Genomic DNA, 461373 nt, shown 5'->3' with positions numbered 1-461373 from the left:
CTTAAAAAGTCTTTTGACAATATCCGCAACGAACAGCTGAAAAACAATCTGCTTCAGGCCATTCCTTTCTGGATCGGTTCTGTGATCACAGGCTTTTTTGCAGTGATGTATGCTAAAATATTCGCATGGGGAGAGCACCTGCTGCATTTCATTATGAACTGGCACGCATGGATGATCTTTATCATTGCTCCCATTGGTTTTGTACTTTCGTGGTGGCTGGTAAAAGAATTTGCCCCGAATGCCAAAGGAAGCGGTATTCCGCAAGTGATGGCTGCTGTAGAGCTTGCTAATCCAAAGGAACACACCAAGATCAGAAGTCTTTTAAGCCTAAAGATCATTGTTTTTAAAATCATTTCTTCCGTAGTTCTGGTGATTGGGGGTGGAGCTGTGGGGCGTGAAGGACCTACCATTCAGATTGCCGGTTCAGTTTTCAGAAAGGTCAACGAATATCTTCCCCACTGGTGGCCGAAAATTTCCAAGAAAAATATGATTATGACCGGTGCAGCTGCAGGACTTGCTGCGGCATTTAATACACCTTTGGGAGGAATTGTATTTGCTGTGGAAGAACTATCCAAAACACATATCAATTATTTCAAGACCGCTTTATTCACCGCGGTAATCATCGCAGGTTTAACAGCCCAAACTTTAGCAGGATCCTATTTATATTTAGGCTATCCGAAAACTCATGATGTTTCTCTGATGGTCATGTTCCCTATTATATTTGTAGCAGGAACTGCCGGAATTCTGGCCAGCCAGCTTTCCGTCATGATGCTTAAGATGAGTGACTGGAAGAAAAGAAAGCTTAAAACAGATAAAGCCAATATAGTTTTCCTTGTACTTTGTGCCTTATTTATTGCCTCCATAGCGTATTTCATCAACCGTGAGATTCTTGGATCCGGAAAAGAAATTATGGAACGTGTTCTTTTTACTAATGATAAACATGAAGAATGGTATGTCCCTATCTTAAGAATGCTTGGCCCTGCCCTGTCTTTCACATCTGGTGGTGCGGGTGGAATTTTCGCTCCGGCCCTTAGTGCAGGTGCCAGCATAGGATCTGTGATCTCAGGAGCGATTCATTTAACAGCTAACGAAACCAATGTAGTTGTTCTCGCGGGAATGGTAGCTTTTCTTACCGGAATTACCAGAGCACCCTTTACTTCAGCCATTATTGTACTTGAAATGACGGACAGACATTCCCTGATCTTTCACCTGATGCTGGCGGGAATGGTCTCTTCTATTGTTTCTATTTTAGTCAGCAGACATTCTTTGTATGATGTGATTAAAGTGAATTTTCTTACGGAAATCAGGGAGAAAGAATGATCAAGTTTTTTATTTGTTGCCGGTTGTCTTTGTTGCTTACTTGATTTTATATACGAATAAATTGAAAGTAAATGTTTTTAGTTTTACACTCCGGTCAAATTTAACTCAAAACCATTAACAGAACAGACAACTATTTCACGCAACTATTGCATATTAGAAATATATTTTCTAATTTTGCACCTCGAAATAATTAACAAATTCATTTAACATTATGAACAATTACGAAACTGTTTTCATTTTAACTCCCGTTCTATCTGATGCTCAGGTAGAGGAAGCAGTGAAAAAATTTGAAGATCTTTTAAAAGAAAAGAACTGTGAAATCGTTGCCAAAGAAAACTGGGGATTAAAAAAACTAGCTTATCCAATTCAATTGAAAAAGAATGGATTCTACACTTTAATCGAGTTTAAAGGTGAAGGTACTGTAGTTGCTGATTTAGAATTGGCATTCAAACGTGACGAAAGAGTAATCCGTTACCTGACTACAAAACTTGACAAGCACGCTGTTGAGTATGCTGTAACTAGAAGAACTAAAATCAAAGCGGCTAGAGCTTAATTATTAACCCTATTTTTAAAAAAGACAAGACATGGCAATAGACGAAATGGCTAAACAAGCCTCAGCTGGAGGAGAATCTGAAGTAAAATTCCTTACTCCACTTGATATCAATACAAAATCTGAAAAGAAATATTGTAGATTCAAAAAATACGGAATTAAGCACGTTGACTATAAAGATGCTGATTTCTTATTACAGTTCGTAAACGAGCAAGGTAAAATCTTACCAAGAAGATACACTGGAACTTCTTTAAAATACCAAAGAAAAGTTTCTGCTGCTATCAAAAGAGCAAGACACCTTTCTTTACTACCTTACGTAGCTGACTTATTGAAATAAGACAAAAAAATAAATAAGAGAAGAGGGAAACCTCTTCTTTTGTTGCTGAATAAATAATTTTAATTCTAACTTAATTTAGATTAATAGATTTCCGATTTCAGACTTAATGTCTAATATCTAATATCTAGCATCTAAATTCTAAAAAAGGACAACAACAATGGATATTATCTTAAAAAAAGACGTAGAAAACTTAGGACTTGAGTTTGATACAGTAAGCGTAAAGCCTGGTTATGCAAGAAACTTCTTACTTCCTCAAGGAATTGCACTTTTAGCAACTCCTAAAAACAAAGCAGCTCTTGAAGCTACTTTAGAAGCTAGAAAAGAAGAAGAAGCTAAATTAATCGCTGCTGCTAACGCTGTAGTAGATCAATTAAAGAAAACTTCTATCACTATTCCTGCAAAAGTAGGTTCTGGTGACAAGTTATTCGGATCTATCAACAATGCAGATCTTTCTGCTGCTCTAGCTAAAGCTGGAGTTTCTGTAGAGAAGAAATACATCAAAATCCCAGGGAACACTATTAAAAGAACTGGTAAAGTTACTGCAAACATCAGACTACACAGAAATGTTGAGTACAATTTCGAATTTGACATCGTATCTGACGCTCCGGTAGAAGCTCCTAAACCAGCTGCTCCTAAAGCTAAAGTAGTAGAAGAAACTCCTTCTGAAGAAGCTTAAGATTCTAAAGAGATTTTCTCAAATATATAAACCACTTCCTTTGAAGTGGTTTTTGTTTTTTATATAAAATGAATCGCAGAGGGCTGTTATAGCCTACCATCATCGCTATTTCATACATATTATATTTCCTTTCTAGCATTAGTTCCAGAGAACGGTAATTCTCAACGCCCGTAAAAACCGGACGTAATTCATGCCTAAAATCTCTTTAAAATTTCTTGAAAGGGTTCTGGTACTCATTCCGAATTCTTTCGCAGTAGATTCGAAGGTAAGAGGTTTTTCAAGATTAGAATGAATGTATTTTGCAATCTTTAAAAGCGTTTCATCTTTCGGAAACAGTGTCAATCCTGTTTTTTCCAGCCAGTGGATTCAGATTTTCGGAGCTCAACTTTCTAAACTTCCTGTGAATGAGTCCTTGTCAGTGACTGCCGGAACCTTTAAAGCAAAAATAACTGCCCAGTCCATCCTGCTTTCCAATATGGAAATTTTTACCGGACTGTTCTGGTTGGCTTTGATCACAGCATTTACTTTACTGCTTTATCATCCTGTAAAAATTGCAGTGAGAAATATTATGTGATTTTAGGCCGAAAATTTGCTGTACTTTCCGAAATTTGATGGTATGAAAATTCAGGAAATCATTGATCGTCAGAAAGCTTTTTTCAAAACACAGCAAACAAAGAATATCAAGTTCAGGAAAATGTATCTTGAAAAGCTTCGCGATATCATTGTAAAGAATGAAGGACTCTTGTATGAAGCTATTTACAAAGATTTCGGCAAATCAAAATTTGATGCTTTTACAACAGAAATTTCCTTTGTTCTGAATGATATTAATTATTATTTGAAGAATTTAAACGCACTTGCAAAACCCAAAAGCGTCAGGACCAATCTGGCCAATCAACTGGGAAAAAGCAAAATTTATCCGGAACCTTTGGGTAATGTTCTTGTTATAGGCGCATGGAATTATCCTTATCAGTTATCCCTTTCTCCTATTATCGCTGCACTGGCGGCAGGAAACTGCTGTGTCTTAAAGCCAAGTGAAATTTCTGAAAATACCATGAAAGCCATGTCAAAGCTTATCAATGAGAATTTTCCTCCTGAATATCTGTATGCTTATGAAGGTGGTATTGATGAAGCCACAGAGCTTTTAAAACTAAAATTCGATAAAATATTCTTTACCGGAAGTACTAAAGTTGGAAAGATTGTTTATCAGGCTGCTGCGGAAAATTTAACGCCTGTAGTTCTTGAATTAGGAGGTAAATCTCCTGCAATTGTAACCAAAGATGCCAACCTTGAAGTAGCTGCCAAAAGAATTGTATGGGGAAAATTTCTCAACGCAGGACAAACCTGTGTAGCACCTGACTATCTCCTGGTGGAAGAATCCATCCATGAACAGTTTCTGGAAATGCTGAGAAAATATATCACGGAATTTAAGTACGGACCGGACTCTGAACATTATACAAGAATTATCAACCAAAGAAACTTCCAGCGATTGATCAGGCTTATCAATAAAGAGAAAGTTTACTTTGGAGGAAATTCTGATGAAAAAAAACTATTTATAGAGCCTACTCTCCTGAATAATGTAAGCTGGGAAGATGATGTTATGCAGGAAGAAATTTTCGGGCCTATACTCCCTGTTATTAGCTTTACCAATTTTAATCTGGTTCTTACTACCGTCATGGAACTTGAAAAACCGTTGGCCGCCTATCTTTTTACCCGGAATTCTGAGGAAAAAGAGGCCTTCACCATGAAACTGTCGTTTGGCGGCGGATGCATTAATGATGTGATCATGCACTTAGGCAATGACCGTCTTCCTTTTGGAGGAGTTGGAAATTCGGGTATCGGAAATTATCACGGGGGTTATGGCTTTGAAGCCTTTTCGCATCAGAAATCTATTCTGGAAAAAGCAACGTGGGGTGAACCTAATATTAAATATCCACCATATTCTGAAAAAAAATTAAGCTGGATCAGGAAGCTGTTATAAATAAAAAACCGGGAAAAACTTCCCGGTTTTGTTTTTATGACTTAGGAGCCCATTGATTAAAGAACTCTTTTACTTTATCCTTACTGTATCCTTTGCCCTCTTCGAGAACTGAACTGTCTTTCAGGACATGGACGATCTTACCATTTTTATCTAAAACAATAAAAAAAGGATATCCCAGCTTTTCTTTAATGTCTACATATTTGGCAAAAACTTTTTCATTTTTGTTATCCGGAGAATAATTCAGGTGGTAATAAACATAGTTTTTATCTACAGTCTCTTTCAGCTCAGGAGTGCTTTGAACAAAATTATTAAAACGGAGACACCAGATACACCAGTTTCCTCCAGCCTGAATCATAATATTCTTCCCTTCTTTCTTAGCCTGGGCCATTAGCTTATTAATATCAGCTTCAGCATTAGCTTTAGGATCATAAGGTTTCGGAAGTTTTGCTTTTTCCTCTCCTGCTTTCTTCTTCGCATCCAGCTCTGCATGATCGGGTTTTACCAGAAGCGCATTATCCTGCTTTCTCACTTCCGGTGCATTTTTTGTTTCCTGTGAAAAAGCAAATAGGCTTAGTCCAAGAAAGGCTATGATCGACAATTTTTTCATAACATAAAAATAAAAAAAATAATACTTATTGCAAGCAAAAATAGAACCATAATTTTATTATCACTAGATTTGCATGTTTTATGAATTTCTTAATCAAAATATTATATTTCATTTCTAAACTTCCGCTTAAAGTATTGTATATTTTTTCGGACGTTATGTTCTTTCTCAATTACTATCTAGTAGGCTACCGGAAAAAAGTAATCACACAAAACCTCCGAAAATCTTTTCCTGAAAAATCAGAAGAGGAGATCAGGATTATAAGAAAGAAGTTTTATCTTAATTTTTCAGATTATCTTGTAGAAACTATCAAATCTTTCAGTATTTCTGAGACGGAATCACGCGTGAGAATGCAGCATATCAATCAGGAAGTGTTTCATGAAGCTAAAGCTGAAGGTAAGAATGTTATCATGCTTGCCGGTCATGTTTTTAATTGGGAGTGGATGAATGCTTTCGCGAGAATCATTCCTCAGAAACATTGTCATCCGGTATACAGAAAGGTAAACAGTGATTTCTGGGAAAATCAGATGAAGAAGGTTAGAAATAAATTTGGAAATGAAGCGCTGGAGGCCAATGAAGTGATCATGAATATCTTCAGGTCTAAAAACGATGGTGAATCGGCTTATATGTTTGTAGCAGACCAGACTCCACATGTGGCTCATGTAAATTATGGATTAGAGTTTCTGAACCAGAGAACTCCTGCATTTATAGGATATGATAAGCTGGCTACAAGAATGGACCTTGCCTTCATTTACTGTGAAATGAAGAAAGTGAAGCGGGGATATTATCAGGTAAATTATCACAGGATCTATCCTGAAGGTGAAAAGTTTACAGAGCATGAAGTTGTAAAGAAATTTCATAAGCTTCTGGAAAATACGTTACGCAAACATCCTGACAATTATCTTTGGTCACACAGAAAGTGGAAATACCAGGAGTCTATCAAAACGTTTGATGCTGAAAAAATATAATTCTGATGCCGAAAAATTTAGCAGTTGTCATTTTAAACTGGAACGGTAAAAACTGGCTTGAAAAATTTCTTCCCAGTGTTATCAGTTTTTCTAAGGATGCAGATATTTATGTAATAGATAACCTTTCTACCGATGATTCTGTAGAATTTATACAGACTCTTTTTCCTGCGGTAAACATTGTTAAAAACAATCAGAATTATGGCTTTGCAGGAGGGTATAATGAAGGTTTAAAGGAAATAAAAAACGAATATTACTGTCTTCTCAACTCTGATGTGGAGGTTACCGAATACTGGATCAATCCTGCTTTGGATATACTTCAAAAAAATCCTTCTATCTCAGCTGTACAGCCTAAAATTTTATCTTTCAACAATAAAAAACAGTTTGAATTTGCCGGTGCTGCCGGAGGTCTTATTGACAATCTGGGCTATCCATACTGCCGGGGACGTGTATTTGACGACCTTGAAGAGGATAACGGTCAGTATGATGATGAAACAGAAATTTTCTGGGCTTCGGGATGCTGCTTTTTTGTGCGTTCAAAAGATTTCTGGGAACAAAATGGTTTCGATGAAAGGTTTTTTGCCCATCAGGAAGAGATTGATCTTTGCTGGAGACTAATTAATTCGGGAAAGAAAATCTTCTATACAGGAAAATCAAAAGTATATCATGTAGGTGGCGGAACCCTGAATAAGCAGAGTGCACAGAAGACCTACCTGAACATCAGGAACAATCTTTCCATGATGTTGAAGAATTTGCCGTTTCCTAAATTGATAGGGCTCATATTTTTCAGGCTTTGTTTAGATGGAATTGCCGGAATCTATTTCGGATTAAAGAATGGTTTTCCTCATCTCTGGGCTGTTGTAAGAGCTCATTTCGGGTTTTATGCACAACTTCCGGAAACATGGAAACTCCGTCAGAAACATCAGAAGAACAACTTTTATCAATCAAAATGGCTGATCTTTAGACATTTTTTAGGTGGAAGTAAATAAGATCCATGAATTAAAAAAGCAGCACGCCTTCTGAAGGGCTAAAAGACAATACTATTTACAGGAAAAATTCATATCTTCAAAAAAATAAACCAGCAACTCAACCCCACAATTCATAAATTATAATTCAAAAAATGGATTTCTGTGCAATAGATTTTGAAACCGCCACTCACGAAAAAAGTTCAGCGTGCGAAATGGGTATTTGTGTTGTTCAGGATTCGAAGATCGTGGAAACAAAAACCTGGCTGATCAAACCGCCCAGCTTCCCTTATTTCAGTAGATTTAATATTGGAGTTCACGGGATAACTCCGGAAGATGTGAAAGATGCCCCTACTTTTGATGAGATTTGGTATGAAGCTGAAGAAATGATGTATGGAACCCTGATGATTGCCCATAATGCTAGCTTTGATGCAGGAGTTTTAAGGGGCTGTTTTGAGCATTACGGGATGTTTACCCCAAAACTGAATTACCTTTGCAGTATTCAGCTGGCTAAAAAATCATGGAATTATCTTCCGAAATACGGGCTGAAGCATCTGGCAGAACATCACCAGATCAGCCTTAACCATCACCGGGCCGGAGACGATGCCGAAGCCTGCGCAAAAATTTCACTGCTGGCTTTTGAAAAACTAATTATCACTGAAAATGAAGAAATACATGATTCTTTCTTAAATAAATATATTAAAAAACTATAACCAAAAAAGAAAAGTCTTACTTCTCAATCAGTATTTTTAGCTCCTATAACCTCAAAAGGGATACTCTCCTAGTTGCTTAACACTTCAGACAGCAGGTTGAACTTTGGAATTTCAATTTCAAAAGTTTCCTGGGTCTCCATGTTTTTAACAAGGTATTTTCCGCTCATATTTCCTACTCCGGAACGAAGCATTACATTGGAGAAATAAGCGAAATTTTCGCTTACAGGAATCTCCGGTGTCAATCCTATTACACCATCTCCTGTAATCTCAGTATATCCAAAGCCTACATCGAAGATCAGCCATTTTCTTTTCAGTACTTTAATCGGAAAGCTGCCGTCATTTTCTATCGTAATATTATACTTGAAGACGTAACGGTTTTCAGATGGATAACTGTTTTTACTATCATATTCAGGTATTACTGAAACTTTGATATTGGAAGTCATTTTTGAGAACATCATCTTAGTATTTCTTTAACAGATACAAAAATCTCGCCTTTTTTAGGCGAGATTCTAAGTTATATTATAATTTTATTCAAATTTATAATCCAAGGCCTTTTCTTTCGTCACCGCCCATTAGTATTTCAACAGGGTTGTCGATACCTTCTTTTACTGCTACTAGGAATCCTACAGACTCTTTTCCGTCAATAATTCTGTGGTCATAAGACATTGCTACATACATCATTGGTCTGATCACTACCTGCCCGTCAACTGCTACCGGTCTCTGGATGATGTTGTGCATTCCAAGGATAGCAGATTGTGGAGGGTTGATGATTGGTGTAGACATCATGGATCCGAAAGTACCACCGTTTGTAATAGTGAACGTACCGCCAGTCATTTCATCAACTGTAATTTTACCGTCTCTTACTTTAGTTGCAAGATCTTTGATATTGGCTTCAACTCCAGCGAAAGACATGTTTTCAGCATTTCTCAATACTGGAACCATTAATCCTTTAGGACCTGAAACTGCAATTGAAATATCGCAGAAATCATAATTGATCTTGTAATCTCCGTCGATAGATGCATTTACATCCGGATACATCTGTAATGCTCTTGTTACCGCTTTTGTAAAGAAAGACATAAAGCCTAGCCCTACTCCGTGCTTCTGAGCAAATTCTTCTTTATATAGTTTTCTTAATCTGAAGATTTCAGACATGTCGACTTCGTTGAAAGTTGTCAACATTGCTGTTTCATTCTTTACAGACACTAATCTTGAAGCAATTTTTCTTCTTAGAACTGAAAGTTTAGTTGTGGTAGTAGTACGTGCACCAGTTGCAGTAGAAGGGCTTCCTCCTAAAGCAGGTACAGCAGCTAATTCTGCATCAGTCTTAGTGATTCTTCCATCTCTTCCGCTTCCTGAAACCTGTCCAGCTTCAATACCTTTCTCATCAAGAATCTTTTTCGCTGCAGGAGATGGAGCTCCTGTGGCATACGTTTGTGGAGCCGGTGCCGGTGCCGCTGGTTTTGGAGCTTCCTGTTTAGCTGGTTCAGCAGCTTTTGGAGCTTCTTCCTGTTTTGGAGCTTCTGTAGCCGGTGCGCTTGCGCCTTCAGGTTTTGCAGCATCCATATCAATTAAACAAACTACCTGGCCAACCTGTACTACATCACCCTCTTCTGCTTTTAGCGTAATTACACCGCTCTGTTCTGCAGGTAATTCAAGAGTTGCTTTATCTGAGTCTACTTCTGCGATTGGCTGATCTTTTTCTACATAATCACCATCTTTCACAAGCCAAGTTGCAATTTCAACTTCTGTAATGGATTCTCCCGGTGAAGGAACTTTCATTTCTAAAACTGACATATTGAGTATTTTTTATTTTTTTAATTGGATATTATTCTTAATTACGCTGTAACGGGTCTTTTTGCAGGAGCATCGTCTCTGTCGAAAACTCTGTTGATCACTGCATTCTGGTTTTTCTCAAACATTTTATGACTTCCCGGAGCCGGAGCACCGCTTGGTACCGGAGCTACTACCTGGATACCTGTATCTCTGAAGTTTCTCAGAATATAAGTCCATGCTCCCATGTTTTCAGGTTCTTCCTGAGCCCAAACAAGCTGTGTTCTGTTGCTATATTTGCTGAAGATTGTTTCTAATGCATCTGCCTGAAGCGGATACAGCTGCTCTAATCTTACCAGTGCAATATTTTCACAGTTGAGCTCTTCTTTCTTCGCTAATAATTCGAAGTATAGCTTACCTGAACACAATACTAATTTTTCCACTTTTTTAGGATCTGCTGTAGGATCATCCAATATCGGCTGGAATGAACCGTTTGCAAAATCTTCTAATGGAGAAACCACTTTCGGGTGTCTTAATAGAGATTTAGGGCTCATTACGATCAATGGCTTTCTGAATGTCCATTTAAGCTGTCTTCTTAGTAAGTGGAAGTAATTGGCTGGTGAAGTGATATTGGCTACCACCATATTTTCGTTTGCACAAAGCGTTAAGAATCTTTCTAATCTTGCTGAAGAGTGTTCTGCTCCCTGACCTTCTGAACCGTGAGGCAACAGCATGACCAATCCGTCCTGAATCTTCCATTTTTCTTCAGCAGCAGCCAGATACTGGTCAACGATGATCTGAGCACCGTTCACAAAGTCTCCGAACTGAGCTTCCCAAATCGTCAGTGTATTAGGAGAAGCCATTGCATATCCGTAATCGAAACCTAAAACTCCATATTCTGAAAGGTGAGAGTTGTATACATCAAATCTGCTTTCTGATACGTGTCTTAACGGGATATATTCTTCTTCTGTATCTTCAGTTTTCACTACCGCATGTCTGTGGGAGAATGTTCCTCTTTCCACATCTTCTCCGGAAATTCTCACGTTGTGACCTTCTACAAGAAGTGTTGCATAAGCCAACCACTCTCCAAGGGCCCAGTCTAATGAATTTCCTTCGATGGCCTTAACACGGTTATCAAACAGTCTTGTAATTTTATTAATGAACTTTTTATCAGCCGGAAGAGAAGACATTTTAATTGCCAGCTCTTTAAGCTTTTCCAGATCATATTTCGTATCTACAGGAATCTGTACTGCCCCTCTTTTCCCGATCGGATAATTGGTCCAGTCTTCTGCCATGAAAAGATCCATTGCATTTTTTTCGATCTCTTTGGAAGCATCAAAGTCTTTATCTAGAAGGGCTTTGAAATCCGATTCCATTTTTGCAATAAGATCATTGGATGTAATGCTGTCCTTAAGTAATTTATCTTTATAAATTTCTCTTGGGTTCGGATGTTTAGAAATCAGTTTATACAGATTAGGCTGCGTGAATCTAGGTTCATCACCTTCATTGTGTCCATATTTTCTGTATCCTAATAAATCGATATAAACGTCTTTACCAAATTTCGCTCTGAAATCTGCTGCAAAATGCATGGCATGAACTACCGCTTCAGCATCATCAGCATTCACGTGCATTACCGGAGATTCCGTAACTTTTGCAATGTCTGTACAGTATGTTGAAGATCTTGCATCTGCATAGTTTGTGGTAAACGACACCTGGTTGTTGACAACGATATGAACAGTTCCTCCTGTTCTGTATCCTTCTAATGTCATCATCTGAGCGACTTCATAAGCAATCCCCTGACCTGCAATAGCACCGTCCCCGTGGATTACGATAGGAAGGATCTTGGAACCGTCTCCTTTGTATTTGTCATCTATCTTAGCACGGCAGATCCCTTCTACAAGAGCTGCTACGGTTTCAAGGTGAGATGGGTTCGGGGTAAGGTTGATCGCCACTTCTTCTCCTGAAGCTGTTTTCACTTTTTTAGATGATCCTAAGTGATATTTAACGTCACCAGAGAATACATCTTCTTCAAATTCTTTTCCTTCAAATTCTGAGAAGATCTGCTTGTAAGATTTCCCGAAAATATTTGATAAAACATTCAGTCTTCCTCTGTGGGCCATTCCCAATACCACTTCATCCACTCCAAGTTGAGAAGATCTTGAGATCAGCTGATCCAATGCCGGAATTAATGTTTCGCCTCCTTCCAGAGAGAATCTTTTCTGTCCTACAAATTTTGTGTGAAGGTAGTTTTCAAAAGCTACTGCCTGATTTAATTTTAATAAAATCTCAGTTTTCTCATTGGCAGAAAGGCTTGGATGATTTTCGTTCACCTGAAGCCACTTCTTAATGAAATCTTTTTCTTCAACGTTGTTGATATACGTATACTCTACCCCGATAGAATCACAGTAGATATTTTCTAAATGCTTGATCAGGTCCTGTAATGTAGCAGGCTCTTTCATTCCTGTTTCAACAGCACAGTTGAATTTTGTATTTAAATCTTCCTTACTCAAACCGAAGTTTTCGATGTCTAAAGTAGGCGTATAATGCCTTCTTTCTCTGACAGGATTTGTTTTTGTGAACAGGTGCCCTCTTGTTCTGTAAGCCTCGATAAGGTTTACTACCTTGAACTCTTTTTTGATGTGCTCAGGAACTTCTCCGCCGGCTACTGCCTGAGAGATTTGCTGTACTGCCGGAGCAGCATTGGCAGGAGCCTGGATATATTGGATGTTATCATCATCTCCATAGTTCTCCAAAGCAAAATCAAAGCCTTGAAAAAAGGCTTTCCATGATGGCTCTAAAGAATCCGGGAATTTTAAGTACTGTTGGTATAAATCCTCAATTAACTGAGAATGAGCTGCGTTTAGGAATGAAAATCTGTCCATTATTACAGTTTATCTATTATTAAAATTTATTTGTAGAATTAATCTTCAAATTTAATAAAAAAAACCGAGTTAGGACAGCCTGAAACCGTTAAAAAAAATTAAGAAAAAAATAATCGGAAAAAAATCACTTAAACACTGATAGTGAGAGCTTAATATTCACCTCCTGTCCTTCAATGGGACGTTCAATAAAGGTCTGACGGATATCCCCGAAGCGCATCTCGTCTTTTTTTGCCTTCTGAATCAGCTGCTGAACTGCCCGTATTCTGCCTTCATAGCTACCTTTGTAGTACATTACATAGTTTTGGGAAGGGTTTACAGTCCGGAAATTGAAATTATTATCCGGAACACCTATCTTTTTGGAAAGCGGAATTCCCAGAAAATAAGAAACTTCTTTGTCTTTGTAGTTATCAGCATCGGTAATGAGTACCGGAAATCCAAATTCATCGTCTTTTTTACCAAGATCCATCGTGACATAGTTATAAACTTTGCTGTAATTCATAACAATGTTTTTATAGAGGGCTTCTTTCTTGTTTGATGCACTCACATTGATGCCCAGCAGCAGCTTATCTTCCTCATTTTCGACCATAAGACTGTCATATTTAATGGAAGCCATCTGGTTATCTTTTTCCACTTTGTTTCCCAGTACATTTTTCAGATTCACCATGCTTTTATTAATATTTTCGGCAAACCGGTCTTCGGTCCAAAAATTTTCCACCCTTCTAAACACAGGAAGTTTGGGTGTATGCACATACCACGTAATCTTTGTTTTATCTGCAGAAACAGGCTTAAACTGGACGTCCACTACCGTTGGACTTTCGTTTCTGTCTTCGAAAAGCTGATATCTCAAACTTTTAGCAGGATTTTCATACCGGATGAACATTTCTCCGTCTGTATCATTTTTCGGGTCTACATAGCTTATTGCACTTCCCTGGCCTTCGTAAGGGGTATAATAATCTATATCAATAGATGGTGAACTTGTGAAAAAATTGTTCCAGCGGGTAAAATGCTGAAGATTATTAAACTGGGAAAAGACTTTATCTATGGGATAATTGACTTCCTTTTCTATCTTAAAATCCTTATTTTCTTCCACGAAAAAATACATGGAAGCAGCATAAGCTCCCACCAGAAGAACAAGAATTACGGCTGTTATTTTAAAAAAACGCATCACGCAAAAGTAAGACAAATAAAAAAAGTGACCAATATGTTGATCACTCTAGTTTTGTATGTTCAACAATAATTACTAAAGTTAAGGCAAGGAAGATGCATGAAGCAAGTTATTGTCCAGAAGTTTAATTGCTGAATTTTTTTATAACTTTTCAAACTCTGCCTTCGATCTGTGCAAGATTATTCTTGTTATTGCTCCGGAACAATTGACAGCTCCAAAGTATCAGTTCAGAATACTCTATCCGATATGGGTTCCTGAAGGAAGAACAGCTCCTTTTTTCACCACTACAATTCCATCCTGAACAGAATAGGTTCCATAGTCGCCATCCGGAATATGCTTTCCGCCTATAATTTTCACATTGTCACCGATATAGCAGTTTTTATCAAGAATAGCCATTTCAATATAGCAGTATTTCCCGATTCCCATATTCGGGTACCCGTTTCTGTCATTGAGTACAATTTCGGTGGTATTCTGGTAGAAATCAGCTCCCATTACGTAAGAATTTACAATGGTGCTTCCCTTATCTATTCTGGTTCTGTTTCCGATCACAGAATTTTCGATCTTATCGGCCATGATAATGCATCCGTCCCCAAAAACAGCTTTGCTTACATATGAACCGTTAATCTTGGATGGCGGAAGCATCCTTGCTCTTGTATAAATTGGGGAAGAGGAAAACAGGTTAAACTGCGGAAAATCCTGACACAGATCCAGATTTGCTTCGTAGAAAGATTCTATGGTTCCTATGTCTGTCCAGTAACCTTCATACTGGTAGCTCAGTGTTTTGTATTTTCCGATAGAATTTGGAATAATATCTTTCCCGAAATCATCACCGGCTCCGTCTTCAAACATTTTTTTCAAAATGGTTCTCGTGAATATATATATACCCATCGATGCCAGATATTCTTTTCCTTTACGTTTATTTTCCTCTGAGACTTCGGATTTTAAGCTGTCCAGAATATCATATTCCGGCTTTTCATAGAAGGAGGTAATATTACCATCGTCATCAGACTTTAAGATCCCGAATCCAGTGGCATCTTTCGCAACCACGGGAATGGTAGCAATCGTTACATCACCTCCATTTTCAATATGGAAATCGAGCATTTCTCTGAAATCCATCTGATAGAGCTGGTCGCCAGAAAGGATAAGAATATAGTCGTAATCATATTTTTCAAGATGTTTCATCGACTGGCGGACAGCATCTGCTGTTCCCTGATACCAGCTGTCGTTTTCCACATTCTGCTCTGCTGCGAGAATATCTACAAATCCTTTGCTGAAAATATCAAAGTGATAAGAATTCTTGATATGCGAATTTAAGGAAGCTGAATTGAACTGCGTTAAAACCAGGATTTTATTGAGTCCCGAATTCAGACAGTTGGAAATAGGAATATCTACCAGCCTGTATTTTCCTGCAATAGGAACTGCCGGTTTCGATCTTGAATATGTTAACGGGAATAATCTTGTCCCTCTGCCGCCTCCCAAAACAATGGAGATTACATTTCGTTTCATAGGTATCTTGCGTTTTATTGAATTAAATTTACTGTTTTTTCTTAATATTTACCGCTAATCTAAGCACTCTTTATTTCGTTAGAAGAGTTCTTAATTATACACAATAACTCTGAATTTACCTTCATTATTTAGTTATTATATAAAGCTAAATATTTTTCCGCAGACTTCTCCCATGCAAAATCAAAATTCATATTGGCATGGATAAGATCTTCCATAACCCCTTTTTGGTTATAAATTCCCAATGCCCTGTTCATGGCATGTACTATATCATCTACTCCCGGGTAGGTAAAATTTAATCCAGCTCCTCCCGTTGAAATATCTTCTACTGTATCTCTGAGGCCTCCGGTATATCTTACGACGGGAACTGTCCCGTACCTCATGGAATACATCTGGTTCAGCCCGCATGGCTCCACTCTAGACGGCATCAGCAGAAAATCTGCGGACGCATAGATCTTGTGGGAAAGATATTCTTTATACCCAAGATCCAAAGCAAAATTGGTATACGTGTATGCATATTCTTTAAGCTTATTTTCAATATAGGTGTTTCCTGAACCCAGGATCATAATATTCAGTGCGCCATAACTCTGCTTAATGCTTTTCCAGACTACATCCGGCAGGAAATCTGCCCCTTTTTCGGTGGCAAATCTTCCTATAAAGGCAAATAGCGGAAGTTCCGGCTTCAAACCATATTCTTTGCAAAGCTTTTCTTTATTTTTCTTCTTTTGGGCTACTGCATTTTTAATATTAAAATTAAAATCCAGCATCGGATCAGTTTCAGGATTCCATATTTCCGTATCAATTCCATTGATGATTCCGTATGCTTTTCCGAATTCCTGACGCACCAGGCTTTCCAGTCCGCGGAAGCTGATAAACAGTTCTTCGAGATAGCCTTCAGAAACGGTTGTAAAAGCATCGGCACATTTGATCATGCTTGCCAGTGGATTGATGAGCCCATTCCAGTCCATCAGTCCCCATTTGTAGGAATCAAAAAGAGGCATATAATTCGCCATATTCCAGCTCATCATTCCCTGGTACTCTCCATTGTGGATGGTCCCGATAGTTTTTACTCCTTTCAAAAATTCAAATTCAGGACAGTGCTGGGTCATAAAAGGGACTAACCCTGTATGATAGTCGTGGCAATGCAATACATCCGGACGGATCTTCATAGCGCTCAGCCAGTGAAGCACCCCATGCTGAAAGGCTAAAAACTGAAAGCTTTCGTCCTGATATCCATAAGGATTTTCCCTGTCTAAAAGCCCGGGAATTCTTACCATATACAATTCAAATCCCAAAGCATCTGTTTTTTCCTTCATGACCTGAACCTGAAGCATATTCTCTCCCTGATGAATAAAGCCATCAAAAACTATGTCAAACTCGTGATCATGAACAAAAGATTTATTGTACCAGGGCATTACAACCTTTGCTTCTATTCCCTTTATTTTGTTCTGATATTTCGGCAGCGCTCCTACAACATCTGCAAGACCACCTACTTTTGCTACCGGATAACATTCTGTACTTAAATGATATATTACCATAATTTCACTGTCATTTGTATTTCATCAACCCTCTTTTAATCCTCAACACCATAATGATTATTTCTTATGTTGTTTTATTCTCTGTAATTTATATTTTTTATCTTTTTTCTGTCTTAAAATAATTCCTGCCATTGGCGGAAGTTTTATCGTAATGGATTTTGGATGCTTCATCCATTCTTCCTGTTTTTCATTCAGAATATCAGCATGTACACCGCTCCCGCCATATTTCTGATCATCTGAATTAAATATAACCTCCCAATGCGTTCCTGCATTGACTCCAATGGTATATTCCAAAACCTGCGGAATCATATTGAGAACGACCATCAATACATCATCTCTTTTTCTACCTTTTCTGAGATACACATACACGGAATTCCCGAGATCATCTGCTTCTACCCACTCAAATCCGCTTTTATCAAATTGATTTTCATAAAAAGCAGTCTCACTCCTGTACAAATGGTTGAGATCTTTAACAAGTATCTGCATGCCTTTATGAACCGGATATTGCAACAGATGCCAGTCGAGGCTTCTGGTAAAATTCCACTCACCGGTCTGGGCAAATTCGTCGCCCATAAAGAGAAGCTTGGCTCCAGGATGACTGTACATATAAACATATAGTGTGCGGAGATTGGCAAATTTCTGCCATTCATCACCCGGCATTTTATAGATCAGACTCGCTTTTCCGTGCACTACTTCATCATGCGACAGCGGCATCATATAATTTTCATTATACATATATACGGATGCAAAAGTGATTTTATGATGATGATATTTCCTGTTTTCCGGAGCTTCTTTAAAATAATCGAGTGTATCGTGCATCCATCCCATCATCCATTTCATTCCGAAGCCTACTCCGCCATCATGAACAGGTTTGGTAAGCATCGGAAAATCTGAGCTTTCTTCTGCTATTGTGATAATGCTGTTCCCAAATTCTTTATATACCGCTGTATTAAATTCCTGCAGGAAAGCCTTGGCTTCAAGATTCACATTTCCGCCTTCTATATTAGGTTCCCACTCTCCTTCGTTCCTTGAATAATCAAGATGGAGCATAGATGTGACTGCATCTACACGAAGTCCGTCAGCATGATAACGTTCCAGCCAGAACATGGCATTGGAGATCAGGAAAGACTTCACCTCATTTCTGCCATAATTGAAAATATAAGACTTCCAGTCGGGATGAAATCCTTTTTTGGGATCTTCATGCTCATAAAGATAGGAACCGTCAAAGCGGTGAAGTCCGTTGGCATCACCCGGAAAATGGGACGGCACCCAATCTAAAATAACACCAATGTCATTTTTGTGAAGCTCATTGATGAGAAACATCAGATCCTGCGGCGAACCGAAACGTGAGGTGGCTGCATAAAATCCGGTAATCTGATATCCCCAGCTCGGATCGTACGGATATTCCATGATAGGCATGAATTCTACATGGGTAAATTCCATTTCCTTTACATAAGGAACTAGTTTCTCGGCAATATCGCGGTAATTCAGATATTTATCCGGAGCATCAATCTGTCTTATCCAGGAGCCCAGATGAAGCTCATAAACAGATAATGGCGCACTCAGACTGTTTTTTTTCCAGCGTTTTTCCATCCAATCATCATCACTCCATTCATACCAGGTTGTAGAAACCAGTGAGGCTGCCTGCAGATTTTGTTCCCAGCTTAAAGCATAAGGGTCGCTTTTCTCCAGAATTTCACCTCTGGCAGTTTCTACGGCATATTTATACAATGTGCCCCAGGTAAGTCCGGAAATAAATCCTTCCCAGATTCCCGATCCATCCCAACGCGGGAACAGAATATGATCTTTATGATTCCAGTTGTTGAAATTCCCTATAACGGAAACTTTTTTTGCATTGGGAGCCCAAACCGAAAAATAGACGCCTTTTACACCCTCTTTTTCAACAGAATGTGCTCCAAATTTCCCATACAGCTTATAATGCCTTCCTTCTTTGAAAAGGTAGACATCATGATCCGTGAACAGCGTATAGGTTTTAACAGAATTCATCAAGATATGGTTATACTTTATTTTTCTTTGAAACTACGAAAATTCCCTGCAATAACGATTAATAATTGGTCAAATAATTATTATGTTAATTTCTAACTTTTGGGCATAATTATCAAATATATTATTTTTTATATTCACTTTTTTATGATTTTGAAACAATCTTTTTTATAAATTTAGCTTCAAAATTATATTAAACACATAGGATGAGGTTTGAACTTTATACTGAAGAAAGTGATGACAGAACGGTATACATCACCGGAAATTTCAACAACTGGAACCCCAGGGATTACAATTATCAGCTTATACAGCTGGATCCGCATAATTATTTTATAGAGATTGACAATGAAATACTTCCTGATACCATAGAATACAAGTTTACAAAGGGAGGCTGGGAAAACGTGGAACTCGATAAATACGGAAATATAACCCCCAACAGGAAGGCTGAAAAGGCAACAGGAAAAACATCTGATATTATAGAAAAATGGAGGCTCAACTGGGGCCCTTTCAAAAAAGAATTTTTCCCGATCGCAGAAGTTATTTCCGACAAATTCTATATTCCGCAGCTTGAACGTTACCGGAAGGTCTGGGCCGTGTTACCTTATGATTACTATGTATCCGATAAAAGCTATCCTGTGCTTTATCTTCAGGATGCCCAAAACCTCTTCAATGAAGGAAGCGGGTACGGAAACTGGGAAATCGACAAAAAGCTGTCTATTCTAGCTGAATACGGACGTGGAGATGTCATCATCATTGCAATAGAACATGGCAGCGAAGAGCGCATTAAAGAATATATCTTTGATAACGATAATGTTGCGAACGGTTCGGAAGGAAAAAAATACATCCGCTTCATTACAGATACTTTAAAACCTTTTGTGGATGAGCATTACCGCACGAAGAAAGACCGCGATAATACAGGAATTGGGGGCAGCTCCCTTGGAGCCCTGATCAGTATTTACAGCGGATTCCTCTATCCTGAGGTATATTCTAAACTACTGATCTTTTCTCCTTCCCTTTGGGTGGAACCCAACAATAATTTTCCGATGATGAACTTCAGGGTTCCTTTTAAAACCAAAATATATCTGTATGGCGGCGGTCAGGAAGGTTCCAAAATGGTAAAAAGAATTCATGTTTTTGAAGAATATTTAAAGCGTTGGGAAAAGAAGAATCTTTTTGACTTTGAATTCAGGACCAGCATCAATCCGGAAGGAACCCACAGTGAATTTTACTGGTCTCAGGAGTTTCCCAGAGCCATTGAGTGGCTGTTCTATAACAACACAGAAAATCCAGTAGAAGTAAAACCACAACAGCAGAGCGTTAAAAATTAAATTTATGAAGTTAATTAACAAAAAAAATAAAAAATACACCCAGATTTACCAGCTTTTTACAGAGGAAGAATGGACAAAAGCCAGTAAAAATTACAACAAGAATATTTCTTCTTTTTTCTCCGGAAAGAAATATGAGGTTTTCATTCATACTGATGAAGAAAGCATCATCTATCTGATCGGTTTGGGAAAATCCACCCTGCAAAATTTTGAAATTCAGCAGGTAGCCGTTAAATTCTCCCAAACACAAAAAGACAAGCTCCAGACTGTCCCTACTCTCGTTTTAGCAGATTTCCTGAATGAGAAACAGTTCGAAGAGTTCGTAAAAGGTTTACTTTTTGGGACATACAGCTATCCTTTTGATAAAAAGCATGCTTTTTGGAATCCAAAATTTGAGATTCATTTCGAAAATTTAAGCCAGAAAAAATTAGATATAATCAGTTCAAAAGCTGAATCACTGGCTAACGGGCAAACAGCCTGTCAGGAATGGCTGAATAAACCTGCTAATTTTAAAAAACCTGACATCTTAAGCCTGTTTCTGAAGAACCTTGCCAAGAAATACGCCTTAAAATATACCGCATTCAATAGAAAAAAATGCGAAGAGCTTGGCCTCGGTGCTTACTTATCGGTTAACCAAGGAAGTGCTTACGATGCTGCTTTTACTATTATAGAATACAAAACAACCGTTAAAAATGCCAAAACATTTGGCTTGGTAGGAAAATGTGTTCTCTTTGATACAGGAGGTATTTCCCTGAAAAATCCGGACAATATGCATTATATGAAATCTGATATGGGCGGCGCTACGGCCGTTATCGGAACCCTGATCTATGCAGCAGAAATGAAACTTCCGGTGAATATCATTGCGGTACTCCCTATCACGGATAATGCCATTTCTGAAAGTGCCTTCCTCCCAAGTGATGTCATTACGGCTTATAACGGAAAAACCATTGAAGTCCTTAATACAGATGCAGAAGGCAGAATGATCCTCGCTGACGGACTTTCTTATCTTGCTAAAAACTATAAAACAGATCTTCTGATTGATCTTGCCACTTTAACGGGAAGCTCTGTAAGGATGTTTGGTGATACCTGTGGAGCTATGTTTTCCAATAATGAAGAACTGAAAAATCTTCTGATAAAAACCGGAGACAATACCAACCAAAGGGTATGGAATCTTCCTTTGTGGGAGGTATGGAAAGATGATATACAGTCTGATGTGGCAGACCTGAAAAACATCTCTATGAAACCTATCGGTGACTGTATCATAGCCGCTAAATTTCTGGAACAGTTTATTGAAAATCATCCTAAATGGGCGCATCTGGATATTGCAGGCGTTGCTTTCGGAAGTACGGGATATTCAAAGGAGAAAGCAGCAACCGGCTTTGGAGTACAGCTGCTGGCTGATTTAATTGAAAATTATCATTAAAAATTAGTTTTTTAGAAAATTTCTCTGTATACTTGAGTATAAATTCTCAAAAACGCAGCATATCACGGTTATTTAACATTAATTAATCAATAAAAAATTGCTTTTATTTTTGATAATTTATCAAAAGTTAAAAAACATTGTATGGAGGAAAAAACAATAGTATGTATTTCGTGCTATTACAAGGGCTATGACTTCATGGACGAAATGAAGAAGCTCGGTAATAAAATCATCTTGGTAACATCAGAAGGCCTTAAAGAAAAAAACTGGCCATGGCATTCCATTGATGAGGTATTTTATATGTCTGAACTAAGACCCTCTGTCTGGAATATGGAGCATCTGGTCCAGGGATTTTCACATCTGATGAAAACCAGGAAAGTAGATGCTGTAGTAGCACTTGATGATTATGATGTGGAAAAGGCAGCGCTGATCAGAGAGACATTCCGTATTCCCGGGATGGGACAGACTACTCACCGATATTTTAGGGATAAGCTGGCTATGCGCCAGAAAGCGAAAGATTCGGGAATCAGTGTTCCGGAGTTTACCGCTGTTTTTAATAATGATGAAGTAAACAGCTTTGTAGAGAAAGTTCCGGCTCCCTGGGTACTAAAACCCCGGTCAGAAGCATCAGCATCGGGCATTAAAAAGTTTTCTTCCAAAGATGAGCTTTGGAACGAACTGGATGCGCTCGGCGAAGAACGTCATTTATTCTTACTGGAAAGCTTTAAACCGGGAGATGTTTATCACGTAGACAGCCTGACCTTTAATAAAGAAATTGTATTTACCTCTGCGTCGAAATATCTTGCCCCTCCTATGGAGGTTTCTCATGAAGGTGGTGTTTTCAGGTCCAAAACCCTGGGAAGATATTCTGATGAATTTAAAGCTCTTGACGAAGTCAATGCCAAAGTGCTTTCCAGTTTCGGCTTGCTAAACGGAGCTACCCATACTGAATTTATCCGTGGAAAGGCAGACGGGAAATGGTATTTTCTTGAAACATCTTCTCGAGTTGGCGGGGCACACATTCCGGATCTCGTTGAAGCTTCCAGTAATATTAATATCTGGCGGGAATGGGCAAAAATAGAAGATGCTCTTTTGCATGGAAAAACATATCAGGCTTCAAAACCTACAGGCTACTATTCAGGGCTGATCATTGCCCTCATCAAGGACAAAGATCCTGATTACAGTGCTTTTGAGAGTGAAGAAGCTGTAAAGTACCTTCCTATTGATTTTCATGTTGGAATTGTCTACAAATCCACCGATCCGGATATTATACAGGAACGATTAGACAGCGCTGCCGAAAAAATCCAGACTGAAATGCTGAATATTCTGCCGCCCAAAAGTAAACTGACGAGCTAAAACACAGTATAAATAAAAGAAATTTATCAATGCCGCATATAGAACATACTGATTATTATTCAAATATATTAGGGACAAGCCTTAAAATAGAAGTTACCGGACATTATGGACATCCCATTATTATGTTTCCAACTTCTCAGGGACAATATACCCAAAATCACGATTTTCATCTTAACGGAAGCATCAACTGGTTTATAGAGCAGGGAAAAGTAAAGCTCTATAATATTCAAACTATTGACAGCTGGAGCTTTTATGATGAAAAGATCTCACCTGAAAAAAGAATAAAGAATTATGAGCTGTATGTACAGTTCCTGATCCAAGAATTTATTCCGTATATCCAAAAAATCCACAAAACACACCGTGTGGCTGTGGCCGGAGCCAGTTTCGGAGGTTATCATGCCGCGAATTTTGCTTTCAGGTTCCCTGATGTGGTTTCCCATCTGTTCTGCCTTTCCGGAGCGTTCAGCATCAGAAATTTCATGGACGGATATTCGGATGAGCTCGTTTACTTTAACTGTCCAAAGGAGTTTGTAAAGAATGATGAAGCCTGGAAATACAAGCATATGCACATTGTACTTAGCACTTCTGACCAGGATATCTGCAGGGATAAAAACATCGAAATGGCTGAAATCCTGAGCTCGAAAGGGATTGATTTCTGGTACGATGAGAGAAAATGGATCAATCATGACTGGCCTTTATGGAGGATGGTTTTCCCGACATTTATAGGAGCTTTTTTCTCCTGAAAACCGTACATTTAATAGATAAAATAATAAAACATATACCAATTTAAAAACAGAAATTATGGCAAAAAAAGTGGGAATTCTATTCGGTATGGAAGATACATTTCCTTGGGCGTTTATCGATAAAGTAAATGAGCTGGGCGGTGGAGAAATCATTGCTGAAGCAGTTAATATCGACAAACTGGAACAAGGTGCTGATTACGGCTATGCAGTCATTATCGACAGAATTTCGCAGGATGTTCCTTTTTACAGAGCTTATTTGAAAAATGCCGCGCTTAACGGAACTTATGTAATCAATAACCCTTTCTGGTGGAGCGCTGATGAAAAGTTCTTCAATAATGCACTGATGACCAAACTTGGAATTCCGCTCCCTAAAACGGTATTGCTCCCATCGCACGAAAGACCAACAGATACTTCGGAAACATCATTCAGAAATCTGAAATTTCCTCACGATTGGGAATATATTTTCAACTATGTAGGATTTCCTGCCTATATGAAACCACATGACGGCGGCGGATGGAAAAGTGTGTACAGAGTCGAAAGTCCGGAGGATCTATGGGAAAAATTAAGCGAAACAGAACAGCTGGTGATGATGGTACAGGAAGAAATTGTTTTCGACGATTATTACAGGGTTTATTGTCTGGGCAAAAAATATGTCCATATTATGCCTTACGAACCACGTAACCCGCATCATCTGAGGTATGCCACAACACATCAGACTAAAGGCGAGGAACTTGAAAAACTATTGAAAACCATTTATGACTACACTCTTACAATGAATGAAGCTCTGGGTTATGATTTCAATACGGTAGAATTTGCTATCAGAGACGGAATTCCATATGCGATAGATTTCTGCAATCCAGCTCCTGATGCCGATAAAAACTCGGTAGGTGAAGAAAACTTTGCATGGATCGTAGAGCATTCTGCTAAACTGGCTATTGAAAAAGCAAAAGAATATGTGCCGGGAAAACCTAATATTTCCTGGGGTACTTTTGTAAAAGACTCTGTAAAATAAATATTAAGAAAATAAAAAACACGAAAAAAAATGCATCAGTTTACTATAGGAATCGAGGAAGAATATCAGATCATTGATGTTGAGAGCAGGGACTTAATATCTCATGTTTCGAAAATAATTGAAGGCGGAAAAGCCGTTTTAAGCGAAAATTTAAAACACGAGATGCACGAATCCATGATCGAAATGGAAACCGGTATCTGCCAGAATATCAAGGAGGCCAGAGCAGAACTGACTAATCTGAGAAGACATTTAATCAACACAGCCCATGAACAGGGCCTTCGGGTAGCCGGAGGCGGAACCCATCCTTTTTCAAACTGGGAACATAATACCATCACAAACGGCGAACGTTACAACAAGATTGTAGATGATATGGGGGATGTTGCCCGAGGAAATTTAATTTTTGGCCTCCATGTCCATATCGGAATTCCAAACCGTGAAGAAGGGGTTAGAATTCAGAATGTAATGCGTTATTTTCTTCCGCACGTCTATGCGCTTTCTACCAACTCTCCGTTCTGGATTGGGAGAAATACCGGCTTCAAGTCTTACAGACAGGAAATTTTCGTTAAATTCCCAAGAACCGGCATTCCCAGCTATTTCAATTCACTCGCTGAGTTTGACAGTTATGTAGAACTTTTGGTAAAAACCGGGACAATAGACAATGCCAAGAAAATCTGGTGGGATTTAAGGGTTCATCCATTCTACCCTACCATTGAGTTCAGAATTTGCGACATGCCTTTAAGGATAGAGGAAACAGTTTGTCTCGCTGCCATTATGCAAAGTCTGGTGGCAAAAATCTATAAACTTCATCAGCAGAACTTAAGTTTCAGAAGCTACAGAAGATTATTACTGAACGAAAACAAATGGAGAGCATCCAAAAGCGGTATTGAAGCACACTTGATCGATTTTGGAAAAGAGGAATCCGTTCCTTATCCTCATCTTTTGAAGGAACTTCTGGAATTCATCGATGATGTCGTAGATGAACTCGACTGCAGAAAAGAGGTTGAATATGCCTGGACCATTCTGGAAAACGGAACAGGAGCCGACAGACAGCTTAAAGTGTTTAATGAAACCGGAGACCTTACCAAAGTGGTAGATTATATGATCTCTGAAACGGAGTATGGCATAACACATGGCGAAACAGCTTCATAATATTTTTGGTAACTTTGCAAAAAATATGAAGTAGTATGAAAGATATTCGAATTGCATTGGTGGACATGAACAACAACCATGTCAATCAAGGCTTTAGAAATATTAAAGAGATTTCGGAAGCATTCCAGCAAAGCTCTGAAGAAACTGTGATTATCAAAACTTTTGATGTAAGGTTCAGAAATGAAATGCCAAACATTGAAGATTTTGACATCTTTATTTCTTCAGGAGGACCGGGAAATCCCCACAGAGAAGGTCTGGAGTGGGAAGACAAATATGCGAGTTTTTTAGATGCTATTTTAGAGCATAATAAATATAACGAAGATAAAAAGTACCTGTTCCTGATCTGCCATTCATTCCAATTGGCAAGCATCCACTGGAAACTGGGTAATATCTGTAAAAGAAAATCTTATTCTTTCGGAGTAATGCCAATCCACAAAACAGAGGAAGGCGAGCAGGAGTTTTTATTTAAAAACCTTCAGGATCCTTTTTATGCTGTAGATTCCAGAGCATATCAATTCATTGAACCGGACATGGACCGTTTTGATGAGTTGGGTATGAAAATCACAGCTATCGAGAAATTCAGACCACACATCAATCTGGAAAGGGCTGTAATGGCTGTACGTTTTTCAGATGAAATATTCGGGACCCAGTTTCATCCGGAAGCTGATCCTAAGGGCATGATCGAAAACCTGAAAGACGAAAAAAATAAAACAGCGATGATTGAGAACTTCGGAATGGAGAAATATCTTGAAACGGTAGACAGAATAGACGATGAAGACAAGATTATTCTCACCAGAAGCCAGATCTTGCCGAGATTCCTTCAGTCCGCAAAAAAAAACATTTTGAAGGGAAATGAAGTTTTAGCTTAAAAGAAAAAACGCGGATTTAAAACAAATTGATTTAATATAAATCTTAGATAGATTTTATATTAAAACTTTATTTTGGAATCTACGTTAAAAAATTAAAAGTATTAAAATCGGGCAGAAATGCTCGATTTTTTAAAATCAAAACCACAAAGAAAAAATATGATCCCAAAATACAGAAAACAGTTCAACCAGCAATTTTCACAGGAAAAATACGAACAGCTTAAAGAGTATCTTGCTCAGAAAGGAGGTATTGCACCTGCATTCAGAATTTCAGAAAGTCCACTCTTTCTTACTAATGAATTTAAAAACAAGCTTCTTGACGCCAGCGAAAGTATTATTGACCAGATCAAGGCACTTCCTTCTGAAGTACTTTACAAGGCCGTTCCGGATAACTGCAGAGTACCTAATGATACTCCTCAGCCTCACTTTTTTACGATTGATTTCGGGATCTGCCGAAGTGAAAAAGGAGAAATTGTACCTCAGCTGATCGAGCTGCAGGCTTTTCCTTCACTGTATGCTTTTCAAAAGACTTTTGAAGATACATTCTGTGAGGTTTACCCTTTTCTTTCCGAACTCAGGAATACAATGCCTCATTCTGAATTTAAAAATCATTTAAAAGAGCTGATTATCGGAAATGAAAATCCCGAACATGTTATCCTGCTTGAAATATTTCCGGAGAAACAGAAAACAGCAATTGATTTTGCTTTAACGGAACAATTATTAGGGATAAAAACAGTGTGCCTGACCAAAGTGAAAAAAGAAGGCAGAAAGCTGTTTTATGAAAACAACGGAAAATCTGTTGAGATTAAAAGAATCTATAACCGTGTTATTTTTGATGAACTGGATAGAATTCCGGATCTGAAAGCCGGATTTGATTTCCGTGATGATATTGATGTAAAATGGATTACACATCCTAACTGGTTCTTTAAGATCTCAAAATTTCTTCTTCCCATGCTGAAGCATCAATTCGTTCCGAAGAGCTATTTTCTTCACGAATTCCCTGAATCCGAAAGTCTGGATAATTTTGTACTAAAACCACTATTTTCATTCGCAGGAAGTGGAGTGAATTTAAATCCTACAAAAGAAGTCACAGAAGCTATTGAGGATAAGGAAAATTATATCTTACAGAGAAAAGTCACTTATGAGCCTATTTTTGAAGATATTAACGGGGAATTTTCAAAGGCAGAAATCCGACTGCTGTATATCTGGCACGAAAATGATGAACGCCCTATTCTACTGGAAAATTTGGGAAGAATGACTAAAGCTGCAATGGTAAATGTAGATTTCAATAAGAAAGATGCTATCTGGATCGGAAGCTCGAATGCTTTTTTTGGAGAGGAATAATCTGAACTATCAAAAAGAAAAAGCTGATTAATACAACAAATACTCCTGATTTAAAGGGATTTATTATTTTCCCAGATCGGATTTCTGTATCAATCCCTTATTAATTGGACTAAGCCACTGTTTTATCTATGAGTATATCAGCGGTACATCCGACTTCTTTTCATTCCTTAAGATAAAATATGTTTCTTATTTAAGCATATAAAATAAAAACGGCTGAAAATTCAGCCGTTTTTTGTATAGATCATTTATTTTACGAATTTTTATCGTCTTCCATAAGCTCACGTGCCTGATAATCCTGTACCAGATCGATTGCATTTGAAATAACATCACTTAAGGCAGTGATAAAGGTTCCTTCTTCAGCCATTCCCATGGCATGCTTTAAAGCCTCAATTTCTTTTGGAATAATTTCATAGCTCACATCTCTTCCTGCTTCATTAATACCGTCGATGATCAACCCGTTGATCTCTTCTTCCGTTCTTCCTCTCAGGTGCTTTTCATTTCTGATGATGATATAATCAAACATTCTTCCTGCAATTTTTCCACATTCTCTGATATCACTGTCACGCCTGTCGCCTACTCCTGAAATGATACCTATTTTCTTGGTAGATTCCACATTTTTAAGATAATCTTCGATAGCTTCGTAGCCTGAAGGATTGTGTGCAAAATCAATAAGAACCTTAAAGTTTTTGAATTTAAAAATATTCAGTCTTCCCGGCGTAAGCTGTGCACTTGGAATGAAAGTCCTTAAGGAATTGGAAATATCTTCGATCCCGAAACCATAAAGATAACTGGCCAAACTTGCCGCCAGAACATTTTCGATCATAAACCGGGCTTTCCCTTCCATCGTAATCGGGAAATCTTTAGCCTTTCCAATTCTAATTTTCCAGTCGCCTTTTTTAATGGTTACAAAACCTTCTTCATAAATACAAGTGATTTTTCCTTCTTTGGCAAACTTTACAATATGGGGATTATTTTCATCCATACTGAAAATCGCAACATTACTGTCGAGATCATTAATGATCTTCATGGAATATTCATTATCTGCATTCAGGACGCTCCAGCCGTTTTTCTTAACACTGTCCAGCACCACTCTTTTTACTTTTGTAAGGTCTTTCAAATTGTGAATATCATTCATTCCCAAATGATCCTCTTCAATATTAGTCAAAACTCCGATATCACATTGGGAATACCCTAAGCCGGAACGCAGGATTCCGCCTCTTGCAGTTTCCAGAACAGCAAATTCTACGGTAGGATCTTTCAGAACAAATTCAGCAGAAATCGGTCCTGTAGTATCTCCTTTTGTCAGCATGGTATTCTGAATATAAATACCGTCAGAAGTCGTAAAACCTACTCTATAACCGTTGCTTTTTACAATATGTGAGATTAGTCTTGTTGTTGTTGTTTTTCCATTCGTTCCTGTCACTGCGATAATTGGGATTGTGAATGGTTTTCCCGGAGGATACAACATATCAACCACCGGAGCAGCTACGTTTCTCGGAAGGCCTTCGCTTGGTGCCAGGTGCATTCTGAATCCTGGTGCGGCATTCACTTCTATAATTGCAGCTCCGCTTTCTTTAAGCGGCTGTGTCAAATTTTCTGCCATAATATCGATACCGCAGACATCCAGACCAATAATCTTGGAAACTCTTTCTGCCATGGTGATATTCTCCGGATGCACCATATCGGTAACATCTATGGACGTACCTCCCGTAGAAAGATTGGCCGTAGATTTCAAATAGACAACCTCTCCTTTTTGCGGAACAGTTTCAAGGGTATACTGAAGCTTTTCAAGAAGTTCCAATGTATCTTTGTCTACTTCTATTTCTGTAAGGACATTTTCATGGCCATACCCTCTTCTCGGATCTCTGTTTTCTTTATCGATCAGTTCCTGGAGATTCAGTTCACCGTCTCCAACAACATGTGCAGGTACCCTCCTTGCTGCGGCAACCATTTTATTGTTAATGACCAGAACCCTGAAATCATATCCTGTAATGTATTTTTCTACAATGACTTTTCTGGAATATTTCTGGGCATGCTCCAGTCCTATTTTTGCGGCTTCCCAATCATTTACATTAATAGAAGAACCTTTTCCATGATTTCCATCCAACGGTTTTAGTACGATAGGATAGCCTATTTTTTTTATAACATCTTTCAGTTCTTCTTCATCTACTACCAGATCTCCAATAGGAACAGGAATGGCAGCATCATGAAGCATTCTTTTCGTCAGTTCTTTATTACATGCAATATCTACTGCAATGGAGCTCGTTTTACCGGTAATGGTGGCCTGAAAACGCTGTTGATTCACACCGTACCCAAGCTGTACCAAAGAGTTTGTTCCCAATCTTATCCATGGAATTTTTCTGGAAACAGCTTCTTCCACGATACTTCCCGTAGAAGGCCCCAGACGGACACGTTCTCTGATTTCCTTCAATTTCTGTATACAGGCATTAATATCGTATTCTGTATTGTCGATCAAAGCTTGTGCTATATTCACCGCTTCTTCAGCAGCATAAATTCCGGCATTTTCTTCAATATAATTAAAAACAACATTGTATATTCCGGGCGACTTTGTTTCACGGGTTCTTCCGAAACCTACGTCCATGCCTGCCAGTGTCTGTATTTCCAGCGCTATGTGTTCTATTACATGACCCATCCAGGTTCCGGTTTCTATCCTGTGAAAGAATCCACCTTCCACTCCTTCTGAACATCTGTGGGTGAACAGAGATGGGATTAGTTTTTCAATTCTTTCTCTGAAACCGTCGATTTTGTTCGTAGGATAATTTTCCATTTCTTCAAGATCCAATCTCATCTGTATCAGCTTCTTTCTTCTGATGCTCCAGATATTTGGACCTCGTAATGCCTGTATCTTCTCAATTTTCATAATCTATTTGCATTTTTATCAGTTAACAATAACTCCTTCAAAAATCAAAGATAATGTAAAACCCTAAACCAAACTATACCACATTTAAAGATTTCTCAAAAAAAAATGAAAAGAAATTAACAATTCTAAAACATTAAAAATCATTAAAATGTGGCATGAATTTCGCCAAATGTTAATTATTTTTTAAATTTGCACACTATGATGAGACCCGTTGGAAAATTAATTATTATCGGAGGAGCTGTAAACAAAGGAAGCTTTGCAGAAACCGATTTCGACCAGAACATTGAAAAAAACCTTAACTTTTTTGAAAGAGGAATCTTAAGAAAGATCATTAACGAATCTAAGCTTAAGGAGAATTCTGTCATCGAAATTGTAACTACAGCCTCTCAGATCCCTCAAATTGTAGGCACAGAATACAAAAAAGCTTTTGAATTTCTTGGCGCCAAAAATGTAAATATTCTTGACATCCACAATCGTGAAGAGGCCAATTCTGACGCTATGGCTGCAAGGGCCAATGCAGCAGACGTTGTCATGTTTACGGGAGGTGATCAGCTCAGGCTGACCTCTATTCTTGGAGGAACAAGATTTCATGATACTATTTTACTGAAATATCAGGAACAGGATTTTATTTATTCAGGAACTTCTGCCGGCGCGGCGGCGGCTTCTGAAAATATGATCTATCAGGGAAGCAGCTCTGAATCTCTTTTAAAGGGAGAGATTAAAACAACGCAGGGACTTGGCCTGATTGATAATGTAATTATTGATACGCATTTCGTACAGCGTGGCAGAATCGGACGCCTTTTTCAGGCTGTAGTCAACAATCCAAGAACATTGGGAATAGGACTTGGTGAAGACACGGGGCTTTTTATCCATAATGATATTATGACAGCTGTAGGCTCAGGTCTTGTGATCCTGGTGGACGGAAGATTCATTAAAGATACCAACCTTACGAACATCAACCTGGGTGAACCTATTTCAATTGATAATCTTACCGTACATGTTATGTCTATGAATGATCATTATGATCTTACCACAAAGAAACTTACGATCGAAAATTCACAGTTCAACCCTATTCCACAGGATAAATAAAGTAATTAATGGTGAACAGAATTTCACCAATTACAATTTTTATACTTAACTTTAAAATTGACAATTGACTTTTCACAATTGACAAATATAATCTTATGAAAATCATTATCCACGGCGGTTTTTTCTCTGAAAGTGATCAAAGTCATGAAATAAAGACGGCAAAACAAAGTTCTTTAAAACATATTGCTCAAAAGGCTTTTGAATACCTTCAGACGCATTCTGCTTTTGATACGGTGGCTTATGCTGTTTCTCTTCTGGAAGACGATCCGCTGTACAATGCAGGTATCGGTTCCCAGATACAAAGTGACGGCGTAATCCGCATGAGCGCAGCCATTATGGATGGGCAGACGCAGAAATTAAGCGGCGTAATCAATCTCCAGGATGTAAAGAATCCAATTTTTGTAGCGAAAGAGCTGATTAAAGAGGACGACAGGGTTCTGGGCGGTAACGGGGCTAAAATTTATGCCTCTGAACATGGATTTGAACATTTCTCAACTGAAATTCCCCAGCGAAGAAGTGAATATGAAGCTAAACTTGATAACGGAGGAAAAGGAACTGTAGGCTGTGTCGCTCTTGATAAAGAAGGAAAGCTTGCTGTAGCAACTTCTACCGGTGGAAAAGGATTTGAGATTCCCGGAAGAATTTCAGACTCTGCAACGGTGGCTGGAAATTATGCCAATTCATCCTGTGCCGTGAGCTGCACGGGTGTAGGAGAAGATATTGTAAGTAATGCTACTGCTGCAAAGATTGTAACGAGAACTACGGACGGAATGAGTCTTGAACAGGCTTTTCATAAGACATTTGAAGAGCTTAAGACCATAGATGGCTTTGCAGGGGCCATCGCCATCGACAAAGACGGAAATATCTATCATCAGGACTCTTATCCTACTATGGTCTTTGCCAGTTTCGATGGAGAAAATTTTCAGGTCTTTCAATAATTTTAACATTTTTTTATTATCCCATTTAATTTTTTGGCACGTATTTTACATGTTTAACAATAACAAGTTTTAATTATAAATCATTAAAAATAAAAATCATGGGAAATAAAACAAAAGGGCTATTAGCCTTACTGGGTGTAGGTGCTTTGGCATATTGGAAATATAAGAATTCTACTCCTGAAGAAAAGCAGGCTGTAAAGGATAAAATCAATACGGCAAAAGATAACCTGAACAAATGGGGAAATGATGTTAAGAACAAAGCCAATGACGTTGCATCTCAGGTTCAGAACAAAGTAGACGAAGCTAAAACAAAAGCTGAAGATTCTTTCTAAAAGCAATTAGTTTTTTTAACATTCATATATGAAAAGTCATCGTAATCTCAGGACTATGATGACTTTTTATATTATATAGTTATTTTGAAACAGTAAAAATTTATTTCTTCTTTCCTTTCAAGGCATATACCAACGGTAATTTGTTCCCGAATGCTAATATTCTCCATTTCCCTTTCTCAAATTCCTGAACCTGATTGAAACATGGATAAGGTGACCAGTCGAATTCCCGGAAGATTTCCGGTTCTATAGTGTGATTTATCAGATTCTGCAGAACTTCAGCCAAAGAATGGTTCCACATTACATATTCCTGAACAATATTGGCCGATTTGTCAGCATACGTTCCTTCATAGGTTTCCACAATAGGCTTTTCATTAAAATAATTGTACGCAACTTTTGTAAAATCGTCATCAAACATCCAAACTGCAGGATGAAATTCCGCCATTATAAATTGACCTCCCGGATTTAAAAAGTGGCTGATTACTCCAGCCCATTTATCCAGATCAGGAAGCCAGCCTACCACACCATAGCTCGTATAGACAATATCGAATTTCTGCTTAAGAATATCCGGAAGACTGTACACATCCGAACAGATAAATTCTGTATCGGTCCCGCATTTTTGTGCAAGATCTTTTCCGGTTTCAATAGCTTTATCGGACAAATCTATACCGGTGACATGAGCTCCCATTCTTGACAGGGAAATAGAATCCTGCCCGAAATGACATTGCAGATGCAGAATGCTTTTGTCTTTTACATCTCCCAAAAGGTCCAGCTCTATTGAATTGAGGGAATTTCTTCCTTTTAAGAATTCATCTACAAAATAAAAATCCGATTTCAGGTGCGGATCTACTTTGGCATTCCAGGAATTTTTATTGATTTCAAGGTAGTTTTCCATGGGTATTCGTTTACTGCTAATTTAGTAAATGTTTTGAGGTTATTTTACTTTACACTTTTCTACAAATAATCAAATCCCGGGAATAACAATGGAGGTATAGGAACTGTAAAGCTCCCATCCCATTGTTTCATAAAGTGATTTTCCCTGCTCTGTTGCCACTAAAAAATTGTTGTGGATACCATTTGATAATGCAATTTTCTCAAGTTCCTGCATCAAAAAAGTAGCAAGTCCCTTTCTTTGATGGTTTTCTTCTGTTATAATTCTATCGTATACAGCCAGATCATTTACAAGTACAATCCTACCTATACAGGCTAACTCTCCATTTTCATTAATAATCTTAACTGCTGTTGTAGAGTTATATTTTTCATATTCAAGCTGATAGCCTTCGCACAGGTTTTTCCTTGAAATATTCATCGGACTGGAACAGCCCATCATGTATCCGGGAGGCTGGATGATCCAATTTTCGGATATTTCATCTTTTACCTCATCCGGAGAAGCACAGGCTTTGAGATAAATCCACGGCTCATCAATTTGTTTTGAGAGTTCAATGAAATCATCATTGATTTCAGGAAAAACATATCTTATTTTTTGTTTTTCCTCACCTACTTCTACTTTAAAACCGGATTTGTACTTTACAGGAAGAGGAAGCTTTCTCGACAATGACCATGCCTTCAACCATTTATCTATAATATCAGAAGATACGTTGTTCATTATGATTGATTGTTATATTTAAGAAAGCCGATCCAGCAGTTTCTTTTTCTGCTCGGCAAATTCTTCTTCATTTAAAATTCCACTATCTCTGAGTCTTCCCAACTGTTCCAATTGATCTAAAGCTGTAGGTTCTGGTTTATTTTGAAAATACTCTTTAGGACGGGCCATAAAATCTCTTACTTTTTCACAAAACAATTCTGCATAATATTTTCCGACATTATCAATTTCAACAACATTGTCCGAGATATGAATATCTATGGAAGCAAGCATTAAGGATTTCTCATATTGTATGGAGCTTACTTTGTCGTAAGAAAAATCTTCTACTTTTAACCCGTACATGAATTCTTTATCCACAAAAATCAACCTTCTTTCAGTGGCTACTAAAATGATATGATGATTGGTCAGTTTATTTCTTCCCTCAATCAAATACACAATTTTTTCATTCTCCGAAAGGACATCCGGTAATGCATGAATTTCTTTTCTGGCAAAAATGGTAGGATTGATATCTAATATTTCCAGTTCATCTTTTATTTCATCAAGTCTTGATTTTTCACTCATGATCAGTCGTTTTATTTTTGATTATTTATAGAGATTTGGAAATTTTATTCCTTTCTCTAAAAACAATTTTTCATTCATCCTGTAATGATTTTGTGTCATACGATTGAGATAATCTTTATATGGTTCCAAGTCAAATTCTTTTCTTAATTTATCAATATTTATTGAATCTGCTAATCCATTTTTAGGTACAGCTTGCTCTAAATTATTATAATCCAACTGAGATCCAAACCTTTGTTTTTTGCCTAAATTTTTATTTACTCGATCTTCCAATAGTGCGTAGTCGGATCTACGTACATTATTTTTTATAACTTCTTTCCTCATCTCATCTAACATTTGCTTTTGAAATTCAATATCATTATCTGCATGCTGTATTGAAATCCAAAAATTATTTGATGCTTCCTCTCCTACTTTGTCAAAGCCAAGATAACCATATTTTGAAAACATTTTTTTGATTCGTTTTTGATTATCTAAACTTATACTATCTCTTTTAGCTAAAAATATCTTCCATGCGTTTTTCTCACCATATTTATTTTTAAACATTTGCGGAGGAATTCCTGCATATTCCTGATCAACTTTCTTAATATATTCTAATTCTTTTATCACTCTGTCTCTATCTTTTTTAGAAATAGATTGAGCACTACAAGCAAGGAGACAAATGCTTATCGATAAAAATAAAATGTTTTTTTTCATCATTTTTTGTGCTTATCCCAAAAACTTCTCCAAAGAAACTGTTTTCTGTTCTCCGGCAGCAAGATCTTTAAAAGTAACCGTTCCGTTTTTAATCTCTTCTTCGCCTAAGAAAACAAGATTTTTAATTCCTTTCTTTTCAGCATAGGTAAACTGTTTGTTCAGCTTTGCATTTTCCGGATACAGTTCGGCAGAGATTCCTTTTTCTCTCAGCTGCATAATCAATTTTAAAGCTTCTGCAGTTTCTTCTCCTCCGAAGTTAGCAAACAGATATTCTACTTTCATTGAAGCTTCTTCAGGAAAAAGATTAAGTTCCTCCATTACCAGATAAACCCTGTCCAAACCGAATGAAATCCCGATTCCCGGAATATTTTTAACTCCGAACACTTCGGTAAGGTTATCATATCTACCGCCGCCGCCGATGGATCCCATCGCCACCTCATCTGCTTTTACCTCGAAAATAGCTCCGGTATAATAATCTAAGCCTCTGGCCAGCGTAATATTGAATACAAGATTCTTCATATCTACCCCAAGATTCAGAGATTGGGTAAGAACAAATTCCAGCTCATCTACTCCTTGCAGTCCAATTTCACTGTCAACAAATTTTTCTTTTAACTGAAGAAGATTTTCCAGCGCATCATCTGACTGACTGAATAAAAACTCCAATTTATCAATAGATTCCTGAGAAATTTCTCTTTCCAGTAATTCTTTAACAACTCCTTCTTTTCCTATTTTGTCAAGCTTATCCAGAGCTACAGTAAAGTCAATCAGTTTTTCTGTAATACCTGCATATTCTGCCAGACCGGAAAGGATCTTTCTGTTGTTCATATGGATGGTAACAGGAATATTTAAATCGGAAAATGATTTCAGATATAGCTGAACCAAATCTACTTCCTGTAATAGGCTTTCGCTTCCCACCACATCAGCATCACACTGGTAAAACTCTCTGAACCTTCCCTTTTGTGGTCGGTCTGCTCTCCATACCGGCTGGATCTGGTAACGCTTGTATGGAAATGTCAGCTTACCATGATTCATCGCCACGAATCTTGCAAAAGGTACGGTAAGGTCGTAGCGGAGTGCTTTATCTGAAATTTGAGAAATAAGTTTCTGATGATTTTTATTATCCCAGTCTTCCTGATTTACTTTCGAAGCGTACTCTCCTGAATTTAAAATCTTAAAGATCAGTCGGTCACCTTCTTCTCCGTACTTTCCTGTCAAAGTAGAAAGATTTTCAAAGCTTGGGGTTTCTAATGGCTGAAAACCGAATAATTCAAAATTATTCTGTAAAATATTGATAATATATTTTCTTCTTGAAACTTCCTGCGCTGTAAAATCTCTCGTTCCTTTTGCTAAACTTGGCTTCATTTGCTGTATGTCATTTTGATATATGCAAAAATAAGCAATTGAAAGGACTTTTCCGAAGATAAAAAAAGCTGGGAAGGATTACTCCCCAGCTCTCGATGCATGATCATTACTACATCCGAAAATCAGACACCTTCAAGGATTTCCAGGATCTCTTCACCATAATTTTCAATCTTATGTTTTCCAAAACCCTTGATCTCAAGCAGTTCTTCTTTTTTCACAGGCTTATACTTAGCCACAGACATCAGTTCTTTATTGCTCGCGATAAAATAAGTGGGGAGATTCTGTTCTTTTGCCTTCTCTGATCTCCAGTATTTCAGGGCATCTAAAATTTTCTCTTCATCGGAGTTTAAAACATCATTATCTGCAGAGTATTTTACTGCCTTTGGCTCCTTTACTGTGTTTTTAGCTGTTTTCGGCTCTTCAAAATACAGGATTACGGACCAGTAACATTCATCATTTACAAAAGCGGTTTCCACTTTTATAATTTCGTTCACTTCAAGAAAATCATCGAGCATTTTTTGATCTCTATGAAGAAATTCCTTGGAAAGTCTGATTTTAAAAACTTTTACGTTCATCATTTGTGTTTTTAGAATTATTTACCTCCTAAAAGCAGGATCTCATCGATTCTTATCTCTGTTATATAACGCTTAACGCCGTCTTTGTCATCATACGATCTGTATGTAAGTTTTCCTTCAATGGCAATTTCTTTTCCTTTGGGTACATATTTCTGAAGAATTTCAGCTGTTTTTCCAAAAGCAATCAAATTGTGCCATTGTGTTTCTTCCACTTTTTCACCTTTTGCATTCGTGTAATGATCGCTGGTCGCTAGCGATACACTTGCTTTTACATTTCCGCTTTCGAAGTTTACTGTTTCAACTTCTTTACCTGTGTAACCAATTAATGTTACTTTGTTTCTTAGTGACATAACTTTTAAATTTTTAGATTAATAATTCAGATAAGAGACGTTCACTGTCTTTCTCAAATCTCTGTTGCAAAGATTGTTACACCAAAGCATCATAGTCGGTTATAAACTATTTAAATTCATTTGTATTCGTTTGTTGTCGAATAATTCTTAACCAGTTTTTGATACAGTCTATTATTCCCAGTTAAAAAAATAACCCATTCTTTATTAGTCAACAGATAAAAAATTATACTCAACTTCTGCTGTATAAAATTTTAAAGCTCTTCTTTTCTTTCCTATAATTTCCCCTTATAAATCATTCTCTAAGACTCGTTAAAAAATATTTCTCTGCTGAATTTTATCCGTTTGCAAATGGATAATTCCGTATCTTTGGGGAAACATCATCTATGAAAAGGAACATCAATATTTTTGAGTTTCCTCTCAATCTGGGACTGAAAAAAAAAGAACATGAAACTGAACCAGGTGTTAGAAAGCTCCCGGAATGGCTTAAAAAATTTGATTTTTATAAGGAAATCAATCCCCAAAATATTTTCAGACTAGAAGCTCCGGAATACTCCATGAAATCTGATCAGGAGTCTGGTGTTCTAAATGCCGATGCCATTATTGACTACGCTCAAAAACAGGCTAATCTTATTCTGAATAATCATCAGGAAGATACTTTCAGCATCATGCTTGGAGGTGATTGCAGTATTTTGATCGGAACCGCCATTGCTTTAAAGAAACTTGGAAATTTTGGTCTTTTTTATCTGGACGGGCATACTGATTTTATTCCGGTCAGTCTTTCTTCTACCGCCGCAGCTGCAGGAATGGATCTCGCTATTATCACAGGAACCGGACATGAAAAATTAACCAATATTCAAGGGCTTAAACCGTATTTTTTAGAAGAAAATATTTTCTGTGCAGGAAATGCAGAAACGGATGATGAAGAGTATGTGGAGCAGATTGTAAATTCTGATATCCAGTATTTTGATGTTGAACAGCTGAGGATGAACGGTTTTAGAAAAACTGCTGAAGACTTTTTGCAAATGGTTGAAAGGAAGGGTCTGGACAGCTTTTTTATTCACCTCGATGTCGATGTTCTGAAAGACGAACTGATGCCTGCCGTAGACAGCAGGATGGAAGAAGGAATTGATTATGAAAATCTGAAAGAAATCTTGAAGCCACTGATCCATTCTCCCCTATGCTTTGGAATAGAGATCACAATCCTTGATCCGGATTATGATGAAAACGGAACATACACGAAGCCTTTTGTGAAAAATTTAATTCAAATAATAAAAAACAAAGAAGATTAATGAAGAAGACCATAAAAAGAACATTAAGAGTTTCAAAATATGTGATTTATAAAGAAACGCTGGTTGACTATAAAGAACATTTCTGGTCCTTTTTGGGAGCATTTGTCGGAATCGGAATTATTGCATTTATTCAGTCCCATACTTTAGCTGCTACTGAAAATATATTTCTGATCGGTTCTTTTGGCGCATCAAGTGTCCTGATCTATGGTGCTATTCAAAGCCCTCTTGCTCAACCCAGAAATTTAGTGGGCGGACATGTTATTTCAGCACTTGTTGGGGTTACCGTTTATAAAATCGTTCCGGATATCATCTGGCTTTCCGCACCTTTAGCAGTAGCTTTTTCCATTGTACTGATGCAGTATACCAAAACCCTTCATCCTCCCGGAGGAGCAACCGCGCTGATTGCTGTGAGCTCTACAGGAAAGATTCCGGAACTCGGATACTGGTATGTACTTTCTCCTGTTTTATCAGGCTGTATCATTCTTTTACTGGCAGCCCTTTTATTCAATAACATAACTTCGAACAGAAGCTATCCTTCTCATACAAGGTTTAAAAGGCTATTAAAGAAAAAACATGAACATATACACAAAATGAAAAGATAAAAAGCATGAACTGTCTCGAATGTGGCGAAAAAATTATCGGGAGGTCTGATAAAAAATTCTGCAATGATGCCTGCCGGAATGCCTACAATAATAAGCAGAATAAAGATTCCACCAATCTGATGCGGAATGTGAATAACAAGCTCCGCAGAAATTACCGTATCCTTATGGAGCTGAACACAGATGGCAAAGCGAAAATTGCAAAATCAAGAATGGATGGCTTGGGTTTTGATTTCGATTATTTTACCAATCTGAAAGTTTATAAGAACGGGTCTGAATATAGGTTTATTTATGACTATGGCTATAAACTTCTGGAAGATGATTTTGTCCTGATCGTCAAAAATCAGGGATAGTTTCCATTTCCTTAAATATTCAATTATGAAAGAAATTGTTCTGATAACCGGTGCTGGCGGAATGATCGCACAGGAACTCTCAAAGAAGTTAGAAAATGAATACACCGTAAGATTTCTGACCCGAAAGAAAAAACATGACAATGAATTTGAATGGAATATTAAAGACGGAACAATGGATGAATCTGCTCTTGAAAATGTTTCCCATATTATTCATCTGGCCGGAGCCAACATTTCAGGAAAACGATGGACCAAGGAAAGAAAGCATGAGCTGATATCCAGCCGTGTGGATTCTGCAGGGCTTCTTTTAAAAACTGTAAAAAAGAAAAAAATAAAGCTTAAATCTTTTATATCCGCCTCAGGAATCAATTATTACGGTACTGTAACAACTGAAAAAGTTTATACTGAAAAAGATCCTCCCGGAAACGATTTCCTGAGTGAGGTTGTCATTTTATGGGAAAGATCTGCAGATGATTTCAAAGAACAAAATCTGGCAGAAAGAGTTGTGAAAATACGGACAGCCGTTGTTCTTTCTAAAGAAGACGGAGCACTGAAAAAAATGGTTCCTACCATAAAATATGGCATCGGGTCTGCTTTAGGAAGCGGGAAACAATATATGCCGTGGATTCATATTGATGATATCTGTTCTATTTATGTGGCCGCTCTGAGAAATTCTGATATGGATGGGGCTTACAATGCGGTTTCCCCTCAGCATACGACCAATGAGAATTTAACGAAAAAAATAGCTAAAGTCCTGAAAAAGCCTTTATTTATGCCCAATGTGCCTGCGTTCGTTTTAAAACTGATGTTTGGAGAGCTTGCAGATGCTTTGTTGGAAGGTTCAAGAGCTTCTGCACAAAAGATACAGGATACAGGATTCCAATTTAAATTTCCTGATCTGAAGGGAGCTCTGGAAAATCTTCTGAAGAAAGAAAAATAAAAACGGTTACTTATCTTGATGAACTGTATTCAGACTTCCATATTCTCCAGAATTTTATTCAATAAAGCTGTTAATGTCACTAATTCTTTTTTGTCTAAAATGGCAGAAGCCTGATCTGCTACTGTTTTTCGGAAATCTTCGGAATTATTAATCAGAAATTTGCCTTTTTCTGTCGCTGAAAGATTAAATATTCTTCTGTCGGAAACGCTTTGCTTCTGTTCAACAAGATGATTACTGATTAGAAATTTGATCTGTTTCGAAATCGCTGCCTGACTGACCTTGAATGCCACAGCAATCTGTTTTCCGGTAACCTGCCCCTTCCGGTATATGTATTCTATAATATTATAATGTGTTGCCGTAACACCACTGATGTTTCCCTTGTTCATATTAGCCAATATAAAACACTGAAGATCAGTAAAAGTATTAAAAAATTGATCTTTTTCTATTTCCATAAAAATACTTAACTTAGTTAACTATTAACAAAGTTAATGAAATTATTATGAAAGAAATCATTATCACCCACGCAAGACAGAATAATCTGAAGAATATTTCATTACGCATTCCAAAAAATAAAATAACTGTCTTCACAGGAGTTTCAGGATCCGGAAAATCATCGTTGGTATTTGAAACGATAGGTGCCGAGGCCCAGCGCCAGATTAATGAGACACAAAACAGTTTCATAAGGAACCGTCTACAGCATTTTGGAGTTCCGAATGTTGAAAAAATAGAAAACCTTAATGTTCCTTTTATCATCAATCAAAAGAGACTGGGAGGAAATGCACGTTCTACAGTAGGAACAGCAACGGATATTTATGCTTCCCTCCGGCTGCTTTTTTCCAGGATAGGAAAACCATTTGTGGGATATTCCAATGTATTTTCTTTCAACAATCCTCAAGGGATGTGTCCCGAATGTGAGGGTCTGGGCTATGTACAGACCGTGAATACGGAAACTCTTTTTGACAAAAACAAATCACTGAACGAAGGTGCCATACAGTTTCCCACTTTTCAACCCGGAGGCTGGAGGCTGACACGTTATATCTATTCAGGGTATTTTGACAATGATAAAAAGCTTAAAGATTTCACAGAAGAAGAATGGGAAATGTTACTGAATGCCAAAGAACATATTCCAAAAAATCCGGCTAAAGAATGGGGAAAAACAGTCCGTTATAAAGGTGTCATTCCCCGAATTGAAAATTCATTTCTGAAAAAGGATTCTAAAGAAAATATTACGCGAAAAGACACTTTAAAAAAGGTTATCATTACTAAACCGTGTCCGCTTTGCCAGGGGGAAAGGCTCAATTCAAAGGTTTTGTCCTGTAAAATTGAAGGTAAAAGCATTGCAGATTGTACATCATTATCCATTGATGAACTGCTCCTTTTTATTCAGAGCTTATCATCTGAGATGTATTCTTCTGTAATTAATGAGTTGATAAAAAAGCTTCAGAATCTTATTGATATAGGTTTGCAGTATCTGACACTGGACAGACAAACTGACACGCTCTCTGGAGGGGAATCCCAACGGATAAAAATGGTAAAACAGCTGGGGAACAGCCTGGTAGATCTGTTGTATATCTTTGATGAACCCAGTATCGGCCTCCATCCTAAAGATATTGACCATATTGTAGATATCATCAAAAAAATAAGGGATAAAGGCAATACCGTCTTAATTGTTGAACATGACCCGGATCTCATCAAAATAGCTGATATTGTTGTTGATATGGGACCTGATTCAGGGAAAAATGGCGGGGAAATTATGTACCAGGGAACTTTTAATCATTTAAAAAATGCGAGAGGTAAAACGGCCGGCTATTTCAACAAAATCCGTACTTATAATAAAACTCCGAGATCAGCAAACGGATTTCTGGAAATAAAAAACGCCCATCTTCATAACTTAAAAAATGTCAGTATAAAAATACCCACAGGCATAATGAATGTGGTGACCGGTGTGGCAGGATCAGGGAAAAGCACTTTGATCAATAAAGTTTTACCCTTATCTTATCCGGTAACCGTAGTAGATCAATCAGTTTTTACAGCCAGCATCCGCTCAAATCTGTTAACCTATCTCAATCTGTCAAATACGGTCAGAAAACTTTTCTCCAATGCCAATAATGTCTCTGAAAAGCTTTTCAGTCGCAACGGTGAAGGCGCCTGCTCCAATTGCAGGGGATTGGGCGTGGAAAAAATAGATCTTGCTTTTATGGATGATATCGAACAGCCTTGTGAAGTCTGTCATGGATCAGGATATAAGTCTGAAGTTTTACAATATTTATACCAAGGCAAAAATATCGCTGATATCATGAATATGACCGTTCTGGAAGCCCTGCAGTTTTTTCCCGGACCCGGATTTGAACATGAGCTCTGCCTGCTGATCAAATTAGGACTGGATTATCTGACTTTGGGACAGCGACTGGATAGCTTCTCTGGAGGGGAAAGACAGCGTTTAAAGCTGACCAAAGAGCTGAACCGTACAGACAAAATTATTGTTTTGGATGAGCCCAGCACAGGCCTCCATCCTATTGATAATGAAAAGCTGCTTTCCTTCTTTGATGAACTGGTGAATAATGGCAATACCCTCATCATCATTGAACATAACCTGGACATCATAGCTCAGGCAGACTGGATCATCGATATTGGCCCTGGAGCTGGAAAACTGGGTGGCATTATTGTATTTGAAGGAACTGTGGAAAAACTGTTATCAGCACAGCATTCTGAAACTTCTCTCTATTTAAGGAAACATTTAGAAGCATAGGGTGTTATCTTTCTTTCTGTTACACAACTCATTTTATAAATCATGTAGATTTTAAAGGTTTTTTAAATGCCTGTTGGAAAAGAAATATTAATTTAGCATTTAATATAATGAGTCCAATCGGGCATTATCACTTAATATAATATACAAGAACTCTCAATGCAGAATCCAAACATTACTATTCTTAAAACAGAAATTTTATCCGATAACTGGTATACATTAAAAAAAGTAACCTATGCCATTGCAAAAAAAGACGGAGCAACAGAAACCCAAAGTAGAGAAGCTTACGACAGAGGAAACGGTGCGGTTATCCTGCTTTATAATAAGATTTCAGGCACTGTGATCTTAACCAGACAGTTCAGGCTTCCTACTTTCATCAATGGAAATGATACAGGGATGCTTATTGAAGCATGCGCCGGACTTTTGGACAATGATAACCCTGAAGAATGTATAAAAAGAGAAACAGAAGAGGAAACAGGCTATAAAATTTCAAAAGTAGAGAAAGTATTCGAAGCCTATATGTCTCCCGGTTCCGTAACGGAAATCCTCCATTTCTTCATCGCTGAATATTCTTCTGAAATGAAGATCACAAACGGTGGCGGGCTTGAAGAAGAAGGGGAAAATATTGAAGTTTTGGAACTTTCTTTTAATGAGGCTCTTGCCATGATAGACAGTGGAGAAATCATGGATGCCAAAACCATCATGCTGCTGCAGTATTTACGCATCAAAAGCATTGTGTAGAAATCAGACGGATCACGTTTAACTTTGATCCGGATTCAGTGCTTGTGAAATCTGGAAATGAAGATGGCATACTCAAAAACAACGATATGAAATATATCTATGACCGGTCACTAAAACTATCTCGAATAGGATGACTATTAAGATTATCTGGATACTTGCTGCCGCAGCTATTCTGATTTTCAGTATTCTGATGCTGAAAACGATCTCCCAATATACAGGTTTTGATAAAAATGTTGGCTTCCTTTTATTTAAACAGAAAGTGGTCAGTAATCCGTATTGGATGACGTTTTTTTACATTCACGTTTTTTCAATCACGCTTTGTTTATTAGCTGGACTCACTCAGTTTTCAAACCGCTTTTTAAGGGAAAACAAAGCACTTCACAGATGGATAGGGAAAATTTATGTTTACAATATTCTGATCATCAATGTTCCGGCATGTTTTGTATTGGGATTATTTTCAAATGGCGGAATCATCGGGATCACAGGATTTATGCTTCAGAATATTCTGTGGGCTTATTTTACGATTGCTGCTGTTCTCTTTATTAAAAAGGGAAATATGGCGGGGCACAAAAAATATATGGTTCTAAGCTATGCAGTGACTACCACGGCTATCACTTTCAGGATCATAAAGAATCTGTTCTATCAGGAAAGCCGGCATGATTATGAGCTGTTTTATGGACTGAATGTCTGGGGTTCGCTGATTCTCAATCTTGTGGCAGCCTATTTTATTATCAGAAGTCAAACATCACCGCTCAAAACTTACGTTCATGATCAAAATAATAAATGAAATAAACAGCAATAATGCATAGGACACGACGAAGATTAAACCATTCAATACCATTTTGTGTTGAGACTTTGCTGTCCACCGGTTAAAAAACCGCATCACCAGATAAGATAATCCAGCCAGGATCAGTAAGGTAAAAATAAAAAAAACAAAGCTTGAATCCATAGATATTAATTTATACCAAAACTATTATTTTTAAATTTAAAAACATAATAAGATCTCTAATTAAACCCAGATTCAGAATATTTTCAAATAAAGCCTACAACAAAATATATGAAAAAATTAGTATTTACACTCTCATTGGCCCTTTCTGCAATGGTGTCAGGACAGAAAACAGCCGGTAAGGCCGGCAATCTGGTACTTTATTCTTACCAGACCTTTAACTGCGACAATAAAGGATACTTTGATCCCCAAAAATATAAAAAAGAAGAGATAGATGGATCTTTCAAACTCCTATATACACTCAGTGGGGTTTCTTTTGACAATCATACTGTTTTTAAACTTTCCGATCTTGAAGATATCCGAAAAAACAAAAATACTTATCTGCAGCAGCTTGACAAACAGTATCAGGAGAAGAAAAAGGAGCTGTATGATCTTAAAGTAATTAATCTTCCGGAATGGAAAAAACTTCACCAGAAAACCATCCGGTCTTTTGAAGGTGAATATCAACTCAAAAAAGAAGAACTTAATGCTTACTCTGATCCGGCATCTCTAAAAAACAGTAAATTTTACAATACCTGCAAAGAATATATTGACGCAGTTTCTTCTCCCGACAAACAGAAAATGTACGCCGTTTGGAAAAACTTTGTTGAAGCCAAAAGCAAGGATAATGCTGATCCACAATCAGTAATAGATAAATTCAAAGCTCAATTCAACGATCCTAAGAAAGATGACTATGCCCTGATTCAATTGATTGGCTTTGGTTTTCATAACTGTGCTAACCACAGTTTCAGATCTGAGCCGGATGAGGAAGGAACGCTCTACAGAAAATTTGATAAAATCTTTACTAAGCTAGAACAGGATTGTGATGAGCCGTGATTTTATTTAAAAATTTAATGATTTAAAAAGCAGGCAGCATTCGTTTTCGGGTGCTGCTTTTGTTTCTAAATACTTACCCCGTGAATATTTTTAACCTCGGCCATTACAAAAGTGCTGTGTGCACTTCCAATAGAATCCAATGAGCCCAGCTTATTGAATACAAAATCCTGATAGTGCTTCATATCCCTTACCTGAACTTTCAGGAGAAAATCGAAGTCTCCCGAAATATTATAGCATTCAGCAATTTCGTCAATCTGTAAAATATCTTCAACAAACTGATTGCCTACGGAACGGTCATGGATTTTAAGTTTGATCTGGCAAAAAACGGTAAATCCGCGATTCAGCTTTTCTGCTTCCAGAACGGCTGCATAATGCTTGATATATCCTTCCTGCTCCAGCCTTTTCATCCGTTCGAAAACAGGTGAAGGTGAAAGATTTACTTCTTTTGCAATCTCTTTTACGGTCAATTTAGCATTCTTTTGAAGGATTCTTAGCAATTGAAGATCCCTCTCGTCGAGTCTTTCCACAGAATAATATTCTTTTTGAGGTTATGTTTTTCAAATTTACAGAATATTTAACCTTAAAATCATATTAAATAAAAATTTTATTCTGAATTTTAAATAAAAAACCAATCAATTCACTTTAATCAATACCTTTAACCCAGATTTTGTTCTTTAACATACTTCATCAAACAGAAGAGGTTTTACATGACGTAAATTAATAGGGAATCGTGTGAGAATCACGAGCTGTCGCGCAACTGTAAGTAGCACACCAAAAGTTTTTATCAGAAAAGATCCACTGCCAACAGCGGGAAGGATGATAAAAACCGTTACAAGTCAGGAGACCTGCCTGTTCTGAATGACAATGCTTTCGCGGTCTGAAGCTTTAGGTCATACAGATGATACTTTTTGATCGTAACCCGGCATTAACGAAAATTACGTCCTCATTGTATCTATTGATATCCTAAAATTCTTTCCAGGCAGGCATTGCGGAGCATTCTAAAAGAACTTTAAAATCATGATTGTTTAATTTAAAAGTTTAAAAACATGCAAACGCACATTCTTGGCAGCCCGCGTATTGGCCGTCACAGAGAACTCAAAAAAGCCTGTGAGCAGTATTGGTCAGGCAAAGCATCATTAAATGAACTCCTGGAAACCGGGAAAAACATTTGCCTTCAAAACTGGAAACTGCAACAGGAAGCAGGAATCGATCTTATCCCCTGCAATGACTTTTCTTATTATGATCAGGTTCTGGATATGACCCTGACAGTCGGAGCTATTCCGGAACGTTATAAAGAAATTGCCGCAAGAGCATCCAATTCTGAACTTGATCTGTATTTTGCAATGGCAAGAGGCTACCAGAAAGACGGCCTCGACATTACCGCCATGGAGATGACAAAATGGTTCGACACGAATTATCATTACATTGTTCCTGAATTCCAGAAAAACCAACAGTTCAGATTATTTTCCAAAAAGATTATTACTGAATTCATCAGCGCTAAGCAAGCAGGAATTAATGCTAAGCCGGTAATCATAGGGCCTCTTACCTACCTTCTCCTGGGAAAAGAAAAAGAAGAGGGTTTTGACAAGCTGGATCTGATTGAAAATCTGCTCCCGGTATACATTGAAATTTTAAAAGAGCTGAAGAACCACGGTGCCACATGGATTCAGTTTGATGAACCTTTTTTAGGGATGGATCTCACTGAAAAAGCAAAAGAAATCTACCAATTTGCTTATGCCGAGATCAAAAAACAGTTCCCAGATCTTAAATTTATTCTTGCTACTTATTTTGAAGGCTTAAAAGACAATCTTTCATTAGCAGCTTCACTTCCTGCAGATGTCCTGCATATTGATCTTGTACGCTGTCCTGAACAGCTGGATGAGGTCTTAAATATCACTCCTCAAACATTAAGCTTATCCTTAGGTATTGTAGACGGAAGAAATATCTGGAAAAATGATTTTTCAAAATCATTAAGCTTTATCCAAAAAGCAATAAATACAATTGGTTCAGCAAGAGTTTTCATAGCTCCTTCCTGTTCACTCCTCCATTCTCCTTTCGATCTTAATCTGGAGACTAACGAAAAGACATTGTCTCCTGAAATTAAGCAATGGATGGCTTTTGCTAAACAAAAAGTAGAAGAAATTGTTGCATTAAAAAAGCTGAGCTCAGGAAATGCAGATTATAAGGCTTTGCAGCAGTACGCCGAGAATAAAAAAGCAATTGACACCCGCAAAATTTCAGTATTGATTCACAATCAGGAAGTAAAAGACCGGGTGAATGTTACAACTGAAGATGACGCAAAAAGAAACAGTCCGTTCAACATAAGAAAAGAAAAACAGCAAAAAATTCTGCAGCTTCCACTCTTTCCTACGACAACCATCGGTTCTTTTCCTCAAACGAAGGAGGTAAGGGCATGGAGATCGAAATTAAAAAAAGAAGAACTTACTGCCGAACAATATAATAACCTGCTTAAAAAAGAAACGGAAAGAACGATCCGCTGGCAGGAAGAGATTGGGATTGATGTGCTGGTTCACGGAGAATTTGAACGTAACGATATGGTGGAATATTTCGGGGAACAGCTTGCAGGATTTGCCTTTACCCAAAACGGGTGGGTTCAAAGCTACGGCAGCCGATGTGTAAAACCTCCGGTGATCTATGGTGACGTTCACCGTCCTCACCCAATGACGGTTTACTGGTCTCAATATGCCCAATCTTTAACTCAGAAATGGGTAAAAGGAATGCTTACAGGTCCTGTAACGATCCTTCAGTGGTCTTTTGTCCGGGATGACCAGCCCCGCTCTCTTACCTGCAAACAAATTGCACTGGCGATCCGTGATGAAGTGAATGATCTGGAAAAAGCAGGAATCAGAATTATTCAGATTGATGAGCCTGCAATTCGAGAAGGCCTTCCGCTGAGAACATCTGACTGGCAAAATTATCTGAAATGGGCGGTTGAAGCCTTTAGAATCTCAGCAAGTGGTGTTGAAGATGCTACACAGATTCATACGCATATGTGCTATTCTGAATTCAATGATATCATCCAGAATATTGCAGACATGGATGCCGATGTGATCACGATAGAATGTTCCAGAAGCCAGATGGAGCTGTTGAATGCTTTTGCAGATTTCAAATATCCAAATGAGATTGGTCCTGGAGTTTACGATATCCATTCGCCCAGGGTTCCGTCAAAAGAAGAAATGGTTGAATTGCTGAAAAAAGCACAAGCTGTTATTCCAGCTCAACAGCTTTGGGTAAACCCTGACTGTGGTTTGAAAACGAGGCATTGGGATGAAACGGAAAAAGCGTTGATCTCTATGGTAGAGGCTTCAAGAGAAGCTGCAAAAGCTTTTGATAAAGAAGGTAATTTAGCTAATAAATAGTATTTGGGCAGGAGTTTTTAAGCTCCTGCCTTTTTTGTTTTGGTCAAATATTTACAGCATCTTTATGACTACTTTTCCTTTTGCATGACCACTTTCTACATATTTCACAGCTTCGTTAGTGTTTTGGAATGAAAAAACTTTGTCGATGACAGGTTTTATTTCTCCTGCTTCTATCAATTTTGTAATTTCTGCTAACTGCTTTCCATCAGCTTTCATGAAAAGAAAAGAATAATTAATATTTTCCTTATTCGCTTTTTTTCTGATTTTACGGATCAACAATTTTGTAGCGAGCTTCATGTACCAAGGCAGGTTAAATTCCTCGGCAAAAGCAGGTGTCGGCGGACCGGAAATTGAAATAATTTTTCCTTCTGATTTCAGGATATTGAATGATTTTTCCAGGGTTTTGCTGTCCTGACTATTCAGTACTACATCATAATCAATCAGAATATCTTCAAAATTCTGTGTTTTATAGTCGATCAGTACGTCTGCACCAAGACTCTTTAGGAGTTCAAAACTTTTTTCACTGGCCGTAGTAGCAACCGTTGCCCCTAAATACTTTGCCAGCTGTATCGCAAAAGTCCCGACACCACCGGACCCGGCCTGAATAAAAATTTTCTGACCAGCCTGAACATTAGATTTCTCAATCAAAGCCTGCCAAGCCGTTAAACCCACTAAAGGAACCGAGGCAGCCTCTTCCATTGTCAGATTTTTAGGCTTTAAAGCAATATCCTTTTCATTAATAGAAATAAATTCTGCAAAAGTCCCTATATGAAAATCTGCTGCCCTTGCATAAATCTCATCCCCTGCTTTAAAGCTTTTTACTTTTGAACCTACTTTTATGATGACTCCTGCAACATCATGACCTAAAATCAACGGCATTTTATAAGGCAGAATAAGTTTAAACTCACCACTTTTTATTTTAGAATCCAAGAGATTGACACTTGCTGCATAAATCTGAACCAAAACCTCATTTTCTCTGACAACCGGTTCGGGTAGGTTTATAAGCTGCAGCTGACTGTCTTTTTTGTAACGACTAATACTAAATGCTTTCATAACTTGAGTTTTTATTTTATGATTTGTTCTGCTTCATAGGATTTATGAGTGGGCAATTTTGGGGAAAACTTTTCGGTAGTGAAAAGTTATAAACATTAAAAGAATATCCCCATTGCATTTTAAAATTAATTTGCTAAATTCGCTTGCATTTTACAAGTACAAATCTATGCAATAACTTTTAAAATGCAAGTTGTTTTTTATAAATTATTAAATTTATCTTATGTCGACTTCAAAAAAAAGATCAAGCTGCCCTATCAGCTGCTCACTGGATATCTGGGGAGACAAATGGTCACTGCTCATTATAAGAGACCTTTTGTATGCCAAACAGTGCACTTATGGGGATTTTCTAAAATCTGAAGAGAAAATAGCAACCAATATTCTGGCTTCCCGCCTTCTCATGCTGGAAGAAAACAAGCTCATAACGAAACTGGACCACCCGGAAAGTAAGGCTAAAGTATTATACAAACTCACCCAAAAAGGTATTGACCTGCTCCCTATCCTGATTGAAATTAATCTCTGGGCCGAAAAATATTCTGACATTCCGGACGACAAGAAACTGATGTTAAAAGAAGTAAAAAAAGATAAAGAGGCTTTTATAAATAAACATATTAAAGAGCTGAGCAAGGGAATACAGGTAAAAATATAATGAACAAAGTAATATTCAATGTTCTAAAATTACCTGGCAAAATTATTCAAAATTATAATATATTTGTTAAATGGCTGCCGAAGACTTCGTAAAAAATTTTTATCAAGAAAAACAAAGCATTCTTAATTCAAGTTTTGATCATCAATCAAAATACAGAACTCTTGTTTCAACAAAAATTGAAGAATTGATCCAGATGAAAAACTTCGAGAATAAGATGCGATTTCTGTTTCTTTCCCTATTAATTTCAACTTCAATATTTGGGCAATCAAATAATGATATAAAAAGCAGGCTAAAAACTTATATCCATTTAGACAGTATTGATGTTTATTCTAAAGATTATCCAACCAAAATTCTTGAAGGCTCCGGTTTTATTACAAATAAAAATAAAAAAAATATAGGATCAGCAGGTTTTTCAATTGAAATAACAAAAGATATCAATAACAGAATAATTCGTGTTTTAAAATCTGAATCTGATCATTATGAGAAGTATGATAAGAAGCCTCAAAAAAGTATTATCAGTAAAATTACAATTTACTTTAATGAGTTTCAACAGCCGGATTTAGCGAAATATCTTTCAGAAACTTTTATATCTGATTCATTAGTAACAACAAAAACGTTCTTTTTTGATTTAAAAGAAAACAATGATGATATTTATGAGTTTCGCCAAATTGAAGATTTGCTAAGCACAGTCAAAAAGGAAATAGAATAACTTTATTCAACTACCAAACAAATTAATAATCAAAAACTTACAGTTTCTCAATTTAAAAGCTTAATTTTGCACCCCGAAATAAGGATCATACATTATGAAAAGAGTTGGTGAGCACAGAAAGCTTCTTGGGGTCGATAAAAACGTTACGTTAAAGGAATTAAAGACCATTTACAGAAATACGATGAAAGATTCGCATCCTGATAAATTTGCCAATGACGAAGCCGGGAAACTGGAAGCAGAAGAAAAGAGTAAATCTGTGATTGAAGCTTACCACTTTCTGGTAAGTATCAACGAGGAAACACAGGAGAAATATAAAGAAGAATATACGGAAACCATCACAAAATCTAATATCCAGGATTTTTACCTGGAGAAAGCGGTTTTAAAAATTCAGCACCTGAACGGAATGATGTACGAATACATTGGGGTTCCAAGAAATACGTATATCAAAATGGTTAACTCCGATTCGCCAAGCCGTTTTGCAAGAAGACACATTTATGGAAACTTCATCTACAGAAAATCTGGTGAGGTAATGGCAGATTAATTTCTCATAATAAGATAAGCAAAGGCTTTCAGGTTATTCTGGAAGCCTTTTTTTATGAGTAAAGAAATGAATTGAGATCTGGAGTCCGTAAAAGGTTCTTTAATTTATAGGGTGACTACAATTTTACCCACTACCCGTTTTGTTTCCATTTCCAAATGGGCTTTAGCCATTTCCCCAAAAGGAAAAGTTCGATGGATATGTGGAATCAGGGATTTATTTAGAAGTAAGCCTGCAATAGCCTGGATGGTTTCTTTTTTCGAAGCCACCATCATGAATTCAATATTTACATTCTGCTTTTCCGCTTTATCCTGGATATTTTGAGGAATTTCAGGCGAAGGTAATGTCACGATAATGCCTCCTGGCCGAACCATATCAATTGATTTCAGCAATGTTTCTCCCTGAATGGTATCGATAACAATATCTATATCATTAGCAATATCGAGACTGTTTTTTTGAGTATAATCAATATGCTCATCCGCCCCAATCGACAGAACAAATTCCTTGTTATTTGCAGAAGAAGTGCCTATTACATAAGCTCCAAAATATTTAGCGATCTGTACAGCAAAATGACCAACTCCTCCTGACGCAGCATGAATCAGAACCCTATCGTTTTTTTTGATTTTGGCTACATCCACTAAAGCCTGATAAGCTGTTACCGCTGCTAAGGATGAAGAGGCAGACTCTTCAAATGTATGATGTTCAGGAATCAGGGCCAGATGACTTTCAGGAGCAGCTGTATATTCTGCATAGGCTTTTCCGTTCCCGAAAAAGTTTACCATTCCAAAAACTCGGTCCCCAATTTTAAAATCTGTTACTTCTTCTCCTATTTCAAATACTTCACCTGCAATATCCCAGCCTAAAATCACAGGTCTTAGATCCCCATATATCCAATTGAGAACATGATCATATGCTCTGGCATTTACATCAACCGGATTGATACTTATTGCTTTTACCTGCACCAATACTTCATTATTTTTTATTTGTGGTTTTTCTGTATCAGCCAACTGCAGTTTATCAACACCTCCGGCTTCATTTAAAATAATTGTTTTCATTATATTTTTACTTTAAGTTTAAAACAAAAGTAAATTAATGCTATATTAGAGACAAGTATGCACTTTTTTGTACTCTACATACCAAAAGTATACTGATACTGATTATCAAAGTATTAATTTTAATGAAATCATGAAAAAATATTTAAAAGACGAACCTTCCTGCCCTGTAGACTATGCATTTAAGAGAATTGGCGGAAAATATAAAGGTAGAATATTGTGGTATCTGCATGTAAAGACGATTATGCGTTACGGTGAATTACGCAAAACGCTCTCCGATATCACCCCGAAAATGCTTACTCAGACTTTGCGTGAACTGGAAGATGACAGCCTTATCAACAGAAAAGTATATCATGAAGTTCCACCAAAGGTAGAATATTCTTTAACTGAAATGGGACAGCAGCTCATCCCTTTCATTAACTATTTACGGATATGGGGAAATGAGCAAATGGAGAAACAAAAAGCAAAGCAAACAGTATAATACATCACAGGCACTTATAATAAAAAGCGCATCAGAAATCTGATGCGCTTTAAGGTTAATTAAGGTTAAATATTTTAGTCTATGTGTTTAGGAGTATATCCATCTTCACTCAGTTCTTTGTGTACATAGTCAGCTTTCATTTCAGCTTCGTAGTCTACTTTTTCATGTTTACCCATTCTTCTTAGAATTGAATCAAATAATGAATAAACTACCGGTACAATAATCAGTGTCAGGAATAATGATGATGTCAAACCTCCAATAATTACCCAAGCTAATCCGTTGTTCATCTCTGCTCCGGCTCCTTTTGCAATTGCAATCGGGATCATACCGAAGATCATCGCAATCGTTGTCATTAGGATCGGACGAAGACGTGCATGGTTCGCCTGAATCAAAGCATCATGTGTATTGGCACCTGCTGCTTTTCTCATATTCGCAAAGTCGACAATCATAATCGCGTTCTTCGCAACCAAACCAATCAACATGATCATCCCCAGCATCGTAAAGATGTTTAATGAGTTTGCAGTGATGGCAAGAATAACCATTACCCCGATCAATGCCAGAGGAATAGAGAATAATACTACGAATGGATATACAAATGAGTCATACAATGAAACCATTACCAGGTAAACCAATACAATAGCCGCCATTAATGCAATTCCCAGGGTACCGAAACCTTCGGTCTGGTTTTCCATGTCACCACTCCAAATGTAGCTTACTCCTGCCGGCTTGGTTTTTTCGTTATCCATAAACTGAGCAGCCCATTCATTGGCAACGTCTCCTACAGGACGACCTACAACCTTAGATTTGACTTTTACAGATGGTGATTTATCTCTACGTTCCAATAAACTCGGTCCGGAACCCATTTTTACATCTGCGAACTGACTCAGCCTGATCTGCTCTCCCTGAGGGTTTGTAAACATCAGGTTTCTTACATCATCAATGGATTGTCTGTTGGCATCACCAAAACGGATGTTGATGTCATATTCATATTCTCCGGCTCTGAATTTTCCGTCTGTATTTCCACTGAATGCAGTCTGCATCGTTTGTCCTACACTGGAAAGGTTTAAGCCTAAAGATGCCATTTTATCTCTGTCGATATTGACCTGAACTTCCGGATTTCCAGAGTCAGTAGACAATTCTGCATCCACAGATCCCGGTACTTTTTTAAGCAATTCAAGAATTCTGTTCGCTTCTTTATTGGCGGTCTCATTATCCTGAGCCGTTACTACCATTTCAATTGGTGCGTTATCTGCTCCCATCAATCCGATCGGTGCCGTTTTAAATTCAACTCCTGTGAATTTTTCTTCCAGCGCTCTCTTGATTTTTGCAGATTTGATATCTGTACTTTCATTACGTTCAGATTTATCTACCAGAATCACCTGGATCTCTGACTGATATAAAGTAGCCTGTGCTCCACCAAATCCTGATGACTGCTGACCAACCGTGGTGATCATATCTACAACATCTTTATCATTTCTAAGGTATCTTTCAACCGCTAAAGTAATCTGATTGGTTTTTTCTACGGAAGCATCTTTTGGTAGTTCCATCTGAACAAGGAACTGGCCTCTATCCATTTTAGGGAAGAATTCACCACCAATAAATCCGAAAGCGACCAACATGAATGAAGAAATCAGGATAATGAAGGTTACAACCACTGTCATAATTCTTCTTAATGTTGTTTTTAAAGCCCACTCCAGAATTCCTGTAATCCAGTGCGTGAATCTTTCCAATTGCTTTTCAAACCAAAGGATAAATTTCTCAAAAGGATTTTTACCTGTTAAATGTACCAATTTACCATATCTTGAAGATAACCAAGGAATGATGGTAAATGAGGCTAATAATGAGAATAATGTCGCAATAACCACCGTTACACAGAACTGCGCAAGGATATCAGAAACTAATCCTGAACTCATCGCGATCGGTAAGAATACCACCACAATTACCAGGGTAATAGCCGTTACCGTAAACCCAATTTCCGAGGCTCCATCGTAGGCTGCACGAATTCTGCTTTTCCCCATCTCCATGTGACGGTACACGTTCTCCAAAACCACGATCGCATCATCCACAAGGATACCAACAACCAATGAAAGTCCTAATAAACTCATTAAGTTTAAGGTATACCCCATCAGGTACATTCCGATTACCGTTGCAATCAATGACATCGGAATAGAAACCATTACGATGAATGCGTTTCTGATGTTATGAAGGAACAGTAACATTACCACTGCTACCAGGATAATCGCTAAGAATAAATCGAAAATTACGTGGTCCGCAGCTTCAAGTGTAAAGTCTGTGGTATCATCTACGATATTTATTTTGATTGCCTGAGTTTTATAATTGTTCTCAACATCAGCAATTGTTTTCTGAATGGCTTCTGAAACGGAAACCGCATTGGCATCAGACTGTTTTTTTACCTGAAGTAAAATCGTTGAATTCTGATTGTATCTTGCCACTTTCTCCACATCTTTCTGTGTATCGAAAACAGTTGCAATATCAGACAAGCGAACCTGAGCTCCATCTTTATTGGAAACCACAAGGTTATTCATCTCATCTACACTTTTATACTTCCCGGAAAGTCTGATCGTAGATCTTGAAGTTCTCGTCTTCAAAGCTCCCGTCGGGAAATCCAGGTTGGAGGAAAGAATAGCCTGCTGTACATCTGCAATGGCAATACCATACCCCTGCATTTTCTTTTCATCCAAGTTAACCTGAATCTCTCTCTCCTGCCCACCTACAAGGTCAACCTGAGCCACACCGTTTACACGGGAAAAAATAGGCTCTATTTTTTTATCTAAAAGGTCGTAAAGATCTTTATTATTCAGCTTGTCGCTGGAAATACTCAACGTCATGATCGGTAGATCATCCAGTGAGAATTTTTGCAAAGAAGGAGGGTCTGCATCCTCCGGAAGATCTGCCAAAATAGCATTTACCTTCCTCTGTGCATCATTCAAAGCATAATTTACATCGGCACCTGTATTCAGCTGAACCATAATAACCGATAAACTTTCGTAAGATGAAGATTCTACTTTTTTTACGTTTTCCAGGGAACCCACGGCATCTTCAATCTTTCGGGTTACCGAAGTTTCCACCTCAGCAGGTGAAGCTCCCGGATATACCGTAGAAATGGTTACCATATTGGTTTCAAACTTTGGAATCAACTCGTACCCCATCATGGAGTAACTTAATAAACCACCCAGCGTAAGTATCGTAAACAATACGATAACAAGGGACGGCCTTTTAATGGATATTTCTGCTAACTTCATCTTCTGTTACTTTACGATATTGATTTTCGAACCGTTATCAAGGTTGATTTGCCCACTGGTAATTACCTGTTCCCCACCGTTCAGTCCACTTAAGATCTGAACTTTGTCACCGTATACTTTTCCGGTTTGCACTTTGATCAGTTTAGCAGTTCCGTTGCTTACGATAAATAATTGCCCTGAACTTACTCCGTTTACAAAAGCTTGTGCAGGAACGGTCAGCATATTCTGAGTTTCAGCACCGTGATTGGTTTTGAATAAAGCTGTTGCGTACATACCCGCTTTTAGGTTTCCTCTGTTCTGAACTTCAATTTCAACAGGGAAATTTAAAGAAGCATCACTTTTAGGAGCAATGAAGGTAATTCTTCCACTGAAAGACTCTCCAGGTAAAACATTTACATTAATTGGAACTTCTTGTCCCAACTGGATTCTTCCAACCTGGCTTTCATCCACCAATACAGAAAGTTTTAAGCTGTTGATATTAACGATTTCAAACATAGAAGTCCCTACAGAAACCACTGTTCCCGGCTCTACCATCTTTTTGTTGATCGTTCCGCTGATCCCTGCACGGATGCTGGTATCATTTACTCTTACTCCCTGTGCTCTTACGGCGGCCTGTGCATTTTTCAGCTGCAATCTTGAGTTATCAACCTGCTGCTTGGTAACCCCTCCGGTTTTGAAGGCATTTTCGTAACGTTGGTTATCAATAATCGCATTTTGCAAATTATTCTGAGCCTGAGAAACATCTACTTCGATCGCGTCTTTTTTGATCACTGCCAAAGTCTGTCCTGCAGAAACTCTTGATCCTTCTTTTACCAGAACGCTCACGATACGTCCAGCAATTTCAGAAGACTGGTTCATTTCCTGCTTTGGAATGAAAGTTCCGTTTGCAGTATAATCTGTATTAATATTTTCTCTCTTTGCAGTTACCACATTCACGTTGATTTTATCAACCTGTTTAGCAACTTCTTTTACTTCCTGCGTCTGTTTTTCTTTATTATCTGCAATCTTGTAAGCTGCCAGACCTATAAGTACAGCTGCTACGATGATATATATTAAGGTTTTTTTCATAGTTTATTACGGGTTTTGTAGTGTGTTTAATTCTCCTTTAGCCTTGATTAATTTTATTTCCGCCTGTTTGTAATCTAGTAAAGCATTTGCATAGTTCTGTTTCGCCTGGGTAAGAGCATTTTCAGCATCTAAAACCTCTGTAAGCGTTGCCAAACCATACTGGTAGTTGGCCTGAGTATTTTTCTGAACTCTTTCTGCCAATCCTACATTATCTTTCATACTTTCGATATTGATTAATGCATTTTCCATATTGGTAATTGCATTTTTATAATCCAAGCTTAAGCTCAGTTGAGTATTTTGAATATCTAAATCTAAATCCTGGATATCAATTTCTGCTTGATTGATCTTAGCTTTGGTAGCTCCTCCGGTAAAAATAGGAATGTTAACATTTAAGCCAATCGCTGAATAATCACTCCAAAGAACGCCTTTATTAAGTCCGTTTGTAAGAGGAAATTTCGCTCCCTGACCGCCCCAACCGTAATTGGCAACCAAATTTACTGTTGGATATAAATATGCTTCTGTAGCTTTTTTGTTAAACTGCAAAAGTTCTCTGTTTTTATTTAAAACTTTGATCTCTGTACGGTCATCAAGGTTTATATTGCTTGCTATCAATTCAGGTTTTGGCTCGATTGTTTTCTCTTCAAGCTCAATATCTGTAGAGATCGGAACTCCCATATAAAACTTCAAAGCATTTTTTGAAAGTTCAACGGAATTGATCAACTGCTGCTTATTTGAGCCGATATTGGTCAACTGAACATTGGTACGATCTAAATCGATAGCTTTTGCCAATCCATTATCAACCAGACTCTTGATTACATTTCTCGTTTTTTCCGTATTGGCATAGCTGGCTTCAACTGTTTTAAGATTCTCTTCCTGAACAAAAACCTGATAATAAGCTGTTGCTACATTTTCAATGATTTGTTCGTTCGTTAGCTGAGCATTTAAAACATAGAATTCTCTTGTCGATTTTGCGGCTTTAAGACCTGTAAAAACTCTTTGATCAAATATTGCCTGCTGAAGCTGTACAGAAGCTGTTGAACTCCATGGCTGTCCCAGCTGTGCTCTGATTCTCTCTCCTCCAAATTCCAGCAAAGACTCCTGAATAATCGGATTGTAAGTTAAACCTGCTGTGGCACTGATCTGTGGTAAAGCTCCAGCTCTGGCCTCGTCAATTTTATATTCAGCTTTTCTGATCTGCAATGCTGCTTTTTTGGCTTCCGCCTTATTTTGCAGTGCCTGCTTGATGGCTTCCTGTAAAGAAACCTGCTGCTGGGCAGATACGGATGAAAAGCCGAAAATCATAAATGCTGCAGCTATCCCAATTTTTAGCTTTTTAGCAGTTATACGTTTTCTTTTCATAATTTTATACTTCGTTTATTTTTTTAATGTAGTTTTTCTCACAAATGTTTTTTATTTCTAAAGGACGAATCATTTCTTAAAATACTTTAACATTTTTTTAATTTTTGAAAAGCATATTGATAATGATCTCTTTTCTTTCGGAAATAATCTTATCATATTCCTCATCGCTAATCATCAGATTCTCCATAAACAAAGGTCTTATAGCACTTGGGAATACAAGTAATGAAACCATATTCAGAATAAACTGAACGGGAGCCATTTTTTCAATATTTCCCAGTTCCATTTCTTTTTCGATGTCTTTATAAAGAGTTTCCAGTACATCTTCTTCTATTTCTCTCTGATGGCAGTTTCCTTTATTGATCTGCGAAACTATATAAGTTTCCAGGTATGGGTACTGAAGGCTTGTTGAAAGGCTTCCTTCTATAAACTTACTGATCTTCACTTTAAAAGGCAGATCTGCATTCTGGATGATCTTAGATTTTTCCTGTTCCACCCGTTGAGCTTCATCAAAAATGATTTGAATCAGATTATCCCTGGAACGGAAATAATAATTAATCAGTGTTCTGTTCACTCCTGCTGCATCTGCGATCTCCTGGGTAGTAGCATCAAACTTCCCTTTCACAAAGAATAAATTCTTCGCTGTCTCTTTTATTAATTCCTGTGTTTGGTCTTTTTTTGCTTGATTTGACATTATTGTTAAACAATTTTGTGCAAATGTAAATCAAATTCTGTTTTTGACAAAATTGTTAAACAAAATTGTTATGATTTGTGTCATGTTTTTAAAAACACCGGTCAATTCAATAATTAACCTGCATTCCCGGGCAAGAAATGCTTAGAAACAATCATGCCTTTATCGCAAGACAGAAAAAGTAGATGTTCGGAGGGTATAATAAGGAAATAAGGGCATTCATTTCATCAAAGTAATACAATATAATTTGTCTGTGGGAAACAATTAAAGTTAGGACGAAAGAACGTATAGCAGCTAAAGATTAAAACAAAACGGGCAGAAAATTCTGCCCGTTTTGTTTTATAATAATTTTATTTTATCTTCTGAAATATCAACGATCTTATCTTTATAAAGTCCGCCGAGTGCTTTTTTAAAATTCTTTTTGCTCATCTGAAGCTCGTCTTTGATTTCCTCAGGAGAAGACTTATCTGACAAATAGAGAAGTCCGTAGTTTTCTTCCAGCTTGTCAAGAATCTTTTGTTTAAATTCATCTATATTCTCGAAGCCTTCTGGCTGCAGGGAGACATCAATTTTACCGTCCTCACGGATAGCTTTGATATAGCCGCTTTCTTCCGATAAAGGATACAGCTTTTTGAATACATCTGATGCGTAAACAAGTCCGATATACTTTTTATTGATCACCACATTCCAACCCAGTTCACTTTCATTCATCATCAGTAAGTCTACCTTGTCACCTTTTTGGAAAGGTAGATCCTCATATTGCGGGTTTCTTTTGAATTTTGTAGTTCCGGTAATCAGATCAAGGTCTTCATCTACATATAAATAAACCAGATATCTTTTTCCTTCAATAATTTTAGATTTCTGTTGTTTGTACGGGATAAAAAGATCTTTTATGATTCCCCAGTCCATAAACGCTCCGCTCGGAAGACTCTGCACACAGCTCATTACGGCATATTCACCTACTTCAGCCAATGGGATTTCGGTAGTTGCTTTTAATTTACCGTCATCCTGATAGACAAAAACTTCAACATCGTCATCAATTTCTTTTTCATCGCTGGTGAAAACCTTGGGCAGAAAAGCTTTTTCGCCTGATTCATCCACCAGGATCCATCCTGAATTGTTTTTTTCTGAAATTTTTAAAGTCTGGGTTTTTCCGAGTTGCATTGAATATAAAATTAGCCACAAAGGTACGGAAAATTGAAGATTTTAAACTATATATGCCATTTTACTCCAAATTATAGAGTTTATCCTTTTTCAAACTGACGATAAAACCTGTACATTTGATCAAACAAAATCTCTAACATGAAATTATACTCTTTCCTTCTCCTCTGTCTGCTTGCCACCACAGCCCATGCCCAGATACTGGATAAAACAGCTTTAAACATCGCCTACCGATATACAGGAAGAAATATCATACAGGGTGGTTTAGAATTCAAAACGAATACAGCCAGGGAACAGTCACTGATCGTAGGAGCATCAATGCTTTACACTTCTATCAAACATAAGGATAAATTTCTTCCGGAGGCTAATATTTATTACACCAATATTAAAGGGCGGCTTATGGGTGTATCTGTCAATCCATATTCCATAGAGCCGAGAATAGGATTTTCTTTCATCAATACTTTCTATATCAATACCGGGTACGCTATTCCGATACACAGGGATAAATTTTTTAAAGGAATTACTTTTGGACTCCAGTTCAACATTGCTCCGGTAAAGAACTCAAAATTTTATGACTATTTGAAATGGATGTAATATCAGCCTCAGCTTAATTTCTAGGTTTATTCTTATCGTGTACATTGAAGTAGACCTGTATCTCTTTCAACTTTCCATACATCTTTTCTAGCAACTCATCAGACATATTTCTGCCTTAAGAATAGGATATTTCATAATTTTAAATTTATTCTCATTCAAATATCCGGCTTATTTCTGCTTTAAGAATAGATCAAAAGAGGAATTATAAAGATAAATAATCATTTTTATTTGGTTATAAAAAAAGAGAAGCATTTTGCTTCTCTTTAATTTTAAATATTTGAATTTTAAATCTTTCAATCAAAATTACATATGTATAGGTCTCTTCCCTGTTGCATCTAAAGCCGCTTCTTTAATAGCTTCCGCATACGTTGGGTGGGCATGAGAGCTTCTTGCAATATCTTCAGCACTTGCACGGAATTCCATAGCAATTACCCCTTCTGCAATAAGGTCGGCAGCTCTGGCTCCAATGATATGCATTCCTAATACTTCGTCTGTTTTTTCGTCTGCAATGATCTTTACAAGACCGTCGACATCACCACTTGCACGGCTTCTACCTAACGCTCTCATAGGGAAAGAACCCACTTTGTAAGCTACTCCTTCTTCTTTCAGCTGCTCTTCTGTTTTACCAACTCCGGCAACTTCAGGCCAAGTGTACACAACACCAGGGATCAGGTTGTAGTTGATATGAGGTTTCTGGCCTGCCAGGATTTCAGCAACCAAAACTCCTTCTTCTTCCGCTTTGTGAGCAAGCATCGCTCCTTTGATCACATCACCGATCGCATAGATGTTGGCAATGTTAGTCTGTAAATGGTCGTTTGTTTTTACTCTTCCTCTTTCGTCAAGTTCAACCCCTGCCTTTTCAAGAGCAAGACCGTCTGTGTAAGGCTTTCTACCTACAGATACTAGACAGTAATCCCCTTCTACCGTTACTTCTTCTCCTTTTTTGTCTTTAGCGGTGATCTTTACGGTATCTCCGTTTCTTTCAACAGCAGAAACAGCAGTAGAAAGCATAAATTTCATTCCTTGTTTCTTAAGAACTTTAGTCAGTTCCTTGCTTAAAGCTCCGTCCATTCCAGGAATGATCTTATCCATGAATTCAACAACAGTTACCTGAGCTCCCAATCTTAAGTATACAGAACCTAATTCAAGACCGATTACTCCACCACCGATTACTACCAAGTGCTTAGGAATTTCTTTAAGGTTTAATGCTTCTGTAGAAGTGATCACTCTTTCTTTATCAATAGAAATAAAAGGTAAAGAAGACGGCTTGGAACCTGTTGCAATAATGGTATATTTGGATTCGATGGTTTCAGAAGAACCGTCGTTTTTCGCTACTTTGATCTGAGTAGCAGATTCGAAACTTCCCAATCCCTCAAAAACAGTGATTTTGTTTTTGCTCATCAGGTAGTTGATTCCATCTGTATTCTGTTTTACCACTTCGTTCTTACGCTCAATCATTCTTGCAATATCAGCCTGTGGTTCATTGATAATGATTCCGTGGCCGGCAAAGTTGTGCTTCGCGTTTTCGAAATGCTCAGAGCTGTCTAAAAGCGCTTTTGACGGAATACATCCAACGTTAAGACATGTTCCGCCTAAAGTTGAATATTTCTCAATAATTGCTGTTTTGAAACCTAACTGTGCTGCACGGATCGCAGCTACATAACCTCCAGGACCAGAACCGATTACGGTAACATCGAATTGACTCATGTTATTGTATGAATTTGTTTATTATTATCTTTCTTAATTCTCACAAATTTACTGATTAATTGCCACACTCCCAAGTGAGTTTTGTCAAGTTTATATATCATTTTGGATTTAAAAAAAATAATGAGTATCTATTGGCATTTATCTATATAATTACTGCAAGAAAAATATGAGGAATTCCAATTTACTCATCTATATTTTTACAGAACTCATGCATCTACATTTATTTTTCCCTGCCCAAAGGTTCCGGTACTTTCAAAAAACGAACCTCCATAAACATACCATTCAAGGTTTTCTAAATAGTCAACCGTATTTTCAGGGGTTATTTGTAAGCGGTCTTTTTTCGAAACGATTCCTTTGTACCATCTTCCCGATTTAGAATAATGTTCAAATTCAACAAAATAACGGATCCATATTCTTTGACAAAGTTTGCACTGTTGAATCGTTACTTCTGCATATCTTCCGTTAGTATGGTCTATTCCTAATTCAGAACTTCGGTATTCGGTATAGTTTGAGCTCGGTTTTTCACAAGCACATCCAATTTTGGGGATTTTATTCATTGATGAATATTGATTTTAAATAAAAATTAAAGGTCAAATGTAAAAAATACGAATCCATAACGCAAATCCAACAATTATTTCTTCATCAGATCCAACAAAACCTTCTCATATTTGTCCAGAATAATATCCTTTGAAAATCTCGACCTTATAGAATTTTTTATTCCGTCACGGTTATAATTTCCCTGTAAAACTTTCATGATTTTTTGGGAAAAATCTTCATAATTTTCAATATTTGAAACTTCTCCGTTCACCTGATGCTGAATGATCTCATTGATACCTCCCGGACAGTTATTGGCCAAAGAATAAGTTCCGCAGGCCCCTGCCTCCAAAAGAACATTCGGGAAACCTTCATATCTTGAAGACAGAATGAAGAGATCTGCGTATTTTAAATACTGGTAAGGATTATCCTGCCTGCCATGGAAAATAACATTTTTCAGTCCCAGAAAATCTTTCATTTGGAGCAATACGTCTTTATCTTTCCCATCGCCCAGAATGTGAAGCATAATATTTTCATTTTTAAGCCTTGAAAATACTTTCAGCAGGTTGTCAAAACCTTTTCTGGCTGATAGATTTCCTATGGCCACAACATTTTTATAGTTGTATTTAAAACTTTCCGGCTTGGCAGAAACGCCCAATTTTTCATTGATAAAATCAAAATCGACAGGGTTGTTTATTTTTACTATTTTCTTCTTTTTAATGTTAAAATTATCTACAAGATCATGCATCATATCATCACTCTGAGCAATGATCCTCTGATAATTATTATAAAAATTATAGAAGAATTTAATCTCTTTCCGGGTTACATGCTGTGTAACTACATTTGTTTCCCTGGCAATGAATTTTGTCCTTGGGAAAAGCCTAATAAATAAGGCCAGATAAGCATTTACTTCACCAAAACCTGAAAATACAATATCGGGTTTTCTACGATAAATCTCACCTAAAATAGGCTTTAAAGAATGCCTGATCCTTTCCGTATTGATGTCTATAATTTCAACATCTTTTTTAAGAAAATTAAGATATCCGCCCTGTTTGCGAAGCAATAGGATTTTTGGTTCAAACCGGTCTCTTGAAAGGTGATTGGCTATGGTGGTAACAATTCTTTCTGCACCACCGGTTTCCAGGTCCGGCAGAATAAATATGACAGATATTTTTTTCATCAGTTAAAGTTAGTAAAAAGTTTTATTAAGTTTCAAATATTGGTATCCGGAACATTTCATTAAAGTTAATAAAACAAGTTATTAGCTTAAAAAAGCCCTTCCAAAGAAGAGCTTATGTTTAAAATATACTGGATTTTTTTAATTTGCTACATCGCTGATGAATTTTATCCTCAGCATTCTCACCTCCTCATCAGAAAGCTCATCTCCGAATTCATCGAGAAGCACTTTCATGCTGTCACTTTCAGATTCGGTCATGAATTCCATGAAGCCGTCTACAATATCTTCATCGAAATTATCTTCAATATAATAGTCGATATTCAGCTTGGTCCCCTGATAAACGATACTTTCCATTTCTTTTAAAAGTTCATTCATGGAAAGGTTTTTGGCTCTTGCAATGTCTTCGAGGTCTATTTTTTTATCGGTACTCTGGATAATGAAAACTTTATGGCTGGATTTGTTTGCCACCTGTTTCAAAACCATATCCTGCGTACGTTCGATATTATTTTCTTCAACGTAAGCTTTAATAAAGTCTGCGAATTCTTTACCATACTTTTTGGCTTTTCCTTCTCCTACCCCATAGATCTTAGCAATTTCTTCCAGTGAAATAGGATACTGAACAGTCATATCTTCCAGACTTGGATCCATGAAAACCGTGTAAGGCGGAATTCCATGTTTTTTGGCTACTTTTTTTCTCAGATCTTTTAACTGCCCGAAGAGATTCTGATCCAAACCTGTGCTGGCCTGCATCTGTACCTGCTCGCTCTCTGCTTTGGTCTGGGAAAGATCAAATTCCCTGTCTTCTGCAATTAAGAATGGTTCTTTAGATTGTTTTTCTAAGAAGTTTCTTGCCTTATCAGACATTTTCAAAACACCGTAGGTTTCAATATCTTTCTGCAGAAAACCCTGAACAGTAGCCTGCCTCAAAATAGTTTTCCAGTAGTTGTCTTTTTCCTCTTTTCCAAAACCGAAATGAGAAGTCTGCTCTAATTTATATGATTTTGTCACTGCATTTTCTTTTCCGACAATCACTGAGATCAGATCTTTAGACTTGAATTTTTCTCCGGTATCTTTAATAAGTGTCAAAACCTTTTTCAGATCCGATGTTGCTTCTTTTAATTTTGGAGGGTTAGAAGAGTTGTCACACATATTGGCTCCATCTCCTTTTACGGGGTCAAAGTTCTCACCGAAATAATAAAGAATATACTGTCTTCTGCTCATTGAGGTTTCAGCATAGCCCACCACCTCATTTAAAAGCTGTAATCCGATTTCTCTTTCGGAAACAGGTTTCTGAGCGAGGAATTTCTCCAGTTTTTCAATATCCTTAGGGTCATAAAATGCCAGACAATGACCTTCGCCACCGTCTCGTCCTGCCCTTCCTGTTTCCTGATAATAGCTTTCCAGGGATTTAGGAAAATCATAGTGGATCACGAAACGTACATCCGGCTTGTCGATCCCCATTCCAAAGGCTATTGTAGCTACAATAACATCTACTTCTTCCATTAGAAATTTATCCTGATTGGCTACCCTCACTTTCTGGTCCAGGCCGGCATGGTATGGAAGCGCATTGATCCCGTTTACCTGCAGCAGCTGGGCAAATTCTTCCACTTTTCTTCTGCTTAAGCAGTAAACAATGCCCGATTTCCCTTTATGTTGATTGATAAATCTTACGATCTCCTTATCTACATTGACTTTAGGACGTACTTCATAATAAAGATTCGGACGGTTGAAACTTTCTTTAAAAACCAACGCGTCACTCATTCCTAAAGTTTTCTGGATGTCATCCTGAACTTTTGGCGTTGCGGTAGCTGTTAAAGCGATCACCGGAACCTCCGCAATCCTGTCAATAATCGATTTCAGATTTCTGTATTCGGGTCTGAAATCATGTCCCCATTCTGAAATACAGTGCGCTTCATCAATAGCCACGAAAGAAATCTTAACTTCTTTAAGGAAATCCAGATAATCATCTTTGATCAACGATTCCGGAGCGACATACAAAAGCTTGGTCTTGCCTCCTTTGATGTCGTCAAAAACCTGTTTGGTCTGTGTCTTATTTAATGATGAATTTAAAACGTGCGCTACTCCGTCATCAGATGAAAGACCGTTGACCGCATCTACCTGATTCTTCATTAACGCTATTAAGGGCGAAACTACTATTGCCGTACCTTCTGAAATAAGTGCCGGAAGTTGATAGCATAATGATTTACCACCTCCTGTCGGCATTAAGACAAATATATCCTTCCCACTGAGTAGGTTTTCAATAATTTGTTCCTGCTGGCCTTTAAATGTAGAAAACCCGAAATACTTTTTCAATTCGCCTGATAAATTGGCTTTTTTTGCGTTCATCTAATTTTCTATTGCTAAATTTGCATCCAACCCAAAGTTATAAAAATTCTGCTTAAAATAAAAGCGAACGAATTTATAAAAAATAAAACTTATATTAAATATTCTTTTTTAAATATAACGTTTTTTAATGGATTTTTTGTATGCTTTAAAATTATAAAATGGAAAGAACCGACATTATTTCAATTGCCAAAAGCACTTTAGAGATAGAAATTTCAGAACTTGAAAAATTAAAGAACAGAATCAATGAAGATTTTGCCAGAGCAGTAGAGATTATTCATTCGGCAAAAGGGAAATTAATTGTTGTGGGGATCGGAAAATCTGCCCACGTAGGCAATAAAATTGTGGCTACTTTAAATTCTACAGGCACTCCGTCACAATTCCTTCACGCTTCTGAGGCCATCCATGGAGATCTTGGGGTAATCCAGAAACAGGATGTGGTTTTATGCATCTCTAATTCCGGAAATTCCCCTGAAATAGCAAACCTTGTTCCTTATTTAAGAGATTATTCTTCTGCCCTGATCGGGATGACAGGAAATAGAAGCAGTAAACTTGCTGAGTTCTCTGAAATTGTTCTGGACACCCATGTAGACGTGGAAGCCTGTCCTAATAAACTGGCACCCACAAGCTCCACAACGATCCAGATGGCACTTGGTGATGCTATGGCTGTTGCTTTGATGGAGCTGAATGATTTCAGAGAGAATGATTTTGCCAAATTTCATCCGGGAGGAAGCTTAGGAAAGAACCTGGTTTCAAAAGTAGATCAGTTCCTATCCCCTCAGAAGCCTCAGGTTGAAGAAAATGCTCCGGTAAGAGATGTTATTATTTCAATCAGTGCATCAAGCCATGGAATCACAGTAGTAACACGTAACGAAAAAATCATTGGAGTGATCACCGACGGGGATTTGAGAAGAATGCTGATGAAAGGTGATGATATCAGCAAGATCCAGGCAAAAGATATCATGTCTGCCAACCCTAAAACCATTGAAAGGGATACTCTCGCTAAAGAGGCTATGAAAATCCTGAAAGAAAACAATATCGGCCAGCTCATCGTTACAGAAAACGGAAAATACTTCGGAATCATTGATCTTCATACATTGCTTGATGAAGGGATCAATTAATTCTGTTTAAAATCATTTTTCATTGACCACAATACATCATCAGACGGTATCTATAAAAATACCGTCTGTTTTTTTCAGAAAACCAAATGTGAAGGTATTTCCCTTATAAACTTCAGCAAAATCACGCTCAATAATTCTAAATACTGATTATTATTTCATAATTTCGCAGACTTGAACGGCTTACTTTTTACAGGTTTGCTATTTTAGAGAGACTTTAGTATATGGACGAAAAAAAAGAAATGTCCTTTTTGGGACATATTGGAGAATTAAGAGGCCACCTTGTCCGCTCAATTATTGCTATTATAATTGTTGCTGTGGCTGTAGGATTCAATATCAACTGGATCATGGATCATATCTTTTTTGGTCCGACCCGAAATGATTTTCCAACTTTCAGGGTAGTCAACCATTTTTCAAGAATGCTTTTAGGGGAAGACAGTATTCATCTTCCAAAAGATTTTCCGGTTCGTGTACAGCGGCTTTATCAACAGTTCAATGTCATGATGGCTGTTTCTGTTTTCGGAGGTCTGATAGGTGCTTTTCCTTATATTGTTTGGGAATTATGGAGGTTTATCGGTCCTGCTCTTCATCCTAAGGAGAGAAAGAATTCTATCTTTATTATCAATGCGGTGTGGATCCTGTTTATGACAGGGGTTTTATGCGGTTACTTCCTGATTCTTCCATTCGCTGTGAATTTCGGGGTTATTTTTAAGATTTCCGATATCATCATTCCTCTTTATGACTTAAGTGATTATACCACTTTATTTCTACAGGTAATTTTAGGTATGGGAGTTATTTTCCTGTTCCCTATTCTTATCTATTTCCTTACCAGCATAGGAATTCTTACCCCTATGTTTATGAAGACCTATCGCCGCCATGCTATTGTTCTGATCATGGTTGTTGCTGCGATCATTACCCCTGCTGACGTTTTAAGTATGCTGATGGCTGCTTTTCCACTGCTTATTCTGTATGAATTCAGTATCATTATGTGTTCTTTTACCTACAAAAAAGTTCAGAAAAATGCTGGAAATCTTCCGACAGTACAGAAGTAGTACAGCTCAAGCTAGTTATTGCCGGTTTATCATTGAAACTTTATAGTTTATCATATCACAGCCCGGTTTTAGCCGGGCTTTTTTATACATTACTTTCCATAATCACTGTTCTGTTCTTCAGTTTATTTGTGTATTTCATTTTATATTTTTCTATTGTACAGTCCATAGTGCCATTAATTTTTCTATTTTTGATAGAATTTAATTTGATTTTAAATGAAAAAGCTGACGTATACACTTTTATTTGCTTCGGGACTTGTTTTCGGACAGTTCTTCGAAAAAGATAAGGTTTTCACAAAACAGGATACACTAAAAGGCTCTGATACTCAATTCAGGAATTTCTGGGATGTCAAAAAATATGATCTTTCTGTAGAGCCGGATTTTGCAGAGAAAAGCATTAAAGGATATAATAAAATCAGCTTTGAGATTACTAAAGATGTTACTGATCCTGTTTTCCAGATCGATTTGCAGAAGCCGATGAAAGCGGATAAAGTGGAAGGTAATTTTCCGATTGTCAACTATAAACAGGATGATGATTTTATTTTCATCACAGCCAAAAAGAAATTCAAAAAAGGTGAAAAATATACAATTAATGTAACCTATTCCGGAAAACCCACGATTGCAAAAAATGCGCCCTGGGACGGAGGCTGGGTCTTCACCAAAGATGAAAAAGGAAACCCTTGGATGAGCGTTGCCGATGAAGGAATCGGAGCATCCATATGGCTTCCGACAAAGGATATCTGGAGTGATGAACCGGAAAACGGTATTGTTATGAAGATCATTACCCCTACCGACCTTGTAGGAGTAGGAAACGGAAGACTTACTGACAAAAAAACGGAAGGAGGCAAAACAGCTTATACGTGGGAGGTGAAAAATCCGATCAATGCTTATTCTATCATTCCGAATATTGGTAAATATGTCAATTTTAAAGATACGTTTGATGGTGAAAAAGGAAAGCTTGACCTGGATTACTGGGTATTAGATTACAACCTTGAAAAAGCAAAAAAACAGTTCCAGCAGGTAAAGCCTATGCTTTCTGCATTTGAATACTGGTTCGGGCCATATCCTTTCTACGAGGATTCTTACAAACTGGTTGATTCTCCTTATCTGGGTATGGAGCATCAGAGCAATGTAGCTTATGGAAACAACTATCAAAACGGTTACAGAGGTAGAGACCTTTCCGGAACAGGCGTAGGTCTTAAATGGGATTATATCATCATCCATGAAAGTGGTCACGAATGGTTTGCCAATAATATTACGGCAAAGGACCAGGCAGATATGTGGATCCATGAGAGTTTCACCATGTATTCCGAAGTTCTTTTCGTAGAAAAATATATGGATAAAAAATCGGCCGACATATATGCCATAGGCGTCCGTAACAACATAGAGAATGATATTCCCATTATCGGAAAGTATGGCGTGAGAAATGAAGGAAGCGGCGATATGTATCCGAAAGGAGCCAATATGCTTCATACTATACGGCAGGTGATCAATAATGATGAAAAATTCAGACAGATCCTAAGAGGTATAGGCAAAGATTTCTATCACCAGACGGTTACTACAAAACAGATTGAAGATTATATATCTTCTAAATCAGGAATTGACCTGTCGAGTATCTTCAATCAATATTTAAGAACAGTAAAAATTCCTACTCTTGAATATTCGCAAAACGGAGAATCATTAAAATTCCGGTACAAAGATGTGGTTAAGGATCTTAAACTTCCTTTAATTATTAACGGTGACCAGACCATCAATCCTACCGAAAACTGGCAAACAGTAAAGCTTAAAAAGACTACCCCGGTAGAATTTAACAAAAACTATTATATCCATTATAATCAGGTTCAGTAAATGAAACAAAGATCAAAAGGCAAAATCGTTACAGTACGGTTTGCCTTTTTTTATTTCAGTTATGGAGTTTTTGCAGATTTCTAAGTCTGTAAAGTTCTTTTAAAATTTTAAGAAAAGTTTAATACTGCATTCCGTAACAAAGTGATCAAAAAAACTACTATTTAACTATAAAATTTAAACATAATGAGAAAAACAGCAATCAGTCTGGGGCTCTTCGCCACTTTTTGGGCCAATGCCCAATCTATAAAAACAACGATTGATCTTGTGAATGTAAAAGACGACAAGGTAGCCGTTACCATGGAGTTTCCGAAAATGAAATCCGGAGACATCAAGTTTCATTTCCCGAAAACCGTTCCCGGTACGTATTCTGTAGATGATTACGGCAGATTTGTAGAAGGAATCAAATTTTATGATAACAAAGGACGGGAATTGACATATACCAAAGTTAATGACAATACCTATTCGCTAAAAAATGCGAAGGCATTAAGCAAAATAACCTATCTGGTTAATGACAGCTTTGATGATGAAATGGACAATTCAAAGCATAAGGCTGTGTTTTCTCCGTCGGGAACTGATATCGAGGAAGGAAAAATATACATGATCAATACCCATGGCTTCATTGGGTATATCGACAATATGCAGGATGTTCCGTATCAGCTGGTCGTTCAGAAACCTGCTGGCTTCTATGGAACGACAGCTCTGGTGGATCAGGATAAATCTGATGCCACAGATACGTTTACACTGGCCAATTATGCCAAAGTAACCGATTCTCCGCTGATGTATACCAAGCCGGATTATATCACCTTCAATGCAGGAGGAATGGATCTGGTACTGGGCGTTTATTCTCCTACCGGAAAGTACAAAGCGGCAGACTTTAAGGATAACCTTGAAAAAATGGTACTGGCTCAGAAGAAATTCCTGGGCGACATGAATACCAATAAAAAATATGCGATCATGCTTTACCTTTCAGGAGGTGACGGACCGCAGATCAAAGGTTTCGGGGCATTGGAGCACCATGAATCAACCAGTGTTGTACTTCCTGAAATGATGCCTAAAGAAGCTATTGATAAAACGATTACCGATGTCGTTTCCCATGAATTTTTCCATACTGTGAATCCTTTGAAAACACATTCTGAAGAGATCCATTATTTTGATTATGCTGATCCTAAAATGTCCCAGCATTTATGGATGTATGAAGGCGGAACAGAATATTTTGCCAATCTTTTCCAGATCCAGGAAGGGCTGATCAATAAGGATGAGTTTCTTCATAGAATCAATGAGAAAATTACCAATTCAAAGAATTATGACGATACGATGCCATTTACGGTCATGAGTAAAAATGTTCTGAAGGATGAATATAAAGATCAGTACAGAAACGTTTATGAAAAGGGGGCATTGCTGACCATGTGTCTTGATATTGAGCTGAGAAAACTGTCTAACGGAGAAATGGGTTATCGTGATATGATCAGAAAACTGTCCCAGAGATTCGGAGAAAACAAACCTTTCAAGGATGACAAACTGATCGATGAACTGGTAACAGTAACTGGTTATCCACAGGTAAAGGATTTCTACAATAAATATATCGCAGGAAACCAGCCAACACCTTATATCGAATATCTGAACATGGTAGGCGTAGAAGCCAAAAAGCAAGATACACCTCCCCTTTTCTGGTTCATCAAAGATCCAAATCAAACGGGATATAATGATAAAAACAACACTTTTGTATTTGATGAAAGCTCTGCATTATCTCCTTTTGCAAAGAGTGTAGGATTTAAAATCACGGACGAAATTGTTGCTCTGGATGGAAAAACAATTGATATTCAGAAGATGCAGGAGTTTATAGGTTATACCAAAACAATTAAGGAAGGACAGGATGTTACTGTTACTATTCTCAGAAAAAACGGTAGCAAAACCGATAAGATGGATCTTAAAGGGAAAGCTATTTTAGATAAAATGACAATAGAAACATTGCAGTATAAGGCCAATCCAACTCCGGCAGAACAGAAGCTGCAGAATCAGTGGCTGACCGGAAAAAAGTAATTGAAATTTTAAATTTACAGGTAATAAAAAAGCGGGAAGATTTCCCGCTTTTTCTGTATTTCTATTGAGCACTTTGCTTATGCAAAAGTTCAAGAGTATGTTTTACATGCTCATTACCTTTCCATTCATCATGTCCAGGAATTACCTTGGCACTGGAAGGATATTTAGCCTGCAGGTTTTTCATTGTCAATGGCCATTGCTGTACATTGGCCTCTCCGGTGTAGCCTAGATCTGTTGCAGCGCTGCTTTTTACCAGGCAGCCTCCATCCAGAACATTATATTTTGGAAACCAAACCACTACATTATCTGCCGTGTGACCTTCTCCCAGGAAATCTACAATAAATTCTTCTCCTCCTATTTTATATTTTTGCCCGGTTTTTATTAAATTATTTGAAGTTGCTTTGCCTTCTTTTTTCAATAATTCGTTGGTTTTAGCAGTAGCATAAGTTTTGATTCCTTTATTATTGTAAAAGCTCAGGTCTCCTGCCCTGTCAGAATGTGAATGCGTTGCAAATACAGCAATTACCGGTAGGTTATGACGCTTTTTTATGGTATCCATAAGGCTCTGATACTGCGTTTTCTGCCACGGAACATCAAAAAGGACAACTCCTTTTTTCGTGATCAGATAAAGTGCGTTGGTTGAATATTCTTTACCGCCAAAAACCCCGAATGTCTTATACAGATAGAGATTTGAGCTTAGAGGTGGTTCAATAACAAAATCGCGTACCTGAGCATAAAAAAAATTAGCCAGGAATAAAGACAACACTGTAAAAGCTTTAACACTTTTCTTCATAATTTTTATAGTATTAAATTGATTAAATTAATGGGACAGAATAACTGGAATATTTTGTGTTTTTAAGAGAAACAAAGGTATCCATAATTTGTATAAATAATTCACATCAGAAGCGATTTAACTTTTTTTAATACTAAAAAACCGGTGCACAGGTGGGAGATCATACCCTAGAATTAAGGTAAATCGTTATCTTACAGTAAAAATTTTAAAACAAAAGTTCAAAGAAGCTCATCGTAAAACAGATGATGAACTAGAGTATCCCGACAGGGAGAATATTTTAAGATTTCCCGATTGTTATTCTGAATGTGGTTCCTTTTCCGACTTCAGTTTGGGAGATTTTAATATCTCCGTTATGATATTCGTGAATAACCCTTTTAGCCAGAGAAAGCCCCAGCCCCCAGCCTCGTTTCTTAGTTGAATAACCGGGTTTAAAAGCATTTCTTGCCTGCTGTTTTGTCATTCCGCTTCCGGAATCTTTAACTTCGATCAGGATATTTTTGTTTCTTTCAAAAACGTACATATCTAATGTTCCTTCTCCTTTCATGGCATCCACTGCATTTTTCACCAAGTTTTCTATGACCCAGCTCATTAAGATCTTGTTGTGGGGAACGAGAATGGTATAGGTAGGAAGATGCAAGCTGAAACTTATTTTTTTTGAGATCCGTGTTTTAAGGTAATTATAATTCTCTATGATGGTCTCATTGAAATTCATGTCGTTCAGCTCGGGAACAGAACCTATTTTAGAAAAGCGCTCGGAAATAGTTCTCAGCCTTTCAATATCTTTTTCAATCTCGTAAACACCTTCAGACTCCGGATTATCCAGTTTCATAATCTCCATCCAGCCTATCATGGATGATAAAGGCGTTCCGATCTGATGGGCTGTTTCTTTGGCAAGTCCGGCCCAAAGATAACCTTCATCTGTTTTTTTGATGGTTCGCAGGAACCAGAAAGAGAAAAGAAAATAGCTTAGAATAAAAAAACCTAATATAAAAGGGGAATACCTTAAATCGTTGAGCAGTCTGGAGTTGTCATAATAAACAAACTGATTATTGCCGTCAGGCACCTTAATTTCAATCGGAGGATAACTTTTTGCCATTTTTTTGGCCAGCAGGGTTACCTGAGCCTGATCATTTTCTATTTCCTTCGGAATATTTTTGTGAACCATAGGCCTGTCGTCCCTGTCCAATACAATCATTGGAATCGTGTTATTGGAGCTGTATATTTTGAGAATCAATTCCTGAACTTCCAGGCTGGGAGTTACTTCCTGCTGGAATTTCAGTGCACTTACCAGAATATCCACCCGCTTGATTTCCTCTTTCCTGAGAAAATTAATAAGAATCGTTGAGGCAACAACAACAGTGACAACTACCAAAGTCATCAGTAAGAATATAATCCAGTTATTCAGTCTGGTAAGTATAGATTTCCTCAAGTTGCTTTTATTTTAAGACATTCAGAATTTTCTGCAGTTCTGTACTTCCGCTTCCCTGATAGTTATTGATAATGATTGAAAATACATATTTTTTACCGTCCTTGGACGTATGATATCCCGCAAAGGATTTGGTATCCCTCATGGTTCCGCTTTTCATTTTAATTCCGTCCTGAACCGGGAAGCCGTCATAATAAGCATCAAACCAAGGCTGTTTTTTTGCATACAGCAAAGCCTGTACTTCAGCTTTGGCAGCAACATAATTTTGCGGAGAAAGTCCACTTCCATCGGCAAAATTGATCATATTCGGATTAATCCCTTTAGATTTCCAGAATTCTTTTAAATAGGCAACTCCGTTCTTAAAACTGGAGTTCCCATTCTTTTCTTTTCCTAAGGTTTTAATTAAAGCTTCACCATAAAGATTGACACTTTTCCGGAGAAACCAATAAATTATTTTATCCAAAGTTGGAGACTGGTAGGTAAGAATTACATTCTTTGGAGCTCCCGGTATCACTTTCCCTTCCAGTTCGAGTTGTGAGCTGGTGGTGACTTTTCCGGTGAGTTCAATACCTGACTCTTTAAGCCATTGCTGTAATTCTTTTCCCAGCTGCAGCGGAGGATTGGGTACAGCTCCGGAAACCGTGACTGTTTTTCCTGCTGGAAGTGTACCGTTGATTAATGCGACTTCAGAATGTGGTGCAGTAAAAATAAGACTCTGATCAGAACTGCCGCCAGCCTTCAGATCGTTCAGCCATTTTACATTTTCAAGTGGATAGGAAAAGCCTTTAAACTCTGTCCCGGTAATATTGATATCAAACTGGTTTTCCCTCCAGTTGATTCCCCAGACTCCTGCTCCGTAATAGTTGCCGAGGTCATCCCAAGGCCATCCTCCAGGAACCGTCTGGTGGTCAAAATAAGAATCATCAATCACCAGATTGCCGGATATTTTTTCAATTCCTGAGCTTTTAAGGGTTTTAATCAGTTCCTTTTTAAAGCTTTCAGGCTTGTAAGCTTCATACCTCCAGCTTCCCAGAGTAGGGTCGCCGTTTGAACTGATAATGAAATCCCCGTTCAGAATTCCCGCGGACAGGCTCCCGGAATAACCTGCTGTTGTTTTATAGGTATAATTATTTCCCAATGTTTCAAGAGCCGCGCCCGCAGTGAAAATTTTCTGCGTAGAAGCTGTTGACAGGCCTTTATTGCCCTGATATTCATAAATAAATGTCCCGTTTTCATCTGTCACATAAAATGATAAACTGGATGAAACAGCTCCCGAAGAATCCATAAGATCTTTGGTAGCTTTATCCAGCTTCTGCGCGATATTCTGGGCAGATAGTACCTGAACCGACAGTATAAGAACTGCAAGTGTTTTCTTCATTGCAAGGCTTTTATAAATCTAAACTTATAGTCACACTTCCTGAACATAATTCACGAAGCATCATTATTCAATTTCCGATCAAATATAATAAAAATAAGAGCTTGTTTTGATGACTTAAAGGATACTTCCCGCCTCTATTTCGTAAGGTTCCTTATCTTTCTCAAAGATTCTTGTCATTTCACTACCTTCTACAGTGATTTTATCTCCAGTTCTTCTGATCCAATTTCCTTCACGAAGCCCGATTACTTTCGTATCATTTTGGGTCAGGAATTCTCTGATTCTGGTTTCCCTCGTTTCTCCGTTATGCTTTAAATCAGGATTCGGGTCCAGATAATGCGGATTGAGATTGAACGGAACAAGTCCCATACAGTCGAAACTTGGCGGATAAACAATAGGCATGTCATTTGTCGTTTTCATATTCTGGCCTCCGATATTGCTCCCGGCACTGCATCCCAGGTAAGCTTTCCCTGATTCGACATTTTTCTTCAAAACAGACATCAGGCCTTCTTCATGCAATGTTTTTACCAGTAAGAAAGTGTTCCCTCCGCCTGTAAAATATCCCTGAGCATTATTCAAAGCTTCTGTTTTATTTTCAAATTCGTGAATACCTTTTACTTTAATGTTGATGCTTTCAAAGAAAGAACGTGCTTTTGCCGTATAATCGTCATGGGAAATTCCGCCGGGCCTTGCGAAAGGAATGAAAATGATTTCATCAACTCCTTTATATAGTTTAATTAATTCTTCTCTTAAGTATTCTAAATATTCTCCTCCAAAAATTGTGGAAGTAGACGCTAATATGATATTCATACAGGGAAAATTATATTGATTATTAAAAACGGTTAAATTACAAAGATAAACTCAATCCCTGACGAATCAAAAATTAAGCTAAAAAAAACATTTTATCCGTTAATATTCTCTAAAAAAACTTAAAGGCTCTAAAATTTAAGTTTTTCTGGAATTATTATTGAATTTTAGAATTCAATTTTAAAAAATGTAAGATTATGAAAATGACTAAAATTAATATCAAAAATTTGTTTTTAGGTTTAATACTTGCCGGAACTGCAAGCCTTGTCAATGCACAAACTACTAAAACGGACAGTGCAAATAATACAGCAAATACAGCTGCTACAGCGCAAACAGGAAGCAATTCAACTATTGACGGTCTTAAAAAACAGATTGAAGCCAATCCAAAAGATACAGAAGCGCTTTCAAAGTTGGCAACAGCTTATCAGGAGGCTTCAGATTGGACTAATGCAGTTGAAACATGGAAAAAAATATCTGTTTTGCTACCGGACTGGGCTCCGTCTTATTACAGCCAGGCCTATGCCTATCAGTCTGCAAAAGATGATGCCAATGCCAAAATTGCTTATGAAAAGTATATTGCCACTGTAAAACCTGAGGAAGTAGAGCAAAATAAGAAAAATCTGGCTTATGCTTATTTTTATCTTGCTTTTACAGAACAGAAAAGTGACCCTAACAAAGCAAAAGAACATATTGCTAAATCTCTAGAATATGATCCTACCAATCAGGACGCACTAAAGCTTAGCAAAGTTTTAAATTCATAATAAAAAAATAAAATCCGGAAAATAATTTCCGGATTTTATTTTTCCCAATTGGTTTTAATTCTCGACAGTTTTTTATTTAATCAATTTTTTTACCGAAGAAATCCGTTTCTCCATGGAGATGCCGGATGATTTTTTCAATATTCCTTTCGATACCGGTATTGGTTTTAAGATTGTTGATATACCGGATCAGTTCGTGTTTCCTGGACGGAATCAGGTTTTCAAAATTACGGGTTGCTACAGCACTTGCTTTAATAGCAGCCTCCAGTTTGGGATGAATAGAAATTGTCCGGTCTGAATCATCAAATTCAATAGATACCTCAATTATTTCTCCTATTCTTTTGGGGGAGTTTTTAAGCATTAAAAGATTCACATACAGCCTCCACTCACCCAGATATTTCATCAGGTTTTGTCTGAATTCTTTTCCGTTTATGGTCCCTTTTACAGGAACAGGGCTTTTATCCTTTCCTGCTGCCCTGAAAATTTCACTTAAGATCTCTTCAGGAACAAAAACAAAAGGATTGATACCGATAATTTCCAGTACGGCTGTAAAACTGCTGTTCTTCATGTTTAACAAAGATAATATTTTATGATAAATGAATTGTGGAATATGTGATACGAGGTTGTGAAATTCGGGTTACAGCTTATACATTATGAGTTACAAACATTCCTTAATCTTTCTACCCTAACTTCTAACTTCTACCAAAATTAAAATTTTCCACTCACAAAGGGAATCATTATCTTTGCAGGAATAAATCTATCAAACGAAATGAAATTTTTTATTGACACAGCCAATTTAGAGCAGATCAAAGAAGCAAGAGACCTTGGAATTTTAGATGGGGTAACTACCAATCCTTCCTTAATGGCCAAAGAAGGAATTCAGGGGAACGAAGCGATCAAAAATCATTACAAAACGATCTGTGAACTTGTAGACGGAGATATTTCTGCGGAAGTATTGTCTACTACGTATGAAGAAATGATCAAAGAAGGTGATGAATTGGCTGCCATTCACCCGAATATTGTGGTAAAGATTCCGATGATTAAAGACGGAATTAAAGCTTTAAAATACTTTTCTGATAAAGGAATCAAAACAAACTGTACGCTTATTTTCTCTGCAGGGCAGGCACTTTTGGCAGCTAAAGCAGGAGCTACTTATGTTTCTCCTTTCCTGGGAAGATTAGATGATATCTCTACTGACGGATTAAACCTTATCCAGGAAATCAGATTAATTTTTGACAACTATATGTATGAGACTGAAATTCTGGCAGCATCTATCCGTCACTCTATGCACATTATCGACTGTGCTAAAATAGGGGCAGATGTGATTACATCTCCACTTCCTCCGATCTTGAGCTTGTTGAAGCATCCTTTAACAGACAGCGGATTGGCTCAGTTTGTAGCAGATTCTCAAAAATTAGCTTAATTATTGAAAAGCTATTCAGATATAAAATCCCGGAACTTTTTCGTTCCGGGATTTTCTTTTATTTCAACAGATCAAGTTCCAGAATATTATTTTCCTTTTTAATTTGATTAATCAATTGCGTTTCTCTATCATTTCTCTTCGCATTAGAAGTTTTTACCAATTTTCCCGAATCATCAATTTCCAAAACATCACGGCTTTGTGCCTGCATCAGCTTTTCACTTTTCATTGGATCTTTACAGTAGTCTTTAAAAGCTTGTTTATATTTTGTTTCATTCAATTTAATAAGGGGGTCAAAACCATGCTTATTCTCTCTGGAACTCTTCCATTCATATCCTTCCGGAAGCTTTTTAATTCCCTTTAGTTCGAATGAATGCGTCTGGCTGGAATCCTCTAATTTTACAATTAGTCCGGGAAGCCCATAGAATTTATAGGGTCCGTCCTGAATGAGCACCTCTGTGGTAAACCATGCAATCCATTTTCTGCCAACAAATTCGCAAACAGCTTTTTGAGCAGCCAGTTCTCCGATCTTTGCTTTGTCAGGAAGAATTTTCCATTTTTGCTTTCTTCCCTCCTCTACCATATACATATCAATCCCCAGAGAATTGAAAAAATTTACCGAATAATCAGGATATGACTTTTCAACACTATAACGAATTTTACCTTTGAACTTAATTTTTGAAAGATCCGTTTCTATTCCACGCTTAACATGTATATCCATAGCAGCTGCCCAGGTAGAATCTGATTCAGAGACATCTTTACTATAAAACTTAGATCCTTTCGGAATAACATCCAGAAACATTATTTCAGTCTCCTGGACATCTCTTGCTGTAGAATCAATGCTAAACCTATACTCATAAATGAATCTTTGACTCTGAGCACCGACTGAAAGGGTTAATAGGAGAATGAATAAGGTGATTACTTTTTTCATGATAATGATTAATATGATTTTAAATTTTCTTCAACATTTTTAATTACCCTGCAGGGATTTCCCACAGCAACCGCATCATCAGGAATATCTTTAGTAACAACACTTCCTGCTCCTATCACCGTATTATTTCCGATGGAAACTCCGGGCAGAACCACTACGTTTCCTCCCAGCCATACATTATCTCCTACAATAATTGGATGGGCATATTCCAGGCCTTCATTCCGCTGTTTTGCATCCAGCGGATGTCCTGCTGTGTAGAAGCTGCAATTCGGACCGATAAAAACATTGTCTCCAAATTTTACCTTTGCACAGTCTAAAATAGTCAGGTTATGATTGGCATAGAAATTCTCTCCAACTTCAATATTATAGCCGTAATCGCACCAAAAATTAGGCTCGATACAAATATGCTCTTTTGTGCTTCCTAAAATTTTTTTGATCAGTTCGTTTCTGTTCCGGGTATCGGAATTTTTCAGATGGTTATACTCCAGGCACAGGTCTTTGCATGCCATACGCTCACTGATCAGCTGCTGATCATAGTTGGCGTTGTACAGAAGCCCGGCCTCGCATTTTTCCTTTTCTGTCATAAATTGGATTCAAGGTTTAAAGTTTAAACTTTAAAGATAGGAGTAATAATCAAAAAGCAGGATGATTATTAATAACCATCCTGCTTTTTTATCTGATAGAAGCGTGTTTATTTATATAAATCAGGTTCTATTTTATTGTTGTTTTTAGCGATATCTTCCTTAGCCCTTTTTTCAATATTCCTGTACATTTCATTCATATCAATAGATTTCCCGTCCTGGTTTTTCATATTGATAACCGCCCCTGCAGGAAGTGTACTCATTGTTTGCTTCATATCTTTGGTTGGGTCTGTAAGATAATCTTTCCAGGCTTTTTTAAATTGTTTTTTGTTGACTTCAATTTCTTTGCCTCCTATACCAACCATAGTAAGTCCTGGTATCTGAAGCGCTTCTTCTGAAACTACTTCCGTTTTCTTATTTCCGATTAAGGTCATAATATGATAGCCTTTTGTATCTTCAATTTTTACAATAAGTCCCGGCAGTCCACAAAATTTATAAGGTCCATCCTGGATAGGAATATCTGTTGTAAACCAAGCTATCCAGCTTCTTCCTCCATAATTCGTAGTTGCTTTTTGAGTATTATATTCGCCAATTTTTTCCTTTTCAGGCAAAATTTTCCACTCAGGTTTCTGATCTTCTGTTATTTTATAAGTTGTATTCCCTACTTTTTCGGAGAACGATATATTATACTCCGGATACTTCTTTGTAACGCTTGAGAAAATAGTTCCCGGTTTTATATTTTTCTTGATGTTAATACTCCCGCCAAATCCACCTTTCATCTGCTTGGCAATATCTGCTTTTGTTGTGGAATCCGCAACGAATTTTTCGCGGCTGTAATATTTGGAACCGCTTTTATCAATATCCAGAAGCATAATATCACTTTTCACCTCTGCCCTATTAGTAGAATCCGCAACATATTTATAATCATAAAAGAATCTGTTGATCTGCGCATTGGCGAACATCCCTAGCATCACTAATAAAATTAAATATTTTTTTTTCATAATCTACGCTTTCTTTTTCTGCTACTAAAAGCTTTGCCAACCTCAGAAGAACTGACAAAGCTCAATGGTACTTATTTTTTTGTCTGAATTCTTATTTCTCCACGTCTGATATTCGCTCCATTTTCTTTATTAATGGTAATACTTGCGATACTTTCAGGTTTTATAGCATCCATTTCACTTTTGGTGATCTGTCTTCCATCCAGGAAAATCTTAGCATCATCCCAGCCATTCACTTTGAGTTTTCTCACGCCATTCATCGCAATCATTCCATTAGCATCTTTCTTAATATAATCTGCTTCCAGTTCCATGGTTCTGTTTAATGAACCCGGTTGAACAGTGTTGGTGCTTTTGTAAAAATAGACATTTCCTTTAGCTCCCTTTAATGCATCCAGTCTGGCTTTTTCACCGGCCTTTCTGACTTTTTCTCCTTCAAGCCTAGCTTTTTCACCGGCTATTCTGGCCTGCTCACCTGCTATTCTTGCTGCTTCGCCATGTATTCTTCCAAACTCTCCTGCTTTCATCGCCTCCATTCTGGCTTTCTCTCCCATTTCTCTGGCCTTTTCGCTTAATTTCATAGCTTCGACTCTCGCTTTTTCTGCTCTTTTGCTGGCCGCTTTTCTTTCTTTAATTGCCTTCCTTGACGCTTTTGTATCTCCTGAGTCCCAGCTCTGAAAGGCATCATTAAATTTCATTACTCTTACTCTCGAAGCATTCGGAGCTGATGAGGCATCCGGAAAATCAATATTCAGATTGGAAAGGTCAGGCATTTCAACGCCAAGCTCTTCAAGGGCTTTGGTTTCATTTTTCCACTCATCAGATCTGAAAAAATCATTTATTCTTTTTGATTCTGTATGGGGAATGCTAAAAGCCATTTTAAAATCATCAGAATTGGTAATTCTTCCTATTTCTCCTGAAAGCCCACTGATCTCGTCCACCTTCTGCTGGAATTCTTTACTTTCCGGCTTCAGGTTTTTTAAAGCTTTACTTTTTTCTTCAATTTTCTTTCCAAGTTCTGCTATTTCTTTTTTACTTGAAGATTCTTTGAAAAATTTCGGACTTATGATTTCTCTTTTTTCAGTTTCCTGAGGTGTTATGGTATCTTTCTTGATCTGAGAAACAGCTTCCTTAATTGCTATATTCGTTTCTTTAATTTCTTTATTCTTGGCGTTTACCATATAGGCAAAGGCTACTGAAAATAAAACCGGTAATGCAAAAATTCTCCGCGCATATCCGAATTTGGTTTTTGGTTTTTGTAACATTTTGAGTCGTTTTTTTAGATTTGAACTTAGAAACGGACTGGCAGCAGGCAACTGTGTTCCGGAAAAGTGGCTTGCTAAAAGCATCTGCGCAAATGCTTTGGTATCCGATTGTTTTACGGCTTTTTTATCAGCCAGGTATTCGTGGATCAGACTGATCTCTTTTTTAATGATATGAAAAAACGGATTGAACCAGAAAACAGAGGTAATGATCTCGATAAAAATCTTATCGAATGAGTGTTTCTGCTCAATATGAACCATTTCATGTTTTAAAATCTGTTCTCCCACATCGGAATCCAATGTGATGGTGTTTTTCCAGAAAAGGTTTTTAAAATATGAAAACGGGGCTTCTGTCAGGTCTGTACGGTAAAAATTGATCCCATCAAAACTTTCTTTTTGAAACTGTTTCTTAAGCTTCTGGATCTTGAGGATCCCGAAAATCAACTTCCCTAAAAAATAGAGAGAAACCAGTCCCAAAGCTGAAAAAATAATTCTAAAATAAATGTGGCCATTGTCTATGTTTTTATTGGTATTAAAATTCTGTATCCTGTCAAGAAGCATATACATATCACTATTCACTTCTATTGTAAAGTCATCTACCCTGATCAGGGGCAGCAACAGGGATACGACCATTGCAAACAGGAGGTAAAACCTGTTATAATGATGAAATGTCTTGTCTTTTAAAGACAACTGGTAATATAAAAACATTACACCGGAGCATACAATTACTTTTCCCAAGTATAAAAAAACAGTTTCCATGATCAGTTAGTTTTCTTTTTGAGTTCGTTCAGAAGCATTTCCAGGTCTTCCACGGTCATTTCGTTCTTTTCAACAAGGAAGGAAACGGCGCTTTTATAAGAACCTTTGAAATAATTTTTCACAAGACTTTTCATAGTTTTCCCGGAATACTGTTCTTTGGTAATCAACGGGAAATATTCATGCTGTCTCCCATATACATGATAATCTACAAATTCTTTGTCCTTTAATACTTTTAAAATTGTAGACACTGTATTGGTATGGGGTTTCGGCTCCGGAAACAGGTCCAGAATATCTTTCAGAAATCCTTTTTCTAGTTTCCATAAATACTGCATCACCTGCTCTTCTGCTTTTGTCAAATTCTGAATTTTCATATCCTGTTCATTATTATTAAGTGATAGACTATTTTGATAAAATCTTATATCACTAAGAAATTAGTTATACAAATGTAGAAATAAAATTGAATCAAACAACTAATTTTCTAGTGATAAAAAATAAATTGATATAATTAACTGATAATCAGCTTAATAATTTATATTAAAATATGTTAAATTTTTAATGTACCCTATTTATTGCCTATTTAATATGCACAAAAACTTAGTATTAAGCCACAAATTCTTAAAACTTGTTAATTTTTATTAAATAAAATTAAAATGTATTTGTTTAAAGTGAGAAAATATATTTATTTTAGTGCTTTAAAAATTTCTCATGAAAAGATATAACTTATTGATTGTACTATTACTGCTTATTTTTAATGTTACTACAGCTCAAAAGAAAAATTCTCCGGCTGCAGATCTCAGTATCTTAAAGGAAACCAAAACAAAGATTGAAAACACAGTTCCATTGGTTATCAAACATCTTCAGGCTATTGCTGATAAGGAAGGTGACAACAATATCGTTGCCAACGGAAAGACTGCTTTAGGAAAAGAATATGGTATTTTGGAATCTGAATGGTTCCTGTACAGAAATAATATGAAGAACTGCATTCTTAACAATTCTTCCAAAAAAGCTAAGAAATGCATGGAATACCATACACAATACTTAAGAAATACATTCATCAACTACAACAATTATATCTCAAACCTGACAAGAAAGAACGGATATCTGGGTGTGGAAGGGGATACAAAATTCGATTTTAAACCGGCAGAAATCAGTACAAAGCTTAGTGAAGCTTATTTCAGTGCCAGTGATGCAGCAGGAAGAATGAAAAGTGGCCAGAAAAAAGAGTTTTTAGAACAGACAATGTCTGAAGATAACAAGCTTACTCCTTACGGTCAATTGGCTCAATAAATAAATGTTAATTAAACGATAATAAATCCTGCTTTTTTTAAGCAGGATTTTAATTTTAAGTACGATTTATTATTTCCATATTTCGTTGGTGTTCTTCACAATACCGAATCCTAATTCAAAAAGATAAAGATCAGGAAAGATTTCAAACTGTTGTTTTACAAATATTTCCATCTTTTCAATAATCTTTACCCCTCCATGACCGGACAATACGAATCTCCTTCATTAGTCAGATTTACTTCCTCAACTTTACACAATAAAAAAGAACTGCATATGCAGTTCTTTTTTATTTAGAATATACAATACATTAATCATTATGTTCTGATAAAAATTAAGGCATGTTATAAAAAAAATCTCCGCCAGAATGTTATGCACTAATCATAAAAACATTCAGAAAAAAGTAGAAAATGAGGGCGGAGATTCTTAAACATAAATAAACTCTGTAACCAGTCTCCTGATTAGTAAGAGTGATACAAAAGTAATATTTTGGGGCCTATTCCGCTGAAAAAAGCTGTAGAATTAAATAACCTGTTTTGTAGAAGTAATACTACTTTTTAATAATAAGATGATAGGTTAAGTTTTCTTTTAAAACAACATGTTTCGGATTTTATAAACCCAATTAGCTTCAGAGATTTGTATTATAAAATGTAAAATAATGAATGACATCATCCAGAGAATTGAAAATATAGACTGGCAAAGCATTACTGAGGCCCTGCATCAAAACGGATATGCCCTTGTGCCTGGTTTATTATCCGATAATGAGTGCAAAACATTAAAATCAAATTATGACAATACAGCTTTATACCGCAAAACGGTTGTCATGGCCCGGCACCGTTTTGGATTGGGTGAGTATAGATACTTCAATTATCCGTTGCCTGATTTAATCCAAACAATAAGAACAAATGTATATCCGCATCTCGTTTCTGTTGCCAATACATGGTTTAAAGCATTGAAGATTGATATAGGTTTCCCGTTGGAACATGCAGCATTACTTCAGCAGTGTCATGACAACAACCAGCGGAAAGCAACTCCTTTAATCTTAAAATATGGAAAAGGGGGCTTTAATACTTTACATCAGGATCTTTACGGAGATATTTACTTTCCAATTCAGCTCGTTTTGATGTTGAATGAGCCTGAAAAAGATTTTACAGGCGGAGAATTTGTACTTACCCTGCAGATTCCCAGAGCACAGTCCAAAGCCATAGTTATTAACCCAAAGAAAGGTGATGCTTTAATTTTCACTACCAATTTTAAACCTGAGAAAGGAGCTAAAGGGTATTACAGAGTAAATATGAAACACGGCGTGAGTGAGGTAAAAGAAGGCAGCCGCTGTACATTGGGAATTATATTTCATGATGCTGTAAGTTAACAGATGAAAGGGCATACTGAAATCCCTGATACGGTCTTAAGAAGTAAAATCAGAAGCGGGGAAATTAAATTCGGAGGGAACCACAAGCTAAAAATTTACGGATTACTTCAGTGTTCCTCCGGCAAAAGAATGAAAAAAGAAAACAGGGTCTTTTTTATTTCTGAAAAGGAAGCATTAGAAAATAATTACCGCCCGTGTGGGCACTGTATGAAGGTGAAATACAAGCTATGGAGAAATAAAGAATAACCGAAAATCTATCAACAGTAATGAAATTATGGGATTCTGTAATGTTAAATGCTGCTTTTTCAATATCATTGTAAAATCAATAGAATTTAGGTATGAGTGAAACGTTGCGTTAATTTACAGATAATCGATTTTATTTATTAAGGATATAAACAAAAAGAAGCAATAAATTATTGCTTCTTTTGTTCTAGTAGCGGGAACCGGACTCGAACCGATGACCTTCGGGTTATGAGCCCGACGAGCTACCTACTGCTCCATCCCGCGGTGTATCTTTAGAGTGCTTACCGAAAGCACTTTCTTAGTAGCGGGAACCGGACTCGAACCGATGACCTTCGGGTTATGAGCCCGACGAGCTACCTACTGCTCCATCCCGCGGTGTATCTTTAGAGTGCTTACCGAAAGCACTTTCTTAGTAGCGGGAACCGGACTCGAACCGATGACCTTCGGGTTATGAGCCCGACGAGCTACCTACTGCTCCATCCCGCGATATTGTGAGTGCAAAGATAAGGCTATTTTTTGAAAATCCTAATTTTTCTTTTAAATAAGGGACTTTTATAAAAACTATTTTATTATTTGTATCTTTGTTTTATGGCAAAAATACTGAAAATTTACCCTGACAACCCTCAGGAAAATCTTATGAATGAGGTTATTAAAACCTTACAAAACGGCGGACTGATTATCTATCCTTCCGACACGATCTATGCTCTGGGATGTAATATTTTTGACATAAAAGCCATGGAAAAGCTGGCCCAGCTTAAAAAAGTGAAGCTGGAAAAGTCACAGTTCTCAATTATCTGTAATGATCTGAGCCATCTTTCAGATTTTACAAGACCTATTGATACTTCAGTCTTCAGATTTCTGAAAAGCCATCTTCCCGGACCTTTTACCTTTATCCTGGATGCCAACAAGAGCCTTCCTTTGGCATATAAAAATCATAAAACCATTGGTATCCGTGTTCCCGATCATCCGATCCCGCAGCTTATTGTGGAAAAACTAGGCCACCCAATAGCTTCAACCTCCATCAAGGATGACGACGAGATCATTGAATATTCTACAGACCCGGAACTGATCGCTGAAAAGTATGATCACCTGGTGGATATTGTGATCGATTCCGGATATGGTGACAATGTAGCCTCCACTATTGTGGATCTTACCTCAGGAGAACCGGAAATTATCCGTCAGGGAAAAGGAATTATTTAGTCAGAAGCAGGCAACCGATCATTGGGATTATGAGTTTGTACGGTAAATATGCATTGGGAATTCTTTTTACGTTTGTACTTCTTGCTGCAGTAATGCTTTATGGGTTACCATTTATTTATTTAATTACGGGTGCAAAAGGAATTACATCCGTTAATTTTTTTTATACGAGGGTTGTTCTTTGGATAGTTCTTTTTTTTGTTTTTCTTTATAATTTTTTTGTGGAAAAAAATCCTTTCCTGCTATGGGAAGAAAAGAAATATACAGTATCATTCTATACCAGGTCAGTAATCCGTTTATATTTTACCTGTCTCATAGGAACTTCCGTTATTGGTATAATTATCCAGCTTTTGACTCAGGAAGGCATGAGCAGCAAAATGGTTCAGATCTCTTCTGCTTTTAAAAATAACTATCTGCTGATGGTGTTTATCTGCCTTACTGCCGGAGTGGTAGAAGAACTTCTTATGAGAGGATATATTCAGCCAAGAATTGAAAGAATATACAATAATCAATATTGCGGTATTTTTATTTCCGCCCTATTATTTGGAATTCTGCACAGCACTTATGGAACAATCGGACAGGTAGTCGTACCTTTCTTTATCGGAACCGTTTTTGCTATGTTTTATAAACAATATTCAAACATTAAAATTTTAATCATCTGTCATTTTATGTACGACTTTGTATCTATAATGATCATGAATTTAATTGATATTAAACATTTATCCGTATTCTAACATTATGAAAATTATAACTTCTCCAGCGAAACTGATGAACGTTGAGAATTCAACTGATTTATTAAGATCCACCACCCCGAAATTCATCGAAGAAGCTGCATTCATCCAGTCATATTTAAAGCACAAATCTCCGAAATATCTTTCGGAACTCATGGAAATATCACCTAAGCTGGCCGATGAAAACTGGGAAAGAAACCAGAAATGGAAGGCAAAGCCAACAGCGAAAGAATCTGCTCCTGCCCTATTTGCGTTTACAGGAGAGGTTTACAGAGGACTGGATGCGAAAACCCTGGATAAAAATGCCATCGATTATCTGCAGAAGAACTACAGGATGCTTTCCGGGCTGTATGGCTTGCTGAAGCCGTCTGATAAAGTAATGCTTTACAGGCTGGAAATGGGACGCCATTTTGAATTCGATCAATACAAAAACTTATATGAGTTCTGGAGAGAAAAGATCACAGAACAGCTGAACTCCGAGATGAAAAAAGGTGAGATTCTTCTTCATCTGGCCAGCAACGAGTATGGGAAAGTGATTGACAGGAAAAAATTAAATCATAAAATCATCGATTTTGATTTCTATGAATTAAAAGACGGAAAACTGAAAACTATCGTTGTTTATACCAAGCATGCAAGAGGCCTTATGGTAAGATTCTGTTCAGAGACTAACGCCAAAACCCTGGATGATGTAAAGGCATTCAACTATGAAGGCTACCTGATCGATGAGGAAAAATCTACGGACACTAAACTGGTTTTTACAAGATAAATGACAATATCAGCATTCAAAAAATATTTTAAAACTGAACTTTCCGAACTTTATAACGATTCGGAAAGTGCTTTTTTATGCAGTGTTTTTATTGAGAAAATTGTAGGCTTTGACTCTTTTCATCAAAGAAGACTTTCAGATCAGGAACTTCTCATTGATGATGAAAAGCAGCTTCTTCAGATCATTTCCGATTTAAAAACCGGCAGACCCTATCAGCAGATTCTGGGAGAAACTGAGTTTTACGGTATGCAGTTTTTCGTAGACGAACACGTGCTGATTCCGCGTCCTGAAACTGAAGAATTACTTGAAATTGCGATTCAGAAAATCCATGATTCAGAACTTCCTGTCCAGGGCTTAAAGATTTTGGATATCGGAACCGGAACCGGTGTGATTCCGTTGGTTTTGAAAAAATATTTCCCAGAAGCAAAAATTTCTTCCATTGATTTTTCTGAAAAAGCTTTGGAAACAGCTAAGCGGAACGCAGAACATCATCAGCTGGAGATCAATTTCATTCATGGTGATTATCTCAACTTCGACTTAGCTGAAAGTTATGATATTATTATTTCCAATCCGCCATATATAGGACTTGAAGAGGAAACAGAAATCGCTGATTCTGTCAAGGAATTTGAGCCCAAGATGGCACTCTTTTCCCCAGTTCAGGATGCTTTGATCTTCTACCGGAAAATTGCAGAAGATGCTCAACAACATCTGAAAGACAATGGCCTTTTGCTTTTGGAAATCAATCAGAAACTTGGTCCTGAAACGCTTGAATTATATATTGACCATTTTTCTGAAGCCCAACTGATCAAAGATTTATCTGAAAACAATCGCTTTATTGTTGGAAAGAAATAAGTATTTTTATTTTCTTAATCCATACACACTTCTATGCGAACATCCATATTCAGTGCAATGCTCGGCCTTATCTTTATTCTGCAGCTTTCATCCTGTGAAAAAAGACCGCGTAATGTTGTCAAAAACTATTATGACAAAGGAGAATTCAACGGTTCTGTTTTAGTTGTAAACAATGGAAAAGCAGTTTGTGATACAGTCTTAGGACTCAGTAATATCGAGAAAAATATAAAGCTGAAAAAAACAACTCCGATCTATCTTGCCTCATTAAGTAAGCCCTTTACCGCAGTTTCGGTTATGCTTCTGCAACAGAAAGGACTGTTGAACTATGAAGATAAAGCATCAAAGTACATTGAACTGCCTGCCTATGCCCAAAATGTAAGTATCAGGCAGCTTTTAAACCATACTTCAGGAATAAGAGATTACGAATCGATTATTTTCAGCAAAAAAGGACTGACCAATCAGGATGTGCTGAACTGGCTGAACGGTCTAAACAAACTGCAATTTCCCTCAGGAAGCAGATTTGAATACAGTAACAGTGGTTTTATTATCCTATCATTAATCATTGAAAAAATTTCAGGGCAGTCTTATGGAACTTTTCTCCGTGAACATATTTTTGCTCCTTTGGGAATGAAGAATACCTGGGTATATGATTCCTCAACTGCTGATAAAAGCAGAGCTACAGGCTATAATAAAGAAAAGCAATTGAATGATTACTCAATTCTCACGACTGGAGATGGCGGCATCTATTCTACTCCTGCAGATCTGTACCGGTTTGATCAGGCATTAAGGAATTTTAAACTGATCAATAAAAGCAATACGGATCTCATGTATACTCCTGCAACATTGTCTGACGGAAAAATTTCCACCTACGGTTTCGGATGGTTTATCGAAGAAGCTGATAGCGGGAAAACCGTGAGCCACACCGGTGGTCTGAGTGGTTTCCGGGCGATATTCTGGAGGGATCTGAATCATAACAGTTGCATCATAGCACTGACCAATCAGGGTGATGCATTTCCCCTGTCCGATTTTTTAAATGATATGAAAAGAACCTTACAATAAAAACCATATGCAGATCAAATCCCACGACATTAATACCATCAAAATTGCAGAAATTCTTTCTGATGAAATCATCATCAAAGCAGTTCAGGATGGGTTGGATCTTCTCGGAGATATTTATTATCAGGGTTTTGATAAGGTGATTGTGTATGAGGAAAATATCATCCCCGAATTCTTTGACCTGAAAACAAAAATAGCCGGTGATATCCTGCAAAAATTTTCCAATTACCGTATCAGTCTTGCCATCGTAGGAAATTTTGAAAAATATCCCGGGAAAAGCATCAGGGATTTTATTTTTGAAAGCAATAAAACAAGTCATATCAACTTTACTGCAACACTGGAAGAGGCTTTGGAAAGGCTGGGGAGGGGATAGTTTATTTTTTATTTACCACGGAAGCTCCAAATTTCCACAGGTGTTTTCACAAATAAAACCTATGAAATTATTTCTGATGCAAAAACTTAACTTTCTTTCAGTCTCCCTACCCTAACTTCATTATTTTTCCTTTCAAAAAAGCGGATTGCATCTTCAAGGGCTTTATCAATAGGCTGATACCGGATTCCCAGTTCTTCTGAGGATTTTCGGTTTGAATAAAAATTATTGATCCTCAGAGCTTTCATATTGGGAGAACTCAGGCTAGTTTTTATCTTCAGCTTTCTCAGAACATCACCAATCATTCCCAGCATCGCCAGCCCGGCATCCGGAATTGGAATCATAACAGGAGTCTTTCCGGTAATGGTATTTATTTTTTCGAAAAATTCTTTGTAAGTCAGATTTTCATTGGCCAGCAGGTATTTTTCACCGTTCTTTCCTTTTTCAACAGCTTTTATAATTCCTTCCGCCACATCTTCGGCATGTACGAAATTTTTTCCTCCTTTTGGATAGAAAACAAACTTCTTTTTCCATGCCCAAAAGATAATTTTCCCCGAACTCGGCTTACGGTCGTAGGCTCCGATCATGAAAGTAGGATTCACAATAACCACTTTTGTTTCTGTGTTCTGCTGAAGAAGATAATTCTCTGTTTCCAATTTACTTTGGGCATAATATGAATGAGTAAATGGATATAATTGCGAAGCTTCTTCATTTCCCCAGGCGGCAGAATTTCCATAGCCTAAAGTATTGGCCGTACTTACAAACAGGAATCTTCCTGTCCCTGCAGCTCCAGCTTGAGCAAACAGATGAACTACAGCATCATAATTAGTCTTTTTATAATCTTCATAATGTAGCAGATCCTGACTGGTTTCCGCTGCAATGTGGATAACAGCATCCACATCCTGCAGATGCTCTGAAATATCTGAGAACAGGTCTCCTTCTATGAGTCTGAAATTTTCATTTTCTTCGCCCATCCAACTGCTTTTCTTACGCACCAGAGCAGTAACAGAATAATCATATTGTAATAGTTTAATAATGGTATTGGCACCCAAAAGCCCCGTGGCTCCGGTCACGAAAACTTTTTTCATGCTTCAATTTCTTTTTTTATAGCACTGGTCATCAGAGGTAGTTTGATCCAGATCGGCAGGATCTTCATGATCAGCCAGCTGATGGGATTCACCATAATAACGGAATCTTTTTTGAAAAGTTGCCTGATGCAGTAAGCAGCTACCTTATTCGGATCCAGGAGGGTAAGCTTTCCTAAAACACCTTGCTTTTCAATTCTTTTGCAGACATCAATATTGGTTTTCATCGCTCCCGGATTCACAACGCTTACAAAAACATTGGTATCTTTCAGCTCTTCATGCAGTCCTCTTGAGAATGAATGGATAAAAGTTTTGGAAGCAGGATATACCGTTTTGAACCCGATGGGTGAAAAAGCAGCCATGCTGGATACATTCAGAATATATGCTTTGGGTTGTCTTAACAGATTGGGCAGAAGCTGATGGGTGATCAGTGAAGTTGCCGCTACATTCACCTGTAAAATGGTATTGATATAAGATGACGAAGCATCTACAAATTTTTTCGTACCTCCAAGCCCTGCATTATTAATCAGTATGTAAATTTCAAAAGAACGGTTCAGCCAGTCTGTAAGTTTCATGACATTTTCATTCACGGAAAGGTCTACTTCATAATAATGAGCCTTGATCTGATATGTTTCTTCAAGCCGCCGGGACAGCTCTTTTAAATGCTGACCAGGAAGGCTTACCAAAATGACATTGATATTCTTACTGGCCAGATTTTCTGCAAATGCTTTTCCTAACCCCTGGCTTGCTCCTGTTACTACAGCATATGATTCTTTGGTATCCATAAAACAATTTTATGACACAAAGCTATCCTTAAAAGAGTCTCTGCATGTTCAGTCTTATCTGAGTGAACCTATTTTAAAATTAAAAATAAATCAAAACAAAATATTGATAAACAATCAGTTAAATAAATACGAACGTTAAGATTTATAAACCTGAACCATTTTTATACTCGGAAGGAGTCTGATCAGTCAGTTTTTTAAAGGTGGTATTGAAAGAAGTCTTGGAATTGAATCCTGATTCGTAGGCGATTCCTAAAATTGAAAGCTTGCTCTGAGAATCTTTAAGAAGTTTCTTAGCATATTCAATTCTGTATTCATTTACATACTGGAAAAAGTTCTTTTTAAATCCGGTATTGATAACATACGACAGATGGTGTGTGGAAATAGACAGGAGTTCAGAAAGGCGGATCAGATTGAGTTCGCTGTCAAGATAAGGCTTTTGTTTGTCCATAATTTCTTCCAGCTGGCTTTTGATCTTTAACAGTTCTTCATCTGAGATCAGTTTTTTCTTTACTTCTTCTGTCCGGGGATCTTCATCAATGGAAATCAGTTCTTCACGCTGTTTTTCTTCAAGGGGATAAATTTCTTTCTGTTTTAAAGCATAATATCCTACAAAATAAATAACCAGCAGAAAAGCTCCGTTAATGAAAAAATTCAGTGCAGTGGAATCATAGGATAAGTTATAAACTACATAAACAATGTTGATGATGAAAATAATGACAGTAATATATTCCAGCCAGTTCAGATTGATTCCTTCTGTATTCGCTGAAAACTGCTGGATCCTTTTTTTATGTTTCCGGATAGTGTAATAAGAAAGACCAGTATAAAATAAGGCCTGGAAAAGGATTAGCCCAATAAAAACAAAATTAAAAGCAGCATCATTTTCGAATTCCCCAAAGCGCTTTAATATAATATTAATCCCAAAGATGACAGGAAGGACCAGATATTTCAGATCTGAAACTTTAAATTTGAATGAAGGATTGGTGTAAAATAAGACACTGAAATAGAACATAATTGGCGTCAGAAACTGGATCATCTGGACGGAAATGATGGAATGAACTTCTACCGGAGCCTCTTTTACCAGTGTAAGGACCTCATCCAGCCAGAAACTCGACCATAAAAAAAGAAATATCCCAAACCAGAAGTTGGCCTTTCTGTTCACCCGCAGCGGATTAGACAGTTTCAGTAAAGAAAGCAAGACCAATGAACCATAGATTAATACAACGATGAAGCGGTTTAATTCTGATGTGCTCATTGGTCTTGATATTTTGATTAAAGGTAAATCTTTTTATCCTATTCTTTTCCTGACAAATATTTCATAGCCCAGATAAATCAGCGGCAGTGACATAATTCCCAGATACAGAGCATTGTGTATGGCTGCATCCGGAGCTACCGCGACTGCATAAACCAATCCGAAAAATGCGCCGCCAAGATGTGCAGCATGTCCGATATTATCATGTTGTCTCGGGTTCATCATCATATACACAGAATACCCGAAATACAGCAGTCCGAAAATGTATCCTTTAACCGGAATCGGAATAAAGAAGATATAAATGTCGATATCAGGGATCATTGCTATAGATGCAAATAATATTCCTGAAACCCCTCCACTTGCTCCTACTGCAGAATACCATGGCTGTTTCTGGTAAATGTAAAGCGAGAGAAAATTCCCCAGCAATATAGACCCCAGATATACAATCGTGAAACCGAGATTTCCGAAAGTCTGAATGACAATAGGCCCAAAGAAATACAGTGTCAACATATTAAACACCAGGTGCATGATATCAGCATGCAGAAACCCTGATGAAAGCAGACGAATGTATTCTTTTCTGCCCAGAATAGCTCCTACACTGAATTTATATTTCTCAGTGATACCATGATTGTTGAAGGCAACAAAACTGATAATGGCCGTAATTATAATAAATAAGATGAGAATATTCATAATTTTAATTCTTAATTTTCTGGTTCACCGTTTTCAAACAGATCCCCGATGACAGTCCGGTCATCATCTACAATACCGTCACCTGTTTCCGGTTCCTCGTAAATTTCCGGTTCTTCTTCTACAGGTTCAGGAATGCTGATATTGATTGTTTTTACTTTAAATTTTGTGAACTGGTTTCCAATTGCCTTTATTCCTTTTACAGCAATGAACTCATCAATATGTATGGTTTCCGGGTCACGGTCTTTGCCTTTATCTTTAGCAAAAATGATCTCTGCTGAAGCACCGTCTGCTACGATTACATTTTCAATAAATGATTTCGGGTGTTCCGAAGGCATAAAGGTCTGTATATTGGCTGTATTTTCCAGCAGGAATCTCTTGATAAAATACATTTCCTTCTCTCCATCGTAGTAAATGCATGTTACCGGCTGTTGTGGCTTCCATTTTTCCAGCACCAGATATTCATCATCGAAACGGTTCCCCAGGTCGAAAGACACCAGCTTCACCTCACCGCTGGTATTGATCGTCAGAATTTTGTCGTCTCCTTTAAAACTACCCAAAAGAGTACCTCTCGCATCGGCATTCAGTCTTCTTACGGTATCATCAAACCAGATTTTTCTGGGAGCCAGCGTGGAAACACCTTCCTCTTTCATATCAACCTTTTTCACGGAATATTTGGTCACCAGATTTCCTTTGGAATCTCTTCCTTTGATGGCAAGATCAGAGAAATCGATCTCCATTTTATTTTTCCTGATTCTCGGATTCGGTTTTAAAAGGACAGTTACTGTTTCCGCTTCCCCATTAGGATTTGCCGAAAAATACAGTGTTTCAGAGCCTTTTTTATCAGAAGCCAACGGATAATCCGTATTTCTTGTTACTGCAGTGACAGAAAAACGCTTCATATAGTATGGCCCGTCTCTTCCTTCCCGGTAGATCATGTTGTAGACCGTTCTTTTATCATTCTTCTTCCATATGGCAACATGCAGTATATCTTTTCCGACGAATGTTTTGGCATCCACCTTTACGACTTTCATGGTTCCGTCTTTTCTGAATATGATGATATCATCAATATCTGAACAGTCAAACAGATACTGATCTTTTTTCAGTGATGTCCCGATAAAGCCCTCTTCAAAATTGGCATAAAATTTTTCATTGGCCACTGCTACTTTTGTAGCATCAATAGTATCAAAAATTCTAAGCTCAGTTTTTCTCTGCTTATCTTTTCCGTATTTTTTCTGGATATTTAAATAGTACTCGATGGCATAAGCAATCAGGTTGGCAAGATGATGTTTTACCTGCTCTATTTTGCCCTCAAGAGCAGCTATATTTTCTTTAAATTTATCTAAATCGAATCTTGAAATCCTCTTGATCCTGATCTCGGTCAGTTTTAGGATATCCTCTTCTGTTACTGCTCTTAAAAGGTGTTTGGTATGGGGCTTCAATCCTTTATCAATGGTTGCAATAACGTCTTCCCAGGTCTTTACTTCTTCAATATCATGATAGATTCTGTTCTCGATAAAGATCCTTTCCAGTGAAGAGAAATGCCAGCTTTCCTGAAGCTCGTGAAGTTCAATTTCAAGTTCCTTCTTAAGCAATGAAACCGTATGTTCCGTATTCATTTTCAGGATATCTGAAACATTCATGAACATTGGTTTATCCCCAACGATCACACAAGCATTTGGCGAGATCGTTACCTGGCAGTCTGTAAATGCATAGAGTGCGTCTATAGTTTTATCCGGCGACACATCATTATGAAGATGAACAAGAATCTCTACAGTATCGGAAGTGTTGTCTTCAATCTTTTTGATCTTGATCTTTCCTTTTTCATTGGCCTTCAAAATAGAATCTATCAGGTCGCCTGTATTTTTTGAGAAAGGAAGTTCGGAGATTACCAGTGTATGTTTATCGGTCTGGGTAATTTTGGCTCTGGCTCTTACCTTACCGCCTCTATGCCCGTCATTGTATTCAGAGACATCAAGATAGCCAGCCGTCATAAAATCAGGAAACAGTTCAAACTTCTTTCCTTTTAAATGAGCAACAGATGCATTGATAAGCTCGTTGAAATTATGGGGAAGAATTTTCGTAGAAAGCCCTACACCAATCCCTTCTACTCCCTGTGCGAGCAGTAAGGGGAATTTTACAGGAAGATCAATAGGCTCATTATTTCTGCCGTCATAGGATTTTGCCCATTCCGTAGTTTTAGGATTAAAGACCACTTCCAGCGCGAAAGGCGTCAGCCTGGCTTCTATATACCTTGCCGCAGCCGCTGAATCTCCGGTATAGATATTTCCCCAGTTTCCCTGGGTATCTATCAGAAGCTCCTTCTGACCGATCTGTACCATGGCATCCGTAATGGAAGCATCTCCGTGAGGATGATATTTCATGGTATTTCCCACGATATTGGCTACTTTATTGTAACGGCCGTCCTCCAGTTCCCGCATAGAGTGCATGATCCGTCTCTGAACAGGCTTTAGCCCATCATAAACGGAAGGAATCGCTCTATCCAGAATTACATAGGAAGCATAGTCCAGAAACCAGTCTTTATAAAGTCCTGAGACTTTTTTCAAGCTCTCACCTTCGTGCGAGTTTTCTTCTGTCGTCATCTGTTTTTAATCGTTTTTCTCTTTATTAGTTTTTACTACTTTGTTCAGAGAGAGTTTTAAATCGTTTACTTCTTTTCTTCTCAAATAAGATATTTCATATTTGAGGATGGTAGAACCACTGTTCTTGCTTGAGATGGTAATGTATAGTCTTTTGACAAAAAAAATACTGACGATCTCGTACTTTATCAGTTTGTATTTTGGAAATTCATCATGAAGAGGTTTGTCCAAAAAAGGAATGATATTCCTGTTCTTAAAGTTCAGGGCTTCCCCATCACTGTCATATTCAAATATTTGTCTGCCGTTCAGGTGAAAAATCACCATTAGTATGACTGGAACAATAAGGAGAATATAACTTTCTTTTCCTACTGCATGAAACCTGTACTCATTCAACAAAAATGCTGCAATTCCAAATATGACTATCATTATCAATAATGTATGTACAAAATTGTAAACCGAAGCTTTGTTGCGGTTGCTGAGTCTCATTTATAATATTTGTGTTTATTGGTTAAACTTTAGTCTGCCACTTCATCCAGGATTTCTTTCTTATCAATATCGGGATCTTCTACAACAAGATTTTCCAGAATAAACACCTGCCTGTCCGGTGTATTTTTACCCATATAAAATTCAAGCAGCTGATCTATTGTCTGGTCTTTGCCTATCACTACAGGCTCCAGGCGGATATCTTTTCCAATGAAATGTTTGAACTCATCGGGTGAAATCTCTCCAAGCCCTTTGAATCGGGTAATTTCCGGATTTTTTCCAAGCTCATTCAACGCTTTTATTCTCTCTATTTCGGTGTAACAGTATCTCGTCTCTTTTTTATTTCTCACCCTGAACAAAGGGGTCTGAAGAATATAAAGATGTCCATTTTTGATCAGATCCGGGAAGAACTGAAGGAAAAATGTGATCATCAGAAGACGGATATGCATCCCATCCACATCGGCATCGGTAGATATAATTACCTGATTGTATCTCAGATCTTCGAGACTTTCTTCAATATTCAAAGCAGCCTGAAGAAGATTGAACTCTTCATTCTCGTATACTACTTTTTTAGTCAGTCCATAGCAGTTCAAAGGTTTCCCTTTCAGCGAAAATACAGCCTGCGTTTCTACATCCCTTGATTTGGTGATAGATCCGGATGCAGAATCTCCCTCGGTAATGAAGATCTGAGTTTCCCCTTTTCTTTCATTCTTCTGGTCGTTATAATGCTGTCTGCAGTCACGGAGCTTCTTATTGTGAAGGGATACTTTTTTTGCTCTTTCTCTTGCCAGCTTCTGGATTCCCGAAAGTTCTTTTCTTTCTCTTTCGGAGATGAGGATCTTTCTTTGTATCGCTTCGGCAATTTCAGGGTTTTTATGAAGGAAATTATCGAGTTTGCTCTTCAGAAAATCAATGATAAAAGTTCTTACAGTAGGTCCGTTTGGTCCCATATCATTGGATCCCAGCTTTGTTTTGGTTTGGGATTCGAATACAGGTTCTTCTACGTTGATAGAAATAGCTGCAATGATAGATTTTCTGATGTCTGACGCATCAAAGTTTTTATTAAAAAACTCACGGATCGTTTTTACATACGCTTCACGGAAGGCATTAAGGTGCGTTCCCCCCTGCGTGGTATTCTGCCCATTCACGAAAGAAAAATAGGTTTCGGTCTGCGATTTGTCAGAATGTGTAATGGCAAGTTCTATATCGGTATCTTTCAGGTGAATGATGGAATACAGAATTTCGTTTTCCATTTCCTCTTCCAAAAGATCTTTAAGTCCGTTTTCAGAATAATAGGTCTCACCGTTGAAAATAATTTTCAGCCCGGGATTAAGGTACGCATAATTGCGCAGCATTTTTTCTATATATTCTTTCCTGTATTTGAAATGAAGAAAAATCTCTCCATCAGGAACAAAGGAAATTTCCGTTCCGTTTCGGTCCGAAGTATCTTTTTCTTCATGGTTTTCCGTGATCAGTCCTCTGGAAAACTCTGCCATCTTCATTTTTCCTTCACGAAAGGATCTTACTCTAAAATATTCTGAAAGGGCATTAACAGCTTTAGTACCAACCCCGTTCAATCCTACAGATTTCTTGAAGGCCTTGCTGTCATACTTTCCACCGGTATTCATTTTGGAAACGGCATCTACAACTTTTCCCAGTGGAATTCCACGGCCAAAGTCACGGATGCTGACTTTACCGTCGTCCACTTTTATTTCAATTCTTTTCCCTGCTTTCATTCTGAACTCATCAATGGAGTTGTCCAGAATCTCTTTAAGCAGAATGTAAATACCGTCGTCCGCAGAGGAGCCGTCTCCGAGCTTCCCGATGTACATTCCGGGGCGCAGACGGATGTGTTCCTGCCAGTCGAGGGTTCTGATATTATCTTCGGAGTAGATTGGATTTATTTCTTGTGACATATATGATTTCAGCAAACATACAAAAGTACGAAATTGTACAAAATTATCCGAATTTTTTCGATTCGTTTTTTTTCAATATTCAACCTTAAAAATTGTATTATTATTAATCAAATTATATATTTACCACATTATTCAATATCTTGTGAAAAAAATTATACTTTTTCATCTATTCTCCTTTATATTGTTATCCTCATTATTGTTTGCCCAGATCCCCGGGATAGTCAATTACAATGAGGAAAACGGTTTAAATAATTCATATACCTACTCAATTAATCAAGATAAGACTGGATTTTTGTGGATAGGAAGCGATAACGGACTGTTCCGGTTTGACGGAAAAGAGTTTAAGCATTTCAATAATAAGCAGGGCTTAAAGAACATCGAAGCCCTGTCATGTATTCCTTTATCCAACGGAGAAGTTTTTATTGCCCCTTTTCTGAATAATTTTGCCTACCTGAAAAACGGCAGAATTATCAATTCAGATTCTAACAGAGAATTACAAAAAATGCAGTTCACCGTTAACCCCGATTACTATGTTGACAGCGAATCTCTTTACCTATTTTCCTCTTATAATCCGGACAATATCTATAGGTATCGGAATGAAAAGGTGAACAGAATTCCTTTGGCTATTAAGAGCAGCCAGACCGATTCCTATTATGCTTTCGGCCTGAACGTCGCGGATAAGATGCTGTATCTGTTTCGTCAGGAAAAAAAGGAAAATATTCAGGCTTATGATATCATTACGAAAAAGAAAACACCCTGCAATATTTCTATTAAGAAAAACACTGTCATATTAAGGAAAGGTGATATTTTTGTTTTCAGAAACAAAAGAACAGTAGAAGTTTACAAGCTTTACAACAAATTTTATTTCAAAAAACTCAAAAGCTATACAGCCGGGGAAAATATCCACCGGATCGTTATAGATAATAACTACCGGCTCTGGCTATGTCCCGAAGAAGGTGGAGCACTTTATTTTAAACAGCCGTTACTGGATGACAGCAGGCTTTCCGATCCTGTCAGAATGATGGAAAACTATATTCTCAACGATATTTTTGTGGATCAAGACAACAATACATGGTTTTCTACCCGGAATAATGGTATTTTTTTCATTGCTGACCAGTTTTTTAAAAATTATGTTCACTTTCCGATCAAAAATAATTCATCAAACATAAAGGCCATTGCCAAAAACAGTCATGGTATTTTTCTGGGCTATAACGAAGCTAAAAGTGGCATTTATCACAACGGACAGATAACAGATCTTGTTTTTGAAAGAAATATTAAAATAGAGCACAAATCTATCTTTTCTGAGGGAAACACAGTCATATTCGGGCTTACAAGAAGTCTTTTTCAATATGATATCGTGACCAGGAAAAAATATTTTTTAAAGGATTATCTTTTAAAAAACATTGTCCCCTATACACCTGGATCTATCATATTATGTACATCAGACGGGCTTATTGCTTACAATTACAAAACAGGCAGTTATACTGAAATACTCAGCAAAGAAAGGATGTATACAGCTCTTCCCTATGCCAGGGACAGTCTGTTTGCCGGAAATTTTAAAGATCTTTATAAAGTGAATACTGTTTCTAAAAAGAAAAAATTGTTTCTGAAGGGATATTATTTTACAGATCTTAAAAAATTCGGTGATGATCTGTATATCGGGGCTACCAACGTTAACGGGATCATCCTTTTTGATAACTCTAAAATCCTCAGGAAAATCTCGGAAAAAGTTGGATTGGTTACAAACCAGATCAAAAAAATTGAAATAGAAAACAAAAGTGTATTCTGGGCAAGTACTAATTATGGACTCAGCAGAATTGAGCTTACAGGATCTGACATCAAGATCAATAATTTCACACAGACAGACGGTCTGCCCTCAAATTCAGTATCCGGATGTATTATTTCCGGTGATACGATCTATGTGGGAACCTCAAAAGGACTGGGAATTCTTTCTATTGAAAATTTAATGGGCCAGAAGAAATTCATTAACAAAAAAGTAATCATCAATTCCGTTGTCATTGGCGGCAGGGAAATTTTTGACATCAGACAGCCTTTAACGGGGCAAACTCCTCACAATGATGTTACCTTCAATGTAAGTTTTCCGGATTTTATTTCCCAGGGAAAGATAAGCTACCGGTATAAGATTGAGGGGCTCAGCAATGGCTGGCAAACGGGCAATTCCCAGAAGATCATTTTTTCTTCTCTTCCTCCAGGCAGCTATACGTTTAAGATTTTCGGACTCGGCTATAATGGAAAACAGTCTTATGGCTCTACAAATCTACAATTTGAGATTCTCCCGAAATTCTGGCAGACCCTGTGGTTCAAGCTGATGATCATCAGTATGGGTGCTGCTGCCCTGTTTATTCTGATCAACTTTTATTTTCAAAAGAAAAGAAATAAAAAGCTGGAAACATTATACTATGAAAAAAAGATTGCCGAGCTTGAACTGCAGGCCATTAAGGCACAAATTAACCCCCATTTCATTTATAACTGCCTCAATTCTATCCAGTTTCTTCTGTACAAAAAAGATTATAAAGAAACAGAAAATTATCTTGAAATATTTGCTCAAATGATCAGGAAAACCCTGTATTATTCTGAGAAAACATTCATGTCTATCAAAGATGAAGCAGATTATCTTTCATTATATCTGAATATGGAAAAACTCAGGTTAAAAGATCTGTTCGACTATAAAATTATCTTATCTGAAAACATCAACAAAAACTGGATGCTTCCTTCCCTGCTGATCCAGCCTTTTGTGGAAAATGCCATAAAGCACGGAATTGCAGGTTTAAAAGACAGAAAAGGAAATATACTGGTGTCATTTGACTACAACGGAACATCCATCTGTGTTATCATAGAAGATAATGGTACAGGCATTGGCCGCAAAAGACAGGCAAGCCCTGATTCTTTCGGGGTAAAATTATCTCAGAAAAGGATTGAAACATTCAGGCAGCTTTTTGAGACTCATATCATACTTGAGATCCATGATCTTTCTGAAAAAGAACAAAGACCGGGAACCCAGATTAAACTTTATATAAAACCTTATGAAAACCAAAATACAGGCATGCATCATTGATGATGAACAGGACGGAAGAGATTATATCGCTCTTCTTCTGGAAAATGAATTCCCTGAGATCCAGACGGCATTTCAGGCATCAAGCGTAGAGGAAGCTTATATTTATCTTACTAAAAATTCACCGGATATTCTTTTTCTGGATGTGCAGCTGAAAGACGGTACTGCTTTTGATCTTCTTTCAAAATTCAGGGAAATAGACTCCCGGATTATTTTCATTACAGCATTTGAAAATTTTGCTATCCAAGCTATTAAAAACGGTGCAGCAGATTATTTGCTCAAGCCTATCAAGAAAATAGATTTTATCATTGCTGTGAATAAAGTGCTGGAATCCATTAAAAAAAGTAAAATCCAGCCGGGTATTTCTTCCAGCGAGAACAAGATCAGCCTTCCTACCCTTCAGGGTTTCAAATTAACCAACATCAGCGATATCATACGCTGTGAAGCAGATTCCAGCTATACAACCTTTTATCTTGCGGATAAAACGAAGATCATTGTTTCCAAAACACTGCATGAATTTGAAGAACATCTTACAAAATATAATTTTTTCAGGATTCATCATAAGCATCTGATCAACCTTTTTCACCTTAAAGAATACATTAAGGGTAAAGGCGGGCAGGTAGTGATGGCTGATCATTCCGTACTGGATGTTTCCGTACGTAAAAAGAATGATTTCTTAAACAAGATTGAAAATTTAGACTAAAAACTAGCAACCGGAATTATCTTTCCGTTTTGTTATCTTTTCAATCATTTTTTTCAGCATAACCGGAACGATCAACTGGTGGAAAGGACGCACAGGAATAAAATACAGCATTCCCATACGGTTGTGATATTTCACGGTGGTCGAAATTGTTAAAAAACTATTTTCAGTGCCGTGCTGTGTATCATCATAAAAAAGGGAAACCCTGAAATCTAGGTGCTTATCATTCTCACCTAGGATAATTTCGCGGTCTGTCTTATCAAATATTTTGAAAATCCCTATCTGATCTCCCACTTCAAGTTTAAAATCATCCGGTGATAATGGCTTATTGCTGCCCGTCCCGGTTTTCAGCCCGAACATTTTAACGATGCTGTTTCTGAAAGCAAACATTTTCTTCCCCCACTGAGGAGTGCTGGTGAAAAAAGCCTTGCCCAATTCTAGCGTGGATATATTTTGTTTCCCTTCCAATTCTCCCTTAAAACTGTCTGTATAGTCAAACAATGCTTTTTCTTTGGATAAAACAGACCCTTCCGGTAATTCAGTTTTTTTGATCTTCATGGCAATGGTTTTAAATGTTCCAGTCTTTATTCTAACAAATGTAAGCGACTCCCCACAAAAAAGAAGTGATGGATATCAGTTTTTCAGTTAAATAAAAGCCTGATTACAGTTTTACTGCATCGAGAAAACCTACACTTATCTTGAATACATCCACACTTACTAGAAAAACATCCACACTTAACAATTCACAACTAAGGGAACTGATAAAGCTCTTAATTTTATTCAATGCAAACTATCAGACGGAGAACAAAAATATCTGATTCTGACAAGTTATAAAAAAGAACCAACCATAAAAACTATACCATATGAAACTCAAAAACATTGTAATTTTAGGAATATCCTCAGGGCTTTTCCTTTTATCAGGCTGTCGGGATAACAGTGAACAGCTTGAAGAAACGACAGCAGCTAAAACCACTGCTTTAACCAAATTTGAATTGTCCAATCTCCCACCTGCTCCACCGGAAATCAGAGAAGAATTTGCTCAGGATGGCATTGATATCGATAAAGTACAGGTCGAATATTTCTCCGACGGTCAGCCGGTTGATATGATTGCTGATCTGGAAGACAAATTCCCTGTTGCTTCTTTAGTTAAAAATCCGCTCGATCAATCCGCAGTGATTACAGTAAGAACTTTTTCAACTGAGGAAAAATATCTGCAGTATGGGGATCAGAACGGCCTGAAATTCCGTGAAACTAAAGCATTTAATGAATCTATACAAAAATATGCTGAGGTTAACGGCCTGGTTCAGATAGCTGAAGCCGGAGAACAGCTGCCGGATAGTTATTATACATTTGAAAAGCAGCAGTACCAGACTTACTTTGGGGCTTCCGGCCCGGGATGGTTAAGGGTTTATGACGATATTATCCCATATGGCTCCAATAAATATGTCATGTCTCCTATCACTCCTACTCTGGGATTCTGGTTTTTTGACAATTGGAATAATAAGATAGGATGTTATAAAAGACAGCATATCTATATGGTAGAGCATCTTTACGACAAAAAGTTTTTCAGAAAGCATTTAGTTTCCCTTTCAGGATGGGGAGGATCTACGGTTATGTTTTGGGGGATCCTCGGCTATGTTAACAACAGGGTAGAATCAATGATACTCTTTTAAATAAAGCAAAATAAATAGAGGGCCGTTTCATCCGAAATGGCCTTTTTTATGCCAAGCTGTTTCATGATTATAAAAAATAAATTAAATTCGAATCATCAAAATTGATCTTCATGATACAACTTCCATTATCCAAGCTTTCAAATGTAGGAACTACCATTTTTAGCCAGATGACCCAGCTCGCCAATGAATATGAGGCTATCAACCTTTCCCAGGGGTTTCCTGATTTCATGCCGGATACGGAACTGCTGGATCATGTCAATCATTTTATCCAGAAAGGATTCAACCAATATGCTCCGTTGGGAGGCATGATGCCACTCAAAGAAGAGATCGCCAGAAAAATAGAGAACAGCCACAAGGCAGTTTATCACCCTGATTCTGAGATCACAGTCACTGCCGGGGGAACCCAGGCTATTTTTACAGCCATTGCCACTTTTGTTAAAAAAGAGGATGAAGTAATCATTTTTGAACCTGCTTACGACTGTTATGAGCCTACAGTAGAGCTTTTTGGAGGAATTGTAAAGCGTTTTGAGATGAAAGCTCCGGATTATGAGATCGACTGGGCTACAGTAAAGGATCTGGTAAGTGAGAAAACCAAAATGATCATTCTTAATAATCCTAATAATCCTTCCGGGAAGATTTTAAAGGAAAATGATCTGCAGGAATTGATCAAACTTGTAAAAGACACTTCAATTCTTATCCTGAGTGATGAAGTATACGAAAATATTGTTTTTGACGGAAAGCAGCATCTCAGCATCTGCCAATATCCTGAACTCAAAGAGAGAAGTCTTCTTGTTGCTTCATTTGGGAAACTTTTTCATGTCACTGGCTGGAAAATCGGTTACTGTGCTGCCCCTAAAAATCTTACCGATGAATTCAGAAAAGTCCATCAGTTCAATGTTTTCTGTGTCAATACACCTATCCAGCTTGCCCTTGCTGAATACATGAAAAATGATGAGCATTACCTTCATCTGAACACCTTTTTTCAGGAAAAGAGGAATTTTCTAAGAAAAGGTCTTGCAGGCACATCTTTCGGACTTCTTGACTGTGAAGGAACTTATTTCCAGGCTCTTACTTATGATAAAATATCTGATAAAAGTGACTTTGATTTCGCTTCAGAACTGACGATCAATTATAAGGTGGCAAGCGTTCCTTTCTCGTCATTCTATAAAAATAAAAGGAATGACCACGTGATCCGTTTATGTTTTGCAAAAAAGCAGGAAACACTTGAAAGAGCTATAGAGAACCTTTCCAGACTTTAGACCTTTATATAAGCGGCGAAAGGAGCCTGGCCAGATGTTCAAAGAAAACTTTGGTTTCGGGCCTTTTTCTCCATGATTCAAGAGTAATTTCCTCGCAGTCATTCATATCTTCATGGAAGAGATTCTGAAGTTTTTCATTGATCTTTTTATTAAAAACCAATGCATTGACCTCGAAATTCAGTTCCTGGCTTCTTACGTCCATATTGGCTGTTCCTACAGATGAAAAGTTATCATCGATGATCATCGTTTTAGCGTGGATAAAACCTTTTTTGTAAAAGAAGATTCTCACATTATTTTCCAGAAGTTCTTCATAATAAGAATATGCCGCAGCATTCACAATCATGGAATCGCCGGATTTGGGAACCATAAGCCTTACATCGATTCCGGAAAGGGCTGCCTGTTTGATAGCATTCAATACGGTTTCTACCGGAATAAAGTATGGGGTGACAATATATATTCTTTTTCTGGCAGAAAGTACCGCAGAAGCCGTACTGAGCATAATGGAAGGCTTGGTATCCGGACCGCTTGCAGCCGTCTGAATAAGTGAATTTCCCTCCTCTTGGTTCTTAAAATCAAAATAATGCTGGGAGATTTCAGGAATATTTTCTGTGGCAAAGATCCAGTTACTGAGGAATAAAAACTGAAAATAGAAAGCCGCCTCTCCTTTTATATAAAGATGGACATCCCTCCAGTACTGTATGGGATTAGGATTAATATATTTATCAGAAACATTGATTCCGCCTGTAAAAACCTGTGCACCATCTACAATGATGATCTTTCTGTGATCCCTGTAATTGACCCTGTTGGCCAGCAGCCTGAATGTAATTTTGTTAACAGGAGATATCTGAACACCTCCTTCTTTTAGCCTTTTCAACAGCTTACGCCCTATTTTCCCGCTCCCCATATCATCATAGAGGAAACGGACAGTCACCCCTTCTTCTGCCTTTTTGATCAGCAGGTCAGCAAGCCTGTTCCCTATTCCGTCATTATCATAGATATAATACTCAAGGTGGATATGATGAACTGCTTTCTCAATAACTTCAAAAACTTTTTCAAATTTACCTTCTCCATTGATCAGTATTTCTGCATGGTTTCCCGGTGAAAGCGGAGAATGTGACGCATTATAGAGAAAATTGACTGTTGTTAAAAACTGTCCTATTTCTCCTGTATGCTTTTCTAAGGTTGTAAGGTGTGTTTTCCATATATAAGCACTTACATCCTGATAAACCCGTTCGTTTCGTGCAATTTTAAAAGTATAGAATTTATTTTTCCGGTAATTGACTCCAAATACAAAATAGATGATGATCCCAACAACTGGAAGAAAAATGATCAGCATAAGATACGCAAGGGTCTTACCCGTATTTTTGGTATCCATAATAATTTTACCGGCCAGAAAAACAATTCCGACAAGATAAAGCCCCTCAAGCCCTAGAAGGATATAGGGAAACTGATCGAAAAACTCTTTTATCATATGATGAACTTTGCAGATACTAAAGATAGGTAAAAAGGCAAAAAGATAAAAGAATGGGATCAGCAAGCCGTGCTTTTTTGTTTACAAAAAATAAACCAGCTCATTTTCAGATCTGGTTTAATTTTTTTATTTAAAGACTGCTTTGTATTCGATAGTATTTTATAAAAACATACCGCCTGAGGCTTCTATTCTCTGTCCGTTGATCCAGCCTGCATCTTCAGTACACAGGAATGCCACTACCCCTCCGATATCATCCGGAAGTCCGGCTCTTCCCAATGCAGTAATATTAGAAACCATTGAATTTACATTCTGATCGTCTCTTGTTCTTCCGCCTCCAAAATCTGTTTCAATGGCTCCCGGTGCTATAACGTTCGCTTTGATTTTACGGGGTCCGAGTTCTTTTGCCATATATTTTGTCAGCATTTCTACACCGGCCTTCATAGAACCGTAAACGGAAGATCCCGGCAGGGCAAATCTTGCCAATCCTGATGAAATATTAATAATTCCGCCGCCGTCATTAATGAAAGGAAGCATTTTTTGTGTCAGAAAGAAAACTCCTTTAAAATGAATATTTATAGTGTCATCAAACTGTTCTTCCGTAGTTTCCATAATGGGAGCATATAAAGCTGTTCCCGCATTGTTGATCAGGAAATCGATGTTTGGACTGCCTGTTTCAGTTTTCAGATGATCTGTGATGTTTTTCACAAATGTATCGAAGCTTTTTACATCTCTGGTATCCAACTGGTAAGCAGCTGCATTTTGGCCCAGTGCTTTTATTTCCCTGACTACAGCATCGGCTTCTTCACTGCTGTTTTTATAAGTAATAATAACATCTAATCCTTTTTGAGCAATTTTAAGAGCTGCATTTTTTCCAAGTCCACGGCTTCCACCTGTGATCAATGCAATTTTTGTTTTTGTATTCATCGTTTTATATTATTTATTTTGATGATACAAAGTTGGAAAATTCTGCAGAAGAAATGTTTGCCTGAATCAATCTGAAATTTGCAAAATTCAAATCATGTACGGAATTGCATCGGAGTAAATGAAGTCTTTCTTTTGAAAAAGTTAGAAAAATGGGCTATTTCCTCAAAACCCAGCGCATAAGAAATCTCGGAAACGTTCCATTTGGTTTGCCTTAAAAGAATTTTAGCTTCCTGAACTAGGCGGTCGGCAATAAACTCCGTGGTTGTTTTTCCTGTGCTTTCTTTTAATTTTTTATTCAAATAATTCACATGAACGGCCAGTCTGTCGGCATAATCTTTTGCTGTTTTCAGCTGTAATCTCTGGTCTGCGGATTCTATCGGAAACTGTCTTTCCAAAAGCTCTATAAATAAAGACACAACCCGTAATGAGGTATCATTTGAGGCAGAAAGTTTTGCAGCAGGCTGCAGCTTTTGTCCATAATGGATCAGCTCCAGCACATAGTTCCTGATCAGGTCATATTTGAAAATGTAATCGGAAGCTATTTCCTGTTTTATTTTTGTGAAGAGAATTTCTATTTCGTCTGCCAGATCATCTTCAATCTCAAACAACGGAATATTTCCCGGCTGAAAAATCGGCAGGTCTTCCAATGAAAACCGGGATTGCGCCTTGATAAAGAAATCTTCTGTAAAGACACAGAAACTTCCCGACTGGTCAGGATCTTCCGGCACCCAATGATATGGAACTTTAGGGGTAGCAAATAATAAAGCATTCTTTTTGATGGCTATGATTTTGTCTGCATATTCTGCCCTGTTCTGTCCCCTGATCAGACTTATTTTGTAATATTTTCTTCTGTTGTAAGGCATTTCCGAAGTAGTTCGAACCCTTTCAATAGTCTGTCTGATATCGAAAACATTAAAATGGCCTATATCCTTATGAAGTCCTTTCGGAAAAATACTTTCAAGATCTTTTCCCAGTTTGGCGGACATCTCTTTATAGAAGTCTTCAAGGGATGAATGAGTGATCTTTTCCATAGCTTAACTGTTTGTAAAATTCAAATATACAAAGTTAACAGGATTTGAAAATGAAAAAATATTTTACTTTTTTCTTCATGAAGTGATATACGTATGCATATTTTTCTTACCTTAGTTTTCAAACTAATCCACTAAAAATCAAAACAATGGAAAATCAAGATTTACCTAAAGGAAAAAAACTGAACAAAAAGCAATTAAGAAGTATCACCGGAGGATTATTAGACTGTATTGATCCTATGACCGGAGGCTGCAAAAAAATATCAATAAGCTGTGCACAGCTGCAATGCAGACCTGGAATAGAGCCTTAATAAAGAATTAAAAAGAACCATTCTGTATAAGGGTGGTTTTTTTTACTAAGAAAAAACGCTCCAGAGATAATCCCTGAAGCGTTTTCTATTATAACTAACTTTAATATATTCTTATACGTTGAATCTAAAGTGCATGATGTCTCCATCCTGAACAATATATTCTTTACCTTCAACAGAAAGTTTTCCGGCTTCTTTAATTTTCACTTCGGAACCATAAGTGATATAATCATTATACTTGATTACTTCTGCACGGATGAATCCTTTTTCAAAATCTGTGTGGATCACTCCGGCAGCTTGTGGAGCTGTCCATCCCTGACCTATTGTCCATGCTCTTACTTCTTTTACACCCGCCGTAAAATAGGTCTGAAGTTTTAATAAATCGTAAGCTTTTCTGATCAGACGGTTTACTCCCGGTTCTTCAAGTCCCAATTCTTCAAGGAAAATCTCTCTTTCTTCAAATGTTTCCAGTTCATTGATATCTGCCTCGATCTGTGCTGCTAAAACAACAACCTCTGCTCCTTCATTTTTAGCCATTGCATCAATCTTTTCTATCCATTCGTTACCGTTTTTGATAGAATTTTCGTCTACGTTACATACATACAATACAGGCTTTTTGGTTAAAAGCTGAATATCGTCGATGATAGGCTGTGTCAAATCATTTACCGGAAATTCTCTTGCATTTTTACCGTCCTCAATGAACTTCTCCAGGTTCTGAAGAGTTTCATACACAAGGATATCATCTTTTTTTCCGGATTTGATGAATTTTTTAGCTTTTTCAACAGCTTTTCCTACTGTTTCAAGGTCTTTAAGCTGTAATTCGATGTCGATAATCTCCTTATCTCTCATTGGGTCTACAGAGCCTTCAACGTGGATAATGTTACCGTTATCAAAGCATCTTAAAACATGGATAATTGCTTCACACTCGCGGATGTTGGCAAGAAACTGGTTTCCCAGCCCTTCTCCTTTGCTGGCTCCTTTTACAAGACCTGCAATATCAACAATTTCAACTACTGCCGGCAATACTCTTTCCGGATTCACTATTTTTTCAAGTTCAAAAAGTCTCTGATCCGGTACAGATACCGTACCCAGGTTCGGTTCTATCGTACAGAAAGGATAGTTCGCAGATTGAGCTTTAGCGTTGCTTAAGCAGTTAAAAAGAGTTGATTTACCTACATTCGGAAGGCCTACAATTCCACATTTCATATTGTAAAATTCAAAGTTTAATATTCAATGATACTATTTAAGTCCAGGCTGGAAGTTTGATGTTTAAATTCATACTCCAGACCACTTAACTTTCAGCCTGCAAAGATAGTGAATTTAAAAGGAGTTTCATAATAAAAAAATCTGCCAAGATTTAGGCAGATTTTCAATATTTTTTGTCCATCAATTGTTTTTACGGATTGTCTCCTGTGGCATCCTGAGCCAAAGGAACATCATTCGGCGCTTCCTGCAATGTTTTATCTAAAGTAAATAAAGACTCATCAGTAGCACGATCCCCACCTGCAATTTTCAATTTATCAATCAGGTTGGAGGCCAGTGTTTCTTCTTCTATCTGTTCCTGTACAAACCACTGCATAAAATTCCATGTAGCCCAGTCTTTTTCTTCTAACGCCAGATCTACAATTCTGTAAATTGCTGTAGTATTGTCGACTTCATGTTTAAAAACACCGTCAAAACAAGCTGTTAAAGATTCCGGATCGGCAGGAGGAGCCGGAATGGCATCTACTTTCGGTTTCCCGCCTCTGTTCAGCACATATTCCATAAACTTAATAGAATGATTTCTTTCTTCCTGCGCATGTCTGTAAAGGAAATTGGCAATTCCCTGATATCCTTTATCATCTGCCCAGATCCCATAAGACAAAAAAACGTGTGATGCATGAATTTCTTTATTCATCTGATCACTCAATGCCCTTTCAATGATCGGGGAAAGTCTGTTGGTATTCATAATGCTATATTTTTGTGATTATGAAAATAATAATGCAAAAATAGTTCCGCCACTGTTTTATTTTCTTTCTAACGAATTTCAACATGCTTTTAAATTACTGATATAAAGATAACTACACATTTAATTTATAGTTATTCTAAAATAAATTGCCTATATGTTTGGAATCGATTTTATTTTTTACGGGTAACGCAAAAGACGCAAATTATTTTCCAATTGATTGTTTTAAGTTGCAAAGGATGTTGTCTCCGATAAAATTTACGCTGAACTGAATGTTTTTTTAAAGAAAAACCAGTCCTTAATTGAACTGGTTCTATTGATTTTTTTAGACGTAATGGTTTTTATAGTTTTTTGAAGGCACTGCATGAGTTTACTGAGAGGTTATAAGACCAATAGTAACTTCTAACCTATATCTTCCTTGTCACAGTCTTGTCCTGATTTTTTTTAACTCAAACTTAAATTATTTTATCTTCTTTGCCATATAATCACTTTCGTTTCCTAGTCTGTCCACTGCTTTTATTGCAACTGCATTTAATCTTTTACCCTCTTTAGATTTAGGAATGTCTTTTGAAAGGGTGTCCAATGTAAGGATTTCTGTTTCCCAAACTCCGTTGTACTGGGTGAAAAGTATCCATTGGAAGACATTTCCGATATTTTGGGTACTCCAGTTCGTTTGTACAAAACTTCCATTATCGGTTACAAATAAAGTGGGAGTCTGCAATGGAACAGCTTTTATCCATGGTGTTTTCGGAACTAATGCTTTTTCGCTGTAAGGGCCGTTTTTCAAAGTAGGAAGCATTCCCGCATTTCTCGTTAATCCTGCAATACTCCAATGAATTTCTCCGGCACCGTTCTTTAAAATCTGTCTGGAAATTTCAATCTGATTTTTAATTTCCGTGGGACGGTCTGAAACTTTGATCTCAACGGTATTAAGACCGGGCCAAAGATGACGATTCATTGTATTTTCAGATTTCCACCAGTTCAATAAAGCTTCAAAACCCTGACCTTTGGCATCGATCGGCCAGTACAGCTGTGGAGAGAAATAATCTACCCAGCCTTTATTCAGCCATAATTTTGCATCAGCGTATAGCTCGTCGTATTGGGAAGAGCCTACAATTCCTTCAGGATATCCGGGCTTCCAGATTCCGAACGGACTGATCCCGAATCTTACATAGTTTTTCTCTGCATGAATCTCTTTGTAAATCCTCTCTACAAATTTATTGACATTGTCTCTTCTCCAGTCTGCTCTGGATAATGTTCCGCCGCTTCTCTGGTATTCATTCCAGGTTGCATTATCGGGAAAGTCTGCTCCCCTGTTGTAGGTGGCGTAGGGATAGAAATAATCGTCAAAATGTATGGCATCGATGTCATATCTTTTCACAATATCTTTTACGACATTAGAGACATGCCCCTGCGTTTTGGGATTGGCAGGGTCGAACCAGTACATTCCGTTCTTTAATCTTACCACAATATCAGAAAGCTTGTTTGCCATAGACAGGCTGTTTACAGCTCCACCGTTTGAATGATGGGCACGGTAAGGGTTTAGCCAGACATGCAATTCCATGCCTCTTTTATGCGCTTCCTCAATCCAGAACTGAAGGGGGTCATAATTGGGATATGGGGCCATTCCTGTTTCCCCGGTAAGAAAGTATGACCAAGGTTCTATATTACTTGTATACAATGCATCTGCAGAAGGTCTGATCTGGAAAATGGCTGCATTGAAGTTGTTATCTTTCAGCATATCGAGCATGCTGATGGCTTCTGCTTTCTGCTGATCAACCGTTAAATTATTTCTTGAAGGCCAATTGATATTGGCTACACTGGCAATCCAGGCTCCGCGGAATTCTCTTTTAACTTCTGGAAGAACGGTTCTGAAGTTCTCCTCAGCCGGAGGCACTGGTGCTACAGGTTTTACAACTGTAACCGGATCTTTAGGCTTTATGGTATTGCTGTTAGGTTTTGCTGTATTTTTTGTTGGTGCTTCTTTTATGGTATTGTTCTGGACGGAGCAACTGGCATATGATGCAAAAACTCCGGCTAAAACAGTAAGCTTTATGATATTCATTCTCATCGTTTGCAAACTACTTTAAATTTATTTCTTCTAAGAGATTATTATGCCAAAATAAACATTTTAAGACATAGTGTAATAAAAAAGCCCCGAAAGATTCGAGGCTTTTCTATATTATATAAACATTTCTTATGCTTTCGCTGATCTGTCCATTCTTTTTCTTTCTTCTTCAGAAAGGATTTTCTTTCTCATTCTGATGAAGTTTGGAGTTACCTCAATCGCTTCGTCACCCTGGATGTATTCCATGCATTCTTCCAGTGAGAATAGGATTTTCGGTGCAACACCGGTATCTTTATCTTTTCCGGAAGCTCTCATGTTGTTCAGCTGTTTTGCTTCTACAATGTTTACCACCAAATCTCCAGGCTTGTTTTGTTCACCAATAATCATCCCTGCATAGATTTCCTCACCCGGATCAACATAAAACTTACCTCTGTCCTGTAATTTAGCAATAGAATATTCTGTAGCCGGACCTTGAGTTTTGCTGATCAAAACACCATTGCTTCTTCCAGGAATAGCACCTTTGAAAGGCTTGTATTCTGTGAAACGGTGTGCCATAATAGCTTCACCAGCAGTAGCCGTCAACATCTGAGAACGCAATCCGATCAAACCTCTTGAAGGAATCTCGAATTCCATATGCTGCATCTCTCCTTTAGTTTCCATAATATGAAGGTCACCTTTTCTCTGAGTAGCCAAGTCGATTACTCTTGAAGCATATTCTTCAGGAACGTCTACAACCAAAGATTCATAAGGCTCACATTTTTCACCGTCGATTTCTCTAAGGATAACCTGTGGCTGACCAATCGTCATTTCGTAACCTTCTCTTCTCATGGTTTCAATTAAAACTGACAAGTGAAGAATACCTCTACCAAAAACAAGGAATGTGTTCGCATCATCTGTCTGCTGAACTCTTAATGCCAGGTTTTTTTCCAATTCTTTTGTTAATCTCTCTTTCAAGTGATTAGAAGTCACAAATTTACCATCTTTACCGAAGAAAGGTGAATTGTTGATAGAGAACGTCATGTTCAATGTAGGCTCATCAATTGCAGTTCTTGGCAATGGTTCAGGATTTTCAAGATCTACGAATGAATCACCGATCTGGAAAGCGTCAAAACCTACAACAGCACAGATATCTCCAGCTTTTACTTCTGAAACTTTTTTCTTTCCTAATCCTTCAAAAACATATAATTCTTTTACTTTTCCTTTCAGAACCTTACCGTCTGCCTGAGCAAGACCGATCCACTGAGATTCTTTGATCTCTCCTCTGATCACTTTTCCGATTGCAATTCTTCCTAAGAAAGAAGAAAAGTCAAGAGAAACGATCTGCATCTGTAAGTTTCCTTCCTCTACTTTAGGTTCAGGAACATATTGCAGGATACCATCCAATAATGGAAGAATATCTTCAGTCTGCTCCAATGATGTGTTGAACCAACCTTGCTTGGAAGAACCGTAGAACGTTGGGAAATCCAATTGTTCTTCTGTAGCCTCAAGGTTGAAGAATAAGTCAAATACCTGGTCATGAACTTCTTCAGGACGACAGTTTGGCTTATCTACTTTATTGATAACAACTAAAGGTCTAAGTCCTAATTCCAATGCTTTCTGAAGTACGAATCTCGTCTGAGGCATAGGTCCTTCAAAGGCATCAACCAATAGGATTACCCCGTCTGCCATTTTTAGAACTCTTTCTACCTCACCACCGAAATCGGCGTGACCAGGAGTATCAATTACATTAATTTTAGTGTCTTTATAGGTAACAGAAATATTTTTGGATAAGATCGTAATACCTCTTTCTCTTTCAAGGTCATTGTTATCCATTATTAATTCTCCACTTTCCTGATTTTCTCTGAAAATGTTTGTAGCATGAATAATCTTGTCAACCAAAGTCGTCTTCCCGTGGTCAACGTGTGCGATAATCGCAATATTTCTAATGTTTTGCATGAATGATTTTTACGGGTGCAAAAATAGTGATTTCTAATGAATAATGAGCAAGAATATAAATTAATTAACAAATTCATAATGAGCAAGTTCACAACTCGGTCCCGTTAAAGCTTTAAAATTGAAGATTTTATAGATCCATTTAAATTGAAGATTAAGAATCTCCCATTGGGTTTAATGATTAAGCCTGCCGATATTTTTGTAAAAAATAAATACAAAAGAGCTGAACTAAAATCATTGCCCCAAATTTCAACAAAAAAGACTTTTTCGAAATCTTATGCCGGAAAATAAACATGCTTAAAATCGCTCCTATAGTTCCTCCTATAAAGGTTGCCCCTAAAAGTGTACTTTCTGGAATTCTTCTTTTATGTTTAATTGAAAGCCTTTTGTCCCAGCCAAAAATAATGAAAGTAATAAAATTTATTATCAACAGAATGTATATCATAATCATAGGCAAAAATAATGAATTAAACGGTGGCTTCGAGTACCTCAGCCACCTTGTATTTGTCTTTTGATGATAAATTTTTCTTTTTATTTCTTACTATTAATCTAAAAGAAAAGTTATGTCTCACTACATTTCCAAAGGTAGCTGAGGCACTCGAAGCCTCCTTTCTTTCAGCCATCTCGCTCTTCAGAAAGTAAATCTCTATATGCTACAGCCAATTGAGGAAGCAGTTCAGGGCATCTATTAATCAGTGCTTCTTTTTTCTTACGGCTCCATCCCTGTACCTGTTTTTCCCTGTAAAAAGCAAGATCAATACACTCATATTCTTCATAATATATAAGCTTAACAGGAAGTCTATTTTTCGTATGATTCGAGCCTTCGCCTAAGATTATTTGTACTTCCTGTATAATAACTGCCATCTGCACATTATAAAATGTACATCCAGCCTTTGACATTCTCTTTCATATTTGAGTTTTCATAAATATAAGTTTTATCAATTCCTCTAGATTTAATGCCTTAGATCCATAAAAAAAGCTGCCTTCCTAAGAAAGCAGCTCTGACTATTTGTATCTAACGAATTATTTTTTAGCTTTTACATCAACAGCAATTTCGATGTCTTTGCTGATCATCCATTCTGCCGGATCTGCTTCTGAAGTACCGAATTTGATTCCCCAATCTGCTCTGTTTACTGTAAATTTCGCCTGAACAGAAGCTGAACCTTCAGTAACATCTACTTTAGCAGGAAACGTTACGTTCATTGTTTTTCCTGATAGTGTAAGGTTTCCACTTACTGTTTTGTTTGCTCCAGCTACCGCATCTGCAGGTGCTTCTTTAAGATCTGTAACACTTGTAATTTTGAAATCCGAAGTTGGATTCTTTGCTGTATCAAAGAAATCAGGATTTTTTAAGTGTGCTTCAAGATCTGCAGGTTTTTTATCTTTTTCTGTTACTGAAGCCGGATCTACTTTAATAGAATTCATATCGATCACAAAGTTTCCAGCTGTCAACTGTCCTCCTTCGATGCTTAGATCTCCTGATTTTACGTTAAGTGTTCCCCAACGAGGAGCCATACCGCCTTTGTGAAAAGCTTTCCAGTTTACTACAGAAGTAGCAACATCAACTGCCAAAACTTCACCTTTGCTCTCTGCTACTTTCTGCTCTGTCGCAGTCGCTGCCGTATCAGCTGTTTTTTCTTTTGTACACGATGCTGCAAGTAACCCTATTCCTACTAATGCAATTACACTAAGTTTTTTCATATTATTTATTTGTTTAAAAAATTTAATTAAAATTTTAAATTTGAAGATTCAAAAATAGAAAAACCTTCTCACTTATCACCTTAACATACATCAAGAAATAGAAATTTTAATATTTCCTGCCCTTTTCCCAATATAAAACACCGGAAAAAAGCATAATCCAAAGTATTTCACTCGATCGTAAAATTGCCTATTTTAGCTGTTTAAAATTTAAAATGAACATTACAAGCTATATAAAACAAACGCTCGATATTTCTGAGAAGAGCATCAACAATACCCTTCAATTATTAGCAGAAGACTGTACCATTCCGTTCATTTCCCGTTACAGAAAGGATAAAACCGGGAATCTGGACGAAGTTCAGATCGAACAGATCTCAAAGATCAGTAAGCAGTTTGAAGAAATTGTAAAGCGAAAAGACAGTATTTTAAAGTCAATTGAGGAACAAAATGCTCTGACAGCCGAACTGAAACAGAGAATTGAGGAAAGCTTTGATATTCTGGAGCTGGAAGATTTGTATTTACCCTTCAAAAAGCGCAGAAAAACAAAAGCAGATACTGCCAAGGAAAAAGGATTGGAACCTTTAGCCAGGATCATTATGAGCCAGAAAAGCAATGACCTGCAGTTTCTTGCCTCTAAATACCTGAACACTGAAGTTCCATCTGAAGAGGAAGCGCTTCAGGGTGCAAGAGATATCATGGCGGAATGGATCAATGAAAATATGTATGTCCGTAAAAACCTTCGCCGCCTGTTCCAGCGTAAAGCAGTGATTACTTCTAAGGCCGTAAAGGCTAAAAAAGATGAAGAGGATGCACAGAAATTCTCACAGTATTTCGAATGGGAGGAAAATCTCAACAGAACTCCTTCTCACAGGCTTTTGGCAATGCTGAGAGCTGAATCTGAAGGTTTTGTGAAAGTGAATATTGGAATTGATAAGGAAGAGGCCATTGATTTTATTGAAAAAGCCATCATCAAATCCAATAATGAAAGTTCGGATCAGATTTCCCTGGCCATTAAAGATAGCTACAAAAGACTTTTAGAGCCTGCTATTTCCAATGAAGCTTTGCAGGAAGCTAAAGAAAAGGCAGATAAAAAAGCAATTGAAATTTTTTCTGAAAACCTGAGCCAGCTTCTTCTCGCGCCACCTTTAGGCGAAAAAAGAATTTTAGCCATTGATCCGGGATACAAAAGCGGCTGTAAAGTGGTCTGCATTGATGAAAAGGGCGATCTTCTCCATAATGAAACCCTTTACCCTCACGCACCACAAAATGAAAGCGGAATGGCCATGAAAAAGATCCGTTCTATGGTGAATGCCTACAATATTGAAGCGATCTCCATCGGAAACGGAACGGCAAGCCGTGAAACTGAGTTTTTCATTAAAAAAATTGCTTTTGATAAACCGCTGCAGGTTTTTGTAGTTTCGGAAGCAGGAGCATCAGTTTATTCTGCGAGTAAAATTGCAAGAGATGAGTTTCCGTCTTATGATGTGACGGTTCGTGGCGCTGTTTCTATTGGAAGAAGATTGGCGGATCCATTGGCGGAATTAGTGAAAATTGATGCCAAATCTATCGGTGTAGGACAATATCAGCATGATGTAGACCAAACCCAATTGAAAAATGAGCTTGATTCTACGGTTATGAAGTGTGTAAATTCCGTAGGAATCAATCTGAATACAGCAAGCAAATCACTTTTAAGCTATGTTTCGGGGATTGGAGAGAAAATGGCGGAGAACATTGTTAGTTACCGAACGGAGAACGGTGCTTTTGAGGACAGAAAACAGCTTAAAAAAGTTCCGAGGCTTGGAGAAAAAGCTTACCAGCAGGCTGCGGCCTTTGTAAGAATTGCCAATGCGAAAAATCCACTTGATAATTCAGCCGTGCATCCTGAAGCTTACGGAATTGTAGAAAAAATGGCTAAAGATTTGGGTATAAAAACAAACGAACTGATTGCCAGCAAAGAAAAAACAGCTTTGGTAAAGCCAGAAGACTATGTTACGGAAGAAATAGGAATTTTAGGGATCAAAGACATTTTGAAAGAGCTTGAAAAACCCGGATTAGATCCCAGAAAAGCGGCTAAAATATTTGAATTTGATCCTCATGTAAAAAGCATCAAGGATTTAAAAACCGGGATGATTCTTCCAGGAATTGTTAATAATATTACAGCTTTCGGGTGTTTCGTGGATATGGGAATTAAGGAAAGCGGGCTTGTCCATATTTCTCAGCTGAAGGATGGATTTGTATCTGATGTGAATGAAGTGGTAAAACTCCATCAGCATGTCCGCGTAAAAGTAACAGAAGTGGACGAAGCGAGAAAAAGAATACAGCTGAGCATGATTTTATGATCTATCCGTTAAACTAAATAACAATTCATTTTGATTTTGAGCTATAAAAATTTAATTTTCGATTTAGACGGAACGCTTTGGGATTCCAGAGCCACCATCATTACAATATGGAATAAGGTGTTAAATAAACACCAACTGATCAAAAAGGATTTAAAGCCTGAAGATATGAATCAGTACATGGGTTTGCTGGCAGATAATATTTTAAAAGATATTGTTCCCGGAATTTCTGATCAGAAGGTTCAGGAAGTCCTTTCGGAAATTGTCCGCAATGAAAATCAGGTTCTCCATATCTACGGCGGTATTCTTTATGACGGCGTTGAAGAGCTGCTGAAAAGTCTTGCTAAAAATCACAAGCTTTTTATCGTCAGCAACTGCCAGGACGGATATATTGAAGCATTTTTAGCCTATAATAAGTTCAGTGACCTATTTACCGATTTTGAATCTTACGGACAAACCCAAAAACCGAAAGCTGAAAATATACAGCTCCTCATGGAAAGAAATCATTTAACCATTGAAGATTCCGTATATATTGGTGATACCCAAACTGATTATGATTCTGCACTGACAAATGGATTACCGTTTATTTTCTGTGAATATGGTTTTGGAAAGCTGAGCCCAAAAGATTATAAACCTTCAGTTTCAAAGTTTTCGGACTTGGAAGTCTATGTTTAATTTAAGAATATAGATCTCTATATCAATAATAAGGCTGTCAAAATTGACAGCCTTATCACTTTTAATCATTCTAAAATAAGCCTAATACTCTCTTTACGATTCCTGTACGGGAGCCGTTAATAAATTTTTATAATTGTTATTTAAACGTCGTAAAGCTACAACAGTATTTAAAAATCTATATGGAGTAACAGCATTCAATACTGTGTTCCCTACAATTTCATAGGTCTCCTGAAAGGTCTGCTGCACTACTGGATCTTCTATAAATTCTACAAAAACACCGTATTTCATAGCATTGCCACTACCTACCATCTTGTTATTTCTTACAGAGATTTCTTTATTTTTTGTTCCGCGTATAGTAATCCCCGTTAACAGATCTTCCAAACCTGAATTTCTCATTCCCGGATTTTCAATGGTATTAAAATTGGCAGATAGTAAATAATTATGTGCTTCAATCATAATTCCATTTTCCTGGGACGTCTTAATATTGTTATGACACACTTCTACCCCTCTCGTATCAGAAATATAAACTCCTGCGTAGCTAATATCGTTAATCACATTATTAGAAACTACTCCCAGATCTACAAATCTCACATTGATTCCGTGCTGACCTGCATTTCTTACGACATTTCCAGAAACAACAACATTTTTTGCATAAAGTTGGGGGGCGCCCGGTGTTGTATTATTGATCAAAATACCATCTCCGCCTCCACCTGTATTTTCAACAATATTATTAGAAATAACCACATTATTGCTGATATAATTCAAATGATCACTATTTTGAAGTTTGATACCTACTTTTACAGTATTTCTAACTCTGTTTCCTATCACAGTAAGGTTTGAAATACCGGAATCAAGATACATTCCATGTTCCAAGATAGTATTTTCAACGTCATTATCTGAAATACTGACAAAATTGGAATTTTCAGCAATATAAATACCTTGCGACGAATTTTCAAAGTAATTTTTAAAAATTGTAATATTTTTTCCTCCTATTACAATCCCCATATTATCTTTTCTGTAGCCCGATGCCTGTGTTGCCCAACTGTAATCAAATGAATTTTTAACTTTATTGAATCTAAAGGTTAAATGCTCTACTCCATTCAATCCTGACACTGCGGAATATGTAAAATCTTTGAATATATTCTTCTCAATAACAAGATTTTTTGCCTGAGCGCAAAGAATTCCTACATTTCTGGAACTAGCATTCACAACATAATCATTTCCTTCTCCTTCCAAACTAAATCCTGTAATGGAAATATTTTCCTTTTGTTCACAGTTAAAAATTTCTGAATTGGCTACAGTCTGCTTTATCTTGCAATTATTTGACAGAATTTTTTGGTTATTCTGTAGATAAAGCGTTCCATTAATCTCAATTGACATTTCATCAAAAAACACATCATACCCCATGGACAGAGCTTTGTTGATGCGTTCTGTAACTGTTGATACTGATATTCCGACTTCCTTAATATTCCACCATAATATATCCACATATCCTGACCACTGTCTCTCATAAAAATCATTATCCTTTTTTCGATAAATAACCCCGTCGTCAACGGCAGTACCAATTTTTTTATAAACAACAGCTTGGTGGGTATAATTGTCTACCAGCTGTACAATGTCCTCGTTAGGATAGCTATTACCCGATGTAAAAAAAGCATTTGCGTAAATCATAAAATCTTGTTTTTTGGTTTAAATTAAATAGTAAATATTCCTTCGTTAATTTTACTAATGCAAATGTAGCTGGGCAATACGACAAAAGTTGACGTGTTTTTTTGAATGATTATTTTTTTGAATGACTAGAAAATTAATTGTAAAAAATCAATGAAAGCATCTGTGCTTAAGTACGGGAGAATTATCCGCAGACCAACCGGTCAATTGATGAATTCAGGTACAGAACTTATAATTCTTTTGAGTATTATTTTTCATATAAAAAAGACTGCACAATAATCTGTACAGCCTTTTATTTAATATTTTAGGTTTCAACCTTAAGTCTCAAACCTGAAATCTAACATCCTTCAATTTTCTATTTATAATCCTTAGAATCTCTCCTTGGCTCTCTGGCTTCCGGCCATTTTACAGTCTCTCCTTTATCATCCTTAGGCATTACTCTTATTTCTCTGCTCGTAAATTCAGGATCTTCAGATGCCATATAAGCCAATGCAGCTGTTAAAACAACATTATTTTTCACCTCATCAAAAACGATCTTGTCGTAGGTATCTTTTGTAGTGTGCCATGTATAGCCAAAATATCCCCAGTTCAGAGAACTTAAAGAAAACCCCGGCACCCCGGCTGCTACAAATGATGCATGATCAGAACCGCCGCCTCCAGGCATTCCCGGAAAATCTGTTTTAATGTGGTCTCTCACTGTTTTTGGAACTCCTGTTAACCATTTTCCGATATAGCTGTAAGAATCCACAAATCCCTGACCGCTGATATTGATCACACGTCCCGTTCCGTTATCCTGGTTGAATACTGCCTGTGTTCCTTTCATAATCTGCGGATTATCTGCTACGAAGCCTCTGGAGCCATTCAATCCCTGTTCTTCACTTCCCCAAAGTCCAACAACAATAGTTCTTTTATTGTTCGGATAATATTTTTTCAGTATCCTCATGGTCTCAAGCATGGTAAGTGTACCTGTTCCGTTATCTGTCGCTCCCTGTGCTCCATCCCAGGAATCAAGATGGGCAGAAAGAATCACATATTCTTCAGGTTTTTCTTTTCCTTTAATGATACCGATCGTATTAAAGCTTTTAGCATCAGGAAGTATTTTGGACTGGGCTTCAACTTTAATCTTAGGTTTTGCTCCTTTTTCTGCCATTCTGTAAAGCATTCCGTAATCTTCCACATCGATGTCGATCATTGGAATCTTTGAGGTCTTAGCTCCGAAAATCCTGTTCGCACCCATGATCCCGGTCCAATTGGAAATAGCGATTCCCGCTGCACCCGCTTTTTCCAAAACTTCCGGAAGCGTATTGTTATCATAGCCAATATTTTTCACATAATCTCGAAAATCTTTTCCGGCCTGCTCTTTTTCTGCTTTCAGTTTTTCATACAGCTCCGGAGTGGCAAATTCTTTAATCTGCTCGTCTGAACGTCCTATCTTCTGGTACTGTGCCATAAGCACTATTTTTCCCTTTACAGAAGGAAGCCATGCATCAAATTCGGCTTTGGAAGAAACTTTTGGAAGCACTATGACCTCAGCCTCTACTGCCTTTTTCGTTGCCGGACTCCACGCAAGCTGTGTTGCAGCCAATGATTTCACGCGGGGATACACCATATCTACATGGGTAATTCCACGTTGCCATCCTTTCCATGTTCCGAACTGCTGAAGGCTGGATTCTATTCCCCAGGAACGAAGCTTAGCCGCAGACCATTCATTCGCAGCCAGCATTTCAGGAGTTCCCACAAGGCGCGGTCCGATACCGTCCAGAAGCTCATAGGCCATATTTTCCAGCTGGGAACTGTTATTGATTTCATCTACAAAGCTTTTCACAATAGGATCAAGCTTTTCTTTCGGATCTACCTTCACCTGAGCCCATGAGAATTGGGCGGCCAGCATAACCGCAGGCACAGCAAAAAATTTATTTATCTTCATAACATATATTGAATGCTTAAAGATAGTAGAATTTGTGTAAATGAAGAAGGAAATACAGGAGTAAAGGGCGAATTTGCCAGCTTGGCAATTTTGTATTTGACCAGTAAAATCAAGGCATAAAAAAACCGGCTCTCTGAGCCGGTTTGGGAACGAATTATTTTTTAGCTTCTTCTACAGAAACTTTTCTGAATTCTTTGAACAGTTTGCTAAGTTCTAAAGCTGATTTACGAGCTCTTGTACCTGCAGCTTTGTTTCCTTTTTCTGCTTGTTGGTTAGCCTCAGTTGCAAACGCTTCGAATTCAGCGTTGATTTTTTCAATTAGTTCTTTCATTATTTTTAAAATTTAGGGTGCAAATATAGGTTTTATGGTAATTCCAGCCTAACTAAGACTAAAAAATTTTGAGTCAAAATGCTATTTTTTTCTTCTTTTTCTTCACCGGACCGTCATTTTTTATGGTTATAATAAAAATTCAGTGCTTTTATTAGGTCTATTCGGCTTGTAAAAGGATTATTCGAGTATTATATTTTCCTTTCATGCATCCATTTATTTTTATTCAAAATTCTATCATTGTTTTAAAAAGATAACCTTACAAAACCGTTTGCTTCTTAAAATTGATAATTCCCAGACAATAAAACAACAAACTGAACAGCAATATTCCAGTCGAAATTGCTGCCAGTTGACACTTCCCTTCTTAAAGCAACTCCTTTGCTTTTCTACCCGCATTTTCCAGCAATGTCAGACTTTCCGGTGTGATACGGTCTGCAAAAATGATCCGAAAATGATGACTGTATTCATCCGTTAATGAAAATGTATTTCCGGGGGTAAACAGAATTTTGTTTTTGTCACAATATTCAAAGAATCTCTTCATATCGGTTCCTTCCGGGAGCTTTCCCCAAATGCTGTAACCTCCTTCAGGACTGTGGAAATAGGAGTCTTCAGGAAAGTAGTGTCGTAAAGCGTTCAGTAATTCAACAGCCTGCCTGTTCAGCTGTTTGCGGAATGACCGTAAATGCCGTTCATAACCGGTTCCCTGAAGAAGTTTCAGTATCAATTCCTGATAAATAGGGGCAACTGATCTTCCCAGGACAAACCTGGCCCTTTCCGAACGGGAATAGAAACGTCCGGTATGCAGCCAGCCCAAACGGATACCCGGTGCCAGCGTTTTTGAAAATGAAGAATAGGTGATCACCAGGCCCGAATGATCAAAGTTTTTAATGCATTTTGGTCTTTTGTCACCAAAATAAAGATCGCCATAGATATCATTTTCAATAATCGGAATCTGATGCATAGATGCGACCGCCAACAGCTCTTTTTTATCATCATCACTCATCACGATACCTGTCGGGTTGTGGAAATTAGGTGTTAAGACCACAGCTTTTATATCATTCGAAGTACAGACTTTCCTAAAATATTCTGTATCAAAACCGTTTTCATAATGCACGGGAATCTCGATCATTTTAAGACCCAGATTGGCTACAGCCTCCAAAACTGAAAACACGCACGGACTTTCAACAGCTACAATATCACCGGGCTCCGTTACCGCTCTTAAAGCAATGGTCAAGGCCTGTAGTGCTCCGTCTGTAATGATGAGTTCATCAGGATCGATTAAACATCCGTGATTTGCCATCTGTATGGAAATCTGTTTCCTTAATTCATACAATCCGTTTGAGGGATAATAACGTAACAATGCAGCTCCTTTTTCGTGGATGACTCCCTGCATCGTTCTGAGGATCAGTTTTTGTGGCATCAGAAGATCTCCCGGTGCGGCCATATTGAAAGAACTGGATTCTGAAGGTTTGTTTCTGGCAGAAGTCAACATCACATTTTTTGCGAATACGGCATCTCTCACAACAGGAATCAGATCTGTCCTTACCTGCGGGGTACGATCTTCTTCAACTGTGGCGACGAAATATCCTGAACGGGGACTGCTTTCTACCAATCCTTTCATCATCAGATATTCAAAACCACTTTGAACAGAGCTTGTACTGAGTTGATATCTGCTTTTGATCTCCCGGATGGAAGGCAGACGTTCTCCTTTCAGCAAAATTCTATTTTTGATCTGCTCTTCAATAACCGCTGTAAAAATTTCATATTTATAGGATATCATTATTATTTTCATTACACTGTACTGAACAAATTTACAAAATAAACAACTGTACCGGTTAAATTAATGAAAACTGTATCCCTTTAGAATCCAATAATCTTCTAATTTTGAATAAAAAAAGATTCATGAATATAATTTCAAAATTTACAGTGGGTTCTGAGGAGGGAATTTCTGATCTTATAACCATTATTGATTCTTCAGTTTATGCCATGCACAAAGGACTGGTTCCTGAAGAGGACATCAAAAAGTATATTGAAAACGATATTGATCCCAGAAAAATGATCAATGACCTTAATGATCTTTCCAACCAGTTGATCATTACCTATGCAGACGGTAAACCGGCAGGTTACAGCATTGTCAGAAGCGGATTGAGCCATCCTACCCTTCCAGAAGATAAAAAAGCAACAAAAATAAGCTTTGTGATCCTCCCGGATCTTGATTCACCGGAGATTAGAGAATCACTTTGGAAAAAAAGCAGATCTGCAGCCAGTTTTACAGATATAATATGGCTTAATATGATGGTTCACGATCCGCTTTTAGAATTTCTAAAAGAATCAGGTTTTACAATTTTTGCGGATACTACCGCTGGACCTTTTCAGCTTCCGTCACATATATTAAAACTGAACATCAAATAATTTCCCGGCCTTATACAAAGCTTGGCTACTCATAAGCCGTTTAAAATAACATTAGCTTAACATTGATTTTCATATCTTTGATTTTTATAATTTCTAAATTATGAGTGACCAGCTTGAAACTATTGAAGATTATTACAGACGCATCCGGAAAAACCAGATAAAAATGTTCGATTCTGATGATTTTGAAACAGGAAAGTCGCATTTCAATGTTTCTATGAGGAAGTATTGCAGTTTTAAAAGCCCGTACAACCGCCGTGATTATTATAAGATAAGCTTTATTATTGGAAAAGGCACATTTCAATATGGAACGCATGAATTGTATATTGACCGCCCTGCCCTGTTTTTTCCTTCACCTAATATCCCGTACTCATGGGAATGTGACGGGGATCTTCAGGAAGGATATTTCTGTCTGTTCAATCAGGAGTTTTTTAATGGAAATACTGAATTCAACTTGTTTAAAAGAACCTCACTATTTAAGGAATGGAGCAAGCCTATTGTTTTTTTAACGGATGAACAGACTCAGCTGGCTACTCTTTATTTTGAACAGATGTATAGGCTGAATAATTCAGCATATCCGTTTCGGTGTAGCAGTATTAAAAGCCATTTAGCCTCGGTAATGCACCTCGCCTTGGAGAACCGTATGGATGATATCAATCCGGATGAACTCCCGGCTAATATCCGTTTATACCGCCTATTTGATGAGCTGCTCAATAAGCAATTCCCTCTGGACTCTCCTGCTTATCCACTCACTCTGAAAACGGCCTCTGATTTTGCAGATCAGCTTAATGTGCATGTCAATCATTTGAATTCATCGGTAAAATCGGTCACTCGGCTTACCACGACTCAAATTATTAAAGAAAGGGTATTTGAGGAATCCAAAAATCTGTTGAAATACACTAACTGGGATATTGCTGAAATAGGATATACTCTGGGGTTTGACCAGCCTTCCCATTTCAATAATTTCTTTAAAAAACACGCAGAGGTTTCTCCTTTGAAATTTAAAAATGAATTTTAAATCTTTGATTTTTGTAATTTTTACTTTGTCTTTTAAAATTGTATCTCTGTATTTCCGGCTTATTTTTGCCTAGTAAAATAATGAATGAATATGTTGTTGAAAGAAGCATCTGAAAAAAGAATCAGATTAATAACCATTATGGCTTTTGTGTCGATCCCCCTTTCCGGGTTTGTCACCGATATTTATTTACCATCATTCCCATCAATGGCAAAAGAGATGCAGGTCTCTGAAAAGGACATCCAAATCACTTTAACATCTTATTTACTGAGCTACGGGATCTCACAGCTTTTTGTTGGGGGAATTCTGGACAGCATCGGGCGCTACCGTCCTAAACTGATCGCCCTGTTTCTACTGATCATCAGCAGTATCCTGATTACGATGACCGACAGCATCCTGCTGATCTGTCTGCTGCGTATTCTCCAGGGAGCCGCCGTTTCTGTACTGGTTGTTGCTACGCGGGCTATTTTTGTGGATCTCTATGATTCTGAAAAAGTAAAGCATTATCTGAGCTATTTCACGATCGTATGGTCCTGCGGTCCTATTCTGGCTCCTTTCCTGGGAGGATATCTTGAAAAACTGTTTAACTGGCATGCCAATTTTCATTTCCTTGCTTTGTATGCAGGAATTCTGTTCTTATTTGAATGGTTTTTCAGTGGGGAAAGCTTACCGGAGAGGAAGAAATTTAATCTTTCTGAAAACATCAGCCTGTATAAAATGATGCTGAAAAACAGGATCTTTATGCTCGGAATTTTCATTTTAGGGTTAAGCTACTCTATTGTTATGCTTTTCAATATTACAGGTCCTTTTATCATTGAAAATACGTTTCATTTTACCCCAGTAGTTATCGGATACTGTACCCTGATCTTAGGATTTTCATGGATGATTGGCGGTTTTATAGGAAAACGGAGACTTAAGCTTGATTTTAAAGAGAGGATCTTACAGCCTATCATTTTACAGCTGGTCCTGATTACCGGACTTATTGCAACCGGCTTCTACGCGGAAAGTCTTTTCATTATGGTTCCTTTTGCCTTTTTTATCCATATTTGTTCCGGAATTCTGTTTACATCATTTTTTACTACCAGTATGCTTTATTTCCCTAAAAATGCCGGGACAGCAGGTGGGCTGATGGGCGGACTGGTCTATGTAATCACTTCCATTACAAGTTTTATTATTTCGGTCAGTGGAACTGTCACAAAGCAGGATGGTCTTGCCTGGCGCTATCTGGCAATTGCCATTATACTTTTAGGAATTATCCTGGTCATGCACCAGGCCGTTAAAAAAGAACAAGCAGAGAATTGATCTCTGCTTTTTTATTTTTAAAAATGACTCAGTCCCAGAATCTATATGTATTCTTACTTTTTAATAAAAGCAATGGCATCTACTTCTATCAGCATATTATCTATTGCCAACCGGGGAACCGGAATTAAAGTACTTGCCGGGAATTCATTATTTTTCCATACTTTATGCATTTCCTCTGTCCATATCTTAAGTTTCTCCTGATCATGATCAACAATCAAAATCGTAATTTTAAGAATATCATTCACACCTAACTGATAAGCGGCAAGCGCAGTTTCTAAATTTTTCAGGGAAAATTTAACCTGGGTTCTGAAATCTTTAGAAAGATGGTGCTCTAAGCCTTCCCCTCCGCTTTGTCCGGATATAAATACATATTTTCCTTCAACTTCATTCGTTGTAGCGTGAGAAAAAGCAAAAGGAGTCGGATCAAAAAGACCTTTTGGATTTGTGTGGACGACACTGGCCACATTATTTGTTTTTTTTGTTTTATGGTGATTTGTATTTTGCGAAAAGGCCAAAAATCCCATACAGAGAGTGGATAAATTAAATACTATACTTCTCATGATATTTATTATTTTGTTCTGAATATTGAAGCAAATATAGAGTCCAATATTTTCAGAAAAATAAACATATGTTGAAGTTTTTAGCTTTTATAGACAGTATATTTACCGATTTTATTTGAAACAAGGCAACACACACAAGCAGGTAATATGTACACTTTCATACGCTCCAGATTATTAAATATCACAAATTCTCATAAGTCTGTTCTATTAAAAAAGATACTGCTTTTTTGATTTTATCGCGACCGTCATCAGTATTAAGGTCTATACCACAAAATACACTGCCATTTACGGAAGCATACATATTCAAGTAATAAAGTCCTGAAACTAAAATGGCCGATATTGCACGGAAATCCTGCGAGCGTTCTCCAAAATGAGGATCGATAATTAACTTAAAGAGAGTTTCCCCATTTTCTTCCTGCATATTGGTCAGCTTTGTCAGGGATTTCCGGGATTCGGACAAACGCCACAATAGTAGTTTCTGCAGCTCCTTATTGTTATATACATAATCAAATTGCTGCAGTAACATGGCCTCGGTAAATGCTTTTCCTCCGTCTTTTGGATCTGGCATCATTGTTTCGGTAGTTACGTTGCTCCAATAATCCTGGGACCGGATATATTCATCCATCAGACCATCCATTCCTCCAAAATAGGTGTAGATCATTTTTTTATCTACTCCGGCTGTGGCAGCGATATCATTTATTTTTAATGCCGCATATCCTTTCGTTTTCAATATCTTTCCAACTGCATCCAAAAATTTCTTCTTACTGCGTTCCTTGTTCCGGACACTGCCTGCTGCTGATTTTCTTTCCATAGCTAAACATTCGATTATACAAGTTTAAGGAAATTTTAATTATTTTAGACACCGCTTAGTGTCTTGTTTTGTATATTTGCAGAAACTAAACCATTCTATATATATTTAAACACTATTTAGGTTGAAAAAACTAAAAACAATTGCAAAATGAGTTCAGTTTATTCCCTCAGTTTAAAGAATGCTTCAGAAATAATGACAATGTGAGATGATGAAGAAACGGTTATTGGAATCCAACTGTGGAAATTCGTTGTTCCTGTACCTAAAGATGATTTCGAATCTAAACAACTAAGGTAAAAACACTAAATGTGACAGCATCATTAAACTTCTAATGATGCTGTTTTGATTTGTCTATTTGGTATAAACTAATTTATCATGAAAACAATAACTTTTTTATCAGTTTATTTTTCGGCCTTATTTCAAGTATTACAATAGTACTCAATGAATGGCATCGATATGGATATCGCTATCAATAATATAATACGAGTTTCACAGGCAGAAATAATCGCCGCATAAAAAATTCGATCTCATTTGTTTACTTCTTCTAAAATAAAGAAAGTGACCATTTAAAAATGGTCACTTTTTAATTATCTTAAGTCTGCTGCTAGTGTCAACTTAAGGGAAAGTATACTTTTATATAAATGATTTGGTATTAATTATTTATGAGACTATCACCTTAAAACACACAACCAGATTACCGCATCACCGAATATTCTTTCTTATTTGAAAGGACATCCAACATTACTTTTGCAATTCTAGCTCTCTCATCCTCTGAAAGATTAGACCCCGAAGGCAGGCACAGGCTATTTCCGAACAGATTCTCTGCTACTTTCCCACCGTAATATGGTGCGTCTTTAAATATAGGCTGCAGATGCATTGGTTTCCAGATAGGACGGGATTCGATATCTTCTTTCAAAAATGCCAGACGCAAATCTTCATGGCTTTTTGATGATTTTGTTTTTGTATCGTCAATGGTAATAACGGATAACCAGTGATTGCTGAAAAAATCGGAATCAGGTTCTGAAAATAATTTTACTCCTTCTATATCTTTACAGATTTCTGAATAAAAACTATGCATTTTTCTACGCCCTTCTACTCTTTCATCCAACACTTCCATTTGCCCTCTTCCGATTCCTGCACTGATATTACTCATTCTGTAATTGTATCCAATTTGGGAATGCTGATAATGGGGAGCATTATCTCTAGCCTGCGTGGAAAGGAATACAGCTTTATCTTTGTCTACCTGGGAATGACATACCAATGCGCCACCTCCGGAAGTCGTAATAATTTTGTTTCCGTTGAATGACAAGATGCCAAAACGGCCAAAAGTTCCGCAAGCTTTTCCTTTATACTTAGATCCTAATGATTCAGCAGCGTCTTCAATTAAAGGAATGTCATATTCAGCAGCAATTGATAAAATTTCATCCATTTTTGCAGGCATTCCGTAAAGATTAACCACAATAATCGCTTTGGGCTTTTTGCCTTTTGAAATTCTGTCTTCTATCGCTTCCTTTAAAGCCACCGGACACATGTTCCAGGTATCTTTTTCGGAATCTATAAAGACAGGAACGGCTCCCAGATAGACAATAGGATTAGCAGAGGCGGAAAATGTCATAGACTGACAGATAACCTCGTCTCCATGAGTGACATCGCACTCAATTAATGCCAAATGTAAAGCAGCAGTTCCCGCAGAAAGTGCGGCTACTTTTACATCTTCATTTAAGAATAACTCCAAATCTTGTTCAAAACCATCAACATTCGGCCCTAAAGGTGCTACCCAATTTGCGGCAAATGCTTCTTTAATGTATTTTAATTCATTTCCTCCCAAATGGGGAGATGATAACCATACTTTTGATTTCATATTTTACTATTCTAAATTTTACTAAATATTTAAACTTCTACTTTTTATTACTTTACCCGGATTGCCTACTACTGTAGCGCCATCCGGCACATCGCTGATAATGACAGCTCCCGCACCAATGGTGCACCATTTGCCAATTTCTATTCCCTGTATCACACTGGCTCCAATTCCGATATGGGTTCCTTCACCTACATATACGTTTCCGGCCAGCGCCACATTGGGAGATATATGGACAAAGTCTTCGATTATACAATCGTGATCAATAGAAGCATTGGTATTGATAATACAGTGCTTCCCTATCTTTACTGCTGCATTTATAGTCACACCGGGCATAACGATAGTTCCTTCTTCAATCTTTAATCTCTTGGATAGTATAGCCTTGGGATGCAAGAGGGTAATATAATTGAAATGCTCACCCCGGTTAACTACTCTTTTCCGCAACCTGTTATTTCCAATAGAAATAAGTACTTCTATATCATAAGGCGGAGCTTCATGAATAACAGTATAATTCAATACTCTCTCTTTCGACGGGTTTTCGTCGATATATGCTTCAATATTATAACCGCATTCTTCGGCGATTTCAGCCACTACTTTTCCATGACCACTTGCTCCGTATAAATACATATTCTAACTACATTTAATTTAAATTAATTATTTCCTGTAAAAGCCTCTACCGTGGCCTGATCAGCCTGGTTTATGCCTTCCTTTTTTATTACTTTTTTTAAAGTAAGGAACATCACTTTGCAATCTGTTGCAAATGATACATTATCTATGTACCAAATATCTAATTCAAATTTCATCGTCCAGGAAATGGCATTTCTCCCATTTACCTGTGCCCAGCCTGTAATGCCAGGACGTATATTGTGTCTTCGTTTTTGAGATTCACTGTACAAAGGAAGATATTGCGGCAATAGAGGTCTTGGACCTATCATCGCCATGTCTCCTTTCAATACATTAATCAGTTGAGGAAGCTCGTCCAGGGATGTCTGACGTATAAAACTTCCAACCCTTGTTAAGCGTTCCGAATCGGGCAGATAATTCCCCTGTCCGTCTTTTTTATCATTCATTGTCTTAAACTTGATGATATAGAATATCTTCTCATTTAATCCCGGCCGTGCCTGCAGAAAGAAGGGTTTTCCCTGATTTGCGAAATACAGCAAGACTGTGACAATAATGAAAACAGGTGATAACAAAATCAGCCCTATTAACGCAATCAGAAAATCTATAACCCTTTTTAAAAAAAATTTATACACGGTAATCTTTTTCTTTAATTAGTTTTTTGTATTCACTCAATAAAGCTTCCCAAATGACAGACTGCTCGTAACGTGATTCTATCATTGGCCGGGCATTCATTTTTAACTTTTGATAATAATCGGTGTCCGACTTCATTCTTTCCATTGCTTCACCAAGCTTTTCACTGTTTTTCACAGGAACAATTACTCCATTCTGGTTTTCTATAATAATTTCGTTGCATCCGTTGATATCAGACACTATACTCGGCAATTCCATCGCTCCCGCCTGCATCACTACATTTGGAAATCCTTCCCGGTAGCTTGGAAAGGCTAATGCATCAGAAATGGCAAAATAGGGACGAACATCTTTCTGAAAGCCTACAGATATGATATCCGGGTTATTTTCAATTTCTTTCAATGTATCCAGATGCAGAGGATCCAGCTCTTTTTCCAGAGGGCCAACCAGTAATAATTTGGACTGGCGCTGTGAATTTTCTTTTTTGTTTATAAGAGAAAAGGCTTTAACCAATTCATTAATTCCTTTATCTCCTACTAAACGTCCTATAAATACAAAAACAAAATGCCCCTCTTTTATATTCAGTTCTTTTTTTAAAAGCGTTTTCTGTGCTTCTGTAATCTGGTCAGGCGAAAAATATGAAGTATCAATTCCATTGGACGACCCATTTCCAATTACTTTTATTTTGCTTTTATGAGTATAATTATTCTGCAAGATGTATTCATATAGCCCTTTTGAGTTTGGATATACCTTTGTTGCAGATGCATATGTTAATTTCTCTACGAAATTTAGAACTTCACGTTTCATACCTGTTACTTCCATCAAGGGCAAACCTGCTACGGTATGTAATCGGTGGGGAACTCCTGCCAGCTTTGCTGCCAACATACCTACTATGCCGGCTTTAGGTGTGTGCGTGTGTACGATTTGCGGTTTTTCTTTTCTTAGAAGCTTATAAGTACTCCATAAAGATTTAATGTCTTTAACTGGAGTAATCTGACGAGACATATCAATAGCAATGACTTCTATTTCCTCATCACTTTTCACCTCATCCAGTTCTTTTCCAGGCGAAGAAACTCCTATTACTTCGAAATGTTCTGACATAAACCGATGCTGCCCCTTTAATAATATTTTTAAAGAAAGCGGAATTGTTGTTATGCGAATTAGTTTAGTTTTCAAATCTTTAAATATTTAGTTCTATCATCTTCTATTCCTCTTGTAACTAATACCTTTATATGGCATTTTATTACCGAATTTTTAAGGCATATCTATTATGCTTTGAATGAGTTTTAAAATCTGAACCTCGTTTCACATGAAATTTGGTTCTGAAATCAATACTGCTTTCAAACTAAATAATTTCCGTTCTGTCTTTGTGTATTTTTTGTAGAGGCTATTTATGCTAACCTAATGGACCTGGACAAGTACAATAATCCGTACTCCTATTCAGGTCATATATCATAATGCTCTCCAGATAATCATTGGTAGAAAATATCTTAATGATTTTTTAATTCTACTCTGATTTTGTTTTATAGCTGCGCCCATTAATATGTAAACTTACTACTGTCTTTAACATGTTTTAAAAGCGATTCTTTAGAATTATCAATTTTGTTATTGATATTAAATTTATAATTGTTCATTTGAATCATAGGGTACAATCCAAACTGTTCTCTTTTTTCAAAAGGTTTTGTAACATTACGAGTAACAAATTTATCTACTTTAAAATAACCTTTCATTTCTTTGATATTAGGTTTAGTCTTATATCCAGCAATATAAATTCCCGTATTGGAATTTTCAACGGATATATTACTGCAAGAAATTGTTACTGATTTTGACATAGTCTGATTACCATATTGTGCTAAATGCAAGTCTATACCTACATTTGCGTTATTAATTTTCACATTGTCAATATTGATATTTTCTAAGTCATTTGAGCTGTCATCAGGTTCAATATCAATACCGGCCATAGGATTGGTTCCATTAACATTTGCAATTAATAGATTTTTTATAAATACATCTTTACCTCCAGCAATTGTTATTCCATTTCTTCTTATATTGTTAATAATCCCACCTATAATGTTGATTTTTTCTGTTTCCAATAATTTTTCTTTAGTAATACCCTTTCTTATATTTCTCATGGTTTTCACCAATACAATCCCATCGCCCCAACAATCTGATATATTAACATTAAAAATATCAATATTCCTTGAGCCTCTAATATCAATACCAAATCCCCACTCACCTTTAGAATCTAGATGCTTATCACGATCACCTATTAATGTAGGGTTATAAATTTTAACATTTTCAACACCATGTAAACTAATTATCTGGTATCTGACATTAGCTGTTGGTTTTAATATTAAAGAAGAATTCTTCTGAAAATAGATTTGCGAATTGGATTGGGCAAAAATTCCACTGGTCATTAATGGGAAATCCGGCATCATGACCTTCTTATTGGCATCAATAGCTTTTTGAATATAAGCTGTATAATCAACAGTTCCGTCTTTCACATAACCTTTTGGAAGTATTGTTTCAATTTTGAAAAAATCTCCCGTCGGAACAGCAATATCCTGGGTTAATATTAATGATTTATCAATGGATACCTTATCTTTTCGTTGAGAGCAACAAATGGTTGAAAAGGTTAACAAATTCAATATTAAAAATGATTTTATAATTTTCATAATAAATCTTTTATATTATTTTTTACAATTCTATATTTACCGCTACCTTCCACAGGAATTTCATTAACATAATGTAAATGTATTTTCATAGCATTTCCCACTCTGTCTTTCCAATTTCCGATAAATACTTTTTCAATTTGTTTGGAATAGATTTCTTTATCAATAACGACATACAAATCCAGCTCTTCCAATTTGTTCTGTACAGCCTGAAATCTAATAATCCCTTTTGTATCTTTTAAGGTATTGGAAACATTTCCCAAATTGATTTTTCCATTTTCAACTGAATAAATAAAATCATCAATTCTTCCTAAAATTTCTTTTACCAAAGGATTATTATTTCCACAACTGCATATTTTGTCCGGCTCTTCAAGTGTTATTGAATCGCCAATATCATATCTTATGAGTGGAGTCGCAGCCGTTGTAAATGAAGTCACTATCAACCTGCCGGATTTTGCAGGCTTATCATTTTCATCTAAAACTTCAAAAACACCAGTTTGCAATTCTAAATGAAGATTTCCTTTTTCACATTCAATTATAAAAGGAGCCCCCTCAGAAGAAGCATATTGATTATAAAGTTTTGCTTTAAAAAATTTTTCAATATAATATCTTGTTTCTTCGGTAATAGTTTCGGCTGTAGGGAAAACTGCTTTTACAGTATTTTCCGGAAAATTATAGCCGTTCGCAATACCATATTTGGCAATTTCCAATATTGTTGAGGGAAACCCCACAAAATATTCGGGTGCATAGCTTATTAAATTTTCTACATAATACTTCAGATAATTATCTTTGATATGAAATGTAGAATAATAACGGACATTATTTATAAAATCAGTCTTCCAAAATCTTTTCTTTTTAATATCCCGATCTGTCAATAAACTTTTTCCAGAAAACCAAGCTGTTTTCTTTCCCAATTCATATCCAAATCTGGACCTGAAATCATCTAAAAAAGCAAATCTTTCCTGACTATCTCTAAAGAAGAACTTAACTTCCAAAGATTTTCCCGTAGTACCTCCCGTCTTAGACTTTTCTAATTTTTCGGAAGTTTTTACAGTAATGGTTTCAATATTATTACGGAGCACCTCTTTATTAACGATAGGCAAACTTGAAATATTTTCTATCAGTGCAACATTCTCAATATTTCCAATTGATTTTTTATAATATTCTGAATTCTGAATTACAAATTCTATAAATTCTGAATATCTGTTTTTCTGGTACTCTTTTAATTCTTCTAATGATAATGTGCGATTTTCTTTTTTCTCTTTCCTAAAATGTTTATACTCGCCACCATACCTTCTTTTATAAGCCTGCCTGTTATAGAGATAGACCATACAATTCTGAAGAAAATCTGGTAATATTTTATATACTTTCTCTTTCATTTAAAAACCCTGTTTAATCATTAATTTAATAAAGTTTGCAAAATCAATATTCTTCAATAATGAAGCATATTTTCTATGAAGTAGATTTTTTAAATATTTTTTTTCATCTATAGAGGTTACTTTAGAAAAATCTAAATAATAAATTAAAGATTTTGTAATGTCAGATTTTACCCTGCTATTATTTTCAGCTTCCTGCAAATACAATTCAGTAATTACCGGTGAATAAGCTATTCCAAAATCCTTACTTAATCTCAGCCATAAATCCATATCTTCTCCTCTGGATAAACGTTCATCAAATAAGTTCATCTTTAAAGCCTTTTTACTCACACATACACAGGATGTGTGTATCAATCCTTTTTTAACAACTATTTTAAAATAATCTTTAACAATCCCTTCCTTAAGCTCATCGGGTTTTCTATTATCTATATGGATTCCCGTAGCATATTTTCTTGCAAAATTCGTCACAAAAATATCTGCCGAGCCTTTATATTTGGTGATCAGATTGTTTATTTCTTCTAAATGATTGGGTAACCATTCGTCATCAGCATCTAAAAATGCTATATAATCATATTGCGATTTTTCAATACCCAGATTACGGGCTGAAGAAACTCCACCATTCTCTTTATTAAACAATTTTACTCTTGGATCATTTATTTCATTTACAATGTCTGGGCCTTTATCTTTACTTCCATCATTAATAATAATTATTTCAAAATGCTGATACGTCTGATCCAGCACTTTACGGACCGTTTCCAGAATATATTTTTCTTTGTTATACAAAGGGATTACTACTGATATCATTATTTTAAATTAAAAATTAAAAACAGGAAGAAACAAATAAAGAAAACTCCCAATAAATTTATAAATCCTATTTTCTTGTTGGTCTGAGTATATGGATACATTAGAAAAGGAATGAAAATCCATGACAAAAAACCAAAACGGTCACTAAAAGCCGCGGAAAACATAAGAAAGAAAAACGCAGACGTAAGCATGTACGTTACATAAAACCTTTTATATTTTAAATGTTCCTCAATATTTTCAATGCTTTTAAGAGTGTAATATCCGATAACTGCAAATATGGTATTGAATACAAAGAAGTTTAATCTAAAACCAGTTTTGTAAGCAACTTTAGCTCCTTTGGAATAATATTGATCCAATCTTTCCTCTACCAAAACATTTATCACAGGTATTTTACCTAAAAGTTCATTAAGGTTAAAGTTCACTAATGACAGTACCGTAGCTGCGATATAAATCGAAAATATAACCTTCAGGTTGTTTATCCTGGTAGACATTATAAAAACCATAATAGGAATAATAATGGAAGCGTGGTTGAAAAATGCAACAATGAAAAATACAATGGATAGCCATTTTTTCTTATCAAAATAGGTGACTGCCAGAAAAAAGAAAGAGAAAGAAATCCCCTGCCTTGTCGTGTTAATACCCATAGTTTTAAAGAAGAACATACTTACCACAATAAAGAAAATAAGAAATCTGTTTTTTTGTGTTAAGTTTCGTATGCCTATAATAATAGGTGTTACATACAATGCTGCGTTTAATGTAAAAAAAACTTTATAGTTGTCACTGAGTTTACGGGCAAATAATGAAATAAAATAGATTCCTATATCTTTGACTTCATTTAAAGATCTTACAACCTTAGCTCCTGTAAAATAAATCAATGACCTTTCTGAATCAGAGCCTACCTTTTTATCTCTGATTCCTATCAGCAATATCATTACCAATGCATAAAATATTAATAAAAAATTCTGAATATCATCAGAATTCTTTCTTTTGTAGACATATTCATTAATCAGAATGACAGCAAAAAGTGCCACACTCATATAAATAAGTGTAAATCTTAAATCAAATGCATTTATAATAGCTTCCATTTCTCTGTTTCTACAATTTCTGCATGATGTTGTCTAATTCATGATCATAATTATAACTGGTATAAAATGATTTAGCGTTCTGTGAATATTCTGTATAATTTTCTACAATACTGTGCAGAGTTTCAGATACTTGATCCTCTTTTTGAAAATCAATACATTCTCCCATTCTGTTTGCTGCAATCGTATTAATAAGCCCAGGAATATCATTCCCAATCATGGGTATAGAAAAATTTGAAAACTCCCATAGCTTGTTTGGCGCACAAAATATATTATTTAAAGAAGAGTGATCATAAGTTAGTATACCAATATCTGCGTGACTGGTTACATGTAAATGATAAGGAGGTGCAACAAACGGAATATGGATGATAGAAGGACAGATGGCCTGCAGTTTTCTCAAATATTCTGTTTCCTTACCCATTATGATCAATGCAAAATCTTCTGACTGATTGATATAGCGGCAGATTCCTTCCAATTCTCTTTCAGGAAAAATAACTCCCTGATAAATAATTTTCTTTTTTTCTTTTACTGGTTCCAACAGTTTAGACAGTTCATCTGTCAGGGGAAGATGTCTTTGAGATAAATCTGAATAAGGTTTATTTAGAATAACATCCGGAGTTTTGGACAGTTTCCACCAAACCCGGAGTATATTTGCTCTATCTAAATTTGAACAAATAACCAGCTTTGCATTTTTTGCAAATTTTTCAAGACCTTTTATGTAGCGGGGTGCATAATCAAACAACTCATATAAGTTAAGCACATAATTTAGTGACAATAATTTATTCCCTAAGGCCAATGTGGTGTCTGCTGCCGGAATCCAGATCAATTTATCCTGATACTGATTTTCATTTATAATTTTCCAAAAAGTTTTTCTGATCTTAAACCAGTATAAAAACTTATTGGATGAAGGTTTTATTTGGGTTAAATGAACTTTATAACAAAGACTATCCAGCTCGTCTATCAGGTTTCCTTTTTCAAAACCTAAAACAAGATGTATTTTGTAACCATTTTTGTTCAGATACTTTATAAAAGCCAGTAAAGGAGGGTAATCTGAAACGCAGGTTTTATGAACAATCACAATTTCTTTATTCTCCATTAAATTTGCTATTATATTTTTTTACAAATTGATTCAACATATCATCTGCTTTCGATCTGAGAGCTGAAATATATTTCTGATGATCATCTTCTAAATCCGATTTTAATAAATCTTCGAGCTTACCGATTTCGAAATGATTATCCCATAAAGCAAATGAGGGAATTTGCTCCGTAAGTATCCTTAATTTAGGTTCTATTTCAACACAGATTACTTTCTTTCCTAATAAACCTGCAATGATAGCTCCATGATATCGCGCAGTAATGAATGTAGAAAACGAATTTAAAGTTTCTATAAAATCGCTTATTTCCATTGTTTCAGGATGCCAGACTATGCTTTTATAATCCTGTATTCTTTTCAACCACTTCGGGTCTTTATCTTTTGCAAATACAATAAACGTTACATCAAGATGTGGATTAGAATTTACGAAACTGATCAGCTGATCCTGATAATCTACCGAACTATTTTTCCAGTCCCAATCTCTCACAATAATTCCTATTTTATTGGTATCTTCAGTCTTTGAAACGTTTTGAATATGTCTATTAAAATAGGATGAGAACACCACATCAGCACCCAAGAATGATTTGATATTCCAATCGTTACAATAATTAAAAGAAATTTGATCTCTAACACCAGTAAAAAGAGAATCTTTTAATTGATTCTTTGCAAATTCTATAGCTTGTACATTATTATTAAACGGACCTAATCCAAAGCCCAAAAAAGCTTTTTCACAGCTGGTTACTGTATCATTACCCGGGCTAATCTTCTGTAATACCTTTTTTAATATTTTAACCGGGTTATTAGAAATATTATTCTTTAGTTTAGTTCTAAACGTAGACTTTTCTATAAAAGAGAAAAACTGTGTTCCACCACCATAAACTAACAAATTATCTTCCTGATTATTATTATATGAAGAGTCACTTAAAAATTTTGAAACATAATTATTTTCGGCCCCAATAAAATTTAGGGACTTGTTTTTGAAATTGGCTTTGATGAAGTCCTCAAACACGATCATTAACAAATCATCGCCAAAATTACTATCACCATATGCTCCTTTTATTGATATATTCATTATATTTTTGGCTTGATATTTTTTAATAATTTATTTTTCAGATAAATAGCATCTTCAGATTTTAACCTGTAATAATGTTCAGCATCTCTTGATTTAATTATTTTACAAGGATTTCCTACAACAACTGAAAGTGGCGGTATCTTTCCGGAAACAACACATCCGGCACCGATAATAGATCCTTCTCCGATCTGGCTCCCGGGGGTAATGATTACATTCCCTCCAATCCAGACATTTTCTTCAATTTTCACTTTTTTAAATTCAAAAGTTTCATCATAAGGAATAAATTTAGAATCCCTGAATTTATGATTTGCAGAATGAATTATTAAATTAGGTCCGATGATTACCCCGTTATTTATTTCAACCTCTCCAAGTCCGTTTATATCGGCATTAGGACCAATATAAATATATGATCCAATTGAAATTCTATCAGGAAATAATAATCTGATATTGGGATTGATATCATTGAGCTCACCAAAATGTTTTAATCTTTTTTTGGTTTTATTAAACTTAATCTGGTCGAGAATTCTATTTAATTTTCCAATTAAAAACATGATATAGCTTTTTTGATTAATAAAATACTTAAATAACAAGCTACAGGTAATAATATGATCATAAAAAACCTAAAATTAAAACCGTCTTTTTTGTATATATCAATATACCGCACCAATAAAACCACCAGAAATCCTAATAAAAATGAGATGGAGATTCCTTGCAATCCTATATATTGTATTAAAACAATACTTAATGCTATTGACACAATAGCCCCAAGCAATGTAGTCATTGTGATTTTCAATGTATTTTTTTCTTTCTGATATTTTAATCCCAGAAAACCTGCAATTGCATTGAATCCTACTCCTAAATATAAATACGGCATATATTGCCAGGTTTCAAAGTATTCTTTGGAAACCAATATTTTAGTCATAACAGGAGATAAAATACCCAGAGTAAAAGCCAAAGCCATCTCAAACATGATAAACTTACCCAGTAATCTATTAAAAGTCAGATTATCTTCTTCCTTTAAAATCCGGTCCTGCAAAGGCAGCAATAAAACGGAGTTGATCACTAAAAGCAACGCTGGAAAACGGCTTGCTACCGCATATAATCCGTTTCCTTCAGGACCCATATAATGCAAGATGATGAATTTGCTTGCAGATGATATTGCCCACCAGCTCATTAAATTGGGAATTAATGGTAAAGAGTAGGATACCATTGATCTTATAAGCACAGGATCCCAATATTTAAACTTGAAATAGGTCATGATTTTTACTTTATAAAGGATCATGACACATGCAATACTATACGCTACAATATTGGCTATAAAAACACCCTCAACATTTAATTTTAATATATAAATGAAAACTACGTTAAAAACAACTATTAAAAAAGTAGTTAAAATTCCGTTTATAGCAAATTGCCTTGTATTTCCCTGCCCCCTCAGAATACTTTGCAGTAAGGGCAATAAACAATTCAGAAAAATCAGCATTATAAAATATCCCTGATACTGAAAGCTGTTAAAAAAGACATAAATGGAAAAACCAATAAAGAAAATAAAATAACCTATACATAATGTTATTATGGAATTGGTCATAATTTTTGTCTTTTGGACCTCGCTTATATATTCTTTATCAATTAACCATCTGTAAGTTGCATCAGAAATCTGTAATGATACTAAAGGTGCAAAAAGACTTATTGTTGTTAACAGTAAGTCATATTCTCCCAATTCTTTTTTAGTGAGAAAATAAGTGTAAAAAGGGACTAATAAAAATGAAAGAATCTTTGATCCAAAGCTTCCTATGGAATAAGTTAAAGTTTCCTTAAACATCTTCTTTTTTAGAAGAGAAGATATATTCATTATTTATTTTTTATAAAATTTACAATGCGTTCACATGCAGTTCCGTCACCATAAGGATTATGCAATTCTCTCATGGACTGATAACGTGTTTCATCATTTAATAAACTTTGTGCCTCTGAAACAATTTTATTTTTATCAGTACCTACCAGAATAACCGTCCCTGCATCAACCGCTTCTGGTCTTTCAGTAGTATCACGCATTACGAGTACCGGTTTCCCAAGGCTTGGAGCTTCCTCCTGTATACCTCCGGAATCAGTAATGATCATATAAGACTGATTCATTAACCATACAAATGCCGGATATGCTAAAGGCTCTATCAATATTACATTATTAACTTCAGATAAAATTTCGTAAACAGGTCCTTTTACATTGGGATTCAAGTGTACAGGATAAATAACCTGAACATCTGGATTTGTAACAGCTATTTCTTTTAACGCTTCACAAATATTAATAAACCCCTGCCCGTGATTTTCCCGCCTATGTCCGGTAACAAGTATAATTTTTTTGGTTAGATCTATGCCAGACCTAAGTACTTCTATTTCTTTATTAACTATATGTTCTACTTTTGCAGAGCTATAGAATAATGCATCTATCACAGTATTTCCTGTGACTAATATGTTCTCCTCTTTGGTATTTTCTGCTAATAAATTAAGCTTTGACTGTTCAGTCGGAGCAAAATGGTAATCAGCAATACGACCCGCAACCTGTCGGTTTATTTCTTCCGGAAATGGAGATCTCTTGTTATGTGTTCTCAATCCTGCTTCTACATGGCACACTTTAGCTCCGGAATAAAAACTTGCAATACTGGTCGCCATTGTGGTAGTTGTATCCCCATGTACATAAACATAATCAGGATTAAAATCTTCTAAAACAGATTTAAGCCCGATAATAATATCAGCTGTTAAATTATATAAATTCTGACCAGGCTTCATTAAATCCAGATCGTAATCCGGCTTGATATCAAAAAAACTTAAAACCTGATCTAACATCTCTCTATGCTGAGCTGTAACGCAAACTTTAGTCTCAAATAACTCTTCTTTTTGAAATTCTTTTACCAGAGGTGCCATTTTTATAGCTTCCGGCCTTGTTCCAAAAACAATTAGATGTTTTCTCTTCATAATTTTAAGTAAGCAAATATTTATAATTTAGCATCACACTCTTTCAGGATTCCCTTTACATCATAAACAATCCCTTCTTCCTTCAGGTAATGATTCAGGTTTATATCCATAAATTCCTTGTGGGCAACGGTAAGAATGATTGCATCAAACTTTTCATCCGGAATCTCGTTGGTCACATCCAGGTTATACTCATGTTTTACTTCTTCAGGCTTAGCCCAAGGATCAAAAGTAGTAACGTGCAAAGCATAATCTTCAAGTCCGCGGATCACATCTACCGCTTTGGTATTACGTACATCCGGACAGTTCTCTTTAAAAGTAATTCCTAAGTTTAAGACTCTGGCACCATTGATTGTAATCTTCTTTTTAATCATCGTTTTCACGAGCTGGGAAGCCACATACTGCCCCATGGAGTCGTTAAGACGGCGCCCTGCCAGGATGATTTCCGGGTGATAACCGTTTTCCTGTGCTTTCTGAGCCAGATAATATGGATCAACTCCAATACAGTGCCCCCCTACCAAACCAGGTTTGAAAGGCAAGAAGTTCCATTTTGTTCCTGCAGCTTCCAATACTGCATGGGTATCAATTTCCAGAAGATTAAAAATTTTTGCCAGCTCATTCACAAAAGCAATGTTAATATCTCTCTGTGAGTTTTCAATAACTTTAGCTGCTTCCGCAATCTTGATAGTCGGAGCCAAATGAGTACCGGCAATGATCACAGATTTATATAAAGCGTCTACTACTTTTCCAATTTCCGGTGTAGAACCTGAAGTCACCTTCAAGATTTTCTCTACCGTATGTTCCTTATCACCCGGATTAATACGCTCCGGAGAATATCCCGCAAAGAAATCCTGATTGAACTTTAATCCTGAAACTCTTTCCAGAACAGGAATACATTCTTCTTCGGTAGCACCCGGATATACAGTAGATTCATAAATTACAATATCTCCTTTTGACAATACCTTGCCCACAGTTTCCGATGATTTATATAACGGAGTCAGATCGGGGCGGTTATGCTTATCAACCGGAGTTGGAACGGTAATGATATAGATGTTCGCATCCTGAATGTCGTTGATATCAGCAGAGCAGTACAATCCTTTTTCACTGGTTTGGTGAAAAGGGTTTTCCTGTTTTAATATAGCTTTCAACACTTCGTTTTCTACTTCTAAAGTATTGTCTACACCAGTATTTAATTCCTCAATCCTTTTCTGATTGATATCAAAACCTACAACCGGATACTGGGTTGCAAATAATCGTGCTAAAGGCAGACCTACGTATCCTAATCCGATAACGGCAATTTTATATTGTTTTTCCACAAAGACTCGATTTAAACTTGTTTATTTTAAATTTTCCCAATACCAGCTGATAGCTTCTTTCAATCCTTTTTCTATCGTATGGGTAGGCTGATATCCTAATAATTTTGCTGCTTTTTCAACGGATGCCAGTGAGTGCGGGATATCCCCTACACGGTTTGGACCATAAATGACATTAACGTCAGCAATTTTTTCATCGAATTCACTTAAATATTTTTTAAGATATCCAATCAGATCGTTCAATGTTGTACGGTCACCCACTGCTGTATTGTAAACCGTATTCACTGCCTCAGGATTCTCGGTAAGCATCGCCAGCTCATTCATCTGAATGACATTATCGATGTATGTAAAATCACGTGAATAATCTCCTGTACCGTTAATGGTAGGTGATTCATGGTTGATTAACTGCTTCACAAATAAAGGAATTACAGCGGCATAAGCCCCGTTCGGATCCTGTCTGCGTCCAAATACATTGAAATATCTTAAACCAATGCACTGCATTCCGTATGTTTTACCAAACACATCAGCATAGAGTTCATTGACATATTTAGTAATGGCATATGGTGACAACGGTTTCCCGATTACATCTTCCACTTTAGGTAATGATGCAGAATCGCCATAAGTAGATGATGAAGCAGCATATACAAAACGTTTTACATTGGCATCACGTGCAGCAATCAGCATATTTAAAAATCCTGAAACATTCACATCATTACTTGTAATAGGATCTTTAATTGATCTTGGAACAGAACCTAATGCAGCCTGATGTAATATATAATCTACATTTTCTACTGCTTTTTGACAAACTTCCAAATCACGGATATCACCTTCAATAAGCTTATAATTTGGATTTCCAAGGAAAGGCTCAATGTTATGACGATGTCCTGTTGCGAAATTATCTAAACAGACAACATGATGTCCTTTATTTAAAAAATATTCCGTTAAGTTGGAACCTATGAATCCTGCTCCTCCTGTAATTAAAATTTTATGCATTTCTATGATTTAAAAATTTTCTTCCACCAACTGCTTTTATCCTTGGTCTGGCTGTAACCGTAGCCGTAGCTGTAGTTATACCCATAGCCTCCTGCCCGTTTTGAAACATCATTAACGACAAAAGATACATTCGTCAGTTTAGAGTCTCTTACCAGATCGTTAGCAAAATCTATCAATATATTTTTTGATACTCCAGATCTTACGACATATAATGTTGCATCTGCTGTATCTGCAATACTCAATGTATCCGAAACCAGCATAAGCGGTGCGGAATCTATAATAATATAAGCATACTGAGAGGACATCTGCTCAATAAGCTTTTGATACCTTCCATTAGAAAGCAATTCCTGAGGATTGGGAGGAATAGCACCAGCATAAATAACATCACAGGAAGGATTGGTAATTGATGTATGAATAAGTTCTTCTACATCTACCGAATCATCATATAAAAATTCTGTAAGTCCTTTTCTTTTAGTAGGTTCATTGTCATACCGCTGAATTTGAGGATTACGGATATCTGAACCAATCAGAAGGGCTCTTCCATTTTTATTGGCTATGGTAAGTGCAAGATTAACAGATACAAGAGTTTTTCCTTCACCTTTTACCGAAGAAGTTACCATAATTACTTTGGCAGAATTTTTTACCGGTAAAACAAATTTAAGGTTGGAAACAAGAACCCTGAATGCTTCCGCCAGCTCTGAAAAGTCGTTTTTCTGCACCAAATGGTTTTCATTATCTTTAAGTGACGGTATATCAACCAGCACCCCTAATGAAGAACGTGCCTTAATATCTTCTCTGCTGTAAATTTTATCATCCAGCATGAATAGCACATAGAAAATGGCAAAAGGAATTAATATTCCCAGGAGAAAAGCTCCCAGAAAAATAATATCTTTTTTAGGTGACACCGGAATATCTTCCGTAAAAGCAGGGTTCACGATTTTGGCTTTTGGTACATCTACTGACAGATTGATCGCATTTTCTTCCCTTTTTTGAAGAAGGAATAGAAAGAGTTGCTCTTTAAGATTTTGCTGACGTTCTATGCCTCTGTATATTTTAGACTGCCCAGGAACCTTTTCTATGACATTATTACTGCTTGTAATTTGGTTTTGAAGTTGAGCAATACCCGTCTGTACTGTTTGTTTCTGCTCATTGATATTATCACGAATGATGTTCTTCAGAGAAGCAATTTCCCTATTCATTTCTATAACAGCAGGGTTTTCATTGGTTGCCTGCTTAAGGGTTTTGTTTCTGCTGATAAGAAGTAAATTGTATTGAGAAATGGATTGTTCCAGTGAAGGATTAAGCCCCAAATTAGAAGGCATAAGCTGACTGTTCCCTTTTTGGGCTTCTGCAGCAAGAGAGTTTAGAAGATCAAGCTGGGCTTGCTGCTGAAGAAGAACCTTAGTATTTTCGCTTGTATTCTGAAGAGCCAATTCTGCCTGCGCCTGCAGATCCACAATCCGGTTACGGTTCTGGAAATCTTCCTTCTGATTTTCTACTCCTGAAAGATCCTTCGTAATTACCTCCAGTCTTTTATCGATAAATTCCTGCGTATTCTGTGCCTGCAGATTTTTATCTCTCTGCCCATCAAGGTTATACTGTTTGGTCACTTCATTAAGAATAGCCTCTGATTTTTCAGGAAGTGACGCAATAAGACTGATTTCCATCAACATCGCTTTTTCATCCGGTAAACTAACCTGTATTGTTTTCTCAAGTTTTTTTACTTTTTCAATGGGATTCCAAAAAATGATTTTATATTCTGATTTAGGTATAAGAGTAGAATTTCTCTGCAATACTACTGTTCCAAAATCAAGCTTTACAGGAATATTAAATCTCCCTGTTACATTCCCTTTTTGCTCATTCTGAAGGGTAAATTCATCGCCCTTTATCTTTGCTATAGTATATTGTGAGGAAACAAATTTCTTTTTATTATAAGTTAATATTTTCGCTGTGATAGGCGCACCTGCAAACAGCTGCCAATCTTTAAATTCTCCGGCATTAAAATATTCTACATTAAGATTAAGATTTTTTACAACCTGCATGAGTATAGGTCGTGAATTGACTACGGCCGCTTCGCTTTTCAGTTCATCAGCATTACCCAAACCTATGCCCAGATTATCCAAATCAGCTAAAGCTGAAGAAAGATCATTTGTTTTTTTATCAAATTTAAGGGTAGTCTTTGATTGATACTGAGGAACACTGTATCTAAGATAAATATAGGCTCCTATTATAAAAACAAACATAGATGCTATAAACCACGGCCATTTATAAAGATATTTAGAAATCGTTTTTCTTAAATCCAACTTCTCTTCTTTTGCCTGAAATTCTGTCTGCTGCATATTTTTATTATCTTGTTAAAGCAACAATAAGGGTACCTGCCGTTAATAATGCACCAATAATCTGGAATGTAAGAGCTCTGTTCGGGTTTGTGTTGGCCAGAACCTGCTTATTCTTATCAGGCTGCACATATAATATATCGTTTTGTTTCATATAATAATAGGGTGAACTTACGATATCAGATCTTGTCAGATCAACGTTGACAATCTGGTCTACTCCATCATCTCCTGTACGGATAAGTTTCACATTCGTACGATCTCCATAATCAGTCATATCACCCGCCAGTCCCAATGCCTGGAAAATATTCACCTTTTGGGAAACACTTTGTTTCTGACCCGGCTCTTTTACTTCACCCAAAATACTTACGTTAAAGTTTTTCAGAGTAATGGATACCATAGGATCTGTAAGATATTTTTTCAAGCGGGACTCAAGATCCTGTTTCAGTTGTATCTGAGTCATTCCTTTGGCGTATACGTTTCCTATTACAGGGAAATAAATAAATCCTTCTTCATTTACTAAATATTCGCTTGGCTGTACATATTGGCTGGTTCCTGCGCCGGAATCACTTCCTACTTTATTGGCTGTATTAAGGTTGAAAGGCTTTACAGCAATTTCGTCCAGAGCAGAAACAAGGATCATGAGAACATCTCCCTCCTGAATATGCAATCCTTGAAATTTTGCTTTGCTAACCTCTTCTTCCATATTCTGTTTTGATATATATACCATGTTTTGCTTGGGTTTACAGGAAAGTAAAGTAACCGATAACAGTATTATATATGTAATAATCGTTTTCTTCATATGTTATTTAAATCTATTCGGATTAATACTCAATTTTATTAAAGATATTTACAACAAAAATTAGAATTAAGTGTATTTCTCACATTAAACATAAATTCACTTATATATGAAATAGGTTTAAATAAAAATATCTTATTTTAAAAGTCAATTCATTTTGTAGCAATTTTCATTCCGATTAGAAATAAAATAGTAAAAATATTTGTTTATTTTTTGCTTATCAATATCATAATTCCAACTATGTTACTGATAGACTTCACGTTCCGGTGTCTTATCTAAAATTTCAAATTCTGAATTATTACTTATAAATTCCGGCACTATTATCTTTAGAATTTTAACGACCTGTAAACTCTCTTTTTTTATAGCCGACCGCATAATCTGTTTACATAAAAGTTCTATATCCTCAAATTCCATCAATGGATCTCTTGATATCATTATTTTCTCATGATGGGTAGGAATAGTAGTGGAATTATCCGTTAAAAGCTCCTCATATAGCTTTTCGCCAGGCCTTAAACCAATAAAATCAATTTTAATATCAACATCCGGTGTATACCCTGACAACTTTATCATTCTTTTTGCCAGATCCAGGATTTTGATAGGTTTACCCATATCAAAAACATAAATTTCGCCTCCTTTCCCCATTGTTCCTGCCTGGAGTACCAGTTCGCAGGCTTCGGGAATGGTCATAAAATAACGGATGATATCAGGATGGGTAATGGTAACCGGACCTCCTTTTTCAATTTGTTTTCTGAAATGTGGTATTACAGAACCATTAGACCCCAATACATTTCCAAAACGGGTGGTAATAAATTTCGTAGTATTATCCGGAGAGTTTTGTAAAGACTGTACAAAAAGTTCGGCAGCTCTTTTAGAGGCCCCCATCACATTGGTTGGGTTCACAGCCTTATCAGTAGACACCATCACAAAACGGCTGACATTATATTGTTTGGATAATAATGCTAAGTTTCTGGTGCCTCCGATATTTACAAAAATAGCTTCATGAGGGTTGTCTTCTATCAAAGGAACATGCTTATAGGCCGCTGCATGATACACTATTGAAAAACGATAATCCTCAAATAATTTTTCAAGCCTGTAGTGGTTTGAAATATCTGCCAGCACAAATTTGAAATTTTGGTCCGGAAACCTTTCCAGCAATTCAAGCTTCAGCTCATGTAAAGGTGATTCGGCCTGATCCACAACCACAATAAGTGATGAATCCAACTGAGCAACCTGTCTCACAATTTCACTTCCAATAGATCCGGCACCTCCGGTTACCAGGATACTTTTATTAAAATGACGGCTTTTTACCTCTTTACTTTCTATTTTTATCGGACTGCGGTCCAACAAATCTTCAATTTGAAGAGGACTGATACCCCCTACAATACCATCTTCTTTTATTTTATTGAGACATGGCGCTTTCAGCACTTTCAATCCCCTATCCAATGCAAGAGCCATCCATTCTTCCATTTCCGCCTTATCCATCATTCCTCTGATTAAAACCGCGTCAAATTGATTTGTCAAATCACCACTTTTAAGGAGTTCCTTTTTATTATAAATTTTATAGCCTAGCAGCATGGCTTTTTTGGAATCCTGCCTGGCACTAAAAAAGCCAGCCAGCTGATAAGCATGTCCCGGATTATGAATGATCGCATTAGCCAATGACACAGATTCACTCTCCACTCCTGCAACAGCAATTCTTATTTTGGATGAAATTCCCTTATACTTACGGTCCATAACCACGCTAAAAAGCTGACTGGTAAGCATCCTGAAAAAGAACATCAGGAGAATGGAAATGAAAAAGAATAAAAAAAGAGCCGGATATAAATAGAGCGGTTTACCCAGTACTATATCTGAGGTAAAATTCAGTACCAATAATACTATAAAGGTACTACCTGAAGACCACAGGATTTTAAAAAAATCAGAAAAAGTAGAGTATCTTATAATTCCTGCATACGTTTTAAAAAGGAGCATGAATAGAACATTAACTCCAATAACCGTTAAAATTTTTTCATTGAGATATTCAATAAAATAAATTTTAACATGCAGTTTTTTTAATAAAAGGTAGATCGTTAAAACAGAAAAGGAGACGATTGAAACATCTATAAAAAAAACTAACCACCTAGGCACATACCTTAACTCTTTAATTTTAAAAACATTCCCCATACTACAGATAAACCTAAAAATATTATATTTTTTTATTTAATTCAACATTTGGTGGTTTTTAATTTTGAACAAATATAATTAATTATTGATATATTTTTTAGACTTATATATTAATTTAACACATTATATAATGAAATTATCTCCTATTTTAGCCATGAAAAATCTACAGTAATCATATCTCACTGCAACACAGTATTTTTCAAATTTCAAACTAAAATGTTAAAATTTCATAATGTTAAAAAAAACAAAATTCCTGAATGTTTATTTGAACGATATATTATTAACAAGGCATCAATAAAAAAAGAAGACCCTTTTTAGGCCTTCTTTCTTAGTTTCATGACAATTGGAATTATCTTAGGATATTTCGATTAATCGTGGTGGTTTCTGCTTGGCATCCTCTTTCTTAGGAATAGTCAGTAAAAGCAGCCCATTCTCATACTTTGCATTGATATTATCCTGATCGACAACATCCTTTGGAAGTTCCAGACTTCTTTTGAAAGATTGATAGCTGAATTCCTTGCGGGTAAAATTGTTCTCCTCCCTTTCACTGCTATCCTCCTTAGAGGATGAAATAGTCAAAAGGTTTCCATCAAGTTTTACCTCAAAATCTTTTTTGTCCATACCCGGTGCGGCAATCTGCACCTCATAAGCGTCTTCGTTTTCCCTGATATTAACCGAAGGAACCGTTGTACTAGTCGATGAATAATTGTTATTTCCCCAGTTAAAAAGTTCACGATTAAAAAAATCATCGAAAAGACTGGGAAGGGTTGAATATCCATTCGAGTTTCTTTTAATAAGATTCATAATAATCCTTTTAAATTAAGTTAAACAATCATTTTATAACACAATTAGCTGGCCAGCTGTATATTAGAAAAATATCAAAAAAAATACCATGCTGGAAAATGTGCTTTTTTTTCACAAAAACTGACAAAATTTCACTTTACCTTTTAAAAATTCCTGTTTTATTTTAAGCTGAAGGATTAGAAAGTCTTCATTATTATTTTGTTCCCGCTGGTAATCATCCCAGCAACTCTATCTGCTAATGTATTATGATCTCACTCATAGACATAATAATGAGTAAATATCTAATTTTGGGTAACTAAAGCATTCAACAGACACTAACCACCATTAAAATAACGTATGAAAAATTTATTCTTACCAATGATTGCTATAAGCTTCATTGTTTTAGCCTGTAAACAAAAAAATACAGATACAAATACCGGTTCTGCTGATTCAGTCAATACACAAAGTGCCTATCCTGATACAGCCGCCTCATCGCCCCGGATCTCCGAAAACAGTACAGCAGCTCGGGACAGTATAAATACAAAAACTCATATAGGCGGCAGAAAAACAAGCAATAACAATACAGGTAACGCCACCGGTAATATCAATGCAGCAGTATCAGACAGTGCACGTCCCCGCAGATAAATCAAATAACTTTTATGTATTCGTGATCTATTCACTAAAGTGAAACATTGCTTCAACAATTTTATATTTTTAACTTTAAATTGGCAGGACATTCTATTTTTAAATAACTGAGCTTTAATTATTTGTCACTCCTTCAATTGATGCCTGTTGTAAAAGGATAATTTTATCTTGCGATGATTTTGGAATTAAACTTTTACAGACTTCATAAATTGTAAAAAAATCAGTATTTTCGCAGTTGGAAATCATGAGTGATAAGTTTTTTGAGGTTATTCACTGCTGATGGACATGGCTGCATAGTTTAATGGATAGAACTTCGGATTTCGGCTCCGACAGTGAGGGTTCGAATCCTTCTGCGGTCACTTTATGACACCATTAGGACAATTTAGGCCAAATGGTGTCATTTTATTTATAAATACTTATCAATCAAAGCATTTAAAGTATTTTACATCCTTTTCTTTGTTTTCCAAACATAATTCCTTTCTTAAAAAACCAATATTTTATCTTTTTAAGACGATTTTTAGGCTAAAACTCTTTATTATTGACATGAACCCGACAGGATTCGAACTGTTTAAAAAATTCCACAAACAACTTATAATCAAATATTTAAATTCAAAATCCAATTTAAATCTTGTATTAGACGGTTCCATGATAATCCTTCCAAGTTCACTAATTGAATGAAAAGAAAATTTTTATACTGTTGAAAATCAAACAATTGCAGCAACCAAAAAAAAGAACTATCTATTTTACTTAGATACTCATCAAGCAGAAAGAACTATCACTAACGGTAAACAGAACACATTATCACTCTCAAGATTTGTTATAGCTTGTCTAACACTAAATTATCGATAAGAAAATGGAAAAAAAAGATCTTAATGCTCACATTGCTCATCAACGCTTTTACTATAGCCGCTCAGAGTAAAAGAAACCTGGCCAGGAAAGACAAAAACAAAAAAATTGCCGCCGAATTTTTATCGTTTAAATGGTAATCGGAGGAACAGTATAGCTTCTTTTCGACTGAACTTCATAGTTTATCATATACATAAAATTTAAAAAGAGGCTAAAGAAAGCCTCTTTTGTTGATAATTACTTGTTTGTTTTGAGTCATTAAATTTGTAATTAAAATCTAAGGCTTCAAATCTTCAAATTTTGTGTCCGCAGGCAAAATATGCTGAACTTTTTCAACCACCAATTCTTTAGGAACTGAGAATTCTGCAGTTTGTTTGATGTCCAATGAAGATGCTCCAACAGACACTTTATAATTTCCGACTTCTACAACCCAAGCTGATTTTGCAGTTTCAAAAGAAGCCAGATCTTTCGGATTAAGAGTCAAAGTAATCATTTGAGATTCTCCCGGTTTCAAGTCTTTTGTTTTAGCATAAGCTTTCAATTCAGATTTTGGTTTGTCGATACTTTTACCTGGAGCTGAAATATATAATTCTACAACTTCTTTTCCTGCAACTTTTCCTGTGTTCCTCACTTCAACCGTTACTTCTAACTTGTTATTGAAAGTTTTAGAATTCAATTTTAAATTACTGTAAGCAAAATCGGTGTAAGACTTCCCAAAACCGAATTCGTAAGATGGCTTCACATTGAAGGTATTGAAATAACGGTAACCCACATAAACACCTTCTTCGTATGTCACATCCTGCGGATTATCAGCAGGAACGCCAGGAAAATTCTTTGCTGAAGCGTGGTCTGCATAATTCACAGGGAACGTCATCGTCAATTTTCCTGAAGGATTTACTTTTCCGGAAACCACGTCAGCTACGGAATGTCCGCCTTCCTGACCCGGTTGCCAAGCTAAAAGAATTGCATCCACTTTATCTTTCCACGAAGCGGTTTCGATGACACCACCAATGTTCAGAATCACAACAACTTTCTTCCCTTTTGCATGGAAAGCTTTGGAGATTTTATCCAGCATTTCGATCTCTTCTGTTGCCAGATTGAAATCCTCATTCACTACTCTATCACCACCTTCACCTGAGTTTCTTCCCAAAGTCACAAAAGCAATTTCAGAAGTTTCTGCTTTTTTAGCCAGGAAAGCATCGTCCATTTTCATTTCAGACAATCTACCCGGAAGTCCGAGAATTCCTTTTTTCTTTCTTTCGGCCAATTCTGTTGCGGCTTCTTTTTCAGCGTGAGGTTTGTATAAATCAACTAATTCTTTGTCTAATTTGTAACCAGCCGAATTCAGACCTTCCAAAAGAGAAACGGTGTGTTTGTTGTTCACACTTCCGCTTCCCGTTCCACCTGTAATCCAAGCGTAAGAAGTCACTCCGAATAATGAAACTTCTTTTTGTTTATCGGCAAATGGCAACGCATTCTTCTCATTTTTAAGCAAAACCATTCCTTCTGTTGCAGCACTTCTCGTCACTTCTGCGTGTTCAGATAGATTTGGTTTATCACTGTATTTATATTGAGCGAAAGTTGGTGTTTTGAAAACATATTCCAAGATTCTTTTTACATTAAGATTTGCCACTTCCTGAGACAATTTCCCGGATTCTAAAGCTGCCAACAATACTTTTTTCTGAGCAGGAATTCCCGGCATCAAAAGGTCATTTCCTGCGTTCATCTGTTTTACAACATCAGAAATTCCTCCGCTTCTAATCGATTCAAAACCTGGAAATCCTCCGAACCAGTCGGTCATTACAATGCCTTTGAAACCCCATTCGTTTCTCAAAACCTGCGTCAGTAAATCTTTAGAATCTGATGTATAAACGCCGTTCACTTTGTTGTAAGACGACATCACTGTCCAAGGCTGGGATTCTTTAACGGTTATTTCGAAGTTTCTTAAATACAATTCTCTCATCGCTCTTTCGGAAACGTGTGCATTGATGGTCAAACGGTTGGTTTCTTCGTTATTCACAGCAAAATGTTTGATGGAAGTTCCCACACCCTGAGACTGGATTCCGTTAACGATGGCAGCCGCAGTTTTCCCAGATATTAAAGGGTCTTCAGAATAATATTCAAAGTTTCTTCCGTTCAATGGATTTCTGTGAATGTTCAAAGCCGGCGCTAGAAGTACATCAACCCCATATTCTTTCACTTCATTTCCCATTGCTTTTCCAACCTGCTCCAGCAATGATTTATTCCAGGTTGAAGCCAAAGCTGTTCCAACCGGAAATGCCGTTGCATAATAGGTTTTAGAATCATTTTCTCTTGTCGGTTGAATTCTTAAACCAGCAGGACCATCCGCAACAATCGTCGCAGGAATTCCGAAACGGTCAAAAGAATCCGTTCCACCAGCAGCTCCGGGAACCAGACCTTGTTTTGAATCTCCGACAGGACCTGTCAGAACTTCAATTCCGGGCATTCCGGTTCCAATGAGAAGATTTACTTTTTCTTCGTTGGTCATTTGCTTGATGATGGCGTCAATTCTTTTATCAACCGAAAGACGTGTGTCTTCCCAAATATCTAATTTTCCGTTTTTGTTGGAATCTCTAAATGTTTTTCCATCAACCGTTACCGTTGCATTTTTAGTCTGAGCATTCGCAAACGGCGATGCAACCAATAAAGCCAAAAATAATCCTGAGTATTTTGCTTTCTGAGAAAGTCCTATCAGTGTTGATATATTCTTTTTCATATGTAGATATTATTTATTTTTTAGTATTGAATAATTTTAATTTTGAATAGAAATCTTCGAACATCAGTCGAGTGTCGAGTTGCGTATAAACTCTGATGTTTCTACCTTTCGGATTGTATTCGTACAGTCCTTTATCATTGATTTTCGGAGTATTTTTAATGGCATAAGAACTCGAAGACGGGTCAGCTTCAAATGAAGATTGTAAAGCTGTCAACAAGACCAAAGGACTATCGCCCATAATGTAAGTTTCACCTATTTTCAGATTGAACTTCTGAACTCTTTTCATTAAATCTTCAATCTTTTCGGTCAGATAATCTCCGGTTTTCCCTTCAGGTTTTACTTTGGTGATGAGTTCTGCGTAAGACATCAAGGTCTGTCGGTACGCGTTTCTCGGAATTTGCCAGATATTTAAATTGGATTCATTAAAAACAACCTGCACTGCTTTGATGTCGATTCCGAGATTGTATTCTAAAGAGGTGTAACCCGGAGGTGGTGTTGCCAAATCGGGATATTCCGGACCGCCAATCCAAACGACAATAATTTTGTCTGCGATTTTTGGTTCCATTAAATAGGCACTTGCAACTTCCGTCAGGCCTGCACCACAAACCACGAACAAAGGATTTTTCTCATCCGCTTTCATTGCTTCTGCAACAATTGCTTTTGCACCTTCGGAAATGTTTGGCGTTTTCAAGTCTTTCAACTGGTCATTTGAACCTTGGAAAACTGAAAATTTGTTTTTAAGATTCATTACTTCCAACGTTTCGTTGACTTTCTTCACGGCATTTTCAGCGGTAACTTTAGAAGAATCAAATGGGTCGCCTGGTTTTAAATGTGAACCAATAATTCCTTTAATTTCTGTGGAAGGCGAAAGGATTTGATGAACGAGCTGAAATATTCCATCCGGGTCGCCACCGAAATCGTTGTCAACGATGACACGATAGCGCGGTTTTACGTATTTGTCCATTTCTGAAATCACGGCAGACTGTGCGGGCAAAGCCACTGCCGCAAAAAAAGAAACGATATTAAAAATTGATTTCATTGTTTTGGTTTTGAATTAACCACAAAAGAGCGTTGATTATTTTTCTAATAGGATTTTATCCTATCCTTTGGTAAATCGTCTCTTCGGGGCTGCCTAAAAATGGTGTTTAGAATCTCTCGCAGATTTTTAATTCAATCATCTGCAAAATTTGCTCAATCTGCGTGAGACTTTAATCAAAATATTATAAGAACTTGTGGAATCTCAACCAATCCAAATAGACATCCGACCATTTATCAACAGGAAGATTTTGTTTTCCCATTCCGAAACCGTGACCACCTTTTTCGTAGATGTGAAGTTCGGTTGGCTGTCCTGATTCCAGCCATTTGTTGTATAATAAAACTGATTTTGGAGCGAGTTTCAATTGGTCATCACTTGCTGCGCAAATAAACATTGGAAGTGATGATTTTGGAATTTCAGTATCTAAAATCTCCTGACTTGGTCCGCCATAAATAGAAGCCGCAAAATTGGGCAACGTTGAAGCATCTTTGCTGTGAAGAACGCTTTCCAAAATCACGCTTGCACCTGCAGAAAATCCTATTACGCCTAATTTTTCAGGATTGATATTCAGTTCTTTTGCATGGGTCCTAATGTAAGAGATTGCCGTTTTAATATCTTCGCCTGCCATTACTTTAATCGGTGCAGTTTTCGCATCAAATGCTTTTCTGTCTTTAATGCCCTCCATCATTTCTTTGGCTGGGTCGTTGGATTTTGTTTCCAGCAATCTGTATTTTAAAACGACTGCTGTGATTCCGTTTTCGGCTAATTTTTTCGCAACATCAATTCCTTCTCGATTAATGGATAAACTTTGAAAACCTCCACCAGGGGCAACAACGATTACTGTTCCGTTCGCTTTCGCTTTATCAGCTTCGAATAATAACATTGAGGGTTGCGTTACATTAAAAACCACTTCGGTTTTGAACAATTCGTTGAATTGCTGAGCTTCTTTTTGTGTCCAGTTTTCTGTTCCCGGCGCTTTTCCTTTGTATAATGGTATTGATTTTTGAGCGTTTATTGTGCTTAATCCTAAAAGGAATGCACTTGCTATGATTAATTTTTTCATTTTGATAATGTATTACGCAAAAGCCTAGTTTTTCTTATTGTTAATTTTGTTTTATGTAGAGCAAATAGTTCAGCTTTGTTGATTTATGAGAAGCTGAAAAAGCAGACAGAGAATGAATTGTTCCGTCGTTTATCATATTTTAATATTCATCTTTTGTAACGTTCAAATCTTGTCTGTACTGGTCTAATCTTGTCTGTAATTCTGCCGTAATTTTTTCATAACCCGGTTTACCGTAGAGATTGTTCATTTCATTAGGATCTTTTTTCAGATCATAAAGTTCATTATAATTAATATCCTGTGCTTCAGGGATGTAATCTACTTTTTTAAGGAGTTCCAATACACGGTGTTCTCTATATCCTGGAGTCGTTTGGAATTTTGTTTTTACGGCTCTGAGTCCACCTTCACCATAGAAATGAATCAACTTGTAGCGCTCCGTTCTTACACCATCGTGTTTTCTTACCAAATGGAACGCAGGATAATCGTAATAATGATAATATAAACTGTTTCTCCAGTCTTTTGGTTCTTTACCGGAGAATAACGGTTCTAAAGTATTTCCTGGCATTTCAGGAGATTTTTCAGCACCAGCCATTGAAATAAAAGTAGGTGCAAAATCAATATTCTGAACTAAAGCCTGAGATTGTGTTCCAGCTTTGATCCCTTTCGGATAACGCATCAATAATGGTGTTCTGAAAGATTCTTCATACATAAATCTTTTGTCAAAATAATTATGCTCTCCCATATAAAACCCCTGATCTGAAGTATAAACAACTATAGTATTTTCTTTTAGTTCCGGGTTTTTATCTAAATAATCTAAAATTTCACCTACAGAATCATCTACAGATTTTACGACTCTTTCGTAGTCTCTCATATAATTCTGATACTTCCAAAGCACCAATTCCTTACCTGTTAATTTGGCTTTGAGGAATTTTTCATTTCTTGGCTTGTAAAATTTATCCCAAACTACTCTTTCTTCGGGTGTTAATCGGTCTAATTCTCCTGAAAGAGCCATGAAAGAAAATTTATCATAAGGCGTTTTTGCTTCTGCATTCAACTCTCCTACTTTCAGATCCTGAACCAATTCCAAATCTTTAGAGATAGTCATTTTCTGGTTTTTTGCAGCAACACCTTTTCCTACATAATCGTCCCAGAAATTTTCGGGAACGGGAAATTCTGTATTTTCGTAAAGATTTAAATACTGCAGTTCCGGCATCCAGTTTCTGTGCGGTGCTTTGTGATGAACCATCAATAAAAAAGGTTTGTTTTTGTCGCGGCTATTCAAAAATTCCAAAGAATGCTGTGTAATCAGTTTTGTCGCATATCCTTTTTCCTGAACATATTTGTCGTTGGTCATTTTACTTTTGAAAGTAGGGTTGTAATATTTTCCCTGATCATCCAAAATATTATAGTAATCAAAACCTTTTGGGCTGGTCGACATATGCCATTTCCCTACAATTGCCGTTTGATACCCAACATCGTGAAGTGATTCTGAAAAGAAAACTTTTGTGGAATCGATGCCTTCTGCCAATTGCTTTTGTCCGTTCTGATGGCTATACAAACCAGTCATCAGAGCAGCCCGACTTGGCGTACACAAAGAATTTTCAACAAAAGCTTTTTCGAATAAAATTCCTTCTTTTGCTAATCTGTCTATATTGGGGGTAGGAGCCAATTTTGAAACTTTGCTTCCGTATGCGCTGATAGTTTGGTACGAATGATCATCGGTCATAATGTAGATGATGTTCGGTTTTTTCTGAGCGTAAGACATCTGGAACGCCGCAACTAATGTTAAGAGTAATAGTTTTCTTTTATACATTGTTATTTTTTTATTAAATTAATATTAGTCCTCATTTTCACTATAGTCGGTAGCACATCGAAAGCCTGTGTTTTCAAGACTTGTATCGGGTGAAGCTGCCATTCTTGATGATACTCTGTATCCCGAGCAATACATTTCATTACACATAAAAGAACCTCCTCTTACTACTTTCACAGCAGTATTTGGCATTCGCGGATCATAGCTATTAACAGATCCCTGGGGATTCTCCGACACGATGTTTACCAAGCTCTGATAGTATTTCTGGTCATAATTATCAGCGCACCATTCCCAAACATTTCCTGCCATATCATAAAGTCCGTAAGCATTTGGAGCAAATGATTTTACGGGTGCTGATCTTTTAAATCCATCGGTTTCTGTATTTAAAAAAGGAAATTTTCCATCCCAGGTATTTGCTTTTGGTAAACCCTGATAGGGTTCTTCATTTCCCCACGGATAGGTTTGATCTTTTAATCTTCCTCTTGCAGCATATTCCCATTCAGCTTCTGTAGGCAATCTTTTACCTGCCCATTTTGCATAAGCGTTAGCGTCTTCCCAAGTGATATGTACTACCGGGAAATTTTCTTTACCATCCAGATTGCTTCCTGCGCCTTCAGGATGTCTCCAATCGGCTCCCTTTCTCCATTCCCACCAAAGTCCGGGATTATTGAGAGATACGGGCTTTGATGATTGTTTGAAGACAAGGGATGAGGCCGTAAGAAGACTGTCTGCCGGTTTCGGAGTTCCTTTGGGAAGTTGTTTTTTCAGCTCATTCCAATCCGGAACTCTTTCTGCAGTTGTAATGTAGCCTGTTTTTTCTATAAATTTTGAAAACTGCCCATTAGTAACCTCCGTTTCATCAATATAAAAGCTGTTAACTCTTACTTTATGCTGTGGATATTCATCTTTTCTGCCTCGGTTATCAGATGCACCCATCAAAAATATTCCTCCTTTAATCAAAATCATTCCGTCCAGTGTCCTATTTTCAGAAATAGAAGAATTCTGTAAAGTTGTTGTTTGGAAGCGTTTTGCCACAGGATGACAAGAAAGTTCCTGAGCACCTCCTTTGCTAAAAAAGACAGTTAGTAAAACTACCGTAAAAAACACTTTTCTCATCCTTATCGTTTTTTCTTTAACATTAAAATGATTAAATAAAAATCGGTATTGATTTAAATCAAAAATAAAATTCTGAGCCTGTAAACTACAGACTCAGGATCTAATCAATTACTTTTTATATTGCTCTGTTCTGGCATCTTTAATCACACCAGACCAGTTCATTCCGTATCCGAAATCGTAGTTGTGACCTTCGGAGTCTTTGTGGGTTTCCATATCGTAAGGAACGTCTTCTTTCTGCTTTTCAACCGTCGTCATATTCGCAGGCATCTGAAGCGGAAGCAATCCTGAAGGCTCATATTTTCCGGTCACAATATCCACAACTGCCTGATTGGATACATTGAAATTCATCAGAATTGCATCGGCGTGTTTTTCAAATTCATTAAAGATCATCGGCTTGGAAGCTGTGATAGAAACAATTACCGGCTTTCCGTTCATTGCTTTGTAAGCGTTTTCTATGGCTAACAAATCAGTGAAGTTGGTCGCTGTAGAAGTTTTGTTTTTGAATGTTCTGTCGTGTACGTTTGGTGCAACAACCGGGTCTCCTGCGGCAATACTTTTTTCACGGGCTTCTGTTGCCGTGTACGTCTGATATTGAAGAGAAATCGGCACATAACCGTTTCCGCCTTCTTTAGCATCAATGTCACTGTAACCGCCTTCTTCACTATGCGGGCTTTTCACGAAAACCAATGCGAAATCAGCTTTTGCAGGGTCATCTGTTACATTAAAATGCTTCTTTACTTTTTCGATATCAACAGGGTATTCCAAAGATGGTCCGGTATAAATTCCCCACCAGTTGAAGGTTGCCGGAGAATACCTCTTTGGAATGTAAGCCGTTTTTCTTTCTTTAATCGGAAGAATATTGGCTTTGTTTTTCAACATCACGATGGATTTTACCTGAGCTTCGTAACCTGCTTTCATAAATTCCGGGTTACCAACAATTTTCTTGGTTTCTTCAATGTTAACGTAAGGGTTTTCAAACAATCCGGTTCTGAAGAAATTTCTCAATAAACGAACCGCTGACTGCTCAAATTTTGCACGATAGGCTTTTTCGCCGTGTTCTTTTACACCCATTTGATAGGCTTCTAAAACAGGAGCTTTGTCGTTGTTTCCTCCGAACTGGTCAACGCCAGCTTCCAAAACTTTGTAATGACGTTCTGCAATGGATAATTTTTCTGCTCCCCAAGGTTTTCCGGCAAATCCTCCCGGAGATTTTGGTTCGTCTGCGGTGATTAACCAATCGGTACAGACTACGCCGTCGTATTTGTATTTTCCACGAAGTAAATCGGTGATTAAATATTTACTGTAGCCATTTCCAACGTTTTCGCCGTTTTTCGTGTCCTGATTGAAGCTGATGGTATAATAAGGCATTACCGCAGAAGCTTCTTTGGTTCCGCCATTTAACTTAAAAGCACCTTCAGTAAAAGGTTTTACGTGATTCTGAAAATTATTTCCCGGATAAACGGCATATTTCCCCATCGCCCAATGACCGTCGCGACCGCCTTCTTCAGGTCCGCCTCCCGGCCAATGTTTTACCATTGCATTTACGCTTTTGTTTCCCCAACCGTTTTTAGTTCCAATAGTGGTTTGGAAACCGTCGATGTAACCTCTTGCCATATCTGCCGTGAGTTCTGGGCTTTCGCTGAAAACGTAAGCGATTCTGTACCAACGGGGTTCTGTCCCCAAATCGATTTGCGGAGATAAAGCGGTTGAAATTCCCAACGCTCTGTATTCCTGAGCGGCGATGTTTCCGAATTTTTTAACCAATTCCGGATCGAAAGTTGCTCCCATTGCCAAACCATCCGGCCAAAGAGATATTTGTCCTCCGGCTCCTTCATTAAATTCTGCAGTTACAGTTGCCGAATGTCTCGGATCTGTACTGTTGTTAGCAGGAATTCCCAATCCTAAACCTTCGATGTAAGCTTGAATATTATTACTCCATTTTGCCGCTATTTCCGGAGATTCTACCGTTGTTACTAAGACATGACGAAGGTTATCTTCTTTTAAAAATTTCTTTTGCTGGTCTGTTAAATCAAAAGCTTTGGCACCGCTTTCCTTGTAGAACATTCCGTTGTACTTTCCAGCTCTGAAACCATCTGCAGGAGCTGGAACTGATTGGTGACCACTGTACAACATCAATCCTGCAATCTGCTCAACCGACATTTTTGAAGCTAAATCTTTTGCTCTTTCGTCCACAGAAAGTCTCCAGTCTTCGTATTTATCGAGCTTTCCGTTTTTACTTAAATCTTTAAATTTATTTCCTGCAATTGTCAGGATTTTCACGCCAGAATCTGCAGAATACCCCAAAACAGGACCTTTGGCATTGGTGACGGTTTGGATATTTTGAGAAAATGTTGTGATGCCCAAAAATAAAGCGGCTATATTGAATACTGATTTTTTCATTTTTAAATCTTAAAAATTAAAGCTTACAGAAAACTGACCTGTCAAAGGCATAATGTAAGTTCCCGTCAACAATTTTCCATAGTAAGGACTTGCATCGGTAATCAGTTCAGCACCGTTGATGGTTCCGCTCGCTCCTCTTTGATTTAAGAAGTTGATAACCGTTGCGCCAAGGTTGATGTTTTTATTAACCGTATAACTTACCCCACCGAAAGTTTCCCATCTTGGTGCGAAGTACAAAGCGTTGGTAAGATTCGCATACTGCTTGGAGAAATATCTGAAACTCGCCCAGAATCTCCATTTGTCAATACTATAACTTGGGTCGATTTCCATCAACACTTTAGCAACTCCTAAAACATTGTTATCATTGTAGTCATAATCCTTTCCGAAAGCATTGAAATTGAATTTCTTGTAAACGGGATTTTGGAAAGTAATTAAATAATGAAGATTAAACCCTTTGAAAGGTTTTACCACAAAATCGGTTGTCCATCCAATGGTTTGAATATCATAATAAACTGTAACGTTTTGAGCCTGAGTTGTATTTGCAGGATTTACTAAGTTATATCTGTTTAGGTTATTATTTTTTTTCAAATACGTTGCCTGAGAGATCAACTGAATATAATCTGTGTTCCAGAAAACGCCCAACGCTCCCAGTGGACTTTTAATCTTGTTAGTATTTGGTTCAAAAGCTTGAGAATAACTTTCCAGTCGTCTGTTTTCCTCGGTATAAAGCAAGTTGGCGATAACTCCGAAGTTTTTGCTGATGTTGTAAGTAGCATTCAAACTACCGCCAATCTGGAAAAAGCTTTGATTGATTTGATTAAACTGGCCCGGGTCTGTGAAGCTGAAACCTACTGTTCTTGGAGTCAGAGAATATTCTCCGTCAATGATGTGATTTTTCAGATGTAAACCGTAGCTCAAGTTGAAGTTATCTGAAACTTTCCACTCATCTGTTCCGTAAACTGAAAGTTTATTTTCTGTTCCGCTGTGGAATTCTCCTCCTGCATTGTAATTATAGAAGTCGTCTGCATCAGTCGCCGGTCCGATCAATCTTTGAGGTTGTGGCTCGACAGTCTGGAAGAAGAATGACCTGTTGGAAGTAAATTTATCAATGTTGTAATATTGTTCTAAAACACCAAACGTCACATTATGATTTCCCAATTGTTTGTTCAATGAAAAACGTCCTGCAATGTTGGTAATTGGAGTTTTTGGCGTGTGCATTGCCAGCTGGGTTCCAACCGCTCCCGTGTAAGCCTGACCTGTTGAAGCAATCGTATAACCCGAAGCTGTATCAGCATTGAAAATACTTAACGGGATAATATTGGATAGTTTTACGGTTGCAAAGTGAGCCCGTGTTGAAAATTTGAAATTCCAGCCATTGTCTAGTAAGTAATTACCGAAGATATCAATGTTGTGAGACGTACTTCTATTATCGTTTCCATCCATATTTGCCCAATAGGTTTCTCCTGAAAGAATGTCTTTCATTTTAATTTGTCCGTCTCTTACCACATAAGAATCTCTGCCGATTCTGAAATTGTCAAGCTCTGTCACTTTTCCGTTTTCTCCATACTGGAAAACCGCATAATTTCCTACATTGTAAGAATCTGCATATTTGTATAAGATTGAGATTTTACCTTTATCATCATTAAAATATTTGGTAACACCTGCTCTGAAAATTTTAGTTTCATCTACATTTCTGGCAAAACCCAATTTGAAAGTACTCGGGTCGAAGTTCGCAAAAGCACCAACTGTGTACGTCCAGCCATTTTTAGAAATTGGTCCCGAAGCGTTTACATCACCTTGCAACCAACCAAATGTACTGGTCGTGAATTTTCCTTTTAGTTTAAAATCTTTAGTTCCGGTTTGAGAATAAGAATTCACTGCAAAACCAAGGTCGCCCATTGTATTTGCAAGCTGATCCATTTTCAGAAGTCCAGTTTTCTCCAGACCCAAACTTTGTCTCCAGGTTTTGTTGGGAAGTTCCGGCCAGAAAAAAAATACTACAGGAAGGTCATTTTCGAGAATGGTAATTCCACCAACGGTTGACGGCAAACCGATGTTCACGTCTCTGGGACTCGTGTTGTTGGCTGCGTTCAACATTACGTTTCTGTTGTTGTCTTCTTTTGAAGATGTGGTAACCGTTTTTACGCCTTCTTCATTTTTTGTAGCCGCGTTCACAGCGGTTTTCACTGCGAGCGTATCAGTTTTTTCCTGCCCGTAAACTGATGCAAAGGAAAGCATTAAGCCTAGAGCTGAAATTTTAATTAAAGATTTTCTCATTTCAAGTTATATATTTTAATTTATTTAGTTTTTACAGCATTCCTTTAATAAGTTCTTTTCATTAAAACTCCAAACGACATTCACTTTTCCCTTAAGACAATTCTGTTATTATTATTGGTGAAATCCGATTTGTATATTCCAAATTAATTTGAATTTTGACATGTAAATCACTGCAAAACTCATTGATTCATTTGGAATCATTACAATAGTACATTCTTTCTTCTAATTGAACAAATAAAAATTAATAAAAATTAACATTGAATTTAAATCATTGATTATCAAATAATTGATATACAGAATTTAAATAAAAATTCATTGTTTCAGCGTGAATCAATGAATTTTTATTGTCAAACTTTCCCTAAAAAAAAGATCCAATCCTTTATATTTTGTTTTTCTTACTTTTTTTATTAATATTTTTGTAACATTGACAACAGGAAATGAAAATGGACTCCAAAGAATTAATTTTACAAAGGTCGAACGAAGCGAAAGAGATATTTCTCCCTAATCTTTCCGCCGATCCCGTCATCTTCGGATTCGATCAAAATCAACTGAAGGTTTTATTATTAAAGATGAGCTACAGACATCAATGGTTTCTGCCGGGTGGCTATGTGAAAAAAGATGAAGATCTGGATGATGCTGTGGTAAGAATTCTAAAAGAGAGAGCTGGTGTGAACGCAGTCTCTTATCTTGAGGAATTTGGCGTTTTCGGTAAAAAGAATAGAAGTGAAGATTATTTTGAAGACTTTGATGAGACCTTATTTTACAAGCAGCGATTTATCACAATCGGCTACTATGCCTTATATAATCCTTCGAAGATCGATTTGACCGTTGACGAATATAGCGAGAGTTGCGAATGGATCTATCTAAGTGAGCTTTCCCATATTGAAATGGCAATGGATCATAAAGAAATCGTTGAAAAAGCATTATTAACGCTGAGAGAAAAAATATCCATTAAACCAATTGGTCTTAATCTTTTACCCGAAAAATTTACACTTTCTGAGCTTCGGAAATTATATGAAGCAATTTTGGGAAAAGACCTTAACAGAGGTAATTTTTATAGAAAAATCAAGAAACTCGGTATATTAGAAAAGTTGGATGAGCAGAGAAAAGGTGGCGCACATAAATCCCCAGACCTCTATTCTTTTAATAAGGAAATTTATAATAAAGCTTTAGAGAACGGACTGATTAGTTGGTGATAGTTTTTTTTATAAGGTACACCGCCAACACAGATCTTGTACATCAACAGTAATTTATATATGATCCTCTTTCATGACATTTTGTAGCAAATTTGGTGGTTTGGTTACCAATACTATATACGAAAGTATTTCTTTATAAATTCCGGTAACATATTCAGAAATTTCATCGGCTATTACTTTCTCAGGAAAAAATAATCTTACTATTCTTTAACAGATACGGACAAATGACAGACGTTTTAAACTATCTACATGATCTCCGTAACTTTCGTTAAACGATGCTAGTTATTTAGGATTAGATCTTAGCTATTAATTAATCTATTTACAGGCTATAAAGTATCTATCCATTTGTAAAGATCTGTTTCTGCAGGTACGGCAAAGGATTTCCTCAATCTGCTTTTCCTCGTCTGCACCGTCCTCACAGCAATATGATTATATTCTGCGATATCTTTTGTAGTAAAACCTAACTTCAGAAGCGCACATAGTTTGAACTCCTCAGATGTAATCTCAGGATTAATTTGCTGGAGATTATCATATAATTCTGGAAATGAAGATTTTATTTTAGGTATAAAAGCGATGTCATCATTCATCGCGAGTTTTACCAGATTCTCCAAATCCATATCGTCTTTTCTGTTGAGCTTTGCACGCAGATTGTTAATTATTTTTTCGCCGCGAAGAACTTTTTGGTATAATTCCAAAACCGTAAAGTGGTTTAACAGGATATAATATCCTACAACAGCAAAGCAAGTCAAAACTACTATAAAAGTAATAAGCCTCTGATTTTCTGGAAACTTTAAGGTTCCTTCATCAATAGAAAACATCTTGAAGCCATTATAATGACTTATAAGAAAAAGAACAAGGCCCGTAACAAAAACACAGAAAATATATTTTAGCGTTTTTCTTGAATAAAAGACAAATGGCGAAATAATAATAAGCAAAAAATAATAGAATGATAAACCGTTTTCAAAACCTGATATGGATGAGAAAAAGAAAACCAAAAGCATAGCAAATTCTATTATAATAACCCATGCTATAACACTTCGGCGTGCCTTTGTAAAAAAGAAGAGAAAAAGAAAAAATAATCCTAATACCCCCAAAAACCAAGAATATATTGTTAATCCAAAAATCAAATCTTTGAATCCAATGAAAATTAATACGATCCCAATAAAAAATGAAAATAAATTTAATCTTTGCGCATTAAGACGTTCTATCTTATCTGTATTGGGATCAATATCCAGATTCAAAATATAATTCCAAATTCGATGTAGCATATTTTTAATTAATTTATAAGATAATACTTATTAATTAATAAACTTTATTTTTTTAATTAATTTTCTGTTAAATACTATAAATTCTACTCCTAGACATTTTAAAATATGGCCCATTTTTTTTCAGAATATTAAGAAAAAACACAATTTTATACTGCGAAATATTTTTTCCATTTTGTTACTGTATTCCGGCTCAGTTTAAATTTGATGGCAAGCTGATTATTGTTTAGTTTATTTTCCTTCTGATAATTAAGTATTTCAAATATATCTGTTTTGTTATAAGAGCGGTGCTTCTGATTGGCTATAAAAGTTTCTTTATCTGGAATACCAAAAATTTTTCCATTAAGTTCCATAATATCAACAACAGATAAGCTTTTTTTCTGTAATAATTGTAAACAATATTTTTTTTGGGGAAACTTTTTTATAATTATATCGCTATAGATTGTCTTATAATCGGGGAGTAATTTTTCCATTTTGTTTTGTTTATATACATTTTTATAAATACAGTAATTAAACCATTCTAATCCAATAGCTCTTAAAAAAATTGAGCTGGAAATCGGTAGGATAAAAATCAAAATTTTTCTGAAAAGCTTTGTTCTTTTCGTGATATTTCAGAAAAATATTATTTATTTTTATTATTGTTATACTTACTTATCCATTTAAACAAAGTAGTTTTTGGAATCCTATATCGTTCTATCACTTGAAATTTTGTCATTTCTCCTGATTGTATCTGTGTCAGAATGAAATCAATAACTTCTTTTGTATAAATGCTTTTGCGAAACTCAGGAAGCGTTATTTTTTTGTATTTATTGTTTTCTGTGTTTTTATCTGGTATCGTAGGAGCATATAAAATCAAATGCTGCGAGTATAGCCTAAAAAGGTCATATTTTAATAATTTGCTCCATTTCAACAGAATTTCTGTATCCATACTTTTCATTTTATACATTTCTTTTATCTCTTTTTCTGAACATTTCATAAAATTACAGATACGGGATATTTCTATCCCCCGGGCAGTAACTTCTTTTTCAATCAAAGGTCCTATTTGAATGTCTTTAAAATTCATTTGTTTGTGTTTTTAGAATCCTATAAATTTTTAAATCTACGCGTGTCGAAATTATATTTTTAAACCGGCAGATGTTATCTGCCGGATAAAAGGTTTAAGGTGCTGTAATCTGTTCTATTTTGATGTGGACCTTCATATTACCGGGAAGAGTTCCGAATGGTCCACTAATAGCTACCTGTCATTACTGTTACGAGATAAGCGGTTTTTGTGGTCCCTTACTCTTCTCAACTGTAATATCTAAACTCAGGCCTGCTATTAGCTCCTTAATAAATCATTTGTTTGTGTTTTTAGAATCATATAGATTTTTAAATCTATGCGGGTTGAAATTATATTTAAACCGGCAGACAGCATCTGCCGGATAAAAGATCTAAGGTGCTGTGATCTGTTCTATTTTGATGTAGACCTTCATATCACTAGGAAGAGTTCCGAATGGTCCGCTATTGGCTCCTGCCATTACTGTTACAAGATAAGCGGTTTTTGTGGTCCCTTGCTCTATCCAACTGTAATATCTAAATTCAGGACCGCTGTTAGCTCCTTGATAAATACCCGGGTCTGCCCAATTTCCTCTAGTTGAAGGTGTGGCTTGATGCCATGTATTATCAGTTGTTCCTCCCCATTGGTTTGATGGAAGCAAAACCGAATTACCGGAGCTGTTTGTAGTTCCTCCTCCATACCCTCCAAGGTGGTTATACATCAAAGTTTTGTTTACTGGTGTATTATTTTTTATTTGTACATCTGCATTTTGCACCTGATTGTTGTTATTGGCTGCTGTTCCTGAGGTTTGGTTATCATGCCTCAGAAATACCCTTATACTATATAGCCCATCAGGTGTAGTAAGAGCTACCTGAAATCCTCGGGTATTCGTATTTGGGTCTACAACATATTTGAGGAAATCCATTGTTGCGATTGTCTGGATATCAGCTCTAACTTCTTTGCCTACTGTAACACTAGAGCAAGAATTGATAATGGATGGATTTGCCGTATAAAAAGGTGTCAGGTCAAATGATATTCCACCAGGAGCCTGTTGCGCAGCAGTTGGCGTACCACTGATATTTAAAATCAAAGAACCTGATCCTTCTGCAAGTGTTCCACCACTAAGAGTTGCTGTCAGGGCTTGATTTCCTACAGAACTTAACACCACTCCATTATAGCCTCCTCCGTTACCGGCAACATACGGAATTTTCAGAATGGTCCCTGGCAAAACAGAAACACCGCCTGTTATTGATTGTGCCGGTTCAAGATATGCTTGTCCGCACTGTAAAGTTACTTTAGGTGCTGCAGAGGATTTATTATCAATTCTTCTCCATTCCATACCATTCCAAAAGTAATATCCTTCTGTAAGGGAAGTTGGAGAATCCGCAGTATTATATACCAATAATCCTTTTGGCTGATTGGCAATGCTGTTATCTCCATCTGCATTCAGATCTAAATTAACAGAGGTTAAATTAATTCTTGGTGCCAAAATCCCTTGGTTGGCAGATTTGACATCCAGCGCGGCATAACTATCTGGCAACGTACCAATGCCGGCACTTCCTTTGCTGGTTATGATAAAATCATCCTTTAGCTGTGTTGCAGTGGGAGTTCCTGTAACAGCATTATTTTTGCCACCATCTATGTTGAAAATACCCTGTGGATTTTCTGTGTTGATACCTACCTGTCCAAAGATTAATGAAACGCTCATCAATGTCAAGATTAAATAAATTTTATTTCTCATTGTTTAATAATTTTAAATAAAGGTAAAAGAGCTTACTAGTTGCTCCTTTACCAGAGTTGTTATAATTTAATTGTGTTTTGAATGATAGGAGGAGGTGCACGGATCTGTATTCCTAGAGAATATTTCTTTTCAAATAAAATAGCTTTGGAATATGTTTTACTATTTTTTATTTTAAGCCTAGAATCTTTTCCTGCAAATAATGGCTCATCTGCATCATAAATAGAAAATAACAAAAAAAGTATACTTGATGTTATTTTCATTCTCTTAACACTTGCCTTTAAATACAATTTCACCTCTAAAGATTAAGCTGCAAGATTAGGCTTAATTCTATCGGTAATAAAAAAAAGGGATACGCTATAAATACTTTATTCAGGAGGCGTAACATACTACATAGGTACGTTAGAAAAATAAAAATCCATACAACTAACTGATTGTAAATAGGTTATATAAAAATGTAATCATCCGTCTATTTTCAGATAAAAAATACCAAAAAACAAGAATATCTTTCTAAAAACATATTTTGAGCCGTATAAAATTAATATGAAATAGCTGCGAAGAAGAAATTGAATTGAGCTGTCCTAAAAATATAGATACTACATCACCACTAAAACAGAGTAATTAGATCCTGAAAAGGAAACTTAAATAGCACTGAAAAAGAAGAGTGTGTTTTGCTGAATATTCTTAAAGAACTTAAAGACTACAAAAATAATTACGAGGCGATAAATTCTTTAGGCGAAACGGTTAAGGATAAATCATTTGAAAAAATTGGCAAAACGCAAGAAGGGAAATCTAATATACAAAAGATTTACGTTAGTATGAGCTAACTATTTTTTATTAAATTCAAATGAAGTAGTTGAATTATCTATTAACTTTAATGATGCATCAAATGTTTTCCATTTTTACAATAGATTGTATATTTTTCCGGCGGAACGGGATGTGTAGATATAAGAGATGTGGTAAGAGTTGCCATCGAACTGATGAAAAATAGTATTTCGGAGAACGTTTCATCATTATTTCAGAGAAAAAAGTTTCACCAACAATTAAAGATTTCTCCGTATTCCCAACTGCAACAGACATAGACCAGTTATAAGAACAAAAGCCTTACATTTGAAATGCAAGGCTTTTATTGTAATGAATATTTTTTAGACTAGAAGGTTATCTTCACTCCTCCCAAAATCTGTGCGCCTAAAACTTTATAGCCTTTGTATGTCTGATAATTAGAGTTCAGAAGATTGTTTCCGATGGCAAAAACACTGAAATTCTTATGGAATTTATATTCTGCAGAAAGATTTAAGTCTGCATATCCACCAACCTTATCATTTCTGTTTTCTGTAGACTGGTAAACCATATCCGGATTGGCTACTCCTTCAAGGGCAAAAGAATTGGTTGTTCTGTCGCTGGCAAAAATTCCTTTGAATCCTAACAGTAATTTTTTGTCCAGCATGGTATATTTTGCCCCGATACTGGCATTGATTAAAGGAACGTTGTAAATATCCTCGTAATTCTTCAGATCATACTTGGTAAACCTTACCTCTCCGTCTAAAATCAGGTTTTCAAGCGGGAAATACTGTACACTTCCCTTGATATCGCTTACATTTCCGTCATCATAAACCGCAGAGAATGTATTTGCAAAATTATATGCAGAACGGTTCAAAGTATAAACGTTGTCGAAAAGGTTGTTTCCCTGGAAAAACATAATATTTCTCATCTTTCCGTAGCCGGCAGAGAAGTCATATTTGAATGTTTCATCGATATCTCCTCTCAGCCCTACATAAAAATGATATTTCGTCTCTGTTGGCTTTAAAAACTGGTCAGAAACAATGAATGGATTAGTCTGTAAAAGATCTCCAAAAGTATTAAGCTTTAAGCCTCCGTCTACCCCACCATAGAATTTAAATTCTTTAGCAGCCGCAAACTGGAATTCAGCCTGTGGAAACCAGTATGTTTTATTGGTCTTTACTTCACCGCCAAGCACATCATTTGAATTCTTAGCATTTAAGAAAGAAAATGTAGATCCCAGCATTAAATAAGAATCTCCTTTTCTGAAAGTCACTTTCGGGTCCAAAGTTGTATTAAAGAAATTGGAAGAATTTTTGTCAACGATTGCAAATTCTGTTTTCACAGCCTCCAATCCTACTCCTAAGTCAGCATTTAAATTAATCCCTGACTTTCCGATCTCAACAGCATGTTTGGAAAGATTCGCCAAAATGGAAACCTGGTTTTCCTGTGCATCGAAATGATCTTTCAGGAAAGAGGATTTTACCCTTACATCATTTAGGATTTCGTTGGAATAAAAATCATAATATCCGTTCACCTTGAACTGATTTACCCTTTGCTTCAAATCAACATCTGCAGCAGGTTCCAGCGCATAGATCCCGTAATATCTGTTATTATCCAATCCATATTGAGCATTCAGATTGAATTTTCCTTTTTCACCGTATGAGTTCAGGTAAGCTCCGATCGCCGTAGAGCTCTGCTTGGAATCCCAGGCATATTCTTTTTTCAGCCCCAACGTAGAAAGGAAATGGAAATCTGCCCCTACTTCCAGCTTATTATCAAATGTTTTGGAAATATTGGCATCTGCCAGAATTTTCCCAAAGTTACCCATTCCGAACTGCAGGTAGTTATTTTGAGCCGTTCCTTCAAATTTCGGAGCCACATCCTGTCCCTGAATCGTGGAAGTTTTAAAATCCGAAACCGCAGGAACATCTGTAATCGTATACTTCACTGGGTTCTGGGATTTCTCTTCCGGTGGATAGTTCTTGATTGTTTCCACAGAGGTTTTCTTCTTCTCGATCTTCCTCACCTCCGGCTCCCGCTTCTTATTAAGAATCAGTTTTTCCTCCTTGATCTGGGAAAACGCAAACTGCGAAAACCCTAAAAATAATATGGATAATAATTGAATTTTTCTGTTCATTATTCTTTGTATTTATGTATTCATGCAAAATGTATTAATGATATTTACATGAAAACGATACTGCTTTTACTTTTTAATCTGCTTTTTAACCTCTTTTGCTTCTGCCACGATCTCCGGAAAATCTTTATAGTTCTCAATGATCTGGTCGCAGGTGTAGCTTGCTTGGTAATTATCTTTCAGCCCCACATAGTTCTTTGCCATCAGTACCAAAGCTTTTGCTCCCCAATAATCTTCGGAGGCATAATTATTGGCCAATTTAAAGATGGTTTCATTTGAGGATTTGAATGCTTTTCCTTTATTCTGATAATAAGCTTTTGCATACAATGCTTCTGCCGCCACAGATGTGTTGGATGATTTTTCAAGAGAAGCATAAGCTGTCTGTGCCTCTTTATCTTTTGCTGAATTCATTAAGCTTCTCGCTTTAATCACTTTCGCGGTTTCAACGACTGCTGCAGAATTTTTAGTGTTTGAAATCACTGCATCTGCCAGTTTTTCAGCCTGAGAGAAGTTTTTCTCACCTGCATATATTTTCATCAGCTCTACATTCGCATAGTTCTTAATGCTGATATCTGAAGAGTTTTTAAGGTTCTCAAGGTACCTTTTGGCTTCTGCCATATTCCCCTGAGCAATGAAGATCTGTGCCAGACGGGTCTGCGCATCATCCTGGTAATCATTCTGAACCGAGGCCACTTCCTGAAGAACAAGAAGGGCTTTGGTAGCATTATTGGTTTGATAATAGCTTTCTCCCAGCTCGTATTTAGCCTGGTAAAGGCCTTCTCCGGTAGGATTCTGCGTTAAATATTTTTCGTAGTAAGAAATAGCATTTTTGTAGTCTTTCTTAGTGAAATACTGTTTTCCGGTAGACAGATTAATTTCGTCGATCTCAGAAGCGTCTACATTCACACCTATGCTTTTGGCAAAGCTTTCATATCCTGAAACATCTCCGTTTTTCGTGAAAACAGGTTTTGCGGCCTGAACAATCTTCTCCGCATACGCTGTATTTTTATACTGCTCTCCCAAAGATTTAAGCTCCGAAAGCGCTTTATCACTTTGGTTCTGGTCGATATAGTTCTGGGCTCTGTAAATAGATGCGTTCGCAACAAGATCTTTATCCGAGGATGTTTTAATCACTTTGGCAAAAGCATCATTGGAGTTTGCAAAATCATCCTGGGCAGCGTAGGCTGTTCCCATTTCATACTGAGCATCATCATAATATTCAGAAGACGGATATTTGGATAAAAGATTTTTTAAATTGGTAATCTTCGCCTGTGTATCTCCTTTAAATCCTAAAGCCATCGCTTTCTGGTATAAAGTGTAGTCTGTGGCATCTTCATTTTTATCATAAATTGCAATTGCCTCGTTCAGGTCATTGTTTGCGTAATGAATATCTGCAAGACGGAGTTCCGCATCATTTTTGAATTCAGGCTTCGGATTGCTCAGATACTGCTTGAAATAAGTCTGTGCCTGATCGAATTTTTTAGCTTTGAAATAAGCATAGCCTAAATCGTAAGGCAGCTGCTGTTTTTCAGGGAAGTTTTCGGTAAGGAGTTTCTCATAACGGGTAATGGCGGACGGATAATTCCCTTTCTGGTAATACACCTGTCCTAACCAATATAATGCTCTGTTATAAAATTCTTTATTGATATTGAACCCCAAACTTCTAAGGAAATACTTTTCAGCTTCGTCATAATTTCCTTTGTTGAATTCTTCTGTTCCCAATAAATAGGAAACCTCCTGATCCACTTTATTGATTTCCGGAGTAGAGTCCTGAAGCCTGTCGATTGCATTCAGGGTTTCTTTATAATTTCCGGAATATAAATAGGATTTCACAAGCAGTGATCTCATTTCCGGAGCATTCGCATCATTCTGATTGTTGTTAATATAATTTTGGATCACCGCAGAAGGACTTTCAAACGGGTTTCCGATATCGTAACTTAATTTTGCGTACTGTTCGTGTGCTAATTTCTTTACCTTAGCATCATAATCCATCTGGTAAGAGGAACGGAATGCCGAAAGAGCTTCCTGCTTTTTATCTACTGCCAGATAAGCATTTCCTAACTGATAATAAGCATTTTGTGCCAATGCCGAATTGCTGTTGACAAGCTGGTTGTAATAAGAAACTGCTTCATCATATTTTTTCAGCTGAGCAGCCACAAATCCCATTTCATACAGATCATTTTCAGAAGGGTTCTGCTGTACACTCAAATAATCCTTAAGGTGAGGATACGCTGAAGTATAGTCATTTTTCATGAAATAACTTTCTCCAATGATCTTGTGAACTTCTGCTTTGTAAGAATCAGAAATATCTTCATTCAGGAGAGCAGTTCCTTCCGTAATTGCCTGGTCATAATTCTTATCATTATAGTACATCTGTACATAATAAGGACGCACCAGTTTAGAAAATTTAGGCTGATCTTTTACCGAATCAAAATACTGGAACGCTTTATCACTCTGTCTGTTTGAATAGTATAAGTGGCCCAGCATATAAGCAATATCTCCTTTTTGAGATTCATCAGCTGTTTTATATGCTTCCTCCAGAGCATCTGTAGCTCCTTTGGTATCACCCATCATGAATTTGGCATATCCCAGCTTCAGAATATACTGTGTATTCTCTTCTTTGGAAAGCTGGTACTGATTCACTTTTTTAAGGGTTTCTAAAGCTTTTTCAAAATCTTTTTTAGCCAGATAATAATCGGCCAGCGGTAGATTAGCCTGAGCAAAATATGCAGAATTAGGATATTCTTTCATGAAGGCTGTCAATCCTTCCTCCGCATGGTTTTTCTGCAGAATCACCCCGATCACGTTATCAAAAAACTGCGCTGCTTCCTTTCTCGATTTAGACAAATTCTGATTATAGAAATACTGTCTTGCATATTCGAACTGGGAAGCATTGTATATTTTGGTCTGATAAAGATTTTCTGCGAGGCTAAATCTGTAATTTTCTTTCTGTGTAAAGTACTGTGACTGTTGTGCTTCGGAAATCCCGAAATAGAGCACGGCAGCTGAGAGAAGGATTTTTTTTGAATTCATTCTTTTTCTGAATAAAAAGATTAGTCTATATAAGTTAACGAAAATATTAAAAACTTATTGTTTAAGCAAGTTTTAAAAGGTTTAATAATCTAAAATACCCATTGAATACATTTCACTATTTGATGATAAAAAATGATTACTTTAGTATCATAAAAGTTAAATAGATATCAATATAGAACCATCAAAAAAATATTTTGATTTAATCCTCATTCTACAGCAGCTAAAAACATACCATATCATGAAAATTAAGATACTTTTAGCATTAATATTTGTCAATCTGATGCACGCTCAGAAGTTGTACTTCCCCAAAACAGCAGTCGCCGACTCTGTAATTCTGGAAAAACAAATGCCCCTGTTGGCATCAAAACTGATCTCTCAGGCTCCATTGCTTAAGCTGAAAAAGACTAACAAACTTGCTTATTTGGACAACCTATTACGTTTAGAGCTGGTTGCTAAAGATTATAAAAGGTCCAATGCCACTTTAGCAGATTATCGTAAGGAATTTGCAGACCATAATATGGCCGGAAACAAATTTATTGCATACGAATTTTACAGCTTGGCAAAACTTACTGAAGAGAAAGAAAAAATAAATTTTCCTGATGCACTTCAAAAAGCATTCAATAAAAAGTATGAAAGCCTTCCGGACCAGTTGCTCACCAAGATAGGTATAGCCGTTGACGGGGATGTTCCTGCTTCGAAGAAAATCTTAAAAGAAGCACTACACAAACAGAAGGATAAAGACAGTATAGATTATGCCTCGGCTCTGGCCTTATGTAAGAGTTATTTAAACTACAAGACCTTTTCCAGCACCAAGCCTCAGATTGTACAATTAGTGAAGTTAAAAGATCAGGGGAAATTCATTACGGAAACAAAAGATCTGAAAACCAAAAACGGAAATACCCTGACGGTCACTATTGTCAGAAAAAAGGAAAACACAGCTCCCCTTCCTGTTATTCTTACCAATAATATATATGCCGGACCTTTTGATTCATATTTTGGAAAAAGGGCAGCCGTTTATAATTATGTAGGAGCTGTAGTGAATACCCGCGGCAAAAGAAACAGCAATGATGAAAATAATCCCTTCGAGCACGAATCACAGGATATTTATGAAGTGATCGACTGGGTAAGTAAGCAGCCCTGGAGCAACGGTAAAGTTGGAATGATCGGCGGAAGTTATTTAGGTTTCAGCCAGTGGGCAGCTGTAAAAAAACTGCATCCGGCATTAAAAACAATTGTTCCGCAGGTCGCCGTAGGAATTGGAATAGACTACCCTGCCCAAAACAATATATTCATGAGTTATATGCTGCAGTGGATCAATTATGTGACAAACAACAAGCTTACTGATGAGGCTGATTTTAATAATTTCAAAAAATGGGATTCTATTAATACCGCATGGTACAAAAGTGGAAGATCATTCAGAGCGTTGGATACCATAAGTGGCAAACCTAACAAGATATTTCAAAGATGGCTGGATCATCCCGGTTATGATGAATACTGGCAAAAAATGGTTCCTTATAAAGAAGATTTCACTAATATCAACATTCCTATATTAACAACTACAGGATATTACGATGCTGATCAGATCGGAGCACTATCCTATTTCAAAGCTCACCATCAATATAATAAGAATACCAACCATTATCTTGTGATGGGTCCTTATGATCATGGAGGTGCACAAAGCTTTGGATTTACCTTCGTGAACGGCAGGCCCATAGATCCTTCTGCCAGAATAAGTATTGATGACCTAGCTTTTTCCTGGTTTGATTATATTCTGAAAAACAGTAAAAAACCAGCCCTTTTAAAGGACAAAGTTAATTTTCAGGTGATGAATACCAATACATGGAAACATGTTCCTACTCTTGAAAAAATGCATACTTCAACGCTTAAGTTTTATCTTCAGAACCGTAAAGGCAATTCATCTGCTTTTAATCCGCCCGCAGAGAAAAGCTTTATTAAGCAGACGGTTGATTTCAAAAATCGGGATCAAAAAGATACTTATCATTCCGTAAGTAAAACAGACAGCGTAAAAACCACAAATTCAGTGTATTTTGAAAGTGAAGTTTTAGACAAAGACCTTATTATCAGCGGAAATCTGGCAGGATTCTTCAATGTTGCCATTAACAAAAAAGATTTTGATACTGATACTTATCTGTATCAGATACAGCCGGATGGTAAAGCTTTCCTGTTATCAACCCATATTGTAAGAGCAAGTTATGCCAAAGACAATGCTTTACGTCAGCTTCTTGAACCCGGTAAAATAGAACAGATCCCCATAAAAAATTCAATATTCATCAGCAAAAAAATAGAAAAAGGAAGCAGACTTATTCTGTTGGTTGGCGTCAATAAAAGCCCAAGCTGGCAGATCAATTATGGAACGGGAAAAGATGTAAGTGATGAAACGATTAAGGATTCCGGTGAACCGCTGGAAATAAAATGGTACAATGACAGCTATGTAGAAATTCCTATTTATCAAGAATAAAGGCCTTTAACTCTTATAGTCTCAGCCTTTTTAACAAAATATTATGATTACACCCAGCACCAAAATAAAAAATCATTACATTTGCTTTTTTTCAAACTCAAATAAATATTGAATGAATCAACTTTTTAGAAGGAAAAACTATTCAGAAACAGATACTTCTACCAGCCTTTTAAGGGTTTTAGGTGTTTGGGATATTGTTTTTTTTGGTATTGCGGCCATTATTGGAGCGGGAAGTTTCAGCAGTTTAGGTGAAGCAGTTTTCAGAGGTGGCCCCGGAGTGATTCTACTGTATTTGATTTGTGGTTTTGCCTGCGGTTTTACTGCGTTATGCTACGCTGAATTTGCAAGCAGGATTCCTACAGCAGGTTCTGCCTATACCTATGCTTATGCCAGCTTTGGAGAACTGATCGCATGGGTGATCGGATGGGCGCTGATTATGGAGTATTCTTTTGGAAATATTTATGTGGCTTTTTCCTGGTCCGACTATTTTACGAGCTTTCTAGAACGTCTGGGCATGCATATTCCTGATTATCTTACCTGCAGCTATACGGAAGCCCGCAAAGCTTTCCAGAATGGCTCTGAGAATAAGGAACTTTTAAACGCATGGAAGTCTGCCCCACTGATCGGCAGTTTGAAATTCATCGTTGATGTGCCTGCATTAGTGATCAACGGTCTCATTACATGGCTTTGCTATGTGGGGGTAAAAGAAAGTAAAAACTTTAATAATTCTTTAGTTATTTTAAAACTTGCCGTCATTGTTTTGGTGATCCTCGTAGGTTTTGCTTATATCAACACGGATAACTGGACACCGGTAAATCCGGAAACGCAGGTTGCTTCTTTCATGCCAAACGGCTTTGCAGGAGTAATGAGTGCGGTTTCAGGAGTTTTCTTTGCCTATATCGGTTTTGATGCATTAAGTGTACTTTCCGAAGAGACCAAAGATCCTCAGAAAACCCTTCCGAAAGGGATGATCATTTCTCTTGTCCTTTGTACGGTAATTTATATTGCTTTAACACTGGTTTTAACAGGAATGGTTGATTACAGGAAATTTGATGGTATCGGGGATCCGCTTTCATTTATATTCGAAAAATCGAATGCCAATGTAGCCTGGATGGAACTTGTGGTTTCCTTCGTTGCTATTGTTGCCATCACCACTGTACTATTGGTATTCCAGATGGGACAGCCAAGAATCTGGTATGCGATGAGCCGTGACGGACTGATGCCTGAAAAGTTCAAAACTGTACACCCAAAATATAAAACCCCTTCGTTTGCAACTATTATTACAGGTATTGCGGTAGGAGTTCCCATCCTTTTTACAGATAAAACATTCATCCTCGATTTCACAAGTATCGGAACGATCTTCGCTTTCGTACTGGTGTGCGCCGGAGTTTTAATGCTTCCTGCAAAACAGAAGATCAAAGGCAGATTCCACCTTCCCTATATTAACGGTAAATTCATATTCCCGGTTATTTTTATCGGTGGGTTAATAGGCTTCTATATCTGGCAGCCGGAATTCTTCAGCAATCTGATGGACTGGAGTAATCCTAAAGAAGGTGAATTCAGAGCTTCTATCTTCGTTTTCATTCTGATCAATCTGGTTCTGTGTATTTTTACCTTTATCAAGAATTTCTCTTTAATTCCGTTAATCGGCTTAAGCTCTTGTCTATACCTTCTTACAGGAATGAGCCATGAAAACTGGTTCTGGTTCGGACTCTGGTTCGCTTTAGGCCTGGTGATCTATTTCTGTTACGGTTATAAAAACAGTAAGCTCAGAAAAGAAGAAGCATAAAAATAATCAAAATAAATTAAGTATAATAAAAGGCAAATTCGCAGATCAGCAAATTTGCCTTTTATTTTTCCAACAAATCGGCAGAATTATTGCATATATTTCAACAGGAACTATAAACTAATTTTGCCATGTCAGAAAGAATAAAAACCTACAGAGAATTTTATCAGTTCTACCTTACCGAGCATAGTAAAACAGGAACAAGAATCTTTCATTTTATCGGAACCCTTTTAGTATTTGTAGTGATCTGGTATGTCATCAGTTCAGGCAAAGAAAGGTTTCTCTGGTATATTCCGATCGTAGGATATGGTTTTGCCTGGTTCAGCCACGCAGTCATTGAGAAAAATAAACCTGCTACTTTCAAATATCCGCTCTGGTCATTGATCTCTGATTTCAGACTGTTTTTTGAGCTGCTGACCGGCAAACAAAAATTCAGAGGGACAGCTCCGGCGCCAAAGGAAACAGAGGGTTCTGAGAACCTGTAAGGGCTTGTCTGCTTTAATCATCAACGTTTTTGACACCTGATTTTTAAATTTGATGCTTCGGATTAGAAATGCATTTAAGTCGTTAAAATCAAAGATTTTCAGAGATCAATTAATATTGTTTTTCCAGGATATCATAATGAGTGGTATTCATTATTTTCTCTGCTAAAGCATCTCCATCCACCTTGATATGTTCCGGCCTGTATGTTGAAAATGTAACCGTTTTGTCCTTATTAAATACAACAGTCACTTCTTCCAAAATCTCACTTCCAACATAGAACTGAAGCCTGTCATCCACTATTCTCCAGAACGAAAGCCTTGGTTCGGAGGGCATACAGTCTCCTGAGCTTCCTTCCACATAATTATAGACTGCAAATCCGTCATCTCTTATGGAATAGTTTCTCATCAAACGACAGTTATCAAAATCCTTAATTACTTTTTTCTTATTTTCATAAAATCCGGATTCTTTCAGTTTCCAGAATCCTGTGACATCCTCTTTCTTTAATTGCTGAGCATTGAGTAAGGAACTAACTGCCAAAAACAGGATTCCTGTATATATTCTATTCATTATTAATTAAGATTGTACTTCTTTTATTTTAGACTGTTTTGAGAGAAAAATCTTTTAGTTTCGGCGGCCTCTGGCCGCCGAAATTAAAAGAAATCCTTAAACATAAGCTTTAATTACAAAAACACAAAACACTATATATCAATCTATTTAAACTTCTTTTTAAAGTTAAACTTAAGCATATTAACTATGCCAGGTTCAATAATATCAATTCCCAATCCAAAATTACTGTCCGCTATCGTATGATGATCTTCGCGGAATTTTTCAAACTGATCCTGTGGAATTTCCAGGTTCACCAGAGGATGGTATTCTATAAATACAGTGGCGCCTTTCTTAGTGATTTTTTTACGGCTTTTATAATCAAAATACGGATTGCTTATGGTACTTTCCTGGACGGTGTATTTTTCCTGCATATCAATTTTTTGATCTGTATATAAGCCAATCTCATATCGCTCACTGTCAAAATTATGCCAGAAAGGAAGATCTTTATGCATGAAATCCCTTGCACTTGCCTTAATAACATTCCGGTCAAAATACATGAGGAAACGGTTTTTCTGGGGATCTACATAATATGGATTTTCCACTGTAGCCGTATATTGAATTTTGAATTCATTTAGTTTTTTATCATCGCTTACAATATCAATAGCTGCATCTTTGAAAATATTTCTGACGTCTGTTCCATTCCGGTCGCCGGAGTAATTAAGCCCATAAAACAAGAAACTGTTCCAGCTGTCTATGATCTCCCTTTTATTCGTACTTTTAAAATACCTTCTCATTGCGTTCGCACGGTTGCCTTTATACGTCGTGGTCAGCTTCAGACGGCCCGTTGTATTCTGAACATTAAACTCAACTTTTTCATCAATGCAGTAATACGGAAATTTATACGATTTTCTTTCCTGCAATACCTGATCAGGTTTCACTTCCAGATAATGCATAAAATAAATAAAACCCCGGTTTTCTATCAGTCCGAATTCATCACGGACTGTAGCATCCACAAAATATTCCTGGCCTTTATAGTGAATTTTTACAATTACATGATTAAAGCTCAATAGCGATGGCAGATAATATTTGATATAATAATCAGTATGGAAATTAACGAGAACCACCGAAGAATCAACGCCGATATAATCTAAAATAACTTTCAGTAAAACACATTTGGCCTTGCAGTCGCCCTGCTTATTTTCATAAGTAACGGAAGGTTCCTGCGGCTTGTGCCCGTTCATCTCATCGGCATTGAAAATATAATAAATATGATTCTGCACATATTCTATGGCAAACTGCAGTTTATCATCCTGCCCGTTTATTTCATCAAGTTTTTCAGCAAGATTGGGCGCAAAATCTTTCAGGGAATACTTACTGAAGATTTCTTCATACATGGGCGCAATATAGTTGGACAGGTCTTTCCAGCTGTTTTCTGTTGCAAAATCTATAAACGGGAAGATCTCACGGCTCGCATCTACCTGATTAATGTAATTTTTCTCTTCTATAACAAACTCCTCTCCTTTCTTCAGATGATGGATCTCAGGCTCCAAAACATTACCCAGCTCATCCCTGAAGAATGTTTTTTTATACGCAATATTCTGCTCCCTGTCATTGATAAAAGTAAACTTAAAGCTCCCATATGCCCAGTAATTATCCGGGCTTACCCATACATATTTTGAAAATTCCTTTCTCAGAAAATCACGTTCAGTAAATGCCTTGAACCGCGAATCTTCCAGGATCAGGACATCATAAAGCCTCAGGTCCTTAATAGTAATATTGATCTTTTTGTTACTGCTTAAAATTCCGCCGCTGCTTTGGTTCTCGCTGTCCAGTACTTTTATTTTGGTATCCGGAATCTTATCGATCAGTACTCCGTCTCTCAAAACACTGATCCTGTGAATACTGTAGACCTCATTCTCTTCTACAATGACCTCCGAAACAGAAGCCCGCTCCAGATTTCCCGGCTCATTCAGGGTATAGGCCATACAGACATATTCGCTGTTTTCGGTATTGCTTGTATAATATTTTTTATCAACAAAATAACAGTAGTCCCTTCCTTCGTCAATCTGTTTCCTGGAAAATTCAGAGTCTTTTATTCTATCAATCAGCTCATGATCTTCCTTACTCCCTGCCCATGCTTCAGGCTTCTGAATTTTGTAATTTGCAATTTGAATTGGATTATCCATAGTATATTTTGGTAATTGTATTCTTGGTTAAATTTTAGAAGCGCTCAAATTAAATAATTAAAAACTAAAAAACAATAGAAAAACTGCGTCAAAAACTTCGGCATAGTAATTGCGACTAAGATGTAAAATAAAGTTTATGAAAATTATCGCAACCATTCTAAAAGGCGCTGTTCCTGCAGTAGCACTATTCGCAATGACACAATGTACCACTACGGCCAATACTGCCGGAGCCGATGAGAAAACATTCATCGTAGGACCTGAAACTGCAGACTGTACAGGAGTAGCCCCAATGAAATGTCTGCAGGTAAAAGAAAAAGCATCAGAAAGCTGGACCAATTTCTATACGAATATTGAAGGATTTACTTACGAGCCCGGATATGAATATGTTTTGAAAGTGAAAACTGAAAAAATCGCCAATCCTCCAGCCGACGGATCTTCTATAAAGTACACCCTGATCAAAGAGGTTTCCAAAACCAAGAAATAATACAGAAAACTCCCGGAAATTCCGGGAGTTTTTATTTTACGATTATGAAAGATATAATAAGTTAAAAAAGTTTCATCATTTAAACCGTCATTCCAATATCAATACCTTTGATTTTTCTGTAAAGATCGGTGGCAAAATTATCAGTCATTCCCGAAACAAAATCAATGACGCCAAGTACTTTCTGATAATCCGTTCCCTCTTCGTAAACGAATTGTCTGGGAAGCAGTTTCAGTGCTTTTTTATCATAAGATTTCCTTTCATCCTCAGGTTTCAGAATGGATGGAATAAAATGGTCAAGAAGCTCATACATTACATTGTAGCCGGCATTTTCAATTTCCACCACAGCTTTATGATTGTAAATCTTTTCAATGGAGAACGCTTCGATATCCTGCAGGGCACGGTTCTCAGCTTTATAAATATCAAGAAGTCCGTTATCCAGGTTGCCCAGGAGAATATTCTCGAAATTATGCTTGTAAATCTCAAGGGATTTATTGATCAGGGCATTAATCGCTTTTGCTCTCAGATAAGAAATCTTTTCATTTTCATTGGAAATGGATGCCAACTTGTTTTTTACCCTGTCCGTATCATTGCTTTCGGATCTGATCAGTTCAAAAAACAGGTTTTCGCAGTCTGAAGTGGATACAATTCCCAACCGGTGGGCATCTTCCATATCAATAATGTTGTAACAGATATCATCCGCTGCCTCCACAAGCCATACGAAAGGATGCCTTTTGAATATATACGGTTCCTCATTTTCCATGATTAAATTCGTTGCTTTTGCTATTTCCAGGAAGATATCTTTTTCGTTCTGGAAAAAACCGAATTTCTTCCTGTGAATAACGCCTTTTTTCTTAGCAACCGCTTCACACGGGTATTTTGCAATACTTGCAAGCGTAGAAAAGGTAAGCTGGATTCCACCTTCATCCTTTCCCTGCTGACGCTGCGCCAGAACTCTTATGGCATTGGCATTTCCTTCAAAATTAACAAGATCTGCCCATTCTTTTTCATTAAATTTAAGCTTCAGGTCCTTTTCATTCCTCTCGAAATAGCTCGCAATCGCATCTTCCCCCGAATGCCCAAATGCGGGATTTCCTACATCATGACACAAACAAGCAGCTGCAATTACATTTCCTAAATTATGAAGATAAAAGTTTTTTGAATCTTCCGTAAGGTCTTTTTTATAAGCATCAAAGACAAATTCTCCGATAATACTTCCCAAACTTCTGCCTACCGACGAAACTTCCAGCGAGTGCGTCAGCCTGTTATGCACAAAAACACTTCCGGGAAGAGGAAAAACCTGAGTCTTATTCTGCAGTCTTCTGAATGCAGAAGAGAAGATAATTCTATCGAAATCCCTCTGAAAATCAGTTCTTGAAGCTTTAGTATGCGGATTGTTCCCTGTACGCTGATTCGTAAAAATCTGGTTTAAATTCATCATTTTTCAAAATTACTCCAAATTTTATTTTTACGGAATAGTATTTGAACTTTTATTGAAAAGCAAAACCATGCCTGAAGGACCATCCATACTTTTAATGAAAGAAAGCCTGCAGCCGTTTGTCGGACATCAAGTGACGGAAGCTTCAGGCAATGCCAAATTCGAGAAGGAATCGCTGATCGGCCAAATTCTTCATGAGATCCGTACATTCGGAAAACAGACGTACCTTGTTTTAGATAATACAGCCATCCGGATTCATTTGCTGATGTTCGGATCATACAGTATTGATGAACAGACAAAACCGGATAATAGCCTGCGCCTGTCACTTCATTTCAAAACCGGAAGCATGTACTTTTACACCTGCTCCGTTAAATCCGTAGCACTGGAATTTTTATCAACAATAGATTGGGAAGCTGACATTATGAGTGATGCCTGGAATCCTGAAAGGGCGGAAAAGAAACTGAAATCCAAACCTGCAATGATGGTTTGTGACGCTCTGATGGATCAGGATATTTTTTCCGGCGTAGGAAATATCATTAAGAACGAAGTTCTGTTCAGGATCGGTGTACAACCTGAAAGCTTAGCAGGAAACCTGCCTGCAAAAAAACTGAAGGAACTTATCGCTGAAGCCAGAAATTACAGTTTTGATTTTCTGGAATGGAAACGGGAATTCGTTTTAAAGAAACATTGGCTGGTGCACACCAAAACCATATGCCCGAAATGTGGTGAGAAACTCGTGAAAAAACAAACCGGAATAGGAAAGAGACGAAGTTTTTACTGCGAAAATGATCAGAAAATTTATTAAAAGTAATCATCAATCTTCAGCTTCAGAAATCTTATTTACAGAATCTATTTTGACCAATGTTTTTTCCATTCGCAAAAGCGGCCGGAAACGTTCTATATTTGGGGCATTCAATACATCTGATGGCAGATGAACAGTAATAACCAACTCATATTTAAATCTTACAAAAAATGACAGACAATACATGGCTTGACAGATGGAACGACAGGTACAGCAGTGAAGAATTCGCTTACGGAACGGAACCCAATAACTATTTAAAAGAACAGTTAGAGAAATTAGAACCAGGCTCTGTTTTGTTTCCCGCAGAAGGCGAAGGAAGGAATGCTGTTTTTGCAGCCGTAAAAGGATGGAATGTTTCCGCTTTTGATATCAGCAGTGAAGGAAAAAGTAAGGCATTACAGCTTGCTGAGAATAAAAATGTCACTATTGATTATCAGGTCGGTGAACTTCAGGCCCTGAATTTCCAGACGGAGCAGTTTGATGCAATTGCTCTTATTTATGCCCATTTTCCGGCTGACATCAAATCTTCTGTTCATCAGATGCTGGATCAGTATCTTCGTAAAGGAGGTATTATTATTTTTGAAGCCTTCAGCAAAAACCACCTTGATTATGTAACAAAAAATGAGAAGGTTGGCGGCCCCAAAGATATCGGGTCATTGTTTTCAACAGATGAGATCAAAGCTGATTTTCCTGATTATGACATTATACAACTGGAAGAAATGGAAATAGAACTCAATGAAGGCTTATTTCACAACGGAACAGGTTCTGTGATCCGCTTTGTGGGACGAAAGCTGTAGTCTACCCTTCCGGATTCAGAAATCCACCGGCATATTTTGTGAAAAAATCGGATCTGTAGACTTCGCCTATGGGAATCTCAGATTCATCGATATAAATATTATGGTTGTCAAACGAATCGATAAAGTCGAGATTGACTACATAAGATTTACTTACACGAAGAAAGGTTTCCCACGAAATTTTCTGGTGGATGGTTTTAAGGTTCATGGCTGTAATGAGCTTCTGATGCCGGGTGTGGATCACCACATAATCTTTCAGGCCTTCTATAAATTTAATATCTGAAAAGCTGATCTTGTAGAACCTCCGGTCTGCCTTTATGAATAATAAGTCAGGTGTATTGGACTCTACTGTATTTTTTACGGTGTCCTTAGACAAAAGCTCTGTGTAGAGGATGGCTTTTTCTATAGCTTTCTCCAGTCTTTTGCCATCTATCGGTTTCAGCAGATAATCTACAGCTTCCAGTTCGTAGCTTTTCAAGGCATACTGGGAATAGGCTGTGGTGAAAATGATCAGGGATTTTTTTGGCAGCATTTCTGCAAATTCCAATCCGGTTACCATTGGCATTTCAATATCCAGAAAAATAAGATCTACATCATTGGTCTTAAGAAAATCCAGTGCTGAAAGAGCATTGGAAAATTCTCCCAGGATTTCGGCTTTGGAAGTTTCATTGACCAGCGAACGCATTTCAGCTCTTGCCAAAGGTTCATCATCTACTATAATACAGTTCATACAGGAATTTTTAAATTAACGGTATATTCTTTTTCTCCGGAATTGATTTCCAGGCTGAAAGTGTTTCCGTAGAGAAGCTCAAGCCTTCTTTTAATATTGGCGAGCCCCAGCCCGCTGTAGTTTGCATTGGATACAGTCAGGCTCTGATTCATTGAATTGGTGCAGATAAAGTGGAGTATTTTGTCTTTAACGTTTATCTCTATTTTCACATAGCATACTTTATCACTGATATCCACGCTATGCTTTACGGCATTTTCAACAAAAGTGGTGAACAAATTCGGAGGAATAAAAGTACTTTTTAACGTTCGGCTTTCTGTTTCCGCAGTGATATCAAAAGAAAAATTCTCTCTTCTTATTTTTTCAAGGTTAAGAAAATTGGACAGAAAATCTATCTCCGAAACCAGCAGGGTTTTCTCTTCTCCATTTTCATACAGCTGATACCTTAAAAACTCTGAAAGTTTTACAATCACCGCAGATGCTTTTTCAGGATCAGTTCTTGTAAGAGCTTTCACATTATTCAGCATATTAAAAAGAAAGTGCGGATTGATCTGGTTGCGGAGTTCATTCAGCTCCATCTGCAGGGTCAGATTGTTCAGTTCTGCTATTCTTTTGGTATCATTGATCCATTTCTGCAGTAGCTTCACTGTAGTTGTGGTCAAAATAATGGGAACACACATCAGTATACCTTCATAAACACTGCCTTTCTCTCCTGCCTTCCTGATATTTTGTACTCTAAAGTCTTCAAAGAAGAACCTGAAACCGTAGCTTATCATATTCAGCCCGGCAAATCCCAGGAGCACAAGCAGAATGAGATAAGTAATATATCGGGCTTTAAAGAAAAACCTGGGTACCAGGATATATATATTAATATAGACCATGGTAATCAGTATGCTGTATACAAATAACAGAACATAATACTGCTGAATTCCGGAATACCAGTGCCAGAACCTTGCACTGTACAGCAGGAAGAAAAAGAAAATAAGGAACAGCAGGTGCCTGCGGAACTTAAACCTGTCTTCAACCAGAAAGTCCATGACCAGTGTTTCCTTAAATTTCAGTGTGCTGTACTTCATAGTATTCTGCCGGTTTTAATCCAGAACAAAAATAGAGAATAACGCAAGAAGTCCCCATAATATTATACAAACCCTGCATTTTTTTATACAAATTATAACGTACACGAATTTCGTATAAAATAGAAGCGGTTTGGTATAAAAAAAAATCTCTACGATGTTATTCTGTCTTTCTTTGCCGTGTTGAATTTTTATGCTTATGGAATTAGCCGTTTTTCAGGAACTTACAAAAGAAATAACCTCAGAATGTTTTTATATGACAGAATCCCAGCAAGAAGAGAAGGTAATACAGATGATCGACCTGCATCATTTTGTAGAATGTTATCATTCGCAGATCAGGATTTTAAACTACATTCAGCATCCTGTTAATACCGTGGAAGAAAATGGTGTTAGAAAAGGAATTTTATTTTATAATCTTAAACATTCTTCCCCGTTCGACTGGAATGCTTTTGAGGAATATAAAAGACGGAGCAAGCTTAAAGAAGTCTGGTTTGTCTTTGTGGAGGAAGATGCCGTTTCCGATACGTGCTGTTATACTGACTTTATTATTGAGAATAGCCTAGAGATATTCTATGACAAAATATTCGTGTTCCATTTTTTCCAATCTATCATCCATACTTTAAAATAAACCATGAAAACACTGAGAAAAGTCCTTTTACCGCTTGCTATGTTCCCTTTAAAGAACATTGCCTATGCTCAAAAAAGAGATAGTATTCCACTGAAGGTAAGAGCATTTTTTGCCGACAAGTTTCCACAGACCCGCGATCTTAATATTGATTATACCCTGACTACCCCTTTTCAATTCTCTTCGAAACTTCAGGGGGCGGGCTTGTCTGATAACAAGGTGAAAAGCTTTCAGCAGCTAAAAGCCAATGCCAATATTTATTTTGTCAAAAAGAAAAGCTGGCTATTGAGCACTTCTCTGAATTATCGTTATTCAGCATTCAATACGGAAGCACCGATTTTACCTGAAATGGATGCAAAGAATGATTATCATTATCATTCAGAATCAGTCAATCTCAGTTATTTTTCCAAGTTATTCAATAAGACAGCGATTTATACGGCCAGTGCTTCAGTGGACGGAAGTGAGCAGCATTTTGAAAGAATCAGAGGGTTGGTGACTGCTTCTATTGTTTTAAAAGCTACTCCAAAGACAAAAATGCTGGTGGGTTTAGCCGGGTTTATTGATCCAAGCGCACAGATTCCTTTGCTTCCTGTATTTACCTATGAAAACAAATTCAATAGCGGATGGGTACTGGACATTCTTCTCCCTAAAAAATTACTGATCAGAAAGGATATTTTTGCCAACGGCAGGATTTCCCTGGGAACGGAAATGGATAATACATCCTTTTATATTTACAGGAATACCAGAACTTATGAATTCAGGCAGCTGGAAATCAATTCCGGGGTTATTTATGAACATAATCTCGGCAGTAATTTCATTGGAACTTTAAAAACCGGAATCAGGGCTGTTCCGCAGGCAAGAGTGTTTGATAAGGAGGAATCTCTTAAAGACTATATTTTTGAAGCCAGCTACAAGCCTTCATTCTATTTCAATATCGGAGTCTCTTATAATCCTTTTGGAAAGCCAAGAGCAAAATAATTTCAAATTTCTGAAAAACCGTTCAAGAGTTCTTGGAAAAGCAAAACCTTAAATCTTAAAAAAATCAATGTGTCCCCATCTTTGAAAATACATTAATAACAATTACCCCAACCACAATCAGTGCAATTCCGATGATAGCCGGCAGATCCGGAACCTGCTTAAAAGCAATGATCCCGATCATGGTTATAAAAACAATTCCGACTCCGGACCATATGGCATACGTAATTCCGACAGGAATCTGGCGCAGGGTAATACTCAGGAAATAAAATGCGGCTGCATATCCTACCACAGTAACCACAGAAGGCCACAGCTTTGAAAATTCTTCAGATTTTTTCAGAAAAGTGGTAGCTATGATCTCGAATATGATGGCCAAGGCAAGAAATATATAACTGCGTCCCATAAGCTTATTTTTACAAAAATAACGAAAAGCCATTTCTTTTCACAGAAAACTGACTGATAAAACTGCTATTACATCCCCTTTTTTCAATCAGATGTAGGCTTATATTTTCAAAGTATATCTATCCTGGTTAAGGATCTAAAATCCAGCAAAAACTCCTGTCTTATTGTCCCTTATGGGTGAAATCATTTCAAAGCACTTATTATAAAAGGTTTACAAAAAGAAAAAAATATTTACTTAAAAATGTCTGCCAGCAATCCTTCCCAGCCTGTCAGTATTTCCAATACATGTGACAAAGTTTTCAAATTGATGTCATAAAATTTGTCAGCTTTTAAAAATTAAAGGATAAAATTCAAGTCCGAAAAATAAGTTTTCTTAACATAATAATTCTTCATCACCCAAAATCTGACGTTCAAAAAACAAACTTAAAGTAAATATTATGCACTGCATTTTTAATTTTTTGTTTTATCAAGTCCAATATAGAAGCATTGAAACAGTTGTCAACTTTTTATTTTTTTGAAGATAAGACAATAAATATAGTAATAATTTCCTAAAAACACATTAATTTTTTGTAAACAAAAACTTAGTTAAAATTAACAATACAAACACATAACACACTGATATACATCATAATTATTTGCTTTGGCACGTGATTTGAAAACTGTAATATTGCAATTAGAAAATTGATAAAATAAAGTCAAATAATTAAATAAAACAAAAATGGTAACTTACATCGGTATCGCAACATGTGTAGTAGTATTCGCTTCTTACTTTATGACAGTAAAAAGAGAACAAAGAAACTAAGTTCTATAAAGAAAAGCTCTATAGAACATCCATATTAATTGTATTGTTTATGTTTTTAATCTGAATATTCAGATTCTGCTCTTTTACTCATTGGAGTAAAAGGGCCCGAAAACATAACCCCTTCTATTAAATTTCATAGCAAATTTTATATATCCCAATAGTAAAGCTGAACAATGGTTCGGCTTTCCTTGTTAAATATCTGACAACTAATGGCTTGATCTAAATCTGGCAGCATGCTCTTATTTGTAAGCCGGCTAAAGCCCATTCATGTTGAATATTCTCTCCTTTCCTGGTCTGGGCTACCTGTTAATTCTTAATTCAGGACCAACCATCATTTAATAAAGCCTTATCTTTGTATAGATAAGAATTATTTTTAGTTTTAGCATGAATCTGTACAATCTCATCATTCAGGATAAAGAGGAAGTAACCCTCAACAATGTATTTCTTAGCAGCAATAACAGAGCCCAGCTTGCGCAGCTTATTAAAGAACACACCTATGTAAAAGAATTGCAGGAATACGGCCTCCCCGTAAATAACAAGATCCTTCTGCAGGGAAATTCCGGATGTGGAAAAACGATGACCGCCAAAGCTGTCGCCAATGCTTTGAATAAAAATATACTGATCTTAAATCTGAGCAATATTGTCTCGTCCCGCATCGGGGAAACTTCCCAGAATATTAAAATGATATTTGATAAAGCCGCCAGGGAAAGATCTGTCCTGTTTCTGGATGAGCTGGACCAGATCGGGAAAGCAAGAGGAAGCGACGATAAGGATGTAGGAGAAATGAGAAGACTGGTGAATACGCTGATCCAGCTGATCGATTATTATCCCGAAAATGCCCTTTTAATCTGTGCAACGAATCATGCAGAGATCATTGATACCGCTTTGCTGAGACGTTTCCAGCTAAAGATCAGCTATGAAATGCCACCCACCGAGTTTCTTGATACCTTTTATGATGATCTCCTTTCTAAATTCCCGGAAGAACTGAGAAAAATAGACCGTAAGTACAACATTTCTTTTGCCGAGGCGAAAGACCATGCTTTAACATCAATTAAGTCAGCTTTAATTCAAAAGCTGGAAGCGAAGGAAACGATACAGCTATGAAAGAAGATATCCTCCATAATCTTGGAATCATCAATGACAGGATAAAGAAAGCATGCGAGCAAGCAGGCCGAAACCGGGATGAAGTCAGATTATTGCTAGCTACAAAAACAGTTTCAGCAGAGCATATTAAAACAGCTTTAGAAAACGGGCAGACTTTAATTGCAGAGAATAAAGTCCAGGAACTGAAAGAGAAATATGATGAGCTGAAAGGCATACCACATGAAAATCATTTTATAGGCCACCTGCAGACCAATAAGATCAAAGATATTCTAAAATATGATGTCGTTTGCGTACACTCTCTGGACCGTCTGGATCTTGCAGAAAAACTTCATCAAAGGCTTTTATCGGAAGGAAAAACAATAGAGGTACTCATCCAGGTGAATACCTCAGAAGAGGAAAGTAAATTCGGCGTCCATCCAGATGAAGCCGCTGAACTGGCCAGAAAGGTTTCTGAATTCAGTACATTAAAGATTAAAGGCTTGATGACCATCGGCCTTTTCAGTGCAGAAACGGAGAAAGTAAGAAGCTGTTTTAAGATCCTGAAAGACCTTCAGCAGGAAATCATCAGCCAGAATATTCCTAACGTAGAAATGAAGGAACTTTCCATGGGAATGAGCAGTGATTTGGAGATAGCCATTGAAGAGGGAGCTACCATTGTGAGAGTGGGAACGGCTGTGTTTGGGGCGAGGATATATCCGGATAGTTTTTATTGGGATGAAGGGAAATAGAATCCAAAATAAATTTTTATCGTTATAAAACCTATAGCTTGATAACAGAGATTTATCAACCCTAGTTCAAATTCCCTAGGGAATAAATCATTACCACTCAAAAAGCTTACCTGCTCCTATTTCTTCAAAATAACTTTCCGCAACCGCTCTTCATGCTGATCTCCCCAATTTCCCAATGCAGAAATAACAGGAATCAGTGTCTTACCAAAATCTGTAAGATAATACTCTACTTTTGGCGGAAGCTGGGCATAAATGATTTTTGAAACCAGTTCGTGTTCTTCCAGTTCTTTCAGCTGAATATTCAATACCCGTCTTGAAGCATCGGGAATTTTGCGCTGCAGTTCACTCGGACGTTGATACCCTTCATTAATAAACCACAGCAAACGGATCTTCCATTTTCCGTAAAGCACTTCACCGATCAGATCAAGACCGCAATTTAAGTTCAAAGGAATTTTTCTTTCATACATACTGTAAAATTAGCCCAATGTTCCAAAATGTACAATAGGGGAAAAATTAATCCCTATGCAATTCGATTTTCCCTTATTGCCGGAAATGAAGATACTTCTGAAATTTGTATCAAAGAATTTAGCATATGAAAGAACAGTTTAATTTCAATAACGAACTGAAAGGCAAAACAGCCCTGGTCACAGGTGGTACTAAAGGAGCAGGAAAAGCCATCGCAGAAAGATTACTGAGTGCAGGGGCCACAGTAATTACCGTTGCAAGAAACCCTCCCGACGAGGAAAATCCAGACTTATACTTTATTTCAGTAGATCTCAGTACCTCTCAGGGAACTCATACAGTGGTGGAAGAAGTTGTACAAAAATTCGGGAAGCTGGATATTTTAGTTAATAATCTCGGAGGCTCAGAGACCAAAGGCGGTGGCTTCGCCGTTTTAACCGACGAAGACTGGCTGCATTCGCTACAGACCAATCTTTTATCACCGGTACGCCTGGACAGGGGCTTTCTACCGCAAATGATTGAAAGGAAAACCGGTGTCATTATTCATATTGCCTCCATTCAGGCCAGATTACCATTATATGACAGTACACTCCCCTATGCTGCTGCAAAGGCAGGATTACTGAATTACAGCAAAAGCTTATCCAACGAAGTTGCTCCAAAAGGAGTCCGCGTATTAACTGTTTCACCCGGCTGGATCATGACTACAGCTTCTGCAAGAATGATGGAACGGATCGCTGAAAGTAACAAAAGTACCGTAGAACAGGCTACACAAAGCGTAATGGATGCATTGGGAGGAATTCCTTATGGAAGACCGGCAAAACCCGAAGAAGTAGCTGAACTGGTAGGGTTCCTGGTGTCACCAAGAGCTCATTATCTCACAGGAACCGAATACATTATTGACGGAGGAACGATACCCACAATTTGATAATTGATAATTGATAATTGATAATTGATAATTGATAATTGATAATTGATAATTGATAATTTAAAAACAAAATAAAAATGAATTTACCTAACATCATTTCAAAATTAGTGAAAGCACAAAACGAATTTGACAGTCATGCCTATGCTGATTGCTTTATAGAAACCGCAGTCGTATTTGACGAAGGCAAAACCCACAACGGAAAAACAGAAATACAAAACTGGATTGACACCGCCAACAAAGAATACAAAGCCAGCATGAAAACTTTAGATTATAACGAAACAGATCATGTTTTGTCAGCGGAAATTTCAGGCACATTTCCAGGAAGTCCGGTGACTTTGAAATACCATTTCGAGTTCAGTGAGGGCCTTATTGGGTCATTGAAGATTACAGGCTAAAAGAACCAACAGTAAAATTTCCTATTTATCACATACAGAATTCTTATTTAAATAGCTTGTTCGGTATCTTTTTTGATCGTAAAATATTTAAAACCAAACAAATACATTTTATGATTAAAAAATTACTCTTGGGCTGTCTATTCATGACAGTAGTGTTCCTGTCTTCGTGTGAGAAGGATCATAATACATCACAGACAAATAATAGTGAGGTATCGATTAAAACAGTTTCAATGGTAACTTTTGGTACCATGGCTATAGCACTTCTTGTAGCATACAGCTCCCGAAGAAGGTAACAGGATATAAAATAATTTTAAAAAAACACCCGCCTGGAATCCAAACGGGTGTTTTTATATGGGTCATAAATCCTGATTACATATAAGCTTCAATCGGCTCACAAGTACAAACCAGGTTTCTGTCTCCGTAAGCTTCATCCACTCTGGATACAGAAGCGAAGAATTTGTGGTCTCTTACCCATTCAAGAGGATAAGCTGCCTTTTCTCTGCTGTACGGTTTATCCCAGGAATCCGAGATCACCAGCTGTTCGGTATGAGGAGCGTTTTTAAGGACATTGTTCGCTTGATCTGCTTCTCCGTTGGCAATCTCATCAATCTCTTTTTTAATTGAAATTAATGCCTCTGCAAAACGGTCGATTTCAGACTTGCTTTCAGATTCTGTAGGCTCAATCATTAATGTTCCTGCTACAGGGAAGGAAACGGTAGGCGCATGGAATCCATAATCCATCAGTCTCTTCGCTACATCAGCTACTTCAATTCCTAAAGATTTGAACTGACGGAAGTCTACAATACATTCGTGAGCTACTCTTCCACTTCTGTTGGAATACAAGATCGGGAAATGTTCTGCCAATATCCCTTTAAGGTAATTGGCGTTCAGGATCGCATGCCCTGTTGCTTTTTTCAGTCCATCTGTTCCTAACATCTTAATGTAAGAATAAGAAATATTAAGGATCAAACCTGAACCGTAAGGTGCTGCAGAAATCCCTTCGATCGCTTCTTTAGCTCCAACTCTGATATTGGCATTGGAAGGAAGAAAAGGAACCAGGTGCTTGGCCACACAAATCGGGCCTACTCCAGGGCCTCCTCCTCCATGAGGAATAGCAAACGTTTTGTGCAGGTTCAGGTGACATACGTCTGCCCCAATGTTTCCTGGACTTGTGAATCCTACCTGAGCGTTCATATTGGCACCGTCCATATATACCTGTCCGCCATGTTCGTGGATCAGGCTTGTAATTTCTTTAATATTGTCATCAAAGAATCCGTAAGTTGAAGGATATGTGATCATTACACAAGATAAATTCTCAGAATTTTGCTCTGTTTTAGCTTTTAAATCTTCGAAATCGATTTCTCCGCTTTCAAGGTTTTTCACCACAACAATTTTCATTCCTGCCATTGCTGCAGAAGCCGGGTTGGTTCCGTGTGCAGACTGAGGGATCAATACTACGTTTCTGTGGCCTTCACCTCTTGAAATGTGGTATTCTCTGATCACCATTAAGCCTGCATACTCTCCCTGAGCTCCGGAGTTTGGCTGTAATGAAGTTCCTGCGAAACCTGTAATCTCAGCAAGATCTTTTTCAAGTTCTTTGATCATTTCCTGATAACCTCCGGCCTGATCTACCGGTACGAACGGATGAATACTTCCCCAATCCGCCCATGAAAGTGGAAGCATCTGAGTGGCTGCATTCAGCTTCATGGTACAAGATCCGAGAGAGATCATTGAGTGCGTTAATGATAAGTCTTTTCTTTCAAGACGCTTGATGTAACGCATCAATTCTGTTTCCGTATGATATTTGTTGAATACCTGCTCTGTAAGAATTTCGTCTTTTCTCAATAATTCTTCAGGAATGCTGTATCCTTCTTTAATTTCTAATTTGAAAGTCTGCTTGTCTTTAAACTGAGCGAAAGAAGCCATCAGATAATTTAATTTCTCCAATGTTGTACTTTCGTTGATTGCAATACTTACCACTCCTTCTGTGAAATAGTTCAGATTAAGTCTGTGATCAAGCATCACTCTCATCAATCTTCCTTTTTCATCCTCGCTCATTGTGATTTTCACAGTATCGAAGATCGGCTCTTCAACGGTCTGATATCCTAATGCTTTAAGCCCGTTTTTCAAAGCGTTTGCTTTAAAGTGGATCTGATCAGCAATATAATTTAATCCTTTTGGACCGTGATAAACCGCGTACATTCCTGCCATTACGGCAAGAAGCACCTGTGCTGTACAGATATTGGACGTCGCTCTTTCTCTTTTGATGTGCTGTTCTCTGGTCTGAAGCGCCATTCTCAATGCACGCTTTCCGTACATATCCTGAGAAACCCCGATGATTCTTCCCGGAATGTCTCTCTTGTAATCTTCTCTGCAAGAGAAAAATGCTGCGTGAGGTCCTCCGTACCCCAGTGGAATACCGAATCTCTGTGAAGTTCCAACGGCACAGTCAGCTCCCATAGAAGCCGGTGATTTTAATTTAACCAAAGCCATCGGATCACAAGCTACAACTACCTGCAGATCCAATTTTTTATAGTTTACGATATCTTCTGTGTAATCCAGAACGATACCATTTTTACCCGGATATTGTAATAAGACACCGTAATACGTTTCGTCTAGCTGATGAGTTTTGTGATCACCTTCTACAATTTCGATTGCTAAACCTTCTGCTTTCGTTTTTAAAACAGAAACTGTCTGAGGTAAAACAAGGTCGGAAACGAAGAATTTGTTGGCATTAGCTTTCTTCTGATCCTTCGTTCTGTTGTTAAAGAACATGTGCATAGCTTCGGCCGCAGCTGTAGATTCATCTAAAAGTGAAGCATTAGCCAGCTCAAAACCTGTAAGATCACACACTACAGTCTGGAAATTAAGAAGTGCTTCCAGTCTTCCCTGTGCAATTTCAGCCTGATAAGGTGTATATGCAGTGTACCAGCTAGGATTTTCAAAGATGTTTCTCTGAATAGCTGAAGGCAATAGTGTATTGTGGTATCCAAAACCGATATAGCTGGTATAATCAGTATTCTTCGATGCCAGTTCTTTGGAATGGTTCAGCATTTCGTATTCTGAAAGCGGCGCAGAGATCTCAAGATCCTTTTCTAGTCGGATAGAAGAAGGAATGGTCTGAGAAATTAGTTCTTCAATACTTGAAACGCCCAATCTTTCCAACATTGCCTGTTTATCGGCTTCATTAAGGGAAATGTGACGGCTCACAAACTGTTCTGTATTCATTTTTATTTATTAGATTTTGTTCGTAAAAAAGATTCGTAAAATTACAATTTTTTAAACGACTGTACAAGAGTTCAAAATTGCCGGAATGATAGAGAAAAACTCTTGCCTGTTTTAAATTTATTCAGTCTAAATTTTCAACTTCCTGCTTAGAATATGCATCATTTCGGGGAAATCAAGTTATTATAAAATCTGCATTTCCAGGTCATAAACAGGTAGTGAATTCACTTTAAACACACTGATATACAGATGTTATAACATTTATGAAATTTTATTAATTATATTTATTCTAAATTAATATATTTGCAGCATGAATATGATTGTCCCATTTAAAGTACCTCCTTTATCTCCAGTATACGCATTCAATAATGAAGACATGTTTTGTGAAAAGAAATCATGTTGTAAGAAATTCAAAAAGGGAAAAAGATGCAAAAAGTGTCCCGGAAGGAAAAAGATGGCTTAAACTAGCCGAAGTTCCTGAACAGAAAATATATAGCTGCCGCCAGAATAAGAATTCCCCAAATCAGCATCATGATCTTTGGCTGTCCGGATCTGTTGATCGGTGTTCTGGGCTGAGGTTTAAACATTTCTTCCACACTGTTTTTAAACTGAGCAGCATCATTCTCAAAAACTTCAGTAATGGTGATTCCCTGTACAGCAGTTTTGTGAAGCTGAGAATTCGTTGCATGCAGCAGAAGCTGAAATTTTCCGTCTTTAAATTCTGTGATCTTAAAAATCCGTTCTCCAAAAGGTTTTTCAAGGCCGAAAGGCAGTATTTTTACCACATCGGCATTATTTGTTTGCCAGTTAATGATGATCTCCTCCCCTTTTTTTGCATGAACTTTATTAGAAGTAAATGTTTTGATGGAAGGCGGAGTATTATACCTGAAACTTTTCTGATGATTCTCTAAATTCTGATCATAGGTACGTCTCTTTCCTGAATCACTCAATATTTCATACGCTTCCTGAATTTCGCGGAAGCGCCCGGCAAAGAAATCGTCGTTATCGTTCTTGTCCGGATGGTATTTTAAAGATAATTTTCTATAAGCTTTTTTGATGTCTTCTTCTGAAGCATCCGGAGAAATCCCGAGAAAATAATAGTAGTCTTTCATTGAGCTGTACAAAAATAGGAATTTATTTTTTTCGTATTGCTTCTATGAGGTAAAAAAATTCCGGCGCGGGAAGCTTTGCTTCCCGCGCCGGAATTAACAATTTCAATTTAGTTATTTACTGCTTATGCTTCCACAATATTATCCTTATTTTCTTTCCTGCAGCATCTTGAAGTGAATTCTTTTTTGAATTTCCCTTTTAGTTCCTGATACTGCTCTTCGTCCATTTCTCTGATCTTATCAGCCAGACCGAAAGGTGATTTTTCTTTAATTCCGTATTCGCTGAAAATACCCTTTATAAATTTTTTTCTTTGTACTGCTTTTTTGGCAATTAATGCCACTCCAACAACAGCTAATGCTCCCAGAGCTCCTTTTAATGCTGAATTTTTCATTTTTTCAAAATTTTAAATTTTACTACTTCTTGTTTTTTATAGAGACGGATGAATTTCAATTTTACTTTACTACTTCTTAAAATTTTAAATTACCCGTTGTTTCTGTTAAAGAATCCTCCTGAACATCTGTTTTTCCATACTTCCTTGAATTTTTCCCGTTCTTCAGGAGATAGTCCGGCCATTTTTTCTCTCATTTTCCTTTCTTTAAAATCTCTCATCCCCTTGCCAAAATGTAAGCCTCCAAAAAGGATCTTACTTAAGATCAGAATCCCCATCGCCTGCCAGAATGTAATGGATTTCACACCCAGAATCTCAGGAAGCAGACAGTTCCAAAGCCACATTACAATTAATGTAACGGCTACTAAGATCAGCGGCGGACATAAGAGTAAAAAAATCCAGCCTTTTTTGTGTTTATGATTCATAATTTCTTCTTTACTAACTATTTAAATCTTCGTATAATTTTCTCAGTCGGTTTCTTAAATGCTTCACAGCATAATTTTTTCTACTGATAATGGTCTTTATATTTTCTCCCTGTTCATCAGCAATCTGCTGAAGGGTCTTGTCATTCAATTCGTTTTCTACATATACCAACCTCTGTTTCTCGGGAAGTTCATCCAATGCTTCGAAAAGCTTTTTCCAGATTTCGTCCTGAAACATCTTAACTTCGGGACCTGCACTGTCGTCTAGCAATAAGATATCTTTGATAGAAAAACTTCCGTCTTCATCTTCATAGACAAAGTCTTCAAGATTTTCGGTTTTCTTTTTGCGGTAACGATCAGTGATTTTATTTGCAGTCACTCTATACAGCCAGCCGCCTACATTCACAATCTCAGAAAGATTGGTCAAACTGCTGAACTGAAACCACACTTCCTGCAAAATATCTTCCGCATCTTCTGCGTTTTTCACTTTCGGACGAATATAAGACATCAGCTTTCCTCCGTACTTTGAAACGGTTTGTGAGATGATGCTTGCTTTCTCCTCCTGTGGCATTGTTATTTCTTCGACAACCTCCATATTGCTATGACGGCTTGCTTTATGGTTTTACTTTAATAAATTTAAAAAAAATTCTTGATTGTTTGGATTTTGTTTCTGGATGCGGGTTTCGGAGCGCGAGATTTGGATTAAAGCAGGTAATGAAATATGGAGAAATTACTTCTTAATCTTAGCCTGAACCCTCACTCAATCTCATATCTGATGTCTGAAATCTGGCGTCTTGACTCTATCCACAAAAAAACGGGAAGCAATACACTCCCCGTCTATGTTTATCTTAGCTTTTATTATTTTTTGTTGAAATTCTCTGCAAAAAAGCCCAGCATATATTTATACAGCTCCAGTCTGTTCGGTTCTTTCCCGAATCCGTGCCCTTCATCATATTTTACTAAATACGGAACTTCAAAGCCCTTTGCACGCATTGCTTTTACAATCTGGTCGGATTCATTAATGTTGACTCTTGGATCATTGGCTCCCTGCACTACAAACAGAGGTTTTTTGATCTTATCGATCTGGAAAACCGGAGAAACTTCTTTGGCAATTTTTGCTTCTTCAGGGTTGTCAAGATCATACCAAATCTGCTTTACCATTTCTTTGTAAGGTTTCCAGTATTCCGGGAAGGAGTCGAAGAAAGTGAAAATATTGGATACTCCCACATAGTCCACACCACAGGCATAAAGATCCGGTGTTTTGATTAAGCCCATCAGAGTAGCATAACCACCGTGGCTTCCTCCGTAGATCGCAATCTTATCTTTGTCTATCCAACCTTGTTCTATGGCATATTTCACCCCATCTTCCACATCATCCATTGCTTTTCTTCCGATCTGCTTGTATCCTGCTTTCTGGAATTCTTTTCCGTAACCTCCGGAAATTCTAAAGTTTACCTGAAGCGTTGCATATCCTCTACTGGCAAAAAGCTGTGTTTCCGGGTTGAATCCCCACTCATCACGGATTCCCTGCGGACCGCCATGAGGATTCACAATCAAAGGTACTTTTTTACCTTCAAGAGCAGCTTTGGGAAGGGTGATGTATCCTCGGATCGTTAATCCATCCCTGCTTTTGAATTCGATAGGCCTCATCTCTGCCATATCTTCTTCTTTCAGCTGAGGCATCAGGTTGTAAAGAAGATTTATCTTTTTGCTTTTCGTATCATATTCATAATAAGCCCCATAGAATTTGTCGCTTCCCACATACACCAAAAGCTTTTCATTATTATCATCCGAAGAAACGATGGAGAACTGTTTGTCTTTAAATTCAGATTTCAGTTGAGCATCAATTTCTTTATAAAACTGACTTACCGGAACGGTTTCACTTTTAATCCCGTCATAGCTCACATAATCAAGTTCATAATTCCTGTTTTTACCGGCAACACTGATGGAGCTTACATCAAAAACAGGATTGGAATATACTTCTTTGATCACTGCATTCTTCTTCAGGTCATAAAGCACAATCCTGGCCTTGTCACTATCCAGATTGGTAACAACATAAGCTTCATCTTTATTTTTGGAGTTATCATTAAGTCCTATGATGCTGAAGGTGTCTTTCCAGTCTGTGGATTTAAGCAGATTAAATTTTCCGGTCTGCAGGTCTTTATAGTAAGTCTTGGTTGTCAGCCCGTTCTCAAGCACAGTATATCCTCTGAGATTGCCGTCTTTATCAAAAATATAATCATCAATAGGGCTGTTGACATCTTTATTTTCATAAAGCTGGGTTATTTCTCCTGTATTGAAATTGATCTTATAAGGCTCAAAGATCTGTTTGTTATTTTTGTTCATTGTTACAACAACAAATTCAGTATCTTTTATCAGCTTTACAGTTCCTAGGGTAATTCCGTCAAAAGGAGTCAGATCTTTAAGGTTTTTTCCGTCAATATCTGCTGCATAAAGATGGATATTTTCATTACCTCCTTTATCCTGAGTGAAGAAAAGGCGTTTTTTGCCAAGCCAGCCGTAACTCTTGATAAGGTCGTCCTTTTCTACAATGGCTTTTGTAATTTTCCCTGTTTTCAATTCTTTTACATAGACATGATTCTTCTTATCCTTATCTTTTTCTTTGTAGGAAAGATACTGTCCGTCCGGAGATATTTTAAACTGTGAAGCATTCGGTCTTGCAAAATAATCTTCCACTTTATATTTAAAGTTTCCTTTATCATAAGAAACCAGTTTCTCAAGATTTGCTTTAGTGGATGGAAGCGTAGGATCGCCCGGCAGTTTTGCCGTTGAAGTCTGTGCATTAATCATAATTGCTGAAAGTACGACCTGAGCCGCACCAAAAATTTTAGTATTAATATTCATAATTCATATTTTGGATGGTTAAATGATCTATCACTGATTTTAAAATTAGTTAAAACCTTATATATAATATGACATCCTAACCCTCAAAATGTTACATGCATTCCGAAATTTCATAAAAAAAGTTTGTCTCTAATTTAAATAAATTCCAAAATACCAGGTCCATGCAATCAGAATAAGCTGCATTGGGATTCTTTGGGTGTAAAGATATTTCATACCTGGCCCGGTATAGTCTGCCTTGAAAATATTAATGTTTTTCCTGGAAGAATTAATGTTGGCGATAAAAACCAAAACATAAAAAATAATCAGCAGTATAGCCGTTATTTCTCTTATTGAAGGAATCATCAGCCCAATTCCCGCAGCAATCTCAAGGATTCCTGTGAAATACACCCAGAACATTTTACCGGGAAGAAAATCGGGAATCATCATAGCCATTCCTTTCTGGAATTTAAAATGGGAAAACCCTGTAAAGACAATGAACACAGCCATTCCCAGATTTCCCGAAAATAAAAAATCCGGCTTTCCCTGAAATATATAAGTTCCTACTAAAGCAAGAATAAATGTTGTAAAAAGGATCGTTAATAATTTCATGTTTTGTTCATATGTACTGTTATAGAAAGATAGTGTAAATTTTGTACAAATAACCCTTACAGGTTAGAAACTGTAAGGGTCTTGTTTTTTAAAGGAATTTACTTTACTATGCTTTTTCAGCTAGATTTTTAACCACTTCCAGCCCTTGCTTAAATCCTTTATCCATGTGATCTTCCCATTCTTTGTCGACCTGTACTTCAACATGAAGCTTTGTTTTCCCTTCAAGATCAATAAGGATATATTTTTCGAAACAGCCGCTCCATTCCATTATTTCTTTGCTTTGGGTGTCTTCATTCCCTTCGCTATCTACCATTCCCAGATGTTTAAAAATAATTTGGTTAGGTTCATCCAGACTGTCAATGGTTGATACCATTCCTGCACCCTCTGCATTCACGAAGTAAGTTTTTCCGCCCACCTTCCAGTCGGATTTCATTTTGGATCCGGAACCGAAAAACTGGGTCCATTCGGTATAGGTATCGGGATTCCAAAGAATGTCCCAGACTTTCTGTAGCGGGGCATTGATTACAATTTCGTAGGATAAGGTTTCCATATTTTATATTTTTTGGTTGTTATTTACAATTGATTTTCTGAAAGATTTTTCACAATTCCTAAGGCATTTGGAAATTTTTCTTCAAAAAAATCTTTAAATTCTTCAGGCGTCTGAATTTCAATTTTCAGTATTGTCCCTGTTGGTATTTCTTCTAGAATATACCTTTCTGTGGCTTCACCCCAATTCTGTTCAGTTTCTACACCATCGTAAATTTCCCCGAGGTGCAGGAATTTCATTTCTTTATTGGCTATATTTTTTTCAACACGGCTGTACATGCCGTTATTATTTGGGTCAAAAAATTTCATAATGCTTCCTTCTTCAAAAGTTCCCATATAGAAAGAGCCTTCTGTAAATGCTGTTGTCCACTGTCTGTATGTCATATCACTCCAAAGCACATCCCAAACTTTTTCAGGAGGTGCCTCAATTTGAATCTCAAAAAATAATTTATGCATTGTTTTTTTATTAGATGTTAGATGGTTAGAAATTAAATGTTACTTTTTAGATCATTAAATTTAGACTACAGATGTCTCATTTTTCTAACTTCTAGTTTCTACTTCAACTAGCCTCCTACAAAACCTCCTCCATTGATATGAATTACTTCTCCTGTAATATAATCTGCATCTTTAGAGGCAAGGAAAACATAGGCAGGTGCAACTTCCGATGGCTGTCCGGCACGTTTCAGCGGTGTGTCTTTTCCAAATGTTGAAAGATCATCAAAAGCTTCTTTCACAAGAGGTGTCCATATAGGTCCGGGTGCAATTCCGTTGACTAAGATCTTCTTTTCCGCAAGATTGGTTGAAAGTGAACGGATAAAGGACAGAATAGCTCCTTTAGTGGCTGCATAGTCAATCAGGTGATCACTTCCTCTGTATGCTGTAACGGATGTGGTACAGATAATCCTGCCTCCTTTGCCAATCAAAGGTAAAAAATCTCTCGTAAAGGAAATCATAGAGATGATATTCGTATTAAAAGTTTCCTGAATCTGCTCATCGGAGATCTTTTCAAGACTGCTTTTTGAGGTATGAATTCCTGCATTATTAACCAGGATATCCAGATTTCCCCAGGTCTTTTTTATCTTTTCCGCACATTTTGTTCTGACCGTTTTTTTTGTAAGGTCCCCTTTGACGAGGATGCACTGCTGCCCTTCTTTTTCCACAAGCTTTTTTGTTTCTTTAGCATCGTCATCACTTTCTTTATAAATAATTGCGACATCTGCACCTTCTCTCGCAAAATGAACGGCGACAGCCTGTCCTATTCCACTGTCTCCGCCTGAAATAACGGCTTTTTTTCCTTGAAGTTTATGGCTTCCCTGGTAATCATTCCGGATGATCTCCGGAAAGAGCCCTTCTTTGGGAACTTTTGATTTAGATTGTGATCTGTTCTGTGTTTTCATAAGCAAATCTTTTTATAAATCACATCAAACAGCAAGCCGAAAACTGAAACTCAAAAGGGCAAAACAGGCAAATTCGTCGTTTCTTTTACGAACTATAAGCCTCTTCCAGGTCTTTTATAACAATCTTCTGCATTTTCATCATCGCCTGTACTACTTTTTGTGATTTTGACTGATCTGAATCGTTCATTAGCTGAATGAGCCTTTTCGGAACAATCTGCCAGCTGAATCCATATCTGTCTTTCAGCCATCCGCACATACTTTCTCTTCCTCCATCTGAAATAAGGGTATTCCAAAGATAATCGGTATGTTCCTGGTCATCTGTCATGATCACCATAGAAATTCCTTCATTAAAATCAAACTGATGGTCATAAGAATTATCCATACAGAAAAAGCTGTAACCATTAATGGTAAAATGTGCATGCTGTATATTTTCTGCCGGTTCGGGTATAGGATGTCCTTCTCCTCCATCGCCATATTTCAGGATATTCCCAATGCTTGAATTCGGGAATGTCTGGGTATAAAATTCCATTGCTTCCTTTGCTTTTCCATTATTTTGATGGATAAACATCAGCGTAGGAATGATTTTCTGATCTTCCGGTTTATCTCCTAGAAACAGCTGCCAGGTAACGCCGTATTTGTCTTGCACCCAGCCGTATTTCTGACTCCAGGAATAGGAATCCAGAGCCATGAGAGCAATTCCGCCCTCCATAAGTTTGTCCCAATACTGCTGGACTTCATCTTCTGTTTTACAGATGACCATAAAAGAAACTGAAGGATTTTTCTTGAAATGAGGCCCTCCGTTCAGCAGCATCAATTTCTGCCCGAACAGATCAATGTTCATCACTACGGGAGTATCTGCGGTGATCTTTCCGTCAAAGACCTCACAATAAAATTCTGCAGCCTCTTTTGATTCTTCGTCAAACCAGAGACATGGAAAAATATCGTTATTCATAATATTAAATTTAGGGGTGAAAATATATATTTTTGTTGATCATGTTGACAAAAATATGTGCAATGATAAAGTATCAGGTATTCTATAAATAATTAGTTTTTGAAAGAAACCTGATGTTCTTCCATATGATTTTTCAGTCTTTCCATGGTATTTCTTCCAAAGCCATGAAGGTTCATGATCTCTTCTTCAGAATAATCCGAAAGTTTTTCAAGAGAATCAATTTTTTCTCTTTCTAAAGCCCTTCTTGCCGGTACTGCAATAATGCCAGACAGGAAATTATTATTTCTAACAACATGATTAACAGCACAAATGGAGCTTAAACATTTTGCCATTATGACCAGATTTATCATGACTGAAATTGGGTGTTTTAATGATTTTCAACATACTTGTGAAAATTATTGAGAATAGCATACCAGCCATCCCGCTGCATTTCCACAGAATTTTGTTTTTCAGGGTCAAAAATTTCGGTAACTTTTGTGGTGTCTTCGTCTATCTTATCAAAAATAACTTCAACTTTCCGGCCGTCTTCCATATGATATTTAATATAGGAATTCGTAACCACTTCATCATAAACTCCCTCAAATTCAAAACCGAAGCTTTTGTCTTTTGCTTCCATTCTGGTTTTAAATTTTCCCCCGACTCTTAAATCATTTTCGGAACTGGGACACTGCCAGGATTCATCGGCAAAATTCCATTTCGTGATATGTTTGGGGTCATTAAAATAATTCCAGACTTTTTCTACTGGTGTTAAAATGGTGATATCTATTTTAATTGGGTCCATCGTTCTATTTTTTAATGTTAAAATAAGAAGGCAGTCCGGGTTTGAACTGCCCTCAATAAATTTAGTTAAATATAAGATTATTTTGCAGATTCTTCATTATAGTTCACCATCCAATGAACTCCATATTTATCCTGGAAGCTTCCGAAATAATCTCCCCAAAACTGGTCTTCAATCGGCATTTCTATGTTTCCGCCTTCAGAAAGCCCTTTGAACAGCCTGTCCGCTTCATCTTTGGATTCCGGGAAAATGGATACGTAATTATTATTTCCTACGTTAAGGCTCTGCCCGAAACTTGGAACAATATCCGAGGCCATAAGAAGGTCATCCCCAATTGGCAGAGCAATATGCATCACCCTATTTTTCTCTTCGTCGGATAAATTTTCGGTTCCCGGGGCATTGCCCATTTTGAAAACCTCTCCACGAAATTCTCCCCCGAAAATAGATTTGTAAAAGTTGAAAGCTTCTTCTGCTTTCCCGTCAAAATTTAAGTACGGATTTAATTTAGCCATGATTTCTGATTTTTAAATGTTATTGTTAATTAATAAATGTAAGTTTTAAAAGTTTGATCAAGCTCTTAAGAATATTAAGAATGATTGCAGATCAAACTTGAAGATCAGTGTGATCTGTCTTTATATGGTCTTAATGGTTTAAAAATTTTGTCACCTCACTTACTGTAAAATTTATGAGGTGGGAATCTGTGTTTCCTTCGAAGTCTGCCATCATATAGGAGCCATGGCCTGCCGGAAGGATCATCAGCCGGGATTCGGGGACCAGACGCCACATTTCCACTACATGTTCAGGTTTCATGACATCTTTGTCTCCGCTTATGAACAAGGCAGGAGCCTTTATGGATGTCAAAATTTTCTCATCCCAATCTTCAAAAGTCTGCATCCTTTTGCTGTCTTTATCAAACATATTTTCAAGTTTTGAAAAATCAGGATTCAGGTTAAGGAAATTAATCTTAAGAGGTTCCGGCATAGATTCGAGAGTGGCATCTGCCATGCTTTCGAAAAAGCCATCCATCATTCCGTTTCTTTTATAGAATGCAGATGCAATGATGATTTTTTCAGTTATTTCAGGGTAAAGATGCGCAATTTGCATCACGGTGTTTCCGCCGTTGCTGAATCCCCAGAATAAGGCTTTTCCGATATGAAGCTCCTTCAGAAGAGCCGCTACATCATGGGCATCCTGTTCAAAGGTTTCGGGAACATCACGGTGATCGGTCATTCCGTGATTCTGCAGATCAATACCTATGAGCTGAAATTGCTTTTCAAGTCTGGAAATTATTTCCTTAAAATCAAACAGGATGGAAGATCCTCCGCCATGGACTAGTACCAGGGGTTTTCCGGAACCGTAGATTTCGTAGTACATGCGGATTCCGTTGACCTGTTTATGGCCTTTTTCTTTAGGTTCCATTAATTAATACTTTAGATTTTCATCCACGTCATATTTCATCCCCGGATAATCCAGGATTCTTCTCATAAGACCTATCTGCCCGCATAAATAATCTTCTCGACCGATACACATTCCTACGAAATTGAGTTTGGTTTCACGAATAAAAGGAATATTCATCCCGATTTCAAAGATTTCATCCAGTTCTTCATCAGAAGTTTCCCAAAGCTTCTGGTATACTTTTGGTGAAATATCATGGAAATTTTTCTCCAGTTCATCTAAACCCGGATAATTGAAACTTTCATCCAGAGCCTTTCCCTGAAAGAAAAGATCACTGTGGGGATCTTCATCCCTGAGTCCTAAAACCCAGCCCAAAGCATAGCGCATATTGACAAAGTTTCCTGCCATCCAGACGATATGGTTGGTTTTTCCTTCAATTCTTTTCAAAGCATCTTCTTCCGAAATACCATCCAAAACATTGAGAAAGTTTTGAGAGTGCATTCTGTAAGCGGGAATAACGAGCTCCATTTTTTTTGATTTTGGTGTGTCCATTATTTAATTTTTAATGATTGGGTGTCTTTTTGTAGGTGAAGTTTTTACGTTTTTTTTAATTCTAAGCATGGCTATTTTACAGCACCGGGTTTTCCTAAGACTCTTCTGAGATAGCCCAGCTGCCCGCTATGATAAATTTCGTGAAGACAAAAGATAGCAATATCATTAATTGCTTCAGGATTCAACTTTTCAATACTGGTGAGTTTTGCTTCGAGCTTATCCTGAGATTTTTGCAGGTAAGACTTTAATTCTTCAAAACCTATCAGTTCATCTTTTCTTTCCAGCGGAATCTCTCCTCTGTTGTAGCAGGAAAAATTTTCGCTGTTCCAGACAGATTCTTCACCAAGGGTATTCAGAAATGCATTTCTTATGTAAATTAAATGCCCTAGAATCCAGTTCAGGCAGTTGGCCTCACCATTGGGGAAGATCATAGATTCTTCGTGGGTAATGCCTTCGGTATTCATTGACATGACTTTGTAGTTGCTGAATACCTGAACTTTTACTATTTCAATATCGTTTGTTTTCGTTTCCATGGCGGTAAGGTTTTATTATGGTTATTTCCACAGGTTATACAGCTAGGTCCTGATCTTTATTCTGTAGGCATTTGGGAAACATCGGCAAACGTTATATTCCAGCCATGCCCGTCTAAATCCCAAAAAGAGTTTTGATACATCCATCCGTAATCCTGAGGCTCCTCATGTTGTGAAGCTCCGTTTTGCACAGCTGTGTTCACCACCTGATCAACTTCTTCACGACTGTTCAGGGCAATGGCAACAAGAACCTGTGTTGTATCCCCTTTCGGAACAGGTTTTTCGGAAAAAGTCTGGAAATATTCTTCTGTAAGGAACATTACGTAAATATGGTCTTCCTTCAGCACCACGCAGACTGCTTTGTCATCCGAAAATTGTTCATTGATTTCAAATCCCATCCTGGTCCAGAATTCTTTTGTTTTCTGTACATCTTTTACCGGAAGGTTGACATAAATTTGATTGGCTTTCATAATTGTAATTTTTCTGTGTTAAACTTTTAACCAAAATTACCAAGCCTTAATGAAAATCAACTTGCCATAAGACAAGATTTAATTTTTCTTCGGATGGGATACAATTTCCTTACGGATACGGCTTAGAGAAGTGTCTGTAACTCCCAGATAGGAGGCAATTTGTTTGAGAGGGGCAAACTGTAAAACCTGAGGTTTCTGTTCCAAAAGATTAAGATAACGCCTGGTAGCGGAAAGAGTAAACATTTCTACAGAGCGCTGTTTATACACAAAAAGCTCTTTTGACATCCATGCTCTTCCCCATTCTCTTAGATTGGGTATTTTATGGAAAAGCTCCTGAAATGTCTCATAATCAAATCTCCAGCATTCACAGTCTGTGATACAGATAATATTTTCCTGGGTTGGAATTCTCTGAAAAATCGACAACACTTCAATAATGATCTCGTTATCGGCAAAGAAATGCGTGGTTACCTCATTTCCGCTAAAGTCATTGACGTATGAACGGGCAAGGCCCTTTTCCAGGATATAATATTCGTTGGCCGTCTTTCCTTCTTCAAGAATAACATCTCCTTTCTGGAATGAAACTTTTTCATGAGCCTGAAATATTTCGTCAAGCTCTTCCTGAAGAAAAAACGGAAAATCGTAACAGATCTCTAAGGCTTTGCTGATCATGGAGTCATTGCTTTTTAAAGCTTTAAAAATATAATTTTTAATTGAATCCGGAATATAAAAAATTAAACAAATTGATAAAGTACATAAAAGGAACCCCATTTTACTGCATTATTATCAATTGTTTTTATTCTTTCTAAATAATTAAACAGTTTTCTTAGCCAGCCCATAAAATCTATGATTTGCCTCCTTTCCAAGAAGGGGAATGAAAATTTCTGAGCATTATATCAGAATAAAGAAAGCTGGATGGGTTTTGGATTTTTAGGTGGCTGTGCATCCCCAAAGACTGTCTTTCCTCCAAAGCGCCATGAATTCTGTCTTTCTTCCTCGATAACCTGCTGGATATCAAAATCGGGAGTGAAATCTTTTTCAGTGGCGGCAACAATCTGGTGGAGCTTATTTAGGGTATTCAGCTTGTCGGAGTTTCCAAGTTTTGATTTTTCAATTCCTTTTCTGAGAATACTGATGCTTTCGTCGTAGGTTTTGGTCGGAACCGGGAATGGATGCCCGTCTTTTCCGCCATGGGCAAAGGAAAACCTCGCCGGATCGGCAAACCTTGAAGGGGCACCATGGATAACTTCACTTACTAATGCTAAGGACTGCATGGTTCTCGGTCCTACTCCTTCCAGCATTAAAAGGTCTTCAAAATTCTGAGGCTGTTGCTCACGGGTTACATACAAAAGAGCTCCGAGACGTTTTAAATCAACATCTGAAGCCTGCACATCATGATGAGCCGGAAGAATTAACCTTGAAAAATCTTTCATCACATCAATAGAATCGGTATGGGAAATGTCCAGAATTCCCTGCCGGTTTTCTGAGGCATCAGCATCCGTGAGATTAAGAATTTTCCCTCTCGAAATACCATTGATTCCTGTGTGAGGCTCTTCTATAAATGATTTAATATTTTCTGAATGCCAGTGATACCTTCTTGCAGTACCATCGGTCTCATGCATTCCCTGCTGTACTACGCTCCAGCTTCCAGAATCTGCCAGAATAAAATTATGCAGATAGAGCTGGTAACCATCGTGAATAGCAGTATTATCCACTTTTGCGGAGAGTTTGCTGGCTCTTACCAGTTCGTAACCGTTCAGGCCTGTTTTATCAGCAATCTGAAGGAGTTCTGAAGGAGTTTCTTTTGAAAATTTGCCTTTTCCGCCGCAAATATAAAGCCCCAGTGACTTTGAATTGGGATTTATAGATCGTTTTAAAGCACCCATTACAGAAGTTGTAATCCCTGAGGAATGCCAGTCCATGCCTATCACTGCTCCAAAACTCTGGAACCAAAACGGATCTGCAAGCCTCCGGAGAACCTCATCTTTTCCGTAATCCATTAAGATCACTTCAATTATGGAAAGCCCAAGCACGGACATACGTTCATACAGCCACGGCGGTACTTTTCCGTAGTGTAAAGGCAGATCTGCTGTTCCTGAACGTTTCATTGTATTTTAAAGTGTAAAGATAGCTATTGTGCGGTTTCTTCTTGATGATTTGAATCATCAGTTTTGATATAATAATTTAAAGTCTTTTTATGGTTGCTTTTTACCAAACATCCTATTGAATGAATTAGTGGATAGAGGAAAATTCGAGGTCTGTATGTTTTTCTTCGGCATATTCCTCATTGAATATAATGGTGTTTCCGAATGGATCATTTACCGTGAAAGATACAGCTCCATAAAATGTTTTCTCGAGTCCTGGACGATTGTATTTATATTTTTTATCAGTTAATTCTTTGTGGTAAGCAGGAATTCCCTCTCCCCAGATCATCACTCTGGTTCCAGGTGTTCCATCTCCATGATGTTCGCTTAAATGAAAAACTATATCTCCTTTTTTTACTTCCATGTAAACGGGGGTATTTTCTTCAAAATAATGTTCCCATCCTATTTCAAAGCCCAGCCAGTCCACATAAAACTCTATAGTTTTTTGATAGTCAAAGATCCTGAGGATAGGAATAATCTGTGTTGCTTTCATAGTAAAATTTTATAATGAATAATACTGTATGTTGGTACAATAATCTACTGATGCGAAAGTATATTGATTAAATTTCCAAACGGATCTTTTACAAAAAACCTTCGTACTCCCCAATCTTCATCGGTGATTCCGTAAGTAATTTCAAAGCCAGCCTGCTTCATTTTTCCGTAAAGCTCATCCAGATTATCTGCTTCAATTGAAAGCAGAGGAACTTCTGTATTATTTCCGCCTTGAGTGGCAAAACTTACCTGAACCTTTGCTTCTTCATGGTTTCCAAAAGTTTTGATCCAACCATGGTCCATCAGGATTTCAAGACCCAGGATATCTTTATAAAAATGATCTGCTTCGGTTAAATGATCTGTTTTTATATTGGCTACAATTCTTTTTACCATTTTATACAAATTAAGAGTTTACAATATAGATCACTGTTAATAATAAGTGATTGTTCTTACAATTTTCTGTATAATCTCTTTATCATCCGGAGTATCTGAATCATAAAACTCTTCAGATAAAGTACGCTCTATCCAATTATTCTTTTTATCATATTTATAGATAAATTTAAAATATCTTGGCTCTTCATCTTTTCCTTCAGTAACGATGTAGTCCTGTAAGTCACCATATTTATTATAATAGTATTTAATGTATTCATTTTCAGAGATCAGCTTATTGGTACTGGGATCTACCTTTGATGAGTAAGTCAGATAGTCAATACTTATATCCTCTATAGATGAAGATGTTAGAAGGATTACAGGGTTTTTCTCATATACTATATTTTCTATTTTATTATCACGGGGCTGCTGATAGGCCTTTATGGATTTACTCACAAGCTTCACCAAAGAGGGCTCTCCTTCTTTATTGAAATTTAAATCAATCTGGTCAGTATATCCGTTATAATAATATTTACCTGTATTTCCCGATGTGTCATAATTGAAAATTTCCCATTGGGTAGTTTTTGCTTTACCCATCAAATCATAATTTTCATATTGCTGATTTTGAAATTTTTTGGGAGTGCTGGTTTCCGACCGGAATTCTGTTTTCTCTTTTCCCTGTCCGCTGCAGGCAGTAAAAAAAAGTAAAAGCAGAAGCGTTGAAAAGCTTGAGCAGTGAATTCTCCTTTTAAATTTAATTATTTTCACGGTATTAATTTTCATGTGGTCAATTTAAGATAACTAGAGGCTTATTACTCAACCATGGTAAAATTGTTGTAACTTGTTTATATATTCTCCAGAGTCAAAAAAAGCCCTGTGAATGAGTTTCCCACAAGGCTTTATACGATTTTATTATTATATTACTTCAATGCGTCAATTGCTGCACTGTAGTTAGGTTCGGTAGTAATTTCCGGAACCTGTTCTGTATAAACGACCTTGTTGTTTTCGTCTGTAACAATTACGGCACGGCTTAGCAGTCCTTTCATAGGTGAATCTGTAATAGTCACTTCGTAATCATCTCCAAAGCTGCTTCTGAAATCTGAAAGTGTTTCTACATTGTTCAGGCCTTCAGCTGCACAGAATCTCCCCAATGCAAATGGAAGGTCTTTAGAAACATTGATCACTACAGTATTATCAAGCTTTGAAGCTTCCTCATTGAACTTTCTTGCAGAAGCGGCACAAATCCCTGTATCAATACTCGGGAAGATATTGAATACCTTCTTTTTCCCATCAAAATCTGAAAGAAGTTTCACGTTCAGGCTAGCGTCTACCAACGCAAAATCTCTTACGGTTGTTCCTACTGACGGAAGAGTTCCTATTGTATTTACTTCGTTTCCTTTAAGGGTAATTGTTGACATAATTTTATTTTTTTAGTTTTTCAAATTTACTCAAAATAGAAAGTTTCTGCAGCCAATTAAAGGTTAAATAATTCTTAAAGTGAAAATAAAAATCCCTATCTTCTGAATTAATTTTTTGAGACAAAATTTTAATTATATTCGCAATTCAAAAAATAAAACTCGATGAGAAAAAAAATTACGTTACTTCTCTTTGGGGTGCCTGTTTTTGGTTTGGCTCAGTCTGTGATCGGAAATATCAATTCCGGAGCCGTTTCTGAGACCAATTTCACGCATTCTGTAGGAGAAATCTATGTCATTCCCAATGATCCCGATCAGACCAATTCTGGCACTATGGGAATGTATTACCAATCTGTTTTAAAAGTTCTAGGTGTCAAAGAACTTGAAAAAGATAATGTCAAGATCTACCCCAATCCTACCACTGATTTTGTTCATGTCACTCTCAATTCAAACTCAAAAATTGAGGAGGCTGAAGTGTATGACACTGCCGGAAGACTTGTTTTAAAAGTGAGGCTGGATCAGGAAAAAATTGATCTTCGAAGCCTGGATTCGGGAATTTATATGATCTCATTCAAAAATCCGGACATCAAACCTATTAAAATCATTAAAAAACCTTAAAAACATAAACATGAAAAAACTTTACACTACAATAGGATTATTTATCGCTACATTTCTCACTGCGCAGGTCCCACAGGCTTTCAGTTATCAGACGATTGCGTTCAATGCTTCAGGGGCACCCATTGCTAACGGGAACGTTTCTTTAAAAGTAAGTATTTTGGAAAACACTGCTACAGGACCTGTTTTATATACTGAAACTCATACCAAAACCACCAACGCAAAAGGTTTAGTTAATTTAAATATCGGACAAGGAACGGCTACAACAGGAACTTTCGGAGGAATCAACTGGGGAACAAATACAAAATTTGTAAAGGTTGAAATGGATCCTCAGGGTGGTTCTAATTATACCAATGTAGGAGTCAATCAATTGATGAGTGTTCCTTATGCACAGGTGAGTAAAACGGTTGTTACAGGTGCGGGACAAGGCATTACGCTTGTTTCCCCGAATGGAACCAATTATACATTGAATGTAAGTGATTCCGGAACATTGAATTTACCGGTAAGTTCAGGATCCAGCTCGCAACTACCTGCTAACTTGTATATGTACGGAAGTTATAATAATTTCACAGCAACTTCAGCAGATTTAATGCGAAATGACGGAAGTAAAGTTGGGTATAAATATTTACCTGCAAATTCACAGCTCAAATTCATTGCTGCGCAGAATGCAAGTGCACAAAACTATGGTTCAGACAGTCAAACTAATTTGGTTCCAAACGGAAGTGTTTACAACATTTCCTCCAACGGATTTTATAAGATAGAAATTACGAACTTTATAGGGAATCCTGTAAGAACATTTAACTTCAGTCCGGGCATCAGTTTAAATACTACTGGTTCCAGTTCTCCGGTAGTTTCTCCGTTAAGCTATAATCCAGCAACAAGCAAATTTTCTTTTAATCTCACCGGTGTAACCTCCTCAAATTTTACGGGATTCACTATCATTCTTTCTCCAGGAGGAGCTACAGGTACTGAAATTCTGGGAGATAATCTGAGTGACGGAAACTTAGATATCAACGGTACACCTATTTTGATTCCCAACCTTACTTCCATTCCAAAAAATTTCAAGGTTGAATTTAATATTAATTTTGATGCTACCGGCACATATACAATTACACAAATATAATTTAAAGAGGCAAAAGCCTCTTTTTTTACGCAAAATAACTCCATAAAACAATCATATTTAGTAAATTTGTGATTCTTAAAAAATCAAATAATAAATAACAGTATAATGTCAGACAAATCAAAAATCTATTACACCCTTACGGATGAAGCTCCAATGTTGGCAACACACTCGTTTTTACCAATTGTAAAAGCTTTTACAAAATCAGCAAACATTGAAATTGCAGTTCCGGATATTTCTTTATCTGGAAGAATTTTGGCTAACTTCCCTGAGTTTTTGAAAGATGACCAGAAAATCGGTGATGCATTGGCTGAATTGGGTCAATTAGCCACTCAACCGGATGCAAATATTATCAAATTACCTAATATTTCAGCTTCAGCGCCTCAGCTTGATGAAGCGATCGCTGAATTACAGTCTAAAGGTTTCGCAGTTCCAAATTATCCTGCAGAGCCTAAAAATGATGAAGAAAAAGCAATCAAAGCTAAATATGCCAAAGTTTTAGGAAGTGCCGTAAACCCTGTATTAAGAGAAGGAAATTCTGACAGACGTGCTCCAAAAGCAGTTAAAAACTATGCAAAAGCCAACCCTCACAGAATGGGAGACTGGGCTTCTGACAGCAAAACAGACGTGGCTCACATGGAAGGAGGAGATTTCTACGGAACCGAAACTTCAACCACTGTAGAAAACGCTACAAAATTCAAAATTACGTTCAAAGGGAATGACGGAGCGGAAACTTTACTAAAAGATTTCGCAGGTCTTCAGGCCGGAGAAGTGATCGATTCTTCTGTAATGAATCTTACCTCACTGAAAGCATTTGTTCAGAAAGCAATTGATGAAGCTAAAAACAAAAATGTACTTCTTTCTGCCCACCTTAAAGCAACGATGATGAAGATCTCTGATCCTATTATCTTCGGAGCTATCGTTGAGACTTATTTCAAGGATGTTTTCACTAAATACGCTGAAACATTCAAATCTTTAGATGTTAATCCAAACAACGGTCTTGCCGATCTTTTCGAAAAAATCAAAGGAAATACTCAGGAAGCTGAAATTAAAGCTGAAATTGAAGCTGCTTTAGCGAACGGGCCAAGAGTGGCTATGGTAAATTCTGATAAAGGTATTACCAACTTCCATGTTCCTTCTGACATCATTGTGGATGCATCTATGGCTGCCCTGGTAAGAGGAGGTGGAAAGATGTGGAATAAGGACGGAAACGAAGAAGATACGGTATGCATCATCCCGGACCGTTCTTATGCAGGTTTCTATCAGGCTGTGATTGATGATATGAAAGCCCACGGAAAACTGGATCCTACGACTATGGGTTCTGTTCCGAACGTAGGTTTAATGGCTCAAAAAGCTGAAGAATACGGTTCTCACGACAAGACTTTCCAGGCATCAGCTGACGGAACTATTGAAGTTCAGGATGAAGCAGGAAACATTCTTCTTTCTCAAAAAGTAGAAAAAGGTGATATCTTCAGAATGTGTCAGACTAAAGATGCTCCAATCCAGGACTGGGTGAAACTGGCAGTAAACAGATCAAGACTTTCTGATACGCCTGCTATTTTCTGGCTAGACAAAGGAAGGGCACACGACAGAGAGATCATCAAAAAAGTAGAAAAATACCTTAAAGATCACGATACTGCAGGCCTTGACATCAGAATTCTTGATGTAAAAGACGCTATGACTGAAACACTTAAAAGAGCAAGAGAAGGAAAAGATACAATCTCCGTTTCAGGAAACGTATTGAGAGATTATTTAACTGACCTTTTCCCTATCCTTGAATTAGGAACTTCTGCAAAAATGCTTTCCATTGTTCCATTGATGAACGGAGGAGGTTTATTTGAAACAGGTGCAGGAGGTTCTGCTCCAAAACACATTGAGCAGTTCTTAGAAGAAGGTTACCTGAGATGGGATTCCCTAGGTGAATTCTTAGCGCTTCAGGCTTCTTTGGAACATTTGGCTCAGACGCAGGGGAATACTAAATCTCAGGTTCTGGCTGATGCACTGGATGAAGCCAATGCTAAATTCTTAGCTACTGATAAATCACCCGCAAGAAAAGTAGGCCAGATCGACAACAGAGGTTCTCACTTCTATTTAGCAATGTACTGGGCAGAAGCTTTAGCTAACCAGACAGCAGACACTGAATTGGCAGCTCATTTTGCTCCGGTTGCAGCAGCATTGCAGGAAAGCGAAGCAGTGATTAACGAAGAATTAATCAGCGCTCAGGGTAAACCTCAGAATATTGACGGTTACTACAAAACGGATACCTATAAAACGTATGCAGCGATGAGACCAAGCACAGTATTAAATGAAATCATTGACGGAATTTAATTTCTGACTGATAATGAATTAAAGCTCCTTTTTTAAGGGGCTTTTTTTTGGATTAATTTTAAATATCCGGAGATCAGTTTAAATAAAATGAGCATTCAGGCTTTATTAGTAATTATAAAATTGTGGCCGGATCATTGAATATTCTTTTTATAGCCCAAAGACTTTTTTTGTATATTTCCTACATTGAATAATTTATAAATCATCAATATGAAAACCATTAATTATATTTTAATCATACTATTCTTCAGCAGCGGCTGTTCCGCCCAGAATTATAAATTGATTGAAGCGGTTCACACAACAAATCTCGGAGGTGTAAAAGGCTCCAGATCGGAAAACTTTAATATCAAAGTAAAGGATATCTCAAAAATAGAACCCAAATATCTATTGGCCGGAAATGTAAAAATACCTTTAAAAAAAGAAAACAAGAACGGAATATTACATCTGCAGGGAATCTACTTACCCGAATCCTCAGATCAAATAACCATAGATGCGAATGGGGCAATAAAAAATCCAGAACACGATCAAATATTAGATCTTACCAAGGTATATCTGATATCTGAAAACAAAAAAAATAAAAAACAGATCAAACAAAAAATAAATTTCCTTCACAAAAACAACGAAATTAATAACAAAATATCAACAGAAAGAGAAGATAGCCCACAATAAATTTAATTTTATTGAAATAAATATTTTTTTGACAATAAAAAAATCCTATTTTTATAGAGTTTAAAAAAAACAGATATGAAATTAAAATCAATTTTCGGAGTGGGCCTTACCGTGGCTTCACTTTATCTGAATGCGCAGGAAGTGCAAAAAGGCACAGCAAATAACGCCTCAAAGGTTAATAAAAAGTATCTGAAACACATTCAGGACATCACAAATTCTTATCAAAAAAGGATTCAAGACGCCAGGGAACATAAGCAGAAACCACCTGATGAATATTATCTACAGGATTTCATTGCTACCATGGACCCTGAAACCGGAACTGTACACAACAAAAATTATGTGGATCTTGAACAAAAGGTAGCAAGCGGTAAATTTCAGCCTGAAAAAAATTTAAAACTATTCAACGGTGCTAATGACGGCCAGGCCAATAAAAGCATTAGCAATCTATGGATAGAAAGAGGTCCTTATGAGACGGGAGGAAGAGTAAGAGGCATCATGTTTGACCCAAATGACCTTACAGGCAAAAAGGTTTGGGCAGGTGGCGTTTCAGGCGGATTATGGTTCAATAATGATATCTCCGATCCTAGTTCTGAATGGACACTGGTAGATGCATTCTGGTCCAATACCACTGTATCATGCATTACTGCAGATCCTAATAATCCCCAGATTTTTTATGTAGGAACCGGAGAAGTAGAGACCGGGGATTTCAGCGGTTTAGGGATCTGGAAAACCACCAATGGTGGCACTACATGGCAGCAGGTATTTAATCTCGAAAGCGGATATGCCTCCAATGGCGTTAAAAAAGGAATGTACAACATCCCTTCTATTAAGGTGGTCAATAATAATGGAGTCTCTGAAGTATATGCAGGGGTTTCCGGAACCTATTTTGCAGATGCCGCTACTTTTGCCGGATTAAATGAAGCCGGATTATATAAATCTACTGACGGTACAAACTTCACTCTTTTAAACAGCCTGCTTACTACCGCTACCAGAGGGTATGATATCCAGGATATTGAAGTAGGTACAGATAATTCCATATGGGTTGCCACAAGACGGAGCAGTTTCAGCGGTTCCACCTCTGGTGGAAGAATTTTTAAATCTACCGATCATGGTGCTACGTTTAACAACGTCTATAATGTAGGAAACAATAATGCAAGGGTAATGGTAGAAGTTTCCAGCACCAATCCTTTAAAGGCTTATGCATTAATGCAGGGAGAAACAAGTGCGGAACCGATCAGACTTGCAAAAACAACAGATGGCGGTACGACATGGATTACTACTAACACCGCGGGATCAGGGATTACTCTGCCCAATCCTATAGATACAGGACAGCCCGACAATGATTTTACAAGAGGCCAGGCATTTTATGATTTAGTCATTGAAACCGACCCTACTAATGATGATCATGTTTACGTAGGGGGAATTGATTCTTATAAAAGTACAGATGGCGGTGCAACATGGACCCAGTATACCAAATGGTCCAATAATAATGCCCTTAGTACTGCTAATATTTCTGTGGTACATGCAGACCAGCATGCATTGGTTTTTAACCCGAAGAATCCCAGCCAGTTTGTAATGGGCAATGACGGAGGTATTTTCTTTGCTTCAAATAAAGATAATCTTGCCAGTACAACAGCCGTAGGAATGAGAAATAAACGCTTTAATGTAACCCAATTCTACCACGGCACCTTAAATCCTTCTTCGACATCTGCAGCTGAAGATATGATTCTGGGTGCTCAGGATAATGGTACGAAAAGGCTTTCAGGAGCTGTTTTAGCCAATAATTTCTATAACACTTCAGAAGTATATGGCGGTGACGGGGCTTATACAGCGTTTGATGACCAGAATAAATACCTTATCGCATCTTATACTAATAACTATCACATTATTTTTAATGCACAGGGAGGATATTATCTCCTGGCTGCAGCTCAAAGAGACGCCGGACAATTTATAAATCCTCTGGCAGTGGACAGAAATCTGGACATAGCCTACACTAATGCCAATGGATCGGGCTCAACGTCTATTGTATTAAATAGAATAAGCGGCTTGGCAAGTATTCCATTAAGCCTTGTAAGGACTCAGCTGACTATTGCCACAGTAGCGGCAGGTGAATTCGTTACCGATATTTTTGCTTCACCATATACTACTACGAGCTCTACCCTTTTCATTGGTTTATCTTCAGGAAAATTGTACAAAGTTACCAATGCCAATACAACACACAATACTTCAACCATCAATTATAATTTCGGAGGATATATTTCCGATATCAAATTAGGAGCTTCTGAAAATGAGATCATGGTGACAGTTTCCAATTTCACCAAAACAAGTGTATTTTACAGCACAGATGGAGGAACAACATGGGTTTCCAAAGAAGGAAATCTTCCTGATATTCCTGTAAAAGCTATTTTCATGAACCCTCAGGACAATAATGAGGTTATTCTGGGAACTTATTACGGAGTATGGGGTACTTCTAACTTCCAAACTGCTTCACCTACATGGGCTCTATATTCTGACGGTCTGGGCAAATTTAAAGTTAATCATTTTGATTACCGTCCATCTGATAAAACCATTTTAGCAGTAACTTACGGAAGAGGGGCTTTCACCACCAACGTGGCCACCCCAACTTTGTCAACAAGCAATGTCCAATATAATCTTCTGAAAAATAAGGTATATCCTAATCCCACCAGAGGTCCTATTCATGTAAATCTTGAAAACGGAAAAGCTGCGGATATAGAGATTTATGATGCTGCCGGCAGACTTGTTCTGACAAAAAAGAATGTAAAGTCTGATGAAGAATTTAATATTGAAAGCCTAGGAAAAGGTGATTATATATTAAAAGTTCTCCAAAATGGAACTATGGTTCACACCTCTGTGATCATAAGAAAATAAGAAATAAAATTTTAAAATAAAACAGCAAGGTAAGGTAGTCTTATCTTGTTGTTTTTTAATATTTACAATTGATGAAAAAAAGCTACATATTCGGGCTGTCATTAGGGATGATTGGATTTGTATATGCACAGGAAAGTGAAAAAAATATTGATGAAATTGAAATCCATGCAAGAGCAAAAGTAATAAAAGAACGTGAAGAATTTAAAAAACATGCACAGTCTACAGAAATCATTTCCGAGTATGAAATCAACCGGAATAATCCTGCATTTATAGAGCATAGCCTCAATACCATGGCCGGAGTACAGGTAGAAAAAAGAACCCAGCTGGGAGGTCAGAGAATTATATTGAGAGGCTACGGAAACGACCAAAAATTTAACAACTGGGGAATCAAAATGTACCTGAACAACATGCCTCTTACCGGTGCAGACGGGGTTACCATTTTGGATGATGTCAATTTCGGTCTGATCAACCATATAGATGTGATAAAAGGTCCTGCTGCAACATTGTACGGTGGCGGTTCCGGCGGTGCTGTAAGACTCTATATAAAACCGGAAACCCAAAAAGGAACTTCTGTTTCCGAGCAATTCAATACCGGATCTTTCGGGCTTTTTCAGAGCTCCACTTCAGCTTCCAGCGTTGGGGAAAACCACTCTGTAACCGCTAATTTCACTCATGTCGGGAGTGATGGATACCGCCCTCATGGAAAAAGCATTAAGAATTTTTATAATATTAACGGTGAATTTAAACTGAATCAAAAGCAAACCATCACCTTATTGGCTTCCCATGGGAATTCTCTGGAACAGGTATCAGGACAGATTTCCTATGATGACTACTACAACGGCATTGATAATGGAAATTTCGCGTACATCAGAAGAGGAGCAAAAACTAAATTTATTACTTCCAGAGCCGGAGTCGGACATATCTGGAAGATCAGCAAAAATTTCAGTAATAATACTACTCTATTTTATACCGGTACTAAGGGGGACAGGATCGCAGCAGGAGCCTATGAAACTTCTTCTGCATCCAATTACGGTCTCAGGTCAGTATTTGTATTTAACAAAAACTGGGAGCATTTCAAGAGCCAAACAGAATTCGGAATTGAAATCCAACAGTCTAATTCTACCATTTCCAATTACCGTTTCAAAAGTGTAAAAATTACGGAACCGCCCATATTAAGACCTTTATATGAAGGTTCCTATTTCGATTATACCAATAACCAGTCCAATTATTTTGCCGTCGAAAAAATCACCTATAAGCCTTGGAATTTAATGTTCCTGGCAGGGATCAGCATCAATCAAATCAGCTACAACAGAAAAGATCTGTTTGCCCTTCCCGGTCTGTTCTTAGTAAATGGCAATGATCTTTACAATAAGGATCTGTCTTTTGATAAGAAATTTAAAGCAGTAGCAACCCCACATTTTGCCCTGCAAAAAACATGGAAAAATCAGATCTTCAACCTCAGCTACAGTGAAGGCTACAATGCACCGACTTCTGCCACATCTTTTACAACCGGTCTTAATGTCACCAATGATAACCTTATTGCAGAAAAGGCAAAAATGTGGGATTTCAGCATACAGGGATTAATCGGAAATACTTCTATAGATTATCAGTTCTCATTATTCAATATTAATATTAAAGATAAGCTGACTCAATTACGGGGTACAATGGATAATCCGGAACGGACTCCATATTCTTATTGGGCCAATACGGGAGATCAGAGAAATAAAGGTTTGGAAATGAGTGCAGGATATTCCTATAAGCCTAAAAATTCTTTTGTTGCTAAAATCCAGCCTTTTGTAAGCTATACCTACAATAATTTTAAATATTCAAAATTCAGCACCTATCTGAAAGAACACGCCCTTCCCGCCGCAGTAAACGTTTATGATAATAAAAATGTAGCTGGGGTCCCAAAAACAAAACTTTCTATAGGATTAGACTTTGACACCGAAATCGGGATCTATTGGCAGAATACATACAATTTTATGGGAAGTGTCTACACAGATTTTGCTAATTCAAACAAAGTGAAAAGCTTCGGACTGCTCAACTCTAAAATCGGCTACAAGCATACTTTCAATAAATTTGATGTAGATGTGTTTGTGATAGGAAATAATTTAACCAGCCAGATCAATTATACTTTCCTGTTTTATGGAAACAGTATCAATGATACAGATATGGACAACCAGTATAACAACTCCGCTGTTTATACTGATGTAAATCCAGGGCCCAGCAAAGCTTATTTCTTTACAGGATTTAATGTGAAGTATAATTTTTAACCCTTCACAGGCAGTACAGCATGAATAATCCCCTCACTTTTGAGGGGATTATTATTAAAACTATGTCGTAGAAAATTTAAGTGTAAACCTAATTCATAAAGCTTTCAGGAATCCATTCATAAGCAACATCTTTCTTCTTTGTAAAGCCAAGTCCCGGCCATGGAAGATGGTAAGCAAAAGCCTTCGTTTTAGTTTCTGCCAGTTGCTTAAGTAATTTTTTTCGGGATTCTGCAGCAATATCCAGGTCCGTATCTCCTGAAAATCCCCATTCGGGATGCGGAAAAAGAATAACATCAGAATGAATCAGATCCGCAATATACGTTAATTTCTCGCTGCCCGAAGTAACAGTAATAACCGTAAGACCCGGCGTATGTCCCGGAGCCAGCTGAAAACTGAAATGATCAAACAGAGGTTTCTTAAAATCAAAAAACTTCAGCTTCGGCCGGATTGTTTTCAGAATATTCTGGATGGGAGGAATGATCTGGTTAAGGAATTCAGGCTGGCTTTTCAGAAAGCTGTTTTTAAAATCTTTGATCGAAGCCTGGAGCCAAAAGTCATGCTCAATTTTTGAAATATAAAGATCCGCATTAGGAAAAACCAGATTGTTCTGCTTGTCCACTACCCCGCCAATATGATCCGGATGAGCGTGAGAAATAAAAACATCTGTGATATCTTTTGGAGAAAATCCTGCTTTCTGCAGACTCTTCAGAATAAATCCTGTTCTTTCATCTGCAAAGACTCCCATTCCGGCATCCAGTAAAACAAGCCTGTCTTTGGTTTTGACAAGCATGAGATTCATTGCCATATCAACATAATCATCCGGCCGGAAATTGTCTCTGAGAATGGCTTTTAATTGAGAGATATCTGCTCTCGGAGCAAATGTGTCAATGTTTTCCTCGTGAATATATCCATCCGTAAGAATAAACAGCTCCAATTCTCCAAGCTTGATCTTTTTAAATGCTGAAAGGTCTTCTTCGGGATGAGATGAAAGCATTCTGGTACTGCCAAAAACATCAGAAAACGGAACAAGGCTGAACGCTCCGGCCATGAGTCCGTTTTTTAAAAGTTCTCTTCTGTTCATAATCAAATATTTATACAAACTTCCGGGTTACTGAATAACAGACAGCAACCCGGAAGTATGGTGAATTTAGTTATTGACTAATTTCATAGAGCCTTCTGTGTATCTTTCTCCCACGTTGGGATATTTTTTCAGAAGAGCATCAATTGTTTCCATATCTGACGGTGACAGATCGATGTTTACGGCTTCAACATTCTCTTCAAGATATTTAATACGTTTTGTTCCCGGAATCGGAATAATGTCTTCTCCCTGATTCAATACCCAGGCTAAAGCCAACTGGGTTCCTTTTACGCCCTTAGACTGCGCAAATTCATTGATTTCTCTTGCCAGGTTTTTGTTATTTTCCAGATATTCTGCCTGATAACGCGGTAATGTTTTTCTAAAATCTTCATCACCGAAATTCTGCACTTCATTGATATTGGCAAAAAGTCCTCTGGCCAGCGGAGAATACGGCACCAGGGTAATTCCTAACTCTCTGATGGTTGGAAGTATTTCTTTTTCCACATCTTTGGTTAAGATAGAATATTCTGACTGCAATGCTGTAATGGGGTGTATTTTATTTGCTTTTCTAATGGATTCAGCAGAAGCTTCTGATAATCCAAGGTATTTTACTTTTCCTTCTTTCACCAGCTCAGCCATTGCGCCTACTGTTTCTTCTACCGGAATATTCGGATCTACTCTGTGGGCGTAATAGAGATCAATGGTATCGATTTTAAGTCTTTGAAGACTCAGATCAACAGCCTGCCTGATCCACTCCGGTGAACCATCAAAATAGGTTCCGGGAGCCCCACTGTGGCTTGGTTTTCCGTCTTTAAACCTGAATCCGAATTTAGTGGCAATAAAGATCTTATCCCTGTTCGGAACCAGAACCTTCGAGATCAGCTTTTCATTTTCTCCGGCAGCATACATATCTGCAGTATCCCAAAAGTTGATTCCTAAATCTAATGCCTTATGCAGGGTGTTGATGCTTTCCTGCTCATCAGCCGGCCCATATGCAAAGCTCATTCCCATACATCCTAAACCTATTGCAGATAACTGCTCTCCTGTGTTTCCTAATTGTCTGAATTTCATAATTGCTGTGATTTTTAATTGATAGAACAAAATTAAGACAAGAATGGAATGAATGGAATATAGAATTCAAACTAAGAATTATAAAATTCAAACAATTTCTGTTCTGACTGCATTGGGAGCCAAACCGGTCTGCTTTTTAAAGAAATTGGTAAAATAAGCAGGTTCTTCAAATCCTAAACCGTAAGCAATCTCGGATATATTCCAGTCTGTATGCTGCAGCAAAGCATTAGCCTCCTGAATGATCCTGGAAGCGATCTGCTGGCTTGTTGTTTTTCCGGTCATTTCTTTTACCGCACGGTTTAAAGAATTCACGTGAATAGAAAGACTTTGTGCATAGTCATTAGGTGTTTTTAATTTCAGGAACGCTTCAGGACTGTCAATTGGAAATTGCCTTTCCAACAGTTCCATAAATAGTGATACTACCCGCTGAGAGGCATTCTGATAAGGTTCAAAGTTTTCTGCAGGCTGCATTTTCATTGTTTCGTGGATCAGGAGATGAAGGCAGGCACGGAGCATATCATATTTATGCACGTATTCAGTCTGAATCTCAGTCATCATCTTGATAAACAGGTCTGAAATAATTTTCTGCTGTTCTTCATCAACAAAGAAAACGGGAGTTCCCCCTATTTTAAAAAGCTGTGAATCCAAAAGATTTACGAGGCGTGCACCATTCTGCAGGAACTGATCTGTAAAAAGACAGAACCATCCCGCCTGGTCCTCATCGTCCGCATCCCATGAGTATGGAACCACAGGATTGGAAAACAACAGTGCCGGACGGTCTACATGGATCCATTTGTCTGCATAATGAAGTTTTCCTTTTCCTATAATCAGGGAAATTTTATAATAGTCTCTTCTGCTGTAAGGTGATACGAGTGAACAGCTTTCACGTGAAAAGACATTAAAATGCCCTATTCCTGAAGTTGTGAAGGGATCCAGTCTTTCCATAGATGCATTCCGCAGGTAAAATTCCTTTATTGTTTCTTTAGATTCCATACTGCTAAGTTATAAAATTCAAACAATATAAATATTCTGATCATGATCACCTATGAAAAAAAGTGGCCGGCAAATGCCGGCCACTTAAAATTGAATATATAGTTGATAATGGGTCTAGTGATGATTTCCGTTTTTCTTATTCACTTTATATACTTTGGCCTTTTGGACCTTCACTTTCTTGTAATTATTTTTGTTACGGTTATAAACAGCTACCGGATTCTGACCTTTATAATATTTGGTTTTAAACTTGGTATATTTCTCCCTTCCAAGTATTCTTTCTATTTCATAATATCGGTCTTCTCTCCATCGGTCAGGATTGCTTACGTATACCCTGTTCCAGGAATCATAATCACGGTATCTGTCATTTAAAGCATTCAGCTGGTTGGTCTGTACTACAGAAAGCAGAAGGTCTGCCGCTACTGTTTGCCAATTAACATCTGTTATACTTCTTCTGTAATCGTTATAATAATCTGATTGTGCATAGGTAAGGCCAAATGTGCCCGCAAGCATTAATGCGATTAATATTTTTTTCATCTTATCTTGTTTTAAAGTTAAACTGTTTTAGCATAGTCAATTAAAATGCCAAGTCACGAAACACATTCACAATCTTTTGTTAAATAAACATAACTAATTGATAATCTGAACACAATTATCATCACTTTTCTGATTTATAATGCGAAAGAATATATATTTATGAAATATTTGATGGTATAAATTATTGTTTATCTGTTGCAAATGAAATCATGGATTTATTATTCAATATTCTCTCAATTTTAGAATTAATAGAGCTTAAAATTCGTTAAGTTTCCTGAAAACTCATGTTTCGTATTATTTTAATTTGTAATTTTAAGAATGAGAAGTATAAATCCGGAAGGATTGTGATGTCGACAGATTATTAAATGCTTATGAACTGAATAAACTAATCATTTAACTTAACTAAATCTTAATTATTATGGAAAATATAAAGTTTGAGATATCACCATATCAGGATGAACTGCAACTGTTAATTGATGGAGAGAAAGCAGGATATATGTCTATAAAAATTGACGGAAGGCTGCTGATCGTTTATTACACTAAAATTATCGAGGAACGCGAAGGCCATGGATACGCCAAAATGCTTCTTGACGAATTGGTACGCTATTCTGAGGAAAAAGACCTGTTGGTAGATCCTGAATGTGATTTTGTACGCCAGCAGTTTGAGAATCATCCTGCAAGATACAAAGACATCTGGCATGCCTGAATCACTCTTCCCACCACTCCATGAATTGATGGGAAGAGCCGTTCATATCTACTATTTCCCCGATCATCGGGGTAAGTATATTGAGCCCTTTTTCTTTCCCTAAACCTGTTACTTTCTGAAGCGGTTCATTCCAAGGATGAAGAGCCAGTGCAAATTTTGAGGAGTGAACAGGAATAATATTCTTCGCCTTAAGATCTATAGCCGCCTGAATGACATCTTCCGGCAATGCGTGGATATATCTCCAGGCTTCATCATACTGCCCACTTTCAAGAACTGCATAGTCAAAAGGTCCGAACTGCTCTCCAATTGTTTTAAAATGGGAGTCGTATCCGCTATCACCACCCAGAAATATTCTTTTTGTAGGAGTTTCCAATACATAGGAAGTCCACAGCGTATTATTCTGTTTTATTTTCCTTCCCGAAAAATGCCTTGCTGGTGTAAAGGTGATTTTCAGGCTATTTTTTAAAAGAACTCCTGTTCCCCATTCTTCTTCAATCAAGTTTTCTTCACGATACCCCCATCTTTCCAAATGTTCTCCCACCCCCAAAGGAATAATAGCGGTTCCTGTCCGGTCTCTGATTGAATTCACTGTTGGATAATCTAAATGATCAAAATGGTCATGCGTAATAACCAGGTAATCCAGATTGGGAATATCTTCCGGTTTAAATAGATCTGAGCCTTTAAAAGCTTTATTGAAATATTTAAATGGGGAACCATATAAACTCAGGACAGGATCTACGAGAAAAGAAACGCCATCCGTCTGCAGATAATAAGATGAGTGCCCCAACCAGATGAAAACATCTTGATCTTTCCGAATACTTTTTAAATCCGTATGAATAGACGGAATATCTTTCAAAGGTTTCAGCAATGGGTGTTTTTTACCGAAAATAAAATTGTAAGTGACTTTTATTGTGCTGTAACCTTCGGCAACAGACGGGGTATGGCTGATGTTCTGGAATCTTCTGTTTTTATAAAGTTTAGATTTCTTTATACGTTCCAGTCTTCTGCCTTTGGGCTCTCTTCCGAAAGCAGGCATATTCATTACCATCAAGTAAGCTGCCATGAAAAGACCAACCAGTATAATCAAATATATCATCTTGTTAAAATAGGCTGCAAAGGTATTGACTTTTAGTCTGACCTCGAAAATTCAATATTTTTTTAACTTAATTTATAAAGCTTTCTGAATAATTTATTATTTATTTAAATCAGAATAATCTTAAACTTTTTAACTTAGCTGACTGAAAAAAATTCAAAAAACGTTGAAAAATTATTCGATAATACTGCTTGCAGCAGCACTCTCTTCATGCTCATCTATCAGAAGATATAATGAGCAAAGAGCAGCATGCATCGGCCCTGAAGAGCTTAAGGAAGATATAGATTATGCCTACTTAAAGCTTCAAAAGATGCACCCCCAGCTGTACTGGTATATTTCCCAAAAGGATCTTGACTATAAATTTGACAGTCTTAAACAAACGATCAATCAGCCATTAACTCCACTTCAGTTTTATTTTAAATTGCAGCCCGTCATTGCCGATATCCGTGAGGGGCATCTGGCACTCAGAATTCCAAGAAAAAAGTTTACTAAAAGTCAGATTAAAGCTCTTGAACATAAAAAGGGAATGTTCAGCCGTTTTGGATATTACATACAGGATGATCATTTGTATATTATTGAAAATAAGGATTCGATAGAAGATATAAAACCGGGAACTGAAGTATTGGCTATCAATAATATTCCCGTATCAGAATATATAAAGAAATACCGTCAACTGATCAGCAGTGACGGTTACAATACAACTTTTCAATCTTATTTTTTAAAGGATGTTTTCTTTAATTTTTATACTGCAGAAAACGGGTTTACAGATACTGCATTTATAGAAACACTGTACAACGGCACAAAACAGACCTATACTCTGCACCGGGAATCTAAATCTAAAAATGATCTCGAAAAGGATAAAGAACAGGAAAAACGAACCCCGGAAAAGAAAGTAAATGATTATGTAGCCTTCAGCAATTCTTATAACCGGAATTTTAAATTCCTGGATAGAGACAGCACAACAGCTTATATAAAGATAAAGAGTTTTTCAAGTGATTATTCGGATAAGTTTTACAGAGAAACTTTTTCAAAAATAAAAAATGCAGGATCCAAATATTTAATCATAGATGTTCGCAATAATTATGGCGGATCTCTGCATGAGATCAATAACCTGTATTCATATCTAGCACCGAAACCTTATGTCCTGATAAAGCCTTCACAGCTTGCCTCTAGGGTTACTCCCTTAAGAACCAATTATTTCAGGAAAAGCACTCCGTTCCAATATGCTTTTAAGAGCCTAGCCTATCCCACTTATGTCTTTGCACAAACCTTCAGCACTTATAAAAAGGATGGAAAAGTGTATTACAAAATGAAGGCAGACAAACCTACAAAACCTAATAAAAATGCTTTTCAAGGAAAAGTCTTTGTCCTGATCAACGGCGGAAGTTTTTCTGCATCCTCAATCATTACGGCAAAACTGAAGTATGATAAACGGGCAATCCTGGTTGGCGAAGAAACCGGTGGTGCCAATGACGGCACTGTGGCCGGATTTTATTCTTATCAGAAACTTCCGCATTCGAGGATTAATCTTCCTATCGGACTGCTGTTGGTACAGCCCAACATTGATTTTCTGAATATGAAAAGAGGAGTTGCACCGGATGTTACCGTCACAGAAAGTATGCAAGATATTATCAATAAAAAGGACCCGCAACTGGACTGGGTAAAAAATAAAATTGCAGAAGAGAGAGAAAACAAATAATTTGTAAAGTTTCGGCGGGCTTTCAGCCCGCCGAAACTGTTTTCATTTTTTTAATTCCTTTAAAAGGTTTTCTATATGTACGATATACCTTCCGTAATAACGGTAAAACCAGAATTTTCCACTTATAAAGAGTACAAAAAGCCCTACTGTGACAGAGCTTATCAGGATCACAGCAATTTTCATCTCACTCATTGGCTTAGGCCACGGGATAAATTCTATGACGATGATCATTTCGCAGACAATAAAAGGAACAAAGCTTAGATAATAGGACAGATAATACTGTTTATTTAGATTGAACTGCATGACCATATCTTTTAAAGAGTCGTAGGTTTTCAGCATAGGATCGCTGATATCCTTGTAAAGTCTGAAAAATTTACTGAAAAAGAAGATGGTGACAAGAAGCATTGAGGCTATAAGAACCGTAATATAAAACTGGAGTTTAAACGGCCTGCAGAAGGCGCATACTATAAATGAAAAAATAAAGACCCCAATTACAAACCAAAACTCCATACGCATATTTTTACGCACTTTTTCCAATGGCAGATTGATCCTATTTCTCTGTTCAATACTTATTTCGGGAGTTTCTTCCGAAACATCTTCATTCCATACATTTTTTAATTCATCTATATTCATTGGTATTGATTTAAAAATTAAGATTTATTTGAATTTAAAATATCCTTCAATTTATTTTTAGCACGGTTCATTCTTACCCTTGCATTGCCTTCAGAAATTCCCATCTGTTCTGCGATTTGCTTTCCTGAAAAATCTTCCAGGTAATAAAAAATGAATGCTTTATCGATGGAGTTCAGTTTGCGGATCGCTTCATACATCTGAACCAGTTTTTCTTCCTTTTCATCGTCATACTCATCCTGAATGATTTTATATCGGGAGAAATCTTCATTAGAAATAAAGCTTCTTTTTTTCTCTGTTTTTAGAAAAATAATCGCCGTATTGAGTGCAATTCTGTACAGCCACGTAGAAAATTCGCTTTGTCCCTTGAAATGCGGATATGCTTTCCAGATCTGGTAGGTTATTTCCTGGAAAAGATCATCGCGGTCATCTTTTTCGGACATATACATTTTGGAAATCTTAAAAATGATTCCTTTATGTTTTTCAATTTTATTTAAAAATTCCTGCTCTAATGAGTTCATGGTTCCGGGCTCTATAGAGTTAGTTCGAAATGCAAAAAAATGTTACAAATATTTCTTTCTTAAAATAAAAAAATCCGGCAGAAAGTTTCTGTCGGATCTCATTGTGTGTTTTTTTAAGCTCTACTCCAACATCTGTTTATAAAAAACAGAGCCTTTGTACGAAATAATTTTAATTAATACTCTTTAAGAAAAGTGTACTAATTAATTGAACAGTCAGTTTAAATTTGAGCAATCACAAGTCCAAATACATTACTAACATTTCACATTTCCATTAGTTAGTAGAAAAAAAGCAAGAATGTTACATTTTTTAAAAAAATTTTACACTAAAAAGTGAAATTTGAAATTCTTTATTTTTCATACCATTCACCAACTCTTTATTACAGCTGTTTTTAACAATACTATTATTATCAGAAATTATTAAATTTTCTATAAAAAATCCTGACAATAATTTTTGCCAGGATTCAATTTGTTTTCTTAAGATAAAGGGAATTTTAATTCAGGCTGTTCAAGGCCTTTTGAAGGGACTGGATATCAATAAAGTCAAGCTTTACTCCAATAATGATGAAAAGCAGAAGAATCACTGTCAAAAAACCAATGATAAAAATATATACCGAAACAAACCATATAACTGTATTCAGTATATTTCCACTGAGTCCGAACTTATTCATGAAAAACCTCTGGGACCTTTCAAACCATGAATTTTGCTGCATTTTTTTGAGCCTTACTTCCAGCCCGTTCAGTTCGTCAACCAGGCGTACGACATCTTCAATATACCGACCATACATATAATAAATCCAATATTTTATAATAAACCATACAAGCATCAGCGTGATTAGGAAACTGATCCCGAAAATGGCAAGGTTGTATTTTACTTCAAAATGAAAATTGATCTTGATAAGAGATAGCAAAAAGGCAAGCGGAATGTAGGAAATATAATAGGAAATATAGATTTCTTTTGATATCAGAAGCTGCGTTTTAAGGTTAAACAGATCATAGTTTGTATTAATACCGCTTTTACGGAGTATTCTATAAAGTTTTAGAAAACGGGAATAAAAATAAATGATTAAAGCAAGTGTCAAGGCCACGACAAAAGCCGATATAATAACGATATTCGTATCACCGGAAGCAAATGGAAACCCTATCAGAAGCATTGGCAGAGTGATAACCATCAACCAGAATTCTGTTTCCATGTTGATCTTCAGCATCTGCATCGGTGAATGAATTTCACGCTGCTTTTCGAGAGAAATTTCAGGCGGATCCTGCCTGTTGTCTTTATTCCAAAGTTCTTTAAAATTTTCTAACTCCATCTGTTTCTGTTTTAAATCTGATCTTTTTTTTGCTTTTCGATGATCTCCTTCAATTTTGTTTTAGCTCTGTTCAACTTTACGCGAGCATTCACTTCAGTTATTCCTAACTGCTTGGCAATTTCTTTGCCGGGAAAGTCTTCCAAAAAGAAAAAAATAAGCGCTTTGTCTATGGGGCTGAGCTGGTGGATAGCTTCATACATTAGCTTCATATTTTTATCATCTGCATCGTTGTAAGATTCTTGCGGAATGACAAGATTTTCTACTCCCTGATTTTGTATAAAACTACGTTTTTTTTTGCTGCGTAGAAATACGATCGCTGTATTTAGTGCAGTTCTGTAGAGCCATGTTGAGAAGTCACTCTTCCTTTGGAAATCACCATATGATTTCCAGGCCTGATAAATGATCTCCTGGTAAAGATCATTCTGATCATCCTGATCGTCCATATACATTTTAGAGATCTTGAAAATAACACCTTTATGCTTCTCAATTTTCTCCAAAAATTCTTTTTCCATTAAAGACATTATTGAAACTCTATTCGAAAATCAATATTTTGATAAAATATTGATTTTTTTTAACATAAAAATTAAAAACTCTACGCATCAAAGTACAAAATCCTCAAAAAATAAAGAAATTTATTTAGGATTATTATTTTATGTTAAATAGAATTAAAAAAAATGTCTAGAAAATGTAGTCCGTGCTTAAAAAATTAGAATCATGTTCTCTTACAATTGTATTTAATAGTTTTTTGTTGGAATCAGTCAACTTTGCGGCTACCAGAGACCTGATTGAAAATGAGCGAAGGGCATCAAAAACAGAAAGCGTTCCCTCTGCGCTGTCTTTTCTTCCTGTGAATGGAAAAACATCGGGGCCTCGCTGTGCCTGGCAATTGATGTTGACACGGCTAACCAAATTCACAAACGGATCAATTAGTCTGGAAACTTCCTGTGGATCTTCACTAAAAATACTCACCTGCATTCCGTGTGAAGCATTTACCTGATACTCTATAGGCTCTTCTATATCTTCAAATGGCACTACTGGAATCACGGGCCCGAACTGCTCTTCATGGTACAGCTTCATATCGGTGTTGACAGGATAAACCACAGCAGGAAATACAAAAGATTCTTCGGTAAAACCTCCATTTTCATTTAAAACCTTCGCTCCTTTTGTCAATGCATCATCAATACATTCTTTTAAGTAAGGCGGTTTATTGACTTCCGGAAGCGGAGTGACTTTTACGTCTTTTTCCCATGGAAGACCAGGTTTCAGGGCAGAAACAGCAGCACTTAATTTACGGGTAAACTCTTCAGCAATCTCTTTTTGAACAAATATAAGCTTCAGTGCTGTGCACCGTTGTCCGTTGAACGACAGTGCTCCCAGGATACATTCGTTTACTGCAACATTCAGATCAGCATTTTTAGTAACGATGGCAGCATTTTTAGCATCAAGGCTGAGAATGGCACGCAGACGGTTTACTTTGGGATGCAGCTTCTTTAGTCCATTGGCCACTTTGCTGGATCCTATAAAGGCAAGAACATTTACTTTTCCGCTTTCCATGATCGGGGTAATAATCTCTGAACCTTTGCCGTAAAGTGTATTTACCGTCCCTTTTGGAAAGGCTTCTTTAAATGCATTTAATAAAGGATAATGAGCTAGAACACCATGTTTAGGAAGCTTAAAGAGAATAGTATTTCCCATGATGAGGGCAGGAATCAACGTGGTGAAGATCTCATTTAAAGGATAATTGAACGGCCCCATGCTTAAAACCACTCCGAGCGGAGCTCTCCTTATCTGCGCTATGGTTCCTTCTGCCTCCTGGAAACGGGAAGATTCCCTATCCAAATCCTTCAGTGCATCAATGGTTTGATTGATGTAATCTACAGTACGGTCAAATTCTTTTGTTGAATCGGCTAAAGTTTTCCCGATCTCCCACATAAGCAATTTAATGACCAGATCACGCTGTTCGATCATCAGATAGACGAATTTCTGCATACATTGTATACGGCCTTCAACAGACATCGTAGGCCATTCTCCAAGACCGTTATCATAAGCTTTTACGGAGGCTTCAAGGACCTCCACTGCCTCTTTAGGGCCAATATTAGGGATGCTTCCCAGAAGTTTTCTCTCAAGACCATTTTCCGTAGGGATACAGACGGGCGAATAGATATCCTGAACCTCTCCTTTCCACTCTACCAGTTCTCCGTTGAGAAGATAAACCTTCTGGTGGATCTCGGGAACTTTATATTCGTCAGGAATTTCGTTTTCGCTTTTAAAAATATCTTGAAATAACGGTTTGTTTACTGAATCCATAAATTTTATTTTTTGATAATTTGAATGTAAAATTGCCTTTTACAGAATAAAGGTAGAGGTTACAATTGGTAAAAAAAATAGGCAGCTGATAGATTTCCTCTATTTGACGGGTATTTGAATTAAAATTAATAATCCGCTTCTAAAAAAAGAATAATTTTGTTTAAAAATAAATACATGTTTTCAAAATTAGCTTTCAGCACCTTATTATTCTTTTCAGCATTTATTTTTGGCCAGAATACGAAGACAGCCAATACCGTTCTGATGGGAGGAAAACCAATACATACGTACGCCAAACTGCCTGCAGTGAATAAGGCAGCACCAAAGTTTACCCTTACAGATGTTACCATGAAAGATCAGACACTTGATTCTTATAAAGGAAAGTATATTATCCTTAATATTTTTCCGAGTGTAGATACAGGAGTGTGTTCCGCTTCTGTACATCATTTCAATGAAGATGCAGCCAATATTCCAAACACTGTGGTTCTTTGTATTTCCAAAGATCTGCCTTTTGCTCAAAAAAGATTTTGCGGTGCAGAAGGGATCAAAAATGTGGTAATGCTTTCGGATTTCCGTTCTGATTTTGGAAAAACTTACGGCGTGGAAATTACAGATTCTGCTATGAAAGGGCTTCTTAGCAGAGCTGTTGTAGTTATTGATCCTTCGGGAAAAATTATTTATGAAGAGCAGGTTGCCGATATTTCGCAGGAGCCGAACTATGAAGCAGCAATTGCAGCAGTGAAAAAATAAGCTTTGCTTTTGTTAATAAAAAGGTTCCGGCGATCTTCGATCGCCGGAACCTTTTTATTTCTTTATCCTTTTACTTTTAGTGGTTACCACTATTACTCCGTTTTGAGCCTGTGAGCCATAAATTGCAACTGCGGAAGAACCTTTCAGAATATTCATGGTTTTTATAGTATTGGGATCAACAGCCTGCAAATCTTCCAGGCTGGCTATTTTATTGTTCATTACCACCAAAGGTTTCTGATCATTTCTCAAACTTGCATTTGCCCCTCCAATTCTTATTCCCTGTCTGCCTGAACTATTTTCCGGCATCTGATTAATAATTAAGCCCGGCACTTTTGGCGGAATTTCTTTCGTTACATTTTCTTTGGCTTTTATTAAAGTATCTGCCGGTATTACTGTAATTGACCCAAGCATTTTTTGACCCTTTTGCTTGCCCAATCCTTGAAGTACTACTTCTTTTATTTCTTCTGTCTTTAAAGTATCATTTGCTGTACTTTGTTGTGCATTTACAGAAACCAAACCTCCCGTGGTTAAAATAAAACCCACCGCAAATTTCACAAAAACTGAATTGAGGTAAGAATACTGCAGGTTCCTGTTCAACTGAGATTCATAAAAGTTCCCGCAGATATTTTCTGAGGAATGGGAAAAGACATTGATAATTTCCTCATCAGAAGCAATGGTAAAATCCCGGACGGTTTTGGAGCAAATGGAGCAAAATCTGCCTTTTTCTTCGGGGGTCATGGTTTCCCAGTTTTCATGACACAGCTTTGGTATGGTGATTTTCATAATAAAATCTTTATAGTAAAGATGCTTTGTTTAGGAAAAAGGTTGGAAACTTCCATATTTTTTTTAATGCAAAGTTTCAATTTCTAAACTGTAGATTTTAAGACTGCAAAGAAGGAATCAATCTACGATTGATTTGATGAAGCGCACGTTTTATCCCACAACTTCATCAGAGGCGAAGCCACCATTCTTTGCTTTCCTTAGAATCACAAGATGCCATTGTAAAAACTTTGCGTTTAAAAAAACACCATCTTATTCCCCATCCTATCCTGAAATAAAAAACAGAATTATCCAAGGCTAATAAAAAGCCCAACCTACCACCTCGAAATAAATCCCTGGAACTATACGTCCCCCGCAACTTGCAGTAGATTTCCGGAGATCTCCGAAACCGACAAACAATATTGTTTGGAACCAATGGGAGGTTTGTTTTGCAGTGTTTTAGAGGTGTTAGGGAGGTTGTAAGCAGAAGGTTTTAATGTTGTAAGAAGTTTTTAGGCGTTTAGAATTATGGTTCCCATAATGCTGATTGTTTTATTTCTATATTTGATAATTATAGTTGGATTAACTTATTGGTTAATTTTATTGATGAAATGTTAAGTTAAAAATCATGTTGAAGAATTATAAATTATTTTTTACAGTTTCAAAACCTCCAGAAGAAATAGCTACAGAGGAATGTATTTGGTGCAATAGTAAATTAAATAAAAATATAGCTCACATTATATCAAAGAGCCTTCTAAAAACTGAGCATTTTTCAAATAAGCTATACAAGTCTGTTTGCCATCAATGTAATTCTTCATTTGGAAAAAATATTGAGGATTGGATTTTTAAATATTCCCCAATTAACTTTTGGATAAATAGGGATATTAAAAATACAATGAAAATAAATGATGACCGCACATTTAAATATAAGAAAATCTTCGTTTGGCTTCCCGAATTAAATGAATGGTTTATTGCTTTAAATGAAAATTCTAACCAATTTCCGTCTCAATTATTTCTTAATAACAATTTTGAAATTATATTTTTTTATAGTTCGAAAAATAAAACTACAAATAAAAAATTAAATTTTAATTTGTTAGAAAAATTCGTTAATAATATTAAAAGTGATAATTATTCAATTTATACTTCAGAACTTTTGCCAAAAAATTTTAGTCCGCGAATTTTTGAGTATAATAATACTTCTATCATAATTTCTAGAACAAATGATAATGCTGATTTTTTTATCAATATAATTAAAAGTTTAAAAATAATAGAATCTATAGAAATTAAAAATATTTATCCTGATCAAAAAGAGCTCAAACATTTAATAATAAATTACAAGTGGTCAAGAAAAAAGTATTACAAATACTGCTCGAAAATTGCATTTGAATTTTTATCACTAATTCAAGGGAATGATTTTGTTAAAAACTCAGAATTTAATAGTTTTAAGAAATTTTTATTAGAGAATGTGAAAAATGAATTTTCAGAAGTTTTATTTGTTAACGGAAGAGGAATTAATGAAAAAATACTAACATTAGGTGGCTGGGTTGATATTTCTAATGAAGCTAAAATTTCAAAAAAAACAATATTCCCAACTTTTAACTTAAATGCACTTAAGGATTATACCTTTTCTATGATACTTTATAAATGTGATTCACATATATGTGCTTCCATTAAATTATTTGAATTTGAACCTTGCAATATTATATTATCAGACACATCACAAGATTTTGAAACTATTCATCTAATAACGTATTCTGCAAAAGAAGATAAATTGAACTTTTACGAAACAACAGCAGATATTGAAAATTTTGACCAAGAAGTGATATTTGTTTCTGATGAACAAAGCCTTTATCACTTAGGAAAATAATATAAGCGATGTAATCCATTACTCCATAAGCTTATATTATTTTGCAATTGCTCACTAAAAAAACCTGCCTCCTGGCAGGTTTTTCCACATCTAAAAAGTTTTAAAGCAAACTCTCATCCACAAAATTCGGAAGCGTTACTTTCAGGTTCGGTTCTGCTTCCATTGCTCTTTTAATAGCGAAAACAGCGCCTTCGTTTCTGGCCCAGCTTCTTCTGGAGATTCCGTTGTTCACGTCCCAGAAGAGCATAGATTTCAGTCTTCTGTCGGCATCTGCACTCCCATCAAGAAGCATTCCGAAACCACCGTTAATGACTTCGCCCCAGCCTACTCCGCCGCCATTATGGATAGACACCCATGTAGCGCCACGGAAACTGTCACCAATCACGTTGTGGATCGCCATATCTGCGGTAAACCTTGAACCGTCATAAATATTGGAAGTCTCCCTGTAAGGCGAATCCGTCCCGGAAACATCATGATGATCCCTTCCGAGAACTACTGGTCCGATCTCCCCGTTCTTAATAGCATTGTTGAAGGCTTCGGCGATCTTCATTCTTCCCTCTGCATCGGCATACAGGATTCTCGCCTGCGAGCCTACTACCAGCTTGTTTTCCTGCGCCCCTTTAATCCACTGGATATTGTCTTTCATCTGCTGCTGAATCTCTTCAGGAGAGTTTTTTACCATTTCCTCTAAAACAGCACATGCTATATCATCCGTTTTCTGTAAATCTTCCGGTTTTCCGCTTGTACATACCCAACGGAAAGGCCCGAAGCCATAATCGAAGCACATAGGCCCCATAATATCCTGAACGTAGCTCGGATATTTGAATTCTCTTCCTAAAGTTGGATTTTCTGCCATTACATCGGCTCCTGCTCGTGAAGCTTCCAGTAAAAAAGCATTCCCGTAATCAAAGAAATAAGTTCCTTTCTGTGTATGCTTATTGATGGCTGCAGCATGTCTTCTTAAAGTTTCCTGAACTTTTTCCTTGAACATTTCGGGTTCTTCGGCCATCATTTTGTTTGACTCCTCAAAGCTTTGCCCGGCCGGGTAATAACCGCCAGCCCAAGGGTTGTGAAGGGATGTTTGGTCTGATCCTATGTCGATTTTTAAATTATTTTCATCAAATTTCTCCCAAACCTCAACAATATTTCCAAGGTAAGCCAGAGAAACTGTTTCTTTATTTTCCTGGGCTTTTCTTACCCTTTCTATCAATTCATCTATATTCTCATAAATCTCATTCACCCATTTCTGGTCGTGACGGATTTTTGTGATCTTTGGATTTACTTCAGCGCATACTGTGATACAACCCGCAATATTTCCTGCTTTGGGCTGTGCCCCGCTCATTCCTCCCAATCCTGAAGTTACAAAAAGTCCACCTTTCGGTTCTTTTTTAATCTTTCTGAAAGCATTCAGAACAGTGATGGTTGTTCCGTGAACAATTCCCTGGGGCCCAATATACATATAGCTTCCCGCTGTCATCTGTCCATATTGGGTAACACCCAAAGCATTGAATTTTTCCCAGTCATCCGGCTTGGAATAGTTGGGAATCATCATTCCGTTGGTTACTACCACTCTCGGTGCATCTTTATGCGACGGGAAAAGCCCCATTGGATGCCCTGAATACATTGTGAGAGTCTGCTCATCCGTCATTTCCGACAGATACTTCATCGTTAAAAGATACTGGGCCCAGTTGGAAAATACAGCTCCGTTTCCTCCATAAGTAATAAGCTCATGAGGATGCTGCGCCACGGCATAATCAAGGTTATTCTGGATCATCAGCATAATGGCTTTTGCCTGCTCGGATTTTCCGGGATATTCTTCAATTGCCCTTGCCTTCATTTCATAATCAGGACGGAAACGGTACATATAAATTCTGCCATATTTCTCCAGTTCTTCTCTGAATTCAGGCAGCAATTCCTCATGAAACTTAGGTTCGAAATAACGCAAAGCATTCTTCAGAGCAAGCTTTTTCTCTTCTTCTCCTAAAATTTCTTTACGCTTCGGTGCATGGTTGATATTGGTTTCGTATGGTTTAGGCTGTGGCAGGTGATCAGGAATTCCCTGCTGGATCTGTTCTTGAAATGTCATATTGCTATTTAAAGTTCAATGTTTAGAATCAATGTTTGAAGTTTTAAAGATATTCAAATTAGAAAATATAGGCAAGGGAATTTGATGATGTGTTGATTTGCAGATACCGACTATAATAAAAATACCTACTGAATATTCCCCTCCTTTGGAGGGGTGGATGACAAAATTCAGGGAATTTTGGAAGACGGGGTGGTCCCAAAATACTCAATAATAAAATACTCCAAATCCTTCATCACTACATCAATATTATTCCTGACATCAAAATCCGAGATTCTGAAAACAAGAAGTCCCAAAGCCTCAAGATATTCCTGTCTTATTCCATCATAAATCTGCTTTTCATCATGGCTTGAACCATCAATTTCAATAATCAATCCTAAAGTTTTTACATAAAAATCTACAACATAATTTCCGATAATTCTCTGCCGGTCAAAATCTATATTGTGGAAGGTCCTGGCTCGTACCTTTTTCCAAAAGAGAACTTCACCAAGAATTCCTGCTTTACGTTTTTCTTTTAATAAAGCTTTTAAGAGAGGGTTATAAGGTAAATTTTCTACGAAGTTCCTGTGGATGGGAACTCCGTTGATGTGGGTTAGTATTTCTTTCATTGTTTTGTGTTTTTTAACCACCCCGTCTTCTCCTTTTAGTCGAATCCACCCCTCCAATGGAGGGGAATAATATTCCACAATAAAACAGGTGATCTCCAAAAATAACAAAACCTTACTGGAAATCAGTAAGGTTATTCTATATTTACCCGTTCAGTATTTAAGTTAGAACATCATCATTTTCTTCTTCATGGTCATCTTCGTTGTCACTGAGGCTCCAGTAATTATTTTCTTCATCCTCAGATCCTATTTCTTCCATGTCGTCATCATCTTCAATTCCGGGAATATCAAGGCCTTTATCTATTTTATCTTCATCCTCATTTTCATCCTCATTCAATATGGGATTTCCATCGCCATCGAGCGGGATATGTTTTTCCTTATTAAATATATCTTCATTTGGACTGTAATCCATCTGCTCTAATTTTCTGTTCTGTTCATTGGTATTGTTTTCAGGTGTCATAATATTTTGTATTTAAGGTTTAACAATACAGAACAAAAATAATTCCAAGCTGCTATGAATTCTCAGAATATACTTCAGGGTTGGCACAATAAGGAATTTTTTCACCTTTAGAAAAGGCAATAATGTTTTCGGCAGCCATCTTTGCCATTCCTGTTCTGGCTTCTATGGTTGCAGAGCCTATGTGTGGCAGTACACAAACGCTGGAAAGTTCCAAAAGAGGGCTTTCTTTAAACATCGGTTCAGGATTGGTAACATCCAGACCGGCTCCCCAAATCTGTTTTGAAACCAGCGCTTCATACAGGTCCTTCTCATTCTGAAAACCACCTCTTGCCGTATTGATGAAAATGGCATTAGATTTCATTTTTGCAAATACAGATTTATTAAAGAGGTCCTTCTGTTCAGGGGTGAAATTGGCATGGATACTCAGTACATCCGACTGTTCAATAAGCTCTTCAAAAGAAACATAAGTGGCATTCAGTTTTTTTTCTGCTTCTTCATTCCGGTTCCTGTTGTGATAAATGATCTTCATATCAAAAGCCTTATGTGACTTTTCAGCCATTTCAAAGCCAATTCTTCCCAATCCCAAAATTCCTAAAGTTTTTCCATACAATTCCTGTCCCAGAGCATGCAATGGGTCAAAATCTCCCCAGTTACCATCTTTCACCTTCTGAAAGTTATAGCTCGCTCGTCTTGCCACAGACTGCATCAGCAGGAAAGCTATGTCAGAAGTGGCTTTACTGAGGACATCAGGTGTATTTCCAACAGGAATATTTCTACTATTGGCCTCTTTAATATCCACATGATCAAAACCTACAGAATATAAGGCAATTGTTTTTATATTGGTACATTGATCGAAAAAATCTCTGTCGTATTTAAATTCTGCTCCTATACTTAAAATAGCATCACTATTCTGACAATAAATTAGCCATTCTTCATGAGACAGATTTTCATGTTCGGGAATAAAAACTTCCAGTCCTGCTTCTTTCAGCATATCGAGTCCTGCTTCCGGAATTCTTTTGTTTACAAATACTTTCATTCTACTTCTGATTTAATTCGTGTTTTAGATTTCCAATGAAAAACCTCACTCCTGTTAAAAAGTGAGGTTCTTAACTTTAATATTAAAAATTATTGATCTTCATTTGCTTGGTTCTGGTTTTTGTCCCAGGCTTGAGAAGCCATCTCCTGAATCTCTTCCCAAACATCCTTTGCTGATTTCTGTGCATGAGCCATAAATCCCTGCTTGGTCGCTTCCTGATTCTTAGTTTTCATATCATTCATATAATCTTTCACCTGCTGGGTATAGCTTTCTGTGTGATATCCGGGATTATTATGCAGGTTTTTCTGAATATTACTGAAATCGTGAGAGGATTTAAATCTATTCGTATCCATAATAATAAAATTTAAGTGATTAGGTACTCAATTGAATCCAATTACTATTCCGAACCGGTCTTAAAGTTTATTAAAACTGTTTTTTTCCCACAAAAGATTAATTTATTTAAACACTTAGAACACTTTAGTTTTAAAAAATTTGCCATCCTGACTTAATTATTCAAAAAGATTTTGTGACTTTTGTGGAATTAAAAATATGCTTTAATGATTGGTATCTCCAAGCATCGGAACAAATTTATAAGCCCCGAATTCTTCTTTTTCGAATTGGGTAGGAGCTGTTTTGGTAAATCTGTACAGGATCTGTTCATCGGTAGGCCCCAACGGAATAACCATTTTCCCGCCTACACTCAGCTGTTTTAATAATTCTGTGGGTAAAACAGAAGCCCCACAAGTAACAATAATCTTATCAAAAGGAGCAAAAGTAGGAAGCCCGGCAAAACCGTCTCCAAAACTCTGAAATTTTGGACTCAGATGCAGCTCACGGAATTTTTTCTTTGAGAAATCAAAAAGATCTTTCTGTCTTTCTACCGTATAGACCAATGCTTTCATAGCCAATAGAACGGCAGTCTGATATCCACATCCGGTTCCGATTTCCAGAACTTTTTCGCCCGGTTTTACCTGGAGCAGCTCGGATTGTTCTGCCACAGTTGAGGGATGAGAAATAGTCTGATGTGACAAAATTGGGAATGCCCGGTCTTCATAAGCAAAATCCTCAAAAATACTTTCGATAAAAAGATGTCTCGGAACGTCACTCATTGCCGAAAGTACATTTTCATCCGAGATTCCTATCTTATGTCTTAAATATTCGACCAGAATCTTTCTTTTTCCTTTATGTACAAACGAATCATGCATCATTAGTAAGATAATAGTTATTAGGTTACAGGTAGTAGTTCATGCAAAAGTAAAAAAACTATCCATACTTATCAACCTAAAAAGGACAAGGTATTTCTTAATACCTAAAATTCTTATCTTTACAAAAATTAAAAAAAATCTATGTTAAAAGCAGGTTTGGTAGGTGCCGGACATCTGGGGAAGATCCATTTACGACTTCTTAACCAGTCAGATAAGTATGAGCTGGTAGGTTTCCACGATAAAGATACTGAAAACGGGAAAAAAATAGAAGCAGAATTCGGGTATAAATATTTTGAAAATTTTGATGAACTTCTTGAGCAGATCGATATGCTGGATATTGTGACTCCCACAGTCTATCATTATGATTATGCCCTAAAAGCAATTGAAAAAGGTCTTCATTTTTTCATTGAAAAACCGGTGACCCAAACGCTTGAGCAGGCAGAAGAAATCCTTCACAAATGCCAGGAAAACGGCATTAAGGCGCAGGTAGGACATGTTGAAAGATACAACCCCGCTTTTATTGCCACTAAAGAATACATTAAAAATCCAATGTTCATTGAGATCCACAGGCTGGCAGAATTCAATCCCAGAGGAACGGATGTTTCTGTAGTACTGGACCTTATGATCCATGATCTGGATATTTTGCTGAGCATGGCTAAATCTAAGGTTAAAAACATTCATGCTAGCGGTGTATGTGTGGTAAGCAAAACCCCCGACATTGCCAATGCCAGAATAGAATTTGAAAACGGCTGTGTAGCCAACCTTACCACTTCCAGAATCTCCATGAAAGCCATGAGAAAAAGCCGTTTTTTCCAGAAAGATGCATATATTTCTGTAGATTTTCTTGAAAAGAAAGCAGAGGTGATTAGAATGAAAGACGCTCCTGAAAACCCTACTCCTTTTGATATGATTATTGAAAATGCTGACGGAGAAAGGAACCAGATTTTATTTGAATATCCTAATATTGAGCCCAATAATGCTATCCTTGATGAATTAAATTCTTTTGCAGACGCCATCACTGATGGCAAAAATGTGGAAGTTTCCCTGGAAGACGGAACAGAAGCTTTAAAGGTTGCCCTTGAAATTGTAAAACTGATTTCAAAATAAGTTTTATCCCATAATATTATAACAGGCTGTCATTTAAAATGACAGCCTGTTGTCTTTAAAAAATTCATTAGAAATAAACTTACTATTTCTTTTCATTACACAATTTTAATTTTTGTTCTGGATTTTTTAAATATATTTGTTTTTCTTAAAACTATTGTTCTACAATTCTCTCCTATAATTTAAAATAAACTAATTCAATATGAAAAGAGTCATCCTGTTATCCACTTTAATATTGTCTCAATTTGGGACATCACAATTATTAAAAACTGACGGACAGAAAATAATCAATGACAAAGGAGAAAACATCCAGTTGCGGGGGCTTGGCCTTGGCGGGTGGATGCTTCAGGAAGGATATATGCTGAAAACAGCTGATTTTGCAGGGCCTCAGCACAAGATCAAAGAGAAAATCACTGAATTAATTGGTGAAGACGGAATGAAGGATTTTTATAAGGCTTACCTTAAAAATGGTATTACCAGGCAAGATATCGATTTTCTTGCTAAAGCGGGATTCAATTCTGTAAGGCTTCCGATGCATTATGATCTATACACTTTTCCTATTGAAAAGGAACCGGTAAAAGGACAAAATACATGGCTGGAAGAAGGTTTTAAAATGACAGATAACCTTCTGAAATGGTGTGCTGCCAATAAAATATACCTGATCCTTGATCTTCATGCAGCACCGGGAGGACAGGGAAATGACGTTAATATTTCAGATAACGATAAAACAAAACCATCTCTCTGGGAAAGCATTGAAAATCAGAAAAAAACGATTGCTTTATGGAAAAAACTTGCTGAACGGTATAAGGATGAGCCCTGGATTGGCGGTTATGACCTGATCAATGAGCCAAATATCAATTTCACCGGAAAAAATCCGAATGGTACCGACGAAATGTCGAACGCGCCGCTCTGGAAACTGCAAAAGGACATTACAGCTGCTATCCGGGAAACCGATAAAAAGCATATTATATTTATTGAAGGAAACGGTTGGGGAAATAATTACAACGGCCTGATCCCGATCTGGGACAGCAATATGGTATTCAGCTTTCATAAATACTGGAATTATAATAATGATGAAACCATCCGGTCTATCCTTGATCTCAGGACAAAACACAACATGCCTATCTGGCTTGGGGAAACTGGAGAAAACTCCAATGTGTGGTTTACCGAGCTGATCCAGCTTTTGGACAGACATAATATTGGATATGCATTCTGGCCGATGAAAAAGATCGATAATATTGCAGGAATTACCAACGTCAAAATTACTCCCGAATATGAAAAACTTCTGAATTATTGGAAAAACGGCGGCGAAAAACCTTCTAAAGACTATGCAACAAAAGCCTTGATGAAGATCGCGGAAAATTATAAATTCAGTAATGTGGAGATTAAGAATGATGTTATAGATGCTATGTTCAGACAGGTTAATGAAGATTCAACAAAACCGTTCAAAAATCATCAGGCTCCGGGAAAAGTATTTGCTTCGGACTATGATTTGGGAAGAATGGGTTCGGCTTACCTTGACAAAGATTTTGTCAACCTTTGGGTAAGTGATCCGAAGAAAAGATCGGAATGGAATTCCGGACAGCAGATGAGAAATGACGGTGTGGATATTTACCTCTGCCATGACAGCATTTCTAATTCTTATTATGTGGGAAAAACGGAAGCGGAAGAATGGCTTCAATATACCATTGACACAAAATTTGAGAAAAACTACTCGTTCAGCATCAGATATGCAGGTAAGAATGATGGCGGTATCAGACTGGAAGATGCTTCCGGGAAACTGCTGGCCAAAGTTTCACTGCCTTCCACCGGGGGAGATGAAAACTGGAAAACAGTTTCGATTAAAAACGTGCCTTTGAAGAAAGGAACAAATAAAATCAGACTCCATTTTGAAAGCGGTGGCTCCAACCTTAATTATTTTGAAATACAATAATAATTATCTTAAATTGCAAATCCCTTTTAGCATCTGAAAGGGATTTTTTTAATCATTATATTATGAAAAAAATAGGACTATTCTTTCTTCTGGTATCGTCGCTGGCTGTAGCTCAAAGATCTGTTTTGGAGCAGAAAATAAACTCCATTATTGAAGGTAAAAAAGCAACGGTTGGAATTTCTGTGCTGGGTTTTGAAAATAATTTCAACTACAGCAAAAACGGGGATAAGCTACTTCCTACTTTAAGCGTCTTTAAATTTCATATTGCCTGTGCAGTTCTAAACCTTGTAGATAAAGGAAAGCTGTCTTTGGATCAGAAAATATTCATCAGTAAATCTGATCTGATGGAAAATACATGGTCTCCTTTTCGGGAAAAGCATCCCGATGGAAATATTGAAGTTTCCTTAAATGAAATAATCGATTATACCGTTGCATTAAGTGACAATAATCTTTGTGATGTACTGCTAAAACTCATTGATGGAACAAAAACTGTTCAAGGATTTATGGATTCAAAGGGGGTAAAAGGCTTCCAGATTAAGTACAATGAAAATGAAATGCACAAAAACGACTGGAAAGCACTTTATGAGAATTACAGTACAACGAATTCTGCTGTACAGCTTCTTAAAAAGTTCTATGATGGAAAACTGCTTTCCAAAAAGTCTACAGACTATTTAATGCAGATTATGATCAGTACAAAAACCGGCACTAATAAAATTGTTGAACAGCTGCCTAAAAACACTCCTGTAGCCCATAAAACCGGTGCTTCCGGAAAAAATAACGAAGGACTCACTATTGCTGAAAACGACATGGGAATCATCACGCTTCCGAATGGAAAACATTACGCAATTGCCATATTTGTAAGCAATTCCATGGAAAGTAATGCTGTAAACTGCAAATTGGTTTCTGATATTTCCAAGGCAGTGTGGGATGATTTTAATAAGTAAAATATTAAGCTTATTTTTAAAGCTGAAAAACCAGTGAAGTTTTTGTTCTCTAATCCTGAAAAACTATAAATATGAAAAAAATAGTATTAGCAACCTTCCTTTTGTGTTCGGCCTTCTTTTTTTCACAAAAAAGCATGAGCTATGTACGCATAAGCTATGGCAGTATCTGCTGTGGAACACCCTCTACAAAACCTGTGACAGATTATCTGAAAAAGTTTGAGAAAAGCAATAAGCTGAGAGCTTTTGAAATCCTGGAACAAGGCGGATTGGGAAGAGAAGGCGAATTTACTTTATACATCGGGACAGACAAACTGAATAAAAAACAGAAAACTGCTTTCACAAAAGGCCTTCAATCTGTTATTACTTCACAAAATAAAACCAGAATACAGAATAGTGACGGCACGGTGGATTTCGATCCGGCAGTGACTGTTCATAAATCTGATTTAGCAGATATTAAAAATTTAACTATCTATAAAAAATAAAAGAAAAAAATGATCAAAAACATTGTAGTTATTGGAGCTGGAACCATGGGAAATGGGATTGCGCATACTTTTGCACAAAGCGGATTCAAAGTAAATCTGGTAGATGTATCGCAGGATGCTCTTGACAGAGGACTGAAAACAATTACAACTAACCTTGACAGAATAATCGCAAAGGGAAACCTTACGGAAGAGCAGAAAGCTGAAACATTAGGAAATATCAGCACGTTTACTGAACTTAAGGAAGCGGCAGGCATCGCAGACCTTATCGTAGAAGCAGCCACTGAAAACCAGGATCTGAAACTGAAGATCTTCGGACAGATGGATGAATTTGCACCTGCGAACTGTATCCTGGCTACGAATACTTCTTCTATTTCTATTACAAAAATCGCTGCGGCTACCAAAAGAGCTGATAAGGTAATCGGAATGCATTTTATGAACCCGGTTCCTATCATGAAACTGGTAGAGATCATCAAAGGATATTCTACGTCCAAAGAGACTTTCGATGCGATCTATGACATGAGTAAGACATTAGGAAAAGTCCCTGTAGAAGTGAATGACTACCCTGGTTTTGTAGCCAACAGAATTCTGATGCCAATGATCAATGAGTCTATTGAAACACTTTACAACGGTGTGGCTGGTGTAGAAGAAATTGATACGGTCATGAAGCTTGGAATGGCACATCCGATGGGACCTCTTCAGCTGGCAGATTTTATCGGTCTTGACATCTGTCTTGCCATTCTTAATGTGATGTATGATGGTTTCAAAAATCCTAAATATGCTCCGAACCCGCTTCTTGTAAATATGGTAATGGCCGGAAAACTGGGTGTAAAATCAGGAGAAGGTTTCTATGATTACTCAGAAAGCAAAAAAGCTGAAAAAGTTTCAAAAATGTTTTTGAAATAACTGAATGAAATTAAAGGAAAGAAATATCCAAATAGCAATGGTCATCATCACTGTAATGATGACCATTCTTCGTTTTATATTAAATGAAAAAGGAAGAGTAAACCCCGATTCTAGCCGCTTTATGAGATTTGCGCATGTGCTTCCTACTATTGACAATACTACAACTCCTGTAGGTTATCCTATTGGTATCAGGTTGTTTACATTTCTTGGCTTCGATGAGTTCTGGGGGAGTAAAGTTCTTGGCATTGCCGCTTATCTTTTTATTATTTATTTCTGCTGGAAGAAAAACTTCTATAAACGTGAAGCTATTGCAGTATGCGGATTGTTCAGCTTTGTTTCATTGTTTGCCTATACGATGAGTGAAGCTCTTATTATTCCTTTTGTATTTTTATTTTTATATACCGCCTCGCAGATCATTGCGGGAAAACTTGAAAAAGGAAAAGCTATTTTTTATCTTTCAATCTCATTAATTGCTCTTTATAATATCAGATATAGTGCCTTATTCTTCATTGGGGGAACCGGACTTTACGGCTTACTATTTTTGAGAAAAAAATATTCATGGGTATTTATTGCCTCCGGTATTATAGGAATTCTGTTTGTGGGGGCCTATAAACTTTTATTTATTGATTATTTTAATGAAAATTATATCAACCAGGCTCTGGCCATAGGAATTCACCCCACTTCCAAGTTACTGAAAGAATTGGTACAGGGGCTGGCAACTTCATTCAATCCATTCATCCACATTGCAGATCCTGGGGAAAGCTTCATCAATTATGGCATTTATGGTATTGGTGCCCTGAATATCTTTTTGATGATTTATCTTCTGGTAAAAAATAAGCTGTCCGAAACAGAATATTTCTTTACCATTATCAGTATTTCCGGCATTGTATGCTCTTATTTTGTTCAGTATTTTTATTCAGTCATTCCTATTGACTACAGGATCATAGGACCTTTTATAATTCCTGTATGGCTTATTTACTTTAACAGACTTTTCAGGATCTTCAATACTAAAACCTATGCAATCACCGGACTTAGCTTACTGTCCGGACTGGCTTTCACCTGGCTCTCCAGAGGAAATTATCTTGAAAACAGAAAAGCTGCCTCAGATTTTTTAAAAAGTGAGAAGTTGGATAAAATTTCCATACAATTTTTTATTTTAAAAGAAGAAGAGCTGGAAAGGATACAGGTTGCTGAACTTTTAAGTACAGTAAACCCTGATGTTACACTTACTTTCAAGCCCGAGGATACAGTCCGCAGAACCACTCTTACAAGGTATAAAGTTTTGCAAAAAATTAAAATCAACAAGAACAAATATCAATAATTTTATTATCTTTGATTAAAGTTAAAATATAAAAAAATGAAATTACCAAAGTTTTTATTAGCAGACAATTCGGAATTTCCTGAAGATTTATTCGTAGTTCACACAGAATATCCAAGATTTATCTTAAACGTTGAGGAAGAGGAAGTTGAGTGGCTAGATGATTTGGAAGGGGACGATGAAGAAACTATGGCAGACGAAGCTACAAAAGTTGTAGAGGCTGCATTTAAATGGTGTGATGAAGAGTTGGCTAAGTACGACGAAGAAGAGGAAGAATAATAACTACCTAAACATAAAAAAAGGAACTCAAATTGAGTTCCTTTTTATTTTATTCCGCTTTATTGAATTTCAACAGCAGTAAGTTATCTTTGTAAAGCTCTAAAGTAGTCCCGGAAATCACATATTTGTTGGCTTTCCCTACCATATCCATAAAATTCTGCTCAACGCTCATATTGTTGCACATCATTTTAGTAGATCCCATCTGACCAGCAGAAAAATCACCTGTGGAAGGATCTATCTTAGCTGTCCCGAAATAGTTGTTGCATCCCCCATTTCCATTGATCTTTTCCCCTTCAATATTAAGGGTCGGAACCTTACCTTTTACGTTATCAGCCAATGTCCATTTTGTATTGGCCAGTGAAGGCTGTGCTTTTCCTACTTTAGATGCAGAAGCACTGGACATTGTACCGCACGATGCCAGAATAGCAGCCGCACCTATACTTAAAAAAAGATTTTTCATTTTTTTCTTTTTGATTTAGTCAAATTTAAGGAAATTATATTATTTAAACGGTTGACAAAGGATTTTATTACTTCTGAAGCTCTATTTTAGGATTAATTTTTAAAGATCAATGAAGTAATATCTTTACATTGATTCTGTTTACTTCTTTGATGATGCTTTTATTTTTTGGCTAAAGCCAATTGATCTTGGGGCAATCTAAAACAGGCTTTAGCCAGTTTCTATTAAATGGTTATCTGATCTCGAGATATTTTTTATTGAAGATTTGGTTGATTGAACAGATTTCTATACCTGAAAATATAAAATTTGTATTGTATGTAAAAAACAAAAAAACGGGCTAAAGCCCGTTTTATAATTATAATATATCTTATCTGAATTAAGATCTTAATTCAGCATTGTATTCCTTTTGGAATGCTTTGATTAGAGATTCCATTACTTCAGAAATTTCCTTCTCTTCCAATGTTTTTTCTTCATTAAGAAGTTCAAAACTCATGGCATAAGACTTTTTCCCTTCAGGAAGATTCTTTCCTTCATACACATCGAATAAATTGATCCCTTTGATAAAAGGAGATTTATTCTTTTTCGCAGTCTGATACAGATCCTGATAGTTTACATTCTTATCGATCAATAAAGCAAGATCTCTCCTGATTTTATTGAATTTAGGAATATCTTTAAACTTAAGGACATTTTTGGAACGTAATTCCTGAGCCCATTCAAGCTCTATTTCTGCATAGAAACATTCCTGGTCAATATCAAAGTCTTTCAATAAAACCGGAGATACTTTTCCAATTCTTACTAAAGTTTTTCCTCCGGCTTCATAAGTTAATGCATCAGAGAATCTTTCGTCTGTTAAAGCTATTTCTTTATAATCAGCTCCCAATTTCTCTAACAATACTTTTACGTATGCTTTAAGATTGTAGAAGCTTACTGCTGATTTAGGCTGCAGCCAGTTTTCAGCAACATCTCTTCCTGTAACAAGAAGGGCCAGCTGCTTTCTTTCTTCGTATTTATCTTTTTTATGATAAATTTTTCCAAATTCAAAGAATTTGATATCCTGATTTTTTCTGTTGATGTTGTACACCGCATTCTGAAGAAGTCCTTCCAGTAAAGATTTTCTCATGAAGGCAAGGTCTCCACTTAATGGATTCAGTAATTTTACGGCATCAGTTTCATCTTTTACAGAAGTCAAAGAATTGTTCATTGCTTCATTGAAACCAAGTCCCTGCAATGTTCTTGCCCAGTTATTTTCGAGTTCATCCTGATCGTTAGCACTTAGCTTTACGGGCGTAAACGAGATTTTCTGCGGAGCATCGATCTTATTGTATCCGTAAATTCTCAGGATTTCTTCGATGACATCAATTTCTCTCGTTACATCAGCTCTGTATGCAGGTACAGAAATTTCAAGCCCGTTCTGGATCTCATTGAGAACCTGGATCTCCAGAGATTTTAAGATTTCCTTTACTTTTTCTCTGTGAATCTTTGTTCCTAAGATCTGTTCGATTTTTGAGAACCTGATGATCACATAATTATCTTCAATTTTCTTTGGGTACTCTTCCAACAGATCGCCAATCAGTTTTCCTCCTGCAATCTCCTGGATCATTTTGATGGCATGGGTTATTGCTGTTCTGGTAATATTAGGGTCTACTCCCCTTTCAAATCTAAACGAAGCATCTGTATTTAAGCCATGAAATTTAGCCCCTTTTCTTACGACTACCGGATTGAAATAAGCACTTTCCAGGAATATGGTTTTTGTTTCATCAGAAACTCCTGAATTCGCACCACCGAAAACCCCTGCGATACACATTGGGTTATCTTTTCCATCTTTGATCATGACTTCAGAACCATTCAAAGTTCTTTCCACACCATCCAAAGTGGTAAATTTTGTTCCTTCTTTTACAGTTCCTACTTTCACTTTGCTCCCAGTGATCTTATTTGCATCAAATGCATGAAGAGGCTGGCCATAACCGTGAAGAATATAGTTGGTAATATCTACAATATTGTTGATCGGGTTTAAACCGATTGCTTTCAGTCTGTCTTTTAACCAGGCCGGAGATTCGGCTATTTTCACTTCTTCAATGACAGCTCCGATATATCTTGGGCACAGCTCAGCATTTTCCACTTCTAAAGTGAAGTTGTGTGAGCTTTCACCGTTCAAAACTTCAGAATTCAGTTTCTCAAACGTTGATTTCTGCTGATTGGTTGAAAGAAAAGCATGAAGATCTCTCGCCACACCATAATGTGACATAGCATCTGTTCTGTTTGGCGTTAAACCGATTTCTATCACTTCATCATTAGCCAGTTCAAAATAATCAGCAAAGTTCTTTCCTACTTCATATTTGGTTTCATCCAGAACCATAATTCCTCCGTGATCATCACTAAGGCCAAGCTCATCTTCCGCACAGATCATTCCCTGAGAAACCTCACTTCTGATCTTTGCTTCTTTGATCTCAAAAAAGTTTCCGGTTTTATCATAGATCTTAGTTCCGACAACAGCTACAGGAACAGTCTGCCCTGCTTCAACATTGGGAGCTCCGCAAACGATATTTAATACTTTCCCATTCCCTACATCAACTGTTGTTTTCTTTAATTTGTCTGCATTCGGATGTTTTTCGCAGGTCAATACCTTTCCTACTACAATCCCTTCCAGACTACCTCTTACACTTTCAAATTTTTCTATCCCCTCCACTTCAAGACCTATATCTGTAAGGAATTCTCCGATCCTTTCCGTTTTCAGTTCCGTTTTGATAAAGTCTTTCAGCCAGTTGTTTGATATTTTCATTTGCTCAATCTATTTTTATTGGTCAGACATCAGTTTTAGCCTTTATCTGATCATTTTTATTTTCCAAGGTTAAAAACCCTTTGTTATTTTGAAAATTTACTTGAATTTTCCAGGCTACAAATGTCGTGTTTTTTTGAGAAACAGCGAAATTTAGAGCTCACTTTAAGAGAATAACTTTTATTTTTTTCACCTATTCATTATGCTACTTTAGCCTTTATTATTAATCTTTTTCAGTTAAAAGCAGACATTATCCCGTCACACTTCTATTCATATAGAGCTAACTCTTTTCTCCACTAATTCCTGTTGCACATCCGAAAAAATATTTTTCATAGTTTACTTTCAGATTATTCTTTTCAAAAATTTCTCTGGCTTTTTTGCTGTCCATGAATTTTTCAGTGTAGATCCAGAGCATTTTATAGTCATTGGGATTTCCTAAAAAAAACCTGCCCAAAACAGGAATAACATTATTCAGGTAAAATTTATAGAAGATAAAAAGAATTTTGTTTTCCGGTTTTGAAACTTCAACGAAACTAAATTTCCCACCTGTTTTAAGAATTCTACTGATTTCTTTGGCCAGTATTTCAAGCTGGTCCTGATGAAAGGTTTTCAGTCCATATGCACACGATACAATATCGTAATGGCTGGAAGGAAGATTACTCTGAAGGATATCTTCGCAAAGAAGACTCAGTTTTCCTTTGAATACTCTTTCTGCTTTAGACTTAGAATTTTCAATCATTCTCGCTGAAAAATCAAGTGCTGAAAAGTCAGCATTAGGAAAATTTTGCAGTAAAAAGTTCCAGTTTTCGCCCAGCCCGGAAAGCAAATCAATTACATTAAGCTTTTCATCTGAAGCGCCCAGCTTTTTTAAGAACTGCTTTCTCCACCGTATGGAAAATCCAAAGGATGTAATATAATTCATCCGTTCATAAGAACCCGACATATGGTCAAAAAGTTTTCTCACATACTCCGGGTCATAAATGTTTTTCATCAATTTGTGTGCTTGGTTTACATAAAAAAAGAGGCCTTTTCAGAACCTCTTTTATTTATTTCAAATATTACAACCCGATTACCGGCATTGATAACATCAGGATATTTTCACTTTCTTCAAGACCGTCAAGAGGTTCAATAATCCCCGGTCTGTTCGGTTGAGACATTTTCATAGTAATATCGTCAGAACCTAAAATGGTAAGCATTTCCGTTAAAAACTTCGAGCTAAAACCAATATTGATATCTTCTCCATTATAATCGCAAGGAATCTGCATATCCGCTTTGTTTGCATATTCTGTATCTTCTGCGTGAAGGTGAAGGATATTGGCAGACAGCTTAAATCTTACCTGGTTGGTAGATTTATTGGACATAATTGATGCTCTTTTGATCGCTCCCAGAAGAAGATTTCTGTTGATCGTCAGTACATTTGGATTTTCTTTCGGGATTACCGCTGTATAGTTAGGGTATTTACCGTCTATCAGTCTACAGATCCAGATATGCTTTCCAAAAGTAAACTTAGCCATATTCTCATTGAAGTCGATGGTAACGTCTTCATTCGAGCTAGCCAGAATATTTTTGAAAATGTTCAAAGGTTTCTTAGGCATGATGAATTCCATTGGTTCAGCATTCATCAGATCTGTTCTTTTATAAACTACCAGTCTGTGGGAATCTGTAGAAACAAAATTTGTTTCATTTTCTCCAAACTGAAACAATACTCCGGTCATTACGGGACGAAGAGAGTCATTGCTTGTTGCAAAAAGGGTATTGGTCAACGCTTCAGATAAAACTCCTGCCGGCATGGCCACAGTTTGAGACGCATCAAATTCAGGAAGTTCCGGATAATCATCGGCGTTATCCAATGCTACAGCGAAATTGTCTTTCTCATCTAAAATCTCAAGCTGGCTTCCGGTTCCTTCTGCATTATCCTTTACAACGAACGTTAAAGGCTGTTCTCCATATGTCTTGATAAAATCTTGAAAAATTTTAGCAGGAACGGCAAATTTACCCGAATCATCAGACTTTACGTCCAGAGAGGTAACAAGAGTAGTCTCGCCATCAGATGCTGTAATGGTAACGTTATTTCCGTCTAGTTCAAAAAGATAGTTTTCTAAAATCGGTCTCGATTGAGAGCTTGATATTACGCCACTTACAGTTTGCAATGCTTTCTGCAGTTCACCACTTGAAATAATAAATTTCATAGATTTAAAAATAAGTTTCTACAAATATAATAAATAGAAACTATAATGAAAAAAATAATCTTAAGGAGTTTTGAACAAATATCATTAAGCTGTTTTAAGACATGATTTTAAGGCCTGGATTTCTTCCTGATCATTAATTCTAATCAAAATCTGGCCTTTATTTTCTCATTGATGAGTGAATATAAAGTATGAAAACAGGTAATGACTATTTTGCTTGTATCAAAATACAAATCCTATCTTTGTTAAAAATAAGCTATGCAAAAACCGCCTGTTCACAGAAGTTTTTTAAACGCTTTCCGGGGTATTTTCCTGATGATAAAAACGGAAAGAAATTTCCGGATTGAACTTGCTGCTTTTTTTATAAACCTGGTTCTGATATTTTATTTTAGACTTTCATCAATTGATACAACTTTAATTTTTATGGCATCAATAGGTGTTTTAAGCGCTGAAATTTTCAATACGGCTGTAGAAAAGATATGTGATATGATCCAGCCTGATTTTGATAAAAGAATAGGTTTTATTAAAGATATTTCTGCAGGAGCGGTTCTTTTGATGGCAATTGGATCTGTTATAGTAGGAATTATTGTGTACTGGAAGTACATATTTCAATAAAAAAAGCACTCCTGAAAGAAATGCTTTGTAGTTTTTAAGAGCAGTAAAAGTCCCATGCTTCAGAGGTCATACAGCCGTTAAATTTTGGACAATACCAACCATAAGGATAATTACAGTGTCCGTTTTCATCAAGAGGAACAGTAATCAAAGGAGGATTTACTCCCTTTCCATTTACATTTTTTAGTTCCTGTCTTTTAAGCTTTTTTAGATTTTTCATACTTTTTTATTTGTAATCCTAAAACTACAAAAAAAATAATATTTCACCAAGATAAGATAAATTAATCTTTTAAATATTGTTCTATAATTGGAATTGCAGTTTCAGCCATTACGCCATAGCCTTTTTCATTGGGATGAACACCATCTCCGGAAAGTAAAATTTCTTTATCTCTCAAAAATGCAGTGTAAAAATCTATGTAATGTAAAGTATTTTCAACCGCGATATCTTTAAGAATCTGATTATAAACCAGAATTTCCTCATTTGTTCTTAATTTTCCGGTGACACTCTGTACTCCGCTTATTTTCTCGGAGACTGGAAGAATGCTTACCAAATAAATATCATTTGCATATTGTTTTGCATGATGAATAGCCTCAATCATATTATTTCTGAACTGGACAGGATTTACCATAGGTATTCCATCCTTAATCGCCAGATCATTGGCTCCATACCCAATAAAAATAATATTTCCTTCTGCTGAATTCCGGGCTGCCAGCTCGTAAGGCATTCGTTTTAGCAATCCTTCTGTGGTTTCGCCTCCTATTCCCAGATTAAAAAGAATCAGTTCATTGCTATCTTCATGAAATTGCTGCAGGGCATATCTTTTAAGGATATCAACCCAACCGCCGAATACTCCGTCATATTCTCCATACGTAATACTGTCCCCAAAGAACAGCCCATAAATCATTTTCTTCATTTTAGAAGCTAGATGTTAGATGTTAGAATTTAGTTTTTCACTCCAAAATTAGTGTAATATTTTTGTGTGATTCTATAATTTCGACTAAAATTTCAAACAAGGTTCGGCCTTTTCCTGAAAGCAAATCATCCAGCTTTTCCTGCATCAACTCTATGTTAAACGGTTTTCCCTGTCTGATTTTGTTCTGGTAAAAAATCCGGGTTGTTTCGAGGCCCAGATCTTCTTTTGATTTTTGGGATTCTTTCCAGCTGATTTCAATTTTTTCTCTGCTTTCAAATACTCCGAAACCGCCGTAAAGAATATCATCAAAGCCGTCCAGTGTCCCTACTTTCCAATCCGTATTTTTCATCAACACTAAGGAAACCTCATCATAGAATCCAGGCAGATCTGAGAAGCGGCTGCCATCAATTGTAATTATTTTATTTTTATCCAACTCCAATCCTATTTAATTTTTATAAACTTACTCTTGGTAAATATAAAAAATGACCGCCATTCAGTGGCGGTCATTCTATTTTTACTTGAAGTATTCTACTCCGTTTTTGAATATGTTGTGGTAATTCGCAGATGGTATGTTTTTCATGAGGCCTTCTGCAAAACGTTCAGGATGCCCCATTCTTCCATAAATCTTTCCACATGGGCTGGTAACCCCTTCAATTCCGAATAATGAATTATTAGGGTTAAAAGGCATTCCGTGGGCAATATTTCCATCAAGATCAATGTATTGGGTAGCAATCTGTCCGTTTTCGTAAAGCTTTTTGATTTCTTCTTCGGAAGCCATGAAACGGCCCTCCCCATGAGAGATCGGAATGGTAAATACCTGATCTTTCATTCCTTTTAACCAAGGGCTTTCGTCGTTGATGACCTTTACATTGACCATTTGAGAAATATGCCTTCTGATGGCATTATGAGCCAACGTAGGAGAGTTTTCATCCAGATCTTTGATTCTTCCGTAAGGTAACAGACCGGATTTAACCAATGCCTGGAAACCATTACAGATACCGATGATCATGCCGTCTCTGTCCAATAATTCGTGAACAGCGTTCTTCATCTTCTCGTTTTTCAGAACGTTTACGATAAACTTTGCAGAACCATCCGGCTCATCACCTGCTGAGAAACCACCTGAGAATGCAAGGATCTGAGAAGTTCTGATCTCTTCCACCCATGCATCAATGCTTTCATCCAATAATTGGTGACTGATATTTTTCAAAGGCAGGCTGCTGATCACAGCACCTTCTTTCTGGAATGCATTCAAAGTATCGTACTCGCAGTTTGTTCCCGGAAATACAGGAGCAAATACTTTTGGCTTAGCAATTCCGTGTTTTTTAATGATAATATTTCTTGGATGAATTGAGTTTGATTTTTCATCAATTTCAACTGTCAATTTTTCTTTTTCCTTAGTTGGGAAAAGGTTTTCGAATGTTCCGGTATAAGCTGCTAAAAGATCCAAGATCTGAGATTCCATACCATTTATCGTTAAAATACCTGAGTCTTTTACTTCACCGATCTGCTGAAGAGAAGCATTACTCAGCTCTTCTTTTGATTCAATGATCAAGCTGCCGATATTTTTAGTGAATAAAGCACTTTCATCCATACTAATCTCCGCTCCCAGCCTGTTTCCAAAGCTCATTTTGGCTAAAGCTACTGCAGCACCTCCTTCTTTAATGGTTTTTACGGAAACGATTTTTCCGGCTTTGATGTTTTCAAAAATAAATTCGAAAACTCCTTTTAAGCTTTCATAATTGGGAAGTCCGTTTTCCTGAGGAGTATGGTTGAAGAAATATATTTTGTTTCCAGCCTGTTTGAACTCCGGGGAAATTACATTTTTCTTTTCACCGTTTGCGCAGGCAAATGAAATTAAGGTCGGCGGAACATTCAGGTCCTGGTAAGTACCGCTCATAGAGTCTTTTCCTCCAATTGCTGCAAGGCCAAGATTGATCTGGGCATCATAAGCTCCTAAAAGAGAAGCTAAAGGTTTGCCCCATTTCTCTGGATTTTGCCCCAGTTTTTCAAAATATTCCTGGAAGCTTAATCTTATATTTTTGTAATCACCACCCATGGCAGCGATTTTAGAAACGCTTTCTACGACAGCATAGGAAGCTCCCAATAGTGAATTCTGTTTTGAAATTCCGGTATCGAATCCCCAGCTTGCAAAGGAAACGGTTTCAACATCTTTTGCTCCTAAGATGGGCAGTGTCTGAGCACTTCCTTCCATCAGGGTTTGCTGATATTTACCACCAAGAGGCATTGCAACTGTTGTTCCCCCTACAGAAGAGTCGAACATTTCCAGCAATCCTTTTTGGGAAGCTACATTTTTGTCACTTAATATTTTAATGAAGTTCTCTTTTGTAAAAGCCTGTGCTTCTTCTTTTACTTCTTCAAGGTGGGTAATTTTTACCTCCTGAGTTTTGGAACATCCGTTGGTATCTAAGAATTCCCTTGAAAGATCAACAATTCTATCTCCTTTCCAGAACATCTGCATTCTTCCTGAATCAGTTACTTTTGCAACTTCTACAGCTACAATGTTTTCATCCTCACAGAATTTGATGAACTGTTCTTTATCTTTCGGGTCAACTACAACCGCCATTCTTTCCTGAGATTCTGAAATGGCAAGCTCAGTTCCGTTCAATCCTTCATATTTTAAAGGTAAAACATCAAGGTTTACTTCTAAAGAATCTGCAATCTCTCCAATCGCTACAGAAACACCTCCCGCTCCGAAATCATTAGATTTTTTGATGAGTTTTGTCACTACAGGATTTCTGAACAGTCTCTGGATTTTACGTTCTTCAACGGCATTTCCTTTCTGAACTTCAGAGCTCATCGTATGAATAGAGGTTTCGTCCTGTTCTTTTGAGCTTCCGCTTGCCCCACCAACACCGTCACGTCCTGTTGCACCACCTAAAATAATGATAGAATCACCATTTGCAGGTTTTTCACGTCTTACCCAATCTACAGGAACTGCTCCGGTAACAAAACCTACTTCCATTCTCTTAGCTTTATAGCCTTCATCATAGATCTCGGAAACCATTGTTGTAGCAAGACCGATCTGGTTTCCATAAGATGAATACCCGTTGGCGGCTTGTTTTGTGATGGTTTTTTGAGGTAATTTTCCCGGTAAAGTTTTATCAACCGGTTCTAAAACATCGGCAGCACCAGTCAATCTCATCGCCTGAAATACAAAGGATCTTCCGGACAAAGGATCTCTGATAGCACCTCCCAAACATGTTGAAGCACCTCCGAAAGGTTCAATTTCCGTAGGGTGATTGTGCGTTTCATTTTTGAATAATAAGTACCATGGTTCTTTTTTACCATCGTATTCTGCTTCGATCTGGATGGTACATGCATTGATCTCATCAGAAACAACAAGATTCTCCAGGTTACCTGTTTTATGGAAATACCTTCCGCATACTGTTGCCAGGTCCATTAAAGAGATGGGCTTCAGCTCACGGCCTAAGAATTTTCTTTTTTCGATATAATCATTGAAAATAGTTTCCAATGTATGTTTGAAATCTCCTTCAAACTGGATGTCTGACAATTCTGTCTCAAAAGTGGTGTGACGGCAGTGATCGCTCCAATAGGTGTCTAAAACTTTCAGTTCCGTTTCAGTAGGGTTTCTTTTTTCTGTTTTAAAGTATTCCTGAATAAATTTCAGGTCATCCAATCCTAAAGCAAAACCATGATTATTGTAAAAACTTTCAAGTTCAGCATCATCAAAATTGATGAAATTTTCGTGGATCAAAACTTTTGTCGGAATTTCATCTGCAGGAATATTTAAGATGGAAAGATCTTTTTCCTGAGATTCCACTTTATTGATCAGAAGATCTTTGATTTTTATAAGGTCAGCTTCAGAAACTCCTTCAAACTGGATCAGTTTTCCACTCCTTACTTTTGATTTTTCATTCTCCGTCAGTAAAGCGATACACTGCTGTGCGGAATCTGCACGCTGGTCATACTGGCCCGGCAAAAACTCCATGGCAAAATGGATCCCTTCGGCAGGATTTTCTGTATGTAAAATATCAGTAACCGGATCTACGAAAGTGCTGTTGACAACCTTTTCGAATTCACCGTCATTCAAATTGAAAATATCGTACACATTGTATACTTTCACATTTTTTATTGACGGCACAACCGCTTTTACTTCATCAAAAATTTTTGGACTTTCTACATCGAAAATTCCTCTTTTTTCTACGAAAATTCTTTTGTTATTAGACATTAGATGTCAGATATTTAAATATTATTAGACTTATTTACTTAATTTATTCGGATTATCAGGATGTTCTTTTTGAAATTGCTGAGCCTGTTCAGTCTCATTTTTCAGCCATTTCTGAAAAGGAATTTTTTCATTTTCAAATTCAAGGGCAAAAATATTTTTACCGTCTTCTGATACTAGAAATTTATAATCTGATATTCCCGCTTCCGTTTTTCTATAATCATACGTGTTTACCTGATAGAATGGAAAGTTTTCTTTTGGCCTTTCTACAATTTCAAAAAATAACTTCTTTTCGTTATCAGAGAGTTTTGTGTAATGATTTACATAATATATTTGTGAAAGCTTTTTATTTTGTTCATTGAAAAACTGAAGAATCGTCTTCTCCTTTTCATTATAATTAAAAGGGTTTGGAAAATATTTCCCTCCAACTTCTACTGTATTTTCTGATTTTGAAATGGGCGTTGCAATTTCCCCTTTGAAATTCATAACTCCCCAGGTCCCACCAACGATTGCTTTATGCTCATCTTCTGTTTTTTCCCAGTCGCAACCGTCACAAAAAGCAGTGTAGCCATATCTGAAAGGCGATGCAAAATCATGAGTCGGTTCAATAACAACTTTTCCATTTCTGTCCACAAAACCTACTTTTCCATTTTTGACAAACCTTCTTACACCTTCAGAAAAATAATCTGCTCCGTTGTCGTAAAAGAAAGGTCTATAAAGGAAATTCCCTTTTTTGTTGTAGACGTATCCCCATGCATTTTTCTCTTTTTCCTCTCCTTTTTTAAAACCATCAAAATAAATGGTTTCCCCTTCAACTAATTCTCCATTTTCAAGGTTTGAGAAAACTTTAAATTGTGCAGGAACAATAATGTCACCTTTCTGATTCTTAACTCCAACCAAAGAATCTTTTGAAATAAAATATTTTAAAACCTCTTTCTTCTGGGAAAAAGAAAGTACGGGTATCATGGAAATGAGCAAAAGAATTCTTTTCATGTTGAATAAAATAAAATATGCAGCCCAGAAGGACTGCATATGTTTTATACTTTAAGATCAGCCTCTAATCCTATCAAGTCTTTATTTTTATTCAGAATCGGCTGTACTTCATTGCTGATGAACTCCTCTGTCTGGATCGGTGCAAAACCTATAAAGTTTTTAGGATCTAAAACTTCTTTTAATTTTGATTTATCTAGTTTTAAAGAATCGTCGTTTAAGATTCTTTCAATAAGGTCATTTTCTTTACCTTCCTCTTTCACCTTCTTGGAAGCTTCCATTGAGTGAACTCTGATCACTTCGTGAATTTCCTGACGGTCACCACCAGCCTTCACTTCTTCCATAATGATATATTCCGTAGCCATGAAAGGAAGCTCTTCCATAATATGCTTGTTGATTCTGTTTGGATATACAACGATTCCGTTCATGATGTTGTTCCAGATTAACAGGATGGCATCAACAGCAAGGAATGCCTGAGGAATGGTCAATCTCTTGTTGGCAGAATCATCCAGTGTTCTTTCAAACCACTGTGTAGAAGCTACCATAGCAGAACTTGTCGTCAGTGACATTACATATTTTGCCAAAGCTCCGATTCTTTCACTTCTCATTGGATTACGTTTGTAAGCCATTGCTGATGAACCGATCTGGTTTTTCTCGAACGGCTCTTCAATTTCTTTAAGGTTTTGAAGAAGACGTAAATCGTTGGTGAATTTATGAGCAGACTGGGCAATATTCCCTAATAAAGCGACTACTTTAGCATCAATTTTTCTGTCATAAGTCTGACCTGAAACTCCAAAAACTTTTTCGAAACCAAATCTTTTTGAAAGTTCTTTATCTAAGTGCTTCACTTTGGAATAATCTCCATTGAAAAGCTCTAAGAAACTTGCAGCAGTTCCTGTAGTTCCTTTTACTCCTCTGAAACGAAGTGTTTCCAGGAAGAAATCAAGTTCTTCGATATCAAGAACCAAACTCTGTAGCCAAAGTGTAGCTCTTTTTCCAACTGTAGTCAGCTGAGCCGGTTGAAAATGGGTAAATCCTAAAGTAGGAAGATCTTTATACTGAATAGAGAAATCAGCTAAGTTTTTCATGACGTTAACCAGCTTTTTCTTTAAGATTAAAAGCCCATCACGGATTTGAATAAGGTCTGTATTGTCTCCTACAAAAGCCGAAGTAGCCCCCAAATGGATAATTCCTTTTGCAGAAGGCGCCACATCACCATAAGTATGAACGTGAGCCATTACATCATGACGGAATTTTTTTTCGTACTCAGCTGCTTTATCATAATCGATATTTTCGGCATTGGCCTTCAGCTCAGCAATCTGCCCGTCTGTAATATCAAGACCTAAGTCTTTTTCAATTTCAGCCAAAGCGATCCAAAGCTTTCTCCAGGTACGGAATTTGTTATTGTGTGAGAAATTAAACAACATTTCTTCACTGGAATAGCGCTCTTCCAATGGATTTTTGTAGGAATTCATTCTTTCTTTTACTTTTTAGATGTACAAAAATAAGGATTTTCAGTGAGAGATGAAAATTGTGAATGCTGTTTTAAATTTTAGTCAAAGTTGGTCATTATATCCTACATTTTTAAGCAAATTAAAGACTATTTCTGAAGAACATTTTTAAGTAACATGCCCAGATTTGAATCACTTATAAATAGCAAAAGCCGTTCTTCCGAACGGCTTTTCTTTTGTTTACAGAAAAGGAGCGAATGCTATAGAGCAAGTCCACACTCTGATCCTACAGGAATGCATTTCCTCACAAATGAACACCAGAAATAACCCGGCAAACACATAGGAATACCTCCCTGAACTGTTTTCAATTCTTGTTTTGTAAGTTTTTTTAGATTTTTCATATACTATTTTTTACACTTTCCTACTCTATAAGCTTTTCGGATTTCGCTATGATTTAGTCATACCAATATACATTTTTTTAACTGAAATTGTAATTTAACATTTATTATTTATTCTTTTAAAAATTATCAAAGAGTATTTTTAATTAAAAATAAACCGAAACCTACCAACATTTCACAAAAAAAGCCACTCTTTTTCGAGCAGCTTTTGTGTATTAAAAATTAGATTTACTGATAAATCACAACATTATCTTTTTTAAGCTGATATCCTTTTTTCTTAAAAGGAACTAAAACATAAGCTTCTTTAATGTAGCTTCCACTTTTCCACTTTTTGCTTTTTCCTTCCCTCTCAAGGATAATGCTTTTTGCATTTTCATACGGAATGAAAACTTCAGCTTTTTTCATATCCTTACTAAAAATAACAGCTGTCATTGAAGTGTAACTTTTATCTGAGGTCACTTCTTTTAATTTAATTTTCTGTTCGAAAACCCTCACACAATCATTTTTGATTTGTGAATATGTATAGCCTGCGGAGCCTTTACAGCCATGAACATCTTTATCACCTCCTAGAACAGGCTGTTCTTGTTGGGCAAAGGCTAAAAAACCAAGGAACATTACGCATAATAAAATAGTTTTTCTCATATTAGAATATTAATGGTTAAGTTTTTATATAATAACAATAGTAACAAGGTATTAGTTAATCTAAGATACAAAAAACCACTCATTTTGAAAGGTTTACAAATATATTATTTAGTTATGTGTTTCCCGGATATCATATCACCAGAGTTGTTTCGATCATATTATACAATTCTCCAGGTCCCTAATAGAAATATGTCTTCGTAAAATTACACCCTTTATGCAATTAAAAAAAGAGGCTGCCTTAACAGACAGCCTCAATTATACTTTATAAATCTGGATTTACTGATAAATCACAACATTGTCTTTTTTAAGCTGGTATCCGTCTTTTTTGAAAGGAACCAATATATACCCATCTTTTTTCCAGATCTTACCTTTTCCCGCTCTTGTCAGGATAAGGCTTTCTCCATCTGTATCAGGAACGAAAACTTCAGCTTTTTTCAGGTCTTTACTGAAAATTACGGCAGCCATCGAAGTTGAACTTCCTTTAGGAGCAACCTCTGTTAATTTAATTTTCTGCTCAAAAACCCTTACACAATCTTTTTTGATCTGAGAGTAGGTATATCCTGCTGAACCTATACATCCATGAGCATCCTTGTCACCACCCACTGTCTGGGCAAATATAAAAGAACCCATAAATATTGTGCTAAGTAAAATCGTTTTTTTCATAATTATGATATTAAAGCTATAACTGTGCCATTAAAAATCATGCCAAAAAAAGGGGGAAGCCACTCAAAAGAATGGCTTTATCATTATTATTTGGTCCAGTTGATCTTTGAGTGTTTCACATCATCAGAATTGGTTCCGATCATGACATCAAATTCTCCCGGTTCCCAGTCAAATTTCAATTCTCCATTGTAGAATTTCAAACTTTCTGGTGTAATATCGAAGGTTACTTTTTTAGATTCTCCTTTTTTCAGGAAAATTTTCTGGAATCCTTTGAGCTCTTTTACCGGTCTGGTAATGCTTCCAACCATATCTCTGATGTATAGCTGCACCACTTCAGCCCCATCATAGCTTCCTGAATTAGTGATTGTTACCGAAGCCTGAATTGTCTGATTTCCCTTTGGATTAGGATTTGAAACTGACATATCGGAATAGGTGAATTTAGAATAACTCAGACCATAACCGAACGGGTATAATGGTGTATTACATTCATCCATATAATTGGAACGGAATCTTTCATATACACATTTATCAACTTTATCCTGACTCAGCGGACGGCCCGTATTTTTTGCATTATAATAGATCGGAACTTGTCCTAAGCTTCTTGGAAAGGTCATCGGAAGTTTTCCTGAAGGGTTTACTTTTCCGAATAAAACATCTGAAATAGCATTTCCTGCTTCTGAGCCTGCAAACCATGCGTTCAGGATGGCGTCAGGCGTATCTTTTACATTGGTTAAAGCTAAAGGACGTCCTGTATAAAGTACCATTGCGATCGGCTTTCCGGTCTTTTTCAGTTCATTTAATAAATCAACCTGAGACTGAGGAATGGTGATTTCCGTTCTGGATGAAGACTCCCCACTCATTTCCGCAGATTCTCCAATTGCCAGAACGATAACATCTGCTTTGTTGGCGATGTCAACAGCTTCTTTTAATAATTGTTCTTTGGAACGGCTATCCCTGTCTGTCTTTTTACCGTGAGCCGCGTAGATATCTTCTAATTTAGCATCATAATCAATGTTGGCCCCTTTTGCGGAAAGGAATTTCACTTCTTTTCCATAATTAGCCTGAAGCCCCTGCATTAATGAAACTGAAGTTGCATGTTTTGTAGCAACGCTCCATGTTCCAGCCATATTCAGAGAGTTATTTACCAACGGACCGATCACGGCTACGGTACCGGATTTTTTCAGTGGCAATACCTGATTCTCATTTTTTAGTAAAACCATAGACTGGGCTGCTGCGCTTCTTGCCACATTACGGTTCTCCATATTATAAACCTCTTTTGCAGCCAGTTTAGCATCACCGTAACGGTAAGGATCATCGAATAGTCCAAGATCATATTTTGCTTCAAGAATTCGTCTTGCGGCCATGTCAATCTCGGCCTGTGTAACCTTTCCTTCGTCAAGAGATTTTTTCAGGGTCGTTAAAAAACCTTCTCCTACCATGTCCATATCTATTCCTGCTTTCAGGGCCAAAGCAGATACCTGCTGAAGATCTCCCATTCCGTGCTCTGTCATTTCATTGATCCCGGTATAATCGGTCACAACAAAACCTTTGAAGTTCCACATTTTTCTAAGAACATCGGTTTGCAGCCATCTATTTCCGGTTGCCGGAACTCCATCCACTTCATTAAAAGAGGCCATTACAGAAGCTACACCAGCATCTACCGCTGCTTTATATGGAGGAAAATATTCGTTGAACATTCTCACATGGCTCATGTCCACCGTATTGTAATCACGTCCGGCTTCTCCCGCTCCGTATAGTGCGAAATGCTTTACACAGGCTAAAATGGTATTACCGACGGAAAGATCTTTTCCCTGATAGCCATACACCATATTTTTGGAAACTTCACTTCCTAAATAAGGATCTTCACCAGAACCTTCGGAAACTCTTCCCCATCTCGGTTCGCGGGAAATATCTACCATTGGAGAGAAAGTCCAGTTGATTCCATCAGAGGAAGCTTCTTTCGCCGCTATTCTGGCAGACTGCTGGACAAGATTCATATCCCAGGAAGCAGCAAGGCCCAACGGAATCGGGAAAGTAGTTTCGTAACCATGGATAACATCCATTCCAAAGATCAAAGGAATTTTCAGACGGCTTTTTTCTATAGCGACTTTCTGAACTGCTTTAATCTTTTCTGCTCCTTTTATATTGAATAATCCTCCTACTAATCCCTGCTCTACTTTTTTTCCGATATCTGAACTTTGAGCCTGCCCTGTCGTAAAATCTCCGGAAGTCGGTAGATTGAGCTGCCCGATCTTTTCATCTAAAGTCATTTTAGACAAAAGATTTTCTACGAAGGCTTTTCTTTTTGCCTGATACTGGGCTGTTTGATAGGACTGGACCGGCTTCGTTACCATTTCCTGTGCGGAAAACACGGGAGAAAGCGCTAAGGCTGCGAGTACAATTAACTTTTTCATAAATCTATCTTCTTAAATTATAGTTCTAATTTTATTTTATTGTTTAACCGTGGGCTTTTTTATTTGAAATGCAAAGCACTATTTTTTTCAGGTTGTATGTTTCATCAAAACTCTATTCTCCTTTTTTCTTAGAGAACATCCATTCGTACAGTTTTGGGTCTGAATAGGTAGAATCCCATGAATTGTGATTGTCATTCGGAAAGATGACCAATTCCGCAGAAGGGTTTACCGGATGTAATCTCTGATAAAAATTAAGTGCATTTTCAGGTAAGACAATATCATCCATTCCTCCATGGAAAATTTTCATATTCAGATCTTTATACTGATTGATATTCGCATACATGATTAAATCCGTAGGTGCGCAAACTGACACTACAGCCGCAAACATTTCAGGATGTTCCATTGCTAATTTCAATGTTCCCCAACCTCCCATTGAAAGCCCCGTAAGATAAATCCTTGAGGCATCAATTTTATATTTTTTCTGAATTTCCTTGATCAGGTTATAGACCGTTATCGTATCCCACCATGAATCTGCAGGGCACTGCGGTGCTAAGATGGCTACAGGTTCCTTCATGAGGTTTTTATAGGTAAAGGGACTGTGAACCTTAACTGTTTCAAGGTTATTTCCTCTTTCCCCTGAACCGTGAAGAAACACGATCAACGGAACATTTCCTTTTACCTTTTGGGGGTAATCCAAAATGTAGGATATTTTCTCTGTTCTCTTAATTTCTTTGTTTAATTCTGCTTTTATTTCCTGTGCATTTATCTGTAGTGACCACAGCAGGAGTAAAAGTGGAAGGTACTTTAGCTTTAATTTCATACTGTTATTCAGGTTTTTGGCTCAAGCCATTTGATGTTTAGCTTTTTTTATTTAATGGACTAAATTCCATTTCTATTGAATAAAAATAGTATTTAAAAATCACATTATCTGATTCCGTATTTCTCTGACTGGAAACTTAATTTCTTGAGCCCCTGCTGAATTTCAGGTGCATTCATAAATAATTTCCAAAGGAATCCGGTTCTGTAATTTTCAATCATAGGCGCTATGGTCCCCTGATCTATTGCTAAATATCTTGGGGTAAACCAATTGTTGTAATTCACTGAAGTAGCATCATATGGTCCCGCAGACCCGATGAATTCCGGTTTCTCAGTATATAGGAATCTCAGAAAGTTCATAGATTCTTTTGGGGTGTAGGGAAAGCTGCTGAGTGCTGCGGTAGGTGTGATCACCCCGTTATCATTGATAGGCATATGAGCGGTATAACCTGTACTTCCGTCTTTATTTCTTGTATAGCCTGCTGTCAGTCCCCAGTAATTTGGCCCATAGCCTTTCCATTGTTTTGGATTTTCAATGCAGTATTTATAGTCGATAAGGACTTGATTTTTGTTTAAGTCAAAATAATTTTTTACCAGTTTATCAGAAAGTCCGGTAGGATCCAGACCGATATAGGAGTATTGTGACCAGAAAAGCGGGCCGCCATATTCTTCTGCATAATTGTGTTTTACATACAGGGGAAGGCCGTATTTTGTTTTGTCTGTAAGGTATTTTCCGTTTCTAGTCCACCCTTTGTAATATGTTTCGGCATCGATAGGATGTGTAGGTGATGAAGCAGCTAAGATGTAGGTAATTAAGCATTCGTTATACCCTTCCAGCGGAAAGTTCATTTCCCACTGATATTCCGGTGACCAATGCCAATAAAGGACTTTTTCGCCTCCTTTTGTATACCAGTTCCATTGAATTCCTTTCCAAAGCTCATCGCATTTTGAGGCGAGGACTTTTTCTTCGGCATTTCCGTTTTTAAAGTATTCGCGAACCATCAAAATTCCTGAGGTAAGAAATGCAGTTTCCACCAAATCTCCCCCGTTGTCTTTTTTCCCGAAAGGAACAGTTTTTCCTGTTTCACCGTTGATCCAGTGGGGCCAGGCTCCTTTGTGCCGGTCTGCTTTAGCAAGAAAATCCATCATGTGAGTCAGCCTTTTTACAGCTTCTTTTCTTGGAATAAATCCTCTTTCCACTCCCACCAAAAGAGTTGCCAGTCCAAATCCTGAACCACCTGTTGTTACCACATGCTTGTCATTGTCAGGATAGATATTGTCTTCATGATAACGCTCTCTTCCCAGCATGGATGTTGGTTCAGCATAGTCCCAAAAATATTTCAGGGCATCTTTCTGAACTCTGTCCATAAGCTGTTCATCGGTAATATCATTTTTTACAGCTTTGGTTTGAGCAGTTTCCTGTTTGGGAGCTTGAGAATTTTTGCAAGAGTATGCAAAGAATAAAGAGGTTACAGCAATTGATAATACGGTCCTTTTCATGAAATCTTTTTTACCTTGTTTATACTAAAAGAAGAGGAGAACTTTCATTCTCCTCTAAAGTTTATGGTTTATTTTAATATCCCGGATTCTGTGTAAACTGCCCTGCACTTTCGTTCATAGCATCCAGTGGAATTGGGAAAAGTTCATTTTTTCCAGCTTTGAATCCGTAAGGAGCCAACACTGTTGCTGCTTCACCAGTTCTTACAAGGTCTACAAAGCGATCACCTTCTAAAGCCAGCTCTACTCTACGCTCGTGCCATATTGCTGCACGCAATGCTGCCTGAGTGGAAGCTGTTGTTCCTAAAAGATCTGCTCTGTCTCTGACTTTATTCAGATTTAATATGGCTGTAGCAGTGTTACCCAATTCATTTGCTGCTTCTGCATTAATCAGAAGAATTTCTGCAAAGCGTAATATTCTAATATTCTGAATAGATCCATACCCACAAGCATTGTTATTGAGTGCTTTCGGCACATAAATCTTCTGATTATATGTAGTAACAGACTGAGGATCTCCCATGGCAATAAGATCTCCTTCCGGAGTAATTTCGCCATTTCTCAGAATGGTTAATTCTTTGCGGATATCTCCCGGCTCAAATGCATTTTCCAACGACTGAGAAGGGGTAAAGAATCCCCAGCCAAATTGATTTCTTACTCCCTGAACCTCGGCGTACTGACTGCCTCCAAACTGTGCTGAACACTGACAGTTAACTTCAAACACAGATTCTGATCCAAATTCTCCGGCTGGCCTGAATAAATGGTTAAAATCCGGATCCAAACTATATCCCATTCCAATAACCTGATTAGAGGTATCATACGCTTTTTGCCAGTCCTTTTTATAAAGGTAAACCTTGGAAAGCAACCCCAATGCCGCTCCTTTTGTAACTCTTCCCAAATCTGCTGCCCCATAGCTCTGAGGAAGATCGGAAGCTGCTGCAGTAAGATCGGAAATAATGAAATTATAAACTTCATCTACAGAGTTTCGTGGCTTTTTGTAATCTGCCTGAACACCATCATATATAGGAACTCCGCCATAGATTCTCACTAAATTGAAATAGAAGTATGCCCTAAGCATTTTTGCTTCTGCAATTAATCTTGTTCTTAGAGTGGTGTCCATATTGATATTAGGAACATTTGTAATCACCTGATTTGTTCTGTTTACAGCCTGCCACTGCCCAATCCAGTATCCTCTTACGCCTTCATTACTAACGGTGTATGTGAAATTATCATATTCATTGATAAATGATGAATCTCCGGGATTTGATCCTTTTAAAACATCATCCGCGGGTACCCCAAAAACAAACTGATAAGGAAATGCTGAATTTTCCCAACTTCTGAGGAAGCTGTAAATAGCATTGGTTGCGTTCATGGCATCCTGTTCTGTTGTAAAGAATGTAGATGCTTCTATTGCTCCTGCTTCTTTTATATCTAAGAAATCATCATTGCAGCTAGCTAAAGTAGCAACTAATGCGATTGACAAAAATATTTTTTTCATAACTCTTCTAATTAAAATGTTAAATTCATACCGAATGTATAGATTGCCGAAATAGGATAGATATTTTGATCAACGCCCATTTGCACCCTGTCCGTATTCATAATTTCAGGAGAAAAACCTTTGTACTTAAAACTTGTCCACGGATTCTGTGCACTTACATACAGTCTCAGTTTAGTGATAGACATAGCATTTGTAAATGCTTTTGGTAGGTTGTAGCCAATCTGAATGTTTCTAATTCTGATATAGCTTCCGCTTTCTACATAGAAACTGCTAGGCAAAATTACTGACTGATTATTCGTTGTCAGTGCATAGCTGTTAGAAGATCCTTCTCCTCTCCATCTGTTATTATAAAAATCTAAGTCCCAATTTTCGTTTCCGAAACGTTGTTCACGGTTAAAATTATAGATTTTATTACCAAATACACCCTGGAAATCAATAGCAAAATCGAAATCATAGATATTCATATTAACACCGAAACCATAAGTTCCCTTAGGGATCGGGCTGCCTAGAAATGTTTTATCTCTTGTGTCAATAACTCCGTTTCCATCCAAATCTGCAAACTTAAACCATCCTGCTTTTGCCAATCCTCCATTTTGTCCTGATGCAACAGCTTCAGCATCTGTTTGAAATATTCCGGTTACCTGATATCCATAATAAGAACCTACAGCCTGGCCTTCTTGCAATCTGATCACAGAATTACCAAACAAACTTGCTCCTGCAGCCAAATATGAATCACGATATACTGAAGTAATTTCATTTTTTAATGCAGTATAATTACCATATATTCCTATGCCAATATTTTCATTAATTTTAGTGTTATAATTCACAGAAGCCTCAAACCCTCTGTTATTGAAGGAATATGCATTGGTAACAAAGTCATTCCAGTTACTTGCACCGGAAACCGTTCCCTGAACGATACCATATACTACATCTTTAGAATCTTTATTAAAATAGGTAGCATCTATTTTCAGTTTATTACTGAATAAAGCCATTTCCAAACCTATATCCCCACCGGAGGTAGTTTCCCAGCCAATGTTCGGATCTATTATTTCGTCAATAGTCTGTGCCGGGTACCCTGTATTTCCATAATATGCACCACCGGCTATGCTGGAAACATTTAAAGTATATTTTCTCTGTACGTTAGGATTTCCCAATTTACCATAGCTTGCTCTTAACTTCAAAAGATTGAATGTATTTTGCTCACTCATGAAATCCTCTTTAGTTACCACCCATCCTACACTTACCGCCGGGAAGATCTTATTTCTGTCATCTGCAGAAATCTGTGAGGTTCCGTCTCTACGGATTGAAGCATTCAAGAGATATTTTCCTTTATAATCATAATTCAATCTTCCAAATAATGATTGAATACGGTAATGATCCTGATTTAGATTTACATCTTTTCTATCAATACCATCATAAATCACAACATTCGTTCCGTTACTTATACTCAAAGATTCGTTTGTTCCGTCATAAGGTACATTTTGTGCTTCGGCATATGTTTCAGCATAAGAATTTCTTGTCCTGGAAAAGCCTGCCAACACTTCAAAATTATGACTTCCAAAACTTTTTTTCCAGGTTAAGGTATTATCCCAAACATAATTTCTATCTCTGGAATCCCTAGTAATTAACTTTGTAACTTTTTGATCAGTAGGAGGAACATAAGTCTGTACTGGCGTATATTCGTATTTACTTGTATTAATATTATCCGAAGTATAACTAACTCTCAAAGTAAAGTCTTTCAGAAAATTATATTCTCCCCAAACATTATTCAGCAACCTTTCCTGCCTGATCTGCGAACGGAATAAATCCAGCTTGGCTCTCGGGTTAGGAATAGAATATCCATTGAAAAACTGATAATCCCCTGTTGCAGCATTCATCGTTGAAAATATCGGAGGAGCATTATATGCATCTAACAATGGATTCTGCGCTGCGTCTGTACGCATTTTCGAGAATGAAAAGTTGTTTCCGATGGTAATATTGTCCGTTATCTTATATGTAAGGTTTAATTTTGTATTTAACCTGTTGAAACCACTTCCTGAATTAATCCCTCTTCCTGCAGCTAAATTACCTTCATCCTGCAAATTTCCGATACTTCCATAATAATTGAGTTTCCCCAGGTTACCGGAAGCCGAAAAATCATTTGAATTAATAATACTTGTTCTGAAAATTTCCTTAAACCAATTGGTATCTGCCGGAAAATTAGATCTGCTTAAAAATTTAGTAGGATCAGTTACGTTCTCATTTCTTAACTTTTCATTATATAGCTCTATATACTGATCAGAGTTAGCCATTTCCGGAATATTGGTTACTTTTTTAAAGCCCAAATAAGAGTTAAAACTAAAAACAGGTTTCTTGCCTTTTCCTGCTTTGGTTTTAATAATCACCGCACCATTGGAAGCTCTGGCTCCATAAATTGCCAAACTCGAAGGATCTTTAAGAACACTCATGGACTCAATATCCTGAGGATTCAAAAATGAAATATCATCAGTAATCATTCCGTCTACCACAAATACCGTTTTCCCTGTAAGTGAGCCAACTCCCCTAATATCCACTCTCGGCGAACTACCAGGAGCTCCGGAATTCAAAATCTGAACACCAGAGAGCTTACCTTGTATTGAGCTTATTGGATTGGCATTAGGTTTATCTGCTAAGTCTTTTGCTGAAACTATCCCGATACTTCCAGTAACATTTTCTTTTTTCTGAGATCCATATCCTATCAAAACTACCTCCTCAATCTTCTGCTCTTTAACAGCAGTATCTTTTGGAGTAGTCTGCGCATTGACGTTCATACCGAAGTATAAAACCGCAATGAGGCATGAATACTTTAAATCACGTTGTTTCATATAGTTCAATTTTATTCGTACAATCTAATTTTAAAACATGTCCTTCTTGGTGGAGTTATTTAAATTCTCAAAAAAAGACATTACTCAAAAATAGAAAAAAAATCGAATATTGTTAACATATCATAAAAATTTAAAAAAAACAGATAAATATTAAACAGAAACCCAAATAAACTGAATTAAGGTAATTAAAATTCAGTATAAATACCAATCTACAATAAAATACCCAATTGAAAATCTTTTACTTTTAGCAAGAAATCTCCCAAATAGGTAATAAGAATTTAATATTTTGTTAATACGGTTATAGTGTTTACCTTTGGCGCAATATTTGGAAAAATAAGAAAAAAGATCAATGAAAAAATATATTATAGCAGCAGCGCTATTAATTGGAACCGGAACATTAATTTTTACCGGTGTTCAATCCTGCACAACAGTGGCAACATCCGACCTTGGCCTATCTATTATAAAAAGAGTTTTAATGAACGGTATAGATAAAGGAATGGGTATTTACAGCAACAAGGAAGCTTTCCTTCAAAATAACATGGTAGATAAGGCTCTACCCAAGGAGCTTAGAGATATCAACTCTACCCTTGAAAAAATTGCACCCTCTCTGGTGGCCAAGGAAAGAGATTTTATTGCACAGGCAGCAGCCTATACTGTTAACCTATCAAAACCTATTCTACAAGGGGCCGTGAACAGCTTAAATGCACAGGATGTCACAAGAATCATCCAGGGTACTACAGCAACACAGATCTTAAAGGAAAAGACCTCCCAGCAGCTCGTTGCCGCCATTGCTCCCAAAGTGGACGAGAAGCTGAATGAATACGGAATTGCAAAAACAATCAATACAGCTCTTTCAGGAAATAATCTTCTTGGAAACCTTCTTGGTGGAAACACCAGCAATGTAAATGCCGGAGGATTAAGTAAACTTGCCTCTGAACAACTGGTGAACGGACTGTTCAATATTATCGAAGATTACGAGCACCAGAACTCCAAAGCACTGCTTGGACCCCTTGGAAAATAGAAAAAATTTCGCTATATTTATATATAATTTAACAACTGCAGATGGACATATTACAAGGAAACCAACACGCAAGCCCACAGGATTTTTATAATTCCCTGAAGGAAAAACTGGAAGGTCACCATGACTTTCCTGAAGATTATTTATTTAAATTTATCATTCCCACAGATCAGGCAAAACTTACTGAAATTTATAAAGTTTTTGACGGCATTAAGTTTACACTAGGAAACCGCGAAAGCAAAAACGGAAAATACACTGCATGCAATATCAATGCATTTGTTCTGGATGCAGATCAGGTAGTGAATATTTATAAGGAAGTCGCCAAAATAGAAGGCGTTATTCTATTGTAGAAAAAAAGTCAGCTTCCGCTGACTTTTTTATTTGTATTATTTTTCAATAAAGAATTTCACATTTTCAATAGGTCTTCCCAACATGGCAACAGACCCTTTGATCAGGATAGGTCTCTGTATCAGGGAAGGATTCTCAGACAGGATTTTAATCCATTCTTCTTCAGAATAATTTTTGTCGGCATAATTTTCCATATACAGCTTATCTGTTTTACGGATCATATGAAATACGCTCTGATTCAGCTTTTTCAGCACTGTTTTGATCTCTAGGACGCTCAACGGGTCTTCCATCATATTGATGATCTCAAAAGGCACACCGTTTTCATCAAGATACTCGAGTACAGCATTTGATTTAGAGCAGCTTCCGTTATGTAAAACCTTAACCATCATAATGTTAATATTTAAAATTAAACTTCCTCCTTAAATTTAGGAAGAATAAATTGAGAGCTTCTCTTAAATTCTGATAAAATTTTGTTAAAACAAGCCGTTCAGCTCTGCTTCTATCTTTTCAAGGATAAATCCGAAATCTTCGGGCTTTTCTACAAAATCCAGGTCATCCACTTCAATCACCAGAAGTTTACCTTCGGTATAATCGGAGATCCATTTTTCGTATTTCTGATTAAGTTTTGACAGATATTCAATACTGATTGATGCTTCGTATTCCCTTCCTCTTTTGTAAATCTTTTTCACAAGATTCGGAACATCAGACTTAAGGTAAATTAACAGATCCGGAGCAGAGACGAAAGATTTCATCAGGCCGAAAACAGATACATAATTATTGAAATCCCTGTCTGAAAGAAGTTTCATATCATTCAGGTTTTCAGCAAAAATGTGGGCATCTTCATAAATCGTACGATCCTGGATAATATTTTTACCGCTTTCTCTGATCTCTTTTACCTGACGGAATCTGCTTCCTAAAAAATAGATCTGAAGGGCAAAACTCCATTTGCTCATATCCGCATAAAAATCTTCGAGGTAAGGGTTGTGGTCTACATCCTCAAACTGTGCATCCCATCCGTAATGCTTGGCAAGCATCGTGGTCAAAGTTGTTTTACCGGCGCCAATATTTCCTGTAACTGCAATATGCATTCTCCTTAGTATTTTTTATTTAATCTGACTAAACACCTGCAGCCTGAACCTTGGCAGTATCTTCCATCAGCTTTTGTAAAGTATTATCCGGAGCCTTTTCTTCAGATTCCTTCTTTTCTACATCAGTCCTTTCTACTTCTGTTCCAGCTGGCTGTTCAGATGGTGATTCTGGAACTGGCGGAGTAACCTGCTTTGTTTCGGGCTCTGTCTGCTGTTTAGTTTCCTTTATTTTTTCGAGGTTGTAAAGATAGAGTTTGTTCGCTTTGATTTCAAAATAAGAAAGGATGTTTTTATCCACAATTTGCGCCTCTTTATCTTCAAAAATTTTAATCATTCCTTTTTCCGGATTATACTTCAGGATCGAATTGTCTGCAACCACCAAAATAACATCATTCTCTCTTCTGAATCTTTTCCCGTTTTCAATCGGGGCTTCAAAGAGTTTTTCAAATTTCAACGAGTATATTCTGATATGCTTTCTGGTTAAAATATAGACTTTATTTTCAAATACCAGCAGATCCATCAGATCATCAAAACTGATGTCGAAAGGATAGGAATTGATTGTTGTATCGTTTCTGAAATTGTACTGGATCAGTCGTTTCGTACTGTCGTCCAGAAGCCATAGCTGCTGAAGATCTTCTGCATATGCTATTTTAATAAACCCGAATTTCTGTCTGAAATCAATCTTCTGGATCTCGTTCATATTCTGATCTACAAATTTCATTTCCTGAGCATTTTCTGAAAATAATGCCAGGCTCAGCGGGTTCTGCACGGACTGTACTTTATAGGGCACCGTCAGCATCATTTTACCAAGCTGCTTTCCTAAAGAATCATATTTGGTAAAACTGAAATCTTTATTTTTATAGATATACAGATTCCCATAATCGTCTGCCAGCATATCTTTAGCCTCCTTCAGTTTCAATGTATCCAAAGGAAGGGCCTTCTGTGCATTTATTGTACAGAAAAAGAATATAAATATGATGTAAAATAATTTCAAAATCTATTTTGATAAAGATAACTTTCCCATGCGGAACGTCGGCAATTTACACACTTTTATTTAAATTTAAAAAATGAATTATTGAATAGTAATCTTATGCATTTTAGCCCAGTCCTTTAGTGAAAAACAGCGCTCCTGAAGAACGCTGTTTTTTTATAGATAAATCTTAATTCGAATTATTTGATCTGAACTTCGTAAATCTTTGGCCAGTTCTTACCAGTTACAAGCATATTATCACCCTTGAAAGCGATACCATTCAATACATCATCACTTCCTTTGGTATTCTGCTTGGCAATATCTGTAAAGTCAAACGTACCTACCACTTCTCCTGTTGCAGGATTAATCTTTAACACAACCGGTTTCTGCCATACATTAGCATAGATAAATCCTTTATGGTATTCCAGTTCGTTTAGCTGATCATAAATCTGTGAGCTCCCTGCTACCGCAACATATTTGATCAATTTTGAAGGATTATTGGCATCAAGGAAGTATAAAATTTTGCTCCCGTCTGATGCAATCAGGTTTTTTCCGTCATAAGTAAGTCCCCAGCCTTCGCCCAAAACATTTGGGTAAGCAAATTCTGAAAGGAGCTTCAAAGAGCTTTTATCATAGATATAGCCTTTTTTGCTTTGCCACGTCAGCTGATATACCTTATCGCCTACAATGGTACTTCCTTCAGAGAAATCTTCCTGAGCCTGCTTTGTAGAAGCTAGCGGAGTTGTAGTCCCCAATGTATATTTAAGGATCTGTGAAGAGCCGTTCTGCCCGTCACTTTCATAGATCGTATTTCCCTCGATTTGGAAACCCTGTACAAAATTCTTTGGATCGTGCGGATATTCTGCTATGATCTGATAGCCTATGTTTTTTTCAGGATTTTTTGCAAATACATTGATGGTTGCATCTTGATTAAGAGTTTTTCCGCTTTTTGTTTTGATATTAAAAGTAACAGCATTGTCACCTAAAGTAAAGAATTTAGGATCAACAGTTAAATTTGAAGTTTCTTTATCTCCAAAGCTGATACTGATGCTTTCTGCATTCTCCGTCACCTCTTTCGGAAGTTCAAGTTTATCACCGAAACGATATCCTTTTTCTACCATTGAATTATTATACTCATTCAAAGTGTTCAGGATTTTCTCATCTTTATTACAAGACGCCAACATCAAAACCACCGCTAAACCTACTATTATATTCTTTTTCATTGAATTTCTAAATATTTCCCCAAAAATAGCAAATTTTATTCCGTATTGCCAATATTATCAACAGGCTGAATGAATTGTAAAATATATCCGTTGTTTCCATACATCACAAACTCTCTTCTATCCTATTCAAAAGCTGGATCTCACAGCAGGTTTACTTTGTTTAAATCTTTCCGGAACATAGCATTGCAAATGTTGTGAATTATTTCAGGGATTCAAAAGTATCTTTATTAATTTTCATGTTAATGGAAAGCCATAGCTCGTTATCGATGCTGACTTCACTCATGATGTCCGGATCAATTTCAAAACCTACTTTTTTATAGCATTCAATGGCTCCTGTATTCCAGTCATATACATTCAACTCAGCTGTTCTTCTATCAAAACTCCTGAAGCCATATTTCAGCAGCTCCTGTACAACTTTCTTTCCGTAGCCTTTTCCCCTGTTTTTTTCATCCCATATCAGTATTCTTCCAAGCAGGAAAGTATGCTCTTTCAAAAAAATCTGTGCATGCCCGATCACATTTTGTTCTGATTTGTTAAAAACCCTGAACATGAATCGGTTTTCGTTTTCCAGATCATTTTCCAGCTGTTCTTCAGTCAGGGGAAAATGATAGGCAGGACCGGCAAACTGAAGGAGTGCTCTTTTATCTTTTATTTTAGAAATCAGTTCAGGAGCATCTTCTGCTTTAAAAAACTGCAGCTCAACCATATCTTTTTATTTTTCCAGATATTCTTTCAGACTTTTTCCAATAATTCCATTCCAGCCTTCGGTAAAGCTTTTCAAGGAAAAATTTTCACCCAAACTATCGAAACCTTCAATATGCTCATGTGTCAATGTTACCAACGTTCCAATATCTTCTTTCTGAAGTTCCCATGTTACGGTAGTTACGGCATCTGACAGTTCAGGATATGACCAGGTATGCTTTAATTTTTTATTGGGGATTATTTCCAGAATCTGGCACTGGTGATGATATTCTTTTGCTCCACCGGGCTCATAGAAATTAAATACTCTTCCTGTTTCCAAAGTAAAATCTTGGATATCGAAATACCAGGATTTCATTTCTTTTTTATCAGTCAATGCATTCCAGACTTTTTCTACCGGGGCATTTATTTTGTACTGAACAGTGATTGGTGTATTCATCGCATGAGGTTTAATTAGTTTAGCTGTGGGAGAATCCGGTGATCTTCGCTTCATCAAAATCCAGCTGCATCTCAATGGATCTCATGACGTGGTCATCAAAAATTTTCTCCTTTTTCATCCGGTGCAGCTCGTTTCTCTGTGCCTGGATGATCTGGCGGAGCACATCTTTATTTTCATTGATCGCATTGACATAATCTCCCGTAGATGCCATACATTGAGCTTTATCTGCCATCAGCATCATTTCGGTTTCCAGCTTATGCTTCTGGTGACGAACCAATGTATTTTTTTCTGCCAGGTCGGAAAAATCATTTTCCATTTTTTGCAGTGCAGTTTCTTTAAGTTTACGCATCAGGATTACTTCCTGTTTTTCTTCAGGCAGCTCGCTTCCTGCATCATCTATTTTTAACCATTTTAAGATAGGAGTCAAAAGAAGTCCCTGCCCTACCAATGTGATCAATATAATAACGAAAGTTACGAATAAAATAATATTACGGTGTGGAAAAGCTTCTCCGTTCGGTAAAAAAGCAGGAATTGAAAGGGCAGCAGCCAGCGAAACCACTCCTCTCATGGCAGCAAAACTGATGATAAAAGGTTCCCGCCAGTCCGGTTTCGGAACTTTTAACCTTAATTCTTTTGAGCAGAGCCTTGGGAAATACATAACGGCATAACTGTACAATATTCTGGTAAAAATAATAGCCCCACCAATTACCACACTGTAAAAGATTCCTTCTGAAATTGTGTAATCTTTCATTGCGGCAACGACCACCGGAAGTTCAAGACCGATAAGGATAAAGATAATGGTATTCATCAGGAATATAAGTACACTCCAGACATTTCCTGACTGTATTCTTGAGGTATGACTTAAGTAGCAGTGTGAATTATAGGACATTAAAAGACCTCCGGCAACCACCGCCAGTACTCCTGAAAAATGAAAGTGCTCTGCTCCTACATACATGATGTACGGGACGATCAGCGTAATCACTGTATCAATATTGGAATTGGAAGGAATGATCCTCAACAATGCTCCAAACAGAAGCCCAGTGGCTATCCCTACTGCCACTCCACCTACTGCCATCAGAAAGAAATCCTGAATAGCATCTCTCCAGATAAACTGCCCTGAAATCACAGCTGCCAGGGCAAATTTAAATACAATTAAACTGGAAGCATCATTGATAAGACTTTCGCCTTCCAGAATACTGGTGATCTTTTTAGGGATCTTCATATGTTTTAGAACTGAAGTGGCTGCTACTGCGTCAGGCGGAGAATTCACCCCTCCAAGCAGAAAGCCCATGGCAACGGTAAGTCCGGGAATAATGGAAGATGAAAGATAAGCCACCACAACTGAAGTTAAAAATACAAGCCCGAAAGCCATCGAAAAGATCTGTTTTCTCCATTTGTGAAAATCCTGCCACGAGGTAAACCAGGCGGCTTCAAAAAGAATCGGGGGAAGGAAGATCAGAAAGACAAGATCCGGCTCTATTTCAATATGCGGCATTCCGGGAATCAGGCTGATCAAAAGACCAGCGATAACCAGGAAGATGGGGTAAGCTACTTTCAGCTTTTGTCCTATCATCACCAATATCATTACAGACAAAAGGACCGCAATGGATATGATAACATAATTATGAATCATTTTGATTTGTTTTTTAGTCGTTTTTTGATTTAAATCGGTTAAATATGAAGGTAAAAAAGTTTTTAAGGTAGAAAACTTTAAGATTTCACTATTTCCCTTCTCTTCTTATTTAATTTAAACAATCCCAGACGGATTGTTTCCTTTGTATTTGACTTATTTATTTTAAAGTACAATGTTGTTCTTTGGAGTAATGGCCGGCGGAAGATCGGATTCATCCAGCATATCTCTCATATCAATCTCTATGGTACGGCTGATCTGGGTGATCGGCACATCGTTCGGGCTTCCTTCAAAAGGGTTTACGGATGCTTCACCTACACTGTCCAGGGTGTGGAAACACCAGGTTACCATCAGCGAAAACGGAATATTGAACCATATCGTCCAGCCTTCCAAAACAGTTCCTTCGCCTAGTTTATCCAGTTCTTTCAATAATCCGAAAGGAACAAAAAGAATGAACAGAAGCAAAAGATATGTTGTAATAGATGAGAAGTTTCTCGGATAGGGAAAGTTCTTGATCCTTTCTGCTTTTCCCTGATCGTCTGTAAATTTCACCAGCTGCTGGTTGATCTGCGTCCACTGAAAATCGTTGATCTCTCCTCTGGCATAGGCTTCTGACAGTTCTTTGCTCTGACTGGCCATCAGCTGTGTTGCCCTGTTTTTCTTACTTAAAATATATTGAAGTTCGGTTTCGGAAATATAATTTTTCAGCTCATCATCCAGTTGGCTGAGCCTTTCCGGGATATCATACTTTTTAGAATATTCATCGTACTGTGCAGTTCCCATATTCTCCCAGGCTCTGGGCTCTCTTAACTGAAAACGAAGCGCTGTAAGCCATGCATAATGACGGAGAAACATTTCCTTTACTTTTTTCGGATTTTTTGCAAAAAGAGAATCTCTCAGAATATATCCGAAGCTGCGGCTGTCATTAATGATGGCACCATAAATCTGCCTGGCTTCCCAAAGTCTGCTGTAGCTTGCATTGTTTTTAAAACCTACAATAAAAGCTACCGCAGTTCCTAAAATGGCGATCGGCTGCCAGGGAACAGAAACAAATTTCCAGCCTAAAAAGTACAATATCGTAGGTATCGCTGACAATATCGTTAAAACGTAGATACTTCGTCTTGTCCAGGTGGCGAACTCAAGCGCCCCAAATCTTTTTCCTGAATGCATATGTGTTTATTTTTTTAATCTGTTGATTCTATTTTTCTAAATTAACAGTTTCTTTCTTCATCAAGGCATCCGGCATGGACTGTTAATATTAATTTTTATTAAAAGGGATATTATTATAAAAACCGATCTGGATCTGCCCGCGGTTTCTGTTTTCCTGGATCTGGTTCATATAGCCGGCTTCTATCCGCATGTTTTTATTGATAACATATCCTAAAGCTCCATATACCCTGTTTCTGTCGAAGACCGGACTGTCAAAATGCAGAAAAATTTCGTTATATACTGAAGCATACAGCGATTTCGGGAGCATTTCTTTTTGAGTAATCGGTATATTCAGCCCGATCATATAACGGAATCTCATCCTGAAATCATCCTGGAGAAAACGTTCTTCCAGCCGGTATCTGTGTTGTAGGTTAAAACGTCCGAATTTCTGCTTTGTAATAAACTGTTGGAAGATTCTATGTTCAATGTTCTCTTTTTTCTCTCCGTTCACATAGGGCTGGCTTAAAATAAAACCGTAACCCAGTAAAATATTGTTGTTATTTTCAGTGAGATCATACCCAATCCCCGTACGGATCAAAAGCTGTTCAAGATCCCCTGCTGCATCAAAATTCCGGTACTGGATTTCGTTGTGCCAGTTCAGCTTCTTGCTGATCTTATTGTTCCCAAAATACATGTACCATGCTCCCAAATCATTTTTCTGTGCAACTGCCGTTATTGACCCCAGACTCAATACTGTAAATACCAGCTTCGTAAAGACCTTTCTCATGTTATTCAATTACTATTATCTATCGTACACAACAAAATTAATAATTTGAATCAATAATAACAAACAATATTTGAATGGAGAATTCAATTGAAAATATTTTAAATTGATGAAAGTATAGTCTTAATTAACCAGGAATCTGCTCTATCAGAATATCATTCCCTTCTGTATCAAAATAAGTACAGGTCATTGCATTAAGATCCATTTTCCAGCCTTTCACTCCTGTTTCCGCACAGTCATTGCAGAAAGTAAGATAATCGGTTCCGCCCTTCTGGTGAAGCTTTAATCTTGTTTTAAAACGTTCAAGATCCAGATTTTCTGAAATGGTAAGGTGATCATACTTTTTTCCGGTCTGCCTTGTCTCACTATCTGTATCAAAATACTGAGTATTGCCATCTGTAACATATACTGTGTAGTTCGAAACGCCTAACTTCTTTATGGCCTGAATATATGCAGGAAAATCTGCTCCGCTTTTTACTTTCCGGTGTTCTGCTTTAATCTGTTCAATTGTAAATTTCATCTTTGTTTATTTTTTTATGTTGCAAGCTGTAGGCTTTATTGCTGTGCCGGAATACAAATGTATTCATAAAATAAAAACCGACAGAAATACTCTGTCGGTTAGTTTAACTATATTTCGTATACAAAATATAAACCTTAAGGATGTTGCTGCATTTTAGCAGGATCATCATAGTTCACCATCCAGTTGATCCCGAATTTATCGGTAAACATTCCGAAATAGGCTCCCCAGAAGGTATCTGCCATAGGCATTGTTACCTGCCCGCCAGCAGAAAGACCGCTGAATAATTTATCCGCCTCTTCTTTAGATTCTGCATTTATGGAAATAGAGAAATTATTCCCTTCTTTGAAGTTAGAAGACCATTCACCTCCTGTATCGCTTCCCATTAAAGTTGTTTCTTTTGAAATTGGAAGAGAAACATGCATAATTTTGTTTTTGTCTTCTTCAGAGATTTCTTTGCCCTCCATTGGAGGCATTTCCCCGAAAGTTCCGATGTAAGGATATTCTCCTCCGAAAACTGATTTATAAAAGTCGAATGCTTCTCTGCAGTTTCCATTAAATGTTAAATAAGCGTTTACTGATGCCATTGATTGTTTTTTTTAATATTAGTTAAGTTTTTATGAGTTTCTGTTTAAGGTTTTTCAGATAATTCTTTTAACCTGGACAATCCTTTCTGGTAATCTTTTCCAATAGCATCTTCCATGTTCATAAACAATTTCATTACCGTGAAGGGATAAGGTATTTTTGATGTGAATCCCCAAGTCGCCTTACTTCCACTGCCTTCCGGAACAACTTTCACGTAGGCATTGGCTTCACTTTCATAAGGTGTTAAAAATTTGATCTCCGTATCAATTCTTTTACCTGCTGCATCAATTTTCTTTACTTCCTGGCATCCTTTTCCGGCTGCATCCTTTTCACTGTCCCAGCATATTTTTTCACCAGGCTGTCCAGTAGTTCCGGTCCAGTCTTTTTTCATTCCAGAATCCAGATCATTCCACGGACTCCACTGGTCCATAGCTTTTAATGTATTGGTCTGCTGCCATACTTTTTCAACAGGAGCATTGATTGTTACTGATTTTTCATAAACACAGTCTCCTGAGATAAAAGCAGCTATAACCATCCATAAAATAAGGATAGAAGCTAAGACAAGGATAATTCTTTTTAATATTTTCATAGACTTTGATTATCTGTGTTGGTCGATTAATATCATGTTTCCGTCCGGATCTTTCAGGAAAATATGTTCCGGTCCTGATGTGGTCTCATCTGCTGCTTTTTCAAGCTCTACACCGTTTTCCTTTAAATGTTTCTGAATGTCACGTACATCATCAAAAGATTCCAGATTCTGGGCATTTTCATCCCAACCCGGATTGAAGGTAAGCATATTCCCGTCAAACATTGCCTGAAACAGACCAACCAAAGTACTTCCGTTTTTCATGATCAGGTAATTCTGTTCCATATTTCCGCCCATAGCGGTAAAACCTAGTTTTTCGTAAAAATCTTTAGATTTCTGAAGATCTTTCACACTTAAACTGATTGAAAATGCGCCTAATTTCATATGTGTTTTTATTTTTTCAATGCTAATTTACTTCCTGCAAACACTAATCCCCACACAAGAATTCCCAAGATCCAAAACCAAACGGGAGTAGGCAGGGAAAACATCATATAGATCGTTATGAACAGGAAAATAGCTCCGCAGACTGCAGCAGAGGTATGCTTTCCATTGTCTGCAACTTTTGAAGCTGTAAATCCTGAAACGAAAGCCGCGACTGTATAGGCAATAATCACAAAAAACAGCGCCATAAAAGGTGCTTGCATAACATATTCTTTCATTGTCTCCATATCACCGCTTCCAGCTCCGGCAGGAGGCGGATACAAGTAATGGCCTATTTTTTCGATGATTGTAATGCAGATGATACCTGCAATGAGCCCGGCCGGAACCGCCAGTATTCTTCTTAACATGGTTATTGATTTTTTAAACGGGTTTTGAAGTCCAGCGTTCCGTCATAGCTTTTCCAATCACCAATAAATTCTATATACTGTCCTTCTATTTTTTCAGTTTTTTTATTCCATTTAAAGGTATAGATAAATTTACCTTTAAAGGTACCGGAATGCTTTCCTTTGGCTTCTTCCGCCAGTTCATAATCACCGAATACCACTCCTTTTCTTTTGGCATCTCTATACTTCGTGATGGTTATTTTCCCTTCATATTTAGCATAGTTGTCATCCACAAGAGAATAGCCGGAAACAAAGTATTCCTGATCATTTTTTTTATTCTGTTCGGAAATATTGACCTTCAGCTTAAGCGGCTGTCCGCGGTCTCCTATTGTTCCGATATAAGGTTTGCTGTTGTTCAGCCAGACATTGGAAATATCCGGCATCTGTCCCCATGCAAAATTGGAGGCAAGAATGAGGATCCATAAAAGTTTTTTCATAGTGTGTGTATTATTTAAACGCCAAATTGAGACAGGTGATGGTTCAGGTGCTTGGCAAACATGTTATTCCATTCCTGTGAAGTTAGTTTACCAAAAGAAAATGATTCCTTTCCATCAAAAGCCTCAGGCCCCAACTGCTGTGTTTTTTGTATAAAACCGATCAGTCTTTTCTTCTCTTCTTCAAAGTTTTTCCTTCCGGTAATTAAAAACTGCGGAGCTGTAGGGGAATCTCTTGGATAAGCTTTTTCGCCAACCACTTTAGGTTTTACAAAAGTCTTTAAAATAAATTTTGCAATAGAGCCCGGTTTTTTATGCTTTTCAGGCTCATACACCATTTCGTAGGATACGCTGCAGTGGGCAAGCATCTGGTCAACCGTCATTTTACCCCATAAGCCATGGGTATCCTCTACCAGCTTATTTATCCTGTCAATATAGTTCTGAGCATCTTTTGCATCAAATACATTTTCCATAATATGTCTAATTATCTGAAAGCAAATATATCAGTTTTTTCTTTTGATTTTTACAGGGTGATTAAAAAAACGGTGACGTGTTTTCTGAATACAGGCTACGGGTTCCTTGATATGGGTTTTGGGGTGCTGGTTTCAAGATAAAATATGAGTATAGGTTGATTTAATATTCAAACTATTACATTAGTTCCGGGTTCAAATCTATCAGTTATGGATTGAATAGTCAGTACGAAATAAGATTTACCTCAATTCTTACACTACTATTCTCAGGCATTTTCAACTTCCTCCGGTAGAGCATTTTTAAATATAAGCCAAAGTTTAATTTTTAGGGCAACCCAGCCAAGGACAGCATACACCAAAAGTAAAATACTTAAATGCTTTAAGTATGGAAATGTAAGCTCCACGGAACCTTTCTGAATCAATAAAATTTTAAAAGCCTGGAGAAAAGGAGTCAGGGGAATAATGTTGGCAATGAACTGAACAAAAGCCGGCATAGCACTCAAAGGCCAGGTGAATCCACTGATGATGAATGCAGGAGAAGCGATGACCATCAGAATTTGAGTTGCCTTCAACGCATCAGGAATCAATATACTGATGAATACGCCTAAAAATGAAGCGGAACCTACAAATACTGCCGTAAGAAGAATAAAATTAAGTATTCCTTCCGGCATCGGAACCCTGAAAATCATATGCATAAAGTAATAGACCCCGACAATAAGAATGGAGAAAGCCCAGATCGGGATTACCTTGATCAGCATCGTTGGGAAGGCCCATCTTTTCATCTTAAGATATTCTTTTACAAATGAGCCTCTTTCAAACTCAGCAGCGAAACTTACAGCCATTGCCAAAAGAATGACCTGCTGCAGAACCACAGCCAGCATTGCCGGCCACATGAAGATGAGATAATTTCCGGTGGTATTGAAAAGCGTGATATAGTTCGCTTTGAATGGCTCATATTGTGTAGCAGCTTTTGTTGCCGGCATTCCAGCTTTCTGTAAAGCCTTGATCGATGCTCCGGCAGAAAATGTTCCTATGGTAAGCTGGAGTGCTTTGGAAGCAAAATTGGCAGTAAGAACGTTTCCGGTATTGATATATACATTCAGCTCGGGATATTTTTTCTGAAGCATTTCTGCCTCAAACCTGGACGGAATAATGACTACAGCTGCCGCTTCGTGCCTGATCACTTCATCTTTTATGCTTAGAGGTTCCTGGGCGTATTTAATGATACTGATGCTTTTGTTATCATCCAGCATATCTGTCAACTGGCTGGACAAAGGCGTATTATCGCGGTCGATCACCAGTACCGGTGTATTTTCTACTTTTCCGCTTTTATATACGAAACCCAATAGCGTGGCATAGAATACCGGGGCCAGAAAAAACACAGTCCTTAGGGTAGAATTGCCGATAAAAAGCTTGAATTCCCGTTTTAAAAGCCGAAAAAATTCTTTCATAATTATTTCAGGATAACGTTAGCATTAACCAATATATTTTTAGCTTTATTCATGTCTGCAGGCTTCACTTTGATTTCATAGACTGCGTCCTGCAGCTGATAATCAGGATAAGCAGTGGTAATATCCGCATACCTTGTCAGCTGCTTGATATAAACGATCGTCCCGGTCAGGGTTTCTTTATTATAAACAACCTGCATATTCACTTCCTGTCCTTTTTTGTATCTGGCAATAGCACTTTCGGGAACTGTGAATCTGAAATAAGTACTTTCGGGAATATACCCGTTGAACAGGGCAAAACCAGCTGTGGCCAATTCACCTGTATTCAGGCTGATGGTTTCTATTTCCATATCATTGGTCGCAATAATATATCTTTCGGAATAGGCTACATTGGCTTCCTGAAGAGCACCTTTGGCCTGTGAAGCCTGACCTGCCGCCATTTCAACTTTTTCTACACGGGTTCCTCTCTGTACATCATCCAATTCAGCAACCACTGCATCGTACTGGGCTTTTGCCCCCTGAAGCTTTACATAGACCTCATCATAGGCCTGAGGGGACATGAGACTGTCACGGTACATATTACTGGCTCTTTTAAAGGATTTCTGAGCAAATTCATACTGCTCTTTCAAACCTTTATATTTAGCCTGAAGCTGTCGTAGCTGATCTGCCGTAGCTCCGTTTTTCGCCATCTGCTCCTGAGCTGTTGCAGCACTTACTGCTCCCTGAGCCTGTGCAATTTTTGCAGAAACTTCGGGTACATCAAGCAATGCCAGGGTATCTCCTTTTTTCACGGTCTGGCCTTCAGCAACATATATTTTTAAGATTCTTCCGGTCACTTTAGGGGCAAAAGAGATTACATCTTTTTTGGTCTTTCCTTCGGAATCATTCAGGTTTTCTTTTTTTTCAGTGCAGCTCCCTACTAGAAAAAGAACAGCAAAGAGTATAAGTATATTTTTATGCATCATTTTAAGGTAAGGGATTAATACAATTTAGTGATATCAAGCTCCTGAGTCGATCTCATCAGCTCTATTCCTGCTCTTCTCTGATTGAAAAGGGCATTCTGGTATTCAAGCTCTGCAATCTCGAGATCATTTTCAGCATCAATGAGCTGTGAAGACTTGCTCATTCCGTATCTGAATTCTTTTTCGGCCTGGACCAAGGCATTTTTAGCGAGTTCTTTTTCTTTGGCTTTTAAAGTGATCTGGGCAGTGGCAATATCATAATTGGTCTGATTATTGGCCAAGTTAAGCGTCAACTTTTTTAAGGCATCTTCTTTTTTGTTCTGAAGGATTTCCTTTCCGAGCTTTGCTGTTTCTTCTGCATGCTTTCCTTCTTTTCCATCAAAGATCTCCCATTTAAAACCGACACCGGCCGTTAGTAAAGGAAGGATATTAACATTGGTTGGCCTCCAGTCCAGTTTTGCTCCTTCATAGCCCAGAGCCGGAACTGCCGGAATTACATTTTCCGAAGTTTTGATGCGGCTTCCGTATAATCCTATATAGTATGCAGATGCCATCAGCTGTACTTTCGGGATCATCCAGGTTCTTTCGGCTTTTATTTTGTAATCTGCTGCTGTTATTCCATGTTCCAGTGCACGGACCTCAGCTCTTTCTTCTATTCCTTTTTCTGAAGATAAAAGTTCTACGGGAGAAAGCACAGGATCAATCATTCTGAGCCTTTCTTGATTGATTCCTGTCAGAATATAAAGCTGGGTAAGAAGAAGTTCCTTTTTACCTTCATATTCCACCATTTTAGCATTAAGAGTAGCCTGTGCCAGTTCTATCTTTTTATGATCATATGGAGTAATCAGACCGTAACCTAAAGCTTTATCTGCTGTTTTCCGGTTGATATCCAGTCTTTTTTTGCTTTCATCGAGTACTTTTTTAGACTGATGAATCAATGCCAGCTGATCGTATGCCTTGGAAATATTAGCCACGACATCATCTTTGGTTTTTTCAAGCAGAATATCTTCAGAAATTTTCTTTTCTTCAATGGCTTTTTTCAGGTATTTTACTTTTCCGCCCGAATAGAGAAGCATTTTAGCATCTGCTTTTGCGATTCCTGAAAAACCGGAAACATTGAGATTATTATTAAAGCTCCCTTCGGGAATATTAATAAAAGGCGCCAGATTAATTTCGGGCGAAGTGAGTCTTGCGGTTGCATTTAGATATCCGACCTGTCCGCTTACCTCTAAAGTGGGAAGAAAGATGTCTTTTAGTTTGTGTTCGTCAAGATCGGTGAGCTTATTCTGGGTAATCTGCATTTTGAGATCAGAATCACGGACCATAGCACTGTCTAAAAGTTCCTTAAAGTCCGGTGCAGACTGTGCCCGGCAAAAAGCAGGGAAAGCCAAAAAACTAAACGTAAAAATCAATAAATTGTTTTTCATGGTTTATGTTTATAACAAATATAATGCAAAAATTTGTTAAATCCGAGAAGATAATTCGCCAATATGGTGAATTCAAAGTAAGTTTAAAAAGTGTTTAGCTTTAATCCTGTACTTGTGATTATGATAGCAGATTCGTTTAAGTTTAATTTGATGGATGTTTTAATTGAAAAAAAATAGATTTTCTTTCATTCATGGGGATTTTATTATGCTGTTTTGCTTAATAAATTTTATGAATCTATATCAGGGCGGAGTATTTTTATGGTTGTTTTTTTTACTCACACAAATTTCGCGAATGATACAGATTATTACTTCTATCTTCTTTAATGAAGGGTTAATCCCATATCGTGATGTTTCAATTTTCACAATAAAAACCTGTTAAAAATTTCACCACGGATTTCACAGATGATCACAGATTACTGCTCGTATCTTTAAGAGGGAATGAAGGTGATAAGGAGAGTTAAGACAAAATCAAAGATTTTTTTAAGCAGTCCATTAAGCGAAGTTCAAGCTTAATATTCTTAAAAATTAAGTACATTTCTTTGTAGGATAAATTTAAACTTCAAATAAACTAAAGTGTTAGGAAGCTTTTGTGGTTACTATTTTTTCCAGATATGATAAAAATTAAGTCTGCCTGATCAAACTGATCGTTGATAAAAAATATAATATTTACTCAAAAAGGGCAGTTTAGTAAATAAAAAACTCCCCACAAAAATGTGAGGAGTTATATTTAAAAATCATTCAGGTTATCTCTGAACCGCTGATTTCATTCTAGCATCAGGACGTAAAATTCTGTAACGAACTTCAAGGTCTTTCGGTACATAGAATACTAAAGGCAGCTTGCTGTTGTATCTTACAATTTCAGGCTTAAGTGTTACAAATTTCTTGGTCTTCTTCTGATCTTGGCAAGCCATTAATGTACCTCCTGCTTCACCATTCGACTCTACTTCATAATAGTTGTAGCCCCAACCCTGAAGATCCTGTGTTTTCACTTCTCCCATCAGGAAATATTTATTACAGTCCAGCATCTTTTCAGCGCCTACAAAAAACTCTACTTTTAAATCGTTTTCATTTTTTGCAACAGGCAACTGAATGTACACCTGCTTAAATCCGTCTTTAGCTTTTGGGAACATTTCAATCTCCAGCTTCTCAAACTTTTCTGCCTTCTTTTGTGCGAAAGCATTTACACCTGCAAACATAATCAGTCCCGTCATTAAAGTTTTTGAAAATCTCATCTTATTTTATTTTTAAATTTTTACTACTTCCCTATAGCCAAAAATCATTCCAAAATCTGAACAGAGCTTCCTTTTGTGTGGGCATTCATCTGCGGTGCATAGTAATTCTGCATCGTTGTGATCCCGTTGGAGAACTTACCTGCGGCATTGGATACAAGGTCATATTCAAAAACATATTTTCCTTTCGGCATATACTGAATATAGAAATTGGTGGATGCATCTTTGGTAGACTGATAATAGCTTAAGCTGTTTTTCCACTGGTATCCGGAAAGTGCATCTGTAGGCTCAAATCCGGCTGCACGCATATCTTTAATATGAATAAATTCCATGTTTCTATCAGTATTCAGGATCATTCTTACGGTTACTTTATCACCTACTTTTAAAGGGGTATCCGCTGAAATTTTCTGAAGCTCTTCACCGTTTACTGTTTTCACTTTTTTGTAAAGCTCTTTGGTGATGGAGATATAGTTTTCAGAAGATTTGATCTTGTCTAAGTCTTCATAATACTGCCAGAACAATCCGCCCTGCACAATTCCCGGACCTGGTTTGGTAACGGTAACAGTCCCCAGATTTTTATCTACTGCATCAGTTTTCACCGTTGATTTCACATAGCCTGTAGCCTGGGTTTGCGGAGCCAATTCTTTTCCGCCCCATACAATCGTTGCTTTGTCGCTTTCGGCATTTGTCCAGGATTTTCCTGAATTTAAGATTGTAAAGATCACTTCCGAAGTTCCTCTTGAGCTTCCCCATGAGTTAACTTCTTTCTGTGTGATCAGCCAGATCTTCATATCTTCGATCATTTTCTGATCATTAGGCTTTAATGTATTGAATGCTTCTAAAGCCCCTGCATGATTCACTACTTTGGAGCCGAACCAGCCCCAGTCATTAAGATTCTGTTTCCAGTAAACGCCCTGAGTTTTTGTATCGGTAGAGGTTTCTTTCAGATAGTTCATTAATTTATCTGAAACGTCTTTTAAACCATAATCATTCATCAATAAAGCGGCACGGTGAAGTCCGAAGAAGGTGAAATCTGTGATCTTCGCTGTTTTTGCTTTCTGTTTTACCAATGTTTTTAAAGAAGCCCCTTTTCCTTTAAGAGGATATTCTTTTTCCCAATAGTTTCGGGTATCAAGGTAATCCATAGTCCAGTTGATCCAAACATTATCTTTTTTCACATTCCAATATTTATCAATTTCATTGTCTACATACTGAATGAGTTTTGTCACAAATTCTTTCTGTTCAGTTCCCTGATAATCTTTTGCATTATCTTTTAACCAAGTATTGATCTTTCCTAAGTTTTTAAGGATATATAAAGATGTTCCGTAAGAACTTGGATATCCGGGATACCAGGAGAATCCACCATCCGGATTCTGCAGTTTCTTAAGATCAGCCCAATCCTGACTGATTGAATTTCTCATCGTATTGGCATCAAATAACAGCGCCAGCTTCTGCATCTGCTCTCCTTCATTTTTACTTTCAAGCACCCAAGGGGTTTCTTCCAGTAAAAGCTGTTTCAGTTCCTGATTTTTTTCAAGATTTGAATTCAGTAATCCTTTACTTTGGTATTCTTCAAAAACGGTCTTCATTTTCGGATTGGCCTTGAAAACTTCGGAAGCCAATACGTCGGCAAACCATTTATTGAAGATCACATCGGCAGAACCATTCTGATCATTCTTCAGACTTGGCAATGCAAACATGATTTCCCAGATCGGATTGGTGGTCAGTTCCAGGGTATTGGAAACATTCGTGATCGTTGTAGAGTTTGTGTTGGTAAGGTTCTCCAGAACAAATGTCTTGGTTTCACCTTCTTTTACAAATACCGGTACTGCATCCGTTACGAGCATTCTGTTCGGAAGTATGGCAACTGCCTGCTGCTCTCCATCCGAATAGGCTCCTGCTTTGGCTACCACTTTCAATATAATAGAAGATACGTTATTTGGAACTTTCAGTTTCCATGTTAATGCGCTGTTTCCTTTTTCATTTAAATTAAAATTCTGTGTTCCTGCACTGATTCCGAATTTGGATGAAATATTTTCATTTGTGAAGGCATCCAGAATCTGAAGCTCTGCTGAACCGCTTAATTTTTTATCGGTAAGGTTGGAGAGTTTCGACTGAAGGTTCAGTTCATCACCTTCTCTTAAAAATCTTGGATAATTTGGCGTTACAGAGAATTCTTTCTGTGTTACCACCTGTTTTTCCAGTACTGCTGCTCTTGCATCTTTGGTATGAGCTAAGAACATCAGTTTCCATTTCGTTAATGCTTCCGGAGAAGTGAATTCAAAGCTTACATTTCCTTCGGCATCTGTTTTCAGATCAGGATAGAAGAATGCAGTTTCGTTCAGATTTTGACGTACAGGAACTTTTTCAAGATCTCCCTCCGATTCTCCTTTATTCAAATTTCCGCCGGCAGCGTCAGCTTCCTGTTCACTTACTTTTGCAGCTGAAGCCATCTTGGATTTTTTAGCATATCCTGTCATAACAACCTCTTCTATCATAGCTTCTTTTGCTGCAACAGCAGGAGCCGGCATTGCCATATTTTCAACCTGTATTCCTGCCACTCTTCCTCTTAGCCCATAACTGTCAAAATCACCATCGAACCAGTTAAAGTTCGGGACCTCTACATATTTCCCATTGTAATATTTCAGCCTTTTCTGATAGTACTGCTGAAGCAGATACTGTCTGATATCGTAAGAAGTCACGATAGAATACGGGGTATATAAATTCTGCCAGCTGAATGTATTTACGGCAAACTGATCCAATGACATATCGTACATATTGGCCAGTACTTCAGCATTTACTTTTTCTTTATCGCTTCCTGAAACTTTCACCGTCCATTTTTCTTTTGAGTTCGGTTCCAGCTTATCTCTGAAGGTAACGGTTTCAATTTTTACAGGCTGCTCCGTATCTTTTATTTTTAAAGTCACAGCTTGGGTCTGAACATCATTGAATGCTGCAATTTGGAACTGGATATTCAATGCTGATATGCCCTTATCTTTCGGAATATCCGTTGTGTATTCTAAAACTCCTTCTTTCAGCTGACGGGCTTCTGAAACTGTTTTCCCGGAACCGTCTTGGATGAATACATTGACAAGCGCATCAGGAACTGCAGAATACACATACACTTTAGCCTTCTCTCCTCTTGAGAATTCATTCTTAGGTTCAATAACTGTCAGGAATGTTTTCTGTGAAGGTTTTAAAGAGCTTTTGTCCCAGATACTGAAATTCTGAGAAGATTTTATGGTGTCTTTTCCTTCAATATTATACAATTCAAGCTGATAATCGCCCGCTTCCAGCTTTCCTAAATCCAATTCAGTGGTGGGCTGTTGTTGTCTTTCAGAAATTACCTTTTCTGCTTTGAGATTTTTGGTCTCTTCGGTTTTGTTAAACAAATCGTGTGGGAACTTACTGATGAATTCTTCTCTGGAATATTTCGGAAGATCCTGAACTTCTGCTGCGAAATTATCTCTGAAAATCCTGTTCGGTACCGCTAGTTTTGACAGTTTTACGTTATATGATTTTTTAAGATCCTGTTCATTGTAATTCAGGGTTTCTACTTTCAGTTTTACATTTTCGTCACTGAACGTATTCTTGATTCCGTCAGCTTTAATATAATGAGAAACTGAAGCTACTTTCAACTGTGTATTGGCAGACTGGGTTTCCCCATTGATATCCGTTACCGAAGCATTGATCTCATAATTATCGATCTGAATTCCCTCCAGCTTTTCGTCTTTTTTAAGATCAAGGCGTATCACAAATTCTCCTTTTTCATTGGTTTTAGCCTCACCAAGGATAGAATTTTCATTATCATCGCCACGCGGATACCACCAGAAATATCTCCATCTGATGTTATGTTTTTTAATCTCGTAGTTAACGGTTGTGTTACTCAAAGCCACTCCGGAGAACATCATGGCTTTTCCTTTCAACTCGATGGTCTGTCCGTATTTGTATTCTTCTTTTACAGGATCAAAAGTAACCTCAAATTTCGGTCTTTTGTATTCTTCAACCCTGATGTCTTTATAGCCTTGAGATCCTTCATCTGTTTTCAGATAAAAAACTCCGTTCAACTGACCTTTCGGAAGAGTAAAGCTTCCATGATAAGACCCGAATTCATTCGTTGAAAAATTCTGTGAAGAAACTTCCTGACTGTTGGCATCCAGAAGTGTGATTTTCTGTTTTAAGCCTGAAATTACAGCTTCTGTTTCTTTATCTATTTTTGTATTGATTACTTTAAAATAAACGGTCTGCCCCGGTCTGTAAATGGCTCTGTCCGTAAAGATCTGTGCCAGGGTACGGGTCTGTTTATTTGGGTTGTAGTCTTCTGCATTTCCGTTATTTCCATACACCTGCATGATCTGGAAATCATTGGTCTTTGGCTGGCGGATCAGGAAAGTTCTGTAATATTCTTTGCTGTCTGTGGAAGGGAATTTAAAAACGCCGTTCGCATCAGTTTTGCCTTCCAGCTTGTTTAATGTTTTATTGGCAACAAATTCGTAGAAAGTAAGACCCTCATTCGATATAGGTTTCCCGTTTTCACTATTGACCAGCTTTAGTGTATTGGAAAGCTGGTTTCTGTCTGTTTTGGTTTGATAGATCACTCTGTTCCCCGAAACAAGGAAATAGAAATTCTGCCTTGAACTACCGTCTTTTACTTCAGATCCTTCAACAGCGTATTCCAAAACATATATTCCGGAAGGAAGAGGTTTTATCTCCAGAGAGGTTTTATGAACCTGATAATCTTTGGAATCACCAAGCTGGAAGGTTTCTTTTCTTACCAGGCTTTTTTTAACCTTTCCAAAAGTATTGTTGTAAGAATTCTGTACATATTGCATCAATGTTGTAAAATCTTCTTTTACTTCATAAATGTTCAGAGAAAATTCAGCCACATTCTTATGGTCCGCTACAAAATGGATCGGCAGATTGTTCTGAGTCTGCTGTTCATATTTAATGGTAAGAAACGGATTGATGATCTGATTTTCTTTATTTTTTATGTTCTCAATGAATGGGGATTTCGGATATTGATTCTTGGCTTGGGCTGCGATAGCCAAAGCTTCCTTCTCTTTCTTTTTAGCCAGGAGCTCATTCATGATATCTTCCATGATGATCACTTTGTAATCTCCTTCGGTATCAGATTTCAAAAGATTCTGAAGCTGCTCAAGTTTGTCTTTACATTGATTATAATTGCAGTTCTCCGTCAGCTTTTCCTTCATAAAATAAAGCTTGGGGTTTCCGCTGTTCTGTGCAATCAACTCATCAAAAACAGCATTGATCTGTGTCCTGTTCTCAGTAAGTTCATTCTTTGTAAAAAGACTATTTTCAGAAAGAAAACTGATCTTTTTCATAGAATACCATTCATATACGGTCGGGAAATAGGTGATATCCTTGATTTCTGTAAAAATCTCTTTATACTTTGACAGGGAAATTTTTTTCATCTCCTGCTTCTGCTGGTCAAGTTCCTGATAGCTTTTCTTCAGATAATTTTTAAAGTCGAGCTTACTCCAGGTTTCGATCTGAGAAAGATCCTGAGAATTGATATTGGTTCTGCTTTCTATTTCCCAAGAATTCTGATCATAGTAATCCATAAAGAAACCATTCAGAATAACATTATATACTAATCTTCCTTCCCCTTTAAGCTTAGCATCCGTTTCCTGAAGCTTCTTAAAAAATTTGGAAGCAGAATCATTCTTATCGTCATCCACCGTTTGGTTGACAATGCTGAATTCTGCTTTCAGGGAACGGATGAGCTGCATGGTATTATTTTCTTTCATGGCGTGGTTTTGTATGTCTAAAATGATGGGAAGATTAGATTTATAGGCACCTTTCGCACTGTTTTCGATTACTTTTTTCCACTGGTCGTCGTAATATTTTTGCGCCGAAACAGCAGAAAAGCTCAGCATTAGAAGCAAAAGCATAAAAATCTTGGAAAATCTTTTCATATATGTTATTTTTGATAAATGAATTTCTTAAAAATACTGAAAAAAACTGTTATTGACAGCCAAATTTATGTCTCTGTTGTGGGAACTTTATTTGCGGTATTTTTCATGAAAGAGCAAAACACATTCCGTTTCCCCACTATACTGCTTATTTTCATCACTTATTTCAGCGGTTATCTTTACACCAAATACCAATATACCAGGCATTTTTTGAAAATACTGGTTCTGAACGCAGCTGCGGGTGTCGTCTGTGCTTTTCTGATCATTCATAATCATAATGAAATAAGACTTCTGAAATGGTTTATCATTGTGGTTTTGGGATTACTTTACAACAGTTTTTTCCTGGATGTTTATATCCGGAAGATTCCACTGCTGAAAGTATTTTATGTAGGATTGGTCTGGGCATTGGTCAACTGCTGGCTTACGCTTCCGGAATTCAGTCTTCCTATTTTTCTGATCAGCTTTTTTTTTATAACGGCACTCGTTCTTCCTTTCGATATCCGGGATATGAAAAGCGATACGGTACAGACTTTTCCCAAACTGATCGGTGTACAGAATACAAAATATATTGCTTACCTGCTTGTCTTTATCAGTATGCTTGTTGCTTCCTTTTATCTTAAAACTATTTATGGTACTGCATTTTTTTTGTCAGGAATCATTACCTTTATCCTGATCTATTTCTCTGAAAATAAAAGAGATGATGCCTATTTTTCTTTCGGGATAGAAAGCTGCTCTGCACTTCCTTTTTTATTTTTAGTAATAATGGAGTATTTTTGACGAATGATTATCAAAAAGCTTTCCCTTTACAATTTCAAAAACCATTCGGAGAAGAAGTTTGAATTTTCTCCGCAGATCAACTGTTTTGTGGGAAACAACGGTGCCGGAAAGACCAATATTCTGGATGCACTGCATTATTTATCCGTAGGAAAAAGTTTTTTAGGAAACACAGATTTTAACAATATTAAAAGGGAAGAAGATTTTTTCACCATTGATGCTGAAGTCCAGAATGAAGACAGTGAAGACATTATCAAAATCTCTCAGCCCAAAGAAGCTAAAAAGATCATTAAAAAGAATGACAAAAGCTATGACAGACTTGCGGACCATATCGGCTATCTGCCAAGTGTAATGATCTCGCCATATGACTCTAATTTAATTTCAGACTCGGGGGAAAGCCGGAGAAGATTTCTGGATTCTATGATATCGCAGACCGATTCGGAGTATCTTTTTGACCTGATCCAATATCAGAAAACGGTACAGCAGAGAAATGCATTGCTGAAATATTTCGCTAAAAACAGAACCTGGGACAAGGACTCTTTGGAGATCTATGATGCCCCAATCTCAAAATTCGGAACCAATATTTTTGAGAAACGAAGAAATTTCGTTGAGAAACTCGGCCCTATTGTTCAGAATTTTTACAAGATTATTTCCGGAGGCAAAGAAATGGTTTCTGTTTACTATCAGTCTGATTTAAGTGACAGCTTCGACCCCGTTCAGCCAGACAAAGCTTTTAGAACACTTTTAACGGAAAGCCTTGAGAGAGACCGGATGCTTACCTATACTTCCAAGGGAATTCACAAAGATGATCTGCTTTTTGAGATGGATCATGTGCTAATTAAAAAAATAGGGTCACAGGGGCAGCAAAAATCTTTCCTGATCTCTTTAAAACTGGCCCAGATGAGTCTTGTGAAAGAGCTGACAAATAAAACCCCGATCCTTCTTCTTGATGATATTTTTGATAAGCTTGATGATACACGTGTTTCACAGTTAATCGAACTGGTTAATCAGGAAAGTTTCGGACAGATTTTTATTACGGATACACACAGGGAACGTACGGAAAGTGTGGTAAAGAAAATTAATGAAGAGAGTATAATTTTTGAAGTTTGATAAAGTTTTAAGATTATTTCTCTAATACCGGAAGTTAAATCCAAAATCCAGAAACTCGCACCCATGAAGAAGAATAAAAAACGTGAATTTCAATCCTCGGAACTTGTAAAATCTTTTGCAAGAATCCATGGCTTTGAACATAAGCTGATTGCTTTTGAAATTAAAGATTTTTTAGAAGATTATCTGGACGAAAGCCTCTTTAAAGAGATTAAAAGCGTTAATATTGAGGACAAGTGCATTATGATCAATATCGATTCCCCTCTGCTCAAACATGATTTTCAGATGCGGAAAAGTTTTTATCTTAAAAAATTCCAGGATAAGTTCGGAGAGAATAAATTCAATGATATCCGGATTTTATAAACGTTTCTCTTCCGAAGCATTTTTTACTATACATTAAGCTATTAATGATCTTCAGATTTATTAGAAATGGTATTGCTCATCAGGTCATCCGCTTTTTTATCCAGTCCTGAGCTCAGGGGAATAAAAAATTTGAATGGATGCTTTATAAAATACCTGAAAATCTCCCTGTAAATTTCACTCACCTGTCCAAAGTTCATTTTTCTTGATCTGAACGCCAAAAACATAGACAAACTAAAGCTTACCAGAAAGTTGAAGAATCCTATCAGGAAAACAGTGAAAAAGGATATCCAGAAGGTATAGGAATCCACTGAAAAATCTTTTCCGTAAAGTCCTAAAGCAAAGTTTCCGGCCGCAAAAGTAATGTGCCTGATATCAAGATCCAGCCCTAAGAATAAACCTACAGGAGCTGTTGCCCCTAAAAATACTCCAAACCAGAAATTGGAGACAATCCCCGGCCAGTTTTTAGCATAATATTTAGATAGGCTTTTCGCAAACTTCTTCCCTAAAAAGCTTCTTATAGAAAGATTTTTGGCGATCCTTTCCGGAATCTGGTAAAACACGGAATTGTTTCCTATATTCCCTGAAATAATCCCTGAAATAAACAGGTAGAATCCGGCAATACTGGCATGCAGTATGGCTTTTGACTTGAAGGGATCAAGGTCTTTTAATAATTTATCTGATCGTTCTACGGCTAAATTCTGGGAGAAAAATACATCCAGTCCATAAATGATTGCCAGCGCAATCGGAAATGAGAGAAGCACATTCCCCACAAATGCAATGAACTGGCTCCTGAAAAGCTTTGATACAAGATGGGCAAATTCAGTATTATTACGTGTGCTGTTTCCTTCTTCTGAAAGAACCTTGGTCATCGTAGCTGCAGTCATTGCGGGCTGTTTCGTTGCCAGCGTAAAGCCCATCAGATAGATCATAATGAAGCCCATTGCATAATTCATCGAGTACAAAAACGCATGCGAAAAATCGCTCCCGGGAATATATCCGTAAAGCATTTTCAAAACACAAAGCGCTCCAACAATGATTCCACCTCCACTGGCCTTATAAAACATCGTCATGTACTCCTTCCGGGTAGATGTAATATAATGGGTACCGGTTTCTGCCGTGTGGTTGGTAATAAGATGCGAAAGAAGACGTGTGCTGTCGTTAATCAGGTCTGCAATATTATTTTTGTGTGACTTGTAGTTAAGTATATTAAAGATCAGCTGTTTAGACTTTATAGTAATATCCTGTTCATTATCGATCACTAAAAGCTGTACGATCTCATAGATCCTTTCGGTCTGCTGGCGGATCTTAAGCAGTGACTGGTTGATCTTACCGGAAATTCCGTATTTAGTAGAATTTTTAAAAGCAATATTGACAAATTCGTGACAGTGCTCTGTATAGATCTTGATCTGTTTATAGCGGCTGTCTTTGGAGTTCAGCTGCAGTTCCGGATCATTTTTAAGATCTTCGGTAAGTGCTTCCAGCTCATTTTGAAGTGCCAGAAAAGGATTATCCAGATTTCTGTATTGAGGCGCCATTCTTACAACCTCTACTTCCATAGCCATCCCTGTAACACGCCATGAAAGAATGCTCATGGAGAAGATCAGTTCTTTTTTAACATTCGGTTTAATGATAAAATCTGTAGCTCCGAGAAGATTTAAAAACTCATCGATTTCATTCTCTGGAAGATTGTGGAGATATTTCAGATCGGTTTTGGGTCTGAAACTGACGTTATCGATCATGTACCACACCGTTTTTTCATTTTCTACGGGCGGCAGTATTTTATTAAGGATTCTTTTTTTAAGTTCCGGAAAGAAAGCATTTTCTGACAGAATATTGGCTTCGGTAAGGGAAAGGTTAAAAGGTCTTCCTTTGAAAATATTATGGATGTAATGTTTGAAATTCTCAGCAAAATCCGGATTATTTCTCAGAAAATTAAGGACATCTGTAAAATCTGCCCTTTTAATGCTCTCTAAAAACTCGGCAAATGGTTCTAAAGAAATGGTTTCGTTCTTAAAAGAGAAATATTTTTTAAGAACTGATTCAAAATTTGTGCTGGAATTAAAAAATTTCATTGGGACAAAGATACTATTTCAAACTCACATTCCTCATCTGTCTCATGATCCAATTATGTTTCTTTCTTAAATAAGGGGATGGATTTTTTGGATCATATTTCTTAGGATTGGGCAGCACGGCAGCAATCCAGGCTGCATCTGAAGTACTTAAATCTTTGGATGATTTTCCAAAATAATACTGAGCGGCAGCTTCTACTCCAAATACACCCTGTCCCATTTCAATAGAGTTCAGGTATCTTTCTAAAATGATATCCTTGCTCCATACTTTCTCAATAATGAAGGTGTAAACAGCTTCCAATCCTTTTCTGAACCAGCTTCTTCCCTGCCACAGGAAAACATTCTTTGCCGTCTGCTGGGAAATGGTGCTTCCTCCACGAATCTTCTTTCCTTTCTCGTTATTCTTCATTGCCTTTTCAATGGCTATGTAATCAAAACCGTTGTGATCAAAGAATTTCTGGTCTTCTGAAGCTATAACTGCTTTTTTAACATTACTCCCCATTTCATCATAGGAAATATAATCTCTGTGTAGCTTTCCAAATTCAAAAAGACCTCCAATCTGCGTAATGGTAACCGGCGGATTAAAAAATCTGCCCCAAATAATAAAAACTACATTCAGGACAAGGATAATAAAGATAGCCTGTTTAACTTTTTTCCACATAATTTTGTCTAAAAGGAACTGCAAAAATAAGCAATTCGCCCGAGTTATAGAAGCTCTTTCATATAGGTTAACTGATATTCCGGAAGAAGTTCGGGATGGAAGATCCTGATATAGTCTTTCAGAATAAGATCAGCACGCACAGCACCACTTTCAAAAAAGTCATTGGCTTTCAGTTTTTCCTTTCCGGCAACGGTATAGATCTTTCCTTTGTTGAATACTTCCAGTTTTCCATAAAAAGGATTACCGGTCAGCATCTCTTTTTTTGAGATATGGTTTCCTGCATTTATCCAGTACTGTACTTTGCCTGACTTCGCATATACTTCTTCAAAGCTCATGGTCAGAGACTTTTCTTCTTTATTACCTTTCATGATGTAGGAAGCATTGGCATCTGTAATATAATTGGCCACAGAGGTTTTTCCACCCGGAAGATACCATACATCTCCATACATTTCATTGGCCAGCACCACAGGTTTTTCTTTTGCCTTTAAGGCCAGCTGTTTCAGATCATTATAATTTTTTTCAATTTCTTGATATTTAGCCTCAGCTTCTTTCTCTTTTCCGAAGAATTCTCCAAAAATTTTGATGTAGGCTGCCTTTTCTAACGGAAGCTGCTCCATATATTCATCCAGAAAAACGACCTGAATTCCATTATTTTTCAGGAGTTGATAGGCATTGTCAAAACTTGCAATATAATTGGTAAAAACAGCATCCGGCTTCATGGAAATAATTTTTTCTACATCATATTTCTGCTCACTTCCTACGTTCTGGATCTTTCCTTCTTTTAAAAGGTTTTGAATCTTTTCTGAATAGATGTATTCCGGACTGGAAACTCCGACAATCAGATTTTCGGCCCTCAATTCAGAAATATATCCTGCCATGCTTGCATTTAAAAGGATAATTTTCTTAAACGGAGTCTGGTTGGTTTTAAAATTATAAGTGAAATTCCCCGATTTGAGTTCCAGAATACCATCATGTTCTTTAAATTGGGTACGGCTGGATATATTAGTCCAGTCCGAAGACGAAATTTTTTGTTCTCTTTTACAGGAGATTAGCGCTACAACTGCAAATAAAAGTAAAATTCTCTGTTTCATCTTTCAAAGAAAAGAAAAAAGTGCTATATTTGCAAACCTTAAAACATTAAGAAAACAACGGCCTCGTGGCGCAACTGAATAGCGCATCTGATTACGGCTCAGAAGGTTACAGGTTTGAATCCTGTCGAGGTCACTTAAGGAGACAACTATTTGATAGTTGTCTCTCTTTTTTTACGCATAAAACACTCTATATCAAACTTTTACAGCCTGATATTTTATGGTTTGAATTTTTTGATGTGAAATCCCTAGTCCATCTGAAACAGACAGTCTAAAAGTGCTCTATCAGAGATTTCATCGGTATTGAAACATAGTTTGAAATCCCATTAAGGTTCTAGTATTTTTTTCTCTTTCGGTTTATCATAATTTTTTGATACTAAATATAGTAATTCCAATATAATTTTAGCTTCCTTCTCATTTACCTGAATTCCATTCTTGGCAAGAAGAATGATTGCTTGCTCAACTGAAACATTTTTATCGATGAAATTCATTTTTCTTATTAGGTTTTCGGTTAATTTTTTTTAATAATATTTTTGAAAATGCTTGATTCAAGCCCAAAGAGAGATCTCCTGTTTTATAATCAATATCAACTGGTGGAATAAGACTCACAAGATATCTTTTGTCTGAAGTATCAAACTCGGAAAATTTTTGAAAGATTTCAACCAGTGCCTTATTTTCTATTTGATTCTTTCTATCAATAGCTTTTAATTTAAGAGTAATATCACGCCTTTCTTTACTAAGATTCTTAGTATTAACCAGACATTCTTTTTTTAAGTCATTATAATCATCAATCTTTAATATTCCTGCTATAAATAATTTTCTACCTCTAGAAAGAGTTAGCTCTTCCTCCTTTATTTTTCTTTCTAATAGTTTTTGACCGTATAAATAACTTGCTTTCTGTGTCTTTATATTCTGACCTTCCAAAATATCCTTAAATAGTTCAATTGTGTTATTTGATAGTATCAATTGCTGAAGCTTATTTTGATAGCAATCATTCAGCAAAACTGCATTTATCCTTGTTCTACAGCGATCATGACAATGATAATATGGGTATTTTTTTGAGCTTCCTTGCGCAATACTCCCACTGAGTTTTCGATCACAAACAGGACAGGTTAAAAAACCTCTAAGAAAAAACAGCTCTTTTAAATCATCTTTTTTAGAAGTCGTTTTTCTTTTTGTATTAATAACAGACTGAACTTGATAAAATAACGATTCAGATATTAAAGGGTCGTGCAAACCTTTTATCATTTGTTCTTCATTAGATTTAAGTTTGACTGATATAAGCCCACAATAAATTGGATTCCGTAAAATTCTAAAGAAGTGTGACCGTGAACATATCAATCCTTTTTCATTAGCCATTTTCATTATTTCGGAAATCTTATGATCGTTCTGGGCAGCTTGATGAAAAGACCACTTGATAATATCAGCTTCAGGCTCTTTAGGAGCAATAGTTTTTTTACCATCCATTAATGTCAAATTAATAAATCCAATAGGTGCTTTATTAGGATATCTACCCATCAGCTTCGCTCGACGAATACCATTTGCTGTATTTTGAGCCCTCCGAGTATTTTCCGCTTCCGGAACCGCTAAATATACAGCCAGCATAACGGTACTTTCCGGCACAGAGAAATCAATTGGTTGATCAATAGCCATTGCTGTCGTTTTATATTTTCGCAGCTTTCCAATCATTTCGTAAGCATATTCAACATTACGACTAAATCGGTCCCATTTGATAAATAATATATTCTTATCTTCTCCTGATGATTTCTTTTTAATTTCTGAAAACAATTCTTTCCACTCAGGTCGGTTGAAATTTTTGGCAGAATAGTCTTCACGATAGATTCCTTTGACTTCGATATTGTTATATTTACAATATTTCAATAATCTATCCTCCTGTTCTGGCAAGGAGTATCCTTTTCTTTTTTGTTCATCTGTACTTACACGGACGTATAAATAGGCTGACTTCATTTATTTTTATATTTTTGATAATCTTAAAGCTAATAATTAAAAAAAACTTATTTTCAGAAAGTTATAAATTTATCGGGATGTGACCAATATGTAAATTATAATGGGGTATTATCTCAGATTAATCTCTTGTGATTAAATCTTTTTGTTATTCTGTTAAGAAGAAAATTTATCTTTAATGCTTATTTAGTTTTACAATAATATTTCTAATTATGTCAAAAATTGTAGACTTAGGAGTTGAGAAGGATCATATTGATTCTTTGACACGTGCCACCGGATTAACCGCCATTTCAGAACTAATTTGGAATGCATTGGATGCTGACGCAACCATTATTAATATAGAAATTACTCCTAATCATTTAGGAGGCTATGAGTCGATTGAAATAATTGATAATGGTCATGGTTTGCAATACGAAAAAGGACAGCAGGTTTTTGGAAAGTTAGGTGGCTCCGAAAAAAAAATTTCTAGCACCAGTCCTAGTGGCAGAGCTTATCATGGGAAAGAAGGCAGAGGTAGATACAAATCTTTAGCACTAGGTGACTTAGTAATCTATAACAGTACTTATAAAAACTCACATAGCCATAAACATTTTACAATTACTTTAGATCGAAACAAAATCTCACATTCTGAATTTAGTGATTTAAATGTTATTGCCGATTCTAAAGTACAATCTGGAGTGAGTGTATTGATTCAAAATACCAATGTTGAAAATATTCATCAAATTTTTGAAGAAAAAAACAGAAAGGAATTAGCACAAAAGTTTGCATCTTACTGGATTAATTATCCTAATTTCTCAATCTTTATAAATGGTAAAATGCTGGAATTTGAATCATTAATAAGATGTACCGATGAAACTGAAGTTTTGGTTCACAGGGAAAAACTTTCGCACCGTTTTAAAATTAAAATTATTGAATGGAATTTTGATATCAAGAAAAAAACATATTTGTGTAGTATGCAAGGTATTCCATTCAGGGAAACTAACTTGGGTATTAGATCAACTATTCCTATTTCTATCTTTTTACACTCAATTTACATTGAAACGTTACAACGAGAAAATAAAATTGATATACAGGAGTTTGATGATGTGATGCTTGAAGCGATCAATGAATCTAAAAAGTTTGCAAGATCCTATACGAAAAAGAGGTTGCACTTCTACTCTTCTGAATTTATTGAGGAACTTAAAACAAAGGGAATTTATCCTTACACGGGAAATGCTGAAAATATTGTTGAAGAAAGTAAAAGGCAGGTTTTTGATATTGTGGCCTTGCAGGTAAATGAATTTCTACCGGATTTTGAAGCTCAGGATAACAAGAGTAAAAAATTGACTTTATCACTGATAAAAGAAGCACTCGAAAATGATTCTCATTCATTGCAAAGGATCTTAACTGAAGTGATTGAATTACCAAAAGATAAAAGAGAGGAACTAGTAGAAATTTTAGAAGAGTCATCTTTATCGACAGTCATTGATACAATGACGGAAATCAAAAACAGATTGAAATTTATAAATGCATTAGAAGAACTAATTTATAATAAGGACTTTAATAAAAATGTTCTTGAAAGAAAACATTTACATAAGATTATTATCAATGAAACCTGGATTTTTGGTGATGAGTATACATATGGTGTAGATGATCTAACTTTAAAAAATGTACTCAAATCTTATTTGAAAGATAACTTAAATAGAGATGATTTTGAAGACGTCATCAATTCGGAAGATAATTCTGATCTTGAGACTATTCCTGATGTATGTCTATGGCAACAATTTAGTTTAGGAAGTGTTGGTAAAGAAAATTTAGTTATTGAACTTAAGAGGCCGAGTCTTAATGCAGGATTTACTGAGAAGTCACAGATCGAAGCATACGCAACCGCAGTTTCAAATGATAATAGATTTCCAAAAGAAAAAACTAAATGGAAGTTTTTGTTGATTACCAAAGATGTTAAAAAGGAAATGAAGCCACTCTTATCCCAAAAGAATAGAAAATACGGGCATATACATGAAGGTGAAAATTTTGATGTCTTTATACTATCCTGGGGAGATATTATTAGTGAGGCTAAACAACGTTTGGAATTTATAAAAGAAAAATTAAATATTAATCTTATGGATAACGATAAAAATCTTGAATATCTTAGATCTAAATATAGTGAGTACCTACCGAAAAATTTCAACCAAACATTATTACCGTAGTTCAAGCGATTATAATTGAGAACTTGTAAAGAATTATTATTTGATTTTAAATTTACATTAAGATGATAGATGAAGGTTTAAAAATTGACCTATATAAGGAGCAGGATGGCAAGTGTATTTATTGTAATAAGGATTATCCTATAAAGGATTTAATTTTCGACCATATCTTCCCAAGAAGTTTCAGCGACACATCTGATAATCATATTGTATTAACATGCTATAAATGTAACGATTACAAATCAAATAGAAAACCTTTCAATGAATTTGAATTCGTCAACTTTTTAAAAGAGCTTATTGAGAACAGTGATGATTATAATTCTGTTAGTAGTGAGTCGGTATTAGATGGTAATTCGTTGTTTAAGGCAGATTTATTGGTGGAAAAAGTTGATGGTACAAAATTACTCTTAGAAGTAAAGTCATTTCCTACATACACTAATAACCGCTTACAAGATATTATTAATCAAATTAAAACCTACGTGGAGATTTCTAAAGATTATAAAGGAGTTTTTGTATTTCCAGGAAAACTTTCGGAAAATAGTAATAAGCTACTGAAAGATCAAGATATAGAAGTTTGGGATATTGACTTTATAATTCAGAATTTTTCAAAACAGATTGAAAACTCATCCTTTAAGCTTCTTAAAAAAATATTCGGTTTTCATAACAATATTGACGAGCCACAAGAATTAATCATATCCTTGAAATCTATTCTTCCTGGAAAGAAAGATTGGAGTAAGTATCAAAAACATTTGGGTACCATCTTGTCCTTTTTATTTGGTGACTCATTATCTGATCCTATTTATGAAAGACCAGATAAAATGAAAATTAACCGAAGAGATTTTATATTAAGAAATTATGAGGAAAGTGGATTTTGGAAATATATTCGGGATAGGTATCAGGCAGATTTTATTGTTGTAGATGCTAAAAATTATGAAAAAGGAATAAAAAAACAAGAGATTCTGCAAATTTCAAATTATCTCAAATCTCATGGTACTGGTCTGTTTGCAATTATTATTTCTAGGAATGGCTTGGAGAATACCTCATCATATTATACTAGAAGAGAAATATGGGTTACCGAAAAAAAGATGATTATAATTCTTAGTGATATTGATATTGAAAATATGATTCTTGCTAAAGCTAATAGTAATAAACCTGACGAAATAATTAAACAAAAAATTGAACAGTTTAGATTAGAAATGTAATATTAAATTTTGCTTCAATAAATGATGATTCTATTCCATAAAAAATTATAATAGATAATGCATAATTTTTGCCATAGAAAATAGTAGTCCTATATTAGTTTCAATAAACTAAAGCAAATTAATTGATATTAAAATTTGTAATTCTCCTTAACAATTCTCTGAAGATCAGTTAAAGATTTAATCTGGATTGCTTTTGCTTCTTCATAACTTAATCGATTTCCCGTTTTTTCAAACGTATATTTAATAGTATTATCTAAAGCTTCTTTTTTCAAAGGAGAGTCATCATTCGTTAACTTTTTATACAATGAGTTAAAAGCATTTTCAAAAGTCGTTTCTGAGTCTTTATAATAAAAAATCTTATTATCAGTATCATCCATTTCATTATAAGCATCTATAAGATTACCTGTATCAAAAAGCTTATTAAATAAAATTCCATAATTTTCATAAGCATCAATCTCCCCCACACTTAGTGATGAAGATATATAGCAAGAGTATGGGGATTTTAATTTAAAATCTACACCTAAATAAAGATATCTTCCAAAACAGGTAGTCATAGTAAGATATAATTTATTTTTAAGCAGAACATTGAGATCTCTCAACAGGTTTATTAAATCTACCCATGGTATTAATTCATTACTTTCTAGGATTAGACCCTTCTTATTTTTGTCTCCGTGAATATCAAAATGAATCAATAATCCATCATCAAAATCTCGATAATTTTCAGTTAACTTTTTAAGAATTTCAAAAAAGATCGCTGAGTTCGGCGCTTTTTTATATTCGTGCGTGATTGTCGATTCTTTAGCTATTGCAGGATATCTAATTTTGTCTCTGTAAAATGATTCTGCATTAAAATTTACATTTTCAGATTCATCTATACTATCAATCAAAATAATATGTTTTATATTTCCAACCATTTTTATAATTTTATAATAATCGCTACTTATGATTTACATCTTCTAATCTGTAACTATTTTTAATTTTTAGACTTTTTAATTTGAAGATACTTAGGGATTGATGTATTAACTGGAATAATATTTTTTGACTTTTCTAAATTACACCCCTCACACAATAATTGAAAATTGGACAGATCGTTTGTACCTCCCTGGAATAATGGAAGAATATGATCAAAATGGTAACTAGCAACAAGTTCCATTACTAAATTTCGACCACACTTAGAACATTGTCCTCGATCTCTTGCAATAATTGCTTTTTTCGCCCAACTTTGAAGATACTTTCTCTTAATCCATTGTTTTGGCTCTTCACTCTCTTCTTCTGTACCATCAAAACCTATAACTAATAAAAGCTTTGAAATAAATTCACAAAGTACTCTATCATGAAATATGCGTTCAGCAAAGTCTTGAGCATATATTAGTTTTTTAGCTTGAATACTATCTTCATATTCCTCAGAAAGACTTACTATTAATTGTTTAAGTTCTAAATCTCTTTCCTGTAATTCTCCATAGTACACATTTTCATCATCATTATATAATATATTAAAGCTATTAATCTGTTCAATGGTTCTTGATATTAAGGGTTCGTTTTGATCAACTCCCGAATCGATTAAAAGATCTATGTAATCTTCCAAGTACCATAAAATGTACTCGCCCTCGAATTCAATAAATTCTTCTTCATAATGTATTAGATATTCCTCATAAATCCACATGCCTAAATGCAATAACAATCCGTTCTGTAAGGTTTCAAATAACATATTCTTCGGTTCAACTCTTTGCCTAACATGTTGTTTTAGTTTATCAAATAACTCTAAACCAGTCCAGTTAGGATCATGAAGTTTTTGAATACCAAAGGAGAATAGTTTTAAGGAAATTGTAGAATTCATTTTAGAAATATTTAGCTATAATTTTCATAGTTTTTAGATTTCGACAATAGATTTAATTTTTTCTCCAATATTTTAAGTCAAGATTAACTCTTGCTATTTTTTCATTTTGAGCAATTTTATTTGCTGCAACTTGATAGAGATCACTACTCTCTTGAGTCAAAGTTTTAATAGACTTCCACTTAGGTAAAATCATATCAGTCTCATTAAAGATACCTAAAGCGACATCTCTGTCCAGAGGTACTTCTAAAAAGTTGAATTTCTTATTAAATTCTGCAAGGTCTCTGGGAAAGTCATAAAAGTCTGAGAAGAACTTATTATAAGCAATCTCCCGGAAAAACAAATTCAATCCCTTCCTTGCAGCTCCCCACGATTTACCATTTTCTGGAAAACTAGAAATCAAACTTTCTGTATGTTCATTCAGAAAGAGATTATAAGAGCTTTCGGTTTCCAATGCATTTACAAACTCATTAATATTTATTTGGTAAAAATAATCTCTTGCAATTTTTATAATACCAGATGCACCCTGATTTCTAAGCGCTGAAGCTCCTACTGAAATAATAGAAATCCTTTTATGAATTTGAAGAAGAAATTCAGATTCTTTCATAAATTTAAAAATATTCAGTAAACTAGTAAATCTAGTCAATTATTACTTCTTTAAACATTTGCACAAAATCTTCCGTTGGAATTCTAAAAGGTATTTTTCTAGAAGAAATTGAACCGAGTTGTTCCATTAAATTTTTACTTTTACGGAGAAGTTCTTCTTTTTCCGTAGATGCATTAATTTTTTTATGAGTCTCCATTCTCTTAAGATGGTCAATCAAAATTTCTTTAAAATGTCTATCCTTTTGTTTTAAATAAGGTGCCCAAAAAATCAAAGTATCAATATCAATGACAGTTAATCCTTTGATATAATTTTTATCGTAACTATTTTCAAGCTTTTCCTTAACCATTGCCTTATACCAATTATTTAGTCTATAATTGACTCCTGGACTTTGGAATATTCTATCTTGAATTAAAAGTATAGGATAAATAGTAAATTTTTTATCCGAATTGACACCTTCATCATATCGGAATTTTTTATCCTGTATTTCCTGAATAGAGTTAATAATCTGTCCTATTCCAACACTTTTTTTGCCGTCCTTAACAAATTTAGATTCGAGCAACCTGTTAATATCATCGATGTTTCCAGAGGATTTTAGTGATTTAGAGACTAAAACATCTTTGTTCTCAAAAAGAAATATATTTTTGTCATAACGTATATAATAATCAGGTTCTCCGTCTAACTCTTTTTCAGTATCTGGTTTTTTAACAAAATACTTTTTGTGAAAAATATCGTCTAACAAATTCTTCATTAGAAAATCTTCTGAAAAATTCTTATTAAAAAAACCGAAAAAATTTCCGTACTTCTTTTTTAGTGACTCTTTACTTTCATAAATCTCTTTCAGTTTAAATTTCGTGCTTCTATAAAATTTATCTACAGCGAAGAAATAGTTTACTATTGAAAATAGATTATCTTCTAAGAAATATATCGGGTTATTTTTAAGAACTGTGAAGTCCTCATCAATTTTAATATTTTCAGAGCTCATAGACTTTAGGAAATTCAAAGCACTGTCATCGTCCACTTCAAAGGTGTAATTCTTAGTGATTTTTGATTCTAACAGTTTACCAAATAAGAATTTCATATGCTTAATGAATTCTTCTTCGCTATCAGTGTTGAAACTTTTTAAGAATTCTACCTTAAGCTCAACAAAATCATCATTACTATTAAGAAATTTAAGAAGTTCATCTACCTTATAAATCGTTGTATAAATCAATTTTAAAAACTCTAAATCATCATTGCTAAATAACGCCAAATCGGATTCAGGAAATTTGAATGTTAAAGTCAAATCAACAAGTTTTTCAAAATTGTCAGAATTTAAATTGTCAAATTTTTGGTTATTATTGAGCTCTGTATTTATTACCAAAAATGCTTTAAAAAGATTCAGTTCATCTTCATCTATAGAAATTGGCTTCTCTAATAAATCTTTCTGTGCTAATATATGCTCAGCCAATTTTAAACTTGCATACTTGGAAATAAGAATAGGTTTTTCCTTAATATTATTCTTTTTAGAATATCTTATAACTTTTTCAAAAATATTATCCTCCAAAGTGGGATTAGTAAAAAAATTATCAAAATTAGTGGTTGGATTTGTGTTACAAAATCCAATAGTTCTTAACAATGTTTCTTTTGAAACTTTTTTAATGTAATAAACTACATCTTCTTTTTTTTCATCTGGAAAGACATCCTCAAATTGAAGTCGTTGAGCTATGGTTATCACTAGTTTTATATTTTTGGTTATTTAATAGTCTAAAATACTAAATTTATTAATGAAATATTAAACGTATTTCCATATATATACTTTGTAAAAGATAATTCATTAAATTAGCTATAACTAATAATTAAATGGAAAAAATATTAAACGATCTGGAAACATTGTTTTCAGAAGCAAAAAATAAGAGTGAATTTGACTTTGTCTTAACCCTTATTAATTATAAAGGGATGGGGTCTCAGCATCTAATGACAAACCTTCACGAATGGTTTCAAGCAATAGAATTCTATAAAAAATTATATTTAGACTTTTCAGGTAAAGAAAAGACAAGAATTGGAGTTTTATTATATTCTACATTCTTTGAAAACAGCGATTTTTATAATATACTTGGAAGCCTTTGTAGAATTAAGTTAGGATTTAAAGGCTCATCATTTCTGTTTTGGAAAACAAAAAAATATGAAAGATTACTTGGGATTGGTGAGAAACAAGATTTTTTAATAGAGTTGTTAGATGATGCAGAAAAACCTCAAATAATTAACTTTTTTGAAAAAAATCATTTGAAGGCGATTAGAAATACATTTTTTCATTCAGCATATTCTCTCAGTGAAACAGAATACATCCTACACGATTCAGAATCTCTAAGTATTGCTGGTATCGAAAATTTCTCAATCGATGTGGAAGATTTTCTTTATCCTATAGTGAATAATGTTATTTCTTTTTTTGATAAATTCAAACAGCTATATTTTGAAAGTTTTTATTCTTATACTACCGATAAAGTAGTTGAAGGTAAATTTCCAAATGTATCTAAAATTATAATTTTAGGATCTAGCGAAGGTCTTAAAGGTTTTGTAATTAAAAATGCAGTGGAATTTTATGGTAAACCTCATGATTCAGGTATTGTATATGACGAAGAAGATGATATGTGGGAAGGACAAAATATTAACTTTTACTTTGATAATCTAGAGACAATTGAAATCAGAGAACAACTTTCAAGATATGAGAATAAAGCTGACATCAATAAGAATGATTCTGAGTTTCATAATATGATAGACAAGGTTAAAGAAAGAAATAATGCTGCTGAATTAATAAGAGCAGTAAATTTACTTGCTAAATTTGGTCAAGTTAGAGACAAAAATATGCAAGCAGAACAGAATTTGTATAAAAAAAGTAGTTTCCCAAGCATTATACTTCCTTACTACACCAAAGCTGTTGAATTAGGTGATAGTATTGCCGATATGTCGACTTTAAAAGAAAGAATAAAAGAGCTTCAAGCATAGTCATTAATTTTTTAACATATGGATGAAAAGAAATTATTGCATGAGCTTGAAAAAATAATGAAGAAGCATAGAAATGGTAAATACAAATGTTCATTTGCTGGTTGTGATGAATATAGTATTAAATCACACGTTTTTCAGAAAAATGGTATATTAAAAAATATAGCGGAGAAACAACATGTATCTCAGTTTGCCTCAAAATCTTTATTTAACAATGATGAAAGCTCTAGATTTGAGATTCGTAAAGTCGGAATAAATGATGTATATACCTTTCCTGGATTTTGTAAAAAGCACGATTCTGAAATATTTTCATTTATCGAGGATAAAGAAATTGATTTTAGCAATAGAAAAACTCATGCTTTATTTGCATATCGAGCTATCTGTCAAGAAATATATCGAAAAAGAGCATCCTTAAACTTCGCATCTGAAATTCTGATTTCACCAGACTTTTCACATGAATTTAAATTGCTATTTGCAGATTTATGTATGGGATCTCAACATGGGATTAAAAATTTAGAATTTTTTAAAGGACAATTAGAAAAAGAGATTGACGGAAATCCTACGCATTTTACTTTTGATTTTGTAGAATTTGATAAAATAGACGTTTGCATCTCTGCTCCATTAAATATATATGATCAGCAAAACCCACTTACTTATACACACGACGACAATTTAAATATATTAAATGAAATATATGTAACTTCGATAGTAAATACTTTCCCTTATAATGATAAATCATACTACCTAATTGCAACTAATAAAGATTATGAGTGTAAGTGGACATTAGAAAAATTTCAACTTTTTAAAAGTAATGATCAAAAGTTTAGACTGAAAGTAATTTCAGATTTGCTTAGTACGAGATTTGAATTTTGGTGTATTTCACCAAAATTACAAAGAAAACTAGGCTCACAAAAGATATCAGAACTGTGTAAAATCTGGCAAAGTGAGGTACTGAACTTTGATGACAATATTGATGTAGATTTTAATCTTTTTGAAAGTTGTTAAAGCATTAGAATTTTTTGATTCATTCAGGAACATTATAATACACCTTAAATACCATTTAGAACCTTCAAAATATTATCTATATCAGCTAATAAATGGTTTGAATTTTTTGATGTGAAATCCCTAGTCCATCTGAAACAGACAGTCTAAAAGTGGCATATTTAGGCTTCAACAATGCGTCTAAGCCTTGCTTGTCATTAATGATGGTAAGGTATTTACTTTTGCCTGTTTTCAGCATCAAAAATGCCCGGACAATAATATTTGTCACAATCGTAATAATCATTTACATAAATCAACTGGTTTAAAGCTAAATCTCTCCCCCTACTTATTCACATTATTGCATTTTTTTAATCTTTAGCTTCTTTTTCACCTTTTTGTCGAAAAGCAAAATATATAATAATTACACTAATAAACATTGAAATGGATGCTAAAAAAATGGAGCTCATGAAAATTGAAATGGCGCTTTATCATGAGTGAAATAATAGAATAAGTTTGTCATAATTGGAGGCCCCAAAATAGAAGTAGCGCTCACTAAACTTGATAATGCTCCCTGCAGTTCACCCTGTTCATTGGCAGGAACATTTTTACTGATTATTGATTGAAGTGCGGGACCGCAGATTCCACCTAAGGATTACTACCCGCCTACAGTCTTGGAACAGACATGGCTAATGAGAGCAAGTTGTCCTTTACATTTATTCTCTAATTACAATAATAACCTTAAAATTCAAGGGGTGTATGACGATTCTGAATTGGATTGGATTATTAAAAAGGGTTTCATTGAAAGCTTGGAAAATAAAGAAAGTAGCAAAGCTTATCAATTATTCAAAAAATATCACAGTGCTGACTATCGAAAAAATTATGATAAAATCATCTGCATTTCACCATTTAACATATTAACTCCGAAGTAAGTAAAAACGTTTCATCTAACATTATTGGAATTCATGGCAACAAACGAAATCATTATCGAAAGTTTGCCAACAAGTAATATTAGAATTGGCTTTCATAAAGACTTTTCGACATATCATCTTAAGAATTGGATAAAATGGAATATGAAAGGACATAAAATACCTCCGATTGTACTTGGCTCAGATGATACAGGTATCTTTGCAACGAATATTTATAATGAATATGCCAATGTGTTTTGTGCGTTAATGACTGAAGAATTTTTAGGACTTGACGAGGGAATGGATGTACTTAAAAATATAAATAAGAACAGTCTTTTATATAAATTTTCATAATTTCATTTATATAACCATTCCTTCCCTTTGAAATTTAATACAGATTTTAAACACGTAAAAATGTAAATTTGCAACCGCTTTTCAAAAGATGGGTGATAAAATAATTTTAAGTAGACTGGCTATTTGTACTGAATTCCTGCGGGCCTGCCATTTTCGGCAAATTATTTTAAGCAGTGATATTTTAACGCTTGCTGGACAAGTTCTTTGTAATTGGTACCAATTGAAATCACCCGTTCGCCGATTTCAATATCATTCGCAGTAAAAGCTGTAATTTTATTTATATTAATGAGGAATGATCGGTGAATACGTAGAAAATTGAATTGCCTTAATTCTTGTTCAATTATGGTGATCCTATATTTCGTTGTCACATGTCGTTGGCTACAATGGATGGTAATATAATCTTTGTTACTTTCAATATAAAGAATATCAGCAATGTCCAACCTATGAAATTTGCCACCTGACCTGATGGTGATCGATTGGTCTTTTGCCGTAGGCATTATGTCTTGGGGCTGGATTTTTCGGGTTCTAAGATAACGGTCTATTGCTTTAAAAAAACGCTCAAAAGTAATCGGTTTTAATAAATAATCTACAACATCCAGATCATATCCCTCAATGGCATATTCTCTGAAAGCAGTCGTAATAATAACAGCCGGAGGGTGCTTCAGCGTTTTTAAAAAATCTATTCCATTCATCTGTGGCATCTTAATATCCAAAAAGATCAAGTCAATTGCCTCACACCGTATAATTTCCAGGGCTTTTAAGGCATTGGTCGAAGTTGCTGCCACTTCGAATATATCCATTCTTTTTAGATGAGTTTGGAGCAACTGAATTGCCAATGGTTCATCATCAACTAAAAGACATCGTACTTTTGCTTTTGAATCGAGTATCATCAATAGTTAAATTGTATATGGTGAGTAAAGTTACAAATCTACCTTCTAAAATATATGTTCTAAATTCATGATTTTTTGAGTAGACCAATGCTAATTGTTTGCGTAAATTGCTCATCCCTATTTTTTCCGTGTATACATGTTCTTCTTGACCAACATATGTATTCTCCACTTTAAAACGTAGAGCGCCTGCCTCCACTGTTAGATCAATATCGATGCGTGGCTCGCCGATATCTTCTCCAGCACCATGTTTGAATGCATTCTCTATGATTGATAATAGGATGAGCGGGACAATCTGCACATCTTGATCAATGACATGATTGAAACATACGTTCAGACGCTTGTCATATCTGATTTTTTCCAATGCAATGTAATTCTCCAGCAGATGAATCTCTGTAGACATAGCAACAAAATTGCTGTTGCAGCGATATAGTATATGATCTAAGATTTCTGCCAATCCCGCTATTGACGAAGAAGTGATTGGCGAATTGACCAACGAAAGACTATAGATATTATTTAAGGTATTAAATAGAAAATGTGGATTTAATTGTGCTTTAAGAGCATTTAATTCAGCTGCAGCCTTTTCCTTCTCCAACTGCAATGTGTGTTGTCTTGTCAGATATTGGTCTTTGGATAGCTTGATAAAGCCAAAAATCCATGCCAAAGAAAAGTTTTGAATAAAATAATCCGTGAGGAGTTTTCTCAGATCGGTAACAATTTCAAATATCGGCTCTTGGCTATATGGAGGCTTACGTATCAAGGGCTCCAGTGCATAGACAACCATGATTCTTGAAAGAGCACTAAGTACATAGCCGCCTATTATAAAATAAAGAATAACGATCAAATAGTTTTCTCCATTTTGAAACTTGGGGATGATAAAATAAGCTACAAAATAAGAGGCCATCATGTAGAAAGAGACGTAAAATAAGTTTTGGATCAGCATATCACGGATACTTATATCCGTTTGATATTGAGGAACAATGAAAACTACCAGCCAGAATAATACGTGGCTGGAAATCCGATAAGTGGTACTATAGCGAATAGCTTTTTCTACAATCGACATGTTAGTACCAAAGATAACATTTTTATAAAAGAAAGGTATCGCTAAAAGACGGATACCGTAAATAACCCTATAAATGAAGCTATTCTGTCGACAAAATCCATTTGACTTCAATAACATGTTTTAATCTGCTTTATTCTACTTATCTATCAGCAAAGCATTTTTACTAACTGAGAACCCCGTATTTTCGTAGCAAATCCAATGTTATGAAGACAATAAAAGCGATATTAATTATTTTACTGATCGCGGTCTTGGGCAGGAAATTCAGAAGGTCATAAAAATGTACAATCAAAATAGCGTCTATTTTAACCATTAATAACTAATATAAAATAAAATGAAAACATCACTTATTTACATTTTACTTGCCAGCTCCACAGTACTATTTTCTTGCGGGAGCAAAGATGATGATCCAGCTCCCGAACCGCCTGCATCTGAATCTAGTTGGAAACTGGGTACATATTCCTATAATAGAGGAGCTTCCTCTCAAAGTAATACCGGTGGCTTGGCAGGAATGACGGTTACGACATCCGGAGATGGGGGTAATCATGGTGCCTATTCTGGCAGCTCATTAACAATTATTTTTCAATCTTCTTTAGGAGCAGGGAAATATACATTGACGAGCAGTAGTATAATGTCGGCCAATCCTAATGTACGTTATATGTCGCTCCTTTGCACCGTGGGAACTGCAGTCACAAGCGGTGCAGTTAATTATGCAGCAACTGCGACCTCAGGTGGAACAGCAGATGTTACTATAGATGCTAATGGCAAATACCATGTTAATATTACGACTCCTGTTACGCTAGTGAAAACGTCGGTGCCTGGAAGTGGAATCCCAGGCGCACCTGACACTTACAATTTAACGGTGAAAAACGCCTATTAAAATCAGATCTGATTGCGCGCAATTCTTGAGATCATATTTCATCTTCTATCGCGAGGCTATCAGCAACAACGTAATAGTTAACAGATAAATCCGTTCATGAGAACGGATTTATCTGTTAACTCCTAATCCGTGATAAAAATAGGATTTTTTGTATTCTAGTCATATTATAGCCGGATTTTCAGAACATATTTATGGTTATTCGGAGCAGAGAACCTTAAGCGCTTATTGTAGAGGACAATCACAATTATGTTCAGCCAGATCAAAGAATTAAAATTGATTTTGTTGATAGATATATGGACTCTGATGATCCTAATTTTCCTCCATTAATTCCATATTATCAGGGACCATAGAATCTTCTTTAATCTTCAAGAACATTTCGCAATGACTAATAGAACATATTCTGGCGTATTCGTGATGAATCTACACAAATCTAAAGGTAAGGAGTTTGATGAAGTAATAATTTGGGAAGAACTATATAACCCCATGTAAGTATGGAACCTAGTAGAATTGAGCAAGACAAGCTTGTTTTACGAGTAGCTCTAACTAGGGCCAGAAGTTTTGCTACTTTTCTAATCCCTGCATCTTATTATAAAAGAAAGTGAAGATAGCAAAGTGATTTATTAAAAATATTTCGAGAAAGATCGGGTCTGCAAACAAACATAAAAAACTTATCTTTGCAATAAAGAATTATAGATGCTCTTTGAGGTCGTTATAGATTGATTATTGCGTCAATTTTTGCTAATAATTTTTAGTGGCAAAATCATGGCAGCAATTATAAATATACATTAAAATAAGGTTTTAAAGTGTTTAGAAAGAGATGGTTCGAATCCCTCCCTTTCCGCCGAGATATAAAAAATGCAGTTTAGAGCGAATAAATAAAGGTTGTGGCAGAGTCGTGGCAAAAAGATTTAACAACAGTTGAAAAACAGCGCTAACAAGGCTAAAAACAAAATAAGTTCGAATCCCTTCCTTTTATATCATCATTCCTCTTATTTAATGAAAAGACTAATTCTAGTTGCTAAATAACCAACACTAAAAAACTCACCAATACGGATAAAAATAATTGGAAGTAAGGTGCATAATTGATTAGAACCAAATATTCAAATTTTCAAAATCACAATCCCATGAAGATAACTTAACAGGAGTCAAACAAAAAGAATAAAACCACAAACACCTTATTTTCAACCACATAAATGTAAAATATTTTCGATATCATTATAAAAATAGTTTGGATAACCTACCAGCGAGTTCACTTAAGGAGACAACTATTTGATAGTTGTCTCTCTTTTTTTGTACATAAAAATCTCTATATCAAACTTTTACAGCCTGATATTTTATAGTTTAAATTTTTTGATGTGAAATCCCTAGTCCATCTTAAACAGACAGTCTAAAAGTACTCTATCAGAGATTTCATCGGTATTGAAACCCTTCCAAATTCTGCCACAGTTCTTGGCTTAATGGAAATGTCATTTGCAATTCTTTTTCTAGTTCCAAAAACGATGCGTATCGGCTTTATCTTGCTCAGTTGTTACTTTGCCGGCGCGATGGCAACAGAATTATCCACGACGGTTCAATGCTTAATCCTGGAATCCCTTTGGCTTTTATTTGGGTCACAGCATTTTTAAAAGACCGATCAATATTTTTGGGACCTCTGAATAATTAAAATCTACATTGGAACATAAAGTATTGATCATACTATATAACATTAACAACAGGACCTTATTGCTGAAAGATAAAAAAGCATATATTGTTACTTCATCAGGCGGGGTCTATTCTGAAGGTGAACTAAAACCTTACGATTTCGCAACAAATTACGTCAGTTTCTTTCTTAATCTACTAGGGATAGAAGTTGTCAATGTTTTCCGTGTAGAAGGTCAGGCAATTGTCGGACCTGAGAATGCACTTGTAAATGCTATTGAAAACATCGTTATAAATGATCCCTTGTAGTTGGTTTGAATCTTGGATAGTCCGTGCTACGGTCGAGATCATCAAATTTCTTTTTGGAAAAAACAAAATTATGAAATGAGCGATAGAATGAGAAGCAAAAATATTTTCTCATAATTACTATTTTGGCAGCATGTCCATTATGGTAACTGCAACTATTAGCCAAGCGTATCATTAGCTTGTATGAAACTTCATAACATTTGCAATACCACAAAAAAATAAATACCTAATTACCATTTAACATCTGATATTTTGGTTTCAAAAATTCTCTTAAAAGTGGTACGTATAAAAATTCAACAACAAGGAACAAATATTGAAAACATATTTATCTATTGAAATAAAATAAACCCCGACAAACGCCAAGGCTGTTTTAGTAACTTCAAAATTTAAAGAAATTAAAAAATATTTCCGGCGCTTGGTTTATTAATTTATTCTGATAGAAAATTCATTTATAGATAACCGGACTTTTGGGATGGAAGCCCAGAAAATCATTGTCGGCATCACGATAGCCTAATAACAAGATGACTGATCCATGTAGACCCAATAAGTGGATTGATGTCATCATTGTATAAATACTTGCGTTAAAGTTTTAACAGTATTACCTTTGACATATGAATGCAGAACTACGTCAACATTTTGAAAAAATAACACCGCTGACAGACCAGGAATTTAATTATATCCTTTCGCATTTTACGACCAAAAAACTCAAAAAACATCAATTTCTAATTCAGGAAGGAGATCTAGTGACCACTGATCATTTCGTGGTAAAAGGTTTGTTGAAGGCCTCTTTCACAAACAATGATGGTAAAGAACATATTCTGCAATTTGCGATGGAAGATTGGTGGATTTCGGACTTTCAAGCTTATTTTAATCAAACTGAAGCTACATTAAATATCGATTGCATTGAAGCGGTTGAAGTGCTTTGCCTTTCGCTTACGAATCGGGAAAAACTCTGTGCCGAAATGCATAAGATTGAGCATTTTTTCAGGCGTAAGTCCAACCTCGGATATATTGCCCTTCAAAACCGAATTTTATCACTGTTAAACAACAATGCAAAAGAGCGTTACGAAGAACTATTAAAAAATTACCCTAGCCTTTTTCAACGTGTTCCTAAAACATTGCTTGCCTCTTATCTTGGTGTTTCCAGGGAAACATTGAGCCGACTTTCTTCTTAGTGTGATCTACATCACAGAAAATTTGTGATGCAGTTCCTGTGTAAGCCTTGGCCTAATATCCAATTTTGTACTGTAATTTTTAAACAGCTCAAAAATGAAAAAAGTATTTCAAAAATTGGTAACAGCTACAATGGCAATCACAGCTATTGCCATCTTGTCAATCAGCAACTCAGCAATTGCACAATCTAAAAAATCATCTAAAATGAAAAAAATTCTTTTCGTAGTTACAAGCCACGACAAAAAAGGCAGCACCGGGGAGTCGACAGGTTATTATTTATCAGAAGTTGCGCATCCGTGGGAAGTGCTCCACAATGCAGGTTATGAAATAGATTTTGTAAGCCCGCAAGGTGGAAAAGCACCTGTAGATGGTCTTAATTTAGAAGATACTGTAAACAAGAAATTTTGGGATGACAAAAAATACCGTACAAAAATTGAAAATACAATGAAACCAAGCCAAGTAAATCCAGAAGGATATGCTGCGATTTTCTATGCTGGCGGGCACGGTGCAATGTGGGATTTTGCAGACAATAAAGAACTGGCAATCATTGCCCAGAAAATTTATGAACGTAATGGTATTGTAAGTGCGGTTTGCCACGGTCCCGCAGGACTGGTTAATATCCGGTTAAGCAACGGAAAATATCTGGTAGACGGAAAAAAAATAAACGCTTTTACCAATGAAGAAGAAACTGCCGTCAAATTAGAAAAAGTTGTTCCTTTTCTATTGGAAACTAAACTGATGGAACATGGTGCAATTTTTGAAAAATCAGGGCTTTGGCAAGAACACGTAACGAGTGACCAACGAGTGGTAACAGGGCAAAATCCCCAATCCGCACACGCTGTCGGCAAAGCTATTTTAAAATTATTGAAATAAGTAATTAACGTACTATTTTACTGCGAATGCACGGCTAATTCTTCTTTGAAAAATATTCATCCGTAGCATACAAAGAGTTTTGAATTTTAACAAAACTACCTCGAAATCCTATGAAATTATTTGATAATAAAATATTGCTTTTAGCAACAATAATAAGCTTACTATCGGCCAATGAAACAGTTGCACAAGTACAAGACAAATTAGAAATTGTAGCATCCTTTGCTACCGAACGTCCGGGCAATATTACAGTATCCGAAGATGGAAGGGTATTTATTACAATGAGTGACCCTTCGGTTTCAAAATATGCAGTGAAGGAAATATTGCAGAATGGAACAGTGCAGAATTTTCCAGATACAACATGGACGGTAAAACCACAGCAAAATTCAATAAAAGGCATTAACAGAACCATTGGCATTCAGGCGTCAAAAGATGTTTTGTGGGTGTTGGATATTGGCGACAATAGCGTTCAACCCAAGCAGGCCCCCAAGTTAATTGGTTGGAATATCAATACCAAAAAATTACACAAAGTTTTCATTTTGCCTGATGCTGTTTTACATATCTCTTCATTTTTACAGGATTTTGTTATCGATGAAAAACATCAAATTGCCATCCTTGCAGATATGAGCTTGGGAGGAATGATCTACCCTGCTGTTCCTGCATTTGTTGTTGTGAATTTAGAAACAGGATACAGCCATAGAGTCTTGGAAAATGATAAAACTTTTCAGGCTGCAGATGAAGATCTGGTAATTAACGGGCGACCGTTGAGCCATACTTATCCCGATGGGGAAATTGTAAATCCCCATTATCCGCTCAATCCAATTGCAATTGATAAAGAAATGAAATGGATCTATTTTGGAGCTCTGGGTGGGTATAAAATTTATCGTATTCCTACCGAAAGTTTAGCCAATGAAAAATTGACTGATAACCAATTGTCCCAACACATAGAATTTTATGCGCAAAAACCAAAATCGGACGGTTTTAAAATAGATAAAAACGGGAAAATTTATGTAACTGATGTGGAAAGCAGTGCAATTGGTATAGCAACACCCAAAGATTATAAAATTTTAGTGCAGGATAAATCTTTGCTTTCCTGGCCTGATGGTGTTGCCATTGGTGATGATGGTTATTTATATATTACCACTGACCAATTGCAAAACAAACCTTGGTGGAATAATGGCAAAGACGACAGCAAACCGCCGTATTATATATTGCGGATGAAAATTGAGTAGTAATTACAGGTATATCTTTCAAATCTACATCGGCACCAATATTAACTTGTAGAATATAGTCATTATGGTAAATCTGGAATTCTTCCAAAAATTTCAGCTGATGAAAATCCAGACTTTCACCTTCCAGCATACATTTTAATCTCTGAGCTTACCTTATCCTCTACTGGAGGGGTGAATAATCAATTTTTTGGTAGCAGATTCTTCTGATCTCACCAGTTCATATGCTATTAATCCAGTAGGTGTATTCTTGATAGAACTAATGGTTTGACTCCCATTCTGATTTTGAGAACAGTTTAATGGGAGAAGAACTTAAACAGTTATTGATTTGCAAGGTATAAGAAATTTGTAATCTCCACTGACTAAAAAGAAGCGAATGCCATAATTGATAGACTTAGCTCCTTCCGGAGCTAAGTCTATCAATTTTAGGTTATGATTAAAACAATGTTCCCAATAATTATCTTATCTTGTTATACTTAATGCACCACTGAAAGTAAGCTTGTGGTCTGTAAGTTCGGTCATTTTTTGAGGAGCCTCATTTAATATCAAGGTATCTTTGGATTCTATTGAAGAGGATAACCCGTCTTCGCCCTCCATATTTGTCTTCACTTTTCCGTTGGAAAAGAACTCAAAATAAATGTCTTTAGGGTCGTTTTCGACCACTTCAGGTGCTGCATCGCCTGTTCCTGTTTCTTCGATGAATTTGATCAAATCTCAACGCCCCAGGATTTTTTGCTGTATTATCTGAACCGCTTTGTCTTCTTTATTATCGCGACTATTGTTTTTACAACCAGTAGCTAACATGCGCCCTTCAATTTAAACTCATTTCTCAATAAGATATTTAAGAGAGGCATAAGATATCAGCATTCTCGGTTGCGTTCAAAACATTAAAACACTCACTTATTTCAATTTTTATTTTTTCTTTACCTGATGTTATAATGTATCAATAGGCGTATAATGGTAATATATAAAAAACAAATAAAAATTTATTAAACCATTGAAAAGCCGAATCTCACTATGCAGATCTAGTGAGTTATTAGACCAACAATAAACAATTATATTTCAAGAACTTGAGAAATCAAACAATATTAATATTGCAATATCATTCTAGCGTCTCATAATTTTTCTCTTGTGATATTTACAGATAGAAATTGGTTTCTTATTTTTTTCTTAATATACACGAATAATAATTCATCACATAATAACATATTTTTGCACTGTAAATTTTCCATCAAAATGAAAATTCTAATTTATTTTGAATGGAAATTTTTCATTTATTATGGAAAAACAAATTACAAAAGCAATAACCAAATGAATAAATTCTCTATTCTATTTTTCCTCTTTTCAACTCATTTTATTTACTCTCAGGATATTATTTCTTTCAATTCTATTTATAATAAAACTTATCTAGAAACCTCTGAGGTAGATATGAAAAAAGCACTGAAAGTGGCTGACTCATTATATACCATTTCAGAAACACCTATTTTGAAAATTAGAAGCCTTATGCTTTCTGCTGCATTATATCAACATTCCGGGGATTTGAAGAATGCCATTGAACTAGCCCTAAAAGCGGAAAAAATTATTTCTAATACGGATAATAATATTGGAAAAGCTCGTATCTATGGTTTTCTTGCAACCCAATACCGAATTTTAGGACTTTACAACGATTCTAAAATGTATTACCAAATCGCATTTAAAGTCTCTGAAAATATCGAAGACCAAAAATTTGCAAATGAAATGAAAGGTCTTCTCATGCAGGAAATGGCATATTATGAAGAGCATAAAAAAAATTATAATAGGTCTATTTTCTATATCAACAAAGCTCAATCTTATTTCAATTCGATACAACAAAGTCCTGAAATTACATCCACAAGATCAGGGAACAATGAACAATTGCTTGGGCTTAATTATTATAAACTTAAAAATACAAACAAAGCAAAATTACATTATGAGAATGCCTTAAAATCATTACGTACAATACCTACCAACTTTATTACCTGTCTTGTATATAGTGGCTTGGCTATGATATATATGGATCAGGATAATCTTCCTGAAGCAAAAAAATATATCAGCCTTATGGAAGATTATTCAAAAAAAACGAGAGATCTTGAGCTAAAGAATGTAATGTACAGTACTACTCAAAGATATTATGAAATTACTCTCAATATGAATAAGGTTAGCGACTTAGCAAAAAAGAGAGACTCAATAAAAGGAGAGTTAATAGACAAATCCTATCATATTATTAATCACACTTATTCCAATCTAAAAAAGGAAAATAAGATAATAAAAAAGGAAAGCAATGTCAATAAATATCTTTTTTTGATGTGCAGCTTATTATTAATTGGCAGCAGCATTTACTTTATTTTTTACAGAAGAAAGCAAAAAAGAATTATTAAACGTTTTAAACAAGTTCTAAAAAGGTCTGACGAAAGAAAACGGGATCTCATTAGTTCTATAAACAAAATAGCAACAGTCGGTACCGAAATTGAAAATACCAACCCTATACAAACTTTACCTGAAGAAATCAATGAAACTAAATTTTCGGAAAGTAAAGCAGTAATCATGACCAACGATACAGAAGAAAAAATTCTATATAAACTAAAAGAATTTGAAAATTCTACACTCTTTAACCGAAAAAATTTATCTCTTCTGTATTTAGCCAATTATTGTAATACTAATAACAGGTATCTTTCTCATGTTATTAACAAACATAAACGCAAAGATTTTTATAATTATATTAATGAACTAAGAATAAATTACATAATTGAAAATTTAAAGAACAATCCTGAATATAGAAAATTTAAAATATCATATTTAGCTGAAGAATGTGGTTTTTCGTCTCCTAATAAATTTTCGCTTGTTTTTAAGAAAGAAACCGGAATGATGCCATCGCTGTTCATTAAGCTTTTACATGAGCAGCATAAATTACACAATATACATTAACAGATAAAGATAATTATCGATGGGAGTAGAATGGTAATTCAAACATTTTTTTTTAAAATTCTCAACAACTAGTTTTGCCAACATAATATTTCCATTTCAACTGAATTGAATGCTGTTATATTGTCTGTAGGACTAGGATAGCTTCATGGTAAATAAGACGACAAACGATTACTTCTTAATAATTTTATTAATATCAAATAACATTAAAAACAATAGAATGAAAATTATTACCACATCGCTATTAATCTTCGGTAATTTCTTTTTTGCGCAAGTAGGCTTTAATACATCAAATCCGCAGGCTTTACTCCACGTAGATGGAACTAAAAACAACCCTCTCATTGGTTCGCCAAGCATTCCACAACAGGCAGATGATTTCGTTGTCACTTCGCTGGGCCGCATCGGTATAGGAACGATTACTCCTACTAACAAGTTGGAGATTAATTCGAATATCAGTAATACTTCAGGATTAAAATTTTCCAACTTAAATTCTTCTACGCCTGTTTCTGCCGGCGCTACTTTAGGGGTCGACCAGTCAGGAAATGTTGTAACAGTTACAGGAAATGCCTTTGCACCAGCATCAGGGCGGTCTGTACTAACTAACACGACCAATATACCCGCAAATGGTTTTAATTATAACCTCACCAATATTACACTGCCAACTGCCGGAACATATCTTATTACCTATAGTATACGTGGGGAAATTCAGGTAACAGGTGGGTATGGTTTTCTCACTGGTTTTTTAAGCACTGCACCAACTGCTGGAAATGTGGTTCCTAATACGGAAATACTAATTGTAACTTCAGATGATATTAATAGGAAGGTAATTGGTGGAACAGGTACAGGTTCTTTGATTGCTACTGTTACAGGCCCCACCACCTACTATGCTGGTATAAGATCAGCAACATTAGCTGGTATTGTTTATAATAATGTAGATGGCAGAACCTCCATGACCTATATCAAAATAACTCCATAATTTACGATTCTAAGAACACAAAATCCCTCGTTTAAAATTCCTCTAGAGTCAAATAAGGACAGACTTTCGGGTCTGTCTTTATTATAAAATTCACCGTAATATGGTGCTCCGCCTGGCAGAATATGAGTTCGTGAAAAAAAATGAAAATATTTTATATAGTGTTGTTTCTCTTAAAGAATAACAAATAAACCCCAAGACAACTCTGTTAAAAGCATCTATAGCACTTAAAAAAATAATATTTGATTGTTCATTAATTATAATTATTTGCAGTTAACATCCCGAGGGTTTGTGAGGTTGGCGGTTACGTTAATTTTTTATACAATATAACATTTCTTAAAAGATTAAGTTCGCCGATTTTGCCACCTCTGTAGTGACTGGCTTTATAGGCGTACAGCTTTTGATTATGATGCTCAAAACAGGCTATTGAAACACTGCCATCAGGTTGATTACTGGCCAGAACAATTACCGGATCGGTCACAACTTTGGGCTAATTATAAAATAAACAAATCATAGACCTGGCATTATTCAGATACAGTAGGTTCTGAAAGAAATTTACTAATCCGCTCATTGATTTCATCTGGAAACTCTCCATTAATTGCATGTGAAGCCTCTGGCCAAATCTCAGCCTCAACATGGATTGAAAGACTCTTTGTATACTCCAAAGCCTTAGCTGAATCATGTACAATACTTTTGCCTGCAAAAATAACCAGTATTGGCGCTTGAATAGAGTTTAACTGTTCAATAGTAAACTGTTTAGGTGGCGGTGTTTTGATGATAAAGTCTTTTAATCCAATCGAAATTAGGAGAGAGGTGGAGTTTTTGGAATCAACCTCTGCCCCTCCCGAAATCCAGCTCATTGATTTTTCACGCCAGCTTTCAGGAACAAAAGGAAGAATAGTGATCAATGAGAACAGAATGATTTTCAGAGAAAATGGAGCAAAAACCAATGCGGGATCCAACAAGATGATTGATGCAATATACTTTTGATAATGGACCGCGTAGTTTACTGCAGACCATCCTCCAAAAGAAACCCCCATCAGATGTACCTTAGGTAATTTTAATTCCATTAATACATCTTCTACCCAGGCAGCCTGTTGCTTACTATCTTTAATAGGTTTTGTTTGGGTGCTTAGACCGGGTTCACCCAGAAGATCCATAGAATAAACATCATATGTCTTAAGCAGTCCTTCAATATTAGGTTCCCACATGGGCGTTGAAGCCGCTCTTCCCGGGAAAAGCAGAATAGGAATGCCTCCCTGCCTTCCAAACCGATACACCCTTACGGTTCCATAAGCAGTATTTATATCAAAAATATCCTGCGGTACAGGAAGTTTCTTCATGGCTTCATCATAAAATATAAGAAATTCATGATGTACTTTTTCTGATTTGAATCGACTTATTTCCATAAAATATTCTATTATATTGATGCTAAGTAATTTTAATATAGTTATTTAATACGGTCCAGATAACGACTGATTGAAAAGTTAACCATTTTTTTTCCATCTTTCAGTATATATCCACCAAATGCACTAAAAACTGCATTATATTTAAAAGGATCTAAAGATTCTTTTGCATACTCTACTGCCTTTGCAGACAAAGGAATGTAGTTGGGATAACTGTACATAAAAGTTACTGTCGTATGATCAGCTCCTACTAAAGGTATATCACCAGTAAGCAGCTGGCCATTATATTCAAGAATATAGAGAACTGATGCACCGTCAAAATGACCTCCGCACTGCACTAGCTTTATCCCGTTCCACAGTTCCTTTTCCCGACCTTCCCAAAATATGATAGATCTATCCATATATTGCACCCATTCTTTATCTAAATAATGGATGAAAATGGATGCGTTGACATTTTATCTATAAACACCTATAAATCAGAGCATTTAAAGTATTTCATACCATTTTCATTGTTTTCTAAACATAATCTTAACACCTCCCATTTTTCTCTCTGTTTTTTCGGAATATATATCTTGAGTCTGAGCAAAATGATCCAATTCCATAAAAAAATTTTCAAGTTCCTTTATCCTTTGCTAACATACTCACCTTCCACATAACCATTATTTATATATCTGGATTCATCGTTTGTATGCCAGGCATAAACACCAGCAATCATAACACCTAAATCATGGACATAATTAGACACAAGGTTCTGATGCTCATCAAAAAACGACAAATTGTTTTGTAATAATATGAATTCATGCAAATAAATATCGTGCATATCAAGGGTTCTCATATAAGCTTCTTTCAATGATATATTTTTTTCCTGTTGCAGTACCTTTACAAGATTCATAGTATCTCCCTCGCGATGCAATTCCTTAGGTAGAGAAATAATATCATTATGTATACCGATCATTAAAGAAGCAAGAGTATATAGACGCCGAATAAAAGGATGATCAAAAATTTCGTCTGGTAATTCCCGATAGTCCTTTTGCAAGGCAACATAATCACAATAAGGTTTTACTCCGCTGGTTTCTTCACGAATCAGGAGATAAATAGATAGCGGAGGTATTGTATTTGTTCTGTAATAAACTTTTTCTTCAGCATAACCTATAAACACATCTTTCATTGATTTTATAAACCTCTTGTAGATATTCTCAGGAATTGCACACCTCACAGCATCTTGTCTTAGCTGCCAAAACAGATGAAAAATACCAGCCTCTTCCGGTTCCTTGGAAACAGTACCCGATACTATTTCCATTATTTTATCCATTATTATGTACATTTCTTCACGCGAACAGCGGTCAAAATAATCATCCATCATGGCCCCATTTGCAGTATAATTTGCCAGAGGCCGCAACTCAACAAGTGATTTTAAAAATGGACAGCCTCTTGCTGCAATATCAGTCAGATTATGCTTTTTATGTTTCTCGCGCGCCTCTTTACTATGGATTATATATTCAGTATCTATCCATTTATAATACTCTTCACGTTGCTCTTGAAATTCAGGATGAATAAAATCGGGGAAAGGATAAGAAGGCTTTGGCAAATGTAGCAAGTTTGAAAAAAATTGCTCATCTGAAATTGATGTTTTCATAATATTAGTTTTCTGGTTAAACAAATTTAACAAAAAGTCAGATCCAACAAAAAAAATCATAAAACGATTATATTATGAATAAATACAACAATATGAATCAAACAATAAATTATTATTAAAATTCCAATATCATATTGTAATAATATATAGTTTTAAATTAGGTCGGTCCTTTTTGAGTTTGACAAGGTTTAAAAGTTATAGGCGAAAAAAATTGACCTAAAAATTTCCTTTGTTTTTTTGCTGAATCTGAAAAGTAGCTTTATATTATTTTTTTGTTCATATGGACTGATCAACTTCTCTCAATACCTCATTATAAAAAATAAAACAAGCTAGCCTATAGTCAACTTGTTTTATTAAAATTATTTTTATTTAGTAATGATTTTAAGTAACCCATAATTTAAAATGGTATTCTCGAACGCTACCATTTTGTTTCGAAAGGCTTTTCTTATAAAAAACTATAATCTTCCGTTTGCGGGAAGATTATAGTAAATAGGAAATGAAAGTAAAATTTGTGTTCTTAAAAATGAAAACAATGGCAATCATCTTATTTGCCATCATTTCCAGTGCATATTAATTTAGCTTATCCAGTGCGTAAGCCATGATATTATGAAGGTACTTTTCCTGATCGCTATCTATATAAGTACTTGTAATGCTTGAATTTCTGAAAACCCCTTCATCCCAAAAGAAAATCACCCTTCCATTAGTTCCTGTAACCCAAATACCTGCATAAGCTGTAGAAGTACCGCCTTCAGTTGCTGACAGCTGTGACCCTGGACCTAGTTGGGAGACTGCTACACGACTGGCTGTCTGTGCCCCTATAATAGCCGTATTTGCTGTTACATTTCCAAAAACACCGCTAGATCCTACGGTTCCTGCAATCGAATAAGAAACCCCGGTTCCGTTCGATACACTTCCTGTCCCGCCAAAGCCCTGAAAAGCCGGTGTATTTCTTCCTGAATCTAAAAGGACAATGGCTACCCCACCAAGATCAACAAAATCCTTAATTTTTGTAATTGCTGCTGCGTCCAGATCCGCTCCAGCCTGTAAGCCAATACAGAAAACATCTACCATTCCCTTCAGTTGAGCTGCTGTGTAATTATTCAGCTGCTCTGTTTCGAATTGTAAAAAATCAATACCGTCAATTTTATTGTAAGTTCCGTAAGGCCCGTAATTTAACCTGCTTTGCAGTTGAGTGTTGAATGTAGGAAAACCTGTACCTCCTAGTGCATAATAATTACCGTCCCATAATCCTGCCCAATAACCTATTGTAACTCTTTTTTTGGTATTTGATCCGCCATTCCCAGATATACCGTCTACATAACCTAGTACACCATTGGCATCAGCAACGACTGTTCTTGTAGCTGTAAAAGTCTGGTCTTTAGTATTGGATTTTGTGCCATCCGGCTTTGTAAATATGGCATTTACAGTTTGATGTTTAGGAAGTTCTCTTATTCTCTCTATACCATTAACATCAAGAATTTCTGTAGGGTTAGGTGTATTGATCCCCACCTGTCCCAACACAATTACACCAAGAAAAAGGGAAGCTGCAAGACTAAATTTTTTGTTCATCATATTTTATTTTTGAAAATGTTTTTTGTGCTTTATTCTGAATTAAAATAAACTCCTTATAAATTTATTGTAGTAAAAAAAATACAACAATATTTATATAATTTAAATCGTTTCTTTGAGTTACAAAACTACAAATCATTCCAAATAAAAAAAATAAACAATGTTATAATTTCAGAATTTCTAACCCTGATTATTCAAATTTCATTCAAAAAAATTATAAAATAAATATAATTAAAATATTGATTATCATATTATTACAAAAAAAAGTTGCATAAATAATCCGGATCATAACACTATATTTCCAGCGTTATGCCGGAAAAAGAAAGACTTAAAAAAAACTTAATTTTATATGAAAAGAACAATTTTATTTGTTCGCTTTTGTTAATTATTTGGTACAAATTTACAACCGGATTAAGGTAAATTGTCAGGTGGAGTTTATCTGAGGCTAGTAATTTCAATGATAAAAAAATTTAAAATTATCAGACAATAAATGGTAACAAAAACTGCCTCTAGATTATTCTAAAGGCAGTTTTTATTTGAGGTGAATAATTTTTTAAAAATCAACTGCTGAAAATGGCATTCCAGCTTTCAAATTTCAGATCAGACAGCTTATTTTTATTCAGGCTGTCTATAAAAGCCTGATAAGCTACATCTAATAGAGATTTCAGTCTACAGCTGTGAGAAATAAATACGCATGGTTTTGAATGGCAGTTTATCACGGGAAACTCTTCTTGCTCTAACATATTGATCAAGTCTCCTAATCCCATTTTTAATGCTTTTTCTGAAATATGGATTCCTCCGTTTTTCCCTCTTTTTGTAGAAACAAGGTTATTATTGGATAGAAACTGAACTATTTTCACCAAATGATTTCTTGATATTCTAAAGCGTTCCGATAGCTCATCCAACGAACTGGAATCTGTATTATTCTTTTGATTCAGGTACATTAGAACACGCATGCTGAAATCAGTAAAATGGTTAAGTTTCATTACTTTCAAGTCTTTTATTCTTTGATCTGCAATAGCTGCGGCCCGAATTCTTCGTAAAAAATACTTTCTTTACTGGCTCCGAAAGTGATCAAAGAATGATAATGTGCTTTTATAAACGGTTCAGGTCCACAAATATAGTATTTTGCTTTGTTAATAAGAATTTTATCTTTGAGTACTGATAAATCAACTCTTCCTTTCTTTACAGAACTGTTTTCTGTTAGTCCATCTTCATAAAATACAAAAGATGTTAACCAATCGTTATTATGCTCCAGGTTTGCCACTTTTGACTTAAAAGCGTGTAGCTCTTCATTTTTACAGCCATGGATCCAGATGACTTTATTTTTGTTATTCAGGGCTTTGCATGTTTCCAGAATGCTCATTAAAGGAGTCAGACCTACTCCTCCGCTGATCAGAACGATAGAATCTTCCGGTAGAATATTTGCAAAAAAAGAGCCAGCCGGTACGCTTACCAAGACTTCATCTCCTATTTTCTTTTCATGCAGACAATTTGAAACCAAACCATCCGGCGTTTTAGCGTTTCCTTTTTCTTTTTTTACAGATATCCTATAATGACTAGGCATATATGTTGAAGAAAGACTATACTGTCTTGGCTGTTCATGGCCTAAAGAGGGAACAAACATTTTCACCGAAATATATTGTCCCGGAAGGTATTCTGCAATGGCTCCTCCATCTTTAGGAACCAGATAAAATGATTTTACAGTATTGCTTTCCTCAACAATATTGGCAATCACAAATGTTCTCCAGCCTTTCCATCCGCCTTTTTTCTCTGCATTCTTTTGGAACATCTTTTCTTCTATGGAAATCATAATGGCCGCAAGTTCATGGTATGCCTGAGCCCATGCCTCGATGATGGAGCTTGTCGCTTTTTCCTTCAATACTTCTTTTATTGAAGATAATAAATGATATCCCACAATATCATATTGCTCCGGAGCTATATTAAGGCTTACATGCTTATTCCCAATACTTTTTAAAACCTCCGTCAATACTTCCGGGGTTTCAATATGTTCTGCATACGCCAAAACCGTTGAAGCCAATGCATTTTTTTGTTTTCCGTTGGCTTGATTTCCCATATTGAAAATGTTTTTCAACTCAGGATTGTGGGAAAACATTCTTTCGTAAAAATATCCTGTAAGCTGGGTACCATGCTCTCTTAGGAAGGGAACTGTTTCCTTAATTGATAATTTCTGTTCGTAAGTCATTCTCTTGTTTTTAAATTCAAGACAAAGATAGAAATCTTTTCAAATTGTTGCATTTTAAATACAACAATAAGTTATGACTTATATCATTCTCTTGGGTTCAAAATGCGCCTAGGCAAAAATTCAATAAGATCCTCTCTCATCAGCTATGTCTTCTACTCCAATGTAGATTGCTTGTTTTCTAAGGGTATGTGGAGTAGTTTTTTTGTATGGTCATTAATTACTTATGAACATAAGAAGTAATCATTAAAAACAAATTCAAAAAAATTAAAGGATTAAAAAGAAGGGGTATGAACGAAAATAAGCAAGGTTAAAAACCTTGCTTAAATCTGTGTTCCAGGACTCGATCTGCAATATTGAATCACATATTCTGGACGTCCAAAACATATTCTTAAAATAAATTGTTTTTTGAATACCTAACATATCTTACCGACGGTAAAGACACATTACTTCTGTTCACTTATATGCCTTTAAAATTTTCCCAAACATACTCATCAATATAATAAAGTGAGTACAGTGATTAACACCAAACAATTCACTATTGGATGCTCATCCCACCATCTATTACCTGTTCTGTCCCTGTAAGAAACGATGATTCATCAGATGCTAAAAACACTACCAGCTCGCTAACTTCACTTGCATCAGCCATTCTTCCTAAAGGGGTAACATCTGACGCCCCGCTCCCATCTTCGTCAGTGGCTTCAACCATCATTGGGGTTTTGATATATCCGGGATGCACTGAATTTGCTCTGATATTTTCCTTGCCGTATTCTACCGCTGCCGCTTTTGTCAGACCTCTGACAGCAAATTTACTGCCCATATAGGCCAGGCTTGGATATCCCGGAATTGCCACAATTCCGGCAACAGAGGAAATATTCACAATGGAACCTATACCAGCCTTCTGCATCGATGGTATCGTATACTTCATTCCGTAGAAAACAGCATTTTGATTGATTTCGATTACTTTCAGATATTCCTCCTCGGTTATTTCAGTCACTTTTTTTATCGGACCTAAAATCCCCGCATTGTTGACTAAAACATTGATAGGTCCAAACTTTTCTTCCCCTTTCGCTACAACATCTTTCCATTGCTCTGCATCCGAAACATCTTGTTTTATAAACAAAGCATTCTCACCTAATTCATCGGCAATCTTTTTTCCTCTATCTTCATTGAGATCTGTAAGGATTACCTTGGCTCCCTCTGCAATAAATTTTCTTGCGTGTGATTCCCCCATCCCTTGGGATGCGCCCGTAATCAGAGCTACTTTTCCTTTTAATCGTGCCATACTAATTGAATATTTTTAGTTATATATAAAATTAGCGATTGCAACTCTCCAATTTCTTATCTAAAATTTGACAAAATTTATCATTTTATGGCATTTTTAAAATATTACATTTTCGGAATAAAGAGGGTGTCGTTCCTGTCTGCTTTTTGAAAAAACGGCTGAACGATTGTATATTGGTAAATTGAAGATTGTCAGCAATTTGACTTATTGACTCGTCGGAATCTGACAAACGCACTTTACACTCAGATAGAAGCGCCATATTTATGATTTCCGCAGGAGTCTGATGAAATTGACTTTTTACAGCTTTATGCAGATAGTTGGCGGTAATATTCAGCTCTTTGGCGTAAAATTCAATATTTCTATAAACTAGGTAGTGCTTTGAAACAAGCTTTTTGAAATTGTATCCTATCTGTTCCTCACGGGGATGAAGGATTATATTTCTGTTTCTAATATACCTGTTTACTAAAAAATCGCTTTCGTTGATCAGCGCCAGAAGAATACTTTTAGCTGAATAGATCCACCGTTCACTGTCCGCCTCTGATGCAATTAAAAAATCTAATGTACGTGCAAATAAGGTATTCATTTTCTTATAATCCTCTTCTGAAAGAACAACCTTTGACCCAAACTTATTTTTCAAAAAAGAATTGGGCGCAATGGAGAAGAAACTCTCGAAAAGATAATCCATAAACTTTTTCGTAAATAATACAAACATTCCCTTTGTACCAGCTTCTATTTCAATTACTTTTACATTTTGTTCAGGACGATATATCAGTAATGAACGTTCATCTATCAGCAATTTCTGGTAATCCACTTCGATCTTTATACTTCCCGAATTTATAATTCCATAGGCAAAATAATGCGGCTTCATCTCAAATGGCTCGAAAATCTCCGGTATTTCTGTAAGGTACAGAAAGTCATCTGAAATACTCCAGCTGAGTTTTCTGTAGTTGATGATATTTCTAATCGTGTACCGGGTAATTTCATCCTTCCTTTTCATTAATTTAAGTTACCAAATTTTATCGACATGATACATTATCTTTTCAAAAAAGACTGATTAGATCAGATGGTTTGATACAAATTTTATTCTTATCCCTCGGGTTTAAGCTTTTGAACTTAGTATAGCATTCTATACTGTAAAATCATAATGGAAGTTAATTTATAATTATACAAGATCATCCAGTTCAGAACTGCAAGATAAGATATCATTCAGTATTGCAGATAATTAATTCGGCAAACTTCTCAAGTGTAAGTCGTATAAAATATTCAGTTGATAGCAAGATTCCTGTTAAACTCAACAATCTCCTGATGTGAAGGGTAAGTTGTTCTACTGCTAAGTTCTTCAATAGCTTTATCCCTGATTAAAGGAGCTTTTTCTTTGTCTGCTTTGTCCAATGAAATTCTCAGTTCTTCTTTATTAAGCTCTGTACAATATGCCGGCGTTCCAGGCTGATGTCTCCAGGAATCTTCGAGGCTGCCGGAATCAACCGCATCAAATCCTGCATCGTTAGCCAGATCTTCAACTATTTTTTTTGCATTTGCATCATCTCCGGCAATAGCCATTGCAATTCTGTTATCACTTCCTGCTTCTTTTCCACCGTTCAGTAATGTTTCTGCCAGCAGATTGTTAAAAGCTTTAATTACAGGTCTGCCCAATTGTTCTGAAACCCAAACACTTTCTGCTTTACCGTTTTGTAAATCCTCTATCTGAGCATCACGGAAAGGATAATAGTTGGAAGTATCTACAATAATAACCTTATCAGGTACGCTGGAAAAAAGATTTTCCGGTAAAGTTGGAATCGCCATAGTTGGCAATGATAAAATAATTACATCCACATTATTTACAACATCTTTTAATGCAGAAGGCTGAGCACCCAATTCCGCTGCACGAGCCTGTAATTTATCGCCATTATCTGAGTTTGCTACTCTCACATTGTGACCCGCTGTCACCATTTTCTTAGCAATAGTACCGCCAATTGCGCCTGTACCAATAATTCCTATTTTCATTTTTTTTTATTTTAACGTTTTAATTAATTTTTCTGAATGGCGGATTTGGAATTTCAAGATTGCCCCTTAACGTATCTGCTTCATATTCTGTTCTGAAAATGCCCCGATCCCGTAAAATTGGAACGACCAAATCAATAAAATCACGCAAACCGTGCGGATGGTCCTGTCGCAACAACAGCATATCCATCGAGCCCATTTCGTACCATTTCTGAACCTGATCTGCCACCTTTTCAGCCGAACCGAAAAACTGTGGCTTCGGCAGACTGTTTCGTGGAGTAAGTTTCATCAGTTCCATATATTTATCAATCGCATCTTTTTCAGTTTCGCCAACAATGGGATTTTGTGAGATGGAAATAATGAAATCTTCGGGCCGTCTTTCTTTTGCAATAAGCTTCTGCCTGATTCTGTTTGCCAACGCCGCCGTATCTTCCCAATCGTAACCGTGTGTGAAAACGCCGTCTGTATAGCTCGTCGCAATTTCCATAAAGTTTTCAGAAGTTCCTGCGGTATAAAGAACAGGCCTGCCCTGAACGGAACGACTAATATTCAAAGGACCTTCTACAGAGAAATAATCTCCACGATAGTTGATGTTATGCATTTTATGGTGATTCAAAAAGATTCCCCTTTCCTTGTCTCGGATAAAGGCATCATCTTCGTAGGTATCCCAGAGCCCAAGGACAATTTCAATAAATTCTTTATTCATTGGATATTGGTCTGCCTTTCCCAAATGTCCACGGCTGAAATTGACCATTCCACCAGGATTAGAAGTGATTGTATTGAGTGATGCCCGTCCTTTACTTATTTTATCCAACGATAAGATCTGCCTTGCAGCACTGTAAGGATCACCATAAGATGATGCGATTGTAGCGGAAAGACCAATGTTTTTAGTCACCATACTAAGTGCAGACATAATGCTGACACCTTCAAACATACTCAGGTAATGAGGAATATTTCCGGGACCTACGTGGCTGACATCAACCAAAAACAAAGTATCGAACTTCGCAGATTCTGCCAACTGTGCCTGTTTAATGTAAAAACCGAGGTTTTCGCTAGCATCGGCCGGCATCTCAGGATGTTGCCACGCCATATGATTCCAGCCCAAGCCATCCAAGACAGCACCTAACTTCAGTTTTTTCCTTGTCCTTATCATCTATTTATTTTGAAACCAAAATTATATTTAACTAATTCTGATCTATAGCCCTACCAATTAAAGTTGACATCAGATCTTTTTTTAACCTATTTAATATTTGTGCAAAGTTATATTAAAATAACTTTCATTTTGATAGTACTTTCCTTTAGGAAAGCATATTTTTACATGCGAGACAGTACTCATAACAACTATCTTATTCATAATCACTTTCTTTTGTAAAGTATTTTGTAACTTTGTAATGTTAATTTTTTTAATTAAGATTCCAACATTACACAGAAATATAATGAGCAAAAAAACATCATATTCAATTTTAGAGCTCGCCATCGTTTCGGAAGGGAGCACTTTTAAAGAAACGTTGAACAACTCGCTGACATTAGCAAAGGTTGCAGAAGAAAATAATTATTCAAGATATTGGTTTGCAGAACATCACAATTCAGAATCAGTGGGAAGCAGTGCTACCTCGGTTTTAATTGGTTATGTAGCTGAAAATACAAAAAAGATCAGGGTCGGTTCCGGCGGAATTATGCTTCCCAACCATTCACCGCTGGTCATTGCAGAGCAGTTTGGAACTTTAGCCCAATTATATCCGGGCAGGATCGATCTGGGGTTAGGAAGAGCTCCGGGAACCGATATGCCGACCGCGCAGGCAATCCGCTCAGATTTTATGAAAGCGGCCCATTCGTTTCCGGCTGAAGTGGAAAAAATTGAAGCGTACTTTTCAGAGGATAACAAAACATCAAAAGTGAGGGTTCCGATCGCAGAAGGCGTTGACGTTCCCATCTACATCTTAGGTTCAAGTACCGACAGCGCGCATTTGGCTGCAGCAAAAGGATTGCCGTATGCTTTTGCCAGTCATTTTGCATCGACCCATCTGCATTCAGCTTTAGGAATTTACCGTGAAGAATTTCGGCCTTCGGACGTTTTGGAAAAACCGTACACAATTGCCGGAGTTAACATCATCGTTGCCGATACGGATGAAGAAGCAGAAAGGTCATTTACTTCACTCATCAGAATGTTTTTCGGAGTTTTGACAGGAAATTCAAAACCACTGCAGGCTCCAACGGAAATGACGGAAGATTTAATTGAAATCTTAAAACATCCAAGTTTGCATCAGATGTTGAAATATTCGTTTGTAGGAAGTAAGAAGACAGTTAAAAAACAGGTTGAAGATTTCATCGAAAAAACTCAGGTTGATGAGATTATTATGGTTTCTAATATCTTTGCACTGGAAGACAGAATAAAATCGGCTCAGCTTTTTGCCGAAATAATGGATGAAATCAACGCAAAGAAAGCTTCCGCAGTTTAATTAAACTCAATTTGAAGAATGGCAAAAAAGAAAGCTTACAACGAATGTTTAAATACCGTAAAGCCTGTTAAAGATGCACTAGAAGTCATCAATGGCAAATGGAAGCTGGCAATCATTATTTCAGTTGGTGTCGGCAATGAGCGTTTTACCGATATCCAGGACAGTATCGAAGGGATCACTCCAAAAGTTTTAGCGAAGGAGCTGAAAGATCTGGAGCAGCATAAATTGATCAAAAGAATCATCATAGATGAATATCCGGTCAAAATAATATACAAATCTGAACCTTATGCCGATACGCTGACACCAATTATCTATGCTTTAAAAGAATGGGGAATAAACCATAAGAAGATGATTTCTAATTAGAATGATTATAATTTTTTGTGTTGATGACGGAGTGAAATAGTAAAATTACGAAACTTTAACAACGCTTGAATTCAATAAATCTCCCATCAATAAGCTCTTGTTGAATTTTTAAATAATTAAGAACGATTAGTTAGAAAATGATATTTAAAAATAACTAAACTGTCAAGAATTGATTATCAATATAACGCAGTATTTCCTCTAATTTTCTACGTTTAGCTTCTTCAGGATTTATCTTATTCTTATCTTGTATCAGGATTTCAATCACCAAAGCAAAAATCGAAATATATAAAAGCTTCACCTCACTGAAATTTACCTTTTCAGCTAACGTTTTAAAATGACTAAAATGTATATCAGTCATTTTTTTTTTATTATTGAATCAGCTTTTTCAGAAACAGGAAAGATCTTATTTTCAAGACAAATTTGTACTATCTGTGCATTGAGAAAAGCCTCTTCAACAGATTAAAAACAAAATCTTTCAATAGTGATCCGGCATCATTACTTGGCTGAAATGAATCGCCAATATGGCTACTATCTACAAAAATTTTCTCGTCCAATATTGTTACCATAATCTTACATTGAGCAAACTGCCATTATTTCTTTTTATGATTTATACAATATACGATTTTCAAAAGTTAAAACAATGTGTCATGTGGTCTCATATGCTTAACTTGAATAACTCCATCCATTCTCAAGAGTAAAAGTTAAACAAATCCACTTGCAGGTTAACTCTATTTAAAATTAATCGCATAAAACTGTATATTACTTATTATTCGAAAAAAGGTAACTATATAAATGCTTTTTCCTATGTTTAAACATTGCTTTTTCGCTGTTGAAGATTTTGCCAAGGTCATTCTTCTTTATAAAATCGTAATAGATTGATGAATAATTTGAAATTGCTAAAAGATCAATAATAAAATTTGACGGATCTTGGTTAGATATTTCCTCTTTTGTCACTGCCTCGCAAATTTCCTTTACAAACATTCCAAAAGATTCTTTTGTACTGTCGATATACTGCTGAAGGTTTTTATATATTTTACATTGAGATACTAGAAAAATATCTAAATAGGGATAAATCTCTGATACTTTCTCAGCATGCTCTATAAAATTCAGAATCTTTTGTTTGAAAGGGTAATCTGTAAACAAGATTTGATATTTGGGACGTAATAGATCTTCCACAATTTCATCACATACGACGGCAAGCAAATTTTCTTTAGAGCGAAAATAGTAGTGAATTACAGTTCTGCTTACTATAGACTTATTGGCAATATCTTTCATGGTCACTCCGAAATTCCCATCACAAAGTAGCAGGTCGATGGTTGCTTTTTTTATTTTTTCTTCCGTTCCGTTCATGGTAATATAGAAATTAAAAAAAGTTGGCAAAGATCATGATAAATTTTGCCAACAGTCAAGAAAAAGTTAGAAATGAAATTTTTCCAATTCATCAATTTGATGCTTATAATATAAAATTAATCTTTCTACATCCGTCCACACCAGATATCTTTACTCTCACTTTTCTTAAAATTTATTTTAATCTGTAATATACTCGAATGTTTGCACAATTATCAATTTTACTACTTTTCTGTGGTTATAGACCGTACAATGGCTAGCTATCAGACTTTTATACTATACAAAAATTTGTAAGGTCCTTTGCATTAATTCCAGCCACCACCTAAAGATCTGTAAAGACTGATAATAGAGTTCACTTTCTGAAACTTAATATTAGCTAAGCTTAATTCGGCTTGAAGCTTGTTGTTTTGAGCGGTAATCACATCAAGATAAGTGGCCATATCCTGCTGAAACAATTTAGTTGAGGTTGTCACTGCTTTGTCCGATCTTGCCACCAAACCGACGGTAATCACTTCCTGTTTATCGGCAGATTCAATATTAGCTAAAGCATTTGAAACCTCTCCGACGGCATTTAAAACAGTTTGTTTAAAATTAATTTCAGACTGTTCCATTGCAATTTTTGATTGTTCATACTGGGTTTTCAGTTGTTTTCCGTTGATCAAAGGCATTGTCAGTGATCCTGCAACTGTCCCAAACAAGGATCCGGGAATATCAAACCAGTTTTTAAAATTGAATGCATTCAAACCTCCCTGTGCCGTAATATTTAAAGCTGGATACATACCTGCCTTTGCAACTTTCACATTGGCAAAAGCCTGTCTTACGGTCAGCTCACTGCTTTTTACATCAGGCCTGTAGCTCAGGAGTTCAGCCGGAATACCAACAGATTTATATTCAGGTGTCTGCATATTGACCAGTTTTACTGTTCTCTGAATTTCGCCAGGCATCTTTCCTGTTAGAATACTCAGCGCATTTTCCTGAATCTTAATCGACTGCTCAATTACCGGGATTGTTGCCAGCATTTGATCACGCGTATTTTCCTGCTGCAGAACAGAAAGACTTGTGGTAATGCCGAGTTCCTGCTGTTTGATGATCATTCTCAATGTATTATCGACCAGTTTTAAATTCTGATTGGTAATATCAAGCTGAGTATCCAGCATCAAAAGATTATAATATCCCTGAGCAATCTGAGCAACCAATTGTGTCTGAACTGCTTTTGCCGCTTCTTGAGTCTGAAGATAAGCTGCTAAAGCCGATTCTTTTCTACCTTTTATTTTTCCCCAGATGTCTGCTTCCCAGGAAATATTCACCGTTGAACCGTAATCCTCAATATATCGCTTTCCCAGTAGCTGGCCAAACATCTGCCCGTTCATACTATTGTCAGAAGGTCTGTTGATAGAAGCATTGGCAAGGTTTAAATTAACATTCGGAACATTTTCCCACTTTGAACGGTTGTAGCTTAATGCCGCAGATTCAATTTGTTTGATGGAAACTTTAAGGTCATTGTTGTTTTTCACGCCACTTTCTATAAGTGAAACTAAAGTAGGGTCTGTGAAAAAATCCCTGTACGGGATTTTTGCAATACTACTCTGAATGCTGTCTTGCGCAATATCCTGCTGAGTGATATCTCTGAAACTCTCCGGCAATTCTGCTTCCGGAGCTTTATATTTCTGAACGTTACAGGACGCTAAACTTAATAGTACTGCTGCAGCTCCAATATTGGTATATAATCTGATATTTGATTTCATTGTAATTTTTTTATCCTCCGATAACCTGAGCAGGCAAAATGATCAGCCTGCCCGAAATTATCTTTGGTTCTCAAACTATTTATATTAATGATTGTGTTTTGCTAATTTTGAAGGTTCGTAATCCCAGACACTCTCGTCCAAAGGTTTACCGCTGATTCTTTCCTGTAAATATTTAAATACTACAAAGAGAACCGGCGTAATGAAGACCCCAAGAACAGTTCCGAACAACATCCCGAAAACCGCCGCATACCCGATGGAATGGTTACCAATCGCTGATGGACCTGATGCAAATAAAAGTGGAAGTAATCCTGCAATAAATGCCAATGAGGTCATCAAAATAGGTCTTAATCTCGCTTTTGCTCCTTCCACTGCAGAGGCGGTCAAACTTTTACCGGCTTGTCTTCTCTGCATCGCAAATTCCACAATCAAAATCGCATTTTTGGCGAGCAAACCAATGAGCATTACCAAGGCAACCTGAACATAGATATTGTTGGCTATCTCTGCAATTGATATTCCCACAAAAACACCCAACAATCCAGTTGGAATTCCTAAAAGCACCGCAAACGGAACCAGATAGCTTTCGTATTGTGCAGAAAGAATAAAATACACGAAGATAAAACACAGTCCGAAAATCACTGCCGATTGCCCTCCGGAAGACTGCTCTTCACGGGCCATTCCTTTAAGGTCATAAGAAAATCCTGTCGGTAAATTCTGGGCACTCACTTCTTTCAAAGCAGTCATTGCCTGACCTGTACTGTATCCGGGAGCCGGCATCGCTGTGATGCTGATAGCATTGAATAAATTGTGATGGTCAACCACTTCCGGTCCAGCCGTTTGTTTCAGTGAAGCTACTGTGCTTACAGGAACCATTTGTCCGACATTATTTTTAATATTGATTCCGTTTAAAGAATTGGGGTCAGCACGGAATTCTGGGGGAGCCTGCATCACGACACGGTAATATTTTCCGAATCTGTTGAAATCTGACGCCTGCATACTTCCGTAATAGCCTTGCATCACAGACATTACATCAGAAACATTCACGCCCAGCTGTTTAGCTTTAACTTCATCCACCACCAATTCATATTGAGGGAAAGATGCGTTGAAAGTCGTAAATGCCATTGAAATCTCAGGTCTCTGCATCAAAGCAACGATAAAAGCATTTGAAGTTTCGTTAAATTTGGTTAATGAGCCTGCAGTTTTGTCCTGAAGCACTATTTCCATACCGGTTGTATTACCGAATCCCGGAACCGTCGGCATTCCCAAAACAAAGAATGAAGCTTCCTTTATCTGACTTACTTCTCCCTGAAGCTGACCGATAATTTGATTGAGGTCGTGAACTTCGCCACGGTCTTTAGGATTTTTCAATTTAAGCATAAACACTGCGCTGGAAGATGATGTACTGAAATTTAACATATTCAGACCATTCACAGAAACAATGCTTTTGACTGCCGGATGCTTTCTCAATATTTGTTCAGCTCGAGCGACAACATCTGTCGTACGGGACTGTGTTGAACCTGGTGGAAGCGTTACCGTTGCCATTAAAAATGACTGGTCTTCATCAGGAATAAATCCGGTTGGCGTAATGATGAACATCCACGCAAACAAGCCTATTACAATCGCCAAACCTGAGAAAGCAACCCATTTTCTCTTTAATAAGAACAAAACTGATTTCCCGTATCTGAAAGTCATCTTATCAAATGAAGCATTGAATCCTGCGAAGAACTTCTCTTTAAAGGATAATTTTTCAGGCCCGTGTCCATGTCCCGGAGTATGATGTTGTTTCAATAGAATTGCACATAAGGCCGGGCTCAACGTCAATGCATTCACTGCAGAAATTACAATCGCCATTGCCAATGTCAATGCGAACTGCTGATAGAAAATCCCCGTTGGTCCTTCCATAAAAGCAACCGGAACGAAAACCGCCGCCATTACCAAAGTGATGGAGAAAATAGCTCCTGTAATCTCACTCATTGCCGACATCGTCGCTGCTCTGGGGTTGAGTTTTCGGTGTTCCATTTTGGCATGAACAGCTTCTACCACAACAATTGCATCATCCACTACAATTCCAATTGCCAAAACCAAAGCGAATAAGGTTAAAAGGTTGATTGAGAATCCGAAAAGACTCATAAAGAAAAACGTTCCCACGATAGAAACCGGAACCGCAATCGCCGGAATCAAAGTCGACCTGAAATCCTGAAGGAAGATAAATACCACGATGAAAACGAGAATAAATGCCTCTATCAAAGTATGAATTACCTGGTCAATAGATTGGTCCAATGATTCCTTTGAGCTGTAAACAAATTCATATTTTACACCCGCCGGGAATGATGCCGACAGTTCTTTGACTCTTTGCTGTGCTGCAATTTCAATCTCATTGGCATTAGAACCTGCAGTTTGAAACAACGCAACCATTACACCCTGCTTTTTTTCATACAAAGATGATACTCCATAATCATAAGAACCGAATTCTACCTTGGCAATATCTTTCAGCTTTAAAGTAGTTCCGTCCGTTCCCGCTTTGATCAGCATATTTTCATACTGTGAAGGTTCGGTATTTTTACCTTTATAACGGATGACATAATCCAATGCTTCCTTGCTTCTCTCTCCGAATCGACCTGGCGCTGCCTCCACGTTCTGTACCTGAATGGCACCTGCAACTTCCTGCGGTGTCAGATTGTAAGCCGCCATCTTTTGTGGGTCCAGCCAAACTCTCATCGAGTAATCTTTGTTACCGAAAACCATTGCATCTCCGACCCCTTTGATACGTTTCAGTTCAGGAACCAGGTTTATCTTAGCATAATTCTCGATGAACAGGTCATTCACAGAAGGGTCTTCCGAATAGATGGTCAACATCGCCAGAATACTGTTTTGCCGCTTCATCGTTGTTACACCGATTTGGTTGACCTCAGCAGGAAGCTGACTTGTAGCCTGCGCTACTCTGTTTTGTACATTAACCGCCGCCTGATCGGGATCTGTTCCCAGTTTGAAAACCACATTCAGCATCAGATTTCCGTTACTGGAAGTAGATGTGATGTAATCCATATTCTCAACACCATTGATGGCATTTTCCAACGGTGGTGCCACAGAACGGGCAATCACTTCAGAACTTGCGCCAGGATAGACTGCCATTACTGTCACACTTGGAGGTGCAATCTCGGGGAAAGAGGTTATGGGAAGGGTTTTCATCCCCACAATTCCCAGGATGACAAGCAACACCGATATAACGGTAGCTAAGACCGGTCTTTTTATAATCGTTTTTAACATTGATTTTTATTATTTGAAATTAAACATCAAGCGAATCCTAGCTTTTTCCGGCTACAGCTTTGGCTTGAGTTTTATTGGCTTGTTGGCCTGTAGGTTTTGGAACAACAGGCATTCCAGGCTGCAATCTTTCGAAGCCTGAAACAATGTAAGATTCTCCGGCTTTGATTCCACTAGAAACCATATAATTTGTACCGCTTTTCCCTGAAATTTCAATGGCTTTCTGAACAGCTTTATTATCTTTATCTAAGGTAAAAATGTACACTTTGTCCTGGATATTGGACGTCGATGCTATTGGAATTAAAGTAACATTGTCATAATTCTGGTCGATGACAATTTTACCTGTATTTCCGCCACGGATGATGTTTTTCGGATTGTTAAATTTCGCTCTGAAAGTTACTGAACCCGTATTGGAATTAAATTGACCTTCTACCGCATCGATTTTTCCTTTCTCTTCATAAAGATGACCGTCGGCAATCTGTAAACCTACCATCGGAGCCTTCTGGATTTTTTCCTGAATAGTGCTTCCAATTTGAGAATTTTGGAAAGTCAGGAAATCTTTTTCACTCATGCTGAAATATACATTCACCTCGTGTGAATCTGAAAGAACCGTGATTGGCTCCACGCCAGACGGGCTTATCAAACTTCCCAGACGGTAATTGATTCTGCTTAAATATCCGCTTACAGGAGCTTTAATGGTACAAAATTCAAGATTGATTCTCGCCGACTGTACCGCCGCTTCCGCCTGAGCCAATGACGCTTTTGCGCCGTCATAAGCTGCCTGCGCCTGCTGTATCTGAATATTGGAAACGATGCTTTCCTTCACCAATTCCTTTCTACGGTCAAGGTCGATTTTTAAGTTGGCTAAATTTGCTCTTGCCACGGAAACTCCAGCTTTTGCCGTATTGTATTGCTCGGCATACATTCTGGAATCGATTTGAAAAAGTGGCTGTCCGGCTCTTACGTAAGCGCCTTCGTCCACATAAACTTTGTGAAGATAACCGGAAACTTGTGGTCGGATTTCAACATCGGTTACGCCTTCTATGCTGGCGGGATATTCTTTGGAAACAAGTCCTTTGCCCTGCTCCACCCTGGAAACCGGTAATTCCATTGGAGGCATTTGTGGGGCCTGTTCGTTTTTGTTACAGGATTGAAGTAGAAAAAGACCACAAGCAATTACTGAGCCCGAAATTAACTTTCTGCTTAAATTATTCATAAATGATTAAGATTTTTCTTTAGTATGCGTCTGTAAAATTATTGACTACAATGTCAAACAGCAAGGTAATAAGGAATCCAAAATTGGTAAAAAAGGAATATTTCAAATAATATTGTAAAATCTGATAAATATTCTTTACTTAGATAAATTATCTCTCTTATAAGAACTAGGTGTATAACCGGTCTTCTTTTTAAAAAATTTTGTAAATGCACTTTGATCCTCAAAATGAAACTGCTGCATTATTTGAGATATACTCTGTGTATTCCTTAATAACAGTACTTTAATTTCAGCAATCAATTTATCTTCAATTATTTGTTTCGGAGTTTTTTGGTAAACTTCGCTAACCGTTCGAGTGAGGTGAGCCCTGGTAATCGACAGTTTATCTGCATAAAACTGAACATTTTTTTTCTCTCTAAAGTATTGTCCTAATAATCCTATAAATTTCACTGTCACGTCTTCCTTTCGAAAACTTTTGTAATTGCTGATATGCTGCACGTGAACAAAATTTGCAAGCTCGTACATGATCAACTGAAGTGAATTTTTAATCATTTCTTCAAAAAAAACATTTGAAGAATTACGACTATTAAAAATCCCTATCCCCGTAAAGTTATTAAGGACCCTGTGATAACTTTCGTCGCTTAAAGAAACAGTTTTTGAATAATTATTTGACAGTATATCCAATGCATCCTGAGAATTAATCTGCAGGTTTAAAGAAGAGAAAAAGTCCACTGAAATTAAAACGGAATTAAATGTACAATCACTAAATTCAATAAACTCAATAATATTACTTGGATATAAAAACAAAATATCTTTGGCAGACAGTTTTATATCCTGTGAATCTACTGATACAACCAGGGTGCCCTGAGTTATTAAAATCAAGGAAAAACAGTTAATTTTACTAGGATATTTACATTCTATTTCGAATGTTTCTTCTACCCTTACCTCATACGAAAAAACCTCATCAGTGAGAAGATCTACTTTTCTCCACCGCGCGCACTCTTTTAAAGTGTAAACTAAAATTTTCTGTTGTTCCATTTCTTAAATTTAAATGAAATTTGTATAAAAAGAACTTTTTTTAACAATAGTCAAGTTAACAAAATCAACTGCATAAAACATAATTTAGTTCAGCAAAACTGAGATTTATATTTTAGCTTCTGCCAATTTTTTTATGTTAGAAAATCCATTAACGCAAACCATGGGAATTATCTAAGTATTTTTTAAAACTTAAAATATTGGCATAAAAAACTTCAAATATGCTTATTCCCGCTCCAGCGCAGAAAACACCTCCAATAACATCCAAAATATAATGATGAGACGTGTATACTGCGAAGAACCAGATTCCTAAAGCCGTCAAACTAATCAGTAAGCTCCCCCAAATCAGCCTTTTCTTAACAGCAAAGTAAAGCGATACAATGGGATAAGCTGAATGCAGAGAAGGCATAGCGGCAAAAACATTAGAGCTCTTTTGATACATGGATTGGAAAAGGTTAATATTTAATGCCTGGTCAAATCGGCTCAGACCAGCAGGGCTTCCCGGAGTTTGTTTTAAAAACTCAAAACCATATTTTGCTACGTACCATGGTGGAGCAGCAGGATACATATAATATACGATGAAGCCAATCAGATTTACCAGCAAAAATGCTAGAGGAAGATGCATTGATTCTTTTTTGTTTTTGTACAAAAAATAAATTGTTAAACCAATTGGAACAGGCACCCAGCTTAAATAAAATATTCCGGACAGCACGTCGAAAAATTTGTTGTGATGCAAGGCAAAGTATTCATTAGGAGTTACAATTTTATTCTCCTCTAAAAAACCAAACATTTTTTTTTCAGCTGTATATAAATCCTGTATATGAACTCCATTATAATTATAATTGGGAAAAGCTTTCATATAATCGAAAATAATCCAAAAAATAATAAATGGTATACAAACCGCAACTACCTTCCTTGTTTTGGGTGAGAAAAAATATAAAAAATTCACAAGCAATGCCAGCACCAACTGATCAGATTTGAAGCCCACTAAAATAAAGGATATAAACAAATACAAAATTGAAAAAAAGCTTAATAACTTTACATTTTGATTTGATCGGAAATTTTCTGCCAATTCCAAAACTATTTCTTTTTAAAACCTGACTTAAAAATATGATCCCAAAGAGCTGAGCTTACCCCAAATCCCCTTTCCGGATCGTCGTAATGATGAATCATGTGGTGCTTTTTAACCATCTTAAACCATTTATTTTTAAAATTAAAATGATGAATGGCATAATGCCCTATATCGTAAATCAGGTATCCCAACATGAAACCTGAAAAAAAAGGATAAAGTTCAGCCTTCTCCAATAGCAATGAATACAAAAAATAGAAAAGACAAGCCAATGGTACGCTTACAGACGGCGGCATAACCAAACGTTTTTCATCGTTAGGGTAATCGTGATGTACTCCGTGAAATATGAAATGTAATCTTTTTCCAAAAGATCCGCTGGGTTCAAAATGAAATACAAATCTATGCAGTAGATATTCAACCAGTGTCCAGATCATTATTCCCAAAGCAAAAAATAGAAGGAACCGGATGAATGTTACATTATACTTTATTAAAGCCTGTACTGAAAAATATACGACCACCGGAACATAAATGAATATTGGAATTGAAAAATGAACTTTTGATAAAGGCTCCAAGAAATCACTTTTAAACATCCGTACAGACTCTTTGGAATTTGAAACGTATTTTTTAGCCATTTTTTTTACTTTTAGGATTATTTATACGGTGAATTATTTCATGACCTTTCGTCTCGTCTTTAGCAAAAATATCTATATAAGGAATATTGGGAGACCAAAAACTGCCGCCATCAATCTTGATATACGCTTTCTGAAAAATATAATCCCTGTTGTTTATGGTTACAAATGCATTATAACCACCCGCTATACCTTTTCTCAACTTTATGGAAAGCTTATCATAAGCAACCATACTCAGACTCCACGTATCATTGCCGGTGTCTCTTGCTTTAATTCCGTAAGCAAATTTCTTTTCAATAAAATTCAGCTTCTTTATAGGGGATCCCGGTTCGGTATATCTGATCCAGTACACTTTTATTGGCTCTGACTTTTTAAGCTTCTTTTCTTCGTCATAATTGAGGGAATAAACAATCGTGTTTGTATTTGAGGTACGCTGTAAATAGAACATCATTGCTTTTTCCGCTGGCTTGGGAAAGCGGTCGGCCTCACTGTTTTTTTTCTGTGCCGCCAGTTCTCCAAACCCTCCTATTCCTGTACATAGTAAAACTGTAATGAAAAAACTTTTTGAATATTTTTTTTCTGACTTTAAAATATCTTCTTTTTTAAAGGTCTGTTCAGCTTCCTCTTTAAGATCCCGATTATCTGGATTATCTGGATCATCTGCTTCATCCAAGGCCAGTTTAGCTTCTTTCAGCCTGCCTATGGCTGTAAGATTCGTTAAAACCGCCATGACAGCAATCGGAAAAGTAAAAATTGACATGGTCTCAAACACCTGGATGTTCGTATTTGGAATATACAATTTGAAATCGCTTCCTATAACAGACGCAGTTATTCCACAGGCTATACCTGAAATACTGATCAAAACTATTCTTTCAGGTCTCTGCATCAGTCCTCCTGTGCAACTCACCCCTAAGCCTTCCGCCCTTGATCTTACATAACTTACCATCATCGATCCAATTAAGGCCATAAAAGCAAAAACAGAACTTAAGAAATAATGATGAGCTACCAAATAATAACAAATTCCGAAGAACAGAATCATTTCACTGTAACGATCAAGTACAGAGTCAAATAAAGCTCCGAACTTAGAACTTTTGTTGCTCATCCGGGCAACCTGGCCATCCAGCATATCAAATAATCCTGCAAATAAAATCAATCCTCCCGCATATCCAATATAGCTCAAATCCCCTCTGTTACTTTTTTCCGCTCCGAATATCAATATACCGGTAACAACCATATTAAATATTAGTCCCAACAATGTAATCATATTGGGTGTTAATCCTATTTTAATAAACAGGCTTACGACAGGATTGATTATTTTATAAATCAGCTGCTGAAGCTGATCCCTTAATCTTTTCATCACTAATTTTTTTAAAAATCAAATTTAAATCTCACACGAATCCCGGATTTGGAAACATTCGGATTATCCAGATAAGAAAATCTTCTTACCAGATCAACTCTGAAAAATTTAAAAATATTACCTATCCCTACACTTCCTTCCATGTAAGGTTCTTTTTCCAAAGAATAAGTCGTTGTCTGGCCATACTCGTCTGTTGGAAATTTCATGATTCCATTTTGGTTTCCGGTGGGAGTGTTTTCATCTCTTAAACCTCCGTATAACATTTTGAAACTAATGTATTCTCTAAACTTCAGTTTTTTCAATAGCGGGATTTTGTTAAAAATAAATCCGTTGAAAGTATGTTCATACTGAATACTTGCATAATGATCACTTACAAATTCCAGGAAATTCATCAAGTTATAAGATTGCAGCTGATAAGAGTATGTCTGGTTTGCACGATGAATATCCAGCAATGGATAAGGAACCTTCCCGAAAAGGTAACCACCTTCTATAACTACATCTGAAAAACCTAACTGAGAAAGATAGAATCTTTTATAAATGTTAACATTGATTTTTTTATAATTATAATCACCTTTTAAAAAATTATTCATTCCCATTGCTGCTCTGACAGTAAACACAGGATGCCTATTCGGAAGTGGCAAACGGTAAAGTTTCCCCTGGTAGAACTCTTCGTGGGGTGCCCACCTGAATTCAGTGTAAATTTCAGAAGTAGTTACATCGCTGATATTAGTTCCAGTTGTATCATCAGAAAAAACCAGTCCGCCTGCAGCCATCTGTTTCCAGTTTTTGTAACCTATTTTATATGAAATATGATTTAAAAACTCGTGATAGTATTCCAGTCTGTAGATACTGTTGTAAAGCCATTTGTCGTTAACTCCACGCTTGAAAGATAGCAGAAAGTTGTCTTCCTGGATAAACTGGAGCTCCTGTCCCGGAATCTTGGTATCCTGCTGATAACTTACATTGATTCCTTTTGACGGGAAAGTAAACCTGTTTTTTCCTGAAAATGAATACGTACCTCCAAAGTAGTACTTCCACCTTTCATCTTTAAAACCATAGGCAGCATAACTTTCCAGATAAATATTCTTACTGAAATGTTGAGTTGTTCTTCCACCGAATCTTAAACGGAAGCCTTCAACTGGATTAAATCCGTAGAATGTATTAAAGGGACCTATCTCAAAATAATCGGAAGCTTTCAGATAACCCGCAAAAAGTAGCGTTACGATATTCATCGTTCTTTTAAAAGATTTTGTATTCTGAAGCTTATCAATGTTTGCGTAAACCTTTTTTTCCGAATCAGTAATGTTCTCATGACGATTTTTTTCCCAGAACATACTGTCTTGAACTTTTGCAAGACCATCCACTTCTGTCCGATCTTCCGAAAATACCGAGGAGTCAAATGGTTTATCGACAGTGTAATTTTTATAGGTAAGTGTCCTTTCACCATAAATTCCACCGTCACTGCTTTTACTTAAACCAAAATCAGCTGATATTTTGCTTTTAATCAGCTGATATTTTCCATTTTCATTTTTTTCAAAATCCTGGCTGATATCCATTTCTTTTACCCAATTGACATTGGTGTTTTTATTGATTCTCATCTCAACGCTCTGAACTGCGTAGCTTCCGTCAAGAGAGACTAATAAATTTCCACTGAATAAAAAGTCAGATTTATTTCTTGGCACAAATGATAGATTGACCATTTTATCGTCCCTGACCTCAACGGTATCACGGATATAGAATTTATAAAAGGTAGGCGCACTTTCGGCGATCGGGCTTAAAAACTGATTAGTAAGAAGATTGATATTATTGTCGTAAATATCAATCTTTTGATAAATATGTTTTAGATAAGTACCGATTCCCGCATTATCAAAAAAATCTTCACTTAAAGTAACTTTTTTTTCTCCTTTAATAGTCTTTTTGGATTTGTCCGGAGAAAATTTGTGAAAGTTATCGGAAAGCATTTCCTCCATATATAAAGGTAAAATTGCTTTTCCGCTGATTTTTGTCGTATCTATATTTTCTTTCAGAAACGGATATTTTTTTACAAGACGGTTATTCAGCAGTTTCTCATATTTGTTGCTCAAAGAAAACTGAATTTTTTCGTACTCTTCAAAGCTTACAGATTGATTAGAGCTGAATCTGTTTTTCCCTTTATTCTCAATTACTTTCCTGATAAGCGCTACAGCAGGATTATCTTTGTTACGGTATTTACGCTTTTGGGAACGAATAACAACTTCTTCTACATGAGTTGTTCTGTTTTTAAGTTCAATATTAATTTTTTGTATTTTCCCACGACCTAAAGTATAGAGTTTGCTTTGATAACCTTCTTTGCTGAAATGCAGAATCAATACCCCGTCAGGAACAGATATAGTGAAGTTACCATCCTTATCAGTTACTGTTTCTATATTCTCATCACGGACTGAAACCAGAACATCTGCAATAGATTTTTTTGTCTCTGTATCGTGCACGGTTCCTATGATTTTCATCTGTGCATCAGCTTTGCTTATGAACGATGTTGCAAACACAAGCAAAATGACAAAAAATTTTGCACACTTATTTAAATACATATTCTTTTTGTAAAAAAAAATTTATACTAACCGCCAACAGAGTCGACGTAATTATTTTTGAAAAAATATAATTCCACTGAAAAAAATTGGTCAGAAGCCAAACAGAAGTTGTACTGAGCGAAAAGTTTATCATCCAAACGAAAATGAATTTTAAAATCATCGCATTTGTTCTTTCTCCACTGTTAAATACCCATCTTCTGTTAAGAGTAAATTGAGTGAGCCCACCACTGAAAAGACCTACAATGTGTGCTGCAAGATATACCACTTCTGCAAACTCTTTAAGCAAAATTGTTACTGAAAAATCTACAGCAGTAGATGTTAATGATACTAGCTGCAATTTAAAAAACAAAGATTTAAGCAGGCTCATTTACATCATTTCATAGTAAAAACAGGCTTGTAAAATAAGATTGCAATAAATCCCCGCCCATAGGTCGTCTACCATAACGCCCCATCCTTTGGGCAGCTTTTCCGATCTTTTGATACCCAAAATCTTTGTAATATCAAAAAATCGAAATAATAAATAGGCAATCACGACATTCTTTACAGAAATAGGAATGAATACCAATGATACCATCATCCCCAAAACCTCATCGATAACAATTTTATTGCTGTCTTTCCCCCAATACTCTTCCAAATTATCTGAAACCCAAACACCTATAATAAAAACAATGATTACAGCAACTATCTGTACAACAGCATTGTGACAATTAAAAAGATACCAGCACACGGCAGCAAAGGCTGCCGCAATACTACCCCCTCCTTTGGACACATGTCCAATAGGTCCAATGGTTGCCAATGTTGAATAGATTTTATACACTGTTATTTCTTACAGAGATTCTACCAACTCCTGGTAATAATCAAGCCCTAAATGAGTGATTAAATCTTCACCCATAAGGTGACGTAGAGTATTTTGTAATTTCATCAATTGTTTGAAAATATCATGCTCAGGAGGCAACCCTTCTGCCGTTTGTGGAGTCTTAAAATAGAACGATAACCATTCCTGAATACCACTCATTTCAGCGCGATTTGCAAGATCCATAAATAAGGCAAGATCTAAGACAATCGGTGCTGCCAGAATAGAATCCTTGCACAAAAAGTTAATCTTAATCTGCATTTGATATCCCAACCATCCGAAAATATCGATATTGTCCCAGCTTTCTTTATTATCTCCGTGAGGCGGATAATAATTAATTCTCACTTTATGATATAAATCTCCATATAATTCAGGATTAATATCTTCGTTTAGGATTTGTTCTAAAACGCCTAGTTTTGAAACTTCTTTCGTTTTGAAATTGTCCGGATCATCCAATACCAAACCATCTCTATTTCCTAAAATATTTGTCGAAAACCAACCTTTAACACCTAATGAACGAGCCTGAAGGCCAGGCGCAACAATAGTCTTCATCAATGTCTGGCCAGTTTTGAAATCTTTTCCCGCGATAGGAACATTATTTAACACAGCGAACTGCTGAAGTGCGGGAATATCAATCGTTAAATTGGGCGCTCCATTTGCAAAAGGAATGCCCGATTTTATGGCAGCATACGCATAAATCATGCTTGGAGCAATGCCTGCATCATTATTACGAAGTCCCTCTTCAAATGCCTCGATGGTCTGATGAACTTCACTGCTGTCAAAATATTTTTCGGTAGACGCGCACCATACGATAACGATTCTATCCAGATTATTATCCAGTTTAAAAGTTTCAATATCCCTGATAATCGCTTCGGCTAAATCCCATTTGGTTTCAGCTTGCTTAATGTGGGTCCCGTCTAAGTTCTTTACATAATTTTTGTCGAAGACTGCTTTGAAAGGTTTGATTGCTTCGAGTTCCGGTTTTACCTGCTCAAGCAAAGCTGCTTCAAGTACTTTTGCATTCGCAGCAGCTTCATACACATTATCTTCATAAACATCCCAGCCACCGAATACGATGCTGTCCAATTGTGCTAACGGAACGAAGTCTTTAATTAATGGATATCTGTTTTCTGTGCGTTTTCCTAAGCGGATGTTTCCCATTTGCGAAAGTGACCCTATGGGTTTAGACAATCCTTTTTTAATAGATTCCACTCCAGCAATCAATGTAGTTGCTACGGCACCAAGACCAGGAATAAGAATTCCAAGTTTTCCGTCTGCTCCTTTAATATTATAACTCATTTTGTAATTTTTTATTTAAATCCATTTATTCTTTTTATACCATTCAATGGTATCTGTAATGCCTTTATCAAGGGTAAACTGCGGAGTATATGATAAATCCCGCCTCGCTTTTTCAATACTGCAAAACCAGTTCTCGGCAATAAGTTCACTCACTTTATCTTTATTAATGATAGAAACTCTTCTTTTCATTACACTTTCTGTAATTCCTGCCAGTAATCGGAGAAAAAATATGGGAATAATGATTTTTACAGTCTTTACTTTTAGTTTTTTTTTAATGATACCTGACAGCTCCTGTATAGTATATCTTTTTCCATCCGAAATATTGTAACACTCTCTTGATGTATCTGCAAAACATGACTGTACAGCCACTTCTGCAATATCTTCAACATATACAAAACTTAATGTCTGTTTTTTTTTCCCTAAATATATTTCAAGCCCTCTATTAATCATTTTAAAAAGTGTCAGCAAATCTTTTTCTCTGGGTCCATAAATGGCTGTAGGACGAAGGATTATCCATTCTAAATTTTTCAGATCTTTTAATGTTTGTTCGGCTATCAGTTTGCTTCTGCCATAGCTCGTTATTGGTTTAGGGGCAGTGTCAGGGAGCAACACATTTTCTTCACCAAAAATAGTTGGGCCTAATGCGGCGAGACTACTTATAAAAACCATTTTTTTTATGGCGATTGATTTGGCAGCTAAAGCGACATTTTTTGTATAATCTGCATTTACAGTACGGTAGATTTGGTTATTATAGGTTTTGGTTACGCCCGCTGCATGAATAACATAATCATATGCATTAATTTCAAAATTCTCCTTTAGAGAATTTAGATCAGAATAGTTCAGATAAGTAAGTTTCGCATCTATATCTTTCAGATGTGAAACCTCACTACCTTCCCTAACACCTGCATAAACTTCAAGATTTTTTTGTATTGCTGCTTTTACAAGATAAAAACCTAAAAATCCGTTGGCTCCTGTAACCAAAATTTTTTTCCTCACTACAATATTGCTTTTTCTACAATCCTGTATCTCTTGTACATATGGCCATTCAAATTCTCCAAAGCTCTGTTCATCATTTGATTTTCTTCAAGTATCCATGATGCTTCAGCTTCAACAATACCTTTCTCTCTAGCGTTTTTCAACAGTGTTCCATAAAGCACTGCTTCAATTCCTACTCTTCTATATTCTTCCTTAACACCTAAAGCCAATACTCTAAGCTTTTTGATTTTTTTTCTTCCCAATAAAAGTTTAAAAATTCCGAATGGAAACAGCCTCCCTTTCTTCATTTTTATTTGAATCTGATTAATGTCCGGAATGCATAACGTGAAACCTATTGCTTTTCCCTCGTATTCTGCAACCAGACAAAAATCAGGATCAAGTATCATTTTGGCATCATTGGCCATCTGTTCGAACTCCTCATCAGTCATCGGAACAAATCCAAGATTTTTATCCCATGCTTCATTATACACGGTCATGCATTCAGCAATCTCTTTTTTGAAATATTTCAAATTAACCTTTCTGACAATAATCCCTCTTTTGCTAAGTCTTTGCGATAATAAATCCAACATCTTGACAGATTTATCCTGAAAACTCCCAACATCAATTAAATATGCCAACAGATCGGTATTCTTATGAAAACCCATTTTTAAAAACAAATCGTGATAGTAGGGCTGGTTGTAAGGCATCATCACAACAGGTGGTTCATTTTTGCCTTCCACGAGATAACCACAACTCTCATTTGTACTTGGATTTACAGGACCTATGATTTTTACTGCTTTTTTTGCTTTTAGCCACTTTTCAGCAACCTCAAAAAGCTTTTCAGCAACATTGAAATCATTTGTACTCTCAAAAAAACCAAAAAAACCTACTGAATCCTTATGAAATGTATTATAATTGACATTTAAGATCGCTGCAATTCTACCTGCTATTTTTCCATTTTTATAAGCTAAGAACAAACTCATTTCTGAATGATGATGAAATGGGTGCTTAGTAAGAAGATGCTTCTCAGACATATATAACGCAGGCACATAATTAGGATCACTTTTATATAGTTCGTGAGGAAAATCGATAAAAGATTTTAGTTCTTTATTGCTTTCTACTTCTACAATTTTAATCATATCAGTATGCAGTTATTAAATTTTTTGCAGCAACGATAGCTTCTTCAATTTTCTTCACAGCACATTCTATCTGTTCAAAGGTATGTGTAGACATTAATGAGAAACGTATAAGACTATCGTCGGGTGGAACAGCAGGGGCCACAACTGGATTTACAAACACGCCGTTTTCATGAAGTAATTTTGCTACCAGAAAAGTTTGCTCATTATTCCTGATATATATAGGTATAATTGGACTTTCTGTACTGCCTATTTCCAATCCTGCATTTAGAATCAATTTTTTTGCAAATGCAGTATTCTCCCATAATTTATTCAGATGTTCAGGCTCGTTCTCAATAATGTCTAAAGCTGCGATTGCAGCTGAAGCTGATGCAGGGGTCATACTTGCACTAAACATTAAAGATCTTGCATGATGCTTTATATATTCAATCACCTTTTTATTTCCCGCAATAAATCCTCCGAGCGAAGCCATAGATTTACTGAAAGTACCCATTATAAGATCAATCTTATCTGTAACTCCAAAGTGTTCCGAGGTTCCCTGTCCTATTGGTCCCAAAACTCCGAGGCCATGAGCATCGTCAACCATAATAGAAGCATTATATTTTTCTGCCAGGTTAACAATTTGATCTAATTTTGCAATGTCCCCCTCCATACTAAAGATACCGTCGGTCACTATAATCTTAAGAGCATCAATTGGAATTTTTTTTAGATTTTCTTCCAGATTTACCATATCATTATGCCTGTACTTAAATGTTTTAGCAAATGAAAGACGTGCTCCGTCTATAATCGAAGCATGGTTATATTCATCAAGTAAAAGAAAATCGTTTCTTCCTGCTAATGCTGAAATAACACCCTGATTTACCTGGAAACCTGTACTGAAAATTAATGAAGACTCTTTACCAACAAATTTGGCCAATCTTTCTTCCAATTCCACGTGTATATCAAGTGTACCGTTTAAAAATCGGGATCCTGCACAGCCACTGCCATATTTTTCAACTGCTTTTATCATCGCAAGCTTTATTTGTGGATGATTGGTTAAACCTAGATATGAATTAGATCCAAACATCAACATTTTTGAATTATCTATGATGACTTCGGTATCTTGAGCGGATGAAATTGATCTGAAATAAGGATAAATACCTTTATCCTTTAAATTTTGAGAAACAGTATATCTACTTATTTTATCGTTTAATAAATTTATCACTATATACTTATTGTTAGTATGTTATTATTAAATTACGGCAACGCTTCGCCACCTAAACAAATAAATCCGTTTATTTGCTCAGGAATATTGATATTTAGACTAAAGATTTAAGTGTTAATTATATTCAAATTCTACTGTTTTAAATTTTTCAAGAAAACTATAGTAAGAATATTTAATCTTTTCTTTCTTCAGCTTTTCATTTTCATTATTATATTGAAAAAGAAAAAGACGGAAATGCAAGTTTGTAGTTTTTCGTAAAAGACTTATGATATAAGAATCTAAAATATTTATCTCATTGCGTTCAAAAAGTGAAATGAACAATGTTATCTTTTTTTCATGTTTATAAGTTAATTTATAAAATATATCTCTTTTTAAAACATTCGAATAATACCCTCTATTGAATGAATTATTAATTGTAAAGACTTCGATATATATTTCACTTAAAATAGAAAGTAATAATCCTCCTTTAGATATAAAAATATTTAGAATAATTGCCGAATCAATGTTTAAATGTTTCGATAAATGCGCAATGTCAAAATTTAAAAATCCACTTTCTAGAAAAAGCTTTTCAGCACATTCTATAATTTCCTGTTTAAGTTTTTTTGTGGTCATTACAATGCTATTTTACCAAAAAATCCAATCTTTATATCAGCTAAAATCTTTTATCTATTTCATAGGCCATTTTCAAAAAAAATAAAACCTATCTTTAAATTATATTCTAAGCAAAATAATCAATGCTTTACTGAGATTTTATTGCAAAATTATTGACTAAAAAGTCAAAACACAAGGTAATAAAGAATCCAAAAATGGTAAAAAAAGAACATGAATAGTTCTCATAAAAAATTAAATATGATAATATATTAATTGGTAATTATATAATTAAATTTATCAAGCCAATTTTTATAGACTTTTTTAGGATAAGTAGAAGCCTTCTGCCTCTTTACACTAATATTTTGCATTAAGCAAATGATACTACCAAGTGATAAATCTCACATTAAATCTCCGTAACGAGATTTGAAAGCCCTTTAAAAAGTGTTAAATTCGCAACTTCAATCAAACTAACCGTAAAACTCAACACGAACAGATGAAGAAATTCTACTCCGGTGCATGTGTTCTATGCTATGATACATTAGTTGTTTTAGCTACATCAAGGGAAAATGAAGTTTTTCCTATTGATCGAATTAGTAAACTAGGAGCATTTAAATATAAAAACAATAAAGTTATTATAGCAGAATCTTATAACCCAAAATATAACATTATTAAAGAAAAGAATGCTCTTGATAATGATTTTATAAAGGATAAAAAAAGTAGAGGATCATTTGACGAGGATGTTCAATACGGATATATTTATAAAATGATAACTCCTAACAATATCAGTTTAATAAAGAAAGGAGAACTTAAAGAATTTTTTATTAAATAAACAAAAAATCCCGGATTAACGGGATTTTAATTTTTGATATCTAAAGTTATTTTATCTCTACAGGAACGGAGATTTTATCCCAATCCATTGTGAATCCATTATTGTTTATTTTATAAACTAAGGTTTCCTGTGTTGCTGGTAAAGCTTTTGTTTTTACATCAACACGTAAAGCATCTTTAGCTTGTTCATATTTATAAGCGCCCCATTGTTTTGGCTCTTTGTTAAAAATCGCAGTCCAGGTTCCGCTTTCTTTAGGAATTAAGAAAAAGCTGTACTTACCTGCAGAAAGTGGTTTACCCTGAACGGTAATGTCTTTATCCGTTTCGAAAGTAGTTGCTTCATTGGCACCCGCACGCCAAACTTTATCATAGGCTTCCAAACCGCCCCAGATTGTACGCCCTTTAACAGAAGGACTGCTATAGGCTATTGTAATGGTTGCATCTTTAATTTTTCCCGTTGCAGTAGCTGCAGGGCTGGCAGGTTTTTTAGCCTCCTGTGCAAAGGCATTTACTGAAATCGTCATTGCAGCAAAAAGCACGGTAGCAGATTTAATCATTGTTTTCATAATATTTTTTTGTTTGTTGTTCGTTTACGAATTTACTCCTTTCTGCTTATAAAACAATAAACCGATTGCCGAAAATATAATGACTGCCGCTGCCCCAATCACGTTAAGCCAAAGGAAAGAAACGATGTCGAAGTTATAAACGGCAATAACCGCAATTTCTGATAATATTGCAGAAATAAATACATTTGAACCGGTGATTTTTTTATAGTAAAATGCAACAAGAAAAATCCCCAATATTGGACCGTAGAAAAGAGAGCCTAATACATTAACCGCTTCAATGAGGGAACCCATTTGAGTGGCAAACATGGCTACGCCAATTGAGAAAATCCCCCAAGCCAAAGTGTGCAGGCGACTGTATTTCAATTCGGTTGCATCATCAGGAATTTCTTTTCTGAATATCAAATGAACATCTTTTAATGAGCAGGCAGCAAGAGAATTTAACGCTGCGGAAATTGAACCCCAGCTGGCCAGAAAAATGACAGCAAACAGTAAACCGATCATCCCCACAGGCAAGGTATTTTTCACGAAATACAGGAAAATATAATTGGTATCCGTTTTCTCCGCATTATAGTTTGAATTATTAATAGCTTCCTCTACCCTTCCGTGAAGAGCTTTTACCTGGATTTGTGTGTTTTTGAAATCCTGAATTGTTTTTTTAAGTTGGGGAGAATGAATTTCTTTTAACTTTAAAATTTCTTTCGATTCTGCATTAAATTTTGCTTGCAAATCCTGATGCTCTTTTTCAAAAACCGCAGCCTGTTCAGGTTTTGTTTCCTTTAAATGTTGATAAGAGCGTTCGTTAAAATAAATCGGAGCCGGTTTCAGAGAAAAGAATGCGAAAAGCAAGGCACCGATCAGGAGAATAGCAAACTGCATCGGAATTTTGACCAATCCGTTCAACAGCAAACCCATTTTTGCATTGGTATTGTCTTTCGCCGTAATATACCTTCCGACCTGGCTCTGGTCTGTACCGAAATAAGAAAGTGCCAGAAAAAAACCGCCAATCAACCCACTCCAGATATTGTATTTATCTTTCCAATCGAATTCTGTGGTGATTACATTGAGCTTTCCGGATTTCCCCGCCAGATACAGTGCATCTTTAAAACCAATTCCATTCGGCATATTTTGAATAAGCAAATAACCTGCAAAAGCCATGGTTCCAAGAATAATGAGAAACTGTAATTTTTGGGTGTGAGCAATAGCTTTTGCTCCGCCAACATAGGTGTAAATCAACAGAATACCGCCTGTTAAAACATTGGTTAAATAAATATTCCAGTTTAAAACGCTTGATAAAATGATACTCGGAGCGTAAATGCTGATTCCTGTTGATAAGCCTCTGGAAAAAAGAAAAAGAAGTGAAGTGAGTACCCTTGTTTTTTTATCAAAACGGTTTTCTAAATATTCGTAGGCAGTATAAACATTTAAGCGCTGAAAAATCGGAATGAAAGTGATACAGATCACAATCATCGCCAAAGGCAAACCAAAGTAATACTGAACGAAACGCATCCCGTCTGTATAAGCCTGGCCCGGTGCTGACAGAAATGTAATAGCACTTGCCTGCGTAGCCATAATACCTATAAGCACAATGTACCAGGGCATTTTATTATCTGCTTTCAGGTATGATTCATTGCTTTTTTGGCCACGACCGATGAATACGCCGTAAACAACCACTGCAACAAGTGTAAAAATGAGAACGGTCCAATCTATATTACTCATGCCCAGAATTTAGTAAACAAATAATAAAATGCGATCTGCAATACTAATGCAACGGCTAATAGTATATACCAGGTATTCCAATTTTTAAGTTGTTTGTTCATCAGTTTTTCTGTGCAGATAAAAAGTTTAAAAATAAACGTGCCGCCCCAACATTTCCTACAGGCAGCTGTCTGAAAAATGCCAATGGTGTATAAACAAAATTACCTTTCCCGTATTTGGCATATAAAGTTGATCCCTGCAAAGGCTTTTCATCGGTATCGTGCATTTCAAAAAGCGGTTCATACGCTGTATCCCATTGATCAGGGAAATAGGCGCCACGCTCCTGTACCCAACCTTTAAAATCATCTGCAGTAATTTTGTTCGGAAAGTTCAGTAATTTATGATTTGGATTTAAAAACGTAACTGCAGCATTTTCTTCAGTAACACGCTTATTGGCAATACTGAAATTATACATCCCCAATTGGTTAACTGTTGTATCCTGATTGGTGTTATACTGCATCACCACATTACCCCCGGCTTTTACATATGACCATAAAAAAGGCATCCAGCGACCCAACTTCTTCTCTGTGTTATTGGCACGAACACCAAGTACGATGGCATCATATTGTGACAGCTTGTTCTGACTGCTGTTTCCGCCAGATTCATCTAGGTTGCCATAAAAATCTTCGTCTTTCAGGACATCTACCTGAATACCTGCAATGCGTAGGAACTCAGGAATGAAATCGCCCGCACCTTCTATGTAACCCACTTTTTTAACCTTCGTCTGAATATCACCTTTCATTACGGTTACAGTTGCAGGCGCAAAATATTGTAAGGAAGGTAAATGCGGGTACTGAATTAATACTTGTTTTTTATAATAAGTTACTCCATCTGCAAGATAATTTGCATCCAATTGCAAACGAGTCGAATTGATTGAGGCAAGCTTAGTTTTTGGAATAACGTAATCGATGGTAAAATCTTTCCCATTGATTGAATTTACATCAGCACCGCCTAATCGTTCTCCGTTGTACATCAGGTTTAGAATACCTTTATTATTGTACTGTTTGTTAGAATTAACCTTAACATTTAAACTCAAATGTAAATCTTCATTTTCTTTGACCCAATAAAGTGGTTGTGTAAATTTCAGTTCCAGTGCAGGAACAATGCGCAAGGCTTCAACCACATCACCGCGCACCGGGTCTAATTTCTTGAAAGATAAAGGAAGTTTAACCTGAAACTTTTCCGAACCGATTTTTAAACCAAGCAAAACATTCAGTGGTGGTTCTGCCTCTGGCAAACCGATTAAAGTATCATTCGGAACAGAGAAAGTTGCCGCGTTCGTAGCTGGTTTTGCCAACCAGTAAGGTTCTGTGAGTGCTGCATCTGCAGGAATCTGAATTTCCTGTTCAATGGTAATTAAAGAATCTTTTGATAGTTTTCTGTTGAAGCTGTCTGACTTACTTAACCATTTTACATCTTCTAAAACAACAGGATTTACAGCTCTTGAAATCAGATTTAATCTGAAATTGTAATGATCTCCGGCAACAGCCTCAGCCTGATTGGTAACCACCTCGCCCATAAACCCGGCACAGCTTAAAATAATATTGTCAAGAGATTTAATTTTATCCTTTTTTATATCTATATCTTTTAACACCATGACCTTTTTTCGCAAAGCAAGCAAAGCAGGCAAGCTAAGGTCCGGATTATTGAAATTGAAAGCGGAAATAATTTTATCCAATGATTGGTCGATATCAGCGTTTCCTTTTGCGGTCCAGGTTTTAACTACTCCATCAAAAAGTGTTGCTTTTGCAGGTTCACCAATGACGTGGGCAAAATATTCGGTTCTGATTCCGGCTACAGACTGTGTTCCTGCACCCTGGCTTTTATGCAAACTTCTGCTTAATCCTGCCAATTCACCATAGCCCATTCCCAGTTGCGCATCATATTGCCCAACGGTAACTTTCAGTTGATTTTCAGCTGTCGTATTGATCCCACCAAATCGGAAAGTATTCCACAAAACACGTTTTGGCTGCCATACATTAACATATTTTAGCTGATTTGGAAAAGCCGTTTTATCGCCTGCCAGCTTAAAAGCTTTTTCTGCAACGACGGCCGAAGCTGCATGTTGCCCGTGGCCTGCCGCAGCAGTAGGAGGAAAACGACAAATGATCACATCAGGACGGAATTTACGGATTACCCAAACTACATCAGCGATAATGCTGTCTTCATTCCATTGTTTAAAGGTGTCGGTCGTATTTTTAGAAAACCCGAAATCAATTGCACGGGTAAAAAACTGTTGGGCGCCGTCTAATTTTCTTGCCTCTAAAAGCTCATGCGTTCTGATTAAACCCAATGCAGCACCTTGATCTGTGCCTAATAAATTCTGACCACCATCACCTCTGGTTAAAGACAAATAGCCCGTTTCTACATTTTGGTCGTTGATTAACCAGGAGAGTAATCCTGTATTTTCATCATCGGGATGAGCCGCAAGGTATAAAACTTTAGGCAGGTGTTTCAATGTTTTGAGTTCGCGGTAAATTTCAGATGATTTTGAGGGCCGAACCTGTTGGGCCGAACAAAAAACCGTATAAAAGCTAAGGATAAATACAGTGATTACTTTTTTGAACATTTAAATTTGCTTTTCGAGGCAAATATAAGTAAATCGTTTTTCTTTCAACCTTAAAAGAAAAGCAATGAGCAACTCCAAACATTCTAGTATATTCTTCGTAAAATCTTTGTGTGAAAAAAGACAAAGCAAACTAAAGATCAACTATGTTAACTTCGATTCTTTTTAGGCTATGATATACTAAATGTACCAGCTAGTTTTTGTTAGGGAGTTTGTATCATACTATGTAATAAATAATGGGCAGAATTTTCGGCAGCAATTTCATTGACGATGTTTGCTATTTCGGTGACATAAATTCTTACCTGTTTAATATTTAATTGCAGCGTCTCTCCACCGGCATCACCAATAAATGATTGGGGCTCCGGTCAGCCGAACAAGATTAAACTGTGAAATACAAAAGAAGATATGTAAACTAATTCATATAAATTTTTCTAGCAATTATTTGATTCTTAAGGAATCACTTTTTATTTTCATATCATTCGTCTTTTTAGTTTCGTCTTCTTCTATATCACAAGGCATACAAGCTGTAAAACTCAGTAAGCATAATGCGGCTAAAAGTGTTGTTTTCATACTATTAAAATTTATGTTTAATATAATTTCAAGTTACAAAAGATAGAATCTGAACTCTTGCTAAAAATATCACTAAAGTTTATATCAATTTTATGAGTGAAATCATAATTGAGCCTTAAAATTGAATTTATCAAAAATATTTTTGCAAATAAATGTAATTCAGTTATTTCTTCAACGCCCTTCATTACAATCTTTCTTTATATAAAGCGAACAGCAGATAATAGTATTTATCTGCTGCTTTTATTACAATGTATTTTTCCGTTCGTACCAGGAAACGCTGTATAACTCTTTCTTAGCTATAAATTTCTCTTGTAAATAGGTTATGGGCTAAACAAAATGATATAAGAATACCACCTCTCCACTATACGCGGGTTTTGCCTGGCCTTTAATAACAAGAACAGCTTCCACCACCACTTTGGTTGTCCCTCTTAAATTGGCTATGGAAATAAGTTTAGCTTTGAGTTGAACTTCGCTATCCACAACAACAGCCTGGCCGAATTTAAAAGATTTAATGCCATAATTTATTTCCATCTTCAAATTACGGATGTCTGCAATCTGTTTCCACAAATATGGAATTAAAGATAATGTTAAATACCCGTGGGCAATAGTAGCCTTAAACGGGCCCTCATTTTCCGCTTTTTCCTTATCTACATGAATCCATTGATGATCCAAAGTCGCATCAGCAAATTTATTTATTTGCTGCTGGTCAATTTTATGCCAGTTTGAAACGCCTAACTCCTTACCTAAATATGACTTATACTCCTCGTAATTATTGATTACCAACATATCTGTGTGCTTATCTATTAAGAACTATTTTAATGCCTGCTTTATAGCAAAGCCTTTAATACTATAAAACTGTTCCATTAAGCTCAAAGCATCAATTATGCCACTTAATCCTCTTAATTGATTAATCAGAAAACCGGTTAAAATCAAAATGTAGATATGGACGTTTTTCAGAAGATAAAAGATGAAATTAATTAGGTGGTGACACAATTTACCAGATATGCATTAAATGAAAATATAATAAATTAACAATTAATACGTTATATAAGTATACAATCCGGTAATGTGCCGGAAAACTTAATATTTCTCCTTATTCCAACACCCGATTTTACTACATCTGTTTGTTCGCGTTAGGTAGATCAAACATAATATCTCATGTCACAAAAAGTAAAATTCCCATCAGCTTCCGGCTCCCTTTTTTATGCAACCATCAGGAGCAGAGTAGATCAATTTTTTAATCAACATCAATTAAGTCAACATGCCAATGCCCGCATGTGGGGAAAGACAGTATTTTTCCTGACAGGGTTCACCGGGATTTACCTTATAATTATTTCAGGCCTGTTGCCTAACTGGATACTCTTGCCGCTTGCCGCACTTTTGGGTATGTTTAGTGCCTTTGTAGGCTTCAATGTTTGCCATGATGCTATACATGGTTCGCTCTCCGGTAATAAGAAAGTGAACAAACTGTTCGGGTTTATTTTTAATCTGATCGGCGCCAATCCATACGTTTGGAGCATCACTCACAATGTGGTTCACCACACGTATACAAATATTCCTGGGCATGATGAGGATATCGAGGTAGCGCCGGGATTGATCCGGATTGCTGAAGAAGACGAAGTGAATCCAATTCAGCGATACCAGCATTGGTATGCCTTTCCGCTGTACAGCCTGGCCTCTCTTTCATGGGTATTCCGTAAGGATTATGTGAAGTTTTTCCAGAAAAAAATCGGCGCGCATCAAAACAAGCACCCTAAATTAGAATATTTCAATTTATTTTTCTATAAAGCACTTTATTACTTCCTGTTTATTGTATTGCCACTATTGGTGCTGGATATAAGCTGGTGGCAGTTTCTGATCGGCTTTCTGCTTTTACATATTGCGGAAGGGCTAACGATGGGACTGGTTTTTCAGCTGGCCCATGTTGTTGAGGGCACCAATTTCCCTGTGCCTAACGAAACCGGGCAGATGGAAGAAGCCTGGGCAGAGCACCAAATGCATACAACAGCAAATTTTGCAACACACAACAAGCTCGCAGCATTTTTTCTCGGTGGACTTAACAGGCAGATTGAGCATCATCTGTTTCCTAAAGTCTGCCATATTCACTATGGTGAGATCTCCGTTATTGTTAAGATGACCGCCCTGGAGTTCAATTTGCCGTACATTGAGAATAAGAGCTTTTTATCCGCGCTGCGCTCGCATTTTCTAACCCTTAAAAAATTTGGCAGAGAAGCAACCGTCAATTAATCAAAATATGCCTGCTAACTTTTGCACCAATGGAGTCAAAATTTTAGACCTCTAGTCTGATTTAAAAAAAATCAAACTCTGTATCGGACCAGCTTAACAAATTCATAATTTTAATGTTTATAGTTGTTATAAAAATTAAAAAAGCCTCGTAAGGATTATCCTGTAATCCAAATTTGCATCTCCATTATTGGTAACATTTATTACATCTGCTGAAGGCATTGTTAATGTATAGCTAAGCGCTCCAACAGTGCCTCCTGCGCAATTTGGTACTCCAGACCAGGTTACTGAGGTAGTAAACCTGTTTATTTCAGTAAATACAGGGCCTTTAGAAGTAGTATCCGTATTCAGAAGCCCATCAATTCCTTTAATTGAAAAAGCATTATTAAGAGTATTACTGGTTATATAATATTCTGCCACAGCAGTACGTCCACAAGCATTCCCGACAGAAACGACAGCCTTGTATACTCCCACATTAGGAATCCCTACAATCAAAGCGCCTGTACTTCCCGATGTTACATTAACAGTATTGTTAAGTACGGTTCCATATACATTGTTCACAGCCTTATTCAAAACACCATTTGCATCTGAATATACCGGTGTAATAATGGCAGCACCAGCCGCCACATCCATTGTCCTTATTCTGGCAGTACCCGCAATATCTAAAGTATTGGTTGGGGAATTTGTCGCAATACCTATATTACCTGAGCTTAAATCCATGGCAAAATCACTTCCTCCAGCAATACGGGAAATGATAAATACGCCATTATTTCCATTAAAATTTGGATTTATACCCATTACCGCCTGTTTTACTCCAGTGGTTCCTGTTGTCCTTAAAATTGACAGTATGGAATTGTTAACTATAGGATTTTCTATCAGAAATCCCGTGTTTGTAGCTTCACCACCTCCAATAGCTGTGGCTGTTCCCCGGTTTAATATATGGAGATTTGATGATGGGGTGAGATTACCTATTCCAACTCTTCCTATTGAATTCACAATGAAATCATTGGCTATCTGTGTGTCATTTGGGCTACCTGCTGTAGGATTATCTTTTGCACCGTCTATATGGAAGGCTGCCTGAGGATTTGGCGTATTGATCCCTACCTGTGAAAATGTAATAATATAAAAGAACATTATTACTAAAGTCATTACATTTTTTTTCATTTTTAAAATTTTTAAATGGTGTGATTTGAGTTATTTAACAATCAAATTTACTAAAAAGCAATCAACATAAAGTTAAATTAACATAAAATCAATAAAAAAAATATATCTATAAAAATACTACATCTTTAGTCCGGAAAAAATGTAGTATTTTTATTTTCAACTTCTTATTAATTTACTGCCACAGCATAAATTGCATTTTCAGACCATGTTCCTCCGACAGCAGATAATCCAGCTCCTGTCACAGTACTACTGGCTTGAGTATTCCCAACAATATATTTATAATTTTTAGTTGTTCCTGATGCATTATTAATCTGTATAGTACCTGTAGCAACATTATATTTTTGCCCTCCGCTAAATGGTCCTTCCAGCTGAAAACTCATTAATGTAGGTCTTATGACATCCGGAGATTGAATACCTGTCTGCCCGATGGTTGTCAGATTGTTTTCTGAGAAAGTACTTCTTATGAATATCCAGTCATTTGCTGTGATGGTTCCGCGTGGTATTATTAATAACGAAATGGTAACCATCCATTTTCCCGGAGGTAAAGTAATGGATGAACCTGTGTATCTAAACTCAGAAAATTGAGAGAAAGGAATATCATATCCTGCTCCTAATGTTCCTACAGCGACATTTGACTTTGCCAACTGCCATGTGGCTACTCCATTGGCATCAGAAGTTAAGATCTTATTAGCTCCTTGTGTTCCATCGGCAATTCTTAGAGCTCCATTTGTTGTGGAACGAACATCCAGTACATTTGTGGGTGTTGTTGTACCAATACCTACCCTACCATTTTTATTTAAAGTCATTAATGGATCACCTGTAGTATTAGCCCCTGCAAAAAGCTGTAATACATTGGTTGCATTTCCCAATCCGTAGAAATCATCACCTGCTGCACTGTTCCATAGGGCTAATTTCTTTCCGCTACCCGAGCCTAAATCTAATCGGTTTTGAGGTGTCGTTGTTCCCATACCAATCCTATTGTTAGCTGCATCTACTGAAAAGGTACTTCCATCTACTGAAAAATGATTCGTACCTGAAGTGGCGCTGTTTGTAAATGCCAGGTTATTGCCTCCCTGTGCCACAGTACGTGAGCCGGTAAGAGTACCGTTTGAATTGTAAATATTCGTATCTGCAGCTGCAGGAAGATCTTTCCAGGTTCCCACTCCGCTGGCATCGGATGTTAAGACCTTGCCACTACCTTGGGTACCATCTGCAATTTTCACTGCTCCGTTTGATGTAGAGCGGATATCAAGAAGGTTGGTAGGGGCTGCTATTCCTATACCTATATTTCCTGCATCCGTTACGGTCATTATTTCTGTATTATTTGAGTTGTTAATTCTCAACGCTTTAGTTGAAGAGGTATTTCCTTTACTTTGTATATCTAGCGAAGCTTTTGGTGTAGGAGTATTAATGCCTACCTGAGAAAAGGCTAAGCTTGAGAAGAGGATACCTGCTAAAATTGTTATTTTTTTCATTTGCTTAATTTGTTAAATGTTTAAATTTTTTCTTGTGTGTATTTAGAATCGTAACTCGAAAATGTGACCGGTCTGAAATTTTTCTCATTGTTCGAATTGAGTACTGCAAACTTACAGCCGTCAAACAAAAAAAAACCTACATCAAAGTCACTTCATTTTGTAACTTTTTTAAAATCAACAATTTAACAAACAAACAAAGTATCATTGAAGTAATAACGAAAAGTGAATTATTTTTCTTTTTACGGAAGAAAACAGATTAAAAGACGTTCATTATAAATATTCATCCATATTGTGAGGCTAAAAAATATGACTTTATATCAAATGCACTTTACTCACTATTATTAGTTTCAATCAGCAGAAAAGCTTCCAGGAAATAATATGTCTTCAATAAGAACTTTCATATCTGTTCATAAACTTTAAAAGATTCTTTAAGAGCAGAAAACTATTTTTTAAATTTAAATTTTTCGCATGCTGAGCTTTATTATCATTCTAAAGGCTAGAATTATAATAACTACTCCCAATTTTAATGGGAACGCCCACAAACAGGCCCAGAAAAACCGGTAAATTATCTGGACTTTAAAACCTACAGGATCAGTATTCAGATTATAGGTAATCCAAGCAGAGGGTTTTCCCTGGTGATAATCACTAAAGATTCCCATCCTGTAACCATTGAGTATTATATTCATTTCTTTATACAGATTCATTGCACACCATATTGAAAGCAACCCCCCAATAGCTATAAAAGAAAAGAATAAGACGACATATAAAAACATTGTCTGTTTGTCTTTTATTACATTGTTTTTCAACACATTATATATGCTCCGATTCGGATTTAAGAAAAGAAAAAGAAGTCTGGCTTCCAAGAGGGCTAAGAAAAATGAAAGATAAAGAAGAGAAACATTGCTGGTATAAAAAAGAGAGCTGAACAAAAATAAAATAAAAAAAATAATTATAGTAACGGTCAGAGTTAAGCCTACTCTATTTGAGCAATTCGTATTTTTTTTCATTATTAAATTTTAAGTAATTATTTTTAATTTCAAGATTTATCCGGGCCTGTTTCAACCAGCAGATATAATGTCATCAGGCCTTAGTAGCTTCATCTGATAGAAAATGAGTTCATCGTAAAACAGAATTGAAATATCGTTTCCATTAAATATTTAAAGAATAGGGAACTATTTAAGCTAAAAGCAGGGATCATTACAATCCCCGCCTCTAAACACAAACATTTCAAACACATAGAATGAAAAAAAATTATTTCCTGATAAAGCTATTGATATTAGAGTAAAAACATATCACTTCAAATATACATCTGAACACAGTGAATTAATTATCAGTATAATATAAAAAAAATGAAGTGCTTTTGAAGTGCGGCGAGAGGCTTAGTATTTTAAATGTTTACTGCATTTCCTGGGAACCCAGATTATTCTCTCCGGTCACAGCATAAAAAATTATAAAATGAGAATACTACCAAATATACTTCACATAATAAAGAATTAAATGTCAATATTTTATCCAGCGTCTGAAGTATCTTTGAAGTCTGTTTTCAAAGATTTTATTAGAAATATTTCTTCTATTTAATTAGCTGATGTTATTTTTTTTATATTTAGCCATCAAATTCATGAAAAATATCCTCCTGCAAATGGTTTTCAAAAATATATTCCTTACTCTTAGAATTAAAATAATATACCTCGCTTTTATTTTCCCTTTTGTGCTCCTTGGAGCTCAGGATTATTCTTTTCTGCCGGAACCTCTAAAAACAACAACCGTATATAAAAGTAAAGGGGATTTTGAAGGGGCTCTAAAATTTAATACTAAAGCGCTTAAACAATATGAAGAAAGTGGAGACACAAGGGGAATTATTTTGGTATATATCAATATTGGAAGCTTATTATGTAATTTTGCCAAGTATAAAGAAAGCTTAGAATATCTTGATAAAGCAAAGAAAGAACTGAGCAAGGTCAAAAATGCACCATTTCTTACGGGAATCTTATATAATGAATATGGCAGAAATTATATCCGGTTAGGATTATTTGAGCAAGCCAATGCGGCCTTAAATAAAGCAGGATATTATATCAGAAAGCTTACAAATGATAAACAGAGAAATTATCTTTTGCTTAATAATTATTCATGGAAGCATGCTAGTTTTCTTAAAAATAAAAAGACTGATTCTCTGCAGGCTATAGGAAAAAAATTACGGACTGAAATGCCGGGAGCATACTCCTACACAAGGGTTGCTGACGATTTTATTGCAAAAAAAAAGCATTTGGACTCTGCAGAGTATTATATGAATAAGGCTGTCCTCAGTTTTAATGCCGCCAATTTTACAGAAAAAGGAATTGCATTATTCAGTTATGGAGACCTTTATAATGTAAAAGGAGATCAGAAAAAGGCTTTGGAATATTATCTGAAAGCAGAAAATATATTCCAACAAATTAAAAATAAACCTTCTTTACTTACTGTTTATGATACTATTTCCAGTGTTTATAAATCTCTTAATGAGGTTGAAAAATCAAATGACTACCTACGAAAGTATACTTTTTTAAATGACAGCCTTGATAAAAACGAAAAGGAAGCTGTAAATCTGGCTGTTATTAACCTGATTGAGCTGAAGAATGAAGAAAAAGGAAAAGAAAGAAAGATGTTTTACTTTATAGTCCTGGCCATTATCATATCATTTGCTTTGTTATTATACTTTATCAGAAAAGTCTATTTAAAAAAACAATTGAACAAGGATAAACTTATTGAAAAAAAGACCATTGAAACCGATGTTCTTAAATTAAAGGTAAATGATTCTTTTGATGAAATTATTCAGCTGATGGAAAGCAGAAGCCCTTTATTCTTGACCCGTTTTAAAGAAGTATACCCTGAATTCTATGAAAAGCTGATAAACCATGCCCCCGAACTCACAGAACACGATATAAAATTCAGTGCTTATCTCAGACTCAACCTTACAAACAAAGAAATCTGCCAATATGAAAATATCAGCTTAAGAGGGGTTGAAACTAAAAGATACCGCCTGAAGAAAAAATTGCAGCTTGCTAAGGAGACGGATCTTCAAAAATGGATCTTAGAATTATAGAAAAATATGCACAGGTTTAGGAAAATCTGTACATATTTTTATTTATAATCAATGAATTAACTTATTCTTATTTACAATTTTCATTGTTATAATTAAATTGTAAATAGGTTAAACATTATCCTGAAACTTTCAGCTGTTCCACAAAATAAGAAGGTGTAAAACCTGTCTGCTGTTTAAAAGCATTGACAAAAACCCTTGGTGTAACATACCCGCACTCTTCTGCCAAATAGGCTATTTTATATTCCCTATAGATTGGATTTTCATAAAGATTCTTAATGATATAGTTGATACGAAGCTCATTAATGTAGCTTGTGAAGTTATGATTCTTATAGGTTTTTATCACTTCTGAAAGATATTTTGGATTGGTAGCAAGGCTATTGGCCATCCAGGTAAGACTCAAATCCTTCCGAAGATACTTCTTTGAGGTCTCAAATTTTTCAAGCTTAAGAAGTAGGACCTTTACTGTTTCATCTGTAATCGTGATAGAGGATTTTATTTCATTGCTTTTGTTATTCTTTTCCGAGGCGGGTTCTATTTTATTGATCTCGTTTTCACGGTGTATTTTAGCAATCAGATCTTCATACTTTTTATGAATAATCTTATGACTTCTTCTTCGGTATATCAACATTCCTCCGGTAATAAGGATAAGAGTAACAGAAGAAATAACAGCAATGCTCTTAATCTTTTTCTCGCCATTGATTTTAGTGTCTGAAATCATCTTTTTGACAGGAGCTTCCACGGCTTGCTTTTCAACGGAATTAATACTGTCATTCAATTTTGAAAAAAGATCAAGGTATTTTTGAGAGGTTACATTATCACCAATTCCCAGATAAGATTTTGCCAATACCATATATCCTACTCTCCGGTTATAAGGCATGCTGTTGGACTTCTCCAAAGCCAGCATATTCTCTCCATATTCTATTGCTTTCCTGTAATCTTTTTTCATCTGATAAAACTCCTGAAGAGCCTGATATAAATCTATTTCTGTATCCGGATTTATTTCCCCTTTAACTAAATCAAGCTGTTTTAAAGCTTCCGTAAAATAAAATTCAGACAGCTTGACATTCCTTTCTTTGTTTTTGGAATCCCTGTAGTGAATTCCCAGATTCATATTTACATATATCAACATATCAACCTTTTTCTTTAAAGGAACGTCTTTACTATTATCACTTACTTTCAAAATCTCTGTCCTGCTTTTTCCCAGGTAATACAAAACCTTTTTATCTGACCGTCCCTGAAAATACGGGGTCATATTATAATACACAAAAGACATCTGATAATGTCTCTTATCAGTTTCAGAAATCAGTTCTGCATATTTCAATGCGGCTTCATACTCCTTTAGGCTCTCATCATATAGACCCAGATTTTCATATAAGGTTGCTCTTGTACAATATAAAGTAGATAATATTTTATAATTTTTCTGATGAACTGCCAGATCTCTGACTTGGTTTGATATTATCAAAGCTTTTTTATAATCATACAATTGGGAATAGACCAACATTATATTTTGAATCGTATTCAATTCTCCTTTTTCACACCCTACTGACTTGGCGAGACCATTAGCCTTTTGAAGCAATCTGAGAGCTTCTTTACTTTTTCCGTTGCTGTTAAGAGAAATTGCCTGATCTATTAATTGATCTATCTGCTTATTTTCAGGGCATAAAATTGTTTCCGCATTTGCCATGGAGAAAAAAAGAAAAAACAACAAAGAGATAAAAACAGTGTACAATCTTTGAAAAAACTGATTACCGCCTTTCCAAACAGGGTAAGATATCCGCAAAGATAATTTTTTAGACATAAAATTATATTTTATAGTGAGTTATTAGCTTTCAATACACTGACAATCAAAATATTAAAACATTCAATCAAATTACTTCTCCAAACTTTATCTTTTCTCCATACAGGTTTTAATTGAAGCAACAGGATCTCCTTTTGTTTAATTATCTTTCGTCATAAATCATCCACCCATTTTATATTTTGTGCAAATGCTATATAAAAAAATAAAAAATAAATAGATTTTACTTATTAATCCTCATGAAATTAATCCTTTCATACTACAATTCCTATCCATAATTATCATTTGCACAAATTTAATGAAATATAAATCCCAAAAATGCCAATACCTATTTGGGATTGTCTTTAAATCCAACATAAATACAACTAATTGATTTTCAATATATAAAATTTGTAAAATACATTAAACAGCACATGAAAATTTCCGAATTATTCCAGTATTAAGTTTGTACAGGTATTGTGGCAGCCCCTAATATTGCACCAAAATGACAACCGATTCTGAAAATAACATGATGAACAAACTCTTCTCTTTGCATTCAATTGGAGGGAGAAGATTTTCCTTGTTTCTATTGTTGTTAGTCAACTTTCGGTTAAATATGGTATTACGCTGGGACAAGTAAATACTGACCATTATCTGAATACAGATGGAACACAGTATGGAACGGGCAACCAACACTACATTCAACAATAATATTTTTGGAATATCTCGTGACGATGTAGAAATGTTAGAACAAAAGGTATCGAAAAGTGTCAATGCAGGAACGATTCTTACTGTTGCCACGATCATCACCTTTGCTGAAGGAAAAACCTACTGCTATTGCTACAGCCGGTAATACAGCATTGTATATACTTAAAACATTTTAGGTACTGAAAACCAGATAATGATAAAAACTGATAATAATATTTTAACTGTAAGGTATTTATGGAATTAATATCGCCCAGATATTAACTAATCACTCCATAATGACCTTCCCCCTTTAAAAGAAATACAGCTTATGAATTCAAATTTTAAAAATATTCATATCGGAAAGCTCATACATCTACGGGTTAAGGAAAACAATATTGACTTACCTCGAATCTGCAACTTTATGAAATGTACAGAAATTGAAATCAACGAAATGTACATGCAGGAAGATCTATCCACTAATATCTTATTGAGGTGGAGCAAACTGCTTGAATATGATTTCTTCAGACTCTATTCGCAACATCTGATCCTCTATGCTCCGCCTTCTGCTCCAATCCGGGAATCCGATGTCTCAACACTTCCCCGTTTCAGGAAGAACATCTATACCCAGGAAATGATAGACTTTATTTTGGAGCTGATAAAGAAGCAAGAAAAGACCAAGCGCCAGATTACAGATGAATACAGAATCCCTTATACCACTTTATGCAAATGGGTGACAAAACATAATAAATAACAGCATCAAATCAGAAATCAGAAATGAAAAAACAGAATCAACCTAATTATAAACTAATCTATTCAGACATCATTGAACAAAAATTTCCTCATAAGAAAGCAGAATGCGAAAAATTATTAGAAAAAAAGATGCTTTCCGCATTAGATATCTTGGAACTGAATAACAGAATATTTGGCATTAAAGACCAAACTCTAAAAAAAATGAATAAAAAACTTCGTTCCTACAATGAATCAGATATCCTACGTATCCTTGATTACCAGAAAAATCATAGAATAAATAACCTTCAGGTAGCTAAACACTTTGGATTGAGTAGAAATACTATGACCAAATGGCGAAAGATGTATCAATAACACGAGGTATCAATATCTTTGATCTTTTCCGATCCCTATTAAAAAATCATTCATGCTTATGCATCGGAATTAGGAGTTTGTGTATCACTTTTTATCTATTGTGACAATAATAATTTTTAAAAGTTAAAATGTGTTAATTATACTATTATGTAATAATTATTTTTGAGATTTGTTCTACAACATAAAATATTATTAATATGAAAAATTTAAAAAAGCTTCAAAAAGCAGAATTAAAAGCAATTGTTGGAGGTGCAGATTGTATTAGGTTATGTTTTGTAAATGATAAATTAACATGCGTTCCTTATAATTCCTGTGGTACTCCTGGACTCGAGCCTTAAAAAGCACAAGGAGTGCAACATCATTGCACTCCTTTATTTACTTTTACCAGTTTTCTTTATAGGATTTTATTCCGTAACACCTTTGATCTTAGGTTTAAAGAATTCCTTGGAATAATATTGTCTTTGAAGAATTAGTCCTGTATTGATTAAACTGTAGGAACAGGAGTTGCCAGTAACTGTAGTTCCCAGGTCAGACTTGTCCCTACATTACCCATGTGCTCAACAAGCATTTCTCCCAATGCAGGCACTGTTTCCGTACGGGCCCAGTCTCTCTGAAGTTCTGAACCGAAGACGGTCCACGTGATAGGTACTGCACCGGCTTGTACCATTCTCATGATTGCCATTTCATGTGCTTCAAGACTTACGCCTCCTGAAGCATCGGTTACAATGTAAACCTCATATCCTTCGCCCAATGCCTGGATTACCGGCATTGCAAGACATATTTCTGTCCAGAGTGCAGCCATCACAATTTTCTTTTTTCCGGTCGCTTTTACCCAGTCAACTACGCGTGAATCTTCCCATGTATTGATAAATGTTCTGTTAATAGGCTTCTGATCAGGAAAAACGTCCTGCAATTGTTTAATCAACAGACCGCCTCGTTCTTCAAGGACGGTCGTAAAAAGTGTAGGCACGCCAAAGGTCTTTGCAGATTTTGTAAGACCAACAACATTATTAATGATGGTCTGTGTATCATGGCTTCTTAATCCAGCGAATTGAAAGGGCTGATGATCAATAAGGATTAATGCACAGTTGTCTGGTGTTAAAAGAGCATTAAGACCCGCTTTGGTGTTGTTTTCTGTATTCATATTGAAAGATTTAAATTGTTATAGATTAATTTTAATTAGTTTTGAGTAGAACCGCTGTAAAGTTGTTAATTATGACCGTTTGGAGAAATGATCTGTATTATGAAAATGACTTGATTTAGATCAACGGCTGGTATTGAACGCCATGCTTATCAATGCATGGACGAAGGTGTAATATCATTGGGAATGTCCTGGATAATATCCCAATGTTCAGCAATAAGACCACCGCGTAATCGCCATATATCCATAGACATTTTACCATGGTCGCCGGGAAAATCCTGTGTATAGGATTGTATCCACACCAAATCCCCCTCTGCAGCTATACGTTTTATACTGACTTTAAAATCAGGAAACTTCCCGAATAAATGTTCTTGCACTGCCGATACAGTAGCCTCAATTCCCTTCCCGGAATAAGGATGATGATTGATAAAATCAGGGTGCATCATTTTCTTTGCTTTTTCCATATTTTTATCATTGTAAAAAACGATAAAAAAGTCGGCGGCAATTTTTTTGTTTTTTGCTTCCCGGGCCAGATTTCTTTTATTCTGAGCAGCTACAGTAAAAGCGCTGATGAGTAATGTAAGCATTAAGATCTTTTTTTTCATTTTCTTATCGATGATTTAGTTTTACAAAAAAATTTCATTGAATTTTCTATGGCAAAGTTGTTGTAAAAGAGCAGGAACTAAAATGATCCTGAATAAGAAATTCACTTGATATAAATCAAATTATCACAATACTTTATTTCTCTATTTTATTTGTTCTGGTTATCTTTGCTTTATTGTGCAATTACAGCATATGGCACAATAACATAAAACTTATTTATATGCACGAATCGCTTAGGGCTTATATCAATACTAAGACCGGATCTGAAATTGGAGATGCAGAATTTAAACATGTAACAGACGCGTTTTCTGCTAAAGTCATTAAGAAAAAACAATTCTTATCTCATGAAGGCAGTATCTGCAGATATATGGCTTTTATTGTCCGGGGAGCTATGCGGCAGTATATTATAAACAGCAAGGGTGTTGAAAACGTTGTCAGGTTTGGTATTGAGAACTGGTGGATGAGTGACCGCGACAGCTTCAGTAATTTAACTTTGTCAAAATATAATATTGATGCTGTAGAAGATACGGAAGTATTGGTAACCACCAAGGAAGAAATTTCGATACTTATGGATCGATCACCTGTTTTTTTTAAGCTTGCCCATATTTTGGACGAGAAAAATTTTATCGCAACTCAAAGCAGAATAGAAGCGAATATAAGTTATACCGCCGAGGAAAAATTTCAGCAGCTCATGAAACACCATCCGGAATTTATAAAGCGCTTTCCACAGACAATGCTGGCATCCTATCTGGGAATCACCCCTGAAACTTTAAGTCGCATAAGAAAACAGTTGTTATCAAAATAATTTCATAATACCTCTCCTGAAAACTTTTGTACTTAAATACATCTTACCCTGATCGGAATTTTCAGATCGAGGTCTAATCAAAGCAGCCTGTTTAATGCTGCTTTGATAATAGGTTGTTGGCTAGCATAATATTACCTTATAAAAATAACTGAGCACAGATACAATTATGAAGGAATTTTGATAAAATTAAGTGTAGCAAGTGCGCCTTTAGCCTGTTGAAATTTACTTCCTACAGCTAGAGATCCAAGATCGACCGGTGCAAAGCCTATATCAGTAATCAGTTCTTTAACTGTATCTTTTGCCTCGGTGTCATCTCCTGACACAAAAAGGACACGATTTCCACCAGCCACATGTGGATCAGTTTCAAGAATTTTAAAGAATATTGTATTGAATGCTTTTACGATTCTTGCTCCCTCCAATAAATCTCTTACAACTTCTGATGAAGCTTTATCTCCCAAGTCTTCAACAGCAAAGTCAGGATAATAGGTAATAAAATGATTTGTTGCATCTATCACAATTTTATCTTTCCAGTCTCTGAGATCTTTTAAAGTGGCTATTTGAGACCATGGAAGCGCCAAAATTACAATATCGGATTCAGCTACTTCTTGGATTGTTCCTGCCTTTGCTCCTTTACCTAGCTGATCAATTGTTGCTTGAAGAGTGAGAGGGTCTTTACTATTGCTTAACGTTACATTGTATCCTGCTTTTAAAAAGTGACCTGCAACTGCTTTACCGATGTTACCGGCGCCAATAATTCCGATTGTTTTTTTCATAACTATAATTTTTAAGTTTTTATATGACAAATGTAACCCGAAAGAAGAATGAAGGCCGTTGATGCAAATCACCAAATCAGCTTAATATACATCAATTGAAATTAATGATCTGGATTAATAGAAATGGGTGATTTAATAATCAAATCTGGCTTTTAATCCTTATTATGTTTAAATAAAAAAGAAAGTTTCTGAATCTTATAAAGAATAAATTCAAAAGTAGGAGCATTTTTAGTCAATCATTCGCAGCCTAGCCTATGGCGGCTCTCCGGTCTGCAAGTCCTATACTTTTTGGACCATATATACGGTTGATATTTTTTGAAATCTCTATTATTATTCTGGGCAGCAAATCCTTTCAGTAGCTGAAATTTTCTGAATTGCCATTATAATTATCATGAAATTTTCTTCCAAAAATTCAATAATCCATTGTAGGCAGTACCGGTCAAATCAAAACTGCTGGGAATTTCGTCCCATTTGCTCCAATACGTGGCCAAGCGTGTACCTATAGGAGTTTTATCAAGCTGTTCTTTTACATAGTCTGAATAATCATAATATAAATCTCTGTCCGGCAGCACCGTATCATCAATTAAACATGAAGTATCTATATTTTCATAAAAAGAATTAAAAAAGTAGAATGCATCATAATCCGAAAAAGAGATTTCCTTGATATTGGAGTGTATAAATTCTACATTGGTGATTTTATGTCTGCCAGCTATTTTTTGTGATATTTTGGTGAGCGAGGCTCTTTGTTCAACGCCAAAAAATACCGCCCTCGTAGAAGCTGCTCCAACCAGGCAAAACTTTCCGGCACCTGCACCAATATCCAGTATTTTAGTACCTGGTTTTTCGGCGAGATATTCGGCGGCCATTCTGGCAACAGCAATGGGCGTCCAGTGGTGGTTTGCTAATTCTTTTATATGATTGGGATAAAGTTCATTAAAAGTACTGTCTTTAACATCAATATTTAATTTGAGTTGTTCAAAAATCATGGGTAGGTTGGATATATTCTTCGTAATTTAAAAATTTGCTTATGTGGATGTCTGCTGAAATACTCAAAAACCAATCGCTAGATGGGTCTGTATTGATATGAGAGGTTTTTTATTCAAAATAATATTCACAGTTATAATTTTAATCGCCTTAACAGGTTTGTTTCTGGTATTAATAAAAATTTCTTCCCCGATATTGGAATATTCTGTAAAGATATATAATTGCAGTTTATTTTTAGATCATTAATCTGAAGCTGCTTTGAGCCGGATTTTTAATCAATCGTAGTTTTACTACAATTTTGCAGATTTAATAAAATTTTACATTTAGCAGCATATTTTTATCTAACTTAGGTGACATAATACCAAAAAAACGCACAAAATATTATGAAAAACGCCTCGAATTCTGATAAAGTTTTAGAAAACCACATTTCGGGCATCAACCGTGTGGTAAAACTGGATATTGTGGTTGAGGGCAAGGCTGTCAATCACTTTAAGCACTTTCGTTTACGGCAAAGTGCAAGAAAGCATCATGATTTTGAACTGGTATTGGCTCATGACTCTTTAGGCGAAGCACAAAACCACAACCTTGAACAGGCTCAAAAGTTTTTAGGAAAAAGAATCACCATTGTTTTTAAGTATAAAGATGCTGAAAATCAAAGCCCTGAAAGAACATTTGTGGGTCTCATTACCAAAGTAGCATTCAGTCAGGAAAAAATGAGTCTGGGAAATATTATTTTAAAAGGAAAAAGCCCCACTATTTTGATGGATTCTGCTCCACATACCCAAAGCTTCGGAGGAAGCCAGGAGGTGAATACCAATATTATTGCCAACCGGATTATTAAAGAGACCTTAGGGTCAAATAAATTTGATTTCAGGATAGATACCCAAAACAAAAGTTATATCAGTTACAGCTCACAATACAACGAAACCCATTACAATTACCTTACAAGAATTGCAGAAGCCTACGGAGAACAGTTTTATTATGACGGCGAAATCCTTCATTTTGGAAAACTCCCGTCTTCTGAAAAACCTATCCTGCTGGTGTATGGAAGCAATGTAAATGATGTAAATGTTGAACTGAAAGCCGTTCACACCAAACCGGAATACTTTGGCTATAACAGCAGCAGCCATACTAAAATGGTAGGTGCTGATGATCGCATACAACATTTGGGAGAATTATCTTCCAAAGCTTATGAACTGAATGACACTATTTTTACAACCCGGTCACTGACCCCTACTCCCATTAATGCCAACATGTTCCGTGATGTGGATGATTCCCAAAAGAGTGCAAGGGGAAGTAAAGCAGTAGAGGTTTTTACCGTTACAGGACACACCACAGTTCCATTCCTCTATATTGGCTGTGTTGCAGATCTGGCCATGAGAAAGACCGGAAGCAATGAAACCTCCCATTTTACAACCCTTATGATTACAGAGGTGACCCACGAAGTTGATGCAAGAGGATATTATACAGGAAGCTTTGAGGCCATCGCTGAAGGGACTGGCTTTATGCCAAAACCTGATTTTGAAATACCCAAAGCAGAGCCACAGGTGGCAACCGTTATATCCAATGTAGACCCACTCAATCAGGGCAGAATACAGGTTCGGTTTGACTGGCAGTTAAATGATACTACCCACTTTATCAGAATGATGAGCCCAGATGCTGGTGGAACAGATGCCGTAACACAAAACAGGGGTTTTGTAGCGGTTCCTGAGATTGGCGATCAGGTTATGGTGGGATTTGAATACCACAATCCCGATTTTCCTTTTGCCATGGGTGGAATGTTTCATGGGCAGGTAGGCCTGGGCGGAGGAGTGAATAATCATCTGAAGTCTATACAGACAAGAAGCGGTATTAAGGTTTTAATGAATGATGCAGAAAAAAGTGTAACCATTAAAGATCCAAGCGGGAATACTTATTTTATGGATGGCCAGGGTAATATTCATGTTACTGCACCGAAAAACATGACTTTTACAGCAGGAGAAGATATGCAGATTTCTGTAGGAAGGAATATGACCACTAAGATTGGAAAGGATAGCACCATGCATATTGGAAATGATCATACTGAATCCATTACAAAGAGATACACTCAGACCTCTGAAAACAAAAGCGTTACCGTTAAACAGGATCAAACAGAAAGCACCGGTAATAAATTTAAAAGCACTTCCGGAGAAGCCGATATACAAACCTCTAAAGGCGACTTAAAACTGAGAGGGACATCATTGGCCGTATTCCAGGGAGGAAAAGATGTTAAAGTAAGTAAAGGCTAATGTATTACGGGATGAAAGTAAATTTTCATTGGTTCCCAGCACATGTGATTCCAGTCTCGACAATTGAATCCAATCCAAAATTTTAACACATGGAAGATCAAAATACTTCAGCGCATGATCAAAAGCTTTCCGAAAAAAGAGCAGAGAAACAAAAAAAAGCCAATCAAGATTCTCCTTCAGAAAAAAGAGAAATGGTAATCCATGGAGCCAAGTTGAAGTGTCCCTATGCTCAGGCGCCTGGAGAATTGAAAGTTACCTCTAATGAAATAAATCTTCAGGATAAGCTATTTGCAACAGAAGGCGATGGAAACAACATGGTAAACCTTCAATTTAAAGGAACTTGCGGACATCCCAAATGGCCAGCAAGAAATATGTCTCCCCCACCCTGTATGAGTGTTATAAAATTAAGTCCGTGGCAAAATTTGGGAACCTCTATTATACAGGAACAAACTGTTTTAGTAAAAGAATCCTGCATCAATTGTGATCCTGAATTTAATAGTGCTGTAGCAACACCAATTCCTCAGGTGGAGAGGATTTTAACACCAGAAGAACCAAAAACTGAAATTGATTATAAGTTTTTGGTCAATTTCAGAAGAGGAAATTCTTACAAAGGAGAATATGGTTTTGATTGGTTACGAGAAGAATATATTGAACCATTGGAAAAAGTTCTATACAATAATAGCAATCCTCCTTCTCCCATTAAAACTAAACCTAACGGAAAAGCTGAAGCTACAAAAACGCCTCTTTGTGAAAATTTTGAAGAATTGAAAACTCAATATAGACCTTTTGTTAGATTTCAAAAAGATTATTACTGTAGCTGGTTATCTATGTTTCCGATAGATTATCCGAACTCTCCTCATACCAATGGTGTTAAATTGGATATCGAAATATTTGAAGATTTTAAAGAAAATGAAAAAGTAAAAAAACCTTCTGAAATAGAAATTCACTTTGAATGCGAGAATGCTGATGTAGAAATCACTCCTAAAATTGCAAAAAGTATAAAAGAAGCTAAAAAAGGAATAATAATAAAATGTAAAAAAGCATTATCAAAAGACACAGAAATTATAGTAAAAACAGTTTTAAAAGATGGTGATAAAGAAAAAACAAATGAACAGATAGGAAAATTGTTCATCTATGCTAACAATGAAATTAAAAATATAGATATAACAATTGTAGATTGTTTAATCGATGATGATAGTTCAAAAGTTTTAAAACGAAAAAGAGGAAGCGATTTGGAGGCATATTTAAATTCAAAAGTTTTAAATCAAGCTCTGATTCAATGTAAAGTAAAAACACCTGAAGATTTTGATTTACGACTATATAAAGAAAATGAAAAAACGCTAATAGAAAAATATAGCTTGGAGAAATCTTCAGTAATGAAAGAATTAGAGATCTCTCTTAAAAAAGCTTCTTCAAGAATTGCTGCGAATGATATAGAAAATTTGGAAATTTTCAGAGATGATTTAATGAGTCTATATGAAAAAAACGGCACTAATAAAAACCCTGTAAGAAACAAAAACGATAAAAATAAATTTATGTTTTTTGCAAATATTTTTGTTCAAATGGGAAAAAAAGAAGAAAGATTTTCTATTACAAAGGATCCGGCAGGAAATGAATCATTTTCTATTAAGGTAATAAATGTAGATGCTCTTGCATATTTAAAAGCAGCACAACCAATTGGAAATACTGTCATCTTTTTCACAGAGCAGACCTTAGACAATCCTACAATTGCTCACGAATTTGGACATAATTTAGGATTATGGCATTTATTTGATAATAGTCCATACAGATTTTATAAAGGACACACAGATAATTTTATGGATTATTCGGAAAGAGTAAGAGTAGATGTAGAAGATTCAGCAGATAAAAATAGAAATACAAGATTAGCATACTACAAATGGCAGTGGGATGAGATGAGAAAAGGAATATAAAATATAAATATGAAAAAATTAATTTTTTTAGGACTGATCATTTTCTCTGTACTTTATAATGCTCAAAAACATTATAATGTTGATATTTTAGGAGAAGGACATTTTTATTATGATACAAAAACTCCTTTTAAGGATTTTATTCAAAGTTTTAGTAAGAATGAGTTTATACAATCATCAAAAATTAATATTCTGGATTCAACAAAGCTAAGTCCGGACAAGCTGAAAAATTACCATAAAATAATTTTAGATAATATTCCTGAGAATAATATAAATCATATTTGGGTCATTTTTGGATATCACAAAGGGAATTATTATTCTAAATATTTTTTGGGAGAAAAATTAGCTAAAAATGAAAATAACTTTTTTGTTCAGTTAAATTATTTTGTCAATAAAAAAAATAATCTGATTGATAGCATTGGTGTTTGCATCCCTAAAAATGGATGTAGGAAAATCAAAAAATATAAGCCAATTCATCCTACCAAAGTATTTCAATCTATGGAAATACAAAAAAATAATTTTCCAGTTGACAATAGCTATAGTTTAAAAAAATATGAAGAAGATAAAAAGAAATTAGAAGAAGATAAAAAAGCTATTTGGACAATAAATGAATGAAAAAGAATGCAAATTTATATTTGTATCAGATTTTTTCAATCAAGCTGCTTTCTATGGATGGGATAAAACAGGAAAATATTTAATAACGGAGTAAGTGATACTAAAGAAAGAAAACTCTATAAGAATAAAATTGTTGGAGGCAATCTGAAAACTGTTGATCAATGTACAGAATATGCAGTATCAGATAAATTTTGTTGGTAGATAAATTTTTAAAAGTTAAAACTTAGAAATAAAATATAATAGCTCAAATGATTTTTACTAATCAGCTCAAAATAAAATGTTATGAGTGACGAACAACAAAAAGATGATTACTCTGTAAATCCCAATCAAAAGGCTTATGACATACCGCACCAGGTAGATCATGAAGTAAATGTGGTGAAAATATATTTTGCGAAACAGGTTCCTAAAATGACTTGGGAAACCAAAGAAGAAACTTATACCGTTAAAAGTGGGGGTCTGGTATCTGATGTAAAAAAGAAGTATGAAAAAAAGGGAAGAAGGAATATCAAGGCTGATAAGGAAGATTCTATAAAATTAACCGCAAAAGAATCGGTGAAAATTACCTGGGAAGAAGAAGTACAGGCAAAAAAAACTGATGGCAGTCCGGATTTTGATTTTGAGAGAATAAACAGCAGCACCATTAAAAAGAAAGTATGGGTTGTGGCAGAATGTCAGGGAACCAGCGGAAAGCTATCTGTTGAGATCCATGAAAATAAATTAAAAAATACAGAAAACGTATATGAGAATCCTGTAAAGTTTTTAGATGGTGAAGAAGAAAAAAGCAAAATAGAATTCACTATCAACGGAACACTGGTATATGCAAAAGAAATAACTCTACGTCCCAAAAGTGATGAAGATCTAAAGAAACTGATAGAGAAATTTGCCAAAAGAGAAGATGTAAACGCCTTTTTATATTTCAAAGCTGAAGTAAAAGAAACACAGGATACAGCAATATTTCCGGATGACACGCATGAGTTTTTAAATAAAGACAATGAAAGATTTGAGATTGCAGGAACTCCCTGCTACTGCAACAGAGATATCACAGTGGATGAGATGATAGACCTCATTTATCATTTAAGGGATAAGCAAAATTACAAATCAAAAAGAGATTCATTTTTTAATAGTGGTAAAGAAAAAATAACGGCTATCAGTATTACCAGCGGAAAGATCTCGGAAAACAGAGATAAAATAAAACTATTTACCGATGAAATGAATACCATGTTTAAGAAGTTCAAAATTAAAACCTGCAAAAGAAAAATTCATTTTCTGGGTCAAATGTATCTGGAAACCATAAGTTTCACCTATACCTATGAAAGCAGAGACTCTGTACCGGATAATTATAAAGGCGGTGTAGCTTTCCAGGGAAGAGGGATGAAACAAATAACCCATGATTATAATTATCTGGCTTATTATGACTATGTAAATAATACGACCCATTATGATACTTATATAGCTTCCAGATCCGGCTATGAAAGCGTTGGGGAGTGTGTAAAAAACAGACCCAAAGCTCGGGAAAAAGGGCTTACTGAAGCCTTTTATGAAGATTTAAAAACATACGCTAAAAACATTTCCGAAAATTTATTCCATGCGTTTAATTCTGCCGGCTGGTATTCCACCATTTATAAAACAGCTACTATTAAGGCGATGGATAATGGATTAGAGGACTCTGATGTTGAAAAAGTAACAACGGCTATTAATGGAGGGCAAACCAATATAGCTGAAAGAAAGAATTACACCAAATGGACTAAAGAATTTTTTAAATATGATACAGAATGCGTAAACAAATAATATACCTGTTTTTCATCCTTTTTTATTCTCTGCAAAGCTGCCAGAGTATTTCAGTGAGTAACGATATTCCGGTTGTACAGAATAAGAAAAAAGTAGGATTTATCAACCAGGCAGCCGATGTTAAGTGCGATAGCTGTTATGCTTTAAGAACATTAAAAATAGGTGGCAGAAATCTTACATTCAAAATACCTGCTTCTTTAAACAATATCAATAATAAGGATATTTTTCAGGAGGATTATGAGCTTTTATCAGATCAATCGAAAAACGGGTTGGTGATCAAATATAACAGTCTTTATAATGCTGACTCATACATTTTTAAGATTAAAAAAAATAAAAACAGTATGGTTATTACCCGGATAAGCAGAATCAGTTCCGTAGTTAATCATCATAAAATTGCCGAAAATGACTATGCTGATTATCCTGCCACTTCAATATGTGAAAAAGATGCCGGTCATGTATTGTCTTATAACCGGGAGATTAATTTGAATCGCTATTTTATAGATTCTGATAAAAATTGTTTTTTGTGTCCCTCAAAATATAGTGTACAGGAATGTTTAGAAAAGAAGAAAATAAATGCAAAATTTAATTGGCAATAGCAAATTGTATAATGAGTGAAAAATTATGGAGCCAGTGTTTCCCATAGATATTAAATTAAACCTTTTGGAAGGAAAGAAATTCTATCGCTATTCCTATAATGAGTATACTACTATCAATGGAAAAACTCACAGAAGTGAACTCAACAAAATTTTTCATGTTACACTGAAACGTTTAGAAAAAGAAAGGTTTGAATATCATATCGAAATTTTTGACAGAGTTCATCGGGATAAGGAGCTATCACTGTCCGAAAAGGATTTTTTAGAAAAAATTGCAGATGTCAATAATGATGTAGTACTCATCACGGACGAATATGGCCATTTAAAAAACTTACAGGGATTGTCAATTCTTCAGGATAGATTGGAAAAAACGGTAGAAAAGCTCTCCAGATCCTATGTTGGCAAACAGGCAGAAGATTCTTATCAATTTTTAAAAGCATTTTACCAACAGGAAAATTTAGTGTGTAAAGACTTTTTAAAAAATATTCATTTTGGAATGATCCTCCATAAATTTTATGGAAGATATGAGAAGGAGAATCAGATAAAGCATAGTGTACGCTACCGTAATTTTATGGCCAATACTGTAATAGATATAGACGAAAGCGTACAAACGGAGGCCATGCGTTGTGATGATGAATTATTACTGTTACAGTACACCGGCAATATCCCTTCAGAAAAAAACTGGGAAATGCTTTATGGAGAAATGAAAAGAAAGGGAATAGTATACAACAGTGAAACAGATTTTCCAAAACTGGACAAATATAAAGGCCAGATTTTATTAGATTTTGTAACAAAAGAAGTTTTGGAGCATAAACTTACCATAGAATTTTCTCTGGGGGAAAACTACCAAAAGAAAATCATCTATCATATAAAAGAGATAAGCTATGAAGAACTTTAAAAAAACAGAATGGATTCAAGAAATGCAGAACCAAATCGATGAAAAATTTGGATGGACTGAGCCTTACTTCATTTAAGGAAATAAAATCATGGATAATCCTCGTCAGCAAATATCAAAAACTCCCGTATTAAAAAAAGAAAAATCTTAAAATGGCGACACGTATTACAATAACAGATTCCGGGCAAACACAAACTTTAAACGGTCCATTGGCTCCGGATACTCCCGATGATTCGTTACAGCGTATCAGTGATGTTTATTTTGCCAAGAAAACGACAACAGACAATGGAACAAGAGTAAATTTCACAAAAATTGATTCTGCCCATATGCAGCAAGATCACCAGAATCAAAATATACCATACGATTCCATATTAGGAAAAACGGTGTATCTGATCATAGAGACCAGTAATATGGCGACCTTGAGTATAGATGCCGTGATAAGACCTTCAGCAGATACAATGACAGAAAATACAGATCCATTACAATTAATGCGTTTTGTATCTCCTGACCGATATGAGGCACAGAGGCTGTTTACCGTACAGGTAGGGAATTTTGACGCTCTTAACAACAGACAAGGCAGCCATGATCATTATGGTAATTTAAATGACCATATCAATAAAGCCATTATTAAGTTGCAGCTCAGGCCTGATGGAAGAGCTATTTTTGATGACTGGACCAGAAGGCTGGCAGATGGCAGTATTAATTTGGAAGTGGCGGTAGAAAGAACAGACAATAACCCCTGTGCCTATGGAGAGGGACAGGAAGAAGTAAACGGAGCCGGTGTTTTCCTAAATGATGACAGAGGAAGATTCAGAGTGGTTAATAGAAATATATACACTATTTACCATGGCAGTAATACATACAATACCTTACAAGAGATTAGCATAAACCCATCAAGAAGAAGGAGGATTCAGAAAGTTCTGAATAATCATTCCACTGAAGTTATCTTTTTTTATCACGATCAAAACGATAATGAGCACAGGATCTGTGCCAGAACTAAAGAAAGTGTAACCAGAAAAAGAAGAGTCAATGCTATTCCACCGCTTGCCCAAAGAGGAAATCTTTTGCAAACAATAGATTTCACAGCGAACAGAACTGCCGGAGAAAATATAGATGCTCATCAGCTATTGGTGTATTCCAACGGAACCCTTGGTGATGGAGCCACGGACAAATGGTACGCCAATCAACCGGGAAATGTCGAGCTGGTCAATATGGATATTTTAGCGAATAATGGTGTAGGACCACAGATTTTTGAAGCATTCAATTATAATCAAAATGGCGTCATTATTCGGTATGGATTTCAGCATACCAGAAGAAGAAGCGTTCAGCCGGATTTATTTGCCGGTTTCTTAGGAGCATTGGCACAATTCAGGCAGGAAGGACACACGCATTATATTGTGTCTCAAGGATTTTCTTATTCTGATGCGTCATGTTATCCCAGTGCAGAACATGTAAATGGAGAAGCGGGAGATTTGAATTTATTAACGACTCAGCAAAATGGAGTCAATACAGTCCTTGCAGCAGCAAATTTTGATTATGATAATCAGGTCATTCTTAGGAATATTCTTTTTGATTTTGGATTTGGATCAGGCCGGTCAGAAAATTTTTCCAACACCTCAAATACTAGTACGGCAGACAATGCCAGTACACGGTTACCACATACCACCCATACCGCCACTCCAAGACATAATAATCATTTGCATGTTCACGGTTTCACCCCAATATTAGATATATATGCCTAAAATTAATATCGCTTGTTTTGCTGTTTTATTTTTCCTTTTTTCCTGCTACAGTAAGGCTCAAACAGAAAATAAGACAATAAGCACAGAACCTCATTCCACAGATAAAAAATCAGTTTTCTTTAACACCAATAAAGCTGATTGTATCAATCTGCCATTTGGGTATTCAGATATTTCAAAACGAATAACTGTTGACTCCATTCTGTCTGCCATACAAGATAAAAATAAATTGAAGGAATTCAATGCTTTACAATTTGAAAAAGTAATCAAAAAAGATCTCGTATTACTTCCTGAAGAATATGATGTTTTCCTGCCGTTCAGCAAAAATGTCAATGAAAAATATGACCAGATTAAAATAGCCTCTGATTTTCTGTGTCATGAGGACTATTCAATCTACTTTATGGCGGTCTATAATACCGTTCGTTATGCCGAACCATTTATTGAAAAAATGTATTTGGTTTCAACGAAGAACGGTAAGCTTGTCGATATGAAGAGAATATACCTTAATCATCAGGGAGAAATGGGGTTTGCAAACTATACTTTATTTAATATCGATAAAAACTATATCATTTCTCTTCAGGATTATGAATTTAGTGAAGATCCATTTACACTAAAACCTTTACAGAAATACCAGATTCTGCCCTCCGGAAAGTTTGCCAGATACTACGATAAGGATGGTCCTTATAAAAATAATGAAGAACAGGGCATGGTAAAAGACCATCATAAAGAAGGAAAATGGATAGAAACCAAATCAAACGGATCTATGGATTTACAAAAATATCCGGAATTTACGGACCCCTATACTTATCTGGAAGCAGAGTATAAAAATGGTTTACCAACCGGAACATGGAAATTTTATAAATTACTGCAAAAATATAATGAAGAAACAGGAGAACCTATCTTAAATACAAGGAAAAAAGGACAATTGATCTATACGGAAATGTATCGGGAAGGCGTATTAGAAAAACGAGAACTTCATTAAAGCAGGTTGGTTAGCTGATGTTAAGTAAAGCCTCAATCTGTAAAACTTTTTCTATTAGTTGGAACATCGCAAAGACGCAAAATTATATTCAAAAAAACGTTTTAAGACGCAAAGATTTTATCTCCGATAAAATTGAATCCCGCTTATTCCATAATTTAATAAATACCTGAAAATCTTTGATTTTTTTTGCGCCTTAAACTACCCATAAAGCTTAAAAACCTTGCGCCTTTGCGATTTCCCGACAAAGCATGAGCTTCGTTTTCTGGTTTCCGGCAGAAACACTGAAGACTCAATCAAGCTTTTTTCAACGCAAAGTTTTTTTAAGATCCTGATGATTTTAAGAAAAGCAAGAGTTGCGGCTTCATCGTTGATGAAGCGGATGGATAAAACGTTCGCTTCATCAAATCAATCAAGGATTGATTCTCCCTTTGCCTGCTACTTTACACATGATTACATTAAATTTTTGCGTTAAAAAAATTATATTTCCTAGTTGTACTTCTTCCCTCTCCTTTCCAAAATAATATGTGCAGCATCCAGCATTTTTAGCAGATGAATGTATGGATTGACAAGATTTCTTTCCGGCAGATTCTCATAGACACCCATTGAAAAATAGACCATTCCCGACATAAAATAATCAAACTCCTGTACACTGTATTCTCTGAATGCTTTTTTAAAGACCAACAGAGGATTCTGGTATTCCTTCTCCGACAGCAAGCCAAGAGCCAATGGAGAGATCATTTCCAACTGAGTATTGGCGACCCACTTCTTTTCCTTCAGCATGATGAGATAACCGGCACGGACAAACAACTGTATAGACTGCCGAAACTGAAGGATAACAGCCGGATCTTCTTTGATCCAGCTATTCCTTTTTACAGCGCAATTGATAATATTGTTGAGTTTCTCTTTAGATGCAGCCAGGTCGTTGAACTTAAAAAAGGTTTCCATCAGCTGGAGTCCGGAATGCTTCCTGCGAACTGCCCAAAACCGGGTGTCAAAGTCTGTTTTATTCTTTTTCATGGGTTTATATTTTTTTAATAGGTGAAAAAATAAATGTGTGTTTTTTTAATTTGCTGGCTGTAAAGGAGGAAGTCGTGATAATGCCTGAACTTCCTGCCCCTACAAACCAAGGGTAATATGATAGAATTTGTGTTTTTCTAAAAACCCTAAAGCCGCAATAGGTTGTACACCCCATTGTAATAGATCATGATACTTTATGTGTGGTAAAGCAGGCTTAGAAAAGAAAGTGAAAGAGGAGTGACCATTTATACCATAAAAAGATTTTGTAGACTTTTAAAAATTACATTACAAGAATTTTTTAATGATCCTTTATTTAAATAATCCTGACGAGAGTTGGGATTTTTTATGTCGAAATTCCGTGAAAATACGGATACAAAATCTTAAAATGATCTTTATTTTTGTTGTTTACGGGAAGTCGTAAAACATCAATAACTATAGTTTGTATATTTGAATATAAACCAATAATCTACATAAAATGAAACTTGAACAAATTCCTTATTTCGTAAAATTTATTTTCAGTTGTGAAAATGGAGAATGTTTTTCCACTTCCGACAGCGAAATGCTTAAATTTATTATCGATCAAAATTCAAATGAAAAAATTAACAAACTTTATATAGGTCAAAAATTAAAATTTGAACCTATTGAAGAAAATGAAAAAACTTATGAAATAACCGATATAAAAATTCGACACATTTTTCCAGATATTGATGATCACAAAATAGGATTTGATATGGAAGATTGTGAATACTCGCAGGGTGAAAATAAAGAATGGCTTTTCAGTATCTTAGTCTCAACAAAAGTAATCTAAATTATGAACGAATTTCAAAATCAATTAAATAATAATATTTTAGCAGCATTAAATGAATTCAATAAATCTGAAGCATTAGTTAATGTAAGACTTATATATAAATCAAATTTTGAAATAATTAAACAATTGCTAGCAACAAGAAATTCAAGGACAGTTATTGAAGATATAATAAATATTGATAATACGAATAACACTATTATAATGAATAACTTCCATTTAATAAGGGAAATTAATCGTGGTATTTATGAAGGAAAAATTCTAAATGAAAATATTCAATAAAGTTTTACAACACTATATTAATCTTGAATTAAAATTAGTGACATGTTGAAATCAAAAATTGTTTTTTATATTTAAATTGCAGAAATAAGACAAATGATAAATGATAAACCTGGTTACAATAGCGCTTATATAAGCTTAAATCTATTAGATGAATTGGATTATTGTCTTGGAGGATATGGTAAACCGAATGTTGAATTTTTATTTTCTCTCAACACTTTTGTTGAAACATTTATTGCTTCATCGGAATTCTACACTTCTTTAGATGAATTAAATCATCTAAGTTTAACAACTCCGGTGCTATTTCCTAATGGTAGACCCATTCTAAACCTCGTCGCCCGTTTTGGAGGATTGAAGTTTGTTGATGGTGTTGTTGATAATCCATCATCTGAAATTTATAGAAGTGATATATTAACTAAAACTAAAAGAGAAGCACTACAAGATTTTGTTCTAGAATACGGACAAAAGATTCAGGAAAAATACTTTATTAAAAGTAATGTTGATGAAGTTATAGAAAAGATTCCTTTAGTAACATCTAAGTTTGACGAAGATGATTTTGTTGTATCGGAAACTGAGAGTACTTGGGATGAACTAATTTTAAACCTTATAAACGTATCAAAGACATCAAGTATTCAAACATCATTGCCTATCTCTTTATATGGAAGACAGATAAGTAATTTAAACAAAACACCATATTCAATACAATCCTTAGATATGGTTGCAAAAATCCATAACGCTAAGGTTGAAGATTTAAAAAATAGTCTCAACTATCAATTTTTACCCATTCCTTCATTTACTAATATCTTACTGAGCAGTGTCACTTCCGCTAGTGATATACCTTATAAACTTGGCCAATTAAGATTAGACTTTCAAGAGTTACGTGATCAATTTGAACAGTTGGAAATTGAAATTCATGAATCAATAACATTTAAAGAACAATTAGAAGCTCATAATAAATTTAAGGAATTTTGGAATACTTTTAATAAAAAGTATGTAGATCGAAAACATCGCATTTTTTATGGTGATTTTGATTTCAGTGAAAATTCTGATGTTGACAAAAGTATTGATTCTTATATAGATGGTAATACCATATCTGATTCTTTAAAGGAACTCAATTTAGGTAAAATTGCAGGAAATGTAATTACTAAAGGTTATTCTTGGTACAAAGATAGAAAGGTAATAAATAGATTTAAAGGCATAACTAATATTTGGGAGTTATTTGAAAACAGTAATTCAATTAATCAGCAATTAAAACACTTTGAACGGCTTTTTAATGTTCAGTTTAGCAACGCAGAGATTAATAAGATCCACGATTTTGTAAACAAAAAGCTTAATAATATAACAAAAGAAATTTCAAACTAAGAGATGTCATATTTTTTTAATAAGCGTAGATCTAGTGGCATTTTCGTTCCTTCAGGAAATGGATTTGTTGAGTATACTGGAGATGTAGGTACTGGATCAATTATTTCTCTGAATAATATTTTCGGTTACAATGACGATCAGTTATATTCCATATTTGCATCAGAAAATAAGTCTAAAATATGGGCAATTGAAATCGAAGTATTTACACGAAATATTGCTTTTATAATGGTGGACACTAAAGTGACTCATCTGACACAGAAAGATGTAAATAAATATTTAAGAGGTTTTTCAGTTTCTAAAGAATTCAATGCACTTAAAGTACATGACATTTTAAGTACTGCGGTAGAAAATGAAAGTTTTTCTAATGAATTTTTATCAAAGGTATTAAGCCTAAATAATATCTCTAGAAATGGTATGTTTTATTCAGAAAAGATTAAAACTTATTTATACTTTACTAATGGAATTTTGACAAATTTTCAAGTGGATGATGGTTTAATGCCTTATTCCAGACATTTACAGGAGGTGAATAAAACAGTCTTTACTTGGATTTCAGAATTAGCCTATAAGTATTGGCCAAATGATGATTTTAAGGCAAAAAGGGAAATAAATATTCAATGTGAAGCTTGGAGTAGAATTCCTAACACTTTTGGAAATCAATTTATTAATTTACATCGTACTGAAAATGGAGGAGCCAATCTACATATGCTACTTGTTTGTCATTATGGCTATCGGATAAATTTCACTCAATTTCATGAAATTAACCATAACAGATTTACCATTGAAAAAGATGATCCAGATTTAAATATCATGGTTATTAAGTTGGGAAATTTTAGATATTATTTTGAAAAAGAAACAGAAAATCTCTTGTATTTTGATCAGTTAATTTAATATTATGGAGCTAATTTCCACTTCCCACTCTCCGAAGTCCCTAATATTGGATTCTTTTTAACGAATTGTTTTTATTCTATCAGCTCAAAGTCAAAAAGCCTTTGCACAACAGGAATTTTCCAAAAATCCACCATCTTTCAAAACAAACTCCCAAATATTCCGTTTAATTCTTAAATTTGGCTCATGCGAAAGAATTTTTATTTCATCATTGTATTATTTTCTCTTACCAGTTGCTATACGTATCAGGTAAAAAAACAAGTGGATCCAGCGGCCGACAATAAGCAAAACACAGCTGCTCCTCAAAGTCCGAACGCACCACAAGCACCTGCACCTATCAATATTCAGGAAAAACTTGCATCCGGTAAAAATGTTAAAATTGACGTTGAAGGTAAATCCTATAAAGTAATCGTTGACAAGTGGGAAAGCGACAGTCTGGTAGCACATCCGGTACATAATCCTAAAAAAATCATGAAGTTCCATAAGAACCAGATCAATGCTGAGAAAATTGCAGAAAAACGCTTTTCACAACCAATAGCTGATATTATTACCGTTACCGCTTATGCCGCAATTGGTGCTGGAATCTGGTATCTTCTCCAGTAATTTAGAAAATTCCATGACTACCTTAGCTTAAAAGATCTCAGTATTCCAGCCGTTTATTAATCTTTTGCATCAAATTGATACTCTGGATATCAAATAGTATCATAAAAGATACAGCAGAACTGAATAATTGATCTTCAATTTTATATAGTCTCAAAAGATTCGTACTGAAGATCAGCCTCAGTGATCTGCGTATTTAATAAGCTGTCAGTATTCGGGTCTTCTGTTTCTGCGTGTATTTTAGAATCCTGAATCATTTTTCCCTCCGTATTATAAATTTTTACAATAATCCATTTTCCACTGCGTTCCAGTTCTTTTAACCCGGATTCAGATTTGTATTTAAGTTTTCCGCTTTCAAGGATGCCATTTTTTACAACTGCTTTATTAGCAGGTTTTCCTTTAGCATACTGAACAATCTGCGCTGTGAACCCATCCCCCTGTTCAGCCGGCTGGCTGTAGGTATAAGCAATTGCTCCTTTTTCATCATAAACAACAGAATTATATACGGTCTGATCTGCATTGATCTTTGTTTCCGTTTTTAATTTTTCGTCCTCTCTGAAAGACTTGGAATACACTAAAATTCCCTCTTTATAATGCTGTTCCACAAGCCCTTCGTACAGCGTACCATTATAGGGCATATCATCTTTATAGGTCACAGTTCCTTTGAGTTTTCCGTCCGGATGGTAATATCTGATTTCCTGGGTTACCTCATCCTTTAACACCTGCTCAGAAGATAATTTCCAATTTTCATCAAAATATTTATTCAGGATTGCAGACCCGTTTTTATAAACATTAACAGCTGTGAATCCGGAAAAGTCATAATTAAACAGATATTCTTCTCCGTCCTGCGGCGTGTAATAGTCTATTTCTTTATCATAGATGTAGGTAAGACTGCCTATCTGCTTCCCCGCTTCATCGTACGTTTTTTGATAGCCGCCTTTTTTGTTTTTCCTCTCTTCCTGTAAAATTTTCCCTTCCTGGGAATAGATAATACTTTCTGTTACCTTGCCGTCTTTATTTTGTTTTTCAATTTTGGAAACCCTCATCGGATTCTGATAATACTCTACGGTCACCTTATCGCCGGAATCGCCGGAACTGTTTGTTCCTATATATTTTCCTTTTTCGCCATAAAATTTTATTTCAAACGCCCCTTTACCGTCATTAGTCGTTTCATAGCGGATTCCTTTAATATCCTCGTCATAAATAATGGATTTAAAACTATCGGAAGTTTCATAGGTTGTAATAATGTTATGATAAGACATTTCTTCAGGATTTTTATAACTGTATATTTTTCCTGTAAAACTACCATCAGCTTTATAAATCAGATCCTCCAAAGGCCTTCCCTGCTCGTCAAAAGTCTTAGCCGGTCCCACTTGTTGCCCTGCGGAGTATGTTCCTATACTCAAGACTTTACCTTCAGCATTGTACCAGGTAATTTTACCTTCATAGATTTCACTTCCCGGTGTAGCATCCGAAACAAGACCCTCCATCTGAAGGGTTCCGTTTTTATAAAAGTCCCTGATTAAAATGAGTTTGCCCTTATGCTCAGTTTCCCGATAAAATTCCATTTTGTTCTGAGTTGTTTTCTCCCAGTTTTCATCAAAATAGATTTTTTCCTGTGCACCTGCGTGAATGTTTACGATCAGGGCAAAAACCGCTGACATCAATAATTTTTTCATGTTTTTTTAAGGTTTAGACAAGCAAATGCCATAAATAACAGCTTATTTGCGCTTTTAGTGTTTTTTATTCCTTCAATACCTTCCCACGAAAATATCGATATAATAATTCTTTTTATTGAACCTTGGCCGGTCTTTGTAAAAATGGAATCATTACTTTATAGATAAAATTTCATCATTGTGTTTTTTTGTGTCAGAAATGACAGCGACAAAGATCTGTAAAATCAAGATTGCAAAAAATCCCTGTTTTCAGCTAATTTGTTAAACGGAAACACCAATCATTCTACATGGATTGCATGTTTAGAGTATATGTAAAGAATAAAATTTCATTATATCACCAAAATTAGCTGAAAACAGGGATTGAAAAATATAATAAGAATACCGAGTTTTGGTTCTAAATATAAAATGGATCATCCATCCATTGTCATCTATACAAATTTGATTATGAAATATAACCAGTGAGAAATAGCAAAGTAATAACTTTGCCGTGCTTACAATCTAAAAAATGCCGATCAATTTTTTTTCTTTTTTACGCTTCTATATTGCCTTTTTATGTCTTGTGTTAGCTGGTCAGGCCACATCAGCCCAGGAACTTCACAACAGTCTGGAACAGCAATACAAAAAGTATAACCCGGGAAGCCCTCAGCGAATGTTGATTACCGGGAAGTATGCACAAGCTCTTTTCTTCAATAAACAGGAAGATAAGGCTTTTGCCGTTTTAAATGAAAATATTGCTTATGCAAAAAAGGTAACGGACGGAAAATATGCTGCGTATTTATACATTATTGCAGCCATAAACTATAGATTGTTGGATCATGTTAAAGCCTATGAAAATGCTTGCAGGTTTGCCCAATTCTATGAAGCAAAAACAAAAGATCCGGAAACAAAAGGATATGTAGCTTATGGGCTTGGCTGGATCCATGAACGTAATAATAAAGAGGCTGAAGCCGTTCGCTATTTTTTGAAAGCATTGTCATTTTATGAAAAAGCACCCTATTCTGAAAGCTTAAATAATAGAAAAGCGTCTGTATACCGGGAGCTAAATAGTATTTACGCCGATTGGAATGACTTCCCACTGCAGGAGAAATACAGTAAGTTATTATTGGAAATTTCCCTGCAGCAGAATGATCCTATAAATTTGTTTGATGCTTATATGGCCATGGGATATATGTACGAAAAGCGCTATGAATCTACCACCAATAAGACTTTTATCTCCCAAGCTGAATCTTACTATCTCAAAGCGGTGGAAACTTATAAAGCCAACAAGGCACGCATGCCTATCCCTTCCAACCTTTCTTTTGTCGCAATAAATCTGGCTAATTTATATTTAAATTATTTCCCTGAATCCTACAAGGATAAGGTTCTGTATTATGCCAATTTAGCTAAAGCCCAGGGTATTGCTACAGGAAATCATGACCATGTAGCCTCTGCCAATGGTCTTTTGGCAGAAATAGCTTTGAAGAATGATAATAAAGAGGAAGCAAAAAAGTATCTGCTGACAGCACTTGCAGAATCAGAATATGACAAAGTCACTAATCCGAATATCAAACTGTCAATTTTTGAAAATCTCTCACAGCTATTTCAAAATGAAAATAATTTTAAAGAAGCCATATTTTATCAAAAAGCTTATTTAGAAACCTTTAAACAAATTTATGATGAAAAAAATGCTGCCTTGGGTAAAAAACTGGAGGTCCAGTATGAAAGGGAGAAGCAAAAACAGCAATTGCTCCGGCTACAATTAGCATCTGAAAAGCAAGAACAACGGCTTAAGGAAATGAGCTGGCATAGTGTACAGCAGGCTCAGAAATTGGAGAATCTTGAATTAACGAAAGAGAATCAATTTAGAAAACTGGAATTTACTGAAATAGAAAACAGTAAAAAAGCCCAGGAACTTCGTTTATCACAACTTGAATCTTTTAATAGGAAACGAGAAGTAGATCTCTATAAAGCCAGAGTCGACTATAAAGAGAAAATCAATAAATTTTATATCGGTTTGACCACCTCTGTTTCTTTATTGCTTATCTTATTGCTGTATGCCTATTTTCAAAGAGCAAAAGGCATAAAACAACAGGAAAAATTACATCTCCTTGAAATGGAAAAAGTGATGCAGAACTCAAGAATATCCAACCTTACGGTGATGCTGGAAGGCCAGGAACAAGAACGGGGAAGAATAGCCCGGGATCTGCACGATGGCCTCGGAAGTTTACTTTCCGGAACCAAAATGAATCTGTTTTTATTAAAGGATACATCTAATGATCATCATCAGCTGCAAATAGAAAGATCAATGGAACAGATTGATATAGCGGTTGATGAACTCCGCCACGTTGCGCATAATCTTATGCCGGATTTGCTGCTAAAGTATGGTCTTCAGGAAACATTGATGGAATATGTTTCCCGAATGACCACTCCGAAGCTGGATGTTGATGTTCAGTTTTTACATTATTCGGCTCAGCTGCCATTGGACAGCCAGCTGCTTGTATACAGGATCATTCAGGAGTTAGTAAACAATGCTATAAAGCACGCCACAGCGCATGAAATCATTATCCAGTTCATCGAAAATGAATCTGATTATGTCATTATCGTAGAGGATGATGGAAAAGGATTTGATATAAACATTTTGAATCATTCGCATTCTGCGGGATTTCATAATATCCGTTCACGCGTTGAGTTTCTGAAAGGTACCATACACATAGAATCCCAGATCAATATAGGAACCAACATTGAAATCAAATTTCCAAAATAAACAGTTTATGATTAAAATTGCTATAACCGATGATCACCCATTATTGCTGGAAGGCTTAAAAAATATTCTTTCCCAACAGGAGAATTTTACGGTAGTCGGCTGCTATTCCTCTTCAAGTGAGCTTTTTTCAGGTTTAGAAAACCAGACTTTAGATGTATTGTTACTTGATATTAATCTCTCCGATGGCAACAGTATTGATTTTATTAAACCTATATTAAAAAAATATCCTGGTACACAAATCATCATTTTGAGCGTACACAATGAGTTTGCAGTTATCAATAGCACCTTGGAAGAAGGAGCTATGGGATACATACAGAAGAATGCTTCGGTGACCGAAATAATTTCCGGAATACAAACGATACTTAAGGGTGAAAAGTTCTTATGCAATCAAACAAAAAGAATTGTAGAGATGAAAACGAATTCCGGATTAAATGCAGTTCCCAAACTGACCCGCAGGGAAAAGGAAATTTTAATAGAAGCATCTTCAGGTCTTACCACAATTCAAATAGCGGATAAATTATGCATAAGCCCGCATACAGTAGAAAGCCACCGCAAAAATCTGATTGTCAAATTCAAAACCTCCAACTTAAGTACTGCAATAAAATTAGCAATGGAATACGGATTAGTCCGAACATGATAACCAATGAAAATAAGACTGGATTATAATACAGTTAACAACTAACGCCATATGAATCACATGGCGTTAGTTGTTTTTTTATTCAATTTATAATCAATACATTAATAGAAAATGGTTTGAAAAAGCTTTAATAAAATATTTTCCGACCTTCAATTTTCACCATATTTTCGCTTTCCATTTTCTTAACAGTTCTTATGACCGTTTCAACACGTAATCCTGTAAGATTTGCAATCTGCTGTCTGGTGTAAGGCACCTGAAAAGCCTGGTTACGATCATTACACTGGGTCGCCTTTAAATAGTCCATGATCGTTTTGATCTTGAACTGTGGATCCGTAGATGAGATATTAAAAAGCATTAAATATTTATAATAAAGCCGGTCTGCCATGCATCGAAACATATCCATCATAACGTCCTTATTTTGATGAATAAGTGAAAAGAAGTCTGACTGAGACAATTTCAGGATGGTGCATTGCGTTTTAGCAACAGCATTCATGGGATAAGGCTTATCGTTAAAAAGCAATGATTCTCCAATACTCTGTCCATCAGAAAGAATATTCTGTGTGAATTCTTTTCCATCCTCATGGTAATTATTGAGCTCTACAACACCATTAACAATTTGAAAATAAAATTTAGCAAAGCTTCCTTCACTAAAAATAGTTTCATTAGGTGAATAGCTTTCATATTCACCTCCATAAGCTAACAAAAGGTCTTCACTGATTATCATATCTTAAAATTTTATTGTTAAGTAATGAACATCTTAGTAAAAATTAGTGGTTATCTAATATCAAAAAGCAAGCCATATTCATTTATTGTTACAAAAAATTTTAAACAAAAAAGTCAACAGATTATGATCGAAATAATAATGCAAATGATGGTTGTTTACTAATTTTATGAAAGATTAACATGCCTGATGGTAAATTGAAACAACACGGTTTTATAATAGCAGGAATCATATCCATCCCTTTTGTATAACTATATAGAAGCATTGAAACATTGCATTGCAGATCTCTTGTTAAGTTAACTGTAACATAACTGATCTATTTTTGGTGCCATTATTGGAGGATAATCAAAACAATTCCAAATATCAATTAACATGAAAAAGCATATCATTATTGTTGGTGGAGGATTTGCAGGAATTAATCTTATTAAATCCTTAAAAAATGACAACAGATTTCTTATTACGCTTGTTGATAAGAACAATTATCATTTCTTTCCTCCACTTATTTACCAGGTGGCTACCTCTTTTATTCAGGCATCCAATATCAGCTATCCTTTCCGGAGATTATTCTCGAAATACAAAAATGTGAATTTTCACATGGGAAGCCTTCTTAGAGTTGATCCTGAAAGCAGTACCATCGAAACAGATACGGGAAATCTGACCTATGATTATCTGGTTATTGCATTGGGTACGGAGTCTAATTTTTTTGGAATGCATAATGTACAGAGATGTGCGCTTCCTATGAAAAATATAGAGGAGGCACTTTATCTGCGAAATCACATGCTGCTCAATCTCGAGGAAGCCGCCAGAAATAAAGATCCGAAAACTGCAGAAAAATTACAGAATGTAGTTATAGCAGGCGGCGGCCCTACCGGTGTAGAATTGGCTGGCATGATTGCGGAAATGGGAAAATATATTGCTGAAAAAGAATATCCCGAGATCAAGCTCAGCTTTTCCAATCTGTATCTGATTGATGCATTACCCACTCTACTTTCCCCAATGAGTAAAATGGCACAGCAGACTTCCTACAAGACTTTACAAGAGCTTGGTGTAAAAATCCTTCTTAATGTTTCAGTAAAAGACTATATTAATAACCAGGTGCTTCTGTCCGACGGAACATCGATAGATACTGAAACGCTCATCTGGACCTCCGGAGTTATAGGACGGGAAATCCCCGGAATTCCAGAAAACAGAATCGGAAAGGGAAGAAGAATTTTAACCGATGAATATAACAGAGTTAAAGAAATGGAAAATATCTATGCTGTAGGAGATATTTCTCTCCAGCTAACCGACAGAAACTTTCCCAAAGGACATCCCCAGCTTGCCCAGGTAGCAATACAGCAGGGCAGAAATCTGGCTAAAAATTTAATCAGGCTTGAAGACAAAAAAGCACTTATTCCCTTCAAATATAATGATAAGGGCAGTATGGCGATCATTTCAAAATTCAATGCGGTAGTAGATCTCCCCAAATTTTCCTTCAAAGGCTTTCTGGCATGGCTTACATGGCTGTTTATCCACATTATTCCGTTGGTGGGCTTCAGAAGCAAAATCAGGTTAGCACTGGATTGGTTCCGGCTGTTTATCACCAATAACCCATCCATCCGTTTAATTCTTTATCCAAAAAGAAATACAACTAAGCAACAGTAATATCTGCCTAAAAAAAGAAATTATGAAAGATAAAAAAAAGAAATCCCCCTTTTTTGGGAAAACAGTGGTCATCACAGGAGCATCCAGTGGTGTAGGAAAGGCGACTGCAGAGGCTTTCGCCAGAGAAGGTGCCGATTTAGTTCTTGCTTCAAGGGGTGAAGAAGCCCTGACAGCTACAGCAGAAGCCTGTAGAAAATACGGCAGCATGGTCCTTACCCTTGTTACCGACACCTCTGTTCCGGAAGACGTTTATCACCTTGCGGAAAAAGCATTTGTTCTGAATAACCGGATTGATTACTGGATCAATAATGCCGGGGTTCTGTCATTTGGGAAATTTGAAGAAACTCCAATTGAAGTGATAGATCAGATCATTAAAACCAATCTTTTGGGGTATATACATTCGGCACACGCCGTACTGCCGATTTTTAAAAAGCAGAAAAAAGGAGTTCTTATTAATAATATTTCCATTGGCGGATGGATGCCTGCTCCGTACGGAACAGCGTATACGGCTTCAAAATTCGGTATCCGGGGCATGGTAGAAACTCTTCAGGGAGAGGTATCCAATTATTCTGACATCCATATCTGTGCTCTGTATCCGGGGTTTCAGAAGTCTTCAGGGATAGAGCATGCAGCTAATTATTCAGGAATAAAACTGAGTACGCCACCACCGTCTTTCGATCCTCGTGATCTGGCGCAAGCTATTGTTAAGGTTGCCAAAAACCCGGTTGACTCCAGCTACCCTGATTGGTTTTCCGTAGTATTTAAAAATCTTTATACTTTTTTTCCCGGAACGATCAGGAATGTATCTTCATCACTCATGAGGCTCGTCATGAAAAAGGCAAATGCGGATGAGAATACGGCAGGAAATGTACTAAAGCCATCAAAAGGAAATATGGGTATTCATGGAAAAACCCTTCTTTCTTCAGAAAAAACGTTAAAAATAGCTACAGCAGGAATTGTTGGTCTGGGCATTATCTCTGTTCTTTTTTCTCTTAGAAACCCAAAAAAACTAATTCCTTAAAGGAAAATTTTTAAAAGCTGATACCTGAACCTGGTAAAAATAAGTTTGAACCACTAAATCACAAAAAATATTATGAAAACAGAAGAAACAGTATCCGTCCTCAATGATCTGCTGCATATTACGAATGACAGGATAGAAGGATTTGAAAAAGTTGAGGGAAAAATCTGGGAAATGTATCCTGATATAAAAAATGAGTATGACCGTATGATCTCTCAGTCAAAAATCATGAAAAATGAACTGATCAACCTGATCACTGAAAAAAACGGAACCCCCGAGGATTCAACTTCTATTGCGGGAGCTCTCCACAGGACATGGATTGATATTAAAAATTCGTTTACCGTGGGAAATCTCGAAGAATCTACCTTAGAGAATGTAATCTTTGGCGAAAAAGCTGCCATTGAGGCTTATCAAAAGGCTCTTGAAAGCGGAGATCTCTGTGAAAAAAGTGAAAAAATTGTTTCAGAACAATTGCACAGTCTGAAGATATCTTATAATCAGTTTAAAAAGATTGAAGAATATAAAAAGAAAGAATAATATTGAAGCCACCCTAAGGTGGCTTTTAACGGTCACAGTTTACTTTTACTATAATAGCTTTTAAAGTTCAATTCTATGCAAATCCTTTACCGTAGGACCTGTAAGCATTTTTCCATTGACATTGAACCTGGAACCATGGCAGGGACAATCCCAGCTTATCTCTGCACTGTTCCAGCGCACTTCACATTTTAAATGAGGACATGTACTTTTAACAAGATGTATTTTCCCTCTGCTGTCTTTATATACAGCGTAAGATCCGCCTTCATATTTTACAACCTTCGCCTCACCTTCAGTGAGTTCGCTCAGGGAATTTATTTTCTCAATAAACAGTTTATCTTTTACAAAATCCAATACTACACCGGCCTGCTCTTTTACAAAATTGGTAAAACCGGCCACCGGCTTTATCCTTCCCGGATCGAAAAGTTCCTTGTATTTACTGGAACCAGTCAAGATTAGGTCTCCAAGAATCTGTGAGGTAATGGTTCCAAAGATCATCCCGTTTCCCCGGAATCCTGTGGCTGTATAGATTTTTTTGCATCCCGGCAATACTCCAATATAAGGAAGCCCATCGGCTGGTTCATAATACTGACTTGACCAGCTGTAAACAGCGGTATCTACATCAAAATGCTCTCTCACATAGTTTTCTAATTTTGAAAAGCACTCTCCGGTATCTTCTGTGTGCCCTGTTTTATGATCCTCACCACCGGCAATCAACAGGTTTTCACCATTTACTTCCTGAATTCTGTAGTAATGGTAAGGGTCGGTAAGATCATACCCGAGATCTTTAGGATAATGATCTCCTTTCAATCTGAATGCAATAGCATAACTACGATAAGGAGCATTCATCAGATGAAGGACACTCACCCCTGGAGGAATATGGGTGGCATAAATAACATGACGTGCATTAATATTTCCTTTTGAAGATTGCAAAATTACCGAGCTTTGCTGCTCATCATGTCCCTCACATATGCAGTCCTCCACCAGAACTCCACCCAGGCTGATAAATGCCTCTGCAAGACTCCTGATATATTTGATAGGATGAAACTGTGCCTGATTAGGAATAACGGCCGCTTTTTTGAATGGAAATGGAAAAGGAATTTCATTGGTAAACGTCATCTGATGTCCTACCTGTGCTGCGCCTTTTACAATATCCTCCAACTGTTTTTCCTGTTTTTCGTCCAACGCAAAAAGATAGGCTGTTTTGCTTTCAAAATCACAGTCAATGTTAAATTCCCTGATATTATTCCTGATGATATTTTTAGCTTCAATTCCCACATACTTCAGGAGTTTTGCGTTATTTAAACCAAAATCTTTAATGGCCTGGGAATAGGTGGTATCAAAGAAGTCATTTAAGTGGGCCGTGGTTCCGCCAGTAGTTCCAAAACCAATGTTGGCCGCTTCCAGAACAATACACTTCTGACCTTCTTTCTGTAGTCTTATTGCGGCAGAAATTCCGGTAATACCGGCTCCAACAATGGCAACGTCATAGAGTTTTTCCAAGGCTGGATCTAAAGAAAACTTTTTAATTTCCTCCTGCCATATGCTTTTTCTGGCTCCATCTCTATTCATGTCTATTTAACTTTTAAAGTGTCATTTTTTATTCTCAGATCGTTTTGCTTCTGGGCTTCATCATTATCTACTTCGCAACGGCAGGCCGCTAAACTCGCAAGGCAAAATGTCATTAAAATGATTCTCTTCATAATTTTTTTGCCTGGGTCTATCTATTATTGTATTGTTTAAATAAAGCTTTTTTATTTTTCAGTAACCGGCTTTTGCATTTCTCCCATCCTATAAGCAGCCATATCATCTGTTGCAAGATTGGTCATTGCTACAGTGAGCTTATTTTTGAATCCTGAAATTATTTTGTCGTCCCCGTTCATTAAAGCATTATAGCCGTCTATTGCTACCTGTTCAGGATTTGCAAGATTTTCTCTGTCTTCAAGGATCCTACTTCCGTTCATGTCAGCTTTGTTGAAAAAGTCTGTATCTGTAGGGCCCGGCAAAAGAGCAGTTACGGTAATGCCTGAATCTTTTAACTCTTCGCGGATGGCCTCAGACCATGATAAAACGAAAGCTTTTGTTCCATGGTAAACGGAATGCCATGGGCCCGGAGCTTTGCTGGCAATAGAAGCAAGATTCAAAATCTTTCCTGATCCTTTATGCAGACGGTCTTTTAAAAACAGCTTGGTCAGCAGGATAACTGAGATAATGTTCAGATTGACAATATTAATCTCGCGGTGGATATCTGTATCCTGGAATTTGCCGTAAACACCCTGCCCGGCATCATTAACAAGGATTTCAGGACTGATCCCATTGAGCTGCAGTTCTGAATACAGCGAGTAAACTTCATCCTGCAGAAATAAATTTTTTGAGATGGAAATAACATTAGCACCAAAAGCCTTAAATTCTTCAGCTTTGTTCTTCAGCTCTTCATGATTTCGGGCAACGATCACAAGATCATAGCCGTTTTTTGCAAACTGTTTGGCGAGCTCATAACCTATCCCACTCGTTGCTCCGGTTATTAAAGCATATTGATATTTACGTTCCATAGTTGATGATTTTAAATTAATAGTTTATTAATTTGAATAACTTCAGCATAATAAACGGGCCTTCTTTTTTTCATATTTAAAACTCTGAAAGTTTCCAGGGATCAAGAACAACTTTTACACATCCGTCCTGTTTTTTATCAAAGATTTCGTATCCCGTATAAACATCTTCAAGAGAAAGGCGGTGTGTAATAATATCATTCAGCTGTACACGGCCACTCTGTACATGATCCATAAGTGTATCAATAATTGGGTGTACATTACACTGTCCTGCTTTTATAGTAATTCCTTTATCGAAAATCTGTCCAAGCTTGAAATTGTCATAGTTCACTGGATAAACCCCTAAAACTGAAACAGTCCCGCCCCGTCTTACGCTGCTCATACAGGCTTCGAGGACTTTTATGGATCCTTTTTCAAAATTCAAAACGGCTTTTGCCCTGTCCAGCAGGTTTCTATCAGGTTCAAATCCTACGGCATCTATACATAAATCTGCACCCCGGCCGTCTGTCATCTCTCTTATCTGCTGGATAACTTCTTCAGCATCTTCCCATAACACTGTTTCACAACCTGTAAGCCTTTTAATCTGGTCAAGTCTGTACTGCAAAGTATCAACAACAATCACTTTTCCTGCATTGTGCAGAATGGCACTTTTTGCAGACATGGAACCCACAGGTCCCGCTCCGAAAATAGCTACGGTTTCCCCACCTTTTAATTCTCCCCACATCACTCCGGTATAGCCTGTAGGAAAAATGTCTGTCAGGAATAAAACCTGCTCATCATTTAGGCCTTCCGGAACTTTTCTGGGCCCAAAGTGAGCATAAGGAACCCTCACATACTGGGCCTGTCCGCCGTTATAGCCGCCATACAGATCAGTATAACCGAACAGTCCGCCTCCTTTTTCAGTAACAAGACCTCCTTCAGGTCCGTAATGTTCCGGGTTGCTGTGCTCACATGCCGTTGGAAGGTCATGCTGGCAGAAGTAACATCCGCCACAGGCAACAGGAAATGGGATGACAACACGGTCTCCCATTTTCAGATGACTGATATTTTTTCCGGTCTCTTCAACCACTCCCATGAATTCATGTCCCATAACCATGGGCCGGAGCTGAGGAATCCCTCCGGAATACATATGCAGATCGCTGCCACAAATAGCCGTTGAAGTTACTTTGAGAATAATATCGTTGGGATCCTCAATTACAGGATCATCTACAGTATCGCACGTTATGATTCCGGGAGAGTGAAAAACTGCTGCTTTCATAATTTCAATATTTAATGGTGTGAAGAGTGTGTTCAGGCAATATATATCTGGTAGTTTCCGGATTAAAATGCCATATAGATTTGAAATCTATATGGCATGATGTGCTCATTTGATTAATCTTCCTGTTCTGCATCAAAGTTGATGAAGGTTTCAGCAATTTCGGTAAGATTATAATCTGTATCTTCTTCTTCCTGAAGTGTTTTTTCAAGCAGGTCTGCAGCCTTATCGTGCCCCATGGTGATGGCAAGCTGAGCCAGGCCCCCGTAGGTTGCAATCTCATAATGTTCTACTTTCTGCGCAGCAATAATCAAAGCTGCGTCTCTAGTCATAGAACCTTCTTCTGTAGATTTTATCACCTCCTCGCCTTCTTTTATGATTCCTTTTATTGCTTCACATTCTTTTTTTGCAGGAGTCTCATCAATGAGTTTAAAGACTTTTTCCAAACGGCTCACATGCTTTTTAGTCTGAAGCTGATGGTCTTCAAATGCATCTTTCAGTTCTTCGGTTGTTGCTGCTTCCTGCATTTTTTCCAGAGCCTCGATGATGGCATTTTCTGCGAAATAAATGTCTTTAAGAGCACTCACGAAGAATTTATGCAGCGGAGAATTTTTCATTTCATTTTTGTCTACCGAAGCATTATCTACTTTCATCTTTTTATCTGCTGCAGATGTGTTTGCATTGCCTGCAGATGTGGCTGTGCTATTTTCTGTTGTTTTTGTTGCCATGATATATGTATATGATGTGGTGTTAAAACTTAAATTAAAAGACTACCTCTTTACAGCTTTATAAAGAGGTAATCTAAAAAACTATGAATTATTACGTCTGCCTCCAAATCCTGATCTACCTGAACCAGAGGACCTTCCGCCGCCATGAGAAGCCTGTCCTCCCATTCGGGCAATCCTGGTACGTTCTGCCTTACTCATGGATGCAAAACCTCTTCTTGATGTTCCATTTCCTGAATTTCCTGAGTTAGAATCACGATCCGATCCACTTCTTGAGCCTGAACCTCTTGAACTACTGCCTGAGCCTGATCTTCCTGAATTGGAAGATCTTCCGCCTCCATGGGAAGCTTCTCCTCCCATACGGGCGATTCTCGTACGCTCAGCTTTACTCATGGATGCAAAACCTCTTCTTGAAGTTCCGTTTCCTGAGCCTGAAGATGACCTTCCTCTTCCTGAAGAGCCAGAGCCGGATCTAGAGCCTCCTCTACCTCCGGAAGTAAATCTTCCCTGGCTGTCTCTTTGTTGATTACCTCCTCTGAAACCTCCTCTTCTTCCGGAGCTTCCACGTCCTCTGTTATCATCTTCGTTATCATATTCATCATCGTCATAATCTTCGTAATCATCATCTTCCTCGTAGTCGTCATCATCATAATCGTCATCATCATAGCTGTTTTCATAATCATCATAATAATCCTCATAATCAGAGAAATCATCATCATAATCTTCATCTTCAGATGCATCGTTATAACCATGGTCATAACCTAATTGATAAACTTCCTCTAAAGTAGATCTTTCACTATTTGAAGAATTACTTCTTGAACTACGATTGTTTGAATTTCTAGTGTTCATAACTGAATGTTTTAATAAAAATTAATATATAAGTGATGTATTGCAGTTCCTAACTAGTATCAGAAAAGCAATGGTTTTGGTGTATTGATAATAATTTTCATTAAGCTGAACAGCTTACATGTAACTTCCATTAAGGAAGGATTCAGATCTTTAATCAGTTTGATATTTCAAATTTACAACGGAATAATCCTCTTGTTTATGACTCGCATCATATTGGATAATTTAATATAAAATTTTTCTGTTGATGATCTTCAGAATGTTGAATTCAAATAAAATAAAAATATACAAGCAGGAAGAGCCCGGAAATACAGATTAGCTCCATAGAAAAAACCTTCCAGAGTAGGAAGGCCAGAATATATGGGGTCTAAAAAAGTGTTTAAAAAAAGCTATAGTTGTCTTTCTTCTTCTCCTCTGTATCTGAACTGATGATCTCTTGTGCCAGCTAAAATACCTGTTTCCAGAAAGCCTTTGTTATAATTGATTACTTTTCAAATGTATCTACTTATTCTTTTGCAGTTTATGAGCTAGATCACAAAGTATACTTTTTCTTAACCTTAACCCCAGCGGTTAGGATATGGGATTAAAATTAAACGTTTTCAAGTCTATTTTTTGTGCAAAAAGCACTAAAGAAGGAGTAATTGCAACAACTGTACTTTACCTGATGAGTTAATACAATTTCAAATATGGACAAATCATGTGATCATCTGAAAATCTGTTGGGCGAAATGATATAGAGATCTTCTCCAGGTAAGCCATTCATGGTAGGTTTCAGGGGATTTGTATGGGAAATAAGGATAATTATTCCTGTTTAAAAAATCCTTCAATAATTGATCAAATTTAAAAAACATGATGTCTTCTTTTTCTCCTATTCCAATAAAAAAGTAAGGCCTTTTCTTAGACTTCAGCAAGTTTCCGATGGGAAGTTCTTTAAAAGGTTCTGCCTCAGTTCCTTCATAAATCACAGGACTGAATGCTCCGATCGCTGAAAATATTTCAGGATGAGAAACCCCGATAAGCATAGCCTGATAACTGCCACGGGAAAGCCCTGCGATGGCTTTTTCACCTGAAGCTTTATATTTTTTCTCTATATAAGGAATCAGCTCCCGGATAACGATTTCATCAAGATTTTTGGAAGAAAGCACCGTTCTGGAATAGCTGTCCGGCATTTTTTCCTGTTCCGGGTTTAAAGCAACTCCATAATCCATGACCACGATCATTTTCCGGGCCTTTTTCTCTGCAAAAAGATTGTCCAGAATATTAAGGATATAGCCTTGTTTTTCCCAGCCTGTAATATCTTCTCCAGTGCCGTGGTAAAGGTATAAAACAGGTAATTTTTCAGATCCGTAGCCGGGTGGGAGATATACTTTAAAGTTCCGTTGGCTTTCTGTTATTTGTGAATGTAAACTGTCATTAACAATTTTTCCATGTCTTACATTTTTTTCTATGAAAAAGTCTTCCCCGGAAGGAACTTCAATTCCACTTGTGGGCTGGCTGTACCCGAAATACAGCTGCGTATTGGGATCGTTTGTACGCTGACCATCCACATTGAACCAGTAATAATGAAAACCTATTTCCATGGGTGTAGTGGAAATGTTCCAAAAGCCATCCTTATCTTTGGAAACAGATGATTTTATACTTTTCATCCCATCTCCTCCATCCAAATGTACAGATTTTGCATCCGGAAAATAAACACGGAATTCTGCTTTTTTCCCTGCATCTATTTTAGGAAATTCCTTTCCTGGTAAAACCGTTGAAGAAATTTTATACGTTTGGGAAAATATCATGGAAGAAAACAAAACGAGAACTAAAGGTATTTTTTTTGAGTACTGCATTATTGTATGTTTAAAATATAAAATGTTTGCGGTCAGACTGTATTTCCACAGGAAAACATGTAATTCTGTAGATCTTTTCAGATTAAATACGGACTTAAATGCGTTTAACAATGTAATAAGCCAATTCACCATCTGTTCTTTTCAGATTATCAGTCTGATTAAAACCTGCTTTCTTCAATACTTTCTGTGAGCCTATATTATTCAGGTCCGTTACGGCTACAACCTCATCTGTTTCAGTGTTTAAAAAGCAATATTTTACAAGCGCGCGGCTCACCTCCGTTGCTATACCTTTGCCCCAATATTTTTTCCTCAAAGTATATCCTATTTCAATCTGACCGGGTATATCTGCAAAGTTCCTGGCCAGGCACATACCGATAAAATCATTGTTTTCAGAACTGAATATTCCAAAACGGCCAAACGGACCTTTAAGATAATCTTCCAAAGCTATTTCAAACATTTCCGTATACTGATCAGGCGAACGGTATGGAAGGTATTCTGTAACCTCAGCATCTTCAAAAAGATCACAAAACAGGTTTCGTTCCTCTGGTAAAAATTTACGGATCATAAAGTTCTGATCCTGATGTAAAATACGCATATTAAAATTCTAATGATGAGAAAGTAAAGGTACAAATTAATGCTTCGTCACAATAATGCAGCATTTAGTACTTCTGCAGACCCATATTTTAGTTTCTAAACATGCTGTCTTTGAAAATAAGCCTCCCTTTTCTAGTAGCCTTTAAGGCCGATTGATTATCTTTGAGTAAACAGAAGAGCAAGTATAACACGCTTCTTTGAAATTGTTTAATAGATCAACCCTTAAATATGAAAAACATTTTATTTTCAATTGTATTATGCTGTTCGATGATTACAACTGCTTTTTCCCAATCGAAAGCTTATATCCCCGTTTCAAAAGAACTCTATGATACTATCATAAAAAAAGACAGTATTCTCTTTGCTGCTGCCAATTCCGGCAATATTGATAAACTGAAGACCTTCTTTACTGAAGATCTTGAGTTCTTTCATGACGTTGGCGGCCTGGCAGACTATAAGGAAACGGTTGACAATTTCAGCAGAGTAGCTAAAAATTACTCTTATACCCGGAGAGTTTTGGTTCCGGAGTCTGTGGAAGTATATCCCATTAAGGATTATGGAGCTGTACAAACCGGAATTCATCAATTCTGCCGCCTTGAAAACGGATCCCTGATTAACTGTGGTACATTTAAGTTTGTTCACGTATGGAAAAAGACTCCCGATGGATGGAAAATTTCAAGAGTGGTCAGCTATGGACACTAAATACAAATAAATTTATAAACGTCCCCAACAAATGATTTGCAAACCTCCCCACATATAATGCTATACATAATATCAACAGATCCTCCATCATGGATATTAAAAAAAAATCTTACTTTTGCTTGAGATAATAAAATTGTTTAAAAGCTTTTTATTAGTAATTTTAAAACACAAATTTATAAAACATTAAAATTCCTTCCACATGAGAAAAATAATTCTACTCATTACATGCATGTTCGGCATTTCAGTTTTTTCGCAGATCAAAGTGCTGAAAAATGAAAGCTTGGTGGAAATTGGCAAAGATAATTCCGTAGGTTTATATAAAAAAGAGGATAAATTTACCATCAACTATCAGGATCTTAATACAAGTAATCTGAATACCATAAGGTCTTTTTCCTTCCAAAACCTGGACAGCGATGTATCCGGGCTGTATAAACTGCTCATGGATGGCTTCATATCCACCCCGGACGAAAATATTATCCTGGAACTTCCTAATGATATCATTGAACTTCATTACGAAAAAAATTACGGACAGCCTACCGTACAGTTTATCCAATACATTAATAAAAACCGCAAGTATGTTGGAAAATCACAGTTCCTGACCAGAAAGCAGATAGATAAGGTATTTGGAAAAACGAACGGAAAGTCTGCAATGTATGAGAAGCCTGCCACGATGCACCAGATCAATGGTACAAAGTCTGCAAATCAGGCATCTACTGCCTCACCTTCTTCAAACAATGGCAGTAAAAACAAAAAATCAAAGAAATAATCGGATTATTTTTTCCCTATTACTGAACTCATTCATTCGGATGGGTTTTTTATTTTTAAATAAATCAGAGGTAATATTATTATTTCTAATATTGCTCAATCGTAAATAACGAAATGAATTTTTTATTTTTTACTTTTGCAGAAAGACATTACTTATTATGCCGCTTCAGATAATCAATTTAACCAAAAAGTTTGGGGAACAGACCGCACTAGACAACATCAATATTTCTATTGATAAAAATGAGATCATTGGTCTCCTGGGTCCGAACGGAGCCGGAAAATCCACCCTGATGAAATCTATTGTCGGAGCATTAAAAATTGATCAGGGCGAAATTATCTTTAATGGAATGAATATTTCCGAAAACGAGATAGAAAGCAAGAAAAAAATAGGTTTTCTTCCCGAAAATAATCCGCTATATCTGGAAATGTATGTCAGAGAATACCTTCAGTTTGTCTCCAATATTCATAAAATTTCTTCAGCCAGAGTAGATGAAGTAATTGAACTTGTAGGCATTACTCCGGAAAAATCAAAAAAGATCGGACAGCTGTCTAAAGGATACAAACAGAGGGTTGGGCTTGCCCAGGCCATCATTCATCAACCGGACCTGTTGATCCTGGACGAGCCTACCAATGGATTGGATCCTAACCAGATCATCGAGATAAGAAATGTAGTAAAAGAGATTGGGCAACAGAAAACAGTACTTCTGTCTACCCATATTATGCAGGAAGTGGAAGCGCTTTGCTCACGTGTCATTCTAATCCATAAAGGAAATATCCTTCAGGACTGCCCTATCGATGAATTTAAAGGCAGGTTCGACAGCCTGGAAGAAGCCTTTGCAAGCTATACGGCTGTTTCTTAATTTATTCATGGAAATTCACAACACTCACGGACAGAACGTTATCAAAGTTCTGTACGATGGTTTTGCCAGCTGCTTAATCATCAGGCGTCCTGTGGCCGTTAACTGGCCGGATTCCAGAGGGAGTGTGGGTGAATATTATGCGGTATCTGAGCTCTCTGAGAAAGAGAAAATAACATTGACCGACAGCCTTAACCATGCCCTTATGGATGGAACCGAAGACGAGATTATGGCTGGAATTAAGGATTTTCTTACTCTTTTTGAGAATGGCAGTTACCAGGTCAATCTGGGTAAAATTCCGTTTGACAATTCTAATTTTTATATGGCAAGGCCTTTACCTGTTGACGAAAATGTTCCCGTCCGAAAGAGGTTTTCCGGCTGGTTCTATCCTTTCCAGGATTTTAATTATCTGTATACTCTGGAAAGTAAAAGTATAGATCCAAAAAGAATAGAATATTACATAGATCTTATCAGAAAAGGAGGCCGCCCAAAGCCTATTATATTTTACAGTCTCTACCATTTGGATCCGATGATGAGCTGTGCCTTTGTTCTGGACGGGCACCACAAAATAGAAGCGTATACCCGTCTTAAAATGGATATTCCAGCAGTTTTTATTGTAAAGGATAATAACGATTACAGTCCTGCATCAGAAATCATGCATGGGGCACATCGCCTGCTTCAGGATATTGAATTTGAACATCTTTTTCAGAACAACGATGAAAATTTACCCAATATTAATTTTATCAATGATAAAATACTGACCAATGCTTTGGATAAAATGCTGAAAGAATCAGAAAGAATTGATGTCGCCATCATTGAAATTTTGATCAGGCATTATCAGCGCGGTTCTATAGATGAAAGAAAATGGCTGGACAGACGGCTCGAGTTCTTAAAGGAAAACATTCACCTTAGCTTTTTTAGTTTTAAAAAGGGTTTAAATGTATACTCACCCCAATATTCGGAAAGACATAAGACCAATATATGGTTCCTGACAACGCTTAAAAACACCATGGAACTGAATGCATGGATCAAAGAAACCATCTTACGATAAATATCCAATGGCTTCATATTTGATTGGTTATTAATCTAACCAATAACCCAAATTGTAATGATCAAAAGAATTTTATTAGGAGCCTTTTGTATAGCTCAGTTTTCTTTAGCTTACGCAATCGAGAAACCGGTAGCAGTATCCAATTCTATTAGTATTTCTAGCAAGATACTCTCTTCTCAGCAAGTCCCGAAAACCGTGATCATCAAAACAAAAAAGTTTAAAATCAGGATCGACAAACAGCCAAATGGAAAATATCTTTACCAGTCCTGGGCTGCCAATGCCAGGCTCACTTCAAAGCCGAGTATGATTATCAGTGACGGTGAGTTTATCCCGGATGGTTCCGGAGGAAATTACTATTTCAATTTTGTAAACAAGGGTCACACCTATCAGATTTGGAGAAATTACCTTACTGATTCAGCTACCAAAGCACCTTACACCCTGACCGTGAATGATGAGAATGATCAGGAAATTGTACGCCAGGACGGATTTGTCGTGAAGAAATAAAATAGTATTATAAAGCTTAACCTATATGTCCTACTAACCTACAGATTATACTATTTCAGGAACAGTACACTGTGGAATTTGTGTAATCTGTGGGATTTTTATAATTTCAATTTATTGTATATATAAGCCTATTACGAACCAAACTGTCTCAGCTGTGTATGGAAACTGCTGGTTTCATAGCTTTCTTCAGCAGCTTTATATCCTATGTTAAAAATTTCTTCCAGCCGGTCTTTTTTACGTTCAAAAGTTCCGTAAGAGGAAAGTTTTTGGGAAGAAATAAACCAGTCACAATAATCGAATTTTCCTTTTTCAACCCTGTAGGAAAGAAGGTCGTAGGAACGGGAAACAATGGCTTTAATGGATTTCAGGTCTTTAATATCAATATCATGTGGCGGAGATACGAAAACGCCGATCAGTTTATCACATTCTTCTCTGATGATATCTGCAGGAAAATTGTTCAGTACGCCTCCATCGCAATACATTTCTTCGCCAATGATGTATGGCGTTGTAACTCCCGGAATGGAACATGATGCAATAATAGCATCCACCACTTCAAAGTTTTCATCAAATATTTTCTGGGTTCCCGAAACCAGCTCTGTGGCTACAATTTTCACTTCCTTTTTCAGATCTCCCAATTTCATATCATGAAAAATAGGCTTAAGATAATTTCTGAAAATCACGGAAGAAACCAACCCCGGCTGGTTGAAAGTAAAATGTTTCCAGTTGAAGAAATATACAGAATTGAAGAATTCCAGGATCTCGTCCGGTGTTTTTCCCGCCGCATGCAAACATCCCACGATAGATCCAGCGCTGCAGCATGACAGCACATCAATATCTATTTTTTTTTCTTCCAAGAATTTTAAAACTCCTGCATGGGCGATCCCTTTGGTACCACCTCCTGACAAAACCAACCCTGTTCTCTCAAAATTCATAGAATAAAATTAAGAAAAGAGGACGAGAAAATAGGGTTAAATTTTATAAATATTGCATTTAGAAGTATTTTAACAGTCTGATTCCATTAAAGTCGGTTAAAAATTATTTTGGACGTCTGTCATAAAAGATATTATTTAAGCAGATATTCCTGCATAAAGCGGATCACCGCAAGACGCTGAAAATCTATATTTTCTTTCTTTCTAAATCCGTGGCCTTCGTTTTTAGCCTCCAGATACCATACTGTTTTTCCCTGTGCTTTCAATTTATCCCTCATCTGAACAGCTTCAGTGACAGGAACCCTTGGATCATTGGTTCCCTGGATGATAAACATTGGCTTTTTGATCCTGTCAATGTTATTCAGAGGGGCAATTTTCGTGAAAAATTCAGCCATTTTAGGAATTCTTTCGTCGCCATATTCCACCCTTCTCAGGTCTCTTCTGTATTCTTCCGTGTTTTTAAGGAAAGTATTAAAATCTGATATTCCCACAATATCTACGGAACATCTGATCTTATCGGCATACTCATAAGCTGTGGCTAAGGTCATAAAACCTCCGTAACTTCCGCCCATGATCATAATTCTGTCCTTATCCAGCTCAGGCTGCTTGGCAATCCAATCCAGTAAAGCTCCAATATCTTTCACGGAATTCATTCTTAAATACCAGTTATCGGCAGCAATAAATGTTTTCCCAAATCCGGATGAACCTCTTACATTAGGATAAATCATGGCAACTCCCATTTCATTGGTAAAATAGTTTGAAGATCCTATAGAGGAAGCCATAGACTGGCCTTCCGGACCGCCATGTATATTAATAATCACCGGTCTTTTTCCTGTAAATTTAGAAGCCGCAGGATAATAAAAGCCTGAGATCTTCATCTGGTCAAAGCTTTTCCATTCTATAAGCTTTGGAACAGACATATCAGAAGGCTGCATTTCGCCCTGCTCACTTTCCGTCCATCTTTCTATGTTCTGGCTGGCCATATCCATTCTATAAACATCTGCTCCGGAATCGGCCGCGGATCTTGAAAAATAAAGGGATTTTCCGTCGTTGGAGAATTTCACACCACCAATTAGACCGGTGGGAATCTGACTTACAGGTACATATTTTTTGGTTGCTGTATCAAGGATATACAGCTTGTTGATTCCGCTTTCGTTTGTTACAAATGCCAGCTTAGACTGATCTTCAGAAAGATTATAATTTTCTACATCCCAGGAAATGGAAGAGGTAAGATATTCGCTTTTTTTTGTTTTTAAATTTAAGAGAGCCAATCTGCTGAATTCATTATCCCGGTCTGTGATATAGAAAATTTCGTCAGGATTTTTACTGAAAGAAGCATTATCCTGCACCACTCCTTTTTCCTTTCTGTCGGTAATAGGTTCCAGTTTTTTGGTTTCCAGATCATATATATAGAGATAAGAATCATTAGCAGAAACATATTCTGCAATCAGAAGTTTTCTGCCGTCCCCGGAAAGATCAGAGATTCCCCAGCCACCGCCTTTTACTTCCAGCACCAGCTGTGTATCTTCAGGTTTTAAAGGATTCATATAATAAATATCCCTGTCGCCGCCGTTTCTTTTAGTGGATGAAAAATAAAATCCTGAACCGTCTTTTTTCCAGGTTACTCCGCCATTCTGGGATCTTCCGCCGTCTGTAAGAAGTTTGGATTCCAAGGTTTTCAGATCAAGCTTAAAAAGCTGCCCGAATTCATTTCCCCCCGTATCTTTCGTGTAAATCAGGTAGTCTCCTTTTACAGGCTCGTAGGATGCTGTTCCGACAGGTTCGTCAAAGAATGTAATCTGTTTTCTTGCTCCCATTGGGACAGAAATCTTATGAAGCTGATTGGTAGATGCAAAACGGGTCACAGCAATAATCTCTTTTCCATTAGGATGAATGCTTGCAATACCTGCATTTCTGCTTTCAGAATACTTTTTAATAGCCTGATTCAGGTTTTTAGGAATAGGCAGGATATTTTCGGAAATAAGATTCTCATTGGGGCTTACAAAATCGTTTTTCGTCTGTGCATACAGGAGCCCTGTGAACAGAAAAGCAAGAATAATATATTTGTTTTTCATTCTTAAATTTTTCCCTGAATTTACAAAAAACCACAGACATCATCCATGGTTTAATTTATTTATAAAAGTCTCTATATTACTTTTTATCGTACCGTTCAAGGATTTTTATTAAATCTTTATCCTCAACCATCCCGTCTATCAATAGTAAAAGATCAGGGTACGCTCCAAATATTTCCTTCAATTGCGCCTTTGCTCCCGGTGCTCTAAAATATATTTCATTAATACTTTTATTCTTCCGCATGATCAGATAATCCGTATTTTTTGTTTCGTAGGTATAGATCGGGCCGTTGTAGAAGCTCTTTCTGTACCATTGCGTTTTATTTCCGCTATACATCACCTGAAGCAACCCGGAATCTTTAGAAAGAACGGACTTTGAGTTAACAAATGTTCTTTTAACTTTTTTAAGATCCTTTATTTCCAGGTATTTAATATCATTTTCATTCACCTTCAGCTTTTTCCCTGAAGGATCCAAAACTGTGATATACCTGATGTAAGTTGCCGGAGAAAACTCTTCATTATCATACAATCCAATATTCAGAATTTTTGTTTTTAAGGTGTCTTTAGAATTTTTCAGAACATACTTTGCAGGAAAATATGTTTCTTTCTGAGAAAATAAAAAATTAGAACAAAGCAAAAGAAGTAATAAATTTATCTTTTTCATAATTGCGTAAAAAAAGCCCAGAACAAATCTGAGCTTTAAATATAGTTATTAATATTTTAGTTATTAATATACTTTTCAAAAATCGCTGAAAAGTCTTTCTGGTTGTATCTTTCAAAACTGTTTTTTGACCAGTTGAAAACATATTCATTAACATTCTGCAGTTCCTGGCTTTTGGATACGTTCTCCTGTTTTCCTGCAGCCACTGTGGTAATCGCTTTCTGAAGACTGTCTACAGAGAAGCCTAAAAGCGACTGATTGTGGTGCACTTCCTGCTGGATTGCCAAAAGAGCTTTATAAAGGTCTTTTAACTGATCTATCTGGCCTTTACTCACACTGATCATCAATGGAACATTTCCGATATGGAATGAGATTTCCACGTCAAGGTCAATGGTTCCTGCAGTCTGCAATGCTATGTTGGAAAAAGGGAACTGATAGTATTCGTATCTTTTTAAAATCCTTTTTTTATCCAGAGCACTTGCTCCGTCAATATGAATTAATGCTCTGTTTGTAAAGCAATATTCATCTCTTTTAGATTTGATTAGGAAGAAAATTTTCTCATTATCTTCGGACAAAATATAATCATCGGAATCTACTTTGTCATAATCCTGAGAAGGAATGATCTTTCCAATATCGCCAAGGCCTAATGCTTCTGCAGCAAGTTTTTTAAACATCTTTGAATAGCGTTATTAGTTAATTAAATTGATTTAGGATTTAGATGTGGATTACTTCACCGTAAGCTGCTGCTGCTGCTTCCATAATCGCCTCAGAAACCGTTGGATGCGGGTGAATAGATTTAATGATCTCATGACCCGTAGTTTCCAGTTTTCTGGCAACTACTGCTTCTGCAACCATATCTGTAACTCCTTCCCCGATCATGTGGCATCCTAACCATTCACCGTATTTGGCATCAAAAATAACTTTGATGAAACCGTCTGTATTTCCGTTAGCAGTAGCTTTACCACTTGCGGAAAGAGGGAACTTCCCTACTTTGATCTCGTATCCTTTTTCTTTAGCCTGCTTTTCTGTAAGACCTACAGATGCTACTTCAGGGTGACAGTATGTACATCCAGGAATATTGCCGTAGTCGATCTTCTCAACATGCATCCCCTTGATTTTCTCAACGCAGGTGATGCCCTCAGCAGAAGCAACGTGTGCCAAAGCCTGAGTAGGAATAATATCACCGATCGCATAGTAACCGGGAACAGAAGTTTCGTACCATTCGTTCACTAAAACTCTTCCTTTATCGGTCTGGATACCTACTTCTTCCAATCCTATGTTTTCGATATTGGCAGCAATACCTACAGCAGAAAGTAAGATATCAGCTTCAAGAGTAATGTTTCCGTTAGCTGTTTTTACAGTCGCTTTAACACCTTCTCCGCTTGTATCAACGCTTTCAACCGATGCGTTGGTCATGATCTCAATTCCTGTCTTTTTAAGAGATTTTTCCAAATGCTTGGAAATTTCCTCATCTTCTACAGGAACGATGTTCGGCATAAATTCTACAACCGTCACCTTAGTTCCCATTGTATTATAGAAATCGGCAAATTCTACTCCAATAGCACCAGAACCTACAACGATCATAGATTTCGGCTGCTCAGGAAGAGATAATGCCTGTCTGTATCCGATTACTTTTTTACCATCCTGAGGAAGGTTTGGAAGTTCTCTTGAACGTGCTCCTGTTGCGATAATGATGTTCTCTGCTGCATATTCGGTTACTTTACCGTCTTTATCTGTAACAGAAACTTTTTTATCTTTCTGAACTTTAGCTGTACCAAGAATCACGTCGATCTTGTTCTTCTTCATAAGGAATTCAATTCCTTTGCTCATTTTGCTGGCTACGCCACGGCTTCTCTGGATCACATTTGGAAATTCAAAGCTGGCTTCCACTTTATTCAGACCATAGTCTTCAGCATGGTTGATATAATGAAAAACCTGAGCAGACTTCAGTAAAGCTTTCGTAGGAATACATCCCCAGTTCAGGCAGATACCTCCTAAGTTTTCTTTCTCGATAATTGCAGTTTTGAAACCCAATTGTGCTGCTCTGATCGCTGTAACATAACCGCCAGGACCGCTTCCGATGACAATGATATCGTAGTTCATTATTTTAAAAATTTTTATGCGAATTTAAGGAAAAATATTGGATGTTATATGTTCTACTATTTCATATTTCACTGAAAGCTAACTTCATTTACCGATTACCGTTCAACTTGTTATTTTTCTGAATCTCTTTTTTAAGTAAATCATTAATAATATCTAAAGTTCAGACAGTATAAATAAAATCTCCAGGATGTAATTTAAATATTGAAAAGCGAAACAATCATCTGTAAATTAATATTTTATAATATTTTTTATACTTTTACAGAAAAATAAACATATAATGAAAACAAAGAATATTATTTCGTTCTTTCTCTTATTGAGTTTGACCTTTAGCGCGCAGGTTGGTATTAAGACGTCTACCCCTAACAGTACTCTAGCTGTTGCAGGCTCTCTGGGAGCAGACTATAAGCAGATTACCGCGACCACTTATACTATTACGGCTACAGATCACTATCTGACGTATAACGGAGCAGCCAATGCTTCTTTTACACTTCCGGTCATCGGAACCGGTACAACAAGTTATACGGGAAGAATTTATAAGATAAAGAATATCTCTGCATCCAGTATTACACTTCAGGCATCCAGCGGTAATACTCTGAGAATAGACAATACTCCGGTTGCTTCTTTTGTGATTCCTACAGGCGCATATGCTGAAGTTGTGAACAACAGCAATACTACCGGAGGAACCTGGGATTTGTCCTTTACTGTTCTCCCTAAACCGAGCAATGTAGAAATTTATGGGGTACAGCTTTCTATTCCTCCTCATGCCAATGGAACGGCTCCTGTAGCAGACTGGTCGAACCATACAACAACAGCCTATGATACCGGAACAGGCACAGATGCATGGTGGGTTATTAGTAAAACGTCTACAACCTATGCCCATACATCCACTTATTCCAATGCAAGCAGAATGATGATTGTATATGAATATCAGGGTACGCCCTTCAATGTTACCAATATGTATCCTATCTTAACAGCAGGGAACAATTCCAGTTTTCCGGATATTTTTACAACCTCCTTTGTAAGTCTTGCGAATATCAGCGGAAAAACCAGGCTTACCGTTTCTGTTTCCCGTATTGACTTTATAGGAAGTAACGGATCGAATAACAGTAACTGGACCGGAACCTTCCTTCTTAACTTACTACTGGCCAGGAAATTATACTAAAATGAATGAAGACTAAATTCTAAAAAGACTGAATAATTATAGAATAAAATAAAGAAAGCCGTTTCACAGGATGTGAAACGGCTTTCTGGTATTTCAATTTTATACTAGTAGAACTGTCGTATTACATTTTTTTCAGCAATCTTTTCTGGCTTTGGTATTTTTGGTTTAAAGCCTTTAACTGATCTCTCTTCATTTTTTTAGTGGCAAGTGGATGATTGAGGATCAGTTTCTTTTCTTCATTGTATCTTTTATCCAGCTCACGCGATTTAATGTTAATCAGTTCACTTTTGGATGGATGTGGAGGAGCCGGAGGACGTTTCTGGGCATTAACACTCATTGATAGGCCTACTAGCAATAGTGCTGATATAAAAAACTTTCTCATGACAATTATTTTTTTAAATGATCTAATTATTCTTCAATTAAATTCATTCAGGTTTAAGTAAATATTACATATATCATACCATAATTTTTTATCATCTTCAAATCCTATTACAGGTCACAGTTGATAAGGTCACATTAACTTCAGAATACCCGCACTCTGTTTGACTGTGTCCTTAGTTATTCAGCAGATCAGTCAGGGCATTATCGAGCTCCGGATAAGAGAACCGGAAGCCGTTTCTGGTAAGTTTTCCAGGATAAACGTTCCTGCTTTTGAGTAAAAGTTCGGTTTCTGTATTCAAAAAGAGAGAAGCTATTTCCAATTGCCATACGGGAGCATTCAATCCAAAAGGAATTTTCAGATGTTTTCTCATCTTTTTCATAAGATCTTCGTTAGAGACAGGATTGGGGGCAGTAATATTGATAGGGCCAGATGCATCTTCATGGTTAATGATCCATTCAACAGCTTTACAGAAATCATCAATATGGATCCAGCTTACTTTTTGCTCTCCCCGCCCATGTTTTCCACCCAATCCAAATTTTGTAATCGTACGAAGCTTTGGAAAAGCACCGCCATTATTCCCTAAGACAATAGAAGTTCTCAAAGCTGCTTTTCTTACATTTTTGTTATCAATCTTGAAAAATTCTTTTTCCCAGCTTTTGCAGATATTCATAGAGAAATCGTCTCCAATGATACCGTTTTCTTCTGTATTGAGCTGTGTTTCTGAATGAACATAAATGGTTGCAGAAGCTGCGTTCAGCCAGATTTTGGGTTTAATGGCACATTGATCAACAGCCTGTTGCAATATTCTAGTACTGTAGATTCTTGAAGTATAAATTTCTTTTTTATTTTTTTCGTGATACCTGCAGTCTACAGTTTTACCGGTTAGATTAATCAGAACATCAGCTCCGTCAATGCTGTTTTTCCATTCACCTAATGTCCTGGCATCCCAGTATATTTCGTTATCACGTTTTGGCCTTCTTGTCAGAATAAAGACCTGATCATTCTTTCCTCTAAAATATTTTTCAAGGCTTTCACCGAGAAATCCGGTTCCACCGGCAATTATTACTTTCATTGCTTGAGTTTTTTGTTGTAGTGTTTTATTCTGCTATATGTTCGCAGATTTGCTAATTACGCAGATTTATTTTTCGTTTTGCTTCTTGTCAGTGCTTTAAAAGTCATATAATGTATTTCTTTGTATTCACTTCAATTTCAGAACCTTCTGCAAGCATTACTGAAACAGGCATACGCTCATTCAGGAACTCAAATTCTTTTCCATAAAGGGCGCTGAATTCTATATCCAGCTGATAGTCTTTAATCTCATAATGATCCCACTTCGGATGGCATACTTCATATTCTGAGGTTTTATTTTTTCTTTTGGTGAAACCGAAATAATGTTCTGTAATAAATTCAAATTCCGAATCATTTTCCATTGGCTTTGCAGTACAGTCGGCTGTGATCCGGAGTGAATGCCAGCTTTTGTCTTTCCAGGAATATCTGACTGTCAGTTCATTATCATTCACCTGGATGGTGTTGTCCATTGGCATTGTTTTATAATTTTCTTGATAAAATGTATTGGCTACAAAGCTTAGCGCGTATTTGGGAACAATCTCTTTGATAAAAACCACCCCTCTTTTCCAAGTGTTCTTTTCTTTCTTTTTAACGTAAAATCTGAGGTTTACTTCTTCGAAATTCCTGTAAAAAGGAATTGAGAGACCCAGCAATCTGGTATTTAAAAACATAAATCCAACCAGACTCACATAGCATTTTCCGTGATAGAAATCGAGTTCCGTGCCTTCAGGAAGATATTTCTCCAGAATTTCAGGATCTATTTCGTAATTGATGATGGCCAGTTTCTGCCATTCTGCTTTTAGGAAGTTCATTTTTTGTTGGTTATTTGGGATTGGTCTGGGATGCGGATTATTCGGATTAATTAACTGTTTCTGCGGTTTTTTTAATTAATTCATTCCGTTCCAGTAAGAAATTTTTCATATAATCTTTAAGGAAAATGTGATTAAAAAATCTTCCGATCATTCCCAGTGGAGATTCAAATTCGAAGATATCGATCATTAATGTGCTGTCATTTTTCTTTTTGAAGATATGTTGATGTTTCATGGTTTTAAATGCTCCTTTAAGCATTATATCGGTAAACCGAAATGGTTTTTCCATGCTTATGATTTTTGTGGTTAAAGTCTGGTTGATTCCTAAATGTTTTGCTTTCCAGGTAACAGTTTCACCTTCTTCAATAAGGCCGGAGATTCTTCCTGCTATTGCCTTTTCATTGGTTTTTCGTGTTGACTTTTGATGGAGGTCAATATCTCTCGCCAGATCAAAAACTTGATGAATGTCTGCTTTGATGAGGGTTTCTAAATAAATTGTAGCCATTATTTTAATTTTAAAAGGTAAGCCAAATAATAAATGCCAAAGCTGTTATTCTGAACAGGATCCATGAAATGGTAGGAAGATAGTTCAATTTCAGGAGTCTGCATCGTCTTAAATGTTCCAGGAACATCATCAATACAACAATTCCGAAGTAAATGATATAAAAAGAAGGTGAAAAATTGGTCAGTAAAGCAGGAATCAAAAGCAGCGTTCCGATCAGAGAAACTGTCATCATATTTCCGAGATAATCCCAGATTTTATCTTTTAAATAGATTCTCAGAAATACAGTCTGCCAGATAATTTGTCCGATGCAAATGCCCAATTCTCTTGTAAAATTATGATTCAAGTTAAATCCCAGTTTTCCGGAAAATATACTTAACATGTAAGCTGAAAAGAGAATCACAAACACAATATACGCCACTCTGTATTTCAAATTAAAATCAGGAACACAGGCCTGTTCAGTATCATCTTTTGCTGATGGAATGATCTGTTTCCGGTTGTAAGACACAAACGAATACAATTTTTTGAAAAACCAGTACAAAGGTTTGATCCTGGCAATTTTTCCCAGCAGTGGAAAGGAATTTCCAATAATCAGAAGAAGGCTGTCCAATCCATACACAGCTTCATTTTTATTGTGATCTATCAATGCAATCTCGTTTTTTGCACGGTTGAAGTCTATGATGGATTTATGGTTCGCAGATATTTCCGTAAAGGCTTCTCTCCCATTCTCATCAAGCATTCCAAGTTTTGTAAAACCTTTAGAATAAATATTGCACATAGGACATTCATTGTCGTAGATCAGGGTGTGGTTTTTTAAGGTTTTCATCGCAATTATTTATAAGATTTGTAAAGTCTGTAATTATCATAGATGTAGATTACGGCCATAACCGGACTGTAAAATAAAGAGGCAACTAAGACAATCAAGAGCAATTCAGCGATGTCTGGATGTACCTTCAGACCGAATACGAGCAACAATGAGATCCAAACTGGTAGAATTAAAATCCCATAAATGGTATATAAAACAGATTTTTTTCCCGGTTGAAAAGCTCTGATCAAAAAACTAACGAACTGTGGAATACCTACCACAAAATAAAATGCTCCACCAAATGCTCCTATACTTTCGATTATAATTCCAGCAACCAAGATTACCAATTGAATATAGAAATCATATTTCGCAAATGTTTTCATGATCATTTATTTTAAAAGGTTAGGAAATCCCCACGGGTTCTTTTATTGTTGGATCTGAAAGTGATATACATCCAGATCTTAAAGATGAGTGTTTTCATTCTTTAGGTATTTTTTATTAAACATCTTATAAATATTATATTTTCAGTAATTTTTGAAAATTAAATTCAAATAAAAAAGGATTGTCTCCTCTTCTATTTTAACAGGTTGGTAATTTTTCCTACCAGCCAGTGATCATCACTTTTAATTGCCAGATCCATAATATTATTGATCTTTCCGGTTACGGAACTGAAATCATCCATAAGCTTTATAAATTCTTTCGCTTCCTGAGAATCATTGTCTTCTATATTCTTTAGCTCTTCCAGGAAAGAAATTACAGGTTCTATTTCCCTCTTTCTTCGTTCTTTCGTGATTTGCTTAAACAGGTACCAAACATCTTTTTCTGCTACGAAATATTCTTTACGGTCACCTTTTATAAATTCTTTTCTTACAATTCCCCAATCTATCAAAGCCCGCAGATTCATATTGGCATTCCCTCTTGAAATTTCCAGCTGCTCCATCACCTCATCGGTAGAAAGTGGTTTTCCACTGGCAAGAAGCAATGCATGAACCTGCGCCATCGTACGGTTGATTCCCCAATTGGTAGCAAATGTTCCCCACGTCTGGATATATTTTTCTTTTGCTTCTGAAAATTTCATTTTTTTCCTATTTTATTTCTGTAACAAATGTAATTATATTTTTCGAATTTTCAATAATTTTTGAAAATTAAATTTAAAATAAAACAGACATTTAGTATAATGCCTGTTTCAAATCTATTTTTGAATCGTTTTGTACGTTTCAACCAATCTTATAAATTCGGATCTGTACCCTTCTTCATCTTTGCTTTTACCTTCTCTGGCAAGTGTTTCAATATCATTAAGGTCTTTTTTGCCTATTAATTTTGAATCTCTCAAGACCAGTCCAAACCAGGCTACAGCTGATGCAAATTTAAAATCAGGACTTGCAGATAGTACTGAATGATCAGTATTTTTCACAACCTGTACTATTTCAGAACTGGTATCTCCGTCTGGTTTCTTATAACGGAATTTAATGGTTGCCAATTCTTCATTAAAATCTCCAGAAGAGGAAGTGCTGTTATATTTCAGTTTATTTTCTTCAGGCAGAAACTCAGATTTCACACCAGCAGGAATCACTTCATATAAAGCTGTTACCGTATGCCCGCTTCCCAATTCTCCGGCATCAATTTTATCATTGGTAAAGTCTTCATTCCTCAGTTTTCTGTTTTCATATCCAATGAGACGGTAAGAGCTCACATATTTAGGGTTAAATTCAATCTGGATCTTAACATCTTTTGCAATCGCGTAGATACTTCCCGCAAACTCTTTTCCCAGAAATTTATTAGCCTCCTGAAGATTGTCAATGTAAGCATAATTACCGTTTCCCTTATCGGCAAGTGTTTCAAGCGTATTATCTTTATAATTCCCCATTCCGAAACCCAGACAGGTCAGAAAAACCCCGGATTTTCTTTTTTCTTCAATTAAAGTTTTAACATCTGACGTGGAAGAGGCACCGACATTAAAATCTCCATCTGTAGCTATAATTACCCGGTTGTTGCCATTTTTAATAAAATTTTCCTGAGCCAGCTTATAGGCAAGCTCAATTCCAGCACCGCCTGCCGTACTTCCTCCTGCCTGAAGATTGTCCAGTGCAAGAACTATTTTTTCTTTCTCTCTGGCAGAAGTTGATGGCAGAACCATTCCTGCACTGCCTGCATATACTACAATCCCAACCTTATCTTCAGGCCTGAGCTGATCCAGCAGTACTTTGAAAGAAGATTTCAGAAGAGGAAGCTTATTCGGTTCATTCATAGATCCCGAAACATCGATCAGAAATACAAGATTGGATGCAGGAACTTTGTCCATAGCAATATTCTTTCCCTGAAGACCTATTTTTAAAAGCTTATGGGCAGGATTCCAGGGTGCATTGCCGTATTCTGTATTAATGGAAAACGGATCATTATTTTTCGGCTGAGGATAGCTGTATTTAAAATAATTAACCATTTCTTCAATCCTTACCGCATTTTTATCTACGGTTTGGCCATTATTGATCATTCTTCTGATGTTAGAATAAGCAGCATTATCCACATCAATAGAAAAAGTTGACAAGGGCTGGCTTTTAGTCAGTTCAAAAGGATTTTCTTCAAATGCATCATAGCCTTCATTATCGGAAACAGGATTCTGTTTGTATTGGGTTATTGTTTTCTGTATTTCCTCCATCCTTCTTTTCTCTTTTCTGGAAAGCCTTTTCGTCTTTACTACAATAACTCCGTTCGCTCCCCTGCTCCCGTACAATGCTGATGCACCAGTTCCTTTTACAACTTCCACACTTTCAATCTTTTTGGGATTCAATGCATTGAAATAATCACGCTGCACTATTTCACCATTAACCACAAATAATGGTTCGTTTGTACTTTTCAGACTTGCAGCACCTCTTATACTTATTTGATTATTACCTGAAAGACCATTATTGATTGCATTCATTTTATTGGCAATCTGATCACTTTTTCTCCGCTTAGTTCCGTATGCCTGAATCTGAACTCCCACTACTCTTCCCTGAAGGGACTGGGAAACAGTATTTGATGCAATATAATTTGACTGCACGCTAACGGCACTTGAGGTATAATTCTGTACTTTTTTAGGCGTAAATCCTGCTAAAATACCTTCTTCAATATTCTGAGTTTTTAAAGTGTCCTTCCGCTGCCCAGCTCTCCCCGGTGCAGCAGGAACATCATTCTTATTAGTGGCTAAGATTTTACTCTTGCTATTTGGATCTTTAATAGCTTCATTTTTTGTTAAAGAAAGGGGTTTCTGTGATGATTTTGAAATTTCAATTTCCTTTTCAATATTCGATTTAACTGTGCTGTCAATTGTATAAATATTCTTTTTTTCAGGATGCGCTTCAGTACTGTTTTCTACAATTAAAGGGGCTGAATTTTCAAGAGTCCCATTTTTACTGATAAAATAAAATGCTCCCAAACCAAGAATTAGGCTAGCTGCAACTCCATAAGGAAGCCAAGCAGGCAATATTCTCTTTTTCTCTTCTATGGTATCTAATTTTTTTTCAACCTTCGCCCAAACTTTATCAAAACCCTGAAAAACAGCTGGCTCTTCTGAAAGCTTAGAAGCATCATTGAATCTTTTATCTATGTCGTGATTATTTTCCATTTTCCTAAAGTTTAAATGTTCTGATTGACTAAGAGTTCCTGTAGTTTTTTCCTTGCAAAATTGAGCTGGGATTTGGATGTCCCTTCGCTTATCGAAAGCATGGAAGCAATTTCTTTATGCGGATATCCTTCAATGGCAAACAGATTGAAAATTGCTCTGCAGCCCTCCGGAAGAAAGTTCAGCAGGCTCAGAATATCCTTTTCAAATGAAATACTTTCTGATAAGGTTCCGGATGTTTCTACAAAACCATCATCCATTGAGATAAACTGTGCTTTAGTGGCCCTCAATTTCTGAAGGCATTCATTAACTGCAATTTTTTTAGCCCATCCTTCAAAAGTATCCAGATTCTGGAGCTGGGTGATCTTGGTGAATATTTTGTAAAAAGTATCGGCCAACACTTCTTCAATATCTTCATCGTTTTTCAGATAGCGTCTGCAGACTGAGTACAGCCTGCCCGCCATTTTCTCGTACACCTTCCGCTGGGCACTACGGCTGTTACGCTGGCATTCTATTAGTAATTCTTTTTCCATAGTCAGGCTTTATATTGTAATAGATGCATAAACTTTGGGTTGGGTTGGAAACATTTAAATATTCTTTTGATAAAATGTAAAATACTTAATCAACTGAGTAACAAATAATCCTAATTTGCTTTCACTTTTATCCAGTTTTCTTACTTTCAAATTTAACTTTTCCCTTTGTAACATATCTTTAATATGAACGACTATTCATAAAAATAATCTTTTATAGTAATGAAAAATATCAAAATTGCCTCATTACTTTTTGTTTTGTCTGCAGGAAGTATGATGTTTGCCCAAGATGACTTGATCAACAAATTAAAAAACAATCAATCTCAAAATGCTAATTTTCAGTTCACAGCGTTAAAAGACGTAGGGGCTACTTCAGTAAAGAACCAAGGTTCATCAGGAACCTGCTGGAGCTATTCAGGGAATTCTTTTCTTGAATCTGAAATGCAGAGAATGGGTAAAAAGCCTGTAGATCTTGCTGAAATTTTCACAGCAAGAAATTCTTACCATGATAAAGCTAAATTATATGTTCTGAACAGCGGAGCCATCAGCTGGGGAGATGGCGGTGAACTGCATGATGTTGTAAACATGTACAAAAAATACGGTGCCGTACCTCAGGATGTTTATACGGGATTAAAATCTGGACAGACCCTTAATAACTTTAAGGAAATGCAGGGGAAATTAAAGCCTGTTTTAGACAGCCTTGTTCAGGCAGGATCAAAAGCACAGCTTACAGATAACTGGATGGATTCCGTAGATGCCATTCTGGATGAATATCTTGGAAAAGTTCCGGCTAACTTTACCTATGAAGGAAAAAATTACACTCCTAAAACATTTGCTAAAGAAGTTGTAGGAATCAATCCTGAAGATTATATTGAGATCTCTTCTTATAAAGATTATCCTTATTACCAGAAATTTGTAGTCCCGATCCCGGATAACTGGAGCCATGACTCTGACTGGAATGTTCCAATGAGAGATCTTACAGCTATTATTGATAACGCTGTGAACAAAGGATATTCTGTGGGATGGGCAACAGACGTTTCAGAACCTTATTTCTCTTACAAAAATGGGGTAGCTTATGTTCCGGATATGGATCTGAACCAGATTACTGCAGACAACAAGCAGACTCTGTTCACTGAGCCTAAAAAAGATAAGACCATTACTGAAGACATGCGTCAGAAAGGGCTTAACAACCTTTCTACAACGGATGACCACGGTATGCACATCGTAGGATTGGCAAAAGACCAGACTGGTAAAGAATATTATATGGTTAAAAATTCCTGGGGCGTAACCAATGATTTCGAAGGTTATCTCTATGTAACAAGACCGTATGTAGAATACAAATCAACAGCGATATTGGCTCATAAGAATGCCATCCCAAAAAACATTCTTAAACAGCTGAAACCTACAAAGAACATCGGTTTATAATAAATAGTCACTGTTTCGGTCACTATGTAATTTAGATATTTTAATCTGTTAAAACCGCGCTCCAAATATTTGGAGCGCGGTTATGTTTTATTGTTAAAGGATTTATTTATATAACAATTTCTCTATTTAGTGAAAATATTATACTTTTATTCTCCAAACAAATTATTACCCTATGAAAAATTTAAAAAAATTAGCAAAATCTGATCTAAAGAAAATCAATGGTGGAAATGCGCCTGACTGTCCGACAGGAACAACGGCATGCTATATTCCGCCGACAAATGGTTTTCCATCCCGCTGGAAATGTATTTCAGACACTATGGAATGTCCGGATTAAGAACAATCAAAATCCGCTTTCAGGAAATTCTGAAAGCGGATTTCTTTAAATAAATAGGTGAAAATTTAATATAAAAATAAAGAAAAATATAATTTGTGAATGGTCAATTTTGCTTCGCAAGTGAATGCTCAATTCACTTAATTTCAACAAAAATAAAAATTGACAGCGAAGCGAATTCACTATTGACCATTGACCTTTCCATCTTAATACAGTTTTGCCATGCTTTCTGCTGAAAAATCAAGAAGCTCGTCTGTATTGCCGGTTTTTATTTTTTGAACCCACTGAGGATCCTGTAAAAGTGCACGTCCTACAGCAACAAGATCAAATTCTTCATTGTCCAGTCTTCTGATCAGTTCGGTCAGATCGGTTTTTTCAGTTCCCTGGCCTGCAAAAGCGCCCATGACATCTCCTTTCAATCCTACAGAACCTACAGTGATCGTTGGTTGTCCTGTAATTTTCTTTGCCCATCCTGCAAAATTTAAATCTGAACCATCAAATTCTGCTTCCCAGAAACGGCGTTGCGAGCAATGGAAAATATCTACTCCTGCTTCTTTTAATGGCAATAACCATTCTTCCATTTCTGCTGGATTAGCAGTCAATTTGCTGTTGTAATCCTGCTGTTTCCACTGTGAAAGACGAAGAATAATAGTAAAATCCTCTCCTACTGCAGCTCTGATAGCCTTAATCACATCTACTGCGAAACGGTTTCTTTCTTTAATGGTTTTCCCGCCATATTCATCGGTTCTTGTATTGGTTACTCCCCAAAAGAACTGATCGATAAGATAGCCGTGTGCTCCATGAACCTCAACAACATCAAAACCTAAATCTTTTGCAGATTTTGCAGAAGCAGCAAACTGTGCAATGGTATCCTGAACATCTTCTAAAGTCATTGTAGAAGCTTTCTCCATAGGAGCCAGCGGATAATCTTCAGACATTCTTGTATCTCCTACATGCCAGATCTGCGGCCCCATTTTGCCACCATTCTGGTGAACAGCATTGATCACGTTTTTCCAACCTGACAATGCCTCACTTCCATAAAAATCAGGAATGTTCTGCATATTTTTTGACGACGGTCTGTTGATTACAGTTCCTTCAGAAAGAATCAATCCAACTTCTGAAGCTGCTCTTCTTGCATAGTATTCTGCGATATTTTGGGTAGGAACTCCATTATCAGACTGTGCACGGGTCATAGGAGCCATTACGATTCTGTTTTTAAGTTCCAGGTTTTTGTAAACAAACGGTTTAAATAATGATTCTATACTCATTTTTAAATTGGTATTTTATAATTGTTACACAAAGTAACTAATAATAGTTTGTTTTTGTATCTTTTATCAAAAAAATAGTGGTAACTTTGCAGTAACTTACATTAGTAACTTAAAAGTAACGCATGGTAAAGAATGAACTGATGAAATACAGCTGTCCTTTAGGTAAGGCAATGTCTGCACTGGGAAGCAAGTGGAAACCGATCATTGTTTTGGTGATTAAAGACCGTAAGCTACGTTTCGGAGAGCTAGCTGTACGAATTAATGTGATCTCCAGAAAAGTACTGACCGATCAGTTAAAGGAAATGCAAAATGACGGATTAATTATCAGAGAAGAGTTTAAAGAGCTGCCTCCGAGGGTTGAATATTCGTTGACAGAAAAGGGACTGGCCTTGCTGCCGATTTTGTATTTGCTGGAAGAATGGGAGGCGAAATTTACGACTGAAGATTTTAATTCTGAAAAAAACTGTAGTTTATTGGATAAGGAAAACAGAATGAAAGCCAAAGTCTAGGTATTCTTTATTTAAGTATCAACATATTTGCAAAAGGGGTAATTTTTTGATTAGAAATTATTCGTAAATCTGCGCTGGAAATAGCTTTCTTCCATTGTTTCTGACTTAAAAAGTGAAAGGCTCCAATACTAAAGAAAAGAAAATTGGTTACATCTCTAAATTGCTCTGAAACAATTATTACTCCATTATTTTTCAAAACTCTTTTTGCTTCTTTAAAAAATAAAACTCTCTGTTCATGATCTAAAATTTCATGCAATGCTGTTATAGCAAGAATTAGGTCTTGAGAGTTGTTTTCAAAGGGCAACTTATTGGGAATTATCTTTATTTCTTTAGGATTGGCTGGAAATATTTTTTTTGAGGTTTTAATTCCTTTTTCGTGTTCGTGTCTATTTCCGTAAATATCACAAACTGTTAAATTTAAGTTTGGATATTTCTTTTCCAATCTTTTTGATAAAGGATCAAAACTAGCATGAATTAGAATTGCATTTTCTACTTTTCCAAAGTCAACAATTCCGTTTAAGCTTTTTAACTCATATAAATCCGACTTATCATAAAGAATAAAAGAAGCCATAAGTGAAGCGAATATATTCAAAACAATCAGAACGCTTAAAATTCTTAACAATAAAATAAGCAGGCCGGAATTAAACCAAAATGATAATAGAAAAAGAAGAAATGATACAACGGCTCCTAATACTATTTTTTGATAATTGAACAAAATGACAAGTTTGGTAATTTTCATGTTATATAAATCACACTCAGTCACAAATGTACATATTTATATTTTTTGAAACATATTTTAACTAAAAACCGCTTCCAGAAGTTCTGAAAGCGGCTTAATTGTATCTAAAAATCCCAATTAAAATATCGCAGGATATTTCTGAGGGTTTGTTTCATTGAACATGGCGTAGATTCTTTCTACCATATCATCTGAAGATGGCTTGCTGAAATAATCTCCATCACTTGCATAAGCAGGTCTGTGATCGTTGGCAGCAATCGTCAACGGATCGGAATCCAGATATCTGAATGCTTTCTGCTTCTCAAGGATCTGCTGAAGAATAAACGCTGAAGTTCCGCCTTCCACATCTTCGTCGATTACGACCAATCTGTTGGTTCTCTTCACGCTTTCAGCAATTTCATTCGTTAAATCGAAAGGAATTAAGGATTGAACATCAATAACTTCTGCAGAGATTCCCAGTTTTTCCAATTGTTCTGCGGCATCCATTACAATTCTCCAGGTGGAACCGTAAGTTACCAGAGTAACATCTTTTCCTTCTTTTGTCACTTCAATTTTTCCTACCGGAACAGTGAATTCACCTAAGTTATCAGGCTGCTTTTCTTTTAATCGGTATCCGTTCAGACATTCAACGATAACTGCTGGATCATCACTTTGAAGCATTGTATTGTAGAATCCGGCTGCTTTCGTCAAGTTTCTTGGCACCAATACCAGAATCCCTTTAGAAAGGTTCAGAATTCCTGCCATTGGGGAACCTGAATGCCAGACACCTTCCAGCCTGTGGCCTCTGGTTCTGATGATTACCGGAGCTTTCTGACCGCCTTTTGTTCTGTATTGAACAGTCGCCAGATCATCGCTCATTCCCTGTAAACAGTAAAGAATATAATCCAGATATTGGATCTCGGCGATAGGTCTCAGACCTCTCATTGCCATACCGATACCCTGACCAAGAATGGTAGCTTCCCGGATTCCGGTATCTGCTACACGTACTTCGCCGTATTTTTCCTGCATTCCTTCTAGTCCCTGGTTCACATCACCGATATTTCCGGCATCTTCACCAAATACTAAGGTTTCAGGATATTTTTCGAAAATTTTATCAAAATTATTTCTTACCACCACTCTTCCGTCTACCTCCTCAGAATTATCCGAGAACACAGGAGGAATCTCTTTCACGTTTTCAGCTTTCCACTGAGACTGTGAATATAAGTGGGAAGAATAGTTGTCTTTTTCTGTTTCAAAAACTTCATTGTACTTCTGCATCAATTGGGTTCTTTCTGCAGAATTAGTTCCTCTTGTTGTCAATAAAGCTTTTCTCGTCAGGTGGAAAATATCTTTTTTAGCTTTGGAAACCAATTTATTGAACTGGGCAATATACCCTTCTATTTCACTGTTCTGACCTTTAAGATTTTCAACTAATGGAAGAACAGACTGAATAAGATCAGTAATGGTCTTCTGGTAATTATCCCAGGCATTCTTCTGACCTGCTTTTACTATTTTTTTAGCTTCTTCATCTATCGTATCCAATTCTTCTGCTGAAGCAATAATTTCTTCTTTTCCTTCGATTTCGATTGAATAATTCAGGATCCATTCTTTGAATTTCACCATACCATCAAAATCTGCCTCCCAGGAAAGACGCTCTTCATTTTTATATCTTTCATGAGATCCTGAAGTGGAGTGTCCCTGAGGTTGGGTAACTTCAATAACATGAACCACAACCGGAATACTTTCAGTTCTGGCAAAATGTTCAGCTCTGGCATAAGCATCCAATAGTGAAGGGTAATCCCATGCTTTTACCTGGATAATCTCACAGCCCTGATTTTCCCCTTCTTTTCTCTGAAAGCCGCTTAGCATTTCAGCAATGTCCGCTTTTGCTCTCTGGTTTCTGGTTGGAACTGAAATCCCGTACCCATCATCCCAGATAGAAACAATCATAGGAACCTGAAGCGCACAGGCAGCATTCAACGTTTCCCAGAAATGTCCTTCTGCTGTAGAAGCATCTCCAATTGTTCCGAAAGCAACTTCATTGCCTCCTTTTGAGAATTTTTCAGAACCTTCAAATTTTACACTTTTATACACTTTAGAAGCTTGGGCCAATCCTAATAATCTAGGCATCTGTCCTGCTGTAGGGGAAATATCCGAAGAAATATTTTTCTGTGCCGTAAGATCTTTCCAGCTTCCGTCTTTGTTTAAGCTTCTTGTGGCAAAATGCCCGTTCATCTGTCTTCCAGCTGAAGCCGGCTCTCTTTCAACGCTGGTGTCTGCATACAGCTGTGCGAAAAAGCTTTCAACCGTTAAAGCATCTACTGCTAATGCAAAAGTCTGATCCCTGTAATATCCTGAACGGAAGTCGCCATTTCTGAAAACTTTCGCCATGGCCAACTGAGGAAGTTCCTTACCATCCCCAAAAATTCCGAATTTAGCTTTTCCTGTAAGCACTTCTCTTCTTCCAAGATAAGACATCTCACGCGATATCTTTCCTAACCTGTAGTCTTCAAGTATCTGGTTTTTAAAATCCTGGAAAGAAATTTGCTGTGTTTCAATATAGGTTGTCTGCATAGCTAGATATAAAAGTTTTTATTCTTCAAGTATGGCGCTAATATACAATTTTTAAATTAATTTTAATTTTCAATAATCTTTTTTAAAAATTTGATAATAAAAGAATTGTGTTTTATATTGTAAAAAATTGTAGATGATGGAAAAAAAGTCACCCCACATTCTGAATGCATCTAGTAATCTTTTAGGTTTTTCCCTGATTATTATCACCTCCCTTAAAATTACAAAAATCAGTGAGAACACCTATCTGGATGAATTTGCCGGATTGGCCTGCCTTCTTTTTGCGTGCAGCTGTTTCTTTTCGTTCCTGGCTATCAGGTCGAAGAATGAAAAACAGGAAATAAAGTTTGAGGCTATTGCGGATTATTTATTTTTAACCGCTTTATTTTGCATAGTTCTGGCTGTTATTATTGTAACTGTAAAAATAATTTAAGCAATTTTATTTTGATTATAAATATAAAAAAATACTTTCAAAATAGTATATTGATTAATTTTTTTTATATTTTTTAATTTTATGGCATAATATTTGGCTTCTGGCTCCTGAAAATTATTATTTCGTAAAAAAACAAATGAAAAAAACATTATTCGCAATTGCAAGTATTTTTGCATTGTGCACGCACACATTCGCCCAAGTAGGTATAAGCACAAGCAACCCGCAGGCCAGCTTTCATATTGATGGAGCAAAAGATAACCCAACAACAGGAGCCCCTTCTTCCGCTCAACAGACAAATGACATTGTTGTAACAAATTCAGGTCAGATAGGTATTGGGACTATTTCCCCAACTGAAAAATTAGATATCAGCTCTGGAAATGCAAGAATCCGGGCCATCAACTCTAATATCGGGACAGGAGGAGTTGACAGAATTGTTGTAGCCGATGCAAACGGGGTATTAAAGACTATTGATTTCACCGCTTATTCATTATTTCATGCCCGTTTAACAGCGAATCAAAATCTTACTCCTTCTACCATTACCACTTTATTATTCTCGACTCCACTGGCCACTTCTCCTTTCTACAATTATAATACCAGTAATGGTGTTTTAACCTTCAATCAGCCAGGAAATTACCTGATAACATTACAGGCCAGTTTTGCTAACGCACCTGCAGGAACACAGTTACTTTTGGGAGTAAGACCTAATCCTGATGCCAATTATTTAGGCAGGGGGAGCCATTACAATGCAACAACAACTTCTGCAACAGTAGGAGAACTGATGAATTATACAACAATGCTGGTAATTCCTACTGCTGGTTATCAAATCCGTTTTACGGCAGCGCCTAACCAAAGCTGTACTGTACTGTCTACAGAAACCGGAAGTACCGGAAGCGGTAACGTTACCAATGTAACGGTTCAGAAAATATAAAAAAAAGCGGAATGCTTATCACATTCCGCTTTTTTTATTTATATTTTAAATTCTTAAAATTTTCTTTCGATTACATAATCCAGCATTACATGTAGGGATTTTTTAGGTTCCGAATCCGGAAATTCATTGAGAATATCTTTGGCTTTCTGCTGAAAATCTTTCATAACTTTTATAGCGTAGTCCATACCACCGGAACTTTTTACAAATTCTATAAGCTCTTTCACCCGCTTTTGGTCATTATTATATCGCTTTATGGTATTGAAATAGTATTTTCTATCTTTTTCACCGGCATTTTTAAGGGTATAGATCAGCGGAAGTGTCATTTTTTGTTCCTTAATATCAATACCAACAGGTTTCCCGATGACATTGGAACTCAGATAATCAAAAAGATCATCTTTGATCTGGAAAGCCATTCCCGTATAGGTTCCGAAATTCATCATTTTTTTAGCCAGAATTTCATCTGCATTGTTGGACAGAACGCCTATTTCGCAACAGGCAGCAATTAGAGTGGCTGTTTTCTGACGGATAATTTCATAATAAACATCTTCGGTAATATCCAGTTTCCTGGCTTTTTCAAGTTGCAAAAGCTCACCTTCGGACATTTCACGGATCGTTCTGGAAATCACCCCCAAAAGATCATAATCTTTATGGTCTGTAGAAAGCAATACAGATTTTGACAAAAGATAGTCTCCTACTAAAACCGCAATTTTATTTTTCCATAAAGCATTGATTGAAAAGAAATTACGACGTTTGAAGCTTTCATCTACCACATCATCATGTACAAGAGTTGCCGTATGAATCAGTTCAATCATGGAAGCCCCGCGGTACGTTTTTTCATTGACATCCCCTATCAGCTTTGCACAAAGGAATACAAACATTGGACGCATCTGCTTTCCTTTAGTAGTAACAATAAAACGCGTTACTTTATCCAATAAAGGCACTTTGCTCTGCATCGATTCATAAAACTTCTGCTCGAAAAGTTTCATTTCCTCATTGATCGGTCGTTTGATTTCTTCTACGATGTTTGCCAAAATCTGTGAATGAAAGGTAAATACTTATTAATTCTCACAAAGATAATTTTTTTCACGCAATTTCAGGACAAAATTAATCTTTGAGTTCTTCATTTGGAATAAAATAGAGCGACGGCTGTGAAGTACCCAATCCCGACCTGAATTTTTCCCCAGAAATATAGATTCCCGATTCATCTACAGCAATGCCCTCAATCTGCCCTACCGCCAAAGCGCTGCCCAAATAATAATGTTTAGGTTTTTCTTTAAAAAAAATGCCGGATTCTGTTTCCGTAAAAATATTCAGAAAGACTTCCGTTTTCTTGGTATAGCCTACCAGATAAAGCTTTCTGTTAAAATAAGCAGCATCAGTTACCACAAAATTAGTTTTATAAGATTCTGTTTTCTCTGCTTTTTGCTTTTCAGATATTACAGGATCAACCATATAATGAGAAGTTGATTTTGATTTCCATTCTTTGGTAAACAGGTGCAACTTTCCGTTCAGATAGATCATCGCTTCGGCATCAAAATCACTCTTTGTATATTTTGGGATGAATTCCATCTGTTCCGGATAATAAAATGATATTTTCATAATGGAATCATTCTTTACACCGCCGTTTTCAAAAGGCAGTTTATAGATTTCCAGATCTCTTCTTGTTCCTCCGTTATTGCCGAAATCCCCGATGTAGAAATTCTTTCCGTCATTAGTCAAAGCCTCCCAGTCATTATTTTTAGCATGGATTGTCAGTGTATTTTTGATATTGCCGAAAGCTTCATCCAATTCAAAAAGTTCCGGAGCATTGCCGCTGTCATTGAATGTATACAACTTACCATTCAAAATATCCAATCCTGATGTTTCCCGGATTTTATCATCCAAATAACCGAGTCTGTATTTTCTAATTTTTAAAAATTCCGTCTGCTGCGAAAATGAAAACTGAAAGATGATAACAGCTATGAGAAGAATGAACTTTTTCATAGAACAAAAATAAACGTTTATAGATAATTGGAGAACTTTTACTGAAAAGTATCAGGCAGATTTCATTTTTGCTTTTTGCTTCTGCTTATTTAAATAATCTTTCTGATATTGTCTTACTGTTTTTCCTGTACCATCATGTCTCCAGCCCGGGGAGTTAAAAATATAATTGATCCGATCGGAAAATTTCAGTCCCGGCTGCCTGATATCTTTCCAGATTTTTCTCCATTCATAGAGAAGAACAGTGCCTGGCTTATTGTCCGGCATTTTTGGATAAATTCCATATTTTACAGGTACACTCGGATCTTCTTTTTCGAAGGTTCCGAAAATCTTGTCCCAGATGATCAGGCACATTCCCATATTCCGGTCCAGATATTTGATATTGCAGGCATGATGTACCCTATGATGTGAAGGAGTAACCAGGATATATTCCAAAATGCCCATTTTTTTTACAGTCTGTGTATGCACCCAGGTTCCGTACACCTGCCCTATTGCATAAACCACCATAATATGCCACGGATTAAAACCTAAAAAAGCAAGCGGAGAAAAATAAAGATACCTGTACAGCGGTTGCAGTACAGGACTTCTAAAACCTATTGTAAGGTTGAAATATTCTGAATTGTGATGAGTAATATGAACTGCCCAGAATGCCCGGGAATGATGATCTACATAATGAAGCACATAATAGGCAAAATCTGTAATGATAAAACAGATGAGCCAATACCAAACCGTAAAATCCCATGTGAAAAACCTGTGATTATAGAAGAAAAACATCACTCCCATCGCAAAAGTCTTCATGATCAGGTCCAGACCAAAGTTCATCAGTGCAAGGTAAACGCTTGTTGCCACATCCTTTCCGTTGTACAATTTAGCTTCAGAAATGTGACTGTAGATCATTTCAGCCAAAATAACAGCAGCATGAAACGGAATAGCCCATGCGTAAACGTTTTCCAAACCATCCTCGCTCATAAAGAAGTCCATAATAAACTTTTTTACTTTATGTAAAGGTAGGATTTCGGGAAATTATGAAGAAAAGTTTTGAATTTTTTAAGGAAATTTTAATCCGTCGTTTTATTGGCCAGCTGCCCACAGGCCGCATCGATGTCTCCACCGCGGCTTTTTCTGATCATTACAGTGATCCCAGCATTTTCCAGCTGACGTACATAATTATCTTCCGCCTGCTTATTACATTGGTCATATTTTCCGTCCCCGATAGGGTTATACTGGATAAGATTCACTTTGGAAGGAACCTGTTTGCAGTATCTGATCAGAGCTTTGATATCTTCATCCCCATCATTGATTCCTTTCCATACACAATATTCAAAGGTAATGACAGAACCCGTTTTTTGATACCAGTACTGAAGAGCCTCCATAATATCCGTCAACGGAAATTTATCTGAAAAAGGCATGATTTCGTTACGTTTGGACTCAATAGCAGAGTGAAGCGAAAGCGCCAGTTTTACACGAAGTTCATCGTCTGCCAGCATTTTGATCATTTTCGGAATTCCGGATGTAGAAACAGTAATCCTTCTTGGGGACATCCCCAAACCTTCCCGCTGGGTAATTTTTCTGATGGCTTCCACTACATTTTTGTAATTCATCATCGGCTCTCCCATTCCCATAAAAACGATATTGGAAAGCGGTCTGTTAAAATACATTTTGCTTTGGCTGTCGATCAGAGCCACCTGGTCTACGATCTCGGCTACTTCAAGGTTTCTCATTCTTTTGAGCCTTGCCGTTGCACAGAATTCGCAGTTTAATGAACATCCCACCTGTGAGGAAACGCAGGCTGTGGTTCTTGTTTCTGTAGGGATAAGAACAGATTCCACCAGTAGTCCGTCATGAAGCTTCACACCATTTTTGATGGTTCCGTCTTTGCTTCTCTGAAGCTGGTCCACAGAAACGGGGTTAATGGTATATTCTTCGGAAATTTTTTCGCGGAGAGATTTCGAAAGATTCGTCATTTCATCAATCGAATGGAGGTTTTTACTCCATAACCAGTCATAAACCTGCTTCGCACGAAACGGTTTTTCCCCTAAAGTCAAAAAATAGTCTTTAAGCTGGTCTAGTGATAAAACTCGGATATCTTTCATTGTAGATGTTAGGTTGCAGATCTAGGTTGCAGGCTGCAGATAAACTATTACCTGCAGCCTGTTACCTATTATCTTTTTATAGGATTAACATGGCGTCACCGTAAGAATAGAATTTATACTTTTCTTTTACGGCTTCTTCATAAGCATGCATGATGAAATCTTTTCCGGCAAATGCAGCAATCATCATCAATAATGTGGATTTCGGCGTGTGGAAGTTGGTGATCATTGAGTTCGCAACACCAAAATCGTGAGGCGGATAAATGAACTTATTCGTCCAACCGTTGAATGCAGATATTTTTCTGTTTGAAGAAACAGAAGTTTCCAATGCTCTCATCGTTGTAGTACCTACTGCACAAACTCTTCTGTGAGCATCTACCGCTTTATTGATGATATCAGCATTTTTCTCATCGATGATGATTTCTTCAGACTCCATTTTGTGCTTGGAAAGATCTTCCACCTCAATCGGGTTGAAAGTTCCTAAACCAACGTGAAGCGTTACTTCAGCGAAATCAATTCCTTTGATCTCCAATTTCTTCATCAGATGTTTGGAGAAGTGAAGACCTGCTGTAGGGGCAGCAACCGCTCCTTCTATTTTTGCATAGATCGTTTGGTATCTTTCTGCATCTTCCGGCTCTACTGCTCTTTTGATATATTTTGGAAGTGGAGTTTCTCCTAATTCCTTCAGTTTTGTTCTGAATTCGTCATAAGAACCATCAAATAAGAATCTTAACGTTCTTCCTCTTGAAGTTGTGTTATCAATTACTTCAGCGACCAAAGATTCATCTTCAGTAAAGAATAATTTGTTACCGATTCTTATTTTTCTTGCGGGATCTACTAGAACATCCCATACTCTGGTTTCTTTATCCAGCTCTCTTAAAAGGAAAACTTCAATTTTGGCACCTGTTTTTTCTTTATTTCCATAAAGGCGCGCAGGGAAAACTTTAGTATTATTGAAAATGAATAGATCTTTCTCATCGAAATAATCCACAACATCTTTAAACAGCTTATGCTCAATAGTTTCTGTTTTTCTGTTAAGAACCATTAATCTGGCTTCGTCTCTGTGTTCAGATGGGTGTTCTGCTAATAATTCCGCAGGAAGATCAAAATTAAAATCTGATGTTTTCATTTTTTTAAATTACGGTTTAAAAATTATTCAAATTACATGTGTAATTTTCGGTGTGCAAATATACGACATTCGATACCCCATTGTCAAGTATTATTTAAAATCAAATTAAAAACCGGGATTCTACGGTGATCTATGAAGGAAAAAAAGATTATTTTTGGAAATATTAAAAAAAATTTACACTATGAGCAAATATTCATTGGAAGCTTTTGTCAACGAAACTAAAGAAAATCCACAGCAAAGAGATTATTTTGAGCTTGAAACTCCCCACATGTTGGAAATCAACCTCAACAATCAGGCGGTTTGGACCAAAAGAGGAAGTATGGTAGGCTATGTAGGAGGCATCAACTTCGAAAGACAGGGAATGCTGGCAGGAGGTATCGGTAACCTTTTAAAGAAAGCGATCAGCGGTGAAGGATCCAAACTGATGAAAGCAGAAGGAAACGGCAAACTCTATGTGGCAGATGCCGGAAAGAAAGTACGTATACTTTATCTGAACAATGAATCGGTATGTGTAAACGGAAATGACGTACTGGCCCACGAGCAAAGTATAAAAAGTGATATCACTATGCTTAAAAGCGTTGCCGGAATGATGGCCGGTGGTCTTTTTCAGGTAAAACTTTCCGGAACCGGACACATTGCAATAACAACACACGGTGAACCATTGACTCTGATGGTAACTCCGGACAATCCTGTTTTCACAGACCCTAATGCTACTGTGGCATGGTCTGGTAACCTAAGTCCTGATCTGAAAACCAATGTTTCTTTCAAAAGCCTTATCGGGAGAGGAAGCGGCGAAGAATTCCAGATGAAGTTCTCAGGAAACGGATGGGTACTAATTCAGCCGTATGAAGAAGTATATTTCACAGAAAAATAATACATTAAAAAATTGATGATTGTAAACAGCTGTTCTTCACTGAGCAGCTGTTTTTTTTATTTCATCAAGAGCAGTACATTCTCAAGTTATCTACCGTTAAATCCCGCATCCATAGTCTTCCCATATCTTACACCTCGCAACTTTTTAATATATTTAGGAAAAAATTTAATGGACACCACCTCTTCACGTAGAAACTTTCTTAAGACCGCTGCCCTGGCAAGCTTTGGAGCATTGGTTTTACCTAATTCCTTATTTGCTTACTCCAATGATTTTAAATCAGATAAAAAAATCCGTGTCGGTTTTATTGGCGTAGGACTCCGCGGACAGGAACATGTAAAACTGCTAGCGAAACGGAATGATGTAGAGATTATCGCTTTTGCAGATCCTGATAAAAGAATGCTTGCTGCATCGCAGAAAATATTAAAAGACAATAATAAATCTGCTGCCCAGGAATTTTCAAACGGCGAGTATGATTACCGGAATCTTTTAAAATTAAAAACCATTGATGCCGTAGTGATCGCTACTCCATGGGAATGGCATCTTCCACAGGGAACGGAAGCGATGAGAGCTAAGAAGATCGTAGGTATGGAGGTTTCCGGAGCGATAAAGCTGCAGGACTGCTGGGAGTTTGTAAAAGTGTATGAGGAAACAAAGGTTCCTATTTTCATGATGGAGAATGTGTGCTACAGAAGAGATCTCATGGCTGTTCTGAATATGGTCCGTAAAGGGATGTTCGGCGAGCTGGTTCACGGAAGAGGCGGTTATCAGCATGATTTGAGAGGAGTTCTTTTTAATGATGGTATTACGCCTTATAATTCAGGTGCTGAGTTCGGAGAAAAAGGATTCAGTGAAGCACATTGGAGAACGGAACATTATGTAAAACGTAACGGTGAGCTCTATCCTACCCACGGATTAGGCCCAGTGGCGGTTATGATGGATATTAACCGAGGAAATCGACTGACCAGACTTTCATCATTCTCTTCAAAGTCTGTCGGGCTTCATAAATATATTGTGGAGCATCCTAAAGGCGGAGAAAATCATCCGAATGCAAAGGTAAAATTCAATCAGGGAGATATTGTGACGACACAGATTGCCTGTGCGAATGGCGAAACCATCCTTTTAACCCATGATACAAGTTTACAGAGACCTTATGATCTTGGATTCAGGGTACAGGGAACGGAAGGTTTGTGGCAGGATTTCGGCTGGGGAGATTTCAACCAGGGTCATATCTATTTTGAAAAAACAATGAATCACAGCCACCGATGGGAAAATACGGAAAAATGGATGAAAGAATTTGATCATCCGATGTGGAAAAAATTTGAAAACACAGCTGCAGGTGCCGGTCATGGCGGAATGGATTTCTTTGTCATGAATACTTTTATTGAATGTATCAAGCGAAATATAGAATTCCCGATGGATGTATATGATCTTGCTTTATGGTATTCTATCACACCACTCAGCGAGGAATCTATTGCCAAAGGCGGCCAGGTGGTAGATATCCCGGATTTTACCAATGGAAAATGGAAGACCCGCAAACCTGTATTCGGAATGACCGATGAATTCTAAAAAAACACTCCTCATATTAGCAGGTGGCCTGGGAAGCCGTTACAAAGGCCTGAAACAGATAGACGGAATATTGGACAATGGCTCACCAATCCTGGAATATTCCATATATGATGCATTGGAAGCCGGTTTCAGCAAAGTCATTATCATTGTGAACAGGCTGATTCCTCAAAATTATATTGACAGATTAAATACCATATCCGGAAAAGTAGGCTTTGAACTTCATTGGGTATATCAGGAAAAAAAAAGTTTTGTGCCTCAGAATTTCGACTTCGCAGAAAGAGAAAAACCTTGGGGAACCGGGCATGCTGTTCTCTGTGCAAAAAATGTTGTACAGGGACCTTTTGTCATGATCAATGCCGATGATTTTTACGGAAAAGAAACATATCAGCTGGCAGCTGAAGAGATTGATATGCATATTTCAGGATCGCAGTTCGGAATGGTTGCCTACACGGTAGAACCTACTTTAAGCGGAAATGGAAATGTAGCCAGAGGAATATGTACCTTAGATGCTGAAAATTATCTCGAAAAAATAGAGGAACAAACTTCTATTCGGAAGGAAGGCAATCTGATTATGTATACTGAAAAAGGAAAAAATACAGAAATATCTCCCGATACGCTGATATCTATGAATTTTTTCATTTTTCATCCGGAGATTTTTAATGCTCTTGAAATTTATTTTAATGATTTTATAAAATCAGATCCAGGGTTATTGCAAGAGTTTTACATTCCTTCAGCCATACAGAGAATGATTCATGAGAAAAAAGCAAAAGTATTGGTAAAAGTCTCTCCTTCGCAATGGATGGGGGTTACCTATGCAGATGATAAAAGCAGTATTAAAGATTTTCTGGCGTCAGAGATCAAAAAAAACAGATATCCTGAAGATCTATGGAATTAAAACAAGTTGTTGCCGGATTTACCGGAACTGAAAACTGTACAATCACTCCTATTACGAATGGGTTAATCAATACGACCTATTTCGTTGAAAACCCTGATTCTGAGGAAAAATTTATTCTTCAAAAAATAAATACTCAGGTTTTTAAGTTTCCGGAAGTCATTACCAGAAATCATATCTTAATCAACACAATGCTGGAAAACGGAAACTATCCGCTACAGCCGGTCATACCAAAATCAACGTTAAATGGAGATTTTATCGTGAAAGATGAAGAAGGAGAATCGTGGAGAATGCTCAGCTTTATTGATGATACAAGAACTTTCTTTAGGATCCCCGATCTCAAAACCGCCTATGAATCTGCAAAGGCTGTAGGATGTTTTTTAAATATGGTAAATCCTGAACAGCTTCCGGACATTCAGTCCCCAATTCCTGATTTTATTAATTTTGAAAAAAGGATCGTGGATTACCAAACATCTTTACGATATGCAAATGAAAATCTGCTGAAAAATGCTGAACCGGAAATCGAAACAATGAATGAGCTGCTTTTTCTTCCGCAAAAATGGATCGAAATGGAAAAAAACGGTCTGTTGCCAAAAAGGATCATACACGGAGATCCCAATGTAAGGAACATCCTTTTTGATAAAAATTCAAGACCCCTTGCTGTTATCGACCTGGATACGGTAACGGTTTCCACGATTCTGTATGATTTCGGTGATATGGCCAGATCTTATACCAATACTCTGGATGAGGATGATGGAAATGCCGGAGACAATTTTAACCCACAAATTTACAGAACCGTAAAAGAGGGGTTTCTACTGTATTTAAAGGGGAAACTGAATTTTGAGGAACTTGAAAACCTAGATTATGCTGCGCAAACCGTCATTTATATCCAGGCGATCCGTTTTCTGACTGATTACCTGAATGGAAATTCATACTATGCTACGAAATATGCTGACCATAATCTAGACAGAACGAAAAATCAGCTGGAGCTGCTGAAAGGATTAAGGAAATACCTGCGTGTTGATTAATTTTTTCCCATGAATCTCACAGATTGCCACGGATCTTGGAGTTTATGAAATTTTTAGTTTAAATATGCTGAGTTGCTTAATTGCATAAGGTTTCTGATGCTTTTAATGACCACAAAAGTCACAAAAGTTCTCACAAATAAACACAATGCTGCGCTCGCAATGACAGGTGTAGGTTTCGGGGGGGGGGGGGGGGGGGGGCCCCCCCCCCCCCCCCCCCACCCCCCCCGGTGGGGGGCGGGGTGGGTTTGGTGTTTTTTGTGTTTTTTTTTTTTGTGTTTGTTGTTTTTGAGTGATGATTGTAAGTTTGGTTTGAT

General features: G+C 36.5%; 418 protein-coding genes, 5 tRNA genes, 1 pseudogene and 1 riboswitch (1 of these 425 only partly in view). Of the genes and pseudogenes, 154 read left to right on the top strand and 270 right to left on the bottom strand.

The window, feature by feature from the left end; genetic code table 11:
* From J2T03_RS02115 to J2T03_RS02090, 6 genes are all read left to right on the top strand, one after another.
* Window positions 1-1320 carry the 3' portion of a chloride channel protein gene (locus tag J2T03_RS02115; RefSeq protein WP_307209163.1) on the top strand. The gene continues 33 nt to the left of window position 1, outside the view, so 1320 of the gene's 1353 nt are visible here — the last part of the coding sequence; the start codon falls outside the window, past its left edge; the stop codon is at window positions 1318-1320.
* 211 nt (window positions 1321-1531) lie between these two features.
* Window positions 1532-1873, top strand: a complete 342-nt coding sequence (rpsF, locus tag J2T03_RS02110) for a 30S ribosomal protein S6 (RefSeq protein ID WP_034706729.1) — start codon at window positions 1532-1534, stop codon at window positions 1871-1873.
* Between the two features lie 31 nt (window positions 1874-1904).
* Window positions 1905-2207 carry a 30S ribosomal protein S18 gene (gene rpsR / locus J2T03_RS02105; RefSeq protein ID WP_034706728.1) on the top strand — a complete coding sequence of 101 codons (303 nt, stop codon included), beginning with the start codon at window positions 1905-1907 and terminating at the stop codon, window positions 2205-2207.
* A gap of 157 nt (window positions 2208-2364) precedes the next feature.
* The gene (gene rplI / locus J2T03_RS02100; RefSeq protein WP_306842969.1) at window positions 2365-2883 is read left to right on the top strand and encodes a 50S ribosomal protein L9; all 519 of its coding nucleotides are present in this window, start codon (window positions 2365-2367) and stop codon (window positions 2881-2883) included.
* A gap of 292 nt (window positions 2884-3175) precedes the next feature.
* Window positions 3176-3457 carry a hypothetical protein gene (locus tag J2T03_RS02095; protein WP_307209162.1) on the top strand — a complete coding sequence of 94 codons (282 nt, stop codon included), beginning with the start codon at window positions 3176-3178 and terminating at the stop codon, window positions 3455-3457.
* Window positions 3458-3475: 18 nt separating this feature from the next.
* The gene (locus J2T03_RS02090; RefSeq protein WP_307211068.1) at window positions 3476-4861 is read left to right on the top strand and encodes an aldehyde dehydrogenase; all 1386 of its coding nucleotides are present in this window, start codon (window positions 3476-3478) and stop codon (window positions 4859-4861) included.
* Between the two features lie 34 nt (window positions 4862-4895).
* On the opposite strand, the gene J2T03_RS02085 is transcribed toward J2T03_RS02090, so the two are convergent.
* On the bottom strand, window positions 4896-5468 hold the full coding sequence (locus J2T03_RS02085) for a thioredoxin family protein (protein ID WP_307209160.1): 573 nt from the start codon (window positions 5466-5468) through the stop codon (window positions 4896-4898).
* Between the two features lie 80 nt (window positions 5469-5548).
* Between J2T03_RS02085 and J2T03_RS02080 the strand changes: the two genes are divergently transcribed.
* From J2T03_RS02080 to J2T03_RS02070, 3 genes are all read left to right on the top strand, one after another.
* Window positions 5549-6433, top strand: coding sequence for a lysophospholipid acyltransferase family protein (locus J2T03_RS02080; protein ID WP_306842976.1), 885 nt, complete (start codon window positions 5549-5551; stop codon window positions 6431-6433).
* Between the two features lie 5 nt (window positions 6434-6438).
* Window positions 6439-7419, top strand: coding sequence for a glycosyltransferase family 2 protein (locus J2T03_RS02075; protein WP_307209158.1), 981 nt, complete (start codon window positions 6439-6441; stop codon window positions 7417-7419).
* 131 nt (window positions 7420-7550) lie between these two features.
* Window positions 7551-8108: a 3'-5' exonuclease gene (locus tag J2T03_RS02070; RefSeq protein WP_306842978.1), complete on the top strand. Its 558-nt coding sequence runs from the start codon at window positions 7551-7553 to the stop codon at window positions 8106-8108.
* A gap of 68 nt (window positions 8109-8176) precedes the next feature.
* Here J2T03_RS02070 and apaG read toward each other — a convergent pair whose 3' ends face one another.
* The 7 genes from apaG to glgB form a co-directional block, all read right to left on the bottom strand.
* A complete protein-coding gene (gene apaG, locus J2T03_RS02065; RefSeq protein WP_116012523.1) occupies window positions 8177-8566 on the bottom strand; it encodes a Co2+/Mg2+ efflux protein ApaG in 390 nt (129 codons plus the stop codon).
* A gap of 79 nt (window positions 8567-8645) precedes the next feature.
* On the bottom strand, window positions 8646-9902 hold the full coding sequence (gene odhB / locus J2T03_RS02060; protein WP_307209155.1) for a 2-oxoglutarate dehydrogenase complex dihydrolipoyllysine-residue succinyltransferase: 1257 nt from the start codon (window positions 9900-9902) through the stop codon (window positions 8646-8648).
* Between the two features lie 41 nt (window positions 9903-9943).
* Window positions 9944-12760, bottom strand: coding sequence for a 2-oxoglutarate dehydrogenase E1 component (locus J2T03_RS02055; RefSeq protein WP_306842982.1), 2817 nt, complete (start codon window positions 12758-12760; stop codon window positions 9944-9946).
* Window positions 12761-12884: 124 nt separating this feature from the next.
* Window positions 12885-13925, bottom strand: coding sequence for an SRPBCC domain-containing protein (locus tag J2T03_RS02050; protein ID WP_307209153.1), 1041 nt, complete (start codon window positions 13923-13925; stop codon window positions 12885-12887).
* A 237-nt stretch (window positions 13926-14162) separates the two neighbouring features.
* A complete protein-coding gene (locus J2T03_RS02045; protein WP_306842986.1) occupies window positions 14163-15431 on the bottom strand; it encodes a glucose-1-phosphate adenylyltransferase in 1269 nt (422 codons plus the stop codon).
* A 128-nt stretch (window positions 15432-15559) separates the two neighbouring features.
* Window positions 15560-16966 (bottom strand): glycogen synthase, encoded by a 1407-nt coding sequence (locus J2T03_RS02040; RefSeq protein WP_307209151.1) that lies wholly within the window; start codon window positions 16964-16966, stop codon window positions 15560-15562.
* Between the two features lie 57 nt (window positions 16967-17023).
* Entirely contained in the window at window positions 17024-18973 is a 1950-nt protein-coding gene (glgB, locus tag J2T03_RS02035; protein ID WP_307209148.1) for a 1,4-alpha-glucan branching protein GlgB, read from the bottom strand.
* A 203-nt stretch (window positions 18974-19176) separates the two neighbouring features.
* Between glgB and J2T03_RS02030 the strand changes: the two genes are divergently transcribed.
* The 8 genes from J2T03_RS02030 to J2T03_RS01995 all read left to right on the top strand — a co-directional run bounded on the left by J2T03_RS02030 (window position 19177) and on the right by J2T03_RS01995 (window position 28185).
* Window positions 19177-20298, top strand: coding sequence for an alpha/beta hydrolase-fold protein (locus J2T03_RS02030; RefSeq protein ID WP_307209147.1), 1122 nt, complete (start codon window positions 19177-19179; stop codon window positions 20296-20298).
* Window positions 20299-20302: 4 nt separating this feature from the next.
* Entirely contained in the window at window positions 20303-21718 is a 1416-nt protein-coding gene (locus J2T03_RS02025) for a leucyl aminopeptidase family protein (RefSeq protein WP_307209145.1), read from the top strand.
* Window positions 21719-21859: 141 nt separating this feature from the next.
* The gene (locus J2T03_RS02020; protein ID WP_307209144.1) at window positions 21860-23071 is read left to right on the top strand and encodes an ATP-grasp domain-containing protein; all 1212 of its coding nucleotides are present in this window, start codon (window positions 21860-21862) and stop codon (window positions 23069-23071) included.
* A gap of 29 nt (window positions 23072-23100) precedes the next feature.
* Entirely contained in the window at window positions 23101-23814 is a 714-nt protein-coding gene (locus J2T03_RS02015) for an alpha/beta hydrolase-fold protein (protein WP_307209143.1), read from the top strand.
* A 58-nt stretch (window positions 23815-23872) separates the two neighbouring features.
* Window positions 23873-24826, top strand: a complete 954-nt coding sequence (locus tag J2T03_RS02010) for an ATP-grasp domain-containing protein (RefSeq protein WP_307209142.1) — start codon at window positions 23873-23875, stop codon at window positions 24824-24826.
* 30 nt (window positions 24827-24856) lie between these two features.
* Entirely contained in the window at window positions 24857-25975 is a 1119-nt protein-coding gene (locus J2T03_RS02005) for a carboxylate-amine ligase (RefSeq protein ID WP_306842997.1), read from the top strand.
* A gap of 35 nt (window positions 25976-26010) precedes the next feature.
* Complete coding sequence (locus J2T03_RS02000; RefSeq protein ID WP_306842999.1) at window positions 26011-26844, top strand: type 1 glutamine amidotransferase; 834 nt, start codon at window positions 26011-26013, stop codon at window positions 26842-26844.
* A 156-nt stretch (window positions 26845-27000) separates the two neighbouring features.
* Complete coding sequence (locus tag J2T03_RS01995) at window positions 27001-28185, top strand: hypothetical protein (protein ID WP_307209141.1); 1185 nt, start codon at window positions 27001-27003, stop codon at window positions 28183-28185.
* A gap of 250 nt (window positions 28186-28435) precedes the next feature.
* On the opposite strand, the gene cphA is transcribed toward J2T03_RS01995, so the two are convergent.
* Window positions 28436-31066, bottom strand: a complete 2631-nt coding sequence (cphA, locus tag J2T03_RS01990; RefSeq protein ID WP_306843003.1) for a cyanophycin synthetase — start codon at window positions 31064-31066, stop codon at window positions 28436-28438.
* Window positions 31067-31264: 198 nt separating this feature from the next.
* Here cphA and J2T03_RS01985 point away from each other — a divergent pair, with 198 nt between their 5' ends.
* The 3 genes from J2T03_RS01985 (at window position 31265) to J2T03_RS01975 (ending at window position 33425) form a co-directional block, all read left to right on the top strand.
* Entirely contained in the window at window positions 31265-32155 is an 891-nt protein-coding gene (locus J2T03_RS01985; protein WP_373426874.1) for a cyanophycinase, read from the top strand.
* 95 nt (window positions 32156-32250) lie between these two features.
* Window positions 32251-33093, top strand: a complete 843-nt coding sequence (locus tag J2T03_RS01980) for an isoaspartyl peptidase/L-asparaginase (RefSeq protein ID WP_307209139.1) — start codon at window positions 32251-32253, stop codon at window positions 33091-33093.
* A gap of 98 nt (window positions 33094-33191) precedes the next feature.
* On the top strand, window positions 33192-33425 hold the full coding sequence (locus J2T03_RS01975) for a YtxH domain-containing protein (protein WP_306843007.1): 234 nt from the start codon (window positions 33192-33194) through the stop codon (window positions 33423-33425).
* Window positions 33426-33525: 100 nt separating this feature from the next.
* On the opposite strand, the gene J2T03_RS01970 is transcribed toward J2T03_RS01975, so the two are convergent.
* The 7 genes from J2T03_RS01970 to J2T03_RS01940 form a co-directional block, all read right to left on the bottom strand.
* Window positions 33526-34317, bottom strand: a complete 792-nt coding sequence (locus J2T03_RS01970) for a class I SAM-dependent methyltransferase (RefSeq protein ID WP_307209137.1) — start codon at window positions 34315-34317, stop codon at window positions 33526-33528.
* Between the two features lie 69 nt (window positions 34318-34386).
* On the bottom strand, window positions 34387-35028 hold the full coding sequence (locus J2T03_RS01965) for a GNAT family N-acetyltransferase (protein ID WP_307209135.1): 642 nt from the start codon (window positions 35026-35028) through the stop codon (window positions 34387-34389).
* Between the two features lie 18 nt (window positions 35029-35046).
* Window positions 35047-35586 (bottom strand): PH domain-containing protein, encoded by a 540-nt coding sequence (locus J2T03_RS01960; RefSeq protein WP_307209134.1) that lies wholly within the window; start codon window positions 35584-35586, stop codon window positions 35047-35049.
* A gap of 21 nt (window positions 35587-35607) precedes the next feature.
* Window positions 35608-36279: a DUF6624 domain-containing protein gene (locus J2T03_RS01955; protein WP_306843014.1), complete on the bottom strand. Its 672-nt coding sequence runs from the start codon at window positions 36277-36279 to the stop codon at window positions 35608-35610.
* A 9-nt stretch (window positions 36280-36288) separates the two neighbouring features.
* Window positions 36289-37638, bottom strand: a complete 1350-nt coding sequence (gene hisS / locus J2T03_RS01950) for a histidine--tRNA ligase (protein WP_307209133.1) — start codon at window positions 37636-37638, stop codon at window positions 36289-36291.
* A 122-nt stretch (window positions 37639-37760) separates the two neighbouring features.
* Window positions 37761-38216 carry an HRDC domain-containing protein gene (locus J2T03_RS01945; protein WP_307209132.1) on the bottom strand — a complete coding sequence of 152 codons (456 nt, stop codon included), beginning with the start codon at window positions 38214-38216 and terminating at the stop codon, window positions 37761-37763.
* Between the two features lie 14 nt (window positions 38217-38230).
* Window positions 38231-38563, bottom strand: a complete 333-nt coding sequence (locus J2T03_RS01940) for a single-stranded DNA-binding protein (protein ID WP_048504355.1) — start codon at window positions 38561-38563, stop codon at window positions 38231-38233.
* A 383-nt stretch (window positions 38564-38946) separates the two neighbouring features.
* Here J2T03_RS01940 and J2T03_RS01935 point away from each other — a divergent pair, with 383 nt between their 5' ends.
* The 4 genes from J2T03_RS01935 to J2T03_RS01920 are packed head-to-tail and all read left to right on the top strand — an operon-like array spanning window position 38947 to window position 41741.
* Window positions 38947-39852, top strand: a complete 906-nt coding sequence (locus tag J2T03_RS01935) for an arginase family protein (protein ID WP_307209131.1) — start codon at window positions 38947-38949, stop codon at window positions 39850-39852.
* Entirely contained in the window at window positions 39852-40454 is a 603-nt protein-coding gene (locus J2T03_RS01930) for an HPP family protein (RefSeq protein WP_307209130.1), read from the top strand. Before J2T03_RS01935 ends, J2T03_RS01930 begins: the two co-directional genes overlap by 1 nt.
* Before the next feature lie 5 nt (window positions 40455-40459).
* A complete protein-coding gene (locus J2T03_RS01925; protein WP_306843023.1) occupies window positions 40460-40804 on the top strand; it encodes a hypothetical protein in 345 nt (114 codons plus the stop codon).
* A gap of 25 nt (window positions 40805-40829) precedes the next feature.
* Window positions 40830-41741, top strand: a complete 912-nt coding sequence (locus J2T03_RS01920) for a TIGR01777 family oxidoreductase (protein WP_307209129.1) — start codon at window positions 40830-40832, stop codon at window positions 41739-41741.
* Window positions 41742-41770: 29 nt separating this feature from the next.
* On the opposite strand, the gene J2T03_RS01915 is transcribed toward J2T03_RS01920, so the two are convergent.
* Entirely contained in the window at window positions 41771-42127 is a 357-nt protein-coding gene (locus J2T03_RS01915; protein ID WP_307209128.1) for a MarR family winged helix-turn-helix transcriptional regulator, read from the bottom strand.
* 113 nt (window positions 42128-42240) lie between these two features.
* Here J2T03_RS01915 and J2T03_RS01910 point away from each other — a divergent pair, with 113 nt between their 5' ends.
* From J2T03_RS01910 to J2T03_RS01895, 4 genes are all read left to right on the top strand, one after another.
* Window positions 42241-44490, top strand: coding sequence for an ATP-binding cassette domain-containing protein (locus J2T03_RS01910; RefSeq protein WP_307209127.1), 2250 nt, complete (start codon window positions 42241-42243; stop codon window positions 44488-44490).
* A gap of 156 nt (window positions 44491-44646) precedes the next feature.
* Window positions 44647-45228: a GDP-mannose pyrophosphatase NudK gene (nudK, locus tag J2T03_RS01905; RefSeq protein WP_307209125.1), complete on the top strand. Its 582-nt coding sequence runs from the start codon at window positions 44647-44649 to the stop codon at window positions 45226-45228.
* A gap of 130 nt (window positions 45229-45358) precedes the next feature.
* On the top strand, window positions 45359-46015 hold the full coding sequence (locus J2T03_RS01900; RefSeq protein ID WP_307209123.1) for a DUF2306 domain-containing protein: 657 nt from the start codon (window positions 45359-45361) through the stop codon (window positions 46013-46015).
* A 270-nt stretch (window positions 46016-46285) separates the two neighbouring features.
* Window positions 46286-47050: a hypothetical protein gene (locus J2T03_RS01895; RefSeq protein ID WP_307209122.1), complete on the top strand. Its 765-nt coding sequence runs from the start codon at window positions 46286-46288 to the stop codon at window positions 47048-47050.
* A gap of 65 nt (window positions 47051-47115) precedes the next feature.
* On the opposite strand, the gene J2T03_RS01890 is transcribed toward J2T03_RS01895, so the two are convergent.
* On the bottom strand, window positions 47116-47577 hold the full coding sequence (locus J2T03_RS01890; RefSeq protein ID WP_306843032.1) for an Lrp/AsnC family transcriptional regulator: 462 nt from the start codon (window positions 47575-47577) through the stop codon (window positions 47116-47118).
* Between the two features lie 154 nt (window positions 47578-47731).
* Window positions 47732-47917, top strand: a riboswitch (cobalamin riboswitch).
* Window positions 47918-48096: 179 nt separating this feature from the next.
* Here J2T03_RS01890 and metE point away from each other — a divergent pair.
* Entirely contained in the window at window positions 48097-50430 is a 2334-nt protein-coding gene (gene metE, locus J2T03_RS01885; RefSeq protein WP_307209121.1) for a 5-methyltetrahydropteroyltriglutamate--homocysteine S-methyltransferase, read from the top strand.
* Window positions 50431-50481: 51 nt separating this feature from the next.
* Here the strand turns inward: metE and J2T03_RS01880 are convergent, their stop codons facing one another.
* On the bottom strand, window positions 50482-51483 hold the full coding sequence (locus J2T03_RS01880; protein ID WP_307209119.1) for an NADP-dependent oxidoreductase: 1002 nt from the start codon (window positions 51481-51483) through the stop codon (window positions 50482-50484).
* 220 nt (window positions 51484-51703) lie between these two features.
* Between J2T03_RS01880 and J2T03_RS01875 the strand changes: the two genes are divergently transcribed.
* The 3 genes from J2T03_RS01875 to J2T03_RS01865 all read left to right on the top strand — a co-directional run bounded on the left by J2T03_RS01875 (window position 51704) and on the right by J2T03_RS01865 (window position 53379).
* Window positions 51704-52129 carry a winged helix-turn-helix transcriptional regulator gene (locus J2T03_RS01875; RefSeq protein ID WP_306843035.1) on the top strand — a complete coding sequence of 142 codons (426 nt, stop codon included), beginning with the start codon at window positions 51704-51706 and terminating at the stop codon, window positions 52127-52129.
* A 70-nt stretch (window positions 52130-52199) separates the two neighbouring features.
* Complete coding sequence (locus J2T03_RS01870) at window positions 52200-52838, top strand: hypothetical protein (protein ID WP_307209118.1); 639 nt, start codon at window positions 52200-52202, stop codon at window positions 52836-52838.
* A gap of 94 nt (window positions 52839-52932) precedes the next feature.
* Window positions 52933-53379 carry a KTSC domain-containing protein gene (locus J2T03_RS01865; RefSeq protein ID WP_307209117.1) on the top strand — a complete coding sequence of 149 codons (447 nt, stop codon included), beginning with the start codon at window positions 52933-52935 and terminating at the stop codon, window positions 53377-53379.
* A gap of 104 nt (window positions 53380-53483) precedes the next feature.
* Here the strand turns inward: J2T03_RS01865 and J2T03_RS01860 are convergent, their stop codons facing one another.
* Window positions 53484-54431 carry an NADP-dependent oxidoreductase gene (locus J2T03_RS01860; RefSeq protein ID WP_307209116.1) on the bottom strand — a complete coding sequence of 316 codons (948 nt, stop codon included), beginning with the start codon at window positions 54429-54431 and terminating at the stop codon, window positions 53484-53486.
* Window positions 54432-54561: 130 nt separating this feature from the next.
* Here J2T03_RS01860 and J2T03_RS01855 point away from each other — a divergent pair, with 130 nt between their 5' ends.
* Window positions 54562-54909: a winged helix-turn-helix transcriptional regulator gene (locus J2T03_RS01855; RefSeq protein ID WP_306843039.1), complete on the top strand. Its 348-nt coding sequence runs from the start codon at window positions 54562-54564 to the stop codon at window positions 54907-54909.
* A 74-nt stretch (window positions 54910-54983) separates the two neighbouring features.
* Here J2T03_RS01855 and J2T03_RS01850 read toward each other — a convergent pair whose 3' ends face one another.
* The 5 genes from J2T03_RS01850 to J2T03_RS01830 form a co-directional block, all read right to left on the bottom strand.
* Window positions 54984-58172, bottom strand: a complete 3189-nt coding sequence (locus J2T03_RS01850; protein ID WP_307209115.1) for an efflux RND transporter permease subunit — start codon at window positions 58170-58172, stop codon at window positions 54984-54986.
* A 6-nt stretch (window positions 58173-58178) separates the two neighbouring features.
* Window positions 58179-59240 carry an efflux RND transporter periplasmic adaptor subunit gene (locus tag J2T03_RS01845; protein ID WP_306843041.1) on the bottom strand — a complete coding sequence of 354 codons (1062 nt, stop codon included), beginning with the start codon at window positions 59238-59240 and terminating at the stop codon, window positions 58179-58181.
* Between the two features lie 6 nt (window positions 59241-59246).
* A complete protein-coding gene (locus J2T03_RS01840; RefSeq protein WP_307209114.1) occupies window positions 59247-60599 on the bottom strand; it encodes a TolC family protein in 1353 nt (450 codons plus the stop codon).
* 97 nt (window positions 60600-60696) lie between these two features.
* Window positions 60697-61290 carry a TetR/AcrR family transcriptional regulator gene (locus J2T03_RS01835; RefSeq protein WP_306843043.1) on the bottom strand — a complete coding sequence of 198 codons (594 nt, stop codon included), beginning with the start codon at window positions 61288-61290 and terminating at the stop codon, window positions 60697-60699.
* A gap of 336 nt (window positions 61291-61626) precedes the next feature.
* A complete protein-coding gene (locus J2T03_RS01830; RefSeq protein ID WP_307209113.1) occupies window positions 61627-62451 on the bottom strand; it encodes a CvfB family protein in 825 nt (274 codons plus the stop codon).
* Between the two features lie 138 nt (window positions 62452-62589).
* Here J2T03_RS01830 and J2T03_RS01825 point away from each other — a divergent pair, with 138 nt between their 5' ends.
* The gene (locus tag J2T03_RS01825; protein ID WP_306843045.1) at window positions 62590-63042 is read left to right on the top strand and encodes a hypothetical protein; all 453 of its coding nucleotides are present in this window, start codon (window positions 62590-62592) and stop codon (window positions 63040-63042) included.
* A 303-nt stretch (window positions 63043-63345) separates the two neighbouring features.
* Here J2T03_RS01825 and lpdA (J2T03_RS01820) read toward each other — a convergent pair whose 3' ends face one another.
* From lpdA (J2T03_RS01820) to recQ, 4 genes are all read right to left on the bottom strand, one after another.
* Window positions 63346-64749, bottom strand: coding sequence for a dihydrolipoyl dehydrogenase (gene lpdA / locus J2T03_RS01820; RefSeq protein ID WP_307209111.1), 1404 nt, complete (start codon window positions 64747-64749; stop codon window positions 63346-63348).
* A gap of 206 nt (window positions 64750-64955) precedes the next feature.
* Complete coding sequence (locus J2T03_RS01815; RefSeq protein WP_307209109.1) at window positions 64956-65306, bottom strand: hypothetical protein; 351 nt, start codon at window positions 65304-65306, stop codon at window positions 64956-64958.
* A 74-nt stretch (window positions 65307-65380) separates the two neighbouring features.
* Complete coding sequence (locus J2T03_RS01810) at window positions 65381-66463, bottom strand: glycosyltransferase (protein ID WP_307209107.1); 1083 nt, start codon at window positions 66461-66463, stop codon at window positions 65381-65383.
* A gap of 138 nt (window positions 66464-66601) precedes the next feature.
* Window positions 66602-68806, bottom strand: a complete 2205-nt coding sequence (gene recQ, locus J2T03_RS01805) for a DNA helicase RecQ (protein WP_307209105.1) — start codon at window positions 68804-68806, stop codon at window positions 66602-66604.
* Between the two features lie 158 nt (window positions 68807-68964).
* Here recQ and J2T03_RS01800 point away from each other — a divergent pair, with 158 nt between their 5' ends.
* From J2T03_RS01800 to J2T03_RS01785, 4 genes are all read left to right on the top strand, one after another.
* Window positions 68965-69924, top strand: coding sequence for a KpsF/GutQ family sugar-phosphate isomerase (locus J2T03_RS01800; RefSeq protein ID WP_307209103.1), 960 nt, complete (start codon window positions 68965-68967; stop codon window positions 69922-69924).
* A 221-nt stretch (window positions 69925-70145) separates the two neighbouring features.
* A complete protein-coding gene (gene tatC, locus J2T03_RS01795; RefSeq protein ID WP_307209102.1) occupies window positions 70146-70973 on the top strand; it encodes a twin-arginine translocase subunit TatC in 828 nt (275 codons plus the stop codon).
* A 213-nt stretch (window positions 70974-71186) separates the two neighbouring features.
* On the top strand, window positions 71187-72818 hold the full coding sequence (locus J2T03_RS01790; protein WP_307209101.1) for a M1 family metallopeptidase: 1632 nt from the start codon (window positions 71187-71189) through the stop codon (window positions 72816-72818).
* A 183-nt stretch (window positions 72819-73001) separates the two neighbouring features.
* On the top strand, window positions 73002-74858 hold the full coding sequence (locus J2T03_RS01785; protein WP_307209099.1) for a M61 family metallopeptidase: 1857 nt from the start codon (window positions 73002-73004) through the stop codon (window positions 74856-74858).
* A gap of 61 nt (window positions 74859-74919) precedes the next feature.
* On the opposite strand, the gene blaIND is transcribed toward J2T03_RS01785, so the two are convergent.
* From blaIND to pepE, 4 genes are all read right to left on the bottom strand, one after another.
* On the bottom strand, window positions 74920-75651 hold the full coding sequence (blaIND, locus tag J2T03_RS01780) for an IND family subclass B1 metallo-beta-lactamase (protein WP_307209097.1): 732 nt from the start codon (window positions 75649-75651) through the stop codon (window positions 74920-74922).
* A gap of 277 nt (window positions 75652-75928) precedes the next feature.
* Window positions 75929-77080: a sensor histidine kinase gene (locus J2T03_RS01775; RefSeq protein ID WP_306843055.1), complete on the bottom strand. Its 1152-nt coding sequence runs from the start codon at window positions 77078-77080 to the stop codon at window positions 75929-75931.
* Window positions 77081-77087: 7 nt separating this feature from the next.
* Window positions 77088-78455, bottom strand: coding sequence for a D-alanyl-D-alanine carboxypeptidase/D-alanyl-D-alanine endopeptidase (gene dacB / locus J2T03_RS01770; protein ID WP_307209095.1), 1368 nt, complete (start codon window positions 78453-78455; stop codon window positions 77088-77090).
* 114 nt (window positions 78456-78569) lie between these two features.
* Window positions 78570-79262, bottom strand: a complete 693-nt coding sequence (pepE, locus tag J2T03_RS01765) for a dipeptidase PepE (protein ID WP_307209093.1) — start codon at window positions 79260-79262, stop codon at window positions 78570-78572.
* A 194-nt stretch (window positions 79263-79456) separates the two neighbouring features.
* On the opposite strand from pepE, the gene J2T03_RS01760 reads away from it, so the two are divergent.
* Window positions 79457-80020, top strand: coding sequence for a tetratricopeptide repeat protein (locus J2T03_RS01760; protein ID WP_306843058.1), 564 nt, complete (start codon window positions 79457-79459; stop codon window positions 80018-80020).
* Between the two features lie 76 nt (window positions 80021-80096).
* Here the strand turns inward: J2T03_RS01760 and J2T03_RS01755 are convergent, their stop codons facing one another.
* Window positions 80097-80585: a YdeI/OmpD-associated family protein gene (locus J2T03_RS01755; RefSeq protein WP_307209091.1), complete on the bottom strand. Its 489-nt coding sequence runs from the start codon at window positions 80583-80585 to the stop codon at window positions 80097-80099.
* Between the two features lie 201 nt (window positions 80586-80786).
* On the opposite strand from J2T03_RS01755, the gene fsa reads away from it, so the two are divergent.
* A complete protein-coding gene (gene fsa, locus J2T03_RS01750; protein ID WP_307209089.1) occupies window positions 80787-81440 on the top strand; it encodes a fructose-6-phosphate aldolase in 654 nt (217 codons plus the stop codon).
* A gap of 58 nt (window positions 81441-81498) precedes the next feature.
* On the opposite strand, the gene J2T03_RS01745 is transcribed toward fsa, so the two are convergent.
* The 5 genes from J2T03_RS01745 to J2T03_RS01725 form a co-directional block, all read right to left on the bottom strand.
* Window positions 81499-82368, bottom strand: coding sequence for a GLPGLI family protein (locus tag J2T03_RS01745; protein WP_307209087.1), 870 nt, complete (start codon window positions 82366-82368; stop codon window positions 81499-81501).
* 8 nt (window positions 82369-82376) lie between these two features.
* Complete coding sequence (locus tag J2T03_RS01740) at window positions 82377-82952, bottom strand: sugar O-acetyltransferase (RefSeq protein ID WP_307209086.1); 576 nt, start codon at window positions 82950-82952, stop codon at window positions 82377-82379.
* A gap of 107 nt (window positions 82953-83059) precedes the next feature.
* A complete protein-coding gene (locus J2T03_RS01735) occupies window positions 83060-83950 on the bottom strand; it encodes a GLPGLI family protein (RefSeq protein WP_307209083.1) in 891 nt (296 codons plus the stop codon).
* A gap of 71 nt (window positions 83951-84021) precedes the next feature.
* Complete coding sequence (locus tag J2T03_RS01730; RefSeq protein WP_307209081.1) at window positions 84022-85965, bottom strand: M56 family metallopeptidase; 1944 nt, start codon at window positions 85963-85965, stop codon at window positions 84022-84024.
* Window positions 85966-85967: 2 nt separating this feature from the next.
* Entirely contained in the window at window positions 85968-86336 is a 369-nt protein-coding gene (locus J2T03_RS01725) for a BlaI/MecI/CopY family transcriptional regulator (RefSeq protein WP_307209079.1), read from the bottom strand.
* Window positions 86337-86670: 334 nt separating this feature from the next.
* Between J2T03_RS01725 and J2T03_RS01720 the strand changes: the two genes are divergently transcribed.
* From J2T03_RS01720 to J2T03_RS01710, 3 genes are all read left to right on the top strand, one after another.
* A complete protein-coding gene (locus J2T03_RS01720) occupies window positions 86671-87252 on the top strand; it encodes a hypothetical protein (protein ID WP_306843066.1) in 582 nt (193 codons plus the stop codon).
* 652 nt (window positions 87253-87904) lie between these two features.
* The gene (locus J2T03_RS01715; protein WP_307209077.1) at window positions 87905-88618 is read left to right on the top strand and encodes a 2OG-Fe(II) oxygenase; all 714 of its coding nucleotides are present in this window, start codon (window positions 87905-87907) and stop codon (window positions 88616-88618) included.
* A gap of 3 nt (window positions 88619-88621) precedes the next feature.
* Entirely contained in the window at window positions 88622-88864 is a 243-nt protein-coding gene (locus J2T03_RS01710; RefSeq protein WP_307209075.1) for an Ada metal-binding domain-containing protein, read from the top strand.
* Window positions 88865-89052: 188 nt separating this feature from the next.
* Here J2T03_RS01710 and J2T03_RS01705 read toward each other — a convergent pair.
* The 3 genes from J2T03_RS01705 to J2T03_RS01695 form a co-directional block, all read right to left on the bottom strand.
* Window positions 89053-89125, bottom strand: a tRNA-Met gene (locus J2T03_RS01705).
* A gap of 38 nt (window positions 89126-89163) precedes the next feature.
* Window positions 89164-89236 (bottom strand) — tRNA-Met (locus J2T03_RS01700).
* A gap of 38 nt (window positions 89237-89274) precedes the next feature.
* Window positions 89275-89347, bottom strand: a tRNA-Met gene (locus J2T03_RS01695).
* A 102-nt stretch (window positions 89348-89449) separates the two neighbouring features.
* On the opposite strand from J2T03_RS01695, the gene J2T03_RS01690 reads away from it, so the two are divergent.
* The 6 genes from J2T03_RS01690 to J2T03_RS01665 are packed head-to-tail and all read left to right on the top strand — an operon-like array spanning window position 89450 to window position 93836.
* Window positions 89450-90061: an L-threonylcarbamoyladenylate synthase gene (locus J2T03_RS01690; RefSeq protein WP_306843069.1), complete on the top strand. Its 612-nt coding sequence runs from the start codon at window positions 89450-89452 to the stop codon at window positions 90059-90061.
* Window positions 90062-90090: 29 nt separating this feature from the next.
* On the top strand, window positions 90091-90792 hold the full coding sequence (locus J2T03_RS01685; protein ID WP_306843070.1) for a CPBP family intramembrane glutamic endopeptidase: 702 nt from the start codon (window positions 90091-90093) through the stop codon (window positions 90790-90792).
* A 4-nt stretch (window positions 90793-90796) separates the two neighbouring features.
* Window positions 90797-91555, top strand: a complete 759-nt coding sequence (gene yaaA / locus J2T03_RS01680) for a peroxide stress protein YaaA (RefSeq protein ID WP_306843071.1) — start codon at window positions 90797-90799, stop codon at window positions 91553-91555.
* Window positions 91556-92407: a peptide chain release factor N(5)-glutamine methyltransferase gene (gene prmC, locus J2T03_RS01675; RefSeq protein WP_307209074.1), complete on the top strand. Its 852-nt coding sequence runs from the start codon at window positions 91556-91558 to the stop codon at window positions 92405-92407.
* A gap of 33 nt (window positions 92408-92440) precedes the next feature.
* Window positions 92441-93466 (top strand): serine hydrolase domain-containing protein, encoded by a 1026-nt coding sequence (locus tag J2T03_RS01670; protein ID WP_307209073.1) that lies wholly within the window; start codon window positions 92441-92443, stop codon window positions 93464-93466.
* Window positions 93467-93473: 7 nt separating this feature from the next.
* Complete coding sequence (locus J2T03_RS01665) at window positions 93474-93836, top strand: DUF4180 domain-containing protein (protein ID WP_306843074.1); 363 nt, start codon at window positions 93474-93476, stop codon at window positions 93834-93836.
* Window positions 93837-93922: 86 nt separating this feature from the next.
* Here J2T03_RS01665 and J2T03_RS01660 read toward each other — a convergent pair whose 3' ends face one another.
* The 7 genes from J2T03_RS01660 to J2T03_RS01630 form a co-directional block, all read right to left on the bottom strand.
* On the bottom strand, window positions 93923-94921 hold the full coding sequence (locus tag J2T03_RS01660) for an NAD-dependent epimerase/dehydratase family protein (protein ID WP_307209072.1): 999 nt from the start codon (window positions 94919-94921) through the stop codon (window positions 93923-93925).
* Window positions 94918-95703, bottom strand: a complete 786-nt coding sequence (locus J2T03_RS01655) for an SDR family NAD(P)-dependent oxidoreductase (protein WP_306843076.1) — start codon at window positions 95701-95703, stop codon at window positions 94918-94920. The genes J2T03_RS01660 and J2T03_RS01655 overlap by 4 nt, the downstream gene beginning before the upstream one ends.
* A 142-nt stretch (window positions 95704-95845) precedes the next feature.
* Window positions 95846-96955 (bottom strand): helix-turn-helix domain-containing protein, encoded by a 1110-nt coding sequence (locus J2T03_RS01650; protein ID WP_306843077.1) that lies wholly within the window; start codon window positions 96953-96955, stop codon window positions 95846-95848.
* A 33-nt stretch (window positions 96956-96988) separates the two neighbouring features.
* Window positions 96989-97642, bottom strand: coding sequence for a rhomboid family intramembrane serine protease (locus J2T03_RS01645; RefSeq protein ID WP_307209071.1), 654 nt, complete (start codon window positions 97640-97642; stop codon window positions 96989-96991).
* Between the two features lie 11 nt (window positions 97643-97653).
* Window positions 97654-100242, bottom strand: coding sequence for a DNA gyrase/topoisomerase IV subunit A (locus tag J2T03_RS01640; protein ID WP_307209070.1), 2589 nt, complete (start codon window positions 100240-100242; stop codon window positions 97654-97656).
* 6 nt (window positions 100243-100248) lie between these two features.
* Window positions 100249-100665, bottom strand: a complete 417-nt coding sequence (locus J2T03_RS01635; RefSeq protein ID WP_306843080.1) for a hypothetical protein — start codon at window positions 100663-100665, stop codon at window positions 100249-100251.
* An 89-nt stretch (window positions 100666-100754) separates the two neighbouring features.
* Window positions 100755-102638 carry a DNA topoisomerase IV subunit B gene (locus J2T03_RS01630; protein ID WP_306843081.1) on the bottom strand — a complete coding sequence of 628 codons (1884 nt, stop codon included), beginning with the start codon at window positions 102636-102638 and terminating at the stop codon, window positions 100755-100757.
* A 142-nt stretch (window positions 102639-102780) separates the two neighbouring features.
* Here J2T03_RS01630 and J2T03_RS01625 point away from each other — a divergent pair, with 142 nt between their 5' ends.
* Entirely contained in the window at window positions 102781-105714 is a 2934-nt protein-coding gene (locus tag J2T03_RS01625) for a sensor histidine kinase (protein ID WP_307209069.1), read from the top strand.
* Window positions 105683-106414 carry a LytR/AlgR family response regulator transcription factor gene (locus tag J2T03_RS01620; RefSeq protein WP_306843083.1) on the top strand — a complete coding sequence of 244 codons (732 nt, stop codon included), beginning with the start codon at window positions 105683-105685 and terminating at the stop codon, window positions 106412-106414. The genes J2T03_RS01625 and J2T03_RS01620 overlap by 32 nt, the downstream gene beginning before the upstream one ends.
* A 3-nt stretch (window positions 106415-106417) precedes the next feature.
* Here J2T03_RS01620 and J2T03_RS01615 read toward each other — a convergent pair whose 3' ends face one another.
* Window positions 106418-106969 carry a DUF2867 domain-containing protein gene (locus J2T03_RS01615; protein WP_306843084.1) on the bottom strand — a complete coding sequence of 184 codons (552 nt, stop codon included), beginning with the start codon at window positions 106967-106969 and terminating at the stop codon, window positions 106418-106420.
* 305 nt (window positions 106970-107274) lie between these two features.
* Between J2T03_RS01615 and J2T03_RS01610 the strand changes: the two genes are divergently transcribed.
* Both J2T03_RS01610 and J2T03_RS01605 read left to right on the top strand, forming a co-directional pair.
* The gene (locus J2T03_RS01610) at window positions 107275-108084 is read left to right on the top strand and encodes a hypothetical protein (protein ID WP_306843085.1); all 810 of its coding nucleotides are present in this window, start codon (window positions 107275-107277) and stop codon (window positions 108082-108084) included.
* A gap of 110 nt (window positions 108085-108194) precedes the next feature.
* Window positions 108195-109343 (top strand): methionine aminotransferase, encoded by a 1149-nt coding sequence (locus J2T03_RS01605; protein ID WP_307209068.1) that lies wholly within the window; start codon window positions 108195-108197, stop codon window positions 109341-109343.
* A 4-nt stretch (window positions 109344-109347) separates the two neighbouring features.
* Here the strand turns inward: J2T03_RS01605 and cls are convergent, their stop codons facing one another.
* From cls to J2T03_RS01590, 3 genes are all read right to left on the bottom strand, one after another.
* The gene (gene cls / locus J2T03_RS01600; RefSeq protein WP_307209067.1) at window positions 109348-110814 is read right to left on the bottom strand and encodes a cardiolipin synthase; all 1467 of its coding nucleotides are present in this window, start codon (window positions 110812-110814) and stop codon (window positions 109348-109350) included.
* Window positions 110815-110973: 159 nt separating this feature from the next.
* Entirely contained in the window at window positions 110974-111738 is a 765-nt protein-coding gene (locus tag J2T03_RS01595) for an SDR family NAD(P)-dependent oxidoreductase (RefSeq protein WP_307209066.1), read from the bottom strand.
* A gap of 92 nt (window positions 111739-111830) precedes the next feature.
* Complete coding sequence (locus J2T03_RS01590) at window positions 111831-112769, bottom strand: helix-turn-helix domain-containing protein (protein WP_307209065.1); 939 nt, start codon at window positions 112767-112769, stop codon at window positions 111831-111833.
* A gap of 146 nt (window positions 112770-112915) precedes the next feature.
* On the opposite strand from J2T03_RS01590, the gene J2T03_RS01585 reads away from it, so the two are divergent.
* A complete protein-coding gene (locus J2T03_RS01585) occupies window positions 112916-113077 on the top strand; it encodes a bacteriocin (RefSeq protein WP_307209064.1) in 162 nt (53 codons plus the stop codon).
* A 111-nt stretch (window positions 113078-113188) separates the two neighbouring features.
* On the opposite strand, the gene ychF is transcribed toward J2T03_RS01585, so the two are convergent.
* From ychF to J2T03_RS01550, 7 genes are all read right to left on the bottom strand, one after another.
* Window positions 113189-114280, bottom strand: a complete 1092-nt coding sequence (gene ychF, locus J2T03_RS01580; protein WP_306843091.1) for a redox-regulated ATPase YchF — start codon at window positions 114278-114280, stop codon at window positions 113189-113191.
* 190 nt (window positions 114281-114470) lie between these two features.
* Complete coding sequence (locus J2T03_RS01575; protein WP_306843092.1) at window positions 114471-115022, bottom strand: ferritin; 552 nt, start codon at window positions 115020-115022, stop codon at window positions 114471-114473.
* A gap of 457 nt (window positions 115023-115479) precedes the next feature.
* The gene (locus tag J2T03_RS01570) at window positions 115480-117084 is read right to left on the bottom strand and encodes a glycoside hydrolase family 10 protein (RefSeq protein ID WP_307209063.1); all 1605 of its coding nucleotides are present in this window, start codon (window positions 117082-117084) and stop codon (window positions 115480-115482) included.
* Between the two features lie 132 nt (window positions 117085-117216).
* Complete coding sequence (typA, locus tag J2T03_RS01565) at window positions 117217-119022, bottom strand: translational GTPase TypA (RefSeq protein ID WP_306843094.1); 1806 nt, start codon at window positions 119020-119022, stop codon at window positions 117217-117219.
* Between the two features lie 178 nt (window positions 119023-119200).
* Complete coding sequence (locus J2T03_RS01560; RefSeq protein ID WP_307211067.1) at window positions 119201-119464, bottom strand: DUF1294 domain-containing protein; 264 nt, start codon at window positions 119462-119464, stop codon at window positions 119201-119203.
* Window positions 119465-119634: 170 nt separating this feature from the next.
* Window positions 119635-119919: a GIY-YIG nuclease family protein gene (locus tag J2T03_RS20525; RefSeq protein WP_307209062.1), complete on the bottom strand. Its 285-nt coding sequence runs from the start codon at window positions 119917-119919 to the stop codon at window positions 119635-119637.
* A 123-nt stretch (window positions 119920-120042) separates the two neighbouring features.
* On the bottom strand, window positions 120043-120720 hold the full coding sequence (locus J2T03_RS01550; protein ID WP_306843095.1) for a YceI family protein: 678 nt from the start codon (window positions 120718-120720) through the stop codon (window positions 120043-120045).
* Window positions 120721-120932: 212 nt separating this feature from the next.
* Here J2T03_RS01550 and J2T03_RS01545 point away from each other — a divergent pair, with 212 nt between their 5' ends.
* Together J2T03_RS01545 and J2T03_RS01540 are read left to right on the top strand one after the other, a co-directional pair.
* Window positions 120933-123056 carry a Tex family protein gene (locus J2T03_RS01545; protein ID WP_307209061.1) on the top strand — a complete coding sequence of 708 codons (2124 nt, stop codon included), beginning with the start codon at window positions 120933-120935 and terminating at the stop codon, window positions 123054-123056.
* A gap of 36 nt (window positions 123057-123092) precedes the next feature.
* Window positions 123093-123728, top strand: a complete 636-nt coding sequence (locus J2T03_RS01540) for an HAD family hydrolase (protein ID WP_307209060.1) — start codon at window positions 123093-123095, stop codon at window positions 123726-123728.
* Window positions 123729-123821: 93 nt separating this feature from the next.
* On the opposite strand, the gene J2T03_RS01535 is transcribed toward J2T03_RS01540, so the two are convergent.
* The 4 genes from J2T03_RS01535 to J2T03_RS01520 form a co-directional block, all read right to left on the bottom strand.
* Window positions 123822-125399, bottom strand: coding sequence for a right-handed parallel beta-helix repeat-containing protein (locus J2T03_RS01535; protein WP_307209059.1), 1578 nt, complete (start codon window positions 125397-125399; stop codon window positions 123822-123824).
* 352 nt (window positions 125400-125751) lie between these two features.
* A complete protein-coding gene (locus J2T03_RS01530) occupies window positions 125752-127323 on the bottom strand; it encodes a M20/M25/M40 family metallo-hydrolase (protein ID WP_307209058.1) in 1572 nt (523 codons plus the stop codon).
* Between the two features lie 154 nt (window positions 127324-127477).
* On the bottom strand, window positions 127478-127654 hold the full coding sequence (locus J2T03_RS01525; protein WP_040994607.1) for a histone H1: 177 nt from the start codon (window positions 127652-127654) through the stop codon (window positions 127478-127480).
* Window positions 127655-128015: 361 nt separating this feature from the next.
* Window positions 128016-129431, bottom strand: coding sequence for an aminotransferase-like domain-containing protein (locus tag J2T03_RS01520; RefSeq protein WP_307209057.1), 1416 nt, complete (start codon window positions 129429-129431; stop codon window positions 128016-128018).
* Between the two features lie 122 nt (window positions 129432-129553).
* Between J2T03_RS01520 and J2T03_RS01515 the strand changes: the two genes are divergently transcribed.
* The 3 genes from J2T03_RS01515 to J2T03_RS01505 all read left to right on the top strand — a co-directional run bounded on the left by J2T03_RS01515 (window position 129554) and on the right by J2T03_RS01505 (window position 132377).
* Window positions 129554-130063, top strand: coding sequence for a hypothetical protein (locus J2T03_RS01515; RefSeq protein ID WP_306843101.1), 510 nt, complete (start codon window positions 129554-129556; stop codon window positions 130061-130063).
* A 100-nt stretch (window positions 130064-130163) separates the two neighbouring features.
* Window positions 130164-131078 carry a helix-turn-helix domain-containing protein gene (locus tag J2T03_RS01510; RefSeq protein WP_307209056.1) on the top strand — a complete coding sequence of 305 codons (915 nt, stop codon included), beginning with the start codon at window positions 130164-130166 and terminating at the stop codon, window positions 131076-131078.
* A gap of 93 nt (window positions 131079-131171) precedes the next feature.
* The gene (locus J2T03_RS01505) at window positions 131172-132377 is read left to right on the top strand and encodes a Bcr/CflA family efflux MFS transporter (protein WP_373426898.1); all 1206 of its coding nucleotides are present in this window, start codon (window positions 131172-131174) and stop codon (window positions 132375-132377) included.
* A 53-nt stretch (window positions 132378-132430) separates the two neighbouring features.
* Here J2T03_RS01505 and J2T03_RS01500 read toward each other — a convergent pair whose 3' ends face one another.
* The 21 genes from J2T03_RS01500 to J2T03_RS01400 form a co-directional block, all read right to left on the bottom strand.
* Complete coding sequence (locus tag J2T03_RS01500; protein ID WP_307209053.1) at window positions 132431-132937, bottom strand: RidA family protein; 507 nt, start codon at window positions 132935-132937, stop codon at window positions 132431-132433.
* A 181-nt stretch (window positions 132938-133118) separates the two neighbouring features.
* Window positions 133119-133748 (bottom strand): TetR/AcrR family transcriptional regulator, encoded by a 630-nt coding sequence (locus J2T03_RS01495; RefSeq protein ID WP_307209051.1) that lies wholly within the window; start codon window positions 133746-133748, stop codon window positions 133119-133121.
* Between the two features lie 691 nt (window positions 133749-134439).
* Window positions 134440-135606, bottom strand: a complete 1167-nt coding sequence (locus J2T03_RS01490; RefSeq protein ID WP_307209050.1) for an aminotransferase class I/II-fold pyridoxal phosphate-dependent enzyme — start codon at window positions 135604-135606, stop codon at window positions 134440-134442.
* Between the two features lie 21 nt (window positions 135607-135627).
* Window positions 135628-136230: an acetyltransferase gene (locus J2T03_RS01485; RefSeq protein ID WP_306843107.1), complete on the bottom strand. Its 603-nt coding sequence runs from the start codon at window positions 136228-136230 to the stop codon at window positions 135628-135630.
* Window positions 136231-136253: 23 nt separating this feature from the next.
* On the bottom strand, window positions 136254-136859 hold the full coding sequence (locus J2T03_RS01480) for a sugar transferase (protein ID WP_307209048.1): 606 nt from the start codon (window positions 136857-136859) through the stop codon (window positions 136254-136256).
* A complete protein-coding gene (locus tag J2T03_RS01475; protein ID WP_307209046.1) occupies window positions 136852-137955 on the bottom strand; it encodes a glycosyltransferase family 4 protein in 1104 nt (367 codons plus the stop codon). Before J2T03_RS01475 ends, J2T03_RS01480 begins: the two co-directional genes overlap by 8 nt.
* 437 nt (window positions 137956-138392) lie before the next feature.
* Complete coding sequence (locus J2T03_RS01470; RefSeq protein WP_307209045.1) at window positions 138393-139529, bottom strand: hypothetical protein; 1137 nt, start codon at window positions 139527-139529, stop codon at window positions 138393-138395.
* Window positions 139526-140905 carry a phenylacetate--CoA ligase family protein gene (locus J2T03_RS01465; RefSeq protein ID WP_306843111.1) on the bottom strand — a complete coding sequence of 460 codons (1380 nt, stop codon included), beginning with the start codon at window positions 140903-140905 and terminating at the stop codon, window positions 139526-139528. Before J2T03_RS01465 ends, J2T03_RS01470 begins: the two co-directional genes overlap by 4 nt.
* On the bottom strand, window positions 140906-141706 hold the full coding sequence (locus tag J2T03_RS01460) for a glycosyltransferase family 2 protein (protein ID WP_307209042.1): 801 nt from the start codon (window positions 141704-141706) through the stop codon (window positions 140906-140908). It lies immediately after the preceding gene.
* A complete protein-coding gene (locus tag J2T03_RS01455; RefSeq protein WP_307209041.1) occupies window positions 141706-142791 on the bottom strand; it encodes an EpsG family protein in 1086 nt (361 codons plus the stop codon). Before J2T03_RS01455 ends, J2T03_RS01460 begins: the two co-directional genes overlap by 1 nt.
* Before the next feature lie 10 nt (window positions 142792-142801).
* Entirely contained in the window at window positions 142802-143884 is a 1083-nt protein-coding gene (locus tag J2T03_RS01450; RefSeq protein ID WP_306843114.1) for a hypothetical protein, read from the bottom strand.
* Window positions 143874-144953 carry a polysaccharide pyruvyl transferase family protein gene (locus tag J2T03_RS01445; protein ID WP_306843115.1) on the bottom strand — a complete coding sequence of 360 codons (1080 nt, stop codon included), beginning with the start codon at window positions 144951-144953 and terminating at the stop codon, window positions 143874-143876. Before J2T03_RS01445 ends, J2T03_RS01450 begins: the two co-directional genes overlap by 11 nt.
* The gene (locus J2T03_RS01440) at window positions 144953-145504 is read right to left on the bottom strand and encodes an acyltransferase (RefSeq protein ID WP_306843116.1); all 552 of its coding nucleotides are present in this window, start codon (window positions 145502-145504) and stop codon (window positions 144953-144955) included. Before J2T03_RS01440 ends, J2T03_RS01445 begins: the two co-directional genes overlap by 1 nt.
* A complete protein-coding gene (locus tag J2T03_RS01435) occupies window positions 145495-146775 on the bottom strand; it encodes a lipopolysaccharide biosynthesis protein (RefSeq protein WP_307211066.1) in 1281 nt (426 codons plus the stop codon). Before J2T03_RS01435 ends, J2T03_RS01440 begins: the two co-directional genes overlap by 10 nt.
* A gap of 29 nt (window positions 146776-146804) precedes the next feature.
* Window positions 146805-147923, bottom strand: a complete 1119-nt coding sequence (gene wecB / locus J2T03_RS01430; protein ID WP_306843118.1) for a non-hydrolyzing UDP-N-acetylglucosamine 2-epimerase — start codon at window positions 147921-147923, stop codon at window positions 146805-146807.
* Between the two features lie 20 nt (window positions 147924-147943).
* On the bottom strand, window positions 147944-149236 hold the full coding sequence (locus J2T03_RS01425) for a nucleotide sugar dehydrogenase (RefSeq protein ID WP_307209040.1): 1293 nt from the start codon (window positions 149234-149236) through the stop codon (window positions 147944-147946).
* A gap of 21 nt (window positions 149237-149257) precedes the next feature.
* Complete coding sequence (locus J2T03_RS01420) at window positions 149258-150226, bottom strand: SDR family oxidoreductase (protein ID WP_306843120.1); 969 nt, start codon at window positions 150224-150226, stop codon at window positions 149258-149260.
* Between the two features lie 2 nt (window positions 150227-150228).
* Complete coding sequence (locus J2T03_RS01415) at window positions 150229-152565, bottom strand: GumC family protein (protein ID WP_307209039.1); 2337 nt, start codon at window positions 152563-152565, stop codon at window positions 150229-150231.
* A 7-nt stretch (window positions 152566-152572) separates the two neighbouring features.
* The gene (locus J2T03_RS01410; RefSeq protein ID WP_307209038.1) at window positions 152573-153265 is read right to left on the bottom strand and encodes a polysaccharide biosynthesis/export family protein; all 693 of its coding nucleotides are present in this window, start codon (window positions 153263-153265) and stop codon (window positions 152573-152575) included.
* Window positions 153266-153601: 336 nt separating this feature from the next.
* A complete protein-coding gene (locus tag J2T03_RS01405) occupies window positions 153602-155521 on the bottom strand; it encodes a UDP-N-acetylglucosamine 4,6-dehydratase family protein (protein ID WP_373426873.1) in 1920 nt (639 codons plus the stop codon).
* Window positions 155522-155875: 354 nt separating this feature from the next.
* Window positions 155876-156325, bottom strand: a complete 450-nt coding sequence (locus J2T03_RS01400; protein WP_306843124.1) for an Hsp20/alpha crystallin family protein — start codon at window positions 156323-156325, stop codon at window positions 155876-155878.
* Between the two features lie 336 nt (window positions 156326-156661).
* Between J2T03_RS01400 and J2T03_RS01395 the strand changes: the two genes are divergently transcribed.
* The gene (locus J2T03_RS01395; protein WP_307209034.1) at window positions 156662-156949 is read left to right on the top strand and encodes a hypothetical protein; all 288 of its coding nucleotides are present in this window, start codon (window positions 156662-156664) and stop codon (window positions 156947-156949) included.
* 287 nt (window positions 156950-157236) lie between these two features.
* A tRNA-Arg gene (locus tag J2T03_RS01390) sits at window positions 157237-157308 on the top strand.
* 764 nt (window positions 157309-158072) lie between these two features.
* Here the strand turns inward: J2T03_RS01390 and J2T03_RS01385 are convergent.
* The 7 genes from J2T03_RS01385 to J2T03_RS01355 form a co-directional block, all read right to left on the bottom strand.
* Window positions 158073-160532: a glycoside hydrolase family 3 C-terminal domain-containing protein gene (locus J2T03_RS01385; RefSeq protein WP_307209032.1), complete on the bottom strand. Its 2460-nt coding sequence runs from the start codon at window positions 160530-160532 to the stop codon at window positions 158073-158075.
* A gap of 13 nt (window positions 160533-160545) precedes the next feature.
* A complete protein-coding gene (locus tag J2T03_RS01380; RefSeq protein WP_307209030.1) occupies window positions 160546-161571 on the bottom strand; it encodes a nucleoside hydrolase in 1026 nt (341 codons plus the stop codon).
* A 181-nt stretch (window positions 161572-161752) separates the two neighbouring features.
* Window positions 161753-162631, bottom strand: a complete 879-nt coding sequence (locus tag J2T03_RS01375; RefSeq protein WP_307209029.1) for an alpha/beta hydrolase — start codon at window positions 162629-162631, stop codon at window positions 161753-161755.
* Between the two features lie 139 nt (window positions 162632-162770).
* Entirely contained in the window at window positions 162771-164441 is a 1671-nt protein-coding gene (locus tag J2T03_RS01370; protein WP_307209028.1) for a sulfatase family protein, read from the bottom strand.
* Window positions 164442-164465: 24 nt separating this feature from the next.
* Window positions 164466-165554 (bottom strand): formylglycine-generating enzyme family protein, encoded by a 1089-nt coding sequence (locus J2T03_RS01365; protein ID WP_306845947.1) that lies wholly within the window; start codon window positions 165552-165554, stop codon window positions 164466-164468.
* Window positions 165555-165662: 108 nt separating this feature from the next.
* Complete coding sequence (locus tag J2T03_RS01360) at window positions 165663-167954, bottom strand: glycoside hydrolase family 3 protein (protein WP_307209027.1); 2292 nt, start codon at window positions 167952-167954, stop codon at window positions 165663-165665.
* A gap of 9 nt (window positions 167955-167963) precedes the next feature.
* Window positions 167964-170231: a TonB-dependent receptor gene (locus tag J2T03_RS01355; protein WP_307209025.1), complete on the bottom strand. Its 2268-nt coding sequence runs from the start codon at window positions 170229-170231 to the stop codon at window positions 167964-167966.
* A gap of 443 nt (window positions 170232-170674) precedes the next feature.
* Between J2T03_RS01355 and J2T03_RS01350 the strand changes: the two genes are divergently transcribed.
* Window positions 170675-171427: an NUDIX hydrolase gene (locus tag J2T03_RS01350; RefSeq protein ID WP_306845953.1), complete on the top strand. Its 753-nt coding sequence runs from the start codon at window positions 170675-170677 to the stop codon at window positions 171425-171427.
* Window positions 171428-171753: 326 nt separating this feature from the next.
* On the opposite strand, the gene J2T03_RS01345 is transcribed toward J2T03_RS01350, so the two are convergent.
* The gene (locus J2T03_RS01345; RefSeq protein ID WP_307209024.1) at window positions 171754-172245 is read right to left on the bottom strand and encodes a helix-turn-helix transcriptional regulator; all 492 of its coding nucleotides are present in this window, start codon (window positions 172243-172245) and stop codon (window positions 171754-171756) included.
* Between the two features lie 154 nt (window positions 172246-172399).
* Here J2T03_RS01345 and J2T03_RS01340 point away from each other — a divergent pair, with 154 nt between their 5' ends.
* Complete coding sequence (locus J2T03_RS01340; RefSeq protein WP_307209023.1) at window positions 172400-172675, top strand: hypothetical protein; 276 nt, start codon at window positions 172400-172402, stop codon at window positions 172673-172675.
* 166 nt (window positions 172676-172841) lie between these two features.
* Here the strand turns inward: J2T03_RS01340 and J2T03_RS01335 are convergent, their stop codons facing one another.
* The 6 genes from J2T03_RS01335 to J2T03_RS01310 form a co-directional block, all read right to left on the bottom strand.
* Complete coding sequence (locus J2T03_RS01335; protein WP_307209021.1) at window positions 172842-173267, bottom strand: helix-turn-helix domain-containing protein; 426 nt, start codon at window positions 173265-173267, stop codon at window positions 172842-172844.
* A gap of 47 nt (window positions 173268-173314) precedes the next feature.
* Window positions 173315-173755 (bottom strand): transposase, encoded by a 441-nt coding sequence (locus tag J2T03_RS01330; RefSeq protein WP_307209020.1) that lies wholly within the window; start codon window positions 173753-173755, stop codon window positions 173315-173317.
* Between the two features lie 367 nt (window positions 173756-174122).
* Window positions 174123-175469: a hypothetical protein gene (locus J2T03_RS01325; protein WP_307209019.1), complete on the bottom strand. Its 1347-nt coding sequence runs from the start codon at window positions 175467-175469 to the stop codon at window positions 174123-174125.
* 59 nt (window positions 175470-175528) lie between these two features.
* Window positions 175529-175729 carry a hypothetical protein gene (locus tag J2T03_RS01320; protein ID WP_307209017.1) on the bottom strand — a complete coding sequence of 67 codons (201 nt, stop codon included), beginning with the start codon at window positions 175727-175729 and terminating at the stop codon, window positions 175529-175531.
* 887 nt (window positions 175730-176616) lie between these two features.
* Window positions 176617-178386, bottom strand: coding sequence for a TonB-dependent receptor (locus tag J2T03_RS01315; protein ID WP_307209015.1), 1770 nt, complete (start codon window positions 178384-178386; stop codon window positions 176617-176619).
* Between the two features lie 66 nt (window positions 178387-178452).
* Window positions 178453-181416 carry a tetratricopeptide repeat protein gene (locus J2T03_RS01310; protein ID WP_307209012.1) on the bottom strand — a complete coding sequence of 988 codons (2964 nt, stop codon included), beginning with the start codon at window positions 181414-181416 and terminating at the stop codon, window positions 178453-178455.
* Window positions 181417-181654: 238 nt separating this feature from the next.
* Here J2T03_RS01310 and J2T03_RS01305 point away from each other — a divergent pair, with 238 nt between their 5' ends.
* From J2T03_RS01305 to J2T03_RS01295, 3 genes are all read left to right on the top strand, one after another.
* A complete protein-coding gene (locus tag J2T03_RS01305; protein ID WP_307209010.1) occupies window positions 181655-183895 on the top strand; it encodes a CocE/NonD family hydrolase in 2241 nt (746 codons plus the stop codon).
* A 112-nt stretch (window positions 183896-184007) separates the two neighbouring features.
* Complete coding sequence (locus tag J2T03_RS01300) at window positions 184008-185684, top strand: APC family permease (protein ID WP_307209009.1); 1677 nt, start codon at window positions 184008-184010, stop codon at window positions 185682-185684.
* A gap of 128 nt (window positions 185685-185812) precedes the next feature.
* Complete coding sequence (locus J2T03_RS01295; RefSeq protein WP_307209007.1) at window positions 185813-186166, top strand: DUF962 domain-containing protein; 354 nt, start codon at window positions 185813-185815, stop codon at window positions 186164-186166.
* Window positions 186167-186275: 109 nt separating this feature from the next.
* Here the strand turns inward: J2T03_RS01295 and J2T03_RS01290 are convergent, their stop codons facing one another.
* Together J2T03_RS01290 and J2T03_RS01285 are read right to left on the bottom strand one after the other, a co-directional pair.
* Window positions 186276-186731, bottom strand: a complete 456-nt coding sequence (locus J2T03_RS01290) for a lipocalin family protein (RefSeq protein WP_306845961.1) — start codon at window positions 186729-186731, stop codon at window positions 186276-186278.
* Between the two features lie 143 nt (window positions 186732-186874).
* Window positions 186875-188896 (bottom strand): hypothetical protein, encoded by a 2022-nt coding sequence (locus J2T03_RS01285; RefSeq protein ID WP_307209006.1) that lies wholly within the window; start codon window positions 188894-188896, stop codon window positions 186875-186877.
* Window positions 188897-189032: 136 nt separating this feature from the next.
* Between J2T03_RS01285 and J2T03_RS01280 the strand changes: the two genes are divergently transcribed.
* The gene (locus tag J2T03_RS01280; protein ID WP_034747440.1) at window positions 189033-189380 is read left to right on the top strand and encodes a DUF4377 domain-containing protein; all 348 of its coding nucleotides are present in this window, start codon (window positions 189033-189035) and stop codon (window positions 189378-189380) included.
* Window positions 189381-189459: 79 nt separating this feature from the next.
* Here the strand turns inward: J2T03_RS01280 and dgt are convergent, their stop codons facing one another.
* Window positions 189460-190815 carry a dGTP triphosphohydrolase gene (gene dgt / locus J2T03_RS01275; protein ID WP_307211065.1) on the bottom strand — a complete coding sequence of 452 codons (1356 nt, stop codon included), beginning with the start codon at window positions 190813-190815 and terminating at the stop codon, window positions 189460-189462.
* Between the two features lie 70 nt (window positions 190816-190885).
* Between dgt and J2T03_RS01270 the strand changes: the two genes are divergently transcribed.
* Complete coding sequence (locus J2T03_RS01270; protein WP_307209005.1) at window positions 190886-191620, top strand: DNA-formamidopyrimidine glycosylase family protein; 735 nt, start codon at window positions 190886-190888, stop codon at window positions 191618-191620.
* Between the two features lie 167 nt (window positions 191621-191787).
* On the top strand, window positions 191788-192414 hold the full coding sequence (locus J2T03_RS01265) for a class I SAM-dependent methyltransferase (RefSeq protein WP_307209003.1): 627 nt from the start codon (window positions 191788-191790) through the stop codon (window positions 192412-192414).
* A gap of 1 nt (window position 192415) precedes the next feature.
* On the opposite strand, the gene J2T03_RS01260 is transcribed toward J2T03_RS01265, so the two are convergent.
* The gene (locus tag J2T03_RS01260) at window positions 192416-193141 is read right to left on the bottom strand and encodes a LytR/AlgR family response regulator transcription factor (protein WP_306845965.1); all 726 of its coding nucleotides are present in this window, start codon (window positions 193139-193141) and stop codon (window positions 192416-192418) included.
* Window positions 193138-194214, bottom strand: a complete 1077-nt coding sequence (locus tag J2T03_RS01255; protein WP_307209001.1) for a sensor histidine kinase — start codon at window positions 194212-194214, stop codon at window positions 193138-193140. The genes J2T03_RS01260 and J2T03_RS01255 overlap by 4 nt, the downstream gene beginning before the upstream one ends.
* 196 nt (window positions 194215-194410) lie before the next feature.
* Between J2T03_RS01255 and J2T03_RS01250 the strand changes: the two genes are divergently transcribed.
* Entirely contained in the window at window positions 194411-194839 is a 429-nt protein-coding gene (locus J2T03_RS01250; RefSeq protein ID WP_306845967.1) for a hypothetical protein, read from the top strand.
* Window positions 194840-194842: 3 nt separating this feature from the next.
* Entirely contained in the window at window positions 194843-195814 is a 972-nt protein-coding gene (locus J2T03_RS01245; RefSeq protein WP_307209000.1) for a DUF6268 family outer membrane beta-barrel protein, read from the top strand.
* 64 nt (window positions 195815-195878) lie between these two features.
* Here the strand turns inward: J2T03_RS01245 and J2T03_RS01240 are convergent, their stop codons facing one another.
* Window positions 195879-196214, bottom strand: coding sequence for a DMT family transporter (locus tag J2T03_RS01240; RefSeq protein ID WP_306845969.1), 336 nt, complete (start codon window positions 196212-196214; stop codon window positions 195879-195881).
* Window positions 196215-197399: 1185 nt separating this feature from the next.
* On the opposite strand from J2T03_RS01240, the gene J2T03_RS01235 reads away from it, so the two are divergent.
* Both J2T03_RS01235 and J2T03_RS01230 read left to right on the top strand, forming a co-directional pair.
* Complete coding sequence (locus tag J2T03_RS01235) at window positions 197400-198119, top strand: AAA family ATPase (RefSeq protein WP_307208998.1); 720 nt, start codon at window positions 197400-197402, stop codon at window positions 198117-198119.
* Window positions 198116-198847 carry a YggS family pyridoxal phosphate-dependent enzyme gene (locus J2T03_RS01230; RefSeq protein WP_307208996.1) on the top strand — a complete coding sequence of 244 codons (732 nt, stop codon included), beginning with the start codon at window positions 198116-198118 and terminating at the stop codon, window positions 198845-198847. Before J2T03_RS01235 ends, J2T03_RS01230 begins: the two co-directional genes overlap by 4 nt.
* Before the next feature lie 116 nt (window positions 198848-198963).
* On the opposite strand, the gene J2T03_RS01225 is transcribed toward J2T03_RS01230, so the two are convergent.
* Window positions 198964-199314: a winged helix-turn-helix transcriptional regulator gene (locus J2T03_RS01225; RefSeq protein ID WP_307208994.1), complete on the bottom strand. Its 351-nt coding sequence runs from the start codon at window positions 199312-199314 to the stop codon at window positions 198964-198966.
* A 125-nt stretch (window positions 199315-199439) separates the two neighbouring features.
* Here J2T03_RS01225 and J2T03_RS01220 point away from each other — a divergent pair, with 125 nt between their 5' ends.
* Both J2T03_RS01220 and J2T03_RS01215 read left to right on the top strand, forming a co-directional pair.
* Complete coding sequence (locus J2T03_RS01220; RefSeq protein WP_307208992.1) at window positions 199440-200234, top strand: SDR family oxidoreductase; 795 nt, start codon at window positions 199440-199442, stop codon at window positions 200232-200234.
* A 77-nt stretch (window positions 200235-200311) separates the two neighbouring features.
* Window positions 200312-200629, top strand: coding sequence for a nuclear transport factor 2 family protein (locus J2T03_RS01215; RefSeq protein WP_307208990.1), 318 nt, complete (start codon window positions 200312-200314; stop codon window positions 200627-200629).
* Between the two features lie 369 nt (window positions 200630-200998).
* Here J2T03_RS01215 and gcvP read toward each other — a convergent pair whose 3' ends face one another.
* The 24 genes from gcvP to tpx (J2T03_RS01095) form a co-directional block, all read right to left on the bottom strand.
* Window positions 200999-203857, bottom strand: a complete 2859-nt coding sequence (gcvP, locus tag J2T03_RS01210) for an aminomethyl-transferring glycine dehydrogenase (protein WP_306845974.1) — start codon at window positions 203855-203857, stop codon at window positions 200999-201001.
* Between the two features lie 461 nt (window positions 203858-204318).
* Window positions 204319-204966, bottom strand: coding sequence for a J domain-containing protein (locus J2T03_RS01205; protein WP_307208987.1), 648 nt, complete (start codon window positions 204964-204966; stop codon window positions 204319-204321).
* Between the two features lie 122 nt (window positions 204967-205088).
* On the bottom strand, window positions 205089-205355 hold the full coding sequence (locus J2T03_RS01200; RefSeq protein WP_306845976.1) for a hypothetical protein: 267 nt from the start codon (window positions 205353-205355) through the stop codon (window positions 205089-205091).
* Between the two features lie 89 nt (window positions 205356-205444).
* Entirely contained in the window at window positions 205445-205777 is a 333-nt protein-coding gene (locus tag J2T03_RS01195; RefSeq protein WP_306845977.1) for a hypothetical protein, read from the bottom strand.
* Window positions 205778-205790: 13 nt separating this feature from the next.
* Window positions 205791-206369: an RNA polymerase sigma factor gene (locus tag J2T03_RS01190; protein WP_307208985.1), complete on the bottom strand. Its 579-nt coding sequence runs from the start codon at window positions 206367-206369 to the stop codon at window positions 205791-205793.
* Window positions 206370-206632: 263 nt separating this feature from the next.
* Window positions 206633-208639: a S9 family peptidase gene (locus J2T03_RS01185; RefSeq protein ID WP_307208983.1), complete on the bottom strand. Its 2007-nt coding sequence runs from the start codon at window positions 208637-208639 to the stop codon at window positions 206633-206635.
* Window positions 208640-208768: 129 nt separating this feature from the next.
* A complete protein-coding gene (locus J2T03_RS01180) occupies window positions 208769-209227 on the bottom strand; it encodes a DoxX family protein (protein ID WP_307208982.1) in 459 nt (152 codons plus the stop codon).
* 106 nt (window positions 209228-209333) lie between these two features.
* Window positions 209334-209777, bottom strand: a complete 444-nt coding sequence (locus J2T03_RS01175; protein WP_306845981.1) for an SRPBCC family protein — start codon at window positions 209775-209777, stop codon at window positions 209334-209336.
* Window positions 209778-209800: 23 nt separating this feature from the next.
* The gene (locus J2T03_RS01170; RefSeq protein WP_307208981.1) at window positions 209801-210229 is read right to left on the bottom strand and encodes an SRPBCC domain-containing protein; all 429 of its coding nucleotides are present in this window, start codon (window positions 210227-210229) and stop codon (window positions 209801-209803) included.
* 107 nt (window positions 210230-210336) lie between these two features.
* On the bottom strand, window positions 210337-211170 hold the full coding sequence (locus J2T03_RS01165; RefSeq protein WP_307208979.1) for an SDR family oxidoreductase: 834 nt from the start codon (window positions 211168-211170) through the stop codon (window positions 210337-210339).
* A gap of 85 nt (window positions 211171-211255) precedes the next feature.
* On the bottom strand, window positions 211256-212122 hold the full coding sequence (locus tag J2T03_RS01160; protein WP_307208977.1) for a VOC family protein: 867 nt from the start codon (window positions 212120-212122) through the stop codon (window positions 211256-211258).
* Between the two features lie 92 nt (window positions 212123-212214).
* Window positions 212215-212454, bottom strand: coding sequence for a DNA-directed RNA polymerase subunit alpha C-terminal domain-containing protein (locus J2T03_RS01155; RefSeq protein ID WP_307208975.1), 240 nt, complete (start codon window positions 212452-212454; stop codon window positions 212215-212217).
* Between the two features lie 35 nt (window positions 212455-212489).
* On the bottom strand, window positions 212490-212903 hold the full coding sequence (locus J2T03_RS01150) for an SRPBCC family protein (protein ID WP_307208973.1): 414 nt from the start codon (window positions 212901-212903) through the stop codon (window positions 212490-212492).
* 77 nt (window positions 212904-212980) lie between these two features.
* Window positions 212981-213412, bottom strand: a complete 432-nt coding sequence (locus J2T03_RS01145) for a VOC family protein (RefSeq protein WP_307208971.1) — start codon at window positions 213410-213412, stop codon at window positions 212981-212983.
* 130 nt (window positions 213413-213542) lie between these two features.
* Entirely contained in the window at window positions 213543-214319 is a 777-nt protein-coding gene (locus J2T03_RS01140; protein WP_307208969.1) for an alpha/beta fold hydrolase, read from the bottom strand.
* Window positions 214320-214322: 3 nt separating this feature from the next.
* Window positions 214323-214847 carry a DinB family protein gene (locus J2T03_RS01135; protein WP_306845989.1) on the bottom strand — a complete coding sequence of 175 codons (525 nt, stop codon included), beginning with the start codon at window positions 214845-214847 and terminating at the stop codon, window positions 214323-214325.
* A gap of 71 nt (window positions 214848-214918) precedes the next feature.
* Window positions 214919-215380, bottom strand: a complete 462-nt coding sequence (locus J2T03_RS01130; protein ID WP_307208967.1) for a hypothetical protein — start codon at window positions 215378-215380, stop codon at window positions 214919-214921.
* Window positions 215381-215436: 56 nt separating this feature from the next.
* Window positions 215437-215847, bottom strand: coding sequence for a VOC family protein (locus J2T03_RS01125; protein ID WP_307208965.1), 411 nt, complete (start codon window positions 215845-215847; stop codon window positions 215437-215439).
* A 78-nt stretch (window positions 215848-215925) separates the two neighbouring features.
* A complete protein-coding gene (locus J2T03_RS01120; protein WP_306845992.1) occupies window positions 215926-216516 on the bottom strand; it encodes a Crp/Fnr family transcriptional regulator in 591 nt (196 codons plus the stop codon).
* Between the two features lie 224 nt (window positions 216517-216740).
* Window positions 216741-217952, bottom strand: a complete 1212-nt coding sequence (locus J2T03_RS01115) for a DUF763 domain-containing protein (RefSeq protein WP_307208962.1) — start codon at window positions 217950-217952, stop codon at window positions 216741-216743.
* 124 nt (window positions 217953-218076) lie between these two features.
* Entirely contained in the window at window positions 218077-218481 is a 405-nt protein-coding gene (locus tag J2T03_RS01110; protein ID WP_306845994.1) for a glyoxalase superfamily protein, read from the bottom strand.
* A 44-nt stretch (window positions 218482-218525) separates the two neighbouring features.
* A complete protein-coding gene (locus J2T03_RS01105; RefSeq protein WP_307208960.1) occupies window positions 218526-218873 on the bottom strand; it encodes a VOC family protein in 348 nt (115 codons plus the stop codon).
* Window positions 218874-218909: 36 nt separating this feature from the next.
* Entirely contained in the window at window positions 218910-219632 is a 723-nt protein-coding gene (locus J2T03_RS01100) for a hypothetical protein (protein WP_307208958.1), read from the bottom strand.
* A gap of 137 nt (window positions 219633-219769) precedes the next feature.
* Window positions 219770-220267 carry a thiol peroxidase gene (gene tpx, locus J2T03_RS01095; protein ID WP_306845997.1) on the bottom strand — a complete coding sequence of 166 codons (498 nt, stop codon included), beginning with the start codon at window positions 220265-220267 and terminating at the stop codon, window positions 219770-219772.
* 162 nt (window positions 220268-220429) lie between these two features.
* Between tpx (J2T03_RS01095) and J2T03_RS01090 the strand changes: the two genes are divergently transcribed.
* The 6 genes from J2T03_RS01090 (at window position 220430) to J2T03_RS01065 (ending at window position 230155) form a co-directional block, all read left to right on the top strand.
* Window positions 220430-220882, top strand: a complete 453-nt coding sequence (locus J2T03_RS01090; RefSeq protein ID WP_307208956.1) for a T9SS type A sorting domain-containing protein — start codon at window positions 220430-220432, stop codon at window positions 220880-220882.
* Window positions 220883-220892: 10 nt separating this feature from the next.
* Window positions 220893-222002 carry a hypothetical protein gene (locus J2T03_RS01085; RefSeq protein ID WP_307208954.1) on the top strand — a complete coding sequence of 370 codons (1110 nt, stop codon included), beginning with the start codon at window positions 220893-220895 and terminating at the stop codon, window positions 222000-222002.
* Between the two features lie 105 nt (window positions 222003-222107).
* The gene (locus J2T03_RS01080; protein WP_306845998.1) at window positions 222108-224327 is read left to right on the top strand and encodes an NADP-dependent isocitrate dehydrogenase; all 2220 of its coding nucleotides are present in this window, start codon (window positions 222108-222110) and stop codon (window positions 224325-224327) included.
* Between the two features lie 276 nt (window positions 224328-224603).
* Window positions 224604-224993: a hypothetical protein gene (locus J2T03_RS01075; RefSeq protein ID WP_307208953.1), complete on the top strand. Its 390-nt coding sequence runs from the start codon at window positions 224604-224606 to the stop codon at window positions 224991-224993.
* Between the two features lie 75 nt (window positions 224994-225068).
* Complete coding sequence (locus J2T03_RS01070) at window positions 225069-227882, top strand: T9SS type A sorting domain-containing protein (RefSeq protein WP_307208952.1); 2814 nt, start codon at window positions 225069-225071, stop codon at window positions 227880-227882.
* A gap of 71 nt (window positions 227883-227953) precedes the next feature.
* A complete protein-coding gene (locus J2T03_RS01065; RefSeq protein WP_307208951.1) occupies window positions 227954-230155 on the top strand; it encodes a TonB-dependent receptor in 2202 nt (733 codons plus the stop codon).
* 88 nt (window positions 230156-230243) lie between these two features.
* On the opposite strand, the gene J2T03_RS01060 is transcribed toward J2T03_RS01065, so the two are convergent.
* The 4 genes from J2T03_RS01060 to J2T03_RS01045 form a co-directional block, all read right to left on the bottom strand.
* Window positions 230244-231236, bottom strand: coding sequence for an MBL fold metallo-hydrolase (locus J2T03_RS01060; RefSeq protein ID WP_307208949.1), 993 nt, complete (start codon window positions 231234-231236; stop codon window positions 230244-230246).
* Window positions 231237-231302: 66 nt separating this feature from the next.
* On the bottom strand, window positions 231303-232304 hold the full coding sequence (locus tag J2T03_RS01055; RefSeq protein ID WP_306846003.1) for an aldo/keto reductase: 1002 nt from the start codon (window positions 232302-232304) through the stop codon (window positions 231303-231305).
* Window positions 232305-232391: 87 nt separating this feature from the next.
* Entirely contained in the window at window positions 232392-233297 is a 906-nt protein-coding gene (locus tag J2T03_RS01050) for a helix-turn-helix domain-containing protein (RefSeq protein ID WP_307208947.1), read from the bottom strand.
* 114 nt (window positions 233298-233411) lie between these two features.
* On the bottom strand, window positions 233412-233831 hold the full coding sequence (locus J2T03_RS01045; RefSeq protein ID WP_306846005.1) for a hypothetical protein: 420 nt from the start codon (window positions 233829-233831) through the stop codon (window positions 233412-233414).
* A gap of 418 nt (window positions 233832-234249) precedes the next feature.
* On the opposite strand from J2T03_RS01045, the gene J2T03_RS01040 reads away from it, so the two are divergent.
* Window positions 234250-234537: a GNAT family N-acetyltransferase gene (locus tag J2T03_RS01040; RefSeq protein ID WP_111955085.1), complete on the top strand. Its 288-nt coding sequence runs from the start codon at window positions 234250-234252 to the stop codon at window positions 234535-234537.
* A 1-nt stretch (window position 234538) separates the two neighbouring features.
* Here the strand turns inward: J2T03_RS01040 and J2T03_RS01035 are convergent, their stop codons facing one another.
* On the bottom strand, window positions 234539-235633 hold the full coding sequence (locus J2T03_RS01035; protein WP_307208945.1) for an MBL fold metallo-hydrolase: 1095 nt from the start codon (window positions 235631-235633) through the stop codon (window positions 234539-234541).
* Between the two features lie 163 nt (window positions 235634-235796).
* Here J2T03_RS01035 and J2T03_RS01030 point away from each other — a divergent pair, with 163 nt between their 5' ends.
* On the top strand, window positions 235797-237329 hold the full coding sequence (locus J2T03_RS01030; protein ID WP_307208944.1) for a S41 family peptidase: 1533 nt from the start codon (window positions 235797-235799) through the stop codon (window positions 237327-237329).
* A 42-nt stretch (window positions 237330-237371) separates the two neighbouring features.
* Here the strand turns inward: J2T03_RS01030 and J2T03_RS01025 are convergent, their stop codons facing one another.
* The 5 genes from J2T03_RS01025 to J2T03_RS01005 form a co-directional block, all read right to left on the bottom strand.
* A complete protein-coding gene (locus tag J2T03_RS01025) occupies window positions 237372-237962 on the bottom strand; it encodes a hypothetical protein (protein WP_306846009.1) in 591 nt (196 codons plus the stop codon).
* A gap of 17 nt (window positions 237963-237979) precedes the next feature.
* Entirely contained in the window at window positions 237980-238480 is a 501-nt protein-coding gene (locus J2T03_RS01020; protein WP_306846010.1) for an RNA polymerase sigma factor, read from the bottom strand.
* A 491-nt stretch (window positions 238481-238971) separates the two neighbouring features.
* The gene (locus J2T03_RS01015) at window positions 238972-239787 is read right to left on the bottom strand and encodes a hypothetical protein (protein ID WP_306846011.1); all 816 of its coding nucleotides are present in this window, start codon (window positions 239785-239787) and stop codon (window positions 238972-238974) included.
* 11 nt (window positions 239788-239798) lie between these two features.
* Window positions 239799-240308 carry an RNA polymerase sigma factor gene (locus J2T03_RS01010; RefSeq protein ID WP_306846012.1) on the bottom strand — a complete coding sequence of 170 codons (510 nt, stop codon included), beginning with the start codon at window positions 240306-240308 and terminating at the stop codon, window positions 239799-239801.
* Window positions 240309-240465: 157 nt separating this feature from the next.
* Complete coding sequence (locus J2T03_RS01005; RefSeq protein WP_307208942.1) at window positions 240466-242094, bottom strand: NADP-dependent glyceraldehyde-3-phosphate dehydrogenase; 1629 nt, start codon at window positions 242092-242094, stop codon at window positions 240466-240468.
* Window positions 242095-242268: 174 nt separating this feature from the next.
* Between J2T03_RS01005 and tpx (J2T03_RS01000) the strand changes: the two genes are divergently transcribed.
* A complete protein-coding gene (tpx, locus tag J2T03_RS01000) occupies window positions 242269-242841 on the top strand; it encodes a thiol peroxidase (RefSeq protein WP_306846014.1) in 573 nt (190 codons plus the stop codon).
* A 54-nt stretch (window positions 242842-242895) separates the two neighbouring features.
* On the opposite strand, the gene J2T03_RS00995 is transcribed toward tpx (J2T03_RS01000), so the two are convergent.
* Window positions 242896-243624: a TonB-dependent receptor plug domain-containing protein gene (locus J2T03_RS00995; protein ID WP_307208940.1), complete on the bottom strand. Its 729-nt coding sequence runs from the start codon at window positions 243622-243624 to the stop codon at window positions 242896-242898.
* 604 nt (window positions 243625-244228) lie between these two features.
* Between J2T03_RS00995 and J2T03_RS00990 the strand changes: the two genes are divergently transcribed.
* Window positions 244229-245467, top strand: a complete 1239-nt coding sequence (locus J2T03_RS00990; protein WP_307208938.1) for a hypothetical protein — start codon at window positions 244229-244231, stop codon at window positions 245465-245467.
* A gap of 100 nt (window positions 245468-245567) precedes the next feature.
* Here the strand turns inward: J2T03_RS00990 and J2T03_RS00985 are convergent, their stop codons facing one another.
* The 6 genes from J2T03_RS00985 to J2T03_RS00960 all read right to left on the bottom strand — a co-directional run bounded on the left by J2T03_RS00985 (window position 245568) and on the right by J2T03_RS00960 (window position 250856).
* The gene (locus J2T03_RS00985) at window positions 245568-247553 is read right to left on the bottom strand and encodes a urocanate hydratase (protein WP_307208937.1); all 1986 of its coding nucleotides are present in this window, start codon (window positions 247551-247553) and stop codon (window positions 245568-245570) included.
* A 167-nt stretch (window positions 247554-247720) separates the two neighbouring features.
* Entirely contained in the window at window positions 247721-248158 is a 438-nt protein-coding gene (locus tag J2T03_RS00980) for an endonuclease domain-containing protein (protein WP_307208935.1), read from the bottom strand.
* A 157-nt stretch (window positions 248159-248315) separates the two neighbouring features.
* The gene (locus tag J2T03_RS00975; protein WP_307208933.1) at window positions 248316-248615 is read right to left on the bottom strand and encodes a hypothetical protein; all 300 of its coding nucleotides are present in this window, start codon (window positions 248613-248615) and stop codon (window positions 248316-248318) included.
* A gap of 52 nt (window positions 248616-248667) precedes the next feature.
* Window positions 248668-249651, bottom strand: a complete 984-nt coding sequence (locus J2T03_RS00970) for a 2-hydroxyacid dehydrogenase (protein WP_307208931.1) — start codon at window positions 249649-249651, stop codon at window positions 248668-248670.
* Window positions 249652-249740: 89 nt separating this feature from the next.
* The gene (locus J2T03_RS00965; RefSeq protein WP_306846024.1) at window positions 249741-250004 is read right to left on the bottom strand and encodes a prevent-host-death protein; all 264 of its coding nucleotides are present in this window, start codon (window positions 250002-250004) and stop codon (window positions 249741-249743) included.
* Between the two features lie 201 nt (window positions 250005-250205).
* On the bottom strand, window positions 250206-250856 hold the full coding sequence (locus J2T03_RS00960) for a protein-L-isoaspartate(D-aspartate) O-methyltransferase (RefSeq protein WP_307211063.1): 651 nt from the start codon (window positions 250854-250856) through the stop codon (window positions 250206-250208).
* 141 nt (window positions 250857-250997) lie between these two features.
* On the opposite strand from J2T03_RS00960, the gene J2T03_RS00955 reads away from it, so the two are divergent.
* From J2T03_RS00955 to J2T03_RS00925, 7 genes are all read left to right on the top strand, one after another.
* Complete coding sequence (locus J2T03_RS00955) at window positions 250998-251963, top strand: Gfo/Idh/MocA family protein (protein ID WP_306846025.1); 966 nt, start codon at window positions 250998-251000, stop codon at window positions 251961-251963.
* 199 nt (window positions 251964-252162) lie between these two features.
* Window positions 252163-253893, top strand: coding sequence for a cellulase family glycosylhydrolase (locus tag J2T03_RS00950; protein ID WP_307208929.1), 1731 nt, complete (start codon window positions 252163-252165; stop codon window positions 253891-253893).
* A 62-nt stretch (window positions 253894-253955) separates the two neighbouring features.
* Entirely contained in the window at window positions 253956-254837 is an 882-nt protein-coding gene (gene bla-A, locus J2T03_RS00945; protein ID WP_307208927.1) for a CGA/CIA family class A beta-lactamase, read from the top strand.
* A 71-nt stretch (window positions 254838-254908) separates the two neighbouring features.
* Window positions 254909-255319, top strand: a complete 411-nt coding sequence (locus J2T03_RS00940) for a hypothetical protein (protein ID WP_307208925.1) — start codon at window positions 254909-254911, stop codon at window positions 255317-255319.
* 12 nt (window positions 255320-255331) lie between these two features.
* The gene (locus tag J2T03_RS00935; protein ID WP_307211061.1) at window positions 255332-256222 is read left to right on the top strand and encodes a 3-hydroxybutyryl-CoA dehydrogenase; all 891 of its coding nucleotides are present in this window, start codon (window positions 255332-255334) and stop codon (window positions 256220-256222) included.
* 4 nt (window positions 256223-256226) lie between these two features.
* Window positions 256227-257543 (top strand): hypothetical protein, encoded by a 1317-nt coding sequence (locus J2T03_RS00930; protein ID WP_307208923.1) that lies wholly within the window; start codon window positions 256227-256229, stop codon window positions 257541-257543.
* Between the two features lie 36 nt (window positions 257544-257579).
* Window positions 257580-257819 carry a hypothetical protein gene (locus J2T03_RS00925; RefSeq protein ID WP_007845674.1) on the top strand — a complete coding sequence of 80 codons (240 nt, stop codon included), beginning with the start codon at window positions 257580-257582 and terminating at the stop codon, window positions 257817-257819.
* A 49-nt stretch (window positions 257820-257868) separates the two neighbouring features.
* On the opposite strand, the gene J2T03_RS00920 is transcribed toward J2T03_RS00925, so the two are convergent.
* The 4 genes from J2T03_RS00920 to dnaN form a co-directional block, all read right to left on the bottom strand.
* A complete protein-coding gene (locus J2T03_RS00920) occupies window positions 257869-258279 on the bottom strand; it encodes an META domain-containing protein (protein WP_073335269.1) in 411 nt (136 codons plus the stop codon).
* A 373-nt stretch (window positions 258280-258652) separates the two neighbouring features.
* Window positions 258653-261055: a phenylalanine--tRNA ligase subunit beta gene (gene pheT / locus J2T03_RS00915; RefSeq protein ID WP_307208921.1), complete on the bottom strand. Its 2403-nt coding sequence runs from the start codon at window positions 261053-261055 to the stop codon at window positions 258653-258655.
* 277 nt (window positions 261056-261332) lie between these two features.
* Window positions 261333-262043 (bottom strand): class I SAM-dependent methyltransferase, encoded by a 711-nt coding sequence (locus J2T03_RS00910; protein WP_307208919.1) that lies wholly within the window; start codon window positions 262041-262043, stop codon window positions 261333-261335.
* Between the two features lie 67 nt (window positions 262044-262110).
* Window positions 262111-263241 carry a DNA polymerase III subunit beta gene (gene dnaN / locus J2T03_RS00905; protein WP_307208917.1) on the bottom strand — a complete coding sequence of 377 codons (1131 nt, stop codon included), beginning with the start codon at window positions 263239-263241 and terminating at the stop codon, window positions 262111-262113.
* 255 nt (window positions 263242-263496) lie between these two features.
* Between dnaN and J2T03_RS00900 the strand changes: the two genes are divergently transcribed.
* Complete coding sequence (locus J2T03_RS00900) at window positions 263497-263853, top strand: diacylglycerol kinase family protein (RefSeq protein WP_307208915.1); 357 nt, start codon at window positions 263497-263499, stop codon at window positions 263851-263853.
* A gap of 34 nt (window positions 263854-263887) precedes the next feature.
* Here J2T03_RS00900 and J2T03_RS00895 read toward each other — a convergent pair whose 3' ends face one another.
* The 14 genes from J2T03_RS00895 to J2T03_RS00835 form a co-directional block, all read right to left on the bottom strand.
* Window positions 263888-264070, bottom strand: coding sequence for a bacteriocin-like protein (locus J2T03_RS00895; protein WP_307208913.1), 183 nt, complete (start codon window positions 264068-264070; stop codon window positions 263888-263890).
* Between the two features lie 61 nt (window positions 264071-264131).
* The gene (locus J2T03_RS00890; RefSeq protein WP_307208911.1) at window positions 264132-264764 is read right to left on the bottom strand and encodes an SGNH/GDSL hydrolase family protein; all 633 of its coding nucleotides are present in this window, start codon (window positions 264762-264764) and stop codon (window positions 264132-264134) included.
* A 37-nt stretch (window positions 264765-264801) separates the two neighbouring features.
* The gene (locus J2T03_RS00885; RefSeq protein WP_307208909.1) at window positions 264802-265203 is read right to left on the bottom strand and encodes a ribonuclease inhibitor; all 402 of its coding nucleotides are present in this window, start codon (window positions 265201-265203) and stop codon (window positions 264802-264804) included.
* Window positions 265204-265278: 75 nt separating this feature from the next.
* Complete coding sequence (locus J2T03_RS00880; RefSeq protein ID WP_307208908.1) at window positions 265279-268974, bottom strand: phosphoribosylformylglycinamidine synthase; 3696 nt, start codon at window positions 268972-268974, stop codon at window positions 265279-265281.
* Window positions 268975-269004: 30 nt separating this feature from the next.
* Window positions 269005-269964: a WG repeat-containing protein gene (locus J2T03_RS00875; protein ID WP_307208907.1), complete on the bottom strand. Its 960-nt coding sequence runs from the start codon at window positions 269962-269964 to the stop codon at window positions 269005-269007.
* A 44-nt stretch (window positions 269965-270008) separates the two neighbouring features.
* Window positions 270009-271436, bottom strand: a complete 1428-nt coding sequence (gene purB, locus J2T03_RS00870) for an adenylosuccinate lyase (RefSeq protein ID WP_307208905.1) — start codon at window positions 271434-271436, stop codon at window positions 270009-270011.
* A 236-nt stretch (window positions 271437-271672) separates the two neighbouring features.
* Window positions 271673-271813: a bacteriocin-like protein gene (locus J2T03_RS20520; protein WP_426046709.1), complete on the bottom strand. Its 141-nt coding sequence runs from the start codon at window positions 271811-271813 to the stop codon at window positions 271673-271675.
* 225 nt (window positions 271814-272038) lie between these two features.
* On the bottom strand, window positions 272039-272452 hold the full coding sequence (locus tag J2T03_RS00865) for a hypothetical protein (RefSeq protein WP_307208904.1): 414 nt from the start codon (window positions 272450-272452) through the stop codon (window positions 272039-272041).
* Window positions 272453-272728: 276 nt separating this feature from the next.
* Window positions 272729-273115, bottom strand: coding sequence for a hypothetical protein (locus tag J2T03_RS00860; protein ID WP_307208902.1), 387 nt, complete (start codon window positions 273113-273115; stop codon window positions 272729-272731).
* An 86-nt stretch (window positions 273116-273201) separates the two neighbouring features.
* The gene (gene bglX, locus J2T03_RS00855) at window positions 273202-275529 is read right to left on the bottom strand and encodes a beta-glucosidase BglX (RefSeq protein ID WP_307208900.1); all 2328 of its coding nucleotides are present in this window, start codon (window positions 275527-275529) and stop codon (window positions 273202-273204) included.
* 112 nt (window positions 275530-275641) lie between these two features.
* Entirely contained in the window at window positions 275642-276349 is a 708-nt protein-coding gene (locus J2T03_RS00850) for a prolyl oligopeptidase family serine peptidase (RefSeq protein ID WP_306846042.1), read from the bottom strand.
* Between the two features lie 104 nt (window positions 276350-276453).
* Window positions 276454-277845, bottom strand: a complete 1392-nt coding sequence (locus tag J2T03_RS00845) for a glucoamylase family protein (protein ID WP_306846043.1) — start codon at window positions 277843-277845, stop codon at window positions 276454-276456.
* Between the two features lie 73 nt (window positions 277846-277918).
* Window positions 277919-279337: a RagB/SusD family nutrient uptake outer membrane protein gene (locus J2T03_RS00840; RefSeq protein WP_306846044.1), complete on the bottom strand. Its 1419-nt coding sequence runs from the start codon at window positions 279335-279337 to the stop codon at window positions 277919-277921.
* Between the two features lie 11 nt (window positions 279338-279348).
* On the bottom strand, window positions 279349-282180 hold the full coding sequence (locus J2T03_RS00835) for a SusC/RagA family TonB-linked outer membrane protein (RefSeq protein ID WP_307208899.1): 2832 nt from the start codon (window positions 282178-282180) through the stop codon (window positions 279349-279351).
* A gap of 349 nt (window positions 282181-282529) precedes the next feature.
* Between J2T03_RS00835 and J2T03_RS00830 the strand changes: the two genes are divergently transcribed.
* Complete coding sequence (locus J2T03_RS00830) at window positions 282530-283201, top strand: DUF4197 family protein (RefSeq protein ID WP_306846046.1); 672 nt, start codon at window positions 282530-282532, stop codon at window positions 283199-283201.
* 41 nt (window positions 283202-283242) lie between these two features.
* Entirely contained in the window at window positions 283243-283548 is a 306-nt protein-coding gene (locus J2T03_RS00825) for a DUF493 family protein (RefSeq protein ID WP_306846047.1), read from the top strand.
* Between the two features lie 36 nt (window positions 283549-283584).
* Here the strand turns inward: J2T03_RS00825 and J2T03_RS00820 are convergent, their stop codons facing one another.
* The 21 genes from J2T03_RS00820 to J2T03_RS00720 all read right to left on the bottom strand — a co-directional run bounded on the left by J2T03_RS00820 (window position 283585) and on the right by J2T03_RS00720 (window position 305946).
* Window positions 283585-283935, bottom strand: coding sequence for an ArsC/Spx/MgsR family protein (locus J2T03_RS00820; RefSeq protein ID WP_306846048.1), 351 nt, complete (start codon window positions 283933-283935; stop codon window positions 283585-283587).
* 84 nt (window positions 283936-284019) lie between these two features.
* Window positions 284020-284634 carry a deoxynucleoside kinase gene (locus J2T03_RS00815; RefSeq protein ID WP_034705905.1) on the bottom strand — a complete coding sequence of 205 codons (615 nt, stop codon included), beginning with the start codon at window positions 284632-284634 and terminating at the stop codon, window positions 284020-284022.
* Window positions 284635-284662: 28 nt separating this feature from the next.
* Window positions 284663-285628, bottom strand: a complete 966-nt coding sequence (locus J2T03_RS00810) for a hypothetical protein (RefSeq protein WP_306846049.1) — start codon at window positions 285626-285628, stop codon at window positions 284663-284665.
* A gap of 176 nt (window positions 285629-285804) precedes the next feature.
* Window positions 285805-286827: a glutaminyl-peptide cyclotransferase gene (locus J2T03_RS00805; RefSeq protein ID WP_307208897.1), complete on the bottom strand. Its 1023-nt coding sequence runs from the start codon at window positions 286825-286827 to the stop codon at window positions 285805-285807.
* Between the two features lie 199 nt (window positions 286828-287026).
* Window positions 287027-287533, bottom strand: coding sequence for a GNAT family N-acetyltransferase (locus tag J2T03_RS00800; protein WP_306846051.1), 507 nt, complete (start codon window positions 287531-287533; stop codon window positions 287027-287029).
* Between the two features lie 6 nt (window positions 287534-287539).
* Complete coding sequence (locus J2T03_RS00795; RefSeq protein ID WP_307208896.1) at window positions 287540-287965, bottom strand: SRPBCC family protein; 426 nt, start codon at window positions 287963-287965, stop codon at window positions 287540-287542.
* Between the two features lie 19 nt (window positions 287966-287984).
* The gene (locus tag J2T03_RS00790; RefSeq protein WP_306846053.1) at window positions 287985-289598 is read right to left on the bottom strand and encodes a Na+/H+ antiporter; all 1614 of its coding nucleotides are present in this window, start codon (window positions 289596-289598) and stop codon (window positions 287985-287987) included.
* Between the two features lie 162 nt (window positions 289599-289760).
* Window positions 289761-290765, bottom strand: coding sequence for a bestrophin family protein (locus J2T03_RS00785; protein WP_307208894.1), 1005 nt, complete (start codon window positions 290763-290765; stop codon window positions 289761-289763).
* Window positions 290766-290853: 88 nt separating this feature from the next.
* The gene (locus J2T03_RS00780; protein ID WP_306846055.1) at window positions 290854-291531 is read right to left on the bottom strand and encodes a DUF2490 domain-containing protein; all 678 of its coding nucleotides are present in this window, start codon (window positions 291529-291531) and stop codon (window positions 290854-290856) included.
* Between the two features lie 124 nt (window positions 291532-291655).
* Window positions 291656-292048: a DUF1398 domain-containing protein gene (locus tag J2T03_RS00775; RefSeq protein WP_307208893.1), complete on the bottom strand. Its 393-nt coding sequence runs from the start codon at window positions 292046-292048 to the stop codon at window positions 291656-291658.
* Between the two features lie 134 nt (window positions 292049-292182).
* Window positions 292183-292632 (bottom strand): VOC family protein, encoded by a 450-nt coding sequence (locus tag J2T03_RS00770; RefSeq protein ID WP_307208890.1) that lies wholly within the window; start codon window positions 292630-292632, stop codon window positions 292183-292185.
* Between the two features lie 44 nt (window positions 292633-292676).
* On the bottom strand, window positions 292677-293219 hold the full coding sequence (locus J2T03_RS00765) for an SRPBCC family protein (RefSeq protein ID WP_307208888.1): 543 nt from the start codon (window positions 293217-293219) through the stop codon (window positions 292677-292679).
* A gap of 9 nt (window positions 293220-293228) precedes the next feature.
* Window positions 293229-293600 carry a VOC family protein gene (locus tag J2T03_RS00760; RefSeq protein ID WP_307208887.1) on the bottom strand — a complete coding sequence of 124 codons (372 nt, stop codon included), beginning with the start codon at window positions 293598-293600 and terminating at the stop codon, window positions 293229-293231.
* An 8-nt stretch (window positions 293601-293608) separates the two neighbouring features.
* Window positions 293609-294004 carry a hypothetical protein gene (locus tag J2T03_RS00755; RefSeq protein ID WP_306846061.1) on the bottom strand — a complete coding sequence of 132 codons (396 nt, stop codon included), beginning with the start codon at window positions 294002-294004 and terminating at the stop codon, window positions 293609-293611.
* A 2-nt stretch (window positions 294005-294006) separates the two neighbouring features.
* Window positions 294007-294477, bottom strand: a complete 471-nt coding sequence (locus J2T03_RS00750; RefSeq protein ID WP_306846062.1) for a hypothetical protein — start codon at window positions 294475-294477, stop codon at window positions 294007-294009.
* A 14-nt stretch (window positions 294478-294491) separates the two neighbouring features.
* A complete protein-coding gene (locus J2T03_RS00745; protein WP_307208885.1) occupies window positions 294492-294947 on the bottom strand; it encodes a DUF1569 domain-containing protein in 456 nt (151 codons plus the stop codon).
* Window positions 294948-295210: 263 nt separating this feature from the next.
* The gene (locus J2T03_RS00740; RefSeq protein WP_306846064.1) at window positions 295211-296395 is read right to left on the bottom strand and encodes an ABC transporter permease; all 1185 of its coding nucleotides are present in this window, start codon (window positions 296393-296395) and stop codon (window positions 295211-295213) included.
* Between the two features lie 2 nt (window positions 296396-296397).
* A complete protein-coding gene (locus J2T03_RS00735) occupies window positions 296398-297354 on the bottom strand; it encodes an HlyD family secretion protein (RefSeq protein ID WP_307211059.1) in 957 nt (318 codons plus the stop codon).
* 17 nt (window positions 297355-297371) lie between these two features.
* Window positions 297372-298781 carry a TolC family protein gene (locus tag J2T03_RS00730; RefSeq protein ID WP_307208884.1) on the bottom strand — a complete coding sequence of 470 codons (1410 nt, stop codon included), beginning with the start codon at window positions 298779-298781 and terminating at the stop codon, window positions 297372-297374.
* A gap of 743 nt (window positions 298782-299524) precedes the next feature.
* The gene (eco, locus tag J2T03_RS00725; RefSeq protein WP_306846066.1) at window positions 299525-300013 is read right to left on the bottom strand and encodes a serine protease inhibitor ecotin; all 489 of its coding nucleotides are present in this window, start codon (window positions 300011-300013) and stop codon (window positions 299525-299527) included.
* Between the two features lie 44 nt (window positions 300014-300057).
* Window positions 300058-305946 carry an alpha-2-macroglobulin family protein gene (locus tag J2T03_RS00720; RefSeq protein ID WP_307208883.1) on the bottom strand — a complete coding sequence of 1963 codons (5889 nt, stop codon included), beginning with the start codon at window positions 305944-305946 and terminating at the stop codon, window positions 300058-300060.
* A gap of 18 nt (window positions 305947-305964) precedes the next feature.
* Here J2T03_RS00720 and J2T03_RS00715 point away from each other — a divergent pair, with 18 nt between their 5' ends.
* The 3 genes from J2T03_RS00715 (at window position 305965) to J2T03_RS00705 (ending at window position 308187) form a co-directional block, all read left to right on the top strand.
* A complete protein-coding gene (locus tag J2T03_RS00715) occupies window positions 305965-306720 on the top strand; it encodes a hypothetical protein (protein WP_307208881.1) in 756 nt (251 codons plus the stop codon).
* Window positions 306721-306723: 3 nt separating this feature from the next.
* On the top strand, window positions 306724-307827 hold the full coding sequence (gene recF, locus J2T03_RS00710) for a DNA replication/repair protein RecF (RefSeq protein ID WP_307208879.1): 1104 nt from the start codon (window positions 306724-306726) through the stop codon (window positions 307825-307827).
* A 63-nt stretch (window positions 307828-307890) separates the two neighbouring features.
* Window positions 307891-308187 carry a DciA family protein gene (locus tag J2T03_RS00705; RefSeq protein WP_307208877.1) on the top strand — a complete coding sequence of 99 codons (297 nt, stop codon included), beginning with the start codon at window positions 307891-307893 and terminating at the stop codon, window positions 308185-308187.
* 41 nt (window positions 308188-308228) lie between these two features.
* On the opposite strand, the gene J2T03_RS00700 is transcribed toward J2T03_RS00705, so the two are convergent.
* Genes J2T03_RS00700 through J2T03_RS00690 form a run of 3 tightly spaced genes read right to left on the bottom strand, consistent with a single transcriptional unit; the run spans window position 308229 to window position 312008 of the window.
* The gene (locus tag J2T03_RS00700) at window positions 308229-310259 is read right to left on the bottom strand and encodes a recombinase (protein WP_307208876.1); all 2031 of its coding nucleotides are present in this window, start codon (window positions 310257-310259) and stop codon (window positions 308229-308231) included.
* A 13-nt stretch (window positions 310260-310272) separates the two neighbouring features.
* A complete protein-coding gene (gene mtgA, locus J2T03_RS00695; RefSeq protein ID WP_307208873.1) occupies window positions 310273-310917 on the bottom strand; it encodes a monofunctional biosynthetic peptidoglycan transglycosylase in 645 nt (214 codons plus the stop codon).
* 44 nt (window positions 310918-310961) lie between these two features.
* A complete protein-coding gene (locus J2T03_RS00690; protein ID WP_307208871.1) occupies window positions 310962-312008 on the bottom strand; it encodes an ABC transporter substrate-binding protein in 1047 nt (348 codons plus the stop codon).
* 59 nt (window positions 312009-312067) lie between these two features.
* On the opposite strand from J2T03_RS00690, the gene J2T03_RS00685 reads away from it, so the two are divergent.
* A tRNA-Arg gene (locus tag J2T03_RS00685) sits at window positions 312068-312141 on the top strand.
* 190 nt (window positions 312142-312331) lie between these two features.
* Here the strand turns inward: J2T03_RS00685 and J2T03_RS00680 are convergent.
* Complete coding sequence (locus J2T03_RS00680; protein ID WP_076350970.1) at window positions 312332-312496, bottom strand: PTS sugar transporter subunit IIBC; 165 nt, start codon at window positions 312494-312496, stop codon at window positions 312332-312334.
* Window positions 312480-313973, bottom strand: coding sequence for a recombinase family protein (locus tag J2T03_RS00675; protein WP_307208867.1), 1494 nt, complete (start codon window positions 313971-313973; stop codon window positions 312480-312482). The genes J2T03_RS00680 and J2T03_RS00675 overlap by 17 nt, the downstream gene beginning before the upstream one ends.
* 209 nt (window positions 313974-314182) lie before the next feature.
* Here J2T03_RS00675 and J2T03_RS00670 point away from each other — a divergent pair, with 209 nt between their 5' ends.
* Complete coding sequence (locus J2T03_RS00670; protein WP_307208865.1) at window positions 314183-316156, top strand: ATP-binding protein; 1974 nt, start codon at window positions 314183-314185, stop codon at window positions 316154-316156.
* Between the two features lie 62 nt (window positions 316157-316218).
* The gene (locus J2T03_RS00665) at window positions 316219-317355 is read left to right on the top strand and encodes an HNH endonuclease (RefSeq protein ID WP_307208863.1); all 1137 of its coding nucleotides are present in this window, start codon (window positions 316219-316221) and stop codon (window positions 317353-317355) included.
* Between the two features lie 128 nt (window positions 317356-317483).
* Here the strand turns inward: J2T03_RS00665 and J2T03_RS00660 are convergent, their stop codons facing one another.
* The 4 genes from J2T03_RS00660 to J2T03_RS00645 are packed head-to-tail and all read right to left on the bottom strand — an operon-like array spanning window position 317484 to window position 321510.
* Window positions 317484-318269, bottom strand: coding sequence for a hypothetical protein (locus J2T03_RS00660; RefSeq protein WP_307208862.1), 786 nt, complete (start codon window positions 318267-318269; stop codon window positions 317484-317486).
* A gap of 59 nt (window positions 318270-318328) precedes the next feature.
* Window positions 318329-319192, bottom strand: coding sequence for an HNH endonuclease (locus tag J2T03_RS00655; protein ID WP_307208860.1), 864 nt, complete (start codon window positions 319190-319192; stop codon window positions 318329-318331).
* Window positions 319193-319244: 52 nt separating this feature from the next.
* Window positions 319245-319796 (bottom strand): hypothetical protein, encoded by a 552-nt coding sequence (locus J2T03_RS00650; RefSeq protein WP_307208859.1) that lies wholly within the window; start codon window positions 319794-319796, stop codon window positions 319245-319247.
* A 31-nt stretch (window positions 319797-319827) separates the two neighbouring features.
* Window positions 319828-321510: a hypothetical protein gene (locus tag J2T03_RS00645; RefSeq protein WP_307208857.1), complete on the bottom strand. Its 1683-nt coding sequence runs from the start codon at window positions 321508-321510 to the stop codon at window positions 319828-319830.
* 125 nt (window positions 321511-321635) lie between these two features.
* On the opposite strand from J2T03_RS00645, the gene J2T03_RS00640 reads away from it, so the two are divergent.
* A complete protein-coding gene (locus tag J2T03_RS00640; RefSeq protein ID WP_307208855.1) occupies window positions 321636-322778 on the top strand; it encodes a hypothetical protein in 1143 nt (380 codons plus the stop codon).
* An 18-nt stretch (window positions 322779-322796) separates the two neighbouring features.
* On the top strand, window positions 322797-323780 hold the full coding sequence (locus tag J2T03_RS00635; protein ID WP_307208853.1) for a hypothetical protein: 984 nt from the start codon (window positions 322797-322799) through the stop codon (window positions 323778-323780).
* 344 nt (window positions 323781-324124) lie between these two features.
* Here J2T03_RS00635 and J2T03_RS00630 read toward each other — a convergent pair.
* Window positions 324125-324408 (bottom strand): annotated as a pseudogene (locus J2T03_RS00630) (tetracycline resistance MFS efflux pump); the annotation flags it as partial.
* 310 nt (window positions 324409-324718) lie between these two features.
* Between J2T03_RS00630 and J2T03_RS00625 the strand changes: the two are divergent.
* A complete protein-coding gene (locus J2T03_RS00625) occupies window positions 324719-325015 on the top strand; it encodes a hypothetical protein (RefSeq protein WP_307208851.1) in 297 nt (98 codons plus the stop codon).
* Window positions 325016-325176: 161 nt separating this feature from the next.
* Here J2T03_RS00625 and J2T03_RS00620 read toward each other — a convergent pair whose 3' ends face one another.
* Both J2T03_RS00620 and J2T03_RS00615 read right to left on the bottom strand, forming a co-directional pair.
* Window positions 325177-325815, bottom strand: coding sequence for a LytR/AlgR family response regulator transcription factor (locus J2T03_RS00620; RefSeq protein WP_307208849.1), 639 nt, complete (start codon window positions 325813-325815; stop codon window positions 325177-325179).
* Window positions 325816-325861: 46 nt separating this feature from the next.
* Window positions 325862-327076 (bottom strand): sensor histidine kinase, encoded by a 1215-nt coding sequence (locus J2T03_RS00615; protein ID WP_307208847.1) that lies wholly within the window; start codon window positions 327074-327076, stop codon window positions 325862-325864.
* 544 nt (window positions 327077-327620) lie between these two features.
* Here J2T03_RS00615 and J2T03_RS00610 point away from each other — a divergent pair.
* The 5 genes from J2T03_RS00610 (at window position 327621) to J2T03_RS00590 (ending at window position 333061) form a co-directional block, all read left to right on the top strand.
* Window positions 327621-327842, top strand: coding sequence for a hypothetical protein (locus J2T03_RS00610; RefSeq protein WP_209912454.1), 222 nt, complete (start codon window positions 327621-327623; stop codon window positions 327840-327842).
* Between the two features lie 1671 nt (window positions 327843-329513).
* Window positions 329514-329789 (top strand): NAD(P)H-dependent oxidoreductase, encoded by a 276-nt coding sequence (locus J2T03_RS00605; RefSeq protein WP_307208844.1) that lies wholly within the window; start codon window positions 329514-329516, stop codon window positions 329787-329789.
* 608 nt (window positions 329790-330397) lie between these two features.
* Window positions 330398-330961: a Crp/Fnr family transcriptional regulator gene (locus J2T03_RS00600; RefSeq protein WP_306846076.1), complete on the top strand. Its 564-nt coding sequence runs from the start codon at window positions 330398-330400 to the stop codon at window positions 330959-330961.
* Between the two features lie 94 nt (window positions 330962-331055).
* On the top strand, window positions 331056-331832 hold the full coding sequence (locus tag J2T03_RS00595) for a type 1 glutamine amidotransferase domain-containing protein (RefSeq protein WP_307208842.1): 777 nt from the start codon (window positions 331056-331058) through the stop codon (window positions 331830-331832).
* 110 nt (window positions 331833-331942) lie between these two features.
* The gene (locus tag J2T03_RS00590) at window positions 331943-333061 is read left to right on the top strand and encodes an L-dopachrome tautomerase-related protein (RefSeq protein ID WP_307208840.1); all 1119 of its coding nucleotides are present in this window, start codon (window positions 331943-331945) and stop codon (window positions 333059-333061) included.
* 459 nt (window positions 333062-333520) lie between these two features.
* On the opposite strand, the gene J2T03_RS00585 is transcribed toward J2T03_RS00590, so the two are convergent.
* Entirely contained in the window at window positions 333521-333769 is a 249-nt protein-coding gene (locus J2T03_RS00585) for a hypothetical protein (RefSeq protein ID WP_306846079.1), read from the bottom strand.
* A 525-nt stretch (window positions 333770-334294) separates the two neighbouring features.
* Between J2T03_RS00585 and J2T03_RS00580 the strand changes: the two genes are divergently transcribed.
* Window positions 334295-336001: a helix-turn-helix domain-containing protein gene (locus tag J2T03_RS00580; RefSeq protein ID WP_307208838.1), complete on the top strand. Its 1707-nt coding sequence runs from the start codon at window positions 334295-334297 to the stop codon at window positions 335999-336001.
* 217 nt (window positions 336002-336218) lie between these two features.
* Complete coding sequence (locus tag J2T03_RS00575) at window positions 336219-336974, top strand: hypothetical protein (RefSeq protein WP_307208836.1); 756 nt, start codon at window positions 336219-336221, stop codon at window positions 336972-336974.
* A 521-nt stretch (window positions 336975-337495) separates the two neighbouring features.
* Here the strand turns inward: J2T03_RS00575 and J2T03_RS00570 are convergent.
* The 10 genes from J2T03_RS00570 to J2T03_RS00525 all read right to left on the bottom strand — a co-directional run bounded on the left by J2T03_RS00570 (window position 337496) and on the right by J2T03_RS00525 (window position 348224).
* Window positions 337496-338380: an alpha/beta fold hydrolase gene (locus J2T03_RS00570; protein WP_307208834.1), complete on the bottom strand. Its 885-nt coding sequence runs from the start codon at window positions 338378-338380 to the stop codon at window positions 337496-337498.
* Between the two features lie 41 nt (window positions 338381-338421).
* A complete protein-coding gene (locus tag J2T03_RS00565; protein ID WP_307208832.1) occupies window positions 338422-338778 on the bottom strand; it encodes a hypothetical protein in 357 nt (118 codons plus the stop codon).
* A gap of 221 nt (window positions 338779-338999) precedes the next feature.
* Window positions 339000-340013, bottom strand: a complete 1014-nt coding sequence (locus J2T03_RS00560) for a terpene synthase family protein (RefSeq protein ID WP_307208830.1) — start codon at window positions 340011-340013, stop codon at window positions 339000-339002.
* A 570-nt stretch (window positions 340014-340583) separates the two neighbouring features.
* Window positions 340584-341585 (bottom strand): hypothetical protein, encoded by a 1002-nt coding sequence (locus tag J2T03_RS00555; protein WP_307208828.1) that lies wholly within the window; start codon window positions 341583-341585, stop codon window positions 340584-340586.
* Window positions 341586-342142: 557 nt separating this feature from the next.
* Window positions 342143-342568, bottom strand: coding sequence for an Rrf2 family transcriptional regulator (locus tag J2T03_RS00550; RefSeq protein ID WP_306846086.1), 426 nt, complete (start codon window positions 342566-342568; stop codon window positions 342143-342145).
* A gap of 14 nt (window positions 342569-342582) precedes the next feature.
* Window positions 342583-343788, bottom strand: coding sequence for an NO-inducible flavohemoprotein (hmpA, locus tag J2T03_RS00545; RefSeq protein ID WP_307208826.1), 1206 nt, complete (start codon window positions 343786-343788; stop codon window positions 342583-342585).
* A 535-nt stretch (window positions 343789-344323) separates the two neighbouring features.
* Window positions 344324-345070, bottom strand: coding sequence for a glucose 1-dehydrogenase (locus J2T03_RS00540; protein WP_306846088.1), 747 nt, complete (start codon window positions 345068-345070; stop codon window positions 344324-344326).
* Window positions 345071-345155: 85 nt separating this feature from the next.
* A complete protein-coding gene (locus J2T03_RS00535; protein ID WP_307208824.1) occupies window positions 345156-346067 on the bottom strand; it encodes a helix-turn-helix domain-containing protein in 912 nt (303 codons plus the stop codon).
* 266 nt (window positions 346068-346333) lie between these two features.
* Complete coding sequence (locus J2T03_RS00530) at window positions 346334-347074, bottom strand: NADPH-dependent F420 reductase (protein ID WP_307208822.1); 741 nt, start codon at window positions 347072-347074, stop codon at window positions 346334-346336.
* Window positions 347075-347093: 19 nt separating this feature from the next.
* On the bottom strand, window positions 347094-348224 hold the full coding sequence (locus J2T03_RS00525) for an NtaA/DmoA family FMN-dependent monooxygenase (protein ID WP_307208820.1): 1131 nt from the start codon (window positions 348222-348224) through the stop codon (window positions 347094-347096).
* Window positions 348225-348504: 280 nt separating this feature from the next.
* On the opposite strand from J2T03_RS00525, the gene J2T03_RS00520 reads away from it, so the two are divergent.
* Together J2T03_RS00520 and J2T03_RS00515 are read left to right on the top strand one after the other, a co-directional pair.
* Window positions 348505-349530 (top strand): LLM class flavin-dependent oxidoreductase, encoded by a 1026-nt coding sequence (locus tag J2T03_RS00520; protein WP_307211057.1) that lies wholly within the window; start codon window positions 348505-348507, stop codon window positions 349528-349530.
* 18 nt (window positions 349531-349548) lie between these two features.
* Window positions 349549-349893 (top strand): winged helix-turn-helix transcriptional regulator, encoded by a 345-nt coding sequence (locus tag J2T03_RS00515; protein ID WP_306846092.1) that lies wholly within the window; start codon window positions 349549-349551, stop codon window positions 349891-349893.
* Window positions 349894-350047: 154 nt separating this feature from the next.
* Here J2T03_RS00515 and J2T03_RS00510 read toward each other — a convergent pair whose 3' ends face one another.
* The 17 genes from J2T03_RS00510 to J2T03_RS00430 form a co-directional block, all read right to left on the bottom strand.
* A complete protein-coding gene (locus tag J2T03_RS00510) occupies window positions 350048-350251 on the bottom strand; it encodes a hypothetical protein (protein WP_307208819.1) in 204 nt (67 codons plus the stop codon).
* Between the two features lie 401 nt (window positions 350252-350652).
* Window positions 350653-351243: a TetR/AcrR family transcriptional regulator gene (locus tag J2T03_RS00505; RefSeq protein ID WP_307208818.1), complete on the bottom strand. Its 591-nt coding sequence runs from the start codon at window positions 351241-351243 to the stop codon at window positions 350653-350655.
* Between the two features lie 302 nt (window positions 351244-351545).
* On the bottom strand, window positions 351546-352985 hold the full coding sequence (locus tag J2T03_RS00500; RefSeq protein WP_307208816.1) for an efflux transporter outer membrane subunit: 1440 nt from the start codon (window positions 352983-352985) through the stop codon (window positions 351546-351548).
* 84 nt (window positions 352986-353069) lie between these two features.
* Window positions 353070-356249 (bottom strand): efflux RND transporter permease subunit, encoded by a 3180-nt coding sequence (locus J2T03_RS00495; protein ID WP_307208814.1) that lies wholly within the window; start codon window positions 356247-356249, stop codon window positions 353070-353072.
* A gap of 37 nt (window positions 356250-356286) precedes the next feature.
* Window positions 356287-357462, bottom strand: coding sequence for an efflux RND transporter periplasmic adaptor subunit (locus J2T03_RS00490; protein ID WP_307208813.1), 1176 nt, complete (start codon window positions 357460-357462; stop codon window positions 356287-356289).
* 135 nt (window positions 357463-357597) lie between these two features.
* Window positions 357598-358497 (bottom strand): helix-turn-helix domain-containing protein, encoded by a 900-nt coding sequence (locus J2T03_RS00485; RefSeq protein WP_306846098.1) that lies wholly within the window; start codon window positions 358495-358497, stop codon window positions 357598-357600.
* 148 nt (window positions 358498-358645) lie between these two features.
* Window positions 358646-359284: a phosphatase PAP2 family protein gene (locus J2T03_RS00480; RefSeq protein WP_306846099.1), complete on the bottom strand. Its 639-nt coding sequence runs from the start codon at window positions 359282-359284 to the stop codon at window positions 358646-358648.
* Window positions 359285-359574: 290 nt separating this feature from the next.
* Window positions 359575-360195 carry a sterol desaturase family protein gene (locus tag J2T03_RS00475; protein WP_306846100.1) on the bottom strand — a complete coding sequence of 207 codons (621 nt, stop codon included), beginning with the start codon at window positions 360193-360195 and terminating at the stop codon, window positions 359575-359577.
* Window positions 360188-361549, bottom strand: coding sequence for a DUF4833 domain-containing protein (locus J2T03_RS00470; protein WP_307208811.1), 1362 nt, complete (start codon window positions 361547-361549; stop codon window positions 360188-360190). Before J2T03_RS00470 ends, J2T03_RS00475 begins: the two co-directional genes overlap by 8 nt.
* A gap of 11 nt (window positions 361550-361560) precedes the next feature.
* The gene (locus J2T03_RS00465; RefSeq protein ID WP_307208810.1) at window positions 361561-364035 is read right to left on the bottom strand and encodes a DUF5686 family protein; all 2475 of its coding nucleotides are present in this window, start codon (window positions 364033-364035) and stop codon (window positions 361561-361563) included.
* Window positions 364036-364102: 67 nt separating this feature from the next.
* Window positions 364103-364483: a GtrA family protein gene (locus J2T03_RS00460; RefSeq protein WP_306846103.1), complete on the bottom strand. Its 381-nt coding sequence runs from the start codon at window positions 364481-364483 to the stop codon at window positions 364103-364105.
* Window positions 364484-364912 carry a phosphatidylglycerophosphatase A family protein gene (locus J2T03_RS00455; protein WP_307208809.1) on the bottom strand — a complete coding sequence of 143 codons (429 nt, stop codon included), beginning with the start codon at window positions 364910-364912 and terminating at the stop codon, window positions 364484-364486.
* 30 nt (window positions 364913-364942) lie between these two features.
* Entirely contained in the window at window positions 364943-366268 is a 1326-nt protein-coding gene (locus J2T03_RS00450) for an inositol-3-phosphate synthase (RefSeq protein ID WP_306846105.1), read from the bottom strand.
* Between the two features lie 15 nt (window positions 366269-366283).
* Window positions 366284-367264, bottom strand: a complete 981-nt coding sequence (locus tag J2T03_RS00445) for an NAD-dependent epimerase/dehydratase family protein (RefSeq protein ID WP_306846106.1) — start codon at window positions 367262-367264, stop codon at window positions 366284-366286.
* Window positions 367264-368382 carry a GNAT family N-acetyltransferase gene (locus J2T03_RS00440; RefSeq protein WP_307208808.1) on the bottom strand — a complete coding sequence of 373 codons (1119 nt, stop codon included), beginning with the start codon at window positions 368380-368382 and terminating at the stop codon, window positions 367264-367266. Before J2T03_RS00440 ends, J2T03_RS00445 begins: the two co-directional genes overlap by 1 nt.
* Window position 368383: 1 nt before the next feature.
* Window positions 368384-369583 (bottom strand): serine palmitoyltransferase, encoded by a 1200-nt coding sequence (gene spt / locus J2T03_RS00435; protein WP_307208807.1) that lies wholly within the window; start codon window positions 369581-369583, stop codon window positions 368384-368386.
* A gap of 114 nt (window positions 369584-369697) precedes the next feature.
* Window positions 369698-370195, bottom strand: coding sequence for a hypothetical protein (locus tag J2T03_RS00430; RefSeq protein WP_306846109.1), 498 nt, complete (start codon window positions 370193-370195; stop codon window positions 369698-369700).
* 472 nt (window positions 370196-370667) lie between these two features.
* On the opposite strand from J2T03_RS00430, the gene J2T03_RS00425 reads away from it, so the two are divergent.
* A complete protein-coding gene (locus J2T03_RS00425; RefSeq protein WP_307208806.1) occupies window positions 370668-371003 on the top strand; it encodes a hypothetical protein in 336 nt (111 codons plus the stop codon).
* A 46-nt stretch (window positions 371004-371049) separates the two neighbouring features.
* On the opposite strand, the gene J2T03_RS00420 is transcribed toward J2T03_RS00425, so the two are convergent.
* The 5 genes from J2T03_RS00420 to J2T03_RS00400 all read right to left on the bottom strand — a co-directional run bounded on the left by J2T03_RS00420 (window position 371050) and on the right by J2T03_RS00400 (window position 377245).
* Window positions 371050-371568, bottom strand: a complete 519-nt coding sequence (locus J2T03_RS00420) for a DUF2911 domain-containing protein (protein ID WP_307208805.1) — start codon at window positions 371566-371568, stop codon at window positions 371050-371052.
* A 24-nt stretch (window positions 371569-371592) separates the two neighbouring features.
* Entirely contained in the window at window positions 371593-373284 is a 1692-nt protein-coding gene (locus J2T03_RS00415; protein WP_307208804.1) for a sodium:solute symporter, read from the bottom strand.
* Window positions 373285-373384: 100 nt separating this feature from the next.
* Window positions 373385-375892 carry a PIG-L family deacetylase gene (locus tag J2T03_RS00410; RefSeq protein WP_307208803.1) on the bottom strand — a complete coding sequence of 836 codons (2508 nt, stop codon included), beginning with the start codon at window positions 375890-375892 and terminating at the stop codon, window positions 373385-373387.
* A 435-nt stretch (window positions 375893-376327) separates the two neighbouring features.
* Window positions 376328-376459, bottom strand: a complete 132-nt coding sequence (locus tag J2T03_RS00405; RefSeq protein WP_306846230.1) for a hypothetical protein — start codon at window positions 376457-376459, stop codon at window positions 376328-376330.
* 327 nt (window positions 376460-376786) lie between these two features.
* Entirely contained in the window at window positions 376787-377245 is a 459-nt protein-coding gene (locus J2T03_RS00400) for a MaoC family dehydratase (RefSeq protein ID WP_306846231.1), read from the bottom strand.
* A 372-nt stretch (window positions 377246-377617) separates the two neighbouring features.
* Between J2T03_RS00400 and J2T03_RS00395 the strand changes: the two genes are divergently transcribed.
* Window positions 377618-378706 carry a fatty acid desaturase family protein gene (locus J2T03_RS00395; RefSeq protein ID WP_307208802.1) on the top strand — a complete coding sequence of 363 codons (1089 nt, stop codon included), beginning with the start codon at window positions 377618-377620 and terminating at the stop codon, window positions 378704-378706.
* 135 nt (window positions 378707-378841) lie between these two features.
* On the opposite strand, the gene J2T03_RS00390 is transcribed toward J2T03_RS00395, so the two are convergent.
* Window positions 378842-379867, bottom strand: a complete 1026-nt coding sequence (locus tag J2T03_RS00390) for a hypothetical protein (protein WP_307208801.1) — start codon at window positions 379865-379867, stop codon at window positions 378842-378844.
* Window positions 379868-380034: 167 nt separating this feature from the next.
* Window positions 380035-381342 (bottom strand): hypothetical protein, encoded by a 1308-nt coding sequence (locus J2T03_RS00385; RefSeq protein WP_307208800.1) that lies wholly within the window; start codon window positions 381340-381342, stop codon window positions 380035-380037.
* A gap of 1618 nt (window positions 381343-382960) precedes the next feature.
* On the opposite strand from J2T03_RS00385, the gene J2T03_RS00380 reads away from it, so the two are divergent.
* Window positions 382961-384421 (top strand): tetratricopeptide repeat protein, encoded by a 1461-nt coding sequence (locus J2T03_RS00380; RefSeq protein ID WP_307208799.1) that lies wholly within the window; start codon window positions 382961-382963, stop codon window positions 384419-384421.
* Window positions 384422-384536: 115 nt separating this feature from the next.
* On the opposite strand, the gene J2T03_RS00375 is transcribed toward J2T03_RS00380, so the two are convergent.
* The gene (locus J2T03_RS00375; protein ID WP_306846236.1) at window positions 384537-386105 is read right to left on the bottom strand and encodes a helix-turn-helix domain-containing protein; all 1569 of its coding nucleotides are present in this window, start codon (window positions 386103-386105) and stop codon (window positions 384537-384539) included.
* A gap of 754 nt (window positions 386106-386859) precedes the next feature.
* Between J2T03_RS00375 and J2T03_RS00370 the strand changes: the two genes are divergently transcribed.
* The 4 genes from J2T03_RS00370 to J2T03_RS00355 all read left to right on the top strand — a co-directional run bounded on the left by J2T03_RS00370 (window position 386860) and on the right by J2T03_RS00355 (window position 388321).
* The gene (locus tag J2T03_RS00370; RefSeq protein ID WP_307208798.1) at window positions 386860-387048 is read left to right on the top strand and encodes a hypothetical protein; all 189 of its coding nucleotides are present in this window, start codon (window positions 386860-386862) and stop codon (window positions 387046-387048) included.
* 255 nt (window positions 387049-387303) lie between these two features.
* A complete protein-coding gene (locus tag J2T03_RS00365; protein WP_307208797.1) occupies window positions 387304-387633 on the top strand; it encodes a hypothetical protein in 330 nt (109 codons plus the stop codon).
* Between the two features lie 23 nt (window positions 387634-387656).
* Window positions 387657-387983 (top strand): helix-turn-helix domain-containing protein, encoded by a 327-nt coding sequence (locus tag J2T03_RS00360; protein WP_307208796.1) that lies wholly within the window; start codon window positions 387657-387659, stop codon window positions 387981-387983.
* A 197-nt stretch (window positions 387984-388180) separates the two neighbouring features.
* A complete protein-coding gene (locus tag J2T03_RS00355; RefSeq protein ID WP_306846240.1) occupies window positions 388181-388321 on the top strand; it encodes a bacteriocin-like protein in 141 nt (46 codons plus the stop codon).
* A 146-nt stretch (window positions 388322-388467) separates the two neighbouring features.
* Here the strand turns inward: J2T03_RS00355 and J2T03_RS00350 are convergent, their stop codons facing one another.
* Together J2T03_RS00350 and J2T03_RS00345 are read right to left on the bottom strand one after the other, a co-directional pair.
* On the bottom strand, window positions 388468-389127 hold the full coding sequence (locus J2T03_RS00350) for a hydrolase (RefSeq protein ID WP_306846241.1): 660 nt from the start codon (window positions 389125-389127) through the stop codon (window positions 388468-388470).
* Between the two features lie 149 nt (window positions 389128-389276).
* Window positions 389277-389729 (bottom strand): nuclear transport factor 2 family protein, encoded by a 453-nt coding sequence (locus J2T03_RS00345; protein WP_307208795.1) that lies wholly within the window; start codon window positions 389727-389729, stop codon window positions 389277-389279.
* Between the two features lie 218 nt (window positions 389730-389947).
* On the opposite strand from J2T03_RS00345, the gene J2T03_RS00340 reads away from it, so the two are divergent.
* A complete protein-coding gene (locus J2T03_RS00340; protein ID WP_306846243.1) occupies window positions 389948-390532 on the top strand; it encodes a Crp/Fnr family transcriptional regulator in 585 nt (194 codons plus the stop codon).
* A 164-nt stretch (window positions 390533-390696) separates the two neighbouring features.
* On the opposite strand, the gene J2T03_RS00335 is transcribed toward J2T03_RS00340, so the two are convergent.
* Both J2T03_RS00335 and J2T03_RS00330 read right to left on the bottom strand, forming a co-directional pair.
* A complete protein-coding gene (locus J2T03_RS00335) occupies window positions 390697-391305 on the bottom strand; it encodes an NADPH-dependent F420 reductase (RefSeq protein WP_307208793.1) in 609 nt (202 codons plus the stop codon).
* Window positions 391306-391694: 389 nt separating this feature from the next.
* On the bottom strand, window positions 391695-392291 hold the full coding sequence (locus J2T03_RS00330; RefSeq protein WP_306846245.1) for a methyltransferase domain-containing protein: 597 nt from the start codon (window positions 392289-392291) through the stop codon (window positions 391695-391697).
* 381 nt (window positions 392292-392672) lie between these two features.
* Between J2T03_RS00330 and J2T03_RS00325 the strand changes: the two genes are divergently transcribed.
* The 8 genes from J2T03_RS00325 to J2T03_RS00290 all read left to right on the top strand — a co-directional run bounded on the left by J2T03_RS00325 (window position 392673) and on the right by J2T03_RS00290 (window position 403096).
* Entirely contained in the window at window positions 392673-394556 is a 1884-nt protein-coding gene (locus J2T03_RS00325) for a type VI secretion system Vgr family protein (protein ID WP_307208792.1), read from the top strand.
* 89 nt (window positions 394557-394645) lie between these two features.
* A complete protein-coding gene (locus J2T03_RS00320; RefSeq protein ID WP_307208791.1) occupies window positions 394646-396487 on the top strand; it encodes a PAAR-like protein in 1842 nt (613 codons plus the stop codon).
* A 9-nt stretch (window positions 396488-396496) separates the two neighbouring features.
* Window positions 396497-397099, top strand: coding sequence for a hypothetical protein (locus tag J2T03_RS00315; RefSeq protein WP_307208790.1), 603 nt, complete (start codon window positions 396497-396499; stop codon window positions 397097-397099).
* Window positions 397100-397381: 282 nt separating this feature from the next.
* A complete protein-coding gene (locus J2T03_RS00310) occupies window positions 397382-398887 on the top strand; it encodes a hypothetical protein (RefSeq protein ID WP_306846250.1) in 1506 nt (501 codons plus the stop codon).
* A complete protein-coding gene (locus J2T03_RS00305) occupies window positions 398872-399483 on the top strand; it encodes a hypothetical protein (protein WP_306846251.1) in 612 nt (203 codons plus the stop codon). Before J2T03_RS00310 ends, J2T03_RS00305 begins: the two co-directional genes overlap by 16 nt.
* Window positions 399484-399508: 25 nt before the next feature.
* Window positions 399509-400378 carry a hypothetical protein gene (locus J2T03_RS00300; protein ID WP_307208789.1) on the top strand — a complete coding sequence of 290 codons (870 nt, stop codon included), beginning with the start codon at window positions 399509-399511 and terminating at the stop codon, window positions 400376-400378.
* A 149-nt stretch (window positions 400379-400527) separates the two neighbouring features.
* A complete protein-coding gene (locus J2T03_RS00295) occupies window positions 400528-402117 on the top strand; it encodes a hypothetical protein (RefSeq protein WP_307208788.1) in 1590 nt (529 codons plus the stop codon).
* Complete coding sequence (locus J2T03_RS00290; protein ID WP_307208787.1) at window positions 402110-403096, top strand: hypothetical protein; 987 nt, start codon at window positions 402110-402112, stop codon at window positions 403094-403096. Before J2T03_RS00295 ends, J2T03_RS00290 begins: the two co-directional genes overlap by 8 nt.
* Window positions 403097-403582: 486 nt before the next feature.
* On the opposite strand, the gene J2T03_RS00285 is transcribed toward J2T03_RS00290, so the two are convergent.
* Complete coding sequence (locus tag J2T03_RS00285; protein WP_307208786.1) at window positions 403583-404113, bottom strand: hypothetical protein; 531 nt, start codon at window positions 404111-404113, stop codon at window positions 403583-403585.
* 475 nt (window positions 404114-404588) lie between these two features.
* On the opposite strand from J2T03_RS00285, the gene J2T03_RS00280 reads away from it, so the two are divergent.
* The 5 genes from J2T03_RS00280 (at window position 404589) to J2T03_RS00260 (ending at window position 408047) form a co-directional block, all read left to right on the top strand.
* On the top strand, window positions 404589-404921 hold the full coding sequence (locus tag J2T03_RS00280; RefSeq protein WP_307208785.1) for a hypothetical protein: 333 nt from the start codon (window positions 404589-404591) through the stop codon (window positions 404919-404921).
* Between the two features lie 3 nt (window positions 404922-404924).
* Window positions 404925-405200: a hypothetical protein gene (locus tag J2T03_RS00275; protein ID WP_307208784.1), complete on the top strand. Its 276-nt coding sequence runs from the start codon at window positions 404925-404927 to the stop codon at window positions 405198-405200.
* Window positions 405201-405293: 93 nt separating this feature from the next.
* Window positions 405294-406559, top strand: coding sequence for a hypothetical protein (locus J2T03_RS00270; RefSeq protein WP_307208783.1), 1266 nt, complete (start codon window positions 405294-405296; stop codon window positions 406557-406559).
* Window positions 406560-406562: 3 nt separating this feature from the next.
* The gene (locus J2T03_RS00265) at window positions 406563-407447 is read left to right on the top strand and encodes a hypothetical protein (RefSeq protein ID WP_307208782.1); all 885 of its coding nucleotides are present in this window, start codon (window positions 406563-406565) and stop codon (window positions 407445-407447) included.
* Window positions 407448-407630: 183 nt separating this feature from the next.
* The gene (locus J2T03_RS00260; RefSeq protein WP_306846260.1) at window positions 407631-408047 is read left to right on the top strand and encodes a hypothetical protein; all 417 of its coding nucleotides are present in this window, start codon (window positions 407631-407633) and stop codon (window positions 408045-408047) included.
* Window positions 408048-408187: 140 nt separating this feature from the next.
* Here the strand turns inward: J2T03_RS00260 and J2T03_RS00255 are convergent, their stop codons facing one another.
* Window positions 408188-409723 carry a membrane-binding protein gene (locus J2T03_RS00255; protein ID WP_307208781.1) on the bottom strand — a complete coding sequence of 512 codons (1536 nt, stop codon included), beginning with the start codon at window positions 409721-409723 and terminating at the stop codon, window positions 408188-408190.
* Between the two features lie 502 nt (window positions 409724-410225).
* Here J2T03_RS00255 and J2T03_RS00250 point away from each other — a divergent pair.
* Window positions 410226-412463, top strand: a complete 2238-nt coding sequence (locus J2T03_RS00250; RefSeq protein ID WP_307208780.1) for an ATP-binding protein — start codon at window positions 410226-410228, stop codon at window positions 412461-412463.
* Window positions 412464-412470: 7 nt separating this feature from the next.
* Window positions 412471-413100 (top strand): response regulator transcription factor, encoded by a 630-nt coding sequence (locus J2T03_RS00245; protein ID WP_307208779.1) that lies wholly within the window; start codon window positions 412471-412473, stop codon window positions 413098-413100.
* Window positions 413101-413227: 127 nt separating this feature from the next.
* Here the strand turns inward: J2T03_RS00245 and J2T03_RS00240 are convergent, their stop codons facing one another.
* Entirely contained in the window at window positions 413228-413824 is a 597-nt protein-coding gene (locus J2T03_RS00240) for a Crp/Fnr family transcriptional regulator (protein WP_306846264.1), read from the bottom strand.
* A 369-nt stretch (window positions 413825-414193) separates the two neighbouring features.
* Between J2T03_RS00240 and J2T03_RS00235 the strand changes: the two genes are divergently transcribed.
* From J2T03_RS00235 to J2T03_RS00225, 3 genes are all read left to right on the top strand, one after another.
* Window positions 414194-415465, top strand: a complete 1272-nt coding sequence (locus J2T03_RS00235) for an NAD(P)/FAD-dependent oxidoreductase (protein WP_307208778.1) — start codon at window positions 414194-414196, stop codon at window positions 415463-415465.
* 22 nt (window positions 415466-415487) lie between these two features.
* Complete coding sequence (locus J2T03_RS00230) at window positions 415488-416486, top strand: SDR family oxidoreductase (protein WP_307208776.1); 999 nt, start codon at window positions 415488-415490, stop codon at window positions 416484-416486.
* Window positions 416487-416558: 72 nt separating this feature from the next.
* Window positions 416559-417020, top strand: a complete 462-nt coding sequence (locus tag J2T03_RS00225; RefSeq protein WP_307208775.1) for a ferritin-like domain-containing protein — start codon at window positions 416559-416561, stop codon at window positions 417018-417020.
* A gap of 60 nt (window positions 417021-417080) precedes the next feature.
* Here J2T03_RS00225 and J2T03_RS00220 read toward each other — a convergent pair whose 3' ends face one another.
* From J2T03_RS00220 to J2T03_RS00190, 7 genes are all read right to left on the bottom strand, one after another.
* Entirely contained in the window at window positions 417081-418589 is a 1509-nt protein-coding gene (locus J2T03_RS00220; RefSeq protein ID WP_307208773.1) for an FAD-dependent oxidoreductase, read from the bottom strand.
* A 182-nt stretch (window positions 418590-418771) separates the two neighbouring features.
* Complete coding sequence (locus J2T03_RS00215; protein ID WP_307208772.1) at window positions 418772-419569, bottom strand: SDR family NAD(P)-dependent oxidoreductase; 798 nt, start codon at window positions 419567-419569, stop codon at window positions 418772-418774.
* Between the two features lie 76 nt (window positions 419570-419645).
* Window positions 419646-420824 (bottom strand): zinc-dependent alcohol dehydrogenase, encoded by a 1179-nt coding sequence (locus tag J2T03_RS00210; RefSeq protein WP_307208770.1) that lies wholly within the window; start codon window positions 420822-420824, stop codon window positions 419646-419648.
* A gap of 113 nt (window positions 420825-420937) precedes the next feature.
* Window positions 420938-421549 carry a ferritin-like domain-containing protein gene (locus tag J2T03_RS00205; RefSeq protein WP_307208768.1) on the bottom strand — a complete coding sequence of 204 codons (612 nt, stop codon included), beginning with the start codon at window positions 421547-421549 and terminating at the stop codon, window positions 420938-420940.
* A gap of 81 nt (window positions 421550-421630) precedes the next feature.
* Entirely contained in the window at window positions 421631-422395 is a 765-nt protein-coding gene (locus J2T03_RS00200) for a KGG domain-containing protein (protein WP_307208766.1), read from the bottom strand.
* A gap of 700 nt (window positions 422396-423095) precedes the next feature.
* Window positions 423096-424226, bottom strand: coding sequence for an alpha/beta hydrolase-fold protein (locus tag J2T03_RS00195; RefSeq protein ID WP_307208763.1), 1131 nt, complete (start codon window positions 424224-424226; stop codon window positions 423096-423098).
* A gap of 94 nt (window positions 424227-424320) precedes the next feature.
* Window positions 424321-424821, bottom strand: a complete 501-nt coding sequence (locus J2T03_RS00190) for a GNAT family N-acetyltransferase (protein ID WP_306846274.1) — start codon at window positions 424819-424821, stop codon at window positions 424321-424323.
* A gap of 227 nt (window positions 424822-425048) precedes the next feature.
* On the opposite strand from J2T03_RS00190, the gene J2T03_RS00185 reads away from it, so the two are divergent.
* The 5 genes from J2T03_RS00185 (at window position 425049) to J2T03_RS00165 (ending at window position 428696) form a co-directional block, all read left to right on the top strand.
* On the top strand, window positions 425049-425519 hold the full coding sequence (locus J2T03_RS00185) for a nuclear transport factor 2 family protein (protein ID WP_306846275.1): 471 nt from the start codon (window positions 425049-425051) through the stop codon (window positions 425517-425519).
* A 199-nt stretch (window positions 425520-425718) separates the two neighbouring features.
* Complete coding sequence (locus J2T03_RS00180; RefSeq protein WP_306846276.1) at window positions 425719-426285, top strand: hypothetical protein; 567 nt, start codon at window positions 425719-425721, stop codon at window positions 426283-426285.
* 157 nt (window positions 426286-426442) lie between these two features.
* On the top strand, window positions 426443-427144 hold the full coding sequence (locus J2T03_RS00175; RefSeq protein WP_307208761.1) for an ABC transporter ATP-binding protein: 702 nt from the start codon (window positions 426443-426445) through the stop codon (window positions 427142-427144).
* A gap of 7 nt (window positions 427145-427151) precedes the next feature.
* On the top strand, window positions 427152-428192 hold the full coding sequence (locus tag J2T03_RS00170) for a hypothetical protein (RefSeq protein WP_307208759.1): 1041 nt from the start codon (window positions 427152-427154) through the stop codon (window positions 428190-428192).
* Between the two features lie 57 nt (window positions 428193-428249).
* Window positions 428250-428696 (top strand): hypothetical protein, encoded by a 447-nt coding sequence (locus J2T03_RS00165; RefSeq protein ID WP_307208757.1) that lies wholly within the window; start codon window positions 428250-428252, stop codon window positions 428694-428696.
* Window positions 428697-428827: 131 nt separating this feature from the next.
* On the opposite strand, the gene J2T03_RS00160 is transcribed toward J2T03_RS00165, so the two are convergent.
* The 5 genes from J2T03_RS00160 to lpdA (J2T03_RS00140) form a co-directional block, all read right to left on the bottom strand.
* Window positions 428828-429628 carry a patatin-like phospholipase family protein gene (locus J2T03_RS00160; protein WP_307208755.1) on the bottom strand — a complete coding sequence of 267 codons (801 nt, stop codon included), beginning with the start codon at window positions 429626-429628 and terminating at the stop codon, window positions 428828-428830.
* Between the two features lie 131 nt (window positions 429629-429759).
* Window positions 429760-431700, bottom strand: a complete 1941-nt coding sequence (locus J2T03_RS00155; RefSeq protein WP_307208752.1) for a S9 family peptidase — start codon at window positions 431698-431700, stop codon at window positions 429760-429762.
* Between the two features lie 76 nt (window positions 431701-431776).
* Window positions 431777-432361, bottom strand: a complete 585-nt coding sequence (locus tag J2T03_RS00150) for a hypothetical protein (protein WP_307208750.1) — start codon at window positions 432359-432361, stop codon at window positions 431777-431779.
* Between the two features lie 56 nt (window positions 432362-432417).
* Window positions 432418-433032, bottom strand: coding sequence for a PH domain-containing protein (locus tag J2T03_RS00145; protein ID WP_307208749.1), 615 nt, complete (start codon window positions 433030-433032; stop codon window positions 432418-432420).
* A gap of 40 nt (window positions 433033-433072) precedes the next feature.
* Entirely contained in the window at window positions 433073-434461 is a 1389-nt protein-coding gene (gene lpdA / locus J2T03_RS00140) for a dihydrolipoyl dehydrogenase (protein ID WP_307208747.1), read from the bottom strand.
* A 277-nt stretch (window positions 434462-434738) separates the two neighbouring features.
* Between lpdA (J2T03_RS00140) and J2T03_RS00135 the strand changes: the two genes are divergently transcribed.
* Window positions 434739-435623: a hypothetical protein gene (locus J2T03_RS00135; protein WP_307208745.1), complete on the top strand. Its 885-nt coding sequence runs from the start codon at window positions 434739-434741 to the stop codon at window positions 435621-435623.
* A 121-nt stretch (window positions 435624-435744) separates the two neighbouring features.
* Here J2T03_RS00135 and J2T03_RS00130 read toward each other — a convergent pair whose 3' ends face one another.
* The 9 genes from J2T03_RS00130 to J2T03_RS00090 all read right to left on the bottom strand — a co-directional run bounded on the left by J2T03_RS00130 (window position 435745) and on the right by J2T03_RS00090 (window position 443323).
* Complete coding sequence (locus J2T03_RS00130; protein ID WP_306846286.1) at window positions 435745-436005, bottom strand: hypothetical protein; 261 nt, start codon at window positions 436003-436005, stop codon at window positions 435745-435747.
* Window positions 436006-436177: 172 nt separating this feature from the next.
* Window positions 436178-437077, bottom strand: coding sequence for a TIGR01777 family oxidoreductase (locus J2T03_RS00125; RefSeq protein ID WP_307208744.1), 900 nt, complete (start codon window positions 437075-437077; stop codon window positions 436178-436180).
* 103 nt (window positions 437078-437180) lie between these two features.
* A complete protein-coding gene (locus J2T03_RS00120; protein ID WP_307208742.1) occupies window positions 437181-437885 on the bottom strand; it encodes a YqjF family protein in 705 nt (234 codons plus the stop codon).
* Window positions 437886-437931: 46 nt separating this feature from the next.
* On the bottom strand, window positions 437932-438387 hold the full coding sequence (locus J2T03_RS00115; protein WP_307208740.1) for an SRPBCC family protein: 456 nt from the start codon (window positions 438385-438387) through the stop codon (window positions 437932-437934).
* 10 nt (window positions 438388-438397) lie between these two features.
* Complete coding sequence (locus J2T03_RS00110) at window positions 438398-439210, bottom strand: DCC1-like thiol-disulfide oxidoreductase family protein (RefSeq protein ID WP_307208736.1); 813 nt, start codon at window positions 439208-439210, stop codon at window positions 438398-438400.
* 5 nt (window positions 439211-439215) lie between these two features.
* Entirely contained in the window at window positions 439216-439572 is a 357-nt protein-coding gene (locus tag J2T03_RS00105) for a hypothetical protein (RefSeq protein WP_307208734.1), read from the bottom strand.
* A 191-nt stretch (window positions 439573-439763) separates the two neighbouring features.
* Complete coding sequence (locus tag J2T03_RS00100; protein ID WP_307208732.1) at window positions 439764-440267, bottom strand: GbsR/MarR family transcriptional regulator; 504 nt, start codon at window positions 440265-440267, stop codon at window positions 439764-439766.
* Between the two features lie 114 nt (window positions 440268-440381).
* Complete coding sequence (locus tag J2T03_RS00095) at window positions 440382-442793, bottom strand: vWA domain-containing protein (protein WP_307208730.1); 2412 nt, start codon at window positions 442791-442793, stop codon at window positions 440382-440384.
* A gap of 11 nt (window positions 442794-442804) precedes the next feature.
* Window positions 442805-443323, bottom strand: a complete 519-nt coding sequence (locus J2T03_RS00090) for an RNA polymerase sigma factor (protein WP_306846294.1) — start codon at window positions 443321-443323, stop codon at window positions 442805-442807.
* Between the two features lie 219 nt (window positions 443324-443542).
* Here J2T03_RS00090 and J2T03_RS00085 point away from each other — a divergent pair, with 219 nt between their 5' ends.
* Both J2T03_RS00085 and J2T03_RS00080 read left to right on the top strand, forming a co-directional pair.
* Complete coding sequence (locus J2T03_RS00085) at window positions 443543-444745, top strand: aminopeptidase C (RefSeq protein WP_307208728.1); 1203 nt, start codon at window positions 443543-443545, stop codon at window positions 444743-444745.
* A 172-nt stretch (window positions 444746-444917) separates the two neighbouring features.
* Window positions 444918-445079 carry a bacteriocin-like protein gene (locus J2T03_RS00080; protein WP_307208726.1) on the top strand — a complete coding sequence of 54 codons (162 nt, stop codon included), beginning with the start codon at window positions 444918-444920 and terminating at the stop codon, window positions 445077-445079.
* Window positions 445080-445282: 203 nt separating this feature from the next.
* On the opposite strand, the gene J2T03_RS00075 is transcribed toward J2T03_RS00080, so the two are convergent.
* A complete protein-coding gene (locus tag J2T03_RS00075; RefSeq protein WP_307208725.1) occupies window positions 445283-446344 on the bottom strand; it encodes an NADH:flavin oxidoreductase in 1062 nt (353 codons plus the stop codon).
* Window positions 446345-446466: 122 nt separating this feature from the next.
* Between J2T03_RS00075 and J2T03_RS00070 the strand changes: the two genes are divergently transcribed.
* Entirely contained in the window at window positions 446467-446853 is a 387-nt protein-coding gene (locus J2T03_RS00070; protein ID WP_306846301.1) for a winged helix-turn-helix transcriptional regulator, read from the top strand.
* 7 nt (window positions 446854-446860) lie between these two features.
* Here the strand turns inward: J2T03_RS00070 and J2T03_RS00065 are convergent, their stop codons facing one another.
* Together J2T03_RS00065 and J2T03_RS00060 are read right to left on the bottom strand one after the other, a co-directional pair.
* Window positions 446861-447592 carry a class I SAM-dependent methyltransferase gene (locus J2T03_RS00065; protein ID WP_306846303.1) on the bottom strand — a complete coding sequence of 244 codons (732 nt, stop codon included), beginning with the start codon at window positions 447590-447592 and terminating at the stop codon, window positions 446861-446863.
* A gap of 117 nt (window positions 447593-447709) precedes the next feature.
* A complete protein-coding gene (locus J2T03_RS00060) occupies window positions 447710-450142 on the bottom strand; it encodes an alpha-ketoacid dehydrogenase subunit alpha/beta (protein ID WP_307208723.1) in 2433 nt (810 codons plus the stop codon).
* A 133-nt stretch (window positions 450143-450275) separates the two neighbouring features.
* Here J2T03_RS00060 and J2T03_RS00055 point away from each other — a divergent pair, with 133 nt between their 5' ends.
* Both J2T03_RS00055 and J2T03_RS00050 read left to right on the top strand, forming a co-directional pair.
* Window positions 450276-450572, top strand: coding sequence for a hypothetical protein (locus J2T03_RS00055; RefSeq protein ID WP_306846306.1), 297 nt, complete (start codon window positions 450276-450278; stop codon window positions 450570-450572).
* Window positions 450573-450708: 136 nt separating this feature from the next.
* A complete protein-coding gene (locus J2T03_RS00050) occupies window positions 450709-451500 on the top strand; it encodes a hypothetical protein (protein WP_307208722.1) in 792 nt (263 codons plus the stop codon).
* 53 nt (window positions 451501-451553) lie between these two features.
* On the opposite strand, the gene J2T03_RS00045 is transcribed toward J2T03_RS00050, so the two are convergent.
* The 5 genes from J2T03_RS00045 to queA form a co-directional block, all read right to left on the bottom strand.
* Entirely contained in the window at window positions 451554-452531 is a 978-nt protein-coding gene (locus tag J2T03_RS00045; RefSeq protein WP_306846310.1) for a polyprenyl synthetase family protein, read from the bottom strand.
* Between the two features lie 73 nt (window positions 452532-452604).
* Window positions 452605-453483 (bottom strand): hypothetical protein, encoded by an 879-nt coding sequence (locus J2T03_RS00040; protein WP_307208720.1) that lies wholly within the window; start codon window positions 453481-453483, stop codon window positions 452605-452607.
* Window positions 453484-453534: 51 nt separating this feature from the next.
* The gene (locus J2T03_RS00035; RefSeq protein WP_373426872.1) at window positions 453535-454461 is read right to left on the bottom strand and encodes a sterol desaturase family protein; all 927 of its coding nucleotides are present in this window, start codon (window positions 454459-454461) and stop codon (window positions 453535-453537) included.
* 77 nt (window positions 454462-454538) lie between these two features.
* Entirely contained in the window at window positions 454539-455573 is a 1035-nt protein-coding gene (rlmN, locus tag J2T03_RS00030) for a 23S rRNA (adenine(2503)-C(2))-methyltransferase RlmN (RefSeq protein ID WP_307208719.1), read from the bottom strand.
* 76 nt (window positions 455574-455649) lie between these two features.
* Window positions 455650-456699, bottom strand: a complete 1050-nt coding sequence (gene queA, locus J2T03_RS00025; RefSeq protein ID WP_306846316.1) for a tRNA preQ1(34) S-adenosylmethionine ribosyltransferase-isomerase QueA — start codon at window positions 456697-456699, stop codon at window positions 455650-455652.
* A 181-nt stretch (window positions 456700-456880) separates the two neighbouring features.
* Between queA and J2T03_RS00020 the strand changes: the two genes are divergently transcribed.
* From J2T03_RS00020 to J2T03_RS00005, 4 genes are all read left to right on the top strand, one after another.
* Window positions 456881-457573 carry an AIM24 family protein gene (locus tag J2T03_RS00020; RefSeq protein WP_306846318.1) on the top strand — a complete coding sequence of 231 codons (693 nt, stop codon included), beginning with the start codon at window positions 456881-456883 and terminating at the stop codon, window positions 457571-457573.
* A gap of 168 nt (window positions 457574-457741) precedes the next feature.
* Entirely contained in the window at window positions 457742-459139 is a 1398-nt protein-coding gene (locus J2T03_RS00015; protein WP_307208717.1) for a Gfo/Idh/MocA family protein, read from the top strand.
* The gene (locus J2T03_RS00010; protein WP_307208715.1) at window positions 459129-460034 is read left to right on the top strand and encodes a sugar phosphate nucleotidyltransferase; all 906 of its coding nucleotides are present in this window, start codon (window positions 459129-459131) and stop codon (window positions 460032-460034) included. The genes J2T03_RS00015 and J2T03_RS00010 overlap by 11 nt, the downstream gene beginning before the upstream one ends.
* Window positions 460025-461059 (top strand): phosphotransferase enzyme family protein, encoded by a 1035-nt coding sequence (locus tag J2T03_RS00005; RefSeq protein ID WP_307208714.1) that lies wholly within the window; start codon window positions 460025-460027, stop codon window positions 461057-461059. The genes J2T03_RS00010 and J2T03_RS00005 overlap by 10 nt, the downstream gene beginning before the upstream one ends.
* Window positions 461060-461373: the final 314 nt, after the last annotated feature.

This window comes from Chryseobacterium lathyri, assembly GCF_030812195.1.
In the GTDB taxonomy this organism is placed as follows: domain Bacteria; phylum Bacteroidota; class Bacteroidia; order Flavobacteriales; family Weeksellaceae; genus Chryseobacterium; species Chryseobacterium lathyri_A.
Note: the sequence above shows the minus strand (reverse complement) of the source record. Positions and strands in the feature narration are given on the sequence as shown.

What these genes read in the sequence shown, in the direction of transcription:
- J2T03_RS01995 (WP_307209141.1), top strand. Translation starts at nt 27,001, where the DNA reads ATGATCCCAAAATACAGAAAACAGTTCAACCAGCAATTTTCACAGGAA.
- J2T03_RS01960 (WP_307209134.1), bottom strand. Translation starts at nt 35,586, where the DNA reads ATGAGTGAAAAATCAAGACTTGATGAAATAAAAGATGAACTGGAAATA.
- J2T03_RS02005 (WP_306842997.1), top strand. Translation starts at nt 24,857, where the DNA reads ATGCATCAGTTTACTATAGGAATCGAGGAAGAATATCAGATCATTGAT.
- J2T03_RS00890 (WP_307208911.1), bottom strand. Translation starts at nt 264,764, where the DNA reads ATGAAGAAAATGATTTATGGGCTGTTCTTTGGGGACAGTATTACGTAT.
- J2T03_RS00075 (WP_307208725.1), bottom strand. Translation starts at nt 446,344, where the DNA reads ATGAGTATAGAATCATTATTTAAACCGTTTGTTTACAAAAACCTGGAA.
- J2T03_RS01610 (WP_306843085.1), top strand. Translation starts at nt 107,275, where the DNA reads ATGAAACTCAAAAACATTGTAATTTTAGGAATATCCTCAGGGCTTTTC.
- J2T03_RS00595 (WP_307208842.1), top strand. Translation starts at nt 331,056, where the DNA reads ATGAAAAAAGTATTTCAAAAATTGGTAACAGCTACAATGGCAATCACA.
- J2T03_RS00395 (WP_307208802.1), top strand. Translation starts at nt 377,618, where the DNA reads ATGTCACAAAAAGTAAAATTCCCATCAGCTTCCGGCTCCCTTTTTTAT.
- J2T03_RS01485 (WP_306843107.1), bottom strand. Translation starts at nt 136,230, where the DNA reads ATGTATTTATACGGAGCAAGTGGTCATGGAAAAGTAGTGGCTGAAATC.
- J2T03_RS00015 (WP_307208717.1), top strand. Translation starts at nt 457,742, where the DNA reads ATGGACACCACCTCTTCACGTAGAAACTTTCTTAAGACCGCTGCCCTG.
- J2T03_RS01545 (WP_307209061.1), top strand. Translation starts at nt 120,933, where the DNA reads ATGAACATTACAAGCTATATAAAACAAACGCTCGATATTTCTGAGAAG.
- bglX (WP_307208900.1), bottom strand. Translation starts at nt 275,529, where the DNA reads ATGAAAAAGTTAATTGTACTCGCAGCCTTAGCGCTTTCTCCCGTGTTT.
- J2T03_RS00460 (WP_306846103.1), bottom strand. Translation starts at nt 364,483, where the DNA reads ATGAGCCTGCTTAAATCTTTGTTTTTTAAATTGCAGCTAGTATCATTA.
- J2T03_RS00405 (WP_306846230.1), bottom strand. Translation starts at nt 376,459, where the DNA reads ATGAAAACAACACTTTTAGCCGCATTATGCTTACTGAGTTTTACAGCT.
- J2T03_RS01575 (WP_306843092.1), bottom strand. Translation starts at nt 115,022, where the DNA reads ATGAATACCAACAGACTTTCCCCGATCATTGAAAGGGCATTGAGTGAT.
- J2T03_RS00760 (WP_307208887.1), bottom strand. Translation starts at nt 293,600, where the DNA reads ATGAAATTAGGCGCATTTTCAATCAGTTTAAGTGTGAAAGATCTTCAG.
- J2T03_RS01655 (WP_306843076.1), bottom strand. Translation starts at nt 95,703, where the DNA reads ATGGATACCAAAGAATCATATGCTGTAGTAACAGGAGCAAGCCAGGGG.
- J2T03_RS00240 (WP_306846264.1), bottom strand. Translation starts at nt 413,824, where the DNA reads ATGATAATCAGTGAAGACCTTTTGTTAGCTTATGGAGGTGAATATGAA.
- J2T03_RS00515 (WP_306846092.1), top strand. Translation starts at nt 349,549, where the DNA reads ATGGCAAAAAAGAAAGCTTACAACGAATGTTTAAATACCGTAAAGCCT.
- J2T03_RS01535 (WP_307209059.1), bottom strand. Translation starts at nt 125,399, where the DNA reads ATGATTTACGCAAATGCTTTTTTTACATCGGGTAATAGCTATCCTAAC.
- J2T03_RS00035 (WP_373426872.1), bottom strand. Translation starts at nt 454,461, where the DNA reads ATGGACTTCTTTATGAGCGAGGATGGTTTGGAAAACGTTTACGCATGG.
- bla-A (WP_307208927.1), top strand. Translation starts at nt 253,956, where the DNA reads ATGAAAAAAATAGGACTATTCTTTCTTCTGGTATCGTCGCTGGCTGTA.
- hmpA (WP_307208826.1), bottom strand. Translation starts at nt 343,788, where the DNA reads ATGACTTACGAACAGAAATTATCAATTAAGGAAACAGTTCCCTTCCTA.
- J2T03_RS00415 (WP_307208804.1), bottom strand. Translation starts at nt 373,284, where the DNA reads ATGAGTAATATAGATTGGACCGTTCTCATTTTTACACTTGTTGCAGTG.
- J2T03_RS02095 (WP_307209162.1), top strand. Translation starts at nt 3,176, where the DNA reads ATGTATTTTGCAATCTTTAAAAGCGTTTCATCTTTCGGAAACAGTGTC.
- J2T03_RS01515 (WP_306843101.1), top strand. Translation starts at nt 129,554, where the DNA reads ATGAATATAATTTCAAAATTTACAGTGGGTTCTGAGGAGGGAATTTCT.
- J2T03_RS01985 (WP_373426874.1), top strand. Translation starts at nt 31,265, where the DNA reads ATGATGAGACCCGTTGGAAAATTAATTATTATCGGAGGAGCTGTAAAC.
- J2T03_RS00620 (WP_307208849.1), bottom strand. Translation starts at nt 325,815, where the DNA reads ATGGATATATTCGAAGTGGCAGCAACTTCGACCAATGCCTTAAAAGCC.
- J2T03_RS00700 (WP_307208876.1), bottom strand. Translation starts at nt 310,259, where the DNA reads ATGAAATTTTTTAATTCCAGCACAAATTTTGAATCAGTTCTTAAAAAA.
- J2T03_RS00730 (WP_307208884.1), bottom strand. Translation starts at nt 298,781, where the DNA reads ATGAAAAACAATTTATTGATTTTTACGTTTAGTTTTTTGGCTTTCCCT.
- J2T03_RS01035 (WP_307208945.1), bottom strand. Translation starts at nt 235,633, where the DNA reads ATGATATATTTGATTATACTGGTTGGTCTTTTCATGGCAGCTTACTTG.
- J2T03_RS01465 (WP_306843111.1), bottom strand. Translation starts at nt 140,905, where the DNA reads ATGAAAGAGAAAGTATATAAAATATTACCAGATTTTCTTCAGAATTGT.
- J2T03_RS00190 (WP_306846274.1), bottom strand. Translation starts at nt 424,821, where the DNA reads ATGCGTATTTTACATCAGGATCAGAACTTTATGATCCGTAAATTTTTA.
- J2T03_RS00360 (WP_307208796.1), top strand. Translation starts at nt 387,657, where the DNA reads ATGAAAAAACAGAATCAACCTAATTATAAACTAATCTATTCAGACATC.
- J2T03_RS01370 (WP_307209028.1), bottom strand. Translation starts at nt 164,441, where the DNA reads ATGTATAAAAGAAAACTATTACTCTTAACATTAGTTGCGGCGTTCCAG.
- J2T03_RS01195 (WP_306845977.1), bottom strand. Translation starts at nt 205,777, where the DNA reads ATGAATCATAAACACAAAAAAGGCTGGATTTTTTTACTCTTATGTCCG.
- J2T03_RS00175 (WP_307208761.1), top strand. Translation starts at nt 426,443, where the DNA reads ATGCCGCTTCAGATAATCAATTTAACCAAAAAGTTTGGGGAACAGACC.
- J2T03_RS01215 (WP_307208990.1), top strand. Translation starts at nt 200,312, where the DNA reads ATGAATTTACCTAACATCATTTCAAAATTAGTGAAAGCACAAAACGAA.
- J2T03_RS00160 (WP_307208755.1), bottom strand. Translation starts at nt 429,628, where the DNA reads ATGAATTTTGAGAGAACAGGGTTGGTTTTGTCAGGAGGTGGTACCAAA.
- J2T03_RS00910 (WP_307208919.1), bottom strand. Translation starts at nt 262,043, where the DNA reads ATGAAAAACATTTATGACCCGGAGTATGTGAGAAAACTTTTTGACCAT.
- J2T03_RS00145 (WP_307208749.1), bottom strand. Translation starts at nt 433,032, where the DNA reads ATGTTTAAAAAACTTGCTGCAGAAGCATTAGGCCTTGGCGATATTGGA.
- J2T03_RS01525 (WP_040994607.1), bottom strand. Translation starts at nt 127,654, where the DNA reads ATGAAAGAACTAATTGAAAAAATCAACGCTGAATTCGAAGCGTTTGCA.
- rpsF (WP_034706729.1), top strand. Translation starts at nt 1,532, where the DNA reads ATGAACAATTACGAAACTGTTTTCATTTTAACTCCCGTTCTATCTGAT.
- J2T03_RS00590 (WP_307208840.1), top strand. Translation starts at nt 331,943, where the DNA reads ATGAAATTATTTGATAATAAAATATTGCTTTTAGCAACAATAATAAGC.
- J2T03_RS00880 (WP_307208908.1), bottom strand. Translation starts at nt 268,974, where the DNA reads ATGTCTAATAACAAAAGAATTTTCGTAGAAAAAAGAGGAATTTTCGAT.
- J2T03_RS01725 (WP_307209079.1), bottom strand. Translation starts at nt 86,336, where the DNA reads ATGAAAATTCAGAATTTGACAAAAGCAGAAGAGCAGGTGATGCAGTAT.
- J2T03_RS00990 (WP_307208938.1), top strand. Translation starts at nt 244,229, where the DNA reads ATGTTGAAGAATTATAAATTATTTTTTACAGTTTCAAAACCTCCAGAA.
- J2T03_RS01105 (WP_307208960.1), bottom strand. Translation starts at nt 218,873, where the DNA reads ATGGTAAAAAGAATTGTAGCCAATATAAAAACAGATCATTTAACCGAA.
- J2T03_RS01385 (WP_307209032.1), bottom strand. Translation starts at nt 160,532, where the DNA reads ATGAAAAAGAATATATCAACACTGATAGGACTTTCTCAGAAAGCAAAA.
- J2T03_RS00165 (WP_307208757.1), top strand. Translation starts at nt 428,250, where the DNA reads ATGATCAAAAGAATTTTATTAGGAGCCTTTTGTATAGCTCAGTTTTCT.
- J2T03_RS01155 (WP_307208975.1), bottom strand. Translation starts at nt 212,454, where the DNA reads ATGGCAAAATGTTTAAGCTCCATTTGTGCTGTTAATCATGTTGTTAGA.
- J2T03_RS00260 (WP_306846260.1), top strand. Translation starts at nt 407,631, where the DNA reads ATGCGAAAGAATTTTTATTTCATCATTGTATTATTTTCTCTTACCAGT.
- J2T03_RS00920 (WP_073335269.1), bottom strand. Translation starts at nt 258,279, where the DNA reads ATGAAAAATCTTTTTTTAAGTATAGGTGCGGCTGCTATTCTGGCATCG.
- J2T03_RS01235 (WP_307208998.1), top strand. Translation starts at nt 197,400, where the DNA reads ATGAATCTGTACAATCTCATCATTCAGGATAAAGAGGAAGTAACCCTC.
- J2T03_RS01715 (WP_307209077.1), top strand. Translation starts at nt 87,905, where the DNA reads ATGAATGACATCATCCAGAGAATTGAAAATATAGACTGGCAAAGCATT.
- J2T03_RS00170 (WP_307208759.1), top strand. Translation starts at nt 427,152, where the DNA reads ATGGAAATTCACAACACTCACGGACAGAACGTTATCAAAGTTCTGTAC.
- J2T03_RS01915 (WP_307209128.1), bottom strand. Translation starts at nt 42,127, where the DNA reads ATGAACAAGGGAAACATCAGTGGTGTTACGGCAACACATTATAATATT.
- J2T03_RS01670 (WP_307209073.1), top strand. Translation starts at nt 92,441, where the DNA reads ATGCGAACATCCATATTCAGTGCAATGCTCGGCCTTATCTTTATTCTG.
- J2T03_RS00135 (WP_307208745.1), top strand. Translation starts at nt 434,739, where the DNA reads ATGAAAACAAAGAATATTATTTCGTTCTTTCTCTTATTGAGTTTGACC.
- J2T03_RS01415 (WP_307209039.1), bottom strand. Translation starts at nt 152,565, where the DNA reads ATGCAGCAGACAGAATTTCAGGCAAAAGAAGAGAAGTTGGATTTAAGA.
- J2T03_RS01065 (WP_307208951.1), top strand. Translation starts at nt 227,954, where the DNA reads ATGAAAAAAAGCTACATATTCGGGCTGTCATTAGGGATGATTGGATTT.
- J2T03_RS00150 (WP_307208750.1), bottom strand. Translation starts at nt 432,361, where the DNA reads ATGAAAAAGATAAATTTATTACTTCTTTTGCTTTGTTCTAATTTTTTA.
- J2T03_RS00740 (WP_306846064.1), bottom strand. Translation starts at nt 296,395, where the DNA reads ATGAAAGAATTTTTTCGGCTTTTAAAACGGGAATTCAAGCTTTTTATC.
- J2T03_RS02050 (WP_307209153.1), bottom strand. Translation starts at nt 13,925, where the DNA reads ATGCGTTTTTTTAAAATAACAGCCGTAATTCTTGTTCTTCTGGTGGGA.
- J2T03_RS01400 (WP_306843124.1), bottom strand. Translation starts at nt 156,325, where the DNA reads ATGAATCTTATTAAAAGAAACTCGAATGGATATTCAACCCTTCCCAGT.
- J2T03_RS01015 (WP_306846011.1), bottom strand. Translation starts at nt 239,787, where the DNA reads ATGGAGTTAGAAAATTTTAAAGAACTTTGGAATAAAGACAACAGGCAG.
- J2T03_RS02055 (WP_306842982.1), bottom strand. Translation starts at nt 12,760, where the DNA reads ATGGACAGATTTTCATTCCTAAACGCAGCTCATTCTCAGTTAATTGAG.
- J2T03_RS00485 (WP_306846098.1), bottom strand. Translation starts at nt 358,497, where the DNA reads ATGGAACAACAGAAAATTTTAGTTTACACTTTAAAAGAGTGCGCGCGG.
- J2T03_RS01130 (WP_307208967.1), bottom strand. Translation starts at nt 215,380, where the DNA reads ATGGAAACGAAAACAAACGATATTGAAATAGTAAAAGTTCAGGTATTC.
- J2T03_RS01735 (WP_307209083.1), bottom strand. Translation starts at nt 83,950, where the DNA reads ATGAAAAAAAAATATTTAATTTTATTAGTGATGCTAGGGATGTTCGCC.
- J2T03_RS01160 (WP_307208977.1), bottom strand. Translation starts at nt 212,122, where the DNA reads ATGAATAACGATATTTTTCCATGTCTCTGGTTTGACGAAGAATCAAAA.
- J2T03_RS00570 (WP_307208834.1), bottom strand. Translation starts at nt 338,380, where the DNA reads ATGGAAATAAGTCGATTCAAATCAGAAAAAGTACATCATGAATTTCTT.
- J2T03_RS00295 (WP_307208788.1), top strand. Translation starts at nt 400,528, where the DNA reads ATGGCGACACGTATTACAATAACAGATTCCGGGCAAACACAAACTTTA.
- J2T03_RS00555 (WP_307208828.1), bottom strand. Translation starts at nt 341,585, where the DNA reads ATGATGAACAAAAAATTTAGTCTTGCAGCTTCCCTTTTTCTTGGTGTA.
- J2T03_RS01070 (WP_307208952.1), top strand. Translation starts at nt 225,069, where the DNA reads ATGAAATTAAAATCAATTTTCGGAGTGGGCCTTACCGTGGCTTCACTT.
- J2T03_RS01450 (WP_306843114.1), bottom strand. Translation starts at nt 143,884, where the DNA reads ATGGAGAATAAAGAAATTGTGATTGTTCATAAAACCTGCGTTTCAGAT.
- J2T03_RS00320 (WP_307208791.1), top strand. Translation starts at nt 394,646, where the DNA reads ATGGAAGATCAAAATACTTCAGCGCATGATCAAAAGCTTTCCGAAAAA.
- J2T03_RS00120 (WP_307208742.1), bottom strand. Translation starts at nt 437,885, where the DNA reads ATGAACTTCCTAAAAGCAGAATGGCAGAAACTGGCCATCATCAATTAC.
- gcvP (WP_306845974.1), bottom strand. Translation starts at nt 203,857, where the DNA reads ATGAATACAGAACAGTTTGTGAGCCGTCACATTTCCCTTAATGAAGCC.
- J2T03_RS00535 (WP_307208824.1), bottom strand. Translation starts at nt 346,067, where the DNA reads ATGAAAAGGAAGGATGAAATTACCCGGTACACGATTAGAAATATCATC.
- J2T03_RS20520 (WP_426046709.1), bottom strand. Translation starts at nt 271,813, where the DNA reads ATGAAAAATCTAAAAAAACTTACAAAACAAGAATTGAAAACAGTTCAG.
- J2T03_RS00735 (WP_307211059.1), bottom strand. Translation starts at nt 297,354, where the DNA reads ATGCATAAAAATATACTTATACTCTTTGCTGTTCTTTTTCTAGTAGGG.
- J2T03_RS01495 (WP_307209051.1), bottom strand. Translation starts at nt 133,748, where the DNA reads ATGGAAAGAAAATCAGCAGCAGGCAGTGTCCGGAACAAGGAACGCAGT.
- J2T03_RS01125 (WP_307208965.1), bottom strand. Translation starts at nt 215,847, where the DNA reads ATGAAAGCCAATCAAATTTATGTCAACCTTCCGGTAAAAGATGTACAG.
- J2T03_RS00250 (WP_307208780.1), top strand. Translation starts at nt 410,226, where the DNA reads ATGCCGATCAATTTTTTTTCTTTTTTACGCTTCTATATTGCCTTTTTA.
- J2T03_RS01560 (WP_307211067.1), bottom strand. Translation starts at nt 119,464, where the DNA reads ATGATATACATTCTGTTGATAATAAATTTTATTACTTTCATTATTTTT.
- J2T03_RS01170 (WP_307208981.1), bottom strand. Translation starts at nt 210,229, where the DNA reads ATGCATAAATTATTTTTTGAGATTCAAATTGAGGCACCTCCTGAAAAA.
- J2T03_RS00265 (WP_307208782.1), top strand. Translation starts at nt 406,563, where the DNA reads ATGTCATATTTTTTTAATAAGCGTAGATCTAGTGGCATTTTCGTTCCT.
- J2T03_RS02015 (WP_307209143.1), top strand. Translation starts at nt 23,101, where the DNA reads ATGCCGCATATAGAACATACTGATTATTATTCAAATATATTAGGGACA.
- J2T03_RS00930 (WP_307208923.1), top strand. Translation starts at nt 256,227, where the DNA reads ATGAAATTAAAGGAAAGAAATATCCAAATAGCAATGGTCATCATCACT.
- J2T03_RS01055 (WP_306846003.1), bottom strand. Translation starts at nt 232,304, where the DNA reads ATGAAATTCAGACAATTAGGAAACACAGGAGAGCAGTTATCTGCAATA.
- J2T03_RS01290 (WP_306845961.1), bottom strand. Translation starts at nt 186,731, where the DNA reads ATGAATAGAATATATACAGGAATCCTGTTTTTGGCAGTTAGTTCCTTA.
- J2T03_RS01225 (WP_307208994.1), bottom strand. Translation starts at nt 199,314, where the DNA reads ATGTATGAAAGAAAAATTCCTTTGAACTTAAATTGCGGTCTTGATCTG.
- J2T03_RS01310 (WP_307209012.1), bottom strand. Translation starts at nt 181,416, where the DNA reads ATGAATTCAAAAAAAATCCTTCTCTCAGCTGCCGTGCTCTATTTCGGG.
- pheT (WP_307208921.1), bottom strand. Translation starts at nt 261,055, where the DNA reads ATGAAAATATCAAACAACTGGCTGAAAGACTTTATCAAAACGGAACTG.
- J2T03_RS01025 (WP_306846009.1), bottom strand. Translation starts at nt 237,962, where the DNA reads ATGAATATAGATGAATTAAAAAATGTATGGAATGAAGATGTTTCGGAA.
- J2T03_RS01060 (WP_307208949.1), bottom strand. Translation starts at nt 231,236, where the DNA reads ATGAACAGAAGAGAACTTTTAAAAAACGGACTCATGGCCGGAGCGTTC.
- J2T03_RS01110 (WP_306845994.1), bottom strand. Translation starts at nt 218,481, where the DNA reads ATGAAAGCAACACAGATTATTCCTATCCTCAGGATCTTTGACTATCAA.
- J2T03_RS00650 (WP_307208859.1), bottom strand. Translation starts at nt 319,796, where the DNA reads ATGAAAGAATCTGAATTTCTTCTTCAAATTCATAAAAGGATTTCTATT.
- J2T03_RS01190 (WP_307208985.1), bottom strand. Translation starts at nt 206,369, where the DNA reads ATGGAGGTTGTCGAAGAAATAACAATGCCACAGGAGGAGAAAGCAAGC.
- J2T03_RS00270 (WP_307208783.1), top strand. Translation starts at nt 405,294, where the DNA reads ATGATAAATGATAAACCTGGTTACAATAGCGCTTATATAAGCTTAAAT.
- J2T03_RS00090 (WP_306846294.1), bottom strand. Translation starts at nt 443,323, where the DNA reads ATGGAAAAAGAATTACTAATAGAATGCCAGCGTAACAGCCGTAGTGCC.
- J2T03_RS01920 (WP_307209129.1), top strand. Translation starts at nt 40,830, where the DNA reads ATGAAAGAAATTGTTCTGATAACCGGTGCTGGCGGAATGATCGCACAG.
- J2T03_RS01010 (WP_306846012.1), bottom strand. Translation starts at nt 240,308, where the DNA reads ATGTCTTTAATGGAAAAAGAATTTTTGGAGAAAATTGAGAAGCATAAA.
- J2T03_RS00840 (WP_306846044.1), bottom strand. Translation starts at nt 279,337, where the DNA reads ATGAAAAAAATATTTTTGTCAATCGCATTAGTTGCTACTTTAGCTAGC.
- J2T03_RS01785 (WP_307209099.1), top strand. Translation starts at nt 73,002, where the DNA reads ATGAGAAAAACAGCAATCAGTCTGGGGCTCTTCGCCACTTTTTGGGCC.
- J2T03_RS01650 (WP_306843077.1), bottom strand. Translation starts at nt 96,955, where the DNA reads ATGAGCACATCAGAATTAAACCGCTTCATCGTTGTATTAATCTATGGT.
- J2T03_RS01835 (WP_306843043.1), bottom strand. Translation starts at nt 61,290, where the DNA reads ATGTCAAATCAAGCAAAAAAAGACCAAACACAGGAATTAATAAAAGAG.
- J2T03_RS01520 (WP_307209057.1), bottom strand. Translation starts at nt 129,431, where the DNA reads ATGATATCCTATAAATATGAAATTTTTACAGCGGTTATTGAAGAGCAG.
- J2T03_RS01185 (WP_307208983.1), bottom strand. Translation starts at nt 208,639, where the DNA reads ATGAATATTAATACTAAAATTTTTGGTGCGGCTCAGGTCGTACTTTCA.
- J2T03_RS01265 (WP_307209003.1), top strand. Translation starts at nt 191,788, where the DNA reads ATGACAGACAATACATGGCTTGACAGATGGAACGACAGGTACAGCAGT.
- J2T03_RS01880 (WP_307209119.1), bottom strand. Translation starts at nt 51,483, where the DNA reads ATGAAAGCATTTAGTATTAGTCGTTACAAAAAAGACAGTCAGCTGCAG.
- lpdA (WP_307208747.1), bottom strand. Translation starts at nt 434,461, where the DNA reads ATGAACTACGATATCATTGTCATCGGAAGCGGTCCTGGCGGTTATGTT.
- J2T03_RS00235 (WP_307208778.1), top strand. Translation starts at nt 414,194, where the DNA reads ATGAAAAAGCATATCATTATTGTTGGTGGAGGATTTGCAGGAATTAAT.
- J2T03_RS00400 (WP_306846231.1), bottom strand. Translation starts at nt 377,245, where the DNA reads ATGTTGGTAATCAATAATTACGAGGAGTATAAGTCATATTTAGGTAAG.
- J2T03_RS01810 (WP_307209107.1), bottom strand. Translation starts at nt 66,463, where the DNA reads ATGAAAAAAATATCTGTCATATTTATTCTGCCGGACCTGGAAACCGGT.
- J2T03_RS01605 (WP_307209068.1), top strand. Translation starts at nt 108,195, where the DNA reads ATGATACAACTTCCATTATCCAAGCTTTCAAATGTAGGAACTACCATT.
- J2T03_RS01855 (WP_306843039.1), top strand. Translation starts at nt 54,562, where the DNA reads ATGAAAAAATATTTAAAAGACGAACCTTCCTGCCCTGTAGACTATGCA.
- J2T03_RS01250 (WP_306845967.1), top strand. Translation starts at nt 194,411, where the DNA reads ATGGAATTAGCCGTTTTTCAGGAACTTACAAAAGAAATAACCTCAGAA.
- J2T03_RS00195 (WP_307208763.1), bottom strand. Translation starts at nt 424,226, where the DNA reads ATGCAGTACTCAAAAAAAATACCTTTAGTTCTCGTTTTGTTTTCTTCC.
- J2T03_RS01665 (WP_306843074.1), top strand. Translation starts at nt 93,474, where the DNA reads ATGCAGATCAAATCCCACGACATTAATACCATCAAAATTGCAGAAATT.
- J2T03_RS00600 (WP_306846076.1), top strand. Translation starts at nt 330,398, where the DNA reads ATGAATGCAGAACTACGTCAACATTTTGAAAAAATAACACCGCTGACA.
- J2T03_RS00985 (WP_307208937.1), bottom strand. Translation starts at nt 247,553, where the DNA reads ATGACATTTCAAGAACAGATCCAGCAGGGAATTCCTGATCACCTGCCA.
- J2T03_RS00095 (WP_307208730.1), bottom strand. Translation starts at nt 442,793, where the DNA reads ATGGAAAATAATCACGACATAGATAAAAGATTCAATGATGCTTCTAAG.
- recF (WP_307208879.1), top strand. Translation starts at nt 306,724, where the DNA reads ATGATTATCAAAAAGCTTTCCCTTTACAATTTCAAAAACCATTCGGAG.
- J2T03_RS00290 (WP_307208787.1), top strand. Translation starts at nt 402,110, where the DNA reads ATGCCTAAAATTAATATCGCTTGTTTTGCTGTTTTATTTTTCCTTTTT.
- J2T03_RS01585 (WP_307209064.1), top strand. Translation starts at nt 112,916, where the DNA reads ATGGAAAATCAAGATTTACCTAAAGGAAAAAAACTGAACAAAAAGCAA.
- J2T03_RS00795 (WP_307208896.1), bottom strand. Translation starts at nt 287,965, where the DNA reads ATGAATACACCAATCACTGTTCAGTACAAAATAAATGCCCCGGTAGAA.
- J2T03_RS01510 (WP_307209056.1), top strand. Translation starts at nt 130,164, where the DNA reads ATGAGTGACCAGCTTGAAACTATTGAAGATTATTACAGACGCATCCGG.
- J2T03_RS01180 (WP_307208982.1), bottom strand. Translation starts at nt 209,227, where the DNA reads ATGAAATTATTAACGATCCTTTTTACAACATTTATTCTTGCTTTAGTA.
- J2T03_RS01140 (WP_307208969.1), bottom strand. Translation starts at nt 214,319, where the DNA reads ATGGAACCTAAAGAAAAAGGCCATAAACAGGTCAACGGAATCCGCATG.
- J2T03_RS01640 (WP_307209070.1), bottom strand. Translation starts at nt 100,242, where the DNA reads ATGACGACAGAAGAAAACTCGCACGAAGGTGAGAGCTTGAAAAAAGTC.
- J2T03_RS01270 (WP_307209005.1), top strand. Translation starts at nt 190,886, where the DNA reads ATGCCTGAAGGACCATCCATACTTTTAATGAAAGAAAGCCTGCAGCCG.
- J2T03_RS00210 (WP_307208770.1), bottom strand. Translation starts at nt 420,824, where the DNA reads ATGAAAGCAGCAGTTTTTCACTCTCCCGGAATCATAACGTGCGATACT.
- J2T03_RS01375 (WP_307209029.1), bottom strand. Translation starts at nt 162,631, where the DNA reads ATGAAAAAATTAATCATAGCAAGTGCATTCCTTTTAGGATTAAGCACA.
- J2T03_RS00660 (WP_307208862.1), bottom strand. Translation starts at nt 318,269, where the DNA reads ATGGTTGGAAATATAAAACATATTATTTTGATTGATAGTATAGATGAA.
- recQ (WP_307209105.1), bottom strand. Translation starts at nt 68,806, where the DNA reads ATGAACGCAAAAAAAGCCAATTTATCAGGCGAATTGAAAAAGTATTTC.
- J2T03_RS00750 (WP_306846062.1), bottom strand. Translation starts at nt 294,477, where the DNA reads ATGAAAAAACTTTTATGGATCCTCATTCTTGCCTCCAATTTTGCATGG.
- J2T03_RS00580 (WP_307208838.1), top strand. Translation starts at nt 334,295, where the DNA reads ATGAAAATTCTAATTTATTTTGAATGGAAATTTTTCATTTATTATGGA.
- J2T03_RS00200 (WP_307208766.1), bottom strand. Translation starts at nt 422,395, where the DNA reads ATGAACACTAGAAATTCAAACAATCGTAGTTCAAGAAGTAATTCTTCA.
- J2T03_RS00640 (WP_307208855.1), top strand. Translation starts at nt 321,636, where the DNA reads ATGGAAAAAATATTAAACGATCTGGAAACATTGTTTTCAGAAGCAAAA.
- J2T03_RS20525 (WP_307209062.1), bottom strand. Translation starts at nt 119,919, where the DNA reads ATGTCAAAGGCTGGATGTACATTTTATAATGTGCAGATGGCAGTTATT.
- J2T03_RS00780 (WP_306846055.1), bottom strand. Translation starts at nt 291,531, where the DNA reads ATGAGAAAGGTCTTTACGAAGCTGGTATTTACAGTATTGAGTCTGGGG.
- J2T03_RS01865 (WP_307209117.1), top strand. Translation starts at nt 52,933, where the DNA reads ATGAAAAGAGTTGGTGAGCACAGAAAGCTTCTTGGGGTCGATAAAAAC.
- J2T03_RS00800 (WP_306846051.1), bottom strand. Translation starts at nt 287,533, where the DNA reads ATGGTTGAGCTGCAGTTTTTTAAAGCAGAAGATGCTCCTGAACTGATT.
- J2T03_RS00550 (WP_306846086.1), bottom strand. Translation starts at nt 342,568, where the DNA reads ATGAAACTTAACCATTTTACTGATTTCAGCATGCGTGTTCTAATGTAC.
- J2T03_RS00510 (WP_307208819.1), bottom strand. Translation starts at nt 350,251, where the DNA reads ATGACTGATATACATTTTAGTCATTTTAAAACGTTAGCTGAAAAGGTA.
- J2T03_RS01645 (WP_307209071.1), bottom strand. Translation starts at nt 97,642, where the DNA reads ATGAATATTCTCATCTTATTTATTATAATTACGGCCATTATCAGTTTT.
- J2T03_RS01490 (WP_307209050.1), bottom strand. Translation starts at nt 135,606, where the DNA reads ATGAAATCAAAAGTATGGTTATCATCTCCCCATTTGGGAGGAAATGAA.
- J2T03_RS00255 (WP_307208781.1), bottom strand. Translation starts at nt 409,723, where the DNA reads ATGAAAAAATTATTGATGTCAGCGGTTTTTGCCCTGATCGTAAACATT.
- J2T03_RS01740 (WP_307209086.1), bottom strand. Translation starts at nt 82,952, where the DNA reads ATGACAGAAAAGGAAAAATGCGAGGCCGGGCTTCTGTACAACGCCAAC.
- J2T03_RS01470 (WP_307209045.1), bottom strand. Translation starts at nt 139,529, where the DNA reads ATGAAAATTATAAAATCATTTTTAATATTGAATTTGTTAACCTTTTCA.
- J2T03_RS02085 (WP_307209160.1), bottom strand. Translation starts at nt 5,468, where the DNA reads ATGAAAAAATTGTCGATCATAGCCTTTCTTGGACTAAGCCTATTTGCT.
- J2T03_RS00805 (WP_307208897.1), bottom strand. Translation starts at nt 286,827, where the DNA reads ATGAAAAAGAATATAATAGTAGGTTTAGCGGTGGTTTTGATGTTGGCG.
- J2T03_RS00565 (WP_307208832.1), bottom strand. Translation starts at nt 338,778, where the DNA reads ATGGATAGATCTATCATATTTTGGGAAGGTCGGGAAAAGGAACTGTGG.
- J2T03_RS00345 (WP_307208795.1), bottom strand. Translation starts at nt 389,729, where the DNA reads ATGAAAAAAAAGATCTTAATGCTTACATTACTCATCAGCGCTTTTACT.
- J2T03_RS00835 (WP_307208899.1), bottom strand. Translation starts at nt 282,180, where the DNA reads ATGAAACAACGTGATTTAAAGTATTCATGCCTCATTGCGGTTTTATAC.
- J2T03_RS00495 (WP_307208814.1), bottom strand. Translation starts at nt 356,249, where the DNA reads ATGTTAAAAACGATTATAAAAAGACCGGTCTTAGCTACCGTTATATCG.
- rpsR (WP_034706728.1), top strand. Translation starts at nt 1,905, where the DNA reads ATGGCAATAGACGAAATGGCTAAACAAGCCTCAGCTGGAGGAGAATCT.
- J2T03_RS01745 (WP_307209087.1), bottom strand. Translation starts at nt 82,368, where the DNA reads ATGAAAAAAGTAATCACCTTATTCATTCTCCTATTAACCCTTTCAGTC.
- J2T03_RS01300 (WP_307209009.1), top strand. Translation starts at nt 184,008, where the DNA reads ATGAATCAACTTTTTAGAAGGAAAAACTATTCAGAAACAGATACTTCT.
- J2T03_RS00450 (WP_306846105.1), bottom strand. Translation starts at nt 366,268, where the DNA reads ATGAGTTATAATATTAAAGGAGCAGACGGAAAACTTGGAATTCTTATT.
- J2T03_RS01615 (WP_306843084.1), bottom strand. Translation starts at nt 106,969, where the DNA reads ATGAAGATCAAAAAAACTGAATTACCGGAAGGGTCTGTTTTATCCAAA.
- J2T03_RS00965 (WP_306846024.1), bottom strand. Translation starts at nt 250,004, where the DNA reads ATGGATACGAATAGATTTAAATCCTCTCACGATTTCAGTAATATTCAG.
- J2T03_RS00765 (WP_307208888.1), bottom strand. Translation starts at nt 293,219, where the DNA reads ATGAAAATATTAAAAAGAATTATCCTTGTCTTAGCTTCTATCCTTATT.
- J2T03_RS02045 (WP_306842986.1), bottom strand. Translation starts at nt 15,431, where the DNA reads ATGAAACGAAATGTAATCTCCATTGTTTTGGGAGGCGGCAGAGGGACA.
- J2T03_RS01285 (WP_307209006.1), bottom strand. Translation starts at nt 188,896, where the DNA reads ATGGATAATCCAATTCAAATTGCAAATTACAAAATTCAGAAGCCTGAA.
- J2T03_RS01690 (WP_306843069.1), top strand. Translation starts at nt 89,450, where the DNA reads ATGGCAAAAATACTGAAAATTTACCCTGACAACCCTCAGGAAAATCTT.
- J2T03_RS01395 (WP_307209034.1), top strand. Translation starts at nt 156,662, where the DNA reads ATGAAAAATTTATTCTTACCAATGATTGCTATAAGCTTCATTGTTTTA.
- J2T03_RS02070 (WP_306842978.1), top strand. Translation starts at nt 7,551, where the DNA reads ATGGATTTCTGTGCAATAGATTTTGAAACCGCCACTCACGAAAAAAGT.
- J2T03_RS01365 (WP_306845947.1), bottom strand. Translation starts at nt 165,554, where the DNA reads ATGAGAAAAGTGTTTTTTACGGTAGTTTTACTAACTGTCTTTTTTAGC.
- J2T03_RS01005 (WP_307208942.1), bottom strand. Translation starts at nt 242,094, where the DNA reads ATGGATTCAGTAAACAAACCGTTATTTCAAGATATTTTTAAAAGCGAA.
- J2T03_RS00440 (WP_307208808.1), bottom strand. Translation starts at nt 368,382, where the DNA reads ATGATTAAAATTGTAGAAGTAGAAAGCAATAAAGAACTAAAATCTTTT.
- J2T03_RS00490 (WP_307208813.1), bottom strand. Translation starts at nt 357,462, where the DNA reads ATGAATAATTTAAGCAGAAAGTTAATTTCGGGCTCAGTAATTGCTTGT.
- J2T03_RS01435 (WP_307211066.1), bottom strand. Translation starts at nt 146,775, where the DNA reads ATGTTTAAGGAAACTTTAACTTATTCCATAGGAAGCTTTGGATCAAAG.
- J2T03_RS01975 (WP_306843007.1), top strand. Translation starts at nt 33,192, where the DNA reads ATGGGAAATAAAACAAAAGGGCTATTAGCCTTACTGGGTGTAGGTGCT.
- J2T03_RS00865 (WP_307208904.1), bottom strand. Translation starts at nt 272,452, where the DNA reads ATGAGAAAAACTATTTTATTATGCGTAATGTTCCTTGGTTTTTTAGCC.
- J2T03_RS00860 (WP_307208902.1), bottom strand. Translation starts at nt 273,115, where the DNA reads ATGAAAAAAACGATTTTACTTAGCACAATATTTATGGGTTCTTTTATA.
- dacB (WP_307209095.1), bottom strand. Translation starts at nt 78,455, where the DNA reads ATGAAGAAAACACTTGCAGTTCTTATACTGTCGGTTCAGGTACTATCT.
- J2T03_RS00625 (WP_307208851.1), top strand. Translation starts at nt 324,719, where the DNA reads ATGGCAACAAACGAAATCATTATCGAAAGTTTGCCAACAAGTAATATT.
- metE (WP_307209121.1), top strand. Translation starts at nt 48,097, where the DNA reads ATGCAAACGCACATTCTTGGCAGCCCGCGTATTGGCCGTCACAGAGAA.
- J2T03_RS01925 (WP_306843023.1), top strand. Translation starts at nt 40,460, where the DNA reads ATGAACTGTCTCGAATGTGGCGAAAAAATTATCGGGAGGTCTGATAAA.
- J2T03_RS01330 (WP_307209020.1), bottom strand. Translation starts at nt 173,755, where the DNA reads ATGAATTTTAAAGACATTCAAATAGGACCTTTGATTGAAAAAGAAGTT.
- J2T03_RS01825 (WP_306843045.1), top strand. Translation starts at nt 62,590, where the DNA reads ATGAAATTATACTCTTTCCTTCTCCTCTGTCTGCTTGCCACCACAGCC.
- J2T03_RS01230 (WP_307208996.1), top strand. Translation starts at nt 198,116, where the DNA reads ATGAAAGAAGATATCCTCCATAATCTTGGAATCATCAATGACAGGATA.
- J2T03_RS00325 (WP_307208792.1), top strand. Translation starts at nt 392,673, where the DNA reads ATGAAAAACGCCTCGAATTCTGATAAAGTTTTAGAAAACCACATTTCG.
- J2T03_RS00475 (WP_306846100.1), bottom strand. Translation starts at nt 360,195, where the DNA reads ATGGCTAAAAAATACGTTTCAAATTCCAAAGAGTCTGTACGGATGTTT.
- prmC (WP_307209074.1), top strand. Translation starts at nt 91,556, where the DNA reads ATGACAATATCAGCATTCAAAAAATATTTTAAAACTGAACTTTCCGAA.
- purB (WP_307208905.1), bottom strand. Translation starts at nt 271,436, where the DNA reads ATGAATTCCTACAAAAATCCATTGGAAGAGCGCTATTCCAGTGAAGAA.
- J2T03_RS01760 (WP_306843058.1), top strand. Translation starts at nt 79,457, where the DNA reads ATGAAAATGACTAAAATTAATATCAAAAATTTGTTTTTAGGTTTAATA.
- J2T03_RS01460 (WP_307209042.1), bottom strand. Translation starts at nt 141,706, where the DNA reads ATGATATCAGTAGTAATCCCTTTGTATAACAAAGAAAAATATATTCTG.
- J2T03_RS01145 (WP_307208971.1), bottom strand. Translation starts at nt 213,412, where the DNA reads ATGGCTAAATTAAATCCGTACTTAAATTTTGACGGGAAAGCAGAAGAA.
- J2T03_RS00355 (WP_306846240.1), top strand. Translation starts at nt 388,181, where the DNA reads ATGAAAAATTTAAAAAAGCTTCAAAAAGCAGAATTAAAAGCAATTGTT.
- J2T03_RS01380 (WP_307209030.1), bottom strand. Translation starts at nt 161,571, where the DNA reads ATGAAATCAATTTTTAATATCGTTTCTTTTTTTGCGGCAGTGGCTTTG.
- J2T03_RS00895 (WP_307208913.1), bottom strand. Translation starts at nt 264,070, where the DNA reads ATGAAAAATCTAAAAAAGCTTAAAAGACAGGAACTAAAAAATGTAAAT.
- J2T03_RS01220 (WP_307208992.1), top strand. Translation starts at nt 199,440, where the DNA reads ATGAAAGAACAGTTTAATTTCAATAACGAACTGAAAGGCAAAACAGCC.
- J2T03_RS00055 (WP_306846306.1), top strand. Translation starts at nt 450,276, where the DNA reads ATGATGGAAAAAAAGTCACCCCACATTCTGAATGCATCTAGTAATCTT.
- J2T03_RS01815 (WP_307209109.1), bottom strand. Translation starts at nt 65,306, where the DNA reads ATGAATAAAATCCCCAAAATTGGATGTGCTTGTGAAAAACCGAGCTCA.
- fsa (WP_307209089.1), top strand. Translation starts at nt 80,787, where the DNA reads ATGAAATTTTTTATTGACACAGCCAATTTAGAGCAGATCAAAGAAGCA.
- J2T03_RS01965 (WP_307209135.1), bottom strand. Translation starts at nt 35,028, where the DNA reads ATGAACAACGTATCTTCTGATATTATAGATAAATGGTTGAAGGCATGG.
- tpx (WP_306845997.1), bottom strand. Translation starts at nt 220,267, where the DNA reads ATGTCAACAATTACCCTTAAAGGAAACGAAGTAAATACAATAGGAACT.
- J2T03_RS00790 (WP_306846053.1), bottom strand. Translation starts at nt 289,598, where the DNA reads ATGATTCATAATTATGTTATCATATCCATTGCGGTCCTTTTGTCTGTA.
- yaaA (WP_306843071.1), top strand. Translation starts at nt 90,797, where the DNA reads ATGAAAATTATAACTTCTCCAGCGAAACTGATGAACGTTGAGAATTCA.
- J2T03_RS00375 (WP_306846236.1), bottom strand. Translation starts at nt 386,105, where the DNA reads ATGGCAAATGCGGAAACAATTTTATGCCCTGAAAATAAGCAGATAGAT.
- J2T03_RS00745 (WP_307208885.1), bottom strand. Translation starts at nt 294,947, where the DNA reads ATGGAAAATGTATTTGATGCAAAAGATGCTCAGAACTATATTGACAGG.
- J2T03_RS01870 (WP_307209118.1), top strand. Translation starts at nt 52,200, where the DNA reads ATGGCTGCCGAAGACTTCGTAAAAAATTTTTATCAAGAAAAACAAAGC.
- rplI (WP_306842969.1), top strand. Translation starts at nt 2,365, where the DNA reads ATGGATATTATCTTAAAAAAAGACGTAGAAAACTTAGGACTTGAGTTT.
- J2T03_RS00830 (WP_306846046.1), top strand. Translation starts at nt 282,530, where the DNA reads ATGAAAAAATATATTATAGCAGCAGCGCTATTAATTGGAACCGGAACA.
- J2T03_RS01355 (WP_307209025.1), bottom strand. Translation starts at nt 170,231, where the DNA reads ATGAGAAAATCTTTAATTAAAATTTCAGCTCTAGGCTTAATGCTTTCC.
- J2T03_RS00180 (WP_306846276.1), top strand. Translation starts at nt 425,719, where the DNA reads ATGAGAAAAATAATTCTACTCATTACATGCATGTTCGGCATTTCAGTT.
- J2T03_RS01570 (WP_307209063.1), bottom strand. Translation starts at nt 117,084, where the DNA reads ATGAATATCATAAAGCTTACTGTTTTAGCCGGAGTTTTTGCATCATAT.
- J2T03_RS00770 (WP_307208890.1), bottom strand. Translation starts at nt 292,632, where the DNA reads ATGGCATCAGTAAACGCTTATTTAACATTTAATGGAAACTGCAGAGAA.
- J2T03_RS01410 (WP_307209038.1), bottom strand. Translation starts at nt 153,265, where the DNA reads ATGGAAGAAGAGGTTAGCAAAGCAAAATTTCAAGGATTGCATATTCAG.
- tatC (WP_307209102.1), top strand. Translation starts at nt 70,146, where the DNA reads ATGGACGAAAAAAAAGAAATGTCCTTTTTGGGACATATTGGAGAATTA.
- J2T03_RS01970 (WP_307209137.1), bottom strand. Translation starts at nt 34,317, where the DNA reads ATGGAAAACTACCTTGAAATCAATAAAAATTCCTGGAATGCCAAAGTA.
- J2T03_RS01350 (WP_306845953.1), top strand. Translation starts at nt 170,675, where the DNA reads ATGGACTCCAAAGAATTAATTTTACAAAGGTCGAACGAAGCGAAAGAG.
- J2T03_RS02025 (WP_307209145.1), top strand. Translation starts at nt 20,303, where the DNA reads ATGAAGTTAATTAACAAAAAAAATAAAAAATACACCCAGATTTACCAG.
- J2T03_RS01955 (WP_306843014.1), bottom strand. Translation starts at nt 36,279, where the DNA reads ATGATGAAAAAAAACATTTTATTTTTATCGATAAGCATTTGTCTCCTT.
- J2T03_RS01045 (WP_306846005.1), bottom strand. Translation starts at nt 233,831, where the DNA reads ATGAAAAAAATATTAATCGCATTAATGCTTGCGGGCACATTTGGCCTT.
- J2T03_RS01550 (WP_306843095.1), bottom strand. Translation starts at nt 120,720, where the DNA reads ATGAAAAAACTTAGTGTAATTGCATTAGTAGGAATAGGGTTACTTGCA.
- J2T03_RS01115 (WP_307208962.1), bottom strand. Translation starts at nt 217,952, where the DNA reads ATGAAACGTTCAGGAACAGCAGATCTGCCTTTACACTACGGAAAAGTA.
- J2T03_RS00205 (WP_307208768.1), bottom strand. Translation starts at nt 421,549, where the DNA reads ATGGCAACAAAAACAACAGAAAATAGCACAGCCACATCTGCAGGCAAT.
- J2T03_RS01175 (WP_306845981.1), bottom strand. Translation starts at nt 209,777, where the DNA reads ATGGAAACCTTATCCTACGAAATTGTAATCAATGCCCCGCTACAGAAA.
- J2T03_RS00280 (WP_307208785.1), top strand. Translation starts at nt 404,589, where the DNA reads ATGAAACTTGAACAAATTCCTTATTTCGTAAAATTTATTTTCAGTTGT.
- J2T03_RS01945 (WP_307209132.1), bottom strand. Translation starts at nt 38,216, where the DNA reads ATGATGAACGTAAAAGTTTTTAAAATCAGACTTTCCAAGGAATTTCTT.
- J2T03_RS00675 (WP_307208867.1), bottom strand. Translation starts at nt 313,973, where the DNA reads ATGAAGTCAGCCTATTTATACGTCCGTGTAAGTACAGATGAACAAAAA.
- J2T03_RS00465 (WP_307208810.1), bottom strand. Translation starts at nt 364,035, where the DNA reads ATGAAAATCATAGGAACCGTGCACGATACAGAGACAAAAAAATCTATT.
- J2T03_RS01245 (WP_307209000.1), top strand. Translation starts at nt 194,843, where the DNA reads ATGAAAACACTGAGAAAAGTCCTTTTACCGCTTGCTATGTTCCCTTTA.
- J2T03_RS01165 (WP_307208979.1), bottom strand. Translation starts at nt 211,170, where the DNA reads ATGAAAACACAGAACAGATCACAATCTAAATCAAAAGTTCCCAAAGAA.
- J2T03_RS01685 (WP_306843070.1), top strand. Translation starts at nt 90,091, where the DNA reads ATGAGTTTGTACGGTAAATATGCATTGGGAATTCTTTTTACGTTTGTA.
- J2T03_RS00005 (WP_307208714.1), top strand. Translation starts at nt 460,025, where the DNA reads ATGGAATTAAAACAAGTTGTTGCCGGATTTACCGGAACTGAAAACTGT.
- J2T03_RS01590 (WP_307209065.1), bottom strand. Translation starts at nt 112,769, where the DNA reads ATGGAAAAGATCACTCATTCATCCCTTGAAGACTTCTATAAAGAGATG.
- J2T03_RS00340 (WP_306846243.1), top strand. Translation starts at nt 389,948, where the DNA reads ATGCACGAATCGCTTAGGGCTTATATCAATACTAAGACCGGATCTGAA.
- J2T03_RS01240 (WP_306845969.1), bottom strand. Translation starts at nt 196,214, where the DNA reads ATGGGACGCAGTTATATATTTCTTGCCTTGGCCATCATATTCGAGATC.
- J2T03_RS00720 (WP_307208883.1), bottom strand. Translation starts at nt 305,946, where the DNA reads ATGAAAAGATTTTCCAAGATTTTTATGCTTTTGCTTCTAATGCTGAGC.
- J2T03_RS00500 (WP_307208816.1), bottom strand. Translation starts at nt 352,985, where the DNA reads ATGAAATCAAATATCAGATTATATACCAATATTGGAGCTGCAGCAGTA.
- hisS (WP_307209133.1), bottom strand. Translation starts at nt 37,638, where the DNA reads ATGAAGCCAAGTTTAGCAAAAGGAACGAGAGATTTTACAGCGCAGGAA.
- J2T03_RS00875 (WP_307208907.1), bottom strand. Translation starts at nt 269,964, where the DNA reads ATGAAAAGAATTCTTTTGCTCATTTCCATGATACCCGTACTTTCTTTT.
- J2T03_RS00245 (WP_307208779.1), top strand. Translation starts at nt 412,471, where the DNA reads ATGATTAAAATTGCTATAACCGATGATCACCCATTATTGCTGGAAGGC.
- J2T03_RS00825 (WP_306846047.1), top strand. Translation starts at nt 283,243, where the DNA reads ATGGACATATTACAAGGAAACCAACACGCAAGCCCACAGGATTTTTAT.
- J2T03_RS01040 (WP_111955085.1), top strand. Translation starts at nt 234,250, where the DNA reads ATGGAAAATATAAAGTTTGAGATATCACCATATCAGGATGAACTGCAA.
- J2T03_RS01860 (WP_307209116.1), bottom strand. Translation starts at nt 54,431, where the DNA reads ATGAAAACAATTATTTTAAATGAAGCCGGAGGTGTTGATAAACTGCAG.
- J2T03_RS00390 (WP_307208801.1), bottom strand. Translation starts at nt 379,867, where the DNA reads ATGAAAAAAAATGTAATGACTTTAGTAATAATGTTCTTTTATATTATT.
- J2T03_RS00370 (WP_307208798.1), top strand. Translation starts at nt 386,860, where the DNA reads ATGGAACACAGTATGGAACGGGCAACCAACACTACATTCAACAATAAT.
- J2T03_RS01895 (WP_307209122.1), top strand. Translation starts at nt 46,286, where the DNA reads ATGAAAAAATTAGTATTTACACTCTCATTGGCCCTTTCTGCAATGGTG.
- J2T03_RS01720 (WP_306843066.1), top strand. Translation starts at nt 86,671, where the DNA reads ATGAAAAGATATAACTTATTGATTGTACTATTACTGCTTATTTTTAAT.
- J2T03_RS01755 (WP_307209091.1), bottom strand. Translation starts at nt 80,585, where the DNA reads ATGAAGAACAGCAGTTTTACAGCCGTACTGGAAATTATCGGTATCAAT.
- J2T03_RS01930 (WP_307209130.1), top strand. Translation starts at nt 39,852, where the DNA reads ATGAAGAAGACCATAAAAAGAACATTAAGAGTTTCAAAATATGTGATT.
- J2T03_RS02075 (WP_307209158.1), top strand. Translation starts at nt 6,439, where the DNA reads ATGCCGAAAAATTTAGCAGTTGTCATTTTAAACTGGAACGGTAAAAAC.
- J2T03_RS01295 (WP_307209007.1), top strand. Translation starts at nt 185,813, where the DNA reads ATGTCAGAAAGAATAAAAACCTACAGAGAATTTTATCAGTTCTACCTT.
- J2T03_RS00480 (WP_306846099.1), bottom strand. Translation starts at nt 359,284, where the DNA reads ATGTTTGGTTTTTTAGAGGAGAATAAAATTGTAACTCCTAATGAATAC.
- J2T03_RS01305 (WP_307209010.1), top strand. Translation starts at nt 181,655, where the DNA reads ATGAAAATTAAGATACTTTTAGCATTAATATTTGTCAATCTGATGCAC.
- J2T03_RS01800 (WP_307209103.1), top strand. Translation starts at nt 68,965, where the DNA reads ATGGAAAGAACCGACATTATTTCAATTGCCAAAAGCACTTTAGAGATA.
- J2T03_RS00215 (WP_307208772.1), bottom strand. Translation starts at nt 419,569, where the DNA reads ATGGAACGTAAATATCAATATGCTTTAATAACCGGAGCAACGAGTGGG.
- J2T03_RS01255 (WP_307209001.1), bottom strand. Translation starts at nt 194,214, where the DNA reads ATGAAGTACAGCACACTGAAATTTAAGGAAACACTGGTCATGGACTTT.
- J2T03_RS01080 (WP_306845998.1), top strand. Translation starts at nt 222,108, where the DNA reads ATGTCAGACAAATCAAAAATCTATTACACCCTTACGGATGAAGCTCCA.
- J2T03_RS01085 (WP_307208954.1), top strand. Translation starts at nt 220,893, where the DNA reads ATGAAAAAACTTTACACTACAATAGGATTATTTATCGCTACATTTCTC.
- J2T03_RS00330 (WP_306846245.1), bottom strand. Translation starts at nt 392,291, where the DNA reads ATGATTTTTGAACAACTCAAATTAAATATTGATGTTAAAGACAGTACT.
- J2T03_RS00425 (WP_307208806.1), top strand. Translation starts at nt 370,668, where the DNA reads ATGAAGAAATTCTACTCCGGTGCATGTGTTCTATGCTATGATACATTA.
- J2T03_RS00230 (WP_307208776.1), top strand. Translation starts at nt 415,488, where the DNA reads ATGAAAGATAAAAAAAAGAAATCCCCCTTTTTTGGGAAAACAGTGGTC.
- J2T03_RS01635 (WP_306843080.1), bottom strand. Translation starts at nt 100,665, where the DNA reads ATGATAGTCATATTTGGAATTGCAGCATTTTTGTTGAATGAGTACAGG.
- cls (WP_307209067.1), bottom strand. Translation starts at nt 110,814, where the DNA reads ATGATAAAAGAGTTTTTCGATCAGTTTCCCTATATCCTTCTAGGGCTT.
- J2T03_RS00530 (WP_307208822.1), bottom strand. Translation starts at nt 347,074, where the DNA reads ATGAAAATAGGAATTATTGGTACAGGCGCAATTGGCGGTACTATTGCT.
- J2T03_RS00560 (WP_307208830.1), bottom strand. Translation starts at nt 340,013, where the DNA reads ATGAAAACATCAATTTCAGATGAGCAATTTTTTTCAAACTTGCTACAT.
- J2T03_RS00350 (WP_306846241.1), bottom strand. Translation starts at nt 389,127, where the DNA reads ATGAATACAGAAAACAACACCAAAGCGGGTCTTAATGCTCTTTTAACA.
- J2T03_RS01050 (WP_307208947.1), bottom strand. Translation starts at nt 233,297, where the DNA reads ATGGAATCTAAAGAAACAATAAAGGAATTTTACCTGCGGAATGCATCT.
- J2T03_RS00755 (WP_306846061.1), bottom strand. Translation starts at nt 294,004, where the DNA reads ATGTTAAGAAGAATACTGGCGGTTCCGGCCGGGCTCATTGCAGGTATC.
- J2T03_RS01620 (WP_306843083.1), top strand. Translation starts at nt 105,683, where the DNA reads ATGAAAACCAAAATACAGGCATGCATCATTGATGATGAACAGGACGGA.
- J2T03_RS00635 (WP_307208853.1), top strand. Translation starts at nt 322,797, where the DNA reads ATGGATGAAAAGAAATTATTGCATGAGCTTGAAAAAATAATGAAGAAG.
- J2T03_RS00705 (WP_307208877.1), top strand. Translation starts at nt 307,891, where the DNA reads ATGAAGAAGAATAAAAAACGTGAATTTCAATCCTCGGAACTTGTAAAA.
- J2T03_RS01405 (WP_373426873.1), bottom strand. Translation starts at nt 155,521, where the DNA reads ATGGGGAATGTTTTTAAAATTAAAGAGTTAAGGTATGTGCCTAGGTGG.
- J2T03_RS01420 (WP_306843120.1), bottom strand. Translation starts at nt 150,226, where the DNA reads ATGCATAAAATTTTAATTACAGGAGGAGCAGGATTCATAGGTTCCAAC.
- J2T03_RS00275 (WP_307208784.1), top strand. Translation starts at nt 404,925, where the DNA reads ATGAACGAATTTCAAAATCAATTAAATAATAATATTTTAGCAGCATTA.
- J2T03_RS01020 (WP_306846010.1), bottom strand. Translation starts at nt 238,480, where the DNA reads ATGAACTCATTAGAGCAGGAATTTTTAAATAAAATTGAAAAACATAAA.
- J2T03_RS01790 (WP_307209101.1), top strand. Translation starts at nt 71,187, where the DNA reads ATGAAAAAGCTGACGTATACACTTTTATTTGCTTCGGGACTTGTTTTC.
- J2T03_RS00080 (WP_307208726.1), top strand. Translation starts at nt 444,918, where the DNA reads ATGAAAAATTTAAAAAAATTAGCAAAATCTGATCTAAAGAAAATCAAT.
- J2T03_RS00540 (WP_306846088.1), bottom strand. Translation starts at nt 345,070, where the DNA reads ATGGCACGATTAAAAGGAAAAGTAGCTCTGATTACGGGCGCATCCCAA.
- J2T03_RS01205 (WP_307208987.1), bottom strand. Translation starts at nt 204,966, where the DNA reads ATGAAAGACTACTATTATTTTCTCGGGATTTCTCCGGATGCTTCAGAA.
- J2T03_RS00100 (WP_307208732.1), bottom strand. Translation starts at nt 440,267, where the DNA reads ATGAAATTTTCAGAAGCAAAAGAAAAATATATCCAGACGTGGGGAACA.
- J2T03_RS00665 (WP_307208863.1), top strand. Translation starts at nt 316,219, where the DNA reads ATGATAGATGAAGGTTTAAAAATTGACCTATATAAGGAGCAGGATGGC.
- J2T03_RS01660 (WP_307209072.1), bottom strand. Translation starts at nt 94,921, where the DNA reads ATGAAAAAAGTTTTCGTGACCGGAGCCACGGGGCTTTTGGGTGCCAAT.
- J2T03_RS00525 (WP_307208820.1), bottom strand. Translation starts at nt 348,224, where the DNA reads ATGATAAGGACAAGGAAAAAACTGAAGTTAGGTGCTGTCTTGGATGGC.
- J2T03_RS00975 (WP_307208933.1), bottom strand. Translation starts at nt 248,615, where the DNA reads ATGACACCTGAAAACAATACCAATGAACAGAACAGAAAATTAGAGCAG.
- J2T03_RS01090 (WP_307208956.1), top strand. Translation starts at nt 220,430, where the DNA reads ATGAGAAAAAAAATTACGTTACTTCTCTTTGGGGTGCCTGTTTTTGGT.
- pepE (WP_307209093.1), bottom strand. Translation starts at nt 79,262, where the DNA reads ATGAATATCATATTAGCGTCTACTTCCACAATTTTTGGAGGAGAATAT.
- J2T03_RS01830 (WP_307209113.1), bottom strand. Translation starts at nt 62,451, where the DNA reads ATGCAACTCGGAAAAACCCAGACTTTAAAAATTTCAGAAAAAAACAAT.
- J2T03_RS00925 (WP_007845674.1), top strand. Translation starts at nt 257,580, where the DNA reads ATGAAATTACCAAAGTTTTTATTAGCAGACAATTCGGAATTTCCTGAA.
- J2T03_RS00130 (WP_306846286.1), bottom strand. Translation starts at nt 436,005, where the DNA reads ATGAGAAAGTTTTTTATATCAGCACTATTGCTAGTAGGCCTATCAATG.
- lpdA (WP_307209111.1), bottom strand. Translation starts at nt 64,749, where the DNA reads ATGAGTCAATTCGATGTTACCGTAATCGGTTCTGGTCCTGGAGGTTAT.
- J2T03_RS00715 (WP_307208881.1), top strand. Translation starts at nt 305,965, where the DNA reads ATGAATTTCTTAAAAATACTGAAAAAAACTGTTATTGACAGCCAAATT.
- J2T03_RS01345 (WP_307209024.1), bottom strand. Translation starts at nt 172,245, where the DNA reads ATGTTTTCTATTGATGAAGGAACCTTAAAGTTTCCAGAAAATCAGAGG.
- J2T03_RS00420 (WP_307208805.1), bottom strand. Translation starts at nt 371,568, where the DNA reads ATGAAAACAATGATTAAATCTGCTACCGTGCTTTTTGCTGCAATGACG.
- J2T03_RS01980 (WP_307209139.1), top strand. Translation starts at nt 32,251, where the DNA reads ATGAAAATCATTATCCACGGCGGTTTTTTCTCTGAAAGTGATCAAAGT.
- J2T03_RS00365 (WP_307208797.1), top strand. Translation starts at nt 387,304, where the DNA reads ATGAAATGTACAGAAATTGAAATCAACGAAATGTACATGCAGGAAGAT.
- J2T03_RS02010 (WP_307209142.1), top strand. Translation starts at nt 23,873, where the DNA reads ATGGCAAAAAAAGTGGGAATTCTATTCGGTATGGAAGATACATTTCCT.
- eco (WP_306846066.1), bottom strand. Translation starts at nt 300,013, where the DNA reads ATGAGATTTTCAAAAACTTTAATGACGGGACTGATTATGTTTGCAGGT.
- tpx (WP_306846014.1), top strand. Translation starts at nt 242,269, where the DNA reads ATGTTTTCAAAATTAGCTTTCAGCACCTTATTATTCTTTTCAGCATTT.
- J2T03_RS01360 (WP_307209027.1), bottom strand. Translation starts at nt 167,954, where the DNA reads ATGAAAAAATCAGTATTCAATATAGCCGCTTTATTTTTGGGCATCACA.
- J2T03_RS01455 (WP_307209041.1), bottom strand. Translation starts at nt 142,791, where the DNA reads ATGGAAGCTATTATAAATGCATTTGATTTAAGATTTACACTTATTTAT.
- J2T03_RS01440 (WP_306843116.1), bottom strand. Translation starts at nt 145,504, where the DNA reads ATGTTTTTAATTGGAAAATTAAATAGAATTCTCGACCAGATTAAGTTT.
- J2T03_RS02030 (WP_307209147.1), top strand. Translation starts at nt 19,177, where the DNA reads ATGAGGTTTGAACTTTATACTGAAGAAAGTGATGACAGAACGGTATAC.
- J2T03_RS00610 (WP_209912454.1), top strand. Translation starts at nt 327,621, where the DNA reads ATGTCGCTCCTTTGCACCGTGGGAACTGCAGTCACAAGCGGTGCAGTT.
- J2T03_RS00050 (WP_307208722.1), top strand. Translation starts at nt 450,709, where the DNA reads ATGAAAAAAACATTATTCGCAATTGCAAGTATTTTTGCATTGTGCACG.
- J2T03_RS01500 (WP_307209053.1), bottom strand. Translation starts at nt 132,937, where the DNA reads ATGAGAAGTATAGTATTTAATTTATCCACTCTCTGTATGGGATTTTTG.
- J2T03_RS00010 (WP_307208715.1), top strand. Translation starts at nt 459,129, where the DNA reads ATGAATTCTAAAAAAACACTCCTCATATTAGCAGGTGGCCTGGGAAGC.
- apaG (WP_116012523.1), bottom strand. Translation starts at nt 8,566, where the DNA reads ATGATGTTCTCAAAAATGACTTCCAATATCAAAGTTTCAGTAATACCT.
- ychF (WP_306843091.1), bottom strand. Translation starts at nt 114,280, where the DNA reads ATGAAATGTGGAATTGTAGGCCTTCCGAATGTAGGTAAATCAACTCTT.
- J2T03_RS01940 (WP_048504355.1), bottom strand. Translation starts at nt 38,563, where the DNA reads ATGTCACTAAGAAACAAAGTAACATTAATTGGTTACACAGGTAAAGAA.
- J2T03_RS00040 (WP_307208720.1), bottom strand. Translation starts at nt 453,483, where the DNA reads ATGAAAAAGTTCATTCTTCTCATAGCTGTTATCATCTTTCAGTTTTCA.
- J2T03_RS00380 (WP_307208799.1), top strand. Translation starts at nt 382,961, where the DNA reads ATGAAAAATATCCTCCTGCAAATGGTTTTCAAAAATATATTCCTTACT.
- J2T03_RS01200 (WP_306845976.1), bottom strand. Translation starts at nt 205,355, where the DNA reads ATGAAAAATTCAGCATTAAAAGGAGCTCTGGGAGCATTAGCTGTTGTT.
- J2T03_RS01595 (WP_307209066.1), bottom strand. Translation starts at nt 111,738, where the DNA reads ATGAATACAAAAACAAAAATTGCATTGATCACAGGTGGAAGCCGTGGA.
- J2T03_RS00820 (WP_306846048.1), bottom strand. Translation starts at nt 283,935, where the DNA reads ATGATGGTTAAGGTTTTACATAACGGAAGCTGCTCTAAATCAAATGCT.
- typA (WP_306843094.1), bottom strand. Translation starts at nt 119,022, where the DNA reads ATGCAAAACATTAGAAATATTGCGATTATCGCACACGTTGACCACGGG.
- wecB (WP_306843118.1), bottom strand. Translation starts at nt 147,923, where the DNA reads ATGAAGAGAAAACATCTAATTGTTTTTGGAACAAGGCCGGAAGCTATA.
- J2T03_RS00305 (WP_306846251.1), top strand. Translation starts at nt 398,872, where the DNA reads ATGCGTAAACAAATAATATACCTGTTTTTCATCCTTTTTTATTCTCTG.
- J2T03_RS01530 (WP_307209058.1), bottom strand. Translation starts at nt 127,323, where the DNA reads ATGAAGATAAATAAATTTTTTGCTGTGCCTGCGGTTATGCTGGCCGCC.
- J2T03_RS01135 (WP_306845989.1), bottom strand. Translation starts at nt 214,847, where the DNA reads ATGGACACACCAAAATCAAAAAAAATGGAGCTCGTTATTCCCGCTTAC.
- J2T03_RS00110 (WP_307208736.1), bottom strand. Translation starts at nt 439,210, where the DNA reads ATGAAAACCTTAAAAAACCACACCCTGATCTACGACAATGAATGTCCT.
- J2T03_RS01120 (WP_306845992.1), bottom strand. Translation starts at nt 216,516, where the DNA reads ATGATCAGCAAAGCCTTAGAGATCTGTTACGATTTTCCGTTTTTTCTT.
- J2T03_RS01475 (WP_307209046.1), bottom strand. Translation starts at nt 137,955, where the DNA reads ATGTCAGAACATTTCGAAGTAATAGGAGTTTCTTCGCCTGGAAAAGAA.
- J2T03_RS00470 (WP_307208811.1), bottom strand. Translation starts at nt 361,549, where the DNA reads ATGAAAAGATTAAGGGATCAGCTTCAGCAGCTGATTTATAAAATAATC.
- J2T03_RS01325 (WP_307209019.1), bottom strand. Translation starts at nt 175,469, where the DNA reads ATGAGAAATAAAATTTATTTAATCTTGACATTGATGAGCGTTTCATTA.
- J2T03_RS01910 (WP_307209127.1), top strand. Translation starts at nt 42,241, where the DNA reads ATGAAAGAAATCATTATCACCCACGCAAGACAGAATAATCTGAAGAAT.
- J2T03_RS00955 (WP_306846025.1), top strand. Translation starts at nt 250,998, where the DNA reads ATGTTAAAAGCAGGTTTGGTAGGTGCCGGACATCTGGGGAAGATCCAT.
- J2T03_RS00315 (WP_307208790.1), top strand. Translation starts at nt 396,497, where the DNA reads ATGAAAAAATTAATTTTTTTAGGACTGATCATTTTCTCTGTACTTTAT.
- J2T03_RS02020 (WP_307209144.1), top strand. Translation starts at nt 21,860, where the DNA reads ATGGAGGAAAAAACAATAGTATGTATTTCGTGCTATTACAAGGGCTAT.
- J2T03_RS01320 (WP_307209017.1), bottom strand. Translation starts at nt 175,729, where the DNA reads ATGAAAATAACATCAAGTATACTTTTTTTGTTATTTTCTATTTATGAT.
- J2T03_RS00505 (WP_307208818.1), bottom strand. Translation starts at nt 351,243, where the DNA reads ATGAACGGAACGGAAGAAAAAATAAAAAAAGCAACCATCGACCTGCTA.
- J2T03_RS00335 (WP_307208793.1), bottom strand. Translation starts at nt 391,305, where the DNA reads ATGAAAAAAACAATCGGAATTATTGGCGCCGGTAACATCGGTAAAGCA.
- J2T03_RS01280 (WP_034747440.1), top strand. Translation starts at nt 189,033, where the DNA reads ATGAAAATTATCGCAACCATTCTAAAAGGCGCTGTTCCTGCAGTAGCA.
- J2T03_RS02040 (WP_307209151.1), bottom strand. Translation starts at nt 16,966, where the DNA reads ATGGTAATATATCATTTAAGTACAGAATGTTATCCGGTAGCAAAAGTA.
- J2T03_RS01340 (WP_307209023.1), top strand. Translation starts at nt 172,400, where the DNA reads ATGGATGAGAAAAAGAAAACCAAAAGCATAGCAAATTCTATTATAATA.
- J2T03_RS00785 (WP_307208894.1), bottom strand. Translation starts at nt 290,765, where the DNA reads ATGCATTCAGGAAAAAGATTTGGGGCGCTTGAGTTCGCCACCTGGACA.
- J2T03_RS01845 (WP_306843041.1), bottom strand. Translation starts at nt 59,240, where the DNA reads ATGAAAAAAACCTTAATATATATCATCGTAGCAGCTGTACTTATAGGT.
- J2T03_RS00125 (WP_307208744.1), bottom strand. Translation starts at nt 437,077, where the DNA reads ATGAAAGTAATAATTGCCGGTGGAACCGGATTTCTCGGTGAAAGCCTT.
- glgB (WP_307209148.1), bottom strand. Translation starts at nt 18,973, where the DNA reads ATGAATTCTGTTAAAACCTATACGCTGTTCACGGATCATGATGTCTAC.
- J2T03_RS00115 (WP_307208740.1), bottom strand. Translation starts at nt 438,387, where the DNA reads ATGGCTACAATTTATTTAGAAACCCTCATCAAAGCAGACATTCATCAA.
- J2T03_RS01630 (WP_306843081.1), bottom strand. Translation starts at nt 102,638, where the DNA reads ATGTCACAAGAAATAAATCCAATCTACTCCGAAGATAATATCAGAACC.
- J2T03_RS01710 (WP_307209075.1), top strand. Translation starts at nt 88,622, where the DNA reads ATGAAAGGGCATACTGAAATCCCTGATACGGTCTTAAGAAGTAAAATC.
- blaIND (WP_307209097.1), bottom strand. Translation starts at nt 75,651, where the DNA reads ATGAAGAAAAGTGTTAAAGCTTTTACAGTGTTGTCTTTATTCCTGGCT.
- rlmN (WP_307208719.1), bottom strand. Translation starts at nt 455,573, where the DNA reads ATGAAAGATATCCGAGTTTTATCACTAGACCAGCTTAAAGACTATTTT.
- queA (WP_306846316.1), bottom strand. Translation starts at nt 456,699, where the DNA reads ATGAAAACATCAGATTTTAATTTTGATCTTCCTGCGGAATTATTAGCA.
- odhB (WP_307209155.1), bottom strand. Translation starts at nt 9,902, where the DNA reads ATGTCAGTTTTAGAAATGAAAGTTCCTTCACCGGGAGAATCCATTACA.
- J2T03_RS01315 (WP_307209015.1), bottom strand. Translation starts at nt 178,386, where the DNA reads ATGAACAGAAAAATTCAATTATTATCCATATTATTTTTAGGGTTTTCG.
- J2T03_RS00060 (WP_307208723.1), bottom strand. Translation starts at nt 450,142, where the DNA reads ATGCAGACAACCTATATTGAAACACAGCAAATTTCTTTCCAGGATTTT.
- J2T03_RS00225 (WP_307208775.1), top strand. Translation starts at nt 416,559, where the DNA reads ATGAAAACAGAAGAAACAGTATCCGTCCTCAATGATCTGCTGCATATT.
- J2T03_RS00300 (WP_307208789.1), top strand. Translation starts at nt 399,509, where the DNA reads ATGGAGCCAGTGTTTCCCATAGATATTAAATTAAACCTTTTGGAAGGA.
- J2T03_RS01840 (WP_307209114.1), bottom strand. Translation starts at nt 60,599, where the DNA reads ATGAAAAGAAAACGTATAACTGCTAAAAAGCTAAAAATTGGGATAGCT.
- J2T03_RS00980 (WP_307208935.1), bottom strand. Translation starts at nt 248,158, where the DNA reads ATGAAAGAAATACTAACCCACATCAACGGAGTTCCCATCCACAGGAAC.
- J2T03_RS01150 (WP_307208973.1), bottom strand. Translation starts at nt 212,903, where the DNA reads ATGGACCCAATTAAAATAGATATCACCATTTTAACACCAGTAGAAAAA.
- J2T03_RS01260 (WP_306845965.1), bottom strand. Translation starts at nt 193,141, where the DNA reads ATGAACTGTATTATAGTAGATGATGAACCTTTGGCAAGAGCTGAAATG.
- dgt (WP_307211065.1), bottom strand. Translation starts at nt 190,815, where the DNA reads ATGAATTTAAACCAGATTTTTACGAATCAGCGTACAGGGAACAATCCG.
- J2T03_RS00085 (WP_307208728.1), top strand. Translation starts at nt 443,543, where the DNA reads ATGAAAAATATCAAAATTGCCTCATTACTTTTTGTTTTGTCTGCAGGA.
- J2T03_RS00680 (WP_076350970.1), bottom strand. Translation starts at nt 312,496, where the DNA reads ATGAATTTCATCGATAAAAATGTTTCAGTTGAGCAAGCAATCATTCTT.
- J2T03_RS00385 (WP_307208800.1), bottom strand. Translation starts at nt 381,342, where the DNA reads ATGAAAAAAATAACAATTTTAGCAGGTATCCTCTTCTCAAGCTTAGCC.
- J2T03_RS00020 (WP_306846318.1), top strand. Translation starts at nt 456,881, where the DNA reads ATGAGCAAATATTCATTGGAAGCTTTTGTCAACGAAACTAAAGAAAAT.
- J2T03_RS00815 (WP_034705905.1), bottom strand. Translation starts at nt 284,634, where the DNA reads ATGCATATTGCAGTTACAGGAAATATTGGCGCCGGTAAAACAACTTTG.
- J2T03_RS01900 (WP_307209123.1), top strand. Translation starts at nt 45,359, where the DNA reads ATGACTATTAAGATTATCTGGATACTTGCTGCCGCAGCTATTCTGATT.
- J2T03_RS00670 (WP_307208865.1), top strand. Translation starts at nt 314,183, where the DNA reads ATGTCAAAAATTGTAGACTTAGGAGTTGAGAAGGATCATATTGATTCT.
- J2T03_RS02000 (WP_306842999.1), top strand. Translation starts at nt 26,011, where the DNA reads ATGAAAGATATTCGAATTGCATTGGTGGACATGAACAACAACCATGTC.
- J2T03_RS00970 (WP_307208931.1), bottom strand. Translation starts at nt 249,651, where the DNA reads ATGAAAGTATTTGTAAACAAAAGAATTCCGGAAGCAGGACTCGATATG.
- J2T03_RS00850 (WP_306846042.1), bottom strand. Translation starts at nt 276,349, where the DNA reads ATGAAATTAAAGCTAAAGTACCTTCCACTTTTACTCCTGCTGTGGTCA.
- J2T03_RS01850 (WP_307209115.1), bottom strand. Translation starts at nt 58,172, where the DNA reads ATGAAGTTAGCAGAAATATCCATTAAAAGGCCGTCCCTTGTTATCGTA.
- J2T03_RS01100 (WP_307208958.1), bottom strand. Translation starts at nt 219,632, where the DNA reads ATGAAAATTAATACCGTGAAAATAATTAAATTTAAAAGGAGAATTCAC.
- J2T03_RS00655 (WP_307208860.1), bottom strand. Translation starts at nt 319,192, where the DNA reads ATGAATTCTACAATTTCCTTAAAACTATTCTCCTTTGGTATTCAAAAA.
- J2T03_RS00220 (WP_307208773.1), bottom strand. Translation starts at nt 418,589, where the DNA reads ATGAATAGAGATGGAGCCAGAAAAAGCATATGGCAGGAGGAAATTAAA.
- cphA (WP_306843003.1), bottom strand. Translation starts at nt 31,066, where the DNA reads ATGAAAATTGAGAAGATACAGGCATTACGAGGTCCAAATATCTGGAGC.
- J2T03_RS00950 (WP_307208929.1), top strand. Translation starts at nt 252,163, where the DNA reads ATGAAAAGAGTCATCCTGTTATCCACTTTAATATTGTCTCAATTTGGG.
- J2T03_RS00185 (WP_306846275.1), top strand. Translation starts at nt 425,049, where the DNA reads ATGAAAAACATTTTATTTTCAATTGTATTATGCTGTTCGATGATTACA.
- J2T03_RS01445 (WP_306843115.1), bottom strand. Translation starts at nt 144,953, where the DNA reads ATGAATATATCAATAAAAGGAGCATATGGTGATAGTAATTTTGGCGAT.
- J2T03_RS00960 (WP_307211063.1), bottom strand. Translation starts at nt 250,856, where the DNA reads ATGCATGATTCGTTTGTACATAAAGGAAAAAGAAAGATTCTGGTCGAA.
- J2T03_RS00995 (WP_307208940.1), bottom strand. Translation starts at nt 243,624, where the DNA reads ATGAAAATCACCATACCAAAGCTGTGTCATGAAAACTGGGAAACCATG.
- J2T03_RS00845 (WP_306846043.1), bottom strand. Translation starts at nt 277,845, where the DNA reads ATGAAAAGGACCGTATTATCAATTGCTGTAACCTCTTTATTCTTTGCA.
- J2T03_RS00940 (WP_307208925.1), top strand. Translation starts at nt 254,909, where the DNA reads ATGAAAAAAATAGTATTAGCAACCTTCCTTTTGTGTTCGGCCTTCTTT.
- J2T03_RS00065 (WP_306846303.1), bottom strand. Translation starts at nt 447,592, where the DNA reads ATGAAAATTACCAAACTTGTCATTTTGTTCAATTATCAAAAAATAGTA.
- J2T03_RS00070 (WP_306846301.1), top strand. Translation starts at nt 446,467, where the DNA reads ATGGTAAAGAATGAACTGATGAAATACAGCTGTCCTTTAGGTAAGGCA.
- J2T03_RS00900 (WP_307208915.1), top strand. Translation starts at nt 263,497, where the DNA reads ATGCAAAAACCGCCTGTTCACAGAAGTTTTTTAAACGCTTTCCGGGGT.
- J2T03_RS00575 (WP_307208836.1), top strand. Translation starts at nt 336,219, where the DNA reads ATGAAAATTATTACCACATCGCTATTAATCTTCGGTAATTTCTTTTTT.
- dnaN (WP_307208917.1), bottom strand. Translation starts at nt 263,241, where the DNA reads ATGAAATTTATTATTTCAAGTGGTGAACTGCAGAAAGCATTGCAAACT.
- J2T03_RS01730 (WP_307209081.1), bottom strand. Translation starts at nt 85,965, where the DNA reads ATGGAAACTGTTTTTTTATACTTGGGAAAAGTAATTGTATGCTCCGGT.
- J2T03_RS00310 (WP_306846250.1), top strand. Translation starts at nt 397,382, where the DNA reads ATGAGTGACGAACAACAAAAAGATGATTACTCTGTAAATCCCAATCAA.
- J2T03_RS00775 (WP_307208893.1), bottom strand. Translation starts at nt 292,048, where the DNA reads ATGAAATTTACAATTGAACAGATTAAAGCAGAACACCGGAAAGTAAAA.
- J2T03_RS01935 (WP_307209131.1), top strand. Translation starts at nt 38,947, where the DNA reads ATGAAAAGGAACATCAATATTTTTGAGTTTCCTCTCAATCTGGGACTG.
- J2T03_RS00285 (WP_307208786.1), bottom strand. Translation starts at nt 404,113, where the DNA reads ATGAAAAAGAATAAAACAGACTTTGACACCCGGTTTTGGGCAGTTCGC.
- J2T03_RS00690 (WP_307208871.1), bottom strand. Translation starts at nt 312,008, where the DNA reads ATGAAACAGAGAATTTTACTTTTATTTGCAGTTGTAGCGCTAATCTCC.
- nudK (WP_307209125.1), top strand. Translation starts at nt 44,647, where the DNA reads ATGCAGAATCCAAACATTACTATTCTTAAAACAGAAATTTTATCCGAT.
- mtgA (WP_307208873.1), bottom strand. Translation starts at nt 310,917, where the DNA reads ATGTGGAAAAAAGTTAAACAGGCTATCTTTATTATCCTTGTCCTGAAT.
- J2T03_RS00105 (WP_307208734.1), bottom strand. Translation starts at nt 439,572, where the DNA reads ATGAAAACATTTGCGAAATATGATTTCTATATTCAATTGGTAATCTTG.
- J2T03_RS00410 (WP_307208803.1), bottom strand. Translation starts at nt 375,892, where the DNA reads ATGTTCAAAAAAGTAATCACTGTATTTATCCTTAGCTTTTATACGGTT.
- J2T03_RS00430 (WP_306846109.1), bottom strand. Translation starts at nt 370,195, where the DNA reads ATGACCACAAAAAAACTTAAACAGGAAATTATAGAATGTGCTGAAAAG.
- J2T03_RS00155 (WP_307208752.1), bottom strand. Translation starts at nt 431,700, where the DNA reads ATGAAAAACAAATATATTATTCTTGCTTTTCTGTTCACAGGGCTCCTG.
- J2T03_RS02080 (WP_306842976.1), top strand. Translation starts at nt 5,549, where the DNA reads ATGAATTTCTTAATCAAAATATTATATTTCATTTCTAAACTTCCGCTT.
- J2T03_RS01875 (WP_306843035.1), top strand. Translation starts at nt 51,704, where the DNA reads ATGTCGACTTCAAAAAAAAGATCAAGCTGCCCTATCAGCTGCTCACTG.